This window comes from Shewanella psychropiezotolerans (assembly GCF_007197555.1).
Classification (GTDB): Bacteria; Pseudomonadota; Gammaproteobacteria; order Enterobacterales; family Shewanellaceae; genus Shewanella; species Shewanella psychropiezotolerans.
This window is the reverse complement of the sequence record NZ_CP041614.1, coordinates 4491416-4952788: the sequence shown is the minus strand read 5'-3', so window position 1 is coordinate 4952788 and position 461373 is coordinate 4491416. Positions and strand designations below refer to the sequence as shown.

The window sequence follows — 461373 nt, the reverse complement described above, 5'->3', positions numbered from 1 at the left end:
AAACCGCTTAATTTTCAAATTGTGAAAACGAAAATCAGTTAAATCCCTTATTATCTTGAATCTTAAGATGGTATTTATTAATACTATTTGTTGTTATACCATTCCGAGTAAGTATCTGAACATTCAGCGGGAGTTCAAAGCACTGTAGGCAAGGCGGGTGTTTGAAGCTAATAGTTATTCTATATCGAAAACATTCAACGTAGCATAAAGGGCTTTGAAACCCGCACTGCGTGAGGCTCTCAGTGTTTCCACTTCTGTGTTGCATTGACTTAAAAGGGAATAACCATTTCCTCATCAATGCGCCTTGAATTGAAAAAACTGAGAGTCTCTGAACTGACCAGATACTTATATGGAATGGTATTACAAGTATTTTGCCGTTTCACCTTTCCATATAACCTGAGTACAATACTCCAATCCGTTTGACGACGCGTAAGCCGCCGCAAACTTACCCTATTTTTCAGAGGATACTCAATGAGCCGCATCTTACTTGGCGTTAATATCGATCACATTGCTACTCTACGTCAGGCCCGTGGGACCTCGTATCCCGATCCCGTTCATGCCGCAGCAGTAGCTGAGCATGCCGGCGCCGAAGGCATTACCGTGCACCTGCGAGAAGACCGACGTCATATCATTGACAGAGACATCTACCTGCTGGCGAAGACGCTCAATACTCGGATGAATTTCGAGATGGCGGTCACCGATGAAATGCTCGATATCGCCTGTGAAGTCAAACCGACATACGTGTGTCTCGTTCCCGAGAAACGTGAAGAGCTCACCACCGAAGGCGGACTCGATGTTGCGGGTCAGATGGGCAAGATTGCTGCTGCAATACAACGCCTGGATGATGTTGGTGTAAAGGTCTCGCTATTTATCGATGCCGATAAGGCTCAGATTGACGCCGCCGTTGCCGTGAAGGCTCCTCTGATTGAGATCCATACAGGTTGCTACGCCGATGCCGAAAACGAAGTCGAAGAAGCCAAGGAGCTTGCACGAATCAAGGAGATGGCAACCTACGCCCACTCACAGGGCCTGATCGTTAATGCAGGCCATGGACTTCACTATCACAATGTTAAGCCAATCGCCGCGATCCCAGAGCTGTATGAGCTGAACATAGGCCACGCCATCATAGCCCGCGCTGTCATCGATGGTTTAGATAAAGCGGTCAGAGACATGAAGCAGCTGATGAACGAAGGCCGCAGAGGCGAATAAGTCATTAGGTTCTAGATACGAGTTCCTAGGTCCTAGGTTCAAACTCCTGGTAACTAGGAACTCGCTACTTCTTAGCTTTAAGGATATATATGATTGTTGGTCTAGGTACCGATATCGCCGAGATTGAACGTATCGAGAAAAAAGTGCCTGCCGTTGGTGATCTTGATGGCCTGGCTCAGTGCCGTTTAGCCAAACGCGTGCTTACCGAATCCGAAATGGCGATATTTATCGCCTCATCTATGCCCGGACGTTATCTGGCGAAGCGTTTCGCCGCCAAAGAAGCTGCCGCCAAAGCCTTAGGCACCGGCATAGGTCGCGGCGTCTCGTTTCAGCATATCGAAATTAGCAATGATGCCAATGGCGCACCACTGGTGAGTTTCAGCGGCGGCGCGGCTGAAAGACTCGCGTTGCTTGGTGGTGTGAGAGGGCATATCTCTATTGCCGATGAGAAGCACTACGCTACAGCAACAGTTATCCTTGAGTCTTAAGGATAAGACTTGGTTATCCCTTTAAGTTGGTACTTGGACTTGGTATTTGCTGGAAGGTCGTACCTTCATTGTTACCTATCGCCTCCGGCGGGGGGATGTGCACTCTTTACTTTGAGAAGGTTCTGCGGGTCGCCTGTTTTTGATTTTTTGATATTGGGCGGTGGGTTTGAAGCTTGTAGCTTCAATTTCATCTAACGCTTCCCAGCGGGAGATGTGCAGATACTTCTGCGAGACGCCGTGAACACTTCCATGTGGGCTCTGCCAAAACGTCCCTGTTTTGGAAGCTCTCAGCCGCATCTACACTCGGGTTTTTTCTCTTCGATTTTAGCTTTATTGCTTAAACCCCATAGTTCATACTCCCCTCCATATGACAGTGTATCGATAATGTTCTACCTACTTTTGTGTTATCTTTTAAAACAATAGGTTTTAGTAGGTGATGGCGTCTTATCAAGGCGCACAGATAATATTTGAAATGCAGCACAGATAACAATGTTATCGCTGTGTCTATTTAATAAGCTGTTAGCATTATAGGGGAATTGATGTCTAGTATTGTAGGTAAAGAAGCTTCGGAAGTTTTTATTAAATATCATATTTTAATTTCATCTGAAAGTGACAGAGGAGCTGTAATTTTAGCTGGTTCCATTTTAGATGTTGCTCTTGAGAATTTAATAGTTTCGTTTTTACTACCACCTATGAAAAAAGACGACAAATTAGTGAGTGGCGCATACGCGCCACTTGGTAGTTTTTCTGCAAAAATTGAAATGTGCTATAGATTAGGCTTAGTTAAAGCTGAAATAGTTGAGCAATTACAGCTATTCAAGAGCATCAGAAATGATTTTGCACATCGAATAACAGATGCTCAACTTGATAGCCAAAATAACAAAAATAAAATGCAATCAATATTGAATAAAGACCCAGATTTGGAAGAGGCATTTAGAGTTAGTCTTAGTAATGTCTTTCAAAAAAATGGAATCAGTCGAAACAGCAAAAATTTAATTTCATTAGTTGGTGTTAGATGTGCGTTTGACCTTTTATTTGCAACGCTTTGTATGCTATTAGAAAGAATGTCTTTAGATATAGAGCGTATTCAGATTAATCAAAAATAGTGCTAATAAGGCCATTAAATGGACAAGAAATGGCTAGATTTTGTTCACTCCTCACAAAGTATAGCCAGCAATAAGGGGGGGATCCAATTAGCTTTTTATTTATTCAGGTTTGATTGGATGTCCTAGGCTAGGTGGCCGAATCTTAAAGTTAAATGGGCTTGGATATTGGCTCTAAACTTGTCGTGACCAAGCGTATTTTCTGGGATGTTTAACCATGTTCGGCCCTCTAATTCAGCCATTAACAATCTCTGTTCTTTTCTAGTCCTTTCCTAGTCAATTTATAGTCAACTTTTAGGGCTTTGCTAGTCCTTTTCTGCCTATTTGTTGCCGATGTTTAGGGTGAATTAGGTTCAACCAATGCCAAAATATTCATACTTTGTCTATTTTTTTAAGCTATCGCATACTTGCCTCCCATAAAAAGACCACGGCCTATTAGGCTATCACCGTTAGCTTTAATCAATTTAAATTTAAACAATTCGAGGTACTCGAAAATGACTAACGTCGCACTGTTGTCGGTTCTGGCTTTATCGATCGGCATCATTATATTCTGTATCGTTAAACTTAAATTACATCCGTTTATTTCTCTTATCATATCCAGTATTTTCGTCGGCGTGACTATGGGGATGCCGCTTGGGGATATCATGAACTCTATCGAAAAGGGCGTGGCCGGTACACTCGGTTTTCTGGCCCTGATCATAGGTTTTGGTACTATTCTAGGTAAGATGCTCGAAGTGTCAGGTGGTGCTGAGCGCATTGGCAAGACCATGCTGAACCGTTTGGGACAGCAGCGTGCAGATATCGTGATGATGACAGTGGGCTTTATTGCTGGTATTCCTGTTTTTGTGGAGGTAGGTTTCGTACTGCTTATTCCTCTGGTGTTCACTATCGCCAAAGAAGCCAATGTGCCTCTATTTAAGGTCGGTATTCCACTGGCTGTAGCTTTGATGACAGTGCACTGTATGCTGCCGCCTCATCCTGCTGCACTTGCAGTAACAGGCATGCTGGGTGCCGACGTGGGTAAGGTCATTCTATATGGCATAATCATTGGTTTTCCAACCGCCATTATCTCCGGCCCACTGTGGGTACGTATGTGGGGTAAGCGGTTACCTTTTACTCAAGCCCCTGTTGACCTGCAGGCATCCACTGCCCATAACGACTTGCCCGGTTTTGGTATTACCTTGTTTACCATATTACTGCCCTTGCTGATCATGATTAGCAAGACCATTATCTGTTTATGGCTACCCGAAACCAGCTCGTTTTATGAGTTAGTGACCTTCTTAGGTAACCCTATTACGGCCCTGTTTATCTCTGTACTCGTAGCCTACTTTACTCTGGGTCTGAGTCGCGGCATGTCGATGGATAAAATCCAGCAGATAACCAATGATTGCTTCGGCTCTATCGCAGGAATCTTGCTGATCATTGGTGCCGGAGGCGCTTTTAACGGCGTGCTGATCGATTCTGGCATGGGTGAGGGTTTAGGTAGTATCTTGGAAACCGTGCAGATAAATCCCATTATCTTAGCTTGGCTCGTCGCTGCCATCATGCACTTGGCTATAGGCTCAGCCACGGTTGCCATGTTGAGCGCTGCAGGTATCGTGATGCCACTTTTGGGCATATATCCAAATGTAAAACCTGAAATTATCGTATTGGCCATTGGTGCGGGTGCTATTGGTTGGACCCATGTGAATGACTCCTTATTCTGGCTGGTTAAGCAGTATCTGGGCGCCTCGATTCAAGACACCTTCAAGTATTTCACCGCCGCTACCGTATTGGCATCATTTGCCTCCCTAGGCGGGATCCTATTATTATCTCAAGTTGTATAGAAGAGTAGATTATGAATAAGCAACAAGTAGAACAGCTGGTAAACGAGTTTCCATTGCTGCAGAACTTAATTAGCCTTAAGCCTCTGAGCTGGTTTAACCCTAATATTACCGATTACGTCACGGCACTCCCTTATGTTGGTTTGACCGATAAAGATGTGCAAGATGCAAGCGAGCGTTTACAAAGGTTTGCGCCTTTCTTTTGTCGTACTTTCCCTGATACTCGTGCGACGAATGGCATCATAGAGTCACCACTACAGGCCATTCCTGCCATGCAAGCTGCGTTGGCTGAGCGCTATGAGTGTGAGCTGCCAGGTCAAATGATGATCAAGCTTGATGCGTTACTGCCTATTTCTGGTTCAATTAAGGCTAGAGGTGGTATTCATGAGGTGCTACAGCACGCCGAGAAGTTGGCGCTAGCAGCAGGCCTACTCAGTTTTGATGATGATTACAGCAAGTTAGACTCGGATGAATTTAGAGCCTTCTTTGGCAAATATAAAATAGCCGTGGGCTCTACAGGTAACTTAGGTTTATCTATCGGTATCATGAGTGCAACGCTAGGCTTTAAGGTGAGCGTGCATATGTCATCTGACGCTCGACAGTGGAAAAAGGATAAATTGCGTAGTCATGGGGTTAATGTGGTCGAGTATGAATTTGACTATAGCATTGCCGTTGAACGTGGTCGTGAAGAAGCACTCAAAGATCCCTTCTGCCACTTTGTCGATGATGAAAACTCTACGTCCTTGTTCTTAGGTTACGCCGTTGCCGGTGAGCGCCTGAAACAACAGTTTATCGATCAGGGGATATTGGTTGATGCTGAGCATCCGCTATTTGTGTATCTTCCATGTGGTGTTGGTGGCGGCCCTGGCGGCGTGGCATTTGGCCTTAAGCAAACCTTTGGTGATAATGTTCACTGTATCTTCGCCGAGCCGACTCAGTCACCTTGTATGTTGTTAGGTGTGCATACTGGTTTACATGATAAAATTTCGGTTCAAGACTTAGGCATAGATAATATTACTGCGGCCGACGGTTTAGCAGTTGGACGTGCATCAGGATTTGTTGGTAGAGCGATGGAGCGACTGCTCGATGGTTATATCACCATTAAAGATGATGAGATGTATAAGTTATTGGGGATGATGTACAAAACTGAGCAGCTTAAGCTTGAGCCATCCGCCCTTGCTGGGGTACCTGGCATAGTTCATGTGCTTGCCAATGATGCTTACCTCGATAGGATGCAGCTTAAAAGTAAGCTGGCCAACGCGACTCACTTGGTGTGGGCGACGGGGGGCGGCATGGTGCCAACGGATGAAATGAATAAGTATCTCGAGCGTGCTGAGCTTGTAGGCCTTTCCTGAATTAACCGCTCTTACGTATGCAGCGCAGGATAAATCTAAACGGGTTTATGCCGTACTTATACCAATTGCATTAGGTATAAGTACGGCATGGTATTGGTTTATTTTCAAATGCAAAAGTCAGACTTGTATCATAAACTGCATTAGATAATTTTAGTGGGACACATAGCTTATGTATCAAGGCAGGCACGCACAACTGGGCGCGAGTCAATTGGCGAATCTTAATACCTTCGTTAATGCGGCGCAGAACCTGTCTTTTACTCAGACAGCTCAGGTATTGTATCTGACACCCAGTGCGGTCAGCCATAGAATTGGCAAGCTTGAGCAAGAGCTTGGATTTAAGCTGTTTCATCGTTTACATAAGCAACTTAAATTGACCGAAGAAGGAGCACGGCTGTTTCGCAGTTGTACATTATTATTTTCTCAGCTAGATGAAGAGCTTAATGAGATTCGAACCAATGAATTATCGGGCAGGCTCACTATTTATGCCCGTCCCTCAATTACTCAGTGTTGGCTGGTGCCGCGGATCCATGATTTTCATCAAGCTTATCCAGCTATTCAGCTCGATATTCTTACGGGTAACGAAGATGTTAACTTTCGCACCCAATTTATCGATGTGGCCCTCTATTATGCCAGCGGGCCTTTTCCGGGCCTCGCTAGTATAAAGTTAATGTCTGAAGAAGTGACGCCCGTATGCAGTCTAGACTATGCCGAGCGATTCGATCTTATCGGTAAGCCACACAACTTGAGTCAATGTACCTTGCTGCATGATTGCAAAGCTTGGCCACAAGCGGCCTTTAATGCCGAGTGGTTAGAGTGGGCGAAGTACCATCAAATAATGGGCATAGATAATAGTCGCAGCTTAAGCTTCGATCGCTCTGATTTGGCCGTTATTGCCGCCATGAATAATGCGGGACTCGCTATAGGCCGTAAACGCTTGGTGGATAAACGTCTACGAAGCGGTGAACTTATCGCGCCTTTTGCCTCATTAAGTACTCCCGCCAGCTACCAGTATCATGCTGTTTATAGTGCCGATATAGAGCCAAACCCGAGAGTCCAAGCCTTTCTTAACTGGCTAAAACAGCAGGCCGATGAGGGAGCTGTGGCCAATAGATGTGACAGTTTATAAACTTGAAAAGTTAGTTTGAAAGTCCAAGAAGGCAATAAAACTGCACTTACTTTCTACAGAAAGTATGGCTTCGAACCTTATCAATTAAACATAAAAAATGGCGATGCCCAGTTCTGGAAAAAACCAGTGTAAAGGCAGCCTAGCCTATTTCACCAACTCATTGTTACAGATGATTTCCTTTATATTACTAGCAGAGAAATAAACCTAGATATAGTTAACCAATAACATCCTTGGGTCATGGCAAGTGGTTGATTAATAATAGGTTGTCTTTGTTTTTGACTTCGTATGTATAGATGGCCACTAGACACTGAGTCCCCACATGTCGAAGGTCTCTCGACACAGCTGCTCCCTGAAGTCAGGATGGGCAATATCGATAAGGGCCCTAGCCCGCTCTATGAGTGAACGCCCCCGCAGGTTTACGCAGCCGTATTCGGTGACGATATAGTGGACATGGGCCCGGGTGGTTACCACCCCAGCGCCGGGTGAGAGTACGGTGGCAATCCTCGACACCTTGCCCCCCGATGCGGTGCTCGGCAGGGCAATCACAGAGCGGCCACCTTCGGACAGGCCGGCACCACGGATAAAGTCCATCTGACCACCGACGCCGGAGTAGATCTTCGTGCCCAGTGAGTCGGCACAAATCTGGCCCGAGATATCGATCTGCAGCGCCGAGTTGATCGCCATGACATTGGGGTTCTTGCGAATGATGGCGGTGTCATTAACCTGCTCGATATCCATGAATATTACCGAGGGATTATCATCGACATAGTCATACAGGCGTTGACTGCCCAGGGCAAAGCCGGTCACTGTCTTGCCTGGATAGACCTTCTTCTTGCTGTTGTTAACGGCACCAAGCTCAACCAGATTGAGCACCCCGTCGGAGAAGAGCTCGGTATGGATCCCTAGGTCTTTATGGCCCCCAAACAGCTGAGCACAGCATCGGGAATGGCGCCTATGCCCATCTGCAGACAATCACCGTCTCTGACCAGCTCGGCTACGTTATTACCTATCGCCAAGCTGACTGCATCGCTGGCGGCTAGCGGATGTTGTGGCAGTGCTGAACTTTCTTCATAGACGGCGGAAAATTTACTGTAGTGAATGAAACCGTCTCCGTGGGTACGGGGCATCTGCGGGTTGATATGGGCGATGATCTTGCCCGCCACCTGACAGGCCGCCAGTGTGGCTTCCACCGAGATCCCCAGCGAGCATATGCCATGTTTGTCCGGCGGTGAGACCTGAATGATTGCGGTATCGATCTTCTGTTCCCCGAACGGAACAATTTTGGCACTTCGGAGAGGAAGATAGGCACATAATCTGCGTCTCCCTGTTGCAGCAGTCGCCGTGTCGGCAAGCCGCCGAAGAAGCAGCGATGGCGCAGGTGCCCTTTGAGATTGTCATTACTCAGTGACTCGGCGCCCTCGGTGTGGAGTTGCAGCAGAGTCAGATCTTGTCGACTCAAGGCATGTTCCGCCAGGGCATTCAGTAGCAGCCTGGGGGTGGCTCCCATGGAATGGGTCCAGAGGTTTTCGCCACTCTGGATCAGAGAGACGGCTTCGAGCGCACTAGTACAAACAATTGGTGCCATTGATATTTCCCTGGGTGTTTTTAATTGTCAGCTGCCGAAATACTAGCAAGGCCAGGTCTAATGCAATATAGACCTGGCCGAAAACTGATAGCTGAGGCCTAAAACAGTTGCCGAACTTATGTTCATAAATATTGACAGTGATGGCGGCCAATGTCAGATAAAGGCAGATAAAGGGGTCGCAGCGAATTAGAGTCTTCGAATAAACTAAGATACTTTTTCTAATCAATGTCAGCTTAATTAGACCCAATGCTTTAATTTGCTTCTGTCTAAAAATGAGTTACAACCAGAAAACTCTAATTGGAAGAAATAAATATTCAGGTGTGAACGCGGCTGTGACCTTCCGTGACATGGCCAAAAATGTTCCATACATTTTCTACGTCCGCGTAGGTCAGATGTTTTGGCTGAGGCTATATGGACTGTGCTTGAATGATATCCTATCTAAAGGCCAGTTCAGCTTCCATGCTTCTCGTTCATAGGCACATGGCTACGCCATATTCACCGTGTCACAGAACCTTCTCAAAAAAAGAGCGCACAATTATCGCCGGACAGGCGGTAGATAACAATGCAATATCGGTAATCAGAATATGCCAAGTACAAGACCTGCCCAATGAACCAATCAAAAAGATATTTAAAACCTGCTCTCAGACAAGTAAACCGTTTTGATTCTAAATGAGTTACATTTTCTCTATACCTTCAATCGAAGAAACTAATAACCCGATGTAGATAATGCGGCTGTGGGCTTCGGTTTCAGGGATGAAACCGCAGAGCGTATAGGGACACTTCTTATGAAATTAAGAGCCAGCGTCCCACTGAAGTATCTGCATATGAGGCCGTTCTTTCACATCCATGTGATCACGACATTCGTATATCCTATACAGCACCTGCTGCAAGCAATAAATACCAGCGAAGCTATGGTATTTAGCAAACTAATCAAATAACAATTAGGTCCAATGAGCCCTACTCAAAGATATTTCAGAAACTTGTTATTCGACAAGTCAGCAAGTTTTTGATCTTTTACTCTATTAAAACAGGGCAAAATCCTTTAGGTTAAGATTTGGTTAAATGAGACGAACGTACACATAGGGTTGACGAGGTACTAGGTCCTAGAACCTCGTTAGACTAAGCGAAAAGTTTAATCACTATAATTAAATAAGATTATCTTGGGAGAAGAGCAGATGAAATCCGCCGAAGAGCAGTTATCGACTTATAAAAGTGTTCACCTGAATCCTAAGAATATCAGGACTCACTTCGTTGGGGTTCCTTTGATCATCTGGTCTATATTTTTACTGCTAAACCTTATCCCGGTTAATTTTTTCGCCTGGGATGATCCTGCTATCAGCATCAATGTGGCGTCGGCTTTCGCTATTGGTGTGCTTATCTATTATTTCAAACTGCACGCTCGTTTGGCGATTGGCTTAGCTCTGTTTATTCTGCCTGTGCTCTATACCTCTCACTTGGTTGCCGAAGTGCAAGGCGCGGTTTGGATAGCTATAGCCGTGTTTGTTGTGGGTTGGGTGTTCCAGCTTATCGGTCATAAATATGAGAAGGCTAAACCTGCGTTTGTCGACGATCTTAACCAGCTCTTGATTGGGCCATTTTTCCTGATGGCAGAATTGTATTTTATGTTAGGACTGGAGAAAGAGTTAGATAAGCAGATAACCCCCTTGGCGGTAGCAAAGCGTCGCGCTCTGGAGACACTGCGCCGCGAGGCGAGATCCTAAGCGAATTCGGATTAATCTGTTAAAGGCGCATTATGCGCCTTTTTTGTGAGTACTTTTTATATCAGTGCCTTTACATCTACACTATTTAAACCAGCACAGTCAGTACAGCAGTATTACTAACTTGATGCCTTCTTTGGAAGTTCATAGTGCTGGGGCATGATACGTACGGTTTTAATCATGTTTTCGGCCACGTCGATGACTTCGATGGGGTAGCCTGAAATACGCATGCTGGTATTGGGGGTGGGAATGTCTTCCAGATATTCGATGATAAGACCGTTGAGGGTCTTAGGTCCATTGGTGGGAAAGTCCCATTTCATCTCTTTATTGAGTTCCCGAATATTGATGCAGGCTTCGATAAGGAAGCTACCATCTTGTTGCTGGTTAATCTCTTCACTCGGGGTGGGTTCCGATGAGGTGGTAAAATCGCCCACTATCTCTTCGAGTATGTCTTCGAGGGTGACTAACCCCTGAATATCACCGTATTCATCTACCACCAGGCCGATACGCTCCTTGTTCTGCTGGAAGTTACCCAGTTGCACATTGAGAGGGGTTCCCTCTGGGATGAAGTAAAGTTCTTTCACTGCTCGTAGTAAGGAAGATTTGCTGAACTGATTCTTGGACTGTAGACGTAGCGCATCGCGCAGGTGCACGAAGCCGACGGCATCGTCGATATTGTCTCTAAACAATAGGACCCGAGTGTGGGGGCTCTGGATCATCTGCTTAGTGATGCTCTTGAAGTCATCATTGATATTGATGGCGAACAGCTCTGAGCGGGGGATCATAATGTCTTCTACGGTCACTTTCTCAAGGTCCATTATCGAAAGTAACATCTCCTGGTGACGCCTGGGGATGAGTGCGCCCGCCTCGTGAACTACGGTTCTTAGTTCCTCTTTGCTTAGGGCATCTGAGGTTTTAACTGAACGTATTCCCAGTAAGTGCAGAAAGCCTGAAGTGAATAAGTTTACCGCTTTCACTAGGGGTAAGAGGATAACCAGCAACCATTTGAGCAGTAAGCTGGATGGGAAGGCGATGCGCTCCGGGTGTAACGCGGCTACTGTTTTCGGTGTCACCTCGGCGAAGACCAGCACCACTAAGGTGAGTACACCAGTTGAGATGGCCACGCCCATATCGCCAAACAGCCGCATACCTATGATAGTTGCTATAGCTGAGGCGAGGATGTTGACTAAGTTATTGCCGATGAGGATAAGGCCAATGAGTCTGTCGGGCCGGTCCAGTAATTTCATTGCGCGTTGAGCGCCCTTATGACCGCTGGAGGCTAAGTGCTTAAGTCGATAGCGGTTAAGGGTCATCATGGCGGTTTCTGAGCCCGAAAAATAGGCTGAGATGATGAGTAACACGACAAGAATGATGAGCAATGCGCTGGTTGATATGGCGTCCAAAAAGGAGCTCCATTAGTTGGCTATGACATCTGCAATTCAGTTATCGCTATACCTGTTAGCTTATCTGAATTTCGGGTATGTCTGTATTTAGAATTTATTCAAAGAATAGTAATTACATCGGTTTGAGTTTTGTGTCAAGTTAGCCCGTCTATATGCGCAGGGGGAATCGCAGCGCATATAGAGAGTTAGTCATTGAAATGATTAAGATAATATTATCTCTTTTACTATTCTGGCGCCAAAGTAGGCCAGTGACAACATGACGGCTCCCGTGAGGGTATAAACCACAGCGGTTCTTATTCTACAGCCTACCCAATACTGTTGAGCAAGCATGGCGATATAGGTAAACCAGGCCATGATAGACAGCACTGCCTTGTGGCCCTTGCCATCTTCGAACATGTCATCGAGGAAGATAAAGCCAGTGGCGAGAGAGAGACTCAATAAGATAACGCCAACAATCACCAGATGATAAAGTTGTTTTTCAACTGTCATCAGAGGTGGCATTGATGGGCTTAGCATCAGTTTCTTACTCTTTAATCTATGTTGAATTATCGCCAATTGTATGGCGTAGAGGGCGGCGATCATCAGGGCGCTATAGGCCATCAATGACAACACTACATGGACTAATATGTCGGGATGGATCTCAAAATGGGTGATGTATTGCGGTGGCACCAACCAGAGTAGTGCGACTGAGATGACGGAGCAGGCATACACAACTGGCACGACGACAATCATCTTGAGTCTGAATAATAAGACGGTAAAGCTGAAGGCAATGATCCAGTTCACCATAGAGATGACATTGGTCAGGCTAAAGTTTTGCCCATCAGTTGTCAGGATCGCCTGAGATAATGCTGCCGCATGAAGTACCACGCCAATAGCGGCAAAGCTAGCGACAAGACGGCGATTAGGCCCATCGGCATGAAACAGACGGCTGGCCACTAACACTAAGGCTATGGAGTAAAAGAGCATGGCTGAAGCGGAAAATAAAACCATTGAGTAATTAACCTATCGTTTTGTTTGCTATGGACTGCTTAACACACCACCAATGCGAAGGGGGAGAAGCAAGTAAAGCCTTCTTTTTAATCTTACTCCTAGAGTAACACGAGCTAAGGTGGGTTGTGCAGTAGATAAAGGTACAAAAATTAGTGCTTTCTGAGCGTTAGACCTAAGTTTTACACTTTAGCCCGGCTTTATATAGGGGAAGAGCTGGTTATCTTGCACCATAGCAGTAGCATATTATCTGGGCGTCGCTATAATACTGCCCATTAATATGAATTCTAAATGGTAAGAACGCGATAATGTTTGAGAACCTAACGGACAGATTGTCACGCACGCTGAAAAATATCAGTGGTCGTGGTCGCTTAACAGAAGATAATGTTAAGGACACTCTACGAGAAGTGCGTATGGCACTGCTTGAGGCCGATGTAGCCTTGCCTGTTGTACGTGCCTTCGTCAACAGCGTTAAAGAGCGCGCCGTTGGTCAAGAGGTCTCTAAGAGTCTGAGTCCGGGGCAAGCATTCATTAAGATTGTCCAGAGCGAACTTGAAAACGCCATGGGCGAGGCCAACGAAGGCCTGGACCTCTCGGCGCAGCCGCCAGCAGTGATCATGATGGCGGGTCTTCAAGGTGCGGGTAAAACCACCAGTGTTGCAAAACTGGGTAAGTTCCTCCGCGAGCGAGAGAAGAAATCTGTATTAGTGGTGAGCGCCGACGTATACCGTCCGGCAGCGATTAAACAGCTGGAGACCTTGGCTACCGAGGTCGATGTGCAATTCTTCCCATCTGACGTCAGCCAGAAGCCTATCGATATCGTTAACGCGGCGCTGGCTCATGCCAAGCTTAAGTTCATCGATGTAGTGATTGTCGATACAGCGGGTCGTCTGCATGTCGATGAGAGCATGATGGATGAGATTAAGGCGCTGCATGCAGCGGTCAATCCTGTCGAGACTCTGTTTGTTGTCGATGCCATGACGGGTCAGGATGCGGCTAACACGGCTAAGGCCTTCAATGAAGCGCTACCCTTAACCGGTGTAGTACTGACTAAAGTCGACGGTGATGCCCGCGGTGGTGCGGCTCTGTCTATTCGTCATATTACCGGCAAGCCAATTAAATTCTTAGGTGTCGGCGAGAAAACAGACGCCCTAGAGGCATTCCATCCAGATCGTGTCGCTTCACGTATCTTAGGTATGGGTGATGTGCTGTCACTCATCGAAGAAGTTGAGCGCGGCGTCGATAAAGACAAGGCGATGAAGCTCGCCGCTAAAGTGAAGAAGGGCGGTAGCTTCGATCTAGAAGATTTCCGTGAGCAGCTGCAGCAGATGAAGAACATGGGCGGCATGATGGGCATGATTGAAAAACTGCCTGGCGTCGGCCAGCTGCCCCCTGAGGCGCTAGCTCAGGTGCAGAGCGGTAAGATGACTAACCAGATGGAAGCCATCATCAGCTCTATGACACCGGGTGAGCGTAAGCGTCCCGATATCATTAAAGGTTCACGTAAGCGCAGAATCGCCTTGGGCTCAGGTACGCAGATCCAAGATGTGAACCGTTTGCTTAAGCAGTTTACTCAGATGCAGAAGATGATGAAGAAGATGTCAGCTAAAGGCGGCATGAAGAAGATGATGCGTGGTATGAGTGGTATGCTACCACCTGGAATGAAGATGCCGGGTCGTTAAGACCCGCTGTTTAATCAGTTTAATAGCCCACAGATGCTAATATTGTGTCTGTGGGTTTTTTATTTACATCAGCTTTCAGTAAGTGGTGATGTAAAAATTATTAATAGGCATTTTGATTAAAGAGAGTGGAATTTAATCAGAATTGCTATATTTGGTTGCATTCGTCGGCAGGTAAGGTAAAATCGTCCGGCTTTCTATCTGGGACTCTTCGCGAACACGGAGTTCCAGTTTTTATTTTTGCTTCATGAGAAGCAAATCATTAGAGGATAAAAGACGCATGGTTACCATTCGTTTAGCTCGTGGCGGCGCAAAAAAGCGTCCATTTTACAATATCGTAGTTGCTGATAGCCGTAAGGCTCGTGACGGTCGTTTCATCGAACGTGTTGGTTTCTTCAACCCAATGGCTCGTGGCCAGGAAGAAACTCTACGTTTAGACCTAGCTCGCGTTGAGCACTGGGTTGCAACTGGTGCTACTACATCTGAACGTGTAGCTAAGTTGATCAAAGACGCACGTAAAGCTGCTGCTTAATAGCGTTAAGGTATAGATTGATGAGTAGTAAACAAGAACCTGTCGTACTGGGGAAATTAGGATCCAGTCATGGCATTAAGGGTTGGTTGAAGATCACTACCTATACCGATTCTGTTGAAGGTATTTTTGACTATTCTCCTTGGTTGATAAAAGAGCAAGGTGAATGGCGTGAGGTTAAGGTGCTGCAGTGGCGCTTTCAGGGTAAGGCAGTTGTCGCTTCTCTTGAAGGTGTAGAAACTCGGGACCAGGCGCAAATGCTCACAAATTGTGAGATTGCGGTTACTCAGCAGCAGATGGAGACCTTGCCGGAAGATGAATTCTACTGGCGAGATCTTATCGGTTGTGAAGTGGTTAATACCAAAGGTTACAACATGGGCAAGGTGCAGGAGATCGTGGAAACAGGATCGAATGACGTGCTCTTAGTTAAAGCCAACGCGAAAGATGGCTTCGGCAAAGCGGAACGTATGATCCCCTTTGTCACCGAACAGTTCATCATAGAGGTGAACTTGCCGGAAAAACAGATCACAGTGGATTGGGATCCGGACTTTTAAGTCGAGGTAGAACATATGCGGTTAGGGGTAGTAACCCTGTTTCCTGAGATGTTTCGCGCCGTAACAGACTTTGGAGTAACGGGTCGGGCCGTTAAGAATGGCCTGCTGGAGTTGCAAACGTGGAATCCTCGTGATTTCACCCATGATAGACATAATACAGTGGATGATCGCCCTTACGGTGGTGGCCCTGGTATGTTGATGATGGTGCAACCATTGCGCGACGCTATCCATGCAGCGAAAGCTGCTATTGCTGACAGTGCGAAGGTGATTTATCTCTCTCCTCAGGGACGCAAGCTGACACAGCAAGGCGTCGAAGAGTTAGCTAAATCGGACAGTTTGGTTTTAGTGTGTGGTCGATACGAAGGTATTGATGAACGCATTATTCAGACTGAAGTGGATGAAGAGTGGTCAATCGGAGATTACGTGCTTTCGGGCGGTGAACTTCCTGCGATGGCTTTGATTGATTCAGTATCACGGCTGGTTCCCGGTGTTCTGGGAAAAAAGGCCTCGGCGGAGCAGGATTCCTTCTCTGACGGATTATTGGATTGTCCCCACTATACTCGCCCTGAAAGCTTGGATGGTTTAGATGTACCGGCAGTCTTGTTAAGTGGCAACCACGAACATATTAGACGCTGGCGTCTGCAACAAAGTCTCGGTAGAACTTTGTTACGACGACCAGATTTATTAGAAAATCTAGCTCTGACTGACGAACAAACGAAGCTACTAAATGAGTTTGTTGAATAAACGAACCCAAGTGGATAGTTACGATCGGTTATTTCTAGTATGGAGTTTATTTCATGAATAACATCATTAAAATGCTCAACGAAGAGCAAATGAAGCAAGATGTACCAGAGTTTGGTGCAGGTGACACAGTAGTTGTTAAAGTACGTGTTGTAGAAGGCGGTAAAGAGCGTCTACAGGCGTTCGAAGGCGTTGTAATCGCTAAGCGTAACCGTGGCGTTCACTCTGCATTCACAGTACGTAAGATCTCTAATGGTGAAGGTGTTGAGCGTGCGTTCCAGATTCACAGCCCAATCATCTCTAGCATCGAAGTTAAGCGTCGCGGCCGTGTTCGTCGTGCTAAGCTTTACTACTTACGTGAGCGTTCAGGTAAGTCTGCACGTATCCGTGAGAAGCTAACTACTAAGTAATTTAGTAGTACGCAGTAAGAAAAGATGCAGTGTTCGCACAATAACCCGCCTTATGGCGGGTTTTTGTGATCTTGGGGGAAAGAAAAGTTTCGAGCTCAAGACAAGGCTAAGAAAGTTCTGAGTTCTGAGTTGCGAGTTAAAGATAGAGCTGAGAAAGTTATAAGTCTCGAGATAGAACTGAGAAAGTGTCGAATTACGAGTTTTAAGCTGTAAGGCTCGAGATTAGGCTGAGAAAGCTGTAAGGCCAAAGCACATAAAAACCACAGGTCATTCCGGCATGCTTGTGGCCGGAATCCAGTTTTTAGCTGTAAGTTTCGAGGCAAGGCTGAGAAAGTGTCGAAGTTCGGGGCTCGGGGCTCGGGATAAGCCAAAAACAAAGACGTATTACAGGCTGATATCGCATATCAAACTTACAGCTTAGAACTTCATTTTCTAATTCCATGATTTTTTCTTTAGTTTACAGATCTTGCTTGATCTTATTTTAATCCGCAGGCATAGTTAGTTCACAGGTGTAATGGTGTAGCAGTACGGTGATACGAGTTGTATCGGTAGCATGCATTACAAATAGCATTGAAGACACTCTTGATTAATAACTGAATCGATTTATAACGGATAGACCTTAGGTGGGTAGTATGCAGCAAGATACGATTAACAACGTTCACATCAGCTCTGAGAAAGTATTAGTGACTCCTGAGGAGTTGAAGCTTGAAATTCCTCTGTCTCAGGCTGCATATCATTACGTGCTTAATGCCCGTAAGACCGTTGCCGATATCGTACATAAGCGTGATAACCGAGTCTTGATTGTGACCGGTCCTTGTTCTATCCATGATATCGAGTCAGCCAAAGAGTATGCCCTCAGGCTCAAGAAGCTACATGATGAATTAAGTGATGAGTTCTACATCCTGATGCGAGTCTATTTCGAGAAGCCCAGAACCACAGTGGGCTGGAAAGGCATGATCAACGATCCTGATATGGATGAGTCATTCGATGTGGAGAAAGGCCTTAGGCAGGCTCGAGAGTTGATGATCTGGCTTGCGGAACTAGGTCTTCCGGTTGCAACCGAGGCATTAGACCCTATCAGCCCACAATACATGTCTGAGTTAGTCACTTGGTCTGCCATCGGCGCACGTACGACCGAGTCCCAGACTCATAGAGAGATGGCTTCGGGTTTGTCTATGCCAGTGGGCTTTAAGAATGGCACCGATGGCAAGCTTGGTGTTGCTATCAATGCGCTTGAGTCTGCGGCGAGTGGGCATAGGTTTATGGGAATTAACCAAAAGGGGCAGGTGGCGTTACTGCAAACGGCGGGCAACCCGGATGGTCACGTGATCTTGCGTGGCGGTAAGACACCTAATTATGATGCCCAGAGCGTTGCCGAATGTGAGCGTCAGTTACATGCAGCTAAGCTTAATGCTCGTCTGATTGTCGATTGTAGCCACGGCAACTCCTTAAAAGATCATAGAAAACAGCAGGGGGTCTGTGAAGATGTATTTGCTCAGATCCTGCAGGGCAATCAATCTATCATAGGTGTTATGCTCGAGAGCCATCTCAATGAAGGTCGCCAAAACAGCGATAAGCCCATGAGTGAGCTGGCTTACGGGGTTTCTGTTACCGATGCCTGTATGGATTGGGCAACCACAGAGCAGATTTTACGTGAAGGTTCAGCATTATTAACTCACGTATTACCGTCTCGATTTGATATGCTAAAAGTCGTCAATGCCTGAATATACTGGTTAGCTGCTTTGACAGCTAATCGGTGAGCAATCGATTTTACGTTTTCTTGATGGACAGAATATAGATGAATGAAAAAACAACATCGGATCTTGAGAACCTCAGAGGTCTGATCGATGGTGTGGATCAGCAATTGATCCACCTTTTAAGAAAGCGTCTCGACCTTGTAGCTCAGGTCGGAGCGGTTAAACATGGCGCAGGACTTCCTATCTATGCTCCTCAGCGAGAGGCTGCTATGTTGGCCAAGCGAAGAGATGAAGCCCAGAAGATGAACGTCTCTCCCCAGCTGATTGAAGATATTTTACGTCGCCTGATGCGTGAATCTTATCTCAATGAGAAAGATGTCGGCTTTAAGCAAATAAATGAAGATCTCGGTGATGTTGTGATCGTGGGTGGTGAGGGGAAGCTAGGTGGCTTGTTCTCCCAGATGCTCACTTTGTCAGGTTATCAGGTTAAAGTATTGGATAAAGATGATTGGGCCAGCGCAGCGCAGACATTCGAAGGCGCAGGTCTGGTCATCGTCACTGTGCCTATCTCTATTACCTGCGAACTAATTAGAGATAAGCTATCATCCTTGCCAAGCGATTGTATCTTAGCCGATTTGACCTCAGTTAAAACTGAACCCGTTAAGGCGATGCTTGCGGCTCATAGCGGTCCCGTCGTGGGACTCCATCCCATGTTTGGCCCAGATGTTGGCAGTTTAGCTAAACAGGTGGTTGTAGTCTGTCATGGGCGTGATAGTGATAAATATCAATGGCTACTGGAACAGATCAAGATCTGGGGTGCTCGCCTCGTCGAAGCCGAGCCTGAAAAGCATGATAAAGCCATGCAGCTGGTTCAGGCCATGCGCCATTTTTCATCCTTCGTGTATGGATTAAACCTATACAAGGAAGAAGCCGACATTGGCTCCTTATTACAGTTTAGCTCGCCAATTTACCGATTGGAGCTGGCCATGGTGGGGCGTTTATTTGCTCAGAGTCCTGAACTGTACGCCGATATTATCTTCGCTCAGAAAGAGAGCATGCATGCGATAGGGGATTACCTGGATAACTATTCTCAAGCCTTGTCTCTTCTACAGGCTGGCGATAGGGATGCGTTTGTTGCTCAGTTTAAGGAAGTTGCGCAGTGGTTTGGTGATTTCGCGCCTCAGTTCCAACGCGAGAGTCGCGCCATGCTACAGAGCGTTAATGATATGAAGACTGATTAATTTATGCTTATTTAAATAGGCTCACTTTTTAATAAAGCCTATTTAGTCAATTGGGCGATAGAGATATAAATGATAAGAGTTTTCATTTGCATTTCTACCTTCATGTTCACCTAAGTCACTTAAATTTAAACAATTTTATGTCTATATCAGAAATGGGAGCTTAGGCTCCTTTTTTGTTTTCTACTGCAGTTATATTGCTAGAAGCTCTCCTATCTATATAGCGGGAAAGCTAAATTGATCTAGCGCATAGTTATCTTCATTAAAATAGAAAGCCCTACCTCAATATGGACTATGGCTTTAGACTATTTCAAAACATGCAAATAAAAAGCATGATTAAAGGAGCAGTAGTAATGTTTTGTATTCAGTGTGAACAAACAATGAGAACGCCGGTCGGAAATGGCTGTAGTTATGCCCAGGGCATGTGTGGCAAGCTTGCCGAGACTTCGGATTTGCAAGATCTACTTATTTATCTACTTCAGGGTGTCTCGGCCTATGCGGTTAAAGCTCGCGAATTCGATATCATAGACAGCGAAGTCGATACGTTCGTGCCTAAAGCCTTCTTCGCCACCCTGACCAATGTCAACTTCGATGATGATCGGATTGTGGGCTATGTAGAGCATGCGAATGGATTACGTACACGTTTAAAAACTGCCTATGAAGCGGCATGTTCGGCGTCTGGTCAGACTCCTGTCGAGTTGAGTGCGCCAGCGCAGCTGGTCCTAGGTGCATCTAAGCCAGAAATGTTGGCTCAGGCCGTGGTTGCACTGCCAAACCGTGGTGATGTTCACGAAGATATTCTTGGCCTGCGCCTATTATGCTTATACGGGCTCAAAGGTGCGGCGGCTTATATGGAGCATGCACGCGTGCTTAGCCAGACCAATGATGAAGTCGCCGGTGAGTTTCATGAGATCATGGCTTTCTTGGGTGAAGATTCGGTTGATGGCGATAAGCTATTCGGCACTGCGATGGAGATAGGTCAGTTAAACTATCGCATCATGGAGATGTTGGATAAAGGCGAAACAATGGCTTTCGGTCATCCAGAGCCGACTCTAGTCAATACGGTTGCAGTGAAAGGTAAGGCGATCTTAGTCTCGGGCCATGACATGGTCGATCTTGAACTTATTCTGCAGCAGACAGAAGGCAAGGGCATCAATGTCTTTACCCATGGTGAGATGCTACCGGCACTGGCTTACCCGGAATTTAAGAAATACCCACATTTGGTGGGGAACTACGGCAGCGCTTGGCAGAATCAACAGAAAGAATTCGCTAACTTCCCCGGCGCCGTGGTGATGACTTCTAACTGTATTATCGATCCTAATGTTGGTGACTATTCCGATCGTATCTTCACCCGCAGTATCGTGGGTTGGCCAGGTGTTACCCATCTGACCGGTGAAGACTTTAGTCTAGTTATAGACAAAGCGTTGGAGCTGGAAGGATTCGCCTATGATGAAATTCCTCATATGATCACCATAGGTTTTGCGCGTAATGCATTGATGGCGGCGGCTCCTGCGGTAGTCGAGAATGTGAAGAATGGCTCGATTAAGCATTTCTTCCTTATCGGTGGCTGTGACGGCGATAAGAATGAGCGTAGTTATTTCACCGATTTAGCGACTCAGGCTCCCGACGATTCGATCATCATGACCTTAGGTTGTGGTAAGTATAAGTTCAACAAACTCGAGTTCGGTGAAATCAATGGCATACCGCGTCTGCTCGATATTGGTCAGTGTAACGATGCTTACTCTGCGATCCAACTGGCGCTAGCGCTATCTGAGGCATTCGAGTGCGAACTCAATGAGCTGCCTTTGAGCATAGTGCTTTCATGGTTTGAGCAAAAAGCGATTGTCGTCTTGCTGACCTTGTTGTCATTAGGCGTTAAGAATATCCGTACCGGTCCGACTCCACCTGCTTTCTTGAGTGATAATCTGGTCAAGATTCTAGAGGATAAATTTGGTCTGCGTACCACTACAACTGCCGAAGAAGATCTTAAAACTATCTTAAACGCCGCTTAATCAGCCCCTGAAATAACTGACTGGCTCGTTTATTGGCCAGTCAGTTACCTTACTTTCGATCCCTAAGGTTTTACATGAGTATTGACACTATTTCCCGGCCCTCGCTACACAATCATGAACGTCAACTGGCATCCAACGACTGGCAACATGGGCAAGTAGAGCTCCAGTGTGTCGAAAAGTGGCAAGAGACCCATGATGTGTTCAGTTATCGGTTTCAGGGGATTGAACCGGTAAAATTTCAGTTCAAGCCCGGGCAGTTCCTTACGTTTAATATGGACATCGACGGTAAGAAAACATATCGCAGTTATACTATCTCCTCCTCTCCTTCTCGTCCCTACTCGATTGTTGTGACGGTTAAATGCATCGAGGGAGGACGAGTATCGAATTACTTAGCCGAATCATTAAATGTCGGTGACACTATCAACGCCAGCGGACCCGATGGAGTATTTAATCTGGTCGATATCAAGGCCGATAAATACCTGTTTCTCAGTGCCGGTAGTGGCATAACGCCCATGTTTTCGATGTCACGTTGGTTAACCGATACTCAGGTCGGTGCCGATATCGCCTTTCTCAATTGCGCTAAGAGTCCGGAGGACATGATTTTTAGGACTGAGCTGGACACAATCAGGTTTAATAATTCGGCCTTTAATCTCAGTTATATTCTGGAGTCAGGTGCAGAGCGACTTCCCCAAGGGCTTAGCTGGGGAGAGGGACGCATCGATGCTGAACAGCTCAACAGACTCGTTGAAGATTATAAACAGAGAACCATTTTTGTCTGTGGTCCTGAGCCATTTATGAAGGGAGTCGAGTCTCTACTCGAATCATTGAATTTCGATATGAGCCGTTACCATTATGAGAGCTTCGGCACAGAGCTATCGCGGAACGATGAAATGGTTATCACTGACGTCGATAATACTGCAACTGGCTTTATGCTGCGTATCGGTGATAATTCACGTGCCATGGGTCAGGGTGAAACTCTGCTAGAGGGTATCGAAGCCGAAGGCTTGCCTATCATAGCTGCTTGCCGCGCGGGTGTTTGTGGTGCTTGTAAGTGCAAGGTTATCGAGGGTGAAACCGAGTCGAGCAGTGAGATGACATTGACCCAGGACGAGATAGCACAAGGTTATGTACTGGCTTGCTCTACTAAGTTAAAGAGTGATGTTTTACTGCAGTTATAGAGATTTAAGGCTAGTCTTTTCTAGCTAGTCAGTGACAACCTGTGATTTTTTATGAGGCTGAATTTGCGCTATAGCCTATGACAACGTATTGTTAAAGATGAAACTCACTGCTTTATCTTTAATTTTGTGTTTGTGGAGCCAATCTATGATATCGACAACCTCCGAGAGAGTATCTATAGACGATCCAAGCTTGGCGCATCTTCTCTATGCCTTGATGTCAGCATTCCCCATCTTCTTTCTGCCAACCTTAGTCGGGCTCTTTATCAATTTAGGTCAGAGGACTTCATGTTCCGGTGACATGATATCGTCGCACCTTCGCTGGCAGAGACACTCCATTATTGGTTTTATGCTGATGGGCGGAATAGGCTTATCGTTAACTCAAATATGGCTGAGTTCCATTGTCTACTCGATAGCGATACTCTGGTTTTGCCATAGAATTGTCAAAGGTTGGTTGAATCTCACCGATGGTGCCGCCGTGTAGCTTGGCATATGTAGATTAGCTAAAAAAAGAGGACAGAAATGTCCTCTTTTTTGTGCTCAGCTTTATTTTTTCTTTCTTATGGAAGCTTACTGATAAAGCTTTCTTAGGATCTCACCGCGTACTTGCAACTCGGCGTCGAAGGCTTCATTATTCGCTGAGAAGTTGAGTATCAGGCCATCGGCTGCCAGTTGCTTGGCGGCTATAGAGTGTGCTACCAGTGTCGTTGGTGTAGATGCGTAGCTTGGATTCACTAAGATCGGCAGGTGAGATAGTCCCTTTAACTCCACCAATGCGGCTAAGTCCAGTGCGGGTTTGACCGAATCATTGAAGGTTCTGATCCCTGACTCGCACAAGATTAGCTGTTGATTACCTTGGCTTAAGATAATTTCTGCAGCATCAATATATTCCTCTACACTGGCCATGGTATTGCGCTCTAGAATGACAGGCATATGCAGACAGCCAACTTGTTTCAGCAGGCTGTGATTATGCATCTGCTTACCTGCTATCAATAATATGGTGCCATGCTCGGCTGCTAGCTTCAGCTCGACTTCATGCTCAACAGAGATGATACATTCCAAGCCAAATTGATAGAGAGACTTCTTAAAGGCGAGAATACACAGTTTGGCGCTGTGTTGGCGTGATAGACCTTCCAGGATCACGGCTTGGAAACCTGCTTCTTTCAGAGATTTGGCTTTTTGACTGAAGCGTTCACTCTCTTGGGGTAATGACACGAGTGCTAGTGCACCGAATTGTCCATCACCAATTTGCAACTGGCCACAAATGATCTGAGAAGCATCTTGTTTATCCTCTTTAGCCGAACGTAAGTGTCGTGAGCTGGGTTGCATATCCCGATTATTATTTATATTTTGTGCTCTGCTGGTATCGGGCTCTATCATAAGTTGACTGTTTGAGAGTTGAGTTGGGTTAACCGTTTCACAGGGGTAACAGCCTAAAACTTTAATGAAGCGGGTAATACGCTCCAGCTCTTTGAGGGCTGATTGCATCTCTGAACTGGATAAATTGGCATCGAGATCTAAGTAAAACATCTCTTCCCAAGGCGTACCAGGAATGGGGCGGGATTCTAGCTTACTCATGTTGAGGTTATGTGCCTTGAGTACTAATAAGGCTTCGACTAAGGCGCCTGGTTTCTGGCCGGTAGCCATGATGAGCGTCGTTTTAGCCGGAAGTTGCTCTGGCACGGCAATCGCTTTTCGGGCTACGACGATGAAGCGGCTTTGGTTAATCTTCTGGTTAGCTAAATCATTCTGTATGGATTCGAGCTGATAGAGGGCCCCCCTTCAGCGCTGCCAATTGCGGCAACACTCGAATCATCGCTCTCCATCACTCTGTCCATGGCTTCGGCACTGCTTGAGCAATATTCGAGTTTAAATTCAGGGTGTAAACTTAGATAACGACTACATTGGCTGATAGGCTGCGGGTGGGCATAGACGGTTCTTATCTCTTTGGTCGTGCAGCCGTTCTTGGCCAGCAGACAGTGACCGACTTCTATGGTTGTTTCACCAACAATGGCAAGGCTGGTGTGCTGGAGCACATCATAAACTTCATTGATTGAACCCGATGAGGTATTTTCGATAGGAAGGAAGCCATAATCGGCGTGGCCGGATTCTACCGATTGAATGATCTCGTCGAAACTCTTACAGCCTAGGTCTTGCATATCGACTTGACGTCTGTCGCAGTAGCGGCTCGCCGCTAAATAGGAGTATGAGCCCCTCGCACCAAGATAAGCGACACAATACTGTTGCTTTTGACTGTCTGGGTTTGCTCTCCCTTGAAGGTAAGCTTGCTGGTTCAGTACAGAATCTTCGATGATATTCTGATAGAGAGAGATAACATAATGTGCGTCGAGTCCTTGATTACGGCCCTCTTTCACCAGTCTTGCCAGTAGCTCTTTTTCTCTTTGAGTATCGCGGATAGGCCGAATATCGACCTCTTTACTGCGGGCGACATCCAGACTTAAATTACGACGCTTAGCTAAGAGTGATAATAGATCTTTGTCTAAAGCGGTGATCTGTTCACGTGTCTGGTTCAAAGCTTGTGGTTTGCTCATGTTGCCCTCAATCTTACTACTACAAAAAACGGTTACAAAAAAGCCTCCCTTAGGGAGGCTTTGGAATTTTCACTTTCGTTTTTACACCGAAATTCCGCCTCCCTAGATGGGGGGAATAAAAAAGAAAGTAAAAAAGTGATCGCTGAATATTTTCATCTGTACAAATTAAAGCCCGTGCTCTGTACTGTCAATGAAAATCTATGCAATTTTTATAAATTCATAGTTAAAGACAACGTTTTTGCCTATTTAAACTTAGAATTAAAAAAGCGCACCTGAGGTGCGCTTTGGGATGAAACGAATAAAAAATCAAACTGAGAATGCCTCCTAATGGTGATTGAATCTTCAATCTTTCGCTTCTTAACCTCAAATAAGGGAAGCGAGATCTTAGGTTCACTCGATATCTCTAAAGAAAATATGGATCCGATATCGTTAACTATTCAGGCTTTATCGCTGTTTTTAGCTCAATGGCCGAATGCGTTGCTGTTGTCATTAGCATTTGCCGCATAGTGGCACTTTAAATCGCCCGTACCCATGTTACGTTTAGCATCACGCGTATAACCGTTTTATTTGTCAATATACCTTCTGTATTTCTAATGGAAATCTCGTCTTTCACTTTACCATTTATGATAGAAAGTGGAGTCTTGATTTCACCGCATCCCGGTCAATGGTCTCTTTGTTTACATCTTTCTATTTACTGTTGCCATTAACCTAGTCAAAAGCGTAAGTGAGATGCGTACTTTACAAAATCGGGCGTGTTAGCTGTTTTTAGCTTATTGGCCTAATGCATTGCTGGCGCTATTGTGATTAGCTATTGCTGCATTGTGGCGTATCTGTTCGCCCGTTCCCTTTTACAAACTAATTTGCTAAGTTTCCCAAGCTCGTCAATTATCTTGATCTGATTGTAGACCTTAGTGATACTTCACCACCTAAGTTGTGGAAAGTTAGACTGTTTGGCCTTATGTGCAGCCCCTGTTGGAGATGCTCCTCTTATGACTAGGCGAATTTAGACTAATTTAGTCAGTCATCCTTTATTGCTAATTACTAAGCATCCCTGATGACATTTTTACGCCTATTGCGCAAGTTAAATGTTTTGGCCTCCGAATTGGTGTAGAACATTTTTTCATCTTCACCATACCTTAATAGTAGCATGGTGTAAGGGTTTCGCTCTGTATTACGGTCGATTTATAGTCAGTTTTTCGAAATGTGAATCGACCGTTTTTAAGAGTAGTTGTTTATGTTTGAAAAGCACTGAATCATTGACGACTCAGGCTGCATATTCTTCTTCAAATTCACCTTCAAGACCATCGTCGAGCGCTGCTTCATCTCTTTTAAGCGCGGTATAGCGCTGAGCCTCTGGCTTATGGGTCTGGCGGTTTAGCTGCTTCTCAAGCTTCTGTCCCATGGCATTGATGGCGGAGTAAAGATCTTCATGTTTGGCTTGGGCGAAAAGCTTATGACCGGGAATGCCTACAGATGCTTCGATTTTAAACTGCTGCTTCTCTTGGGTGATGATCACATGGGGATTGATCAGCTGTATGTCATGCCTAGAGAGCTTCTCTAAACGTGCCTGAATACGTTCGCGGATAAGTGGAGTAACTTCAAGGTGTTTACTTGTAATCTTTGTCATATATTGAACCTTTTGTTGTTTCCTTGAATTCAGATTACCAAGCTCAGCGGTAAAAGTCGTGATCTAGATCACATTTTTGTGGTGATTTCTGGCCGTTAGCTTTTAATTTGATCACTCAGTCATTTTTAGAAAATATCTGTTAAAAAAGCCTTGAAAACTGATTTAAACAGGCTCATATTTGAACGGATAAGTTTAGTTACTTATCTATTCTTGCCTCCCAAACCATCTTCAAATATCATCTTCCGCGTATCCTTTTAAACATCCACAATGGTGTTTAGTCATTAGGTTTTTACTAGGTAAAAAATGAATAATAGAGTGAGAGTTTGGGATATCCCAACAAGAGTATTCCATTGGACAATGATAGGCCTGTTAGCGGGCTTGTGGTGGTCGGCAGATGCCGGAGAGTTGGTGTGGCATCAGGTGATGGCTTACTCAATGCTGGTACTGATTGTATTTCGACTCATCTGGGGCATCGTTGGCAGTGACACAGCCAGATTCAGCCATTTTATTAAGCATCCAAAAACAGTGTTCCAATATATCACTAATATCAAACGTCATGGTGTGTCGCCTAGCGTAGGTCATAACCCGCTAGGTGGTTATATGGTGCTGGCGTTAATAGGTATTTTGACGCTTCAGCTATCAACTGGGCTGTTCGCGACTGACGATATCTTTACTGAAGGCCCATTTTATAATTATGTCTCACATGAAACAGCCTTGTGGTTGACTTGGCTACATAAGCAAACATTCAATTTCATTTTATTGTTAGCCTCGATACATGTATTGGCTGTGCTGGTACATACGTTGAAAGGTGATAAGCTTATTTTGCCTATGATCACTGGCTATAAGAAGGTAGCGGAGCAATCTGGTAGCACGCTCGCGTTCAGATCTTTCTTTATAGCACTGCTACTTTTTGCACTTCTGGCTGGGGTAGTGGGAAATTACCTCATCTTGCCGATTGTCCAGATGCTGTGATACTCAAATTATAGTTTTATAAATCAGCAATAAAAATGCCAGAGTTCATCAGACTCTGGCATTTTTAATTGCTAAACATTAGAAAAGATTAGCAATTAATCTTTCTTGTAGACGTCATGACAGCCTTTACAGCTCTTAGCTACCTGCATAAAAGATTGCTTCAACAATTTTTTATCGTCAGATGCCGAAGCAAGAAGTAGTGCTGCAGCATTGTCCTGTAGGGCTTTCATCTTAGAGTCAAAGTCTGACTTTTCAGTCCAGATCTTTGCTAAGGCTCCGGTCTCTCCCTGATCTGAACCTGGGATAAAACCTTCCAAAGGAAGCTTAGACAGGGCGGCAACATTTTCCGCGCGCATGGCAAAAACCTCTGAGTCAAACGGCTTCTTGCCTTTTAACATGGCACCCATATCACCGAAGTTATGTGCCATAAGGCTGAAGGCTGATTGACGGTAATGTATAGCATCATCAGCTTCTTTAAAGTTACTTGCCTGTACTGCTGTAGACAAGATGGCACTAGATACCAATGCCAAAACTGTCATTTTTAATTTTTTGTTCATTGTATTGCTCTCACGAATTTTTCTGATTATGTGATGTTCCACTCGGTATTGTATTCTGTTTTTATGTCCAGACACATGGGAAAATTCAAGGCTTTACATGTAAAGATGCAACAAGTTATGACTCATCTTCTATTGTGAGTAAATCTCGGTGTCATTTACTTGGAATGGTTTGGCTTCGGCGCATTTGTTGATACACTATTGTAATGGTAAGCCAGTACGTAGGAGAGTTTATGAGAGCAGAATGGGGATTGGTGTTAGAGAAGGTGGTGAATCACCACGATCATAATGCGCTTCTGGAGCTGTTTGAGCTGTTACTCACAGAAGATGAGCGTAGTGCGATAGCCAGTCGACTCAAGGTGTTCCAAGCCCTCCTCAAAGGTGAGTTGAGTCAACGTCAGATCGCTGGTGAATTTCAGATTAGCATAGCAACGATCACTCGTTGCTCAAATTATCTGAAGAACATGACGGCAGAGCAAAGAGATAAAATTAAGCTATTAATACTTGAATAGTCAGTCGCGGTTAAAAATTGGTAAATTCCTGACGGGAAGGCAGGCAGTGACGTCTGTTTGATGAACGTCTGACTAAGATATACAGAGAGTAAGTCATTAGCACAATACCTATAGCGGGTCCGATACCAGATGGGAACAGTTTGAACATCAGTGTGGCAAGCAAGAGGTAGATGAAGGGGTGGCATCATAGATTGAGCTAGGAAGTGTGCCAGATTTACGTTTTCTCAGGGGATCTGTGCGTCTGTTCTGTGAGCGCATAGTGTAAGTTTTTGCTCCTAAGATAAACATGACGAGGGCCGAAGCTATCGCATAGTCTTGATCTAGCATGAGCATGCTGGTAACGCCTATGGCCATATAGCTAACGGGGAGAATTTCGTACATGGGTTTGGTTAACATTAAAACAGTCCTTTGTATGAGTGGCTGCGAATCCATCGCTAATTGAATATTAGAAAGTATAGGGTAAAAAAAACCTGCAACACACTTTTAAAGTGTAACAGGTTCATATCAATTACTTATGAGGGCGAAACTTTGTATTTGCTTAACTGATAAGGGAGGTTAGCTCTTACAGCCGCAACCACCATTGCCATCACAACCCTCTTTTGCTGGCTCATCTTTTTTCTCGCTACAGCAACCGCCTTCGTGGCTATGTTCATGACCGTGATCAGAACCGCCGCAGCTACCGTGAGCATGGATATGACCGTGGGCTATCTCTTCGGCTGTGGCTTCACGAACTTCCAGGACTTCGACGCTGAAATGCAGTGACTGACCGGCTAGGGGATGGTTACCGTCGACAACGACGACATCATCTTTAATTTCTTTGACTTGAACCGGACGTTGTCCCATTTCTGTATCAGCGATGAAACGCATACCAGGAACGATATCTTCTATATCACCGAATGCACTTAAGGGCACTTCCTGGCGTAGTCCGTCATGATAAGGACCATAACCATTTTCTGCACCAACCGTTACATCCAGTTTGTCGCCTGCAACTTTACCTTCAAGTTCAGACTCTAGGCCGGGGATCATGTTTTCGGTACCATGAAGATAGACCATAGGTTCGCCATCGAAGGAATCTTCAATTAACTCACCTTTTTCATCGGTTAAACGGTAGTGGATGCTAACAGCGCTGTGTTGGGTGATTTTCATATCGCCTCCAATTCAAAATGTGCGCGCATTCTAGCGTGGTTTTTATTAGTTAGCGATGATTTGAATCAGCTTATGGTAGGAAGTTCACGATTAAAAAAGGCAGGGCTCCCCTGAGTAAAGTGAGTCTTATTGAGGACAAAAACCGAAATTGACTAATTAGTTATATTTTATGCGATAAAATTCATAGTGAAGTCAGGTGAGCATATAAGGAAAAACTGGTCATTTCACTCGTTATATCAGAATCGTTCTGGTTAAGGTGTGTTTTATCTAGTTTACTCACGATTTATTCTCAAGTGTATAATTAAATCCTTATTTAACAAAGCAATACAAAATTGTTTACGTTGTCGTAAACGTTATCTAATTAAGCTTGTTACCTTAATTATGCAAGAACTCTACTTAGACGCGGCTTATCTCGTGGGTAATAGCAGAGAATAGAATCGAACAGCATTTTTTTGATTAACTTGTTAATCAAGGGTTGACACACACCTTAAAAAAAAGCAATTCTGTAGTCACAGATTTTAAACTTTTTGGATGAGTACGTTTTTATAATGCCGAGCCTGAATTCAGTTGTAACGACCATTATTACAACCACCACGATTATTATCGTGGGGGCAGGCTGAACATACTCTAACAGAATGTAAACAACAGCCCGCTCCCATACCAAGGAGCGGGCTTTTTTGTTTCTTAAGGTAGCGTGGTACAAGGAGAAGATATGAAAGTGATGAAATTTGGTGGTACCTCGCTGGCCAATTGGCAACGATTTAACACAGCTGCAGACATAGTCGCGGATACTGCAAAGGAAGAAGCGGTAGCCGTAGTGTTATCGGCTCCGGCGACTGTGACTAACGGTTTACTTGAGATGGTCGAAGCTGCCGTGAGTGGTGGAGACTATAAAGGTGCGCTTGGAAATGTGGAGTCTGTGTTTAGTTGTCTCTATCAAGAAGCCTCTGCGGTATTACAAACATCGCAACTCGAGTCCCTTATGGAGAAGCTGGTACAGCAACTCAGTTTTTGGGATAACAAACTATTAGGTATTAGCTTACTTAAAGAGTGTCCTGACTTTGTGAGGGCTGAGATTTTAGTGGGTGGTGAGAAGCTGTCTGCTGCGCTTATGGTGCAGCTGATGAAAACTAAAGGTCTTAGCTCACAGCAACTCGTCCCTCAAGACTTACTTTTGGGCACCGGAGATCCGCTGGAATCACTGGTCGATATCGAGTCGAGTAAGGCGCGCTTCAGTCAAGTTAATTTAGATGAACATAGAGTTTGGGTGATGCCGGGCTTTACTGCCGGCGATAAGCTAGGGCGCACTGTGATCTTAGGTCGTAACGGCTCTGACTACTCCGCAGCGGTATTATCCGCTTGTATCGACGCATCCTGTTGTGAGATCTGGACAGATGTCGACGGTGTCTACAATACCGATCCCCGTGTCGTCAGCGATGCTAAACTACTTTCTCAGTTGAGTTATCAAGAGGCGATGGAGTTATCCTATTTTGGGGCTAAAGTGCTGCATCCAAAGACCATTTCTCCTATCGCTCAGTACCATATCCCTTGCTATATCCGTAATAGCTTTAACCCTAAAGCACCGGGAACCTTAGTTTCAAATGAAGCCGATAAGAGTGGGTTAAATGTCAAAGCCATCTCTAATTTAGACGCCCAAACCATGTTTGATATCTCAGGACCTGGGATGAAAGGCATGGTGGGTATGGCGAGTCGTACCTTAGGAGCTATCTCTCGTTCCGGAATTTCAATTTCATTGATCACCCAAAGCTCATCTGAATACAGCATCAGCTTCTGTATCAATACCCAGGATGCAGAAAAAGCCAAGGATTCATTAGAGCTTGAGTTTGAACTTGAGCTTAAGAGTGACATTCTTGAGCCTATCGAGATGCGCCATGATTTAGCCATAGTGTCGCTTATCGGTGACGGCATGCGCACCCATAAAGGTGTAGCCGGTAAATTCTTCCAGGCTCTCGCTCAGGCGACGGTGAACATCATAGCTATCGCCCAAGGCTCCTCTGAGCGTTCAATCTCAACCGTAATAGAGCAGCGTAAGACTAAGCATGCCATCAGTGCCTGTCATCAGAGCTTCTTCGATGTTCAGCATTATCTGGATGTATTCCTCGTGGGCTGTGGCAATGTAGGTGCCGGGCTGCTGGAACAAATTAAGCAGCAAACAGAGATGTTAAAGCAGGAGCATATCAGTATCAGAGTATGCGGAATTGCCAACTCGCGTCACATGCTACTCGATGCCAAAGGCGTTAATCTTAACGAGTGGCAGGGACTGCTCGCTGATAGTCAGACTCAATGGGATATTGAGCAGATGCTTGACTGGGCCAAAGAGGAGCAGCTGTTAAACCCGGTTTTGGTCGACTGTACTTCGAGTGAGCGTGTATCAGATCGCTATATCGATGTTATGAATGCGGGCTTGCACGTGGTAACGCCCAATAAGAAAGCGAATACCCGAGAGATCGCTTATTACCGTGGACTGCGTGAAACTGCTTTGAAACAACGTAGACAGTTTCTATATGAAACAACGGTTGGTGCCGGGCTGCCTGTTATCGATAACTTGAAGAAACTCCTGTTTGCCGGCGATAAGTTACTCAAGTTTAACGGCATATTATCCGGCTCTCTTTCATACATCTTCGGCATGTTAGATGAGGGGATGTCTCTGTCTGAGGCGACGGGAATCGCCAGAGATAAATGTTTCACTGAGCCTGATCCCCGTGACGATCTTAGTGGCATGGATGTCGCCAGAAAAGTACTGATTCTGGCTCGTGAAGTCGGCATGGATCTGGAGCTGGAAGATATTCAGATAGAGTCTGTTTTACCTGAGTCATTCGATGCCAGCGGCGATGTGGAAACCTTTATGGCTAATCTGCCCAAGTTAGATCAGCAGATCGCCCAATGGGTTGAGAAAGCCAAGAATGAAGGCAAGGTTCTACGTTATGTCGGCCAGATAGATGATGAAGGTTGCCGGGTTAAAATAGCCGAAGTGGATGCTCAAGACCCCTTATATAGCGTAAAAGGTGGCGAGAATGCCTTGGCTTTCTACAGTCGTTATTATCAGCCCATTCCATTTGTGCTCAGAGGGTATGGCGCGGGGACAGACGTGACCGCCGCTGGCGTCTTTGCCGACCTTCTCAGGACGCTGAACTGGACGCGGGAGATGAGTGCATGAGTGTGAATATTTGTAGCGCGTCAGCTTCAATGAGAAGCTGTGATATGAAATTTGGCATTATGAGCACTGATATGGGAAGTTTTATATGACTCTAACTGTATACGCCCCAGCTTCTATGGGTAACGTGGGTGTTGGATTTGACCTACTCGGCGCAGCTTTAGCGCCAATAGACGGCAGTTTGCTGGGGGACAGAGTCTCTGTCTGTTCGGCAGATACAGGCATACATCTGTCTCTTGCGGGTCACTGGGCCGATAAGCTGCCTCAAGACCCGCAGGAAAATATCGTCTACCAATGTGCCGACTTCTTTCTAAAGCAGCTAGATAGAAAGGATGGTCTGGCACTGGTGTTAGAGAAGAACCTTCCAGTGGGTAGTGGTTTAGGTTCCAGTGCCAGCTCTGTGGTTGCGGCGCTTTATGCGCTGAATGAATATTTTGATAAGCCCTATGATGAGCAAGCCTTGCTACGTCTGATGGGAGAGTTCGAGGGGAAGATCAGCGGCTCAGTTCATTATGATAATGTCGCGCCCTGTTATTTAGGTGGTATGCAGTTGATGCTGGATACGCCGTCTAAAGTGTGCGACACCATCCCCACATTCGAGAACTGGTATTGGCTTGTTGCCTATCCAGGCATCTCACTCTCGACGGCTAAGATGCGTGATCTCTTGCCAAAGCAATACGATAAAGCTGTGGCGATCGATTTCGGTCGGTATCTAAGTGCTTTTGTCCACGCTTCCTATAAGAAAGACCCTAACTTGGCTATCTCGGTACTTAAAGATGTGCTGGCCGAGCCCTACCGCGCCGCGGCGATTCCTGGCTATGAAGAGTCCAGAGCAGCCTTGGCTGAGATAGGCATGCTGACTAGTGGGATTTCAGGCAGTGGTCCGACGCTTTTCTCTGTCACAGATAACTTACAGACGGCGCAAAAAGCGCAAGCTTGGCTTGATAAAAACTATGTTAAGCAGGGGGGCTTCTCGCATATCTGTAAAATCGATGCCCAAGGGACTCGCAGAACTGACTCGTTAAACAATTTTAAGATTCAGGATTAAGGTTATCTATTATGGAACTGTACAATTTAAAACACCCTTCTCAGGTGGTGAGTTTTACTCAGGCACTTAAGCTAGGTTTAGGCAGAGACAGAGGACTATTTTTTCCAACCTCAATTCCGGTATTGGATGATGTCGACTCGCTACTGGCACTGCCGTTCGTGGCTCGATGTCAAAAAATACTGGGTGCCTGGTTAGCCTCTGAACTTGGACAAGATACCGTCGATAGTCTGGTTGAAAACGCATTTAATTTCGACCTTTCGTTAGCAAAGGTTGATGAAAATAGACACTGTTTAGAGTTATTCCATGGACCTACCTTAGCCTTCAAAGACTTTGGCGCCAGGTTTATGGCCCAATGCTTAAATGAGCTAGCTTCAGACGATAAAATTAATATCCTGACTGCCACTTCCGGCGATACCGGTGCGGCAGTTGCCGATGCTTTCTTTGGCTTAGACAAGATAAAGGTTGTTGTGCTCTATCCCAAGGGCAAAATAAGTCTGTTGCAGGAGAAGATGTTCACAACCTTAGGTGACAACATACATACTGTATCAGTGGAGTCTGATTTCGATGCCTGTCAGGCGCTGGTAAAGCAAGCATTCGAAGATAGCGATATCCGTGATGGCTTGCACCTTAATTCGGCTAATTCGATCAATATCAGTCGTCTCCTGGCCCAAATTTGTTACTACTTCGAAGCCGTGGCACAGTTTAAGCGCCAACATGATCAAGATCCCGTTATCTCTGTGCCCAGTGGTAACTTTGGTAACTTAACAGCAGGCCTGTTTGCCCAAGCCATGGGCTTACCCGTTAAACGTTTCATCGCTGCCACTAACAGCAATGACACTGTGCCGCGTTATTTAGATAAGGGTGATTGGTTACCTAATGCAACGGTCGGGACTATGTCTAATGCCATGGATGTTGCCGAGCCGAGTAACTGGCCCAGAGTCGAAGCTATCATAGAGAAGATGAACTGGTCACTGGCGGATATCTCTGGTGTGGCATTGTCAGAAGCTAATACTTCGGCAGCACTACAAGAGTTAAATGACGCGGGTTACCTGTCGGAGCCCCACGCCGCTATTGCCGCTCAGGCATTGAATATGACAATGGTAGAAGGTGAGAAAGGGATCTTTTTAGGTACCGCTCACCCGGCTAAATTTAAAGATGTTGTCGATAGTGAACTCGACATTAATTTACCTCTGCCCCCCGAGTTAGCGGCAGTCGCCAATAAAGAGATCTTGTCAGTCACCTTAGATGACAATTTTGCCGATCTGAAGGCTCATCTATTTAAGGTGTTATAAACCTGACTCGCTGAAACATAAACTAAAAGAGGGCATTAGCCCTTTTTTTATGTGAATTACAATTGTTTTTATCATGTGTTACTTGTGGTTTTTAAGTGCTTTAGCATGCGCTAACGATCCGTTTATGTACTCGTGACTCCTTAGTAGTTACCCGTGTATCACCTTGTAACCAGCCGTTGGTTTTTAGTGTGATCTGGATCACGATTTTGCTGGGTGAATTTTTATATCTTGCGCCACAGTTTATCCAAAAGGTTTTCTACGGTGTTAAAATTTATAACTGCTTTGCTTGCCAGCTGTCTCCTCATTGGTTGCGCCACTTCAGATGATCAACAAGAGTTTTACTACCGAATTAATGAAGCTTACGATTTTGAAGTCACACACTGCGATAGTTTTGCCATGGCCAGAGGCAAGGGAAGAGGCGAGTTTGCATTAAGAGATGCAAAAAAGCAGGCGATGAGTTACGGCGAGAAGATTGGCGGCACCCATATTGTTTGGCTACAGGTCGATGAAGGAGAGGAGACCAAAGTAGTGGCTGTTATCTATAAATGTCTGCAGTAGCTAATCTTGGCTTAAACTGCGTAGCCAGTTTATCTCCTGAGGCCAAATATCGGCGTTAATCGTTTCTAACACCATAGGGATCCTCTTAGTCGCGGGGTGGTTCATGATAAAGCCAAAGGCGGCTTGGCCAATATGACCTAATCCCAGCGACTCATGTCTGTCGACTCTACTGTTCAGCGGCGTCTTACTGTCATTTAAGTGCATAGCCTTTAAGTATTTATCGCCCACAATATCATCGAACAGTTTAAAGCTGTGTTGGCAGGCCTCTTCTGTGGTTAGATCATAGCCGGCGGCAAACATGTGACAGGTATCGAGACAGATCCCCACCCGAGTCTTGTCTTCGACACCTTCTATAATTCGAGCTAACTGCTCAAAGCTGTGGCCTAAATTTGACCCTTGTCCCGCGGTATTTTCAATCACGGCTGTTACCTTGCTACTTCTCTCCAGTGCCATATTGATAGAGTCGCTGATACGAGATAAACATTCATCTATCTCGATTTTTCTGAGATGGCTGCCAGGATGGAAGTTCAGTAGCGTCAGCCCCATCTGTTCACATCTTTGCATCTCTTCAAAGAATGCCAGCCTGGACTTCTCCAATTGCTCTGCATCAGGATGCCCGAGGTTGATTAAGTAACTGTCGTGGGGGAGTATACCGTCACTGGATATATTGGCTTCTAAGCAATTGTGTTTGAAGGTTTCTATCTGATCTTGAGTTAGCGGAGCCGCCTGCCACCTCCGTTGGTTCTTAGTGAATAGTGCAAAGGCGTTGGCGTCTATTTTTTTTGCATTTATAGGTGCATTTTGTATGCCCCCAGCGGCACTCACATGAGCACCAATCCACCTTGAATCTGTCATAAATCTGGGCCTTTTCGTTGAGCAGAAAGAATTAGTTACAAGCTTTGTCACTTATATTGTCGCGAATCATCCAAGTTTAACTATGCTTTATTTAATTCTGCTACTTGAATTATTTTCATAAAATGAAGCAGCACTAACTTCATGGATGATGGGGAACGGACTCTACAGTGTTTAAAGAATTCTCTCAAACTGATATTAATCCCTTTTGGCCAAGACTCTTGGCCGAGCTCGGAAAATTACAAGCAAATTTCATTAATGGTGAAGACATACTCCTGCCTCTGTGCCGTATTTTGGCAGAAGTCAGCCAATCTCAAGCGGTACTGATTATTCCTAAAGACTCACTGCAATGTGACGATATGCCTGCTTCTGCTACATGCTGGTGTCGAGATCCCGTTCGATATCTAACCCTATGGAAAGAGGCAAAAGCTTGGCCGTTTTTCAATCAGGAACCTATGGTTCATCGTTGGCAGTCTTTCGTTATCTGGCCTGCAAAGCGAGTCAATATACAGATCTTTTTTCATTCATCCAGCGATCAATGGCTGTCATTTCTATTAAGTTCAAGTGAGCTCTTGTCCGATATTATTATGGGAATGTTGGTACAGCAGACTCTTGAGTGGCAACAGAGAGCGAGAGACAGAGGCGTTCACTCTGTAGATAGTGAGATGTTCCAATCAATAGTCAGTAACAGTGAAGACCTGATTTTAGTCGCTAGTCGTTCGCCATTTGGAGTGCCAAGTATCATGTACGCCAACGCTGCAGCGACCAGCATCAGCCACTACCCACGCAGCCAGCTTATAGGCAAACCCATCACACTGTTATTTCAAGAAGAGCTGAATCAATCCGCTGCTGGTGGTCAAGATAGTGAGCTGCTACAAGCGATTAATACGCGTCGAGAGTTTGATGGAGAGCTCATCTGTAGTAAGGCCGATAACGAAACTGCGGTGCTACATATGCACCTGGTCGCGTTGGAGGAGCACAGTGAGCATGGTAGCCTGTTTGCGCTAGTAGGCAGAGATATTACCGAGCATAAGCAACTTCAGCAGATCATGGCACGCACCCAAAAAATGCAGGCCATGGGACAGTTAGTCGGTGGTATTGCTCATGATTTTAATAATATTCTCGGAGTATTGAAGGGTAATCTGGAGTTAATGGAGCTTAAAACCAGTGAAGAGAAAATTTCCCGTTATCTTGCCACTGCCTTCAAAGCATGCCAAAGAGGGACAGACCTGACCAGACGTTTACTGCAGTTTTCCAGGCAGGAACAATTCAGTGCCAACTTGTATCAGGTCAATGATGTGATTCAAGGTATCGAGGAACTGATAGGTAAATCCTTAACCACGCAGATCTCTCTGATCTTAGAGCCTGGGCAAGAGCTGGATGAAATTCTTGTCGATCGTGGCGATCTGGAAGATGCGCTATTGAACCTTGTTTTAAATGCCAGAGATGCGATGGGAGGAGAGGGGGAGATAACCATACGTTGTGGTAGAGAGTCACTGGCTGGGTTTCTGCCAGGTTTAACTGGTCGTCCAATGGTGGAAGCGGGCCAATACATCACTGTGTCTGTATTAGATACAGGAACTGGTATTGCTCCCCATCTATTAGATAAAATCTTCGAGCCTTTCTTCACAACGAAAGACAAGAGCAATGGCACTGGGCTTGGGCTCTCTATGGTTTATGGTTTTGTGAAGCGCTCTAATGGCTATATGAGCGTCATAGAATCAGACTGTTATGGCACTGAATTCAGACTCTGGTTCCCTGTTGCTAAACAGAAGAGGCGGCAGGCGCTAGGCGTGGTAGTGAGACCCGAGGCGCCTAAGGTCGCTCAGAGGCTTAAAGTTTTGATTGTCGATGATGAAGTCGATCTACTGAGTGTCCTACAAGATTATTGCGAGATCTTGGGCATGGAAGTTGAAGCGTATTCCGATCCTTTAGTCGTAAGGGAAAAATATAAAGAAGGGCTTAATGGAATTGAATTATTGATCACCGATGTACTCATGCCAGGGGGGATTAATGGTTATGAGTTGGCTAAAGAACTCTGCGCTAAGGAGGATATTCCTGTGCTGCTGATCTCTGGGTTTATTGGTGATATCGGCATTAGCAGTAACGAGGATATGCCCTATCTGGTGTTGCATAAACCTTTCGCTATCGATGGTTTAGTGCAGGCTCTGCAACAGGTTGGTATCAACTTTTCTCAGTAGAGATAGATTGAGTTCAATACATAGCGATAAATGACTCAGGGTCATCAGAGTCTATTTAGAGCTAACACAAGGATGCATAGGTATGAATCAAGTGGATCAAGTTAGTGTTAATGGCTTTGACGTCATTTCAACCTACATTGGCTGCTATTTGAGAGGGATTTTGTGATGGAAGAGATATTAGTATGGGTCGTGGATGATGATGAAGATTATTGTGAGCTGATTCAGGAAGTACTTAATGATCATTATCAGGTTGCAGTATTCCATGAGGCGAGTACATATCGCGAATCTTTAATTGATATCACACCAGATCTAGTGTTGATGGATATTAATCTTCCCGATGTGAGTGGTATCGAACTTTGTCAGCAACTCACAGAGTCAGGCAAAGACAGTGCGGTGATCTTTGTCTCTGGGATGAATACCTTAGAGGAGAGGCTGAGAGCCTACGACGTTAGCGCTGTGGACTTTATTGCCAAGCCTTTTGAGATAAAAGAATTACTGGCTAAAGTGCAGGCTGTAGCTTCCTATCAGTCAAAGAGGCGTTCACTTGTTCAGGCTGAATCTATGTCGAGGAATATGGCGTTTCAGTCTATGACTGAGTCGTCTCAATATGGCGCTGTTTTACAGTTTTTTAGGCAATGTTTCTTATGCCAGGATTATCAGAGTCTGGCCGATGCCTTCTTTGACTTGATGCAACAACTCAATCTAAATACTTGTCTGGAAATAAGAGATGATGAGGTGCATTACTTTGCCCCTCAGCATGCCGAAATCAGTCCGATTGAGGCAAATATACTAGAGTTACTCGATAAGCATGGTCGTTTATATGATTTTGGAAATCGCACTATCTGTAATGATAAACATGTCTCCTTCTTGATAAAGAATATGCCGGTGGATGATGAAGTTCTCTATGGACGGCTCAGGGACATCATTGCGGTTATTGTCGAGGGCTTAGAGGCGAGAGTGATGGATATAGGTCGCCAACAGACATTGCAGCATGTATTTGTGGAGATCCAAAGCTTGCTAGGCAAGATCAATGGCGCAATCTTAGAACATGATGAGAAGTTCAGTGCAGCATTAACAGGTATGACAACCGAGATCCGCAGTAGCTTCCATGTACTTGATATGACAGAGGAGCAGGAGCATTACTTTGCCACCTTGCTGGAGCGAAATTTAAAGGAAGCCAATTCGGCTGGAGATGCCTTCTATCGTTTACAAGGCTCGTTAAAGACGGTGAAGAATTATGTTGAATCCAGTGTTGCCCCATAGAGAAATAATAATGACTCTTTGATTTAATTAATTTAAATAGTTCTTGTTTCGTTGATCTTAATCAGAACTCCTTAACAATCACCTTTGATATATTGGGCGTAATTTCATCTATTTACTATTATTGTATATATAAGGTATTCGGATTATGGAGACAACTATGCTTGCAAGGCTTAATCATGATCATAAGCATATCACGATATTACTCAATATTCTGAAGGTGAAGCACAACAGGTTAGCTCAGGGGGAAGCGGTTAACTTTAATCTTATCAGGGATGTTGTTGAGTATATGCAGAGTTATGCCGAGCATAGCCATCACCCCTTAGAAGATATCATCTATAGCTACTATTTAAAGAAAACAGCTCAGACGGGGACTAAAAAGCTTGCTGAACAACATCAAGGATTAGTTGATGCCTCGGCATCTCTAATGGCATCATTAAATCTCATCTTGAGTGATGTTGTGGTGTCTAGAGAGCAGCTTGTACTGGATCTTAAGGCATACGTTATCTTGCAAGAAGATCATATGCTGTTTGAAGAAAGAGATATTTTTCCTCGATGGGCGGAGGTGATAGATCAAACTGATTGGCAGGAGATACAAGCCCTATGCTCACTGAAACTCATCGATGACCCGCTATTTAGTGATAATGATAATGCGTTATTCGAGGAGTTAAGAGAATACATCACTAGAGATGAGTAGAAGCTTAGTTTTTTGTTCCTAGGGTTCTAGGATAAAAAGAGCGCTAATGCGCTCTTTTTATTTGATGATTTTACATCAGGAGGTTGTCTAACTCACCATCGAAGTTGCTATCTATGTCTTGCAGTTCTTTGAGTAAACGGTGCTTCTCTTGCAGTGCCTCAATTTCACGCCATTTGCGTTTCTTGTTGGAGCTTCTCGAGCGGCTTGGTCTTTCTATCACTGTATCTAGCGCACTACCATAATCGAGTCGATTCATGGTGACCTCCTGTTGTTGTATTTCTGTTCAATCAAATAAATACCACACTTTTAAAATAGTGTGCAAGATAAATGTTTCACTTCTGTTAACGTTCGGTGAAGTTTTTATGGCGTGAAAGGTGATGATCTTGCGCTAAGTACAAAGAATATTTGCAGTATTTAGAGATATGAACTACGGAATAAAAAAAAGCCAGTGTAAACTGGCTTTTTTTATTGTGAGAGCTTTTTAGCGTGATCTAGAGAGATTGTTGCCTGAACATATTGATAAGGCCATTACTTGAACTGTCCAGTTCACTTGCATCTTTCTCTGCTCCGAGTCTGGCTAAAACATCATTGCCTAATGTTTTACCTAGCTCGACACCCCATTGATCGAATGAGTTGATGTTCCAAATTGCGCCCTGAACGAAGGTTCTGTGTTCATAGAGTGCGATTAGGGAGCCTAGAGTTCCAGGCGTCAGCTTGTCCATTAATAGGGTATTGCTTGGCTTGTTACCTTGCATCTCTTTATGCTTGGCTATGGTACTCTTTTCATCATTCGAAAGCGCACTGGCTTCAAGTTCTGCTAAGGCTTCTTCATAAGAACGCCCTTGCATCAGTGCTTGGGTTTGACCAAAACAGTTTGATGCGAGTTGGATGTGGTGCTCTCCTAACGGATTATGACTCTTGAGAGGCATAATAAAGTCGGCAGGAATGAGCGCAGTACCTTGATGCAATAACTGGTGATAGGCGTGTTGACCGTTAGTGCCCTCACCGCCCCAGATAACTGGCCCTGTGCTGAAATCGGCACGAGTGCCATCTAAGGTGACTGACTTACCGTTACTCTCCATGTCCAGCTGCTGGAAATATGCGGGAAGTCCTCTCAGATAATGATCATAGGTCAATACCACATGGGACTGAGCATCATGGAAGTTGCCGTACAGTAGTGAAAATAGTCCCATAATCACAGGCATATTTTCCGATAGCGGCGCGTTGGCAAAATGCTTATCCATCTCATGAGCACCGTCAAGCAGTTCACGGAAGTTATCCATGCCTATCATCAATGCTATGGGCAAACCTATGGCTGACCAGAGTGAATAACGACCACCAACCCAATCCCACATAGGGAAGATATTATCGGCATCGATACCGAACTCTGTCGCCTTTGCTACATTGGAGGTGACGGCAACAAAATGTTGAGCGATATCCTCTTGACTCGCCCCATTGCTCATAAACCAATCTTTAGCACTTAAGGTGTTAGTTAAGGTTTCTTGAGTACTGAAAGACTTAGATGACATGATAAACAATGTGGTTTCAGCATCGAGAATTTTAAGTTTCTCGGTGATGGATGTGCCATCCACATTACCCACGAAGTGGCAATTGAGCGCTTTATTCCAGTAAGGTCTGAGCGCTTGAGACACTATCTTAGGACCTAAGAAGGAACCGCCGATACCGATACTGACGATATCTGTGATCGACTTGCCAGTGTAACCTTTCCAGCTTCCGGAAGTGATTGCAGTGACAAATGTCGCCATTTGAGCTTGAGTCTGCTGAACTTCTTCGACGATATTTATACCGTCTAGAATTATCTTTTGTTCAGGCTTAGCGCGCAGTGCGGTATGTAGCACTGCACGTTTTTCGGTGGTGTTGATCAAATCACCGTCAAACATAGCCTTGATTTTTGACACTAGCTTAGTCTCGTCTGCAAGCTTGAATAGTAGAGATAAGGTCTCACTATTCGCCCTGTTTTTGGAGTAATCCAAAAACAGGCCACAAGCTGATGTCGACATAGTGTCGAATCTGAGTCTATCTTCTTCAAAAAGCACTCTCATATGAGGCAAGGTCTTGGTATGAGCCTTTAGCTCATACCAAGTCTGACTCTGGGTTAGCTCTGTCATCCAGTCTTACTCCTTAAGAGGCCAGTTTCTCTTTCAGCATCACTTCGAGCTTACCTTGGTCGATAGCGAAGTTTCTGATGCCTTCGGCAAGTTTCTGAACTGCCATAGGATCTTCGTTAAATGCCCAGCGGAATTGTGCTTCTGTGAGTGGCTCACCTGGTGCAACTGATGACTCTACAGGAACAAGTTTACGCACAACTTGAGCCTGTGAATTTGCCATATCTTCGAGCAGTGCTGGACCTATTGTTAGACGGTCACAGCCCGCAAGCTCAAGGATTTCGCCTGTGTTGCGGAAGCTGGCGCCCATGACGACAGTGTTGAAGCCATGGCTTTTGTAATAGTTGTAGATTTCGGTAACCGAAACTACACCTGGGTCTTCACTAGCACTGTAATCCTGACCTGTGTCTTTCTTATACCAGTCTAAGATTCTGCCGACAAACGGTGAGATAAGGTAAACACCGGCTTCAGCACAAGCACGGGCCTGAGCAAAGCAAAATAGTAGAGTTAGGTTACAGTTAATACCTTCTTGCTCTAGCTGCTTAGCGGCGCATATGCCTTCCCAAGTGGAAGCTAGCTTGATCAGAATACGTGACTTATCTATGCCAGCTTCTTGATACAGTTTAATCAGCTTATGGGCTTTTTCGATCGAACCGGCTTGGTCGAAAGAGAGCCTTGCGTCAACTTCAGTGGAGATACGACCAGGAACGATCTTTAAGATCTCTACGCCAATATTGACCGCAAGCTTGTCACCTGCATCTTCGATCTGTTGCTCAATGACATCACTTTGTGATTTAGCCCAAGTGATAGCGTTGTCGATTAGATGGCCATAATCTGGGATCTGGGCTGCTTTTAAAATGAGAGACGGGTTGGTCGTCGCGTCTTGTGGTTGGTAACGCTTGATGGCCTCAATGTCACCAGTATCGGCGACTATGGTGGTAAAAGATTTCAATTGCTCGAGTGTATTAGCCATAAAAATAACATCCTTCTTAAGAAGCAGCTTAAGGTTTGTGATTGCTTGAGAGTATTAGAAGCGATTTTGATGATATTTCCAACCGTAAATGAAAAAAAATTACAGGAAAGTTGTAAAATATCAGTAAAAGCGCTTTTTACTAACCCATTTACCCTAAATTTTAGTCAAAAATAGGTAGGGGAGAGTATAGCGTGTCAGGTGATTTTGAGTATAGGTAAAATCCCGCTTTACCATTATACCATTCCATATAAGTATCTGGTCAGTTCAGAGACTCTCAGTTTTTTCAATTCAAGGCGCATTGATGAGGAAATGGTTATTCCCTTTTAAGTCAATGCAACAGCGAAGTGGAAACTCTGAGGGCCTCACGCAGTGCGGGTTTCAAAGCCCTTTATGCTACGTTGAATGTTCTCGATATACGACTGCATGGATGCAGGAGGTAGAGCAACGCAGGAGCTTGTTGCCGAGAATAACTATTAGCTTCAAACATCCGCCTTGCCTACAGTGCTTTGAACTCCCGCTGAATGATCAGATACTTACTCGGAATGGTATTACAGCATGATTACACTCTGGACAGAATGAGTGAAAAATTCGTACTGATACCAATTGGCCTTAGTATCATGAGTGGCATTATTTAGATTGTTCTTGCATCATAAAAAAATCGCTGCACCAGGCAGCGATTTTTATGTATCGACAAGAGAGAGTGATTACTTGATCAGTGCTTCTCTTTTTACGCCAGTGACGTGAGCTTCGATACGACGGTTAGCCTTGTTTGCTTCGACGCTATTACCTTGGATAACAGGTTGTGTGATACCGAAACCTTTAGCTTCTACGCGATCTTGGCTAATGCCATACTTCTCGACAAGAATCTTAGCAACGGCGTTCGCACGCTTGTCCGATATGGTCATGTTGTAGTCGGCTCTACCTACATCAGAAGCGTGACCCGAAATCAACACTGTCGATTTAGGATTCTTGTTCATGTATGTTGCCAGCTTTTCAATGCGCTCAAAAGACTCAGTCTTTACCACAGATGAGTTATTCGCGAACTGAATAGAACCTACATCACGCTGCTCGGTAGTCTCAATGTAAACAGTACAGCCTTTCGCATCAACCTTGTGATTGACTGGAGTGTCTGGACACTGATCCATATCATCGGTGACGCCATCATTATCTGAGTCAATAGGAGCTAGAACCAATGGAGCAACAACGGCGGGTGCTGGAGTACCGAAACGGTAGCTAAGCTCAAGGCCCCAGTAGTTGCTTTCCATGGCCAGTGTGTTCCACTTGTCTTCATCTAAGTTCTCATAACGACGATACTTAGCCTGAAGTTTCAAGTTTTCGGTGATGTTATATCCGATACCTGCGCCAATGTATGGTGCAATACCGCTGTCACTGTAATACTCACTGCCATATTCTTTATTGTTCGACAGTATGTAATTCATCGCACCGGCTTCAGCCGATAGGCTCCAGCGGTCAGCGATTGGCCAGAAGCCGACAACACCTAAGGTTAATCCTTTAGCGCCAACATCATTCATCTTGTTGGCGTAATCGACCCACTCGGCACGTCCAAGATCACGGTAGCCTAATTCAACGCCGAAATAGTCGTTGAAAAGGTAACCACCAAACACATCCCATGCGTAAGGATCATCTTTGCCACAGCTCTTCATGGTCTTCATGTCGCAGTTTGGCTCGTAATTGTTTACGCCAAGACCGCCACCGACATACCAAGGAGTGAGTTCTTGTGCCGCGTTAGCAGCGAAAGGGAGCATTGAAGTCAGCAGAATAGCTTTCAATGTATTGTTCATCATTTCAAATCCTTTGTTATTTATCTTTCCCCAATGCTGTTCCACCTGGAGGTGAAACACTGCCAGCACTTTGAGAGGGGATTCCTTTAGTTTTATCGCTAGCTGTCGCTATTATCTACGGGATTGCGATCTATTTTCAATGTAAATATGATTTAAATCATTACGTTTATAGTTTTAAGGCATAAAAAAAGTGCATTCTAAAAGAATGCACTTAGTTATGTTGTTAACGTGTTTCTATCTTGTTGCTTTAATGATCCTTACTAGCGAGTCCAGATCCAGTTGTCCAGGCTGATGGGGTCGACACCGTTTGCCTTGATATAATTTCTGTGTTCCACCAGACGCTGAAGCATGTCTGTGGTGATGGTGACATGTTGTGTCTCATCGATAACACCTTGCTGGAACAGCTTGTAGGCCATGTCGATAACGAGATGGTAACGCGAGGTTCCGTTTCTGACACCCATATCGAATGGCGTTGTGGTAGATCCTTCCTCTTCATAGCCCTTGATTCTGAATCTGTCACTGCCTTTATAATCGAATACCAGTTTCTTGATGGTGTTCGGGTAGCCATGGTAGTTAAAGATAACGCCCTTGTCTGAGGTGAAAACTTCATCCATCAACCAAGGCTTGCTCTGGAAGTCTAAGCTACCAAGACCGCTGCTGGTGAGTTCAGTAACGCTGACGAAACGGATACGAACGCGTGGTAAGATCTCTCTGATTAAGACCAAAGAGGCCATGGCTTCTTGGGTAACGTAATCACCACAACCAACCAGAACCACATCTGGGTTTTCATCGGAAGCGAAGTCCCAAACCATGACTCCGTTTTTAGCCTGTTCACGTGCTTCATCGAGTGATAACCATTGTGGCAAGTCTTTCTTGCCGGCAACTATGATGTTTAACTTATCACGATCCGCGTAGGCGCGTTCTGTGTAAACCAGAGTGGTATTACCATCTGCAGGCAGATATGCTGAGATAATCTTTGGGTGCTTCTCAAGCATGGCGCCTAAGAATGATGGGTTCTGATGCGAGTAACCGTTGTGATCTTGGCGTTCTAGAAGCGAAGAGAGTACCACGTTACAGGCTGGTACTGGCTTACGGAAGTGAACGCCCTGGCTGGCATAGACATACTTACAGTATTGGTCAGCCATCGAGGAGACAACTTGTGAGAATGCTTCATAAGTAGGGAACATGGCGTGACGACCCGTCACTGTGTAACCATGCATCATACCGAAGAGCAAGTTCTCGGATAATAGCTCGATGACGCGACCGTCACGGGCCATGTCGGTATCCCACTCTTCAATGGGCCACTGCCATGCTCTGTTAGTCTCTTCGAATACGGCTTGAAGCTGGTTCGAGTAAGTTTCATCAGGACTAAAGATACGCAGGTTACGTTGATCTCGGTTGAGTTTCATCGCATCACGCATCCACTCACCCATCTTGTACATTGAGTGACCACGCGTACCACGAGGTGTTTCTGGACCGTAGGCTAGTTTAGATAGATCAGGGTTAGTCAGTGCGCGAACCACCTCACCACCGTAGCTTAAGTGTTGCTGACCACAAGTTAACTGCTTAGGTGGAAGTAGAGATTGGATTTCTTCATCGAAGATGAGCTCGCCTTTATCGTTAATCGAATAAAGTTCATTGAAATTATAACTGGCTAACCAAGTGTTTAGTGCGTCTAGGTGACCCTTATCGGTAGCACACTTATTGACGATTACCTGATGAGATTCGCAGTTACCTTCAAGCTTCTTGCCGTTGTACTGCGCAGTACCTGTCCAACCTTTAGCGGTACGCATCAAGATGACAGGCCAGCGTGGCTTAACAACATCTTCACCGCTGCGCGCGCGTTTCTGAATGTCTGTGATCATCTCATATGACTTATCCATAGCATTTACCATCTGCACATAGACGTCTTCTTCGAGCTCATCGTCAACTATGATTGGGTGGTAACCTAGGCCACGGAATTCAAGATCTAACTCTTCGTGGCTCATACGGCCCATACGAGTCGGACCAGAGATCTTGTAGCCGTTGATATGAACTATGGGTAGTACCGCACCGTTAGTGGCAGGGTCTACTAAACGGTTGGCATACCAAGAAGCGGCAAGAGGCCCTGTTTCTGATTCGCCATCACCAATTAGACATGCCGCAATAAGATCTGGATTATCTAATACTGCACCCCAAGCAACTGAAAGTGAGTAACCTAGTTCACCACCCTCTAAGATTTGTCCAGGTGCTTCCGGGTTTGCGTGTGAAGGGTAGCCATAAGCTGCTGAGAACTTCTGACAGATATCTGTGATACCTTCTTCATTGTATGGAATGTTTTCAGGGTAATAATGACTTAGAGAACCTTCCATGAAAAGGTTAGCCTGAACTGCTGGGAAGCCGTGACCTGGGCCTACAAGGTAGACGAATGAGCGGTTGTTTTTAACGATGAGACGGTTGATGTTAGCGTAGACAAAGTTGATACCAGGGCAAGTACCCCAGTGACCTAACAGTCTAGGCTTGATGTCTGTGTGTGCAAGTGCACGCTTATGCAGTACGTTCTTCTTTAGATAAATTTGTGATGTCGCTAGAAAGTTTGTGGCTCTTACAAATTTCTTTAATGCGCTGATCTCTTGCGGTTGTGACATAAATAACCCCATTTATAGTAAGCAAAAAGTTAATCAAAGCTCATGCTAGACACTATATTTGTAATTTTATTACAAGAATGTGTCCTGCATCTTGTTTTTGTAAAGTCATAACATTTCAATTTTGTTGCGATGTTTAGGTGAAAAACTTGTGTAATCAGTTGCTAGCCTAACTTAATTTTGTTTTAACCTGTGATGATGGTGTTATGTAAATGATTAACTGTGATCTTGATCACGCGAGATGCTTTTGATGGTATGCTATTTTGCCGCAGCGAGAATTGGTGGGCGTGATGTAATAAATTCACGAAAGTAAAATTCTAAAAGAAAATTACCAATTTTTATTGAATCGATAGAAGAAAACTAAAACACGTTAGTCTCGTAGCTGATTGTATAAGCTGCCGTGATTATCATGGGGATAGAGTAAGAACTATGTTTGAATCATTAATTAGCGCTATTGAATCTGTAGTGAATGCCATTAATGGCATGTTATGGGGTAGCGTGCTTATATATGTACTGGTCGCAGCGGGTGTCTTTTTTACACTTCGTCTGAGTTTTATTCAGTTCCGTTTATTTGGTCATGGTGCCAAGCTGGTCATTCAAGGCCGTGAAAAGGTCGATGGGATTTCGTCATTCCAGGTCTTCTGTACGTCGATGGCTGCTCGTGTCGGTACAGGAAATATGGCCGGTGTTGCCGTCGCTATTACTGTAGGTGGTGCGGGTGCTATTTTTTGGATGTGGTTAATCGCATTATTAGGTATGGCGACGGCATTCATTGAGTCAACCTTAGCTCAAGTCTATAAAGTTAAAGACAGCGAAGGCCAGTTTCGTGGGGGCCCAGCCTATTACATGGAACAAGGCTTAGGTAAGCGTTGGATGGGAACCCTGTTCTCCATTTTACTTATCATAGCGTTTGGCTTCGCTTTCAATGCGGCTCAAGCCAATACCATGACTGATGCCCTCAATAATGCCTTCGGTTTCGATAAGACGATTGTTGGAATCGTGATAGTACTCGCTTCAGGCTATATCATCTGTGGCGGATTGAAGAAGGTCGCTCGTGCTTCCGAGCTGATAGTGCCTGTGATGGCTGTGGCTTATTTAGCGATAGCTATGGTTGTTCTGGTATTGAATATTGAACAAGTGCCTGCAGCACTGAGCTTAATCGTTAAGAGCGCATTTGGTTGGGAAGAGGCTGCTGGTGGCGCAATGGGCGCTATGATGGCGGGTATTGCTCGTGGTCTGTTCTCTAATGAAGCGGGCATGGGTAGTGCGGCTAATATTGCGGCTTCAGCTACACCGAACCCTAATCATCCGGCATCTCAAGGCTTTGTGCAGATGATAGGCGTGTTTGTCGATACGATAGTTATCTGTACTGCATCGGCCGCGATTATCTTGCTATCTGGCGTGTTAGATAACCCTGGGGAGCAGAAAGGGATTGGGCTACTACAATTGGCTCTGACGAATGAGTTAGGTGGCTGGTCAGCGTATTTCATCTCTTTTGCCATTTTGCTGTTCTGTTTCACATCAATCATTGCGAACTACAGTTATGCAGAAAGCAACATCATGTTCTTAACTAAGAGCAAGAAGGTGCTTTACATCTTCCGTGGCCTGGTTTTGGCTATGGTTATGGCAGGCTCTGTAGCATCACTACAGCTAGTATGGAACTTTGCCGATGTCTCTATGGGATTGATGGCACTAGTGAATATCGCGGCAATTACCATGTTATCTAAGGTGGCATTCGCAGTGATTAAAGATTATGAAAAACAGATGAAAAAAGGGCTTAGCCCAACGTTCGATCCTAAACAATTCCCTGAGATTGAGGGTATTGAGGAAGGTGAGTGGTCAACGGCGAAAATGGCTGAAAAGGCATAATTTTCGTTGAACTGATTCGGTAAACTGAATCGGCTCTATCTAAAAAACCACGCGAATTAGCGTGGTTTTTTTATGTTTGCATCAGTATGATAGCAAGCAATAAAGTTCAATAAGGATTAGCTATGTTAGTTTTAGTTTCACCAGCAAAAACATTAGACTATGACAACCCCGCAGGGACGGCTGAATATACCTTGCCTAAGCTTGTCGACTTCAGCGCTCAGTTAATCGAAGAGTGCCGTAAATTGACGCCAGCAGAAATCGCTTCATTAATGAAGGTGAGCGATAAAATTTCTGGTTTGAATGCGGCTCGTTTCGAGACCTGGAGCCCGATCTTCACTACCGAAAATGCCAAACAAGCCTTGTATGCATTTCGCGGTGATGTCTATACTGGCTTAGATGCAGACTCTTTGCCCGCTGAAGGCATCGCACGTGCTCAGAAGCATCTTAGAATACTCTCAGGCTTATACGGTCTCTTGCGTCCTCTGGATCTCATGCAGGCATATCGTTTAGAGATGGGAACTCGCTTAGCGAATAAGCAAGGCACTAACCTGTATCAGTTCTGGGGCAATACCATTACCGATGAGGTTAATCTAGCCCTGGATGAGCAGGGAGACGACATCCTTGTCAACCTGGCCTCAAACGAATACTTCAAGGCGGTTAAGCCTAAGCTGGTGAAGGGCAGTATCATAACGCCAGTGTTTAAAGATCGTAAAAACGGTCAGTACAAGGTGATCAGTTTCTTCGCCAAGAAAGCCCGCGGCATGATGGTTCGCTATATCCTCGATAACAAGGTGAGTACCCTTGCTGAACTGATCAAGTTTGACAGCGCTGGATATCATTACTGTGAAGCTGAATCGTCAGCTATGGCACCGGTATTCCTCCGCGAAGAACAGCTTTAGGCAAGACTTCGAATGAAGCTTGATTACATTTTTTGATTGGTTTTATTTGGCTAATGTGGTGCTTGCCAGCTAGCAAGTTTCAAATAGCTTTGTAGATTGGGTTCATTGGGCTTGTTTGGTATTTGGTGGTTTGCTAAGTACCATGGCTTCAATGGTGTTTATTGCCTGCAACAGGCATTGAGTACTTGCCAGCTAGCAAGTTTCAAATAGCTTTTAAGATAGGGTTCATTAGGCTGATTTGGTATTTGGTTAGTTTACTGAATCATTTTACTTCAGTTTTATCTATCACCTGCCGTGGGCGAATGTGCAAACACTTCTGTGACTCGCCGCGAGCACAATCCCTGTGGGCTCTGCGACATCATCCCTGATGTCGAAGGTCACAGCCGCGTTCACACCAGATTATCCATCTCTTCGATTTGAGCTTTATTGGCTAATAACTCGTTTCTGGACAGAAACGGTTTAGAGTCGATGTTCTAAATATAGCCATTGGCATTAGGGAATATATGGCAATCGAATATGCCGTAACGCCTCAAGAAGGGGCGCCAGTTACGGTATCCTGCTTGCTTGATTTGTTAGGCTCTGAGCTTGAATATTGTGATAATAGTGACGGAAATGTACTTGCCTCAAGTAGTAAGGCAGGCAATATATCGAAAAAAATATGCGATGCTTCAAAATACTCTTCGATAGTTTCCTTGGCTGAATTTATATCTACTTTATCTATCAGCTCATACTGTAGCATTGCATCTGAATCTTGATGCGCAATAGTGTTATTTCTTATTTTAGAGAGTATTTTTTGAGTTCTCTTTTGCGCCTTGGATATTCCCCGAACGGCTTGAACCATGGAACTCCTTAGCTCGCCACTAATTTTCGCTTCTTCATATATTTCCTTCATGATTTTACCTGATGCAACCTTGCTCATATCTCGTTCATGAATGATAAGGAGCATAATTCTTACTGATAGGTTTCTTTTCCAAGGATCAGGGTGAGAGAAAGCATCGATTTTTATAGCCTTTAAGTCACGTTCAGCCAACAGGAAAAATAACGATATATTGAATATCTTTTTTGACGCACCAAACTCTGAGCCTTGAAGCTTTCGGTACTCGTTTACTGTGGTATCAAAGCCCCAATCAGTGCTTTGTTCCGCTTTCTTTCACCCCACTTTAAGGTGAGCCGAAGTTTAAATAGATGCAAACGGGATGGGTCCATATATGCGGCTGCGGACTTCGGTTTCAGGGATGAAACCGCAGAGCGTATAGGGATATATTCACAGCTTGCCGTAGAAGTATCTGCACTTAAGCACGCTGCAGGCGATAGATAACCATGAAGATTAAACTTTCAATACACCAGCCAACACCAAAACAGCCAAATGAAGCAAATTAAAATGTACTCAAGCTTCATTCGAAGCAAAAAGGCCACTGTTACGATAAACAGTGGCCTAGTAGATTACCAATAGAAGGCTGAATCGAGCCAAGGCCCAAACCAGCTGAACTGCTAACAGCTATTTAGCGACCTCAATTGGTCTTAACTCAACTTCTGATTGGGCCATCAGATACGCAAACTGAGCGTAGGCTGCTACGTTTTGCTGTAGTGCGGCTGGATCTATCTTATCTAAGGTGTCGTTGGGTGTGTGGTGATAATCGAAGTAATCACGGCCATCTTGTCTTAGGGATGCCACAGGAACGCCTTGCTTTGGCAACATAGAGACATCAGGGCCGCCTGAGGCCGTATTGCTGCCCAGGACTACACCATTCTGAGTCATGGGGGCGCTGAGGGATTGTAATGCAGTGAAGGCCTTTTCATTGACCCTATAATCGATCTGATAGATGCGACCTGCACCGAAATCAGATTCGGCAGCGATGTAATGTTTGGCTAGCTCGTCTTGGTGTGCCTTAGCGTAAGCTTTACCACCGACCAGGCCTACTTCTTCGGCGGCATAGAGTACGACTCTAACCGTACGTGCTGGCTTGACTGGTAAATCTTGAATGAGCTTACCTGCCGATGTGACAATGGCCACGCCTGCGCCATCATCGATGGCGCCCGTACCTTCATCCCATGAGTCTAAATGAGCCCCTATGAGTACGATCTCATCAGGTTTGCTGCTGCCGGTGACTTCAGCGATGACATTGTAGGAGGTCGCGTACCCTAAACGCTTAGGAGACATGAACAGGTCCAGCACCACATTGGGGTCGCGTTTGAGCATTAACTTGATCAGATCTGCATCCGGGTTAGACATAGCCGCGGCAGGGATCTTAGTCACACCCTCTTTGTAGCGCATCATGCCAGTGTGTGCCATGCGGTCATGATCTGTCCCTATGGAGCGGATCACGATAGCCAGTGCACCTTTCTCCGCCGCCGTGATAGCACCGCGAGAACGGCCGCCTACGGTTTTCCCATAACCTTTGCCTGTGATATGGCGTTCGGTGATGTGGTCGATAAAGACTATCTTGCCTTCGACTTCTGCTTTAGAGGCCAGTTTCAATGCCGCTAAACTATCGAATCGGGCGATGGAGGCTTGTATTCCAGCTTTTGGCGTCGCAATACTGCCGCCAAGAGCGGTTATCACGATAGGCTGACCGTAAGGAGATAGGATTTTCGCTTTCGCTTCCCCTCGACTCCAGACCGGAACTTGAACTGCTTCCTTATAGACTCTGTCGAATCCAAGGCTATTGAGCTTGTCCTGCGCCCATTGAACGGCAATCAGGTCTTTCTCACTGCCAGCCAATCTTGGGCCAACTTCTACCGTGAGGGATTCGACTAACTCATATGCCAAATTTGAGTTCAAGGCTTTTTGCTGTAATTGCTGAGGTATTTGAATTGCGGATTTTTCTGCTGGCGTGTGCTGACAACCAATAAGGCTTCCAAAGAGGAGTCCAATGACCAAGGTACGGAGTGTGTTTTTCATAAGTTTCCTTTGTTTTTATTACTCATGTCCCATTTTTGAAAACAATCTAGCAAAAAGTGTGCTTTATGTCCCGACTATATCTGTAAGGCAACGCTATATTAGTCCCGGGGATTGTTTTAGGAGAAATTGCTCGTAATGAATATTGAATTAATGCAGCAGCGGGCAGATCAAGCCGTTGTGATGTTGAAGGCTTTGGCAAACGAACGCCGTCTCTTTATCCTATGCTATCTTCTTAGTGAAGGAGAGATGTGTGTAGGTGAGATGAATAAGAAACTGGGTTTGAGTCAATCGGCTCTGTCTCAGCATCTAGCCTGGCTACGAAAAGATAATTTAGTTGAGACCCGTAAGGAAGCTCAGACGGTGTTTTACTCTTTGAAGAGTAAAGAGGTATCGGAGATTATCAAGTTGCTTAATAACATATACTGTCATTAAAAACAGTGAAGGGAATCAAATTGGCAGAGCCTGAAGGCTCTGCTTTTTTATGCCTGAAATTTGTTAATATCAATTCCACCAAATTTTAGACATAAAAAAACCGACCAAGGCCGGTTTTTTTAAGCATAAACTTAAAGACTAAGCAGCAAGTGCTTTGATCTTAGTGTTTAGGCGAGACTTCTGACGAGCAGCTTTATTCTTGTGAATAATGCCTTTAGTCGCCATACGGTCAACAATTGGTTGTGCAGCATTAAATGCTTCAGTAGCCGCTTTGTGATCGCCAGCTTTAATTGCTGCGATAACTTTCTTTACGTATGAACGTAACATTGAACGACGACTAGCGTTATGCTGACGACGTTTTTCAGATTGAAGCGCGCGCTTCTTTGCAGACTTGCTATTAGCCAAGGTGCAACTCCTAAATAGGGTTAGATATTTTAAAGGTCGGGAATATGCCTCTTTTTTGTCATTTTGTCAATGACAATGATTGAATCTTTATCTTAAAGATAAATTAATCCAACCAGACTTGGCTATCTTCAACCTAACTCGTGTAATATGGTGCGCAATTCTAGCAGTAATTGTTAGCCAGTGACAGGGGGAAAATCAATTCTTGAGACTACTCGCCTGAAATGTACCGCTCAGATCAGGGGGTGTTTTGAGTAAAGCTTTATTTAAGTCAGGCATGATAGTGAGTGCTATGACGTTGATTTCTCGTGTGTTGGGTTTAGTCAGAGATGTGGTTATCGCCAATCTTATGGGTGCTGGAACCAGCGCTGATGTTTTTTTCTTCGCTAATAAAATTCCAAATTTTCTAAGACGTCTTTTCGCTGAAGGTGCTTTTGCTCAGGCATTCGTTCCGGTTTTAACTGAATATCAACAGAAACAGACTTCCGAAGAGATTAGAGACCTACTGTCTAAGGTCGCGGGGACATTAGGCGTTATCATTACTGTGGTTACGCTAGTTGGTGTTATCGCTTCTCCGGTATTAACGGCGCTTTTCGGTGGCGGCTGGTTTCTTGCCTGGATGAATGGAGAGCCTGATGGGGCTAAATTTGAGTTAGCATCCTTGATGTTGAAGATAACTTTTCCCTATCTCTGGTTTATTACCTTTACCGCCCTTGCTGGCTCTATTTTAAACAGCCGAGGGCGATTCGCCGTGTCGGCATTTACGCCGGTATTTTTAAATATCGCCATTATCGGTGCCGCTATCTTTCTCGCACCTCGTATGGAACAGGCCGAGATTGGACTGGCTATTGGTGTATTTGTTGGTGGTTTAATTCAGTTTTTGTTTCAAATCCCTTTTCTCTTAAAAGAAAAAGCCTTAGTCAAACCCAGCTGGGGTTGGAAACACCCTGGTGTGACTAAAATTCGTACCTTGATGATACCTGCACTCTTTGGTGTGTCTGTCTCTCAGATAAACCTGTTATTAGATACTTTCATTGCCAGCTTTCTGATGACGGGCTCTATCAGTTATCTCTATTATGCCGATCGCTTGCTCGAGTTCCCCTAGGTTTGTTTGGTATCGCAATCGCAACGGTTATTTTGCCGGCTCTGTCTAAGAAGCATATCAATGCCGAAGGCAAGGGGTTTGAGTCCACCATGGATTGGGGGGTGAAAGCCATCTTATTTCTGGGGATGCCTGCCATGTGTGGTTTGATTGTGCTGGCTAAACCTATGTTGATGGTGTTGTTTATGCGTGGTGAGTTTACTCTGCATCATGTTGAAATGGCGTCATATAGCTTAGTGGCTTACGGCTGTGGCTTACTGAGCTTCATGTTGATTAAGGTGTTGGCGCCTGGTTACTATTCGAGGCAAGACACTAGGACACCGGTACGCTATGGCATCATAGCTATGGTCAGCAATATGGTGTTTAACCTGATCCTTGCTTTTCCCTTTGGTTATGTCGGTTTAGCCATGGCAACTTCGATGTCTGCACTACTCAATGCGGGTTTACTTTATCGTGGCCTGCATAAGGCTGGTGTCTATAGAGTGAGTAGGCAAACTGGTTTTTTCTTTATCAAGGCGCTGTTGTCTTGTGGTGTCATGGTCGGTTTACTGCTGTCCTTTCTTCCGTCCCAAGAAGTGTGGGTAGGACAGGTGTTTCATGAACGAGCCTCGACCTTGCTATTACTCATAGGGGGAGGTGGAGCTAGCTACCTTATCACTCTGGTGATTTTTGGAGTCAGGCCCTGGAAAATAAAAACTGGCTTGTAATTCTGTGAATTCATGTCAGACATTGAGTCCAGCGAGCCGTTAAATGCCTCCTTAATTTTGGAGGCATTTTACTCTTTGATTGTTTATTAAAATCGACATCAATTATCTCAGGGAAAGATCCTTGCTGATTATCCTCTTCAGCTGGTATATAATCCGCCCACTCAGGCCTGCTAGTTATGTAATGTAATGGAACTAATCCGCGGTATACACAATATTTTACCTGCACATCACGGTTGTGTTCTCACTATCGGCAATTTTGATGGCGTGCATCGAGGCCATGCTGAAGTCATCGCTAAGTTAGTCAAGAAGGCGAGACAGTTAAATGTCCCCGCAACCTTGATGACGTTTGAGCCTCAGCCGCAAGAGATGTTCAGAGGTGATAATGCGCCAGCTAGGCTCAGTACTCTCAGAGATAAAATTATTTTACTCGAAGAGTTGGGGATCGACAGGTTAGTATGCATTAACTTCAATGCTAATTTTGCTGATCTATCGGCGCAGGACTTTATCGACAAATTATTGGTTGAGTCCCTTGGGGTTAAGTACCTGGTCATAGGGGATGACTTTTGCTTCGGTAAGCAGCGCAAAGGTAACTTTAAGATGCTTCAATCGGCAGGAGAAAAACACCAGTTTGCCGTGGTGAGTACCCAAAGTTTCGTTTTAGGCGACAAACGAGTCAGCTCCACCGAGATTAGAAATCAGTTGGCGAAAGGCAACTTGGAACAAGCAAGGCGTCTACTCGGCCATCCTTTTACCTTGTGTGGTAAAGTTGCCCATGGGGAAAAACTCGGCAGGACTTTAGGCTTTCCTACTGCCAATATAGCGCTTAAACGTCAAGTGTCTCCAGTTAGGGGGGTATTTGCCGTTAAGATGTATTGGGATGACAGTGATATTTATGATGGCGTGGCCAATGTGGGTTTTAGACCGACAGTAAATGGTCAGGTCTGTCAGTTAGAAGTACACCTGTTTGATTTTGATGATGATCTTTATGGTCGTACCGTCGAAGTTGAGTTGGTTGCTAAGATTAGAGATGAACAGCCATTCAAATCATTGGATGCGCTGAAAAAACAAATTAACAATGACGCTGACAAAGCCAAGGCTCTGCTTGGCAATGATGCAGGCTAACTGCTTGGCTAAAATTAATGGTATAGGATCAATGAGCGACTATAAATCTACTTTGAATTTGCCGGAAACTGAGTTTCCGATGCGTGGTAATCTGGCTAATCGTGAGCCAGAGATGTTGAAATCCTGGGCAGCAGACGGGCTGTATCAAAAGATCCGTGATAGCCGTATTGGCCGTACACCATTTATTTTGCATGATGGTCCTCCTTATGCCAACGGCGATATTCATATCGGTCACTCAGTTAATAAGATCCTCAAAGATATTATTGTAAAATCTAAGACGCTATCCGGTTTCGATGCGCCTTATATTCCGGGCTGGGATTGTCATGGTCTACCTATCGAGCTAAAAGTTGAGCAGAAAGTGGGTAAGCCTGGTCATAAGGTTACCGCTAGCGAATTCCGCGAGAAGTGTCGTGAATATGCGGCTAAGCAAGTCGATGGTCAACGTGATGGTTTTATCCGTCTCGGGGTGTTTGCCGATTGGTATAAACCTTATCTGACTATGGATTTCGGTACCGAAGCCAACATAGTGCGCTCACTGTCTAAGGTGATCGAAAGTGGTCACTTGCATAAAGGTGTCAAGCCCGTGCATTGGTGTACCGATTGTGGTTCGGCACTAGCAGAAGCTGAAGTTGAATATGAAGATAAGAAGTCTCCGGCTATCGATGTTGCTTTTGTTGCAACAGATAAAGCAGCACTGCTGGCGAAGTTTGGTGACGTCGAGATTGAAACTGATGTCTCTATGGTTATCTGGACTACGACCCCTTGGACCTTACCTGCAAACCGCGCACTTTCAATCGCAGCGGATATTGACTATTCACTGGTTGAGTTTGTTAAAGACGATGCTACCAGAGTCATTATCTTAGCTGAGGCACTTGTAGAGTCTTGTATGGAGCGTTATGGGGTCGATTCTCATAAGGTATTAGCTCAAGTTAAAGGCCAAGAATTAGAGCTTTTACGCTTTAACCATCCTTTCTATGGCTTCGATGTGCCAGTTATCTTAGGCGACCATGTCACTGTCGATTCGGGTACGGGTATTGTTCATACTGCACCGGGTCACGGTCAAGACGATTTCATTATTGGTCTGAAATATGGTTTAGAAGTTGCTAATCCAGTCGGCGATAATGGCGTTTATAAGTCAGACACTGAAATTTTTGCTGGACAGCACGTATTTAAAGCCAATGCGAATGTGGTGACTCTTCTTGAAGAGAAGGGCGCCTTAATCAAGCACGAGAGTATTCTTCACAGTTATCCTCATTGTTGGAGACACAAGACTCCTATTATCTTTAGAGCGACACCTCAGTGGTTTATCTCTATGGACAACAAAGGCCTGAGAAAGCAAGCTTTGGGCGAAATCGAGAAGACTAAATGGATCCCTGATTGGGGTCAGAGCCGAATCGAGAAAATGGTAGAGAACCGTCCGGATTGGTGTATCTCGCGTCAGCGTACCTGGGGCGTTCCTATTACTTTGTTCGTTCACCGTGAAACCGAAGACTTGCATCCTGATAGCATCTCCTTGATGGAGCGCGTTGCTAACAAGATCGAACAGAAGGGCATTCAAGCCTGGTGGGATCTTGATGCGGCAGAGCTTCTGGGTGACGAAGCAGACCAATACCGTAAGGTGACTGACACCTTAGATGTCTGGTTTGACTCTGGTTCTTCATTCTCATCGGTCGTTGCTGCTCGCCCTGAATATCAGGGGCACGGTATAGATCTTTATCTGGAAGGCAGCGATCAGCATCGTGGCTGGTTTATGTCATCTTTGATGATATCGACTGCGATGAATGGTAAAGCGCCATATAAGCAAGTGCTTACTCATGGATTCACCGTCGACGGCAAAGGCCGTAAGATGTCAAAATCTGTGGGCAATGTGATTGCTCCGCAAACTATCACCAATAAGCTAGGTGCAGATATTTTACGCCTCTGGGTTGCTGGCACTGATTATAGCGGTGAGATGACGGTTTCTGATGAGATCCTCAAGCGTAGCGCCGATTCCTATCGTCGAATTCGTAATACTACGCGTTTCTTGTTAGCTAACATCAATGGTTTCGATCCGGTAAAAGACGCGGTAGCCATTGAAGATATGGTTGCCCTGGATCGTTGGGTGGTACGTCGCGCTGCAGCTTTGCAGGAGGAGTTGCTGGAAGCCTACGAGCAGTATAACTTCCACACCGTGACCCAGAAGCTAATGCAGTTCTGTTCGGTTGAGTTAGGTAGTTTCTATCTCGATATCATCAAGGATAGACAGTACACGGCTAAAGGCGATAGTCATGCACGTCGTAGTTGCCAGACTGCACTTTATTTGATTTCTGAGGCTATGGTACGTTGGATCGCACCTATTCTATCTTTCACAGCCGATGAGATCTGGAAGCTACTTCCTGGTGAGCGAGATGCTTATGTATTTACTCAAGAGTGGTTCGATGGACTTAAGTCGGTAACTCTAGAGTCAGATCTTAGTGATGAGTTGTGGGAGCAGTTGCTTAGCGTCCGTGGTGAAGTCAACAAGGTTATTGAGCAAGCCAGACGTGAAAAGCTGATCGGTGGTTCATTGGAAGCTGAGATCACCCTATATGCCGATGAAGCGTTATCTATAGCGCTAAACAGTCTGGGTGATGAGTTAAGATTCGTTCTGCTGACGTCTAAGACACAAGTACTTGCTTTATCAGCAGCGCCAAATGATGCGATTGAAACTGAGCTTGCATCGCTTAAACTTGGCTGGTCGAAGTCTGAAGCTGCAAAATGTGAGCGCTGCTGGCATCACAGGGAAGACGTTGCTCAGGTTGAAGCACATCCAACTCTTTGTACTCGTTGTGTTACTAACATCGAAGGCGAGGGTGAAGTTCGTCAGTTTGCCTAACTTGCTATGCTAAGAGCCTGATAAATGTGTCAGGCTTAATACTTTGATGGACAGTGGCTTGAGTATTTCAGCTGCATTATATATTTGAACTATGGAAAGTGACGCTGCTATGCGTCATTTTTTTTAAGAGGAAGGCCCTATGCCAACTAATTGGAAAGAGAGCGGTATACGCTGGTACTGGGTGGTTGTACTGGTATTTATTGCCGATCAAGTCTCTAAGCAATGGGTCTTAGCTAACTTTGATCTTTATGAGTCTGTACAGCTATTATCTGTGTTTAATTTTACCTATGTGCGTAACTATGGGGCAGCATTCAGTTTCTTGAGTGATGCCGGTGGTTGGCAGAAATGGTTATTTACCTTTATCGCAGTGGGCTTTAGCGCCTTGCTGACGTTCTGGTTGAGAAAACAGCCAGCGCAGATGTGGCGACTCAATCTTGCCTATACTTTAGTTATCGGTGGTGCCTTAGGTAATCTTATCGATCGCCTGCAACATGGATACGTGGTCGATTTCTTGGATTTTTATTGGAATAAGAGTCACTTTCCAGCGTTTAATATTGCAGATTCTGCAATTTGTGTCGGAGCTGCACTTATTATTGTGGACTCATTTATCTCAGATCGCCTCGAGAAACAGAAAAAAGCGCAAGATGAAAAAAGTGCTGCAAAGGAGTAATTGAATTGACTGATGTACGTTCTATTTTATGTCATATGAATATCGTGCTTGAAGATGGCTCTACCGCCGATAGCACCAAGGCTTCTGGTAAACCTGCGAGGCTTAATATCGGTGATGAAAGTTTAAGCCCGGCTTTTGAGGCACAGATAAACTCCTTGGAAGAGGGTGATAGCCATAGCTTCACCCTAGAAGCTGTCGATGCCTTTGGTGAGTCTAATCCAGATGCAATTCATTATATGGATAGAAGTAAGTTTCCCGGGGATATGGAACTCGAACCTGGTGTTATTGTGAGTTTCGGTGGGCCGGGTGGCAGTGAGATCCCTGGCATAGTTCGTGAAGTGGCTGGTGATTCGGTGACGGTCGATCTTAATCATCCTTTAGCGGGTCAGGTACTTACGTTTGAGCTAGAAGTGATACAGGTACTTTAGTGTATGAATAAAGCAAATAGTCTACAGATAAAACTTGCCAATCCCAGAGGCTTCTGTGCCGGTGTCGATAGAGCCATCAGCATAGTCGAGCGTGCACTCGAGCTGTTTTCTCCACCTATCTATGTTCGTCATGAAGTGGTGCATAACCGTTATGTGGTCGAGAATCTTAAAGAGCGCGGCGCCGTATTTGTCGAGGAACTGGATCAGGTCCCCGATGACAGTATTGTTATCTTTAGTGCACATGGTGTATCACAGGCTGTGAGAGCCGAAGCTAAGCGTCGCGGCCTTAAGGTGTTCGATGCGACTTGCCCTCTGGTAACTAAGGTTCATCTTCAGGTCACTCGGGCCAGTCGTAAAGGAGTCGAATGTATCCTTATTGGGCATGCCGGACACCCGGAGGTTGAAGGCACCATGGGTCAGTACGATAACCCTAAAGGGGGCGTATTGCTGGTCGAATCACCAGCAGATGTCGAGTCTCTTGTGGTTAAAAACCCAGATAATTTGTGTTTCGTCACTCAAACTACCCTGTCTATGGATGACACTGCTGGTGTCATAGCTGCGTTGCAGAAGCGATTCCCATCTATCGAAGGGCCGCGTAAAGATGATATCTGTTATGCCACACAAAATAGACAGGATGCGGTTCGTAACGTAGCCGATGATGTAGATCTGTTTATTGTTGTAGGGTCACAAAATAGTTCTAACTCGAATCGTCTAAGAGAGCTGGCTCAGAAGCGTGGCACAGAAGCGCATCTGGTAGACAATGCAGATGATATAAACGCGACTTGGTTCACTAATGTGACTAAAGTGGCGGTAACTGCGGGTGCATCGGCTCCTGAAGTACTGGTTAAGCAAGTTATTGATGCTATTGCCGAGTTAGCACCAAGCGTGATAACAGAAGTCGAGGGGCGCAAAGAAGATACCGTCTTTGCTGTGCCTGCGGAGCTGAGATAGAAACCACAGAAAAACTGATGGTTACCATAAAAAAGGAGGCTTAGGCCTCCTTTTTTATGGTCTGAAATTTACGTAGAGTCTAACAAGTAGCATTCTTAGACACTAATATTACTAGCGGGCAACATTCGACTAAACTATGATTAACCTATATCATAGTTTAGAATGCTAACTTACAGATTTATAACAGGTAAGTTATCAATTAAAGCGTCAAATATGTGGCGATTGAAGGGAGTTTGACGCTAATGAATCATAAATCCAACGGATTCTCACTTGTTGAAGTTTTAGTCTCATTAGTCATTCTCGTGATTGGCTTGATTGGTATTTTTAATTTACATCTGGTTGCCAAGAGAGGCAGCTTCGAATCTTTCCAACAGACACAAGCATCCTATTATGCCATCGATATTATCAATCGAATGAAGCTCAATAGAAGCCAGTTAGTTGGCTATGCAGGTACTTATGCCGGCAATCTGTCTGAACCCAGTCAGTCTTGTGATGTTGCTCTTAATGTTGGCGGTGGCAATGCAGGCATCACCTGTACGAATGTTCAGACTCGTGCATGGGATTTATACGGCTGGGAGCAGTCGATGAATGGGGTGGGTGAAACCAAAGGTACCCGCTCTATTGGTGGTTTGGACACTCCGACTGCCTGTATCCAGGTATCAGGTACTGGTGACGTATTAGTTGTGATGACCTGGAGAGGAATTCGTGCTGTTTCCGATGGTGCAGCCAACGCTGCAGATTTTGTTAAATCTTGCGGCACAGCAAACAAACGCAGAAGAGCCTATTCAATCAGTACGGTGATTATCTAGTTTGGTTAATTTTATGAGTAATAAATTAAAAGTTCAGCAAGGCTTATCTTTAGTGGAGTTGATGGTAGCTATGGTTATCTCACTGTTTTTAAGTGCTGGCCTGTTTTCAATGTTTAATATGTCGGCCACGAATGTGATAACGACCAGTCAATTTAATCAGTTGCAGGAGAATGGCCGTATTGCGCTGGCTTTGATGGAGCGTGATATTAGTCAGCTTGGTTTCATGGCGGATATGACAGGTACCGATTTTATTATAGGGACTAATACCCAGATCAATGCTGTTGCCATTCCCGCCGGCAATGATTGCATCGGGGGGGGGCTAATAACGCGAGTCTGCCAAATAATAATCCGGCTCATTTTCGGCGACTTTGGGGGTATGAAGAAGGGGCTTCACTCGAGTCGTTTGCCTGTTTGACTGGGGTTTTGACTTCGACAGATGTTTTACAGATCAAACGATTAGTCGGCCCTTCTGTTGCAGTGCCTAATGATAATAATCGCTATTACATGGGGACTACTGCAAACCAGGCGGTAATTTTCAGCGGTGACCAAGTCACCCCGGCGATGAACAACGGTCGCTTCTGGGAGTATCAACATCATATTTACTATATACAGGAAGACGATGGAGTCCCGGTACTGCGACGCCGCGTGCTGAGAAATGGTGGTATGAAAACTTCGGGCAGTTACGAACAACTTGTGGAGGGGATCGAGAATATTCGAGTGCTCTATGGTTTCGATAACGATGGTGATGATACCGCCGATAGTTTTATGCCTGTACAAAATGTCACTAATTTAATGTGGGATAACGAGTTATTTCAACGTCTCGTAGCCCTGAGGATATTCATATTAGTCAGATCAGTCGATGAGGATCGAAATTTTACTAGCGAGTCCCGTTATCAGTTGGGTGACAAAATCATCGCTGCCGCTAATGACCATTATAGAAGAAAGGTGGTTTCAACCACCATAGTACTCGAAAATCCGGTATTGATAAGGAACTAGGGGAAATCATGAAGAAACAAGAAGGTATGGTACTTTTTTTCTCCTTGATAATACTGATCATCATGACCGTTATTGGCGTTGCACTCGCCGTTAATTCTAGCCAGTCGATGAAGATGGCTGGTGCCGGCTCAGAACGTGTCGAAGCCATGTCTGCTGCTCAAGGAGCACAAGATAGGGTGGTAGCAAATAACCAAGGGGCAACCATGGCTAACATAGCCGGCACTATGACAGTGGTTGACGCGGCTTTAGGGGTTACTAATACTCTAAGTCCCTTAGCTGATGGAGATGTTAACTGCCAGAGAAGCACAAAAGCTAGCTCGGCGAATCTAGTAAGTTGTAGACGGATAGAGGTTTCCAGCGTTGCAACATTTGGTAAGAAAAATTTGGGGCAATTGACCGTCGTCGCTGGCGTTGAACAGGAAGTATTAACCGGGAGTTAGTTATGTGGATTAAACGTTTTCTATGTGCCGTTATCGTGGGTTTAGGCATGATATCGGGAGTGACTCATGGAGATGATACTGAACTCTATGTATTTGAGTCATCAGCACGTTCCGGTGCAAGACCGCAGGTTCTGATAATCTTCGATAATTCTGGAAGCATGGATACGAGTGAGTATACGGAGACTTTTTACGATCGCGGAGAAACCGTCAATGATTCGACAAAACTCTATTACAGTAAAGGTGGTGTTGGGGTTCCGGAAGTCGATAGTAATAACTATATTCTCCAAAGTGTAAATGGTTGTAAAACGTCAAAAGTATATCTGGAATCTTATGGTTTTTTTACCGGTTTTATTAGGGAATATGGCTTTACAGGTGAAAATGGTACCTGGACAGAGTTACCCGATGAGCTAGGCAGTATAGTTTCACATGTGGATTGCTTCGAAGATTTCGAAGATGCTGCAGCTTTACAATTCAGCAATGCTACTGGGATTTTCGATGGTTTTCCTGTAGACAGTTTAGGTTCGAAATCTTCGCCAATTCCTTATACCAATGTAACTAGCAGTTCATCATCTTCAGATAAAACCGCAGCTCTTGATAAAGCATTTCTGACAAAGTTTGGTATAGGTAAATCTGTTACTTTTTACACACAAACTTATATTGATTGGTATCACAGCACGAAAAGTAAGCGCTGGACGACTCGAATGGAAATTGCCAAGCGAGTCATGGAAGACACTGTTGTCACGACACCCAGTGTTGATTTTGGATTATCGGTATTTAATTATAATACAGGTCGAACTAGTGATGGTGGGCGCATAATCTCAGGAATACAGAGACGAAATGCAGCCAGTAAAAAGACATTAGTTGAAACGATTAATAATTTAGATGCTGATACTTGGACACCGCTTTGTGAAACCTTGTATGAGGCCTATCGTTACTTTTCTGGGGGTAAGGTTAAGTTTGCTAAAGAAGCAGGAAGTTTAAATCCAGAACGAGATAGAAGTGTCGAGGATGGTAACTATTATATCTCTCCATTTGGTGAAACTCAGTGTTCGAATCGCTCTTATGTCGTTTATGTTACCGATGGTTCTCCTACTCGTGATTCGGCAGCGAATAGTCTTGTTAAGAATATGTCTGGTTATCGCTCAGCCGATAGGGAGGATGGTAGTTACCTTCCTGCACTTGCGAGTATATTAAATCGCAAGGATGTGAACACAAATTTAGAGGGTGATCAATTTGTTAGTACTTTTACCATCGGATTTAGTGATGGTGCCGATGACGCTGCTCCCATATTGAAGAAAACGGCAGACTTAGGCGGAGGTGCATACTTTGCTGCAAAGGATGCGACTCAATTGCAAAGTGCACTCTCACAAGTTTTCTCACAGATTTTAGAGGTCAATGCGAGCTTCACTTCACCTTCCATTGCAAGTAATAACTTCGATAGAACTCAAACATTTGATTCTGTTTACTACGCCATGTTCTTGCCCAATAAAGGACCTCGTTGGATGGGCAATATCAAGAAGTTTAGGGTGACAGGTAGTGGTGATATCGTCGATAAAAATGGTGCCCTTGCAATAGGTACAGACGGTAACCTTAAAGCATCCTCGTGCTCATATTGGACCCCAAATTCAGTCTGCTCAGGTTCTAGTGGAGGAGGTGATGGTAATGATGTCCGAGTCGGCGGAGCCGCACATACTTTGAGGGGGCTGCTGTAAGGACACTTTATGGTAACTTAGGTACAGGTGGCTCGTTAAAATCACTCACAAAAAGTAATGCTTCCAGTGCTGCTGGCGGCGACAGTGCATTAGCTGCGTATATGGGAGTTAATAGCACTGAACTCAATAAGCTATTTGATTGGGCTAAAGGTAAAGATGTAGACGATGATGACAACGACAATAGCACCAGTGATATTCGTGACGATGTACTAGGTGATCCGCTGCACTCAAAGCCGTTGGCCATTAACTTCGGAAGCTCATCATCACCTGACCTGCGAATATTGGTGGGGACAAATCATGGCTTCTTACATATGTTTAAGGACTCGGGAGATTCAGTCGCTGAGTCATGGGCATTTATGCCCTATGAGTTGTTACCTAATTTAGTCGAATTACGAGCGAATGTTCCCACCGGAGTACACTCAGTCTATGGGATGGATAGCCCTCCAGTGGCCTATGTGAAAACGGGCTCAGGCGGAATAGAGAAGGCTTGGGTATTTACAGGGATGCGCCGTGGAGGCAAGTCTTACTATGCTATCGATATTACTAGTCCTGATTCTCCTAGTTATATGTGGAAAATTGATTCAGATAGTGCAGGCATGAGTGAGCTTGGTCAAACTTGGTCAGAACCTGTTATTACCCTTATCCCAGGCTGGCCAATAGGTAATACCGATCCGGAAACTGCTTCACCTGTACTTATTTTTGGTGCAGGTTATTCTCCTTCATCAAAAGATCCTGCTGCTGTCGGTTTACCTGATGCGCAAGGTCGCGGTGTATTTATTGTCGATGCTAAAACAGGAGTGTTAGTACACGCTTTTGGACCTACTTCAGACACCAAAATGACCCAGATGCCTGGGATTAGCGACAGTATCCCTAACTCTGTCGCTGTGTTAGATGCCAATGGTGACCGATTAACCGACAGAATATATGCGACCGATACAGGTGGTAATGTTTGGCGTATGGATCTGCCTAGCGGCAGCCCTAAAGACTCGACTAATCCATGGACAGTATTTAAGTTTGCCGACCTTGGCGGTGGAACTTTAGCCTCTGATAGACGATTTTTTTCAGAACCTGCAGTGGCACAAACGGTATTCACCAATCTGTCTGAAGTTGATGTGACTATTGGCGAAACCACGACTAAAACTAAAACATATCAGAATGTCGCTTATGATGCGGTAGTCGTTGGCACTGGTCATAGGCCTCATCCGACAGATACTTCGCGCTCAGATATGTTCTACATGCTTCAGGACCGACATGTCATATCCCGCTCATTCAACGGGGCACCCGGTAATGAAGTACCGGAAACACTGACTTTAGCTAATCTTTATAATGTGACATCAGCAGCCCCTTCCTCTGATGCTGATAATATCAGCTTCGGTTTAAAGCGAGGCTGGTATTATGGTTTTGGTGGTGTTGGTGAGAAGAGTCTGGCTGGTGCTTCAATCATTGAAGGCCGAGTTTTCTTTACTTCATATGTTCCCGGGGACACGGCTTCGAGTACTCAATGCCTAGTCTCTGGTGTAGGACGACTTTATGGGTTTGATCTTCATAAGGGGACTCGTTCCTATACTCATGAATATCTTGAAATGGGAGAGAGAGTGCCGGATACCCCTCAATTGGTTATTCCTCCGAACGGAAATGGAGATTCCTATATGTACCTGATTGGCATCGGTGCAGCCGGTGATGAGATGAAAAAAGCTGACGGTGGTGGTGGCGGTGATGGTTGCCCTCCAGGTGATGAAAAATGCGTGGGTGGTGGGTTAGGTGTGAACCGTATTTATTACCATATTAACGAGTAATGATTGCAATATGATGAGTGAAAATCGGATGAATAAAATTAAAGGTTTTAGTTTAATTGAGTTGATGATTGCAGTGGCTATTATGGGGATTTTAGCCGCTGTGATCTATCCAACTTATACAGACTTTGTCGCTAAGGGAGGCCGAGCCGATGGTTTAGCCGCGGTAATGCGAGTCGCCAACCTACAAGAGCAGTTTTATCTGGATAACAGGCAATATGCTACAGATATGAATGATCTAAACCTAGGTGCAGATCCCTATGTTATTGATAGTGGATTATATAGCGTAGATTCAACAGGAACGACTAGCTTTATCGTCGTAGCAACGGCTCAAGGGAAGCAGGCTAGTCGAGATAGCGCATGTATCACTATTCAGATTAATGATATCGGAGAAAAGTCACCTGCGGAGTGTTGGGAATGAATAAGTCACAGTTAACATATTTAATATTTTCTTTTATTGCATTTGCACTATTAGTTAACTCGTCATCTGTTAATGCGGATGATAAAAAAGCTGAAAAACTTGAATATAAGTGCTATTTGAAGACGACTAAGGGTTATGAAATTGCTTTCTATAGATGGGAGGTAAAGAATTTCACAAGGAACATGGCCAAATTGCCGTCAAGAAAGCTCCCGGGTAAGCGTATTTATATCAAGGACGTTGAAGAGTGTGTAGAGCTTGATGCTTCATTTACATTAGGCGCAGCTCAAAAGCTAGATGAAGAGACAGCAAGATAGGCTTAGTTACAGTTTAGGTTGGTTGCTGTGCTAAATCTTGCTGTTCCAGAGGCATTAATTTGCAGACCCATAGTTTCATCACTCACCTTACTACCGGGACAGTAGATAAATAAGCCTGCACTGGTGAGTCCATCGGTAGTGAAATTTATTGCGCTGGGGGCAAATGAAACAAAATCGCTAGAATTAAAAGGACCTACTACGGTCAACACCTCGTCGTTGCCATCGATTTGATTTGGGGCGCCGTTATCGAGAAATATTTTGAACCCTTTACTCCAGTCTGCGTTACAGCTTCCTGATACTATTGGGCACATGGTCACTCTAGAGCCGTAGCTAACGGCGTGGCTTCGCGCAAACTGTAAAGATTGATTAACCTTACGTATTTGGCTATCAGTTCGATAGCCTTCATACATAGCTTTTAAGGAGGGCGCGCCGACACCGACTAAGAGCATAGCAACCACGAGTGTCACCATAAGTTCAATTAAAGTAAATCCATTTTGTATCGGTCGCATAACTTTCTCTCCTCTCAATTACAGTATTAAGTATAATCGAGAACAGGTCTATTTACAGCACGAAAAAACAACTATTTAAAGCCAATATATTGGCTGCAAAGGGTATTTTGACTGTTTCAGTTTGTTTGTATTATTACTTAAAACTTTATTGCTACTTAGCCATTACCTGCATTCGATGATAGCGGCTTTCGAGAAGCGGATTCTCCCTGATTGGTTAATGATTACTGCTTTCGAGTATTCACTTCTTGTCGACGATGGGCAATATTTTAAGGTACCGTTGGTGCCAGAAGCTAGGCCATCGGCTTGAAATCTGATGGCGCTACGGTTATAAGTGACAAAATCCTCATGGTAGAAACTGGCGGTTTTCATCAGGACTTCATCTTGACCATCTATGACATTACTGGCTCCAGAGTCAATGAAAACGGTAATGCCAATCGTCCAGTCGTCGCTACACTGGTTTTCTATTATGGGACAAACCGTGACGCGTACGCCGTAACTGATGGCGCTATTGCGTGCCATTTGGAGTGTCTGTTGAATGACTCGAATGGATGAGTCTGCTCGATAGTGTGCATAAAGGGAGTTGAAGTTTGGAACTGCAATACTGATTAAGGTTGTAGATATCACTAGAGTGGTCATGAGTTCGACGAGTGTAAAACCATTATTTTTTTTCATATTCAGTCCTTTGAATATAAGTTCGATACATTTGCTTTTAAAAGGCCCGTGTTGCGTCCTGCAATCACATAAAATCTATGGCCAATAGTGAAAGTATAGTTAGGTTAGAAGAAATGGTAAGGCAATTTTATTGTTTAGTGGAAAGGAAATTGCTTCCATGAGATTGATTGGTATATTAACTTTAGTGAGTTCCAAGCTCGTGATAAGCTGGATCAATAATACAGATAAGCAATTTCTACCCTATAAGGAGCATTTGATGAAAAAGGTCGAGGCAATTATTAAGCCATTTAAGCTGGACGATGTTCGTGAATCTCTCGCTGAGATCGGCATTACCGGCATGACCGTTCTTGAAGTCAAAGGCTTTGGCCGACAGAAAGGGCACACCGAACTGTATCGCGGTGCCGAGTACATGGTGGACTTTTTACCTAAGGTTAAAATAGAGCTAGTGATCCAAGATGAGCAGCTAGACCGAGCCATTGAAGTCATAGTGGATACGGCGCGTACAGGAAAGATTGGTGATGGTAAGATTTTTGTCACTGAGATTGAACGTGTGATTAGGATCCGTACTGGTGAAGAGAACGAAGAGGCGGTATAACTCTCTTTATAAGCATTGGTAGATATTTATAAAAACGGCGTTGAAGAGCTTCCTTCAACGCCGTTTTTGATCTTATTCCGATTGGAATTAATATTTTAGCGACTAAAATCTATGTCGCTTTCGAAGATGAGTCTCTAATCACTGGCTCTGGTATGAATATCTTCGCCTGTGCAGACTTTTGCGAGCGTCTTTTCGCAATTAAGAGTTCAGTCGCCATCTGGGCTATTTTTTGATTCGGTTGATGTACTGTCGTCAGTTTTGGCCAGGTCTGTCTAGAGAACGGACTATCTTCGAAACCAACGATAGAGATATCCTTAGGGATATCCAATCCTTCTAAGCGTGCGGCAAATAAAGCTCCAGCGGCTATTTCATCGTTACAAGCAACGATAGCGGTAGGTTTGTTTACCCTGTTGAGTAAAATCTTTGCACCGGATACACCTGATTCGAAAGAATATTCGCCTTCAATAATGTTTTGTTCATCTAGCTCCAGGTTATTATCCTTTAACGCTTGGGTATAACCAGATAAACGTGCTTTGGTAGATTCGTGGTGTTGATCACCACTTAAAAAGGCGATGTTCTTGTGACCTAAGTCAATCAGATGCTGTGTGATTGAAACGGCTCCATGTTTATCATTCACAAGTACGGCTAACCCAGTGTTGCTATCGATTTTCTCTCCGGCAATGATTCGCACATAATTGGCATCAATTTCGTCCAAGGCTTGGAGGATTTTTGGGTCTTCCGAAAGCGGAGGCGTCAAGACTAATCCTGCTAGTCTTGCGTGCTTCACCATAGTGGTCAATTCATTGCAAATGTTATCAGACTTCGCATTGCAAGGATGAATGAGTAGCTCGTATCCAAGTGCTTTGCATGAGGACAGGATGCCATTTTGCATATCAATAACATAATAAGCGTTGGGATTATCATAGATAAAACCAATGACATAAGACTTAGTCCCTGCTAAGTTTCTCGCCGCTAAATTAGGTTGATAATCCAGCTCTGCAATGGCTTTATTGACTTTATCTATGGTTGCTTGTTTTACAGATGGCTCGTTATTGGTGACTCGAGAAACTGTTTTAATTGAAACACCAGCATGCTTCGCTACGTCATTTATTGTGACTTTCATACAACTAAACACTCGTTTTATCAGTGTGTTATAGGTAAGTTCTAATACTTGTAAAGATGAATGTACGTCTTTTATAATCAGGTTTACAAAGAACTTTATTTCATTTTGTTACAGCCTATAGTGCGAACTTTTACTTTAATTAGCAATCGGCAAATGTAATTTATCTCTGATAAAAATAATTTTCTTATAACTAATAACAACAACTTTTATCCTTCAACCCCGCATGCAACAAAGGTTTTACAAATGGGTAGTTGGTCGACACCTGTGAAAAAAATGTACAGATGAACCGATTTCTGTCGCTTCTGGTTATTTTCTTGTGGCGCCGGTGTAAATAATTGTGTAATGTTTGTACTAGACATGACAGCGTTGTCATTCCCTAAGGGATGGTTATGGATACTAAAAAATAAAATAAAGTTATGGAAGGGAAACGAGATGCGACCATCTAATTTTAAGAAAAGTGTACTAGCTACAAATATAGCGCTATTGCTCGGTACTGCAGTCTCTATGTCTGCAATCTCAGCAGAAGCTGATTCGGCTGTAACGGCTGACGACAACATTGAAAAAATCGAAGTACGTGGTATTCGTGCTTCGCAACAGGCCAATTTGAACGCCAAGCGTTTCTCTGATGGTACTGTTGATGCTATTACCGCTGAAGATATCGGTAAGTTCCCGGATAAAAACGTTGCTGAGTCTTTACAGCGCATTCCTGGTGTAACTATCCAGCGTCAGTTCGGTGAAGGTGCAGGTGTTTCAATACGAGGTGCTGGTCAAGATCTGACCTTAACTACACTTAATGGTCAGAATGTTGCGTCAACAGGTTGGTTTGTATTAGAGCCTGCGAAGCGTTCATTTAACTATGAGCTACTCCCTTCTGAGCTTGTTGGCGATATAGAAGTTTATAAATCATCTCAAGCTGATCTAGCCGAAGGTGGTATCGGTGGTACGGTAATTATTAATACTCGTAAACCGCTTGATATGGACTCTCTAACTTTTTATGCTTCCGCCGAAGGTCAATACCAGAGTGACTCAGATACGGTAGACCCCCAGTTTTCAGCTTTGGGTTCTTGGAAAAATGATGATGAAACATTTGGTGTTTTAGTTTCAGGTGTTTTGCAAGATCGTAGCTTACAGCGCCAGGGTAACGAAGCTTTTTGGGAGTGGGGAGCAGGTCCCGTTGCATTTGAGCAAGAGCGTAAACGCTCGGCTCTTACTGCTACTTTCCAATATGCTCCAACAGATTCGCTAAACTTTGTTTTCAACGCTATAGATATGCAGATGGAAGCAAATAACACCAACTATGCACTTTGGCTTACTCAAGGTGATACATCTTGGTCTGGTGCCCCTGGTTCTGGTGCGTGGGATGACACAACCTGGTTAGGCGGTTGTGGTCTATGTGGTGGTGATGCCCCAAGTGCAGATGGTTCTGGGACTCAAGTTGCTGGTCCTTTGAATGTCGCTTTTTGGCAGGCTCGTCCACGTGAAGCGACAATGAAGTCTCAAGTATTCGATTTAAAGATGGAATACTCAGGTGATAGCTATGAATTTAGCACACAGATAGGCACAACAACGTCATCTGGCGGTACAGACTTTGAAATGGTTGTAGATGACGGGACGGGTGGCACACCAATCCCAGGTGGTACCTATGACTTTACTGGTGGAAGCCAGACTTGGGATACTAATGGTTTCGACATCGCAGCTTACGATCCAGGGTCATTAACCATGGGGACAGGTTCAAACTTTAACCGCACCCCAAAGACTGATGATGAAAGCTACATTCAAGCTGATATTAAATTCGATGTTGATTTCGGTGTGATCAATGCGATTAAGACAGGTGTTAAATACGCACAGCACAATACAACTTCTCGTCGCTATGAGTATATTCAGGCTGAAGGATTTGATACTAGTATTGCAACAAGCAGTGTTGCTGCTGGAACTATCGATGTCGGAGCCGGTGACTATCAGATAGCAAAGTTTGATCCTGAAGCGCTAAAAGCGTGGGCTAAGTCTAGCATCATTGGCGAAAATGAAGATTTAGGTTCATATCGTGAAGTTGATGAAGATAATTATGCTGCATATGTGATGGCGAATTTTGGTACAGACGGCATGCGCGGTAACTTTGGTGTTCGTTATGCTGGGACTGAAGCAACTTCAACATATTATCAAAGTGGCAAGAAAGTTTCGGATGATGCAAGCTATGGTGAATGGTTACCAAGCTTAAACGTAGTTTTCGACCTTTCTGATGATGTGATAATGCGTGCTTCAGCAGCTCGAGTTATGGCACGTCCACAATATGATGATATGTATGTTAACCCGAATGTTTTAGGCGCTGATGATGACCTGCCTGATAATCAGTACTGGGTAGTAGGTAATATTGGTCTTAAGCCATACGTGGCTAATCAAATGGATTTAGGTATTGAGTGGTACTTCAACGAGGACTCTTTAGTGTCTGTAGGCCTATTCTGGAAAGATATTAAGAACTTCGTAACTATCAATGAATACCGTGCAGATAGTGCAGACATTCCATTCGAAGGAACATTACGACCTGATGAAGAAGCAGCTGGTTGGACTGTTCAAGAGAAACAAAATGGTGAGTCAGCGATTATCCAAGGTGCTGAATTTCAGTATCAACAAGATTACGGTAATGGTTTAGGTTCTATTGTTAACTATACCTACACTGATACAGAGACAGGTGAGAATACTTACACTGATATGAATCCTTTCTTGAGTGATAGCTCAGAACATTCATATAACGTGACAGGTTACTTTGAAAATGATCTTTTCCAAGTTCGTTTAGCCTATAACTGGCGTAGTGAGTACATGATCCGTGAGCAAGGTTCTTATGGAAATCGCTTACATGATGCATTTGGTAGCTTAGATTTAAGTGCTATCTGGCATGTAACTGATTATTTAGATATCAAACTTGATGGTAATAACCTACTTGAAGAAGGTTCGGTTCAGACTGGTAACAATAACTTCCAGACAAACCGTAGCGGTTTCACTGATGGTTTCCCTACATTTGAATATGAAATGGCTCGTCGCGTTACTTTAGGTGCGAGTGTAAGGTTCTAATCTAATTAGAATTAAGGTATAAAAAGGGAAGGGGGAGTTTAGCTCTCCCTTTTTTTTGTAAAAAATTCATTTTAAAAGAAGCCCTATCAAGGAGCCAAAGAAGATGCCTAATGAAATAACACTTTTAGAACCCAACAAGCATTCAGACGTTAAAGTTTCAAAACCCAACTATTCACAAGTTGCCAATCAACATATTCTCCCTATCACCCTTCATGAGTTCTCTAGAGCAGCAACTGAATACCCAATTGTTTTTGTTAAAAATAGTGAAACAGGTCAGTTCCAACCTGTCGTCATGCTAGGTCTCCAGCCTGAGCAAAATTTAAGTGTGGTTAATGGTGAGTGGATAGGAAGCTATATTCCTAACATTGTAAAAGATTACCCATTTGCTGTTGTGTTAAATGCAGAGCAGCCTGAGAAAATATGGATAGGGATCAAAGAGCAATCTGCTCAAGTAGGGACTGAAGTGGGTGAGCCCCTTTTTAATGCTGGTGAAGAAACACCTTTCTTCACTAAGCGTAGAGAAGAAATCGTACAACATTTCGAGCAAGAGCAGGCAACTCAAGCTATTTTGCAATTAATCGCCGAAAAGGGTTTATTCAGACAACAATCGTTGACTGTCAATATCAAAGGTGACCAACGTAATATAAATGGCTTATATATGATAGATGAAGCCAAACTTAATGACCTAAATGATGATGACTTTCTTGATTTGAAAAAAAGAGGCCTATTGGGACCCATCTATGGTCATTTAACGTCTTTGCATCAAGTCAATCGTTTAGCAAGAACTGAGGTTTCAAAAGGTTAATATAGGAGTCTATTAATGCCAGAAAAAAACAAGATCACTAAGGTATTAATTGTTGGTGGTGGAACTGCAGGCTGGTTAGCTGCGAATCATCTTGGTAAACGTTTTTCTGATCTAGATGGGCCTAACATTGAGGTGACTTTGATTGAGTCACCTAATATCCCTAATATTGGTGTAGGGGAAGGTACAGTGCCTATGATGCGTGAAACTTTACGTTATCTGGGAATCGATGAAGGTTATTTTGTCCAATCTTGTGATGCTACCTTTAAGCAGAGCATTAAATTTGTCGATTGGCTATACAACCCCAAAGAGAAAAGTCACTCGTATCACCATCTTTTTGATTATCCTGTGAGTCATGATTCTGCTTTTTATTGGCATAAAACATCTGCTTCGAGTCGTGATAGTTTTGCCAATTCTGTATCTGTGCAAGGTGTGTTAGCTGATGCAGGTTTTGGGCCTAGACTTGTCACTCAACCTCAGTTTCAAGGAGTCACTAGTTACGCTTATCATCTGGATGCACGTAAGTTTTCAGCGGTATTAAGGCTTAATGCCTTATCCAAATTTGGCGTATCCCACATTCTTGATGATGTGCTTGAGGTCACTCTATCTGATAATGGCGATATTTCTACTGTGTCAACGAGTCAGAATGGGGAGTTAGAGGCTGATTTATTTATCGATTGTACAGGGTTTAGTGCGCGGCTTATTGAAAAAGCTTGCAAGGTACCATTTGTCGATAAAGGGGACGTACTGTTTGTTGATTCTGCGCTAGCCGTTCAAGTTCCCTATGAAAAAACTGATGATGCAATTCCTTGCTTTACTTTATCGACAGCTAAAGAAGCTGGCTGGATTTGGGACATCGGCTTAACTGAGCGAAGAGGAGTTGGCTACGTCTATTCAAGTCGCCATAGCTCTAGGCAAGACGCTGAAAAAGTACTCTCAGAATATCTGGGCGGAAAAGTGAGTGAAGCTGAGTTTAGGCATATCCCCATGCGTATCGGTTATCGCGAGAAAGCTTGGCATCGTAATTGTGTTGCTATAGGTTTATCCGGTGGGTTTGTTGAGCCTTTAGAAGCGACGGGTTTACTTGTTTTTGATGTAACTTCAAGAATGCTAGCTGAGTGTATTCCTAATAAGTTGAGTAGTATGCCTTTAGTTGCTGAACGCTTTAATAAGCGGACTGCAGAGACTTGGAATAAGGTCATTGATTTTATTAAACTTCATTATGTGGTTTCTAAACGTAATGACACTGAGTTTTGGAGCGATAATCGCAAAGAAGCCTCTATACCAGATTCTCTGAAGCAAAAGCTTGCTCTATGGTCCTCTGAGCTGCCCAATCGTTATGATTTCACTTCGACTCTTGAGATTTTTAATCTAGAGAATTACCAGTATGTACTTTATGGGATGGACTTTGATACAGACTTAGGCTGTTCTGAAGTTTCAAAAGATGGCTTAGATAAATTCTTATCTGAACAGAATAAGATTGCTGAATTTATTCATCAAGCTAAAACTCAGCTTGAGCCTCATCGTGAGTTAATTGACAAAATTCATAAGTTTGGCATACAAAAAGTGTAAATATTAAGATGAAGGAGATATCTAGTGTCTCCTTCATCTTATTGTTTTATCTAGAGACCTGCTTTAAAAACTCAGAATGTAACATGGTTGATTTAACGGCTTGTTCTTGTTGTTGCGCTAACCTCTGTAAAATATTTTGAATTTCATATCCCGAAGCCGGTTGACTGAGGTCAGGTGTATGATCCATTCCATATAAGATAAAACGATAGTTTTCATCATTGAAAATGGTGCCATAGCCACCAGCCAAATCCATAAATTCACAGGTCTTGTTACGCCATAATTCAAGTTTTTCAGGTAAGCCCTTAGCATAGGCTGCTGTTTTAGCCGCCTGCTTCCAAAACTCAGTATCGTCCCGATCGCTGAGACAGTAGTGCAATATGATAAACTGCCTCAGGTCTTGGTATATCCCATTTAATGTCTTGTTATAGGAGTCTCGAACCGGTTGAGTCGGGGCATTTGAAGATAAATGGGTCGCTAATAAACGAGCTCCAAGATTGACAATATGTAGCCCTGTTGATTCAAGAGGCTCTATGAAACCACCGGATAAACCAATGCTTATGCAGTTACCTATCCAAAACTCTTTTCTACAGCCTATCTTCATATCAAGGTGGACAGTTCTTAGGATTTCTTGGCTATCACCAAGGTGTTCTAATAGCTCTGCTTCCGCTTCCTCTTTTGTTAGTCTGTTCCCATCATACACATAGCCAGTCCCTTGACGGTTTGAAAGATCTATTTCCCAGGCCCAGCCGTTAGTCAAAGCTGTTGCAAGGGTATAGGGTTTAGGGGGTTGGCCCAATAGAGGTTTTCTTTGGATTGCAACGGCTTTATTACAAGGGAGTTCTTGTTCAAATGATTGCCAATTATTTTCCCTTAATGATTCTATTAATAAGCCTTTGAAGCCCGTGCAATCAATGAAAATATCAGAGGTAAATTCTCCCTTATCTGTAATGATTGAAGTAATGGTTTCACCATTAGTTTTAACATGTTCCACATTAGCTTCAATATGCTCGACACCAGCTGCGCAAGCTTTCTTACGAAGGTACTTCCCCATTAATATCGCATCTAAATGGTAACCGTAAGGAACTATGCCTTGGTACTGAGGTGAAGTCGCTGCTTTAGGGCAGTTTGCGTTGCTTATTAGTTCAGATGAGATACTTGTTGCTTGCGCGTAGCTAACGCGTTTAGGAGACTGAATCCATGCTGTTGCATTATCTAATGGACCCGCAGGCCTTTGTTGCTCGAAAGGGTGGAAATACTCATGGGTTTGACCATCCTTAGGTTTCATCCAATTACGGAACATGATTCCGCTTTTCAACGTTGCGTTAGTTTCTCTTAGTAGCTCGTTCTCATCTAAGCCCATAGCGGCAAAGAAAAATCTGATACTGTGTACTGTCGCTTCACCTACACCAATTGTACCGACGTCTTTACTTTCTACTAGTCTAATCTTTACCCTTCCTCCAGATTGATTGTAGAGTCGCTGCAAATACATAGCAGTCATCCAGCCTGAACTACCGCCGCCAACAATTGTGATACTTTTAATTGCTTCTTTAGCCATGTATACCTCTTGTTAAATCAATAGCATTGCGATACCGGAAAGAATTATCCATCCAGCAAAAAATATTTTAAGTCCTTTCACCGGGAGGTGTAGTGCTAGCTTCTTTGCCAAAATGCCGCCTAGGATAGCGCCTGGCCCCGCGAATAAGACCACATTGAAATAGGCGTCACCTTGGTTAGATAGGTGTATTGGACTAACAGACCAGACTGTAAGCGCTGTGACGATTACGCCCAGAGCAATAGCTAAGGTTGGCGTTGTCTTTTTCAGGAGTAAGTAGATAACGATGACTTCGCCCACGCCTACTGACAGCCAAGCTGTTATTATTCCGCCAACATAAGCTAAAAGTGAAAGTTGCAGGACCTCATTTCGATTCAGTACACGATGCTGAGTTGTACTTGTTAGCGTTATGCTGCTTAAGAGAATCGCGAAACCTAGCACGATAGAGAACAAACTGAAGCCATGCTCAAGCGAAGTAGGTGCTTGAATCGCGAAAACTTGTGTGGTCCAGATCCCGGCTATGGAAAATGGAGAGCAAATACAGATTAGTTTAACAAGTTCTCTTCGCAGGCCTGATTGATTCTCTTTTTTAAAGTGAAACCACCAGGTTAGTGCACCAGCAGTCATGCCGAAGCATTGAATAGCGAAAGATGTCGATATGCTTTGTTCATTGCTGAAGTTGAGACTGCTAAAGACTGGGATAAAAATAACGCCTCCGCCAGCGCCTGTTGAATTAGCGAAGATAGCGCCTGTGATCCCAAGGAAGATGTAATGAAGGTAGTCACGGGTAAGTTCAACGGGATTAGAGAATTGAAATGCCCAAATAGACCAAAGACTAGCTAAACCTAGAAACAGAAATACTGGTTTAGAGATGACAATTGTTCTGCTTTTATTGTGCTCGCTCATGGTAGGTTCACTTTGTTATATTTTTTAGGTGCCTATTTATCACACTAACATCTGAGGTGATGTTATCAACTTTTGACAGCGTTGTCATATTTTGGTGTTTTGAATGAGGTGCTTTGAGAAAAACAAGCCATAGCGATATAGATCTCATCTGTGCTGAACAGAAAAAGTCATAAATCAATGTCAAAAAAATGTAGATATTCTGTTCGCTCTTGTGTATGTTTGTGAATGACAGCGTTGTCATCTGCTTGTGTGATGAGTTGTCTTGTAAGGTCTGCATGGATAGGAAGAGGTCTCCTGATTCATGTTTTTGGCAGATGTAATAGGGTAAAACTGAATTACATTTGTGTTTGAAATTTCAATAGTCTCTCCCCAGAAACTAGACTTGGCTAGGTGTTTTATCAGTATTTATGTGATGAATCACCTAGCTTTTTTTTATGTGGGTTTTGACCATTTGGAATAGTTTTTGAAGTTGTAAGCGAAAAAATCCAAACACTCTTGCTCATGCTAATAGAAAGATGATCCAGGTTTAAGGTGTATAAGAGAGGCGCTACAATTGATGAGAGAGTTTAACCTTGTAAACAGATAACTGAGGTTACTCAGATGACTTCCTTCAAGGCCCCACCTTCAATCTATCTCACATCTTTTAGAACTAGCCAGTTTGAGCTTAATGTTTGTCTAGGTTTGCGTCAGTGAGTATGAACTGACATTATTTAGTATTGACATAAAATCAACATATTGTAGTCCACAGTCTCAGATACAGCTTAGCGCCTTAAAGGTGAGATAGAGGTGTAAGTTCTGGTTATATCAAGGGGAAAGATTGCGGGTAAGCTAGCTCATTTCATCTTGAAATGAGAGGACATTGAATCATAGTAGAGGGATAGAATGAAATTGAAGTTGATCACTGCCGCAATAACACTGGTGCTAGCAACGAGTGCTTGCTCCGATGTAAAAACTGAAACGAATAAGCAAGTGTCTGCCGAGTCCAGTCAAGCTATGGCTAATAGCCTAGATCAAGCACAATTGAACACGCTTGGGGATACATTAGATATCAAGTATCGTTTAGTGACTAACTATCCAGAAGGATGTCCGACTTCCGGTGTCGATGGCCGTTGCTTCACGGCGCAGATAGATCTGACTTCAGCTGTCGACTTAGATAGCCAAGATTGGTCTATCTATTTCAGTCAGATGCGCCCCGTAAAGTCTGTGAGTTCAGCTGAGTTTACTATTACTCGAGTGAAAGGCGATCTACATAAGATAGCGCCAACCCCTGAGTTTAAAGGACTTAAGAAGGGTGTCACTAAGACAATAGAGTTTGAAGGTGAGCTATGGCAACTATCTGAAACCGATGCGATGCCAAATTATTATCTGGTATCAGGAGAGTTAGCGCCAGTTCTTATCAAGAGCACGGCAGTGACCCAGGACAGTGAAACCGGCATGGAGCTTCGTCCCTATGCCGTGTCCTTCACCGATGAAGGTAAACAGTATAAGCGAAGTGATACCGATAAAGTGAAGTGGGCAACACCTGAAATACTTTTTCAGGCTAACCAGGGAATAGATTTTGAGCCTGAATTGGTCACTAATACCATAATTCCTACGCCTCTGAAAGTTGAAGTCAGTTCAACCGATAAGCCAGTATCCCTAAAAAGCGGCATCAAGCTTGAGCTTAATGATGTTAAACGCCAAGCCATAGATGCTGCTGTTGCTCGTCTGAGCCGCATCGGTGTCGAAGAGTCATCGTTTGGTTTAGCTGTCAGCTTCTTACCACTGGAAATGAAGTCAACACCAGGCTCATACCTGTTAGATATCACCAAAAATAAAATCACTATTTCTGCGGCGGATGATGCAGGGTTTTCCTATGGCCTATCTTCACTGACCAGCCTTCTCGATAGTCATGACTTGGTTATTAACACCATGAAAGTCGAAGACTCTCCCCGTTATGATTTTCGCGGTATGCATATCGATGTGTCGAGAAACTTCCACAGCAAGCAGTTGGTGCTGGATATGTTAGATCAGATGGCGGCCTATAAACTGAATAAGCTTCATCTGCATATGGCCGACGATGAAGGTTGGCGTTTAGAGATAGACGGCTTACCTGAGCTTACCGATATCGGCAGCAAGCGATGTCATGACTTGAGTGAAACCAGATGTCTGTTACCTCAGCTTGGTAGTGGCCCGTTTGCCGATGCTAAGGTTAATGGCTATTACTCTAAAGCCGATTATATCGAGATCTTAAAATATGCCGGCGCCAGGCAGATTCAGGTCATTCCCTCAATGGATATGCCGGGACACTCAAGAGCCGCCATCAAGTCGATGGAAGCGCGTTACCGTAAGTTAGCTGCAACTGGCGATATAAAAGGTGCCGATGAGTTTCGCTTAATAGATCCCAAAGACACCACTGTTTATTCATCGATTCAATACTATGACGATAACACCCTTAACGTGTGTCTGGAGTCGACCTTTCACTTCGTCGATAAGGTTATCGATGAGATAGCTAAATTGCACCAACAAGCGGGCCAGCCTCTGTCTGTCTATCATATCGGTGCCGATGAAACTGCCGGTGCTTGGTTAGACTCACCTTTATGTAAAGCGTTTCTTGCCGACAATAAGCAAGGGGTAACTAGCAGCGATGAATTTGGTGCTTATTTTGTCGAGCGAGTATCGAATATCTTACATGATAAGGGGATAGAGCCTGCGGGTTGGAGTGATGGGATGAGCCATACTCGTCCTGAAAATATGCCCGAAGTCTCCCAAACTAATGTATGGGATGTTATCTCACATAATGGTTTTCGCCGCGCACACCAGCAAGCAAATTTAGGTTGGGATGCGGTATTGGGTATGCCTGAGATGCTTTATTTTGACTTCCCCTATGAGGCAGATCCTAAAGAGCATGGATATTACTGGGCGAGTCGTAACACCAACGAGCGTAAGTTATATGGTTTTATGCCAGACAACTTGCCGGCTAATGCTGAGCAGTGGACCGATATTCAAGGTAAGCCCTTCGAAGCCGATGACACAGAGAAGCGAGATGAAGCTGGTAAGCTAGTCAGTGGCCCAATGAAGGAGGGGAGGTTATTTACCGGGCTTCAGGGCCAGATCTGGAGTGAAACGCTCAGAAGCGATTCAGTAGTTGAATACATGACCTTTCCACGTCTACTCATTTTGGCGGAGAAAGCCTGGCACAAGGCGAGCTGGGAAGTGCCTTATCAATATAAAGGGGCCGTCTATAATCAAACTAGTGGTTACTTTACCCAAGAGATGCGCAATGAGCAGGCGAGTCAGTGGGCTGTGTTAGCCAATACTCTGGGACAGAAAGAATTAGTTAAACTGGATAAGGCTGGCATCGAATACCGGGTACCGACTGTAGGGGCGCATATACATGACGGACAGCTGCTGACGAACCTTATCTACCCAGGTTTAACCGTCGAGTATCGAGTCAATGGTGGTGAATGGCTTGTTTATCATTCGCCAGTTGCTGTCGATGGCCAAGTAGAAGTTAGAGCCGTAGCAGCCGATGGTAAGAGGAAAGGGCGTTCCTTAATTGTCAGATAACATGGGGTTAACACTTGTGGCTGCGTTTTTCCAGTAAATGCAGCCAGTTTAATTCCCATCCGCTGTGGTGCTTTCAGCCGAGTGAAGGCTAATTTCTTCAGCTTAAACAAAATAAATGACAACGCTGTCATTTATGTTGTAACATGAAGTTAACTTAGTCAGTGAGCAAGGCATCAGCGAATAACGCTAAGTCTTGGATAAAAAAACTGTGAATGAGGTCTGTATGAGTGTGAACCAGACGAAGGAGAAACCGTTGTTTATAGGTATTGATGGTGGCGGCAGTAAATGCAGGGCAACAATTTACTCTAGCGAAGATGGTGTAATTGGTACTGGTGTAGCTGGGCGTGCAAATCCACTTCACGGTTTATCACAGACATTTGATTCCATTCAGATGTCGACCGAGCTAGCGTTAAAAGATGCTGGAATGAGCTTAAGCGACAGTAAGGCACTCGTTGCTGGAGTCGGACTTGCTGGGGTGAATGTCCCCAGGCTTTATCAAGATATCGTCAACTGGCAACATCCCTTTGCCGATATGTTTGTTACGACGGATCTACATACCGCGTGTATCGGCGCCCACCGTGGCGGTGAAGGTGCGGTGATCATTACGGGAACAGGCTCTTGCGGCTATGCTCATGTGGATGATAAGCATCTGTATCTCGGTGGCCATGGTTTCGCTCTCGGCGATAAAGGCAGTGGTGCCTGGTTAGGATTAAAGGCAGCCGAGCAAGCTTTGTTACATCTCGATGGCTTCGCAGATAAAACCATACTGACCGAGCGTATCCTCAATCATTTCAAGGTTCATAACGCCATGGGCATAGTCGAAAACCTAGCCGGCCAAACTTCCAGTGTTTACGCCAAGCTAGCCAGAACCGTACTTGAATGTGCTAATGAGCAAGATCATGTTGCCAAAGAAATCGTTAAAGAGGGGGCTGCCTATATCAGTGAGCTCGCTCGTAAACTCTTCGAAGTGAATCCCCCGCGTTTTTCTATGATAGGTGGATTGGCAGAGCCTCTGGCTCCATGGTTAGATAAAGATGTCATCGTTAAGTTATCGCCAACGTTAGCTCCTCCTGAGCTTGGGGCGACCTATTTTGCGCGTCAAAAATTTAGGGTCAAGAAGACATGAAGCAGACAATAATCGCTAAGCGCGTATTCGATGGTGAGCAGTTTCATAATGACCTGCCTATCACTATAGAAGATGGTCATATTCTTGCCTTGAACAGTGTCGCTGGTGCAAAAGAGATAAGAGTCGATGGGACCTTGGTTCCTGGATTTATCGATGTTCAGGTGAATGGTGGTGGCGGTGCATTATTTAACGGCGAACCTTCAGTCGAGTGCATAGAAACCATAGGCAGCGCTCATGCAAAGTTTGGCACCACAGGTTTCTTACCGACATTAATTACCGACGATGTCGACGTCATGAGCCGAGCGGCGGATGCCGTAGCCGCCTCATTGATTAAAGGCAGCGCCGGGGTTTTAGGTGTGCATTTTGAAGGTCCACACCTGTCTATTCCAAAGAAAGGGGTTCATCCTCAATCTCATATTCGTGGTATATCCGACGCTGAGCTTGAGATCTTTAGCCGTGATGACTTAGGATTAAAAATGGTCACCTTAGCGCCCGAAAATGTGTCGCTGGATGTGATTAAAGCCTTAGTCGCTGCCGATGTCAGAGTATGCCTCGGTCATTCTAATGCCGATTATGAAACCGTAGTCGCGGCATTAGAGGCTGGGGCAACAGGCTTCACACATCTCTTTAATGCTATGTCCCCCTTCGGTTCCCGTGAGCCGGGTATGGTCGGAGCGGCAATCGAGAGCCGAGATGCCTGGTGTGGACTCATCGTCGACGGTCACCATGTGCATGCTGCCGCGGCTAGAGTGGCAATTTACGCTAAGCCAAGAGGCAAGGTGATGTTAGTCACAGATGCTATGCCACCTGTAGGTCTCGATGAGGAAACCAGTTTCGAACTCTTTGGCACTCAGGTCATACGTCAGGGTGATAGGTTAAATGCTGTGACGGGTGAGCTGGCCGGCTGTGTATTAGACATGGCAGGAGCGATTAGAAACACGGTCAAGATGCTAGGTTTACCCTTAGATGAAGCGATTCGTATGGGCTCTTTGTACCCAGCTGAGTACTTAGGTTTAGCCAAAAGGCAGGGGCAAATAAGTGTGGGCAGTCGAGCAGACCTAGTATTGTTAAACGATGAGCTGAAAGTACAGCAGACATTGATAGGCGGCACATCTGTCTTTAAGGCCTAGCATTATCCATTAATATAAAGCCCTAGCAATATGTCTGGGGCTTTATGTTATCTAGAGTTTGTCTATAAAAGCATAATAAAAAATAGAAATAATAATAAACGATAAAATATAGGGAAATCGTAATGGAAGCGAGTCTTGCTAAAGCACCTAAACGCAGGTTGATGTCGCTCGATGCTCTAAGGGGCTTCGATATGTTCTGGATTTTAGGCGGTGAAGCTCTCTTTGCCGGTTTGTTGACCTGGAGCAGTTGGCAAGGATGGAAATGGGCAGATGCTCAAATGCATCATAGCCAATGGCATGGTTTTACTTTCTACGATCTGATATTTCCTCTCTTTATCTTTCTCTCAGGTGTTGCGCTTGGTTTATCTCCTAAACGCTTAGATAAGCTACCTATTGCCCAGAGAATACCACTCTATAAGCATTCAGTGAAACGACTCTTCTTGTTACTCTTCTTTGGTGTGCTCTATAACCATGGTTGGGGTACCGGTGCACCAGTAGCCATAGATGAAGTGAGGTACGCCAGTGTTCTGGGTCGTATTGCATTCGCCTGGTTTTTTGCTGCCATGTTAGTCTGGCATACCAGCTTAAGAACCCAAATTTTTGTTACTTTAGGGATATTGATAGCTTATGGGCTGTTGCAGTTATTTGTTCCATTCCCTGGTGGGACAGCGGGGGTGTTTACCCCACAAGGGACGATCAACGCTTATGTTGATACACACTTTTTACCTGGGATCACTTATCAGAATAGACCTTTAGATCCCGAAGGGATCCTGTCAACGATCCCTGCAGTTGCCAATGCCATGATCGGAGTATTTGTCGGTCACTTTATTGTTAAGGAACACAAGAAAGGTGAGTGGACTAAAGTGGCTTACTTGTTACTTGTCGGTGCTGTTATTTTAGCCTTGGGCTGGTTGGTCAATCTGGTTATTCCTGTGAATAAAGATCTTTGGACCAGTTCCTTCGCGCTGGTAACCGCAGGATGGAGCATCATATTGTTAGCCGTTTTCTACGCTCTGGTTGATGTGCTTAAGTGGCAAAAAATTGCGTTTCCGTTTGTGGTTATTGGTTGTAATGCCATCATCATCTATCTGGCATCTAGTTTAGTTAATTGGAAGTACACGGCCCAGAGTCTGTTCGGTGGTGTGGTTAATTCCTTCCCGATTGCAGCTCAAGCCCTAATAGGTGTTATTGCTCTGCTGCTCGTACAGTGGCTGGTTCTATATTGGATGTATAAACGAAATATTTTCATTAAGGTTTAAATTTTAACCAATATGATTCGATGGTTTTAGCCTGAAATTGGCGTCAACAGGTTTTGAACAAAAGGTAATGACAGCGTTGTCTTTTTGGTTGTTCTGTTTTAACATCGATGAAACAAAGTCTATTCTATCTATTTGATAGGTGACTTTTGACTGTAAATCTAGTGTATTAATAAGAAGTGATATCAGCTGTACCTGATATCTAAAATAAAATTATAAGAAGCAGGCTTATGGAAATGACAGTAAATAGTGAAAATAAACGTAGTAATTTTATTCCGATGGCAATTGTCGCCGGGCTATTTTTTATTTTAGGTTTCGCGACCTGGCTCAATGGTTCATTGATGCCTTATCTGAAGCAGATCCTTCAGTTAACCCCCCTTCAAGCGTCTCTTATCCTCTTCTCATTTTATATCGCGGTGACTTTTACAGCCTTACCTTCGGCTTGGCTGATAAGAAAGGTCGGATATAAAACCGGAATGGCGTTAGGCATGGGGATCATGATGATTGCTGGCCTGCTATTTATTCCTGCGGCTAAGACGCAAATCTTTGGCTTGTTCTTATTTGCCCAGCTTGTCATGGGAGCGGGGCAAACTTTGCTTCAAACCGCAGTTAACCCTTATGTTGTCCGCCTCGGTCCAGAGGAGTCGGCCGCAGCGCGAGTCAGTGTGATGGGAATATTGAACAAAGGCGCCGGCGTTATCGCACCATTAGTCTTCAGTGCCCTTATTCTTGATAGCTTCAGAGACCGAGTGGGGATGGAGCTCACTCCTGCACATATCGATGAGATGGCCAATAGCTTGGTATTTCCTTATCTAGGTATGGCCGTATTCATTGGTTTATTAGCCATTTTAGTTAAGAAGTCATCTCTCCCTGAACTGGAAAATGAAGAAGATGATGTGGAAGCCAGCGGTAAAGGCCATACGAGAGAAGCCTTATCTCATCCCAATTTAGCATTAGGTGTTGTAGCACTCTTCTTTTACGTTGCTGTGGAGGTGATAGCTGGTGACACTATTGGCATATTTGCACTATCACTTGGCATTGAAAGCTATGGTGTAATGACCTCATATACCATGATCTGTATGGTTGTCGGTTATATCATCGGCATCTTAACCATTCCTCGCTTTATCTCTCAGCCGAAGGCGTTAATGGTTTCAGCTATTTTAGGCATGGTGCTGACGCTAGGGATCTTGTTTGGTGACAATGAGTCTTATGCCATTGCAAACGCAGTATTAGTACCCTTTGGTGGCGCTCAGCTACCCGATACCTTATTGATGATTGCTCTACTTGGACTCGCCAATGCCATAGTATGGCCTGCTGTATGGCCGTTAGCACTCTCAGGTATGGGCAAGCTCACAAGTACTGGTTCAGCACTTCTAGTCATGGGTATTGCTGGTGGCGCATTCGGGCCACTGTTTTGGGGCTTAACCAGCTCGGCTACACCCTTAGGTATTCAAGGTGGCTATATGGTGATGTTCCCTTGTTACCTGTTTATCCTTTTCTATGCGGTGAAAGGCCATAAGATGAAAAGCTGGAAGTAATTGTTATTTGCTTTTCACATCCCCAAAAGGAGCCTTAAGGCTCCTTTTTTGTGCCCGGCATATTCATATGCAGCTATCGAGTTATATGGCTGTATGTAGCTTGTATAGAGTATCTAGGCTTTAGGGATAAGGCACCAGGATAAGAGCAGGGGAATATTAGATAGAAAGCTAAGCATGGACTCTCAGTAGAGTCAGGAACCTACTGCTGCGCGTATATTGCTGAGATTTAGCGCGTAAGTTAGTTACCCTACCAACTGAGCTATGCTGGCCTGAGCTGTAATTCGTTTCGAGAAGATAATTTCTAGGCATAAAAAAGCCACTCAAAGAGTGGATTCGTCGTATATGGTGCCGGCACCAAGAGTCGGCTTTTTGTAAGATAGAGGGACCTACTGCTGCTCGTGTAAAGAGTAAGTCAGTTGCTCTACCAACTAAGCTATGCCGGCTTGAGCTTTTACCAGGGGAATTTCAGACACAAAAAAGCCCCGAACAATGTCGAGGCTTTCTTATTATATGGTGCCGGCACCAAGAGTCGAAGCTCCGGTGGAAGTAACCTACTGATTCATCCGACAGAGTCATAAAATTTAGACATAAAAAAGCCCCGAACAATGTCGAGGCTTTTTTATTGTATGGTGCCGGCACCAAGAGTCGAACTCGGGACCTACTGATTACAAGTCAGTTGCTCTACCAACTGAGCTATGCCGGCTTATGCTTTAACAGTCATGGACTATTAATATAATGATGGTGCCCGAACCCGGAATCGAACCAGGGACACGAGGATTTTCAATCCTCTGCTCTACCGACTGAGCTATTCGGGCAACTAAACTAAGTGTTAGTCATCTACTTCAAATGAGTTTTAAACCAAGGCTTTAATGAGGAGTTTTAGTCCTGTCTCGTTTGGAGTGCGCGTATAATATAGCGATGTTATTAGCTGTGCAAGCAGTTTCTTGTCAAACGAGCTTAAGCTGTCAAAAACTATACAGTCAATCTTGTGAGGCCTGCGACCTAGCCTGAATAAAGCGATGTTCTTCTCCTGAGAGCGCTAAAAAGATCATTCAAGCCTTAGTTACCGAATGTAGCGAAATGTAGCGAAATGTAGCGAAGGGGACTCTTTGTTAACTAAAGCTAACGGATGCTAACGGAAGGGACTGCAGCTCTTAGAATGAGTCAGTTAGTTGCGTTACCAACTGAGCTATGCTGGCTTGTTCATTAACTAATATATTTTAGACATAAAAAAGCCCCGAACAATGTCGAGGCTTTTTTATTATATGGTGCCGGCACCAAGAGTCGAACTCGGGACCTACTGATTACAAGTCAGTTGCTCTACCAACTGAGCTATGCCGGCTAAATGTTGGTGCCCGAACCCGGAATCGAACCAGGGACACGAGGATTTTCAATCCTCTGCTCTACCGACTGAGCTATTCGGGCAACTAAACTAAGTGTTAGTCATCTACTTCAAATGGCTTTTAAACATGAGTCTAAATAAGGCTGTTATACCTAGTTCGCTTGAAGTGGGCGTATCTTATAGCGCAGCCTTTCTACCTGCAAGTGCTATTTTGTCATAAACCTACCGTTCGGTTAGTTAGTGTGCAAACTAGGCCGGTATTTCTCCACACTGCAGTTCCTACTTCTATTCTATTTCACGCTCTAAAATTTCCCTAAAGCCCTGCAGAACACTCCCTTACCCCCTAAAATAAGATTCATTTACAAATGATTACCATTATTGATTGGCCTCTATAAGGTTTAAATGACTTAATAAAGAACAAAATAGATACAAGCTTCTAAAAAGTAGGAGTGTAGAGTCGATTTTTAGAGGTTTTAGTTTTAAAAATAGAACGTATTATGTGAGTCATAAGTTAATCAGCAGTTAATTATAAGGTCTGTCATGTTTCGTAATACAGAAAAATCCTATGGGGTCATAGCGATATTGGTTCATTGGATATCGGCAATGGCTGTTATAGGCCTGTTTGCTGCCGGGGTATGGATGGTTGAATTAACCTATTACAGTAGCTGGTATAAGACAGCGCCCGATCTACATAAAAGTGTCGGCATAGTCTTGTTTGTATTAACTATGGTAAGAATTGCCTGGAAGTTTGCTAATCCTAAGCCAGCACCATTAACGGAACATAAAAGTTGGGAAGTTAAAGCCGGGCATCTGGCCCATGGAGCTATCTATTTGTTATTGCTTTTAATCATGTGTAGTGGATATCTGATCTCTACAGCTGACGGACGAGGGATCGCCGTTTTCAATCTGTTTGAAGTTCCAGGAGTCGGTGAGTTGTTCGATAGCCAGGCCGATATTGCCGGTTTAGTTCATCAGTTTGCCGCATACAGTTTGATCGGACTTGTTGTCATACATATGTTAGGTGCATTTAAACACCACTTTTTTGATAAAGATTCAACACTGGTAAGAATGATCACGGTTTTAAAATAGAAGCTGATAAACAGATTATTTAAATAGAAAATTACAAACACAATCTTAATAAACAAAAGATTAGAAATAGAAAATCAGAAACAGATAAAAGGAAGATAGATTTATGAAAAAGACAATATTATCAAGAGCGATTTTAACCACGGCATTGGCAGGTTCTTTACTCTTGAGTGGTGCTGTATCGGCCACCGATTACGTCATCGACACTAAGGGGGCACATGCTTCAATAGACTTTAAGGTGAGTCACCTTGGTTATAGCTTCGTGGTGGGGCGTTTCAATGACTTTGAGGGCGATTTCAGTTTTGATGGCAAAAAATTAGCTGATGGTCATGTGAATGTGACGATTAAGACTGCCAGTCTAGATTCTAATCATGCCGAGCGAGACAAGCACTTGCGTAGCCCTGATTTCTTAAATACCGCCAAGTTCCCGGAGGCAAGCTTTAAGTCGAGCTCAATTGTTGATAAGGGCGAGGGGAATTTCTTGCTTAACGGTGATTTTACTCTCAACGGTGTGACTAAGCCTATTACGATACAAGCAAAAGCCATCGGTGAAGGGCAAGATCCTTGGGGCGGCTATCGTGCCGGTTTTACTGGTACCACTGAGTTTGCTTTGAAAGATTACAATATAAAGATGGACTTGGGTCCAGCATCATCCCATGTTCAGCTCGCTATTGTCGTAGAAGGTATCAGGCTGTAATCGCTCTTTGAACATCGGTAAACAAAAAGCGCCTTACGGCGCTTTTTCGGTGTTTATTCGTCGTCTTTTTCAGGTACGTAACCTTCAATCTCTACGGCTTTACCTTCAAACAAGAAGTTGATCATCTGCTCTTCAAGAAACTTACGGTCGTCAACATTCATCATGTTCAATTTCTTTTCATTGATCAGCATGGTCTGCTTTGATTGCCACAGTGTCCATGCTTCTTTGCTGACATTATCGAAAATACGCTTACCAAGCTCACCTGGGTATAGCTGAAATCCAAGGCCTTCCGATTCTTTTTTCAGATAGACGCAGTTAACGGTGCGAGCCATGATTACTCCTTAATTAATACAGAATTTAAGCTGGCGAGAATACGTTCAGTCGCCGCAGCTAAACCAACTTTTGGGGGATGGGGTAAGTTATACCAGAGTGAAGGCTTATCTTCCATGATCTGGTTATCGCTAAAGCCTTCGGCTGAGACCAGTATAGGGCTGATATCTAGATGGAAATGACTGAAAGTATGTCTAAATCCGGGTAATACTTCCTCTTCGGAAACAGTTAAGCCTTTTGTTATCAAGTAGTCATCAAGTTCTTCTCGTGTAGAAAACTGTGGGAAGCACCATAGTCCTCCCCATATCCCAGCTGGTGGCCTTTTTTCTAAGATGACTTCATCGCCCTTAGCTAGCACCAACATGTAGGCATTTTTTTCCGGTATCACCTTTTTAGGTTTCTTCCCCGGATAGTCTGATTGTCGACCAGTGAGCTGAGCCAGGCAATCGATAGCCACAGGGCAGTCACTACAAACAGGCCTTGAGCGAGAACAGATTGATGCGCCAATATCCATCATAGCTTGATTATATTTTTGAACATCTAAATCCGGGGTCAGTTTTTCAGTCAGATCCCAAAGTTTGTTTTCGACTTGTTTCTTTCCGGGCCAGCCATCGATGGCTCCATGACGTGCTAAGACTCTTTTCACGTTACCATCTAAGATGGCATGGTGCTGTGCAAGAGCTAGGGATAACACGGCGCCTGCAGTAGAGCGACCTATGCCAGGCAGCGACAGGACATCTTCAAAATCTCTGGGAAATTGTGAACCATGCTCATCACGAATGAGTTGAGCCGACTTATGTAAGTTACGTGCTCGCGCATAGTAGCCGAGGCCTGTCCAGTAGTGCAGCACTTCATCTTGAGGCGCATCGGCCAGTGAGTCTATGGTGGGAAAGCGTTCCATAAACTTAAGATAGTAGGGGATTACAGTACTGACTTGGGTCTGCTGTAGCATGATTTCCGACACCCAGACCTTGTAGGGCGTCTTGTCTTGTTGCCATGGAAGGTGTTTACGACCACATTTTTCATACCAAGTAATGATACGGGAAGAAAAAGAGGCGTGACTGGCATTGCTGATGGCGACAGAAGACATAGTGGTCATTGCTTTTTATTAGAGATCAAAATAAGAAAAGAGAAGTTTGAAACATGATTTTTATGCAGGCAGTCTATCTAGCAAGGCGTCTTTTAACAAGTCGAGTTTGCCGAGTATTGGTGATTTGGCCACTCATTTAGCTAAGCTCAAATGGAGTAAATTCACAGCATTTGAGAATCTTGGTATACTTTGCCGAATTATTGTTAATCCGATTAAGAGTAACTAAGGCTTGCACTGACTTACAATCTTTGGATAATGCCTTTCTTTTCTTATTAATCCTGCCAGACAGAGGGCGAAAATGAGCGACGTGACAACCGCGGAATTTAATGAAGAAGGTAAGTACCTTCGCAAAGTAAGAAGCTTTGTATTAAGAGAAGGCCGATTGACTAAAGGTCAGGCTGCCGCGATGGAACAGCAATGGCCATTAATGGGGCTAGATTACTCGCCAGAGCCTCTGGATCTGGTTCAGATATTTGGCCGAGAGGCTGATACCGTACTCGAGATAGGTTTTGGCATGGGCGCCTCTCTTGTTGAGATGGCTAAAGCCTCACCGGAGCTCAATTTCATCGGCATAGAAGTTCATAAACCCGGAGTGGGCGCTTGTTTATCCGATGCAGCACAAGCAGGTGTGACTAATCTACGCGTATTCCATCATGACGCTGTCGAAGTATTAGAAAACAGTATTGTTGCCGGCTCTCTGGCACGAGTGCAGCTTTTCTTCCCCGATCCTTGGCATAAGAAGCGTCATCATAAACGTCGTATCGTACAAACTGAGTTTGCGCAGCTGATCCGTCGCACGTTAAAAATTGGTGGCGTTTTTCATCTGGCAACTGATTGGGAAAACTATAGCGAGCATATGCTCGAGGTTATGGGCGCAGCTGAAGGTTATCAAAACCAATCGACTACAGGTGACGTGGTTCAGCGTCCAGAGCATCGTCCTCTGACTAAGTTTGAAGCCAGAGGTCACAGGTTAGGCCATGGTGTCTGGGATATCATGTTCGAGCGTATTGATTAAATTTGATGAGTATTAATTGAATCGAATCAATACTTGCAAATAAAATTATTTTTTTAGGTTATTTAAATAAGGTGAGAATTACCATGGCAACACGCAGTCGTCGTTTACGAAAAAAATTACGTGTAGATGAATTTCAAGAGTTTGGTTTCGATGTTAACTGGACTTTCGATGAGTCTGTATCTGAAGAACAAATTGATACTATCGTGGACCAGTTTATCGAACAGGTGATAGAGCCCCGTCAACTAGGCTTCCACGGCGGTGGTCATAAGCAGTGGGAAGGTATCATAGCCACTCAATCCATTGGTAAGTGCAGCGAAGAAGATCGTACTGCCGTCACTGAGTTCTGGAAGGGACAAACGGCATCAGACGTTGTCGTTAGCGAGCTGTACGATATTTGGTGGAGTTAGTGCCCGAACTTGCACTACTCGAGCAGGTGGTCGATAAAGTTCGGCCCCTGTTAGGCCAAGGTAAAGTGGCTGACTATATTCCTGCTTTGGCAGGAGTTGATCCTAATAAAATTGGCATCGCTGTTACCAGTGTCGATGGTACAACGATAGGTGCCGGAGATTATCTGGAACCTTTTTCTATTCAAAGTATCTCCAAAGTATTTAGCCTGACATTGGCGTTAACTCTCTATGAAGAGCATGAGATCTGGTCTCGCGTCGGTAAAGAACCTTCGGGGCAGTCATTTAACTCCCTGGTTCAGGTTGAATTAGAGCATGGTCTCCCCAGAAATCCATTTATCAATGCAGGCGCTCTTGTCATTGCGGACCTGTTACAAGCGCGATTAGGGGCACCTAAGCACAGGATGCTTGAACTCATTCGTGGCCTGAGTGCTAATCCATCGCTTGTTTCAGATAAAATTGTGGCTGCTTCAGAGTTTGAACACAGCGCCAGAAATGCGGCTATTGCTTACTTGATGAAGTCCTTTGGTAACTTTAACAACGATGTGGATACGGTGCTTCAAAGCTATTTTCACTATTGTTCCATACGAATGAACTGTGCCGACCTGTCAAAAGCCATCTTGTATCTGGCCAACAAGGGCACATGTTTAGATGGTTCTCAATTGCTTTCTCCGGTACAGACCCGGCAGATGAATGCATTATTAGCCACTTCAGGCCTATACGATGGTGCCGGTGAATTTGCCTATCGAGTGGGTATGCCGGGTAAGAGTGGAGTTGGTGGCGGGATCATTGCCGTTATCCCTGGTGATATGGCCGTGTGTGTTTGGTCTCCCGAATTAGATCGCAATGGTAACTCTCTGGCAGGTACCGCCGCGCTCGAAGATTTGTGTCAAAGGCTGGGGCGTTCTATTTTCTAAGGCTAGTTTTCAATTTCTCATCTTGTCCTAAATCCATTTACTATAAATTTAATTTAGTGAATTGACCAACTACTGGTTTGATTCACTAAACTTCTGCTAATACATTTCCTTACTTAAACATTAATTCAATATTTATCAATCAATTAGGTGTTTTGGCACGGCTTGTGCTTTATTGTTTGGTATGAGAGTCATCGCCGATGTTAGAAAATAAATAGCAAAGAGTATTCAGCGATTGTCGAAAGAACATTTAAATTAAGGATAAATTTGATGAGAAAATTAGCGACTTCTATTGGGATCAGCGCGGTCTTATTTGCTAGTGGAACGATTACCTCTGCATCTGCTCACGAAGATCATTCATCGGCTTCATACTCGAGTGATAATCATCAGTGCGAGGTTACACTCAACTATGACATCACAGTAGAACCTAAGCTACTGGCGATAAGTGATGAAGGCAAAGAAGTGTATCGCATCGAGATGGGTAAGCTATATGTTGAAGGCAAGCAGGTGACATTGAATGCCAGACAGCAGCAACTCTTGACCCAGTATTCAGACCAAGTGTCGACTCAGGTTCCGGAAGTTATAGCCCTGGTTCATGACGCGGTGGGTATCGCATCGACTGCGGCGAGTATGGCATTAACCCCACTACTGGGTGATGCCGCGGGTGCTAAACTCGATGAGATGATGGATGGACTAGAGCAGAGAATCGAGAAGGTTGCCTATCAAAATGGCGATAAGTTCTACCTGGGGTCGACTCAATCTTCTTTAGAAGAGACTTTTGGTGAAGAGTTTGAGCAAGAAGTTGAGCAATTAGTCAAAAACTCCATCGGCACCATGATGATCAATTTAGGCAGCGAGATGCTTTCCGGTGACGGCGATTCATTTGAACAGAAAATGGAAGCTTTTGGCCAAAAAATGGAAAATGTTGGCCAAGACATAGAGCTGCAGATGGAAGCTCAAGCACAAGATCTTGAGGTGAGAGCGGATAAGATGTGTGATAACTTCCAAAACTTGATAGCCCTTGAGCAAAAATTAAGAATCGCAGTTCCTGAGTTGGAAAAATACCCACTCATCGATGCGCCTAAAGTGGAATTACTCGAATAGGCAGTTTATTCTGAGCTATGAAGTCATAGCTTGAAACCTTGGACCCTGTTGCACCCTCCCATATTCGCAACCCCCCTGTATTTGACTTGAATACAGGGGTTTTTTCTATGTGTCGCCTCTTCTTATTAATCGTTACTTGCTAGCATTTCAATCGAGTTTAGCCTTGCAGAATAAACATTATCGATTAGGCATTAGAATTAAAGCGCAAATCTTTGGTATACTTATAAAAAATAATAACAAACGGACCCTCAATTATTGAGTGGTTCATATATTTGACTCTACTCCCGTGTACTTCCTCTTAGTAAGTCACTGTTTTAATGGTTTCTTTTTTGTTTCTGTAAATTCAGTTTACTCATCTTTAGTGTAAGTATTATTAGTGTCGTAAACACCCTAAGGCGATTTACATGTTAGAACTATTGGAACCTATCGCAATTTTTACTCATGTTGCCAGAGCTGGCAGCTTTAGTGCCGCGGCAAGAAAGTTGGGGATTTCTAAATCCAAAGTGAGTACTCAAGTAGCCGATCTTGAACATAAATTGGGAGTTCAGTTAATTCAACGCACAACTCGTAGCCTGAGTTTAACTGAAGCTGGACAACTCCTGTACACACAAGGTGAAGAGTTACTTAGGGATGCTGATCAAGCCATTGCTAGTGTTCATAATCTAAATGATGCTACCCGAGGTGTGTTAAAGGTTGGGATATCCCAGTCATTCGGTACCATGCATATTATTCCCGCCTTGCCCGAGTTTATGAATACTCATCCCGAGTTAGAGTTACAAATTAGCTTGTTAGATCATAAAGTTGATGTCGTCAGCGAAGGATTAGATCTCCTTTTGACTATGTCAGAGCAACTGCCCTTAGGTATGGTTGCCAGACCTCTAATGAAGTGTCAGTTTTTGCTTGCCGCCTCTCCATCATATATAGAAAAACATGGTCAACTCGATCGCCCAGAGCAGTTAGTCGATCATAACTGTTTGGTTTATCATGGCGAGTGGCACGAGCATAGTGTTTGGCAGTTTAAGCAGGGTGAAGATTACTGTGAGATAGGTGTCTCGGGTAACTTCAGAGTAGACAATGCACCCGCTTTAAAATCTGCCGCCGTCAGTGGGCTTGGAATTGTTTATCTCGCCAGTTACCTGCTTGAGGATGAAGTTGAGAAGGGGACCTTAGTGCCTCTGCTTCAAGACTGGCAGCTTACTCATCATCTTCCCCTTCAAGCCGTATACCCAAGAAGAAAGCATTTGGCGCCTAAGGTCAGCGCTTTTATCGATTTCATTAAGGGACATATTGGTTCTCCGCCATATTGGGATGCCCCTTACACTGAGTTGTACGCGAAAAGAAAGTGATTTTTGATGTCATAACTTATTCAAAATCTGAATAAGTTTACTGGGTATTCAGGAAACATTGTTCTTAATTTAAAACTATCAGCCAACTACTCTGTGAGTGGTTGGCTTTTTTGTTATATATCAAAAGCTTGGCTTATTACCTGGTCGGACATTTCTCCCGGTTAATTTACCCTCCTCTAATGAACGTGTCGTATTCTTCTTGCGGTTTGTTCTCAAATCAATACAATTGGTGACACTTGATACGGGATAATCTGAATCTTATAAGTTTATTAAGAATGACCCCTCTTACTAAACTTATACAGATTAGCGTTACTGCAGTTCCGAATCGATGCTGGCAGAGCTTTAACAACTAAAACAATGCTAGCCTTAAAACCATCATCCTAGTTTTGGTTTACCCCAGCCTAGTTGCTGGGGTACTTTTCAACTAGAAAGAGATTCGTCTCTTTGTACCCTACAAGCTTGCTACTGACTAACTATAAGTTAGGCCAAGCAGTACAGAGTCGACACAATAAAAAAGCCACATTTAATCAATGTGGCTTTTTTATTGTGTGTGAAAAAGTGGACTAGGTTGAAATAGCCCACTCATATAATATTAGCTTTTCTGAGACACCCAAAGATCAATCTGATCTTCGAGTATATCTAATGGCAAGGGCCCATTTTGCAGCACTAAGGTGTGGAATTCACGTATATCAAATTTATCACCCAAGGATTTTTTCGCTTTCTCTCTCAAGGCGAGAATTTTCAGCATGCCCACTTTGTAAGCCGTGGCTTGTGAAGGCATAACGATATGGCGTTCAACCATCTTAACTGCGTCTGATTTAGCATTGGGGGTATTATCGACATAGTAAGCAATAGACTGTTCACGGGTCCACTTCTTAGCGTGTATGCCTGTGTCTACCACTAGGCGACATGAGCGCCATAGTTCCATGGCGAGTCTACCAAAATCAGAGTAAGGGTCTGAATAGAGTCCCATCTCTTTCGGGAAGTACTCACTATACAGGCCCCAACCTTCGATATAGGCCGTGTAGCCACCAAACTTACGGAACTTAGGGACCCCTTCAAGTTCTTGCGCTATGGCTATCTGCATATGGTGACCCGGGGTGCCTTCATGATAAGCGAGGGCTTCCATCTGATACTTAGGCATGGCCTTCATATCGTATAAGTTAGCGTAATAGGTACCTGGTCTGGTTCCATCCGGTGAAGGCTGGTTATAGAAAGCCTTACCGGCAGATTTTTCTCTGAATGCCTCAACACGTTTTACTATCATAGGTGCTTTAGGTTTGACGTTAAACACCTCATCGAGTCGTGAAGACATGGTGTCTATGAGTACAATCGCATCATTTAAGTAAGCTTCACGTCCTTCATCTGTAGGGGGGTAATAGAACTGCTTGTCTTCGCGCATAAATTTAAAGAAGGCTTGCAGGTCACCTTCAAAGCCGACCTGCTTCATGATGTCACGCATCTCGCCATGGATACGGGCAACTTCGGCAATGCCAAGTTCATGGATTTGGTTTGCTGTTATGTCAGTCGTAGTAGTGCGAGCCAGTGCATTGTTGTAATAGGCTTCGCCTTGAGGGAACTTCCACGCACCGTCTCGTGTATCGGCTTTAGTCTCGAGTTCAGTGATATAACTGATCAAGTGAACATACGCTGGCTTAACTTTCGTTAGTAATGCTTGCTTAGCATCGCTTAGCAGCTGGTTCTTGTCATTCTCATCTATGTCTAAGCTGGCTAGCTTACGCTGGAAGTCGGCCCACAGGGCACTATCACTATCTTCACTCGAATCGAAAGGCTGGCCTGTGATAATATTTTTACTGTCTGACAGTACGTGTGGGAAGACAAACTTAGGCGCTATGATGCCTTTTTGCGCTCGAACTTCTAAAGAGTCTTCAAGCTGCTGCAGGTATTTAGGCACGCCATTGAGGCGACTGATATAAGCCTCTGCGTCGGAAATCTCTGTGATCTGATGCTGGTTGATTAAGAAGGACGCGACCATAGAGTGGCCACCATACATCTGATTCACAGGATAATTATGATAGCGCCATTGGTAATCGTTAACCTCTTGTTCGAGTTTTTGCTTTAGCAGTGTGTAGCTGAGATTGGTTTGGCTATCGAGTTTACTCTGATCTAATTTACTCAGTTGCTTAAGGTGTTTCTGTGACCGGGCTAAGTCTTGGGCATCGGCTTCTTCACCGCGATCGTCCCACTTACCATAATCGGTTTTAATGCCTAAATGTGTCTGGGAGATAGGGCTGGCCATTACATTTTCCATGAATATGGCTTCAAAAAGTGCATTGGCTTTTTCTGACTCGCTCTCGGCCTTATAGGCTACTGGCTCGCTAGGGCTAAGTAATGGAACTTGAGTTGTGGCTGCTATTGCGCTGCTGCCAATCAGGCTGGCTAATGTTAAGGCTAGTAAGCTAGTTTTAGTTTTTATAGGCATGAATTAGTCTTATTTTTATGGATTCTTAAAAAGTAACGCTAATCCTAATAAAGCTAATCGTTAATGTTTTGATCTAAGTGTTAGTAAATGTGTCAATTAGGGCTAATTCAAAGAGTTAGCCCTTAAAAGTAGAATGTTTTTTAAATTACAGCGATCTAGGCAGCATTCTCAGCAAACCAAGCCTGAGTAAATAAGGCTGCCGTATCAGGCTCTGCTAGCTCAAGCCTGATACAAGAAGTTTGTTACCTTCGAACTGTTTAACAGAACTGGGATAAGAGTTCGTTAACGAACATCTTACCTTTGGCGGTTAATTCCCAGTGAGTCTCGTTTTCAATCAATAAAGTTTTGCTTTTAGCTTTTTCTATTCCTTGAGCGATCACCCGATGAGATAAGCCAGTTCTTTGTTCAAACTCGGCCTTAGGTATTGCGGACATAAGGCGGAATCGGTTCATCAGGTATTCCAGTGGACGTTCATCTTCTGTCACTTCTACTGTGTCGAAGGTGTACTCATCGGCCGCTAGATAGCCCTTAGGGTGTTTTATCTTTACTGTACGTAATATCTGGTTCTGTTCCAGAAGGGTCACCTTGCCGTGAGCACCACAGCCAATGCCTAAGTAATCGCCAAACTGCCAATAGTTGATATTATGTTGGCACTGAAATCCGGGTTTCGCGTATGCCGAAATTTCATACTGCTCGTAACCCAGATCTGCTAACTTTTTCTGCCCTTGCTCATAGATGTGCCACAGGGCTTCATCATCAGGCAATTGCGGGGGCTTAGAGTGAAACAAGGTGTTTTGCTCTATGGTCAGCTGATACCAGGACAGATGAGGCGGAGACAATTTAGCTGCCGTGTCGATATCAGCCATAGCTTCTTCGAAACTTTGATTTGGCAGCCCATGCATCAGATCCAAATTGAAACTGCGATAACCTGAGCTCTGGGCCTTCTGCGCCGCGACTTCAGCCTCATCTTTACCATGTATACGGCCTAATAGATTCAGCTTGTCTGTTGAGAAGCTCTGAACGCCGATAGATAGTCGGGTAACACCGGCTTTAGAATATGCTTCGAAGTCGTCATGCTCTAACGTACCAGGGTTGGCCTCCATGGTTATTTCTATCTGCTCACTGAAAGGGATCATCTCATTGACACCCGTGAGTAGCCTCTCGATTTGAGCCGCGTCGAACAGTGAAGGCGTGCCACCACCGATAAATATCGTGTGTATCTCGCGTCCCTGCACATAGTGAAGATCGTTTTTAAGATCGGCAAGTAAGGCGTCGACATATTCCTGCTGTGGCAGCTCACCATTCTGACCATGGGAGTTGAAATCACAATAGGGGCACTTCTGTACACACCAAGGAATATGAATGTACAGGCTTAATGGCGGCAGAGTTAGCATAGGGTTGTCTCACTATAAGCAGAAGTCATACCTGAGGCACTTCTGTCTAGAACAAGCCAAGGAAGACGAATGTACAGGCTTAATGGTGGCAGAGTTAACATAGGGTTGTCTCACTATAAGCAGAAGTCATACCTGAGGCACTTCTGTCTAGAACAAGCCAAGGAAGACGAATGTACAGGCTTAATGGTGGCAGAGTTAACATCGGATAGCCTTACTAGATGCAGAAGTAATACCTGAGGCACTTCTGCTTAGATCAAACCTAAGTATATGAATATATAGACTCAAAGGTGGCAGAGTTAGCATTAAATAATCATACCTTTACGCTTCATGGCATCGATCAATAGCTTCATCGCCTTTCCTCTGTGACTGACGCGATTCTTCTCTTCGCTATCTAGCTCTGCCGCGGAGCAGTTATGCTCATTAGGAATAAAGATAGGATCGTAACCATGACCGTTATCTCCGGCCGCTTCGAAGGCTATTTTTCCTTCCCATGATGCCTGAGCAATAATGGGGGTCGGATCTTTTGCGTGGCGCATATAAACCAAGATGCATTGAAAGCGGGCGGTCCTGCCTTCTAAATTAGTTTTTAGTGCGTCTAAGAGCTTAATGTAATTATCTTTCTCGCCAGCATTCTCTCCGCCGTATCTAGCCGAGTAGATTCCAGGTGCGTCATCGAGAAGATCAACTTCTAAACCCGAGTCATCGGCAATTGCCGCTAGTCCGGTGATTTCGGCTGCATGACGCGCTTTAATGATGGCGTTTTCAACGAACGTTGTTCCGGTTTCAGGGACCTCTTCTACATTGAATTGGCTCTGAGGAAGTACCTCTACATCATATGCTGAGAAAATTTCAGAAAACTCTTTGAGCTTGCCTTTGTTGCCACTGGCGAGAACGAACTTATCCATTAGAGACCTTGATGGGGTTTGGGTAATTGGCGCCATGATAGCTAAGGAGGAGGGGAAACGATAGCAGATATTGAAGCAATTTAAGGAGGGAGTAAGGAACTAAAAGCCGCTGCTTTTAGTTCCTGTGCTTAATGATAAACCTCAAAAGTTACTCGACATAAAACTTTTGCTTAAACTTCAATTGGGTATTGAGTTTCTTGTTATATTTTATGGCGACCTTAAAATTGATCTCTTGATCATCCCGGTAAGGGACTTCGGCGACATAATAAATAGCTTTTCCTTCGCGGATCTCTCTAAATTTTAGGTTTATGCGGGCATCGAGTAGGTTGTTGGCAATACCTGAGATCTCAACAGGCACAGGTGGATTGCCTTCTTGGCTAGTGTCTAACACTGAAATATTGATGATGCCAATGTAGCTACTGCGTTTGATACCATAGGATTTAGCTATGCTGGGGGTTAAAAATGTGCTGCTTAGGGCCACGTAGTGAATATCGTAATTGCCAACTTTTTGTTTCTGCTCTGCTGACACGTTGCCAACGAAGGCAAGGGTAAGTATGAGTACAGATAAAATAGCTCTAAACATGACGCTGCTCCTGCGGTAATGGACTGACTCGTTATGGTTATCATATATTTGAGTATAGGTGTTTAGCCCATGACTCGCTTCGTTCGATTTATCAACTTACAAAATTAACTGGGTGAATATAAAGGTTTAGCAGCAGGGAGTCCTGCTGCATAGATACCGCTAGCAGCATGACCTAGACGTTAGCCCAAAAAGGCACATATTGAGCTAGGAGCATATTGACAAAATTTAGAATGATCATCACCACCAATAAAGAGAGGTCTAAGCCACCCATCTGCGGCAGGATACGGCGAATTGGTGACAGAAGTGGCTCGGTTAGTTGGCCCATAACCATTTCGATAGGGTTATGGCCTTGGCTCACCCAGCTTAAGATTGCACGGATAATCAACATCCAGAACAGCAAGACTCCGGCTTGCTTAAATACTGAAACCACAGCTATTAATAAGATTGTTGGTATATTAATCGCGGCGCCAGCGATGAGACTCAATACCACAAATTTTGCGACGACGACCATAAAAGCCAATACTACAGAGGCTGTATCAAAACCACCCATGGAAGGTAAAACACGACGCATAGGGGCAACGATAGGGTGTGTGGCTTTTACGATAAACTGACTAAAAGGGTTGTAGAAGTCGGCTTTAGCGAGTTGAAGCCAGATACGAATAATCACAACCATCAGATACAGATCGAAGACTGTGCTAACTAAGAAACTGAGTGCATTCATGTATTTTCTCTATTTATAGTAAATCAAAATTCTTGGTTAAATATCGGTTTAACGCTGGGCTAATATTGCTCGGCCATCTCTTGTGCCCGAGCCACGCAATCATCCATGGCTTGCTTGACTATGCCCCTTAAATTACCAGCTTCGAGAGCGGCGATAGCTTGCGCCGTAGTGCCTCCTTTTGAGGTCACATTTTCTCTAAGTTGTGCAGTCGTCAGCTCAGGGTTTTGTTTGACCATTTGAGCCGCGCCCAATGCTGCCTGTTGAACGAGTTGCCTTGCTTTGTGTTCATCCATTCCAGAAGCTTTCGCATTGTCGATCATCGCTTCCATGAAGAGGAAGAAATAAGCGGGTGAACTGCCGGATAATGCGATGACTTGGTCGAGTTCGGACTCACTATCAACCCAAACGACTTCACCGCCACTCAACATCAATTGTTCACAGAGCGCTTTCTGTTCAGATGAGATCTCATCTCCTGCGTATAAGCCCGTCATGCCGACACCAATTTGAGTCGGTGTATTAGGCATAGTACGAATAAGCTTTATCTCTTGTCCAAAATAATCGCCATAACGCTTGGCCGGAATGCCGGCTGCAATGGTTATGATGAGTTTATTTGTTAGGTCTAAAGTGCTTAATTGCTCGCAAACCCCTTGCATGAAATGGGGTTTTACACTGAGCACGATAACATCAGCTTGTTTCGCTGCGGCTAAATTATCATGCGATGTGGCGATATTCAGTGCTTTTTGTAACCCTGTTAATTTAGCTGCACTGGGGTTGGTTGCATGAATTAAGGAGGCCGGGTAGCCGTTGTTGACGAGCCCAGTCGTGATACTGCGAGTCATGTTTCCCGCACCTATAAAGCACAATTTTTTTTCGGCCATGATACTTCTCTATAGTTCTCTATACTTCAGCCTTTTTCGTTGAGGCCGTTATTTCAGGTGACAAAAACATTGCCATAAGTTCGTTTAAACTAATATTTGGGCTTGATAGGGTTAAAACAAGGCTAATATCTAGCGCTTTTCTCTTTCGCCGAAAATTGCACTACCAATTCTAACCATGGTTGAGCCTTGTTCAATTGCCTGTTCTAAATCATTACTCATTCCCATGGAAAGCGTGTCCACTTGAGGATAAAGTGATTTGAGTTCTAGATATAAAGCTTGTAGCTGCTGAAACTCATCTCTTTGTAACTTTTTATTCAATGTCGCAGTGGGGATGGCCATCAGACCCCGGAGGGTTAAATTCGGCATCTGATCGATTCTATTTGCCAAGGATTTAAGCGCTTCTGGTGTCGTTCCTGATTTACTGGTTTCGCCACTGATATTGATTTGGATGCAGATGTTCAGGGGAGACATCTCTTTCGGACGTTGCTCGTTGAGTCTGGATGCTATCTTTTCCCGGGAGACTGTGTGCATCCAATCGAAGTGACAGGCTATGATTCTAGTCTTATTCGATTGTAAGGGGCCGATGAAGTGCCATTCGATTTCGGGACAGCTCTGTTTCAGCGCATTAACTTTAGATTCGCCTTCCTGAACATAGTTTTCACCAAATCGTCTTTGGCCGGCAGCATAGGCGGCTACAATATCTGAATTGGGCTTAGTTTTACTGACGGCGAGTAATTGAATTTCATCGACATTTCGTGATGAAATTTGTGCCGCTTGTTCGATTCGATGCTGGGCGTTAGCCAGTCTGTCTGCTATTGTTGTCATGATGTAAGTTTTTTGATTGAATGGATATCCCATACTATGGAAATCACAGAGTTACTTGCCTTTAGTGTAAAGCACAAAGCGTCCGATCTACACCTTTCTGCTGGCGTTTCGCCTATGATACGTGTAGATGGCGAAGTCAGAAAGATCAATTTACCCGCTTTAGATCATCAAGGGGTGCATGGACTCGTCTATGACATCATGAATGATAAGCAACGTAAAGATTATGAAGAACATTTAGAGATAGATTTTTCGTTCGAGGTACCGAACTTAGCACGTTTTCGTGTCAATGCCTTCAACCAGGCGCGAGGAGCCGCTGCGGTATTTCGTACTATTCCCAGCGATATTCTGAGTCTGGAGCAGCTTGGCGCACCGGAGATCTTCAAGAAAATTTCCAGCTTCCCACGTGGCTTAGTCTTGGTTACCGGTCCAACAGGCTCGGGAAAGAGTACCACTCTGGCTGCCATGGTTGATTATATTAATGAAAGCCGCCACGAACACATTCTCACCATCGAAGACCCAATCGAATTTGTACATCAGAGTAAGCAATGTCTGATCAACCAGCGTGAGGTGCATCGTCATACTCATAGCTTCAACGCGGCCTTACGAAGCGCACTGCGTGAAGATCCCGATGTGATCTTAGTCGGTGAGATGCGAGATCTTGAAACCATCAGGCTGGCGATGACGGCGGCTGAGACCGGTCACCTGGTATTCGGTACTCTACATACCACCTCTGCGGCAAAAACCATTGACCGTGTGGTCGATGTTTTCCCCGAAGGTGAGAAGGGCATGGTTAGGACCATGCTATCAGAGTCGCTACAGGCAGTAATATCACAGACCTTGATCAAGAAAATCGGTGGAGGACGTGTGGCGGCCCATGAGATCATGATGGGGACTCCAGCGATCAGAAACCTTATTCGTGAGGATAAAGTGGCACAGATGTATTCTGCGATTCAGACAGGTATGTCACATGGTATGCAGACATTAGATCAGTGTCTGCAGAATTTGGTCAACCGCGGTCAGATCAGTCGTGAAGATGCTCAGCACAAGAGTGCTAATAAGCAGACACAATTCTAAAGGTTAATTGTTAAGGTTTTATTATGGATGTTCGTCCTTTCTTAAAAACTATGATAGATCGCAAGGCTTCGGATCTATTCATCACTGCGGGTTTCCCCCGAGTGCCAAAATCGATGGTGAGCTAACACCATTGAGCGAAACTTCATTCTCACCGGCTCAATCACTGGATTTTGTCGAGTCTTTGATGAGTGATGAGCAGAAGAAAGAGTTTCATCAGACTCGTGAGTGTAATTTCGCATTTGCCTTGCAGGATTTAGGGCGTTTTCGTGTCAGTGCTTTTTGGCAGAGGGAAGCATCGGGTTGTGTTATGCGCCGCATCGAGACTCAAATCCCCGATGTCGATGATCTGAAACTCCCCGTGATCCTCAAAGATCTGGTGATGAGCAAACGTGGACTCATCATCATGGTGGGTGGAACTGGCACAGGTAAGTCAACATCCTTGGCTGCTTTGGTGGGTTACCGTAATGCTAACTCTCGCGGCCATATTCTGACTATCGAAGACCCGGTTGAATTTGTTCATGAGCATCGCAATTGTATCATCACCCAGCGAGAAGTCGGGATAGATACCGAGTCATTCGATGCCGCGCTTAAAAGCTCATTGCGCCAGGCGCCAGATGTGATCTTAATCGGTGAAATTCGAACTCAAGAGACCATGGAATTCGCCCTGGCGTTTGCCGAAACCGGGCACCTATGTATGGCGACCTTGCATGCAAACAATGCTAACCAGGCATTGGACCGTATCATGAACTTAGTGCCGGAGAGTAAGCATCAGCAGCTATTATTCGATCTCTCGTTGAACTTAAGGGGAATTGTAGCTCAACAGTTGGTGCCGACTATGGATGGTAAGGGACGACGTGCGGCCATCGAGATTTTGATTAATACACCCCGTATCAGTAGCTTGATAGCTAAAAATGAACTGCATTCACTCAAGGAGACTATGGCGAAGTCTAATGAGCAGGGAATGCAGACCTTCGATCAGGCCTTGCTGACTCTCTATACCGCGGGAGAGATTAGTTATGCCGATGCCTTACATCATGCAGATTCGCCTAATGATTTAAGGCTGATGATTAAGCTGCAAAGTTCAGAACAAGGGGGTTCTGGCTTCATGGAAGGGGTGACACTAGATTTAGACTAGTGACTCATTATTCGATAAGTCATCTAGTCGATAATTCACCAACTAAAAATCAAACAAGGTCAGAGGGGATTCTCTGGCTTTTTACTTTTATTTAATATGAGTTAGCGAAATTAGGATTCTCTGATTAAACTTGGAGAATAGTTTTCATGTCAACGACATAGGAGTGTCATGGCTGTGTTTAAACGATTAGCAATAGGGTGTTTATGTATCTGGGTTTCATTTTCGGCTAATGCGGTTCAAGTGACCGATGAGTTGGATCTGGGGGGAGCCGTACGGGTCAACTATGGCTGGAAAGATTACGCCAATGATTCTAAGCTGGAGTTCGAGCTGTTTCGTGTGGATGTCAACTATAAGGATGATGGCCTGTTTGCTTCGGCTCAGTATCGTTGGTATCAAGATATGGACGTCATTCATCACGCTTATGCGGGATACAGCTTCAATGAGGAGCAGAGTGTTCAGATTGGGGTGACTCAGGTTCCCTTTGGCTTGCTTCCCTATGGTGCCCACTCATTTTGGTTTAGTGCCAACTATTATCTCGGTTTTGAAGATGACTATGACGCAGGCATACACTGGAAATATGACGATAAAAATTGGCGTTTCGATCTTGCCTACTTCTTCAATGATGAATACGGTGATGGCGCCAGATATGACAGGTACTCCTTCGATGTAGCTATCACAGATGAGTCACCCTATGAAGAGTCGGGTCAGCTTAATGCACGCATAGAGCGAGACATAACCACAGAGAATACCAAACACAAGATTGGCGCTTCTTTACAATATTCCCAGTTAGATTATCTGCCGACAACAAATAATCAGGTAGCGGGTAAAGATACCGATGGATATGCCGCATCCTTTCACTGGCAAGTCGATTGGGCTAAGTGGCAAGGGCAGTTTCAGTACATGTATTATGAGTACGATATGCCTGATAGCAATCGTATCGCCTTATCGGCCTTCGCTTTTCCTTTTGAAATAGCCTCATCGGCCGATGTGCTTACCTTGAACGTATCACGTAGCATTGATGTGGATTGGGGACCTATTACCAATCTCAATTGTTACAACGATTTCAGTCAGGTGTTCGCATCGGGTGAAGGTTTAGAGGACTCTATGCAGAATGTCACAGGTTGTGCCATCACAGCAGGTAAGTTTTACTCTTATGTCGATTGGATTGCCGGTAACAATATGTGGTTTATCAATGGACCTGGAGTCGGTATCTCGGAAGGGCCGACCGAATGGAGTTCACGTTTGAATATCAATATCGGGCTTTATTTCTAAATGTCTAATATCTAGGTTTTGAATCGTAGCTTTGAAAAAATGGCCAGTGAAGATGACTTTACTGGCCGTTTTTATTGCCATTTTATAGCTTTAATAAGAGATGTAAGCGCTAGTCGTACATATTTTCGAAGTAACTTTCTATTATCAACACCGCCGACATGGCATCGACCTGTCCCTTAGTCAGTGCTTTAAAACCACCGAATTCAAACAGTCTGGCCTTGGCATCAGCAGTTGTCAGGCGTTCATCTTGCGTCGCAATCTTTACGCCGAATCTGCCGTTGATGCGATTAGCAAACTTCTTCGCTCTCAGGGTTATCTCTTGTTCAGTGCCATCCATATTTAAAGGTAGGCCCACGACCACTACATCTGGCTGCCATTCTTCGATAAGCATGCCAATCTCTTCCCACTTAGGAATGCCATCGACAGCTTTTATTGAACCGATTGGATTAGCTGTGCCTGTGAGTGATTGACCTATGGCGATGCCAATGCTTTTAGTGCCGTAATCAAAGCCTAATACCGTTATTGAACTCATGAAATACTTGTTCTCTTAAATGAAAAAATGTTGAGAGAGGGATTATGCATGTCCAGATTGATTAGACAGTTGCCATATATCGAAGCCTAAAGATTCCGTCGCTTTTTGCCAACGTTCCTCATGCTTAACATCGAAGAGTAATGCCGTACTTGCAGGAATTGATAGCCAGGTATTATCTGCCAGTTCTTGCTCCAGTTGATCTCGGCTCCAACCTGCATAACCTAAGGCGACGATAAACTGCTTTGGGGCGTCTTTACTGCCTAAGGCCGATAACACATCTCTTGAGGTTGTTAGCATTAACTCGTCTGTCAGTGATTGGCTATTGTTCCAAAAATCTTGAGGTGTGTGTAAGACAAAGCCTCTTTCGGGATTCACAGGGCCGCCGATAAGGACTCGGGCGCCAAGGGAGGAAACGAGTTCAGGCTCCTCATCGAGTTCCATCTGCTGCAATAGCTCATCGACTTCTATGCCTAAGGGTCTGTTGATCATGATCCCCATAGCGCCCTTCTCATCATGCTCACAAAGATAGATCACCGAACGCTCGAAAAAAGTGTCTTTGAGTGAGGGCATCGCGATTAAGAAGTGGTTTTGTAAACTTTCCATTAATAGGCTCCACGGAAAAGGGAATAGAGACTGGCAACTAGCCTTGATAATCTGGACTATATAGCCTGCTAACCGCCGGCTAGCTTTACTGTATATTTGAGTTTTTCCAGCAAAGTCTTGAGTTGCTCTCTATTGTCAGTTTGCACTTCAATATTGAACTCTTTTACCGTTCCACCACAGCCGCACTGTTTCTTTAATTTCTGGGACAGGGCTTTTAGCTCTTTCTCATTCAAGCCTAGGCCCTTGATGACAGAAACACCTTTGCCTTTACGTCCTTTACTGTCTTTATGGATACGCACGATACCATCTCCAGTTGGGATGTCTTTGAGCTCTACTTCGGGAGATATACGGCCTACATCTGTGCTGTAGACCAAGGATACGTTTGGATCTTTTCTCATGGGCGACTACTAAATAACTTGTGATAATTAGAGTTTAACAAACTGAATAATTTTATGGGAGCTTTATGCTTTATTAAGTCTGAGAGAAAGTTGCACTGAGCAAGAGAGAATTAGGAGATAGTTGAAACTAAGCAGGCTAGCAAACTCTAGCCTCGCTCATTTTCGACATTTTTGAGGAGGATACAGACTTTTATGAAACCAGTTATGCAGCCAGTACGACCCCAATGATGAGTGATATAGCTGTGAGGCACGCACAAGGAATAATAAACTTATGAAACTTTGAATGAGCAATGGCGCAAGAGGTTAAAACGAAGCCTATTGCCGCCGTTCCATAGCTGCCGTTATGTCCGTCTAATAATGTAAAGAGTATCCAGGCCAATACGATAACAGGTAAGATAAATAGACTGATATGTCCCTGGCTCTTTCTGGCTGAAACTTTCTCAGATTGCACCGACGCTTGTTCGGGAGCAAAAAGAAAGATAGCACTCGCGATCAAGAAGGCACCGATAAACCAAAACATAAGAGACTCCATTACTCAGGATTCAAAATTTCACACTAGAAATTAATTGATAATCATTATCATTAAGGTTCTATCTTAAGTCAAGCTGAACGATATACTAATTAGACTAAATTTGAGTTGTAGATCATGAAATTGCTATGTAAGCTGAAATTATAAAATGAATTTTACATGATGCATATCTGATGGAGTCAAAATGAAGAAGGTTATAGTTGGTTTGGTTGCACTGGCACTGAGTGCCTGTAGCACCCTAAAAACGAGTTCGGATTATGATCCTGCAGCAAATTTTGACGATGTAAAGACCTATGCCTGGATCGTTAAAAAGACGAAAGACACGACATATCACCTGGATGGTTTGATGGACCAGCGTATTCGTGCTGCAGTAGACAGCCAGCTAGCGGCGAAAGGCATAACCCTTACCGATGCAGCGACAGCCGATGTGTTAGTTAATTACCTGACTAAAGTTGATAAAAAAATCAACGTAGATACCTTCAACACTAATTATGGTTATAACCCATATTATGGCTCTAGATGGGGATATAGCGGTAGCATGAATACTCAGACTACGGTTCGTGAGTATGAAGTCGGTACCTTGATTTTAGATATGGTGAATCGTGAAAGCGGAAAGCTTATTTGGCGTGGCTCTGTTGCCGATACCATACGTGATCAGAGTACTCCTGAGGAGCGTGTTGAAGTGGTTAATCATGCTATCTCTGAGATGTTAGTAAATTATCCACCTAAGCCTGAAGCTAACTAGTATTCTTGGTGTGGTCTGTTTTATATATTAACTCGTTCTAATTGTGGAACAGGATGGAAGGCGCTCCAGCAGGAGCGCTTTTTTTTTAGCCAAATTCATCACCAATCTTGTGGTTTGTTAAATGTGTTTCTTACTAGACTAAAGTCCAACTTATCAATTTGTAATAGACTGCTATTCTCTGACTACATATCTGGCAGATACCAAGTGAGTGGTACAAGTGGATCAGTTTTTACAGCAATGGTTTGATGAATACGCTAAGGGACAAGGTGTTGAAATTGAGTCTCTTTGCCAACAGACTCGGTCTGAATGGCTTACTCTGTTACAAAGGGTCAAATCGGGTGACCTCGAAGATTGGAAGCGCTCTCCACCTGGGCGAATGTCACTCATCTTACTCATGGGACCTGTAGCGCACCTTTTAAATGATAAAGATGCAATTGACCTGCATCCAGAGGCTCGAGCTCTATGCATTGAAGGAGTCGAATTAGGCCTGGATACTCAGCTGGAGCCTGTTCAGCGTCGCTGCTTCTACGACCCGCTATTTTACTCCGGCAATAGCCAAGACCGTCAACTCTTGTTGTGCCTCCTCGAAGGGATGCAATCTCAAGTCGAATCGATTCATAGGCCCGCTTGGGTGAATTGGTATGAGCATGCTTCTGCTAGTCGGTCAGCAAGTTCTATTACTTTAGACTAGATTTCATCATCTTTCTTAAGTGCTGACGTGGATTGATATTGCAGGCATCGTTAGTTCTAATTTTTGAGACTTGTAGATTCCGATTTCATCATCTTTCTTAAGAGCTGACGTAGCAGTGTGCAGGCTTCATTACCTGAGCCTGTGTGCTGAATGACATCTATATTAGCCACCCAACCCAACTCTTCAAACTCTACAGGAATTTTGCAAAGTTGTTTGCTATTTATTGCTTCTTGGGCAAGATGGCGAGGGAGTAGCCCCCAACCAAATCCAGATTTAGCCAATTCAAGCAAAACATAGTAATTGTCCGCATACCAGACATCCGGTGAATGTTGCTGATTATAATTGCTTGGAGCCCTGTCTCTGCCACCTATGATCAACTGCCTATGTAATTTTAGCAGATCCATATGTTTAGATTTCGAACTTGCTAATGGGTGATTAGGGCTAATCAATAGTTCAAATTCAATAGTCCCTATGGACTCGAAATCGATATTTTCAGGGTAGATAAACTCACTGAAGACCAGACCAAGATCGGCACGCTTTTCACTGACTAGCTGGATGATATCTTGGCTCGAAGCGTTCAAAAATTCGAGTTGTATATGAGGGAAGTATTCAGTGAATTCGATCAGATAATGGGTTAATTGGCTATAGGGTACCCCTTCATCCAGTGCCAAGGTTAACTTTTGTGGCTGCCCCTCACTTAAGGCTTCAACTTGTTGGTTGAGCCTTCTATGCTGGGCAATGACTGCGTTTGCTTGGGGTAAAAGAGCCTCACCGGCTGCAGTCAGCTTAGGGTAACGGCCGGAGCGATCGAACAGTGTCTGATCACTGTCGATCTCCATATTCATAATATTTTGACTTACCGCAGATTGTACCTTGCCCAGTTTCCTGGCCGCGGCCGAAAATGAGCCTGTTTCCACGGTTTCTACGAATGAGTAAAGCTGCTCGAGTGTTAACATATCAGTATTTGTGATGGTAACTAACTTTGTTCTATCATAATTTGGCTTGATAATGGCTGCAAGTCTTTTAGAGGAGTCGCTTGATGACAACCAAGCAACGCGTTACCCATGCCATTTTATTCGAACTGTTTGCCCTTGTGATAGTCGTGCCTCTAGCTATTATTATCACAGGGAAAGATACTTCCGAACTACTCCTGGTTGCCATAGGACTTAGTGTCTATGCGGTAATTTGGAACTATTTTTATAATATCTGGTTCGATAAGCATTTTGGCAATAACAGAAATAAGCGCAGTATAGGGACAAGAATAGGCCATGCATTGGGCTTCGAAGCAGGCATCATAGTTGCGACATTACCCATCGTATCTTGGTTCTTGGGTATCTCAATATTCGCCGCCTTCATACTCGAGTTTACGTTTCTGGTGTTGTTCTTCTTTTACGCCATCGCTTTTAATTATGTCTATGATCGTGTTTGTCAGCGGTTACTAACAACACCGGTTTAGTGACTTATTAAACTAGATTGGCTAAATTAGTGAATGTTAGGTTTTCGTGACTCGCTTAAAGTTTATAGTGCTAAGTAATTGCGAAATTTGCAGAAGGATATAAAATACGCCAATCTGCGAGGATAATCTTTAGTATTTCACGTCAGGGCCGATGAGCTATTATAAGCTTTAGGCACAAGCTATAGGCGTCAATGGCCATTATAGGTTACAAATGATGAATAAATTTTGGCTTATTTTATTATGCTTTATTGGGCTTATTCTCAGTCCTGTAGCATTTGGCTGGAATGATAGTGATAAAGATGGGGTACCGGATATCAAGGATGCCTGCCCGCATACGCCCTTGGGTGTACTGGTCGATGCTTCAGGTTGTGATAAGAGTCGACTATTCAAGCCGGTTTGTTTAATCACAACCGATGACAGGGTTTATCCCGATACTTGTATTCAGGCCACTGAGTTAGCGTTAAATTTTGAGTTCGCTAAGACTGAGATACTCTACTCCCAATGGCAAATTCTCGCTCAAATAAAACAATTTTTACAGCTAAATGACGTTAAATTATGCCTCATTGGACATACTGATGCCGTTGGGAGTGTAGAGGCCAATCAGCTCTTATCCGAGGCAAGGGCAAAAACTGTTAAGGGTATCTTAGTTGAAGATTATGGCTTCGATCCGGAACGCTTTATCGTGAGGGGGATGGGAACTCGCTCTCCAATCAGTACAAATGATACACCAGTAGGCAGGGCCCTGAATCGACGGGTCAATTTTTTAGTCGAGTTAGATCACTAGCGAGCAAGTAGGGCTCAGGGAGTCCGCTTAGAATTTTGATTTGAATTAAACCTGAGGTTAAACAGTTCATATTTATATGAGCTGTTTTTTGGTGTTAGATTTGAATTGCGTTAACTCAAACATTTGTTTGGGAAATTTTTAGGGAGTAATACATGGAAAACTTGGAAGGTTTGATCGAGCAAGCGCCAGAGCTTATCGTGACCTATGGAATGAAGATCATTTTTGCGATTGTCATCTTTGTTATCGGTAAATATTGTGCCGGTATTGCTAAGAAGTTATCTAGTAAGTTGATGACCAAGCGTAAAGTTGATCCTACCGTTATTTCATTTGTCTCAAATATGGCATGGTCACTCGTGTTTGTGTTCACCATAGTGGCAACACTTGGACAGATTGGCGTACAGACAGCATCACTGGTTGCTGTTATCGGTGCCGCGGGTCTAGCGGTTGGCTTGGCCCTACAAGGTTCACTGTCTAATTTCGCTTCAGGCGTCTTGATGGTGATGTTCCGCCCATGTCGTGTCGGTGATTATGTTGAAGCCGCCGGTATCGCGGGTACAGTCAATGAGATCACTATTTTCTCAACTAAGCTACTGACACCGGATAATAAACTTATTGTGGCGCCAAACTCAGCCATGATGGACGGTACTATTATTAACTATTCTGCGATGGATACTCGTCGTGTCGATTTCGTTATCGGAGTTTCTTATGATGCAGATCTTTTGGAAACGAAGAAGGTACTGACGCGCGTTATTGAGAACAACCAGTATGTATTGAAAGATCCTGCTTACACTATCGCATTGTCTGAGCTTGCCGATTCGTCGGTTAACTTCGTGGTTCGCCCATGGGTTAAGGGCAGCGATTACTGGCCAGCTTATTTTGAAATTCTAGAGCAGATTAAACTAGCACTAGATGAAGCTAACATAGGTATCCCATACCCTCAGATGGATCTTCACTTGAAAGAGACACCAGCAGTTGCATCTTCTGCAGCAGCTTAAGTCTACATTTTTATTGTGACTGCTAGATCTTACTCACACGCTAGCGCACCGAGTGAGACCGCTGGCAATTAGATCGCTGAAAGTTAGACTGCTGGAAGTTAAAAAGGAAAAAGGTCGGCATTTGCCGACCTTTTCTATGTCTGGAACATTTATGCAACTAAGATACTAGGACCCTAGGAACTAGAATCTCAAGTCTTAATGTACCTCACCATATTGATAATCAAATTTTGGCATGCCCCAATGGAATTTTATTGCCAGCATTCTCAAGCCGAAACCAAATGGCAGACAGATGGCCAGGTTGACCCACTCACTGACTCCGTATGACTTAAGACCCACATAGAGTGCGGCAGTGAGCAGGGCGACTAGGGCATAGAGTTCTTTCTTGAAGATCAGCGGCACTTGATTACACAAGATGTCACGAATAACGCCACCAAAAACCCCGGTTACTAGCCCCATGACGATGGCCACTAGCGGGCTAAACCCTAGTAATAGTGTCTTCTGGGCACCGACAATAGAAAATACCGCCAAGCCTAAGGCATCTATGGCTAAGAAGAGCTTAGACAGATAGCGCATCACGGGGGCGATCACTACGGTGAGCAATGAAGCAAATGCAATGGCGATAAGGTAATGAACGTTCTCTACCCAGATTAAGGGATAGTTCCCCAGCATCATGTCACGCAAGGTACCCCCACCGATAGCCGTGGCACAGCCTATGATGACGACGCCGAAGAGATCCATCTGCTTCTTACCTGCACATAGGGCACCTGTCATCGCTTCGGCTATGATACCGATAAGCCAGAGAAGGCTAATAAATTGAACTTCTTGCATGATATAGAGTGCCGCTGAGTAAAAGGAGACGGATTTTGCCTGATAAAAAACCGAAGTGATAGCTATAAAAATTAATTTTATGGATTAGAATTTGTAATGATTAAGTTTTTTCCTCTCCCTTTGTTGCTGGTAATTTTGCTTTTATATGGTTAGCAATGGTAATCCAATATTGACTAATTATGTATTTATCATTGCCTTGAAGTATTGTTAGTGTTTTGTTGGGTTTTTATTGTGTTAACTGCAGTTCTACTCGTGATGATTTCTGACTTTATCTTATGAGCTAACGACTCTTATTTTTGGCAGATAAATACTGGCACTCGTTATGTTCAGGGAGTAGTATTCATGCCTCGAAATCATAAACAGGGGCTAAGATGATCGATTTTCGCAGTGATACAGTAACCAAGCCAACGACTGCAATGCGCGAGGCAATAGCCAATGCCGAAGTAGGGGATGATGTTTATGGCGATGATCCTACGGTAAACAGTTTAGAGGCCATGGCCGCCGAGATGTATGGCTTCGATGGTGCCTTATTCACTTCATCAGGTACTCAAGCAAACTTATTGGCCTTGATGGCTCATTGTGAACGTGGCGATGAGTATATTTGTGGCCAGCAGGCTCATAACTACAAGTTTGAAGGAGGCGGCGCGGCGGTACTTGGCAGCATCCAGCCTCAACCGCTGACTAACCAAGCAGACGGCAGTATCTTGCTCACCGACATTCAGGCTGCAATTAAGCCTGATGATGTCCACTTTGCTCACACTCAATTGCTCAGCCTCGAGAACACCATTGGGGGGAAAGTCTTGCCGCAGGCCTATTTGGCACAAGCGCAAACGTTAGCATTCGACAATAAGCTGAAAATCCACTTAGATGGTGCTCGAGTCGCTAATGCGGCCGTTGCGCAAAATATCGCTATCGGTGACATCACCCAATATTTTGATTCCGTTTCTATCTGCCTCTCTAAAGGCCTGTGTGCTCCGGTAGGCTCCTTGCTTTTAGGTGATGAGCGCTTAATTCATAAAGCCAGGCGCTGGCGTAAGATGCTTGGCGGTGGCATGCGCCAAGCCGGTATTTTAGCCGCAGCGGCTAAACTTGCTATCACTGACCAAGTCGATCGCCTGGCTATCGATCATGACAACGCGCGCTATTTAGCTGAGTGTTTGTCTGAGCTTGATGAATTTGAGATAGAAGCTCAGCAGGTGCAAACCAATATGCTGTTTGCCGAGGTGAAGCAAGATGTAGACATCAAGCATATCGCGACCGAGCTTAAGTCTCTGGGGATATTAATCAGCCCGGGTTCTACTTTGAGGTTAGTGACTCATGCCGATATCAGCCGAGCCGATATCGATAGCTTTATCGCTAAACTAAAAGGCTTGCTGGCTTAATGGTCTGATAGTGACTCATTAGCCAGTAATGTAATCATTAAAAAGTCTGCCGAGGCAGACTTTTTAAATTCACTCTTATTAAAACCAAGAATACCAAGGCTAGGTATTTCTACAGTTAGCGCCTCTAGTGAGAGTGGTTATTATGACTACTGCCGGGCATCTGTTGTCCGTCACTGGTATAAAACCCTGAGCTGCCGTGTTGAATGAATCCTTGAGTGATCATCTTGGCGATAAAGGGATCTGACTCGCTGTCGCCCACATCGGCAAAATCGATATCTTTGTATCCCGCAGTCAAGATCTTAAAATCCGCAGGTGTGACCGACTTTACCTCGCTGAGTTGATAAGTCAGTCGTTGCTCCCCTCGACCCATAGTGAGGCGGTAGGGTAGCTCGAGTGATGTTGCCCACTCTAGGCTCACCTCTTGCCCTCCCTGTTCACCGCTAAAACTCTCAACTGTCAGACAAGTGTGATCGATGTCATCGGCTTGCTTAAGCTCAGAGCGTACTTCTGGTGAGACGAGATGAAAGACCTGTTCTAAATCGTAGCTGATATTGAGGGATAGCAGGTCGCCAGTGCGATAACTCACAGAGCGTTTATCCATTGGAAAGTAGCGAACATATTCGCCGTTACGCTGCCAAGCCTCGAAGGTTTGCGGCGACCTTTGGTAGATAACCGTATCTTGGTAGCGCGTCAGTTGCAGCTCATGACCCAGCTTGCTTGAGTCATCTCCCTTGAATATCACATAAGTTGCGCTGAGCTGGCTCGGTGATATCCCGTCGCATACCTGCTGTATCTTGTCAGGCTGCTCGACACTCAAGGCTGGCTGAATCTGCGTCGATTGACTCGCTGTTGATAGGTTAGCTGCAGTGGAATGACTCGCTGTTGAATGAGCCGACACTGTGTGAACGAAACCTATGAGTAGGGTGGCGCTCAGCAAAGAATACTTCATAACAACTCCTGTGCTTTGGATTGTTTGAATGAAGGCCGTCTAAGTCGTACCTATGGGTATAAGATTAGACGGCCAATAAATAGCGGCTTATAGAGCCGCTTCGGCTTTTACGACTAAGCTCGCGGCGTGGTTTATCACATGGAAAATATGGTTCTGCTCTACAGTCCCTTGCACTAAGTGCGCGCCGGGTCCACTGGCAAAAATTCCCACATCTTCTCCCGCATGGGTTTCAGACTCTAATGGCACTAAGGCTTCTTGATGGAATCCTGCGCTTTGTGTATCCACATAGTTGAGGTCGAAACGACCGGCTGCGATTGGTAGGCCATAGCGCTCATCTCCGCCAGTTTCCAAAGCTGCGTAGCCACGACCATTGGTGTAGCCCACCGTAGTGTAAGGCATGCCGTTGGCATCGGTTGAGTTAGTGACGGCCGAGATGCCGCTGGAATCATTGCCCTTTACTAGGCCCAGAATAGGATTGCCTCGAGTCGGGTAACCGGCAATGGTGAACACATGGCTGTGATCTGCGGTAACCACAAGCAGAGTATCCTTGCTCGAGGTCTTTTCCATGGCGACGCGCACGGCTTCAGACAGAGCAATTGTGTCGTGTAGCGCTCTTGCCGCATTGCCTGCATGGTGGGCATGGTCGATACGACCCGCTTCTATGATAAGCACGAAGCCTTTGTCATTCTTCTTGAGAATATCGATAGACTTGGCCGTCATTTCGGCAAGGGATGGCTCGCCAGTCGCGCCGTCTGTCGTACGGTCGTAGTCATATTCCATATGAGATGAATTAAACAGACCGAGGGCATGGTCTGTGGTTGCTGGATCCAATGCTAAGAAGCTGTCTCTGTCGGCAACATAAGCTGAGTTGGCATATTTAGCGGTCCACTCAGATGTTAAGTCACGGCCATCGAGTCGCTTACCACTCTTGCCTTCAGGATCTGTCATTGTATTAGGGATAAATGCGCGACGTCCGCCGCCCATCACCACGTTGATACCCGAGCCATAGCCGTAATCCAGCAGTTGAGCCGCGATATCTTTACAGCCGTTACTCACGGCTTCTACCGTCAGGTCCGCATCACTCTCCCAGTTGCGCTCCGGTGAATGGGCATAGGTCGCGGCAGGGGTTGCATGGGTGATACGGGCGGTAGATATCACCCCAGTGGACATGCCTGCAATAGAGGCAAGTTCGATGGAAGTCATTAGATCTTGTCCCTGAGTCGACGCACAATTTCCGCGAGTCACGCCTTCAGCCTGTGAAAGCACGCCAACATCGGTTTTAACTCCTGTGACCATGGCCGTCATGGTGCCGGCAGAATCAGGTGTCTGACCATCGACATTGTAGGTTTTAGCCAGACCAAGATAAGGCAAGGTCTCGAACGAAAGTGAGTTTTCCTCACCTGTCTTGCCTTTAAGTTGACCATCTAATATTCGCGCCGCCGTCACAGTTGAAACCCCCATGCCGTCACCGACGAAAAGGATAATGTTTTTAGCTGCGCCTGCTTGATTATTTACCTCTAGTTCACTGGCTTGAGTCACACGACGTTGGCCATCTATGTACCACTCATTGACTGCGGCCCAATCTTTACCGTCGCTGCCGTTATTGCCATCACTGCCATTGTTACCATCACTGCCGTTTGTGCCGTTGTCACCGTCGCTACCACACGCCGCCAAACCTAAAATTGCTGCCATCGACAGTACGAGAAATTTCTTATTCATGATTTGCTCCAGATGAGTACTGTTTGATTAGTATTTAGTGCCGCCAAGCGATTGCGCCTGGTTGATGATATGGAAGATCACATTCTGCTCGATAACACCTTGAGCCAGATGAGAGCCGGGGCCAGTTGCATGAAGGCTGATATCTTCACCCGCATGGGTTTCACTGCTTAATGGCACTAATGACTGTTGCATAAAATTTTTCTGCTCTGTATCGACTGATGAAAGATCATCACGCTGGCCGATAATGGCGCCGGGGCCATTGGTGTAGCCTAATGTAGTGTATGGCTTGCCATCGTCTGCTATGGCTAAGTCACCACCTACGTTATGGACCAGACCAAGAATGGGATTACCACGCTCCGGGTAACCGGCAATGGTGAATACATGGCTGTGATCTGCGGTGACCATGATTAAGGTGTCATCGGGGTTGGTATTTTCAAACGCGGCTTTTACCGCATTTGATAATTCTACCGTGTCCACTAGGGCGCGATGGGCATTACCCGCATGGTGAGCGTGATCGATTCGGCCCGACTCAACGATAAGCAAGTAGCCTTGCTCATTCTTGTTGAGGATCTCGATGGACTTGGTGGTCATCTCTGTGAGTGAGGGCTCACCTGCGGTGTCATCTAGACGGTCCGCCTCATATTCCATATGTGACGAATTAAACAGGCCAAGCAGATGATCTGTAGTGCTGGTATCTATGGCATCGAAACCTTCTTTATCCCACACATAGGCGGCATTGCTGAAGTTTTCTGTCCAGGCTTGAGTGAGATCCACACCATCACTGCGACGACCCGATTTATTCTCACCGTCGGTCACGGTATCAGGAATGAAATTGCGGCGGCCGCCTCCCAATGCCACACTCAAAGCGTCAGCCTCATCACGCATCACTAGCTGATACGCTATGTCTTTACATTCATTGGTTATTGCTTCTGTAGGTAAATTGCTATCGGCTTCCCAGCCTCGCTCTGGTGTTGCGGCATAAGTCGCAGCTGGTGTGGCGTGTGTGATACGAGCCGTACTGACAACGCCAGTAGATAGCCCCTTGGCATTGGCTAAGTCGACTAGGGTGATTAACTCGTTACCTTTAGATGATAAGCAGTTAGCGCGAAGGCTGGCATCTGAAACAGATAACACTCCGGCTTTAGACTTAACCCCGGTAGCCATGGCGGTCATAGTGCCAGCTGAATCCGGAGTCTGCTGGTTGGTGTTATAGGTTTTAACTAGGGCCGTGTGAGGAAACTGCTCGAAGCTAAGAAAGTTTTCTTCACCACCGTCATTGCCTTGGAGCTGCTGACCTTGATAGATGCGCGCCGCCGTGAGTGTCGAAATACCCATGCCGTCACCGACAAACAGAATGACATTTTTGGCTTGGGTCTTGTTCGTTTGCAGGGTTTTATCGTTGACAACTTGCGCACTGGTTTTGAACCATAGACTGTCAGTTTGCGTGGCAGGTAAAACTGCGGCGTTGGCCGCCATAGTCACTAAACTGCATGAAACGAGTGCAGCTACTTTTTTCATATTAATCACTATCATCACCCTTATTGTATTGAGGTATGTTGGGATTTCATTTTTAGACGCGACGATTGTCGGTGTTTTTCATGACAGAAATGGGTTGGGTATGTGTAGGTTTTGTGACTTTGTTGTGGGGCGACGAGGCTTTACTCTTTTCTTGCTGAGCTCAATCTGTTTGCTTACGGTGCAAACTACCGAGACTTGCTCGATATTGGTGAGGTAGTTCCATTTAATATCTTATTAAGCTGTTGTTTATTAGCTAATTAAAAGTTGGCCCTCAACTTGCTACCTATTAATAGGTATTTAGTGTCATTCGAAATGAAGGCCTGTTACTGGCTCTGAATCTTTGTAGTCAGACATTGAAACTGATTAACTTTTGACTGTTAAGTTTTAAGAAGGGAGATATAAATGAAATATTACAGCCGTAGATTTATCAAACCTGAGCACCTAAATCCTGCTAATGCACTGTTTGGTGGCCAGCTGTTAAGTTGGATAGATGAGGAGGCGGCCATTTTTGCCGGGTGCCAGATGCACAGCCAGAGCATAGTGACTAAGATTATTTCGGAGATTAACTTCAGAACTCCTGTCAGGCAGGGAGATGTTATCGAGTTTGGACTAGAGATGGTCAGCGCTGGTTCTAGCTCGATAACCGTGCGCTGTGAGGTGAGAAACAAGGTGACCCGTCTACCTGTGGTCTACATAGATAAGATGGTGTTCGTGAATGTTAATGAGCAGGGCTTGCCAATTCCACATGGAATTCGTGCAAACGCAGCCTGACTCGAGGCCTGAAGAATTAAAGGACTAGGCATAGGCTTAGTCCTTTTTATTGTCAGTGTGTTAGGCTAGCGGCCAATTCATGCCTTCCGGTCTGTGCCTTGCTACTATGCCGGACAATAAAATCCTGTCAGCCCTATGAACACATTAACGCATTCCATTCGAAACCTGATGAGTCAATTGAGTCGGGAGTCCATAGGCCTTATCTGCTGTTGTATTGCGGCGGCCGCCTTCCTCATCTTCCCCGAGACGGCAATATCTTTGGTGGCCGGGGTAACGGGTTATGCTATCCACGAATTTGGCCTGGCTTTTATCATCATTCCCTCCCTATTTGTGATTTTATCTCTGGCCATCGCCTTGAGTCCTTGGGGTAAAATTAAGTTAGGTAAAGGTGCTAAACCCGAATTTGGCTTTGTCAGCTGGACCGCCATGTTATTTGCCGCAGGTATGGGGTCGGGACTTATTTTCTGGGGCGTGGCCGAGCCTATCGCCCATTATGCGCACCCCCCCGCATTTGTGTCTGTCGATAACATAGGTAAAGATAGTGCCCTAGCCTTGACCTATTTTCATTGGGGGCTACATGCCTGGAGCCTCTATGCTATTTCAGGTTTGGTGATGGCATGGTTTGCCTTCAATAAGTCCAGACCTATGACCATCTCGGCAAGCTTCACCGATAAACCAGAGTCAAGCCGGTATCAAGTATTCGATCTTCTGGCTGTGGTGGCGGTGATCTTCGGCGTGGCTGGAACCTTGGCCAATACCATAGCCTTAGTGGAAAGTGGCGTGGAGCAGAGCATAGGCTCAGATATTGGTGGACTGAGTTTTCGACTCGGTCTGCTAATGGCCATCACCTTAGCCTTTACCCTTTCATCTACCATGGGGCTGGATAAGGGCATCAAGCGGATGAGTCTGTTTAATCTGCTGTTGGTCGTCGTCATGCTGGTGGCGGTGTTAGCCTTGGTCGACCCTCTATCTATCGCCAGTACTGTGGTGACTTCAACTCTGACTTATCTGCAACTCTTACCGTCTGTCTCTTTCTCTATTGATATGGATTCTCGACAATGGAGTGAAGGTTGGAGCATCATCTATTTTGTCTGGTGGATTGCCTGGGCACCTTTTGTCGGTCCCTTTATCGCTCGAATCAGTCGTGGTCGTACCATACGTCAATATCTGCTGTGCACCATACTCATACCCACTATGACCTCCATTGTCTGGTTCAGTACCTTCGGCGGCAGTGTATTCGAGATGAGTATCTTGCCTGATGTAGTACAGGCGACCAATACAGATTTTACCTTAGGCCTGTTCACTTTCTTCGATAACCTGGCTTTTGGAAAAATCCTGACCTACAGCGCCATCTTGCTTTTGATAACCTTTGTGATTACCAGTGCCGATTCGGCTATCTATGTCACTAGCATGATGACGGGGAGTCAGGCGGTGAAATCTAAGTTGATGTGGAGTCTGGTATTAGTTGCGATCACGGCGGCTCTGGTATTGAAAAATAATATCGACCTGAATAAGCAGATCGCGATTTTTGGTGCGCTCCCCTTTACGCTAATTTTACTCGCTCAGGCAGGCATCATGGTGAAAGAACTGATAAAACATAAGTCATAGATGTAAGTAGAACGGAATTAATTGAATTGGAATGATATTTTGTGTCCAGATTCCCCTTTTCGCTAATTTTACTCGCTCAGGCAGGCATCATGGTGAAAGAACTGATAAAACATAAGTCATAGATGTAAGTATAACGTAATGAGTTGAATCGGAACGATATTTTGTGTCTTGGCTTAAATTTCGGCCCACTCTATTTTTTCGGCGCTCTGAGCCATTTTCCGAATAGGATCATAGTCTCTGTCCTCGGTCGCGGAGAAATGTGAGATCTCAACCTTGTCCAATATACTTCGGCCGATAGGATCTTGGTGCATCTCCACTAAGAGATGTTTAATGCGTCGACGTAATTCAACCGGGACAAGCCTAGATATCATCCAGGGCGGGAAACTGCTGGGGCCAAGGGTGTCTATTACGCGCAGCTTTGAAGCGAGTTCTGGGCGTTTTATCATCTCTAATTCCAGTACCCAGCTATCGATAGCCGAAGCGTCGATCCGATTGTCTAAGATCATCTGTATCGAGTTCTGGTGGGCACCTGATTCGACAATCTTGCCAAAATATCGACAATCCTTACCCATCTTAGCCAGATGGTCACGCACGACATAAGTGCCAGAGTGGGACTGTGGTTCATTATAGGACCAACGCATGCCTTCGAGATCGGCAAACTTGCGTATTGGACTGTCTTTGTGCACCACCACATCAGAATAGTAGACGGCCCTATTGCGGTAACGCCTGCCCTTTAATACTGGTGTCGCCAGCAATTCAACTTGGGGAGCAGGTTTGTCTACCTTCCAGATATAGGGAAGGCCGCAGATCCAACATATTTCGATATCGCCGGCATCGAAGCCGAGCTCCCGCTCTTGCCAGGGGATATCCAGACAAGCTTCTATGTGGATATTTAATCTATTAGTCAGGTATTCGGCCAAAGATTTTACAAAATCATCGGCATTAGGGGCCATGCAGGAGGTGAGTTTCAATGTGTTCATTTTTCTATTTTGGCTGCGGTTTTAGTCTGGGTATGTAAACAGAGGGGTTAGGCCTCGATTCGATATACTTAGTTCTTTTTCTCATCTTCATCGCTTAAGTCTGCTTTAACCGATTTGACCGCATCACGAGAGGCGTGGCCTATGGCCTTAGTTGCATCTCTCGTTGCATGACCTATCTCAGTAGTGACTTCCTTGGTGGTTTGGCCGATAGTGCGTCCTGCATCTTGTAGGTCAGCGCAGCCAGTCAGTCCGATAAAAAGCACTAGAACCATCAGGGATAATTTCATTTTGAATACTCAAGGTTAGATGTCCGGGCTATTTTAGCGGTTTAAGGCCGTGGCCGAAAGAGAAACAAGCTTCTTGTTATGGACTAGGGGGCGCAGGTATTTTATCGGGAGTTTGGAAAATGCTTGGTTATTAAGTCTTAAAATGTGCACTGCCTCATAAAAGAGGCAGTTTAAATTAAGCATTTGGAGTTTTAGCCCACAGCTTCTATACCAATTGGCAGACTAGAGCTTAGCTAGTTTTTCATCAAGATCTGCTATCAAGTGCTGCATGATCTCTTGTACCGATGTATCTTTAGTCGACTCATCCATGAAGATCTTAAAGGTCACCAGCACATGACCATCGTCTTTAATTCGTTTGTTTTGCATCGAGAAATAAGCACTCTCGGCCTCAGCCTCTCTAACGACGAATCCATCCAGTTCGAAGATACGGTTACCTGAGCGGTCGTGCCATTTTGTGATTCGGCTTAATCCAATTTCGCAAGATTGATTAAATTCAACATGATTTTGCCATGTTGTTGGGTGTGCAGGATCTTTAACGTGTGGGCATCGAACGGTATAGTTGTATACATGTGAGATTGCTGTCATATATTACCTACTTGTTTGCGAGTACTAATGCCATCATAGACATTGCTTTTCTGATCGGTCAACTTTATTCGTCTTTATTCATATAAGTTTACTGTCTCTTCCTAACGAGAATAGTGAACTTGCTATAACTCTTTTTTAGCATGACTCAAACCCAGATAACCTTGTGCTAGATCTCACTTTTTAACTATTTATCACTCTTGTTTCGTCTTCGGTTAATAAAGCAACAGCTAATTGACTATTGGGCTGTGTGTTGTCGGGTCCTTTACTCCAAGAATGAATACCTATCAGTAAAGGTGATACTAACTAACTTCTGTATCTCATGTTTAAAGATGATAATCAGTAAATCATTTGCTTGATTCACAGACTATATATCCAAAATCTTTGGATACATATGTATTGCTATATGTTGTTCAATTTGCAAAGGAGGCAGTGAGTGAACACTTAGTGATGAATGAAATGTGATGCAAATGAAATAAAATTGTAAATAGCTATTAATGCCGCATTTATCTGCTTATAATTTCTCGATAAAAATTAAATTTCTATACTTTACCGGAGGCTTAAATGCTGGCCAGAACCGTTTCAATTTTTAAGTGGTGCGCTCTTTTCATCGCCACAGTGCAACTCACGGCTTGTGGAGAGGCTCCGGCGCCTCAAGCCCCAATGCTTCCCAGTGTGATAGTCAATACGGCTAATACCAAAGAAATTCAGTCAAAGTCTGAGATAGTAGGACGTACCAGGGCATCTGAAGATGTCACCATCAAGTCTCAAATCCAGGGTCAATTACTCAAGCGTGCGTTTATTGAGGGGGATGACGTTAGTGCCGGCGATCTGTTATTTGAGATCGACCCTGCCAATTATATTTCCGAGTTAGCTCAGCAAAAAGCGGTGCTTAAGCAGGCACTAGCATCGAGAGATGTGGCGGTAATGAATTGGGAACGTGGCAGAAGACTGCTTCCCGATGGAATGATCAGTGCTCAAGATATGGATGAGTTAACTTCACGTAAGCTCACCACTGCAGCAGGTGTGGTACAAGCCGAAGCCGCCGTGCAAGGGGCCGAGTTACAACTTAGTTACACCAAGGTCTACGCACCTATTTCCGGTCGTATCAGTAATGCTAAGGTCAGTACCGGAGACATAATTACGCCAAATTCAGAGATGGCGAACCTGGTTCAGCTGCAACCTATGTGGGTTAACTTTCAGGTTGCAGAGAAGACGCTTATCTCTGCACGGCAGAATTTCTCACAGGCGGCAAAACATGAGGTGAAGATCTCAGATATCGTGATAAGCCTGCGTCTGCCTAATGGCAGCATGTTTAACGAGACGGGTTATATCGATTTCATCAGTAATAAAGTCGATGCAGCGACGGGAACCTTACCCATCAGAGCAACTTTCAAGAACGATGTTAAGTTAATGCTGCCAGGCCTGTTTGTGACTCTGATAATCGAATCCCCCATCAAAGAGAAAGCCTTACTCATTCCTCAAGCCGCAGTACAGGAAGATCAGCAGGGACGTTTCGTCATGGTGCTCAATGATCAAGATGAAGTAGAAAAGCGCATCGTCGAGCTTGGTGAGCGTTTCGGTATCGACTGGCGTGTGCTTAGCGGTCTTGAAGATGGCGAGCGTATCGTAGTCGATGGCTTACAGAAGATCCGTCCGGGTATCAAGGTGAATGCTGTCGAACAAGAAATCGTGCCATTTCAAGATACTCAAGCTACACCCACTGCCAGCGATGCTAAGTAAAGTAGGACTAAATGTATATGAGTGAATTTTTTATTGGTGGCTCTAAAATTAGCCTAAGTTTGCCTTTGTCACTGGCTAACAGGGAAATGTCATGATTAGTGAATTTTTTATTGGCTTGGCCCTAAGTTTGCCTTTGCCCACATCAAATGTTTGCCTTGAAGATGGCAGGGGGATGTCATGATTAGTGAATTTTTTATCAACAGACCAAAGTTTGCCTTCGTCATTTCGACGGTACTGACACTTGTTGGCCTGATCTCTATTCCGATCTTGTCTGTGTCAGAATTTCCTGAGATAGCACCACCTCAGATTAATGTGTCGACCAGTTATTCCGGTGCTAGCGCCAATATCGTCAGAGACACCATAGCTCAGCCATTGGAAGCGGAAGTGAACGGCGTCGAAGACATGCTCTATATGGAGTCTAAGAGCGCCAACGATGGTAGCTACTCCTTGAGTGTGACATTCGATGTGGGTACCGATGCCGACATGGCTCAGGTGAAAGTACAGAACCGAGTGCAGCAGGCCATGCCTAGGCTACCTGCTGAGGTTCAGCGCCAGGGCGTAAAGGTTGAGAAACAGAGCCCGAATATCTTGATGGTGGTGAATCTGGTGTCCCCCAATGAGACGTTCGATTCTCTGTTTATCACCAACTATGCCGGACTCAATATTACCGACTCTTTAGCGCGTCAAAATGGTGTGTCTAAAGTTCAGGTGATCGGAGCGCTGGACTACGCCATTCGTATCTGGCTGAACCCGGATAAGATGGCCAGTCTTGGGGTAACGGCATCGGACGTCATAGCCTCACTACAGGAGCAAAACATTCAGGTAGCGGCGGGTCGTATCGGCGCCGCCCCAGTGGATCCGGAGCAGCAGTTCCAATACACATTGCAAACCAAGGGACGTTTGAAGGATCCCCAAGAATTTCGTGAGGTGATGATCCGCGCCAACAATGATGGATCTAAAGTTATCGTCGGTGATGTAGCTCGTGTTGAGCTTGGTTCTCAGACTTATGATGCCCAAGGCCGACTGAACAATAAACCTTCTGCCATCATTGCCGTCTATCAATCACCCGATGCGAATGCATTAGAGGTTGGTGCGGCAATTAAGGCCGAGATGGACAAATTGTCGAAGCAGTTTCCTAGAGACCTGGAATATGAAGTTCTCTATGACACCACAGAGTTTGTCGAAACTTCGATCAAGGAGGTAGTGCAAACGCTGTTTATCTCCATTGCACTCGTGGTCTTAGTGGTGTTTATCTTTCTGCAGGATGTACGCTCGACTCTGGTACCTGCTATCGCGATCCCAGTGTCTCTTATCGGCACATTTGCCTTCTTGCTGGTTTTTGGCATGAGCATCAATACGGTATCTCTGTTCGCCCTGATCTTGGCTATCGGTATTGTGGTCGATGATGCGATTGTGGTGGTGGAGAACGTCACTCGCTTGATGGAAGATGAGGGATTGTCACCGAAAGAAGCGACATCTAAAGCGATGAAAGAGGTCACAGGGCCTATTATTGCGACCACCTTAGTATTACTGGCGGTGTTTGCCCCTACGGCTGTGATGCCTGGGATCACGGGTCAGATGTACGCCCAGTTCTCTGTGACTATATGTATCTCGGTACTTATTTCATCGATCAATGCCCTGACATTAAGCCCGGCTCTGTGTGCTTCCCTTCTTAGACGGCCAAAGAAGCATACTAAAGGCTTTCATGCCACCTTCAATAAACATTTTGAGCGTGTGACTGGCAAGTACATGAAGTTGGTTTCATCCCTGACTCGTAAGCTTTCCTTAGTCTTAGTTGTGTATGTAGGCCTGCTCGCCGTAACGGGAGGCGTAGCTAATATCTTGCCTTCAGGTTTCGTGCCAATGGAAGATAAGAAGGCCTTCATGGTGGATATTCAGCTACCGGATGGTGCGTCACTTAACCGTACCGAAGAGGTGATGAGAGACCTTGTTGAATTAACATTAGCCGAGCCTGGGGTCGAGAATGTGATCCATGCCAGTGGTTTTAGTATCCTATCCGGTTCGGTTGCCTCCAATGGTGGTTTGATGATCGTGACACTTTCCAGCTGGGAGGAGCGAGATACTCCCGACATGGTGGAAGCGGCGATAGTGACCAAGTTGCAGGCCAAGTATGCGGCTAATCCTTCGGTGAAAGCCATGGCATTCTCATTGCCACCAATTCCTGGTGTGGGTAGTGTCGGTGGTTTCGAATTTGTGTTGCAGGATACTCAGGGACGAACGCCTCAGGAGCTAGCTTCTGTGATGCGAGCCTTGATCATGAAAGCCAATGAACAGCCTGAAATCGCCATGTCATTCAGTAATTTCCGTGCCGATGTGCCGCAGATGTATGTGGATGTAGACAGAGACAAGGCCAAGGCGTTAGGTATCTCCCTTAACGAAATTTTCTCAACCATGCAGACCATGCTGGGTTCCATGTACGTCAACGATTTCAACCGTTACGGCAAGGTATTTAGGGTGATCTTGCAGGCCGAAGGAGAATTTCGTAATTCTGATCAAGATATCTCGCGTTTCTATGTCCGCTCTAACACCGGGGAGATGATCCCTCTGAGTACACTGGTGACAGTGACTCCGATATTGGGTCCTGATGTGATGACCTCATATAACATGTTTAGCTCGACCACCATCAATGGTTTCCCCGCAGCAGGTTTCAGCTCGGGTGACGCCATTACCGCCATGGAGCGTGCGGCTAATGAGACTCTGCCTACGGGTTATACCTTCGAATGGACAGGTCAGACTTACCAAGAGATCAAGGCGGGTAACTTAGCGCCCTTGATTTTTGCCCTGGCGTTGGTGTTTACCTATCTGTTCTTAGTGGCTCAGTATGAGAGCTGGACTATACCTTTCGCGGTTATTCTGGCCGTGCCAATTGCGATATTGGGGGCCTTCCTCAATATCTGGTTGATGGGCTCAGACTTGAACCTTTATGCACAGATAGGTCTGGTGCTCTTGATTGGGCTGGCGTGTAAGAATGCCATCTTGATCGTGGAGTTTGCTAAGCAGCTGCGTGAAGAGGGCAAGAGTATTCTCGAGGCAGGTGAGACGGCTGCAAAATTGAGATTCCGTGCGGTATTGATGACCGCTTTCTCCTTCTTGCTCGGGGTCTTACCTCTGATTATCGCCACAGGTGCTGGTGCGGGAAGTCGACGCGCCTTGGGTTATTCGGTATTTGGCGGTATGTTAGCGGCCACTATCGTAGGAACCCTATTAGTTCCTGTCTTTTATGTGATGATGCAAACGATGCGGGAGAAGTTTAAAGCTAAGGCTAAGGCCGAATAGGCTAAGTCTAAGTTTAAACGGCAACAAGATAAGCCAACAGGCTCGGGACTCAAATCCTGAGCCTTTTTTTGTGGGCCCGCATATGCGGTTAGGGTGATTAATTGATGATTTAGAGCTACTTTTAATAGACGGTACTAATGCCTAGGTGATGCGTATGCACATGCAAATGACCTTACAGCTGTTAGTATTTTTTGTGGTAGCGATAATATTAGGGATCTTGTTACGCAGGCTATTGAAAAATACGGCAATTCCATACTCTGTGGCCCTATTAGTCTTAGGAATGTTGATTGGCTCTGTGTTGGATTATGAAGTTCATAGCCCCTTCCTGCACGAACTTAAATCATCCTTTCTGCTTGCTAGTCAGTTAGACGCTAACCTTATCATGTTTATTTTTTTACCGGCTCTGGTATTCGAGTCGGCTTTCTCGTTAGAAGTTCATCTGTTTAAGCGTATGTTTTCCCAGATCGCCCTGTTGGCGATCCCGGGAATGGTGCTCTGCACTGGGATCACAGCCTTGTTAAGTCTCAGCGTTCTACCTTGGCACTGGTCGGTGGGAACAGCCTTGATGTTTGGTGCGATTGTCAGCGCTACGGATCCGGTTGCTGTGGTGTCCTTGCTAAAAGAGATGTGCTCAAGAGCCCGGCTGCAAACGCTGATCGAAGGGGAGTCATTACTCAATGATGGTACCGCCATCGTCTTGTTTACCTTATTTTTGGGGCTAGCGACTCAGGCACAGGCCGAGTTGAGTTTCATGCACGTGATAGGTGAATTTACTCGGGTCGTTAGTATAGGTGTGCTTATCGGTGCCGTTGTCGCGGCAATCAGCCTGATGTTTATCGGCTCCTTATTTAATGACAGCCTAATAGAGATCGCACTGACGCTGGTCTTGCCCTATCTGGTATTTTATCTGTCTGAGCATGTATTTCACGCATCGGGTGTGGTGAGTGTGGTCACACTGGCACTCATATACGCAGGCCCTGGTCGAACGCGTTTCTCCCCGAAGTGATGGAGCACCTGCATCACTTCTGGCATACCTTATCTTATCTATTTAACACCTTGATATTTATCTTAGTGGGTCTGGTTATATCGACTCGACTCGGACTCGCCGATCTCGCTAATTGGCAATACTTAGCGGTGATCTTTGCCGGAATACTGGTCATCAGGACCATGGTGATCGTCGGTTTTATGCCGATCTTAGCCAGAATAGGCATAGGTTTGACCAAGGAGAAATCAATCGTCTTGATATGGGGGGGCTTGCGGGGGGCTGTTTCATTAGCATTAGCCTTAATCGTGGCGACGAATGAATCTTTAGACATTCAGCTACGGGATCAGGTGCTGTTTCTCACCGCGGGTATAGTGGTCCTCACCATAGTGGTCAACGGCTCGAGTATGCGTTTTGTGATGGCAAAACTTGGGCTGGACAAGCTGCCGAAGGCCAAGCAGAAGACCTTTGCTAAGGTGCAGCATAAGATCTCCGATGAAATAGCCAAGGTAAGGGAGAGCCTTAAACAAGATGAACATCTGAAGGCGGTTAATTGGTCGATGGTCGATCGCAATATTATCACCGTAGCGACGCCCTATAAGGAGGAAGAAAGCATAGATACTCAGGTGGAGTATCAAAGAAAACTACTGGAATCTGAGCGACAATTTTATTGGAATCAATTTGCTAAGGGTCTCCTTAGCCAAGATGCAACCCACATCTTAATCGGCGCAATAGAGAAGGCGCTAGATGGGACGCCGCAGATTTGGCCCAGACCGTCCATTACCAAACATTGGCATATTCCTAAATGGGCGAATCAGTGTGCAAAAATGCCGATAATAGGAGGCTATGCACGGGCCGCGAGTTACAAGCAGCATGTCATTACCTTCGAGAGTGCCAGAGGCTTGTATGAGGCGAGTGCTTATATTCTTGAACTCGCTCCTAGCTTGTCTTTAGAGGCTGTTCAGCTGGAAAAAGTATTGCAGCAAGTCAGCCTGGTTAATCAATTTGCCGATAAAACCTTAAATGATTTTCGTAAGGACTCGCCCCATCTGGTTGAGCGGGTAGAGTCCTATCTGGCCTTAAGGATATTGCTCAATACAGAACGTAAAAAGATCCAGGAGTTGACCCATGAAGGCATGATCTCGGAAGTCGATGCCGAGAAGCTTATCGAAGAGGTAGAGCTCAAGATGCATGAGAGCAAGAAACTGAATCAGCTAGTCTGAACCTTATTATTTCAGTGTATTAGCCCGTAAAAATAAGCAAGGCCCGCTCACTTAAAAAGTGAGCGGGCCTTGCAGTTTGCTGATTCTTTGCAGGGAAAAAGCTAACTTTCACCACTCTATAACAAGTGTATAAGCCTTTGCTAGAGATAAGTCACAAATTTACCATCTCGAATAATCAATCTCACCTATTTACAATGGCACTGAATGTTTATCATACGTGTCATCTTGTATCTGACCGTTTTTCGTAATAAAAAGCCCATCCGGAGATAGGCTTATAAATGACTGACTGCTTACGAGCCAATCACTCTCGCATTAGAGCGCATTGGTGAAGATCTGGCAGATTTCTGCGTGTGTTGCTTGCTTAGGGTTGGTAAAGCCACATGCATCCTTCAGAGCGTTATCAGCCAATGTTGGGATATCTTTGGCTTTGACACCCAGTTTAGTCAAATTCTCTGGGATTTTAACCGCTGTAGCCAGTGTTTTAATGGCTTCAATTGCTGCTGTCGCACCTTGCTCATCACTCATGGCTGATACATCTACGCCCATTGCCTTAGCTACGTCTTTTAGGCGCGGCGCGGCAACTTGTGCATTGTACTGTTGAACATGGGGTAGCAAGAGGGCATTACAAACCCCGTGTGGTAGATCGTAGAAGCCGCCTAGCTGGTGAGCCATGGCATGCACATAACCTAAACTGGCGTTATTGAATGCCATTCCAGCCAGGAACTGGGCATAAGCCATCTGGTCACGGGCATCGATATTTTGACCATTATCGACCGCCTCGATCAGGTTAGCCTTTATCAGTTCTATTGCCTTGATGGCGCAGGCATCTGTGATTGGGTTTGCGGCAATAGACACATAGGCTTCGATGGCGTGAGTAAGTGCATCCATACCGGTTGCCGCAGTGAGTCCAGCAGGTTTCGCCAGCATCAACTCTGGGTCATTGACAGATAAGATAGGAGTCGTGTGTTTATCCACGATTGCCATCTTAATATGACGGGCCTCATCTGTGATGATACAGAAACGTGTCATCTCACTCGCCGTGCCAGCTGTGGTATTGATGGCAACCAGTGGAAGTTGTGGCTTGGCGGACATATCCAGACCTTCGTAGTCCTTGATGCTGCCACCATTAGTCGCAACGAGGGCGATACCTTTGGCACAATCATGTGGAGAGCCACCACCGAGAGAGACGACAAAGTCACAGTCATTACTTCTGAGTAGCTCAAGACCCGCTTCGACATTGCCGCAAGTTGGGTTTGGTTGTACGCCATCGAAGATGGTTGTCACGATACCGGCGGCGCCTAACTTCTCTGCGACCTGACCGACTAAGCCAATCTCTACTAAGGGTTTATCGGTAACAATGAGTGCGCGTTGAAAACCTAAGGTCTTGATATCACCTATGGCATCGTCGACGGCATCTTTGCCTAACACATTGACAGATGGGATATAAAATTTAGCAGCCATAAAATCACCTTTATGCTCGAATGTTAAAAGTTGTTATCATTTCTGGTTACCAAATTACCAATCTTAAACAGGGAAAGGTGTGATCTGACTCTAAAAAGTGGATTAGACAGGGGAAGGAGTGTTACAAACTTAGATCTGGGCAACTAAATCTGTAAATTTATGACAAAGGTGGTGAATTAGTCTGTCTGTGATTACATCGATAAAGGAGAAAGGCTTACACGGTGAACTTATTGAGCAGCAACTGCCGCTGTTTTACTTCTTCGATAAGTTGAATATTAGACTCTATCTGGTTCTCTGAGAACTTTTCCCGCTAAGCCAGTTGCTTATCCCTGCCGCGAGTAAAGAAGCATTATCTTCGATAGAGGCTTGGGTTTTTCCTCTAAGGTGTTCTTAACGGCGATATCGGTAGATATTGAAAGTAAGGAAACTAGGATCAAGATGACGACGCCAGAGGCAACAGAAAATGTTGTTCTGATTTTCATTGTATCGATTCCTAGTTGAGCAGGGTGGGCGTAAACGAATATAAATAAGCTGATAACCTCTAGGTTTTATGTTCAAAAGTATAGTCTATACTTTTTCTATCGCCTGCTTACGTGGTTAGGTTTTATGCGAAGTATATTTCTGATTATCCTTATCTTAACGTTTTTCTCTGTGATCACCTCTAATGCGGTAGCTGCAGATTCAGACAGTAGCTTAGAGATGTTGAAGCAGCAAATAGAGCAACTTCAGCAACAAGTGTTAGCGCTTGAGAAGGCCCAGCAAGCCCAAGAGGCTGAAAAAGCCAAGCAAGCTAGTATGAAGCAAGTAACAAAAGTTGAAGAGGCCGAGCCTTCCACCATGCCTGAGAAGCCACTCAATAATACATTAAGTGTCTATGCCACCATGCGACCCACTCTCGGCTATTTTGATGAAGATGCTGAAACCTTCTGGGATGTTCGGGATGCACTTTCCCGTGCAGGGATAAAAGCAACCAATGAGTTTATGCCGGGTTGGACTGCAGAGTTACATGGTGAGTGGGGGATTGATATCTCCAATAATGGCGACTTTGGCACAGCCAGGAAAGCCTATGTCGCAGTCGGTGGTCCTTATGGCCGAGTCGCTGTGGGAAAACAGAGACCGCCACAATACCTGTTAATCGCCGAGTATGTGGATATTTTCAATCATGCAAATAGTCCTTTCTCTTATGATGCAGAAGGTATTTTCTTTGTCAACAATATGGTCACATATCGACTTCAAACCGGTGGATTTAGCTGGCTCGCTGCATCTCAATTTGATGGTGAAAGCGGCAGTAATGGTGCCGATCTGGTTAACCTAGGTTTAGGTTACGACCAAAGTGGCTTTCATGGTGCTGTGACCTATCTAATGCAAGATAGTATCGAGGGTAATTTCACAACGGGGGAAGATGAAGTCTGGGCGGTATCTTTAGCTCAAGATTTTAATAATGGATTATATTTAGCCGCTGCCTATCAAGATAAAAGTTACCAAAGGGATGCCATTTCTAAAGACCGTAGTGGTCACACTCTCGATGTCTCCACGGCTTATCGAATTAGCGAGCAGTTCAGAGTGAAGCTAGGCTATTTTGATTTTGACGATGGTCGAGGAGCACTGTTGAGTCAAAGGTATGATGGTTATAACACCACTCTGGAGTGGCAACCAGATGATAGCTTACGTTTTCACCTTGAGTATCTAGCCAAAGATTATGATTACCTAAATGACTTTGACTCATGGAGTATAGGTTTTAGATATGATTTTTCTAAAGACTGGCAGTTTTAACGTCTGCTTAAAATAAATCATTATCTACTCGCTATATTAAAAGTAAGCGGTTTTATGGCTAAAGTATTATTAAGTTTATATCTAGATTGTTCGACTAATGGCTAGTATTAATATATAGCGTTATCTATTAAGGGGGCGCTACTTCATATAAAATGGTTATACTCCCATCCCTCTTTTAATTATAAGCCTTATTTTTATTGGTTCTGTGTTGTAAGTGGTATTGTTTTTTGTAATGAAAAGAGTTTTCTCATCTTATTTAGGTGTGAGTTCATATATATTTAATTATAAGCTTATAGCTTAAGTAAATATAAGACTAACTTAATCCTTATTCAGTATTAGCACTGAAATTAATTTCCACCTTCGATTTTTCTTGATGCTTTACCTTGTAAGATTTTGATTTTAATTGTGTTTCTCAAGTATTTCTTCGCTGTTTAATCTTGTCCCTTCTAAATTTAAAATGTGTTTTCGTAATTTTATTACAGAAATACATTGACTTGGTTTAATAATGATAATAAAAATAGCCTATGAATTTTATTTATTGGTCAATGCTCTTTATGTGTACTTTGATTCTGAATTTGTTTTTCTATTTATTGCCGGGTGATTTGTTTTTAGAGTGCTTTTTATAATATGTAAATAGTAGTTGTCTACTATTTACATATTATAAGTAGTCTACTTATGTTTAAGTTCATTTATTTTAAATAAAATCTCTCTGTCATCTGTTTGACATGAATGTACCTCATCTTGGTATTTTCTGTTGCCGTGAATGTCAATGAGTATTGGTATGTTTATTTCGTATAAGGACGACGAGTATGGGGCTGGAAAAGTTACTGTATCTGCAGGGCGTCGGTGCCGAGTTTATCAATTTCAGTGGTCAGAATATCCGTATCCCTGCTCAGGACAGGGAGGGAGTATTGAGGTGCATGCTGGATAAATTAGTTGATACTCGAGGTGAAATCGATGCAGGGTATCTGGAGCGGCGTATTCATGAACTCGATGCTAAACCATGGACCTTAGGGCTTCATGGTTTTCAGCATACCTATCTGGATGAGCCTGAGGTTAGCTTGTATCTGCCCTATGGTTATCAAGATGAATTGACGCTGAGGATCTTAAGTGAGTCGGGCTGCTTATTCAGTCTTAGCGTGCTGCCGTCCGATATGCAGATAGTCGGTGATTATCACATCGGCAAGACTCAATACTTACACTATCGCTTATCCTTGCTGAAGCTAACACCTGTCAGTTCAGAAGATGCCAAGGTGAATACAGAGCCCTGTGTCGGGTCGCAAGCTGATTCTCCTGAGATGAGGTTGGGTTTAGGCTATCACTGCGCCGAGTTAATCGCGGGGATACACAGGTATTCGGGTATCGTCATGATGGCCCCAAGACAAGCATTTAGACTCTCAGATATAGATTCAGACATAAATCCAGATAAAGACAAGGTCTCGAAGGCTCAACCTCGTCCTTGGGGGCTCAGTATTCAGCTCTACTCGCTACGCAGTGACTGTCAGTGGGGTATTGGAGATTTTGGCAATTTAACTGAAATTATCGAGTTGGTGGCCGCGCATGGGGGAGATTTTATTCAGTTGAACCCGCTGCATGCCTTAGATATCGCTGAGCCAGAACAGGTGAGCCCGTATAGTCCCAGTGACAGACGCAGAATTAATCCCCTCTATATTCATATTCAAGGTGTTCCTGAGTATGCCCAAGTAAAATCTAAGTTGCAGTCAGATGAGTTTGAGAGTCTAAGGCGCGCAATCAATATTGACAATTGGCTGGATTATCCCCAGTTGACCCAGCTTAAATATCGCGCCTTTATCCATTTGTATCAATCCTTTAGTCAGTCAAAATCTAAAAAAACATTGGTCAGGAGGCAAGCATTCGATGATTTTGTGCATAGAGAAGGGCAAGCACTGACTCAATTTGTCGAGCTTGAGTCGGCGAGAGCTGCCGATGACTTACCCAAGAATCTCAACTTCTATCGTTTCTTACAGTTTGTTGCCGAAGAGCAAGTCTGTGCCTGCCAGGCGAGTGCCAAGCAAGCTGGGATGTCATTAGGCTTGATACGGGATCTCGCCGTGGGCGCTAACCCAGAAGGGATTGAAGTCAGGCAAAACCCGTCGCAATTTTGCCTCAGTGCCAGTATCGGAGCACCAGCGGATCCATTTGCGCCTCAGGGACAAAACTGGGGCCTGTCTCCCTTAAAACCACGATCAATGAAAAAAGATAATTTTCAATATGTTATTTCCATACTTCGAGCCAACATGCGTCACTGTGGTGCATTGAGAATCGATCACGTGATGTCTTTGCTGAGAATGTGGTGGTGCCCATTGGATGAGAATAACGGGCAGGGAGCCTATGTGTATTACCCAGTCGACAGTCTTTTTGCCATTCTATGTCTGGAAAGCTGGCGAGCCAGGTGCTGCATCATAGGAGAAGATCTCGGTCTGGTTCCCCCGAGATGGATCAGCGCCTGCGAACCTCGGGAATCTATTCCAATCAGCTGTTCTATTTTTGTAAGCACAGCAATGGTTTCATGAGTCCCAGTAAACATAAACAAGACAGTTTAATGATGCTGGCCAATCACGATGTGCCTAACTTAGCCGCGTGGTGGTCTACCAGCGATCTGCATCTAAGACGTCAACTTGAGCTTATCGATAATGATGACGCCTTGGGCGATGCGCTGAACGGCCGCGAGCTTGAGAAACAGCAGTTGCTTAGCTTGCTGATGAGTCTTGGTTGTATCGATAAAACCGCCGTCGACAGTCTGGAGTTTGAGGCGCTACTTGAGGCCTGGATCAGTGCCTCAGCCATGAGCCGTTCGGCCTTATTTAGCGTGCAGCTTAGCGATCTCATTGGCGACATACACAGCGTGAATATCCCTGGAACCTGGCATGAGTATCCCAATTGGCAGCGACGCTTGCCTATTAGCCTCTCGGCTATAAAGGAATCTCCACGAGTGAAGCTCCTGCTAGAGCAGATAAGGGCGGCGAGAAACTCAGAAGGCTAGGGAGTTTAACTATTGGTGCCTGAATGCGCAAAGCCCAGCTGGAATGTATTTACAGCAGTGTATCGGCATAACAGGTGATTAGCCTGATAAATTTTAACGTTAATGGAAGATAAATGATGACTCAAAATGCCCCTCACTTTCATCACGGCGCGGATATTGCGCTGCTTAATGGTGAATATTGCGATGTGTTTTCTCTGTTAGGCATGCATCTACTGGAAAACCCGAGCGGTACGCCGACAAAAAACACCAAAGGCAAGCAAGCCGAAGCTAAAGCCGTTCAGGTTAAAAAGCGGTTGGTGGTGCGCTGCTTATTACCTGGTGCCCTCAGTGTCGAGGTGCTTAGCCTTAAGGACGGACGTAAGCTTGCCAGCTTAGAACGGGTCAATGAAACCGGTCTGTTTGCCGGGGTGATAGGGCGAAGGGTGAAACCTTTCCTCTATAAATTACGGGTCGAATATCCCTTGAGCGTCGAAGAGATCATCGACCCCTATCAGTTTCCAAGCTTGTTAAATCGAGACGACATTTATCTGTTTGCTGAGGGACGCTTAGAGCAGGCTTATCACCTGTTGGGGGCTAATTGGCGGCAGAGCCAGGGAGTCGATGGGGTGAATTTCTGTGTGTGGGCCCCCAATGCCAGGCGCGTGTCTGTGGTGGGAGATTTTAACCATTGGGACGGGACTCGGCATGTGATGCGTCAGCACTTGGCCAATGGCCTATGGGAGATATTCATTCCCGATGTTAATGAGAAAGCACATTATAAGTTTGAGCTGATATCTGAGTATGGCGAGTGCATAGAGAAATCGGATCCCTACGCTAAAGCCATGCAAGCTGCGCCGGGGAATGCCTCCTTGATACCCCTTAAGCAAGATTTTAACTGGCAAGATAAAGAGTGGCTAGAGTACCGTAAAGCTCAGCAATGGCACCACCAGCCAATTTCCACCTATGAGGTTCATCTCGCCTCATGGCGACGTAAGGGAGATGAGGGTGAGCTTTTTCTGAATTACCAAGATCTCATCGAGCAGCTCATTCCTTATGTTAAAGAGATGGGGTTTACCCATCTGCAGCTGATGCCTATCAGTGAATATCCCTTCGATGGCTCTTGGGGCTATCAGCCTGTGGGCTTGTACGCGCCTAGCCATAGATTCGGCGATACTTCAGGATTGAAAACATTTGTCGATGCCTGCCATAAGGCGGGCTTGGCCGTGGTACTCGACTGGGTGGCCGCACACTTTCCCAAAGACCCCCATGGTCTAATCCAGTTTGATGGCACTAGCCTGTATGAGCATCAAGATCCCAGGCGGGGGAGCATCCTGACTGGGATACCTTGATCTATAATTACGGCCGCGGCGAAGTGCAAAGCTACCTGCTGAGCAATGCTTGCTATTGGCTCGATGAGTTTCATTTCGATGGCCTGCGTATCGATGCCGTTTCCTCCATGTTATATCTCGATTACAGCCGTGAGCCGGGGCAGTGGCTCCCCAATGCTGAGGGAGGGCGGGAAAACCTAGAGGCCATTAGCTTTCTGCAGAGCCTTAACCAGCGTCTATACCAGGCATTTCCGGGGATCGTCATGATCGCCGAAGAGTCTACCGCTTGGCCTGGAGTGACGAAACGGGTCGATGAGTCTGGCTTAGGTTTTGGCTTCAAGTGGAACATGGGCTGGATGAACGATAGCCTGCGCTATCTGGGCCGGGATCCAATCCACAGGAGTCATCATCATAACGAGCTGACCTTTAGCTTGATGTACTGTTTCAGTGAGCAATTTATCTTGTCCTTGAGCCACGATGAGGTGGTTCATGGCAAGGGATCATTGCTACATAAGGTGCCAGGTGATGACTGGCAGAAGTTTGCCAGCCTACGGGCATATTTCGGCTTCATGTGGGGGCACCCGGGTAAGAAGCTCCTATTTATGGGCAATGAGTTTGGCCAAAGAGACGAGTGGAGTCATGAGCGAAGTTTAGATTGGCATCTGCTGCAGTATGCCCCGCATCAAGGGCTGCAGGCCTGGGTGAAAGACCTTAATCACCTGTACCTCAGTCAGCCCTCACTTTACAGCCAAGACACCCTGGCAGATAAATTTCAATGGCTCGATTGCGATAATCACCAGGCTAGCGTGTTTAGCTTTATCCGCTATGGCGAGTCCGCAGACGAGCACTTGATATTTGTCATCAATATGACGCCTCAAGTTCACCATGGCTTTCGCATCGGCTTGCCATTGGGCACCGAGTATCGAGAGCTGCTCAATAGCGATAGTGAGTATTATGGTGGCAGTGGGGTGGGTAATACTGGGGTGATATTAGCCGAGAATATGCCTTATCAGAACATGCCTCACAGCAGTCTGATCACTGTACCGCCTCTGGGATGTTTAGTCTTATCGCCATCTCATTTAACCAGTCACTCAGTCATTGATTCAGCTACTAACTTAACCACTAGCTTAACCACTAACTTAACCATAGGGTTAGAGCAGACTGGTGAGCCTGATGAAGCTAACTAACGGTAAGCCTTATCCATTAGGGGCGAGTGTCGATGATTGCGGGGTCAACTTTGCCCTGTTTTCGGCCCATGGGACTCAGGTCACTCTGTGTATATTCGACGAACATGGTCATGATGAGATCGGGCGTTTTATCTTGCCGAGAAAGTCGCAACATATCTGGCATGGGTATCTTGAAGGGGCGAGGGAAGGTCTGCTATATGGATATCGCGTCGACGGTTTGTTTCAACCGCTATCCGGGCACAGGTTTAATGCCAATAAACTCCTGCTCGACCCCTATGCAAAGCAATTGGTGGGCGAGTGCAGTGATAACCCACGCCATTACAGTTACATACTCGAAGATAGTGAACAAGATCTCTCCTTCGACACGACAGACAATGCTGCCAGTATGCCAAAGTGTCGGGTGGTAGATTATCGCCAGCTTGGACCCGTGATCCCGGTGCAAAAAAGTTATAGCCAGGAGGAGGTATCACTGTCTCTGAGGCGCAGCATCATCTATGAACTGCACGTTAAAGGCTTCACTCAGTTGCATCCGGGTATTGTCAAACATCACAGGGGGACCTTCGCCGGACTCGCCAGTCCTGAATCGATAAGCTACCTCACCAACTTAGGCATCACCTGTGTCGAGCTTATGCCAGTGCAGAGTTTCTTCGATGAGCCTTTCCTGCAACAGAAGAAATTGAGTAACTATTGGGGCTATAACAGCATAGGTTTTTTTGCCCCGCACCAGAGCTATTTGAGTGGTGATGATGTGTTTGAATTTCGTCATATGGTGACTGAATTTCATAAGGCGGGCATCGAAGTGATCTTAGATGTGGTCTATAACCACACCGCCGAGGGCAATCGTCTCGGTCCGACCTACAGTTTCAGGGGCATAGATAACCTAAGCTATTACCGTTTGAGTCCCAGTGAACCTAGGTATTACATCAATGATACCGGCTGCGGTAACACACTCAATATTGCTCACCCTAATGTACTGCGATTGGTGATGGACTCGCTGCGTTATTGGGTGGAAGTGATGGGCGTCGATGGTTTTCGTTTCGATTTAGCGACTTGTATGGGCCGTGAAACCCATGGCTTCGATACCGGGTCCGGCTTCTTCGACGCCTTAGCTCAAGATCCTGTGCTGAGCCAGATCCGCTTGATTGCTGAGCCTTGGGACATAGGTCCGGGTGGCTATCAGTTGGGACAATTCCCCATCGGCTGGAGCGAATGGAACGACAGGTATCGCGATACCATTCGTCGTTTCTGGCGTGGGGATGCTGGGATCTTGCCCGAATTTGCCAGACGTTTTCACGGCTCCAGTGATCTATTTGAACATTCTGGCAGGGCGCCTGCCGCCAGTATTAACTTCGTTACCAGCCACGATGGCTTTTCTTTGATGGATCTGGTTAGTTACAGCCTGAGACATAACGAGGCCAATGGCGAAGACAATCGCGACGGACACCAGGAAAATTTCAGTCATAACTATGGTGTTGAAGGTGTCACGGATGACCCTGATATTAATGGCCTAAGAGCAAGACAGTGCCGCAATATACTCACGACTCTGTTTTTGTCTCAAGGCGTGCCCATGTTGCTCGCCGGAGATGAAGTCGGTCACTCCCAATCTGGCAACAATAATGCCTATTGTCAGGACAATCCCCTGAGCTGGCGGGAATGGCAACAAGACATCAGCAGTAATGCACTGCTGCAGTTTACCCGCAAGTTAATTCATCTCAGAAAACGTTTCCCTTTGCTTTGCCATCGCCAATACATACACGAGGGTGCCAATGTGGATGCACCCGGACTCGATTGGTTTTGTCGTCAAGGGGTCGTGATGACCAAAGCCTTGTGGAGTGAGACCCAGACTCGTAGTCTGAGTCTGGTGATAAGTGGTGAGCTTGAGGCGCAAAAGGGCTGTCGCCAGGCACTCCTCTTGATGCTTAACACAGACGAGAAAAGCTTGGATTTTTGTTTGCCTGAGCTTGAGAACCTGTCTCCCTGGCGCTGTCTGTTACACACTCAAGACAGTGAATTAAATCCTGAGTCTGTCTCACTTGCTACGAATTTACATTCGTTATATCGCCTACAAGATCGAAGCTTGATGCTGTTTTATGCCGAATTTAAGGAGCCTGTTCATGAGTGTTAGTACCCCTAAACGTCAAGGCGTGTCCAAAGCTAAGCCATCGGATAAGCCACTTAAGGATGAAGTTAAAGAACTCCAGCAAGATTGCGAGCCATGTAATTCCTTATCGGCTTCTTTGAGTCGTTATATGAATAATGGATTGGGTCAGGAAGAGTATGCTCAGCACGATCTGTTTCATGCCTTAGCAAGTAGCGTGAAAGAGCTGATGCTGGATAACTGGCGACAGACCCGAGCCAAAGACAGTCAATATCAGACTAAACAAGTCGCCTATCTGTCTTTGGAATTCTTAATGGGACGCGCATTAGGCAATGCCTTATTGAATCTGGAATTGACCGATGAGAGCCGTGAGGCCCTGAGTCAGTATGCTGTCGACTTGGAGTCTCTGGAGAGTTTAGAGCATGATGCCGGTCTTGGGAATGGAGGTTTAGGGCGACTCGCTGCCTGTTTTCTCGATAGTTGTGCCAGCTTAGACTTAGCGGTTACCGGCTACGGGATCCGTTACGAATACGGCATGTTTGCCCAGAGAATTGTCGATGGCTATCAGATAGAGGGTCCCGACCGTTGGCTTAAAGATGGTAACCCTTGGGAAGTCAGGGTGCCCAATCATAATGTCACAGTGCCCTTCTTTGGGCACACAGAAAGTTATATCGATAAATTGGGCAGGCGGCATGTCACTTGGGTGGATACTCAAGATGTGCAGGCGGTAGCCTATGATATGCCGATACCTGGTTATCGCAATGGCCGCATTAACACCTTGAGGTTGTGGAAATCTGAAGCCACAGATGATTTTGATTTATCCGAGTTTAATCAGGGAGATTATACCGAAGCGGTTGCCAGAAAAAACTTGGCAGAACAGATCACTATGGTGCTCTATCCCAACGATGCCAGCGAGAACGGCAAGGAGCTTAGGCTTAGGCAGCAGTATTTTTTATCCTCGGCGAGTCTGCAAGACTTGCTCAATAACTGGATGAAACACAATGGCAGTGACTTCAGTGACTTTGCTAAGGCCAATGTGATGCAGCTCAATGACACGCATCCTAGTGTGGCCGTCCCTGAGTTGATGCGCTTGCTGGTGGACCATTATGCGTTGGAATGGGATCAGGCCTGGGAAATTACCACCAACTTCATGGCTTATACCAATCACACCTTGTTACCCGAGGCGTTAGAGCGTTGGCCCGTGCGTATGTTCGAGCAGATGCTCCCCAGAATTTTAGAGATCATCTATGAGATCAATGCGCGATATTTGGATGATGTGGCTCACCACTGGCCCGGAGATGGTGACATGCTGGCCAAGATGTCGATCATCGAAGAAGGCAGTGAGCCTCATGTGCGTATGGCCTATCTTGCCATCGTTGCCAGCTTCTCGGTCAATGGGGTCGCTGGCTTGCATACTCAGCTACTGACATCGGGTTTATTTAGACATTTTTATGAGCTTTGGCCGGAAAAGTTTAATAACAAGACCAATGGTGTGACGCCGAGACGTTGGTTGGCACACTGTAATCCTAGGCTGGCCGCTTTACTGACAAAACGCTTGGGGAGGCAATGGGTCGGAGATCTGCAGCACTTACATGCCCTGAGCGCTTTCACCGAGGATAAGGCACTGATTAATGAGTGGCGTGAGGTTAAGCAGGCCAATAAGCGTGAACTCAGTTTGATGATAGCCAAAGAGTGTGGCGTCGAATTTGAGCCTGAAATGATGTTCGATGTGCAGGTTAAGCGCATTCATGAATATAAGCGTCAGCTGCTCAACATACTGCATGTCATTCACTTGTATCATGAGATCCTGCAAGGTAACACAGACGCATTAGTGCCCAGGTGTGTCTTGATCGGTGGCAAGGCCGCGCCTGGATATGCCATGGCTAAGTTGTTGATCAAACTTGCCAATAATGTCGCCCACATGGTCAATTCCGATCCTCAAATCACGCCCTACCTCAGGTTTGCCTTCTTGCCAAATTACAACGTCAGTGCCATGGAGAAGATCTGTCCGGCAACGGACTTGTCCCAACAAATCTCCACCGCAGGTAAAGAAGCGTCGGGTACAGGCAACATGAAATTTATGATGAATGGCGCGCTGACTATCGGCACCTTAGACGGCGCCAATATTGAGATGCTAGAAGAGGTGGGAGAGGAGAACTTCTTTCTGTTTGGTTTAAATGCCAGCCAAGTCAGTTCACTGCAAGAAGATTACCAGCCAGAGCATTTTATTAATGAGTCCCCAGCGCTGAAGCAAGTCATGGAGCTGCTGGAGAGTGGCCATTTTAATCTACTCGAATCCGGTATTTTCGACACCATCATAGAGAGTATCAAGTCGCCAACAGATCCCTGGATGACGGCGGCGGATTTTGAATCATATCGACAGGCTCAGCAGCGGGCTGCGAGTGCCTATCGAGACCCAGATAGTTGGACAAAGATGAGCATACGCAACACAGCATGCAGTGGGCGTTTTTCGAGTGATGTCACCATTTCTGCTTACAGAGATGAAATATGGAAAGCTTAATCATGCAATACCCTAAAGTCGCAATCATTAACCCAATACAGCAAACGTTGAACGGTGAAAGCCAATTAACCCTAAGCAATGAATCTCAAGGAGCGAGTATAGATGCCTAATCCGAGTCCACGTTATATCAGTAATATAACCCGTGATACCTATGCCATTATCTTGGCCGGAGGCCGAGGTTCCCGTTTGCATGAGTTAACTGAGTGGCGCGCGAAACCTTCGCTCTATTTTGGGGGGAAGTTTAGGATCATCGATTTCCCACTATCGAACTGTATCAACTCAGGGATCCGCCGTGTGGGCGTGGTGACTCAATATAAATCTCATTCGCTCATTCGTCATGTCATGCGAGGTTGGGGCCATTTTAAGAAAGAGCTTGGCGAGTCGGTGGAGATCTTACCTGCATCTCAGCGCTTCTCGGAAAACTGGTATCAAGGCACGGCCGATGCAGTGTTTCAAAATATGGATATTATTCGTCACGAGATGCCTAAATACGTGATGATTTTATCGGGCGATCATGTCTATCGTATGGATTATGCGGGAATACTCGCCGCCCATGCAGAGTCCGGGGCGGACATGACCGTTTCCTGTTTAGAGGTGCCGGTAGCCGAGGCCGCTGGAGCCTTCGGTGTGGTACAGGTCGATGAAACCCAGCGCATCTTAGGCTTCGAAGAGAAGCCAGAAGTGCCTAAACACCTGCCGGATAATCCGGAATCTTGTCTAGCCTCCATGGGAAATTATGTCTTTAACACAGAGTTTCTGTTTGAGCAGCTCAAAAAAGATGCTCTGAATGAAAACTCTGAGCGAGATTTTGGTAAAGATATCATCCCTTCCATTATCCAAGATCATAATGTATTCGCCTATCCATTTTGCAGCGATTTTAACGACCAAAAAGCCTATTGGCGTGATGTGGGGACTCTGGATTCATTTTGGCAGGCCAATATGGAACTGTTATCCCCAACACCGCCGTTAAACCTATACGATGCAAAGTGGCCTATCTGGACCTATCAGGAGCAACTTCCGCCGGCAAAGTTTGTCTTCGATGATGATGACAGGCGAGGCATGACCTTAGATTCTATCGTATCCGGAGGTTGCATCATCTCTGGGGCAACGGTGCGCAGGAGTGTGTTATTTAATGAGGTGAGAATCTGCTCTTATTCACAAGTCGAAGGCGCGGTGATTCTGCCCGATGTAGTGGTGCAGCGACATTGTAAAATTAAGAATGCCATTCTCGATCGTGGTTGCATCATTCCCGAAGGCACTGTGATTGGTTATGACCATGTTCATGACAGAAAAAGAGGCTTTAGGGTCTCGGAGAAGGGCGTGGTGTTAGTGACAAGAGACATGTTGGGACTGCCATTAGGCTATGAGTGAATCTCTGTACTTGATTCTGCACTTTATTTTGCGCTTTATTTCGTAGTGGATAAGGAAAGAACATTGAAAAGAGTATTGATGTTAGCCGCCGAGAACGGCTCGATACCAAGGGCTAAAGTGGGGGAATGGCGGATGTTATCCGCGATCTCCCGGCCGCTTTGGCGGAGCAAGGTGTGATGACCGATGTGATTATGCCAAGTTATGGCTTTCTCGCTGGCTCAGTTAACGCCACTAAGCTTGCTGAATTTAGTGTGACTTTTGGCGGTGCCAGGCAGAGTGTCGCTCTGTTAAGTACTCCTCATCCGGAAGTTGAGGGCGCGGTGATCTATTTCATCGACGCTCAAGATGGCGTGTTTAGCGGGAAAGCTCAGGAGATCTATAGCCAAGGTAGTGACGAGCGGCCCTTCGCCGAGGATGCCAATAAGTTTGCCCTGTTTTGCCTCTGTGTGGCGACGGCGATCAACGAGCACTTGTTACCCTGGCCGAAGCTGATACATCTCCATGACTGGCACAGCGCCATGTTTTCCCTCTTGAGCCAATACGATGAAGATTTCCAAAAGCTTTCGGCTATTCCCTGTGTCTATACCATACACAATCTGGCCATACAGGGGATACGCCCACTCAGAGGTGACAGCTCTTCCTTGAGTGCCTGGTTTCCGAACCTACTGGAAAAGTTATCTCCTGAGCAGCTTAGAGCTGTGATAGACCCCCGCTATCCCCATTGTATCAACCCCATGAGAGTCGGAATTAATCTGTGCGCTAAGGTTCACCTGGTTTCACCGACTTACGCCGATGAAGTGCTGAAACCCTCAGATCATGGCGCTGGTTTTTTTGGTGGCGAAGGACTGGAGGCAGATCTGCAGCGTAAACAAGACTCGGGTGCGCTGGTGGGGATATTAAATGCCTGTGTCTACGATGAGCTTGCCGATGAAGCGAGTGTTAAGGAGAGTCTTGGGAGTGCCAAAGCCAGTGTCAGGGATAAGCTCAGAGACAAGGGCGTCAGGGGTACGGCTGCTAAGAATAGAGCGAACACTCAGGAGTTAGGCAATAAACCGGATCACCCCAGGGCTGTGCAGGGTATAGTCGAACAAGATGATACCTGGCTCGGGCTGTTGGAACTGATGGAGTCGGCGCTGTTGTGCTGGCAGGGTGATAAACAGTGGGTTGCCTGTTGTGATCAGATAGCCCTGACGCGAATTGCAGGATTGTGGCGACGTGTCTGGCTATCTAAAGATACACAATTATCTAAGCTGCAATCGGCAGACAAGCCGTCGATGAATAAGCACATAGGCCCAAATATGCTAGTGACTTCGGTCGGTCGACTGACGGATCAGAAGGTGCTTATCTTGCGTCAGAGAGTCGTGCTCGCTAATGGCCAGCGAGTCTCAGTGCTCGAGTCTATATTACAGGCTTTGGCTCAGACTCATCCCGAGGGGGTATTCATACTGCTGGGCAGCGGCGACGCTAAAATCGCCCGAGAATTCAGTGCCATTGCAGCCGGATATGCTAACTTCATATTCCTTAATGGCTATGATGAGGCCGTTTCGGATGCCCTGTATCGAAACGGCGATCTCTTTATGATGCCAAGCTCTTTCGAGCCTTGTGGGATAAGTCAGATGCTCGCGATGAAGGCGGGACAAATTTGTTTGGTTCACGGAGTGGGTGGCCTGCGCGATACTGTGGCCGATAATGAAACCGGCTATCTGTTTTTTGGTGATAGCCTAGCGGGGCAAGCTGAGAGTCTGTTGGGGCGTTTTTCCGATGCCCTCGGGGAATATAACAGTGAAAAGTGGCAGAGTATGGAACGCTTAGCCAGTCAACAGAGATTCGATTGGGCAAGCTCAGCGCTAAAGTATAGGCAAGATCTCTATGAGTTTTAAATCATCGTCTTAGGTATCTGATTTAGCATTGAACTAAATGGCTAAATCAGCTACCGACATCAGCATCGAAGTCATCAGGCATCTGCTAATGACTCGATGATGCTCAAACCTAATGTATATTTTGATGGCTGAATCTTAAGTGTTTGGCATCTTTGATCAGTTTGACGAAATCTTTTCGGCTTATGTGCACTAAGCTGCTATGGTCTCCAGCCTCAAAATAGACTTCTTTGGCATCCACTAACAGATCGTCATAAACCGCTTCTAAATTGTAGGCGCCTCCAAAGGGGGGAATAGCCCCATTCTCACAGTCATTAAACATCTGATAGACAGCCTGCTCCTTCATCAGGTGTAGGTCTCGATTGAGTTTGTCCCCAGTGCCCCCAAGCTGATTTTATGGTTAGCGGGTAACACTGCCATCATCTTACGTCCTTCATGATCTTCTAAGATCACCGCTTTTGCCAGCTGGGATGGTGAGACCTGCGCCGCTATGGCCGAGCTCAGGGAATTAAAGCTATGGGGATGAGAGACAAGCTCATAGTTCACTTCATTATCCTGCAGATACTCATTTAACCGGGTAGAAATAGCCATGGTGTTACCTCTCGAAGCCAATATGGCGTTAGTAGTAATTATAGTCCAGAGGCTTAAAGTTAGGTTCGAACGAACTCAAATCGCTCAATAATATGTACTGAACATTGAGTCATATAATTAACCTTCGTAAGATAGGTTACTACATGACGTATTTATCTGATTTATAATCCTTATTTTATTTTTTATTCAATTCTTATTCAAATATCCCTCAAGCTTTAACATGATTAATATTCATCTACCCTTGATTATTGCATGCAATATACAGTAGAAATAAAAGAAACATTTTATTAACAAAAGTACTGTCTAGTGAAAGCACCAAGAAAAAATCAATAAATAGAGATGGATAATTAAAGACACCTGCCCACCTTGCATGTGTGCAGTCAAAGGAATATCTACGGGTCGCATCGTAGAACTAAAGTGTCTTTTTACTTATATGAATAGTATGTCCAGCGATAAGCTGGCGCCGTTGCATGAGGTAAACCCTATGAGAAACATTATAAAACCAATAAATAGTATATCTTCCAAAAAGTCTATTCTAGCTAGCGCTATCTTACTTACCCTTAACCTAGGTGTGCTATACGCTCCCTCAGTGCAAGCGGCCGAGATGTGTGGCACTAAAACCTTAGAGCGCCAGGGGGAAGTCCCCGCTAATCAAGCTTATTGTATTACCGATTATGGTCATTATTTCTATGTGAATGTGCCCTATGAGAACAGTGATGTCACCATTACTACATCCGGTGGAACATTCAGTGGCAGTGATGCCGATATCGTCCTCTATGATGGTGATGACTGGAGTGGCAATGCGGAACTGACCAGTGCCACAGTCGGTACTAATAATGAGTCAATCTCTTTCGTGTCCCGCGCCGGAGCACGTTATTTCAAGATTAACGGCAACATACAAGAAACGACACTGCAAGTGACTGTGACTGGTGGCGATATTCCACCTCCTATGGGTGACTATATTGTTTTCGACACGAATATTGTTGTCGACCTTCCTACGCCATCTATTTCATCGAAAGCACAATACGGCAACGCGATTGCTACCATCTTAGCCGCGACTTACAGCGATTTTGAAGGTATTGCCAGTGGTGTAAATGACCCTATTGATGATGTGAGCGATGCGGTTCACTATCTTGCGAGCGCTGACGATCTGACCGACCCAGATCTCAATCAACTGCTGTATTTCTTGGGCTCATATAAGTATTACGCGCCTGCTATGTCAGATGCAGAGGCCGTTAAGCTGAGCATTGCACTTCAAGCCGTCGCGAGTATGACTGGCTTCTTGAGCACTGATGGCGGCGTTATCCAGGAAGGTTATGCTAAGGCGCTAAATAACTTTGAGCGCGGCGCTGGTGCGAGCTACTTTAAGGACCAACTGCCTCACCTGTTAGCGACTATTCAATACTACTCTACTCAGACAAACCCGTTTGGCGCCACCAATGCCGGTGATGCGGCCATGGCGCTACTAGGAGCCATTGGTTCTGCTGCCTACTATGGTGATGGTTCGGTCAAATCTGCCTACAACAGCAATATGCTGGATGTGCTTTCTGTGATGCGCTCCTTTGCCTTCTTGGGGGAAACGTCACTGGATATGAAATGGTCCACCGAAGCCGATAGAAAATGGATCTTACCCCATACCTTTATCGCTATGGGCAAGATATCGAGTATAGCAACCGACGAGGCCAAGGCGCGTTTCGATAGCAGCATCTTAGAGGTACATGGCAAGGTGACTCAGGTGATCTCGGTCGAAACCACTGAGACCATAGTGACTAAGAATTACTTAAAGTCAGCGGGTCGTCAGTGTGAGGCGAGCGACCCCTTGTTTGGTAGCTGTGTGGTGCCACCGAAAGAGGAAGACATTTTAACCGTACGTCATCAGTGTACCGATAAGGTGGTTATTCGCGCCCAATCAAGTATTAGCCAGGCAACCTTAACCCAGTCTTGCACCGATATTGCGTTGCAAGAGACTGAGTTCCACAATTTCTTCAATACCGGCGGCGTGCCTGTTACTGGTGATCAAAACGATGTCATAGAAGTGGTGGCGTTCGCCAGCCCCGAAGATTATGAAAAGTACGCCCCTGAGTTTTTCGGCATTAGCACCAATAACGGTGGTATGTACCTCGAAGGTACGCCGGAGAATGTCGGTAATCAGGCGCGCTTTATTGCCATGCAGTGTCCGGATTCTTGGGTGGGAACATCTTGTCAGTATATCGACCAGATTTATAACTTGAGACATGAGTTTGTACACTATCTAGATGGTCGCTATATCAAGGCGGGATCATATGGCTCATTCGATTATAACGTTTCCTGGTCAGAGGGCATGGCCGAGTATATGGCCAATGGTGCCGAGCATACCCGTACACTTAATGCCTTAAAGGGCGAAACGATTCCACCTCTGTATAACTTGCTATTTATGTCCTATGAGTATGATGATTTGTATCAATGGGGCTATTTTGCCATGCGCTATCTGGGTGAGCAGCATCCGGATGAAGTCGCCTCTATCACAGCTGCGCTGCAGGCCGGTGATAATGCCGCCTATATCGAAGTACTAAAAGGTGTAGCGGAGCGCACAGAGGCTGGTTTCGAAGCCTTCGTGTTAGCAAATTCTGAAACTGTGTCACCAGCCACGGCATTGATTCCGGCAGCGGATAGCATAGGCAGTTGCGCCTTGGCTCAGCAATATGTGCGTAAGGTGGACGCGAATAAGACCGAATATACGGTCACTAATACCACAGATACGCCTGTGTCTCTGTTTTGGATAGATAACAACAAGGGCACGGCTAACTTCGCCAAGAACTATAAAACGTTAAATCTTGGTGAAAGCTACACAGCTGCAAGCTGGAGTGAAGGCGATCGCTTGATGCTGACCGATAATGCCATGAACTGTTTAGGGGTTGCTGTGATGGAGCCGGTTCAGAACAGCTTCTCTATCGATGCAGATTTAGTCAAAGATGTGGTGCCTGAGGCGATTCCCGAACAAGATATGCTGGGCAGCTGTGAGTTAGTGAGACCTCACCTTATCAAGGATGAGTCCCATGCCTTTACCATCACTAACACCACAGACTATCCGGTTCGTCTGTTCAGAGTCGATAACCTGACAGGCAAACCTAAGTATGCCAGTGCGGCAACTGGGTTTGATTTTGGTTACGGTACGCTCAATAAGGGGGAGAGCTACACATCCGATATCTGGTATGGCGATCGTCGTATCATGCTAGCCGATGCCCGCTTGAATTGTTTAAGTGTGGGTGTGCTAAACAATGCAACTGCCGATTTCATTATCGACGCGGCTACCATTGCTAATGTGGCGGCGCCTGAGCTAATTCCAGCTGCCAATACAATAGGCAGTTGTGATCTGATGAATAAGCATCTAACGGGTCCGTTTGAGGCTGATTTCTCCTTTACCAATAACAGCAGCACATCTGTGCGTGTTTACCGCGTAGACAATGAAACCGGTGAGCTTAGCGAGAGCTTTGGTTTCACGACCTTGGCAAGCGGAGAAACCTATGACAGTGCTACCACCTGGAAGTGGTTTGGTAACCGCCGTGCGGCAATTACCAATACTGGCGGCCAGTGTTTAGGCGTTGCTGTGATGACGGAAGAAGGTGTCAGTAATGATTACCTAATCACTGAAGAACTCGTCGGTGGTGGAACGACTCCTGTGGACACAGATGGGGACGGCGTCATAGATTCACAAGATGCCTTCCCCAATGATCCAACTGAATCTGTCGATACGGATGGCGATGGTGTGGGTGATAATGCCGATGCCTTCCCTAACGATGCGACGGAAACGCTGGACAGCGACGGTGATGGTGTAGGTAATAACTCAGATGCCTTCCCTCATGACGCAACGGAAACGCTGGACAGTGACGGTGATGGTGTAGGTGATAACTTAGATGCCTTCCCTAACGATGCAACGGAAACCTTGGACAGTGACGGTGACGGTGTAGGTGATAATGCCGATGCCTATCCAAACGATCCTAACAATGGTGTAGTGCAGAGCTGTGGCGTCGCGACGATCACCTCTGGCCAGTTGAGCCTTGAAAATGAAGAGTGTATCAGTGGTGGCAAAGGCAGTTTCTATGTCTATGTGGATGCGGATAACACAGATCTGTACATCACTACACAAGGTGGTGAGGGAGATGCCAACATTTACTTTAATGCAGATACTTGGGCGTCATCGACTAACGCGCAATCTAAGTCTGAGCTAAGTGGTAACAGCGAGAGTCTGCATGTGGTGGCTAATCGTGGCTGGCGTTATATTGCCATCGACACTGGCACTAGCTACTCAGGTGTCACTGTGAAGGTGAGTTTAACTGACTCGGGTACAACACCGGTCGAGCCGCCAGTTGAGCCAGAGCAACCTAGTGGATTAGCCGATACGTGCGCGACTGAAACTGTGCAAGATTATGGCAGTATCAGTGACGGTGTTCCTATCTGTGTCAAAAATGGTCGCTCATCTTTCTATATCAATGTGCCATCCGGTACTCAGAGCTTAACGGCTGAAACCGGACACGGCGTCGGAGAGCTGGAGTTATATGTAGGCGAGAGCTGGCCCGATGCGAGCAGCAACACAGGTGCATCAGCGAACCCAGGTACCATAGAGAGTGTGACTGTGAATCAGCCAAAGAGTGGTTGGTATTATGTCTCGGTGCAAAGTATGCCTAGTAGCGAAGATGTGACGCTAAAGGTCACCCTTAAATAGCATTGAGTCGCTAGTAAAAGCTATTTATATCGTTTGCTCATAAAACAAGCGGGTCTTAGGCAACTAAGGCCCGTTTTTTATGTGTAAAAGCAGGATAGTCTTTGAATAGAAGATAAAAAAATGGCTCCGCCTTAAATTAAGGGGAGCCACAAGAATTCTTATAAAGAATCTGTATATGAATGATTAAGCTGCATAGCGCTAGCAAACAAACTTAACTCTTCATTTGGAGGCTCAAATGAGCGTCCTAAAGGGAGGTGATGAACCATGATGAAAACATGTAGCACTCGCTACATATAGTAAGAGTCATGGGATCTGAATTAGTTCATCGTTATGGATAAAAACTTAGATTAATTAGAATTCATCATTATCCGTCTTGAGTCAAGTTGTTGTTGTTATTGTGTTTTATGTCGATTGGTACTTCTTGTTATGAATTTTAAAGTGATAAGAAGATAAAAAAATGGCCCCGCCTTAAAAAGGGGAGCCATAAGAATTCTTATTCAGAATCTGTAGTTGGAAACAATAATGTCGATTAGCGCTAGCAGTCGATAACATGTTTCCAGTAGATACAATGCGTATCTAAAGGGAGATGATGATGAACAGTGAAACGGCTGGGACTGTGAATGACTCATTTGAGTATGAAAAGTCGAAGCCAGAAATTCGGTTCACTATGTATGAGTCATTAATTTAGCGAAAGTTCATTTTGGAAGCAGATAAAGTTATTTTTATTTTTCGACCAATCATTACCTCTTGGAAAACTGATGAAAATGAAGCAAAAAAAGGGCAACACCAGTCTTTTATCAAGATTGGGCTGCCTGATGATCATTTAAGATCAAGGGGACCGCGCTAGAAGTCCCAGGGAGAATGATGAACATGAAAACCTTCTTCGCGTTCATATTCTTTGATGCCCTGAAAATGAATAAGTTCAAAAAATAGACGATATTTTTTGTGTTTAAGTAAAGAAAAAACTATCTTGTTGATTAGCCTAGCAAACTATTTATCTCTTTTTCTATCGCTTCAGGCTTAGTGGTAGAAGCAAATCGCGTTAACACCTTTCCTTGGCTATCAATTAAGAATTTGGTGAAATTCCATTTGATCCCCTGGCTGCCTAGAATCCCCTTAGCCTCGGATTTGAGGTACTCATAGAGGGGATGTGCCTCAGGGCCATTGACCTCTATTTTCTCAAAGAGGGGGAAGTTCACGCCGAAATTCAGTTCACAAAATGAAGATATTTCACTCTCACTGCCACTCTCCTGGGCTCCGAACTGGTTACAGGGAAACCCTAGGATGACAAAATTATCAGGGCCGTATTTTTCATACAGAGCCTGTAGCCCTTTATATTGAGGGGTGAAGCCACATGCGCTTGCCGTATTGACTATCAATATCACCTTATCTTTATACTCAGATAAGGATACCGATTTTCCTTGGATATTATTTACCGAAAAGTCATAGATGGATGTCATGTTGAATCTCTCCTGAAGGTTTCAGCTAATCTAGCAGTAAGTATAGTTTTGAGCAAACTAATTGCGCACAACTTACATGAGGCTTGAACTGGAGCTCGAACGATACGAATTGTTTCTTTTTTTTCATTTAGTGGGGAGATGATTCTTATTTTTACTCTTTGTGGTTTTCTGGTTGCTTAAGTGTGTGCGATAAAACTATATTACTCTTTAAAAACAATTGAATAGTGGTTGTCTGTGACGTTTTTGCTATTATCCGCAAAACCAATTCTCAGAGGCCAATATGAGCGTTAAAATTTGGAGTAGCCTACTCCTGCTATCGAGTATTTCTGTTGCAGCTAATGCCAACGATTTTGGCATTGGTCTTAACGATGACGTTATTTCTACAGAAATTAATCTAGATCTTAAAAATAATGCCAATGCCGTACTCGGATATATCTATTCAAATGATGGGGGACAACTCATATCGAGTGCCATACATGTAGCCCATGATGCGGGTATTCATCATTTTGAGATCGGAGCAAAGTATTCCTATGCCTGGGCGGAAAACAGTGCTAACGGCAGTGCCATTGGGGTGGGTGGTCGTTACACTATGGCGCTGGGGTCTAACCTCTCTTTCCATGCGTCTGGTTATTATGCACCTTCGGTACTCTCTTTTGGTAGCGTCGATGGTATGTACGAGTTAGACAGTAAAATTCAATTCCAGTTAAATCCAAGTCTTGCACTTTATACTGGCTACAGAAATATTCGTCTGCAGTATGACAACACCAATAACTCTACTTTCGACTCTGGTTTCTATATAGGTGGCAAAGCCAGTTTCTAACTCTCCCTGCTATGCGCAATAACATCAGTCGCTCAGGTGCTATAGCGACTGATGTTTTGTTTAATACCTTGTCATACCCCCATTAAATTTGCTCCGATATATCATTCCGTTACAGTCAAAATAGTCTAAACTAATCGTTAGTGACGCTTGAACTCGTACTGGAACACTAAAGCCATCGGAAGGCAACTCCCTCCATTTTCTACGGCTCAGCCTGTTTCTTCGATTAGATATTGCTATATCACAGCGTCCTGCTGAAAAAGACATCTTTAGCGTTTATTCAAGGGGAAAGCACACTCTTCATCTTTTTGTGACTTATATTGAATAATGCTCAATGTGTAAACGATATTGCAAGCTGCTGATGGCATGTGCGGCTATGATTTCCTTCAAGGATCAGGAGGAAATCATAGAGCCTAGCTGCTTGTAGTTGACCTAAGGTCAACGAATAATTAGATAAAAGGCGAATGATATGATCCAAAGAACACTCTTGTTATTACTCATCTTTTTTAGCCATACAGCAGTAGCTGCAATCTCTTTCGATCAGTCCTTCCTATTTCATGCTAAAGCCGAACAAGCACCTCCTTCTCAACATGCCGATGTGACGCCTTGGATGGCGACACTGGAGAAAGCTGACAGCATCAGTTTAACGGGGGGCAGCTACTGGGTGGTAATGCCTACATTTATGTACGACAGAGAGACTAAATGGGCAATCAGTGTCAGAAACTCCATCGTTGAATCTCTCGATTATTGGGTGATAGGTGACGATGGCAGCAAGCAAGATTCTCACAGTGGTTACTATGCCCCTTATGAGTTTTTGTTTGATTATGGCCGGGAAGTAGAGCTTAACTATGGAGTGGAATATTGGGTTATCGTGAAACTGGAGAGTCGCTATTTCTCTTCGGTGCCTAAGGTGGAGTTAAAGCATCTGCTAGAGCACAAGAAGAGTGCAGATATTGAAGCCATGGCTGTGATGTTATGTCTAGGTGGACTCATCTTTATTGCTTGCTATAACTTACTGATTTTTTTCTCTATCAAGGACCGGGCTTTTCTCTATTACGGTCTCTATGTATTGGCATACTTCTTCGGTTGGGCGCTGACATTTCACATTCCTGCTCACCTATGGGCTTATCATAATTTAGAGTTACACCATCTGTTTTTTATTAGTCTCCCTATATTTAATATCTTGTTCTACAAACATTTTCTTCAGCTTCCTGAATATTCTCCAAAGCTGTGGCGTTTAAGCAAGTACTTGATGTGGCTGTGTATCTTGGCACTGCCGACGAGTATCTATTTGGTCTCCTATACCGCGATTATTGCCTCTGTATTAATCATGTTGTGGATTGGCCTGGCGATTACTTGTGGTAACGTCTGCTTGCTCAAAGGTTTTTCTCCGGCTCGTTATTTCATCTTTGCCTTCACCTGTTTATTGTTGCCAGCCGTGATAATTCTTCCGGGTAATTTAGGGCTAACTCCGGACTTTATCGAATATGCAGAACTTGCCACACTCATAGGCGGAACCGCCGATGCCCTCATGCTGTCCCTGGCACTGGCAAATAAGATCAAGTTATTGTCCGAGGAGAGGCAAACCTACATCAAGACGTTGGGCATCGCCTGGGAGAAAGCCCGTAAGGATGAACTGACACAGCTACAAAATCGACATGCATTCGATGAATTCATGCAAACTCAGCTGTTTGGTATAAATGTTAAGCGGGATGAAGACCTGATCTTGCTGGATATTGATGGTATCACTCTGGTGAATCATACCTTAGGCCATCATGAGGGAGACTGTTTACTTCAATTTGCCGCTAAACAGCTTAAGTCTATCTGTGAAGCCCATGAAAGGCTGAGGTTATTTAGGATCGGGGGAGATAATTTTGTCATTTTACTCTCTATAGAACAGACTCAATCTGTTCTGGTTAAACTCGAGCAAGTCTCTAATGCATTTGAGAAGGAAGGCTATCGAGAGACAGGTATAAGCTATGGTTTCGCTCTGAACAGAGATGCTAAAGATGCCAGTGACTGGTTGAGAACCGCAGATAAGAATATGTATCGCCATAAGACTGAAAAACGTCGTGTTAAGCAGGCTAAGTTGAGTCAGGTCATTAATGATTCCAAGAGTTTAGATTTTATCTAATTTACTGCAACTATAAGAAAGCTGACAGTTCGCACTGTCAGCTTTTTCTATGTGTTATACCTTTAGGTAAACTGACTAAAAGTCCTTTTCTCCTTTAATTACCTTAGGGTAGCCACAGATAGCTTTTGAGGTGTGCATGCCTGCCATTGTCGCCGCTTCGACGCAGCTGGCGTTGATGCCTGTATTAATCCAATCGCCAGTGACATAGAGGTTGTCTATGCCTGTACCGTCGGTATCGATACGGAATTTGCTGCTACCTTTAACCGACATCACATAGCGCTCCGAGGGATCGATATTGACGCGCCAGTATTGACTATCGAATCTGGCTTGCCCCTGCACGGCTTCACTCGCTTCATCTCCTAGGTGTAACCACTGCCAGGGGAACTCGTCTCCAACATTGCTCCATAGCTTGTGGATCTGACTGTTGAGTTGACCTATGGCGCCTTCTTTGGCCTGCTGCGCCTTAAGCTGTGGAAATTCAATATCCGAGCGGGGAGGGTAATGCTCTACTGGCAGCGCCGAGCAGAAGTAGCTGGCATTTTTGGGCTGTCCCCCTTGCCAGTCCTCCTTATCTATTAACTGATCCATCGAGGCCCAGGTATCAAAGGGTTCGGTGAAGCCTGAGAGTACCGGCTGCTCGCCACTCTCTGGCATATATTGCCAACCCATGCCATGCAGATCTTCATTGAGCCAGACTTGATAGGCTTGAGTGGCTACAGTCTTAACCTTGTCGACAGTCTTAGTTAAAGGCTCGCTCTGGGCCATGACCTCGGCGGCGACATGGGGCACCGAACCTATGGATAGACCGAAAATAACCCGGTCAAAATCCTCTCCTTTCACGAGTCTTTTTGTCGGCAATGGCTCACCAAACCTATCTTGATAAACAGACTGCCAATCACTCCAGAAGTGTTCCAAATTGATGTTATTGTCTTTTAGTAGCTGAGCCTGCTCACTATCAAGCTGATCATAGAGTGGTGCGCTCGGCCAGCAATCTAGACCTTTAACATCGACTAAGGGATCGTAGCTTTCTAAACCCTCTTTAAGTTTAACCTGCTCGGTGATCTCAATGGCTTCAATGGTGCCGTTATTGCAGACAAGATTGTCCACTTGGTTGAAGTAGTGAAAGTTTACCCCGCGGCGCTTAAGGACTTGGTAGTAAGGGGTAAAAACCACATCGCCCATGCCCGCTTGCATCTTCCACATCACGCCACCTTGATAGCACAGGGCGATACGCAACATGGAGCGAATGATGGTACCCGCCTCCAGATTGGGTTTATCGAAATTGCCTTTCTCATAGGCGAATACCAGATCGTAGAAGCTCCTGACTGGCGCAGAGTCTACCGTAAAGGTCTGATTCGCACCGTGTTTAATCAGCCACTCACGGTAATCGTAATCGTTGATGGCATCGAAGCCATGCTTAAACACGCCATCGGCGAACATCCCCTTGAGTATGGTCAGGCCAAGATCTGAGGCGATATACAGCCTGCGAAGCTCATCGTTAGTCTCTAACTTCTCGGCGAAGCTCTCCTCTAAGCGCGCACGGAAACTGTCGACGGCTGACTCGATAAAGCCTTCATCATCTTCATCTGGGCTGTGGGCGTGTTCATCACACTCACGACCGACGAGTTGATTAAGATGACATTCTATAGAGTCGCCAAGAGAAGCAAGGTTCTCCTTAGTATCATCTATGGTGTCTTCAATCGAGTCTTCTATTCTGTCTTTGAGGCGTTCAAACCAGTCCTCACTAAACCAATGGACTGGCTTAGCGGTTTCTTTTTCGGCTTCATCGAGCAGGTCATCCATCTCCTTGAGCCAGTCTCTTATCCAACTAAAGGCGGCCTTGACCACTTTCCATAGGGTTAAGATCTCCGTACTGTCTCCCGGGAGCCCTTCTCTGAGTGGGAACTCTATGGGCCAACTGTCAGACTCACCGCCAACGTCCTCCTGCAGTACGATATAGCTGTGGGGCTTGAAGGCATCTAAGAAAGTTGCCAGTGGTGCACCTTCCGGTCGTTCTAGCTCTTCATAAGCTTTGCGCATCAGGCTGAAGGCATTTTGATAAAAACCAAACCAGATATGTAGGCCGTGCTCTTCGATTCGCTGGCCTTGCTCAGCATTTCGACCACTGGCGCCTTTGCCGCCGATGCGCCAACCCAGTTGATACACATCAATCTCATATTTGTTTTGCCAGCCAGGCTGCTCGGTTAAACACATGGCCGCCGACATTGCGGCGACGCCACCGCCGAGTATGGCTATCTTTTCCTTCTTGAGCACTGAGTTATCGACTAAGACCTCTCCCTCAGGTACCTCGAAGTCAAAATTAACATGATAGGGTAGCAGCACGTGTTGCTCGCCTAACTCGACGCCCAATGACTCTTTCAAGGGGAAGCTGGCATTGTCGAACACTGTGGCTAACAGGTCATTTTTCAGTAGTGACAAGGAATGGACTCGATTCACCTTAGCGGGTGAGGCGGTAATCGCCTGATAGACAGCCTTCTTTCCGGCCGAGTCTGGTAGCTGCTTGAGAAAAATCTGATCGATAGCGGGTTTGAACAGCAAGCTAAATAGCTGGTTCTCACCTAGTCTGTCGAGTTCGGGAATGAAGTCGGTCTGGCCTTTAAACAGTTGCCAGGTTTTGGTGATGGCCTCTAATGTGCTGAGCTGATCTTCCTCTTGAGCTTCACAATCGACCGTTAACAGGGGTGAAACGCCAGCTTAGTCTCGGGAGAGAAGGTCTTGAAGCTCTTGACCGACAGGCTGAGTTTAGTGAGGGGCTCACCGGGCTGGGGCATCTCATATTCACACATGTATTTGGGATAACCGAATAGCTCACGGCCATTTATGAGGGCCATGGCATCATTGACGAAGGTGAACAAGGGATGAAAATACACCTGGCTGATGTCGTTGCTGTCGGCACTTTCTTGCCTGCCTATCATGACCCAAGTGATAATATCGGTTTCCTGGATCCAACCTTTTTCCCTGTCCTCGGGATATTCTGAATAAGCCTTATCGACTCGGGTAAAACTGGTTAATATATAAGGCGAAAGCACCTTAAAGTACATCTTGCTACCTGCTACCTGATTGAGACTAGTATCGATGGATTTTTGTAAGTTTTTCTCCTTCCCTTTCATGAAGAAACCATACATGTCGGCCCTGTTGAGCACGAGTGGTGAGTGCATCAACATGGATCCTGGGGGATAGATGAAGTCAGGTCGAAGTTGTTCCATGGCCTATTTCCTTTTTGGCATAGAAGTCGTGAAGCGCATCTGTGATAGAGACTATTTTTTGTTTAACTATTAGTTGATAGTAGATGTTTGCGCGAAGCTACAGGTAAGCCTATGAAGGATTTGGGGATTTATCCAATTTTTGTATAAAAAAATTAGCTAAGGATTGAAATGATCAGCTTGAAGGATGAAGGAAAGGTTCTGGGAACTAGGTCCTGGAACCTATAAACTTTAATCTTGTTAGCCTATCTGAGCTTAGTACTGCTCGGATTGTGAATCGCCCTGTTGACGTTTTTGATCCAATAACTGTCTGCGCCTGTGTTTATTGCGCTTACTCTTGTGCTTACCTTGACGTTCTTCATTGTCACTATCTGTGCCGATTTGGCTATCCCAAAGTAGATCATCACTATCGTAGAAATTTGACATCTTCATATCCGAATTATTTGTGCTTCATACCGCTTGGTATAACTAGTGCTTAATACCAATGGATGAGCAGGACTATAAAGCAGATTCTAGGAAAGCCAGGTGACAGGAAGATGACAAGGTTTCGACTCGTCGCTATAAATATTGAAATAGTTACTTATGTTGAAATACTGCAGTCGATAAACCTAGGGCAATAAAAAGACGACCATCAAGGTCGTCTCTATATGCTGGATTCGCTAGCGCTGTTTGGGTCTCAGCACTTTCTTTTCATTCGAGCGACGAACATGCCATCGGTATCGGCTTGATATGGCAAGACTAGATGCATACTGGCCTCTACGCCAGTAAACGGATGTCTAGTGACTTCCAGCGTAAAATCGGCGTGCTTGGCCAAGAAGGCATTGACCACATATTCATTCTCCAAAGGGGAAAGTGAACAGGTGGCATATACCAAGGTGCCACCGATTTTAACTGCCTGACTGGAGCGGCTGAGAATATCCAGCTGTAGGCTTGGCATGTCCTGAACGGCTTCAATAATGTCTATCCAGCGCATATCCGGGTTGCGTCGCCAGGTACCTGTGCAACTACAGGGGGCATCGACAAGTACGCCATCGAAGTGATTATGAGGCACAGGCAGATCATCGGGTTTCCAAGGGGAGGTTGTGATGCCTTTAAAGCCAGCACGTTTAGCGCGCTTGGCCAGTTCTTCTAACGGTTTACGGCGCACATCTGAGGCGACAATAGTCCCCTTAGCTTGTTTGTCTTGGGCTAACATCAAAGATTTTAATTGCAGGCTCTTACCGCCTGCACCGCTGCAGGTATCCCACCAGTTATCATTTGGGCTCGGAGCACATATTTGCCCGACAACTTGTGAGCCTAAGTCTTGTATCTCAAGCTCGCCTTCACGATATAGTGACATGCCGTTAAGGTTGATACTCTTATGGCCAAGACTGATGCTATCGCTAAAATACTCACTCGCCGTGGCAGTGATATCTAATTGGGCTAGCTTCTCTATGGCCTCATTGGTTTCGATGTTTTGCACTCTGGCCCAGATAGGCGGGCGAGAAGAGAGGGCCTGGACTATAGCCAAGCGCTGCTCGGCATCTTGGATGGGGCAAGTCTGCCAGAACCACTCTGGTACCAAGTCATCGGTGGTAAAAGAGATAGCTGGAAACTGGCTAGCCAGCCAGTCACATTTTGCCGATACTGTCTCTAAAGGTGCGTCTGCATCGAGAGTGAGTTCTTTCTCTTGACTGGAAAAGCCTGTCCAGGCTGCAATAAACGGTTCCCATGAATGGGACTCCAGGCGGGCATTAAGCATCAACATAGTGAACCAAGCTTGGGTGCCTGTATTTACTGTGCTAGTGCCAGTACTAGTACCGATATTAGTGTTGAACTTGTTTAACCATCCCCACCAACGAAAAAGTGCAAACAAACTCTCACGGATCACACGCCTGTCTTTAGAACCATGCTTCTTATTGACTCTAAAGTACTCACCCACAACGCGATCGGCCGGCAGCTTCTTTTCCATCACCTGAGTAAATAGGTGAAGTATGGTATTGGCGTAGCTAAGAGCCCGCTTTTGCGCAGGAGTATCTGCGTTCAAGGCTTCAAAAGAGGTCGCTTTGATCTCGTTTAAAAATGTCACGATTGAGAGGTGATCATTAGCTGTTGAGCCTATTCTCGAGTGGAGAGTCGAGTCAAGAGTTGAATCAGTGTGGCTTGTGTTCAAGGCGTCGCCCATGGGTAGTTATCTAGGGTGGTATTTATCTGGGGCGAATTATAACAGATGTGGGACAGCCTTAGAATGAAGCCTGGAGGCATTATCTGGGGTTATGTTGTATTTGGAGATGTGCTTGCGGTGATTCACTGAAGTTTTGCGTTAAAGTCCACAGCAGGTAATTGATAACCAATAAACTATGGTATTAATTAACTTTAATCTAGGAGGCGCTTGCTCCATGGTTTTCTCAGCCTTAGAATTACTGGCAAATATACATTCATATGGTGAGGCGAAGTGAGTCATAAACTTGGAATAAAGTCGATTATTGTTTCTGTCCTATTATTAGTTTTGGGTGGTATTTTTCTCTTATTGGAAAATACTTTCTACCAATATGTTGATGAACAAGGATTCCTGCATGAAAGCTTGTTTATGCCCTTGGGCTTTTTCAGTGTATGCCTGGGGTTAATCATCATGCTGCTGGTCTTTATTAGTCGATTCTTTACTAAGAAATAGTATGGTAATTTCAACATGGAGTTATGATCACTACATACTGGTCAGGTATCTTTAGGATTCACCAGCATAGATGAGTTAGGAAATAACATGAAAAAACGGTTGGTTTTATCTTTTGCACTCTCTCATGTTCTGGCTGTGTTCGGTGGGTTTGTTTTGGGGATATATTACTTGCCTATACTGATAGCGCCCGCCGCGCCCGATAGCCAAGTATTGGCATTGGCTGCAGAGAACCGTTTATTTGTCGCTGAATTTTCTCGGGATAGAGAAGATAGCGATGCTTTGCATTGGGGGGAAGGGGAAGTATCAATTGGTCCCGATTCTGTCTCTTTTTCTGGGAGTCTCTCTCCCGGACCGGATTATAAACTTTATCTGTCTCCTGAGTTTGTGGAAACGGAAGCAGACTTTAATCGATTGAAGTCGTCTATGGTGCAAGTCGGTGAAGTGAAGACGTTTGAGAATTTTATCCTGCCTATGAGTGTCAGTATTGACCCTTCTCAATATAATACCGTTATCGTCTGGTGTGAAACATTCGGGCAATACATTACCTCAGCTAAATACGAGCGGAGAGTCAACTAGCACTCGCTCCGCTTTCTTCTTTTTCTTCTCTTCTCTTTATTTCTCTTATTGCCTGCCTTCATTTTTTTACTTTACGCGGGTTTACAAAGTTTACACGCCTGTTCACATCTCGTTCATATTCTGATGCATTCTATTCATATTCTTAAATTATAATTATGGGTTTAGGGTCATCTTTTCAAGGAGACTCTCAATCCAGTCATAATACTAATAAAGAAGGATTTTTTGTGTTTAAAACCATCAAAACTCGAATTGCTGTAAGCGCAGGAATAGCAATGACGTTTACGTTACTCATTGCTATGGGTATGACTACTAACGCGTATACGACAGTGAGTCAGCAGGTGACCGATAAGGTTAAGGTTCAGTTGAGCGATGCGATTAATTTCCATTTGAAATCCACTGCATCGGAACAGGGGAAAATAATAGAGACTCAACTGTTTCCGGTGCTTGCCAATTTAAATCAAGTTCGATCAATCATAGAGTTGAGCGGTGTAAATTCGGTCGGTGCCGATACCATAGTTAAACAATTTATCGCCGCGTTAGAGGTTCAGGACAAGGCAGTATTTGCAGGCTATATGGTATGGGATCAAAAAACTTGGCCCACAGAATCGGAAGTTCAAGTTGCAGAAGCAATCAATAGTAAGGGCTATCTAGCTCCTTTCTTTTCTCCTAATTCCAATAATAGCTTCGATTCCGTTGCGATGGAGAGTTTCAACAACACAGCGCTCAATAGTAATGGTGAACGGACTGATGACTGGCACTTAATGCCGTTTGAAACCGGTCGTACCTTCGTTATGGAGCCCTATATCTATCCGGTTCGTGGCAGAGATGAATTGATCACTACCATTAGCCAACCCATAAAAGTGAACGGCCACATTATTGGTACCTTGGGTTTCGATTTATCCCTGTCAGAGCTTCAGGGGCAGAGTGAGAAACTGGCGTATAAATTATTTGATGGTGAGAGTAATATTATTATTTCATCCTGGAAAGGAGCGGTGCTGGCCAACAGCGGCGCACCATCACAAGTCGGTAAAAAAGTTTCCAGGCAATTATCTTCTCAATGGTCCGATATTCAAGCATTAGCCCGTCAAGCAGAAAGTGGATTGATGTCCATAGGTTCCCAAGAATATGCGATCACCTCAGTCAATACCTCTGACTCTCATTGGATCGTGATGGTCTCTGTTCCCAGAAGTAAACTGATCCAAGGGATAACAGAGTTTGAAACCTGGAGTGATATACAGAATGAGAGTGCGATTAAACAAGGGGTTTTAGCAGGTCTCTTCGCTGTCATACTCGGTATTGTCGCCATGACCATGATAGGTAACTCTCTGGGAAGAATACTCACTAATCTGGTTGAACGTTTTAAAGATGTCGCCGAGGGAGACGGTGATTTAACTTATCGGATTGAAAAAAGTGGTAAGGATGAAACGGCGCAGCTAGCACATTGGTTTAATACCTTCTTAATCCGTTTACAGGAGACATTAGGTACTGTCATGCAGACGGCTGAACAGGTTGAACTGAGTTCTGCTAAGGGTAAGTTACAAGCAGAAGATTCAAAGCAGAAGCTGCTTGGCCAAGTTAACGAAGTTAACTCTCTGGCCACAGCTATCAATGAGATGAGCGCAACGGCGCAGGAGATTGCCAGTTCGGCTGTTCAAGCGGCTGCGGCAGCAAGCCAGGTGCAATCCAATAGTGTAAGTGGCATGAAACAGATGAGCAACACGGTATCGGCAGTGAGTGATTTAGCATTAAAGATCAACAGTGCTCAGGGACAAACTCGAAATCTAGCAAAGTCCAGTGCTGCGATTCAGGGGATTTTATCGGAAATAGGCGGGATTGCAGATCAAACTAATTTACTCGCACTCAATGCAGCTATTGAAGCTGCGAGAGCGGGCGAAGCGGGGCGGGGTTTCGCTGTCGTTGCCGATGAAGTTCGTAATCTGGCAACCCGGACTCAGAGTTCGACCGAAGAGATCCGTAAAATGCTTGCACGTTTGGAAACTGAAACCCAGTCTATCGTTGATTTGATGCAAGAAAGTCAACAGCAGGCCATAGGAACGAAAGAGGAAACGCAAGCTGCTCAGCAAGCACTTGCAGAGATCAATCAGGCGATTGAAGTTATAAATGACATGAATAATCAAATCGCTTCAGCGGCAGAGGAGCAAAGCGCCGTAGCTGAAGAGATTAATCGTAACGTAGTGGTGATTAATGATACGGCAATTGATGTGATGGATAGCATGACTTCTGCGGTTACCACAAGCGTTGAACTGGAGGGGAGTGCTGGGGATCTTCGAGTCGAGTTAAATAGATTTAAAACTAAGTAGCTCATAGAAGCGGGAAATACAGCTTTAGTGTTGGCAACTGATTTGAGATGATGGCTTAGGCATCGTTCTGAGGAATGAGCACAGAATTGGTTCCTTAAAATAACTGGTCTAGCTGCAATTTTACAGGCTAGGCTAGCTTAAATAACCAGATGGATAACTTGGATTTATTAATGAAAGATGTACCAACTAAAATCAGCTTTTTTGAAATGCTCACCCCCTTTGTTGCATCAGGGAAAAAGACCATCACCATCAGGGATGAGTCTGAGTGTCATTATGTGCCAGGGACCCAGGTCGAGGTGTATACCTTAGAAACTAATATTAAGGTTTGTGACATAAAAATTGAGTCGGTAGAGCCGATACTCTTCAGCGAGATTAACGAGTTTCACGCCCAGCAAGAATACCTTGAGCTACCAAAGCTAAAGGAGATAATCAGTAAGGTTTATCCAAATACAGAACAACTCTACGTCATCTCCTACAAGTTGGTTTAGCGAGGCGGAGGCAAGGATAATAGAGGTTATTTAGACACCATCTTTCTAATCTGCTCAGCCAGCTCCTCATCGCTTAAGTCCGATGACGGCGGTGTCACTATGCCTATCTGAACTGCTGGTCGTTTGGCTATCTCATTCAACCAGCGTTCCAGGTGCCCGAGTCCCGAGATATCGACGCCGCTCCACTCAAAGATACGTACCCAGGGCCAGGTGGCTATGTCGGCTATGGTGTAGTCATCCCCTGACAGGTAGCGGTTATCGGATAGCTGATGATTCATGACTTCAAATAATCGACGGCTCTCGTTTTGATAGCGCTCGATGGCCGTTGGGATCTTCTCTGGCAGGTAACGGTGGAAGACATTAGCTTGACCCATCATAGGACCTACAGCGGACATCTGGAACATCAGCCATTGCAATGTTTGTGAGCGCTTGTCAGGATGTGCAGGCAAGAGTTTTCCAGATTTTTCGGCTAGATAGATAAGAATGGCACCGGACTCGAATACAGCGAAGTCATTATTGTCTCTATCGATAATGGCGGGGATACGGCCATTGGGGTTAATTGCGATAAATTCAGATTGCTTCTGATCGGCTTGCATCAAATCCAAGTGATGGACACTATACTCCAATCCCATCTCTTCTAGTGCGATAGATATTTTATGGCCATTGGGGGTTGCGGCGGTATATAAGTCGATCATAAAAACTCCTGAAGATTGAGTAACAGCTTACTAATACCAATCGGTATAATTCATTACTTAAAGACTGATTACAGCCTTCTCTGTATTGACCTGAGTCCGGTGATTTTTATTTCAATTAAGCTGCAAAGCAACTCTTCAGATGACCTAATAATGGGCCTGGAATTTAGTTATTCCTCTCATTCTTAGAACAGAGGTAAGGTAAGTCAGCTTTACTTACCTGTAAATCTACTTATATCGTCATTTTATGACAAACAGATGATTACCGGGTGCCTTTTATCAAGGGGATACCATTGGGGTCAACAAAGTAGCCTTTTAGTTTATTGACTACTGAATCTGCTATGTTCGAGCAATTTTATTTAAGCTGGGCACTAGGGTATTTTGTGTAACTCGCTTTTGACATAGGTCCTGAAAGTTTCACGGACAAAGCGCTGGTACCAATTATCGGTACCGAACTCTTCACCTGTTTTGATCTGCTGATCTATTTATATTCAACTTCTGGCAATACGCATAACATTTCAAAAAGTAAATTAGCTGCAAGTAATGATGTATTACCACTTGTATCGTAAGGAGGAGAAACTTCGACTAAGTCGCAACCTATCACATCTAATCCACGGCAACCTCGAATAATTTCTAGAGCTTGAGGAACTGTTAATCCTGCTATCTCAGCCGTTCCAGTACCAGGAGCGTAGGCTGGGTCTATACCATCAATATCAAAACTAATATAGACCGGACCTTTCCCAAGCTTTTCTCTTAGCTCTGACATTAAAAGCACTAGGGATTTATTCCAACATTCTTCTACAGGAACAACTCTGAATCCTTGCTCTCTTGACCACTCAAACTCTTTGGATGAATATCCTGTACCACGTAAACCTATTTGTGCTACTCGGTTTCCATCAATTAGTCCTTCTTCTACTGCTCGTCTAAATGGAGTTCCATGAGCTATTTTTTCACCAAACATATGTTCGTTTGTATCAGCATGAGCATCAACATGGATCATCCCCATAGGGCCGTATTTTTTACTTAGAGCACGCAAGATAGGCAATGTAATAGTATGATCACCACCGAGGGTTAAAGGCTTACAGTTATTAGAGATAATCTCATCATATGCATGCTCAATAATGTCCATACTCTTTTGAAGGTTGAAAGTATTGATGGCAACATCACCTATATCAGCCACTTGAATGCTTTCAAAAGGGGCTGCTCCAGTGTAGACATTGAATGGTCTCAACATTCGTGATTCATCTCGAATTTGGCGAGGGGCTAAACGAGCTCCTGGCCTATTAGATGTTCCAATATCCAGTGGTATTCCAATAAAACAAGCATTTAGGCCAACAGTGTTCGTTTGAGTTGGGAGTCTCATCATTGTAGCTGGGCCGCCAAAACGGGGCATTTCATTTCCACTAAGTGGCTGGTTTAACGCTTTTTTACTCATTGCCAATGCTCCATAACAGGGTTAATTGTTTTCTTTTTAATATTTACTCGTTAAGTTTAAAACGAATATCAAGGTACAAAAATATTCCCTAATAAGGTTAAAATCGGTAACGCTATTAGTAGACGAAGACACCAAATTGCGAGTAGGTTTAATAGATTTAAACCTATATTTGCCCTGATAAGTATTATTGCCACTTCAGATAAGAAAATGATTTCATTTATCGCCACACCAGCAACTACAAAACGAGTTAGCTCACTTTCAATGTGGGCACCTAAAATTGAAGGCATTAATATTTCTATTACTCCAGAAAGAATTGCGGTTGCAGCGAGAGAAGCTTCTGGTAGTTGGAGTAAATTAAGTAAGGGAATTAATGGTATTGAAAGGAATTGAATGACGTTGGTATATTCAATTAAAGCAAGCCCTCCTACTCCAATTAGCATCAGTGTTGGAAAAACCGTGATTGCGACATCTGAAGCAGTGTGGATACCGTCTTTAAGTTGTGTCCAGATTGAGGGAGCACAATCCGCACGCTCTATTCCTTTACGAAGTGCGAATTTAAAAGGGTTTCCATCTATATTAATTTCATCGCGAGGAGTCACGGGAGCATTAGTGAAAACATCATTTGGTATTTTTTTAAGTGGCGGTAGTTTCGGCACTATTATTGCGCAAATAATTCCAGTTATTACAACAGAGATGTACCATTGAATAAATAAGTGTTCAAGCTTAATAAACGATAACATGACATACGCAAAAGCAATACTAACGACAGAAAAATTAGTCGTTATCATTGCAGCTTCTCGTTTGGTATAGAGACCTGTTCGGTATTGTTGAATCGTTAGTATCATGCCTACACTAGAGGCTGATAGCCATGATGCAAGGGCATCTACTGCTGCAAAACCGGGTAAATTGAATATTCGTTTAAATCGTTTATTTAATAATGTTCCAATAAATTCCATTAAGCCATAATTTGTCAATAACGGTAAAAAAATAGCACTTAGGAAGTACAAAATTAGCAAGACAGGTGCTACATCTAACAGCATTACGCCACCGGTCTTACGATCCCAAATCCATTCTGGCCCTATATTTAGGTAAATCATAATAATGCTGATGGCACCTAATACCCTAATTAAAATCCAGATAGCTCCCGGATTGAACAATTGAATAAAGCGGTTTTTACTTTTTTCCAAGAGCGGAGTCATAGGAACAATGACTGATAAGACTGCTGATGTAATCGTCAACATAAGCGATATCGGTAGCATATATGCTTTGAAGTAAGCATTAAGGCTGGAGATTAGGTAAGCAATTATAACTGTAAATTTACCATCTATTATGAATGGTGTTAAAAACAATAGGACCCCCACTAAGGAAGGAAAAGCAAAACGTAGTAAGCGCTTTGTTGAATAGTTCTTCACTGCTGTCGCTTCGAGCGGATCAGACTCTGAATTTTTTGAGGCATGACCTATTTCATTATTCATGTGACTACGAGTCCTATTTTTAATTGTTTTTATGTAAGGTTTTAATGTCACAAGCCATATTTAAGAAAAGGCTTAAGCAGTATATTGTTGGAGTTTTTATTTTGAAGTGTTTCTATAGAGTATCTAGGTTTGCTGTGATCTTTTATGGCGATAAAGGTAGATTAGCTAAGATAGGGGGCTGTTTTTACTCGTTAGAAGGCAAAAGTATTGCGCCACAGTTATGCGGGCTTGTGAGTGAGAAACGGTAGTCACCAGAGCCAAATATTCTCAGTTTTTTGAAAGCATAGCCCTCTTGGCTAGCTGTTGTGTCTTGGGCCTTTCAACTTGAAAGGCCCACTCTTATTAGCATAGTTAATGCGATGGTCTTGTGGCTGTGCTTTTAAATGATGAGGGCGATTAAACATGCATATTCTTTTATCATTGTCCGCCAAGACTGGTAGGGCAGGTCATCATTGTTTGCTTTAGTAATCCAAATCTAGTGCGAAGCATAGGTAGCCCATTAGCTTTTGGGTGTGCTTAAATTCGTTGGCAAACCAGGAGACAAAGTCTTTATCTGTGATCTGTTTAGCCCCTATCGATTTGATGGCGATAAAGTCTTTACGCTTTAACTCATCTAACATGGGGTGGGTCTTATCATATCCTCTTGGCGGGCGTACCAGGCTGCTGCCCTCCATCTCGAATCCTGCTTCTCGCAACTGAACTAATGCCTTCTTATAGGCATTGGGGTTTTCATCGATACAGGTACGTAGTTTGTTTAATGCCTTTGAGTCGGGATGCCAAATCCCCGCACCGATAAAGCAGCCATCGTTGGCAATATGCAGATATAGGCCTGGAGCGTGGACATCTTTGCCCTGAAAGTGACGAAATTGAATGCCGACATTGGTTTTATATGGGGTCTTGTCTTTACTGAAGCGGGCATCACGCTGGGGACGCATTAAGCTGCCACCGACTTTCTTGGAGGTGGCAGTTAATCTTGGTGATAGCGCCAGCACATGGGGCTGCATGGCTTCGATAAATTTAAGGGCCGGTGTGCGAACTTCATCTTCATATTGGGCCTGATTAGCCTTGAACCATTCCCGTTCGTTATTTGTACTGAGCAGGGAAAGAAAGGAGAAGCTCTTGGTAGTAAACATAGGTACGAGACCCTAATGATTGATAATGAAGTAAAAAATAACATAGGAGTAACAGGATTGGGAGAGTGAAGTGAATATGTGGCCACCTTTGTCTGATCGATGCTGATTAATAAGCCTAATATGGATAATTGACAGCGCTGTCATTAGGCGCTAGTGTGTAATTGATGTTCAGTTGTTAATAAGATGTTTTCTTGTGTTTGACGGGCTCTGTGTCGGTTTAGCCTTAACAGGGGAATGTCAGACAAATAAAATAATAATCTAAGGATGAGAATATGGCTGGCGGAACCCCAATCACGAGCTCAGGCTCTCAGTCACAAGACAGTAAGTCTCGAGTCGGCAGCGTGTTTGTCGCCTCCCAATACAAGGGAGCCATGGTGTTACTGGTCGTGCTCTACTTTATTATCGGTTTCACCACAGTATTGAACGATATTCTTATTCCTGTGATGCGAGAAATTCATCAATTGTCGAACATGGAAGCCATGTTTGTGCAGTCGGCTTTTTTCATCGCATTCGCCATCTGGGCTATTCCCGCAGGACTTGTGATGGAGAAGATAGGTTATAAGCGCTCCTTGGTCCTGGCATTGGGCATCATGGGTATCGGCTATCTCTTGTTTATTCCCGCCGCCCACTATATGGAATACATGGGAGTGTTGTTTGCACTCTTCGTGCTGGCCACTGGTGTCGCATTCTTACAAGTCGCCCTTAACCCTTTAATCGTCAAAGTTGGCCCGGAACAAACGGGATCGGCGCGGATGAATTTAGGTGGCAGCTTTAACTCCTTTGCGACTACGATTGGCCCGGTTATCGGCGGCGCCGTTATCTTATCCAGCGTGCAGGAGATAGACTTTACCTCCCATGGCGAATATATCATCGCCAAGGCGGCTGCGGTTCAAATTCCTTATTTGGTGCAAGCCGTGGCGATTATCGGTATCGCGGCACTTATCTATTTCACCCGACTGCCGAAAATCGACAGTGTTAGTACATCCTCGGCCGGTAGTCAGGTAAAGGGATCCTTTTTCGACCATAAGCACTTGATGTATGGCGCAGGGGGGATCTTCTGTTACGTGGGGGTCGAAGTCTCTATTGGTTCGATTCTCATGTTGTATCTGGCAACTCCAGAGATGGGCGGTCTTGGACACGAGCAGGCTGTGCCTTTGCTGGCGTACTACTGGGGCAGTACCATGCTTGGTCGCTTGATTGGCTTCGTGGTTTGTCAGAAGATCCGCACTCAATATCTATTGCAGATAGTCACAGTGGCTGCGTTAGTACTTATCTTGGGTAGTTTTATGCCCTTCGCACTGGAAAATACCCTGGCTATTCCCGTGTTATTCAGCGATATGGCAGCCATAGAAGTGCCGCTTGCTGCCCTGTTTCTTATTCTGTGTGGTTTGTGTCATTCGGTCATGTGGCCGGCGATTTTTCCCTTATCGATCGCAAATTTAGGCGCGTTCACTCCCAAGGCTTCGGGCCTGCTGTGCACCATGATAGTTGGTGGCGGTATTTTGCCACCACTCCAGGGTTTTTTGGCAGACTCTATCGGTTATAAGTGGAGCTTTATTCTCTGTGCACTCTGTTATGTCTATATCCTGTTCTTTGCCTTCATCGGCTATAAGGCAGGCCAGAGTAGCGAGGTAGATGAAGCAAGTACCGATGAGGTTTCGGTGGCTAGCACCTAAGGTTAGCGCTTGCTAGCAGGTGAGAGTTGACATGTAATCTTGATTGGATTGTTTAAAGAAAAACGCAGCGATGAGCTGCGTTTTTTTATGGACGGATAAAATGTTACTGCAGGTCTATATTGCAGCTGTAATTATAGACTTTGCCTCTGGGCCCAGAACTCTCGCCAAATGGACTGATATTTAATGAAATAGTTAGTCATCCATTGAATCAATATTCGTGAGATTTACATTCGTTATAATTACGTTGTTAACTTGTTGCTACCGTGATCTTCTGTTAGCTTCGGGAGCGTAAGCAAACGAAAATACCGTAAAAGGCGATAGTCGTAGCCGATAATTTGCGGTGTGTTCGAATCTAAATAGTAACTCTAAACAAAAAATATAATGGAGCAAATCTATGAAGTTATCTAAAATTGCAGGCGCAATCATGGCCCTGACCGTGAGTGTGTCTACAAGTGTAATTGCAGATGATGATCGATATATTATTCAAGTCGATAGCAGCAATAAAGGTGTCATTAAGGCACTGACTAAGCAACTCGGTGGTCAAATCCATGTGGACGGCAATGGCTTTATCGCCGCCACTTTTAGCGGTAAAGAGCTTGCCCAAGTGAAAGGGCTGCTTAACAACCCACATATTAAGTTGATTGAAGCGGATCAGCGTCGTCAACTTATGTCGGCCTACAGTGATGATGCCGGTAATCCCATGACCGAGCAAGTCACACCTTATGCCGTGTATCAATCTCAAGCTAATCAAGTTGCATTCAATGCCAATGCGGGCATGAAGGTGTGTATTATCGATTCTGGACTCGATGCCAGTAACACAGATTTTGAGTGGAATAATATCAGTGGCGACAATGATTCAGGCACAGGCAACTGGAATGAGAACGGCGGGCCACACGGTACGCATGTAGCTGGCACGATTGGTGCGGCAGACAATAATGTCGGCGTGATTGGTATGGCACCGGGTGTCGAGATGCACATCATCAAGGTGTTTAACGATGATGGTTGGGGCTACTCATCAGACTTAGCCCATGCAGCAGATCTTTGTAGCGCGGCAGGTGCCAACATTATTAGCATGAGTCTAGGTGGCGGAGGCTCTAACTCTACCGAGTCTAATGCCTTCCAGTCATTCGTCGATGCAGGTGGCCTGGTGGTCGCTGCTGCGGGTAACGATGGTAATAATGTTCGCTCATACCCTGCGGGTTACCCATCTGTGATGATGATTGGTGCTAATGATGCCGACAATAAAATTGCCGATTTCTCACAATTTCCTGGTTGTACGACCGGACGTGGCAAGCAGGTGAAAACAGATGAGACTATCTGTGTCGAGGTCACAGCTGGTGGAGTAGATACACTTTCGACTTATCCTGCCAGTATGGCTACGGCAGCGAATATGACTGCCGATGGTGCAGCGTTTGCGAGTTCAGCCATGGAAAATCCAGGTAGTGTCACTGGCAGCACTTACTATATGGGCACGGCAGAGGCAACCGATAGCGGTGCTAATGGTAATGTCTGTGTGATCGATCGCGGTAATATCTCATTCCACGATAAGGTGGCAAACTGTGAAAACTCAGGTGGCGTTGGCGCGGTTATCATTAACAACGAACCTGGCATGTTATATGGCACGCTAGGTGATACCAATGCCACTAGTATTCCGGCTGTTGGGGCTGCATTTGAGGATCGCAGTGCGTTATTAGCGGCGGGGAATATTGCTATCGACATCGGCACTTCAGATTATGGTTTTATGAGCGGTACCTCAATGGCAACCCCAGCAGTGTCGGGCTTGGCTGCTCTGGTTTGGTCTAACCATAACCAATGTACTGGCAGTGAAATCCGTGAAGCCTTAAAGGCGACGGCCATGGATAGTGGCGCTGCTGGTAATGATGTTTATTTTGGCTACGGTATCGTTAAAGCGGCAGCAGCAGATGCATACCTTACTGCTAATGGCTGCGGCGGTGACGGCGGCGGAGAGCCCGGTGGCGACTTTACTCTGAGCGCAAATGGCTACAAGAGTAAAGGCGTGAAGAAGGTCGATTTAACCTTTAATGGTGCTGCGGGGACGAATGTAGATGTTTACCGTGATGGCAGCTTGATTGTCACGACATCTGCCAGTTCGACGTATACCGATAGCATTAGTTCTAAAGGTGGTGGTTCATATAGTTATAAGGCCTGCGATGAGGGGACATCTACTTGTACTGCCGAGCAGACGGTTGTTTTTTAGGTGTTACTTGTTAAGTGACTTGCTAATTGATTTAACTTAAGTCGCTTGAAAACCCTGGTTTAACCTCAGCCTGACCGCAGCACTTTTGCCGTGGTCAGGCTGAGGTTTTATGGTTTACACCGGACCTTTATTTCAATACCTTGTATAAGCTGATGCGTTCGCCGCGATAGTAACCGGTTAGTTTGACCTGTTGTACCTGCGCAGCCGTGGTGGCATTGGTCGGTAACCATTGCAGATCGATCTCCCCGAACTGACGACTAGTGGCTTCGCTCTCCCCGTTAGTTCTTAATACATGAGCTAAGGTTGTGGAGTGCAGGCTTTTTTCGGAGCTGCTGAGCCAGAGAGTAACCAGATCCCGTGAGAGCATCTGATAGCCGACCTTTATCGATGAGCCAACAAGATTTGAAAATTGAATGTAATCGATTGCCCCATAACGAGAGATGATGATTTTATCTGTGAGCATGCTCATGCCGTACGGATAGGCCTTATCATAGATCATCGATTTGATTATTTTTCGTGCCGTATTATCGAGCAGATAGACGCGGTTAGCCGTTAGCACCGAGCTGTATTTGCCTTCGGGATCAGACACCACACGCTTGACTCGGCTATCGAGTTCTAAGCTGGCAATAGGCTGATATGAGGAGCGTGTATCGAGCCAGGATACGGTATTTGTGCCATCGCTGATCAGGAGCTCGCGATCATCATTGACGAAGCAGGCATCAAGAATATCCGCCTTAGCTATGTGGTTCTTGGGGGCCAGAGTCTCGGTATCCAAGATCATAGTTTGACCATAGCTCCCCTGAGTGACTAACAGCTCAGCTCCCTGTTTACTAAGTATCAGGCCAGGATCTGAGGTGCTCAGATTATAGACCTGATTGCTTGCCACTAAGGTTTCGCTGTTTAACAACTTCAACTCTGCAGTTTGTCCCGAACCATTGGTGAACACAGCCATCACACGTTTCTTACTGTAGATAGGGGTTAACCAATTGATATGGTTGTTGAGGCATTCGGCTTCAGACATCGGCAGTTCGGGTTTCTCTATCACTATGGGATCGGTTCCCGATGCGCCGCTGTAGCTGTCGATAATAAATTGTTTCTTCACGCCTGAGGGGCTGGGGGATTTAGCGTTCTTGCCTATCTCTGACAGATAGATGCCGTTATCCCCGGAGGCGTTACAGGTATTGCTGATTGAATTATCGCCGTATGCGGTTGGCTGATAAATTAAATAGGCCTGCTGATTACTCAGGCCCTGAGCGGCAAATGTGAGGCTGGAGGTGACCTGGATTCCTCCTGTGCCAGTACAGATACCATATTCACAATGATCATCATCATCATCATCGTCGTCATCATCATCGTGATCAGAGTCCTTAAGCAGAGCGGATCTCTGGGGAGATGCTAGTGCCGAGGTGGCGGGAAACGATGAATATGTACCTGTGCCAGTATTAATCTGTAGCAGTTTGTCATCTGAGGTTAGCGCCAACAAGAGACCTGTGTTCTCATTCATGGTGATCGATTTTGGCGATGTCAGTGGACTGAGTGGGTATGAACCGGACAAGAGATAGCGATTGTTTAAATTCACGAAACTGGTATCGAGATCCGCCTGACTGAGTGATTCCCTTATATCGAATGTTCTGTTTGTCACCATTTTATCGACGGCCGCGGCTATTTTTAAATAGGCCGAATCACCGGATAACGAGATGGCATGATGGAAAGAGGCGATTAATTGTGCAGTTTCATTTTCGGGTCCATGAATAACATCGAGATCGGTGAAATTAATATTATATTTGTCCCCGAATATCTTCTGTAAATAGGCTTTTGCCTGACCTGAGTTGCCCGAAACCATAGGGTTAAATAACACTTCATTTTGGATCAGAGTCGTAAATGGGCTGACGAGTTTCGCCCCACTATTGGCTGTAAGGAAGTAGCCATTCGAGTCGATTAAAAATGGCCCTGACGCGCTCGCTGTCAGGCTCTCAAGATTGGTTATGCTCTGTTCAAGAACACCGCATTCCCCGTTAAGATCAATATCCTGACAGACAGGGTAGTCTCCATAGGCATAGTGATTCTTACTCTGGGTATTTGTGCTGTCATCACCACCGCCACAAGCCGTCATCAAGGTACAACTGGCAACCAATAAAGCAATTTTAGATACTTTTAAACATTCACTCATAATATTTACATCGTCACCTATCGAAATAAAAGATCGCCAACCGCCACAAAGGCAGTCGATGTAATCGCTGTTACGTAAATTAACAGAATAAAACACCAAATGATATTGATAATGGATCTCATCCGCATTATCATCCGCCAAAATGTAAAGCCGATGTTTATTTGGTTAATAAAAAAATCTTCCTAGGGATCTATTTCAATGGTGTTCAGAAGTCAGCCATCATCTTTGGTTATAACACTCGTTTTAACGTCTTTCTTAGCCGCCTGCGGAGGTGCTGAGCCGGACAGTAAACTGACATCAACGACCGAGCCAGTGATCCCGAAAAATACGTTGACTGGGGTGGCACTGGACGGTTATTTGAAAGGTGCCAGAGTGTGTATCGATCTCAACCACAACTTGTATTGTGACAGCCATGATGGTGAAAGCGTACTGACCGGAGCGACAGGTGAATTTACCTTGGCCGTAACGGGTGAAAATCTGAGTCGTTACTCTGTCATCGTCGAGGCTATCCCTAATCAAACTGTAGACATGGATAACCCAGATAAGAAAATCGATAAGGCATTCGTGCTGTCGGCTCCGGCGACTCAAGCCGCACTGGTGACGCCATTTACTAGTCTGATCACCACCATAGCCGCACAGCGAGGCACACATTTCGATACGGCGAAGCTCATTCTGGCTCAATTGCTGGCTATCGATGCCGAAAACTTGATGTCAGATTATGTTGCCGGTCAAGACAGGATAGATAAAGAGCTGCATTTGCTGGCTCAGGGCCTGACCAAGATCATGCAGGCTGGTGAGCAGGCCTCGGTGGAGAGCGGTATCGGCAGGAGCATTGCTCGTCAGGGCACCAGAGCCAAGTTGGGCTTGCTGGATCTCTCAGTGCTGAAAAGTCGGACAGATAACTTGGTGGGGACCAATAATCCCCAGGCCATGGATGACATTGTCAGGGATCATGTCGGGGAAGTGCTGGTGTCGCCTGCTGAGATCTTGAACAATCGGGTGGTCATCATACCTAAGGCGCCTAAGTCAGGCCTGGTTAATGACGAATCTGACACTTTCTCCTGGAGTTGGGTCGGTCATTTTACCGACATAAGTGATTATGAATATTCACGCGATGGCGGTAAAACCTGGCAGGTGGTGAGTGCCATGCCCCTCTATGTGGGCCTGGATGCTTACGGGGTTGGCGCGATCCAAGTTAGGATCAGAGCCGATAAAAATCGAGGCCGTCAGGCGGGTCAGCCTGTGCTGTCAGACAAGGTATTCACTCGGGTACTTATGCCTTCGGCGCCTGCTAGCCTGACAATCAATGATGCGAGCAATGTTTTCGACTGGCAGTTTGTTCCTGAACATACTGATTATGCCTCCTATGAATATTCACTGGATACTGGAGTCAATTGGCAGCCGATAACGGCCAAGCCTCAGCCTGTTGAAGATTTCGCTATTACCGCAGGTGCTCTGCAGCTCAGGTTAACCGAGCGGTCCGAGATCAATATCCCGGCCGGTCACATCATCTCTTCAACGACTCCCTTCACTGTGACACCCGCTCGTCCCTTGGCGCCGATAATCCTTGCGGTCAATGATGAACATGACAGTTTCACCTGGGAGCTATTGGCGGCATTTCCTCGGGTAGCTAACTATGAAATTTATCTGGACGGCTCTTGGCGTCAGGCCAGTGGCAACCCAGAGTATATCGGCAATAGGGATTATCCGGCTAACAGCATAAAAATACGTGTGCCAGCTAACATTAACAATGGCATGCCAGCCGGGTTCTCTGCCGTGATCGCTCAGGTGTTCACCCGAGACTTAGGTAAGCCTGTTGCGGCGCTCAATAGTGTCGTGGATGATATCAATGACAGTTTCGATTGGGACTATGTGCCAGGGTTTGAGACTGCGGCACATTACGAGATCTCTACCGATGCTGGGAAAACCTGGGGCGGCGCCAACACTAAACCGGCCGTGATAGACGATGGGCAGTTTGGCATAGGTCAGGTGTGCGTACGTGTTATCGCCAACGCTATGGGAAGCCATGTAGCGGGAGGAATACTCTGCTCGGAGGCCGCTTTCACCCTTAAGTCTGTGGCTCCCGATGCGCCCACTGTGCCGGTCACCGATGATGTACTCGATACCTTCGGCTGGCAGTGGGCCCCGGGATTTGAGCGGGCCGCAGGTTACGAACTCATGACACCGGATCAAGACTGGAAAACAGTTAATGCCAACCCCTATCAACTGCCAATGGATAATATTTATCAGGCCGGTGAAGTCAGGGTGCGAGTCAAGGGGGATGCCTTATCTGGTCGGGAGCCTAGCTTAGCCTTGCTCAATACTCAGGCCTATACTGTCAAGCCGTCAACGGCCGCAGCGCCAACAGCCTCGGCTGTCGATGATGCTCTCGATACTTTTGGCTGGCAATGGACACCTGGGTTCGAGCGAGCCGAAGATTATGAGCTCATGACACCGGCTCAAGACTGGAAAACAGTCAACGCCAACCCTTATCAACTGCCGATTGATAATACTTATCAAGTTGGTGAAGTCCGTGTACGGGTGAAGGCCGATACAGTTTCGGGCCGGGAGCCCAGTTTACCCTTGCTCAATCCCCTGGCCTATACGGTTAAGCCAGCAATAGCTGTTGCGCCTACAGCCTCTGCTGTCGATGATGCTCTCGATACCTTTGGCTGGCAATGGACACCTGGGTTCGAGCGAGCCGAAGATTATGAACTTATGACACCGGTTCAAGACTGGAAAACAGTCAACGCCAACCCCTATCAACTGCCGATTGATAATACTTATCAAGTCGGTGAAGTCAGGGTACGGGTGAAGGCCGATGCAGTCACTGGCCGGGAGCCTGGCTTACCCTTGCTCAATATCCAGGTCTATACGGTCAAACCAGTCAGAGCGGAGGCTCCGACCGCGCCAGTTGTCGATGATGTACTCGATACTTTTGGTTGGCTGTGGACGCCAGGATTCGAGCGAGCCGAAGATTATGAGCTAATGACACCGGCTCAAGATTGGAAAACAGTCAACGCCAACCCTTATCAACTGCCGATTGATAGTATTTATCAAGTCGGTGAAGTCCGTGTACGGGTGAAGGCGGATACAGTCACAGGCCGGGAGCCCGGCTTATCCTTGCTTAATATCCAGAGTTATACGGTCAAGCCCTATAGAGCCGATGCGCCGACCGTGCCTGTTGTCGATGATGTGCTCGATACCTTCGGTTGGCAGTGGACACCGGGATTCGAGCGAGTCGAAGAGTATGAGCTCATGACACCGGATCAAGACTGGAGAATAATTAACGCTAACCCTTATCAACTGCCGGTTGATAATATTTATCAAGTCGGTGAAGTCAGGGTACGGGTGAAGGCCGATGCAGGAAAGGGCCGGGAGCCTGGTTTCTCCTTGCCCAATACTCAGAGTTATACGGTCAAGCCCTTAACAGCCGCAGCGCCGACCGTGCCAGTTGTCGATGATGTACTCGATACCTTCGGTTGGCAATGGACACCGGGATTCAGCCAAGCCGAAGATTATGAGCTTATAACACCGGATCAGGATTGGAGAACCGTTAACGCCAACCCCTATCAACTGCCGATTGACAATACTTATCAGGTCGGTGAAGTCCGCGTACGAGTCAGGGGAAATGCTATAACGGGCCAAGAACCCAGCTTACCTTTAGCTAATATTCAGGCCTATACGGTCAAACCCGTCAGAACTAAGGCTCCGACCGCGGCAGTTGTCGATGATGCTCTCGATACCTTTGGCTGGCAATGGACACCGGGATTTGAGCGGGCCGAAGATTATGAGCTCATGACACCGGCTCAGGACTGGAGAATAGTCAATGCCAATCCCTATCAACTGCCAGTCGATAATATTTTTAAGACTGGTGAAGTTCGGGTGCGGGTGAAGGGAAATGCTTTAACGGGCCAAGAACCCAGCTTACCTTTAGTTAATACTCAAGTTTATACGGTCAAGCCATCTCAGCCTGATGCGCCGATAAACCCACAGCAGGACGACAATCTCAACAGTTTCGATTGGGATCTACTCACTGACTTTTCTCACCCAAGATATTATGAATTTTCTGTCGATGGCGGCGCGACTTGGCTGATAGTCAGTGAGAAACCTTTGCAGCTGGGTGAAATAAATCTTGCGGCCGGCATGGTTCAGGTACGCGTCAAGGCGAATGCGACCAATGGCATGCCTGCAGGCAAGGTCCTTGTCAGTACCGTTGATTTCATCGGCGGCATGCAACCCGATGCCCCTACTCATCCGGAAATCGTCAATGCCAGCAGTGTCGGTATAACCAATGGCCTCAAGTGGAGCTGGGTTCCCGGTTTTGTTGAGGCTTCACATTATGAATATAGCAATGATGCAGGCCTGAGCTGGACTGCAGTAGGCAGTAATCCGCAACATATGGGCTCACAGGTTTATAGCAAAGATAAGCTGCAGATCCGTGTGCGTGGTAATGCTAAGGCCACAGAAGTGAATGCGCCGGGGAAAATCATGGATGCCACTGGTGCCAGTGGACAATTTATTGTTATGGAATTTGTCCCTATGTTATCTGTGGGCCAGGTAATGACTATCTCCGAGTCATCCAATGGCAGTAATCAATATCGTTTCGATACCAATCAAGGGTGCTGGGCACAGTTTGACTCTAATGGAGAAGGTGAGCCTAGGTATTGGGGCGGAAAAAGCAGTTACTTCGATAAGACAAAGCTTGTCGACGAGCTGGCTTCTTTGAACCTAAATTCTGTTTGCGGTCTGATCGGCTGGGATGCTCCCCCTGAGTCTCTGGTGATGGCATCAACGGCCATAAGCAGTTCGGGGAATAATAAACCTGTGAACATGAGTCGAGGCTATGGCTCGTTTTGGGCAAAGTCTGGTTCAGATTATGTGCTATATAACAATGGTGCCATAGCACAGCCGAGTTGGAGCAATTCGTATTATCCCTACTGGATACTGGGAGAGACCAGTGAGCTTGTAGCGCGTTTATTGGCCATTAAAAACGATGCGGTGACTGGGGTTAACTCCTTAGAGATCTTGGAAATCGACTTGAATACCAGCCTGCTAGCCGAGATGGTTAAAACTGACCCGGTACTTAATGATGTCGAGAAGATTCAGCTGGATATGCAGGCTTTGAACGGTGAGGCGAGGGCACTGGCAACTGAGCTAGATGAAGCTTATGTGGCATATCGACTCTATGTGGATCTGATCATAAAAAATCGCCCGACTACGACGAGTGTAGACTTGGCTTCGCTGCAATCTAGCTTGGTCGAACTGCAGGCGCAAAAGACAGACATTAACTTAGTATTGACCCGAACTCAGGCTTCGATAAAGGCGCTGCATGCCCTTAATTATCTGTTGATTCTGGGAAAAAATCTGGACGATGTGATCAATAAGATAACCTCGATAGCCGGAGACAATGGTCAGGTGCTACACGGCGCAGCGCTTGAGTTGTATCAGGCGATTCACCAGTTGCAGCTGACCCTAAAAGATTTCGATGCTATCTATACCCAGTTAACCGAAGCGCTGGACTCAGGAGGGCTCAGTGATGCCATCAATACTGAGCTCAATATTTTGCTTGCACGCTTAAATGCACTCGAGTCGGGCGCAGATGTGACATCGGCGCAAACGACGGCGATGCAAGCTTTAACACGGGCAAAGAGCGATGGCTATACCGTGCCCGCAGCCGATGCCGTGATCGGTACCCATTTCAGTAAGCTGGATATTAATGGTGACTATTTGCCGAGTAATACCAGCTTCGCCCAAGGCTGGCGTTGTGTATTCGACAGCAGATTTGCTAATTATTCGAGGATCTGGACCTTGCTGGGTGATGGTTTGCCTGGGGGCTCAGATAACTTGCCATTCGATGATGGCACTAATACAGAGTCGAACGTAATGGGCACCAGCGGCTTATTGAAGCGGCGCAATGATGCCAACTACTGCGGGCATAGCGATTGGCAGGTACCAGGCCTGACTCAGACAGAAACCTTAGCCACTTCAGGTAGCAGTTATTCTAGAACCATAGACACCAGTGTGTTTCCCAACCATCTGGCCCTGACTGATGAATATGATAAGTACAACGGCGGCAAACGTTTCTTCTATTGGCTAAGTAAGGCCCATGTCAGTGACGGAGCCAAGCAGCAGGCCTTCACCTTTAAAACAGCTAACAATTATGGCTCCAGCAAGGATTTTTTCGACAAATCTGTTGGTGAGCTCGATAACAAGATTTTTATCGCCCGCTTTGTCAGCGAAATCTCTCCCTATGAATTAATCGATATTAATGGCTCAGTGACATTGGTGTTGGCTAACGCCAAGTGCACCCGAGACAAGGTCAGTGGCAATTACTGGCAGTTATTCGATGATAAAGGCGGTGCAAGGTTTAAAAAATTCAACGATCTTGCAGCGATTGTCGATGAGGTTAATACCGCTTCACTGTGCGGTCTGACCACATGGGCGATACCAAGCTTCGATGAGATTAAAACTCTATATCCTTTTGATCAGTCAGTATTTATAAATAATGAGGTGAGTGGGAATTACAATAAACTAGCCTGTTATGTTTCATCGGATGAATCAAGTTTAGGTTATTCCGGCAAAAGAAAGAGATGCCTGAAAATAGATGGAACCGAGGCATATGTGACTTATGAGGGGGCTATAATATGTATCCCTCTCTGTATCGATTACGCGGGGAATAACTAGCGTATATCGAATATTAATTCAAGCGTATTAACACCAGAGGAATAAAAATATGATGAATACTATCAAGAAAAAACAGCGCGGCGCAGCTGCAATCGAATATGCAATATTAGCGGCGGCCATGTCTCTGGTTATGTTTAGTTTCTTAGGCGAGGATGGGAAGTTGACTAAGGCTATCGATGCCGCCTACGAGACCATAGTGTCCAAGCTGGAAACGATTCAGGAAGAATCATAACGCTCACCTTTAAATAGATGGAACTGTTCCATCATCTCTAAATAGAAATACTCATAATGACAGTAAAACGTTTAATGTATTTCTCGGTTTTTATATCTCTGGCTGGCCTTATTGGCCTGTACCTGAGTATTTCTGCGCCCCAGAAGCAGGTAGATATAAAAACGGAGAATGTAATACACGAAATTCTCGTGGCTAAGCAGGAAATTAAATCCGGCCAGCGATTCAGTGCTTCTTTATTCGAATGGAAAGCACTGAATGAAGATGAATTGACTGGCTTAGTGGATCATATCGGTAAGGATAAGTTCGATATTCTCAAGTTTAATGGCTCAGTGCTTGTGAGCTCGTTTACTGCCGGACATATCATGAGTCTGTCGGATTTTCTTAAGCCTGAAGAGGGCGGCTTTCTGTCGGTGTCTCTTCGTCCCGGATACCGCGCGGTTTCTGTGCCAGTGGATCAGGTGACAGCTAACTCTGGCTTAGTGGGTCCTGGGGATTTTGTCGATGTCTTATTATTAGCCTCCCAGGAGCAGGAGCTTCGCACCCGGGGCAATGAAACACAGAGCTTGTATGTGAAAACAATAGCGAGGAATGTCCGTGTGCTTGCCTTTAACGATGCCGTCAAAGTCGAACAATATATAGCGGCGCAGAAGGAGAATAAAGGTTTTATTCCCGATGACAGTGCGGTGACATTAGAAGTATTAGCTAAGCAGGCCAACAGAATTATATTAGCCAATCAGTTAGGCATATTGACGCTAGTGTTACGCAGTAACAATGAGCTTGTTGATGAAGCCAATAGACAAGATGAAATTAATATCGCCGATATATTTCCTGATATTAAACGCGTTCAACCCAATATAGGTTTAGTTGAATTCAGAGCCAGTGATAAACGTGTGCTAAATCAAGCAGGGGACAAGAGTGATTAAAGTAATTACCTCCTTTTTGTGTATATTGTTATTTTGTGGGGCATCACAAGCAGAGTCATTAAATATGATTTTAGCCGTGACCCTAAATAAAGCTGAGTTGGTGCAATTGCCTAAAACGGCCAAATCAATATTCATCTCCAGTAATACCATCGCCGATTATCAGGCATTGACCAATACCAAGATCATGGTATTTGGCAAGCAAGCCGGCACCACTTCCCTCTACGTGCTCGATGCCGATGAAAATGTCATCTATTCGGCAAGCGTGAAGGTCAGTCATAACGTCGATGAACTCAATGGCTTGATCCTAAGTGAATTTCCCGATGCCTTAGTCAGCGCCGAATCTATCGCAGGCAAGCTATTTCTGAAGGGCCGGGTGCCGACGCCAACCATGGCGGAGAAGATAATTCGCCTGTCTGAAGGTTATGTCTCTCAACCTCAATCCTCGCAAGGCAAGCAGGGGGGAAATCTTCGGATCAGGCTAAGGGAGCTAAGCAACAAGGTCAAAATGGCGGCGGGCAGCAGGCTAAATCGGGCACTGCCAGTAAAGGTGAGCTGATCAATCAGTTGCAGATCACCATGTCGACTCAGGTCAACCTGAGAGTGAGGATCGCCGAGGTATCACGTAATGTTTCCAATAAACTCGGTATCAAGTGGGGCTCCCAAGGATTTGGCACAGGCAAACTCGCCTTTATCGATGGTCTGGGCTGGAGCAACCTTTCGGTCATGGTCGACGCGTTAGCGACCAATGGCATGATATCAGTATTGGCCGAGCCTAACTTGACGGCGATTAGCGGTGAGAAGGCCTCCTTTTTGGTGGGGGAGAGGTGCCCATTCCGCTGATCTATGGCGACACTGTCAGCATAGAATATAAGCCCTTCGGTGTGCGTCTGGATTTTAAACCTACCGTGTTAAGCCCTAATCGCATCAGCCTGCAGATAGAACCTGAAGTCAGTACCATATCCCAGAGCACCAATGTGGTGATGGGAGACTCATCATTTCCGATATTCATGACACGTAAGGCATCGACCACCATAGAGCTGGCCAGTGGCCAGAGCTTCGTTCTCGGCGGCCTGCTGCAATCCACCGACATTGAGCAGATGCAAAAGATGCCCTGGATTGGCGATATCCCCATTCTCGGGGCCTTGTTTCGCTCCAATGAGTTTAAGCGTGAGGAGACTGAGCTGATCATCATTGCCACTGCCTATCTGGTTGAACCCACCCGGGGGGATTCATTGCCTCTGCCTACCGACGGACTCATTCCCATGAGCGATGTCGAGCGCCTGCTGGCCTGGCCCCGAAGGGGAGTGCTCAGCTCGTTGGATACGCAAGTTAACCCGAACGATAATCGTCAGCTGCGTCTGCTCGGCGACAACGGATTTTATTACTGAGGTGAGTCATGCGCTTAATTATTTTATTGCTGCTTAGCAGTCTGCTCTTGGCTTGCTCTGGCGATCCGATAAAACGTCAGCCCGATATCGCCATCGAGGCGGTGACCCATGTGTTTTCTCTGCGGTTAATCGCAGAAACACTCGATAGCGAAGACAGGGCGGCATTGGAAGAGTTCCTGCTGCGCCAGGGCGATCCAGCCAACTTAAGAGTACGTATCGAAACTCACTCTTCACGGGGAGAAAAGGTGCTGAACTCGGTGCAGGAATTATTGCACCGCAGAAATATATATCCCTCGCAGATCCGGACCCTTCGGAGGGAGTCTGCCAGCACCTCTGAAGATCTGACTCTGGTGGTCGAGTCGTATCGCACCTTAGTTCGCCATTGTGATGCGGGCAAAGAGCCTAAGACGATTCTCAACAGTTTTAAACGTTCGGCTAACTTTGGCTGTGCCAATGCCAGCGCCTTGGCTCAGATGGTGGCAAACCCTCGGGATTTGGTGGTGGGCGAGACCTTGTCTGCGACCGAGGGCCGCAAGGCTGTGTCGACTCTGGAAGCATATTATGCTCAACCCAATGCCCCATTGAGGGAGTCTTCACCAATCTCAGGCGCGCTATCAGGCGGTTCTGGGAATTAATTATGAATACATATTTTAACCAGCTTCCAGCCCTAGTCGTGGGAGGCAAAGTGCTTGTCTTGCAATTTAGGATATCTCTCAACATGAGTCTAAGGGCCTACTCTAGATGACTTCAAATATTTACAAGATTCAGGATAGCGGCTCTCAGACCGATTATTCACAATACCGGGTAGCATCGGGTGAGTTAGGCAAACGTATCGCCGTTGCCAGCGCCAAGGGCGGAGCGGGTAGCACCAGTGTCGCGGCTAACCTTGCCTGGGTGTTGTCACAGCAACTCGACAAGCGGGTCGCCTGCGCGGATCTGGACTTTGTTAGCGGCGACTTAGATCTGCATCTGAATATCAGTGCCAATAATAGGCTCACCGAGATGTTGCAGTATCCCGAGCGTCTGGAGCCTATAGTGTTCGAGCGTAGCGGAGTGAAGGCGGCGGAGAAATTGCACGTTTTTACCGGCTATAGTCAGCAGTTGGCCCAGGAGTTTTGGCCCGACTCGGAGGCCTTAGAAGCGACTTCACAATTTTGTCAGCAACAGACAGATTATCTGATCTGGGATATCCCCTCTTTCTGTCTGCGTGACAGTGTCGGTTTCGAGGCTATTCGTAGCGCTGATATTCGTATCGTCATCGTAGAGCCGACACTGGCCTCGATTCGTCATACCAATCAATTATTGACTCAGCTGGCGACAGATCATGATCAGCAGACGATTCTGATCCTTAATCATACTAAGCCAGAGAAGGCTTCTTTGATCTCGTTAACCGACGTCAATCAAGCTCTGGGCCAGAGCGTAGATCTAGTGATCCCATTTAGCCCGGAGAAGATGTTATCCACCGCGACTCTGGGAAGCCATGTTGCCGACGATAACGGTCGACTCGGTAGGGTGTTTAAGCAACTCGCTGCCAGAGTGACGGGTGAACAAGTCGCTCCTGTGAGCCGAATGAAACTTTGGTTCAGGAGAGACTGATGTTTGGACGAAAAATATCGGCTAATCAGAGCCCGTCGCCTCGCTCTGGTTCGGTAGCTATGAGCGAGTCGGTCAAAGATTCCGAGCGTCAGCAGAGTCGATTCGCCTTGATCCACAGTGAAGTTATGCTCGCTATCGAACCCGCCGTTGTGATCCAACTCTCCCGTGAGGAGCTAGAGACTCGGACCTTCGAGGCCGTGGGCGATATAGCCCAGCGTCATCAACTGCCCATGGGAGGCCAGGAACAGAAGCAGATCATGCTGCGCCTGGTGGACGAAATGTTAGGCCTGGGGCCGCTGCAAGTGTTGATCGATGATCCCGATGTCACCGACATCATGGTCAACGGCCACAAGGAAGTGTTTATCGAGCATAAAGGTAAGCTCAAGTCGGCGGAAATCAGCTTTCGCGATGAGGAGCATGTGCTCAATTTAGCCCGACGAATTGTGAGCCGCATTGGCCGCAGGATCGATGAGACGAATCCTATGGTCGATGCCCGCCTGCCCGATGGCAGCCGGGTTAACGTACTCATTCCACCTCTGGCCCTGGATGGCACTTGTATCTCGATCCGTAAATTCAGCGATAACAAACGTAGTCTGAGCCAGTTAGCCGAGCTTGGGGCCATGTCGGCGGATATGGTGACCTTGCTGGACATCATAGCCCGTTGCCGGGTGAATGTGCTGATCTCCGGCGGCACGGGTGCGGGTAAGACTACGCTACTCAATGCCATGTCGTTTGGTTTCTCACCCGAGGAGCGGATCATCACCATAGAAGATGCGGCAGAATTAAAATTGGCGCAGCCCCATGTCATACGTATCGAGACGCGTCCGGCGAGCGCTGAAGGTCTGGAGGCCGTCGATCAGCGTCGTTTATTGAAGAACGCCCTGCGTATGCGTCCGGATCGCATCATTCTCGGCGAAGTGCGTGGCGCCGAAGCATTTGACATGATGCAGGCGATGAACACTGGCCATGATGGTTCCATGTGTACCTTGCACGCCAACTCGCCATCCGATGCGTTGATCCGTCTGGAAAACATGCTGTTGATGGCGGAAGTTAACCTGCCGGCACAGGCCCTGCGGCGTCAGGTAGCCGCAACCATAGACATTATTGTGCAGATCGAGAGAATGCGGGATGGTCGACGTCGGGTGACCAATATCACCGAACTGGTTGGTCTGGAAGGAGATCAATATCTTACCCATGATCTGTTTCGCTTCGATTATCAGGGGCAGGACAGCCAAGGCAATGTGTTGGGGCAATTCTTGTCTGCACAAAAAGTGCCTAAATTTATCGAGAAGGCCAGATATTACCAGCTAGATACCAGACTCAAGCAAGTGATGGGAGTGAATTGATGTTTGCTCTGTGCGCCATTTTTCTCCTGGTATTGAGCCTGACAGTCAGTGCTGTTTCTTCTTGGTATTACATTGGCCAGCGTCGTCAGACTCGAAGGCGCCTGTTGAGCGTGACTAAGTTCAAGGCCCAAGATAAATCTGTGTCTAAGTCACTCTTTGGTTGGGAGCAGGAAGTGAGTCCTTGGCTACGCTGGCTCAGAAGACTGGAGTCTCGTATCGATAACCTATTCGGGCTCAAGGGGAAAACTTTCCTTTATCTGGGTCTGGTTACGTCGGCTATCACCAGCTGGATAATGAGTGGTTTCTTGCCTGTTTATGTGCGCCTGGCACTGTTGATATTGGTGCCGACTATCGGCTTCTTAGGTTTTTTCTGGTTGATGCGCTCGATGCAGATGAAGCAGTTCGATCAAGCCTTTCCTCAGGTGTTGGGTCAGATCTCCCGCGCCGTGGCGGCCGGCATCTCAGTGCCCCAGGCCATAGCCCAGGTATCTGAGTATCAGCAGGGCTTCCTCGGTCGTGAATTTGAGCTTATCCGCGACAGACTCGCCATAGGAATCGGCCTTAAGCAGGCCCTGGAACAGGCCTGTTATCGTTTGCCCTATGCAAGTTTTCACTTCTTCACTGTGGCACTTATTTTGAACCAGGAGAACGGTGGTCAACTGAGGGAGGTACTCCATAGCCTGGGCCGAACCCTGCACGATAATAGTGCGATCAAGATGAAGATCAAGAGTCTGACCGCAGAGCCAAGAATGACGGCGTTGATTCTAGCTAGCTTGCCTTTAATCTTGATTAGCATCATGTTCTTCAAAAATCCCACCTCCTTCGCCGTGCTCACCGACACGCCAGCCGGGCACAATGTCTTGTTATATGTGGTTTGCAGCATAGCTCTGGGGCTTGGCATCATCAATGTGCTGACTAAGGTGCGACCATGATGACCTTATCCTTGTGGGTATCGTTTATGTTATTGCTCGCCGGGGGCTCCTTAGCCTTGCTCAGCAGCGTTAAGGCGCGGCAGAGAGATGGGGTCGTTGCACGTTTACAGCTTGTGGAACGCGGGGCTATGGCCTTTGCTAAGCCTCAGAACCAGCTCCAATCTAAGATTAAGGTCAGCGATGATATCAAGGCCTTGTTGCTCAGAGCTGGATTCTACTCTGAGCATGCTGCCAGCATCTTTGTGGTGGCCAAGTTATTGGTGGCGATAAGCTGTTTCATCGGCTGGATGGCATATTCTGGCTTCAGTTTCGACAAGGTCATCTTGGCCAAGGGGTGGTGTTTGCCGTTATCGGCGGGATTGGGGTGGAGCATTGGGTCAAATTCAGGGCGCGGCTTGTCTCTTCTCGCATCGCCGGAGCGACCCCGGATGCACTGGACCTTATGGTAGTGTGCGTCGAGTCCGGTCTTACTCTGGAGGCGGTATTTGGTCGGGTAGGTCAAGAGATGGTGAACTTCTCCCCGGAACTGTCCCGAGAGTGGTTGATCACCGAAGCCGAACTGCGTCTGCTCGATTCCCGGCCCCAGGCATTGAAAAACCTGGCCCTTCGCACTGGCATCATCGAAATTGAAAACATGGTTATCGCCCTGTCTCAGGCAGAAAAATACGGCAGTCCCATCGCTAAGAGCATGCGCCTTATCGCCTCGGATAGCCGTCAGCACCAGTATCTGGCGTTGGAAGAGAAGGTCGGCAAGATCCCCGCCAAGATGTCCATGCCACTCGTGGTGCTGGTCATGATACCTGTGGTAGTCCTGATCGTGGCGCCGACAATCATTGAACTTATGACATCGATAGGTGAACTTTGAAATGCCTAATTTACTCGTTGCCGCAAACATCTTGCCGCCAACGAATCAATCTCAGTTCGATAGGTGAACTATGAAGCGTTTAATATTTTTATTCCTGTTAACCCAGCTTATGGCCTGTGGCTCTTCAGGCTCACTCTCAGCAGAGCAGCTCAAGGCTAATGATCGTCACTTGGCCGAGGTGGCAATGACGAATGGCCGTCCGGGGAGTGCCATAGAGATCTATCAAGCATTGTTAGATAAAGCTCCCCACGATGTGGAGCTGCTCTATCTACTGGGGAGCGCCTATAACCTGAGCGGTGAGTATGCGATGGCATTGCACCAACTTAAGGAGGCGAGTCGAATCAACCGCGAGGCTGGCTATGCCAGCCGGGGAGAGATCCAGCGAGAGATAGGCCGGGCGCAGCTAGCCTCCGGTGATACGCCCAAGGCTTTGATTGCGCTGCTGCAGGCAAGCTCTTTGTTGCCCGGTGACGCCGTGGCCCACAACAGTCTGGGTGTGTGTTATGCCCTGCATCAGGAATACCAGCAGGCTCGCGGCGCGTTTCAGGCGGCGCTTAATATCGATCCCGGCAGTCTGGAATATCGCAATAATTTAGCTCTGGCCTGGATACTCGATGACAAGCCGCAGCTGGGCATAGATGTTATCTACCCCAGTTATTTACGCGGAAAAAGCACGGTAAAATTACGCCAGAACTTAGCCCTGGCCTTCGCGATGAAAGGCGATATAGAGGCGGCTAAGGCCATAGCCAGACAAGATCTGACTAAGGCGGAGCTAGAGCGAAATCTGGATTTCTATGGCCAATGGCAGAGAAAGGAACTGTGAAGTCGAAGCAAGAGGGGAGTCAAACCCTGGAATTTACCCTGACTCTGATCCCTTTTTTCATTCTTTTACTCCTGGTTGTCGAGCTGTGCCGTTTCATGTTAACGGCAAATCTGCTCGATGCGGCCCTGTCTACGGCCGCCAGACAGGTGGTCAGGCTGAATGATAAGCAAGATGTTCTGCAGCTGTTGAGACAAGAGATCGATGCGCAGGATTGGCCACTATTTGACAATGGCAGAATGAAACTTGAGGGACGTTATTATGAGGATCTTGAGGCCTTAGTGCTGGATCAATACGATTCGGATTATAAGGACCAGATGTATGGTGAATATCGGCTTACTTACACCTATCAGATGTTATTTATCGAAGGCATGGGTGATGGCAGCGCCATCAATAAGTTTGAGCGAACCGTGTTGGTAGCCCATGAGAGGCGTTAATTCCATGGCTAAATATCAGCAGGGGATCAGCGTTATCGCCTTGCCTGTGATCATTTTAGTGATGGCGGCTCTGGCCCTATTCGTGTTCAGAATTAACCATGCTCTGCTGACTAAGGCCAAGTTGGACCGCCTGTCCTATTCACTGGTGACTGTGGTCAGTGTCGAGCCCTTGAAGCTGCCATGGGTGACAGATAAGCAAGCGATCACTCAGAAGCTAGCCGATGATCTACTGACCTTAGCTAAGCGCCACTTGGATGGCATCAGCAGTGACGGTAATACTCAAGTCGGTATCGAGCTGGAGCAGCTTAAGTTCCTGGGAGAAAAAAATAGCGAGCAGTGGTACGGTTTTCAATCTGGCAGCAAATGTCAGGGCAATACCGGGTTAACGGGTCTCGCCGACTTATCTCCTAAGGGCAGTGTGGAGGGATACAACTTAGGTAAATATGCTCAGCTGTTTCAGGTGACCGTGTGTTTGACAGACGTTAAATCTGTCAATGGCGTGCTGGGTATCGTGGATTTTTCCAATTTTACCCAAGATTATTATAAGAGCTCTTCTTTGATGATAGGGAGGCATTATGACAAAACGTCTTGGTTACGATAGACAGCATGGGGATATCTCCCTGATGTTTGTGATCTGTTTACCTTTCATGTTGGCGATGATTGCCATCAGTATCTTACTGGCCATGTATCTGCTGACGGTGACCCGGGCCGGTCAGGCATCGGATGCAGCGTCTCTCGCCTGCGGTTATTCACAGCGGGCCGATCAAGCCCTGCTTGTGGGTATCTTGGATTATTATCGTCCCGGTTTTGTGATCCATGATGGTGAAGCCCAGATAGCCATCGACGGCAGAAATCGCTGCAGCATAAAGGCGAGTTATCGCTTCAACCCGACCATGATGGCGCTGCTTCCAGAGTCGGCGCGCACAGATGTATCTCTCTCCTCAGATACTGGTGCAACTTCACACTTGGTGATCAACTCGACGCCCTTACCCATGGATCTCGCTTTGGTGTTGGATATCTCTGGATCCATGTCCGCTCAGTTACCTCAGTTGAAACGCATCATCAATGGCGCCCTCGAAGATATTCGACAGCAAGATGCAGATGAAGTCGGTGCGGTGAGGTTTTCTTTGGTGCCCTTCGAGACTGGAGTCGGTGTGCTCAATGCTCCCTGGATGCCAAAATCTGCGGACAAGGTCACCTGTGTCGATGGTCTGAGTTATGGCCAATACAGTGTGGATTATGCCGCAACGGTGAACGATCTTGCTGAGCCCGCCGCCAACCTGAATATTAATACGACATTTGCCAGCAAATGGCTGGACGCCTGCAGCATGGATGTGACGATCTTGCCCCTGACGCAAGATCTCGATTTGGTGAAACAGAGGGTCGATGCCCTAGTCACCAGTGGCACGACTTCCTCCTATCAAGGTTTGATCTGGGGCGTGCGCACCTTGCTGCCCCAGTGGCAGGAGGAATGGCAGATCCCCCCTGTTGAGTCGCCAGAACTGATACAGCGTTTGGTGTTGTTCACCGATGGTGCAGACCAGGGCTTTCATCTGGATGATCTGATTGAACAAGGCTTGTGCCGGGCTATCCAGGATAAACATCATATCGAGATGAGCTTTATCGGCTTCGGAGTCAGCGATCGCCGCCTGCAGCAATTCAGGGAGTGTGCCGGTGTTAAGGGCAAGGTGTATGACGCGCAAAATACCCAGGAGCTGGAAGCCTTCTTTCGTGAGGCACTGCAGACTGAGACTAAGGCTAGCTTAGTATTGCGGGAGGAAATAGAAACTTAAAGCCAGGAGTTTTAAATCGGAACCTAAGGCTTAGGACTTGAGATTAGGAACTAGGATCAGAATCTAGAATCGCATTCATATCTGTGAATGCTTGAATGAAAATAATTCGTTTTATTAGAGGTGTTTATGTTTAAAAGGTGGGCCGTGATCGTTTCTTTAGTGTTTACAACGCTTTCGCCATCGGCGTATGGCTATCAACAGGGAGACTTGCTTTCATCTAAGGCGATGCAGGAGTTAGGTCTGAACCCCAATGAGCTGACTATCATAGATTTCTTTGCCCAGTGGTGCGTGTCATGCCGTGAAGAACTGCCCGAGGTTGAGATATTGTCTCGTCAGTTAGCCGGGCGCGGAGTAAGCATAGTCGGTGTCGATGTCGATGAAGACGTCGACGTGGGACTGGCATTCCAACGGGAATTAGGTCTGACTTTTCGAGTGGTAGCCGATCCGGAGCAAGTGCTGGTCGCAGATTTTCAGCCCACTGGTATGCCGGCTTTGTATTACGTCTACAAAGGCAAGGTTCTCAAGGTGAGATACGGCGCTATCAATAATATTCGAAAAGTGATCATCGAGGATATTCGGTCTCTGGATTTAGCCGAATAATGAATAATCGAATGAAGGGAAAAATGAAGATACGAGCAATATGAATAACATCAGACAAGTGATAATCGATGATATCAGATCCCTGGGATTGGCTAAATGAAGGGCGGAGATACGAGTAATATGAAGAAAAAAATGAAATGTAAGTTAAGCCTGATATCCGCTCTCTTGAGCGTGTCATTCGGTGCAAAGGCGACATTGGATATTGATCTTAGTGGCTTGGGTGAGGGCGAAAATCCGCCTGAAATTAACACTAAGAAGCTGAATCAGACTATTGGCTCAGGAACTGCGCAGGCCTCTGTACCAGAATCAGTACCAGGCTCGATACAAGAGACGGTCAGCGCCAATGGTCGTTATCATCAGTCCACTAGTGTCTCCTCTTCCGTGTATTCCAGTCAGGGGGCGATCACAGGCCTGAGACGTAATGTCGAGCTAGTCGCTCCTAAGCGGCCAAGTCTGCTGTTATCTGCCCCTGAAGTTTTGGCGAACGATATCTCGTTCGGCCCAGGTGTTTCACCGACTATTTCGCAGCCTATGTCTCCGACTCTTTCATCTACTCTCTCCTTCGAGAATATGCCAGAAATTGAGGTGGCAGATGCAAAAGATGATGAGTCCATGTTGTCATTTCTCGATGAGTGGCTGGGGATAGACCCGGTAAAGCCTTGGGAGAAAGGCACATTGGCCGAGAAGGCGATGAAGCCCGGCGGCGTAGTGCCTGAGTTTGACCGCTTCTCGGAGAAAGTCTTCTCCTATAAGCAAGGTTCTGTGGGTGGCAGTGGCGTCGGTGGCGGCGGCTGTGGTTGTAACTAGTATCAATGGCTTAAACTTAAATAAGAATACCAATGAGTAAAAAATTAACACTGACAATCCTAAGCGGCGTAGCAGCCTCAGGCTTAGGCGCATTATCCCTCCCGGCTCAGGTCGAGGCGGCGGATCATATTTCGATTCATCATATGAACTTCGAGGAGTACGGCGATAAGGTCAAGGCTGGCGACAATCTGCTCTCTATTGAGAAAAACTTCGGTTTGGATTGGACCCTGACCGCAGAGCTGGGTTATGACACGGTTTCGGGTGCATCTCCCGCCTGGGGGCCGACAACTCCGGTATCGGGCAACCAGGACTTGCTCAATCGAGCCAAGAAAACCCAGTTGGCACAGGGGCAAACTACTGAGGTGATTCGTGCGGGTTATGACCCTTATCGGGATGCCTATGCCGTGCAGGCCTATGAGCTCGAAGATACCCGCTACTCTAGCAGCGCTAACCTGACTTACAGAGACAAGAAGCGTGATGAGTGGAGCCTAGGCCTTAACTACTCTCAGGAGGAAGATTATGAAAGCATGGGCATCAATGGTCAGGTGCTCATCTATGCCGACAGTCGTAAGAATCGCTCCTATACCATAGGAGGCTCCTTACTGCTCGATAAGACCTTGGCATTTGAGGAATATGAGAACTTCGGTAACACCCAAGAGTGGCAAGATATCTTTAACAGTGATATCGAACTTGGGCTATCTCAGATTTTTACCGCAAACTTTTATGCCACATTTACCCTTTTTTCCGGATACAAGTCCGGGTATTTGAGCAATCATTACCTGACTGTGTTGCGTGAGATAGACATAGATGACGATGGCGTGATAGCGGACGATGAGGTCTTTCTAGGTCAGGATACCCGGCCCGATAAACGACTCTCCGGCGGGATTAATATTCAGACCTTCTACAGCTTTAGCTCATCTGTGGTTATTCGCCCACGTTACAAGTATTTTACCGATGATTGGGGGGTCACCTCCCACCAAGTTGGCGGCAAATTAAGTATCGAACTGCTGGATTGGCTGACATTGACTCCGGGATATTTTTGGTACACTCAGACTGCGGCAGACTTCTTTGTCGATCCAGATTCCGCCGACCCTTCATTTGCGGCTACCGGTTATGCCACATCGGATCTGCGTCTGGGGGATTTCGATGCCAATGCCTATGAGCTTGGTGTCAGTGTAAAGGCGACTAAGCGACTGCGTCTTAATGCTTTGGCGGCCTACTATGACAGGAGTAATGGCTATGAGAGCCAGTGGTGGGTAGTTGGGGCAACCTATGAGTTCTAACCTTGTTTATGTTCATCGTTTCACCGCCATGACGGTTCCCTGTGAAGTTATCTTGTTCGCCGATGAAGCCGAGCCTCTGGCTCTGGCTATCGAAGACAATACCCGGCGACTGGAAGCTAAATATAACTTCCATGACAAGGACTCCTGGCTAAGTCGGCAGATTAATTCTCGTGGGAGTGATAGGGTGGAACTCGATCATGAAACATGGACTATTCTAAGGCTGGTACGTCAGTACTGCGAGGCTACCCAAGGCATCTTCGACATCACAATCGGTAGCCTTAAATACCTTAAGGCCTGCCAGCCAGACCTGAGCCGGGAGGAGTTATACCTCAGCATTGAGCCCTATATGGGGCTCAATTCCTGGTCACTTGAGGGAATGAATCTCAGTTTTACTCATTCTCAGACTCGGTTTGACTTAGGCGGGGTGATTAAGGAGTACAGCGTCGATCAAGCAGTGGATTTAGTGAAAGCCGCCGGCGTCACCGGGGCCTTGATTAATTTCGGCGGTGACATTCGCACCTTTGGTCAAAAGCTTGATGGCAATCCGTTTGTTGTGGCCGTGCTCAACCCTAAAGACACCCAAAAACCTTTCTTCTCTTTGCCCCTGAATAATCAGGCGCTCACCACTTCGGCTCATTATCAACGTCATTACCAATTCAGTGATGGCCAGACGTCACATATATTAGCCAAAGGCGGGGTACATCCTCAGGTGCTCTCATCCACAGTGGTCGCTGACACGGCATTAGAGGCGGGAATATACAGTACGGCACTAACCATAAAGCCGACTCTGGATGTCCCTGATTCGATTGGTTTTGCCTTTATCGACGACAAGTTAACCCTTCATCAAGACGCGGAGTTTATCCAATCATGAGACTGTTATTTATCATATCTTGCTTTATGGCCAGCATGTTCGCACAGGCGCAAACTCAAAAGGAGTTTCTGCCTGTGAAACAGGCTTTCCCCTACAGTCAAAGTGTGGTCGGAAATGAGTTGATCATAAGCTTCGATACCGTTCCCGGGTATTATCTCTACCAGAAGCGGTTGTCGTTCAAGTCCGCTTCACCCGAATTAACCTTAGGTGAGCCAATATTCTCTGTCACGGCGCAGCAGAAGCAAGACCCCTATTTTGGTGAGGTGGGTGTCTTTCGTCAGCCATTAAGGGTGCGGGTTCCCTTCGAGGGTGCGGGCAAAGTCAAGGTGCGCTTTCAGGGCTGCGCCGATGATGGTCTATGTTATATGCCCCAGACCAAGTCGGTAGAGTTACAGGCCTTGTGATATTGAGGCTTAAAATCAAGGTTTAGCCCCGTGACTTAGCCTGAGTCAGAGAGATAAAAACGCGGCCTATAGCCATGTTTTGCTTAAAGTTTACTATGACTGCTCTTATTGGATCGGGTTAGAAGAGCACTGTAATCTCCTGTGAGCAGTCATTACTGTCGGCATTACATACCTTAACCCTATGGCTTGTGCCTCCTTTGATACCTGTGTTGATATCATACTCGTAAGGGCTGGTAGTGAGTTCAGCTTCTACGTCCGAACCATATAGGTATGGTGAGTTCATATCATCGAGATAGATATCTATGAGGGGATAGGCAGCCCAGGTAATATCTATATGTTTTACCCCTCTCTGTTTACGTCCTGTAGCTGTTAAATTGAAATCACTCGCTGCCAGAGTCTTAGTCGCAATGCCTGTGGTGGACATACTTGAGTTACCGGCGCCATTAGAGGCATAGACTCTGTGATAGTAGTCGGTGTTGGCGGCGAGGCCTGTATCACTGTAGCCACTCGTGTCGGCAGCAACGGTACCAGCAGCTGCCCAGTCAATGTTATTCAGGGAGCGCTCTATGTGAAATGCCGATTCATCTGATGAATTATCAGTCCAGTTCAGAACTATTCGGCTAGATGAAACCGGACCAGTGACTATATTCGAAGGTGCATTGGGTTTAGTTTGACTTGCATCCGTTTCCGAACGGATATAGAGATTAGAAACTGTAATACTATCGAATGAGGTATTGTTTCCCGCAGTCTGATCGCTGTCTGTTACGCTTACTCTTACTTCTCCGCTGACACCTTGAGGCAGCATGGCGCTGTAATGGCCATTATCACTGTTTGAAAGTGTGGCAAAATTGGAGAAAGAGACTCCATTGTCGAGCGAGTAAGACAGTATTATTTGATCGTCGGGCAAGGTGGGTAAATCGGGGGGACTGGACATACTGGCATCCAGATGTAATTCCACTAAGTTGCCCGATGTGATGCTAAATAACCAAGTATGGGTCAGGTAGCTGAATCGGTTCTGCTTCTTACCGCCAGATTGGCGTTCCGTAATCGTCTGACTCGAGCCGCTATCGAGGGCCGAGTCTTGGTAGTTGCCGCTAACATTGCCTGCTGTGAATATCTCACCATAAGCAATTTGGTTGATAAAGGGAGGTGCATCCACGCTAATATTGATATTAACTGAATCACTGGCCCCTAAATTGTCGGTGACTGTAAGAGTTGCGGTATAGCCACCAGCGGCTGTATAAAGGTGTGTTGGCATCGCCTCCGTTGAGCTTGCGCCATCACCAAAGTCCCAATTGAAGCTGATACTGCTTTGGGGATCATCATCTTTTGAGCCTGTGCTATCAAATGTGACCTCCAATGCTGCCTGGCCCGTAAGTGGATCTCCTGCTATTACCGCAATTGGTGCTCGATTCAGGACTGACACTGCAATAGAGTTTTGGTCACTTAAGCCATCATTATCGGTGACTGTTAAGGTGGCAGTGTATTCCCCTGGGACTAGGTACTCATGAGTAGGATCATCGACAGGATTTGTGGTTGTGACTTCAGTCTCGTCACCGAAAAGCCAGTCATAACTCACAATGTCGCCATCGTCTGTTGAGCCTGTACTACTAAATGACACAGAGGTAGGTGCAAAAGTTGGTGAATAACTTATGGTGCCGATATTAGCCGTTGGTCCTTGAAGATTTGATGAGCTTTGAACCGTTGCCGAGATTATATATTGGCCTAAGCTGCCGTAATCGGGATAGCCCGTATCCAGAGGATCCCCCTTACCTACACCATCTATCATCAGGAAGTAGGTTCCGGCACTGGCGAAGCTGCCGCCCAGTGATGCCGATAGAATATTTGCGACATTGTCAGTTTGCAGTAAGGCTCCGCTGCTGTCATAGAGGCTGGCCTCTATGTCTAAATTTGGGCTAACATCGTCAGGATTGATTGAGATGCTGAAGCTACCTGCCGCCGCATCGAACTTAAACATATCTTGATCGCTACTGAGGTGGATAAGACCAAATGCATCGAGTTGGTTTGTTGCGCCATTATCTGTGACAGTCATGGATGTCACATCGTCGACGATACTCATGTCATCGACATGGTCATCAGATATCAAAGGGGCACCATAGTATTGAATGTCCGAGATATCATTTTGAGGCTGATTTGCCAGTGGATAGGTGTTCATACTCCACTGCACTAATTCTTGATAATAGCCCACCCCCATAATCGGTGCCCAGCCTGTTACGCCAGAGCCATGGCCTGTGTAATAACCGGTTCCGTCTGTTTGTCCATCATGGCTTAGCCCTAAGTTATGACCTGCTTCATGGGAGATAGCCTCACCAGCACCGACAACACTCGAGTTAAATACGAAGGCGGGTTTTAGGTAATTGGTATTGGATCCGTAATCATCGAATGCTCTGAGGTAGGCAAAGCCACCACAGCCACAGTTGGAAAAGGTGTTCTGAGTTATTACCACTCGAGTGCCGAACAGTTGATCGCCTGACGTTTCACGGGCTATAGGATCGGCAGCAAGGTCATCTGGGTCAGTGAGATCTTCTGTGGTGACATCGACATTAAAGGGGGCAAAGTCTTCGGCGACCTGTCGCCACATCAGGTAAATTCTATCGAGCTCGTCTTGTGTAAAGGTCTCGGGAACACCATAGGGGTTGTAAGGGGGTGACACAATAGGTGTGCCATAGGAGTTGTTCCAGGCTGTGCCTGTTGTAGTGTGGCCATCAAAATCTAACAATATGGTTCTGGGCGCTCCAGGCCTGCTATGTAACTTGAACGTTTGCTCTTGGTTAAGTGCTGTTTCTGGTGTAATCAAAGGCTCTGTCATGCTTTGTTGACTAGGCTCTTCGATCTCTACATAGAAAACTCGCCCTTGTTTATCTAGCCAGACACTCGTGTCCTGTCTGATCATCTTGGCAAATTGGGCGGGAGTTTTACCGTACCAAGCCGCCACTTCAGGAAGTTTAGTACCAAGTAGACCTATGGCATGTTCACCGTTAGCGGGTTCTGGAAGTGTTACAGAAGGGAAGACACGATGGGAGTTCGACGCATCTTGCGACTCAGATGTCGCGTTGGCTGCGGCCGCATCAAATCCTGATAGCCCCGTAGCAGATAAGAAAAAGCTTAACAGTGCAAGCTTAAAGAATCTATTTGAGTAATCCATTACCGTTCCTTTTTTAGCGTTCGATAGTTAATTTAAAGTGTAGCAGGGGATAAGGTGTTCGCACGCCAAAGCTAGATAGACTCTAGGCTTGCTAATGTTTTTAATTGTTTAAACTTGACCAAACGATTGTTAATTAAAAAACATATTTTCCCATTAGAGTGATGGTTACTCGAGCGTAAAACTGGTTTAATAGCCTTAAGTTTATGACTTTAGTAGGTCTGTATGTCTTTTTCGGTTCTAGATGTAGTCTCTTTTGTGTGTTTTTTCTTTTGCTGGGTGGGCTATACCACCTTTGCGCGCCGTAAGGCTAAAACCACTAACTGTATCGCCAGGTGCTTACATCAACATAGAATTCATTGGATGAATGAGCTGATGACTCGTGAAATTCGAGTCGGAGAGGCGGCCTTACTGGCGAACCTGGAACGTAACATCACTTTTTTCGCTTCTACAACAATGCTGGTACTCGCGGGGGTGCTCACCCTGTTTGCTCAAGTGGAGCGCTTAGAAGCTGTGATAACAACCATTCCTTATACCGCCACTCCGGTGCACTTGTTAATCCAAGTTAAATTGGCCTTATTGACCTTCATCTTCGTGATGGCTTTCTTTCAGTTTACCTGGTCTATGCGCCAATATGGCTTTCTTAATGTGATGGTGGGGGCGGCGCCTTTCGAGCCGAGCGGCTGTAATGAAAACCTTAAAAACTACGCAAAGCAGATGGCGATAGTGCAAGATCAGGCGGCGCACTCCTATAATTATGGCTTAAGAGCATACTATTTTTCGATGGCAGTCATGTGCTGGTTTTTCCATCCCGCTTTATTTATTTGCGCTAGCCTGTTCGTTGTTTACACTCTCTATCGCCGTGAGTTTAAATCTAAAGCTGTAATGGCGATTACTGCGGGTATGCAAGCGTTAGATATTGAAAAGGAGCAGGCGAGCAAACATTAGTCATGTACTATTTTATTCGTCCAAAAAGTGAGGCTTAGGCAACTTTATCCACTAAGTATTAACTTCTGTAGATGATTTTTAAACTATGTATTCTAATTTATTCCGGATCTATCCTCTTTCGAGCCCTATGTATTTATTTTGTTGTAAAGCTACATTGTGGTTCTCATATTTATTCGATTGTAAATCTATCTCACAAATCTGAGCTAAATTCCGTTGTTGGCTTACAGTTCTGGAATGTAATGTGACCTCAATATCGGTATTTTAGTTAACAAGCATTTACCATTCATTATCCTAATTTTTATGGTTGATGATTGTGATGTCAGGTTTCTCAGATCAGGTTAAAACAATAAAGAAGGGCCTAGATGTCCCTATTGCCGGAGAGCCCAGGCAAGAGATTGAAAATTTCTCCAGGTCATCTCATGTGGCCATTCTTGGCGAAGAGTACGTTGGCTTAAAACCTAGTATGTTGGTTGAAGTGGGTGCACAGGTTAAGAAAGGCCAGCCGCTGTTCGAAGATAAGAGAACACCTGGTGTGATATTTACCGCTCCCGCTAGTGGTGAGGTCGTGGCGATTCATCGTGGCGAGCGTCGTGTACTTCAGTCTGTGGTGATTAGATGTCACGGCTATGACAGCATCAGCTTCGAATCCTATGACGATCTTGCTCAAGTGAGTCGTGAACTTGTTCAAGCCAACTTAGTTAATAGTGGTTTATGGACAGCCCTGCGTACTCGCCCTTTTTCTCGGGTTCCAGAACTCGGTTCATCGCCTGCAGGCATATTCGTCACTGCTATGGATACCAATCCGTTAGCGGCAGAGCCACGTATTATCATTGCCGAACAAGAAAAAGCGTTTTTAACCGGTATGCAGGTGCTCACTCGCTTAACCGACAATAAGGTTTACCTGTGCCATGACGAAGGCGATAACCTGCCGGGTCATGATCTTCCTCGAGTCGAAACCAAGCGCTTTAGTGGAGTTCACCCTGCCGGATTAGTGGGTACTCACATTCACTTTACTCTGCCAGTGGGTATCGAACGACCTGTTTGGCATATTGGCTATCAGGACGTGATTGCCTACGGCAAGCTATTTCTGACCGGTGAGCTTTATACCGATCGTGTCGTATCTATTGCCGGCCCGGATGTGGTTAACCCTAGGCTTATCCGCATTCAACTCGGCGCCGAGCTTGTTGAAAGTATTAAGGATGAGTTAACACCAGGTTTTTCCCGGGTGGTTTCAGGCTCTGTACTCTCGGGTCACACAGCCTCAGGTCCACACAGCTACCTTGGCCGATTTCACAATCAAATCACCGCATTGACCGAAGATTCTGAGCATGAATTGCTGTCTTGGATCCGCGGTGGCTCGGATAAATTCTCTATCACTCGCGCGGTAACCTCACGTTTCAATCGTTCGAAGAAGCTATTCAATATGACCACCCACACTGGTGGCTCACAGCGCGCCATGATGGCATTTGGTCAGTTAGATCGCGTGATGCCCTTGGATGTGTTGCCTACCTTGTTGGTTCGCGACTTAGTGGTCCGTGATACCGATGAGGCGCAGGAGCTTGGCGCATTAGAGTTAGACGAAGAAGATTTAGCATTATGTACCTTTGTTTGTCCGGGAAAATACGATTTCGGTAAAGAGCTTCGTGCTTGTCTGGACATAATAGAGAGGGAAGGGTAAATGAGTAATAAAGACAAAAAGCCTGACGTTCAGGAAGACTACTACGCGCCGGGTCAGGCGATGAAGGGGTATCTTAGATCCTTAGTTATCGCAAACGGCCGCAGCACTAAAGGTAAGGTGCACGTTCGTGATGCCATCGATGTGAAACGTACCATGACCTTAGTGGGTCTTTGCTTAATGCCTGCTATTTTATTTGGCTTATACAACTTAGGACTTCAGGCACAAATCGCAATTGCATCTGGCTTGTCCACCCCGGATGTATGGCAACTCGCGCCTTTTGACCTTATTTTTGGTGGCCTCACCGAACAGACGGGTCTTATCGGCTTGTTTCTCTATGGCGCAAGCTTCTATATTCCAATCTATCTTACGGCGCTGCTAGTGAGTCTGCTTTGGGAGATGGTGTTCGCTAAGGTGCGTGGCCAAGAGCTGCACGAAGGCTTCTTCGTTACCGCCTTATTGTTTACCTTGATATTACCTGTATCAACGCCGCTATGGTTAATCGCCATGGGGATCACCTTCGGCGTTATTATCGCTAAAGAGCTCTTCGGCGGTATGGGATATAACTTCCTTAACCCGGCATTAGCGGGCTTAGCCTTTATCTTCTTTGCTTACCCGACTCAGATTGCTGAGCCTGCGCTTTTAGTCGCAGCCGATGGTTTCTCGGGAGCGACAGCGTTAGCCCAAGCCGCGGCGGGTAAGTTGAGCTTTGCCGATTATACCTGGTATCAAGCTTTCTCTGACCCTCAATGGTGGAACGCCTTCTTTGGTTTTACCCCAGGTGCAATCGGTGAAACCAGTACCTTGGCCTTGCTGTTAGGTGGTTGCTTACTGCTTGCCACGCGTTTAGCCGATTGGCGCATCGTTGCCGGCGTTATGCTTGGCATGATCTTAACCTCTGTCATGTTTAACCTTATCGGTTCAAGCAAGAATGATATGTTCGCTATGCCTTGGACTTGGCATCTTGTGACCGGTGGTTTTGCCATCGCCATGATGTTTATGGCCACGGATCCGGTGACGACCTCTTATACCCGTCAGGGCAAGCTGGCATACGGCATCTTGATTGGTTTTATGACTGTGCTCATTCGGGTGATGAACCTGAAAATGCCAGAGGGGATCATGCTAGCCATCTTATTCGCTAACTTGTGGTCGCCTCTGTTCGATTACATGGTTGCTCGCGCCAATATTAAGCGCAGAGCTAAGCGCACCGCTGCGCTATTAAGCAATGACAATTCGGGAGCTAAATCATAATGGCCTTGAAGAAAGATTCTGTGGTGGGAACCATGATTTTCATCATCACCCTCAGCCTCTTGTGCTCATTTATGATCACAGGAACCGCCGAGCTACTCAAAGAGCGCAAGCTGGTTAAGAAGCGTGATGAACTTAAGCGTTATGTACTGATGGCATCGGATGTGGATATCCAAGGCGATAAAGATTTCCGCGCCATCTTCGAAAAATCAGTAACGCCTTTGCTTATCGATATCGAATCTGGTGCCATCGAGCCAAAAGAGCGCGTCGAAGTGATGGATTTCGATGAGCGTATGGCGGCCATTAACCCTGAAACATCACATAAGCTAAAGAAAAAGATAGATAAAGCTAAGATTAAAACCCGTGCCGATCAAGTGCGAATTTTCCAAGTATTTGACGAAAATGGCAAGTTGGTGAGTCTTGTCTTACCTATTTATGGTAAAGGCCTGTGGTCGATTATCTATGGCTACGTTGCATTGAAACCCGACTTTAACACTATCGAGAATGTGGTGTTTTATGAACATGGTGAGACCCCAGGTATCGGTGACTTTCTTAACGAGACTGAGTGGACTGATAAGTTCCGCGGCAAGCAAATTTTCGACGCTAAGGGTAAGCCAGTATTGAAAATTGTTAAGGGCGGCGCAAAAGAGGGGGATATTCATGGTGTCGATGCCGTGAGCGGTGCAACCATGACGGGGCGTGGTGTACAGCGTTCGATTCAATTCTGGTTTGGTAGCGAAGGCTTTAAAGTCTTCTTAGACAAGCTAAAAGCTGCGGAGGTTTAAGATGAGTAAAAGTTTAGCTGCCACTCGGGAAGTGCTGTCTACTCCTATTTTCAAGAACAACCCGGTTGCCATGCAGGTGCTTGGGGTCTGTTCTGCGCTAGCGGTCAGTAATTCGATGCAAACGGCATTGGTGATGACCTTAGCCGTGACCTTCGTTCTGGTGTTCTCGAATCTGATCATCTCGACCATACGCAACCTTATCCCCAACAGCGTGCGCATCATCGCGCAGATGACGATTATCGCCTCATTGGTGATCATCGTCGACATGGTGCTGCAGGATATCGCCTATGAGTTGTCTCGCCAGCTATCTGTGTTTGTGGGTTTGATTATTACCAACTGTATCATCATGGGCCGCGCCGAAGCCTTCGCCATGAAGAATAAGCCGCCGATGGCCGTGGTCGATGCCTTAGGTAATGCCATGGGTTATGGCGTGATCTTACTCGGCGTGGCTTTTGTCAGAGAACTGATAGGCAGTGGCACTCTGTTTGGTCATGAGATTTTGAAAACGGTGGAAAATGGAGGCTGGTACCTAACGAACGAAATGTTCAAACTGCCACCGATTGCCTTCTTCCTGATCGGTTTGATGATCTGGGCTATCAATGTCATTCAGCGTAAGAGAGGGTAAGAGAAGGTTATGGAACACTATATAAATCTATTTGTTCAGGCGGCTCTTATCGACAATATGGCGCTGTCATTTTTCATGGGCATGTGTACCTTTCTCGCGGTCTCTAAGAAGGTATCCACCTCCTTCGGTCTAGGTATCGCGGTGATAGTCGTGATGATGCTTGCGGTACCCTTAAATCAGCTGATTTACGCCAACGTACTGGCTCCGGGAGCGCTGGCTTGGGCCGGATACCCTGAGATTGATTTGAGTTACCTGCAGCTGATCACCTTTATCGGTGTTATCGCGGCGTTAGTGCAGATCCTCGAGATGTTCTTAGATAAATACATCCCTAGCCTCTATGACTCGCTGGGGATCTTCCTGCCACTGTTAACCGTTAACTGTGCCATTTTTGCCGGGGTTATTTTTATGGCTAACCGGGATTACACCTTAGGTGAGTCCGTGGTGTTTGCCGCGGGTTCAGGTTTTGGTTGGGCCATGGCGATTGTGATGTTGGCAGGCCTGCGTGAACGAATGAAGTTTCATGCCATACCCGAAGGGCTTCAAGGTATAGGCATTACGTTTATCACCACAGGCTTGATGGCATTGGGCTTTATGGCGTTCGCAGGTATCTCAATTTAATTCAGTGAGCTAATCGTGTACTTGGATTAACGAAATTGAATTAACGAAATTGAACTAAGAGAAGGTAGATTCGATGGAAATGGCAATTGGTATCGGTATGTTTACCTTAGTGGTGAGTATGCTGGTGATGGTGATTCTATTCGCCAAGAGTAAACTGGTTTCAACCGGTGATGTAAGAATCGGCATCAATGATGACGAAGAAAAGAGCATCACAACGCCAGCCGGCGATAAGCTGCTTGGGGCATTGGCCAATAAGAATATCTTTATTCCATCCGCCTGTGGTGGCGGTGGAACCTGCGGTCAGTGTCGCGTAATCGTTAAGTCTGGCGGTGGGGATATCTTGCCGACAGAGCGCGACCATATTACCAAGAAAGAGGCTAAAACGGGTTGTCGTTTAGCCTGTCAGGTGGCGGTTAAAACCGATATGGAACTTGAAGTCGAAGAGGAGATTTTCGGTGTTAAGAAGTGGCAGTGTGAAGTTATCTCAAACGATAATAAAGCCACCTTCATTAAAGAGTTATTGCTGAAGATACCCGAAGGCGAAGACGTTAAATTTAAGGCGGGTGGTTATATTCAGGTAGAAGCGCCGGCTCATCAGGTCAACTACAGCGATTTCGATATTCCGGACGAGTATCGTGGTGACTGGGATAAGTATGACCTGTTCAAGCTGGTATCTAAAGTCGATGAAGATGTGCTGCGTGCTTACTCTATGGCGAATTACCCGGACGAGAAAGGCCGCATCATGCTCAACGTGCGTATTGCTACGCCGCCTTCAGACGGTGTGCCACCGGGCAAGATGTCATCTTACATCTTTAACCTTAAAGCCGGTGACATGGTAACGATATCCGGCCCCTTCGGTGAGTTCTTCGTTAAGGAGACCGATGCCGAGATGGTGTTTATTGGCGGTGGTGCAGGTATGGCGCCAATGCGCTCACACATCTTCAATCAGCTTAAGGGCGAGAAGACTAAACGTAAGATGAGCTTCTGGTACGGCGCACGATCTACCCGAGAAGTCTTCTATCAAGATGAATTTGACAAGCTAGCTGCCGAGAATGAAAACTTTGTCTGGCATGTAGCACTGTCCGATCCTCTCCCCGAAGATAACTGGGATGGCTACACCGGCTTTATCCACAATGTGATTTATGAGAACTATCTTAAAAATCACAAGGCCCCGGAAGATTGTGAGTTCTACATGTGTGGCCCTCCGATTATGAACACCTCTGTCATTAATATGCTGGAGAGCTTAGGCGTCGAAGAAGAAAACATCCTGCTAGATGACTTCGGTGATTAGACTTTCTGAGATTATGATTTTGAATCGGGTCAATTAAATGTGTGGCCCTACTGCAATAAATGAATACTTCGGTGATCAACATGTTGAAGAGTCTGGGCGTCGAAGAAGAAAACATCCTGCTAGATGACTTCGGTGATTAGACAGTTTGTTTTGTTTCTTAGATATTGATGAAGCGCAGCCTAAGGGCTGCGCTTTTAGTTTAAGGCTTATGACAAAGGCCAACGAAATGTGTGGCCCTACAGCCACACATGAACACTTCGGTGATCAACATGCTGGAAAGGGGGGGCAAATAATCTTAGAAGGCGGATTTCGCCTGTTATTGCTGGACTATATTCGATGAACCAGCGATAGAGTGTCGTACGATGCACCGATACCCATCGCTATAATAGCATGTCACTGAGGTTGGCATAACTCATGGGGGAGGGATCCATACCAACGAACAGACACCAGGCTCACCTCTGCAGCAAAAGTGTTTCCATTTAGATTCAGGGTTGCTCATAGTGTGACGACTCTAAGAAGTAAACTAGTATATTCACCAATACCATCTCTTTTTGCAACAACCCCGTATAAACTGTTGCGCTTCATGTGGCGGAGGGGCTTAATTCTTCCATATAGGTAACTTAAGGTGAAAATATGAAAAAAACATTCCTAACTACAGCATTGTTATTTAGTTCATCGGGAATTTGGTTCTGTCGCATCTTGAAGCTTCAGAAATGATCTACACAGGCGATACATAGGCCTGCCCGCAGTGATGCTAGGTTGGCATTTGTTTGGTGTATGAACTTTTCCTATGGCCTTCAGCTTCGCCAAAAAAGTTTACTTCAGCCAAAATCCTGATGGCCGTTCGATGGTATGGCTGCTTATATAATCGAGGTGCTGCAGGTAAAGTACCTGAATAATATTGTGGAACAGAGAGTCTTCGAGCGGTAAAATGGAAGATGCGTATCGCCCTTGGATTCAAATCGGTGGCAGGGGCTGAAGCCACGATAGCCGTGTCGAGTTATGGCAAATGCTCCGTAAAGGTCAGATGAAAGATGCTGATGAGATAATGCTATGGGAGCTATTCTTTAGCGGCGTAACCGTGCTTGGAGGAGACTGGGATCACTTCGTTTCTCAAAGATGCGACAGAATCGTTAATTAGCTTTTATCCCTTTATTGTAAAATAGCCCCCTGAGGTTTGAGTCGCTATTTATGAGTCAGAGCCAGTCCCGTTGATGATTATTAAAAGGATATATTAGATGAAAAAACTAGCTCTAGTTATGATGGCTTGTTTTGCCAGTAGTTGTTTTGCCAGTAGTATCAACACCACCAAAATTACCCGAGTGTTGGTGGGACCCGGCGTTGGAAAAAATGTGATGTTAACGATTAGTCCGCGACCTACTAATCTACCTGACTGCCAAACTAATCAAGGTTATAACTATGTATTTGATGGCACCACCGAGGTTGGTAAGATGACTCTGGGTGCCGTACTTACTGCGTATGCAGCCAAATCTAATGTTTGGTTGGGTGGTACAGGTAGCTGTAGTTTATATAACACCATTGAAAATCTTAAGCATATAGTGATCAAGTAAATCAGACACCAATTTTAATAGATACGGAGCACAAATGAAAAAAATAGTCATAATGTTTTCAATTTTATTTACAACGCTATCCGCAAATGCGACAGACTGGATTACAGTAAATGACATGAGCCTAATAAAATGGCAAATAACGCCAGGCGGTATGGTGTATTTTAGAAACCTTAATGAGTTCAATTCCCAAGCCCTTCCATGTTGTTATAATTATTATATTGATACAACAACACCCGGTGGTAAATCTTTGTGGAGTGTAGTTTTAACAAAGATGACTACATCAGAGAAACTAATCTTGGGAACGCCAAAAATAAATACCGCGGGACCTATAACCTATGCAGGTATATGGTAAATATAATCGGTTAGCCGGAGGTTTCTAACCTTCAGCCCCCCGTTCGTAATACGTGTAAGCAGGTGTCACTTTGAATTATACAGGGTAATAATGACTTAGAAATCAACGGTCAGATCAGTTTTTGTGATTTTGGTTTTTGAGACGTGTTTTTGAGATAAATAGAGTTACCTTTAACCTTTCGATAGTAAGTCGCTGAAAATATTCGCTTTTAAATTGTCGTCAATGATGCTCCCCTTCGTTATTAGGAAAGAGTGGGAACATGAATTACGAACGCGCGCCTTTTGGGCTCGAATCGCAACAAGTTTGCAGCCATTTATTGTGGCTGAAGCAATACATAATAAATTAGGGAAAGTAATGAAAAAGGTATTTATTTTTGCATTCGCGTATATATTCTCAAGCAATTCGTATGCGGAAATATTCGTTCATACTGACACGATCAATAGGCTTGGAGGGATCGAATCGCGTGAAAATGGCGATTATGTGGTTTTAAATGGCTTTACCTCAGCAGGTACATGTCCACTGTCTGGTGGCTTGGTAGTTGCGAGATTTCGCAGTGAAGGTGGAAATGGTCACAGTACTTTTTCTTTAGCACTGGCTGCAAAAATATCAAATAAAAAAGTCACAATAGCTGTCGATGACGCAGTAAAAAACGCAAATGGTTCTTGCTTTGTTCATTCAGTTACGATTACTGAATAGCGAATGCCCGCAAGTTAGTAAGTGCAGAAAAGACAAAAGACGGGACATATATGGTCACCTCGGGTTTAGCAAGGTCGGTGTCTATTTTTGTCTTAAATCCTCTAGTTTTCAATAGTTCATGGGGGGAGGGCAAGGGTACGGAAAGTTACTTTAAGAGGCTATCAATAGAGTTCACTGCAATGATATATGAATATTTAAGTGGATTTTCTTCCACATAAGTTATAAACATCCTTGTGATAGGTAGCTATAACAAGAGCTAGGTTTATAAAGGAAGAGCGCTTGCAACCCGTTACTGAGAAGGCACAGAAGCTTAGAGTAACTTTAGACTCCGTTGGACCTCAGACCCCGTCTAGAAAATTCCCAGATACTTTCTTTTGTTTTCAAAATCTAGACACACATGGTGCTGATTTGACCTAATCAATTTCGCAAAAATAAACCCGATAACAACACCATGTGCGATATTAAGTTACTACATCCCCCCGCCACATGAAATGCAACACTTTATACCTTATGCTGCCTGTCTTTTTGTTAACCGTCGATGTGAGGCTTGTTGTCTGAGTGTTTCAAATGTTGACATATCGCACTAAAAGGGTGTACTTTTTCCGCATCATGTGTTGTGGACGTATTTGTATGCGCTTAATTTCTCTTAGGTTTGTTACCGTTTTGTTGTCGCTGTGCTTGCTTTCTTGGTCTGTCGTTGCGACCTCGCTTCCGGGGGTCGGCACTCCAAATTTGACTGGCAACAAATCTGGCAATGAAATCAGGCTTGAATGGACATCTGTAAGTGGGATTGCCGGTGGTCGTAACATCGTATACAGCTTATTCGAGTCAACAAATAACTCTTCTTGGACTCAAATATATTCCAGTTCCCACAGTAGAAGAAGTTTAGTCTTATCAAGTAAAAGCCAATATTTGTATTTTTATAAGATTAAAGCTTGTCAGCAAACACTATGTAGTGGCTATAGTGCTAATGTTGAGTTACAAGATCTTAGTGCACCGATAACATCAGAGTCTTTTTCAATAGAACGGTTAGATTACAACGTCTACCAAGATACCAATGGACATTTGTATTTGGTTCGTCCTCCAAAGTTTGTGCCTATAGCAGGTGAAATATTTATCCCACTGTTTATTCCTGACCAAGGTAGTGTCATAAAATTATCCCGTAATGGCAGTTCTTGGGACCTATCAACCTTAACTTATGCACAGTTTACTGCATCTAATGCGACAGAAATAAAGCAAGGGGCGGTTAGGTATCAAAATATCAACGGAACATCCGATGCAGAGTTAGTTATTTCATTGGATGGGAAGTTTGAAAATAGCATTGTTATTACCGATATTGGTAGCACAACTCATGAGGTCAATGAGCTGAACGTTCAACTTGAGCAGTGGTTACAAACAACCGATGCTGAGGTACCCAATGCCACAGGCAGTAATGCTGCACCTTCTCAATTAGTTAATTTAGATGCTGCAGTACTCAAGGGGCAAGCTTCTGTCTCTGGTGGCCAAGCGAGCTATCAAATTCCTATTGACTTACCCCCGGGCGCGCGGGTATTCAGCCTAAGGTTTCTCTGAGTTATAGCTCACAAAGTGGTAACGGCATAGTCGGTGTTGGTTGGTCACTCAATACCGGCTCAGCGATAAGCCGTTGCGGGGCGACCCATGCCCAAGATGGTTTCACCCGTGCAGTGACCTTTAATGCCGATACCGACAGGCTTTGTTTGAATGGGCAGCGGCTCATCACCTCTGGCAGCTATGGCACCAGCGGCACTGAGTACCGCACCGAGATGGACAGCTTTGTTAAAGTTATGCAATCGGGTGCAATTAATGGCGCTTCAACGCATTTTACGGTCTATCGTCCCGATGGTTCAACAGCCACTTATGGGGCTAACGGCAATAGTCGTTTCAATCCTGAGGGGTTAACAACAACGTTAAGTTGGAAGGTGACTCAAGAATCCTACTCTGATGGAATGAATACCATTGATTATCGTTACTTTAATCCTGAAGCTGGTGAGCATCTACTTGAAAGTATTTACTACACGGGGACGAATTCAAATCTCGGAGATAGACAAGTTAAGTTCATCTATGAAGCGCGTCTTGATAAGCGTAATGCCTATATCCAAGGTGGACGATTAAAAACGACACAACGATTAACATCGATAGAAACGTATTTCGGCTCTGAAAATTGGGTATCACGATATCAGCTTGGCTTTAAACAAAGCCAGATAAGCAAGAAAACCTTGCTAGATTCTGTGCAGCATTGTGGTCAATTCAATGGGGAGTCACAGTGTCGTCAGATGACGCATTTTTCGTGGGAAGATACCCCCATTACCATCACAAGCGAGCCACTTAAATTGGATGGCAAGCACATCTTTGATGGCGTCGTTAAAGCCTATGAATTGACCCCCGTCGCGGATGCCAATGGTGATGGAGTACTTGATTTTCCTACGTACTATTCAGATGCCGAACAAAGAGAAACAGGGCAGCATGAATACGGCTATAAAGATGTTTGCTACTATAAAGCCGTTACAGGCAAGAAAACATGCTCAGTGGCTGATATTGATGGAGATGGTAGAACTGACATTGTTAAGCCCGTTAATAATAACGTCGCTATTCGATTTTCTGCTAACAATTCAGATAGCTTCATAGAAACCAATATCTCTTATGACCATCGAAAGCTTAAAAACCCGGATGTCATAGAAAATATGTCCGATTTTAATGGCGATGGCCTGCCTGATTTGCTCATGCGAAGAGCAAGGAATGGCACCATTAAGTGGGAGCTTTTTGTCCACACAGGCTCATCGACTCACCCCTATCAAACCAGTATCGTCATCACCTCGACGAGAGAGGATGCTGAACAAACAGATATGAGCTTAAATGCGGTGGGTGATATTGATGGCAATGGGTTACCTGATTTAGCACTTTTTAGTAATCGAAGTGTTTTTGGGGCTGTGCCAGTAAAAGGCTTGAAACAATTCATGCTAAACCAAAGCATGGGTAATAATATTGTTTTTGAAAGTAAAGACGCCCCTAGCTTCGGCTTTTTTGAAAACCCTGGCCATATAGTAACAGATTTCTTTTTCTTCAATTATATGACCGACATGAACGGGGATGGACTGACCGATATTATCGCGTGGCAACAAATTGAGGGGGGCAAAATAAAACTGGGGTATATGCTAAATACCGGGAACGCAGATTTTACTTCATGGCAAGCATTCACGGGCAATGTCTCATTAAAGCAACGCTCTTTTGTTATAAAAGCATTTTCTGAGGAGCCTTTCGATGTTACCTATCCCATGCATTTTGACAGTTTCCATTCACAAGATATTGATGGCGATGGTATCAATGAAATTCTTCTGCCAAACAAAAGATTAATTACAGGCTGCGCAAGCATTGTGGTACCCATTAACTATCAGTGGAATACCAAAACATTCTGCGGTGATGGTTTATATCAGGATTTCGCTACATCAACCCAGGCTAATTTCCCAACAGCACCGATTGACTCACGCAGTCTTGATGAATCCATTTATCAATATGACGCTATTAAATTCACCAGAAATAGCGATGGAAGCTACGGCCTAACTCAAGAACCAACACAATATAAAGGGAGTGCATATCAAGCCACATTTACCGATGCGTTTGGCGATGGGTTAGTTGATATGATAACAGCATATGGCCCTCGGATAGTTCAAGGTCAACACAATCGAACCTGGATAGATGAGCCCGCCTCAAGTCTGTGGGGGGCCGATTACGGTGGCTATATCAGTCGGAATTATGGCTCAGGCACAGGCATAACCCCTAGCGATTACCAACCGGTTGATTATTTAGCGTCTGTCACTGACGGCTTAGGTAACACCAGCCAGTGGCGTTACCGCCCGCTCTCTACGGGCGAAGCCAGTGCAGGCCAAACAAAAATGTACCATACCGACCATGATTATGTCGGTGATGGCTATATTCACTTTGGCTCCAGCATGTACGTGGTGCAATCGTTTGAGCAAAGCAATGGCATCGGTGGAGTCAATGAAACCGAGTACGCCTACAAAGGCGCCATGTATAATCTGCAAGGCAGGGGCTTCACTGGGTTTAGAGAAGTGGTTGAAAAAGATGTCAGTCGCAATAAAGTGACCATGAGTGTCTTCAGGCAAAAATTCCCCTTTGTTAGCTTGCTTGAATCACAAACGGTGAGTGTCAATGGCATCACAGTGGCAACGACCACACAAAGCTGGACTGACAACCCGCAGCACACGATTACCGGCGTGTATCACAACATCAATACCCGCACTATCACCAACAGCTACGGGTTAAGTGGGTCCAGTGAGCGGCGCAGCGCGGTTGAGCAAACCATTGCTCCGAGTGCTGTTGATGAGTTTGGCAATATTAGTAAGCGCACTCAAACGGTCACCGATTATATTGATGGTGGCGCCAATAGCTACCAAACCGTGGTCGATACCGTGTTCACGCCAGACACAGATAACTGGTTTTTATCAAAATTTAATGCGGTGATGACGACCAATACCGTCGAAAATCGTGATTGGGCGAACGACCCAGCAGTGAGTGCTGATATCGCTCAAGTGGCAACGCAAACGATTGAGTCTTGGGACGAGGTTCATCACAAACCTACCCGCATTGTTTACACTGCATCGGGCAGTGCTTGCAGCCGTAGTGACGTTATGGTGCTTAATGATTATGGCTTGCCTTTATCATCCACGGTAACCGGACAGTCTAGTACTTGCAGCCACCTTTCAGCTCGAACAACGTCATTTAATTACACTAAAAATGGGTCCAGTGTTGCGGATGATGGTTACCTCCCTTACCAAGTGACTAACGCCAAAGGTCATATCACTAAAACTGAATATAATATGGGTTTAGGTGTCCCCACCAAAGTGACGGCGCCGAACAGTATGATTACCCAAACTCAGTACGATGCCATAGGGCGACCGGTTGAGGTAAGCCAAACGGGGAGCCCTATTCGATATCTGAGGTACTTAGTCGCGTCCAATGGCAACAATCGTCCGGCTTATGCTCAATTGATGACACGTACCACCTCTGCAGGCATGCCGACAAAAGAAGTTTACCTCGATAGCTTAGGTCGCTTCTTACTCAGTGTCACTCAAGCATTTGATGGTAGTCGCTATCAGTATCTGGACAAAAAATATGACAGCTTTGGGCATCTGACTCATGAGTCTTTGCCCTATTACGATGGTGACACCGCTGAATATACTCAGTTCAGTGGTTTCGATGCTTTCGATAGACCAACGACTCGACGTCTGCCAAATGGTGAGTCAGGTGGATTAATGTCTACCTATGACTATACCGGTTTGAAAACCGATATCACGGTTGATGGTCGCACCATGTCGCGCACCTACGGCATGCAAGGCTTACTCTATGAAACCGTCGATGCAGCAGGCGGCAGTAGTCGCTTTGCCTATGATGGTGGGGGGCGTCCTCTGGTCATTGAGGATGCGAACCATAACAAAATAGTGGCCAGCTATAATGGCTTTGGTCATAAGACTCAGGTGGTTGGCCCCAACCAAGGCACTACCACCTTCGGTTATAACACCTTAGGCGAACTGGACAGGCAAACCGATGCCAATGGTGTGGTGCAACGCTATGTGTTCGATACTTTGGGGCGCATAACCAGCCAAACGACTGCAGGCGGTAATGCTCCAGGTACGGCTTCCTACACCTGGGATACCCTCAAGCAAGGGCTATTGACGTCAGAAACTGCAAATGGCATCAGCCGAAGTTACGCTTATAACAGTCACCTGCAATTAGATTCGAGCTCGGTCAGAGTCGCCACGAGTGTCGGTGGAGATGGTGTCACTCGTACTGTCAGTCATCAATACGACAGCTTTTATGGTCGGCCTAAGGCGTTGACTTACCCCAATGGGTTAACGCTGGAGTACCGCTATAACGAGTCTGGTTACCTGAACCAGACGCGTAATGCGGCTTCGGGTTATATCTATCGCACCGTCACCGACATGGACGCCGCAGGCCACCTAACGGGCAGTCAGATGGCCAATGTTCTACTAGAGCAAACCAGCAGCTATAACAGTGAAGGCACCATGGCCAGCACTCAGGTGAGCAGTAGCTTGGGCCTGCTGCATAATCATTATTATGAGCGTTACGATAGCTTTATGAACCTCACGGCTGAACGCAATGCCGTCACAGGATTAGAAAAGCGTTATGTGTATGACAATCTGAACCGTCTAAAACAGTACAACTTTAGCAATGGGGGTTTTGCTATCTACGATAACAGTACCCCGTTCGCCGCTACCGTCGATTATGGCTATGATGCGGTGGGTAACTTGCTGAAAAAGTCCGATTATAGTGTTAACACGGCTAACGCCTATGAGTATGGCGCGTGTAATGGGCCAAACCGCGTGTGCGCCATCACTAAGCAAGTCAATAATCAGCGCGTCACCTTTAGCTATGACAGTCGGGGTAATCTGCTTGTTGGTGACGGGTTAACCATGACCTATAACGCACTGGATAAACCCTTGACCATCAATGGACGTGGGCCGGGCAACAACACCCGCACGGCGTTTGTCTATGGCAGCGATAATATGCGCGCACTGCAAACCCGAACCGTGAGTGGCAAAACCACTAAGACTCACTATGTCGATAAGTTGTTTGAATCGGACAGCGACGGCAGTTGGCGAGCCTACATTGATGATGTCGCCGTGCTCAGTTACACCCCGGAAAAGAGCCATCAGCTGCTGTATACCCTGCGAGACAGATTAGGCAGTGCCACGACGATGGTGGACCACAATGGTAATATCATTAGTCAGCGCTATTTCGACCCCTTCGGGCGTACGGCTACGGCGAGTGTGGCGGGTAGCTTAGGCGATTTGCTTGATACTAACCGTAACCGCCGTGGTTTCACCGACCATGAGCACTTGAACGAGCAGCAGCTTATTCATATGAACGGTCGGGTGTACGATTACAACATGGGTCGCTTTATGTCGGTGGATCCGTTTATTCAGAGCCCGACATCGACGCAAAGTGTTAATCCGTATTCGTATATTATGAATAACCCGATGGCAGGGACAGACCCAACAGGGTATGCGTCAGATGATGTCATGACCGGCTCCAGACTCAAAGGCGTAGATACTGGAGCGCATGGTGCAGCCTTTGGGGCAAGAGTCCGAATGGACAATAGGCAGGCTGACTCTGGCGCTAATAAATCGCAAACTGCTCAGCAAGCTGATGTTAAGGTTGATAAGATTGGGGGGCTGGGCAACAATGCTCAACAAGGCTACGGCAATGATGCTAGCTTTGCTAAAGGTTATAGTTCTATTAAAGGTGACATGAGCTATGCCATATCATGGTCGGGACCAGGGCAAGCCGTTGATAGCATACATTCAGGTATCGATGCTTTTGAGGCTGGCTATGAGGAGTACCAAAAAACAGGCAACCTCACAAGTGCGGCGTTCATAGCTGGGAAAGCAGGGATTCAATCTTTAGCTGAGCGTAAGTTAAAGTTAGGTAGGGCGCCTGATGTTACAAAGAAACAAACTATCGTTGAGCGTGGAGAGGAATTAGCGTTAAGAAATGGAAATAAAAATAGTGTGACGATTAAAACTACTGAAGGTCAAATTCGAGTAGATCTAAGAGGTAAAGCACACTCTTCAAAGGAACTTGGTAATGTTTCTGTGCCAACCCCCCATGCTCAAGCATATAAGAATAATGTAATACCTAAAGGTCCTAGAAAGGGTCAAGTTGGCAGTATCACAAAAGATGGAGATGTTATTCCTGGTGATGCAAGAATGCTGAGGATGGTTGACCGATATTTAAAATCAAAAGGGCAATAGAATGTTATTGGAAAATTTTAAAATTGTAGACTCTATCGCTATTGAATTTACTGGAACATTTTTGGACTTACATTCAAATTTTGATTTTGTGAAGTTAGCATACAATATTGAAGAGCGAACTGTAGAACTCGATTGGAAAAAATGTTCCGGGGAATGGGCTAAACTAGAACAATACAAAAAGCTGAAACTAGTATTTAAGTCAGTTGATATTTTTAGGGTTAATCCAAGAGACAGTGAAAAGCCATTCTCTGAAGATGACTGCCTCAGTTATATTGGCTACTTACATCCTGATGATTTGAATCTTATGGAAGGATTCTTACCTTCTGAGCAATCTGAGGACAATTATCATATGGTATTAGGATTCGAGAGTGGATTGGTTCTTAAAATATATTCAGAGTTGGTTTTACTAGTGGCGGTAAATGATGCCACCCACAATTAATGGCACATGTTGAACGTCTTACTAAGCTTTAGTTATTACTTCAGTAAGAGGTTTCGTGACGCTTAATTTTAGTGTCTCGCGACCTGTACGGAAGAGGATCGTTGAACGGACAGTTAAACAGTACCTACTGATCACCGCGAAATGGGCGATGAAGTTGTCTCATATGAGTGGTACGATAACAATCTCTTTTGTGGCCCCCTAACCGTACATATTTATGACTGAAATACGGATTGGTTATGCTCGTTGCTCTACCGATAAACAAGATCTGACAGCCCTACAAGACACGCGTTCGTAATACATGATGAGATGGTATCCTCCTCCCTAATCGGCATTGGCTGCAAAACAAAATACCAGTCGAACCAGGAACAATTATCAGACTTTTCCGAGCAAATATGTTTACACTCTGTGTATAAAATATGGAGGGTAACTTCAATGACATTGTCAAATTTAGAGAGGGGGGTAATGTTGAAAACGAGTGTAATGACCAGAGTTTTTTCTTTATTCCTGCTCGTCTTCGCTCTGTTTTCTTGCATCCCAGCGTTAGCCGAGATAAGGCATATCAGCATAAATGATGTTAGCTCAGTTGACACTAATATGGAGGTATGCTTATTTCTGGTGTATGGGCTAAGAGGATAGAAATAACCAAGACACCCAAGATTGTCTGATGAAGATCCCTTGACTAAGCTTACGTGAGAGCTGTTGAGGGGATTTGTTATGCCGACACCAAGAAAATCATTAGTAAGTTTGGAGGATACATTATTCTACCACTGCATATCTCGTTGTGTTAGAAAGGCTTTTTTGTGTGGAGTCGATAATTATACAGGTCAATCCTATGAGCATAGACGGGATTGGGTTGAAAGTCGCCTACTGGAACTTTCATCTGTGTTTGCCATTGATATTTGTGCTTATGTAGTCATGAGTAATCATTTACATCTCGTGTTACGTATTGATGTGGAGTTAGCTAAGCATTGGTCAGATGTAGAGGTGGTCACCCAATGGCAAAAGCTGTTTAAAGGGGATAGCCTAAATCATGATTTTGTTAAAGGTGAACCACTTGAATCCTATCAACAAAACATTATCAATAAACGAGTAAAAGAGTACCGCTTAAGGCTGATGGACATCTCTTGGTTTATGCGGGCACTCAACGAACCTATCGCTCGTAGAGCTAATGCAGAGGACAAGTGTAAAGGCCGTTTCTGGGAGGGAAGGTTTAAGTCCCAGGCTCTGCTTGATGAAGCAGCAGTACTTGCCTGTATGGCCTATGTAGATTTGAATCCTATCCGTGCCAAGATGGCCGCTACACCGGAAACCTCAGACTTCACTAGTATTCAAAAACGCATCCAAGCTGCCATGAAAGGTGAGCAGCCAACATCACTGCTGCCCTTTGTTGGTAATGAGAGCAAAGGCATAGCTAAAGGAGTCATGTTCAGTGCTAAAGATTATCTGCAACTTGTTGATGATACTGGACGAATAGTCAGAGCTGACAAGCGAGGGTATATGAGTCAAGAGTCGGCTACTATTTTAAATAGACTTAATATCCCGCAAGAAAACTGGATAAAACTGGCCACAGAGTTTACCAATATTTTCAAAGGGCCCGTGGGTAACACTCAAGAGTTAACGGCCTATTGTGAACATCTTGAGCGCAAGCGCCGGCAAGGTGCAGCCAACTGTCATCGATGGCTAGATAGCGCTTAATTAAGACCCAAGATATCCAGTTAAAAGTCATCTTTCAAACATAAGCAAACCCTTGCTTGGGGTCATGATGTTTGATTTTCAAGGAAATGATTGTAATTTAACTCATGATGGAATGTTTGAGTATCGTTTGGTGTGTAAGTGGGCGGCTTGATAAATCGAGGAGTTTATCTGGTTGTGTTCGGTACTGGTAATCTTCCTTAGAATAAAATGGATGTCTTGGTTATATTTATCTTTCAGATTTCTGAATCAGGCTTTGGCTGCCTGACGAAAAGTTCGGCCGTCTGATGAAAAGTAGAGGTTTAATGTTTACACAATTTAAAATCGATTGGATGTCTAACATCCGCGGCGACCTGCTGTCTGGCATTGTCGTTGCACTTGCGCTTATTCCCGAAGCTATCGCCTTCTCTCTTATTGCCGGAGTTGACCCTAAGGTCGGTCTGTACGCCTCTTTCTGCATCTGCGTTATCGTTGCCTTTAGCGGCGCCAGGGCTGGCATGATATCCGGTGCAACCGGGGCGATGGCTTTGCTGATGGTGACTCTGGTCAGAGACCATGGTCTAGAGTATCTGTTAGCCGCTTCATTACTCACAGGGATCATTCAGATAGTCATAGGCTATCTGAAATTGGCAGACTTGATGCGGCTAGTGTCCCGCTCTGTGATCACCGGGTTTGTGAATGCGCTGGCGATACTCATTCTTCTGGCGCAACTCCCGGAGCTGACCCATGTCAGTTGGCATGTTTATGCCATGACGGCTCTGGGATTAGCGATAATCTATCTGTTTCCTATGATCCCCAAAATTGGCAAGCAGATCCCATCACCTCTGGTGTGTATCGTGCTGTTGACCATGATTGTCATCTATACCGGGATGGATATCCGCACTGTGGGTGATATGGGGAGTTTGCCGGACTCATTGCCTGTGTTCCTCTGGCCGGATGTACCTGTGACACTCGAGACTCTATGGATCATCTTGCCTTACTCCTTACTCCTTACTCCTTAGCATTAGCCGTTGTTGGGTTACTCGAGTCTATGATGACGGCGAGTATTGTCGATGACTTGACCGACACCTATAGCAACAAGAGCCGTGAGTGTAAGGGTCAAGGTATTGCGAATATTGGTGCTTCCCTGATGGGGGGAATGGCGGGATGTGCCATGATTGGTCAGTCGATTATCAACATCAAGTCTGGTGGACTGGGTAGGCTTTCTAGCCTGGCGGCAGGAATATTCTTGCTGTTCATGGTGTTGTTTCTAGACGCATGGCTGAAGTTAATCCCCATGGCGGCCCTAGTGGCTGTGATGATCATGGTGGCTATTAGCACTTTCTCCTGGCAGTCGCTTGCCGATCTTAAACATCATCCTCTATCGACCAATTTAGTTATGATTTCAACTATGGTCGTGGTGGTGATGACGCACAATCTGGCTATCGGTGTGTTAGTCGGAGTCGTGCTGGCATCCTTATTCTATGCCAATAAGAGTCGCAGCATATTAGCTGTCAGGGATGAGGTGGTTATTGAGGACGAGCATGTTACTCACAGGGTACATGGTCAGATCTTCTTTGCCTCGGCTGATCACTTTATCGGGCTATTTGAATTTAAGAAGCTGGCGGATGCCATTACCTTAGATCTGTCCGATGCACATTTCTGGGATATTACAGCGGTTGCGGCATTAGATAAGGTCATATTGAAATTTAGAAAGCTGGGCGTCGATGTGAACGTAATAGGCATGAATGATCCCAGCGAAAAGCTGATCAGTAAGTTTGCTATTTATGATAAGCCTGAACGACAAGCTAGCGTGTCTGTGGGCCACTAATTGTGATTTTCCGGTTCCGGTTTAACCTGATTGACTCGAAGATAAGATAAGCTGGTTTAACCCATTTTTTAGTCATAAAAAACCGCCCACTATGGCGGTTTTCACTTATCTCTGAATAAAGAGTGGCACTGAATAAAGCGCTTATTCTTGTGCTTTCAAAGTGAGCTAATTACAGCTCAGCTTCAATCCATACCAAACGGTGATCGGAAGAGATATCCTTGCCGTTGCCCCATTTTCCAACACGCTCATCATTCATAAGCATGTAGCCGTCTTCGAAACTTGCAGGCCAAAATACGCCTGAGTCTGTGATGTTAAGATCGTTTGACGGAATAGCATGGTCGACACGTAGACCGAAGGTACTGGTGATGCGATCTGGGTAGGTGCTATCGCCACAACCACCAAGTGCTACACATTCAGTAGACCCTAGGCTGTTAGGCGCGTAAACACCATCGGTTGCCAGTACGTTTACACGTTCATGATGCATTAGGTTTTGAATTGAATCGAGGAAGCCATCACCATTTTCTGGATCGGCGTTAAGATCGCCCATAACGACGAAAGAAGCATCTAGCCCTAGGCCGCCTTTGACACCGGCATCATCATAGATGTAGTCGGCATTTGATGCATAGTCACTCCAGAATTTAATCTCTGCACGGTTAAGCATCTTGTTGTTCTGTGTGAGCGTATCAAAAACGGGTGGCGTCGGGTGAGAGAGTAGTAAGTGAACCACTTTTTCACCATCGGCAGTAGGGATTAGGATAGGCGCATCCACATGGTTTTTAGAAGACAATGGCTTTTCGGCCCAAGCTTCTGCTGTATACCATTCATCGCCACACTTCATGCCTTCTGGAATTGGATTGTTTTCATCTTCACAGTTAGTGATTGTTGGGTTAGTTTCACCCGGCATGTCTTTCCACTTGAAGGTTTGGAAAGTGCGGATGTTATCAGTATCGATTGGGTACTGAGACAGTAAGCCAAAGGCATATTGGCCGTGGTAGAAACCGAAGCCCCAAGCATCGCCTGGTAGTGCTACAGTTCCGTTTCGGTCTAGATCGAATTCGCTGAGCAGACCTGTGTTGGTTGAGAAGTTCTCGAAATAAGCGAATTGAATCGGTTCGAGCATCTTCTTATCATCAGAAGTGGTCCCTAGACCATTTTGTGGTACCGCTAAGTAGTTTAAGCGAAAACCTTTAATAGCGTCTTGATTCTCACCCATGCCATCGTTGTTAAATTCGCCCATCATCAATACTGCCGGACGTTCAGTCTGGATTATAGCTGCGACGTTACGGATCTGAATGACTTTTTCTGCCACTTTAAGTTCGTCTTCAGTTAAGGTTTCATCGAACCACTTCTCCATTAAGGCTTCTTGCTCAGGAGTGGTTAAAGCCATCTCTGCAGCAAGTTGTTCGAAGCTGCTGCGATCGAATGATAAGTTATAAGTACCGAAGCGAACATTAGTGCTATCTGGTGTAGGTTCAACGGGGTTGTTGATAATTGTTTCGTCATTACATCCTGATAATAACGCAATCGAGATCGCAGCCGCAGCTGCAGTTTTTAGAAAATTCATATTTTGTGACCCATCAATAATTATTATGTTGAGCTCATTTATTTGAGCTTCGATAGGATTCTATACAGGTGTCCATTAACTGGATATGAAACAGATCAAAAAATGAGTTCAATCGCACTGTTTTTATGCGTATGTTGCGCTTGTTGGCTGATTAAGTATCTAAGTTGTGATGTTGGACCTTGCGCTTGAACGATTAGGAGAGGGATCTTTGTAACAGGTATTGAGACTTGTAAGATTAATTACTACACTGGACGGCTACTTTACTTCTAACTCGTTCTGGGCCTTAAGATGATCATTAAGCCAATTGCCACCAATGTTATTACCGGTTTTCTAGGAGTTGGCAAGACCACGCTAATCAAGCGTCTGTTAGCCGATAAGCCAGTGAATGAGAAATGGGCCGTGCTAGTCAATGAATTTGGTGAAGTGGGCATAGATGCCGCTTTGCTGGGCGGGAGCGGTGAGACTGTGGAAATTCGTGAAGTAGCTGGTGGCTGCATGTGCTGCGCAGCAGGTGTGCCTATGCAGGTTGCCATCAATCAGCTTATCGCTAAGGCAAAGCCAGATAGACTGCTGATAGAACCGACGGGGTTGGGCCATCCAAGGGAAGTGCTTAAGGTGCTCAGTGAGCCTCACTATCAGAATGTGATTAAATTAAAGTCCACCCTGTGTCTGGTCGACGCCAGAAAAGTCACCGATGCACGTTATCGGGAACATGATATTTTCAATCAGCAGCTCGAGGTCGCGGATATCATATTGGCGACTAAGGCCGACCTCTATACCCGAGATAGTTTGGCTGATCTTAAAGATTATCTGCAGCAGAAAAGCCTGCTAGGGCCGAAGTTTAACAAGGCCAGCAGCTTACTCACTGTCAGCATGGCTGGGGTTGATTCTGCGGCATTGCCTCACGAGTTAATGACCCTGTTAAATGAACCTGCGGTCATACCTGCAGCAAAACCCAGTAAGCCAGTATCCTTGTTAACTCCTAAAACCAGTGTGTTTGAGCTCGATTATAATGCCGGTGTATTGGAGTTTGACGAACGTGGCATTGTGTCTAAATCAAATGTGGGCGAGGGAGCTTATAGTTGTGGCTGGGTATTTGACCCAAGTTATGAATTTAACTTCGATGAGCTTCTGGTTTGGGTGAAAAGTTTAGATGTATTACGCTTTAAAGCCGTAGTTATTACCGACGAGGGCATTGCCGGAATTAATCTGGTTGATGGTGAGATGACGATTACCGAGCTAGATGATGTGATGGACTCCCGACTCGAGCTTATCAGTTTGTCGCAGATAAATGCTAAGGTGATAGAAGCTGAACTGATTAGCTTGTCTCGCCAGCTTAGCTTTTAGTGCCATACACGTTTTATCTTTATTGGTTAAACTTTGTAAATCTAAAGTTGTAATTGCTGGAGTCATGGTGGTGTTTCAGTTAGGGTGATGTAACAGAGACCTCTGGTCTCGTTATTATTCACTTTGTATAAATATGGATATTTATGATGTCACCTATTCATCTTCTAGCTAAACCTAAGCTTTTAGGCCTTACTCTTTTAATCGCTGCCCCAAGTTTTTTGCTTTCAGCCACTGAGTCTACCCCGGTGCTTGGCTTAAAGTCTGCCTCAGATATTAGCCCAGTGTCTGATGTGGCAGTAACCTTCAATGATAGTTACAAGGCGTATAAGCATGCTGTGACAGACAATGATGCTGCTGCAATGCTCCAGTATTCGGCCGAGTCATATGAATTGGGCCAACAAGAGTTCGGTGATAAGAGCTTAGATACTGCCAATCTGGCGTTAAATTATGCGACGGCCTTACAACACAAAGATAAGAGTCTAGACAGGAAGTCTAAAAATGAACGTGCAGAGAAGGCTCATCAGCTTTACCTGATTGCCCTAAGTATTTACGAAACTGAGTTTGGAGAGGACTCTTTAGAGACTATCGATCCTTTACTTGGTGCTGCGCAGACAAGCTCAGATGCAAGAAAAGCCAAATCTCAATATCATCATGCGGTAGGGATAGCCGAAGACAGTGAACGTCCACTACTGTTAGCCAGTGTGCAAATGAGTGCCTTTAATGGGCTAAAAAACTCTGAATACTATGATCGTAGAGTGCGCGATTATGCGCTTGATGCCTTCGAGATTTACCAGGAAAAGTTGCCACAAGATGCTTTGAAAAGAGTGGAGGCGACTTACACTGCTGGCATGATTTGGTTTGCAGAGAGGAGAGAGAGTAAAGCCATTCCACTTTTTGAAGAGGTGATAACCCAGTTCTCAAAACTGAATTACAGCCATCCCTATGAACTGGCGTCACATGCTCGTCTAGTTGAGCTATACGAAAAAGAGGGGGATAGTGAATCTTCAACAAAGCACTGCATCGCAATAGGCAGTATGCGCCCTTGGCAGGAAAATCAAGAGCAAACTCCCCTGTATCGTATCAATCCAAAGTATCCCATGTCAGCAGCTAGCACTGGAAAAGAGGGCTGGGTACAAGTTGCTTTTACTGTCAATGAGTCTGGTTTTGTGACAGATCCCAAAGTGGTTAATTCTAAGGGAAGTTCAGGGTTTGAACGAGCATCCCTAAAGGCGTTGGAAAAGTGGCGCTATGCACCCAAATTTGTTGATGGGAAACCTGTTGCTGCAGACAGCCTGGTTCAATTAGATTTTACCTTAGATAGAAGTTAACTTACTTTGCAATAAAATAAAAAAATGGCCGCGAGTAATTCGAGGCCATTTCTGATATGTCTGATAACTAATCGCTAGAAGAGTTTACTTCCCCAGCCTAACTTGCTTCTTAGCACGTGGAAGTAGTTATGGCCCTTGGGGTGGATTAGCCTGAGTCGCTCATGACTGCGCTTGATCAATATCTCGTCACCGGGAAGGACAGGTAAGGCGACGTGTCCATCACAGCTCACCTCCAAATTATCACCATTGTCGGGTGAGACAACTAACTTAATCTTGCTACAAGCATCGACCACTATGGGGCGGCAAGAGAGCGTGTGGGGAAACATGGGCACTAATATCAAGGCTTCGAGATTGGGTGTCAGTATGGCTCCGCCAGCAGAAAGCGAATAGGCGGTCGAGCCAGTCGGTGTCGACACTATCATGCCATCGGCGCGTTGACTGTACATGAAGACATCATCGATATAGACCTCAAATTCTATCATATGAGCGACTTTGCCTGGATGCAGTACCGCCTCGTTGACGGCTGTATTACTGGACTTCATATGGCCATGGCGATGAACCTCGGCTTCGAGCAAGAAACGAAATTCAGTTTCGAAACTGCCATTGAGCACTTCGCCCAAGGCGTTCTCGAAAGAATCGGGAGGAAGGTCAGTCAGAAACCCCAGGTTACCTCGGTTGACACCGATAACACCTATGTCGAATCTGGCAAGTACTCGAGCGGCACCTAACATATTACCATCACCGCCAACGACGATGGCTAAGTCACATCGCTCACCTAATTCGAGTAGATCGACTGATTCGCATTGAGGGCCAACCTCGGCGGCGACTCTTTCTTCCACCAATATATCGAAGCCTTGCATAGACAACCAATGGTGTAAACGTTTCAGAGTGAGATGGGTGCCGTGATGGTTCGGCTTTCCAATTAGGCCGATAGTTTGAAATGTTTTAGGCATAATTATCTGCTAGGCCTTGAATCCGGTAATTTGATCCCCATAATATGTTCAAACAACTTGGTATGCGAGATCGAGCATTTTCAAGTTAATTGAGTATATGCCCAGAGCAAGCAGAAACAAAGCATTTTAGCTGGAGTAAGAATGAGCAACGAATCGAGTAAAGCGGAACAAGAACAAGTCGATACTGTGGTAGAAGGTGAAATTCTAACTGCTGATGAAGCTGAAACTGGCACAGATGGAGCAGGTTTGATGGATGAGTTAACCCAAGCCAACTTTCGTATTGAAGAGTTAGAGCAGGCACTAGCCGAGTCTCAAGCTAAAGTCGAGGAGCAGGTAGACTCAGTGACTCGCGCTGCAGCATCTGAGGCCAATATTCGTCGTCGTGCAGCTCAAGATGTTGAGAAAGCTCGTAAGTTCGCTCTGGAGAAGTTTGCCAATGAGCTACTTCCTGTGATCGATAATATGGAGCGTGCGCTTCAGGGAACAGACGCAGAAGCCGAAGAGACTAAAGCTATCTATGAGGGCGTTGAACTGACACTCAAGAGTTTTATCTCTACCGTGGATAAGTTCGGTCTGAAAGTGGTAGACCCACAAGGTGAAGCTTTCAATCCAGAGCATCACCAGGCTATCGGCATGCAGCCTAGCGCTGAATTCCCCGCGAATACGGTAATGATGGTCATGCAGAAAGGTTACATCTTGAATGAGCGTCTATTGCGCCCTGCTATGGTGATGGTGTCTCAAGGCGGTGGTTCGGTAGATACGAAGGCTTAATATCAGAAGTTCCTAGGTTCTAGGTATAAAAATCCCCTCTTAGGCCTTTCATGGTCTCCGGGGATAGCTCTTATCTTAATAAGTGAATATCTATATACAAAGTATATTTCTATCCCTCCGTGGGAAATATACATAAGTGTTCCGGACACAAAAAAGGACTGCAATTGCAGTCCTTTTTTTAAGATACCAATCAAGCTTATTTAAGATACTCTTCTATTTGTGCAAGAATTCCCGCACTGTCGAGTCTAAGTTCGGCCAAGATCTCTTTCTGCTCGCCATGCTTAATAAACTCATCCGGTAAGCCTATTTGCAACACAGGCATAGGACGTTTCAGTTGTTGCAGTTCCTCTAATACTCCGGAACCTGCGCCGCCCATGATGGCATTCTCTTCTACCGTGACAAGCAGATCATGGCTTTCGCTAAGCAGTTTGACCAGCTCAACATCTAAGGGTTTAACGAAGCGCATATCGGCGACTGTTGCATCGAGAGATTCGGCTGCGACCAAGCTACTGTCTAAGAGTGTGCCGAAGTTGAGTATGGCAATTTTAGTGCCTTGTCGTTTGATCAAACCTTTGCCAATTGGCAGGGCTGTCATCTCTTCGACTTGTGGCTCACCCGTGGCGCTTCCTCGAGGGTAACGCACGGCAGTAGGACCGTCTTTATAGCAGTAACCTGTGTAGAGCATCTGACGACATTCATTTTCATCGGATGGCGCCATGATGACCATGTTGGGTATGGCACGCATAAAGCTCAGATCGAAGGCGCCCTGGTGAGTCGGGCCATCTGCCCCCACTATGCCACCACGATCTATAGCAAACAGCACAGGGAGTTTCTGCAACGCAACGTCGTGTATCAGCTGGTCGTAACCTCGCTGAAGGAACGTCGAATAGATAGCGACGACAGGCTTGAGCCCTTCACAGGCAAAGCCTGCAGCGAGAGTGACGGCATGCTGCTCGGCGATAGCTGCATCGAAATACTGCTTGGGGAATCGCTGAGAAAATTCAACCATGCCTGAGCCTTCGCGCATCGCGGGGGTGATGCCAAGGACCTTGTCATCTTGCTCCGATATATCACACAGCCATTTTCCAAACACTTGTGAAAAGGTCGGATGACTAGGCTTAGATGCTGGCTTCTCGAACGTTGATGGATCGAACTTGGGCACGGCGTGCCAGCCGATAGGGTCTTTCTCTGCAGGTTCATAACCACGACCTTTTTTGGTCATGATATGTAAAATTTGTGGTCCGGACAGATTACGCATATTGCGCATCGTTTCGACCAAAGCATCGACATCGTGGCCATCGATTGGGCCGATATAGTTGAACCCTAGCTCTTCAAACATGGTGCCTGGGACAACCATGCCCTTGAGGTGCTCCTCGGTGCGCTTTGCCATCTCTTTGATGACTGGCATGCCTTTGAGTACCTTCTTACTGCCTTCTCTAATCGTGGTGTACAATCGACCAGACATGAGTTGGGCTAGATGATTATTGAGTGCGCCCACATTCTCTGAGATCGACATCTCATTATCGTTAAGCACGACCAGCATGTCATTGTGAAGATCGCCTGCGTGGTTCATGGCTTCAAATACCATTCCGCCGGTCATGGCACCATCACCTATGACTGAAACGACTTTTCGTCCGGCCTGCTCTTTCTCTGCGGCAACGGCCATAGCCAATGCAGCACTGATCGATGTACCCGAGTGACCGACGCTGAAGGTATCGTACTCACTCTCTTCACGCCATGGGAAAGGATGTATCCCCCCTTTTTGACGTATGGTATGCATCCTGTCACGGCGTCCAGTTAAGATTTTATGGGGGTAAGCCTGGTGGCCTACATCCCAGATCAGACGATCAAACGGCGTATTATAGACGTAATGAAGGGCCACTGTGAGCTCAACCGTACCTAGTCCGGAAGCGAAGTGACCACTTGATCTACCAACTGATTTCAGCAGAAAGCTTCTTAACTCGTCGGCCAATTGTGGCAACAAGTCTTGAGGAAGCTGTCTTAGCTCATCTGGGGTATTAGCCTGTGCAAGCACAGGGTATTGGGAAATATCCAAACTCATCGAGATACATTGTCTCTTTTATTAAACTCTTCGCTCTATAATGTAACGGGCGAATTCGGCAATTAGCTGACTATTGTATGGTAATTTGGTCAGCGCTGATAGAGCATCCTCAATCAAACTCTTGGCTGTAGTCTGTGCGCCTGCTAATCCGAGTAGTTGAGGGTAGGTACTTTTGTTTGATTCGCAATCAGAACCTTGTGGTTTTCCGAGCTCTTCTGTACTAGAGATAATATCCAGTACATCGTCTTGCACCTGAAATGCTAAACCTATGGCATCGGCAAACTCCATTAGAAGTGTCTGTTCTTCCTTGGATACTTGCGCCGCAATCATAGGCAGTTCAACGGCGCAGCGTATTAGGGCGCCGGTTTTTAATTTGTGCAGTTGGGTGAGCGTCGCTAAGTCTATTGGTTTATTCGTGGCACTTAGATCCATGGCTTGGCCGCCACACATACCCGAATAGCCTGAAGCCTTGGCTAAGGCGCGAACCATGGCTAAATTTTGCCTAGGCGCTATTCCGTTAATAGGCTCACACATGACTTCAAAGGCAAGGGCTTGCAGTGCATCGCCTGCCAGAATCGCCGTGGCCTCATCGAAGGCTACATGAACCGTAGGCTGTCCGCGGCGGAGCGCATCATCATCCATGGCCGGGAGGTCGTCATGGATGAGAGAATACGCGTGAACACATTCGATAGCGGCGGCACATGAATCCAGCTTTTCCAGTGGGATGCTGAGCATATCGCCGATGGCATAAACCAAGAAAGGTCGTATACGCTTGCCACCGAGTAAGGCGCCGTGCTTAATCGCAGCAAGGAGTTTAGGGTCTGTGACAGTTTGACTATCAATGATCTTTTCTAGCTGGCTATCGACACGTTGCTGGTATCGAGTGATCGTATCGACTAACACTTATTCTCCCTCAGAATCAAAAGGGGTCAGCGATGATTTTTCATCTTCTTGCATCAATATAGACACTTTTTGCTGGGCTTGTTCCAGCTTTCCCTGACTGTTTCGAACCAGCTTTATGCCTCTTTCAAACTGTTTTAGGGCATCGTCGAGTGACACATCTCCCTGTTCAAGATCTGAAACTATGCGTTCGAGTTCGGTGAGGGATTCTTCAAAAGTGAGATTTTCAGGTTTTTTAGCCACGACAAGGATTCCTAGAAATTAGCGTGAGACAAGGTATCGCAGCCAGCGGCAAGGGTCAAATCTGCCTGCCCTAAATTTGTGCAATAGCACGCTTTCTAGAGGTTTTTTTATAAAAAATTGAATTTGAAGCTAAACTTGCGTGTAAGCTGTCCGATAATTGAAGGTAAGGTATTATTTATTTTGCCATGATGGCTTAATTGATAATCGTTAAAATCAGATTTTCATTACATCACTTTCAATATACGTGTGTGTCTAAGTACATTGGCCTCATGTTGAACATTTACCTATTTCATGCTGATCAGAGCCTATGTCTCTGGAATCAGTTTCATTTGAGGAGCAGTTGTGGATTTAGCGACCCTGATCGGCCTTATCGGTGCATTTGGATTTATCCTTGGGGCTATGGCCACGAGTGGTGGTATTGGTATTTTTATCGATACCGCTTCTGTGTTAATTGTAATATGCGGTACGTTTTTTGTCGTGATGATGAAATATAACCTCAAGCAGTTTTTGGGGTCAGTGAAAATTGGCGCTAAGGCATTTATATTTAAGATAGATAAGCCAGATGAGCTTATCGAGCAATCTGTGACCATGGCAGATGCCGCCCGCAAAGGTGGTTTTTTAGCCTTGGAAGAAGCCGAAATTAACAATAGTTTTATGCAAAAAGCGGTTGATATGTTAGTCGATGGACACGACGGCGATGTGGTACGAGACGCGTTAGAGAAGGATATCGCACTCACTGAGCAGCGTCATAAAATGGGGATTAGTATTTTTACGGCCATTGGTGATGTTGCCCCTGCCATGGGAATGATCGGCACCTTGGTAGGGCTAGTGGGTATGTTGTCGAATATGGATGACCCTAAGTCAATTGGCCCAGCGATGGCGATTGCGTTGTTAACTACGCTCTATGGTGCGATGATCGCTAACATGGTTGCGATACCTATTGCGGGGAAACTGGGGCTGCGTATGGATGAGGAGATGCTTAATCGTAATCTGATCATGGATGCGGTGCTCGCAATTCAAGATGGGCAAAACCCCAGAGTGATAGAAGGTTTCTTAAAGAACTACCTTTCAGAGAAGCTGCGACAGATAGATACGACGGACGGGGAATAGCCGGATGGCTAAGAAGGTTAAATGCGACTGTCCTCCAGCAGGCGCGCCCTTGTGGTTGGCAACCTTCGCCGACCTGATGTCACTGCTGATGTGTTTCTTCGTACTCCTGCTTTCATTTTCTGAGATGGATGTGATGAAGTTCAAGCAGATTGCTGGCTCGATGAAATATGCCTTCGGGGTGCAAAATAAAGTTGAAGTCAAAGATATTCCCAAGGGCACCTCGGTTATAGCTCTGGAGTTCAGACCTGGCCGCCCCGAACCTACTCCAATCGAGATAATTAACCAGCAAACCAACGAGATGACTGAGCCGACACTGGAATATCAAGCCGGTGATGATGACAGCGCCGGTGGTGTGCAGCAGCAACGTGGTGAGCAACGTGGTGGTGAAGCTTCTGCGACGGCGCAAGAGCAAGCCGAAGCCAAAGCCGAGTCTAAGGCCGAGTCGGAATCTAAGGCGAGGGCAGAGGAGGAGTCCAAAGCACAGGCTGCCGCTCAGGAAAACATCAACGACCAAGTGAAGAAGATGGCCCAAGAGCTCAATAAAGAGATTGTTGATGGGGCAATTGAGATAGAGTCTCTCGGGCAACAGATAATCATTCGGATCCGTGAGAAGGGGGCGTTCTCTTCCGGCTCCGGCTTCTTACAGCCTAGGTTTAAGCCTGTGGTTCGCAGGGTTGGCGAGCTACTCAGGGATATTCCTGGAATAGTGACTGTGTCGGGCTACACTGATGACATGAATATCAGCAATGAGCTCTATAGCTCTAACTGGGACTTGTCGAGTAAGCGTGCGGTTGCCGTCGCTCATGAGCTTATTAAAGTGAGAGGCTTTGACCAAAATAGGATGAAAGTGGTTGGCATGGCTAATTCAAACCCGTTAGTTGACAATAATTCGGCGAGTAATCGGGCTCGAAATCGTCGAGTTGAAATAGCCATTGAGCAAGGAAAGCCCAAGTACTCAGATGAGATACTCGTAGGGCAATAAGTAGCTTGGCCCAAGTTCACCGCCGAAAAACTAAATATAAGGAAGTGCAGATGCACTTCCTTTTTACTTATTTCTTTTTAACTCCGCCCTTTCAACTCTTTCTTTAACCGCTCTGGTTTTATCTCTTTTACGCTTAGCAAACACTGTGAATTCAACATAGGCAATCTCCCTCGCTTCTGGTGTAATACCAATTCCATTAAATTTATGATCGCTGAATGATCACTTACTTAATGGAACTGGTATAATACCGCCCAATATTATTTAATGGCTTTATCCCCCGGAAGACCCTGATGAAATTTATCGTAAAATTGTTCCCTGAAATCATGATGAAAAGCAAACCGGTAAGAATGCGTTTTACCAAAATGCTTGAAACCAATATCCGTAACGTACTTAAGAAAGTCGATGAGACGGCTAAGGTTAAGCGCGAATGGGATAAGATCATGGTGATGGTACCAAGCGATAGACCCGATCTGATTGAAGCATTTGGGGAGCGTTTAGCTTGCATTCCGGGTATAGCCCATATTCTGCAGGTCAATGAGAGTACATTCGAGTCGATGGATGATATTTACCAGCAGACATTGGCCTTGTATAAGGATGATCTCGCGGGTAAGACATTCTGTGTTCGCGCTAAACGTGTGGGTAATCATGATTTCAAGTCAATTGAAGTTGAACGTTATGTGGGTGGCGGCTTAAACCAGTTCACCGAGGCTAAGGGCGTTAAACTCAAGAATCCCGATATGACGATTAACTTAGAGATCGACAGAGAAAATCTTTATCTGGTGGTGAAGCGCATTCCTGGCCTGGGCGGTTTCCCTATGGCGACCCAGGAAGATGTGCTTTCGCTTATTTCTGGTGGTTTCGATTCCGGTGTCTCTAGTTATCAGTTTATCAAGCGTGGCTCCAGAACTCATTACTGTTTCTTTAACCTAGGTGGCGATCAACATGAGATCGGCGTTAAGCAAGTGGCTTATCATTTGTGGCAGAAGTACGGTGAGTCGCACAAGGTAAAGTTTATCTCTGTGCCGTTCGATCCTGTGGTGACTGAAATACTGGAAAGAATAGATAACGGTCAGATGGGCGTTATCCTCAAGCGTATGATGATGCGAGCAGCCACTAAAGTCGCCAATAAGATGGGGATTCAAGCCCTGGTTACTGGTGAGGCCATGGGACAAGTGTCCAGCCAAACTTTGACTAACCTCAATGTTATCGACCGTTGTACCGAGCAACTCATTCTTCGTCCCTTAATTGCCATGGACAAGCAAGATATCATCGATATCAGTCGTGAGATAGGTACTGAAGATTTCGCTAAGTCTATTCCTGAATACTGCGGCGTGATCTCACAAAAACCGACAGTGAAGGCTGTACTTGCCAAGATTGAAGCCGAAGAACTCAAGTTCTCTGAAGATCTTATCGATCGTGTTATCGAGGCGGCTGTGATCATAGATATCCGCGAGATAGCCAAGAGCGTGGATGCTCAGATAGCGGAGACTGAAACCGTTGATTCAGTCGATTCCAGCGAAGTGATCATAGATGTCAGATCGCCGGAAGAGGAGGAGCGTGATCCACTCAAGGTGGACGGTGTTGAAGTTAAAACTATTCCTTTCTTTAAGTTAGCGACACAATTTGCCGACTTAGCCAAGGATAAAACCTATCTGCTCTATTGCGATCGTGGTGTGATGAGTAAGCTGCAAGCGCTTTATCTTCAAGAGCAAGGCTATGAGAACGTAAAGGTATACCGTCCATAAGCCCCAGTGCCTGGATTGTTATCAAGTGGCTGGGCCATTTAGCCCATGTTTCAGTCGCCATATTTAAGTCACTGACAATTAAGCTCACAAGCCGCATCTAATTAGATGCGGTTTGTTATTGCCTTGCTTTCAGACACAAAAAAGCCGCATTAGCTGGAAGTAAGCTATGCGGCTTCTAGAACCTAGAGAGTTCATGCCTGGCTTGGTTTAAAAGTGTTACTCGGAACGCGTTACATTCGCAGTGGCTTCAGCTGCTTGATCTGTGGCTATTAGCATACTGGTCATGTCTTCATTCAGGTTTTGCTGCATCATCTCCATGCCCTCAGCAAGATCTGTGGCTATAGTTGCGTGAAGATCGATTGTGTCTATGGCGAATTCATCGGCACTGACACTCGTAGCAGTTGTAAGAAGAGCGAGTACAAAAACAGTTTTAAGATTTATCATATTAAGACGCCTCCGGGCGGGTCATTCGTGTTGTCAGACACTCCCCAGTTACGTCGTAGAGGCTGTCTAACTATAGTCATTTTATTGGTGCGAAATTTAACCAAAAACGCATTCCTTTACAAACGATAAAATGTAACAATACGGATTAGAAAAACTAATTAAAAAATGAGATCCTGATCACTATGTCAAGACGCTTACCTCCATTGAACGCGGTGAAAGCATTTGAGGCCGCAGCTAGGCATCTCAGCTTTACTCGCGCCGCAGAAGAATTGTTTGTGACCCAAGCTGCAGTGAGTCATCAAATTAAGGCGCTGGAAGAGTTTTTAAGCCTAAAATTATTTCGCCGGAAGAACCGTTCTTTATTGTTAACGGAAGAAGGTCAGGGCTATTTTCTCGACATTAAAGATATCTTCGTTCAACTTGCCGATGCGACCGATAGGTTGTTGGCAAGAAGTGCCATAGGCTCGCTCACAGTGAGCATGTCGCCAAGTTTTGCCATTCAATGGTTAGTGCCAAGGTTGGCCAAATTTAGCGAGAACAATCCAGATATCGATGTCAGAATTAAGGCTGTGGATGATGACGCTGCCGCGCTCTCTGATGATGTCGACGTTGCCATTTTTTATGGGCAGGGGAATTGGGCTGGATTACGCGCCGATAAGCTCAAAAATGAGGTGTTGATCCCGGTTTGTTCTCCTCTTTTATTAAACGGTTCTAAGCCATTAGATAAGCCAAGTGACCTTAAACATCATACCTTACTGCATGATACCAACCGTCATGATTGGCAAGCTTGGTTTAGACAATGCGGGATTAATGATATTAATGTGAACCAAGGGCCGATGTTTAGTCATTCTTCTCTGGTCTTGCAAGCTGCGGCTCATGGACAAGGTGTGGCCTTAGGGTACAGCGTACTGGCTCGTCCCGATATTAAGGCAGGCAGGTTAGTGTGTCCTTTCCCCGAAGTTTTGGTCAGCAAAAATGCATATTATTTAGTTTGTCAGCAGAACCATGCCGAGATTGGCAAGATCGCGGCTTTTCGTGAGTGGATGTTGGATATGTTTGAAGAGGAGTCTCGCAGTGAACTGCTCCCAGGTTAATAAGACCCTCGAAGATGAAGTGGCCGTAGAGAGTAAATGTTTTCTGATTAAAGTCCCTTTAGAAACTGAGGACTTGCTAGAGAGTGAGTGTATGCTCGATGGGACTCCCAATGAGACCTTGATCATTTTTACTCATGGCGCCGGCGCTAATATGCACAGTGACTTTATGCAAGAGATGGCGAGAGGACTCTTGGATAAAGGTGCCGAGCATGGCATAGGTGTATTGAGATTCAACTTTCCCTATATGCGAGCCAATGTCTTGGACGGTAAGCGTCGTCCACCGGATCGCGCGCCCAAGATACTCAAAGATTTTAATATTCACATCAAAGCCATCAAACGAGAGTACTCCCCTAAGCGAATTATCTTGATGGGGAAATCTATGGGGGGACGCATGGCGGCCATTCTTGCGGCCGATACGCCAGTTGATGGTGTGATCTGTCTGGGGTACCCCTTTATCGCACTCAAAGGCGGTGAGCCGAGGCTTGCACCCATCGAAGAGTGTCAGGCGCCTCTGTGCGTGATTCAGGGCGAGAGAGATAAGTTTGGCGGGAAAGGGCAAGTTGAACTCTGGTCTGTGATGGAGAAAGTCAGATTACATTGGTTAACCGACGGCGATCATAGTTTTAAGCCAAGAAAGTCGTCAGGCAGCACCCAAGAAGCTAACATTAATGCTGCAATTTCTCATAGTATCAATTTTATCAGGGGGCTAGATGCGTAAAGGGTTTCTATTATTGGCGGCGTTGAGCGGCTTCATGTCGGTGGCTTTCGGCGCCTTTGGTGCGCACGGTTTAAAACAGATCGCCACGCCAGAGATGATTGCTATCTTTAACTTAGGGGTGGAATACCAGTTTTACCATACCTTTGCCTTGATCGCCGTGGCCTTTGCGGGACATTGGCTACCGTCTAGGTTGATCGATTGGGCGGGTTATTTGTTTATGGGGGCATAGTGCTGTTCTCGGGCTCTCTGTATGCCTATGCAATACTGGGTGCTAAATGGACCGGACCGATAACGCCTATTGGCGGCTTCTGTTTACTCTTGGGCTGGTTATTCATCGCATTGGCAGTGTGGCGTAACAGAGTGGTCGAACTCAACGATTAGACCATGATTAGAGCAAGCCTAACTTTGGTGTGCTGCTCTGGCGTCAGAGTTGGCCGAATAACTTAGACAGTGTAGAATGGCGGCCATTATGAATATGGTCGCCGTTTTTGTTTAAACATGCCGATTTAATATTCGTGTCGACTTAATATTCGCAAAAATCAATATTGAAAAGTCAGTATTGGTTAGCTTCAGGAATGTAGATGATTAACCTATTTTTGTTTTGTCGTGCAGGCTATGAGAAAGATTGTGCTGCAGAGATACAACACCGCGCCGCAGCGCTCGACATTGGTGGTTTCGTAAAAACCAATAAGAATGATGCCTACGTGATTTTTCAGTGCTTTAATGCTGGTGATGCTGATATTTTGGTGCAGAAGATCAAATTAGACTCTTTGATCTTTGCCAGGCAGATGTTTGCGGCAGCTGAGTTGTTGAAGAACCTACCGGAACAAGACAGAATCTCACCCATCCTCGAAGCCTTGTCAAAAATCAGCTATGCGGGTGAGTTAAGGGTTGAGACGCCTGATACCAACGAAGCGAAAGAGCTGTCGACTTTCTGTCGTAAGTTTACCGTACCCTTAAGGCAAAAATTAAAAAAAGCGGGCATCTTGCTCGAAAAAGAAAACCCTAAACGTCCTATTATTCACGTCTGTTTCGTGGCTCCGGGAACGGCTTATGTTGGATTTTCGTTGAGTAATAATAGCTCGCCCTATGCTTGCGGCATCCCCAGACTCAAGATGGCAGCGGACGCGCCTAGCCGTTCAACGCTGAAATTGGACGAAGCCTTTATTCACTTTATCCCTAAAGATGAGCATGAGACACGCTTAACCAGTGGCCTGTATACGGTTGACTTGGGGGCTTGCCCTGGTGGTTGGACCTATCAACTGGTGCGTCGTGGCATGTTTGTGGCGGCCGTTGATAACGGGGCAATGGATCAAGGGTTAATGGATACTGGTCAAGTTAAACATTATCAAGCCGATGGCTTTCGTTTCGAGCCACCGAGAAAGAACATTTATTGGCTGGTGTGTGACATGATTGAGAAGCCGTCACGGGTAGCCGAGCTTATCGAAGCTTGGGCGATCAATGGTTGGTTTAAAGAAGCTATCTTCAACCTTAAACTGCCGATGAAGAGCAGATATAAAGATGTTTCGACTATTCTTAAGACCATGACTGAGATCTTAAAGGAAAATGACGTCAAGGAGTTTGAGCTTTCTTGTAAGCATCTCTATCACGATCGTGATGAGGTGACTGTACACCTGAGGTTAAATCCTACTAAAGGTTTCTAGGTCAGAGAAGGCACTAGGGAAATAAGTTCCTAGGTTCTAGAACCTAGGAACTCGAGTCTTTTTACAGACGGTCTATCACAGCTTGAGTGAAATCAGTCGTACCATGAGTACCACCTAAATCACGTGTGGTGCGGTCGCCTTCGGCGATAACCGCAGATACTGCTGCACGAATATTTTCAGCTTTGTCTGCCATGCCCAAATATTCAAGCATCTGGATAGAAGCCAAGATAACCGAGGTTGGGTTAGCTAAGTTCTTACCAGCAATATCCGGTGCGCTACCATGTACAGCCTCAAAAATAGCCGCATCTTTACCTATATTAGCACCCGGAGCCATGCCCAAGCCGCCAACCAGACCTGCACAAAGATCTGACAGAATGTCACCGAATAAGTTAGTGGTAACGATAACGTCGAAGATTTCCGGGTTCATGACCAGCTTCATACAGGTTGCATCGACGATCATCTCTTCTGTGGTGATGTCGGGGTAACGTAGGCTCACTTCACGAGCGACTTTCAGGAATAGACCCGAAGTTGACTTCATGATGTTAGCTTTATGAACTATGGTCACTTTCTTGCGATTTTCTTTACGCGCTAGCTCGTAAGCAAATGTTGTGATCTGTTCCGCACCCTTACGCGTGATGATACTGGTCGCTTCAGCAGTTGAACCATCTTCAGAAAGTGTCTGGCCTAGACCCGAATACATGCCTTCGGTATTTTCACGTACTGTGATGATGTCAATGTTTTCATAACGCGCTTGCGTACCTTTAAAAGACACGACTGGTCGTATGTTGGCGTAAAGACAAAACTTCTTACGCAAGGTCACATTGATTGAGGTAAAACCTTCACCAACTGGGGTCGTTAATGGACCTTTAAGGGTGATCTTGTTTTTCTCAATCATATCGAGAGTGCGCTGAGGTAGTAGTTCCCCATGCTTTTCTAGTGCAGTTAAACCCGCATCGGTAAATTCGTATTCGAAATCACAACCTGCTTTATCGAGGATCTTAATTGCTGCGTCGATAATACTAGGTCCAATCCCATCACCAGGGATCACGGTTATCATTCTTTTTGACATGGAGAATCCTTCCACGGTTGGTCGTTACTGCTACTGTCTAACCCCACTTTAAACAGGGAGGCTACGACTAGGAATTATTTCTTATTGTTCACATCTTTATTTTAAACACTTTTATACATTTTTCACAGAAAATAGTGAGCAATCTCACGTTTTTTTATGTAGTGTAACTTGCATTAAATATAGCTTGTGACGATGATTGATCGTTAAAGGTTAAAAAAGACGACTTTAGTCTAGGGCCTGTTTATCTTTCTAGCTTGAATTTTGCTCAATTTCAATGGGTTTAGTGCAAGGCATCGTGCGATGATGCCTAATGTGTTAAGCGAAAAGCACGTAACGCGGCAATAAGGCCATTGAGATGAGCCCGCAGGGCAGCGTTTGTTGACTATTTCTACTGCGTTATCGCTTGTTTATGTAGAGCAACTACACGACACAAGCTCCGCCTTGTATTAATAATCAACAACTCGCTGCAAAAACAACCATGAAAGGTCAACAGGCCCTAGTATCTTCAGTAAAAAATATAATAAAAAACCAATCAAAACCTAAAAAAAGTTAACACAATAAGAAAAATGAGGAAGACCTTGAAGTCACTACCAATTGCATCCTTGCTATTCCTATCGACGAGCTTACTGACCGCTGGTGGTTATGCCATGGCGGCGCATCCGGCGATAACACCCAATGACATCATGCACTTTGAATCACTGAAGAAGCCCGTGCTTTCTGATTCGGGGACCACACTGGCCGTTGAGATCTGTCCCGATCGTGGCGACAGTCATGGTTTGGTGAAGAGTTTAACGTCGACAAAAACATTCAGTGTCGATGGTGGCTCTAAGCCCAAGGTTAGCGCTGATGGCCGTTTTGTTGCTTTTAGTGTGAAGACACCTCTGCTTGAACTTGAGAAAGCATCGAAGCAAGAAAAGAAAAAGCTAAAACCCGCCATGGTGTTACTCGATACTCAAACGGGTAAAGAGACGCGTTTTGAGCGAGTGAAAAAGTTTGAATTTAACGAATCTGCTAGTCATTTGGCTATCTGGTTCGAGGCAAAAGAAGATAAATCAGACAAGAAAGATAAAGAAGAATCGGCAGACGACGATAAGAGTGAAGAAGTCGAAGTCGATAAGTTCGACAAGGGCTCACCATTTGAGCTTGTGGTACTGAAAAATGGCACTAGCCATAAAGTGGCTCATGTCACCGACTACTATTTCGATAAGAGTGGCAAGCACCTGATAGTAGCCAGCAATAATACTAAGGCTAAGGTTCATCAGTTAGTCCTGTTTAAGCTTAGTAACAATACCAGAGTGATAGTGCGCCAATATAATAATCAACAAATTGGCCATGTATCACTCAGTGACGATGGGGAATATATTGGCTTTACTCATGGCGCAGCGGATGTTGAGCCATATGGGCGTTCATATAACTTATCACTGTTTAATATAGAAACCTCTGAGGTTAAAGCCGCGCCGACATCGAAACAGTGGAAGCTTAACCGTTATACTAAGTTGAGATTTTCCGAAGATAGTCAACGTCTGTTCTTTGGACGTGTGCCTCACGTGAGTCAGCAGTTAGCGCTCGCGACAATTGAGAAGCAAGAAGACTTGTTCGATGAGTCAATCGTCACGGGTCAGCGAAAGCTACGAATATGGCACGGTGACGATGCGCGCATTAAGCCTAATGAGGTTAAACAATACGAGAAGGAGCAGAAGCGCACTTATCTGGCGGTACTGCACCTTAATAGCAACAACTTAGTCCAGCTGGCCGATGAAACTGTGCCGGATGTTGAGTTAGAGGAACAGACTCGTTTCGTGTTAGCAAGCTCCGACATTCCCTATCGTAAGATGATCACTTGGGCCGGTTTTTACCGGGATTATTATCTTATCGATCTTAATACCGGACGTAAGAGTTTAGTGTTAACTCAACAGCCGAGCAGCGAAGACCCCATTCTTTCGCCAAACGAGCGTTATGTGACTTACTTTCAGCAAGGTCATGTTTACCTGTATCAAATCTCGGAAGATAGACGCACTAATCTGACTAAAGACTTGAAGGTGTCATTCGCCGATGAAGATCATGACTATCCATCGAATGCACCGGGATATGGTTTCGGCCCTTGGTTGAAAGATGATGCAGGTTTCCTGGTATACGATAAGTACGACATCTGGCAGGTGAATACTCAGTCACATGAGGCATTTAAGCTGACAGCAGGTAAAGGGCGTAAGCAAGGTATTCAATATCGGGTTACTGGTTTAGTCGACGATAAGAATCATCCCGATGTGCTAGCCATAGATCAGCAAGTCTTACTTCATGGTTATAGCGAGAGAACCAAAGGTGACGGGTATTATCTTTCGACCATAGGGGTTGCAGGTGTTAAAACCCTGATGGAGGGGGATTACAAACTAAAGACGCTGACACGCAGTAAAAATACAGAAACTATAGTCTTCTCCAAAGAGCGCTATGACCTGTTTCCAGATCTTTATACAGCCGAGTATTTAACGCCGCAAAAAGCCAACAAGCAGACTGACTTTGATGCGCAGAAACGTCAGTTTAATTGGGGAAAGTCTGAGTTAGTCCATTGGACTAATGGCGATGGTCAGCCTCTGGACGGTGTGCTAATTAAGCCAACTAACTATGTCGAAGGTCAGCGCTACCCAGTGTTGGTGTATTTCTATCGTTTCATGAGTGACAGGTTGCACGCTTTCCCACAGATGAAGATCAATCATAGGCCTAACTTTGCCTGGTATGCCGATAATGGCTACGCCATCTTTCTGCCTGATATCAGATTCGAAGTTGGCTATCCTGGAGCAACATCTGTTCAGGCATTAACGTCGGGTGTGCAGAAGATCATCGAGATGGGCGTTGCTGATCCCGATGCCATAGGTATTCAAGGCCATTCATGGGGCGGTTATCAAACGGCATTTGCGGTGACTCAGACTCACATCTTCAAGGCCGCCGTCTCCGGAGCTCCCGTTTCAAATATGACCAGCGCCTATAGCGGTATACGTTTGGGCAGTGGTTTAGCGCGTCAGTTCCAGTATGAAACGGGCCAGAGCCGTATCGGCGAGAGCCTATTTCGCGCGCCGCAGAAGTACATCGAGAACTCACCAGTTTTCTACGCCGAGCGCATCGAGACACCTATGATGATCATGTTTGGTGATAAAGATGATGCAGTGCCTTGGGAGCAAGGTATCGAGCTCTATTTAGCGATGCGTCGCGCCGGTAAAGATGTGGTCTTCCTACAATACCAAGATGAGCCACATCATCTGAAGAAGTATCCTAATAAGCTGGATTACAGCATCCGCATGATGGAGTATTTCGATCATTATCTTAAGGGAACACCTGCTCCGACTTGGTTGACCCAAGGTGAAGCTTATATCGAGTATAAGAAAGCGGACTAGTCATAATCTTAAGTTCAGTCAATAACAGAAAGCCGAGTATAGACTCGGCTTTCTGTTATAAGGGCCTGAGCTATCAGCCTGCATATTTCTTCCCAATGTTCAGATTTTAATCTAGTTTCTGATATTAGGGATAGGATGCTCCTAAGTTTTTAGTGTTTGTGATTATTTCCCGCTGATGTTATCTATATGGGCTGACGAAATATAATCCACCCCAAGAATATACTCATTTATCTCTGCTTTAAGGAAAGAACAATATGGATGGACTTTGGTTGCACATGGGGACTGTGTTTATGGGTTTTTTCGCCATCATGAATCCTATTGCGAATGTGCCAATATTTTTAGGATTAACCTCGGAAGAAGATGAGCAAACCACGAAAGCCATCGCATTTAGGGCCCTGCTATTGGCTTTTATCATCATTACCTTATTCTCACTCGCTGGTCAGTATATTTTTACCCTGTTTGGAATATCGCTATCTGCATTTAGGATAACGGGGGGCTTACTGGTTTTCTTGATTGGTTTTCATATGCTGCAGGGAAATAATTCCAGCGTGCATCACCCGGATAATCAACAATTACGTGAGAGTAAACAAAATGCTAGTGATAAGGCTAAGGCACGTGAGGCTGCTCTGAGCATAGCGGTATCCCCACTGGCTCTGCCGATCTTAGCTGGACCAGGAACTATAGCCACAGCCATGAGCTTTTCGGCGGGAGGGGGCATAGAGGAAATGTTGATCACCATAGGGGCCTTTGGTGTTCTTTGCCTTGTCACCTACGGTTTCTTTATCTCAGGTGGAAAGCTGGTTAGCTATTTAGGCAATGCAGCACTCGGTGCTATCACCCGAATGATGGGCCTTATTCTCGCCGTCATAGGAACACAGATGGCGATAGAGGGCATTAAAGGCGCCTTTGGTATCTAACAGTCTTGGCAATATGAGCTTAACTTCAGTCGTCAATGAGAGTTAGGTTCATCCGGTAAATTGATAAGTTGAGCCAAAATAAGGATATTAGTGATGGATGATGCTAAAGGTGCAGGGGTACGCATACCGCCTCCTGTGGTGTTTATCTTCTTTATGTTTTGTGGGCTAGGGTTAGGCTTTAGTTATCCCATAGCTATCCATTTTCCTGTGGCATTAGCATACACAGGTGTGGCATTAAGCATATTTGGACTCATGGTTTTATTGCATTTAGCGACGCTTTTTAAGCGGGTCAAAACCAATATCGAGCCCTGGAAGCCCACTTCTAGGATTATCTCCACGGGTATCTACGCTTACTCCCGTAATCCTATTTACCTGGCATTTTGTACTATTCCTTTGGGGGAGGCCTGTTTTTCAGCCATATCTGGTTAATGCTGAGTGTGATCCCGGCATGTATATCTGTCTATTACCTGGCTATTCGACCGGAAGAAGCTTATCTGACTGAAAAATTTGGTGATGAATACCTAGCATATCGAAGTCGCGTCAGGCGTTGGCTATAGTTGAACTTGGCCTCAAGTCTTTTAATTAAATCAGTCAGTGAGTTAGTGTACAAGGGGATTAAACATGATACTGGAAGTTGCAATAATTTCTATGAGCCTTTTCCTGAGGTTGAGCATTATCAGAAGGTCTTTTAAGTATCAATTTAATCATTAGTTTAACTTGCTAGCTTTAGCTTCTATCACTTCACTAATCTAAGTTAACCCGGGAGGACAGCAATGAAAAAAGTAGCACTGATCACAGGCGGTGGGCGCGGAATCGGCGCAGAGACAGCAAGATATCTGGCGAATCATGGATATGCTATCGGGGTTAACTACAAACAAAATAAACTGGCTGCTGAACACTTGGTAGCTGAATTACAGGCTAAAGGTTGCGAAGCTTTGGCACTGCAGGCGGATGTATCCATTGAGCGTGAGGTTGTTGAGCTGTTCAACACACTGGATCGAGAGCTGGGTAAGATCACAGCCCTAGTCAATAATGCCGGCATTTTGATGCCGCAGATGAAAGTAGTTGATATGACGGCAGAACGGATTAACAAAATACTGACTAATAATGTCACCAGTTATTTCCTCTGTTGCCGCGAAGCGGTGAGACGCATGTCTATTTCTGCTGGAGGATATGGTGGTGCGATCGTGAATGTCTCCTCGGCGGCATCTAGAATCGGTGCTCCGGGCGAGTATGTCGATTATGCGGCGTCTAAAGGCGCCGTCGATACCTTGACTAGAGGTCTGTCGGTTGAGGTGGCAAATGATAGCATTCGGGTTAATTGTGTCAGGCCAGGCTTTATCAATACCGGTATGCACGCCGATGGGGGCGAGCCCGATAGAGTGAAACGCCTCGCGCCTATGATCCCAATGGGCAGAGGTGGGGAGCCAGAGGAGGTGGCGGCTGCCATTGCCTGGTTACTATCAGATGAAGCTTCCTATGTGACCGGCACCTTTATGGATCTTGCCGGTGGTAGATGAGCTAATTTACCATTTTGACTTCTAAGCTTAATCCCGCAGATCTCTAACCCTTGTTAACTGCTTTTTCGATATGATTTTTGCATCGCTACGACGTGAAGCAGAAATTAGGAGAGAAGCGTTGCGGCAAGAGGTGTTATTGAAAGATTAAGCTTCTTTAGGTACAGGGTAAATTCAATCAGGCTAGCTAGTGAGCAAAGTTAATGGCTAGCCTGTTGATTATCATTTTTATTACTAGCGTTTAGCCGCCTATGGTTGCTGCAAGGTATTGATCGTAAGTATCAGATCCCCAAGCGATCAGTTTCTGATCCTTAAATAATAGCGGAGTGCACTCGTCTCTGGTGGTTACCCCATCGGATTGAGCATGATGAGTTCGATAAAAGAGCACCTGCAATGCAACATCGTCTGTCACTTTAGCTTCCGAAAAATCAGCCTTACCCATTAATAGTTTAATGTCTGATAAGCTCTGGCCTATAGTGATATCGGCTAATTTTGCATTGTTGTAAACCTGTCTGTCTTCCCAGTGCATCTCATCTGGGGTCGGTTCATACACGAGTACCACGACAGCGACAAAGGCGGTGTAGGCAGCAAAAATAGAGCCGATAATGACTGGAACTTTAGATTTCATCTGCGAGCTGGGTCCTTGATACATAATAACGGGATGACATAGGTACATTATACCTATGAAGCTCTATAAGATACTCACTTCACGCTACTAGGTAAACAACAAGAAGGTAACTTAATGTTTACAACTTTGTGTATTCTTTTCTAATCTAACCGATGTGGACCTAGCTGCTTACAGCTTCTTGTGGCAATCTAAATTGGCTTAGATTGGCCTTTAATGGCATATCAGTCTGCAGTTGGACCAGTTTATAGCTAAGTCTGGCCATCTGTTTACCCTCTTCGAGCTTCTTTGCCTGTTTAGCCCCCACTTCATCGATAGACAAATAGATATTGGCAAGAGAGCGAAATATTTTTAATAGCTCAATGGCTGATTTCGGGCCGATACCCGGAACGCCTGGTATCTTATTACCGCTGTCCCCGGCTAAGGCGAGATAATCGATAAACTGCGAGTGTTGAACCCCCAGTTTCTGCTCGCGTTCTTCTACTGTCAGATAGGCCTTGTTAAAGTGGTCCCATCTTTTTATCTTAGGGTGATTGAGCTGAGTGAAGCCTTTATCCGTCGATACTATGATGGCCTCACCACCACTGGCGGCGAGTTTGCTTGCTAGGGTGGCAATGACATCGTCAGCCTCGGAGTTAGCATCCAGGGAGTTAACATGTATTTTAGCAAGATGCAGCTTTAAACTTGGCAAGTACTCAGACAATGCCTTGGGCATTGGTTTTCGCCCTTTTTTATAGTCTTCGAACAGGTGTTTTCGCCATGAGATCTCGTTTCCGTCCCAGACTATCGCCGCATGGCTTGGTTGGTGGAATTTGAGTAACTTCTTGCAGGCTGAGGCCACCCGGTTATCGAGTCCGTTAGTATCGTTCTCATTGGGCTGCGCTGCATGGATGCGACGGACTAAGTTTAAGCCATCAATAATTAAAAAAGTGTTCATCTATTGTTTTTATCGTTTGGTTGTTAGGTAAAGCAAGCCAAGCAAGCCGTATTACTACCGGCTTGCTTGGCTATAACTCAGACTTTTACACGTTTGGTTATGCTTAATTATCTATCTTGTAGCAGGGAACATATTCACTACCAGGTAACTTCATTCTCTGTTGTTTTACGAAAGCGCTTAGGAGAGTATCCATCATAGCCATAAGCTTAGGGTCGCCCTTTATTTCGAAGGGTCCATGTTGTTTAACACTCTTGATGGTTTCCATCTTCACATTGCCAGCGACTATGCCTGAAAACGCTCTGCGTAAATTCGCGGCAAGTTCCGCCTTGTTATCCTGAAAATACAGGTTGAGATTGCTCATCATCTCATGAGTGGGGTTGAAAGGCAGCTGAAATTCGGGCTCAATTTTCAGTGACCAGTTATATTGATAGGAGTCGCCTGTATTTTTTCTATGATCTTTGACGACATCCATACCATGGCTCATAATTCTGGCGACTTGCACTGGGTCATCGATGACTATTTCGTATTTACTCTGGGCTTCTTCTCCTAAGGTTGCCCCGATAAACTCATCGATCTTGATAAAGTAATCGGCACTTTCTTTAGGGCCAGTTAGTACCAAGGGGAAGGGCATGCCTTCGTTTTCTTTATTGAGTAAAATACCGAGTAGATAGAGCAATTCTTCGGCGGTGCCTGCTCCGCCAGGAAAAATAACGATGCCGTGACCTAAGCGGACGAAGGCTTCTAAACGCTTCTCTATATCGGGAAGGATCACCAACTCGTTGACAATCTGATTAGGAGGTTCGGCGGCGATGATGCTGGGCTCTGTGAGTCCCACATATCTTGCTTGTGATATGCGCTGCTTTGCGTGACCTATCGTTGCTCCTTTCATGGGGCCTTCCATGGCGCCTGGACCACAGCCGGTACATATGTTCATCTCTCTTAAGCCAAGCTCATAGCCCACTTCGCGAGTGTACTGGAACTCGATGGCATTAATGCTGTGCCCACCCCAGCACACGACAACGTTGGGGTCTTCCAGTGGAATAACCTGGCCATTACGTAAAATATCGAAAACGACGTTGGTGATATGGCTAGAGTTGGTCAGGTTGATATGCTTGAGATTATCGTATTTATTGCTGACGTAGACGATATCTCTGAGCACGGCAAATAGATGCTCCTGAAGGCCTCTGATTATTTTTCCGTCGACAAAGGCGGCTTCCGGAGGGTTGGTCAATTCAATCTTAATTCCGCGCTCTCGACGTAGAACATTAATGTTGAAATCATTGAATTGTTCGAACAGGTTTTCGGCATTATCGCTCTGTAGGCCTGATGCGAGAACGGCCAATGAACAGTTACGATAAAGTTGATATAGTTCGCTTTTTGCGCTTTGTTTTAGACGATCGACTTCCAATTGTGAAAGCTGATCCATGCTTCCTTTAGGGCTGACCTTTACAATCATAGTAACTCCTTCGCTGTGACTGGAGTTCAATGATGTGCATTTATGGCATCGTTACATACGATGCCAGCCTATCAAGATATCTAAGAGTCTTACGGGTATAGGCTACACGTCAATGATCACTCTGTCTCTACTTTCATGTTTTGCTCGATACAGTGCTGCGTCGGCTCTATCAAAGGTTTCATTGATGAGCTCATTATTAATAATCTGTGCAGCACCTATAGACACTGTAACTGTAATCCTCTGATTTTTAAACTTAAAAGGAATACTTTTTACTTTCTCCCTCACTCTGTTCAAAAGTTGTTCAATATCAGTGGAGTTTACATCAGGAATAATCAGCACAAATTCTTCACCACCATAGCGGGCGACAAACTCAGTATCACGCAGTGAATTTTTCAATGCCATGGCGATGACCTGGAGGGTTTTATCACCCGTACTGTGGCCAAAACTATCGTTAATTATTTTAAAGTGATCAATATCGGCCACTGCGACCCAGAGTGGTTGTTTATGACGTTGATAATTACGATATTCCTGTTCCATTCTCTCTTCGAGGGCGGCCCTGTTAGGCAGCTGGGTCAAGGTATCGAGTAAGTTGAGTTTCTGCTGTTCAAATAGCCGTTCTTTAAAGGTATTGGCTTCCTTACCTAGCTGGTTAAGCTCTTTACGCATGGCTTCCATAGATTTACGAAGTAAGGCTTGTTCGCGCTCCTCGAGAGCCTCTTTGCGTCCAAGAGCCGATCGAATCGAGGCTAGCTGTTCTGTGACTTGAGACTTTAATCTATGAATGTCATCGATATCTATGATGGCTTCACCTACGTTATCGACGCGGGTATTAATTTCACGATTGAGCTGCTTTTTTAGTTGAGAGCTGCGTTGATTATTGTTGTAAGAGTCACTTACCACTTCTCTCACTGCAGACAGGGCATCGTTTAAGGCATAGAGAAATTCCTGAGAAGCAGATTTCTCTCTTGCGATATTATCCAGTAGCAGAGAAAGCACTGTCTGATAGGCATCGATGAGGCTGTCTATTTCAATATCGTTAGAAAGCACCTCTTTGAGCACGAGTATTCGATCCCGCTGATCTTTGCGAAATTCGATCTCGGAGATCATTTGAGCGAGTTCATGAGCCAGTTGACGATGCTTGGGGAGCACGACGAGTTTATCACCCTGTGCCAGCTGCTCTTCCAATATGCTTTCATAAAAGCCAACCAGTTTTTCGACTTTAGGGATATAGTCCCAGAAAGTATGGAAAGGCTTGGCGAGATCTTTCTTGAAGTAACTGATCTCTTTCTTGACCTTTTCGGGAACAGATTGGACTCGCTGTATCTGCCTGATGACCCGGGATAAGCTGGCTCTACTGTCTTCGAGTTGAACCATGACATGGTTATATTGTTGCTTAAGAAGCTGCTCAACCTCAACTAATTCAGGTAGCGATTCTTCGACTGTCTCGAAATCAGTAAAATGATGTCTTAATTTAGCCAGTTTATTATCGAGCTCAAGACTTTGTCCCTTGCAGGCAAGACTCAGATGACCAATAAACTGTACTAGTGTCCTCAATTTATCATTTCTGTCTTCGTTCATACTATCGAGTGCGGCTCTAGCCGAATGAAGTTTTTGCTTTAATAAACTGAGCTGAGATGTGTTTGCCATCGAATCCTTCATTAACCGTGTCCTACTTCTTCAAGGCAAAAAAATGAAAAAATTATTTCAAATGTAAATTTGTACTTCTAATGTTATAGCAATCCCTTTGGAGTGCAAACCTCATTTTAGTCTAGCGCGATTATTAATCATCTTGATTAGGCTAATTCTGTTATATCCAGATGTTCATGGCTTTTCCACCTGGGCCATAGAATTTTTTTCTTGTCACCATTGGTATCGACCTTCAGTAACCCACGCATTATGCCCTTTTCCAAGTGTAAATATAGCGGTGTTGCAAAGATAGCCGCTGGAGCAAAGTTCAATGCTTTAATGGAAACATAGTAATCAGTGTCCTGCCCCAGACTCAGTGCGGCCGCTAGCGTCATCTGTACTGCACCAAAATGAACCTCGGCAGACAATTTAATGTCGGGATCCATCAGCAGAGGAAGAGGCAGCATGCCTATATGGATAGAGGTGTCACCATAATCTTTATCAATGGCGTTACGGGACTTTTGCAATAACTCATTGGCTGTGACAGGCTCTCTCAGAGACAGAATAAATAATCCAGGCCGAATAAGGTATACCTTCCCTGCTAAACTGTGAGCCAGAGCTTGGAGCTGAATTTTATTCATGTTGTTATTGCACTGAAAACCTTGATTGATATCTGCGTTTAATTGACCCGTCAGTGAAACTAAGGCTATGGCATGAGGAGTGTCTTTATTTTGTGACTCAAGCTCTTCGATGAAGCCTTTATAGCCTGGTAAACCACTCACTGGCTCGATAACGCTTTTGCCTCTAGCCTCTAATAAGCTAACTGCTAATACGCTTTTTCTTCGCCATTGATTCACTCCAATGAGTGATACTAAGCACACCAAAATCACCGCGGTGATCAAGAGTAGTCTCGAACGTGTTAACTGGGTGCTGAGTACACTTCTTTCGCCTTGAAGCTTATGTACTTCAAGCTTTAATTTTTGCTCGGCAAGTACCGATGAAGTGTAGTCGGTGGGAGTATCTAGTGTCTCTGGCGTGGATAAGTTAAGGGCGATGAGCTTATCCAGTGTCGCAAGGGCCTTGTCACTCTGTTTAAGGTTTCTATATGCCTGAGACTGATATTGTAATGCTTCTATCTGTTCATCTTTGAGCTTAAGATTCTCTGCATTGTGTAAGGCTAAGGTGCTATGTTTTTTCGCCAGTAGCCAATCTTTATTGGCAACGGCAACTTGGGCAATCAAGAGGTCATTAAAAACAAGATAATGGTTACTCTTTCTGGCAAGAAAAATGGCATTGGACTTAAACAGAAATTCAAAAGACGTTTTGGTGTTGCCGTTATTGAAATAGGCCTCGCCTAAATTATGATAATTTAATGCTTGAGCAATCACATTTTGATCTTTGTAATCGAGCTGTTGGGCATTGAGATAGTAATCGATAGCCTGATTCCAGTTGTTTTGATTGGCATGAACCATAGCCATCACTGTCATGCAATGAGAACGTAACCGATTCATATTAAGTGCCTTAAAGCCTTCATCTGCATCATGGGCGTATTGGGTGGCTTCATCCCAAGACTCTAGGTCCCGATATACCCTTGCCAGCTGTAGTTGTAAATTAGCCTTGAGAAAAGGTTTATCCTGACGGTTCGAGAGTCTAAGTGCTTCGCTGTAATGTTGTAATGCTAAAGATAACTGATCCCGTTTATTATAGAAGTCGCCTAAAGCGGACTCTGCGTGGGCAATCAGGTAATCGGTCCTAAGCTGATAGGTCGTGTCTCTATACAGTTTTAGGTGAATTAGCGCCAGTTTATCCTGATGCAAGATACGATGTAAGCTGCCAAGATGATAATGGATGAGCTGTTTTAATAGCTGGGCTTGCAGATCTTGCTCACTCTCTATCAGGCTGAGTGCTTGGTCATAATGGGGCAGTGCTTGTTGGTAATCATGTTGACTCCTGGCTATGTATCTACCTTTTAACATTTGTAGGTAGCTTTCATCGTAGGCTGTGGTTCCTATGATCTCCAGCAGCGACAATAATGCCTCGGTTTTACGATATTTATCTTTCTCTTTCACATAGGTGCTGAGATAGAGTCGTGTGAGCAGCTGCAGTTTATATTTTAGCTCATCGACTCGGTAACCTTGGTCGCTGGCTACTCGTTCAAAAACAGAGAGACTAGTGGCAGATATGGGTAAGGTGATTGAGGCTTGTAATTCTTGTAACAGCTCGACAGGCGATTCTTTTAACTTAATTTCAAGGGCGATATGATCTTGAGCGTAAGTCGAAGGTGCGGCTAAAAGTAGCAAAAAAATCACAGATACAAAAAAAAAACGCATAAGAAGCAGATACCTTGCCCTCTTAAAGGGACGTTCGGTCAGTCATTGTATTGTCTCAAAATCGACTCGTAGAGGCATAGGTTTTAGTGATGCCGAGTCTGCGAAATAGAGATATACTCTCGATCTTATTATAAAAATAAATAACAATCATAACAGAAGGAATCAAGAGTGAAACCAGCAGTCCCATTGATTTTAACTTTAAGTGCATTTTTTTCCTCATCAATTTTCGCTGAGGTCAGCTATCGCATAGATCTCACTGACTCTCAGCATCATCTGGCTAAGGTTGAGGTGGGATTTCCAGAGTCTGCAACCACAGAGCTGAAAATCAATCTTCCAGTGTGGCGAACAGGCAAGTATCAGGTCTTACCCTTAGCCGATGGTATTCGCTATTTTAGTGCGCAAGATGAGTCGGGAAAGGTCTTGCCCTATACGCGAAGTGCCAGTGGTGAGTGGACGGTTGAGCTTGAACAGCCAACGTCGGTCACTGTGACTTATCAGCTATATGCTAATCAATTAGGTCAAAGGATTGGGCATATAGATGCAACTCATGCTTTCTTGGATGCCAGTGGTACCTTGGTATATAGCCCTGATTTTAAGGACCAGAAGATCAAGGTCGAATTAGTCGTGCCAGATGAATGGAATAGTTATTCAGGTATGGAGCCTGGAGGAAAGCCTCATTCGTTTGAGGCGAGCAATTATGATGTGTTGGTGGACTCTCCGATAGAGACGGGAATTAGTCATCACAGAGGGTTCTCCGCCGATGGCCGGGATTATGAATTGGTCGTGTGGGGAGAGGGCAACTATGACATTGAACAGATGGTTACCGATCTGACCAAGCTTAGTGGTCAGGCAAGGGCTATCTGGGATGGCTACCCTTTTGAGCGTTATGTCTACATGGTGCATGCCACCAGTGGTGCCCGAGGTGCAACTGAGCATCTGAACTCGACTGTGATTCAGCGTCCTCGTTTCAGTTATCGAGAGCGTGAAGACTATTTAGGCTTCATTAAAACCGCTTCCCATGAGTTTATTCATACCTGGAATGTGAAGGCTTACAGGCCTCAAGGTTTGGTGCCCTACGACTACCAGAAAGAAAATATATCTGAACTGTTATGGATTGCCGAAGGTTCGACAAGCTATTTTCAAAGCCAGTTGTTACTCAGAGCTGGGGTGATCACGGCTAAAGAATTTTTTGAAGACTTAGCCAAGCGAATTGCCCAGAGTGAGAGGACGCCGGGGCGTGAAGTTCAGTCGGTGCAAGAAGCGAGCGTCGGCAAATGGGCGAGCACGGGTGGAGATTATGCGGTTAACCACAGTGCTAACATCTACTCTGAAGGCTACCTCGCTTCTTTGGCCCTGGATTTTTCACTGCTCAATGACACAGATCTTGCTCATTCATATCGTGACGTTCATAAAGCGCTCTACAATCAGCATAAGATCCCAGCGGGTTATTCAGTTTCTGATGTTAAACAGATCTTAAAAGATCTGTCGGGTAAAGATTATCAAACATGGTGGCAGACCCATGTTAATTCACCTATGAGCTTGGATTTTCCCTCCTTGCTAGAAAATGCCGGCTTAAAGCCTGGTTATGGGGATGACTCGAAAGCCACGGCCTATGTCGGAATTAAGTTGAGCGGTGACTCACTTAAACTTGCGGAAGTCTTGCGTAATGGACCCGCCTGGAATGCGGGCATCGTGCTTGGGGATGAAATTGTAGCCATCAATGGACTGAAGGTTACCAGCAAAGGTTTTGATTCCAGAATCAAAGACTTTAAGCCGGGAGCTGAGATTGTAGTGAGCCTGTTTAGCGATGACCGTCTCAAACAGGTGACGCTGAAACTGGGTGAGCAGCAGAGTGATAAGCTGAAGCTGTTGAGTGTGGATAAGCCAAGTCGAGGTCAGAAAGCCTTCTTTAAAGCCTGGTTAGGTATCGATTGGCCGTTCGATAATAATGGCGAATTAAAATCGGATAGTTAAACTGATTTCCATTAAAAAACCGCTAAAAACAGAAGTTGTTAGCGGTTTTTTGTAACGGGTTAAGGTATTAGATACTCTCTTCCAGTCCACCTAAGACGTCTACCAGTGAGTTCATTAAGGCGATAAGCTCGCTACCCATCAAGGCGAAATCGGCGTCGAGTCTGGCCATAGGATCTTCGGTACCCACTTCATCATTGCCGGCTCTGAACTCTTCAGAGAACTTGAGGCGCTTGATGCCAGCATCTGATTGCAATAAGAAAGCAATCGATTCGCCGAAATGCAGCGCCAGTTTATGAACTTGCTTACCCACTTCGATATGGGCTAGCACTTCGGCTTCGGTCAAGTCTTGTTGTTTGAAACGGACAATGCCACCTTCATCTGAGTCTGACTTAAATTCAGCTTCATCTTGCATCTCGAAAGGTGCAGGCGTCGAGTTAGTCTTAACCCAATCGGTTAATTGACTCTCGATAGGCGCCTTAAAACTCAGAGGGATGATCGGCAAAGAGCCCATAGCTTTACGTAACAAAGCCAAAAACTCTTCGGACTTAGCTGCGCTCGAACTGTCGACCAAGATCATCTCAATCTCAGGGATGATCAGGGCGCGAATTTGACTACGTCTTGAGAAGGCGCGCGGCAATAAGGTGATGATTATTTCGTCTTTTAATGCGTCTTTCTCTTTCTTAGCGAGTTTGCGATCTTCTTCGGCTTCGATTTGAGCGACTTTATCTTCTAAGGCTTCTTTAACCACTTGTGAAGGAAGGATTTTTTCTTCTTTAGTTGCACAGATTAGGTGTCTGTTACTGGCACTGTGAACCAGAGTTTGCCCCTGTTTCCCCAGAGCATTAGAGAAACCGAATTTGCTGATGTCTTGACTTGAGCATGGAGAGAAAGTGAAGTCTTCCAATGACTTTTCAAGAGCCTCAGTGTCAACAGAGAAAGGTTTATTAAAACGATAAACAGTCAGGTTCTTAAACCACATAATAGGCGCTCAATCAAAAAATGAAGCCGCAGTGTAAGACATTGTCACTCTCTGGTAAACCCGAAAGTACTTATGAATATGGCAAGGTTCAGGATAATTCATAAAACTGTCATATTCGGTTTTGTTGCTCTGTATCCCTTGATGTATATGGGGTTTGTTTTTATTTTTTCTCTTGGTTACTGGTTTTTTATGAAAATTGATCTAGATTGAAATAAAACTGCAACAGAAACATTGCAAACTTCTGGCCGTCCAAACCAATAACCCAGACGAACAGATACGTCGAAAGGATTAAATGATGAACGTTTTTTGTAAAACTTTACTAGCTTCTGCGCTTGCTACCGCCACTCTAGCTTCTGCACATGCGGCAGATCCTCTCACTGTCTACGGTAAGTTGAACATCACGGCTCAGTCTAATGATGTTAACGGTGATTCAGAGACTACGATTCAAAGTAACGCGTCACGTTTTGGTGTGAAGGGGGCGTTCGAGCTTAGCAGTTCATTAGAGGCGTTTTATACAATCGAGTATGAAGTTGATACCGGTGATGATGACAAAGAGAATTTCAAGGCCCGTAACCAATTTGTGGGTCTCAGAGGCGGTTTTGGTTCAATAGCTGTGGGTCGTAACGATACCCAGCTTAAGCAGTCCCAAGGTAAAGTCGACCTGTTTAACGATATGTCTGGCGATATCAAGAACCTATTTAAGGGTGAAAACCGCCTGGCCCAGACCGCCACGTATATCACGCCTTCTTTCAGTGGTTTTAAGTTTGGTGTGACTTATGCGGCAAGTGGTGACAGTGACCAGTTAGAGCAAGATGGATACAGTTTGGCTGCCATGTATGGTGACAAGGGTCTTAAGAAGTCACCTATCTATGCTTCTATCGCCTATGATTCAGACGTTAAGGGCTACCAAGTTGCTCGTGCAACGGTTCAAGGCAAGATTGCTGGATTTAAGCTTGGCGCCATGTATCAACAGGAAGAGAAGGTTTATGAATACGATGATAATGATGTCGTTAATCCTTTCGATGGAGACAGCTACACAGGTTACCTTTTAAGCGCGTCTTACACTATCGATGCTGTGGTACTTAAAACTCAGTATCAGGACATGGAAAACAAGGGTGATTCATGGACAGTGGGCGCCGATTACAAGCTAGGTAAGCCGACTAAGCTTATTGCTTTCTATACTAATCGTTCATACGAAAACGTTGAAAACGATGACAAGTTCCTAGGTCTTGGTATCGAACATAAGTTCTAACTGTTCTGATTAAAGAACAAAGCGAGAATAAGGAGGCTTAGGCCTCCTTTTTTTATGCTGTACTTTTACCCTTTGATATAAGTTTTATGACAATAATCTGCACTTTATGACAATATATGCCTAGCCGATCATAATTTTGTAATAAAACTGACCAATAATAGAAGCGCGAACATTCACTGACAGAAGATTGCATATGACTGCTAAGATATTAATTGTTGAAGATGAGTTGGCTATCCGAGAGATGCTGACATTTGTTCTAGAGCAACATGGTTTTACCACAACATCGGCGGAAGATTTCGATTCCGCACTAGACATGATATCGGAGCCGTATCCCGATCTTATTTTATTAGACTGGATGTTTCCAGGCGGTAGCGGGATCCAACTTGCAAAGCGTCTGCGCCAGGATGAGTTTACTCGTCAGATCCCTATTATCATGCTCACGGCGCGTGGTGAAGAGGAAGATAAGGTGCGCGGCCTGGAAGTGGGCGCCGACGACTACATCACTAAGCCATTCTCTCCGAAAGAGTTAGTGGCTAGAATCAAGGCAGTGATGCGCCGCAGCTCTCCTACCAGTTCAGAAGAGCCTATCGATGTTCAGGGGCTTATGTTAGACCCTGTCAGTCACAGAGTGACCGTAGGGGATCTGGTATTGGATATGGGGCCGACAGAATTCAGGTTACTGCATTTCTTTATGACTCATCCTGAGCGGGTTTACAGTCGTGAGCAGTTACTCGATAATGTTTGGGGCACCAATGTCTATGTTGAAGACAGAACGGTCGATGTGCATATCAGGCGCTTACGAAAGGCGATTGAGCCATCTGAACACGATCGTCTGATTCAAACGGTTCGTGGTGCCGGTTACCGATTCTCAACGAGACTGTAACTTAGCTTGAAAGCGTTAGGCACGAGATCTAATTTAGGTTATCTTGTGCCCGTCTCTTACCTATGGTTTCGATGCAATTTCTATGTTTGATTCATATTCGGGTTATCGACTACTATCTCGATTAGTAACCTATCTGGTGTTATGTTTTATTCTTGGTCTGCTCCTGGGCGAAGTTGTCTGGGTTCTCCTGATCGGTACTCTGGCATTGCTGTTCTGGCATTATCGCCAGCTCTCCAGGCTCAACTTCTGGTTATGGCGTGACAGAAGGCTAACCCCGCCAAATGGTCGCGGTAGTTGGGAAGGTGTCTTCAATGGTATTTATCGCCTTCAGGGGAAAAACCGTAAACGTGTCTCCCAATTAGCGTTCCTGCTTGGTCGCTTCAGGCAAGGCGCAGAGGCACTTCCCGATGCTGCTGTGGTGTTAGATTCTGAGCACAACATCATCTGGTGTAACAAGCTTGCCCAGCTGTTATTGGGTTTCGTTTGGCCACTGGATAGCGGCCAGAGAATCGATAACTTAATTCGTCATCCTGATTTTTCTCATTACCTCAAGAAAGCTGCCTATCAAGAGCCATTCGAGTTGGCATCGCCACTCTCTGAGGGACGCATTCTGGAGATCCGTATCATGGGCTATGGCACGGGTCAGTTCCTGCTTATCGCCAGAGATATTACTCGGGTGAGGCAACTCGAGGGGATGCGCAAAGATTTTGTCGCTAACGTATCTCACGAGCTGAAAACCCCACTCACAGTGCTGCAAGGTTATCTGGAGATGATGCAGTCCATGGCAGAACCTGGCTCGCCAAATGTTAAGGCGATGGACCAGATGCAGCAACAAACCAATCGCATGCGCTCTATGGTCGAACAACTCTTAGTCCTGTCCAGAATAGAAGATTCAGCTGAATTAAATTTAAGCAATATTATCAATATGGACCATATGATCGAGGTGTTAAAAGAGGAAGCCAATGCCTTGTCTCAGGGGGATACAGTTTGAGTTTTGATTGTGAGGCTGACTATCATCTCTATGGCAATGAAATTGAGCTTAGGAGTGCTTGCTCTAACCTCATATCTAATGCGATTCGATATACAGAGCCCGGTGGTCAGATAAGGGTATGTTGGAAACGAGTCGCGACAGGTGGCTTGTTTAGCGTCACCGACAGTGGTGATGGTATTGCGTCCCAGCATATCGGCAGGTTAACCGAGCGCTTCTATCGAGTGGACAGTGCCAGAACCCGTCAAAGAGGCGGTACAGGCTTAGGCCTGGCCATCACTAAACATGCCCTGAGTAATCATCAGAGTGAGTTAATGATTGAGAGTGAACTTGGCAAGGGCAGTACATTCAGCTTCGTTATCCCGACGAATCTCATCGAAGGGACTCACCACACCGATTAAAAAAGTGATTGGGCTAGCGAGTTCACAAAAAAGCAGACCTTGAGTCTGCTTTTTGCTCAGGGTAATCGGAGGCCACTAACGTGTATAGCTTAACCAGACATTAAAAATTCACTTAAAACGCACATTGTCATCTAAGTGTCACACCAGAGTAATAGACTTGTCATCATAGAAACAGATACTGGCTGCAACTTAAATGTTAATTCAATTAATGAGCAAGTACGCTTAACACTGGAGCAAAGAATGAAACTGAAACAGCTTGTCGGCGCGGTTAGTTTAACAGCCGCTAGTTTATTCTCTGCAGCATCAATTGCTGCAATCGATCCGTCACTACCTGTTTATGAAAAAACAAGCGGCGTATCGGGTAACCTATCTTCTGTAGGCTCAGATACTCTGGCTAACATGATGACGCTTTGGGCCGAAGAGTTTAAAGAGATGTATCCTAACGTGAACATCCAAATTCAAGCGGCTGGCTCTTCTACTGCGCCTCCAGCGCTCACGGAAGGGACTTCTCAGTTCGGTCCTATGAGCCGTAAGATGAAGCCTAACGAAATTGAAGCGTTCGAGAAGCATTATGGCTACCAGCCAACGGCGATTCGTGTCGCTATCGATGCCTTAGCGGTATTTGTCCATAAAGATAACCCAATTAAAGGCCTCAGTATCGAACAGATTGACGACATCTTCTCTGCGACGCATAAATGTGGTGGCAGCGATGTTAAGCGTTGGGGCGACTTAGGTCTGGAAGGTAGTTGGTCTGCTCGTGATGTACAGCTTTATGGTCGTAACTCAGTATCGGGTACTTATGGTTACTTCAAGAAGAAAGCACTGTGTAAAGGTGACTTCAAGGCAAACGTGAATGAGCAGCCAGGTTCTGCATCTGTGGTTCAGTCTGTGTCTCAGTCACTCAATGCCATAGGTTACTCGGGTATCGGCTACAAGACTGCAGGCGTGAGAGCGGTGGCCATTGCGAAGAAGGGGACTAAGTATATCGAAGCTAATGCGGCTAATGCGGCAAGCGGTACTTACCCATTATCACGTTATCTATATGTTTATGTGAACAAGCATCCGAACAAAGACCTATCACCAATGGACCGTGAATTCTTGAAGTTTGCACTGTCTAAGCAAGGTCAGCAAATCGTAGAGAAAGATGGTTATGTGCCACTACCACTTAGTGTGACAGCTAAAGATTTAGCCAAAGCGGGCATTCGCCTTTAAGTCTACAATCTTCATATCGCTAGACTGATAATGTTCAAAAGGCCTCATCTGAGGCTTGCTGTAAGCTTGTAAGTTATTGATTTATAATGGCACCATAGTTTAGGCGTCCACACATTGACCACACGTAACCGTTAGGAAAATAAAAAACCGCCTTAATCGGCGGTTTTTTTGCTTTATGACAGCATCATTTAAAACTGTTAGCAGCTCTTTCAAAATGGGCTCTGTTGCAAAGATCGTCGAATCAGCTAAGCTCCTCTTTTGTTTTAGGCCTGCTATCTCATGACACTCATTAAGTATCGACAATTTTCCCACGACATTATCATTTGGGCTGTACGTTGGTATTGTAAATACGGGATCAGCTATCGAGAACTCGAAGAGATGCTCAGTGAGCGTGGTATCAATGTTGACCACAGTATGATTTATCGCTGGGTTCAGCGTTATGCGCCAGAAATAGAAAAACGATTAAGGTGGTATTGGAAGCCCAAAGCAGGATTAAGCAGGAAGGTCGATGAAACCTACATCAAAGTGAAAGGCAAATGGGTGTATCTGTATCGGGCTGTCGATAAACAAGGTCATACCATCGACTTTTATTTATCGTCCAGACGTAATGCTAAGGCGGCTAAACGGTTTTTGGGTAAAGCTTTGAAAGGGCTCAAATGCTGGGAATGTCCCTCCGCCATCAATACCGACAAGGCCGCTTCCTACGGTGTAGCCATTACGGAATTAAAGCAAGAAGGCAAATGTCCTGAAGCGCTTGAACACCGGCAAATTAAATACCTGAACAATGCGGTAGAAGCTGATCATGGAAAACTGAAAAGGCTCATCAATCCTGTGAGAGGATTCAAATCGATGAAGACGGCTTATGCCACTATCAAAGGATTTGAAGTGATGCACATGTTTAAAAAAGGGCAGTTCAATACCTGGTTATCCGGTCAAGGAATAGCAGGAGAGATCCGTCTAATCACCAATGCACTGGTAAACTATTAATAATCATCCAGATAACCGGAGTACTTTCGGGCTAGGCTCAATCTTTGCAACAGAGCCGTAAAAAGTGCCCAGGTATTCGATGTTGGGTCGCTCAATTTTTTGAGATTTCTGCTAACCCCTCTTCAGCCGACACTGCAGGAAACATCAAGCACACAAGTATGAGAAATCGTGTGTTTTTCATCTTAACTCCTTTTAAATTTTACTATATATCAGGCAATTACCTAAAGTCTGTGCTTTGTGCGATATTACTACCGCAAACAAACTTATCCCGCAGGCTTATACCAGATGGGCGATGTCCAGGCGCGTTCCTGAATGCTGGCTTGCACGTCGTCTAGCAGAGGCTGCTTACTTCTCACTGCATCATAGGTGGTCCAACGAGGCGTTGGTATTTCTATGACTCGAGTGTAATAAAAAGCGTGCTGTTCTGGGTTAAACTCAGAGTCGGTCCAACTGCCGATAAGGGCCGTTGCCCCTATGGTATTGGTGTACTTGGCTGTTGTCAGGTCGACGGTATTCCCCACTGGTGTAAGCTTGCCATCTTCACCCTTTTTACGTTTATCGGACCAGACCACATCGAAAATCTTTTCATATGTCTTTCCCTTAACATCGACCCAACCCTTGATTATCTGTATTCGGTCAAGATTCGCGCCGTCAGGGTCTTTCATTGCGTGGACGGTAAAGGTCGGAGCAGAGCCAATTGAAGGCAAGTCGCTGCCCATAGGCACGCCTAAATCGTAACCTTGCTGGACCAGCTCTTGACCGTTCTTAGGTTTTGCTGGAAGTTCGACGCCGCCGAAGAAACGCACCTTGATGCGCGGCCCCGTGGTGGAATATGTCTCACGGCTCTTCATCGCATCCCATAAACCACTGCGGGTGTTCTGGGTTGCCCAGACGCCGGCTAGGGTGCCGATACTGAGGTCCTTGCCATCAATCCACCCAACGACTTTGCCTGTTCGGCGGGCTTTTACGCTGCCATCGTCAGCACCATGGGCTCCGATAAAGCTGTCTTCAGCAACAGCGGAGGGCAGACCATTGTGGTTATCTGTGCCGCCTATGGTGCCGTATTTAAACGGGTTGACGCCGAGGGATTGCTCGTAAGCGAGTCCCATTTTTAAGCCTTCACGAACGAAGTCTTTTTTGTGAAAGGTTCGGCCACTGTTTTTTTGAATCGAATCGGCATTTTCAAAGTCGGAAAATTCATCCTCTGGCCAGAACTGTCTATGGACTTCTGAGTTACCTTTAACTTGCATCATCTCCATCAAAGGCTCGAAATGTTGACGGGTCTGGGCGTATTCAAGGTCGATAGGCTTGCCCTCTGCATCGACACTGGGGAACATCATGCCCTTACTGGCGTTGGAGTTATGGGGAATCGCCAGCAGCTTCATACCTTTGGCTTCTTGCTGGGCCATCCACTGCCATAATCCATCTTCGCGGTTGGTATCAATATAGCTGATGGGGGCATCGGGTACCTGAGCGTCGCGGAAAATCACGTTCCTATGCAGATTACCGCCTCCGGGAGCACCGCTCCACTCAAAGGCTTTAAGGGCGGTAAATTTGCCGGGCTGGTTATATCTGTCCGCCGTTTCCTGCATGATTTTCCAGGCACTCTTGACTGACTCGGGACCGGTGAAGAAGGGAGGGTGAGCTGGATGGGTTCCGCGATTACTGGAGATAACGTACTTCATAAACCAAGCTTCACGGTCCTTGATATCTGTCATGCCCCGTAGCTCTTTGAGCAACTTTTGGTTGTGCCCTTCTGCACCTTCGGTCAAATTGGTATACATTTCACCGATGTATTCAGCATGGTCAGTTACTGCGATGAAGTCCAACGGGCGATGACGTTTCAGCTCTCGGCCCATCAGGTTAATGGTTTCGCCCTGAGCATAGCGGTAGGCATCTTCATGGGTTAAGCGTGTACCACCGAGATAAGCATCCAGTGAGAAAGCGGTGTGCATATGGGTCTCACCGAAGTACACATCCTTAGAGGGATTGACGGCCACTGACTGATTAGTATCGCTTGTCTCTTGCTTAGGGGCAGTGTTGCTTGCTGCTTGAGTCGATTGCTCTGTGGCGCTTCTGTCCTGGTTTTCTTTACTCTCCAGAGGCGAGCAGGCTGACAATATCGTGGTGATAGTGATGCTTAATAGTGTTGGTATCAAAATAGACTTGTTCATCTGACTCATCCTCTCGCTCATGTTTATGTAAGGTGGCTTAATCTTCGTTTGTTGTAACCATTCTTTATCAAAAGAGGTTGGCACTTAAGGTGCGGTCTCTGCTTATTTTTTCGATTAACGGCATTTTACTTTAATGACACAGAGATAATTAACACCTGGAATGCTAACAAGTCAGGGTGATTGTGTTTACACAATGTTTCAATAGTGTGGCAGTTTATTTGTTGCTTTTATTAGCATTTAAAGCCATGTTCTCTTTATTGAGCGTCTTTTGTGAGCAATTTCACGTTAGGGAGAATAAAAATGAAGTTAACGGTAAGTTCAGTGGCTAAATGTGTCGCCATTTACACCACAATGGCTGCAAGCATGGTGATATCTGCAAGCGCTATCGCTGATGAAGAGTTAAATAAACTGTCCAAGGAGGCACAAGACCCTTTGGCAAAAATCATCAGTATGCCTATCTTTTTCAACCAATACACAGACATTGCAGATAGTGGCAAAGACAACAACGCCATACTCATACAGCCTGTTGTGCCTTTTAGTTTTGGCAGTGATGAGTGGTACGGTATTGCTCGCGCCATTATTCCTATTGATGACTTTGAAATACCAGATGAATCAGGGGTGGGCGATACCACTTTAGACATCGTCTTTGCCACCAATATACGCCCAGGTCTGCGCGCAGGCTTTGGTCCTATCTTTCAAATCCCCACCCATAGCAATAGTGCCCTTGGCAAAGACAGCTGGGGCGCCGGATTGTCAGGGGGCTTGGTGCTCACTGAAGGACGTTGGGTTATCGGTGGTCTTGCCACTCAAGTTTGGGATGTCAATGGCGATAACGCGGCTGAAGACATTAACACCTTCACCTTCCAACCTATTGTTAATTATGACTTTGGTGAGAAAGGAGGATGGATTTTCACCTCTACGCCGTTAATCGTTGCGGATTTCACAAAAGATGATGATAAGTGGGATGTGCCTATTGGGGGCGGTTTTTCTCATATGAGCAGGATTGGAAAGATGCCAGTAAGTTGGGGACCACAAGTTTATAAACATGTAAAAGGCGCGGCAGATTGGGAGTTTCGCTTCATGGTGCGTGCAATCTTACCTGGATTTTAATTCTTAACAGCTAAGCTCATTTGAAGTGGCTTGAAACCAAGCTTTAGCAAAGAATTGATGAGCTATATCAGCCATCAGGAGGGGGTAGGTGACTCCTCCTTTGACGCTAAAGTGGCAACCAAAAAATCACAACAGAAATAGTCGCTAATGATATTAAACAGGGAAAAATATGAATAAGTTATTTTTATGCGTAACACTTTTAGCTGTCGCAACGCTCTCAGCGTGCACGATAAATAAAAATCAACAGCTCACCGTGTCAGCTGACGGGATGACGTTAGTTAAAGCGACACGTTCGACTCAAGTGGCTAAAAACGAGAATGTTGATTTTACCCGTTACGATAAAATCCTTATCTCTCCCAGCACTGTTACCTTTAAAAAGGATTGGAAACGAGATTACAATCGCGATGAAAGAGAGTTATCAATGCGAGTTGAAGATAAAGATGTTATTCGCATTAAAGAGGGGGTAGAAAAACTCTTTGATGAAGTATTTCAGGAAGAGCTAGCCAAATCAACACATTATTCCATTGTGACCAAAGCAGAGCCGGGAACCTTGTTACTTAAGCCCTCTGTCATCAATTTGGAAGTGAATGCACCTGATTTAGAGAGTGCTGTCAATGTTAAACGCTATACTGATACCACAGGCGAAGGGACATTGCTTTTGGAGGTCTTCGATGGAGTGAGTGGCCAGATAGTTGCTCGTATCATCGATGCAGAAGAGGCGGGGGATAATGATTTTTACGAGTGGGCGAGTCGAGTCTCAAACCGTGCAGACGCCAAAAGAGTGATTAGAAAGTGGGCTAAAAGCTTAAGAGAGCATTTAGATAAAGCGCATACTAGTCCAGCTAAGCAGTAGAGCTTAGATACCTGAGGTGATGGATCATCTTTTGTTTACTCCTAAGTCGTTTATAGTTGAAAAGCTTCATAATTCAAAAAGACTTTTCATAACAGCGAGTTCTAAACCAATATTGTCAAGGAATGAACAATGAAAATTATAATGACTATAGCTTTGTATGTGCTTCTAACCATGAGCTCTGTAGCGGATGCTAAGGGGCGAGCGACTCCTCCACCTGAATTAGGAACCCTTAAGGGCGCTGAGGCTGAAGCCTTTTATCTTGGTGTTAATGCCGCTATTTGGGGGTATCCAATCGTGTTCTTTGAAGATTTAATTCGCGGTCGGACACGACCTGATGCTGAAGCTAAAACAGGTAACCCTCAAGCACAAATAAATGAATTTGCTTTAGTCCGCCAATTACGCGGCCCTGAATTTAAAGCGATTGCGACACCCAACAATGACACTCTATATGCTCAAGCCTTTACAGATGTCAGCCGCGAACCTATGGTTCTTTCGGTTCCTGAAGTAGAAGCGGATCGCTACTACACCATGCAATTATGGGATCCAAATGGCGATACTTTTGCTTATGTTGGTAGTCGAACTACGGGTGTTAAAGCCGGTGACTTCGCGCTTGTGGGGCCTGACTGGAAAGGTAATTTACCTCCAGATGTTAAACGTATTGATAGTGAGTACAACAGTTTAGTTATTTGGGGGCGCATTGGAGTTAAGGGATCAGACGATGTAAAAAATGCTAATAAAATTCAAGATAAACTTCGCTTAACCCCCCTTAGTCAGTTTCAGGAAATGAAAAACAGTGGACAAGAAATCGCAGTAGATAAAACTTTTTCGATGCAACGCGTAGCCTATACTAAACCTGCTGATTTAGCTCCTTGGCCAGTATCGAATGGAACTGGTGTCATAGGGACAAGTTTTACAACGGATAGAGTTTTATCAAGTTCTTTTTGCCCTAAAGTTGCAGCGGTCCATGCTTGTTACCACGAACCACATACAATATGGGTAATGACAGTGGTAACAGACCTACATACTAAAGGGGTAGTATTTAATGATACCGCCAATGAAAAAATGGGCCATGAAAGAGAAATAGCGTTTAGTAAAGGACTAACATTAAAGTGTATTGAAGAGCAGAAAATTCATGTATTTACTGTGTTAAGTGTTGAATTTTCGTAAATAAATACATAACTAATAAGGATAGTCATGGATTTCACTGATACAAAAGTTATTACAACCTTGATTGCAGGACTTGCTGGCATCTTAGGAGCAATTATCGGTGGTTATTTTAAAGCTAGCTCCTCTAAGCAAAAAATCATCGAGTTAAATCAAAATTACAACCAAAAACTTCAAGATAACTACCTTGAAAAAGCTAGAGAGTATACCGAGTCAGTTTACGCTCCACTGAGCATTGGATTAGCAAAGTTATCTTACGGTTTTAGAAAATATAGAACAAATACTGGTAGCGAAAATGATCAAGTGCTAATTAACGAGTTTTCTGAATCAATTTAAGAGGTTAACTCAATAGTCATGGGTTTAATGTCAAAAGGTGCCGGGGCATTCTTAACTACGGAGTTAGATGAAAAATTGCAATCCTTTGGAAGCTTTTTAGATGAATCCAAGGATGCTGAGCATCCAACATTAAAAATGGTCTTAGGCTTTGCATTGCCTTTTTTGGTAATGGTTACCAAGAAACAGAAAGCAGAATGACTGGGAGGTTTGCGAGAACTCTCTGGAGACCGAGATTGTCAGTATCAATGGGTGGGCTTGGTGTTAGCTATGAAGCAAAAGAAGTGCTGGCTGCACCTTTAGCAAGTAAAGACTTTGAAGAACGATTTGTAAGGGATTCTCACATTATAAATGTTTTAATTAAAGAAGTTACTTTAGGTGCAAAAGCGAAGAATTCGATTTAAAACAAAAATTAATAAGACATTTAAATTGAACAAAAAAACAGTTAGTTATGCTTCGTTCCTCAGCAAGTTTAACCAACATTTTTGCCCGCTTAATGCGGCGTTAAATGGCAAGGAGGCAAATTGAACTTTAAGCGTGTTGAAATATATTTTTACGCAGTTTTGGTTTTAGCTATGTCTATGAAATTTGGGGTGGCTTTTGAATCATTAACGCTGAATTTTGGTGTAGTAACCATAAATAATCTTACTATCCCTAAATCTACGTTGGTTGTTAATGGGCTGACATTAGTTTTGGGGCTCGCATGTTTGGTTTTCAATTTTAAGGTAGTAAAAACTGAGCAACATACTGCATCTCAATCACACAAAAAACTCATTGGTTATGTAAATCAGAAGCTGCAAGCAGTTACTGGGAACACACGTGATCGAGTATTTCAAGCAACGTTATTAGGTTGCTCAAAACCGACTGTTAACACAGGTGCATGGACTTCATATCGTGCGGCAAGGGTTCCGGTAATTATTGATATTCCGTTTGAAATCTTGCTAGCGGTAAAACTAGAGTCTTGGACATTGGCAATAATTAAGTCAGCCCATGCTTGGTTAGTTCCCATTTTAGCTACTATTTCACTAATAGTTGTCATTTAACAAAGCGTTTAAGATAAAGGGGGCGGAGCGAGTTATAGCTTTCCGGTAAATTTAGATACTTTTTCTAATCAATGTCTGGTCAATTAGCGCTAACGATCTAGCATGTTTCTGTCCAGTGATGTGTTGAACGAGGCCGCTCTGCTCTTTCTGCCGCAGAGCGGCTTCGTTCAACAAGCTTTTGTCCAAAAGTGAGCTAGCGAGAGGTTGTATCTTTTAGATAAGTTATTGAAAGCTGGAAGCTGCCTATGTCAGGCTTTGCTTCCAGCGACAAAAAAGACAACATCACGAGATGGTGAAATGATACCAGGTCAAACATTAGATAAATCTAACGGTTGGTCAAGTATCAAACTACTTTAATAGCGTCACCACACAAAAAATTTAAAATAAAGTAACACGAACAATGTCACCAATAAGCCTAAGAAACCCAGACTTACCGTTACTGCAATGGGGGATTTGGGGTTTAATTCAGGCAAAAGAATAGCCCCGAATGAGAGAGTAGGTACCATCCCATAAAGGCTACCAATCCTGGGGAAAGCGGCATCTCGGTGCTGAAAATCAACGCTAAGTAAATCAACATGATAAGGCTGGAAATAACCAACCTCTTTGTTATGATTTTAAAGAAAAACCAATAAATTGTTAGAGTACAAATAAATGAAGCTGATAATAATGCAAACATGATCCTCCCTATATAGTAAACGAGTAAGCCGCTTTACTGATGACATAAAGCCTTCTTACTGGAGGTGATCGTGTCATTAATACCCGTAATATATCAGTATATTAGAGTAGGAAATACCATTTTATACTTAAGGCATTAGGCGATAAGCGGGCTTTTCGTCGCCAGCTCCTCCTATCGCTAACTTGTGCCTCTCAGGGCAAGTAAACTTGCCGTGGCACTAAGTTCCAGATAGACAATCCTTCCCTTCGGCGATCGCAAATCAACAATCAACAGCCAAGCATTGCCAGTCACTCTGATGGCATAAGTGTGCGTAAGCCTGCTTAAGTCCTTCGTGTGTCATTTATCTCCAGTGGTTATCTCATTTTTGCATTTAGCTCTGTCCTCTAACCAATCTCACCTCATCACCAGACTCGCAAGGGTATACAAGCGCTTCGCGCCCTTGCGAGTCAGGCTCTGCGTTGAGTATTGGAGGTCAGGCGAACACAAAAAACGATAACGTAAACCACTGGAGATATAGCAATGACACACTCACTTCTCGCGCAGACAACTTCCACTAACGCCCTCATCGTGACTGGCAGCCACAAGATACAAGCAGGCTCCTCCAAATCCGATATCTTCAAAAAGCAAAAGACTTTCATGCAGAGTTATCGTGAGTATTACCAGTTAATGCTGATAGGCCGCTTTGGGGATAATTTGCCCTCACAAAGCGCGATAGCGGTATCGCGTTATGGTCTGTCACTCGTTTTCTTGTTTGAGCGTTACGATAGTCTTATTCATCGCTTACAAAATTGTAATGTGCATCAGCGTATCAATTTTCGTCAACACGCTATTACTGATTCCCCAAGTTGGCCTATGAGAAATTTAACACTGACAAAACAGTGGCGGGGGTTTTGCCTGCCTTTATCGCTGGACGAACTCATTAAGCGCTACATCAAAAATTGTCATTTTGAAAATGCTTCAGAGGAACACCTTAAAAGCTGTCAAAAAATGTTAGTTGCGGCGGTGAATCAAGATTTAGACATGCTTGAAACCGTTGTTCGTGCCCATGCTTTGGATTTTATGATTGAAAAAAACGACTCTAAATTATTCGATAAAATTTTCGATAAAGTCATTGGATTGTGGGGCTAATTGAGAGCATGAATTGTTACATTGTAACTATTCCGTTGTCTATTCGATGGTGCTTCGGATGAACATATCGCGTAGGTGTGGTGTTTAATTATGCTTACTTATAGTTACAGTGTAACTTTGCTTTTAGGTTCGTTCGAAGTGGAACAAGTTAGGGATGAATAATTACATTGTAACTATTAGTTCGAAGGCGGAATGATGAAAAAAGCAGAATTACTGAAAACTGAGCACATGGTTCAGCAAATTTGGCTTAAAAATCAGATGAGCAAAATAAACTTTAGCACTGGAAAGAACTTCCTTAACTCTGATGTGGCTTTGCGTGCTTGGGATAAATTAGGCGACTTGGTTCTCCGAGATGCAGATTTGGAACATTACATCAGCGTTCATTTATCTGAGCAGGGTCTCAAGAAGTTGGTCACGACGTTACGGGTTCACAAGAAGCGCAATGGTAAAGAGCTGCTACAAGTTGAAATCACTGATGCGAGCCGACGCAAATTAAGTCTAATGATCTTCAAATCAGGTAAAACAAAAATTGAAATCATTGATTATTTGATATTGAATGCGGATTTAAGTGAATTTGAAAAGAACGAATAATTACAATGTAACTATTCGTTGGTGTCATTTGAAGCGCTGCACGAGTGCTAATTCGATAACAAAAAGTCGTTTTCAGGAAAAAAAGCAAAAAAAATCACATCCAGCAAGGCTGGATGTGATGACTGCTTTGTCAGTGTCGGAATGCTCTGGTATAAGCCTGGGTTATCTTTTATTTACACGAGAATAGCGCTCTAAAATATTGAGCTTATCCTCTCATAACCTTGACAAAATCTCTTACTTGCACAGGTTTGACTTGTACAAAGGTTATCCACTAAATCTGTGGGTAACTTCATCAAATCTTCATAAAACTGGCATGAAAACGTTTTATGAGATGAGGAAACCCTTAAGCTCAAAGCCTTCATCGAGTTCTTTTTTAAACACGGTTGGCATCCGGCCTTGTCCTGTCCAGCTGATGGTTTCGCCATTGACTTCAATACTGTACTTCGCAGGGCGGGGTTCGCGTTTTTTCTTGGGGGCCTTTGGTGCCTCTCCCACGTCATCCAAGCTCAGCCCGAGTTCGGCCATCTGCTTTCTGATGGCATCAATTTGAGCATTACGCTCTGCATTTTCAGCAAGCTCAGCTTCCGCTTGGGCCTCTCTTGTGGCAATCAATTGTTCAAGCTTGCCGGCGAAGACCTTTAGCTCATCAAACGGCAGGTCTTTGACTGCTGCCTTGAATTTACGGCCATGGGTTAAAATCTCTAAAAAATCGCTCATTATTTCAGTCTCTTTAAAAGGAAAAAGTGGGTTGATATTGAATGGTCATCAACAAAAAAAACCGCCTTACTTAGCGGGATTGAAAGGGTAAAAGCCTTATTATTGTTCCGTCTGTATCCCTACTTGGCTGGGCGTATACTCGTAGCTAGCAAGGGATTAGTCAAGTTTGGGGCTATCGCATTTCGCCTTTATCTCTGTCCGGCTTGCCGTTTTGGTCAAAAAATCGAATGGTACACTTTGGGTAGCCCGAACAGCCCCACCAAAATACCCCTGCTTTTTTCGCTGGGCGTCTGATAAGGGGCTTGCCGCATTGCTTGCAAAACTCGGTCTCTGAGATGGCCAGCGTGGATTTATTTTTATCTTCAAGGTTAGGCTTGCCGTTATCATCAGGGTAATGGCTCTTACATTCAGGGTAACGATTACAGGCCCAAAACGGGCCATGCTTTCCTTTACGCTTCACCAGCGCCCCCACTTGGCACTTAGGGCAACTGATTTTGTTTTTGATGGTGATGGGCACGCCGTTGGTTTTTACATCAGAAATACGCAGTGCCAGGTAATCATCTAAATCACTGACAAATGCCTCAACGGTGGACTCTCCGGCTCTGATAGCTTGCTGTTTCTGTGCCCACAGTGCCGAGGTATCCGGCGCCACAATCTCTTTAGGCAGCAAGGCGCAGAACTCTTGCCCTTGCTCGGTGGTTTTCCACACCTTCTCCTTATAGCCTTTCTCAGTGCTAAGGGTGATTAAAGGATTGTTGGCCAACTTCTTCAAAATAGCCGCCCGGGTGGCTTCTGTTCCGATAGAGCCAGACTCAGACGCATTATCTTTGTCCTTAGCTTCCAAGGCCGCGCGAAGCGTTGGGTCTTCTATGAATTTGGCTGCCCGGGTCATCGCGGCCAGTAAGCTTGATTCGACAAAGTATTTCGGTGGTGTGGTTTTCTTCTTATCGATATCAAGTGATTGGTTAGTGCCGGTGTCTTTGCTCACTTCCCTTAAGTCCAGCTCTTGCTTGCTCTCGCGTTCCTCCTCTATTTCACCTCGATACAGCACTTCCCAGCCTTGCGCGGTCATATTGCTTTGGGTGGCAACAAAGACACGCCCTTGGCAATCAATCTTCAAACGGGTCTTATCTCGCACACTGGCTGGATAAAACAGGGCTACAAAGCTTTTTGCGACTAACTCATATACCGTGCGCTCTTTAGGGCTCAAGGTGATGCTTGCCCCACTTTTTTCAGTGGGGATAATCGCATGGTGCGCGGTGATTTTACTGCCGTTAAAGGCTTTGTGCTTCAATTGAGGATTGCCGCCCTCGATGGCTGCATTCAGTCCTGGTGCTGTACCCGCTATTGCAGTCAGTACCTTACTGGCCCCCGCATAGTGTTCATCAGACAAATAACGGCAATCTGAGCGTGGGTAGGTTAATAGCTTGTGGGTCTCATACAGGCTTTGTACCAGCTTGAGGGGGTCATCGGCACTGTAACCATGTTGTTTGGCGCACGTTTGTTGCAAGGTCGACAAGTTAAACGGCAACGGCGCGGCCTTGTTTTCCGCCTTAGTGTTGATGCCAGTGATACTCGCCGGTTGGTTGAGGCACTGCTCTTGTATCATGAGCGCATCAGGCTCACTGGTTAGACGATTTTTCTCATCCGTGTTGTCATCCTTTCCAGGAACATGTTTGGCATTAATATTACCTTTTGAAAAAGAGAAGGCACCAGAAAGTACGTAGTAGAAGCTCTCGCAGTGGTTGAGATTCGCCAGTGTTCGAGTGTTAATCAGTCCCAATACCGCGTTTGCACTCGGCCTACATTGAGTACATTGCCATAGCCCTCATCTGAGGCCTTTTTTGATCTTGGTTTTAATACCAGTTCCTAGGAACTAGGATTAGCCTCTTCTTATCCTTACCGCTTCATTTAAAATTTAGGCAAAAAAAAGCGACCTAATCAGGTCGCTACATGTTCCAAGCTTGGAATAGGGTGACAGTCGCGCTAGAAACTATCTAAAAGGGAGTGATGATGAACAATGAAAACGACTTCAATCTAACGTTAAACAGAAGCCAAAAATTCGGTTCATATAATCAGAGTCCCATTTATCCGGATAGTTCATATTTTATTGGAAATAACGATAAAATATTTACCAGCAACTTTCTCTAACTTTTAAAACGGGCAAGATTAACTGGTGAGTTTAACCAGCCAGATCTTAAATTCATCATCCATGCTTGTGCCCCATTGCTTAACTAAAGCCTGGTACCTTGGGTAGTCTCCCTTGCGGGTGAATATGAGCATATTATCGATCTTATCTTTGTGGTTTTCCATCATGAAGCGAACCGATAAATATCCCCAACGATAGACTCTGTCGGTGCCGCCATTTTTCTCGTAGCCGGTATTAAATAGCTCACTTAATGGGAAGTTGCTATTGTCTGAAAGGGATTTTTTAGCCAAGTCGATGGCGGCTTGATTATCGTCTCCTCGGGAGACATATTCACCTAATCCTTCGCTCCACCAGATCAAGTAGGGTAAAAGTGGTGCAGGTTTAGGGCAGTATTCAGGAGCACTGTGGGAGTCGTGCAGTGAGGCACAAAAATCACCGTATAAGTTAAAGTGGCCATCCAAATAATGCACATATTCATGGGCTAAGTTCCAAATCTGCCCCTTCTTCTCATAGGCGACAAATTCTGCTTGATTGTCAGTTTGGCCCGGTAATCCTTCGAGGAACATGCCGCCATTGTCGCTGGGTACATCGAAGTGAGTGGTTACATACTGAGTGTAATCTTCGCGAGAATGATAGACGTTGGCTCGCATACTCATGTTGTTGTCGTTGGCGACAGGCTTACCTTGGGTACCAAATAGCTGATGAAATTTAGCTTCTTGTTTGCCCATTAGCGCACAAGCCTCGGCTATCTGCTCTTCTGTTAGGGCTTGTGAACGTATGACTATGGTGTCACTACAGGCATGATTCTGAGATAAGACCGCGGCTAAACTCGTTGGATCTTCTTGAACCGATGAATGGCAGGCACTTAGGCTAAGCAGACCCGTTAATGATAAAAGTTTAAACGTTTGCACGGCGTGTTCCCTCGAAATGTCTTTTTGTATACAATATTCTCAAGTGTTTCATCTAAGTTAAATGAAGTCAATTGCAATGACATGTTCACCGGCTGTGGTTAAGATAATCATTAATATTCGTGGTATGTGTTATCGACGGCAACGCCAGTTAAACTTTATGTACATGTGTCGGGCTATTTATATTTGAGATTTCAAGTTAATTCGTAATTGCTAAAAAGGAAAGTGTAGTGTCAAATCAATGGGATAATAATCGTGACTATCATTCATTTGCTAATGTCGATGAAATTAGAGTCAAGCATTTAGCATTAGATCTCGATGTCGATTTTGAAGCTAAACAGTTAACAGGTGTTGCCGAGTTAACGCTGGATTATATCGATGCCAGTTGTCGTCATTTATGGTTAGATCTTCGCGAACTCACCATACTGGATGTACGAGATGATAAGGGTGATGTCTTAACATTTACTATTGATAAACACGATTCTATCTTAGGCGAGAGACTTAATATCTCTCTGCTGAGTCAGACTCTAAGTGTGAAGCTGTATTATCAGACCTCAACCAATGCCCAAGGTCTGCAATGGTTAACTCCTGAGCAAACCAGTGGTAAGACTCTGCCATTTCTATTCAGCCAATCTCAGCCCGTTAATGCCAGAAGCTGGATCCCATTGCAAGATAGCCCTAAGGCCCGCATCACGTTCGAGGCAATAGTTAAGGTGCCTGTTGGCATGCGGGCTGTGATGAGCGCCATGAATGATGCGACGGCGAGTTTGGATGGAGAATTCTCTTTCTCAATGGAGAAATCCATGCCGACTCATCTGTTGGCCATCGCGGTGGGAGATCTCGCCTTCGGTAAAATAGGCGACCGCACCGGCGTCTATGCTGAGCCCGAAGTGTTAGATGCGGCGGTCAAAGAGTTTGAAGATACCGAGCAGATGGTAGAAATCGCCGAGTCTCTGCTGGGGCCTTATCCCTGGGGGCGTTATGACATGATAGTCTTGCCGCCTAGTTTCCCCTTTGGTGGCATGGAAAACCCTCGATTGGCATTTATTACGCCGACCCTGATCGCTGGAGACAAGAGTCTGGTGTCTACCGTGGCCCATGAGTTGGCTCACTCCTGGACTGGAAACCTGGTCAGTAATGCCACTTGGCGAGATCTTTGGCTCAATGAGGGATTTACCACCTATTTTACCAATCGCATCGTCGAGGCTGTGTTTGGTAAAGAGCAAGCCGAGTTGGAAGTGGTATTGGAATATGGCCGCTTGAAGGAGGAGCTGGCAACCACAGAACTCGCCGAACAGCATTTACCTGCCAATGTACAGACTCAAGATCCCAATGAGGCTTTTAATCGTTTCACCTATGATAAGGCGTCTATGTTTGTCCATGATTTGGAGCGTCGTTTGGGTCGTGAGGCATTCGATAAATTTCTCTATACCTATGTGCAGCACTTTGCATTCGAGGCGATAACCACAGAAACGTTTATCGAGTATGCCAAGCAGACCTTGCTGATTGAGCATGCAGACAAGCTCAGCGAGGCTGAGTTGCTGGAGTGGATCTATGGCTGTGGCATGCCTGACTGGTTTACTCCGCCGGTATCAGACAGTTTAGATAAAGTCGAAGCAGCCATAGAGACTTGGTTGGCTGGTACACAAGCAAGCTCGTTATTGACAGATAGTTGGCGAGTCCATCATTGGCAGTACTTTTTAAGTTCACTGCCTGAGGTGCTTAGTCAAGAGCAGCTGATGGAGTTAGATGGATGCTTTAACCTGACTCAATCGACTAACGCAGAAATTGCTTGTGATTGGTTTAGGGTGGCTATCCGTAATCACTACGATCCAGTATTACCCGCATTGAGTGATTACCTTATCCGAATAGGCCGGGGCAAGTTTGTTAGGCCACTCTACTCAGAGTTGCAAGTTGCCGGCTATGAGAGCGAAATTAAGCAGATCTATAGCCAGGCGAGAGTGGGGTATCATCCATCGATCGTCGTTCAGCTAGATAAGAGCATTGGTTTGTAAACAGGGCTTGAAAGCAAAAAAAATGGCACCTCAATGAGGTGCCAAACATTCTTAATAGAATAAGTTCTGAATTGGTAAGCACTAAGCGCTAGCAAATTAACTTACCTTTCAGTTGAGAACTCATTGAGCCCTCTAAAAGGGAGGTGATGAACCATGATGAAAACATGAAACAAGTTACACTCAACTTGCTACATATAATCAGAGTCACTATCTCGAAGAAAGTTCACCACACATCATAAATAAATCCAATCTTTCAGGTTTTCTGTAGAGGTATTATTATATCTAATGATTAACCTATTGTTTTTCATTGTTAATTTTCTTTTGTTTTTAATCGTTTTTTCTTGAATGTTAAAGCAATAAAGCCTCATCGATTTCAACAAATTTACAGGCCGAATCGATAAGAGACTTAGCTGTGAGTGTCGGTACACCATAAACTTGAGTGTCGACGCCATACTTTTGATACACCTTGAGCATGAGTAAGTCGAAATCACCATCGCCGGAGAGCAGAATGATAGTATCCACTTCCGGAGCCGCTTCCATCACATCGATGGCAATCCCCACGTCCCAATCACCCTTTGCCGAACCATCGCTGCGCTGAATAAATGGTTTTAGCTTAATATCGAAGCCTATGTGTTTGAGTGCATCCTGAAATTTAAGCTGGCCATCATCGCCTTTATGAATGGCGTAGGCCGTGGCCGAGACAATATCGCCCTCGTAGCCAATGTGTTGCCATAACTTTCGATAGTTAAACTGGCGGCCATAGGCCTGACGGCAGGTGTAATAGATATTCTGTACATCGACGAAGATGGCTATTTTCTTATTTGTCATGCTTAGCTTCGCTATGAATTATGTGTGGTGCACATTCTTACTCATTTATCTATGGCAGCACAAGCTAGCCTCTACATTTTTTATGGCATCATGTATTTTGGCCGAAAGATAGCCTCAATAACTGAACCATGGCCCGGGTTTTCTCGGGCAAATAAGGTTGAGATGGATAGATCAAGGTGAGTTTAAGTTCGGTAAAACGCTGTTGGTCTAATATTTCATGCAAGCTGGCGTCTTGAAGATATTTATCCACCAGTAATCTGGGTAATAAGGCGACGCCCTTACCTGATTTTGCCAGCCTGATGAGAAGCTGTAGATCATCGCTGTAAAGGTGATATTCGACATCTTCAGGTAACAGTGACCTGCTATAGCGACTGGCTAACAGTTGATGAGACGCTAGGTCAGAAAATTGCTTAGGGGTACCAAACTGACTGAGATAGCTTACGGATGCGACCATGCAAAAACTCAAATAGAGTAAGTGCTGTTGAACATAGTCATGGTGCAGTGTGTCTATATAACTTGGTAAAATCTGTAGATCCGTATCGGTTCTTCTCAAGTCTATAGCTTGTTTCTGATGCTCTACTTCTAATCTGACATCAGGATATCGATTAACATAATCTTCGATAACGTTAGAAAATATCTCTGTCATTCCAAGGGCGGGCGGGATAGCCAGACGCATTTTCCCCTGTGGTGTCATTCGCTCTGTCTGCATCAAATTAACCGCTTCGTTTAATCTGTTGAGGGGGCCGTTCACCTGTTCGTACAACCATTGCCCACGTTCAGTGAGTTCTATGTTGCGGGTAGTGCGGATAAGTAGCTGGTAGCCTAGTTGTTTTTCCAGTTCTTGTAAGCGCCGACTGACTTTAGAACGCTGTAAACCATTGGCCTTAGCAGCCGAACTGATCCCTTGGTGTCGTACCGTCTGAACAAACAAATTGATATCGTCTAAGCTTGGCATCTGCTACTCCATGATCTTTTACTTGATAATCCCGTCCTATTAATAGGACGTACATGGCCTATGATACAGACTATTTGTAGTAAAAATAGCGATATATAATACTCTGCTTAAGATTGAAAGGAGATAAAATGGAGCTCGCAGAGCAAAAATTCAGACGTTGGATGACAGTGTTGATCATCATGTTCGTGGTGACTGGCCTCTATCTGGTTATGGCCGACCGCTATGCGCCCATGACGACTGAGAGTCGGGTACAAGGCTTTGTCGTGCAGTTAGCCCCCGAAGTGTCGGGCTATATAACCCAAGTGAACCTCAGCAATAATCAGTTGGTTAAGTCTGGTGATCTGTTATTTAGCATAGATGATCGTAAGTTTAGGTTAGCGGTTACTATGGCCGAGTTGAATTTAAAGCAGGCCATCGAGGGGGAAGCGTCCCTGTATGCTCAGGCCGCGGCGGCGAAAGCGAATATTACAACCAGTACAGCAGCTTCTGACAATGCCAAAAGGGAGTTTCAAAGAATATCTAAGTTGTCGACTTCAGGTTCTGTCTCTGAATCTAAGCTTGATTCGATCAGGACACAGAGAGATGAGAGCTCGGCGAATCTTGTCGCAGCGAAGGCCCAGTACAGGGCAATTGAGACTCAACTTGGTGATAGTGAGGGGGAGAGTAGTTTAGTACATTCAGCCGAAACGAGTTTAGCACAAGCCAAGTTAGACTTCTCGCACACACAGATAAAAGCACCGAGTGACGGTGTGGTGACAAATCTACAGCTGCATAAAGGTAGTTTTGCCAGTGTTAATCAGCCTCTTCTGACATTTATTCCTACCGACTCTTTGTGGATCACTGCCGATTTCAGAGAGAAGGCCACCTCCATGTTACAACCTGGCATGCGCGCCGAAGTCGCCTTCGATGGACTGCCCGGAGAGGTGCTGAGTTTAGCTGTGTCCAGTCGTGATTTTGGTGTGGCGTCGGCGCAGCAGAAGGCTAATGGTCAATTGTCATCGGTTGTGACCAGTAATCGTTGGGTACGTGATGCCCAAAGAGTCAGGGTTAACTTCAGCGCTGACATTAAACTTCCTGATAACCTATTTGTTGGTTCTCGTGCAACTGTTATTATCTATCAAACAGATAATTTAGTGTTTAATTTTTTAGGTGGGCTATTAATACGCATGGTGAGTCTGTTCCATTATGTGTATTGATCACGTCTGAACTTAGATTAAAACGAGTAAAAGGTAACCAGGATGTCACCATCAAATAGTAAGCCAGTTAAAAGAGAAACCACGACCCGAATGATTCTGGGAGTCAGTGTTACTCTGCTGCTTGCCGTTATTTTTGAACCGGTTGAAGCCCTGTTTATTCGGGCTCTCACTATGGTTTATTTTCTGTTTTAGAGAGTCATTCGAGGAGGTAAGATGAAGCCGTTAAGGATCTGGTTCGCCTGTGTGTTAGGTGTAACCATAAGCACGCTCCTTGGGTGGTCGAATGCCATGTTTATGGCCTTGTTTCCTGTGTTTGTTTTAGTGAGTCTGAATCGTTGGAATACGGGCTTGTTTGTGCAGTTGATATTGGGCATCTTCTGGGTGAGCGTTCAGGTAAGCCTAATCATAGGCTTCTTGCAGCCATACCCGGTTCTCATGCTGATAGCCGTGGGGATCATGCTGCTGTTTAAATGCTTTGCCATGCATCATAAACCGATCTATGTATTCGGATATGTGGGTCTACTTATTGGTTCGATTCTGCTCAATTTTGGCAGCTATCAAGCATTCGATTTAGAAAACTTCATCGTGGGGATCTGGATAGCCACTCTGATGACCTTGCCTATCTGCGGTCTGGCCTTTTATTGTTTTCCTGATCCGATAGAAGAAGGGCCCATAATGAGTATACAAGGGCAAGATAAAGAGCCTAAAGCCATATTGGAACAAACCGCCCTGGGCTGGCTGGTGGCCATGGTTGCGTTTGTCATTTTTCAGGTGGCGAACTTGAATGACTCACTCTCGGCTCAGGCGAGTATCTTGGTCATATTGGCACCTATGACTCTGGTTGGGTCCCTGATGGCGGCAAAAATTCGTATCATAGGAACATTGGCCGGTTGTATGGCTGCGATGGCCATTCAATTTGTTCTCTATGATATGTTTGACAACCCTATACTCTATCTCGTGTCTTATGCCATCGCCGCCGGGATCTTCTGTCGCTGGTTGGCTAAGGATCCTGTATGGGCAGGGATCGGTTTCTCAGCCATCTCCGCGCTGACGATTCCTTTGACGACTAACATGGTACCGGGACAACAAGACGCCTTCTTCGCCATTCTTTATCGAGCTAGCTCTATTCTGGTCGCTGTGATCGCCACCTCAATGATGATCTGGCTAGGCTATAAGCTGCTCAAGTCGATGCCTTGGTTGTTTAGCTTACCAAGGCAAGAGAAAGGTTAAATCACCGATTCTGATTCTTTACCTTGATATAGCCCATCATGACTAAGTCTTTACCTTGGCTGGTGTATTTATTAAAAAGCTGTTCGATATCATTCGGCGCTTGGACATCTTGGCTAAATCCATGCTTTCGGTAAAACTCCACCAGGTGTGGTAGAGAAAATAGATAGGTTTCTTTTGATGTCAGTTTCTCTGTTACTCGCTTCATTAGCTGGTGGCCTATGCCTTTTCCTCTATGGTCTGGGTGAACCAGCATACCGTTCAGTAAGTTAAATTCTCCGATAGGCCTAAACCTGAGACCTGCAATAATCTGCTCTGCTTTAATGTATGAGTCAGGGGGAAAAGTGTGTTCATCATCATTTATCAATAAGGCTATCTGCTCTTTTCGACTGATTCGGGTATAGGGCATGTAACTGCGGTAAAAGCCGTAGACACCTCTTCGGTGTAGATTATCTAGCCAAATTAATTTCAATTGGAATGTCTCATAAGCGCCAAGTATTTTGGCTGCGTGGATTATCGAAGAAATTTTTACCAATTGCTAATAGTGTTCACTCAACAGATAAATGGGTTGCAGCTCGATTTTATCGGCCTTTTGTGGCCTTGCAGCCTCCAGATATAACTTGTGTCTTTCTGTGTTGGCTTGTGTGGCTTTAGTTTGCCTGTGGTTGCGGGATTGTTTCTAGTCATGCTCTGTTACAAGATATTGTTTAATAAACACCGGACATTTGCGTTGCTTTACACAGCTTTACCCTACAAAGGCTAGTTTTTCTTTAAAATAGTGGCAATTCACAACCTTGGTATTAGAAGAAAACTCATCAATGAAAAAAAGTCTGCTATTGATCCCCATTCTTATCGTGAGCGCCGTTGTCGCTTCGTTCAGTGGCTTTACTCTGGCGCAGAAGCCTAACGATAAGTCGGCGCGTGCACCGCGCGTCGTGCCTGTGGTTACAGGTGTTGTTGATCGGCACCTGTTGTCTCAGACTATCTCTTTAATAGGCAAATTGCAGGCGGATAAATCTGTCTATATTTCCCCAGAGGTGGCGGGCAAGGTTAAAGCGATTCATGTGACCGCTAATCAAGAGATACACACGGGGCAGCTGCTAATCCAGCTCGAAGATGCTAAGCCTCAGGCTAGTGTCTCAGAGGCGAAGGCGTACCTCAACGATGAGAAACGTAAACTAAAAGAATATCTCAAGCTCATCGATCGTAATGCCATCACCCAGACTGAGATTGATGCTCAAAGAGCCAGTGTCGATATTGCCACCGCCAGACTCGAGTCTGCTCAGGCCGAACTCGAATACCACTATATCAAGGCGCCTTTTTCCGGTACCGCGGGATTACTGGATTTCAGCCGGGGACCATGGTGACGGCGGGGAGTGAGCTGCTGTCCCTAGATGATCTATCTTCTATGCGGGTCGATTTGCAGGTACCTGAGAATTATCTCTCTATGTTGAGTGTTGACATGACAGTGGCTGCAACCAACAGAGCCTGGCCCGATAGTACGTTTACAGGGTGGGTGGTGGCTATCGATCCTCGTATTAATGAGGAGACCCTGAACCTTAAGGTGCGGGTCAATTTCGATAACGCAGATCATAAGCTAAAGCCTGGCATGATGATGTCGGCGAGTCTGAGCTTTCCTGCCGTGTCTGAGCCTGTGATCCCGGTTCAAGCCATAGAATATTCCGGCACCAAACGATTTGTATACGTGATTGGCGCAGACCAATTAGCCAAACGAACCCAAGTGGTTCTAGGAGCGCGTATTCAAGATGAAGTACTTATCACAGATGGACTCAGTGTCGGCGATCGCATCGTAGTGCAAGGTTTAGTTAACATGCGTGACGGCTTAAGAGTGGATGACCTTTCAAATAAAGATGAGTCTATGACTGCGGGCCATAAGTTAGGTGAGTCTCAGGGAGACAGAAGTTAATGTTAATCTCTGATATCTCAGTTAAACGCCCCGTCGTCGCTATCGTTTTAAGTTTGCTTCTATGTGTATTTGGCGCCGTGTCCTTCTCTAAACTGGCGGTGCGTGAAATGCCGGATGTGGAAAATCCAGTGGTGACTGTGATGACCACCTATGATGGCGCTTCGGCAACGATCATGGAGAGTCAGATCACCACATCTTTGGAGGATGAACTCACAGGCATCAGTGGCATCGATGAGATAACATCCGTTACCCGCAACGGGATGTCGCGGATCACCATCACCTTCGATCTCGACTGGGACCTTACCGAAGGGGTGAGTGATGTCCGTGATGCGGTTGCCCGTGCCCAACGTCGTTTGCCCGACGAGGCGGATGATCCTATTGTCTCCAAGGACAATGGCTCGGGTGAGCCTTCAATTTATATCAATCTCAGCTCGTCTGTGATGGACAGAACCCAGCTGACCGACTATGCCCAGCGGGTGTTGGAAGACAGATTCAGCCTGATCACTGGGGTGAGCTCGGTGAGTATCTCTGGCGGCCTCTACAAGGTGATGTATGTTCAGCTCAAACCTGAGTTGATGGCGGGTCGTAATGTGACGACCGCAGATATCATTGCCAGCTTAAAGACTGAAAACGTTGAAACCCCGGGCGGAGAAGTCAGAAACGACACCACTGTAATGACAGTGCGTACGGCCAGGCTCTACAATAATCCGCATGACTTTGATTACTTAGTGGTTCGCACCGCCAGTGATGGCACGCCAATTTACCTTAAAGATGTCGCCTCGGTTTTTGTTGGTGCAGAGAATGAAAACTCCACATTTAAGAGTGATGGTGTACCAAACTTAAGTTTAGGTATCATAGCTCAGTCCGACGCCAACCCTTTAGAGGTGGCAAAGGCTGCGCATATCGAGGTCGAGCGCATTCAGCAATTCCTGCCTGAAGGGACTCAGCTGGTGGTCGATTATGACTCCACGGTATTTATCGACCGCTCAATTAGCGAAGTTTATAACACATTGTTGATCACCGGTGGACTGGTTGTCCTGGTGCTCTATATCTTTATCGGTCAGGCGAGGGCAACACTTATCCCTGCCGTGACCGTACCGGTTTCGCTCATTTCAGCCTTTATTGCCGCTAACTTTTTTGGTTTCTCGATTAACTTGCTCACCCTGATGGCCTTGATTCTGTCCATCGGTCTGGTGGTGGATGATGCCATAGTGGTGGTGGAGAATATCTTCCATCATATCGAGAAAGGTGAACCACCTTTGTTGGCAGCCTATAACGGCACGCGGGAAGTGGGGTTTGCCGTTGTCGCCACCACGGCCGTTCTGGTGATGGTATTTCTGCCTATCTCTTTCATGGAAGGCATGGTCGGACGCTTGTTTACCGAGTTCTCCGTCATGCTGGCGATGTCGGTGATCTTCTCCTCTATCGTGGCCCTGACGTTAACGCCAGTGCTCGCCAGCAAGATACTTAAAGCGGATGTTAAGCCTAATCGTTTCAATATCTGGATCGATGCCAGATTTAGCAAGCTGGAGCGTGGCTATCGACTCGCCGTTGCCAAGGCGATTCAATTTAGGTTTGTCGCGCCTGTGGTGATCATCTTGTGTATTGTCGGCAGCGCCGCCCTGATGCAGGTGGTGCCATCACAGCTGGCACCCCAAGAAGATAGGGGGGTGATATTTGCTTTCGTCAAGGGGGCGGAAGGCACCAGTTACAACCGCATGACGGCTAACATGGATATTGTCGAAGACAAGCTAATGCCGCTGTTAGGCCAAGGGGTGATCAAGTCTTTCAGCGTACAAGCTCCGGCATTCGGTGGCCGGGCTGGTGATCAGACCGGTTTCGTTATCATGCAGCTTGAAGACTGGGAAGATAGGGACGTCAATGCTCAGCAAGCACTGGCTATTGTCGCTAAAGCCCTGCAGGGGATCCCCGATGTGATGGTGCGTCCCATGTTGCCAGGTTTCAGGGGGCAATCGAGCGAGCCGGTGCAGTTTGTGATAGGAGGTTCTGATTACCAGGAACTGTTCAAGTGGGCGGAAGTTTTACAGGAAGAAGCGATTCATAGCCCTATGCTGGAAGGGGCCGATCTCGATTACTCCGAGACCACGCCAGAGCTAGTGGTGAGTGTCGACAGACAGCGCGCCGCCGAGCTTGGGATTAGTGTTGCCGAAGTTTCCGAGACCCTAGAGGTGATGCTCGGTGGACGCAGTGAAACCACATTTGTCGAGCGCGGTGAGGAGTATGATGTTTATTTAAGAGGCGACGAGAATAGCTTTAATAGCATGGCGGACTTGAGCCAGATCTACATGCGTTCGAGTAAAGGCGAGTTGATCACACTCGATTCGATAACACATATCGAAGAGGTGGCTTCGGCTCAAAAATTGAGTCATACCAATAAGCAGAAATCGATAACACTTAAGGCTAACTTAGGTGAAGGTTATACCTTAGGCCAAGCCTTAGATTTTCTCGATGCTAAAGCGATCGAGATTTTGCCCAGTGATATCTCGGTGAGCTACACGGGTGAGTCGAAAGACTTTAAAGAAAATCAAAGTAGTGTGCTTGTGGTATTTGGACTGGCTTTGTTAGTGGCTTATCTGGTGTTGGCTGCCCAGTTTGAGAGCTTTATTAACCCTATGGTGGTGATGTTTACTGTACCTATGGGGGTCTTCGGTGGCTTCCTCGGCCTCTTCCTGACCGGCCAAGGACTGAATATTTACAGCCAGATAGGCATGATCATGCTGATCGGCATGGTGACCAAGAACGGCATCTTGATCGTGGAATTTGCCAATCAGTTACGTGATAAAGGGCTCGAGATAGAACAGGCGATTATCGATGCTTCGACGCGCCGTCTGCGTCCTATCCTGATGACCGCATTTACGACCTTAGTCGGTGCAGTCCCCTTGATCATGTCAACCGGCGCAGGCTCTGAGAGCCGTATCGCTGTGGGTACTGTGGTCTTCTTCGGGATGGCGTTTGCGACGTTTGTTACCCTACTGGTGATTCCGGCCATGTATCGTTTAATCTCGGCGAAAACCACTTCCCCCGGTTTTGTAGAGGCTCAGCTAGAAGAAGCGATAGCAGTGCAGAAGCTTACAGTGGAAAGCTAATGTAATTACCAAAACGAACAGATAAGATGAGGAAAGCCCTGCTAATACCGATTAGCAGGGCTTTTTAGTAAGCCAAATTATTAACTAAAACTCAGAACATCAGTTAAAGCTTAGGCTAAATTTGGCGCCGCCCAGAGTATCTGAACGGGACACTGAAAGTTGGCCCTGATAACTGTCAACCAAGTCACTAACTATGGCAAGTCCTATGCCGTTTCCCTGTAGATAGGAGTCGGCGCGTATGCCGCGCTCGAATATGTCACTCTCAAGTTCAGGTGATACTCCCGGGCCATCATCTTCTATATCTATGTTGAGTCCGGTGTCTTTCATGCTGACGGTCAGGTGCACTCGAGCCTTGGCGGCCTTACAGGCATTGTCGAGTAAGTTACCTAACATTTCGATTAAATCGGCCTCGTCACCCTTGAAAATACACTGCTCGCCGACACTCGAACTTATCTCTATCTGAGGTTCACGGTATATTTTGGGCAAGGTCCTCACTAGCTTATCTGACACCGACATGACATTAACACCTAAGTGCCAAGAAGACCCAGCTGCCGTTTGTGCTCGTTTGAGTTGATGACTTATGATGCGGCTAATGATATTAGTTTGCTCGAATGAACTTTTGCTCAGATCTTTCTGACTTTGAATCACTGCCAGTGGCGTTTTTAGGCTATGGGCCAGATCCGATAGGGCATTGCGGTAACGTTTTCGCTGGCGCTGCTCGGTATTGAGCAGGGTGTTGAGCTGTCTCGCTACAGCTTGCAGCTCATTGGGATACTTTGCCTGGATCTGCATGGCCTTGCCTTGCTCTATCTCGTTAAGTTCTCGCTTAAACTGAGCCAAGGGCTTTAGGGTCCACAGTAGCCAAGCCAACTGAACCAATACCAGGAAAACCATCAAGATCAGTAACCAGCTCCAAAGGTATTGACCAAATAAATCTATTTGGTTTTGGTAGTCGAGTTGATCTTTAATGATGTGCACCGTGATTGGGAAGGTGACATTGTCAACACTCAAGCCATCATTGGATAAAATTTTATGTTCGAAACTGGCGCTGTAACTGTAGATAATATGGGGCTTGTCATCAATCTCTATCTCCTTAAACTCACTTTTACCTATCTCAGGTTGGGGCAAATTGTCGGGTAAGTTCAGCCCAAGAAACGAGTTGGATTGCCAAGTGACACTGGTTTTCTTCCTATCGGGATTTGGCGTTGAAATGAGTGCAAATAAGCCAGATTGAATCACATTAAATTGATTCTCTGCTAAGGCTTCGGGCATCATAAGTTGGCCGTTATCCACCTCTGTCACGGCTAAAATTGAGTAGAGGTAAGCTTTCAATTCATTTTTGGCCGATGTCGAGACTTGCTGTTTAAATGCATCGTTCAGGGTAAAACCAATCAAGGGCAGTAAGATTAGGTTCAGCAAGAGTGCACTGATAATCAGGCGCGCCTTGAGTGAGTTCATCAGGTTTGACAGTTTATTTAGCATCTGACTCATCTTCAGTGTGCTGTGCACAGCGAGCCAGTGGCTTCAAACGATAACCTTGCCCCCTCAATGTTTCTATCAGTCCGAGCTGATTGTCTGGATCTAACTTCTTGCGCAACCTGCGAATAAATACTTCGATCACGTTAGAGTCTAAGTCGAAGTCTTGATCATAGATATGCTCAATCAGTACTGTCTTAGATTTAACTTCTCCTGAGTGCAACATAAAAAACTCGAATAGCTTGTACTCTGAGCTGCTTAAATTCATCAACTGACCAGACTTTTTAACCTCTAGAGTACTGGTATTGATGCTAAAAGGTCCATTGTAGACTAGTGGACTGGCCTTGCCTGCCGAGCGACGGATCAAGGCGTTGAGACGGGCGATTAGCTCTTCAGGATGGAAAGGTTTCGTCAGGTAATCATCGGCGCCGGCATCTAAGCCCTCTACCTTATCTTGCCAGCTATCACGGGCGGTTAAGATCAAGATGGGAAAGTCTATCTCTAGCTCTCTGAGCTTAGTGATCAGTTCAATGCCGTTAAGCTTAGGTAACCCGACATCTATGATCCCGGCGTCATAGCTATACTCACTTCCCTGAAATAAACCATCTTCTCCATCGCTGGCCACATCCAAGGTAAAATTGGCATCGAGCAGGTGCTGTTTCAGATTAGTTTGTAGCTCTAAGTCGTCTTCAACTAACAGTATTCGCATTGGGTCACCTCTGTAATGAGCTTCGGGTATTCCTCTGAAACAAATCACCCTTTCCATCACTGGCCACATCCAAGGTAAAATTGGCATCAATCAAATGTTGTTTAAGATTAGTTTGTAGTTCTAAGTCATCTTCAACTAACAGTATTCGCATTGGATCACCTGTGTAAATTCATTATGTTAAGTCTTTAAGTTGCAAATTAGTTTCTACGCACACTGCCGGTTTTGGCATCGACGGACACATAAAATACCGCTCCGGAACTGGATAACAACTTGACCCGGTAACCTGGGTTGCCGTTGACTCGGCTCGATTGCACCTTGAGCACCTTGCCTGGGTATTGTCGTTTGACTAACTGAATAGCTTGTTGAGAACTGGTGACTTTTAACTTTTTAGGGGGCTTTTTAGACTGAGCGGCCATGCTCATCGAACTTAAGCTAACGGCATTGACAGAGCTTACAGCTGAAACCATTGATAGCTTAGTCACACTTGAGGCTGCTCCCTGTAGTGGGAACAGTAAACAAGCCGATATGATTAAAGCTAATGTGAAGCTCGAAGCCAATTTCATAGAGTGTGTCCGATGTTTAAATGCCTTTATTTGTTATCAGTGTAAATATCCCATTCTTAAGACACAAGTTTTAAAGAGCTTGTCTAAGAAATCAAAGAAATGAAGGAGTCAGTTTCAGGGGCTCTAATAGTTATACCTCAGATAAGATGAACCCAAGATGACAATGTTTAATGCATTCGTGTCGATGGACAATTCATCTCTTCGAATTTTACTCCATAGCATTTTTAGCGTTCAGCTTATATTCACCTTAAATCGTCTTTAATGACCTCAACGACAGAAATAATGAGGTTTATATGATGAATGTGAACATAATTAATCAAGCCAGAGAGCTCAATTGCGTAAAAATGGATACAGAAACCAGAGTTAGCTCAGGCACTCAATCTTGGAGCTGCAAGCGAATATCTGCATTAACTTTGATTGCAGGGGCCTTAATATCATTCATTCCAAATGTTTATGCGAGTGACGAACAGGGTGTCAGCCAGATAGAGAGTGTAAACTTACAGACGTTTTCAGTTGGAAACCAAGCTCAATTAGTGGAACAAGATGAGCTGAATACGCGATTAAGCCAGTTGAAACAGCAAATGCCACTGATGTTACCAAGTATAAAAGCTAAATCTCGAGAAGAGGTCATTGCCGACCACAAAAATGGCAATATTTCACCTAAGTACTCTATGCAGAAAAGCGGGTTAAAAACAGTAAACGACGATGCTCAGTCTACTGTACCCAAAGCCTTTTCTAATCCCATCTATCATGAGTTTTCAATCTATGAAGCCAGCAGTCGCCTGTTCGTCGATGATGATGGTGACGGTTTTTTCCAAACCTTTAGCGTGACCTTCGATGCCGATGTCTATGGGCCCGATGCGGTCGAGGTCGCCGATGTATACGCAGAGCTCTACTTGAGCCGAGACGGTGGTCCTTGGGTGCATTATTACACCACAGATATTTTTACAATACTGGGTGACTCGAGTGACGATGATTTTGAAGTGTTAACCACGCTGCATAATGGCTATTACACAGACCATTATGACGTGCTAGTCGATCTATACGAAGTGGGGTTTGATGATATTGTCGCCACCATTAGCGCTGATGATACAGATAATTTCTATGCTTTGCCCTTAGAGAGCAGTGATAGAGACACAGTCTATACAGGAGGGGATTCTAGTAGTGAAGACCATGGCGGCGGGGCATTTTCATTTATTTCTCTTTTGGGCCTAAGCCTGTTTGCCAGTCTGAGGAGGCGAAAATCATAAATCTTGATTTGATTCAGTCTGATTGATTAGTGAGCTGTCGAACTTTACCTTAAGTTTGCATTATCAGTTTTAAAAGATAAATTCATTTTAGCTTGGCATTTTAATGCCAAGCTTTTTACGTCTAGTGTATACGGCAGTTATAAAGTGTAAAGCCATCAGTTTATTCGATGAAGATAAAGTATCTTCCAACAGCCACCTCAGCTAATTACTCTAGAAGTCTCTGAGTAAACTTAAGGCATATCCTTAACCCATCAACATTTACTTTGTAAAAAAACCGCAAAACCGGATACGAAGGTCACAATTTTGTGTCGGTATGTGAATTCCCTGTTGTAATGCTATCAATAATCATTATCATTCCGGCCATAATACTAATGGGGATAATATCGATGCAACAATTTCGTTTTTCACTACTTGCTGTCGCTTGCGCATCAGCTTTTTTTCCTGGGCTTATTTCTGCTAATGAGCAGGCCCAAGTACCAGAAAAAGTGCAAGCAGAAGAGCTGAAAAACAAGGATGTAGAGCGTATCACTGTCTATGGAAGACAAAACCAAGTGGTTATGAATTCAGGCCTAGCGACAAAGTCAGATATGTCTTTAATGGAAACCCCTGCGGCAGTTGTCATCGTCGATGAAGAGCTAATCAATGCTCAAGGCGTGAATAATCTGCAAGATCTGGTGCGTAATATCAGTGGCGTGACTCAGGCGGGTAATAACTATGGTATCGGTGATAACTTAGTGATCCGCGGACTCGGTGCTAACTATACCTATGATGGTATGTATGGCGGCGCAGGGCTTGGCAACACCTTTAATCCGACACGCTCTCTGACGAATGTTGAATCGGTAGAAGTGCTCAAAGGCCCGGCGACAGGTTTATATGGTATGGGCAGCGCCGGCGGCGTGATTAACCTTATCGAAAAGAAGCCTGAATTTGAGAGTCGCCACGATATAGGTGTCGAGCTGGGTCAATGGGATTCCTATGCGCTGAGTATCGATAGCACGGGCGGATTGACTGACAAGCTAGCTTATCGTGTTGTTGCTAAAACGGGGCGCAGTGACGGCTATCGTGATATCGGTACCGATCGTGATGAAGTCTACACATCGATCAAATATGTGTTCGATGAAAACCAGGACTTGATGCTATCGGCTTCTTATATCAAGGATGCTATTGCAGTCGACTCTATCGGTCACCCAATACGTATCTACAACGCTGAATCCGTCGGCGGGAAAACTGCCGGAGAAGTCAGCTGGGAAGATTTAATTAACGATCCAGAAGGCAAAGGTATTCAACTTACCGATGAGCAGAGGCAACAACTAGCCGACTCTTTGGCTGCTAGCGATGGTTTAACCCCCTATGAGTTTGGTCATAACGGGATTATCTCGCCAATGGCCAAAGATAATGAAGGTGAAGAGCTGAGATTTAAGCTGACTCATAATATCTTCCTCAATGAAAATCTATTCTTGAACCAGCAGCTGCAATATCGTGACTACACCTCAGGTTTTGCCCGTCAAACCGGTGCCTATAACTATGTTTACTGGGATCGCAGAGGCACCATCAATGCAGACCCTCGTGCGCCACTACTTGAAGACGATGTTCTCTACCCGTTTGCGGCTCGCCGTCAGGAGTATCGTCAAGTCTCTGCCGATGAGACTTCTTGGCAGTATTTCGCCGACTTGAGGTACGATTTCGAACTTGCCGGCATAGATAATGAGCTGTTAGTTAATGCGAACTTCGAAGACCGTGATATTCGCTTCAAGCAGTACTCCATTTACGATGCCGATAAGGTCATAAAGAACAAGGCGGGTGATGTCATCTATCAGGGCCAATTGCCTTATATCTATGACATTCGTAATCCCAATTGGGCTGAAGGCTCCTTTGAAGATCACGACCCTCTAATGACCAGTAACTACAACAAGAAGGTGAGTGCCTGGGGCGTTGGCCTACAGCATGTCGGCTATTTCGGTTACGGTTTCACTAGTCGTATCGGTGTTGCCTTTAACGAGATTAAGCAAAGCTATGAGCATTTCGGTGTCGATGCGCGCTATCGCGCCAGTGCGGCTGAGCCAACGCCTGAGGCGGATACCAATGATGATGGCATCACCTATAACTTAGGTTTGACCTATATGCCAACCGATGACTTGTCATTTTTCATTAATCATTCTAAAGGCCGCACGGCTTACAGCATGTTAGGTGGCGTAAAAGGTGATGGTTCGGACAGACTGGATTCTGAATCTATCAGTGACGATCTAGGCATGCGTTTTAAGGCGTTTGATGATCAGATGCTGACTTCCTTGGTGTTCTTTAAGAGTTCACGCACTAATCTGCAATACTCAAACTCAGAGTATGAAGAAGATGTTTCAGGGCCAAACGTGCCGAAAAACTTCTATGATGGCAAGGAAGAGACCACAGGTGTCGAGTTAGACATGAATGCTCATTTGAATGAGCAGTGGATGCTCAACGTTAACGGTGTCTACCAAGATGCTCGTGATAAGAAAGATCCGAATCGCAGCAGCTATGATACCCGTCAAAAGGGTGTACCTTATGTGACAGCCAGTGCTTGGGTTACTTATGGCGCAGATATGTTCTCACTCTCTAGCCCAATTGATATTAGCTTAGGTGCAAAATACGTCGATGATCGCAGCACGAATTCAAGCTCATTCGGTATTCCCGATGGATATGTGCCAAGTTATACGGTATTCGATTCGGCCATCAGCTATCAGGCCGATAACTGGAAGCTACAATTGAACGTCAACAATCTGTTCAATGAGACTTACTACAACAAGGCCATGTTCCTCGGTGGTATGCCAGGTGAAGAGCGTAATGCCAAGCTGAGCTTTAATTATCAGTTGTAAGCTTAGGCTTCTTAGCTAAGAGCTTGTAGAGTGTTTTGAAAGCGCAGCCTTGGGGCTGCGCTTTTTACTAGTTGTATTTAAATTGTTTTAACTCTTCTATTTCAATCTATCTGTTTCGATTCAGTTCAGATTAATAAATTTTTTGTGCTAGTTTATGTGTCTTGATTGTTAACTTTGCTATGAATAAAAAGAAGAAGCCGATGAAACTCACCAAAATATGCCAGTCACTCGCCTTCGTATTTATGATGACGAGCCCGCTAGCGGTTTATGCAAGCAGCCTTGACTCATCATTAGCACTATCTGTCGGTAAAGCCCTACCTGAACTTGAAAAGCTATACTTGCATCTGCATCAACATCCTGAGCTTTCCTATCAAGAGAAGGCGACGGGACAGAGAATGGCGAAGGAGCTTTCGGCACTGGGTTTTGAGGTGACGGATAATTACGGCGGTTATGGCGTCGTAGGCATATTCAAAAATGGCGATGGCCCGACTGTGATGATCCGCGCCGATATCGATGGCTTGCCAATCATAGAGCAGACCGGAAAACCTTATGCATCAGTTGTGACCACAATTGATGCCGATAATAAGTCGGTTGGCATCATGCATGGCTGTGGTCATGATATTCATATGACCAGTTTAATCGGCACCGCTGACCAGCTTGTGAAGCATAAGAGCGATTGGCAAGGCACCTTGATGATGGTGGCACAACCAGCGGAAGAGGTGGGCGGTGGCGCCAAAGCCATGTTAGCACAAGGCTTATTTACTGAGTTTCCAACACCTGATTTTGTACTGGGTTTGCATGTAAGTGCTTCGGTTCCTGCGGGTAAGGTGGCAATAGCGCCGGGCTATGCTTTGGCTAATGTCGACTCGGTGGATATCACCATTAAAGGCAAGGGAGGCCATGGCGCCTATCCACATATGACTATCGATCCTGTGGTGATAGCGGCTCGTACTGTGATGGCGCTGCAGACCATACCGAGTCGAGAGATCTCACCACTAGAGCCAAATGTGATCACAGTTGGCTCTATTCATGGGGGCTCTAAGCACAACATCATATCTAATGAAGTTAAATTGCAGCTCACCCTACGTTCTTATAACCCGCAAGTTCGTCAGCAACAGATTGCAGCAATAAAGCGCATGACAAAGGGCATAGCCATGAGTGCCGGGCTACCTGATAGTTTAATGCCTGTGGTCTATGTTCATGAAGATGAGACGATACCCTCTACCTATAATGATCCTGAGTTAGCTAGCTCAGTACAAGCCAGTATCGAACGCGAGATAGGTAAGGCTAATGTGGTTAAAGCAGAGCCTGTTATGGCCGGTGAAGATTTTGGCCTCTATGGGCTCACATCCGAGAAGCGTCCCATCAACATCTTCTGGCTTGGCGCCGTAGAGCCCGCACTGTATGAAACCAGTAAGGCGTCCGGGGAACACTTACCATCACTTCACTCGAGTAAGTTTGCCCCCGACTACCCTTTGACTATTAGCACAGGCGTAAGAGCCATGAGCCGAAGCGCCATAGATCTGTTTAATGTGTCATCTTCGTCGCTATAGCAAAACGGTTCCAGGCATTGATCATGATGACCTGCATGATTGCTTGAGCTATCTGTTCCTCACCTAACAACTCGAGACATTCTTGATAAGTGTTATCGCTCAGACCAAGGTGTGAAACATGAGTGAGCTCATCGGTGAGGGCGAGTACCGCACGCTCTGTATCATCAAACAAGGGAGATTCTTTCCAGGCGGATACTGCAAATAATTTTTGTTGTGATATTCCTGCTTTCAAAGCCACTTCCGTATGCATTTGAATACAATAAGCGCACTGATTAATCATGGATGCGCGGATCTTAATTAGCTCTTTTAGTGCTGTTGATAGTTTGGTTTCTGCCAGATAATTTTCGACAGACATCATGGCAGTTAATGCTGCTGCTTGTGTTTGGGCGATATCAATACGTTTTGTCATCTTTTATCCTTTATTGAGGTTTAAGGCTGCTTTATTGGGATGGCTTAATTGTGCATAATTCTAATTATTAATTGAATACGCACATAAACTGAAACACCTTTGCGTATTTTGCAAAGGTGTGCGGTTTTGAAAAGTACAACAGAGGTGTGAAAATGTTTGCTCTGATCAAGATATTTCATCAGGTTGTCGATTCGGGAAGCTTTTCTCAGGCTGCTAAGGTCTTGCATATGGCGCCTTCTTCCATTGCGCGCAATATCGACAATCTAGAAGCTCAACTTAAAACGACGCTATTTAAGAGGAGTACTCGCCAGTTGGTGTTGACTGAAGAAGGTGACTACTTTTACCAGCAGTCGGGAAAGTTAGTAGAAGATACCGATGCCTTGCTGGCAGAGATGAGAGGGGCTCTGGATACGCCTCTGGGAATGTTAAGAATATCAGTGTTCGAAAGTTTCGGTAACCTTTGCTTAGCGCCTATTATTCCAGAGTTTCTACAGATGTACCCGGATATACAAATTGAGCTTGATCTCGACAATAAGCTGGTGGATCTTCATAGCGAAAATGTGGATCTCGCTATTCGTATTGGTGTTCCGCAAGATAGTGGTTTAAAAGCGAGAAAGTTGTTGAATCATCCTACTTTATTGACAGCGTCTCCAACCTATCTAAATCATCGCTCTCCAATCAGACAGCCATCAGATCTACATGAACATAATTGCTTACTTATCAGTCAAGAGAGGCAAAGGAATCATTGGTTCTTTGCTAAGGGGAAAATCCAACAAAAAATATCTGTTAAGGGCAATTTTATTTCAAAAGGGGGATCGCCTTTACTCACTGCTGCGCTTAAGGATTGCGGTGTGCTGCTCTTGTCAGAGTGGATGGTTAAACCTTATATAGACAGTGGTCAGCTAGTGGAAGTTTTACCAGACTGGACGGTGAATCATTGGGAAGAAGGCAGTGGTGAAATCTTTGCTATCTATAAAGGTGCTCAATATCCTAAGCCTCATATCAGAGTATTTCTTGATTTTTTGATAAAAAAATTAGGGGAAATATAATGCTATAAATCAACGAACAATCAGCTGCTCATTTTATATTAAGAAGAAAATAATATGGCTATTGAATGTGAGTTGCTAGTTCATTTAAACGTCACCTTGCCACCTATCATCTTCAATGCCGGTGTGCCTCTCACTAAGGTATCTCTGGCGAACTTTTGTCCACAATTAGGACAGGTACAGGGCGTTTGAGTGAAGTCTTCGACGATTCGTTCCTTGAAGCACTTAACTAAAGCGCCTTTGCCACCTTTGCGATATTTAAATAGCTGGGTTTTGCACTTAGCGCAGAAGATATCGACAGTACGTGTTGGGCCTTTCTTATTGGGTTTTGCCATGTTTTGTGACTTGCTATTGATAATGTCATTGTTAATAAGTGGCTATTCTAATCGAGCAAAGCGTTAATACAAAGTGTGCAAAACCTAGGTTTATCTTCTACTCTTTCTAAGTGCCTTTTTAAGTCGGTTTTCCAGTTTTATTTTCTTACTGACAAGGTTTAATAGAAGGTTAGTTACTCAAGTTTAGCGATCAAGGAATAATCATGCCTAAGTTCTCAACTGTCGATAAAATTAATCGTATTACCTTGCTCTTTACCGTTATTCTGTTTCTTATGCTAAGTGCTTGTACTAACTACGATCCCGTTCCGGTCGGAAAATGTAGTGAGGTGGTAAAACATGCCAAGAAGGTGCTTGGCAGTATGTCGCCGGATCATAAGACCTTAATAGCGGATTGTAAGGCGGCTACCGATAGTGAAAGAGGCTGTGTTATGGCAGCGACGAAGAAAGGCAAACTGGCTCAGTGTATGTAACGCTTAACTTAGCTAGTTCACCTTTCTATATCTGTTTATTTATTTCTGGTGCAATTATTCTAGTGCTGGATTGTTTTAGTTAACATCAGTGTAACTTAGGTTATAGTCATCGGCATGATAATGGATATTATGGCGATACTTGATGACTAAAATAATAAAAATACTTCTGGTTTCAACCCTCTCACTGATTTTCATTCTGATCTCGACAGCCTATTTGGGGCTGCATCTGAGTCTGCCTAAGCTATCAGGGGAGTTTCGCAGCGGCCATCTATTTGAATCCGTTACCATAGAGCGAGACAGATTAGGTACTGCGGTCATACATGGTCAAAACCGTCGAGATGTGGCCTATGCTCTGGGTTTTGCACATGGACAAGATAGATTCTTTCAAATGGATCTGCTTAGGCGTAACTCGGCTGGAGAGCTCGCAGAGCTCTTCGGTGAAAAGGCGCTTAATCTGGATAAGTCTCGCCGTTTTCATCAATTGAGGAAGCGAGCCGAGAATACAGTCGCTAAGATGGAACCAAATCAAAAATTGCTACTACAGGCCTATGCCAATGGCGTCAACGCCGCAGTAGCAGAGCAAAGCCTTAGTTCTTTCGAATACCTGCTCACCGGGGCAAGCCCTCAAACCTGGCAACCGGCAGATAGTTTGCTGGTTATCTATAGCATGTACCTGGATTTGCAAGGAAATACCCCAAAGCGAGACATGGCTCTGACTCAGATCCAGCGCCTGTATGGCGAGCAGATGTTGGCATTCGTGACACAACATAGCCCTTATCAAGCGGCGCTCGATTCTAGTCTTCTCCCCACAGAAGATATATCAACTCCAGAGCTTGAACCTCAACTGCTAGCGACAGCTCTGATTAGCACGATTGAGGAACCCATTGATATCGGCAGCAATAACTGGGCTGTAACCGGAGCACTGACCGAGAGTGGTCGGGCCATGTTGTCCGATGATATGCACCTCTCATTTGCGGTTCCTATCATCTGGTATCGTGCTCAATTGAATTACGTTTCAGATACCGGTGAGCCTATACAAGTTACAGGTGTTTCACTGCCAGGCGCGCCAGCCATTGTTGTGGGTACAAATAACAGGGTCGCATGGGGATTCACCAATGCCTATATCGATACCGCTGACTGGATAGCGATCGATGAGAACGAGCCGTTAAGTACAGAGATCGAACTCATGAAACTTCCCGGTTCTCAATCGAATGTTGAATATCCGATCCAGCTATCCCAATTTGGTCCAGTTAAGCATGTGAATGGACAAGACTATGCGCTGTCTTGGGTGGCACACCAAGGTTATGCGGTCGATATGGAGTTGATGGGACTAGAGACTGCTGTGAGTGTGCAAGAAGGATTAGCACTGGCAACGACGTTTGGGATCCCAGTACAGAACTTGATGTTAGTAGACAGTGAAGGCAACGCCGCTTGGAAGCCCGCCGGAGCAGTGCCATCTAGGACTAATCCTGCTAATGTGGCGCAATTACCAGAAACTTTCCAAGGAGCCTTGTGGGGGATAGATGAGAGAGAGCTACCACAAGTAGTGAATCCTGAGCACGGACGGCTGTGGTCGGCCAACTCCCGTGTGATATCGGCAGAACAATTCAGCCGCTTCGGTGATGGAGGCTATGCGCTAGGTGCCAGAAGCCAGCAAATCCGTGACCGTTTATTCGAGTCGGAGCAGTTTACCGAGCAGGACTTTTATCGATTGCAGTTAGACAATGAGGCTAAGTTTTTAACGCCTTGGCATGATTATCTGATTAACCTGCTCTCACTAGAACCGGTAAGATTTGCTAAAGATATTCAATTTATCAGGGATTGGCAGGCATGTGCCTGTGCTGACTCGGTCGGATACACCTTAGTTCGCAGTTTCAGGGCTAAGTTGATCGATGCCGGCTTCGCCCCAATAGAGACAGGTTTGAACGAGATAAACGTCTCTTTATCTCCGGTTAAGCGCTATCTGGAACCTGCCATGTGGCAGTTGCTCGAAGATGAACCTGATTCTTGGCTTCCCGAGCAGTATTCAAGTTGGGATCAGTTTGCCATTCAGGCTTACGTTGACTCGACTCAGGAATTATTAAGTAAACACAGTGATGAGGGAGCTCTAGCCGATCTTAACTGGGGCAAGGTTAATGCCCTTAAGATACAGCACCCCTTCAGTAAACAGATGCCTTTGCTAAGTGCTTTATTGGATATGCCAACCGTGATAGGTTTCGGCGATAGCTTTATGCCAGCAGTACAGAGAAGTACTTTTGGTGCATCCCAGCGCTTTATCGTGCAACCAGGGCTCGAGTCTCAGGCCATCATGGTGATTCCTGGTGGTCAGTCTGGTCACCCCTTATCCGATTATTACCGTGCTGGCTTCGATGAATATGCAAACCATGAGTCAACGCCTCTGCTGCCTGGCGTCATCTTGCATAAGATAATTATTCAAGCGATCTAAGTCGAAAAAATGTGTAAACCAAGGGAGAAGTACTTTTCCCTTGGTTTTGATTGGCTCAGTTCACTTCACTATTTATTAGCCATTATCCTAGCCACTTCTTTAGTTATTTTTTAGCCGACATTTAATATTTTAGTATAATCCCTTGATACTCATTAAGTAGTAACCTTTTTTTGTAAACTGATTTTGGTTTATCTCACTTCAGTTGGTGATCTATTTCGAGACATTCCCTTGCCATATTCGCATTAGTGAATATATTCACTGATAAGCACACTCTATGCAGCATATTTGGTGAATTATGACACTTTGTAAGTAAGTGTAATATCTGAAGTCTTCACCTGAAACTCTGATATGCTGCGATACAAATAATTACAATAGGGTCGTATCCCATGACATTCTTTCGACTTGTTGCGCTAGTGTTAGTTGCTGTGTTTTTGAGTGGGTGTCAGGAAGATGTGACCTTTCAAGTCGATACAGTGACAGAATTCAGAGTTGACTTTTCGGATACTCATAAAGGGTTGGTTAGTGAGGGAGAGATTGAAGATGCTGTCACTGCTTGTTACCTAAGAGTCTATGCGATTAATCACTTAGATTACGGAATTAAAATTGGCCCGCAAATAAAAGTGAACAATCATGGTGTTGAGCACACCTTGAGTATCGACTCTTGGGGAGATGACTGGGAGTACCTTGTTGCAGGTAAAGACGGCGAAGAATATAAACAGAAGCTTTGTTTTAAAGAGGAAGCACTTAATCCAATTAGTTGTGCAGAACTTGCTGATGCCATCAAAAATAAAGCGTATAAACTTGAGCTTAATCGATGTGAGAAAATAGACCAATCACCGGCAAGTTGTAATATGGGGATCGGTGTAGTGCAAGGGGGATCAACTTCAGATCCATTGGAGCCAATGAGGTGGATAGTACTCGGTTAGCGGATTAAATACTTAGCAGTTCACTTCGCTTCTAAGAATGACTTAAGAGGTTAAAAAATTTTTCAACCTCTTAATCGAACTTCACCTCAAACTGGGTTTACAGCCAATGATTTAAGCTGCATTTACCTCTTTATCGTCTAAATCGATTTGCGCTGGATCTTCCTGCTTCTGCACTGAATGACTTTTTTCTTGAGGAATAATCAAACTCATTAAAATTGCTGATATCCCTGCAACAGTAACTGATGAGCTGAATATGCTTTTAAATAGAGGAGAGAAAGAGTTTGTTACTTCTGGCACCGCAATAACACCAAGTCCTAAACCAAAAGAGACAGCCATAATAAGAAGGTCACGACGATCCAGTTTAGCCGTCGCTAAAATTCGAATCCCTGCCGATGCAACTGTACCAAACATCACTAATGTGGCTCCCCCTAAAACAGGCTTAGGTAATGTTTGTAAAACCGCGCCAATAACCGGGAATAGCCCTAATAAAATAAACAAGCCGGCGATATAAAAAGCAACATAACGACTCGCGACCCCAGTGAGTTGGATCACACCATTGTTTTGACTGAACGTTGACATAGGAAAACTACCAAATGTAGCAGCCAAACAAGAGTTTACACCATCACCTAACACTCCGCCTTTAATGCGTTTGATATATAGCGGCCCTTGGGTTGGCTCTTTAGAAACCATAGAGTTTGCCGTTAAATCACCGGTTGTTTCAATGGCGGTGACAACAGAGATAATGGCCACAGGAATAAACGCAGCTAAATCAAAATTAAATCCATATTTAAACGGGAGCGGTACTGCAATGACGGGGACATCTGGTATCTGAAAATCCACCATCCCCATAAAATAAGCGGTAACGTAACCCACGAACATACCGATCATGATACCTGATAGACGTAACACTGGATTGCTAAAGCGATTAATAGCAATAATGGTGGCTAAGGTGACCCCACCCACTATCAGGTATTTGGCTGCACCCATATCTTCGGCACCAAATCCCCCGGCAATATCAGTCATGCCAACCTTAATCAAGGATAAACCAATAGTGGTGATAACTACGCCAGTAACGACAGGGGTAATGACATGTTGAAGCTTATGAATGATTCTGCTTAAAAACATCTCCACAAATGAGGCAAAGAAACAAACCCCAAAAATCATGGCTAAAATATCTTCGGAACTCCCTCCTCTATTTTTGACAATGAAGCCCGCAGCCAATACTGCACTTAAAAAGGCAAAACTAGTTCCTTGTACACACAATAGACCCGAGCCAATAGGACCGAAGCGTTTTGCTTGTATAAATGTGCCAACACCAGAAACAAATAGCGCCATGGAAATAAGGTAAGGCAGTTCACTGCCTAGGCCCAGAACACCGCCTATGATCAATGCGGGGGTGATAATGCCGACAAAACTGGCCAGTATATGCTGAAAAGCTGCAAATAAGGCTTTAAGTGGTTCGGGACGATCATGCAGTCCGTATAACAAGTCACTATTCTTTGGTGATGTACTCATATCTACTCCGACTCCTTCTGGTTGTGGTGCAATTATTTTTATTTTATTTATCTTTAACGCCAACGCTCCTACTTTGATTAAGCGAAACACCTATAAAAGTTGTCACAACTGTCAGCTTGAATCTCAACATATAGTGGTTTTTTTGTGCTGTCTATAATTTGAACTGCCACATGGTGGAATATTCGAATGGTTTTTGAGGATTTTATGAAGGGGGGATAACGCGAAGTGACCGTTTGTATTTGCTCTGTGTATTAGTGTTTTCACTTAATATAAGAAACCACTGTCCGGGCTATGTCCTGATCTTGTGAGTAGATCATAGGAGCTTGCTCTATCTAGGTTTTATACCAGTAGGTACCAGTGTCTTCTATTACTCCTTCCATTGAATATACCTACATCTGAAATTCACCATTATTACAGGCACTGGGTCATCAAAGGGTGTGTTTGTTTCATCGGCGAAACTAGAGGCTGAATGATTCTTATGTTGCCTTCTTGTGGGCTTTGTTCAGATATTGATAAACATGTTGACATTATATCCATTGGAAGTGCATAAATATCTAGATGCCTAATCGGATTTTGGTGAATAGGGTATGGAAAATATTCATCGATAAGTGGCCTTTTGAACTGATGAGCTGAACGGCGGCAGAGACCTTATAATAAAAAATGGAAGTAGTATGAAAAACACAAGACTTCAACCAAATGGTTTTGCGCTAGCCATTACTTTAGCTTTAATGAGTAGCAACCTTTACGCTGAAACAGCCGAAGTGGAACAATTAGATGCGAAAGTAGAAAAAATATCTGTGCTTGGTAGCCGGGTATCGAGTCGTACGGCTACCGAGTCAGCTGTTCCTGTCGACATTATTAGTGCAGAAAGCCTTAGCCGCGGTGGGTTTACCGAGTTAGGTCAGAGCCTGCAGGCGAGTGTCCCCTCATTCAATTTCAGTCGAACTCAGGTCTCCGATGGCTCAGATCTTTTTCGCCCTGCGACATTACGGGGGCTTCAGCCTGATCAAACCTTAGTGTTAATCAATGGTAAGCGTCGCCATAATCAGGCTATTTTTGGCCTTAACGGTACCGTTGGAGCTGGCGCTGCGGGTACCGATATGAATGCTATTCCGCTTATCGCCCTTAAAGATGTGCAGGTACTGCGTGATGGCGCCGCGGCGCAATATGGTTCAGATGCCATAGCCGGAGTGATAAATCTATCACTCAAGGACACCACAGGTGAGACATCAGGTTACTTGCAAGGCGGTACAACGGGGGAAGGCGATGGTGATAACTATTCTGTTGGACTCAATACCGGTTTTGATCTTGGTGATGACGGCGGTTTTATCAACTTGTCTCTAGAGTACCGAGATGACGATGGCACTAACCGCGCCCAACCCGATATAGGTGGCTCACCCACTATAGCTCCAGGCACTCTGTCCGATGAAGTTCGCTGGGGTCAAGGTAATGCAGCCTCTGAATTTCAGTCGGTTTTCTATAATGCCATGATGCCTGTGGGTGAGGTGGAACTATACTCTTTTGGTGGATATTCAAATCGTACAGCCTTAGGCAATGGTTTTTGGAGAAACTTCAATGAAGCGTCTAAAAACATAGCTCAAGTGTACCCAGATGGCTTCCTGCCTCGTATCTATAATGAAGCACAGGATATCTCTGTCGCCGCAGGCGTGCGTGGTGATATCAATGATGATTGGCAATTTGATGTCTCTGGTGTTTATGGCCAAAACCGCTATGACTTCGATTCCAGAAATAGTATCAATGCGTCATATGCTGCCGAATACCTTTATAATAATCCTGATGCCAGCGATGCAGATATCGCTGCTAATTCAGGTCCTACATCGGGTTATTCCGGTGGTTTCCGTTTCGATCAGACGACATTGAATGCTGACATTAACGGTTTTGTCGATATCGGTTGGGATGAACCTCTCTATGTCGCGTTTGGTACCGAGTACCGTAGCGAAAATTATGAAATTGTTGCGGGTGAACTTGCATCTTATTCCTGTGGTATGTCTAACGCCGATAGCGCTTTTCCATCGGTTATGGATCCTGATGTGTTCGCAGGTTGTGGTTTTCAGGCATATCCGGGCTTGAGACCCGACGCAGCAGGTAAGGCCGATCGTAATAGCTATGCCTTCTATCTTGACCTTGAGACTCAATTAACGGATGTGTGGTCTTTGGGAACGGCGGCTCGGTTCGAAGACTTCTCCGATGCGGGTAGTGATCTGGTGTGGAAAGTATCATCTCGCTATGAAGTCACCGATGACTTTGCTCTACGCGGCGCAGTTTCTACCGGTTTTAGAGCGCCGTCTCTGCAGCAAAGTGCTTATACCGCTTATACGACCAACTTAGGTCCAGGGGGAGTGCTTTCTGATTCATTCACGGCTACAGCAGGTTCAGCTTTCCCGTCGGCATTAGGTGTTGAGAGCTTAGACCTTGAAACCTCCGAAAACTTGAGTCTTGGTTTTGTCTTTAATGCGACGGAAGAGATCTCGGTCACCTTAGATGCTTATAAGGTTAAGATTAAAGATAGAATAACCTTGGGTAGTCTACTTACTGCCGAAGATGTGGCCTTTAGTCCTGAAGCTGTAGCGGCATTAAATGCTACCGGGGCTGATCAGGCTAACTACTTCTCTAATTCGGTAAATTCGACGACTCAAGGCTTAGATTTGATTGTGACCTATGGTACCCAAATGTTTGCGGGTGACTTTAATGCTACGTTGGCGGGTAACCTCAATGAAACTGAGATAGACAGTGTTAATGCGGCAGAAGGCATTCCTGAAGATGTGGCACTCGACGATCTACAGCGCAGTTTCTTGACCGATGGTCAGCCTAAAGAGCGTGCGACCTTAACTTTCGACTACAGTAAAAATGATTGGCGCGGAATGATCAGAGCTAACTACTTCGGAGAAACCAACGTCACCTATTTTGGTAACGATCATATAGGCTTACCCGATGAGTTATCGCCAACGGGTTCATTTTTGCCTACCAGCATAGTGGAAGCTGCCGTTTTGGTCGATATCAATATTGAATACCAGTTTACTGAGTCACTGAGCTTCTCTGCGGGTATCAATAATATCTTCGATGTTACTCCGGACGAGTTAGGGGCCAATGAATCACTCGATTTTATTACTAATCAAGCATTCAAGTATCCGGTTCGTGCATTGCCATATGGTTTCGACGGAACTACCTATACGGCAAAAGTTAACTTTAACTTCTAACGTTAACTTCCTAATACCAATTGGCATTAGTCTGTATAACTAAAAAAGCCATCGGCATCTATAGATGCTCGATGGCTTTTGATTTTCAGTTGTGAACTTAAAGCTTACAACTCACAACAGCTTTTCCTCGAAGCTTGCTATTCTTTCAGCTCTAGGCTGCCCTTAAGCCATTCTCTGTGTCGGCTTCCAGCGCAGTAACTGAGTCGGTAACTTAACCCCTTGTGAGGTCAGGTTGTTTACTCGGTTAAGGTAAGCTGCGCCATACATTAGGTGTTTGGCCACATCGACGGCGTTACGGTCCTGGTAGTTATCTAAGTAACTGCCTTTAGCCCACTGGTTGAATGCGCCCAATGCTGGACCTGCCCAGATTTGATAATCCATCTCACGGCCCACTTCGCCCGAGTTTGACCAGCGGCTGGAAAGCCCCAAGTACCAGCGGAAGATAAGGGCCATCTTACGCTTAGGATTCCCCTCGGCGCGCTCGATCTGCTTAGGATCACGTTCATTAAAATGCGCCACTGTGCCGGCCCAGATCTCATCAAGAGATGAGCGGAACACTTGCTTCTCTAACTTCTCACGCTCAGCAGTCGGAATCGCTTCGATAGAGTCGTAACGTGTGTAGAGTTCGTAGAGCTTGTTGGCTCGCATAGGGAAAAGCGTACCACGCTTAACTACCTGCAGCTTGACGCCCATCTCGAACATATCGGCAGCGGGTGCCATGGTCACATCGGCCATCTCAGTGTTCGCCAGCAGCTTGCGAGTGTGCTCACTGGCTCCGGCTTCGACGCAGGCTTGGTTTACCGAGCCTGTGACTATATAGGCGGCGCCCATGTTGAAGGTCGCTAAAGCTGCGTCAGGTGTGCCCACACCGCCGCCACAACCGACGCGGATCGGCGTGTCGTATTGATACTTGGTTTGAATTTCTTCTTTCAATGCCAAAATGGTCGGCAGCAGAGTCACTAATGGACGGTTATCTGTGTGTCCGCCAGAATCCGCTTCGGCCGTGATGTCATCGCTCATAGGAACAAGTTGCGCCAGTTCCATCTGCTCAGGCGTAATCGAGCCGTCATCGACCAATTTTTGTAGCATCTTGACCGGGGCTGGCATCATGAACTTCTCAGCCACTTCGGTGCGGCTGACTTTAGCGATAACTTTATTGGCGATAACAATATTGCCATGGCTATCACGGCTAAGCCCAGCTGCGCGGTAGTAGACGATTTGAGGTGTGAGTCCCAAAAATGCTGAGGCTTCTACGGTGCGAACCTTATGCTTGATAAATAGCTCGACGCTGCCACGCTCTAATGCTGGCTCACTCGGGCTATGAATAAGGTTAAACATGTAAGGGCCGTTTGGTAGGGCGGCTTGGATACGGTTTATTGCGGTTTCTACGCGGCTTGGAATAAGACCCGCAGCACCGAATGAGCATAAGATGCCTGCTCTTCCCAGGGCGATAACTAGCTCTTCAGATGAGATGCCGTTGGCCATAGCGCCTGCATAGTAAGCGTATTTTACACCGTGTACGCGGCGGAAGTTACTGTCGCCCAGGCTTTCTGTGCCTAAAGCCGGTGCAAATGCGCTGACAGGGTGTGCATTGCTATTTGCGCCTTGTTCTGAGGCTAAGGCCGCATCCTGTGCGATGCCGACACCTTTCTCACTGTGGTTAACGACATAACAGCCGCGGCTGAAATCTTTCAGTTGTCGCTCCATGGTATTGACATCGAAACTGATATTGGCATCGGTAACCGACCAAGGCCAAGGAGAAAGCTTTTCATTGGTTGTAATAGGATTCATTCTTGACCCTTAAAGTAATTCTTTTAGTTCAATGTGAAGCAGTTTAGCTGTGTCTCTTTCACATTCATTAATCTTTAATTCTTGTGCTGTTAAGCCGTTAATGACTAAAGCGCTCTTCTTTAGCCATTAACTTAGTCTTAAAAACTGTGTTTTTAAGACTCTTCGATACAGATGGCAATATCAAACACTTGGTAAATACGCAGACCATCTTTACTCAGGCTGGCGTCACCTGTGATGATTTTCTTACCATCGACATCTTTAATCGAGGTGATGCTGACATCCATAGACATCTGCTTGTTCAGTGGATTGATCTGTCCACGGTACTTCCACTTGATGTCTGACAAGATCTGACCGAACTTAGGGTTTTTAAATCCAGCGCCCAAATCTTTAGTGATGGCGTAAGTCTGCATGGTTTCTATGATAGCTTCAACACCAAGAGAACCCGGCATAACAGGATCCTGATGGAAGTGGAACTGGAAGAACCAGTCACTCGGATCGATTGTGCGCTCGGCATAAAGATAACCAAGACCTTCGGTGCCGCCGTTATCGACTATCTCGACCTTATCGATAAAGTTAAGCTGTCCACCGGCTAAGCGGTAGTGTGGCTGATCTTGTGGTGCGTTAAAGTGACGGCTGCTCTTGTCGAGTAAGTTTACCGTATAATCTGCTGCTATGCCTTTAGCCACATGCCATGGCTGAGTGACCTTACCATTGTCCAGACCTAACTGGTCTTTGAGGGCGTCGCCCTTGAAGTAACCAAATACCGCCTTACCTTCGTAGAAAGGTACGCCATCAGTGCTCAGCTCGAAGCTGAAGCTCTGGATGATGTTGGTGCCGGCCATCACAGTAGACAGCAGACGAGAGTCGTTACGAATTGTCTTACCGCGTAGGTCGATATTTCTTAGCATCTTGCCGTTACCGTCTAAGTTACGGAAGAAAAGCTCTAAGCCTGGGAAGCCAAGTGTGGTGCCCATGTAGCCCGAGATAAAGCCATTTGGCTGCAAGGATATTTCCATCAATATCGAGTACGGCATGCTGGCTTCATGGCTGTTCTTATCAAAATACCAGGCATCACTTGGGACTTCGTATTCGGCGATACAAGATGAAGGCTTCTTAAATTCACCGCGCTTACCGTTGACTTCAATCACGCGTGTCGTCACCTGCAGATCGCCACAAGGTGTGCGTGGTGGGATCATACCGCGATAGATGGAGAACTCGGGGCCGAAACAGTTTTCTATGTTACCGGTAGCAAACTCAAACATGTGATATGGGGTAAACGGCACGGTATCAGGCACACGGTTTGGATAATCAGGGGTAACAGGGGCCTCGACATGCTGGATAGGAATAACGCCCTTATTAGGAATCTTAGTCTGATCCGGGATTTGCGCCATCAAGGGGGCGTTAGGGCGAACAATCTTCGCTGTGCTACCAGAAGCATGCTGAGTATTTGTAGCCGTTTCAGTGATCAGGCTAGGGTAACGAACACACTCATCTTCTTCCTTGATCATGACTCCCAAGTTCTTGAAGTCTACAACTGTCTTACCATTAAGAATGATATCGATATTGGCTTTAGCGTAAGGGCGTGGGCTGAAACCGATTTCTATTATTTCCATACGATAAGTCAGCACACCAGATTGTGGCAATACCTGACCGCGACAACGTACCTGCTGTGAGGCATCTGCCAGTGGCTGGAAACGGCCATTCTTGGTTTGGGTGTGCATACCAAGATGCAACATATAGAACTGCAATAATTGACCACAACCTTCAGCCATCAAAGAACCGGCCATCACCTCATCACCCTGGAAGTGACACGGGAAGTACCAATGATTTGGCTCCAGTTGCTTATGACCTTCGATGAGACCTAGGCCCCAGGCGCCGCCTGTGCGTTCGACCTTGCTGATCTGTTCGATCATCAGAAATTTTTCTGATGCGAAGCAAAGCGATGCTTGTGTCGGACCGGCGTGAGTAGCACCGAAACAACCGGCAATATCAGCATTGAGAAGCTTGTGGATATCGCCATAGCTGAAGCTGGTTTTAGGGCAATCCAGCAGAGGGTTGAAGGTCTGCTTGACGACTAAATTACGTGCCTTTATCTCATCTTCGGTGTGGATCACGCCCTTACCGTCGGCCAGTTCTTCATCGGTGAAGAAGCCTGCGCAGCCACCATCCATCTTGAGGACCATGATATCGCCAACGAAACACTCGTAAGAGAAGAAGAATAATAGGGTATCGCCGTTACGGGCATAGTTGTTGATCTTAATGTCATAACGCAGGGTATCGCCGCCACGAGGCAAGTCGCCCAGGAAGGTGAGGGTACAATCAAGCAGGCGATAGACACGCTCGCCCTTGTTTTCGAAATCAATGCCTAAGTAGCTAATAAGCATCAAGTCACACTGACCAGACTCTACCGCAACGGCCCAAGGGATCTGACCGTCGACCAAGTAGGGGGCATCAACCGGGATATCATACTCTGTGGTCATAGTGCAGGGTTTATACTGATTCATGGTGGCATCGAGTTTAGTCACCCTAGATACCAGCAGGTAATCTGTGGTTGGTAGACGTACGCGACGAGAATAGCCGTCTATGATGGCGTAATCTGAGCCAAATACCTTAGCGATATCACCCTCGGCATATTCAACCAAGTCGGCATAGTTCCAGATACAAGGTTTAAGTTCAGGCGTCGGCGCTATATAGGGCGTTACGTTAGCGTGATCCGGTGCTAATTCCTGTCCTTGGGACAAAGAGTGAACCGCTGAGGGCTCCTTCTCTTGTTGTAAAGAGCTAGCAGTCGCAGGCACTTGTGCAGCAACAAATTGTGCTTGTACTGAGGCTGCTTGAGTATGCGTTGAGCCTGTTTGGCCAGTTGCTCGGGCAATCTCTTGGCTTAGCTGCTGTTTCAGAAGAACGTCGGCCACTTTCATGCCAGCTGAACGGCTCTTTAAAAATGCCTGATGAGCTTGCTGTGTGAGCTGCTGGTTTTGCTGGAATGCTGCTAAGTCACCTGCGGAGACGTCAATTGGTGTACTTGGCGTTATTATTACTTTATTTGTCATAGGGGTACCTAATACTGGGGTAGGACTCACAGGTGCTGCTTCGATATGTTGCGATGCTGTTTGCACTCTTGCTTGAGCGGGGCGCGTGACCAATGGCTTGTGCTGCTTAATCACAGATGAAGCACTGCCTTGGGCAAGCTTCATCTGAATTGAGGGTAAACTTGCCAGTGGTGTATCGACGATATGTTGATAGATATCGCGGCCACCTAAGGTCACTTGCTTGAGCAATTGATGTTTAGCATCGGACTTGAGCTCACTGCTTAAGCGTGATTTAAGCGCATTGTTTTCACTCGCTGTTTGACTTAACAGCAGTTGAGATTGTTGATCTTCATTGATGTTCACCACAAGTGCACTGCCAGCATTACTCTGTTTGGACAGGCTTAGTAGGCCATGAAGCAGGCCTGCCATTCCCGCAGCGGCGAAGCTGTGTCCGATGCGGCTATCTGCGCTGGTGCCAATCGCATTAGGAAATGCACTTAGCGAAGAGACAGATGTTGTAGATGAACTTCCTGGTGCGATATTGGTTTCAACGAGCTTTATGGTGCTAATGTCAACGCTGGCTTGAGTCAATAACTTATCGGTGACAAGATTCGATTCGTTTGCTCTGCCGAAGGCGAGTGCACTAATTTGGCCATAAGAAGTGCTTACATCTGTGCTAGCTGCATCAGGGACAAGTACTATTGCACCGGCACCTTCACCCACATTCCAGCCTGTGTTCGTCGCGGGATCAAAGGCAACAGGTTCAATACTGTTTTTCAGTATCACCTGTTCGAAACTACCTGAAAGGTCAACTGCGGCGATGACGACAGCATCGAGCGCTTCACTGGCCATCATATTTTGCGCGACATCGATACAGCGGCTGACAGATTGCTCTGCGGCTGAGATGGTAAATGCCGGGCCATCGAAGTCCCATAAGGATGCGATACGCGAGGCCATGATGTTGCCGATAAAGCTGGTGTATTGATTGAGCTTAGCCGCATCGAGTACGCTATCCATGGTGATAGCTTCCAGGGCTAGGTATTCATCACCGGTTAAGGTCACCCCGATGGCTGCAAGGCTCTCTTGCAGTTGAGTGTGCAGGTTAACCCGGCCGCGAAACTGGTGCAGTTCTAGCTCGGTTTCCATGGCAACTAACACGGCGACTTTCTGCCCAGGCTTTAACTTGGCATCACGGATAGCTTCATCGGTTACCTTCATCAACATAAGCTGTTGTGAGATCAAACGGTCATCTTCGTTTGGTGGCAGCTTGAAGCGTAGAAAATCTAGCTTGAAGCTGTCGATATAGGCTCCCTTAGGGGCTGCATTAAGACCAAACTCTGCCAGTAGATCAGGGTGTTTATCTAAACCTTTCCAGCGCTGTTTCGGCAGCGAAATAAAGCCGTCAGTATCTGATGCAATGGCATCATTGAGCTTATTAATACTATTGAGTGGACCGAAATGAGACGCCATACCGACTATTTTCATCGCTTCAGGATCGGCGGTAATTGGCGTGGCTATCGCGGCGTTTTCATGTTGAATAGAGTAGGATTCCAATAACAGGTGAGCATTACAGCCACCGAAACCGAATACCGATACGCCGGCGTGGCGCAGCTTGTTTCCTGGTTTCACCGGCCAGGATTGTACCTGATTGGGTAGCGTGTTTGCGCTAAACAGACCCTTAGGTGATTCGATGGCATTGCTGATATTGATACTCGGCGGCAATGCTCCCTCTTTCATGGCGAAGATCATCTTCATGATCCCAGGCATGCCAGCAGCAGTGAGCAGGTGGCCCAAGTTAGACTTAGCCGAGCCAATTAGCGGCGCATCGGTGCCGGCAAGCTTGTCTTCGAAGAAGGTCTCCATGGACGTAAGCTCAATCTTGTCACCCAGTGGCGTGCCTGTGGCGTGACACTCGATCACTTCGATATCTTTAGGTTCGATATCACTGGCTGCATAGGCACGTTCAAAGGCTTTAACTTGTCCTTTAGGGTTAGGACTCAGTACAAACTGGCCTTTACCGTCGTTGGACAGGCCGACGCCACTGACGACTGCATAAATTTTATTACCATCACGCTCGGCATCATCTAATCGTTTGAGTACCATGACGCCAGCACCTTCACCGGCGAACAAGCCTTTACTGTCACTGTCAAACGGTGCCGAGAAGCCATGATCCGGATAGGCATGGAAGATGGAGAAGCCCATGTTGATGAAGAAAGGATCGGCGCCAGAAACGGCGCCGGCTAACATCACATCGGCCTTGCCCGCGGTGAGATAATCACACGCGAGTTTTAGCGAATAGACAGAGCTGGCACAGGCGGCATCGAGACTGAGTTGAACAGCGCCTAAACCTAAGGCATCGGCAACGACCTTCGAGGCGTTGTGAGCGATAGCCCCGTTGGCATTATCGATAACCGTTTCGCTGCGGACTCTTTGTGTGTGAGCATTGGTTGGGTTGAGCTTAAAGCCCTTGTTGCCAAGTTTATCTTGCAAGGCTTTTTCAACGGCGCTGTGATAGATAGGCAAAAACAGATCATTTGAGCGGGTTGTCGGAAATGACAAGGCGCCCATGATGATCCCCGTGCGCGCTAAAGAGGGACTGTTTAAGGTGATCCCGGCATCGATAAGTGCTTTACGGCTGGTGTCCAGCGCCCAAAGGAAGCTGTTATCCAGGCCCGACAAGCTCTCACTGGGTAGTTGATAACCTGTGGCATCGAAGCTGAAGTTTTCAATGTAGCCACCCTGGTTACAATAGAAGCGGTCTGATTGGCCCTGAACACCCTGATAATCTTGGGTGTTAGCCCCTAGTTTCTCATTGGTTAGGATACCGCGAGAGTCTCGCTTATCGAGTAGATTCTGCCAAAACTCCTGTGGGCTTTTAGCATCGGGATAGAGGGTGGCTAGACCCACTATGGCGATTTTTATCTGTTTGCTTGAAGGCTTGTCTCTATTCTTATTCGAGAAGGACATTAAACTTCCCCTTTGAGTAATTTGTGTGCATCGGGCTCACCGGAGACGATGCCATTGTGATTGGTTAAACCCGCAGAGTTCAATTCTCGAATCGCAATCTCTCGGTTGAGTCCATCGATGAGAGGTTGCAGTGATAGCGGCACTCTATGACTGATAAGTTGTCCCAATGCCTTTAGTAGGCTAGTGATGTCATCTCCGCCTTTGGCGTTGACTGGCACTGTGCAGCATGGGTAGCTGCTCGCCTCGGCACCGCAGCTTCTGTCGAGCTTAGCTATCTTGTCGATCAAGGTGCTGTTTTGTCTATCTGCGCCCAGTTCGACAAATAGCTTAGCGCCTTGTCGTTGAGCGCTATGGATTAGCGAGGTAAAGTCCAAGGTATTACAGAAGGTATCGGCGATAGACTGGGCAATCATATTGCTATCAATAGCGCCTGCTTCGTTGACGGCCTTATCGCGCCTGTCACCAGACAGGCTCGCAGCACTGATAAACTTGATATCTTGTGGTAATTCTTCACACAGTGGTTGAGTATAAAACTCAATCACGTTGCCGTGCTCTTCCATCGCAGGTGTCGTGTGCATAGCAGTCACTCGGTTAGCGGCTATGCCACGCTTCTTCAGCTTGCTCAGTAGTTCTCGGCATTGAATTTCACAACCCGCGATCACACAGGTATCTCCCTGAATGATGGCCAGATATGCCCGGGGGAATTCAGGTAGCAGTGCTTTAATCGGTTCGCTAGGGCTACGTACTACGAAGCTGTTCCAGACTATGTCGCTATCTGTGTTGTTCAGTTTCCATGCTTGCCTCACTGCGGTCAGTTGTCCGGATATGGCGGTGGTAAACAAGGGATCCGTTTGGGTCTTGCTTATCAAATCATGGGGATTGTCCCATACGCCAAGACTGGCCCACATAGAGGCTTCACCCATGGAGTAACCTAAGGCAAAGTTTGGGGTGATATTGAACTCTTGCATCAAGAGTTGAGTCAGCAGATAACTGCTGCCTACACCGGCAATAGCCAGATCGCCTAAGGGCATGGCCGGGGCAACTTTAGCGTCTAAGTGATAGATCGCATCGGCTTGCAACATAGACTTGAGATCGCCCTCACGCTCTAGTCGTGAGTAGAGTGTTGGGAAGTATCTGTGAAGCTCGCTAAACATGTCGGCATAAACAGTACCCACTCCAGGATAGACGAAGGCAAGACCCGCTTTTTCAACATTGCCCAATGGCTCCGAAGTGAAGTAACTGCCTGCAGGCGTCTTGTAGCTATGCAGGCCGTCCTCAGCCATTACCGCTGGCAATGCTTCTATCATAGCGTTGAGTTCAAGCTGCATAGCGTCAACTGAGCTTGCTTGGAGTGTGACGGCGTAACGGGTGTTGGTCTGCTCGAACGCGATAAGATTATCTCTCATCACAGTGAGCACAGAATCTGAGTTAGGCTCAGCCAGAAGTTCTGCCTTGAGACGGTTGAGGGCGGTTAATAGCTCAGTTTGAGTATCACCCGATAGTACAAGCTGTAAGCGCTGACTGTCGACAATCGATTTTGGCGCAATAAAACCTGTACCTTGGGTAATAATAAAGCTGGTATTAATCTGTTTGCCTGCCGAAATATTGTTAACTGAATGAGAGAAGTTGACCGCGGTCACTCTTGCCTGATGATTTTGCGTAAACCAGTAGTGACTCTTGGCCTGTTTAGGGCCCAGTGTGACACCCTGGTTTACTTCATCTCTAAATCTAGTTCGAGAAGCAAGTTCGGTGATCAACTGATGAACAGCTGTAAATTTCTGCTGGCTGTTAAGATCATGCAGATTTTCAATCTTACTCACAGTGGCGCTATCGCGTTTGGCCTGAGCCAGTGCAAGCGCCATGGTCTGCTGTACACCGTCATTACCTTGTTGTATCGCCGCGAGCTGCGCATGAGGATGGATTCTCAGCTGCGCCGCCTTGAGCGCAGGCATCATCAACAGGGACTGGCTCGGTGTCGATAATTGAACTAGTTTTCCTTCATCGATAGCTTGAATGCTAGCCTTGAGGTTAGCCTCGAAATCATCGACTTCAATGTTAACAATCTGCTCTAAAGCCTCTTTTTGAGAAACCCCTTCTTTAGAAGATAGCAGTCCTGATTGATAGAGTTCAGGTAGCAGTACCTCGAGTGGATTAGCCGACAGACTATCGCAAGATAGTCTTGTCGACGGCAACACTAAAAGCGCGATGCGTAGTGGCATCGCTACTTTTTGAGGCGCTTGCTGCTGTTGAGCATTAAGCGTCGGATTCACTATTTAGCCTCACTTGCTTTATCAAGAGCCGCTGAAGGCTCCGCCAAGAAGGCATCATTCAGGCTCTTGCTGACGGTGACTTTTGCCCCCTTCATCATAGCGCTGAGTTCGCCATTTTCATGGTAAAGTGCGACATTAGCCTGGAGTGAACGAGAACTGGTTTTAACCACTTCAAGCTCGATAAATCCAGACTCACCAAAGGCCATGGGTTTGTTGGAGATAAACTCACCGATAGCCGATGGCAGACTGGCCGCACCGTACGTGAGTCTCGCCCACACCAGCATGGCTTGTAGAAGCAAGTCTTCGGCGAAGGGTTGGCTGCCGCCAATGTGAGTCGTCGCGACAAAATGACCGCAATCTTTATCACTCACGTTTGGCAAACGGCAACTGGCTAACAGACCCGAATCATTAAACTGCAATATCTTCTCAATGCCCTGTAAACGAGGTCCGTGGAACAGGGTACCGTTACTATAAAGTTCACTCGCAGTCGTTACTGGTTTTTCAGAGCCTAAGTCGAACACTTTAGGCACTGGAGTATCACCTTGAGATGAAACTAAGGTCGCCTTGTATTGCGGACGTCCTTGACAGGTGATCATCGCGCTCATTTGCTTTGGTTGGGCACCTTCTAGTGGCGTCAGTTCAAGTGTTATCTCCTGAACATCATCATTTTCGAAGATGATCCCTTTAAGCAGCTTATAATCGAGCACTTTTACGCGAGAGCCGAGCATTTCGCTTGCCGCTTCGCGCATCCACGCGATTGCGCACACTGTTGGTAGCACTGAATTACCGCTAATGCGGTGGTCTTGAATAAAGACCATAGCATTAGGGTTTAAGGCTCTTGTTAACGTCAGAGGCGTTAAAGAAACAGGTGCTAGCGGGCGCGATGCAAGTTGCACCTCACCCGCATTAAGCTTTTTTACAGAAGAACCTTCTGTAGCAGAGCCTTCAGCGTTTTTTGATTGAGAGCCGTCGCTGCCCTGCATCGAAGTACCAACAAGCAATTGCACACCCGTTTTGCTCAATAGTTGGGTGGCAAATAGCTCGGCGCCAGCCTTGAGAGGGATAACGTACACACCACGGTCGGTAAACATCTTCTTCAGTGCTGGATTCACCATGCCGCCATCCCAAGGGCCCCAGTTAAAGCTCATCACTTTAGCTTGCGGGTTGCGTGCAGTGAACTGCAGTGCCGCCTTGTTGAGGATGTCGTTTGACATGGCGTAGTCGCTCTGACCTGTATTGCCGTAGAAACCTGCAGCCGATGAGAACATGGCAAGCAGTTTCACCTTACTCGAATCCAGTACAGCCAACACAGCCTTCAGACCATTAACCTTAGTGCCGTAAACGCGCCCTAATTCTTCAATGGTCTTGTCTTGAATATGCTTATCGGCAAGTACGCCTGCACCGTGGATAAGACCGGTAATGTCGTTACTTTTTCCTTTAAGCGCCTTGGAGATAGCAGCAGAATCTGTGACATCCATACTGACATACTCGGCACTTGCACCTACTTGGGCAAAAGCCTCAAGCGCTGTGTTTATCTCGATTGAGCTTTTAACTGTCCACACTAAGGATTCGACCTGTTTAGGTGTCGGCTTATTACCCGTAGAGATGATGTAAGCAATGGCAGCAGGTTTAAGTTCGCTGATCTGCTTGTTTTCAGCCCATGTCGGGATAGCAAGTAGCTCACTACGTCCTGCAAGGATAAAGTGAGACTTTGTACGCTTGGCTAAGGCAAGGGCGCATTCGAAGGTCACGCCTTTAGCTCCCCCGGTCACCAGTATTTTATCTGCACTGTTTAGTTCAGGTGCAGCATGTTTACTGCTCGCTACGCCTGCAATTAAGGTCGTACGTGAAACGTTACCTTTAGCGTCGAGTGATAAACCCACTTCTGGCAATTGAGTGACATTATCGAAAAGCTCAGCTGTGACTGCATCAGCAAGATGAGTTGCATCTAAGTTTGCTGCGATATCCAGTGCACGACAAAAGACGGTTGGCCATTCATGGCTGAGTGTCTTGGTTAAACCTGCCAGAGCAGCCTGGTTTAACTCGGCATCTTGCAGAGTTTCTGCGTTTAAGTAACCGAAGCCACCATCGATACGGCTGACGGTGACAAAGCTGCGGCGCTTATCACTTGACGCAGTAAGCTTTGGCTGAAGTAGCTTAGCCCAAAGGAACGCTTGGCTAACATGAGTGAAGCTCTCATCACTTAGGTTAACGGCATCAGTTTTTTTCTTGCTATCAGCTTCAGGCTGCAGGTGAATGAATCCACCAATTTGACCGAGTTGCTGTTCTATTTGAGCAATAACGGCGCTAATACCCGCTTCATCAGTACTCTTTGCCTGGAAGCTTGCGATATCGCTGTTAAGTGGTGATTGAGCATTGCCCTCAGGTAGACGTATAACGGCTACTTTAAGACCTTGCTTTGTCAGTTTCTCTGCTAACACGCCGGCGTTATGACCATCATCGGTGATCACAAGAGTTGCGTCTGCGGCGAAACAGTTTTTAATCGTGTCCGCCGCATTAAGCTTTTTTAGCGTTACCTCGCTGTGAGGTGGAAGCTCAAGTGAGGAGCTGATGGTATTAGCAATAGACTTAACAGCACCAGATACAGCAGCGCCTAGGGCAGCAGCTGTAGATAGCTTAGAGCCTTCAGCAAGTTTGGAATTCATGTAGCTTACGATTTCGCCTAGTGTACGACACTCGGCTAGATCTTCAGGGTTTAACTCAGGCAGGCCAGGCAGTTCGTCTTGTACTGTACCTAAAATCTCAACTCGCTTGATTGAGTCGATACCAAGATCTGCTTCCATATCCATGCTCAGTTCAAGCATCTCAGTTGGGTAGCCAGTCTTGTCGGCAACCACTGACATCATAGTCGCTTGTACTTTCTCTGCGCTTAAACCACTAGCAGCAGACGATACAGTACTAGCAACATCAGCCTCTTGAGAGTTCATAGAGCCATCAGCCGGCAGTTTACTGCCCATATAAGTAACGATTTCACCTAAAGTTCTACATTCGGCAAGGTCTTCAGGATTTAGCTCAGGCAGACCCGGTAGCTCATCTTGAACAGTACCTAGAATTTCAACGCGCTTGATAGAGTCGATACCTAAATCGGCTTCCATATCCATGCTCAGTTCAAGCATCTCAGTTGGGTAGCCAGTCTTGTCGGCAACCACTGACATCATAGTCGCTTGTACTTTCTCTGCACTAAGACCTGTAGAGAGTGAGCCCTCAGCGGCTTGTGAAGGTAAAGAGCCTACGGCGCTTGTTGCTTGAGTAGTTGAACTTCCTGAAGGAAGTTTACTATTCATGTAGGTTACGATTTCGCCCAATGTGCGACACTCGGCTAGATCTTCAGGATTAAGCTCAGGCAGACCCGGTAGCTCGTCTTGAACTGTACCTAGAATTTCGACGCGCTTGATAGAGTCGATACCTAAGTCGGCTTCCATATCCATGCTCAGTTCAAGCATTTCAGTTGGGTAGCCAGTCTTGTCAGCAACCACTGACATCATAGTGGCTTGTACTTTCTCTGCACTAAGACCATTCGTTGCTGGAGCTGAACTTATTTGAGCAGCAGGCGCCGCGGCGGTACTTGTATTAGTCCCTGCAGCTGGCAACTTAGAGTTCATATAAGCAACGATTTCGCCCAATGTGCGACATTCGGCAAGGTCTTCAGGATTTAGTTCAGGAAGACCCGGTAGCTCGTCTTGAACCGTGCCCAGTATTTCGACACGCTTGATAGAGTCGATACCTAAATCGGCTTCCATATCCATCTCAAGCTCTAACATCTCAGTTGGGTAGCCAGTCTTCTCTGCTACGACAGACATCATAGTGGCTTGTACTTTCTCTGCACTAAGACCTGTAGAGAGTGAGCCCTCAGCGGCTTGTGAAAGAGCTGCAGCGGCACTTGTATTAGCAGAGCCAGCGGCGCTTGTGCTTGTTGCTGTAGAGTTTCCAGCAGGTAGCTTAGAGTTCATATACGCTACGATTTCACCCAATGTACGACACTCGGCTAGATCTTCAGGGTTAAGCTCTGGCAGACCTGGAAGTTCATCTTGTACTGTGCCCAGTATTTCGACACGCTTGATAGAGTCGATGCCTAAATCGGCTTCCATATCCATCTCAAGCTCTAACATCTCAGTTGGGTAACCAGTCTTCTCGGCAACCACTTCAAGCATGGTTGCTTGAACCTTCTCTGCAGAGAGTGAGCCCTCAGCGGCACTAGCATTAGTCGGAGCCATTGGTGTCACTACTGACGGTACTGGAGCAGCCTGATGGCTAACGGTCTGTACAGGCTTAGGTGCTTGTACTGCTGCAGGTTTTACTTCGGCTTTAGCAATAGGCGCTACTACTGGTGCTGCAACCTGAACTGGCGCTACTATAGGCGCAATTACAGCTTGAACAGGAGCAAGAGTTTTAACTGGTTGGGCTGTTGCTTGTGTAGAGAGCGCTGCCGGCGTGCCGTTAAGCATATTTAGTGCTGCAGTGTTGCTGCCTGTTTGCATCTCAAGGAATTGAGTATGGCTTTGCAGAGTTTGCGACTGAAGCTGGTGGAACTGCTCCATAGAGCGTTGTAGGCTCTCTGGGAGCGCAATACCTGCGCCAGCTAGTTTAGTTTGCTCTGTCATCAAGGTGGTGAAGGTCTCACCGTATTGCTGGGGGATCTCCAGGAACTGTTGATGAAGCTCTGCAGCTTGCTGCTGGGCTGCAAAGAAGTGAGTTAACGCATCGCCGCTAACGCTAAGAGCCGCTGAAGGCTCACTATTTACAGTTGTTGGCGTGCCTACAACTTGATTACTAGACATTTGGTTATTAGACACGGGTACTGCAATCTCCACAATTTTTTCTACTTCCACAATTTTTTCAACGACCTTTTCTACTTCAACTATTTTCTCGACGATTTTTTCTTCAACAATCGTCGTGCTAGTCACAGTGCCAGTCTCTAATGACTTCGCCATCTTGGCGCGTGTTGCCTTGCTGATATGGTTGACTGCATTAAGAGATATGCTCATTGGAGACTTCTTCTCTGGTGCTGCAATCTCAGCCTGGTACGGATCGATATTGTCGAGCTTGATGCCTGCAACGGCCATCTGAACCGCGGCTTGCTTAAGCTGAAGATCGCTATCACCTTTAGGGCTTGGGTTGATAGAGATAGTGCTAATGACATTCTTGTCATTAAGCGCCTTATCAGCAAGGGTGCCCTGTACCAGCTTCTGCAGAATGTTCTTTGGACCGAACTCAACAAATATACGGGCGCCTGCGTTATACATGGCTTCAAGTTCCGCAGTAAAGTGTACCGATTGCAGCATATGCTTCTTGAACGAGGCCTTAATCTTTGCGGCGGTATTGTCATAAAGCTCACCCGTCGCGTTTGAATACAGCGCACGTTTTGGCTTACTGAACTTGGCAGCATCAATCGCTTTAGCAAATGGTGCTTGAGCGTGACCAACGAGCTCAGTGTGGAATGCGCCAGATACAGGCAGGTTTATCGCCTTATATCCAAGCTCACTAAGTGCTTTGGCCGCTTCACCGGTAGAAACAGTAGGACCAGCAATGACTGATTGAGTCGGTGCATTGTAGTTAGCGACTTTAACCCCATCGAACTTAGCGATAGTCGCTTCAAGTGTTGCTAAGTCTTCAGCAGACTTAGTGCCCTTTCCTTGGTGAAGAATAGCGAACATAGCGCCAGTGTCAGCTTCTACGCCGTCTTTGGCCGGGGCTTTAGTGGCCATGGCATCACCACGGGCAAATGCGAGCTGGTAGTAATCTTCACTGGAGATAACACCAGCTGCGCACAGAGCACTTAGTTCACCGAAGCTGTGTCCTGCAACCATGTCGGCATTGAAACCAGCGGCGGTGAATAGCTCATACTGACCCATAGAGATGGCGCCGATGGCACTTTGTGCGTTGGCGGTGTTGGTCAGTATCGCTTCTTGGGCTTTCAGGTCGTCTTTATTAAACACAGGCCTTGGATAAAGTGTCTGTGAAAGCGGCGTTTTGTCATTGGCGGCAAAGACTTTATCGGCGGTCACTAATTGCTGACGCATCTCAGGGTAGTAACAGGCAAGGTCGCGACCCATATTAAGATACTGAGAACCTTGGCCGGCGAATAGCGCGGCGACTTTCCCCTCAACACTCGATGCACGGTAGCTGGTGCCACCAGGTAACTGCCAAGTGCTATCATTACTGCCGGCTAGCTTAGCGACTGCTTGCTTGATCTGTGTTGCCAGTTCATCGCTTGTGTTAGCCACTAAACCAATACGAGGTGCGTTAGCATCAAGCTCACGCAGTGCATAGTTCGCAGCAGCTGTGGCTAGGATGAACCCATCTGTTGTCGCAGTTATAGCCAAGCTGTTTAGCTCACTAATAAGCGCATCTTTTGTCGCTGCACTAATAAGGAAGCTCTGAGCCACCTGACGTTGACGATACTTAGCTTTCTCTCCGTCATCTCGGCTGTGCTCTTTAGTGTATTCTTCCAACACGAAGTGGAAGTTTGTGCCACCAAAACCAAATGAGCTGATACCCGCGCGGCGCGGCGTGCCATCTGCGCGTGGTAGCCAAGGACGTGTCTCGGTATTGAGATAAAATGGTGAGTTCTCAATTTCAAGCTTAGGACTAGGCTCACTGATGTTGATAGTGGCAGGAAGTACCTTATGATGCAGCGCAAGAGATGCCTTGATTAGGCCGGCAGTACCTGCGGTCGATTTAGTATGACCTATTTGAGATTTCACCGAGCCTAGGGCGATATGTTGCTTAGTATCGTTGCCTTGGCTGAATACCGAGCACAGGCCGGCAAATTCAGCGGCGTCACCGGCGGCGGTACCAGTACCATGAGCCTCGATAAGGCCTAGAGTGTGAGGTGCAAAACCTGCGTCGTCATAGGCGCGGTGGAGAGCTTTTGCTTGACCTTCTGGGCGCGGTGCATAGATAGACTTAAATTTACCGTCCGATGATGAGCCTATGCCTCTAATCACTGAGTAGATTCGGTCACCATCACGCTCGGCATCTTCGAGACGCTTAAGCGCTATCATGCCGATACCTTCACCTATCATCATGCCTTTCGAGTCGATATCGAAAGGTTGAATGGTTTCGTTGGTGGTAAATGCAGGAGTCTTGGAGAAACTCATGTACATAGAAGGTGAGTTATCGGTACACACACCACCTGTGATCATCATCTCTGAGCGACCATCGACTAGTTCACTGACGGCCATACGCATAGCGGCTAACGAGCCAGCACAAGCGGCGTCGACCACACAGTTCATGCCACCTAAGTCGAAACGGTTGGCGATACGACCCGAGATAACGTTACCCAGTGAGCCAGGGAATGAGTTCTCTTCCCAGTGTACGTACTGGTCCTGAAATTTCTTGATCAGCATTTCGCTGTCAGTGTCACTGATGCCGCTATTTTTGAATACTTTCTTGAGTACAGGATACTGAAGACGGGCCGTTAAGCTGTGGCTGATCTTCTGTCCGCCACCCACACCCAGTGTGATACCAATCTTATCTCTGTCATAACTTTCAGGAAGGTTTGCATCGGCTAACACTTCTTTAGCCACGATCAAAGAGAGCAGCTGCGATGTATCGGTTAACTCCAGGATATTTGGCGGCAGGCCAAATTCCATTGGGTTGAAGTCGACATCTGGCAGGAAGCCACCACGCTTACAGTAACTCTTGTCAGGCGTACTCTTATTGGCATCGTAATAATCTTCGGGTTGCCAATGAGTCGATGGCAATTCGGTGATTGCATCGATTTTTTCACTGATTAAGTCCCAGAATTTATTCAGGTAACGAGAGTTAGCAAAGATACTTGCCATGCCTACGATGGCGATGGGCATATCTTTAAGACGTTTGTTTAGACGCTTATCGGCTGTCGAGTCTTGTACTGACTCTGGTGCTGATTTTTTATCACTCGCTAAAGGCTTCTTTGAAGGTTTAGAGGTCTGGCTCATTATGAGTCTCCACTGGGTGCCTGATTCTCAGGCGTCTTGTTGTTAGTTTCAACGTTTTGTGTGACATGCCCATGACTGAGTCTGGCACCTGGAAAACGCTGCAAAAAGGTGTGGTAGTTGCGAACAAGCAACTTACGCAGATGAAACGGCCCATGCTTTAACACATAAGCTATGTATCGGTTGGTGGCGTGGGTATTGCCATCTTGGTAAATATCTAAGTACAACCAGTCACTGCTTGTGTCTATGCCGAGCAGTATCGAACTGGGTTCCTCGTTGGTTAGTTGTGGCGGTATGGTCAGTGACACAACCTGAACCACGCTGGTTTGATCGTCATCGGCTATGGTCTTGGCCAAAGTATCCGGGTGTAAGGTGTAGGTTTCGAGGTTACTTCCCTGAATGACTGGTAGCTGATTGAAATAACGCTCAGGAACCAAAGGACTTTCGATACTGCCTACCTTTGAGACCCCATATCGCTTCAGGCAACGGGCTAATCCAGAACGTGACACATTGGGATTGATAAACTTCTGGGTGATCTTGAGGAGTTTGTCCAGAGGTGTCTTAAGCTGGTACCTGAGACCGACCACGACATATTCCTGCAATGGAGTGAGTGTGGTGTTGAGATGATGCGGTGTATTTGGGGTGTTTTCGACAGAGTCGCGCTTGCGCCACTTACGTACGGTGGCTTCGCTGATGTTCAGCACTTTGGCAAGTTGAGTCACAGAAAAGTCAGAACCTTGTATGAATCGTCTCATCTCTGGCGTCGTTGTGGCATTACGGTGTCGTGCTTCTGTTGCACTTTGCGTACGCTTATTCGGATTAATTTCTTCCTGGAGAAGAATTTTTTTGGCTTGCTTTACCATTAAATTAGCGGGTTTCCGTTAATAATCTATTGGGACTAGTGCGACTTTTTGACCGAGGTTACCTGCAGGAGTTCCCGGTTCGTCGCGTTTTTTAAAGCAATTTCTAGCTGATGGGCAGCAGATTACATGACCTTAGGGAGCAATACAATCACCTGGGACTTAATAATGCCTCTTCAGACCAGTTTCAGCTTACATGCGTACTCCTTATTCATATTTTATTACAAATTCTGTGGCAAAAAACAAAACGTGACTTAGGTCAAATAACCAGCATTGACTAAGGTCTATACTTACAATTAACAGTTAATCACTATTGCCTTTTAGCATTTACGTATTAAACTTTGGGTTAACCTTTTCTTGAAGGAAACTCTGGAGGGGTTGTTATGGCGGAGTTTATCACCGAGCAGATCCGCAATCTTGCGGTGCTTGGACACACTGGGGCGGGAAAATCGACTCTGATTGAGGCCTTGCTCTATCGGGCCAAGGCGATAAGCCAAAAGGGCAGGGTGGATAGGGGCACAAATCATGCTGATTTCACTGCCCAAGAACAATCCCACCGCCACAGTCTCGAACCTTCCTTCTTAAATCTCGATTTTAATCACCACCACATCAATCTTATCGATACTCCTGGATTACCGGATCTCTTCGGCAGAGCCCTGTTACCCCTGCCAGCGGTGGAGTCTGTACTCTTAGTCATCAACGCCGGAACCGGCATCGAGACTTTGACCCATAGAGCATTCGAGGCGGCCAGAACCCAAGGGAAAGTCGTCTTGATTGCAATCAATCATATCGATGGCAACCAAGATAAATTATCTGAGCTACTTTATGATATACAAGCCAAGTTTGGCACTCGATGTCTGCCAGTTAACTTGCCCATAGCTGGTTTAGATGCTGTGGTGGATTGCTATTTACACTGTGCTAATGATGCCACTGGTGAAAGTGGCACCGAGTCGCTGTTTCACTCGGCGTCGGCAGCGCGTGATGAGCTTGTCGATACCGTATTAGAGGAAGATGAAGATCTAATGGAGCTTTATCTGGAGCAGGGGGAGATCTTGACCCCAGAGCAGCTCCATGAACCATTAGAAATGGCGTTAAGGATGGGTCATCTGGTACCAGTCTGTTTCACCAGTGCAGAAACCGATGTGGGCATTGATTCCCTGCTTGAGGTGATTACTAAGTTGATGCCCAATCCATTAGAGGCCAACCCTCCTCAATTTGTCAGAGGGTTCGGCGACGAAATGAAGCCCGTAGATGTGACGCAAAAAGCCGGAGACCATGTTTTAGCCCATGTATTTTGTGTCTCTATCGATCCTTTTTTTGGCCGCGTTGCTGTGATGAGACTTCATCAAGGAAGCATCACTATCGGCATGAAGCTCTACATCGGTGAGGGGCGTAAGCCTGTTAAAGTTACTCACTTGTTTAAGCTTCAGGGGAATAAGCATGTCGGTGTGCCGCGTGCTGTGCCGGGAGATATTATTGCACTGGCTAAGATAGATGAACTCGAGATAGGAGCCGTGCTCCATGATAGCCATGATGAGGACCAATTTCACTTGCCTGAAATGAACTTCCCTCAGCCCATTTTTGGCTTGGCGGTCAGCCCCAAGCGTCGTGGTGATGAACATAAGATTGCTGAAGTGCTACACAAGTTGGTGGTGGAAGATCCCAGTTTGCGCTTGGGTAACTATAGCCTGGGTAGCAAAGATGCCGAGGGGCAGACAGTATTACAGGGCCAAGGTGAACTTCATCTGCAAATCGCTATCGAAAAAGCCCATGAGCTATTTCATGTGGATATGGATACAGAAAAACCTGCAGTTGCTTACCGAGAGACGATCACCACCAGTGCCAAGATACGCTATCGCCATAAGAAACAATCTGGCGGTTCGGGCCAATTTGGCGAAGTAGAGATCTTCGTTGAACCTTTACCAAGAGGCACAGGTTTTGAATTTGTCAGTAAAGTGGTAGGGGATCGGTTCCCGGCCAATATATTCCTGCGGTGGAAAGGGGGATAAAAGAAGCCATGTTAAGTGGAGGATTAGCAGGCTTTCCCATGCAAGATATCAGGGTGAGTTTGCTCGATGGTAAGCATCACAGTGTCGACTCTAAAGAGATAGCCTTCGTCATGGCGGGTAAGAAAGCCTTTATCGATGCCGTTAGTCAGGCGGATCCAGTTATTTTAGAGCCTATAGTCGAGATGCAAATCTGTGTCGCGGCTGAGCAAGTAGGGGATATTACCGGTGATATCTGTGCGCGTCGTGGCATGGTGTGCGGCACAAATTCAATCGGTGAGCAGAAGATTGAGGTGAGCGTCGAAGCGCCCCTCGCCTCAGTTGATGATTACTCAACACGGCTTAAGTCTATGACAGGTGGAGATGGTCAATTTTCGATGGTATTTAGCCGTTATGACGTGACGCCTGAACATGTGCAGCAGCAACTAGTTGCACATGCGAAAGAATAAGCTCTTTAACATCTGCTTCTTATATTAATGAATTTGTGCTTTCATCTTGCTCTTCATTTTAGAGAGGTCGCTGTAGAAAAATAAACTCTCAGCGATTTCCAGTACCCGCGGCGTCTCAGACTCATGTATTGCCTGATAGTAATACTCTTCGGCTGTGGCGGGGTTACCGAAGCTTTCGGATAGTTTAGCTTTAAGTATGAAGGTTATCACCGTCTCATGTTTGTTCGGTATGGCTTTGAGATATTTTAACGCTTCAATTGGCCGATCTTTAGATAACGCATTCATGGCCAGTGCTTCATTGACTTTATCGGATCTGATTCCCTTGACTAAAATGGGAATTATTTTCTCGAACGCTTGGTTGAGTTTGTCGACTTGCTGCTGAGGCTCCTTGCCTTTATTTAGGTAGGTGACCACCATGCTGTAGATGTAATTGGTGGAGAGCAGGTAATGATTGTCTGGCGCGAGTTCGAGCGCTTTTCTCATTAGGCCTACGGATTTTAACTGATCTTTGGGGGTGTGCAGGGCGGCAAAGGCTTCGAGTGTATAAGCCAATGCTTGTGGATCTTCTGGCATAGAGCTTAATAATTCGTTAATTTTTTCCTTGCTAACGTCGACATTAAAAGAGGTGAGAATATCGCTCAACATACGATTAATTGTTGGTTTTAAATTGTTGTTATCAATTCTATATTTTCGATCCAGATGCTGATATTGCGAGATGCGATTAAAGTACTCCACATTGATGTAACTGACGCCATTTTCCTCGGTAATGATAAACGTCAGTTCTTTAGCTGCATCATTGTGCGGCGTATTATGAAAGGCTATGCGAAAGTTAACATTGTATTTGAGGTATTCAACGATCTTAAAAATTACCCCATGTTGAATTTGTGCTGAGGTTATATCTGTATTGATTCTGGCTCGGATAAATCTGGGTTCTAAATTGTTATAGATGACTTCTGAGCCGAACTGAGTAGCCCTGTCTTTCTCTTCTGAGTTTGTGTCTTTTGATATCTTATCGACCCCTCGGAGCGAAAATGGGCTAATAAATACTAACAAAATGAGGCAGAAGATGAGCGTTGTAATAGCAATAGGCGCTGTTAATCCGGTTGCCTTCTTGGTTGATTTACCTTCATTATTTTGATTCTGCTTGCTAAGGCTTTCAGTTTTAGCACTGATTGAACTACTAGATTGGTTTAATTGAATATTTTTATTGTCTATGGCCGTTTTATTTGAAATAGAGTCGATATGCTTTTTATCATCTGGGCTTGCTTCTTGCCTAATTCCAGCCACATGAATTATGTGCCCATCTGTAAGACTCTCTTTTTCGGTGTGAGTGTCGGTTTTATTTGTTGAGGGTAAAACCTGGATGTTAATGTCGAGTTTATAACCACGCTTAGGGACGGTGATAATATAGCCCTGAAGGTGTTTATGGTTGGTTTTAAGAATTTTTCTCAACTCAAATATCGCTTGAGTGATGACTTGATCTGTTAGTACTAAGCCCTTCCAAACCTCATCAATCAATTCATCACGACTCAAGGTAGTCATAGGGTTTTGGCAGAGATATAACAAGAGGTTAGATAAACGGTTGTCGATAAGTGTTTCCTGCCCGTCTAATATGAGCTTATTTTCGTGGGGGATGAAGATCCAGTTATCGATTTGGTAACTTACCTTTGCCATCTATATTCCTGACTTATTCTATCTAATGCCATCTTAGGCTGTTTTTGATAAATATCAATTATTGCAGGTTGATCTTAAGTAAGGCCACCTAAATAGGTGGCCTTACTTAATGTGGAAAGCTTGTCGTGATTAGTTGGGCTCTTCGCATACTTGATAGGCATGCTGACGGGCTTTACGGCGCTCTGGACCAAAATCTTTCTGCTTCATCAGGTCTATAGCTAACTGACATGCATCAGTGATTTCACTTGACTTACTGTTATTACTAGCCATTTTGGGGCTATTTTTATGCTCACTTTTAGCCTGTTTTACATCTGTTACTGGCTTAATTGAGCTTTGATTATTGTCGCTGGTGTCCTTGATCTTTATGGCACAATAGCTGTTATTGGTGCGCCTGACTGACTTGCCTTTATCACTTGAGTCGATTGCTACACAATCGCCTTGCATGATCTTGTTCGTTTGACTCTCTATACGAACAAGTTTCTCAGACCCAATCATTTTTATGGTGTAGCCGTAGGTGGCGCTAGCATACCAAGGGTTAGCTATCTCATTGGCTTCCTGTATGGTGCCATAACTGACAGAAGCGTATGAATCTGCTGCAAACACGTTTGGTGTCAGTGCAGCAAACAGCAGCAAGCTGATAGCACTAATTTTAGAAAAACCAAAGAAGAGATTGGTCGAATTTTTAGCTAATAGTGGAGGCATATTTTTGTACTCTACAGTTTCGATTTCGGATTCGTTAGAATATGGGCTAGGTACTAACCTATGCAAAATGGAGCTAAGCCCATAGTCCTAGGCAAATGGACTTATCTCATCTTGATTTTAATTAAGAATTGGGGGAGTGCTTGGCTGTACTCCGTCACTTTGGCGATATATTCGCTGAAGCCGTTATAGTATTTGTTGCCTTGCAGTAGGCTGGCAGAGAAATAGTCTGGTTTATCTTTACTCAAGCGTTTGGATACACTGCTGGTTAAATTTTTAAGGCCGCTGATACCGTAGATATAGTAGGACTTAGCCTTATTGAGCTTCATCTCAAAAGCTTGTTTATTACTCACTCTATCTATGCTGGTAAATTCATACATGTACTCAGTTTCACGGGTTATATCATCGAACTGAGTGGAAGCTGTGGAGATGTAAATATTATCTTTTATGTCCACTTGCTCGAGCTGGCTCATACTTTTATTGAATATTTCCAAGTCTATGTTGCTGCTGTCCAAGCTGGCTGCTGAGGCTGATATAGAGGTGAATGCTAATAAGGTTATAGCCAATGTTTTCATGTTGAACTCCTAAAACCACATTAAGAAAATTACTAGAGGCCTAGGTTATTGGCTTTGAACCTTAGATACATAAACAACAGATAAAAAATATATAAACTCATCTGCTTTTAGTTCAAGCGATTGTATTTAATTTGTTTATTGTTTTTATATTTGTGCTTATGAGCTGTCTTCATCGTAAATGACCAAAAATTTATAAGCGTTTAACCTGCAACATTTGACGTTTATATATTGATTATATTTACCTTATCTTTAGTTTATTTTTTGTATTTTCCCTTTCATTAATATCTGCCCTATGAAATGAATTTCGATTGAGCAGGAGCTCCTATGTCTAGATTAGTGTCAGAAGAAGTATCAAAGAGTTTGCCTGAAAAAGTGACGGGTAAAATGTCGAAGAGGTTTGTGATCGGTACCTTTTCATTAATCGCTATTATTCTTTTATTGGTATTTGGTTTTTACTTTTTTAAGCAATATATGATTAAAACTAAGTTGGCGGCTTTCTCGTTTCCCCCTGTGGCGGTGACATCTGTGAGTACTTATAAGGAAGACTGGCTCGAAGAGATCAAGGCTGTTGGCCATGTGACAGCTAACCAAGAGGTGGATATTACTCCGCAATTGTCAGGGCAAATTAAGCGGATAGCTTTTAGCTCAGGTGAGTATGTTGAGGAGGGCCAGCTTATTGTGCAGTTAGATACTCGTCTGCTAAAGGCAAACTTAAAGACCAGTCAGGCTAACCTGATGTTGGCAGAGCTCGAGTACCAACGTCAGTTAAAACTGTTAAAGACTCATAGTACTTCCCAAGATGCTGTAGATTCGTCATTTGCTAAGCTTTCAACCAGTCAGGCCGACGTCGAATATATTCAAACCCAGATGGATTTTATGGCCATCAAGGCACCATTCTCTGGTCGGCTTGGTATAAGGAACGTGAACATAGGTGATTATGTTCAGCCAGGAACATCGATCGTTGAGCTTCAAAATCAAGATAATCAATTTATCGATTTTTCAATCCCTGAAGCCTATCTGTCAAGGGTGGCGTTAAAACAGCAAGTTCATTTCTCAACCGATACCTATCCAGGTGAGGATTTTATAGCCAGTATCATTGCCATAGACCCTATGGTCGACAGTGTTTCACATAACTTAGATATCCGTGCTCAGGTGCTGGGCTCCAGAGTACCACTTATCTCAGGTATGTATGTTGAAGCCAATATTCAAAGTAATCACATGGCCCATGTGATCCCACTGCCAAGTATTGCAGTGACATATTCTCTTTATGGTGATGCCGTCTATGTGCTTAAACCTGAGACTAAGTGTGCTAGTAAAGAACATAAAGGAATGTTTGAATATCAGGTTGAGCGCCGAGCCGTTCAAGTGGGCCCTACAAGGGGAGGAAACCTTGGAATTGTTTCTGGTGTGAGTGAAGGTGAGCAAGTGGTGACTTCTAACCAGCAGCAGTTAAAGCCTGGCAGTAAGGTTTTGCTAAACAACAGTGAAGCGTTTGCTGTAGCAGCGAACTCAGATCAAACATCAGTGGTACAGAAAACATTTACTCAAAAGAGAGTGGGTAGTAACAGCGCTGAAGTTAACCATAACCAGGGGGAATAATGATGAAGTTTACTGATATTTTTATAAAGCGCCCCGTCTTATCGGTTGTGCTAAGCCTTGCGCTATTGGTACTCGGATTCAAGGCCTATGACATGTTGCAAGTGAGGCAATATCCAAAACTAGAAACAGGAGTCATAACCATCAGCACCCAATATCCGGGAGCGAGTTCGTCGAGTGTTCAGGGCTATGTGACTCAGCCTTTACAGGCACAGATTGCCCAGACTGAAGGTATCGATTATATGACCTCCAACAGCAGTTTAGGTAAGTCTTTGATCACGGTTTATCTCAAGCTGGATTACCCCTCAGATAAAGCACTAACCGAAATCTTATCTTTGGTACAGCAGGTGAAGTATCGGCTGCCCGCAGGCGTACAAGATCCCAGCATTCTAAAGTCAACGTCTCAGTCGCCGATCCTGTATCTGTCATTTTCCAGCGACACCTTAGCCACTGAGCAGATCTCTGATTATATCAGTCGTGTCGTTAAGCCTACATTGTCGACTGTGAGTGGTGTCTCTAAAGTCGATATTCTGGGACAACGTGATTTTGCGATGCGTATTTGGCTTAATCCAACCAAGATGGCGGCTTTAGGGATCACCGCCAGCGATGTGCAAAATGCCATAAAAAGCAATAACACTGTAAGCGCGGCAGGCAAGATTAAAGATGAGTATATTGAGATGGATATTAACGCTCATACTGATGCATCTTCGGTTGCCGATTTTAACAATATTAGCTTAAAAGAGGTCGATGGCCGTTTAATACACCTTGAGGATATTGCAACTGTGGAGCTCGGGGCTAATTCTTATGATGCTCAAGTTAACTTTAATGGTAAGCCTTCGGTATTAACGGCTATCAGCAATACGTCTAATTCTAATCCGCTCTCTGTGGTTGCCGATGCCTATAAAGTGCTTCCAAGTATTATTGATAGCTTGCCAGTGGGGATGCATGCGTCTGTTGTCTATGACTCGACTAAGTTTATTACCACCTCAATCGATGAAGTGGCCAAGACATTAATTGAGGCGGCATTAATCGTGGTGATGGTCATCTTCGCTTTTTTAGGCTCTATGAGAGCCATGCTCATTCCACTAGTGACAATACCTCTGTCTTTAATTGGTTCTTTATTCTTTATGTTGACCTTGGGCTTTAGTATCAATCTGCTGACGCTCTTGGCTATGGTGTTAGCGATTTCGCTGGTGGTAGATGATGCGATAGTTGTGGTGGAAAACACATTTAGGCATTTAGAAGAGGGACTGTCTCCTGTGCAGGCGGCAATGGTCAGTGCCAGAGAGATAGCCGGGCCGGTTATTGCTATGACCATCACCTTAGCTGCAGTATATGCACCTATTGGTTTTATGGGCGGTCTCACAGGTAAATTGTTCACTGAATTTGCCTTTACCTTAGCGGGTTCAGTGCTTATCTCAGGCTTTATTGCCCTGACGTTAACGCCAATGATGTGCTCAAAAGTTTTATCTAAGAGCGTGTTGGAGGGAGCTCTGGTCAAGAGTATCAACTCAGTGATGGCTGCTATCACGCACAGATATACTCGTCTTCTGAGATTAGTATTAGATAATAGAGTGATGGTATGGCCGCTGGCGGCCAGTATCCTATTGGCTTTGGTATTTATGTTTAGTCACACAGCCTCAGAGCTTGCGCCCCAAGAAGACCAAGGGGTCGTTATGATGATGGGGAAGGGACCTGTCCAAGCCAATACGGATTATTTAGCGCATTTCACTCAACCTCTCACTCAAGTTGTTAATCAATATCCCGAAAAGCAGATGGATATGATGGTTAATGGCTATCAAAATGATCATACTTTCTTTGGTTTAACCGTACTTAAAGATTGGAGTGAGCGAGAAGCGACAGCGAAAGAGGTCATGAAGCGTTTTCAAGCCGATAGTAAGACGTTACCCGGTGTGCAGATTTATACCTTTTCGCCACCCGACCTACCTGGTACGCCTCAAGGACTGCCATTTCAGATGATCTTGAAAACACCTACGGGCAATTATAATGATCTCTACCAATATGCTGAGAAGCTAAAAGATTACGCGATGAAAAGTGGCAAGTTTATCTATGTTCAAAATGATTTGAATTTCAGTAAGCCGCAGATAGAGGTCAGTATTAATCGCGATAAAGCGGCGCTGATGGATGTCAGTGCTCAGGAGATAGGTGTGGTCTTGTCTCGCTATTTAAGTGGCGGATTCATCAATTACTTTGCCTTAGAGGGGAGGAGTTATCAGGTGATCACTCAAGTGCCTCAGGAAGATAGAAACGCAGCAACAGATTTGAATCAATATTATGTTGAGTCTCAGAGCCATGAGATGGTGCCATTAGCGTCATTAGTCACAATTACTAAGAGTGTTCAGCCTTCTAATATCGACCAATTTCAGCAACTCAACAGCGCTATGATTGAGGCTAAAATGATGCCGGGTGTGAGCATTGGTGAAGCGTATAAGGTGATGGAGCAAGGCGCAAAGCAGATTTTACCTCAGTCCTATTCTGTAGACTCATCGGGTCAGTTACGTCAGTACCTACAAGAAGGTTCATCTCTGGTGGCAACCTTCTTCTTAGCCCTGATCATTATCTATCTGGTGTTGGCGGCTCAGTTTGAGAGCTTTCGAGACCCCTTGATAGTGTTGACCAGCGTCCCTTTATCGATATTTGGTGCCATGCTACCGCTTTATTTTGGTCTTGATACGTTAAATATCTACACGGAAGTGGGTCTGGTGACGCTAATCGGACTGATTAGTAAACATGGGATCTTGATTGTTGAGTTTGCTAATCAGCTACAAAGAGACATAGGTTGCAGTAAGTATGAAGCGGCACTTAAATCGGCTTCGATACGCTTAAGACCTGTGTTGATGACAACAGCGGCCATGGTGATAGGTGTTGTGCCATTATTGGTGGCATCTGGTGCTGGTGCACAGAGTCGTTTCTCTATTGGTTTAGTGATCACTGTGGGTATGTCAATTGGCACCTTGTTTACCTTGTTTGTTGTCCCGACGGTTTATACCTTTTTAGCGCAAGATCATAAAAAGCAGCGAGAGATAGAAACTGATGATCAAAGGAGTGAGGTTGCTATTGGGCTAAGTGAGTAAAGAACTGGGCGAGTATGGAAATAGGGGCTAGCCAGAGGCAGGCTGCTGGCTTCAACTCGCCTTGATAACGAATGCTTAAACCTCATTAAGATTAAATCTAACTCCTCATAAACCGATTTAAATAGGACATTTCTATGAAAACTTTAATACATTTTACATTGGCTTTGGTACTCGTGTTCTTGTCGGGGTGTTCGAGCCTAACGCCAACGGCAACAGATCTTGCTACGACAGATTCATTGATCAATGAACCTCTACATGAGGTAGATTATGACGCCGACAAGAAGGGAATACAGTGGATATCTAAATCTATAGTTCCCCAATACTATACGGCTTTAATGGTGTCTAAAGTGGAGCTTAAACGCGACTACACTCAGGATAAACAGATCCCCGAAGCGGTATTAAACCAGCTTGCCGATGAGATAACAGAACAATTACGGCAAGAGATTTCCTCTTCAATGAAAGTTGTTGATAAGGCGGGGGAACATGTGGCTCAAATCAATATAAGAATTAGCCGAGCCACAACCGAACCTGAAGATTTAAAGCTAACGGAAATTATCCCCATAGGAGCCGTAATTGGCTCTGTCAAAATGGCACTAGGAACAAGAGATAAAACGGTTCGGATCATAGTCGAAGCGCAAATCCTTGATAGTGTTACCTCGAAGCCTCTGGCTGAGCGTGTCTCAGTGATCAGTGCACCAAGTGTACTAGAGAACAGTAGGGCTCATTTGAACTATGAACAGATACGAGAAAATGTTGATAATTTCGTGAAAGAAACAAGACAGTTTATCCAATCTGCAGCTAATGAAGCCAATCAGATATAGCAGGTAGATAACTTAGAAATAATATAAGGGTTATGAGCCCTTATATTTTTGGGCTAAATCTTCTTTTTTTGATCTCACTCCCTTGTCATACGAATCACTGTTTCGCTTTTTGTTCAATAGGTTATAGTGGCGTATTCCTTGTTGATTGATTCAACGGTGAATTTGCCATTTTTTTATTGGGATAGTTAGTGAGGACTCTTGTTATGCGTTGTTCATTGCATTCTAACGTTACAGCTTATGTTGCTTTAACTTTGCTCGTATCTATGTTAACTCCAAGCTTGGCTATGGCTAAATCAGCCACCGAAATAGTCACTCTGTCGGACAAACAGATGCGAGGGGATTCGAGTTATACCGTGGCGACCATGAATATCATTCGCCCCGATTGGACCCGCTCCATGAGCATGAAAAGTTGGACCAAGGGTCAGGATTTATCTCTTGTACTAGTGACTGCGCCGGCAAAAGATAAAGGCAGTGCATCCCTCAAGCGTCAGAAAGAGATGTGGAACTGGATCCCCAGTATCGAACGTGTGATAAAAATTGCGCCATCTATGCTCAGCCAATCTTGGATGGGCTCGGACTTTACCAATGATGATCTTATCAATCAGTCATCCATAGTGGTGGATTATGACCATCAGCTCATCGAAGAGCAGGTTATCGACGGTGACAACAGCTATGTGATAGACGCTATCGCTAAACCCGATGCGCCAGTGGTGTGGAGTAAGATCAGGTTATGGGTTTCAACAGAGAGTTATCTTCAGCGTAAAGTCGAATTTTATGACGAGTTCGATGACTTGGTAAATACCATGGAGACCTTCGATGTTAAACAGATGGGTGGACGTTTAATCGCGACTCGCATGATCATGCTCCCCGCCGATAAGCCAGGTAATAAGACCGAGATGCTCACCCATGAAGCTCAGTTTGATTTCGATATTGGCGATGACTTTTTCTCTCAAAGTCAGATGAAGGCGTTGAGGGATTAAGCTTGAGTGTACCTAGAACCTAGGTCCTCGTTCCCCTTTAAGGAAATTTATGTTACTAAAACTCGCTTGGCGAAATTTGTGGCGACAGAAGCGGCGCACAATTCTCACCGCATGCGCACTCGCCTTAGCGTTAATCCTGTCGTTAGTGATGCGTAGCACCCAAGAAGGGAGTTATGCAAATAACATCGAAAACAGTGCCCGTTTTTCCACCGGTCTTATTCAGCTACAGCATTCTGATTTTGCTGAGACTCAGAGTATTGATGATCTTCTTCCTGAAGATGATGCCTTTATCGATATTGCTAAGCAGATCTCTGATGTAGAACGTGCTTTACCCAGAATAGAATCTTTTTCACTGGCAGCTGCAGGTGAAAAGTCTAAAGGGGTCATGGTGCTGGGAGTCATACCTGAGCTTGAAGATGACTATTCGGGTATTGCCAGTAAGCTAGTCGATGGCGAGTTTCTTACGCGAGATGATAAACAGGTGTTAATTGGTCAAGGGCTGGCTGAGTATTTTAAACTAGGTGTTGGCGATGAGGTAGTACTGTATGGTCAAGGCTATCGTGGACAGACCGCTGCTGGTCTCTACACCATTAAAGGTGTGCTGCATTTCCCAATATCTCGGCTCGATAATCAACTCATCTATATGCCATTGTCACTGGCACAAACACTATTTAGTACCGATAAACAGGTGACCTCTTGGGTGTTACATACCCGGGATCTCCCTCATCTTGAACAAACCGTTAATCAGTTAAAGCAGGTTTATAGTGAGCGAGGTGAGGCTGCTGGTTTTACTGGTCAGGTCAATGTGCGTGACTGGAAAGACCTCTCCCCTGAGATGGCGCAGCAGATAGCTATGGATAAGGCGGGGGAATATTTATGATGTATCTGCTTTATGGCGTCGTAGGTTTTGGCTTGTTTGCCACTATCTTGATGATGACATTAGAGCGGCAGCGAGAGTTTGGCGTCATGTTAGCCACAGGTCTGTTGCGGCCTAAACTGCTTGGCTTAGTCATGCTGGAATCTAGTTTTATCTCACTGCTCGGCATCATCATAGGTTTGGTTATCGCCACACCTGTGCTTATCTGGTTTAACTTCTATCCGATTCAGTTAACTGGGGAAACGGCGCAACTCATGTTGGATATGGGCTGGGAGCCAATCATTCCTATGATGCTGGCGCCTTGGTTGTTCATCGACCAGATCGTAATCGTACTCGCTCTGATGTTGCTCTGCTTGATTTATCCGTTATGGCGGGTCTACCGTTTAGATCTCGTGACTGCGCTCAAAGGCGGTGAGCATGCTCATTAAGTTGGCGTGGCGAAATCTTTGGCGTCATATATTTCATACTAGGTTACATACCTCGATTATGCTCACAGGTTTGGTATCTAGACTGATAGGGGCTGTGATTAATGCTGATTAAGCTGGCGTGGCGAAATCTTTGGGGTCATATATTTCATACTAGGTTACGTACTTCGATTATGCTCACTGGTTTGGTATCTAGACTGATAGGGGCTGTGATCAATGCTTATTAAGCTGGCGTGGCGGAATTTTTGGGGTCATATATTTCATACTAGGTTACGTACTTCGATTATGCTCACAGGTTTGGTATCTAGACTGATAGGGGCTGTGATTAATGCTGATTAAGCTGGCGTGGCGAAATCTTTGGGGTCATATATTTCATACTAGGTTACGTACTTCGATTATGCTCACTGGTTTGGTATCTAGACTGATAGGGGCTGTGATCAATGCTTATTAAGCTGGCGTGGCGGAATCTTTGGAGAAATAAATTACGTACCTCGATTATGCTCAGCGCCATGGTATTTGGTCTGATGGGCGTAGTGGCTATGATGGGGTTTATGACTGGCATGTACGGCAACATGATAGAGAATGCTATTGCCTGGCAAACTAGCGACCTTCAGGTTCACAATAGAAAATATGTTGATAACCCAGATCTAAAACTCATTATCCAATCACCCGATAAGATAACCGATGCCTTAGCCGATATACCTGAGGTGAAGGCTTGGTCTGCACGATTTTTGGTCGATGGCATGGTGGCATCGGCGCGCTCCAGCCGCGGGATCCGTATCAATGGAGTCGATAGCTATGATGAAGCCAGAGTCACTCCTTTAGCCAGCAAGTTAGTCGAGGGGAGTTGGCTGACTCACGAGGGACGACACCCTGTCTTAGTATCACAGAAAACCGCCGACCGTTTACGCTTACGCCTAGGCTCAAAAGTCGTCTTGACCTTCAGTAACATAGACAAGGATGTCACGGGAGCAGCCTTTAGAGTCACAGGAATCTTCACGACCCCATCGACGGGGTTCGATGATGGCAATCTCTATGTTAGACGTGGTGACTTGATGAAGCTGGCTGGTCTTGAGGGGGTTCATGAGATCGCTATCGTGCTCAACAATAGTGGCAGTTATTTCTCTAATGAACTTGCCTTGCAGGTGAAAACCAAGCTTGAATTTGTGCTTGAAACAGCTAATACAGACAAGCTAAATAGCATCAGAGACTGGCAGGAAATTCAGCCCATGTTGGCCACCATCATTTCTCAGATCGGCGTGAGTAATGCCATCGTGCTGGGAATATTTATGTTGGCAATGGGATTTTGCATTATTAACATCATGTTGATGTCGGTATTTGAACGCACTCGTGAGTTTGGTGTTTTGATGGCAGTGGGCATGCAAAAACATAAGGTATTTACCTTGATCATCCTGGAAACAGGCCTGTTAGGTGTTACCGGAGGTATCTTGGGTGTTTGCGGTGCATGGATCTTAGTGACTATTTTACAAGTTACGGGAATAGAGCTTGGGGCTATGGCTGAAGGCGTTGGCGCATTAGGGGTCGATACGACGCTTTATCCTCAAGTCTCGGCGGGGGAGTACTTTCTTACCTTAGTGACTGTGGTAGCCGTGAGCCTGTTTGCGGCTCTGTATCCAGCAAGGCAGATATTGAAACTTAGCCCGATCGATGCCATGGCTGAAAAGCACTAAATATTTTTATTTTTGATGAGTAGCCTTAGTCAGAGGTAATGAGGAGGAGCTAAATATGAGTATTCGAACGACTCAACTGTGTAAGACTTACAACCAAGATACTGATTTTCCTGTTCATGCAGTCAAAGCCTTAGATCTTAATATTGAACAGGGAGAGTTTGTCGCCGTGATGGGACCCTCGGGTTCGGGGAAAACCACCTTGTTAAACATGATAGGTGGCATCGATGAACCTACATCCGGGAAGGTAGTCATTGATGGCAATGATATCTGCGAGCTTAGTGATAAAAACTTGATCGCATTTCGCCGGGATAATATTGGTTTTATCTTCCAGGATTACAGTTTACTGCCAGTGTTGACTGCACTGGAAAATGTAGAATTTGTCATGCAGTTGCAGGGACATAGCGAGGCAGAATGTCGGGTACGAGCCACTGAACTCTTGAATCGCGTGGGATTGGGGGATCATTTGCATAAGGTGCCTTCCAAACTCTCTGGTGGTCAACAGCAGCGTGTCGCAGTGGCACGAGCGTTAGCCCCAAGGCCCAGGTTTGTGATGGCCGATGAGCCGACTGCAAATTTAGATGCGGCCAACACCTCTGAGTTACTGGATATCATGCAGCAGCTCAACGAAAATGAGGGCACGACTTTTATCTTCTCAACTCATGACCCACGGGTGATCAAGCGTGCGCGCCGGGTCATTGTCTTTGAAGATGGTCAATTAACCGAGGACCGTGTGCGGTGAAGAGTGCAGGGACAGGTACAAGTGCAGTGAAGAGTGCTGTGAGACTCACTGCTTCACTATTGTTTGGCTTAATTATTTTACTCTTGAATCCGGTACTCGCTTCACCTATTCCGGGTCTTGAACCCGCTAAAAGCTGGGACCTCGATGGTTATATAAAGTACATGGGCACTTACACTTCTCCCGATGACTCATCAGGTATATCGGATCACCTGTTACATCAAAGATTTAACTTCGAATACCGCTTCGATAGTGAGCTGAGATTTAATGTCTCGATGCGTAATCGACTCTTCTATGGGGATAGTGCAGAAGTTCCCGGCTATGGCGATCTGATAGGCTCAGACCCTGGTTACTGGGATATGTCGACAACCTGGCTTGATAACGATGCCTGGGTGGGGAATACTCAGTTTGATCGTGCTTATATAGATTGGAAACCCAGTGAATTCGCTGGTGGAGACTGGCAGGCTAGGGTGGGGCGTTTTCGTATTAACTGGGCGATGAGTACGTTGTGGAACCCAAACGATATCTTCAATGCTTACTCGATATATGATTTTGACTATGAGGAGCGAAGTGGCGCTGATGCTGTGCTTATTAGCCGACAACTCGGCTTTGCCAGTTCATTAGATTTTGTCTATAACCCAAACCAAGACAGCAAATTAACCAGTTTTGCTATGCGTTATCTGAGCAATTATGAGAGCTGGGATTTGCAGTTTTTAATCGGAAAGTCGGGATTTGATCATGTCTTGGGAGCCGGTTTTGCCGGAGATCTATCGGGGGCCGGATTCAGAGGCGAGTTTAGCTATTTTGACCCTCAATATGACTATTGGCCAGTCGAAGACGCGGCTGCATATAATGCGAGCGCTAGTATTTCAGGCATTCACACTCCAAGTGCTAATGCTCCGAATATTAATACAGCGGACGTTTTCAATGCTTTTTCCGGTGAGCCACAGCGTTTAGTTGCAACTAGTGTATCGACTCTGGAGATGGATTACAGTTTCACCGGACCGAGAAACTGGATGGTCAGAGGGTCAGTGCTGCATATCTCCAATCCGACTGAGCCTGATAGCGCCTTGCTCTATTTAAACCTTCCTCTGACAGCAAGAACCTTAAGTTTTACCAACTGGACCCGTTATCTGGAGCTTGGCTTCGATATCTCGCCCTTGAGCCGACTCACCTTTAGCAGCAGTTTTTATGATGATGGCTCTTACTTTATTGGTGCCAACATGAGTTATTCTCTCGCAAATGAGTGGAGCTTGTTAATGGTCGCTCAACGCTTCGATGGCAGCAGTGGCAGTTTGTTCGGCGTGACTCCCTCGACACTGGGTTATATGCAGCTTAAATGGAGCTTTTAGTCGGAGATTTATTACGCATTAGGGGAATGATTGCTTAACCCCGATTCATATTGATTATTAGCGTGTCATCCTGCATCTAATGCTATTCATTATTTGAGACCTTGCTCACAAACAGCACTATATATTTGACTACAATAGTCGAAGTTAATAACATGCGTAAAATATAAATGTTTAACGTGTTGTTTAAAGGGGATCACAATGGCTTTAGCAGGTGTTAGTTTTTTCAAAAAGAAAGATGCGGCAGGAAAAAATACCCAAACTGAACTTGAGTCTATTCAAAGTTTGAAGCAGGGATCAGAGCAGGAGAATACTGATATTGAGGCAGAGAAGAAGCCTAAACATGGTGAACCCGGTGTGTGCTGCGGCTCATGTTCATAATTTCGAATGGTATGAATGTTAGTTGAAATCGAAAGTGTCATAAAAAATCCTCGATAGATCGAGGATTTTTAGTAACAAGCTCTCTCATCATTAAGAATGAACCATCTCTAAGCTTAGGGCTTTTCAGCTTTTTTCGTTGAGGATGTCGGTTAAACAAGCTTGCATCACTTGGTTATTGTATTGATGGATGATATTTTGTGCATTGAGTAATTGAGGTAACTCTAACAGGAATACTAGGCCATAAATGCCAAGGCCAATCCAGGGAGGCTCGACACAGAACAATAGAATGAGCCCTAAAATAAATAGACTCGAATTCACTGCGCCGCGAACAAATTTCCCAAGGTAAAAGTGGTGAAATCCTGCAATAAAGCACCAATTTAATACGGCATAGGTGTCCGGATCTTTAATGCTTTTAAGCTCTAATCTATGGTAATGCTTTCTCTGTTCATCGCTTAGCTGACGAACTTTAAGACGTATAGCTTCCTCTTGTTCGACTAAGGCCTGTTTAGACAAGAACATCATTGCCCCTTATGCAGTGGATCATGACTGATATTGGCACAATCAGGCTCTGAACAGCGCATAATACGTTTTAATCCGAGTTTGCAGCCAGTAAACAGGCCATAATAATTGATGGCTTGTTTAGTGTATTCTGAGCAGGTCGGTATAAAGTTACATTCCAGACTAAAGTAATGTTTAGAGCCGCCTTTGCGCTGATAGCTATTAATCAAAGCGATAGCCAGCTTGGATAAACTCATTAGCCGTTACGACCTAAAGTGACAATCACGGCTTCTCGACTCCAAAATAGCCAAAAACGCTTACGTTCGATCACTTGAAACACGACTTGCCAGCCTTCAGCGGCTTGCTCATTAAGTGTTGCTTCCATTTTTTTTAGTGGTAGACCGCTGGAGCCTAAAAAGATCGTACCGCAGCCACCTTCGACGATATGAACTACCTTGTACTCTTTATAACTTGTCATTATCTTCCTAAATTAAATTTTAATTCTAATATAGACAATAACTTACATTAATAATTAGGTGACGTAAATGACATTCAATGCCTATTGAGAGTAAAGAAGCTGATATTTATATAACAAAACATAAAACTGGATGCTGCTTTTGATTAGGTATCTCTATGGCTTTGGCTTTGATAAGATCTCATCTGTTTATTTCACTATTTCGGAGCTAGTTTGAGCCAAGTCATTTCACCCAAGGCGTTAAGCCGAGGGAAACTCAGTCTTTTTTTCTGTCCACTCGAACATGAACTTTTAACATCTGAGCAGGCTGACTCGATTAGGCGTTGGCTACCCGAAGATGAACTGACTAAGGTGTCGCGTTATATTCAGCTTTCGGCCAGAGATAAAGGTTTGATGGTTAGAGGGTTCCTAAGAGGAATCTTATCCCTAGTTGCTAAGGAAACTTGTTCAAATGGAGAATCTGTTTCACCGGCGGATTGGCGTTTCGAATATGGCAAAAAAGGAAAACCTAAGCTGATCAGTGAGCAACAAGCTCAAAGTGGACTGCTGTTTAATATTAGTCATAGTGGTGACTGGCTAGTGGTCGCTGTGATGGAGGAAACTGAATATCATAAAATTAATGAACTAGGGGTAGATATAGAGCGATGTAGGCAAACGACGAACATTTATCCTATCTTGAATCATTATTTTACTCATGAAGAGTCAGAGGCCTTACTTGCGCTGCCAAATGATAAACAAAGAGAACGCTTTTTCGATTTATGGGCGCTGAAGGAGTCCTATATCAAGGCTAAAGGCCTTGGCCTGGCTTTATCTCTTAAATCATTTAGCTTCGATTTTTCTGGCATTAAAAAGGAAAAGTTAGATTTATTCGCAAAAGGTAGCTGTATTGATGTGTTACCTCTCTTTGAAGACATTCAATTAAACCTTCATCGGGGAGAGTCGGTAAAATTGGCTGATACTTGGTCGGTGTTATTCGGTAAGTTAAATGAAGATTATCGATTTGCTGTGAGTCTAGATAACGATTCAAAGCTTGATACTCATGCTCAGAAAATGGACATCACAACTCTGTTAAAAGAATTTGAATCTAATTAGTACAATAAAAAAAGAGCAGAGTGACAAAAAACATCATTGCCATTTCTGCTCGAGAGGGAGCGATAGATAATCCTTAACCTAAGCAGGAAGAACCTGAGTCAGGCATTATCGATGCGCTTTATTGCTCTTTTAGCTTAACATTCAATTAGTATTTAGCCTGCAATGTTAACCATAGCTTGTCGGTATCATTCGAGAAGCCGTAACCCGCATCGGCGCCACTGAAACTTGCGTATTTCACGCCGACATCATAGTGCTTCGCAAATGGGTAGGTTGCCGCTATGCCCCATTCCTTACCCATATCGATATCACCGTAGTCAGAATCAAACTTATGATATTTGGCGAGTAGTTTAAGCCCCGCAACTTTTGCTGTTAATACCACATGGGCATCTACGAGACCGTTCTCCCAGTTTCCCATACCGCCAAAGAGAAATTTATCTGTCCAGCCGTTGAAGGCGTGCAGTGTCGCTAGTGGCGTGATAAAACCAGCCTTGCCGTCATCAGAGCCTAAGACTTCGTAACCTATTTTGGCACCGAAGCCTTCGAAACCTACACCAGCACCCAATTTATAATAATTAGCGGTGTAACTTGTCGGGTTATCCCCGCCCTCAGATTGCTGAGCATATTCTGCTTCATAGCTGAGCTTGATAGCATCAAGCTTGAGTTTTCCTGCTGCACGAATACCGTAAGTGTCGCTTGAGAAGGCGGCAACATCTATGTTGTCAATCAGGTATGCATAGCCTGTGATATTCGCAATCTCACCCGCTTTGTAGTTTATGTTAAGCAGGTTTGTTTCGTTCTTATGCTCATCTTTGCCTGAGTCCTCAGAGAAGATGCGGTTTACGTTGTTAATATAAGAATAGTAAACCGTGAGGTTTTCAAGGGCGGTATTCTTTACCGAGAAGGCATCATAAGTTTGCTCATTTTGACGGAAACCTACGCCACCGACGAATCTTTGATTATCCAGCAATATTCGCTGACGACCATATTTGACCAAGGTTTCAGCTGGGCCTCGATAGCCGATGAATGCCTGATTGATCTGAGTGTATTCATAATCGCCGATCAGTGGTTCGTTGTCGGTGGAGCGTACATCATCGACTTCAGTCAGTGCAAACAGCTTGTAGATATCACCGGTCTGGTAGGTTAAGCGAGTACGTAATGTGGTTTGATTTTGATTATCGACCGTATCTACATCGGCATCTTCGTAGCGTAAACGAAATTGTAGATTAATTTTTGAATCATCGATAAAGGCTTTCTTTAATGGGTCTACGCTGTCAGCGGCAACCGCAGAGGCTGAAAGAGAAGCTAAAATTGCTAGGGTAAGTGCACGAACTTTCATTGTGTAGTCCTTATGTTTCATCATTGCTCAGTGACTGTTATAGATGTGAACTGGAATTGCTTGTTTGATCTGAAACAAACTTCATCTATGATTTTGATATGGTGTCAATAAGTGTGACGAAGATCGTTGACTTATCCAGATTCCGTATTACCTATAAAGTAGTATTTTTAGCTTTTTCTAATTTAGGTTTTTCGGATGATGCAGGCCTGAAATAGGAACTTTGATTGGTTTGCAACGGTTTAATGAAGCTGGTATCAATGAGGAAAAGCATAGGTTCAATTGTTGAACCTATGCTTATGTAAAGTCGTAATGTCAGTAACTAAAAAAACACCCAAGGTGAGAATTTTGGGTGTTTTAGAGGCCTGTTTTAGTCTGTTTTAATCTAGCGAATAGTATTAAAAAACAGCTTTGCTCACTTGAGTCTTAGTGGGTTCCATTCACTGGCTTTAAAGGCACGATTTCAAAGTCAGGTTTAAATTCGACTAGGCTAGAAGCTATCTTATTGAATGCCGTCTTGTCGCCGCTTAACTTTGCTGTACCATTTAACAGTAACGTTTTGAGTTTAGTTTGACCCATAAGAATACGAGTCACGTCGGCTTTATTGACTGTCAGGTTTGCATCGGCTGGCTTAGGCTTTGTCACTTCTATGTTACTCAAGTTACCGTTACTCATCTCTACATATAGAATACGCTTGTCGTCCGGAGTGATGATGTTCATCGTCACCAGACCTTGCTTAGCTGCCTTAATACTGTCGATTTTGACCGCCAGGAAGTCGAACAGAGTTGGCATATCCATTTCGCTGATCACATCCGCTGACGCTGTTTTAGGCGCTCCAGGCATGATGCCTATTCTTAGCTCCTGAGCGCCAGTGAGGTAGATGTTTCTCCAACCGGCGGTTTCAGACTGATAACCGAGTTGCTCATAGGTATCGGCCAGTAGCTGACGTGCGGTATTGTTACCAGGATCGGCCATCACCACCTTATTCATTGCAGTTGCCACGAAGCGATACTCACCTTGTGAGTAGTCAGATTGAGCGCGCTTAATTACGGCATTGGCACCGCCCATATAATCGACAAATTTAGCGGCTTCTGGGTGGGTTGGCAGAGGATTTAGATTAGCCGGGTTCATGTCAAAATAACCTAAGTACATGTTGTAGACAGCCTTGGCATTATGACTGTAAGAACCATGATAGCCATTGGTATGCCATGACTTGATGATAGATTCAGGGATCGTTTCTTGGATCGCATCCCCTATATCCTGAATGGTGACTCCTTGGTTAGCCAGGCGCAGTGTCTGATTGTGAATTAAGCCATAGTTATCTCGTTGTAGCCTAAGGAAATCGTTGATCTCACTATTGCCCCAAATCGGTGCCGTGTGGGCAGAGAATAAGGTTTCGACTTCGCCACCGAAAGTGTTGATCATCGTGTTAATATCTTTGGACCACTTAAGGGCGTCACGCACTTTGGCGCCGCGCAAGGTATAGATATTGTGCATTCCCTGATAGGTGAGCTCGGCGGTCCACAATGCCTTCATTGAGGGAATATAGGTGATCATCTCTGAGGTGGCTTCGGTACCCGAGGCGTCCATAAATACCATTTCTAAGCCATCTATGGTCAGTGTTTCCCACTTGCCTTCACTGTTTAAGGTGTAGTCGGGTTTGACATAGGTTATCTCACCTTTCGATAATCCCTTCCCCAGGGCCGCATCGACGATACCGTGATCATTTTTGTCTAAGGTCGAGCCGTATTGATATGCGACGCGTCGGCTCATGGCATTTCCAGCTAGTACGTTTTCGTCGACAATTTCTTTGGTTATATTGTTGGAACCATACACTTTTACATCAGGGTAGAGTTCCTGCACCCCACGTGAACCACCGAAATGGTCGACGTGGCTGTGGGAGTAGATCATGGCAACAACCGGAAGATCACCACCTTCGGGTAAATTCTTCATGGCAAATTTGAGTGATAGTTTGGCCGCTTCCTTGGTTAGCAAGACATCATAGGCAATCCAGCCGTGTTCGGAGCGGATCAGTGTCATGTTGGCAAGATCGGTACCGCGAATTTGGTATATACCGTCGCGTACCTTATATAAACCGTCGGCCACCATATTCAATTTTGCTTGACGGTATAGGGATGGGTTTACAGTATCTGGGGCTTTACCACTGATATATTCAAAATCGGCGCGCAAAATAGCCGCTGTCTTGCTATCTAGCTTGGCGATAAGGTTTTTTGAGGCCTGATCGAAGGCTGCAGTATCTGAGAAGTTTAGATGCTTTGCGAAGTCATTATTGGCTTGAGCTGTTTGAGCCGTCGCATCTTTGCCCTGATAGTTAACGCTGATGCTTTCGTGCTCATGCTGAGCGGCAAGGCTATTGAAAGACAAGACCGCTATGATTGATACAGAGATAAGTGATTTTTTCATGGAACTACCTTGGTCAAAGTGTATTGATTGACGTCAGTATATCCAGCTTGAATAGATTAATAATTAGCGCTAACCTTGAAGTTAATATTTATATTGTGAATATTAAAACTGTTTTAAAATATACTCAGGAACCTGCTATGCCCCAACAGAAACATTTTGATCTCAACCTTTTACGTGTTTTTATTACGGTATGTAGGGTGGGATCTTTCAGTAAGGCCGCAGAGGAGTTAGACCTCACCCAATCTTCCGTGAGCAATGCGATTAACCGGCTTAAATCTACCGTGGGAGAAGATCTCTTTATTCGAGTGGGCAGGGGGGTCAAACCGACGGCTGGAGCACTTAGCTTGTATGAAGAGTTTAAGGAGCCGCTATCGAGTATCGAGCAATCCTTACAGGGGATGAAGGTGTTTGATCCCCTATGTAGTGAGCGTACGTTTTATGTATATGCTCATGAAACGACAATAGGCTTGCTACATAAGCGAGTAAATGATCACCTTAAATCATTGTCTGTCGATATTGTATTTCGTGAAATACCGATACAGGAAGAGCAACTTCAATTAGATCTTCAGCTCGAAGCTGTCGATCTGGCTATTGACCTGACCAAGCCTGAATTAGCATCTTTCTCGAACGAACTCTTGATGCAAGATAATTTGGTATGTGTGGTAAGAAAGGGGCACCCGAGAATATCAAACACCCTGAGCCGTGAGCAGTATTTTAGTGAGAAGCATATCGTTTTGAATATGAAACGGGGTAACTTGAGTATGGTAGATTTTCTAACCGATGAAGTCTTACCTCACAGAGAGGTGTATTGTGAGCAATCCTCTATTCTCGCTATGTTGGCGACCGTGGCTAAATGTGATGCTATCGCTGTCGCTGCTCAAACCTTTTCTCAAGAATATGCCGAGCTGTTCGGCTTACAGGTACTGCAGCCACCTCTCGATACTCGTGCTATTAACTATCATATGGTTTGGAGTAAGAAGTTAGATCGAAATCCTGCGAGTATCTGGTTAAGAAATACTTTAAAAAAGTTAATCAACGAGTAATGCATTAGCTTTTTATTTGAGAGACAGAGAATGAGCATTTATGTTTACCTTACGTAACGGCTAAAGCTAATCGTGGAGGTTACTGTGGTTGATTATCTCTAGTGTTTTTTGTTGATTACTAGAGATATTTCTTCTAAAGAAAGATGAGCATGGCTCACCTTTCTTTCATTAAAACCTTATTATTCTTCCGCTTATTGCCTGGCTAAACGATGATTTTCTGGTGGAGTCTCAAAATCACTACGGTAAGGGTTAATATCTAATCCACCACGACGTGTATAACGAGCATACACGGTTAGTTTGGTGCAATTGCAGAAACGTTTCAGATCGACAAAGATACGCTCGATACACTGCTCATGAAACTCATTATGCTGGCGGAATGAGATGAGATACCTGAGTAGCTTTTCTCTATCGATTTTTGGCCCCTGATAACGGATCATCACACTGCCCCAATCGGGCTGAGAGGTGATCAAACAGTTAGATTTAAGCAGGTTAGAATTAAGCGTTTCGGCAACGACCGCTTTCTCGTCTGTGCTGTTCTCAAGGTATTGAGGGTTAAAATTGTAGTCATCAACTTCTATATCAAGATCGTCGATACAGGTTCCTGGAAGTTCAACGATGCGTTGGCTAGCGAACTGTTTAGGTTCAAATATCTTAACGCTGACATCGCCTACGGCACATCTTGACAAGTCTTGGGTTAAGGTGGCCTGTACTTGTTCTATATCGTCGAATTTGGTTTGATTGAAACTATTGAGATAGAGCTTAAATGACTTAGATTCGATCAAGTTGTCGCTATCATAGCAGAGTTGAAACTCGGCTATGGCAACGACTGGCTTGCCTTTGGCATTGAGCCAAGATAGTTCATAACCCGTCCAGATATCAGTGCCATGAAAAGGCAAACTTTCATTGAGTTCGAGTGCATCACGATTAAGTTTACGCGGAACCCCTTGCAGCAAAGATGCGTCATACTCGGCCTGATAGCCCGTTGCTTTACCCAGTGTTAAGCCACTGAGTGCCTCGGCATCCGTATAGGGATCATGAACTTGTGTCATCAATAGATATTCCATGTCAAAATAGGAGTACATTATACTCAAATTTTGGACTCCTGCTAAGTGTCTTCTCTACCTGCTTTAGATAATTTCTTGAAAATATATCAACTGGCTTATCTCGAAAAGCTAGGTGAATCTCCGCGTTACTACCCTAGAGGTGAAGGATCTATTTGTATTGAAGGGGAGTTTGAACCCAGTAATTACGATGAGTCTAATGAAGAGGTCACCGTATGTTGGAAGCCGGTAAGAAGAGAAGAGCCAGGATCTTTTTCTAATGTTGAGATTGCGTTAGATATAGAGTTAAGCCCAGACATAGGGGCATTTTTTGGCGAATATTTCTCAGCTCCTCTGCTGTTTAATTGTGATTGGGGACAAGGGGAGCTATTACAGGTATGGAATCAGACAGATTTTGAATACCTACAGCAAAATATGATTGGTCATTTGATGATGAAGAAGAAATTAAAGCAAGCACCTACCTGGTTTATCGGTGTGCTAGGTGATGGAGATAAGATGCTAACGGTAGATAATAGTGATGGCAGCGTCTGGATTGAGATCCCTGGTGAAGCGCCATCTGAAAAATTAACTAGCAGTTTAAATGAGTTTATTGCCCAACTAACCCCTAGAATTGCGCCTCCTGAGCTTCATATCGAGGAGCCTATGCCTGAGTTGGACCATCCGGGAATTTGGAATCGGTTTAAGTTAATGTGGCGAAACCTGCGCGGTAAGTAACAAGATATTATGCGCGAACTCTTGGGGGTTATTGGACCTCATTGCTTCTAGCTAAAGATGATCCCAAGAGATGTTTGACACGATTCGGCAGCTGTCACAGCGAAAGTGGAACATGTCTAATAAAGGTTCATCGAGAAGCCAGTTTTTATTGCCACAACGGGGGCAGGGGCGAGTTTTCTCGCTTGCTAGATTATCTCCGCCGACACGATAGAGGTAATAATAGGTTGGGATTCTTGTTAAGTATTCGATGCGACCTCTCAGATCCCAGCCTCGGCGAAATAGATCACTCGACGTAGACGTTAACTCCTCTAATGCTGCAAACTCAGCTTTTGTTGCTGCAGCCATCTGCAGTTCGTCACAGGCTTGCCACTCAGTTTGCCAGCGAATGATGCGTTTATGATCGCCATTGAATGTTGCTGGCAGCTGGTAGAGTGGGATGGGCTGCAAGGTATCACCGTTTCGTACTGGTGAGCACATGTGCACATAGCTGGTATAAACAAGCTGCCAACTTGGTGTTTCAGAGCTGCTGATTTCTGAATTGATGTCTTGACCTATGTATTTTTCTCTCGGGGCGAGTATTTTTGACTCTGTCAGTTCGACGAGTGCTCTTTCAACCCATGGGCTGTTAAAACGTTTCGCTAAACTACTTTTCTCTGGCATCAAGAGCCTGACTCTAAACTCTCCATCATTGAATGCCACGGCGAATTCACGGCCTAAAATTTGCCCATTGGCTCTATAAGCTTCGAGTAACCCATTAATTGTTTTTTCGGCTGCTGTTATGGTGGTGTTGTCAAAACATTCAAATCTTAATTCAACAACATGCATTATTTTTTCACCTTCATTTTATGGTTTTCAAGCTGTTCTAATCGAGAATTAAGGTTTTGGTAGGCTAGTTTTAATTGAGTAAGCTCTGCTTTTAACTGATCAAGTTCGGACTTACCTTCATCAGGGAGGACCGCTGCATGCATTTTACCCTGACTCGGGATCTTCTCTATTGAGCTAGCATCCATCGCCCTAAATTGCTGCAGGCCCTGGATCAGTATGGGCATAGGAATACTGTTGCCAATTTTTGTTTTGATTAGTGCAAGGCTAGGTTTTTTTCCTGCAATCGATATCGATTTAGCCGCTACCAATATTTGTTCTATTGGGCTCATAGTTGGTTATCTTTCTCACTTGTTTAGTAAATGTGACCAGTATGATCTGAGTTTACTACATTAAATCCTTATTTAACAAAAGGATGTATTATTGGCTTGTTTTTTGCTTTCTCTGAGGTTATCTATAATAAAGAAACAGGAAGTCATAGTGAAAACAAATTTAATTGGTTTGGCATTAATTGGTATTACAAGTTTAAGCTTATCTGGCTGCGTACTCAATATTGGTGATGGGGAATCGGGATGGAATGGTCAAGAGGGCTGGGAAGAGACTCAAGATACCAATCGTGAAAACTTGGCTAGATTAAGTCTGGGTATGACTCGAGATCAAGTTACCGTCTTGATGGGAACTGCAGATTTTAATGAAGCCTATATTGAGAAAGACAAAGAGGTTCATGTGCTGTTTTATCGCACACAGCGTAACAAGGGGGATGGTAAAACCACAAAAGATGAATGTACTCCTGTGGTTATCAGCAATAATACCCTTGTAGGCTGGGGAAATATGGCCTACAAAAATATCTAGTTAGTAAACTAAATTACCTAAGTTGGGCGTCTAAATGATCGATTAACTCAGACCATTGGGCGTCCTCTTCAATTGCCTCTTTTAAAAAGCTCTTCTGAGAATCATTCCAAAAATCAGCCTGACAGAGCAGAACGTTAGCGGGTACCGTATGATTTGCGATAAATGTGTTAATACTTTGTTCGCTATTATCTAATCCTAATTGATCAAAAAGATGACTAAGATCTTGAGGTGTGGTGTCCATATTGTTGGTTTCCTATCGCTTATCTGAATAACACAGGTGGCTTAAATATTAGTATGGATCAAACTTCATTAAATTGACGGATAAATAGCGCTTTATGATTAATATTTACACGCTTTAACTTGCTTGCTACATTGGTTGTTAATTGATTTAGATCAAGGGATAACTTAAACCGATGGCAACAGATAATCAAACATTAGAAACCTATCGAGCGGTATACCTTACGGCTGAAGATCTTCGTGTGGCGGCTTCGATACTTTATAACGCCTACCACGATGACCCTTTTTTTATTGAATCATTTCATTCTGGTGATCTTGCCATGTATGAGCAAAAGCTCAGAGGGGCGATTAGGGAGGAGTTAAATGAATTGTGGCAACAAGAACAGACGTTAATTGGGTTATTTGAGGGAGAGCGAATGCTCGGGGTAGCATGTATTGTGTCTCAGCAGCTGCCTCTGGGGAGTCTCGATATTGGCATTGGCGGTTAAAGATGCTTATCAGTACCGGTTGGCAATCGACACAAGCCTTGATTAAGAAAGAGTCCTGTTTGTTAGAGCACCTGCCGAGTCCGAATTGTGGCATTTTACAATTTATTGCAGTGTCGCCTATTGAACAGAAAAAAGGCTTAGGTAGTAAGTTGGTGCAAGCGGTTTTGAGTTGGTGTGATGAGCAACCAGAAATGGATGGTATTGGTGTTTTTGCTAGTGAACAGCAACATGCTCAGTTGTTTAGCCTGCATGGTTTTACCGCCCTAGAGACTCTCTTTATCGGTAAGGTTGAGGGAGAGTTATTGTTTTATCGAGGGCAAGATAATGAGTAATCCTTTTTAGTGGCAATTTCCACTTGCTTATACTTCTGCCGGTAGTGGGCTATGGTTTTGCTTGGGTGGGTCATTTCATGTTTGAGAAAAACCGCCCGGCAACTTTTCAATATCCGCTTTATAGTTTTTTGGCGGACTGGGTGATGTTAGCTCAGAGAGTCTCACCATTATTTAAAAGATAAACTAGCAGCATGCCTCAATAGTCTGTTAGTACCAAGATTACTGCGATAAGTTATTTTACCCATTACCCATTACCCATTACCCAGTGGGCTATTCACGAATATTCAAAATATGTGAAGTAAACATCGTCCTGAGTCTCTGTGAGATATCTCTTACATCCATGTGGGACAAAGTGGTGTGAAATTCACTGTTCATTTTTGCGGATAAAACTAACTATTAAAATTCAAATGGTTATTGGTTTTCCTTTGCTTTTTTTGTGAATGTGATTTTATTGTTTTTCTTACAGCAGGAGTATATAGCTGTCATTACAATTATCATTCTTATTAAGTTAATAGCAGAACGCTTATTGATTTCAGGATGAAACCTAATCTGTTATTAGACATTTTTACAGGGATGTAATGAGCATTTAAATGGACAAGATAGCTGATATGCAGCTCGCACTTCGAAGTGAATAATTGGTCTAATTTTGAATGTGATTTCATGGATAGATTAAAGGATGACTCTCGAGAAGAGAGGGGGACACACTTAAGGATTGAGTATGATTTGGTATAAGGATTACCAAATAAAATGGACCCAGGGAAGAGAAAGGGAGCTAGATAATTAAGGATGATGCAGGGAGCAAGTAAGTTAGCAGGATAGCTAAAAAGTATAAGTATCGGGCACGCCTAATGGTGTGCCCTTTCTTTTGCGCGTGTTCCGTCCAGAGTTAGGTTTACACTTTTCGAATCATGCAAAATATAGTATCGCCAATATTCTGGTCTTCATCTTTATTTGCTTTCGTTAGTGTGAGACATCTCTCACATGAATGTAAGACAAGAGAATTTTTTTGTCATGGTTATGCTACATGGATTGGGGTATTCTGTTTTAAAACAATGCCTTGGTGTTGTCATTGTTGTGTTTTTTAGTTAGCGCTAATCTTGGTGTTTGGTATTTGAACATTATTATTATTAAGATCATCTAGAATTTAACTCGTACAAGGAAATGTATGAAGTGAATGGATACAGTGATCAGGAAGATCGACAGTGGCAGAGGAAGCGTCACTGAAAGGATTCAGTCATGGATGAGGCGCTTTAGGATTGAGCGTCGCTATCAAGGAAGCCAGATTATCCAGGATGGAAAGATTTGCAATCTGGAAGATTGTATACACGGAATGTACTGAAAGGAATCGACAAGGAAGACTTTAGGGACACGCTCAAGGATGAGTCTGCTCGGTTAATGGATTATCGAGTAAATGGAGTAGTATACGGATAGTAAGTACGATATACAGGGATGGATTTTAGGGACACGCTCAAGGATTGAGTCAGCTCGGTTAATGGATTATCGAGTAAATGGAGCAGTATACGGATAGTAAGTACGATATACAGGGATGGATTTTAGGGACACGCTCAAGGATTGAGTCAGCTCGGTTAATGGATTATCGAGTAAATGGAGCAGTATACGGATAGTAAGTACGATATACAGGGATGGATTTTAGGGACACGCTCAAGGATTGAGTCAGCTCGGTTAATGGATTATCGAGTAAATGGAGCAGTATACGGATATAAGTACGGATATACATGGATGACCTTATGGACACGCTTAAGGATGAGTTAGCTCGGTTAATGGACTACCGAGTAAATGGAGAAGTAACAGTGGGTATTTATATCCACTATACAGGGAAATAACAGGACGTTACAGGGATGATGCAGGGAGCACATTGAACGCATGGATGGTGCAGGGAGCATAATAAATAGCAGGATTGCTTAACAAAAGAGACAAAAAGCGCGGCTTCTAGGAGCCGCGTTTTTTCTTTTCAGTATATTAGCTTTACTATCCTTACAGCCTTATTTGCACTTGCCTGTATTACAGCTGCCTTTAGAGCCACAGCTTCCGCCTACAGAACCGCGAGATTCTGGTGCATCAAGCCATTCGGGTTCCGGGAAAATTGGCCATTTAACCTTCTGTACTTTTTTCCCATGCATCCATATTTCAGCCTTATACTGATTAATACCATCGGTACTAAATTCAAGCAGATACTTAGCCTTCCATGTAAGTCCGCTGCTGCCACCTATACTTGGTCTAGCCGATTCCATTGCAATGGCGAGTAGTTGTACCTTTTGTTTATTGCACTCTCTCTGGGCAAATAGTCGACTGATTTCAGCCATCTGCCTCAATTGCCAAAAAAATGCGGCAACAACGACGAGTGCAACGATAAGTAAAAAATCTGTCATCATGATTTTATGACCTTAAATAATCCACCAATTGCAGATGCTAATTGTGGGCTTCTCTTTGGGTTACGCAGTTCAGCGAGGATCAGTGATCGTAATGCTGGTATTGCCACAATATCTGCAAAAATTTGATTGAAGAAATGCTGTTCTTGGCTTGCCAGAGCTTCTAAGAAAATAGTGCGGGTTTGCTCAAGCTTGAGTACAGTCCAATTTCTGCCTGCTATAGTGATCAAGGCTTCAGCATCGAGTATTCCTTGCTCTTGAATATGTGAAATCGCTTGCTGGGTTAATTCTTCATTCGATGCCAGAGCACGTAAAAAATAGAGCTTATTTTGCTTATCGGTACTGAGCAGTTGTTCAAAAACTCTGTTGGCGAGGCTCTTTTCAAGAGTAAGATGCTCGAAACATTGGCACAGGGCAATCTGAACTTCAATTGAGCAGTAGTCAAAGCTATTGACTAGCTGCTGGAGGTGATCGAGTTCGTTGGCTCTAACACTGATATCGGCAATCCCTTGTAGACCGACTTGTTGCCACTTATCGGCTGAGACTTGTCCGCTGAGGTATTGGTACGCATACTCATATTGAGAAGAGGCCTTACCATTAAGCTGCTTTCTCACCAGAGCATTAAACAGTGCCAGCTTTTCTGCCGATGGTTTAAAAGCGAAAGGATGATTAGCGAGCTTCTGCTGCTCTGCTTCAGTTAAATCTTTAGTTGGATCTCGCCCTAAAGCTTCTATGATCATCTTGATGAATTGGGTTCTGGGTGCGGGGAGAGTAGGCCGCGTTCATCTAATGGTAATTTTAGAAACCAGATATAATGTTGCTGGCTCGCATCCCAAAATACGATGGCAAACTGGGCATGTCCCTGAATGGGATAAGGATAAGGTGATGCCAGATTCTCGAATTGGTGAAACGCCATCATATCGATGCTTTGCACTCTTCTGCCCATATCATAGACTTGAAACTGAGTATTTGCTGTCGATAAAAACTGGCTAAGGGTGGTGATTTCTGTCATTTTTCTGCCGTAACACTGAGATCCGTGATGTAATGGCGTCTAGTATAGGGTGAAGTGGGTTGAGATGGTATTATTTACAGGTCTCAAATTAGAGAAGCGGACATGGTTCGGCTTAAGGCCTATTTACGCTAAAAATAAGGTTACTATTTGTTGTATATAAAAACGACTCAGAAGCTACAAGAGTTAGAAGAAGAATTAAAGCGTCGTTCTCTATGGAGTCTGGATGTGCCCTCAGCAGAAGCCATGGCCGATACATCACCTTTTAGCTGTGAGGCCATGTCTTTTGAAAGCTGGGTGCAGTTTATTTTTATTCCTAAAATGCGTGCCTTGATTGCCAGTAGGCAAGTGTTACCCAATAACATAGCCATCGCACCTATGGCACATCATGTATGGAATGATGTAAAAGAGCGGCACACATTAATTATGATTTTTGATGATTTGGATAAATTTCTCAGTGAACCAAGATAAAGAAGACAAACAAGTGAGTAATATGACTCACTTGAAACAAGTAGAAGAGAATCTTGCTGGCGAAGAGACAATCGAGGAAGCGCCCCCTGAGATTGAAATCTTATTTGAAGATGACGATATCGTTGCGATTCATAAACCTGCAGGTTTACTGGTTCATCGATCATATTTGGCTCGTCGGGAACGATTCTTTGCGATGCAATTGACTCGAGATAAAGTCGGCTGTCATGTTTTTCCCGTTCATCGCCTCGACCGGCCAACCTCAGGGGTATTGTTATTTGCTAAGAGCAGTGAAATGGCCAATGCGTTATGTGAGCAATTTGCTGATAAGACCATTGAAAAGCATTATCTCGCCATAGTGCGTGGCAATATGCATGAAGCGGCTACCTTAGATTATCCATTGAAAGTAGAGCTCGATGATTTGGGTGATAAGGATGTAGCTCCAGATAAACCGGCTCAAGATGCGGTGACCAGTTATCAGCCTTTGTTAAATACTGAGATCCCTTTTTCTTCTGGTCGTTATGCTTCCAGTCGTTATGCGCTGGTGAAATTAACTCCTCATACGGGGCGTAAACATCAGCTGAGACGACACATGGCGCATCTCAGACACCCAATCCTTGGTGATACAACCCATGGAGATGGTAAGCAGAATAAGTTTTTCAGGGAACATTTTTCGGTAAACAGGCTTTGGCTTATTGCTAAGCAACTCACTTTTAATCATCCCAGGACGGGAGAGCGTATGGTTATCGAAACCGAGTTAGAACATCAATGGTTCGATCTATTTAAAGGTTTAGGTTGGGACGAAGAGGCTTTGGCATCAGATACTTCATATCTGTTAGCTTAGCCAGTCTTATCCACAGCGGCTACAAGATCATCAGACGTGGAGAGATCATTTTCTTGAACTTGTTCAGCAAGGCCAACAGGAATGTAATTGCTAGTATGTTGTGATGTGAAATAACGCATACGCCTGATATGAGCAGAGCGGTGAACATGCTTTATGTGCTTGCGTCTACTGAAGTGGTGCATCTTAAGGCCCTTGAAGATTCAGCCGAATAAGTTGGCATGAAGCTATCAATAAAGTATGTTTGAAGTATAAATCTAATTTAAACGCAGGGCGATCTGAAACATGAAAAAAGTGAATTTGGTTTTTGGGACTGTCTATGGTAATGCACAGTTTGTTGCAGAGACCCTGTTTGGAGTGCTAAAGGAAGAAGGGAGGGAGGTGTCGCTGTTGATGCATGATCAACTGGACGGTTTTGTCCCTCCACAAGATGAGCTGTTATTGGTGATTTGTTCCACCACAGGCCAAGGCGATGTGCCTGAAGATATACAACCATGGTTTGAAAATTTAAAATCTACAGCGCCATACATGCCCCAATTGAAATACGGGGTGATAGCCTTAGGCGATTCCAGCTATGAGACCTTTTGTGGAGCTGGGGTCAAGTTTGATGAACTGCTTACAGAATGTGGTGCTAAACGTATCGGTGAAGTACTGAAAATCGATGCATGTGAAACAATGGAACCAGAGGTAGAAGCGAAGGCATGGCTGCAAAGTTGGAACGCATTAATCGATATGGAAATGGTTGCCTAAGATATATTAGTCAACACTGGTTTAAATTTGCGCAGAGGCTGAGTCAAGCGCTGTTAATCCCGATTGCAATTTTACCCGCTGCTGGCGTGATGATAGGTTTGGCATCGAATCCTCTGCCATTTATTCCTGACGCAATCTCTTTGGTCATGCTTGCGGTGGGGAAGCTCATCTTTACCATGATGCCCATGCTATTTGCCGTCGCCGTATCCATCGGATTTTGTAAGGATCAAGGTATAGCCGCATTCACTGCGGTTTTTGGCTTTGGTGTCTACCTTTCAAGCATGGCTGCGCTAGCCGAGGTCTATGGCATATCGACTCGGATGCTATGGGGGATTAATACCATAGACACTGGCATTGCTGGTGGCATGCTAGTTGGGGCCGTGACTTGTCTCGCCGTTAAACAGAGCGAAAATGTACGGCTTCCTGCCGTATTTTCTTTCTTTGAAGGAAGGAGAAGCGCTCCGTTACTGATGATCCCTCTCTGTATCGCACTCTCATATTTGCTCATAAATATCTGGCCTAGCTTATCACTGCAAATAGAGCGATTTTCTGATTGGGTTGTTTACCAAAAACCAGCACAAGCGTTTGCGCTCTATGGAACCGTGGAGCGGTTACTTATCCCATTGGGTCTGCATCATATATGGAATGCACCATTTTATTTGGAGATGGGACAATTTGTGAAAGAGGGGGAGGTTATCAGGGGGGAGGTTGCTAGGTATCTTGCCGGCGATCCTTTGGCCGGTAATTTAGCCGGAGGCTATCTGATTAAAATGTGGGGGCTCCCTGCCGCTGCTATTGCCATCTGGCGATGTGCAGATAAGACTCAGAGAAATCGAGTCGCAGGCATTATGATCTCAGCCGCTTCAGCCAGTTGGTTAACGGGGGTGACCGAACCCATAGAGTTTGCCTTTATGTTTGTCGCTCCTTTTCTATTTTTACTGCATGCTTTAATGACCGGGCTGGCATATGCAGTTTGTATCTCGTTGGATATACATCACAGTCTGGTATTTTCACATGGGTTGGTCGATTTTACTCTTTTGTTTAATAACTCACAAAATAGCGAATGGTTTCTGATTTTAGGTCCGATCACAGCATTGATTTATTATTTAGTCTTTCGGGGCTCTATTTTATTCTTTAACCTTAAAACCCCTGGCCGGATGGAAGAGGAGCTGCAGCCGAAGGCTAGCCTAAGAACCATAGTTAACGCGCTGGGCGGTGCAGATAATATCTTAGATCTCAATGCATGCCTGACTCGGCTTAGGATCAGCGTAAAGCAACCGGGTTTAGTCGATAAACTCAGGCTAGAGCAGCTTGGCGCTAAGGGGGTCGTGGTCGTTGGCAAGGGTATACAAGTCGTTTACGGCACTAAAGCGGAAAGCTTACGCAGATTATTACAGCGATATATAGATACTCGCTCTTGATCCCCACGATAGTATGTTGACATTTCACTTTAGATTTATGAATTAATTTTACGAATTATAGGGGGAACAATGGAAAGGAAAGTCTTGATAACAGACTGTGCCGATGCACAGGGACTGATCACAAAGATAACGGGTGTATGTTTTAAACATCAGCTTAATATCATTAAAAACAGTGAGTTTGTCGATAACGCTCAGGGGCGCTTCTTTATGCGAACTGAGCTTGAAGGGGTGTTTGATGATTCACTGATCTTATTTGACTTGAATGAAGTGCTTCCTGATTCGAGCCATGTGAAGCTAGTGAGCTTAAGTAAGAAGCGTATTGTGATCATGGTGACTAAAGAGGCACATTGTCTCGGTGATATCTTGATGAAGGCCTACTATGGCGGTCTAGATGTTGAAATTGCTGCGATAGTGGGGAATTATGAGACTCTTGAACCGCTAGCGGTTAAATTTGATATACCTTTTCATTTTATCTGTCATCAAGATATGACTCGCCTTGAGCATGAGAAGAAGATGATCGAGGTGATAGAGGCTTATCAGCCCGAATATGTGGTGCTCGCCAAGTTCATGCGTATCTTAACCCCTGAATTTGTAGCAAGGTATCCCAATCGCATCATCAATATTCATCATTCTTTTTTACCGGCATTTATAGGTGCCTCCCCCTATCGTCAGGCTTGGGAGAGGGGGGTGAAAATCATTGGTGCAACGGCGCATTTCGTGAATAACTGTTTAGACGAAGGGCCTATCATCAAGCAAGATGTTATTCCGGTGGATCATAGTTTTAGTGCCGAAGACTTAGCTAAGAACGGACGAGATGTTGAGAAGAGTGTATTAAGTAAGGCGCTACAGTTGGTATTACATGAAGAAGTTATCGTGTATGGGAATAAGACTGTGGTATTTTAAGTCACATAGGGTTTTAAAGGCGCAGGTGCGCCTTTAAATTATTCAGGAAATATTATGTGGAGTATTAAAAGTTCACGGGTAATACTTTAGATCTAGTGTTGTTCATAGCCAGATCAGTTATCGATGTCGTTCCTTGAATAAATGGAGCTATTTTTTTTGCTACGTGATTTGAGCCATTGGAAATAGCAAACTCATGAAAACTCTCGCCATTACAGACTAATCTTGGAAATATTCTGCGTTTGTTTATTTTATTTTTCATCATGGTTCTATTAAATCTGTATAAATTATCGGTTAATCCGGTCTTACAAATTTCTATAAGCTTCTGTTCCAGCTTAGGTTCCATTGCAGCCGAGGCGTTGAATGTAAGAGAGGTTAATATCAATGCCGTTAGTGTCATTACTTTTTTCATGTGTCGCTCCTAGCGTTACGTTATTAATACTTGAATAAATAGTTTGTTTTTGACATTGGTATATTAAAGCGGAGTTTTATAAATATAGCTTTATTGTATTTGTATCTAAGTGTATCTAGACGTAAAGGTGGGTTCAGGAGGTTTCTGAAGGTAACAAAATATTATTGATTATTACTCTTAGTTATTTTAAATTTAGTTTTATTATATAGAAAAGCAAGATTTTTAACGATTGGTAAGTATCATACTTTAATATTCTTATAATCTATTTGTGTTAATGGTTTTCAGGTGAAGTAAGTATTTTTTATAGATAATAAAAAAGAGCCAGTAAAGGCTCTTTATGACATAAGTAATATAGAATATTAACTTTAATAGTTAACGGCCATTATTTCATCCGAACCATAGGTCATAGCAATATCTTTAATTGTTACCGTTCCCTTCATATAAGGGGAGATCTTGTTCGCCGTTTTATCTGCTCCATGGCTCAATGCAAATTGATGGAAGTTTTCGCCATTACAGACTAAGCGTGGGAAAATTCTCTGCTTGTTAATGTGGTAGCTCTTCATGGTATCTCTAAACTTATAAAGGCTGTTACTGGCTCCGGCTTTACAGACGGCCACAAGGGTGTTTTCCATATGAGCCGTCATGCCAGCTGAAACTGAAAATGCCATTGGAGATAGAGCGAACACTGCGATAGCGAGTAGTTTTTTCATGGGTTGCTCCTAGCGTCTTTTTCTTTAAGGGTTGTTATGATTTAAGCTGGTTTCTGCTAGGAATGCTGTAAGCTAGTTGTATACAAGTGTATCAGGATGTGGCGCTGGGAACAGAGTGTTTCACTGAGTAACAATTTGTGTTTTTAACTGAGTTGGCATAAAAAATCCCACCAAAAGTGGGATTTTAAAGATTGTCATCTTATCTATCAGCAAAGGTGACTAGCAGAGTAAACGGGCTAATTTTAGTCAACGATTCTTAGTAGTTCATTGATACCGACTTTACCGCGAGTCTTAGCATCTACTTTCTTGACTATGATGGCGGCGTAGAGGTTATATTTGCCACATTTTGAAGGTAAGGTACCCGATACCACGACAGAGCCGGCAGGAACGCGACCATAGTGGATTTCGCCAGTTTCACGATCATAGATACGTGTGCTTTGACCAAGGTAGACGCCCATAGAGATCACGCTGCCCTCTTCGACGATAACACCTTCCACGACTTCAGAACGTGCACCGATGAAACAGTTATCTTCGATGATAGTTGGACCTGCTTGTAATGGCTCTAATACCCCCCCTATGCCGACGCCACCTGATAAGTGGACATTCTTGCCAATCTGGGCACATGAACCTACTGTGGCCCAAGTATCGACCATGGTGCCTTCATCGACATAAGCACCAAGGTTTACGTAAGAAGGCATTAGCACTGTGTTTTTGCCGATGAAAGAGCCTTTACGTACTGTTGCCGGTGGTACGACACGGATAGCCTCTTCTCTGAAGCGCGCTTCATCATAATCGGCAAATTTCATCGGGACTTTATCGAAGTATTTAGTCTCTCCGCCATCGATAACACCGTTATCGAAAATTCTGAAGGAGAGCAATACAGCTTTCTTCAGCCATTGGTGTACGTGCCATTGGCCATCAATCTTCTCAGCGACTCTGGCTTCACCCTTATCAAGCATGTTAATCACTTTCTCAACATCAGCACGTACACTTGCATCTACTGTGCTAGGGCTGATCTCGGCGCGAGCTTCAAAAGCCGCCTCTATACGTTGGCGTAAAGCCTCCATTTACTTCTCCAGAATAAGTTATAAGTGAATGTTATATTAAAAACAGTGAATATTTATATGTTTGAGCTAATTTTGCTGTGGCCGATCTAGCGCTTGAGTCAAGTTATCACTCAACTCCTGCTGTTGAATCTGGCTCAATTGTTCTCCATCGGCATTCTGTAACATGAAGAAGTCCTCTGCACGCTCGCCTATGGTGGTTATCTTTGCGGCCATCAGCTTTATGTTACATCGGTATAATGTATCGCCGACTTTGGCTAATAGCCCCGGGCTATCTAAAGTGATGAGCTCCATCATGCTGGTTCCATGACGGCGTGATGGCAGGAAACTCACCTGAGTTTGCACTTTAAATTGCTTCATCTTGCGAGGGAGCTTCTTAAACTTAGGTAATTTAGGTGTGTCACCACTTAGGGCTTTTACCAGTGCCTTTTTAATTCCTTGAATACGTGCTATCTGTGCGACTGGGCTCCCATCCTGCTCTAAAATGACAAAAGAATCCAGCGCATAATTATCTTTTGAGGTCATGATGCTGGCATCATGGACATTGATGTTTTTATTGTCGAGCAAGGTCATCACTGTGGCGAACAGCTTAGGTTTATCCTGTCCATAGACAAATAGCTCGGTGCCGCCTCTGGTCGTATGCTTGGAGAGTATGACTAATGGCTCATCATGTTTGTGCTTGATGATGGCTTCTGAGTGCCAGGCTATCTGATTGGGCTGGTGGCGTAAAAAGTAATCGGCTTTAAATCTTTGCCATAACGCATCTAAACTCTTCTCTTTAATGCCTCGTCTGAGCAACTCTTTCTTGGCTTTAGCTTGATTTTCTCTCACCCGAGCCCTGATATCGACGGGTTTTTCTTTGCCTCTGGCTAACACCCTTTGGGTCGAAAAGTAGAGATCTCGCAGCAAAGAACCTTTCCAGTTGTTCCATGTTTTCTCATTGGTAGCACAGATATCGGCTACCGTCAGGCAATAAAGGTAGCTGAGGTGGACCGCATCACGGACCTTATCGGCAAATTCCGCCACCACATCGGGATCTGAAATATCGCGTCGTTGAGCCGTGATTGACATAACCAAGTGATTTTCTACCAGCCAGGACACTAGTCTTCCATCGTGATCATTGAGGCCGTGAAGTTTACAGAAGTCCCTCGCATCTATGGCGCCTAACTTACTGTGATTACCACCTCGCCCCTTAGCGATATCGTGAAAGATAGCGGCTAAAACCAGTAAGCCTTTCTTGGGCAGTTGATTGATCAGCACTGATCCCAGAGGGAACTCATCTTTCTGCTCCGGGTGAGAGAAGCGATCTATGTTTTGTAGCAGCCTGTGAGTATGTTCATCGACCGTATAGGCATGAAAGAGATCAAATTGCATCTGCCCCTCGATATTTCGCCATGCCGGTAGGTAGGCAGATAACACACCGTGACGATGCATCAAGGACAGCGAGGCAATGCCTCTGGGGTGTCTTAATATCTCTAAAAATATCGCTCTGCAATCGGCGTGGTTCATCAAGGGGTGGGGCTGCTGACGTCTGGCCTTACGCAGGCTTCTCAATGTCGGTGCATATATCCCTTTGATGTTAGAGTTTTTTGCCACATGCAGGAAAAGCTTCATTATTTCTACGGGCTGCTCGAAGATATCGGCGGTCAGGGATTCGATATAGGTGCCGCGTAGTTGATAATTATCATTTATCTTCTTTATTTCCAGTGCCTTGGTATGGCCTAGGGTTGCACGCTTAAACAGTTGTAATAGCATCTGGTTAAGCTCCATCACACGTCTGACCGTGCGATAGTAGCGTTTCATCATCTGCTCGACACCGAGTTGAGTCGAATCTTCATAGCCCATAAGATCGGCAACTTGGCGTTGAAGGTCGAACAAGAGTCGGTTTTCATCTCTGCCGGAGATAAGGTGCAGGGCAAACCTGAGTTCCCACAGGAAATACTGGCATTCGAGTAGCTCCTCGAGCTCATCCCTATCGAGAAAACCATGTTCGACCAGATCTTCTGCCTTGGCAGCATCGAAGTGCCTCATCGCTACCCAAGCGACCGTATGTATGTCTCTCAATCCCCCCGGGCAGGTCTTAAGGTTAGGCTCAAGATCGAATGCATTGGCCCTGGCGTGGCGAGCTAATTGCTCTTCTCGCTTGGCGATAAAAAAGTCACTTGCCGGCCAAAAATCGTCTTTGCGAATGCTCTGATACAGAGATTGGTAGAGCGTCATAGGGCCACATAATAATCTGGCCTCGAGCAGGTTAGTCACAACAGTGACATCATGACGACCTTGCTCTAAGGTTTGTGCCACAGTTCGTACACTATGCCCAACTTCTAGGCCTGCGTCCCACAGGAAGGCGATATACTGGCTGAGGGCGGTCTCCGCATCAGGACAAAGGTCAAACTCGACTAAAAATAGCAGGTCAACATCGGAATGTGGATGCAATTCGGCTCGTCCATATCCGCCAACGGCGATAAGTGCGATAGAAAATTTGTCAAGTCCGTGGCTTAACCACTCCTGTTGCAGTATCGAATCGACAAACTGACTACGCTGGGCGACGAGTTGTTTGATGGGGTCTTTATTGCGAAAGCGAGTCAGTAGTTCATCATTTTGATCGAACAGTGCCACCTTGGCAATTTGCGCCGATTCAATGGTCATATAGTTCCCTTAATCCCTAAGCTAGCGGGTTGAGCACACAAAAGTACCAATTAACTTAACTGGTACTCAGTATGGAAGAGGCTGACTATTATCAGTGGTTGATGATTCTTGGGAAATCTTCCTCTGAGCGTAGGGTCAATACTTCAACACCAGTCTTGGTGATCAGCAAGGTATGTTCCCATTGGGCGGAGTTTTTACCATCGGAAGTGGTCACTGTCCAGTTGTCATCCTTATCTAAAATACAGGTGTGACGACCCGCATTTATCATGGGTTCAATAGTGAAACACATGCCTGGACGTAAAACTGTTTTATCGCTATTTTTGTAGTGCATGACCTGAGGCTCTTCATGGAAGCCTGCACCTATGCCGTGACCACAATAATCTTTGACTATGGTGTATTTTTCCAGGCCGGTTTTCTTGGTCTTGATAAACTTCTCGACTATGGTGCCAATTTCACCCAATTTCATTCCCGGACGCACCTTACGTATGCTGGCATATAGACTTTCTTGAGCGACACGGCACAGGCGCATATCCTTGGGGCTAACATCACCAATTAAAAACATCTTAGATGTATCGCCATGGAAGCCATCTTTGATCACGGTAATGTCGATATTGATGACGTCACCGTCTTTCAGGGCTCGGTCGCTGGGAATACCATGGCAGATCACCTCATTGACAGAGGTGCAGATAGACTTGGGAAAGCCATGATAATCGAGAGGGGCCGATATCGCGCCATTATCTTCGGTAAACTTGGCACAGATATCATTTAGCTCGTTAGTGGTGACACCGGCTTTTACGAAGGGGCCCACCATCTCTAAGACTTCGGCCGCTAACTTGCCTGCAGCCCGCATTTTCTCTATCTCTTCAGCAGTCTTTATCACTATACTCATTTAGCTATCTCTCGTGTCTCGATTTATGAGGGTTTTAGTGCGCATTTTATTAGTGTAAAACACACGGAAAATTTGTGTTCTCGGTCCTAATATGGTATAAAGCGCGCCGTTATGTTTGACTCTAATCTCATCTTTGGTGGTGTGAAGATACTCACTATTCAATGTAATAGGGATTCTAGCAAAAAACCTAGGATGTAGAGTTAAGATGGCGGCCATTATACATGGCTATTTATTAAATACTAAATCACACACGTATCGACACATTCTTCGGGGTGCCTGTATAGGTCGAAGATATGGGATGCGTGGAGGTCTAACCCCCAAATAATTTAAGGTAATAAAATGACTACAGTTTCAATGCGCGACATGCTTAAAGCCGGTGTTCACTTCGGTCACCAGACTCGTTACTGGAACCCAAAGATGAAGCCTTTCATCTTTGGTGCCCGTAATGGTGTTCACATCATCAATTTAGAGCACACTGTGCCTATGTTCAATGAAGCGCTTGCTTTCATCAGCAACGTTGCTTCAAAGAAAGGTAAGGTTCTTTTTGTTGGTACTAAGCGTGCTGCAAGCGAAGCAATCAAAGAGTCTGCAATTTCTTGTGACCAGTACTATGTTGATCACCGCTGGTTAGGCGGTATGTTGACTAACTGGAAAACAGTGCGTCAATCAATCAAGCGTCTTAAAGATCTTGAAAGCCAGTCTGTAGATGGTACTTTCGACAAGCTTACTAAGAAAGAAGCTTTGATGCGTACTCGTGAACTTGCGAAGCTAGACAAGTCTCTTGGTGGCATTAAGAACATGGGCGGTCTGCCTGACGTTCTTTTCATTATCGGTGCAGATCACGAGCACATCGCTGTTAAAGAAGCTAACAACCTGGGTATCCCAGTTGTTGCTATTGTTGATACTAACTCTTCACCAGACGGCATCAACTACATCATTCCTGGTAATGATGACGCTATGCGTTCTATTCGTTTGTACACTGAGTCTGTTGCTTCTGCCGCTAAAGCTGGCCGTGGTCAAGATCTTGCTGTTCAAGCGGAGCAAGACGGTTTCGTAGAAGCCGAATAATAGGGTCGATGATTTTCATCCCTTATTAACCAAGATACATGATTGGTGAGCAGGGGCCTTAAGGCCCCTGTTTTATATCTAGTGAATTTGTAGACTTATCTATAGAGGATTTAACAATGGCAATTACTGCTGCCCAAGTTAAAGAACTTCGTCAACGCACTGGCGCTGGCATGATGGATTGTAAGAAAGCGTTGGTTGAAACCGATGGTGACATCGAACTAGCGATTGATAACATGCGTAAGAGCGGTGCTGCGAAAGCTGCTAAAAAAGCAGGTAACATAGCTGCTGAAGGTACTATCCTGATTAAAAATGGCGAAGGTTTCGCTGCACTTTTAGAAGTTAACTGTCAAACAGACTTCGTGGCAAAAGATGCAAGCTTCCTAGCATTCGCTAACGGTGTACTAGAGGTTGCAGCTGCATCTAAAGTATCTATCGAAGAGTTGAAAGCTCAGTTCGAAGAAACACGTGTTGCATTAGTGACTCAAATCGGTGAAAACATCAACGTTCGTCGCGTTGAGTACATTGATGGTGCAAACCTTGCCTCTTACCGTCACGGTGAGCGTATCGGTGTTGTTGTAGCCGGTGAAGCTGACGAAGAAACGCTAAAGCACGTCGCAATGCACGTTGCTGCTTCTAAGCCTGAATTCGTTAACCCTGAAGATGTTCCAGCTGATCTAGTGGAAAAAGAAAAAGCACTTCAGATCGAAATCGCTATGAACGAAGGCAAGCCTGCAGAGATTGCAGAGAAAATGGTTTTCGGTAGAATGAAGAAGTTCACTGGTGAGATATCTCTTACTGGTCAAGCTTACATCATGGAGCCTAAGAAAACTGTTGGTGCAATTCTTAAAGAGAAAGGCGCTACTGTATCAGGCTTCGTTCGTTTAGAAGTTGGCGAAGGTATCGCGAAGAAAGAAGAAGATTTTGCTGCTGAAGTTGCTGCTACCATAGCTGCTACTAAGGCTTAATCTCCTGTTGTAAGCACTCCTAAGACCGCGGCACTTGCTGCGGTCTTATTGTATTATTTTACCTATCGGCATCAATCGGGACTATAAAAATGAGCACGAATCCTAAACCTGCATTTCGACGTATTCTTCTCAAACTCAGTGGTGAAGCCTTAATGGGCGAAGAAGGCTTTGGCATAGATCCTAAAGTCTTAGATCGCATGGCTCAAGAGATTAAAGAACTGGTTGAGCTCGGTCTTCAGGTAGGTGTTGTTATTGGTGGCGGTAACTTGTTCCGTGGTGAGGGGCTTGCACAAGCGGGTATGAACCGCGTCGTTGGCGATCATATGGGTATGCTAGCCACAGTAATGAATGGTTTGGCGATGCGTGATGCTCTACATCGTGCTTACGTCAATGCTCGATTGATGTCAGCTATCCCGCTCAAAGGTGTCTGCGATGATTATAATTGGGCCGAAGCCATTAGCTTGCTAAAGTCCGGTCGAGTCGTCATTTTTGCTGCCGGTACGGGTAACCCTTTCTGTACCACAGATTCAGCAGCTTGTTTGCGGGGTATCGAAATCGAAGCCGAAGTCGTGATTAAAGGCACTAAGGTAGATGGCGTCTACTCAGATGATCCAGTGAAGAACCCTGATGCAGTAATGTATGATGAAATGGGTTACGATGAAATTCTGGAGAAAGAATTAAAAGTGATGGATCTTGCTGCATTTACCATGGCAAGAGATCACAACATGCCTATATTGGTATTTAACATGAACAAGCCTGGTGCCCTGCGTCGAGTCATTATGGGTGAACGGGAAGGCACCATGATCAAATCAATGACAACAACCAACTAAAATTATTGTAATATCCAGTCAGCAAAAAGTTATCGACTTAGTGTGACTGGCTAGTCCTATGACTAAGAATTTAGTGACTCATTTAAAGGATATTTAACGTGATAAACGAAATCAAACAAGATGCTCAAACACGTATGGCTAAATGTATAGAAGCCACTAAGACTCAGATGGCTAAGGTTCGTACGGGTCGTGCTCATCCTAGTCTTTTAGATTCGATTAAGGTCTCTTATTACGGTTCAATGACGCCGCTTAAGCAAGTGGGTAACGTGACTATCGAAGATTCACGTACTCTGGCTGTTTCTGTGTTCGATGCGACTATGATCAAAGCGGTAGAGAAGGCAATTATGACTTCAGATCTAGGTCTGAACCCTATGTCTGCCGGTGCCGTCATACGCATTCCACTTCCAGCATTGACAGAAGAGCGTCGTAAAGACCTTATCAAGGTTGTTCGCGCCGAAGCTGAAAATAGCCGAATCTCTGTTCGTAACGTGCGTCGTGATGCTAACTCGGAAGTTAAAGCATTAGAGAAAGAGAAAGAGTGTACCGAAGATGACGTGCACCGCACCGAAGATGAGATTCAAAAATTCACCGATGCGCATATTAAGCAGATCGATGATCTTTTGTCTGCAAAAGAAGCAGAGTTGATGGAAGTCTAATCTAGGGCTAAGAAACTAGAGTTCAGACGCCGTGTAGCGGTATACTACACGGCGTTTGCTTTTTTAAGGGTTGTAATAGATGTCAATCGATTCCCAGTCTGGTTCTGAGTTCTCTCCCGAGGAGATTGCAGAACTTGTTAAACAGTCTAAGCCTAAACACGTCGCCATCATTATGGATGGTAACGGACGTTGGGCGCAGGCGCAGGGGAAACCCAGAGTAATGGGGCACAAGGCGGGAGTAAAAACCGTCAGACGAGCAGTGAGTACCGCCAGAGAGATGGGGATCGGCTCGTTAACGTTATTTGCATTTTCGAGTGAAAACTGGCGCCGACCCGATAAGGAGGTTTCCCTCTTGATGGAACTCTTCTTTACAGTGTTGCAACGAGAAATAAAGCTGCTGCATAAAAATGGTGTCAGGCTCAATATTATCGGCGACATCAGTCGTTTTTCTGACCGTTTACAGAAACAAATTGCCGCAGCTGAAGCGAAAACAGCCGGTAATAGCGAGCTAATACTCAATGTTGCGGCTAACTATGGTGGTCGTTGGGACATCATGCAGGCGGCACAGGCACTGGCTAAAAAAGTGGAAAATGGTGAAATGAACAGCAGTCAGTTCACCGAAGAGGCCCTAAGTCAGCATTTATGCATGCAAAACCAAGCCGAAGTTGATTTAATGATACGAACGGGCGGGGACTATCGTATCAGTAATTTCATATTATGGCAGGCAGCCTATGCCGAGTTGGTTTTTACTGACACTTTATGGCCTGATTTTGATGAAAATGCTTTTAAACAGGCTGTTGCAACTTTTGCATCTCGTCAACGAAGGTTCGGCCTGACTGGTTGCCAAATAGAGACGATACAGTCCGAGTCATAATTTTTTTGAGGGTTTTTTTTTGCTAAAACAACGAATAATAACAGCAATGTGGTTAATTCCCTTGGTTTTGGGAGCGGTTTTTTTCCTCCCTACAGAATACTTTGCATGGGTATTAGTGCCGGTATTTCTGATTGCAGCCAAGGAGTGGGGACAGATCATCGATAAACGCTGTCAAATAACGCAGTGGAGCTTTACCATCACCATAGGTGCGCTATTAATCGCACTCAACCTGTTTGTTCCTAGCGATGAGCTTTGGTTTAAAGGTCATCTGCATCCGGTCTACCTGGCTATCATCTTGATTGGAGCCTTGTGGTGGGCTATCTCACTCTTATTGGTGCTCTCTTTTCCGAAGAGTTCGGCTCTGTGGCAAAAGAGCCACATGTTCAAGTCTATGTTTGGGCAGCTTACCCTGATTCCTTGCTTTGCAGCCTTGATTGCGCTCAAGGGGCTAAGTTCTGAAACAGACCCTTATTACGGTGGGATCTTAGTCTTCCTGGTTATGCTTGTGGTCTGGGCTACCGATAGCGGAGCCTATTTTGCGGGCAAAGCCCTTGGGCGTACTAAGTTGATGCCTAACGTGAGCCCGGCCAAGACTATCGAAGGATTAGTCGGCGGTTTAATAACCAGCATGATTATTGTGATCGGCGTGATGCTGGTTTCACCAGAGCAGGAGCTAGGCTTGGTCGTTGCTGTGACTTTATTTATCGCCCTAGTCTCGGCGGTGGGAGACTTGTCAGAGAGTATGTTCAAGCGGGTGGCCGACATTAAAGATTCAGGCACCATCTTGCCCGGGCATGGTGGCATACTCGACCGAATAGACAGTCTGACAGCTGCATTACCTGTATTTACACTTATTTATATCGCATTTTGGATGTAATCTAATGCAAAAAATGGTCATACTTGGTGCAACAGGATCGATAGGTGCGAGCACCTTAAGTGTCATTGGCAACAACCCTGAGGCATATTCCATATATGCCTTGGTGGCGAATACCAATGTAGATAAGATGTTAGCTCTGTGCATAGAGCATAAGCCATCGATTGCCCATATGGTCGATGTAGACTCCGCCAGGCTCTTGCATCAGCGGTTACCTGCAGGTTCTGGTGTTGAAGTCACTACAGGGGCTGCTGAACTCGATGATCTTGTCAGTGCACCTTGCGTCGATACCGTTATGGCCGCAATTGTTGGCGCCGCGGGTTTACTGCCGACTTTAGCTGCTGTTAAAGCGGGTAAACGAGTCCTACTTGCTAATAAAGAGTCGCTGGTGATGTCTGGCAGGCTGTTTATTGAAGCAATGAAGGCCTCTGGTGCGCAAGTATTGCCTGTAGATAGTGAGCATAATGCAATATTTCAGGCTTTACCTGAGTCGATTCAGAGCAATATTGGCTATTGTGATCTAGATGGTGCGGGAATATCGCATATTTTATTGACTGGTTCTGGGGGCCCTTTTCTTACTTCTCCTCTGGATTCCCTTAGCGCCATGACACCGGCGCAGGCTTGTAAGCATCCTAATTGGTCTATGGGCCGCAAGATATCTGTCGATTCAGCCAGCATGATGAACAAGGGGCTCGAGTATATTGAAGCGCGTTGGTTGTTTAATACTACTCCTGAGCAGCTGAAGGTCGTCATTCATCCTCAGAGTGTGATTCACTCTATGGTTCAGTATCGAGATGGTTCAGTTTTAGCTCAGTTGGGTAACCCGGATATGCGTACGCCAATCGCTCATTGTATGTCTTATCCCCAAAGAATTAACTCAGGAGTTGAACCTTTGGACTTTTTCAAAGTCGGACAGTTAAGCTTTCTTGAACCGGATTTCGAACGATTCCCCTGTCTTTCTCTTGCTATTGAGGCTTGTAAGCAAGGTCAGGAAGCGACGACGGTGTTAAATGCAGCAAATGAAATCTCGGTTGCTGCATTTTTGGAAAATAAGTTAACGTTTACTGATATAGTCAAAGTAAATGAAACGTGTTTAAGTAAGGTATCTATGAGCTCTTTAAAGAGTCTGGATGATATCATCGCATTAGATACACAAACACGCAGATTTGCTTTAGAGTTGGTAGCAAAGATTTAACTACCTCAAAGGATGGGAATGATCGACTTTCTATGGAACTTAGGTTCCTTCGTTATTGCATTAGGTATCTTGATTGCCGCACATGAATATGGCCACTTTTGGGTAGCCAGGCGTTGTGGTGTAAAAGTAGAGCGTTTTTCTATCGGCTTCGGTAAGGCGATATGGCGAAGAGTCGGTAAGGATGGCACCGAATATGTGTTAGCCATTATTCCCCTTGGCGGCTACGTCAAAATGCTTGATGAACGCGTGGATGAGGTTCCGGAAGAACTAAAAGATCAAGCGTTTAACCGAAAAACAGTATGGCAGCGTATCGCTATTGTTGCTGCTGGACCAATGGCTAACTTCATGTTTGCCATTGTTGCACTCTATTTTATGTATCTTATTGGCGTACCGGCACTCAAGCCTGTCATCGATGCTACGCGTATCGATAGCCCTGCGGCGCAAATTCAAATTCATGAACCTATGCTGATAACTTCGGTCGAAGGTAAACGTGTTCGCAACTGGGAAGAAGTGACTTATGCCTTGGTGAGTGAGATTGGTGAGCCACATATTGATATCACCTTAACTCCTCTGGAATATAGTGCAGATGGAACGCTAGGCACTAAATATAGATTAAACACGGAATCTTGGAAGTTCGATCCGGATAAAGAGTCGCCAATCGCTTCATTAGGACTCGATTTCTATAGACCAGAAATAACACCTGTTTTAGGATTAGTGAGTCCTGATGGCGCCGCCGCGGCAGCAGGCCTGGAAGTCGGAGATACCTTAATTGCCGTTAATGGCACGCCCTACGGTGGGTGGGACGATTTTGTCAGCAAGATAAAAGCATCGGCCAACCAAACTTTGTTTATTACAGTCAAACGGGCCGGTGAGCAATTTAAGCTAAAAGTGATCCCTAGTGAACGCAAGGGGCCCCAAGGTCAAATCGAAGGGGTTATCGGTGTTGCGCCGACTCAGGCAGATTGGCCTGAAAATATGAAGTTACAGCTCGAATATGGCTTCATCGATTCATTTGGCGTGGCAGCGGATAAAACGTGGCAACTTATCTCTGTCAGCTTTAAGATGATTGGCAAACTGATCACTGGCGATTTGTCTGTTAAAAATTTAAGTGGACCCATATCCATAGCACAAGGTGCTGGCAGCAGTGCTAGTTATGGTTTGGTTTACTTTTTAGGTTTCCTCGCATTAATCAGCGTTAACTTAGGTATTATCAATTTACTGCCTTTGCCCGTGCTAGATGGGGGACACTTGTTGTATTACTTCATAGAAGTGATCACAGGAAGGCCTGTGCCAGAAAAGGTACAGGAAATTGGATTCAGATTTGGGGCAGCCATGCTGCTGATGTTGATGAGCGTCGCGCTTTTCAACGATTTCTCCCGACTCTGAGCAAGGACACACACATAATTAGAAGTGCTCTATGAGATTTAATAAACTTTTTGCCTCGATGGTATTAGTCGGTGCGTCTTTATCAGGGAACGGTTGGGCAGAAACATTCCAGCCATTTGAAGTCACAGATATTCAGGTCCAAGGACTACAACGCGTAGCTCTAGGTGCTGCCTTACTGACCATTCCAGTCAAGGTAGGTGATACTGTCGATGAACTTAAACTTCAACAAGCGATTAAAAGCTTATATGCCTCGACAAACTTCGAACATATCGAAGTCAGTCGAGATGGCGGTGTTCTGATTGTTACAGTCAAAGAACGTCCGACCATCAGTTCGGTTACCTTCGAAGGTAACAAGGACATTAAGGATGAACAGCTTCAAGAGAGCCTAGATGGCTCTGGCGTCAAGGTGGGTGAGTCATTAGACAGAACCATGCTCGCCGGTATCGAAAAGAGCCTACAAGATTTCTATTATGGTGTTGGCAAATATGGCGCTAAAGTGGAAGCAGAAGTGGTTAATTTGCCTCGTAATCGAGTCGAATTACAATTTAACTTCACCGAAGGTTTAGCCGCCGAAATCAAGCAGATCAACGTAGTGGGTAACGAAGTTTTCACCGATGCCGAGTTGATTGGCATGCTGGAACTTAAAGATTATGTCGCTTGGTGGGATCTGTTTGGTGAGCGTCGTTATCAGAAGCAGAAACTTCAAGCGGATCTCGAGACTGTAAAGAGCTTCTATCATAACCGCGGCTATATTCGCTTCGACGTGACTTCGACTCAGGTCGCTATGACCCCAGATCGCAAAGGCTTGTATATCACCATCAATGTCGATGAGGGTGAACAGTACACTGTGACTGAAGTTAACCTGACCGGCGACCTGATGGGGCGCGAGAAGGTGATGAAGGCCATTCTGCCTATCAAGGTTGGTGACACTTATAATGGTGCCGACGTGACATTTGCCGAAGAGATGTACGGTAAGTATCTAGGTCGTTTCGGTTACGCATACCCAGAAGTTCAGACTTACCCTGAAATTAATGATGAGACAAAAGAGGTGAGCCTCAATGTCAATATTAATCCGGGTAAACGCGTCTACGTGCGGAGCATTAATTTTTCCGGTAACCAAGTGACTAAAGATGAAGTCTTGCGCCGTGAGCTGCGTCAGATGGAAGGTGCCTGGCTTAACTCGGCTCAAGTCGAACAGTCGAAGGCGCGTCTGAATCGTCTGGGTTACTTTGAAACTGTCGATACCGAAACGGTACAGGTTCCCGGCACCGACGATCTGGTAGACATAGCGTTCAACGTGAAGGAGCAACCTTCGGGTTCATTCAATGCCGGTGTGGGTTATGGTACCGAGTCTGGCATGAGTCTGCAGTTTGGTGTGCAACAGAGCAACTTCTTAGGCACGGGTAACCAGGCGGGTATTAACCTCAATACCAACAAGTACTCTAAGAATGTGAACTTGTCCTTTACCGACCCCTACTTTACCAAAGATGGGGTCAGCTTAGGCGGCAGCATCTACTGGAACGAGTTCGACGCCCACGAAGCTAACCTTGAGCGATACAAGAACAGCTCCTATGGTGTTGCACTTAACTCGGGATTCCCGATCAACGAATATAACCGTATCAACGGTGGTATAGGTTACCGTCATAACACCATCTCGGAAATTTCGGCCTATGAGCAGGCACTTAGGTTTTATAACATCTACCGGGATTCGGATGATCCTAATGCCGATCTGGCTTTCAATAACTTCGAGGCTAATTTAGGTTGGTATCGCAGTACATTGAACCGAGGCACCTTCCCGTCGGACGGTTCATCTCAGCGTTTAAGTACTAAGGTGACGATTCCAGGCTCAGATCTGCAGTATTTTAAGGCAGATTTTGATACTAGTTTCTATTTCCCACTCACTCGCAGTCACAACTGGGTAGTCTTAGCGAAAGCACGTTTTGGCTATGGTAATGGTTATGGACAATTTAACGATAACGACCAAATCCTACCTTTCTGGGAGAACTACTATTCAGGCGGTAGCAGTTCACTGCGTGGTTTCAAGTCTAATTCGGTTGGGCCTCGTTCATTCTATTTGAGCCGTGGCTTAGAGCCTTGCTCTCCTGATGCTTCAGGAGATGGATGTTATCTGCCGGGGGATCCAAACAAGATCCAGGTGAGTGATGGTCGCTCTATCGGTGGTAATGCGATTGCAACTGCCAGTTTTGAAGTGATTGTGCCTACACCTTTCTTGGATGAGGCTTATTCAAACTCGGTGCGTACCAGTTTCTTCTTCGATGCGGGTAACGTGTGGGATACCGAGTTTGATTATGATTCATATAGATACCTTCCGGCTCATGAATTTGATAAACTTGCAGATTATTCTGATCCCAGCAGAATTCGAGCTTCTGCGGGCATGAGTGTTCAGTGGTTATCTCCTATGGGACCTATGGTATTCAGCTTGGCGTGGCCTGTTAAGGAATACGAGGATGATGAAACTGAAATCTTCTCGTTTAACATTGGTAAAACTTTCTAAACTAACATTTTCAAAAATGAAATAGTTTACATACAGAATAATCGGCAAGTTTTGCTGAAAAAGGAGTTTATTGTGAAAAAGATGTTTAATCGCGCGATGATGGTATTGGTTCTTCTTAGTGCACCAATTGCGGCGCAGGCAGAGAAGATTGCAGTGGTAGATATGCAGGCTGTTTTCGAGCAGTTACCTCAGCGTGAGCAGGTGAGTAAGACATTGAAGGCTGAATTTGGTGATCGGGTTGCTGGCGTACAGAAAATGCAGGAAGAGCTGCGTGGCATGCTTGAGAAGCAGCAACGTGATGGCGCATTAATGAGCGAGTCTCAGAAGACTGACATGGTACGTAAGATGGAGTCGATGAAATCTGAGTTGCAGCTTAAGGGCAAGGCGCTGGACGAAGATATGCGTCGTCGTCAAGGTGAAGAGCAGAATAAGCTACTGGTTAAAGTTCAGCAGGCAATCAATGCTATCGCAGAGAAAGAGAGCATTGATATGGTGCTTCAGCGCGGTGCGGTGATCTATGTTAAACCAACATCAGATATCAGCAGTAAAGTTGTCGAAGCACTCAGTAAAGGTTAATGGTAAAGGCTAATCATAAATGAAAAGCTATACCCTAAAAGAGCTAGCTAGTATATTAGGCGCAGAGATTCGAGGTGATGAGGCATTGGAGATATCCAGTGTCGCGACTCTGGAGAATGCGACTCAAGGTCAGCTCTCTTTTTTAGCTAATGCTAAATATCGCGCTCAGCTGGAGAATACTCAGGCGAGCGTAGTGCTCATTTCAGCCCAAGAGGTCGAAGGTTTTACCGGTAATGCTCTGGTATTAAACGATCCCTATGTCGGCTTCGCTCGAGTTTCTCAGCTCTTGGACACTACACCCAAAGCCGCTATTGGAATACATGACTCTGCGGTGATTCACCCTTCGGTTAAGTTAGCCGAAGGTGTTGCAATAGGCGCTAATGCGGTGATCGGTGAAAACGTTATCCTTTCTGAAAACGTTCAAGTAGGCCCAGGTTGTGTTATTGGCCAAGACTGCATCTTAGGTTCAGGTACTCGTCTGTGGGCGAATGTTACTCTGTATCATGATGTACATCTGGGGCAAGACTGCATCATACATTCGGCTGCCGTTATTGGCTCCGATGGCTTCGGTTACGCCAATGAACGTGGTCTATGGATTAAGATCCCCCAAACGGGCGGCGTTCGTATCGGCAATCGAGTCGAGATAGGTGCCAGCACTACGGTGGATCGCGGTGCTATCGAACATACCCAAATACATGATGGTGTGATACTGGATAATCAGGTACAGATAGCCCATAACGATATAATCGGTGAAAACACTGCAATTGCCGGTAACTCGACAATTGCGGGTAGCACGCAGATTGGTAAGTTCTGCATCATAGGTGGAAATAGTGCCGTTGCCGGTCATTTAAGCATCGCCGATGGTACTCATATCTCAGGTGGCACTAATGTCACCAGTATTATTCGCAAGCCTGGGTGTATACATCTACAACTGTCGCCATGGAAAATAAGTTATGGCGTAGGAATACCGTAAGATTTAGACAGTTAGATGAACTTTTTCAACGAGTTAAAAAGCTTGAGAAATCGAATCAAACAGAAAATTAACTGCCGAGCGGCAGCCTAAGGAAAATGTGTGTCAAATGAATTAAATACCATGGATATCAAAGAGATAATGAATTCTCTGCCCCATAGATATCCTTTCTTATTGATCGATCGGGTTTTGGATTATACTCCGGGGGAGTCTCTGCACGCGATAAAGAACGTCACAATCAATGAACCTTTCTTTCAGGGACACTTCCCGGTTCAACCTGTGATGCCAGGTGTATTAATTCTAGAAGCCATGGCCCAAGCAACGGGTCTGTTGGCTTATAAATCTATGGAAGCTGCGGCAGAGGAGTCTCTCTACTACTTCGCCGGCATAGATAAGGCGCGTTTTAAGCGTGTGGTTGAGCCTGGTGATCAACTACACTTTGTTGTTAACTTGATTAAAGAGCGCCGTGGGATTGGGGTGTTCGCTGGTGAAGTCCGAGTTGATGGTGAGCTAGTATGCTCGGCACAAATCATGTGTGCTCGCAGAGAGATTAAAAAGTGATAGATAAATTAGCGTATATTCATCCCGATGCCAAAATTGGTAACAATGTGACCATAGGTCCTTGGACCTATATTGGTGCCGATGTGGAGATTGGCGACGATTGTTGGCTAAGCTCTCATGTCGTTGTCAAAGGCCCAACGGTTATCGGCAAAGGCAATAAAATCTTTCAATTCGCCTCTGTAGGTGAAGATTGCCAAGACAAGAAATATTCGGGTGAAGCAACGCGACTCATCATGGGCGATAATAATATCGTGCGTGAATCTGTGACCATTCATAGGGGGACCACTCAAGATAAGGGTGAGACTCGTATAGGGTCAAACAACTTATTTATGGCTTATGTACATATCGCCCATGATTGTGTGGTGGGTGATAATGTGATCATGTCGAACAATGCTTCTATAGCCGGTCATGTCCATGTCGGAGATTGGGCTATATTAGGTGGACTCACAGGTGTGCATCAGTTTGTTCATATCGGTGCCCATGCGTTTACAGCCGGTTATTCATTGATCTTGCAAGACGTGCCACCTTTCGTGATGGCATCGGGTCAACCTGGTATTCCTCGTGGATTGAACAGTGAAGGCATGAAACGCCGTGGCTTCTCGAAAGAGAGTCAGATAGCGGTTAGACGGGCCTATAAGACACTCTATCGTAAAGGTTTGACAATCGATGAGGCTATCGCTGCATTATCGGAAGAGTCAGATGATGAGCAAGTTAAGTTTATGATTGATTTTGTCTCTAATTCCAATCGTGGCATCATCCGCTAGGCCTCTCTTTAAAGAGCCCTATACTAAGGGCTCTCTATTCTCCATTCGTTACTATTTTAAGACTCGTATCCTATGAGTGAAAACAGACAGATGATATTTGCTATGGTTGCCGGAGAGATCTCCGGTGATATTTTAGGCGCCGGTTTAATCGAGGCGCTGCAAGAATGCTACCCCAATGCTCGATTTATTGGTATTGGCGGACCTCGTATGGAAGCCCTAGGTTTTGAATCTCTGTTTTCTTATGAAGAGCTTGCCGTGATGGGCATAGTTGAAGTCTTGTCTCGTCTTCCTCGATTATTGAAAGTTCGTAAAACCTTGATCGATGAAATTTGTGCTATTAAGCCCGATTGTTTCATTGGTATCGATGCCCCAGACTTTAATATTGGCCTCGAGCTCAAGCTAAAAAATCGGGGGCTCAAGACGGTGCATTATGTCAGTCCTTCGGTGTGGGCTTGGCGACCGAAACGCATTTTCAAAATAGCCAAGGCGACAGATATGGTATTGTCATTGCTGCCTTTTGAAAAAGCGTTTTACGATGAACATCGAGTACCATGTACATTTGTGGGCCACACCTTGGCGGATGATATTCCGCTTATCAGTGATAAAATTGAGGCGCGCACCGCGCTGGGGTTAGCGCTTCAAGCGGAATATCTCGCGGTTTTACCCGGTTCTCGTGGTGGTGAACTTAAGCTGTTAGCCGAGCCTTTCGTTCGCGCGGCTAAGATAATCAAGCAGAAATACCCCGATATTCGTTTCGTGACTCCAGTTGTGAATGCTAAGCGTCGTGCTCAGTTTGAAGCGGCACTGAAAACATATGCCCCGGATCTTGAAATCCATATCATAGAAGGCCACTCGAGAGAGGTGATGGCCGCAAGTGACTGCATCTTGTTGGCTTCAGGGACCGCGACTCTGGAAGCCATGCTAGTTAAACGGCCCATGGTCGTTGCCTATCGTGTTAGCCCGATCACTTATCGCATAGCAAAATCATTGATGCTGATTGACAAGTATTCTCTACCGAACCTGCTCGCTGGAGAGGATTTGGTGACCGAACTCATTCAGGAAAACTGTACTCCAGAGAAAATTGCATCGGCAGTCTCTATGCAGCTCGACGGTGATTTTAGCAAACTCGAGAAGAAGTTTCTTGAACTCCATAGTCAGTTGAGATGCAACGCGAGTGCTCGCGCCGCAGAGGCCGTGGTTAAGCTCATCTCCCACTAGCTATACATTTTCAGTTTTAGCGCTCAGTTAGCAGGTATTAGGCATGGCAGTATTTAAAGGTATTACTCCCCAGCAGATAGACATCTTGAGTTTGGGGTTATACGCAGGCGTTGACGAAGTCGGTCGTGGGCCACTGGTTGGTAATGTGGTCACCGCAGCGGTGATTTTGGATCCTAAGAATCCTATCTTAGGGCTCAATGACTCTAAGAAGCTGACCGAGAAGAAACGTGAGTCTCTGTTCACCGAGATCCATGAAAAAGCGCTTTCCATTAGTGTTGGTCATGCGACGCCAGAAGAGATAGATGAACTCAATATTTTACATGCCACCATGTTAGCCATGCAGAGGGCCGTTGCTGGGTTAGAGATTAAACCCGTGAAAGTGTTAGTCGATGGCAACCGGACCCCCACTTTTCATCATGGCGACAACACAGAGCTCGTCTTAGAGGCTCATGCCATAGTGAAAGGTGATGGTTTGATTGCAGGCATCAGCGCTGCTTCAATTGTCGCCAAGGTTATCCGTGACAGAGAGATGGAACTGCTCGATATGGAGCATCCTCAATATGGTTTCGCTAAACATAAAGGCTATCCAACCAAGGCTCATTTTCAGGCCTTAGAGCAACATGGTGTGCTAGCTGAACATAGGAAGAGCTTCCGCCCGGTAAGAGATAGATTAACAAAGGATCTGGAAGCCAGAAGCTAGGTACACATTTTGTTCCTTTTACTTACCGTTCTGGCTTGGTTTGTCTGACTCTGTTAATCTTTCTCAGGCTTCCATCATCCCTTTTTTACTAATTTGTTTTACTAATTTAAGTACTCAAAAATATGTCTGATCCTAGTTTTGTGCATCTGCGCGTCCACAGCGACTTTTCCATGTCTGATGGCCTGGCCAAAGTGAAACCTATCTTAGCTAAGGTGTCGGAGCTAGGCATGCCAGCTGTGGCGTTAACCGATCAGACTAACTTATGTGGTTTAGTTAAATTTTATGGTGCCTGTCATGGTGCGGGTATCAAGCCCATCATAGGTGCAGATTTTTGGGTTAGAGTCCCTGGTTTTGACAAAGAGCTGTGTTCGGTCACTGTGTTAGCCATGGACAATGATGGATATCTGAATTTAACCTTATTAATCAGTGATGCCTACCTGAGAGGCCATATAAACGATAGGGCCGTTATCGACCAAGATTGGTTGGTTAAATACAGCAAGGGACTATTACTGCTCTCGGGTGGACGTCATGGAGATATTGGCAGGGCGCTGATAAAGGACAACCAGGTTCAAGTGGATTCACTGGTTGAGTTTTATCAGACTCATTTTCCCGACCGATATTATCTGGAGCTGCTACGTACTGGACGTCCAGACGAAGAGACCTATCTTCATCTGGCTGTGGCGCTGGCAGAAGAGAAAGGCTTGCCTGTGGTGGCCACTAATCAGGTGGTGTTTAATAGTCCTGACTTCTTCGACGCCCATGAGATCCGTGTCGCTATCTCCGACGGTTTTACCTTAGGCGATCCTCGTCGTCCGAAAAAATACAGTGATCAACAGTATTTTAAGAGCAGCGAAGAAATGTGTGCGCTGTTCGAAGATATTCCCGAAGCCATAGCCAATACGGTGGAGATTGCCAAGCGCTGTAATGTCACCGTGCGCCTAGGTGAGTATTTTCTGCCGAACTTCCCTACGGGTGAACTTAGCATCGAAGACTTCCTGGTAAAAGTGTCAGAAGATGGCTTGGAGGATCGCTTAGAATTTCTATTTCCCGATCCTGAGGTTAGGGCACAGAAGCGTCCTGCATACGATGAACGTCTGGATATCGAGCTTAAGGTGATTAACCAGATGGGTTTCCCTGGCTACTTTCTTATCGTGATGGAATTTATTCAGTGGGGAAAAGATCAAAATATTCCAATCGGTCCGGGTCGTGGATCCGGAGCGGGGTCCTTAGTGGCTTATGCCCTCAAGATCACCGATCTCGACCCGCTGGAATATGAACTCCTGTTCGAGCGTTTCCTTAACCCAGAACGTGTTTCCATGCCGGATTTCGATATCGATTTCTGTATGGACAGACGAGATGAAGTGATCGATCACGTGGCCGAACTTTATGGCCGTGATGCGGTATCGCAGATCATCACCTTCGGTACCATGGCTGCCAAGGCCGTTATTCGAGATGTGGGTCGGGTATTAGGGCATCCCTATGGCTTCGTCGACCGTATCTCTAAGATGGTGCCTGCCGAACCTGGTATGACCCTGGCTAAAGCCTTCGAGGTCGAACCTGCGCTGCAGGAGTCTTACGATGGCGATGAGGAGGTCAAAGATCTCATCGACATGTGCCGAATATTAGAAGGTGTGACGCGTAACGCGGGTAAGCATGCGGGCGGCGTGGTGATATCGCCGACCACAATTACCGATTTCGCCCCCATCTACTGTGACTCGGAAGGGAAAAACCCGGTTACCCAGTTCGATAAGAATGATGTCGAGACCGCGGGCCTGGTCAAGTTTGACTTCCTGGGGCTGAGAACCTTAACCATCATCGACTGGGCACTGCAGATGATCAATCCCAAACGGAAAAAATTGGGTAAAGATCCTGTGCGTATCGAGTCGATCCCCCTGGATGATCATAAGAGTTTCAAACTGTTGCAGCGTTATGAGACTACGGCGGTATTCCAGCTGGAATCCCGTGGTATGAAAGACTTGATCAAGCGTCTTCAGCCAGACAGCTTCGAAGATATGATCGCTCTGGTGGCCCTGTTCCGTCCCGGTCCACTTCAGTCCGGCATGGTAGATAACTTTATCGAACGTAAGCACGGTCGAGAGGAAGTCTCTTTCCCCGATGCCGAGTATCAACATGAGTCTCTTAAGTGGGTACTCGAACCCACCTATGGCATTATTTTGTATCAAGAGCAGGTGATGCAGATCGCTCAGGTGCTCGCGGGTTATTCACTTGGTGGCGCGGATATGCTGCGTCGAGCCATGGGTAAGAAGAAACCCGAAGAGATGGCCAAGCAGCGTGGTACCTTCGAAGAGGGCGCCATCAATAACGGTATCGACGGCGAACTGTCGATGAAAATTTTCGATCTGGTGGAGAAATTTGCCGGTTACGGATTTAACAAGTCTCACTCGGCCGCCTATGCGCTGGTCTCCTATCAGACACTCTGGCTAAAGACCCATTATCCGGCCGAGTTTATGGCAGCGGTAATGTCTGCCGATATGGATAACACGGACAAAATAGTCATCCTGGTGGATGAGTGTGAACGCATGGGCCAGCCTCTGCTACCACCAGATGTTAATAAGGGTTTGCTTAAATTCAATGTCGATGATGAAGGCAACATCGTTTATGGTATTGGCGCCATCAAAGGGGTCGGTGATGGACCTGTGGAGTCGATACTGGCAGCGCGTAAGGATGGTCCGTTCAAAGATCTATTCGATTTCTGTGCCCGGGTAGATCTTAAAAAGTTAAACAAGCGCATCATGGAAAAACTCATCTGCGCCGGAGCCTTGGATAGCTTAGGGCCTCATCGCGCCGCCATGATGGCAACCTTACCCGAGGCTGTTCGCGCCGCGGATCAAAATGCCAAGGCCGAAGCGATTGGCCAGCATGATATGTTTGGTTTACTCAATAATGACGCCGAAGATATTAAGCAGCAATTTGTGCAGTGCACCCCTTGGCCGGATAAGGTCTGGCTTGAAGGTGAGCGTGAAACCTTAGGTCTTTATCTCACTGGTCACCCTATCAATCAGTACCTCAAAGAACTGAAACACTATACATCAGGCCGACTCAAAGATGTGCATCCTACCGAGCGCGGCAAGACCATGAAAGCCGCGGGTCTTGTGATTGCGACGCGGGTGATGATGACCAAGCGAGGTTCTAAGATGGGGCTTGTGACTCTGGATGATAAGAGTGCCCGTTTGGAGGTGATGCTATTCACCGAGGCGTTCGAGAAGTTTAACCACCTGCTGGAGAAAGATCGCATCTTGATCATCGAAGGTGAGGTGAGTTTCGATGACTTCTCCGGTGGCAACCGTATGACAGCCAGAAACATCATAGATATGGGGGAGGCGCGTAATCATTTTGCCAGTGCTTTAGAGGTGGATATCACCAGTGATTCGGTCGATGAAACTTGGCTAGATAGCTTTAAACAAGTGGTGGAACCATGGAAAAAGGGCGCAGTACCTATCATAGTCAATTATGCTCAACCACAGGCTAAGGCCCAGTTTAAGTTGGGGGATAACTGGAGGGTGAACCCGACAGACGAACTCATGCTGGCGCTGGAAACCTTAACCGGAGCGGGTAAGGTGAGGATCTTGTTTTAATATGTCTCCCATAAAAGACTCTGCAGTCAGTGGATTTAATCCAAGCGGTTTGATTGGTGAGCTTGTCGACCAAACAGGAGTTAAAGATGGGGCTAAGTTAGTCCTCGCTTACAGTGGCGGCGTTGATTCCGAACTGTTAGCGCTAGGTTTGTCTGAGTTTGCCCGTGAGCACTGTGAGTACCGATATCTGTTGGTTCACGTTCACCATGGTTTGAGTGATAATGCCGATGTTTGGGTCAGACATTGTGAGTCCAGGGCTAACGTTTATGGATTACCCATTAGTATCAAACGGGTCGTAGTGGATACCGGTCCGCGTAAGAGCATAGAGGCCGAGGCGAGAAACGTACGCTATGATGCGATTCAATCCCAAATGGAGCCCGGCGATGTATTGTTGACAGGACATCACCTGGATGACCAGCTCGAAACTGTGCTGCTGGCATTAAAGCGAGGCTTAGGTCCCAAGGGGCTATCGGCGATGGGAAGCACGCAAGTTTTCGACGGCAATAAGCAATTAATTCGACCTCTTTTATCTATCAGCCGTGAATTAATTGAGGCGAAAGCCAGTGCTCTTGGTCTGATTCACATTACCGATGAGAGTAATAGTGATGCTCAGTATGACCGAAACTTTTTACGCTTAGAGATCATCCCCAGGCTCAAAGCCCGCTGGGGGCCATAGCGACGACTGCGAGTCGTAGCGCATTTTTATGTGCCCAGCAACAAGCGGTTATCGATGATGAGGTGAGTGAACGCTTACCGGCTTTTATCTCATCCAGAAAAGAAGGGGGTCCTCTCGACTTAGGGCTTCTCGCGGCGCAGAGTGTCCACTGGCAATCATTGCTCTTCAGAGGCTTCATCGAAAAATTAGGTTTTGCGCCACTATCTCAGATTCAATTAGTTCAAGCATTGTCACAATTACTGACGGCAAGGCGTGATGCTAAGGTCGAGCTTAGATTGGGAGACTTGTTGATTAGACGTTACCAAGGGCTTGCTTTTCTTTCGTCGCTAATCGATGAAAAAAATGAGTCACCAATCCAGACGTGTATCGAGGTCGACTCCAGCAGTTTATTGGATAAGGATGCAGAGGTTAGTCTCTCCCTATCCAAGCGTAACAGGCTCTCGATAATTAAAGTTAGCCTCTCAGATAGAGTTCGATTACCCGATAGATCGCAGCTTGTTAGCATTCGTTTTTCGGTGAAGGGAAGTACCCGATGTCATCCTGTTAATAGAGATAAAGCCAGAGAGCTGAAAAAATTATGGCAGGAGTACGGTATTCCGCCATGGGAGAGAGAAAGAGTGCCCTGTATTTTCTACGGTGAGCAACTGGTGTGCGCCGTGGGTTATTGGATAGAAACCGGATTCTTGTGTGAACAGGAGGAACGCGGGTTAGTGTTCAATTCACATCAGGTTTAACACATCCAGTACCAACGGCATTAGCTAAGTCTAACTTCATTATCGGCTCAAGTATTCGGTATTAGTATCCGTATTGGATTAACTCAAGTCGGCTCTATAACATCTACGGCCCGCTGCTTTTGCACGATATAGTGCTTTATCGGCTCTCTCATACAATGAACAGGCAGTTTCATCGCTCTTCCATTGCGAGATGCCTAAGCTGGTTTGCACTTGATGTTTTTCGAACAGTGGCAATCCAGACATATCATGCAATACACGCCTACATAAAACTTCGGCAGCGGCCAGGTCTCCGCGGACCACCACAATAAATTCATCACCACCGACACGAAATGCCTGATCTGTATTTCTGATGGCTTTAGTGAGCAAGTGACCAAACTCTGAAAGCACAGTGTCACCAAATTGATGTCCATGTACATCATTTAGCATTTTAAAGTTATCGAGATCTAAGATCACAATCGACAATGCATTATCGTGTCGAGTCGATGTTGCAATGGCCTTCTTAAGACTCTCGATATAGTAATGACGATTGCCCAGCCTAGTGAGTGAGTCATACATGGCTTGTTGTGACATCTCTTGAAATTGAGTGGCATTAAATAAGGGTAAAATTACTAAGGTTTGCAGCAACTGTAATTGTTTTGCTTGTGAAGGCAGCAAAGGAGCGGCTAAGCTGTATTCGAGGCGCGCCGTTTTACCTTGGTGCACTAGTTGCTGCTGTATGGATAGCCCTTGGTGTGTGCCCCAAGTAAACTGGTGTTTGTTGTATCTCAGTTTTATACCAAGGATAGGCAAGTTTTGACCCATTACTTTGCCGAAGCAGGCAAAAACTGTCCTGGGATCTAAACTTTCATGTAGCTGCTGAATGATCTGTACGAGATCAGGATCCCGACTCTGGGAGCCAAGTAATTCAGGTTGATATCTCGGTTCATCAGAATAAAAATCTGTCGCTAGTCCTAAGTCCATCATGATTGCTCCATCAATGGCTGTATTGCTGAGGTTAATTCTCCTCGCTCATATAAGATTACTAGCAAAAAGTGTGCCTAAAATAATGTTAATTAAATTTGTCTTTATTTGTCATTCAGTTAATCTTTCAGTGGTAGTGATATAAAACCCATGCCAGTTTTTTGACTCGGAGTTCGAATTTAGAATGGAACATAGTTTTCTTATCCAGGTTCTGTCGATGCTTGTCATCGCAATCATCTCAATAGCCTTGCTCAGGCGGGCTGGCTTACCTGCTATCCTGGCATATCTGGTCACTGGGGTGATAAGTGGTCCTTCAGGTTTCAATTGGTTCAGTCAGCATCAGATGCAGTCGGTGGCGGAGCTGGGCGTTGTCTTATTGATGTTTAGCCTTGGCTTAGAGTTTTCTCTGCCAAGACTCTGGGCCATGAGACGTACGGTATTTGGACTCGGTAGTGCTCAAGTTGTGGTGACGACCTTGTTGGCGACCTGTATCTCACTACTCAGTTCCCTGAGCCTAGTGGAGTCACTGGTCGTGGGCTCTGCAATTGCGCTCTCGTCGACGGCCATAGTGCTTAAGCTGCTCAACGAGCAAGGTTGGCTCAGACGCCGCCATGGCGAGCTCTCAGTCAGCGTGCTGTTATTTCAAGATCTCGCGGTTGTCCCTCTGCTCATCTTGTTGCCTCTACTTGCCTCTGGTGGTGAGACCCTATCGATACAGGGTATAGGCTATGCTCTGGCGGAAGGGGTATTAGCCTTTATCGCCCTGATGGCGTTCGGTAAGTGGGGTTTACCCAGATTATTCGATGAGGTGGCTCGTTCACGCTCCAATGAGCTGTTTATGCTATCGACGCTGGTTGTGGCCTTGTTGACAGGTGCATTAACCCAATGGCTAGGCTTATCGATGGCGTTAGGCGCCTTTATGGCGGGTATGTTGTTAGGAGAAAGCCAATATAAGCGGCAGTTAGAGGCGGATATTAGACCCTTCAGAGACCTCTTGATGGGGTTGTTTTTCATCTCTATCGGCATGTTGATAGATTTCTCCTTAGTATTACAGTTCTGGTGGCAGATTTTAATCATCCTGATCGCCGTGATAGTAGGTAAAGCCTTAGTGGTATTTGCTTTACTCAGACTGGCTAAAGAGTCCTTTAGGATCTCGGTATCAACGGCTTTGAGCCTGGCTCAGGTGGGTGAATTTAGTTTTGTGGTGCTGGCACTGGCGGTGAATTATGAACTGCTCGATATCGAGCTCAGTACTAAGCTGGTGATGGTGGCGGTATTATCCATGGCCATTGCTCCCTGGCTGGTGCGGCATAGTCCGGATATCGCTCGCAGGCTGCAAGGGGTGAAGTCTAAGGGAGAGAAAACCTTAACAATAGAACCCCAAATCGAACATCAAAATGATCTGGTGTTGATATTAGGTTATGGCCGGGTTGGTCAGACTATCGCCCGCTTTATGAAGACAGAGGCTGTGCCCTTCTTAGTGCTCGACTTAGATCCTACCCGAGTATCTGAAGCACGAAAGGCTGGTGAACCTGTGTATTTTGGCGATGTGTGTAAAAGGAGCATACTCAAACAGGCCAAGATCAGGGAGGCTAAGTTAATCGTATTGACCTTCAGTAGCAGTCGTATTTTGGAAGAAGTATTACCTCTTTGTCGTCAACTGGCACCCGAGGCTAAAATTTTAGTGCGTACCCGAGACGACACTGGCATGGAAGAGCTCGAAAAAGCCGGGGCGAGTCAGGTGATCCCTGAAACCTTAGAAGGCAGCTTAATGTTGGTCTCCCAAGTCTTGTATCAGTGCGGAGTCCCGCTTACGCGTATATTAAAGAGGTTAGAGTATGAGCGTCGTAACCATTACAAGTATCTTCATGGCTTCTTCTCCGGCGCCGAGACTGATTTTACCCTAGAGCATCTTCACGCCGTGGCTCTACCTAAAGGCGCCAGCGCAGTTGGCATGACTTTAGCCGATATCCCCTGGGAGAAACTTAGAGTCGAGCTAAGGGCGGTGAGGCGCAGTGGGGCTGAAGTCGAAAGCCCGGCACTCGATTGGAGCATACACTCCGGCGATATCCTGATTATTCTGGGTAAGCCAAGACGCATCGAAAAAGCCGAAATTTATCTACTACAGGGATAAATCTAAAAATAAGACAACTTGAGTGCCTGAGTGTCAGGGACTCATAGGGCATAATTTAGTGTTACAGTTACTAACTTGTTAATTTTTTAGCTCTAATGATACCCTGTTGTCGGCAATAATCAGACAACAGGGAATGTCATGTTCAAAAAACTCCTCAAATATTCTGGGCTAGTCCTGCTCATTATCTTGGTATCAGCCAGTGCTTTTGCGGCCCATGAATGGTTCGCTAAGAAACCTGTCATGTTTCGAGCCTTCTTAGATCGCACCTTGATAAAAATAGCATTCGAGAGTCCGGAAACCTTAACATCCTTAGGCTTCCTCGAGTCCGTAGGTATCAATGGTCATAACGCAGAGCTGGATGATGATAGACCAGAGAAGGCCGATGAGCTCTTTGCTCAACTCGAGGGCATTCAGCGGATCTTGCTGACATATGATGATGCCTCTCTCGATGAGAATGAGCTGCTGACTAAGGAGATAGCCCTATATTTGCTGAGTTTTTCTGATGATGCGAAAGCCTTCCGTTATCATAACTATCCGGTGAATCAGCTTTTCGGTATTCAAAATGGCTATCCTAGCTTTATGGAGTCTCAGCATCAGGTTAATTCAATTGAGGATGCCGAGCATTACCTGTCTCGCCTGCAAAAGGTGAAAGTGAAATTTGAGCAAAACCTACAGGGATTAAGGATCAGAGAACAGAAGGGGATCATCCCCCCACGTTTCGTTATCGAACGTGTACTGACTGAGATGAACGGGTTTGTCGACACACCTATCAAAGAAAATATTCTCTACACGTCATTGCAGAGCAAGTTAGCCGAAGTGGGGGATATCCCTATTCAAGAGCAGGCACGTATCTTATTGGCGGCGCAGGAACGTATTCGAGACTATGTTCACCCAGCTTATGCACTATTTATCGATTATTTTTCTGAGCTTGAGGCTAAGGCGGGAACCGATGACGGGATCTGGCACCTCCCCGATGGCGAGTCTGCTTACCGGCTATCACTCAAATTCTTTACCACCACAGATTATACCCCGGATGAGATTCACACAATGGGCCTCTCAGAGGTTGCTCGACTTCAGTCTGAGATATTAGCTATCTTAGAATCTGAAGGTTATGGGGTCGATGATGGCTTCTTTGCTGCGATTGAAACTATGGCAGCAGATCCTAAGTTTTATTATGAAGACAGCGATGAAGGTCGCGAGCAGATCTTATTGGATTATCAAAAAATCCTCGATGAGATAAATATGGGGCTGGATGATGCATTTAGAATTCGCCCACAAGCGGGCATGGAAGTCGTACGTATCCCAAAGTTTAAAGAGAAAACGGCTCCTGGTGCTTATTATCAACAGCCGGCGCTCGATGGTAGTCGTCCCGGCCGTTTCTTCGCCAACCTCTATGATATTAAGGCAACGCCAAAATACAGTATGCGAACTCTTGCCTATCATGAAGCAATACCCGGGCATCATTTTCAAGTCGCGGTAGCGATGGAGTTGGAGAATATGCCGTTTATTCGCAAGATGGCTCCCTTTACCGCTTACTCGGAAGGTTGGGCACTCTACTCTGAGCAGGTGGCTTGGGAGCTGGGTTTTCAGGACGATCCTTTCGATAATATTGGCAGGCTGCAAGCCGAGCTATTTCGCGGGGTGCGTCTGGTGGTGGATACAGGTATACACCATAAACGTTGGACCAGAGAAGAGGCCATAGAGTATATGAAGCTCAATACCGGTATGGCTGATAGCGATGTGGTGTCTGAGATTGAGCGTTATATTGTTATGCCAGGTCAGGCAACTTCTTACAAGGTCGGCATGATGAAGATCTTATCTCTGCGTGAAAAAGCTAAGCTGGCTTTGGGTGATAAGTTTAATTTACGAGACTTTCACGATGTGGTGTTGAAAAATGGTGCTGTCCCTTTAGACATACTAGAGAGACTCGTCGATCGGTATATATATACCCAAGCCACTTCAAAATTCTCGTTTCAGAGCTCCCGTAGGATAGCTGGACAAGGCAGTGATTAAGAGAATGGTTACTCCCTTTTCAATATCACTAACGCAATGCAGGTATTCTACGGGAACTCCCGTAGGGCAAGGCGATAAGCAACATTTTTCTACGTTATGAAATATTGAATTAGTATAACTAGTACTACTATTTCATGCCTTAAACTCTGTCACTTCTCGACATGCTGAATCCTGTATTTCGAGGTCGTTTGGGTATAGGAGATTCACTTATCGCAAAAATTTAGACTAGGCTAATAGGGTCTGTTTAATTTTCAGCCCGAAAGATAAACAGACCCCCTAAGGTTTATATCCTGAGGTTTACATCCTGCCAGGCAAGGAGAAGCCATGTTCTATTATTTCGTGTTTTTGATACTTGGACCCTTGTTACTTATACAGGGAAGGCTAGTGCGTAAGAATATACCCATATTGGCTGAAGCCACAGGAGGGCGCAGTGGCCGCTTAGGTGAGGGTAGACCTCTGAGTCTACTGGTCGTTGGAGATTCTGCTGCGGCAGGTGTTGGTGTAGAGACTCAAGATGATGCCCTCAGTGGCTGTTTGACCCGGGAACTGGCACAGAAGTATTGCGTGGATTGGTCTCTGGTGGCGAAATCAGGTAATACGACGGCAGATCTTATCGAGACGTTACAAGGGCGCCCTTTTCAAACCGACTCCTTATCAGTGGGCAGCTTGCCAGCCAAGGTGCTTGATGACAATTGGTTAGACAAAAGGAGCGCACCTGATATCGATGTGGTATTGGTCTCGCTTGGAGTCAACGATCTCTTGAGTCCGATAGGGGAGAGTCATTGGATAGCTCAGCAGGTACGGTTAATTAAACTGCTTAAATCAAAATTTTCCGCCAAACATATCTTGATGACAGCCGTCCCGCCTATGCACTGTTTCCCTGCCTTACCCCAGCCATTAAGATGGTTTCTGGGACTGAGAGCGTCGGAGTTTAACCGTAAACTAGTGTCGCTTATCGAGCTTGAAAGTGAGTGTGAGCTGGTCATTATCCCCCTTATGCCGATAGCATCGGATATGGCCAGTGATGGCTTTCATCCCAGCGCAAAAGTGTATCGACTCTGGGGAGGCACGGCAGCTAAAGCCATCGAAAAGAGAATTGAGAGCCTTCTGCATCGTTAAGAGTCTTTAGCGTCATCAAGAGTTTATAGGAACCTTCAGTTTGATAAAAAGCCCTCAGCCTAACGAAGAGCCTTTAGCGACTAGCTCCTGTGACTCGCTTATCGCGATTTAGCTCTCTATTTAGTTATCATGAAGAAATCACGAAGCTCATCTATCTGACACATGGCATCCTGATAACCTAAGTCAATAAGGGCACTGCAGTAGGCCTGCTCGAATAACAGGTAGGACACGATACTCGAGTCGGTATCTTGTTTTATGCCGATAGGTCTGAGCATAGCTTTTACTGCCGTCGGCATCTCCTGATAGTAATAAGATGCCAGCTGACTCAAGTCTTCACTGGGCTTGATGACTAAGGTTTCTATCTTTGTCAGAGGCAGCGACTCTCTCTTCTCCTTAGGGATTAATTCTAGCGTGGCATTGATCCGCTCCAGACGTTCCAGATCGCTATTTAAGGTATCGGAGAAGATGGTATCGAGCAGATGACCGGTAATGGTCGCCGTCTTAGGGTGGTGGGCTAGCTCTTGGGGCTGCTGCTTGTGGGGGCTCTCTAAATTTATCACCAAAATTTTCTTGGCCCCAAGATGAATCGGACTGCTCAAGGGGGCGAGTTGATGCACTGAGCCATCGCCGTAATAGCCCTGATTGAGCTTAATTGAGGGGAAGATTAGCGGGATGGCCGAACTGGCGAGTAGATGGTCTGTGTTGAGCTGAGTGCGTTGGCCGCTGCGCCTGTCCCTATGCCAGTCAGTAATATCATGACTGCCCTGGAAGAAGGTGACCGATCTCGATGTGTTATAGCAGGAGACATCGATGCTCAAAGCGTTGAGAGCACCACTGGCGATATTTCTGTCGATACGAATGAAGTTGATAAGCTGATTGAGCATGTCGCGTAGGGGATCGCTGTTAAACAGGCTGCCGGCATTGGTGTTGATCCTGTCATCTTGCAAGCTCATGAGTAACATCTTACATAAGTGCCCGAGTATTCCCCTGGCCGAAGACTTATATATCTTCTCGGTTCGAAAGTTACGCCATACCCATTCGAGTTTACGCACCCCTAGATGAAAGCAGGAAGCATGAGTGGCGATAGAGGTACCATTGATGGCCCCGGCTGAGGTGCCGCAGATTATTTTGAAGGGAATACCGTGATTTCGTGGGTAAAATTGCACGATGGCCTTGAGTACACCCACCTGATATGCGGCCCTTGCACCGCCGCCGCCGAGCACAATCGCTGTTTTTTCTGGCAAAGCCTTCTCCATTCACAAGTCTCTGGTTTAATTAAAGCCTCTAATGTGGAAGAAAATCAAGCAGATTAATGGATTAAAATTGTTCGGCAGCTTTCTACAAAGATTCCATAAAAAAACGCGCACTCCGATGGAGTGCGCGTCTGGTGTCAACACCAGCTAAGCTAGCGGCTTAATTGTTGGCGATTACTCGGCAGACTTAAGGAAGTCGAGCAGTTGATCGAATGGGATCTCCTGCTTCTCACCGGTGCGACGGTTCTTATACTCGAACACGCCATTATCGATATTGCGATCGCCGATAACGACAACATGTGGCAGACCCACAAGTTCCATGTCGGCAAACATCACGCCCGGACGCTCTTTACGATCGTCAAATAGGACTTCGATGCCTGCATCATTCAGATCTTGATACAGCTGCTCGGCAATATCTTTAACGCGATGAGACTTATGCATGTTCATCGGTAAGATACCTACGGTGAACGGCGCAATGGCTTTTGGCCAGATGATGCCGCGATCGTCATGGTTCTGCTCAATCGCAGCAGCCACGATACGGCTCACGCCCACACCATAACAACCCATAAGAAGAGTCTTAGACTTACCATTTTGATCCAGTACATTGGCATGCATAGATTCAGAGTAGTTAGTCCCTAGCTGGAAGATATGACCGACTTCGATACCGCGAAGTAGGGCGATAGTGCCTTGACCACAAGGACTCGGCTCACCTTCGATGATATTACGTAGATCGGCTACTTCTGCCTGAGGCAGATCGCGCTCCCAGTTGATACCGAAATAGTGCTTGTCGTCCTGGTTAGCGCCGGCGCCAAAATCACTCATCACATTAACGCTGTGATCGATATACACAGGGATGTTCAGGCCGACTGGGCCGATAGAACCAGGTCCTGCACCAATCGCCTTACGAATATCGGCTTCATCGGCAAATTCAAATGGAGCCAGTACGGCTTCAATTTTTTCAGCCTTAACTTCGTTGAGCTCATGGTCGCCACGAACCACAATAGCGACTAAAGGTACTTCTTCAGTTGCGCCCTTAACGATCAAGGTCTTCACTGTGTTCTCGATGGCGATATCGTGTTGTTCGACGAGTTCGGCTATGGTCTTAGCATTAGGCGTATCGACCAGAGTCATCTTTTGGGTTGCTGCTCCACGGGTACCCGTAGGCATCGGCGCTTCGGCTTTCTCGATGTTTGCGGCGTAATCGCTCTCGGTCGAGTAGGCGATCAAGTCTTCACCGCTATCGGCCAGGACGTGGAACTCATGGGACATGCTGCCACCGATAGAGCCAGTGTCAGCTAAAACCGGGCGAAAAGACAGGCCCATACGCTCGAATATGTTGTTATAAGCCTGGAACATGGCGTCATAGGTGACATCCATAGACTCTTGATCCAGATGGAAAGAGTAAGCATCTTTCATCAGGAATTCACGAGAACGCATCACACCGAAGCGAGGACGAACCTCATCACGGAATTTGGTCTGGATCTGATACAAGGTCAGAGGCAGCTGCTTATAGGAGTTGATCTCTTTACGTATGATGTCGGTGATGACCTCTTCGTGGGTCGGACCCAATACGAAGTCGCGGTTGTGACGATCTTGGAAACGCAGCAGTTCGGGACCGAACTTCTCCCAACGACCCGTCTCAACCCAAAGGTCTGCCGGTTGAACCATAGGCATTAAGATCTCTACTGCACCTGCCTTGTTCATCTCTTCACGGACGATAGCCTCTACCTTACGCAGAACGCGAAGTCCTGTCGGTAACCAGCTGTATAGACCCGAAGCATTACGGCGGACCATGCCCGCACGTAACATTAATTGATGACTGACCACCTCTGCATCTGCAGGGGTCTCTTTTTGTGTTGAAAGCAGGTACTTGCTTACGCGCATTACCGATATCCAGTTCAGAAATAAATAGGCCGACATTTTATCATCTGAGAATATGATGTCACCAAGTTTATTGGCCCTTGGAATGAAGGGCTATTTCATTTTCTGGTTTAGCTTCTGGCTATTTTGTCTCTAGCTGAGTTTGAAGCCTCCAACAACGTCGTTTAGCTGCACATTAGCCTGTATTAATCTCTGTGTGCTTTTGACCGTATCAACAGCATTACTACTCAGTTGGCGGATCATCTCGTGAATTTCAATCATATTGATATTTACATCTTCCGTTATCAGACTCTGCTCTTTTGCTGAAAATGCGATCTCTGTAGTTAGGTCATTGATTCTAGTGATTGAGGAGGTCATATTTTCAAGGGAGCTCATTACCCGTGAGGTGGTGTCTACTGTTTTGCTACAGCTTTTTTGGGTGGAATCCATCGAGGAGACCACTACTCTCGTAGCTGAACGTAAATCGCTCAGCATCCTATCAACCTCTGAGGTACTCTGCTGAGTACGAGCGGCTAACGCCCTGACTTTACCAGCAACTACCGCAAAGCCTCGCCCCTGCTCACCAGCTCTTGCCGCTTCAATCGCAGCATTGAGTGCCAATAAGTTGGTCTGCTCGGCAATTTCATCGATAACTCTGAGTACGGCATCTATTTTTTCAAAGTCTTGGCTCATGGTTCCAATCGATTGCGTCATGCCGTCGACCTGCTGAGCCAGTTTAGATAAGCTGTCGGTCGCCTCTTGAACAACGATTTTTTAACGCTCAGCCTCATCGCTAGTCGATTGAGTAAATTCAGCAGCCCTTGCGCCGTTTTGTGCTACAGACTCTGCTGTTGCGCTCATCTCATTGATGGCGGTAACGACTTTCTCAATCTCTAGTGTGTGCATTCAATAGGGCCTTATTTGAATCAGTTTTATTCTGTTAGCTCATTAATCTCGAGCTGTATCCCTTGATTGGACTGAGACACATCCAGCATTATTTTCTGTAAATTTTCGATGAAACTATTGATCCCTCCTGCAATCTTGCCGAGATCATCTTGACTGTATACATCAAGACGGCGAGTTAAGTCTGCATCGCCTCTGGAGAGGCCAACAATAATATCACGCAATGAACTGAGGTGTTTAAATGTGCCGTAAATAATAAAGAAACTGACAGGAAAAGTAATAATAGAGACAATAAATAAGGCTAGTGTAATATTCTACTTAAGCTATTTGTATTATTTACTATACGCTCGTTATCTAGAAAGGCTGTGAGCGTCCAGGTTTTATTGCCAATATTCAGATTGTGGACAAATGGGGTTAACTCGCCATCGACCTTATTGGAATGTAAAATCTGGTTGAGAGGATCGCTAATTTTAATGTATTGCCCATTAAGGCTTACTTGTGATAGGTGTTTTTGTTAGGTCTATATAGAATATATTACCGTTACCCAGCCCCTTTGGGATGGTAATACTTAATAACGGTGTTTTATTCTGGTAGAAGATATTACTTAACTCTGTACCTGTAGCTTGAGTTAACTGCTCTCTAACCTTCTTAGCTTGCCTTACATCGGGAATTGGCCCTTTATCACTAGTCACTTCATTGTTAATTATTCTGATTATCGAAGCGGATTCGCTGTTTTTTGTAGTTTTAATCAGAGGGTTACCTTCTAATCTTAGGCTCTCGGTCAAGAGTATCCAACTGTTAAAATTTTCGGTTGTCTGAGCATCTACTAACCCCATCAGAACATTAATATTCCTCTCTTCGTTTTCTAAAATATAGCTACTGACATAGTAGTTAGCACTTAAGAATGAAGTGAAAATGGTAGTTATAAATATGAGTACTAGGGTAGAGAGTATTTTTACTTTGAATGATAACTTGTTTGCCATTACATTTCCTATAGTGAAATTTATTTTAGCGTAAGTTACAACTGACAGTCACAATAAACTACAGAGATCTTTATACAATAAATGTCGTATCGATCAATAAAATGAAAATATCTATTGTGGGGGATCATTAAAAATACAATTTGTAAATGTTTTATATAGGTGTAAATCCGGGCGGTCATAATTTATGGGTTATTTTAATTTCTTACTAAATATTAATAAAAAGCTTAATTAGGAGGCTATTATGGCCGGTCCCCGGAGTACTGAAATAAGCCTCGAAGACACACCTTAATATCACTGTTGTAGCCACATTGTCCGCCACGTCCATCTCTGTGGAGGTGACAAATATACAGGTAAAGGCTATGACCATCGGCGAGCTTGGGTAGAAGCGCGGATACTTAAACTGACACCGAAGTTTGTTAAGGGAGAGATCATTGATGGCATCAAGTTGCTTAGTTAAAGCATCTCAATGCAGTCAGTATTTACAAGCAAGCTGATACTTTCAAACATGTCTGATTCCAACTAACCGATTTATTTATTGGGTCAGCAGTCCCGCATTTAATTCACCATTTAGCTAAGATCTCTTTGTTTCTGATTCAATCTCAAATGACATGGATCAAGAAAAATTCTAGATGGACTAGAATATCTCTTAGGGATGGAAAATCTGAGTATAAATTTTGCTCTTGATACCCTACAAAATAGATTGGGTGCTGACTCTGATATTGATTCATTTAGTGACCTGTTTATTCAATCGTTTGCCACTGTTTTGAAAAAGTGAGGTTGTATATTTCACACATGCAGGAGAATACGAACTATGGGCGTTTTGCAAAAACTATCAGAACTCAATTTAGTCATAAAATATCGAAAACAGCTAAAGCCTGTTTTAACATCCTACTTACATTTTTTCGAGAATACCGAAACGTCGGTGTGGGGCTCGATCACCGAGGATGATGAGCAGGGGATCAAACATGCTGTTGTTCAATCAGGCAAGCATAAAGGTCCAATTGTTGAAATAGGGGCGCTTTTTGGTCACACAACGAATTTACTCGCATCAATGAAGCGGACTGGGGTTATTCTTATTACGGTGGAAAATTTTACTTGGAATCCTTTTTCTCTGCCTCCTGAGGTACACCGTCAGTTTACAATGCGCACACTTCGTTACGCATTAAAACATTGTTCAACCCAGGTTTTTGATGGTAATGCGGCGGATTTCTATTTGGCCAATGGGACCCTCAAACCAAGTTTGATTTTCATTGATGCAGGACATGACTACGAATCCGTGAGGAAGGACATTGATTGGGCCGTTTCTACCGGTTGTCCGGTTATATCTGGTCATGACTATACGGTTGCTCATCCTGGTGTGGTCAAGGCCGTTGACGAGACATTCGGCAATAACATTTCCCTTTACGGCTCAGTATGGATCCATCAAAGGCGCGAATGTGAATAAGGTGAAGCTGCGGATGGCGAAAATGCCGCTGCACTTCTACTTTGAGCAATGGCATTATGTATGTTGTTCATTAGTAATGAGTGACTCTCATTGCCGAGGTAATAATAAATGAGCATGTCGAAATGACGTTAACAATGGTAAAGCAATACCATGAATTTCTACTTTCACATTTAGTCAGTCCATTTTCTCTACTTATCAATAAAGTAAACGCCTACACATATGATTTTGATGCACAGGTAAATTTAGCTACATTAAAATAAATCAATGCAATGGCCGTTGTAGCATATACTCGCTCTGCGAAAATCAGTACGGAATCCGACATGTCACTTAATTGCTCTACACATAAACACACACCTACACCTTATCCCTTCTATCCCCAATCACCCTCGCTGGGTTACCGGCAACGATGGCATAGTCTGGTACATCTTTAGTGACGGTGGCATTCATGCCTATAACGGCGCAGTCGCCTATAGTGACGCCATCGACTATGGCGGCTTGAGCACCTATCCACACATCTTTGCCTATGATCACACCTTGAGATTCGGAGCTTTGCCGATAGATAGCTGTGTCAGGATGCATACCATGGTTGAAGGCATAAATGGTGACGTTATTGGCGATGCGGGTCTGAGAGCCTATGGTGATGCCTGCGCTGCCGCCATCGAAAGAGCAGCCATGGTTTATCGCGACTTCATTGCCCATTATTATCGGGCCGTGGAGGAAGCTGTCGGCGGCGATCATGCATTTATTACCGATTGTGATACCTCGGTTTGGTTCGGCAAACAGGTTTGCCTCCGGGGCGATGAAACAATTAGCACCTAAGCTGATGGTCTCTAAGGCTATCAAGTTGGCTTGTACTTCCTGCTGCCAAGGCTCGGCCCAAGCCAGTAACTTGGGTTTGAGATTGAAGTAGAGCCAAGGCATGTAGGCCATGCGTTTCTTATGCTGGGCTTGATAGTCGTCTTGTGTCATCAATTATGCAGTCAGTTAAACACTGACCCCCGTCTTAATCTCTTGCACAACAATGGTGTCTTCACTATCACTATCGTTATTTTTAGCATGAGCATGAGTAGCTTCGACAACGTGCCAAAGAATATCGAGATCGTACAGGGCGACTTGATAGATCTTAGGGTCGGCTTTAGCTTTCTTATAGGCGGGACGCGGGTCTTGGGCAAGGACACCTATGATGAGCTCTTCGAGGTGTTGGTATTGCTCGAGCCCCTCATAGCTTGCTAGCTGCTGCTTAGCATCTTGACTAAATTCTACCTTGGTCAGTTTTGGCGCTTCATGGGCGATGCCGCCTAATGCATCAGGAACCGAATCTGAGAAGGGAATATAGGGTTTGATATCTATGATGGGTGTGCCATCTAGGAGATCCATTCCCGAGATCTCTAAAGCCAGATAGCCTCTGCGCTGGTGAATTTTATGTAGCTTAACTACTGACTGGCCTAAGCCGTTGGGCCGGAAGGTGGAGCGAGTAGCGAACACACCCAGCTTTTCGTTGCCGCCTAAGCGGGGAGGGCGAACCGTAGTTTTCCAGCCCTGGGCAAGGTTTTGATGGAAGCAAAATACTAACCAGAGATGAGAGTATTGCTCCAGGCCTCTGACTGTATCGATATCATTATAGGGGGCCTGGAGTTCGACAAAACCGCGGGCGGCGTTGACGAGTCCCGGTTGTCTGGGGATCCCAAATTTTTGTTTATAGGGCGTACGACAGTACGCCACAGCTTGAATTTGACTGCTAAAACTCATTGATGACTACTTTGAAGTGGAGATTAAATATTTAAGCAGATTACTGCTTGTCTGTTACTGGCGTTTTGATTGCCTGGCCGACACAGATGGCGCGGCTGAAACAGCCCTGGCCTTGCTCTTCAAATACCAGACACTTCTTGATAACCAGTCCGTTAGCCCCTTTATCGGCAGCAGCTCTGCGGGCTAGAGTTCGTGCTTCACTTATCGCAGCCGGCGCATCATTGGCTTGCTCCTGGCATGTTTCGCCTTCAACTAAACCTATGATCTCATAAGGAAGTTTTGGTGCTGTAGCATTATTATAGACAGTGACATCCGATGCCTTGAAATAATCGTCGATGGCTTCACCATTGAGGTTACTGTTAAATTTATATTCGCCGGCACAGGCGCTAAGCAGTAAAACTAGTGCAGAGATTAATAGGGTCTTCATTATTCAGGCCTGTTATTAGAGTGACTGACGTACTCATATTCGTGATATTGGAATTTATTTTTATGATCCTAACAGTAGGAATTCTAGCGCTTTAGATACTTTTGATAAAGCTGTTGTTGACGATTATTGAGATCTATCTCGCGTCCATTGATATAGACTTTTTCTATCTTGGTTTCCATGGGATCTAAGATATCGCCTTTAGACACCACCAAGTTAGCTTTATAACCTACGGCTATCGCTCCCATATTATCTACGTCGAGGATTCTTGCGGCATTCAGGGTGACACTTTTCAGTGCTTCTTGCCGAGTGAGTCCATAAGCCACGGTTTGACCCGCAGCCAGTGGTAAGTTACGGCTATTCCAATCCGATGAGAAGCCTAAGGCGAAGGGGATTTCGGCTTGCTTGAGTAGGGCGGGGATCTTAAAGCTCAGGTCAATAGGCTCATCTTTTCTCATCGGCAGGCTTAAGGTGCGAGTATAAATCACTTTAGCCTGTATTTCGTTGAGCAATTCACCTAAGCGCCAGGCATCGTAACCACCGACGATAACCAGTTTGAAATGGTATTGCTTGGCCAGAGATGCCGCTTCCTCTATCTGCTTTTGGGTGTTGGCGTGTACAAATAGCTGAGCTTCTCCCTCGTAGAGGGGAAGCAAGGATTGCCATCTTAAATCGACTTTGTTGATTTTATTAACCTTACTTGCCAGAAAGTAACGGTATCCGTCAGAAATAGCTAAGGAGATATCGACGATTTGATCATTATATTTATCTATCTGCTCCTGGCGTTTCTCTTTATCTTGAGAAAGACGACCGAATTGGGGCCAATAGAGGTGAAAAGCGGCTTGAGTCGGCACTAGCGCATCTTCCACTGTCCAGCTATCGAGAGAGACCAGAGAAGACTGCCCGGCTAAACTATCCCCCTGAGGCACGACTTGGGCATGGGTAATACCATTGACGCGTATGGTAGGTATGATCTCCGAATCTGGGTTGAAGGCGGTGATGACTTCGAGTTGGGGGTTGATCTCGCCAACTTCATAACTGTCATTACTGGGGCGCATCATCTCAACTTCGACAAGGCCTAGGCTGGTATCTAGGGCGATGAGCCCAGGATAGATGTGCTTGTCTGTCATATCTAAATGTATCGCTTCTGGAGCGATAAGATTTTGACCTATGGCTATAATCTTGCCATCTTCTATTAAGAGATCTGTGTTTAGCTTCACCCCATCTACGGCGGTATGTAAGCTGGCATTGGTAAATAATATCGCGGTCGACTGTGCCTCGGCGGGGATCATATCGTGGCCATGGACGGGCAAGGTGACAATGCAGCCTAAGCCTAGAGAAAGCAGCACTCGCTTGGCAGCCATAGACATCTTCTTACTCACTATGTGTTGTATTTGTGCATGTTCAAGCGCTTTATTTCGCTCTTTAGTTACTCGAGTCACAGGCTTCATAACGCAGCTCTCATTTGGTGTGCTTGATGCCAAACATCGTATTGAGTGTCGCAGTGCCATTCTGGCTCATTGCTCTCTATGACCGCTTCTCCGGGAGGCAGCGTGCTGGGTTTGGACTCACTGAGCAGTATCTTTTGTATTAGTGCCGCTCTTTCTTTAGCGATATCAGTTTGCAACTGCTTGTCTGTTTGACGGTCAAAATAGCGTTTGCCTTCTATCCAGGTAGCATCAACTTTTGCGTAAACAGATAATGGCGAGTGATCCCATAATACGATATCCGCTTGCTTACCTTTAGTTATCGAGCCTATGTATTGATCGACGCCCAATTGAATCGCCGGGTTGATGGTGACCATCTTCCACGCATCTTCTGCCGACATATCACAATACATCATAGACTTGGCGGCTTCCTGATTTAATCTTCGCTGCATCTCATAGTCATCTGAGTTGATGCTGGTGAGCACGCCCTTGCTCTGCATCAGGCAGGTGTTTTGGGGAATAGCATCATAGACCTCAAATTTATAGGCCCACCAATCAGAGAAGGTTGAGGCCGAGGCGCCGTGTTTAGCCATCTCTTCTGCGACTTTATAGCCTTCCAATACATGGGTGAAGGTTTTTACCTTGAAGTTATAGGCTTCTGCCAGGCGCAGGAACATCAAGATCTCAGATTGAACATAGGAGTGAATATGGATATCCCGTTTTTGCTCTAGCACTTCGGCGATAGCGGCTAAGCGATAGTTGGGTTTAGGCGCGATACGTTTGCGCTTCTCACTGCCTCTGAGGCGACGATAATCATAAATTGATTTTTGATAGGCGCTGGCTTCGTTGAATGCCTCGATGAACAGAGATTTAACCCCCATGCGACTTTGTGGGAAGCGTCTGTCGAAATTATCACCCCAGTTACTCTGTTTCACGTTTTCGCCCAGGGCAAACTTGATGCTGGGAGGCGCCTGAGTATATTTAAGCGTGTTGGCATTCTCGCCCCAGCGCATTTGGATCACCTGGGCCTGACCACCGATAGGGTTCGCACTGCCGTGTAATAGCTGCGCTGTGGTGACGCCGCCGGCTAAGGCGCGGTAAATAGCGATATCATTGGGATTGATGATATCGCCGATGCGCACTTCTGAGGTGATGGCATCTGTACCTTCATTGGTACCGCCATTGATGGCAATATGTGAGTGCTCATCAATAATACCTGCGGTTAAATGCTTGCCTGTGGCGTCGATATGGCGATAACCCGAAGGTGTTTTCAGGTTTGTGCCTATCTTCTCTATCTTGCCGCGCGATATGAGCACGTCGCTGTTTTCAAGCACTCCTTGTTCATCAGAGGTCCAGATGGTGGCGTTACTTATGTGTAGCTTCTCTGTTTTAGCTAAGCTGTCTCTGCCATAGGCGATATTGGGTAAGGTTAACTTAGAGATAAGTTCGACAGGTGTTTCATCTTCTTCAGTTTTTGGCGTTTCGAAGGCGTCTCTCAAGACTCCGGCTACAGGGGTGAGTGCGCCATCCTTATCTGACATGCGGCCACGAATGCCTTGTTCGTCAAACCAGAGTGTGAAACGGTTGATGCCCTCGAATCCAGCCTCTGTCATATCGACATTAAAGGTTAAGCGCTTATTGAGATAGGTCACCTGAGACAGTACCAACTCTTGTTCGCCGCTTGCTAAGGTGCCTGACATCTTGTCATCTTCTTTATTGGTGTTAGAGATAGACAGGTCCAGTGAGACTTGTCCTATCTGGATTTGATAGCTGGAATCCAACAGATCAGTATCCCTATCGATAAGTGGGTGTTCATCACCTTGTAACCAGATGCTGTAAATTACGCCATCTTCGAAGATATTACCTTTAGTGATCACTAGATCCGCAATAAACCCGGGCTTCAATCGACCGCTAAATTCACTGGTGCCGACAATTTCTGCGGCTTCGGTGGTGAGTGCGGCTAATGCCGTTGCTTCACTCAGGCCATATTTTACGGCCTGCTTGAGTCTAGGCCAAAAGTCTTCGGCTGTGATGCCGTGCTGAGTCAGTGAGAAGGGAAGCTGAGACTCTTCAACAGCCATCAAGTTAGCCGGTGCTCGCTCCCAATGTCGCATCTGTGCCAGGCTTATCTCTCTCTCACTGTCGTCATCGCCAACTAAGGGGGCGGCAGGGAAGTTTAATGGCAGAATTAAGCCATAACCATAAGTTTTCAGTTCGTCTAGCCGAGTGTACTCCATACCGTTACCCAGTAAACTTGCTTTATATTCATGTTCATTTAATAAGCTGGCAGCCCTGAGTTGACTGTTGAGGTTGCTAGTATCGAAAATAATCTGTTCACTCTCAATATTGGCTATAGCCAGGAGTGCACTATTAAATTCAATCAATTGAGTTTCAGATTTTGAAAATGACTTGTCTTTATTTTCTTTATACCAATTGGCATCGGCAAAAGTTTGTCTAATAAGCGCTATGCTGCCCATCAAAGAGCTTGGGTAATCTTGGGGGGAACTGCCCTTATCGAATGCTAAAAAATGACCGGAATGAGCACGATAGATAATTTCATTGGCACTTTTTTCAGCTAAAGATAATGTCACCCCACGTCCACGAAAGATGCCATCTAAATTACTGCTCTGAACACTGGTAAATCCATTTTTGATCCAAGGTTCTGCATCATTTTTATTAGGGTGAACATAATTGAACCAAGATTTTTCAGAGTGAATAGCGCCATTTTCAGCATTTCCACCTATACGTTTTATCTCATAGATAGGAGGTCGCACTTCATCTTGTGGGTATTCAAATTCGATGGCGTAGTCGGTAAAAGGGTCGATAAACCCCGGATAGATGGTATAACCATGCAGATCGATAATGAGTGCATCCTCTGGCACTTTATTATTTTTTATGACCTCTATAATCTTATTGTTTTGAATGAGTAAACTGGCATTTATTATTTTTTTACCTGGCTCAATCATTAAGGTCGCATGAGTGAGAGCGGTTAATTTGGGGGTGTTATCAGTGAGTTGATCATTTGCCTGCGCTTGCAATGAACTGATTGACAATAATGTCGTGATTATCGTTATTATTTTTATTTTGTGATGCATTTTAGACATTAACTATGAATAGTGAAACCTAGCCAGAGGTTATCTGAATTTTAGTGTAAATACCAAGTGGCAATTGTAATGATTTTTATCAATAGTGTTAAATCCAAAGTATAAAAAAACCGGCATAAGCCGGTCTAATATACTACTTCTGTTTGATAGAAGTGATTTAGATTAGGAAGTCATCCATAGAACGGCCTTTATCTAGCTCAGTCTTAAATACTGTCGGCATACGGCCTTGACCAGTCCAAGTGATTGCCTCGCCATTCACGTCGATAGCATATTTAGCTGGACGTGGAGCGCGCTTCTTAGGTGCTGGTTTTACCGCCGATGCACCCAGATCATCAATTGATAAGCCAACGGCTTCCATCTGTTTGCGGATTTCATCTATCTTGGCATTTCTTTCTGCCGTAGCTTCTGCTTCAGCTTCTGCTTGAGAGTCTCTTTCTGAGATAACTTTATCAAGTTTTACCGCTAATTCTTTTAAGTCTTCAATCGATAGTTCTTTTACTGCGGCTTTAAAACGGCGGCCATGAGTTAGTATTTCAAGAAAATCGCTCATAATTATTTGGTCCAATTATATTAAGTGAGTTATTAAATATCAGACTAATAATAGGAATTATTAGAACAAGTTTCAAATGTTATTTTAATTAAATTAATGAATATATATTTATATTCATATTATCTGCTGTTTATTGTTATTTTATTCGGTTAAAAATCACCAGAATATGATATGTATCAAAAAAAATACAAACAAGCGTTTGAATCCTTATTGACGTTAACGTTAACAGCACGTAAAGTAGAGCTACTTTGTGTAGGTGTTAACCTATACTCAACCCTCTAAATATGACGTAAGAAGGAAGCCCTATGAAAGTATTGGTGCCTGTTAAGCGCGTCGTCGATGCCAATGTTAAAGTCAGAGTGAATGCTGATAATACCGATGTCGATACCGCTAACTTGAAAATGGCGATTAACCCTTTTTGTGAGATTGCCGTAGAAGAAGCCGTGCGCCTAAAAGAAGCTGGTGTAGCTTCTGAAATTGTGGTTGTTACCGTGGGCCCTAAAGCCGCACAAGAGCAACTACGCACGGCAATGGCTTTAGGTGCCGATCGTGGTATTCATATCCAGACTGAAGAGGCGTTAGTACCTTTATCTATTGCTAAGCTGCTCAATGCAGTTCAGGAAAAAGAGCAGGCACAACTGATTATCTTAGGTAAGCAAACTATCGATGGTGATAATAACCAGACCGGACAGATGCTGTCGGCACTGGCTAATATGCCTCAGGCGACATTTGCTTCAGAAGTTAAAGTCGAGGGCGACTCTCTTGCCGTGACACGTGAAGTCGACGGCGGCCTACAGAGTGTCACCATTTCGCTGCCAGCAGTCGTGACGGTTGATTTGCGTTTAAATGAACCCAGATACGCTAAGTTACCTAACATCATGAAGGCAAAGCGTAAGCCATTAGAGACCCTTTCTATCGATGATTTAGGTGTAAGTCTGAAGCAGCATCAAACAGTATTAAAAGTGACTCCACCTGCCGAGCGTAAGGCTGGAATTATGGTGGCTAGCGTTGCAGAACTGGCCGATAAGTTAAAGAATGAAGCGAAGGTGATCTAATGGCAATTTTAGTATTAGCAGAACATGATAATGCCAGCTTGAAGCTGGACACCGCCAAAGTTGTCGCTTGTGGTCAAGCCATTGGTGGCGATATCGATGTCTTGATTGCCGGTCATGAATGTGCCGCAGTGGTCGATGCCGCCAAGCAACTTGCAGGTGTCAGGCATGTTTTAGTCGCACAGTCGGCGCAATATGCTCACGGGTTTGCCGATAATGTGGCACAGCTTATCGTGGATCTTGCCGGTGATTATGAACACATTTTGGCTGCAGCTACTAGCCAAGGTAAAGACACATTACCACGAGTATCGGCGCTTTTAGATGTCGCTCAGTTATCTGAAGTGGTAGAAGTCGTTAGTGCCGATACCTTCGTCCGTCCAATATACGCAGGTAATGCATTAGCCACGGTTCAGAGCCATGATGCTAAGAAGGTATTAACCGTACGTTCAAGTGCGTTTGATGCGGTCGCTAATGATGGAGCTGCGGATGTTGTTGCCATAGATAAGGTATTCGATTCTGTGACTCAGTTTATTTCTCAGAGCCTATCAGAATCTGAGCGCCCCGAACTTGGCGCTGCATCTGTTGTGGTATCGGGTGGTCGTGGTCTGGGTAGCGGTGAGAATTTTGCTATCTTAGAAAAGCTTGCCGATAAGCTAGGTGGCGCACTCGGTGCTTCACGCGCTGCGGTCGATGCAGGTTTTGTGTCTAACGATCTTCAAGTGGGTCAAACTGGTAAGATTGTGGCACCTGACTTGTATATTGCCGTGGGTATCTCGGGGGCAATTCAGCATCTGGCTGGGATGAAAGACTCTAAAGTGATCGTCGCCATCAACAAGGATCCTGAAGCGCCTATTTTCCAGATTGCCGATTACGGCTTGGAAGCGGATCTGTTTGAAGCGGTTCCCGAGCTAACTGATTTGCTATAACTTATCGATTATATGCTGTGTAAATGTAAGTTTTAGGTGAAATCCCTTTTGATTTACACTAAATAAGCGTGATCTTAGTCACAGTGAGCGGCTTTGGGGTAGAATCCTCAAAGCCGCTTGTGTTTTTATTAACTTCACGTTTTCATGTTTTCCTGAGTTTAGTACCTCTGTTTGGTACTATCAGTTCGGCACATGATAAACGTCCTGAGAAGTAGAGGTGCATTAAAGATCAGTAGTGATAGTCAGGGTGATACCGCTTATCTATCATGAAAGGCTTTGATGCCGAAGTAGTAATACATATCACGGTTTACTGCTGGGGCTGTATCGAATAGGTACAGCACTGCCATAGTATTTCTTATCTGGATGATAAGAAAATTTATACCTTTTAACTAACGGTATTACTATGGAGCGCTACTGATAGGACAGGTGTTTTCAGATATCTTTAATATCCCACCAGTTCAGCAGCCTCCATTCGTACTTAAAACTAAGATTATAATTAAATGACAACTTTAAGTTACGCCGATTCGGCGCTCTCATTGCTGCCACCTGTGGTTGCGATTCTGATGGCGATTGTTACACGTCGTGTATTGCTCTCTTTAGGGCTGGGAATATTACTCGGCGCTATTTTGATAAACGATTTCTCTGTCATAGCATCTGGGCAATACTTAGGCGAGCAAGTTGCTGGCCTATTCTGGGATGATGGTGCTCTCAATGCCTGGAACATGTATCTGCTAGGCTTCCTGGTACTATTGGGGATGATCACCGCGCTTATTACGGTGAGCGGTGCGGCTAACGCTTTTGCCGATTGGGCAAGGGGTCACATAAAGTGTAAACGTGATGCCAAGTTGATGACCATGTTCTTAGGCTGCGTGATCTTTATCGACGATTACTTCAACAGCTTAGTCGTCGGCAGTGTCGCCAGACCTCTGACCGACAGATATTATATCTCTCGCAGCAAGCTCGCCTATATTTTGGATTCGACAGCTGCACCAATCTGCGTGATCTCTCCCGTGTCGAGTTGGGGGGCTTATATCATCGCCTTGATCGGCGGTATTCTCACCGCCCATGGTTTCACAGATTCAGGACATCTGAGCATCTTTATCCAGATGATCCCGATGAACTTCTATGCCATATTTGCACTGCTACTTTTGTTTTGTGTCGCCTTCATGGATCTCAATGTCGGCCCCATGCGTCAGCATGAGCTCAATGCGCAGAAGGGTAACTTATATGATGAGGCTAAAGGCTTACCCCCCGGAGCTAATTCAGATCTGCCTGAGGCCGATAACGGTAAGATTCTGGGATTATTTCTGCCCATTATCGTACTGGTTCTTGCGACCTTCTATTTCATGGTGAGCAGCGGCGGAGACGTCTTAGCAGCAGACGGAAAACCTTTCAGTATTCTTGGTGCATTTGAAAATACCGATGTAGCTTCGTCTTTGTTCTTCGGTGCCTTGGTCGGTTTTATTGCGACTCTGGCCTTAGTCTTGATACAAGGATTGGATAAGTCATACCTAACTAAAGGTCTGGTTGCTGGTGCTCGCTCTATGCTGCCAGCCATCTATATCTTGCTATTTGCCTGGACGATTGCCGGCGTGATTGGTCAATTAGAGACAGGTAAGTACATGGCGAGTCTGGCATCGGGTAATATTCCGTTTGCGTTGTTACCCGCCGTCTTATTCGTGCTTGCAGGACTGACGGCGTTCTCTACCGGCACCAGCTGGGGGACGTTTGGTATCATGCTACCTATTGCCGCGGACATGGCGATGGGTACTCATACCAATATGATGTTACCTATGCTTGCGGCAGTGCTCGCTGGTGCAGTATTTGGTGATCATTGTTCACCTATCTCAGATACGACGATCCTCTCCTCCACGGGAGCTAACTGTCATCATATCGATCATGTGGTCACTCAACTGCCCTATGCCTTAATCGTGGCGGGGATCAGCTTGGGCGGTTATATCGTGCTGGGATTCACCGAGTCTCTGATGGCTGGACTCGCTACCTGTAGCATCTTATTTGTGATTAGCGTCTTGGTTTTGAAGGTTAAATCTACTCAGTCTACCAGCTAGCCATGCTACCAATGTTGTTGCTAGCCTAAGGCAAGACTAGCAAGTGAAATACCGCTCATATGAGCGGTATTTTTTTGTCTAGAGTTTCGCAGTAATCCAGTCGCTGTTTATCAGAATTAGTGAGTATTGGCTTGAATAGCACTGGCACATGATTTTCGTTATAAAAATTGTTAAACTGTAGCCGAATTCACGTATAAGGAATATCAGTTTGGCACAGCTCTATTTTTATTATTCGGCGATGAATGCCGGTAAGTCTACTTCACTCTTGCAGTCTTCATATAACTATCGCGAACGTGGCATGAACACCTTAGTGATGACGGCCTCAATCGATGACAGATACGGTGTGGGTAAAGTGTCTTCACGCATTGGTATCGAAACCGCTGCGCAGGTATTTGGTAGTAGCGATGATATTGCCAAGATGATAACGACGGCTCATGAAGAGCAGAAACTGCATTGTATCCTTATCGATGAATCTCAGTTTTTGAGTAAAGAGCAGGTCAAACAGCTGACCTATATCGTCGACATATTGGATATACCTGTGCTCTGTTATGGCCTGAAAACAGACTTTCAGGGAGAGTTATTTACCGGTAGCCAATATCTACTGGCCTGGTCAGACAAACTGGTCGAGCTTAAAACAATCTGTCATTGTGGTCGCAAGGCGAACATGGTGGTGAGATTAGACGATGAGGGCAAGCCTATGCGTGAAGGTGAGCAGGTCGCCATAGGTGGCAACGAGAGCTATGAATCTGTTTGCCGCAAGCATTTCAGAGAGTTTTTGTGGGATTAGCATCAGCGTTTAGGTCCTAGTATCTAAGTATTAGGACCTCTCATTAATCCAACTTGGACAGTAACTGCCTTACCTCTTCCCGTGTGTTATCTATCTTGGCGATTATTTGTTTTACACTCGTTTCGTCATCTCCTATCGAATCCCAATCTTGCTGCCATTCTTGTTTTAGTTGTTGAGTCGCTTGCTGCAATTCCGGTTCTGTGATCATGCTCAAGTCTGCAATCAGGTTTACTTTAATCCAACCTTTTCGCGGGTTTCCGGCGATTTGATCTTTATCGTAATAGGCCGCGTAGATGATCCCTTCCAGCTCAGACAGTTGTAGCAAGAGCTCAAAGCTTGCCGAGCGCATTGTTGAGTTATATTCAGTGACCTCCATTCGCCAGACGTTGTAGCTAAATCCTACAAGCGCAAATACCATGCTAAAAATGGCGGTTATTTGGAAAATGTGTTCTTTACTCTTCGGAAATGTCGGCTGCATATTGTTAATTTCATTGCCTAGCTTATAAACAAAGATAGTGTAAAGCCCATAAAAATTTCATTTTATCTGCTGAACATATTTTATTTTTACTGAATGTTAATTGCTAAGTATTCGGTCTATAGCTATGAATTAACTGCAAGTGAGTTCATAGCTTGGACTGCCAGTAGTCGGTTTGCCTTCGGTGATTGTTTGGAGGCTTACACCAGTTGATATTATAGGGAGGATTTATTCAAATGAAATTTGGCATCAAGGCTTTTGGTTTAGCGGCTGTAGTTTTTACTATCTTGGGTTTAATAACCTTTGTTTTCATAAACTCGGATGTAAACTCATTAGAGTTCAGCGAGGATGTGAAACTGGCACCTAACTTCGCATTAGCCGATCCCCTAGGCAAGGTTCACCAATGGTCAGAATATAAGGGTAAGCCGACTATCATACACTTCTGGGCGACCTGGTGCCCTTATTGTAAGAAACTGCAGCCAGGATTGGAGAAGTTGCGTGTGGACTACAGTGATAGCGACTTGCAGATCTTAGGAATAAGTTTCAATGAAGATGAGGGAGCCGATCCTGCCCAGACGTTAATGGAGCGAGGTATTCAGTTCCCAACCTTAGTGAAAGGGGAGAGTGCCGCTAAAGCTTATGGTGTTCCCGGCACCCCGACGACGGTATTTATCAATCGCCGTGGAGAGGTTGTCTGGGTGACAAATATTTCAGATCCTAACAACCAGAAGTTGAAGCAAGCTGTTGATTATATTCTTAGCCACTAAGTGATAGATGCAGCCTAGAACTAGGCGCGAGTGGCTAATTAAAAACAATCATCAGTAACAGCACGGGTAAAATATTCAAATTTTGGCACTGGGGAGCGATATTCGACGTGGCATTTGAACTTACCACTTCGAATGTCTGCTAACTTGTCTGCAAATTTTTTGGGGATAATAGCAAAAGAGGAAAATGAACCTATTCCAAACACGAAATCATCATCAGATAATCCCATTACACTTTTATAGTTATCTTCTACTAGCGTATTTGAAGATGAGGTACCAGTAGCTTTTGGATAGCCGTTCGATACATACAGACGTGTATCTGATACATCTATGTAGAAGTAACCTACCTGTCGATCCCAATTTGGATTGTTGTTACATGTGCCATCGCAATCTTCTCTATCGGCAATGCCATCAAGTTGGGTTTTTGAGTGTACAAGTTGATTCATTGAGGCGATGGAACCAGCTATCCCTTCAAGATTGGCTTTCTGAGCGTCACTGCCTAGCGAAAGAAACTTAGGAGTAGCAATAACTGCGAGTATGCCTAAGATTATGATGACAACCACTAACTCGATTAAGGTAAAGCCAGTTTGATTTTTGTTTAAAGACACTTTATATATATCACTAACAAATTGTGCGCGGAATATACTTAGATTAAACTTTCTTATCAAGAATGTATCACTCAAATCGATAAATAAAACTGAACTATTTTAATATGTTGCTGGTTTTATTTATTGTGTGCGGGTTCTGTTTTTAACTTGTGTCGGTTGGATTTATTTTGTTGTTCTTAGGTTGGTTTGGCTGCTGGTTTCTAAGGCACTAGCTCAAGACAAGCAGCGTATTCTGGAGTCGTGTCGGCGATGCTCCCTGGCGATCCGGTCACCATATAGAAGTCTCTGTGGCTGCCACCGCCGATATCTGAGCTGCTCCAGTAATATTCGTTATCCACTCCCCAGCCTAGGGCATTACCCACATGAGCGCTGGCAAATTCAGGGTAACTGGCTTCTGCAGCATCATAAAACTGCTTCAAGCCGAAGGGGTTTGAGACATCAGTGTTACCCTCTACGGCGAGTGTCATTCCACGAGCGGTGCACAAAGCATCGGCATTGGGCCAAGTGTATAACCCCCAGAGTACATTGCTGCCAATTTCAGAGTCTTGACCATCATGAAGTGGCGATGCTGGTATTGCCGCATTAAGCAGGACCGACTCGATTATGCTAAGTGGTCGATGTAATCGTTTGGTGACCGTCGCTATGGTCAGCTCGATATAATCAACCGACGCTATGGCCCTGCTGGTTATCTGGTTGCTACCATCGAGTGTCATAGGCAGTCCGCCAGTGACACTCGTTACAGGATATTGGGATACTAAGTTACATATCTCTCCCTCCTCAACAGTGGTCACACAGACCTCCACATCGTAGCCTACCAGTCTGAATGCTGACTGAGTAATGGGTAAGCGGGATATAGTATAGCTGGTGTTGCTGGTGGATCTTACTGCATTGTCAGCCGGGTTGGTCGACTTCCAGGTGACGCCAGTTTCGCTATAGCCTTTCACATCTAAGGTTAAAGTTTGATTGAGTTTTAATTCACCGGTGAGCAAGATAGCCGCTATGTCTGTGGTGATGCAGGCTTGTGAACCTATTTTTGGTGTACCACTCACGGCGACAGCTGTAACACAAAAACTTAGGCTTTTACCGCCACTGTCTGCTAACGGTGTGTATGAGATGTTTTGGCTGACTTCTACATTATCCAGTTTCCAACTGAACAGACTAACCCCTTCAGCATCGCCATCAGAATCGATAAAGTCATAGCTAACAGTTAAAAAGGTACTGGGTTTGACGAAAGTATCCCAACTTAAGTTAGTTGTGCTTGGTGCGCTGCCTGCTTTTGGATTAATGTTAGCGGCAAGAGTACAAACCTGATCTCCAGTTGCATTCTGACCATAAGTTGCTAATGGAGTAACACAGAAACTAATATCTTTACCTTCATCAGCGACGACGAGTGTTACTGTTGAGCCTGTGGCGATTTCGGTGCCATCAACCTGCCAGCTTAGTAAGCTAGCTCCCTCGGGGCGGCTGTTAGCGTCATTATACAGGTAGCTGCCAGTGAGTAAGGTGCCTACCACGGGAGTTGGGCTGATTAACAAAATGGTTGCAGTCGGAGCGGTATAGGTCCCAGTGATATTTTGTGAGAAACACACCTGTAGCCCTTGTTTAGGGGAGCCAGTTTGCGCAATCGGGGTGACACACAATTGCAGAGTTTTCCCTTCGCTGTCTATGGGTAAAGTGAGGCTTAAGCCTGTGCCGCTAGCTAGGTTATCGATTAGCCATTGAGTCAGACTGCTGGCTTCAATATCACCATTGGCATCGCTATAGAGATAACTGGCTGTGACACTTTGCCCGGGTTGCAGTGGCGATGAGATGGTTAAGCCGCTTGCTTCAGGGGCGCTGCCTGCTTTGGGGAAAATGCTCGCTGGCGTCGAGCACACTTGCGTACCGGTGGCATTGATGCCATAGGCTGCCACAGGGGTAACACAAAACGTTAGGATTTTACCTTCATCGGTGGCGGCGAGAGTGAGTGTCTCTCCTGCTGAAACCTCAGTACCATCTAGCTTCCAGGTCAGTAAGCTAGCTCCCTCGGGGCGGCTGTTAGCGTCATTATACAGGTAGCTGCCAGTGAGTAAGGTACCTACCACCGGAGCTGGGCTGATTAACAAAATGGTTGCAGTCGGAGCGGTATAGGTCCCAGTGATATTTTGTGAGAAACACACCTGTAGCCCTTGTTTAGGGGAGCCAGTTTGCGCAATCGGGGTGACACACAATTGCAGAGTTTTCCCTTCGCTGTCTATGGGTAAAGTGAGGCTTAAGCCTGTGCCGCTAGCCAGGTTATCGATTCGCCATTGAGTCAGACTGCTGGCTTCAATATCACCATCGGCATCGCTATAGAAATAACTGGCTGTGACACTTTGCCCGGGTTGCAGTGGCGATGAGATAGCTAAGCTGCTAGCAACAGGAGCACTACCAGCTTTTGGATCTATGTTAGAGGGGGCTGAGCAGACTTGGAGCCCTATTGCATTCTGGCCATAAGTTGCTAATGGAGTAACACAGAAACTAATATCTTTACCTTCATCAGCGACGACGAGTGTTACTGTTGAGCCTGTGGCGACTTCGGTGCCATCTACTTCCCAGCTCAGTAAGCTATCTCCCTCGGGGCGGTTGTTAGCGTCATTATACAGGTAACTGCCATTGAGCAGGTTGCCTATCACGGGAGTCGGGCTGATCAGCAACTTGCTAGCTGTTGGGGGCGTATAACTACCAATGACAGTTTTAGTATCGCAAGCTTCTGCACCTATGTTTGGCTCACCAGTTAAAGACTTTGGCGTGACACAAAAGCTAAGTATTGCACCTTCTGAATTCACTGGAAGCAAATAATGCAGCCCTTGTGCGACTTCTGAGGAGTTTAAGCGCCAGATTAACTGGCTAGCAGCTTCGGCATCATCATCCGCATCCGTGTATAAGTATGACCCTTCAATCTTAGAACCTGGCTGCAATGGGGATATTATGAGGATATTTTCAGCAACAGGAACACTACCTGATGTTGGTAAAATAAGTTCTGCGATAGAACAAACTTGTGAGCCAGTGTTGTTGTTTCCGTAAGCTGCGATAGGGGTGACACAGAAGTGGAGCCATTGCCCCTCATGAAGTTTGCTCGGTGTAAACTGACTATCATGGTTTTGCAGTTGATTATCAAGATACCAACTTACTTTACTGCCACCTTCCGGGCGGTTAGCGGCATCATTAAACTGGTAATCTAGGGATAAAATGGTATCGACCTCAGCTTGAGGGGAGGTCGATAGCTGTGTGGCTGTTGGTGGCGAGAAGGTTTCATAACTTGGAAAGCCATCGTCGTCACCACCACAAGCTGTTAACAATGTGGCAGTGATCATCAGGCTTAAAAAGCGAAAGTTTACAGCTAGCAACTGTAAAGCTGAATCTAGATAACCCTTGTTAATTTGACTAAATATGGCCACTTTACCTTCCTCAAATGAGAACATAATGAGCAATGCTCATGCATTGCAAAGTGATCCATCACATCTAGTATGTTGTTATCAAACTGTTCGTATAAGATATACAAAATTTACTTGTATTGAAAGTTGTTACATGCCATTTGTTTGACGTATGTTGCGTAAAGATTAATTTTAGTCGATTTTTAAAATGAAAAAAGGCCAGTGATTTCTCACTGGCCTTTAATACTTGTATGTCTTGTCCTGGAATTAGCGAATAGCTATAGGCTCATCTCTGGTACATGCTCAGGAACAACTAACTTACCCGCCGTTTTCTCAACTATCTCTTCGACAGAGACACCCGGAGCACGCTCTAGCAGGTGGAAGGCACCATCTTTAATCTCCATAAAGGCCAGATCGGTCAGCACACGTTTGATGCAGCCAAAGCCAGTTAGCGGCAGTTCACACTTAGCGAGCAGTTTAGAGTTTCCGCGCTTGTCTGCATGCATCATGGTGACGATAATATTGTCAGCACCAGCGACCAAGTCCATAGCGCCGCCCATGCCCTTGATGAGCTTACCAGGGATCATCCAGGAGGCGATAGAGCCTTGCTCATCAACCTCGAAGGCACCGAGTACGGTAAGGTCTACATGACCGCCACGGATCATGGCAAAACTTTCAGCCGATGAGAAGAATGAAGCGCCGTCGACGGCGGTGACAGTTTGCTTACCTGCGTTGATAAGATCGGCATCTATGGTCTCTTCAGTGGGGAACTCTCCCATGCCAAGTAGGCCATTTTCCGACTGCAGCATTACATCTATTCCCTGTGGAATATAGTTAGCCACTAAGGTTGGAATACCTATGCCTAAATTAACGTAGAAGCCATCTTTTAGCTCTGCCGCTACACGTTGTGCGAGTTGATCTCTTGTTAATGCCATTATCTCTCCCTCCTGCTTATGCTTCAGCTGGCTTTACAGTACGTTGCTCGATGCGTTTCTCGAATGTGCCTTGGATGACACGATTAACGTAAATCCCCGGGGTGTGGATATGATCTGGGTCTAATTCGCCGGGTTGAACGATATGCTCGGCTTCGACTACGGTAATTTTACCGGCCGTTGCCATCATAGGGTTGAAGTTAGCGGCGGTTTTACGAAAGACCAAGTTACCCATGGTATCGGCTTTCCAGGCGCGAATTAAGGCAAAGTCTGCGGTGAGTGATGGCTCAAGTACGTAATGGCGCCCCTCTATCTCACGGGTTTCCTTGCCTTCAGCAATGGGGGTACCGTAACCCGTTGCGGTGAAGAAGGCGGGGATGCCTGCGCCGCCTGCACGTATTTTCTCGGCGAGTGTGCCCTGGGGGTCAAGATCACATTGAGCTCGCCGGATAACATCTGCTTCTCGAAAGTGGCGTTTTCACCGACATAGGAGGCTATCATGGTATCGATTTGGCGGCTCTTGAGCAGTAAGCCTAAGCCGAAATCATCGACTCCGGCGTTATTAGAGATGGCCGTCAATCCTGTTACGCCGATTTTGACCATATGTGAGATCAAGCCTTCGGGGATACCACAAAGGCCAAATCCGCCTACCATCACAGTCATGTCATTGGAAAGGCCCTTAAGGGCTTCTTCATAACTGTGTACGACTTTATTCAGTCCTGCCATTATTCTTATCTCCTTTGTAGAAGGGTCGAGTGTTAATTCTGTAGGTTCTAGGTTCGCGCTGCTTTTTACTCGCTGATGGCTCTTAACTGAGTAAGGCTTGGGCAACTTTAGAGCCTGTCTGTCTGCCAAGGGCCTGGCTTATCTTGTTACCTGCCTGGGCAAGTAAAGTGAGATCTATGCCTGTGTCTATTCCGAGTCCATGTAACATGTAGACTAGATCTTCGGTGGCTAAGTTACCCGATGCACCTTTGGCATAGGGACATCCACCGAGTCCAGCTACCGATGAGTCAACGACACTGACGCCGGTTTCAAGACAGGCCAGAATATTCGCCAGTGCTTGTCCATAGGTATCATGAAAGTGTAGTGCGAGTTTATCCACTGGCACGACTTGGCTGACTGCTTGCACCATTTTACGGGCATTATTTGGCGTGCCAACGCCTATGGTGTCACCGAGTGAGATCTCATAGCAGCCCATCTTGTAAAGGATTTCAGACACGCGAGCCACTTCATTCACGTCAATCTCACCTTCATAGGGGCAACCTAAGACGCAGGACACATAGCCTCGTACCCGAATGTTTTCGGCCTTAGCACGCTCCATCAGTGGCTTAAAACGCACAATGGACTCTTGGATTGAGCAGTTAATATTACGCTGAGAGAAACTCTCGGACGCCGCGCCAAAGATGGCAACTTCATCGGCTTTTGCGTCAAGCGCGAGTTCCAGACCTTTCAGGTTCGGGGTCAGCGCACTATAGGTCACATCCGCTTCACGCTTAATATTGCGTAATACTTCACCTGAATCGGCCATCTGTGGTACCCATTTGGGTGATACTAAGCTCGCCGCTTCGATGCGTTTAATGCCTGCTTTGGCTAAGTCTTGTATCAAGATTATCTTGTCCTGAGTACTGACTGTCTTTTCGTTTTGCAGGCCGTCGCGAGCGCCGACTTCAAATATGCTGACCTGTTTAGGGAACATTATTAGGCTCTCCGCTTATCAGTTGCATGTATTACATGAGTCATCTTCATGCTTTCCCTTCTACTTTCTCTTCAGTCTCAGCTGGCTCGACTTCTACTAATATGGTGCCATCAGTGACTAATTCGCCTGGCTCGAAGAAGAACGCATTAACTACGCCATCAAAGGGAGATTCAATTGTGTATTCCATCTTCATCGCTTCCATCACCATCAGCCCTTGACCCGCTGTTACGGCATCACCTTTGTTGACTAGGTGAGTCACGATAGTGCCATTCATCGGCGCCTTGAGCTTATCTTCGAGACACTCTTGCTCTTCAACAAGCTCAGTCTGAATCGCACGGTAATGATAGCTGGTGGCATTGATAAAGAGGGTGAAGTCTTCTTCAACCTGGCTGACCGGCACTTTCACTTTATGACCGGATGTCTTGATAGCTAGAGCCTTGTCATGCTCGTCTTTAACGGCAATCTCAGCGTGAAGCATTTCATCGATGAGCTCGCCCTTTAGCACGTAAGCCTTGTCATCGATTTGAACCTGATAGACAGACTGACCAGCAATCATCATTTCACTGACTTCTAAATGTTGAACTTGATGCTTATCGTCCAGCAGTGAGACCTGGTGGATACTGTTGCTATTGAGCCTAAATCCACTCACAGTACCCCAAGGAGAGTAAGGATCATGACTGTTCACCGCACATTCTTTAGCGGCGACTTTACAGGCGCAGAGTTGGTAGAGCGCCGCTAAGGCTAAGGAATTTTGTTCATCGTTCGACGCAGATAAGCTACGGCCGATAAGTTCATCGCCGTAGCGCTCGATAAAGTCGGTGCTGAAATTAGCATCGCTGAAGGCTTTATGCTCGGTGATGTTAGCCAGGAACTCGATATTGTGTTTCAAGCCACTGATCTGGTATGACTCCAGGGAGTGGACCATACGTTGTAATGCTCGTGGGCGAGTCTCGTCCCACACAATAAGCTTAGAGATCATAGGATCGTAGAAGTTACTGATCACATCGTTTTCACGAATGCCCGAGTCGATTCGTACAAACTTACTCTGCTCTGGTTCACGCAGGAAGTTAAGCTTTCCGCTGGCGGGCAGGAAGTCATTTTGCGGGTCTTCGGCGTAGATACGTACTTCGAATGAGTGACCATGAATACGCACTTCATCTTGTTTCAAGGGTAAGTGACTACCGCTGGCTATCATTAACTGCCATTTAACCAGATCTTGACCTGTGACCATCTCAGTTACCGGATGCTCAACCTGCAAACGAGTATTCATCTCCATAAAATAGAAGCTGTTATCGGTATCGAGTAGAAATTCTATGGTGCCTGCGCCGCGATAGTCGATGGCTTTGGCTGCCGCGACAGCTGCTTCACCCATCTCGACTCTGAGTTCGTCACTCAGGCCTGGGGCTGGGGCTTCTTCGACGACTTTTTGATGGCGACGCTGAATTGAACAGTCGCGATCTGACAAATAGATGCAGTTGCCATAGTTGTCGGCGAAGACTTGTACTTCTACATGACGAGGTTGGCGCAAGTAGCGCTCCATCAGGAGTTTGTCGTTACCGAAAGAGGAGCTGGCTTCACGTCTGGCAGAGTGAATGTTTTCCAATACTTCAGCACTAGTCTCGACGATACGCATGCCTTTACCGCCACCGCCATAGGTTGCCTTGATCAGTAAGGGGAAGCCCATCTTGTTGGCTTCCTTGACGAGCAGGGCATCATCTTGGGCATCACCATGATAACCAGGCACTAGCGGCACATTTGCCGCCCCCATGATATCTTTTGCGGCGCTCTTGCTGCCCATGGAGTCGATGGCATCGGCAGTAGGGCCGACGAAAATGATGCCTGCTTGCTCACATTTTCGTGCAAATTCGGCATTTTCTGAGAGGAAACCGTATCCCGGGTGTATGGCTTGTGCACCAGACTTCTTGGCGATATCTATGATCAGATCGGCTTTAAGATAAGAGTCTGCCGGCGCGCTGCCACCTAAGTAAAAGGATTCATCGGCTAATGCCACATGGCGGGCATTGACGTCGGCGTCGCTGTATAAAGCCACGGTGCGAACGCCCATAGCCTTGGCTGTTTTGATGATACGACAGGCGATTTCACCACGGTTAGCAATTAATAGTTTTTTTATTAAGGATTGGCTAAACATTATTTGGCTCCTTGCGCACTGATATTTTTTGAATCGATTTGAGTGCTGCTCCAGCTTGGCTTGCGCTTGTCGAAGAAGGCATTTAAGCCTTCCTGACCTTCATTTGATACCCGAATTTTTGCGATTCGTTCACTGGTATGCTCTAGAGTCGCGTCATCGATAACGCCATCTTCGAGGCGAGACAGCAAGGTTTTCACCCATGTCATGCCTTGTGGGCTGTTAGCGAGCAGGGCTTGGATAATCGGCTCGGCGGCGGCCTCTAGATCGTCATTAATCTCGTGAATGACTTGTAGACCCAGTGCCTTTTCGGCAGTAAATCGTTCGGCAGTCAACATGTAGCGACGCGAGGCACGTTGACCCATGGCGCGTACCACATAAGGGCTGATAACCGCCGGGATGAGTCCGAGTTTGACTTCACTTAAGCAAAAACTGGCTCGCTCATTGGCAATGGCGATATCACAACAACAGATAAGCCCTAATGCGCCACCAAATGCTGCCCCCTGGACTAAGGCAATTGTGGGTTTGGGGAATTTATCTAAGGTCGACATCAACTTGGCAAGCTCATTGGCATCACACAAGTTTTGCTCGAAATCCATCTTGGCCTGCTTACGCATCCAATTGAGATCGGCGCCTGCACTGAAGTTTTTGCCATTGGCTTTCAGCACCAGTACCTGACATTCGCTATTGCTAGCAAAATGTTCGAGGGTCTGGATCATTTCGCCGATCATCACCTCATCGAAGGCATTATGCTTATCGGCTCGGTTGAGGATCATCTGTCCCACGCCATTAGTTAGTTGGCATGAAACGTATTTAAAATCTTCTATCAATTGTGTCGTCATGGTTCAGCACTCACAGCTTAGTCAATACAGGCTTGTCGGTCAGTATGGCCAAGGCCATTACATACGGAACACACCAAATTTAGTCTCTTCTATCGGCGCATTGAGCGCAGCAGATAAAGCTAAACCCACCACATCCCGGGTTTGTGCCGGATCGATAATGCCGTCATCCCACAAGCGGGCACTGGCATGGTAGGGGTGACCCTCTTTGTCGTATTGCTCGACGATAGGCGCACGGAACTTTTGCTCTTCATCATCTGACCATTCGACACCCTTACGGGCTAAACCATCACGTTTCACCGTGGCTAACACGCCGGCAGCCTGCTCGCCGCCCATCACAGAAATGCGTGCATTGGGCCACATCCACATCATGGTAGGTTCAAATGCGCGGCCACACATGCCATAGTTACCCGCGCCATAACTGCCACCTATGATGACGGTAAATTTAGGCACATTGGCACAAGACACTGCGGTGACCATCTTGGCACCATGCTTAGCTATGCCTTCATGCTCGTATTTTTTACCCACCATGAAGCCGGTAATATTTTGCAGGAACAAGAGAGGGATCTTGCGCTGACAACAGAGCTCGATAAAGTGGGCGCCTTTCTGGGCCGACTCAGAGAAAAGTATGCCGTTGTTGGCAACGATACCTATGGGATAGCCGTGAATACGGGCGAAACCACAGACTAAGGTGTTGCCGTAGTTGGCCTTAAATTCATCAAAATCTGAGTCATCGACCACACGGGCAATCACTTCCCTGACATCATATGGCTTCTTAAGATCTGTGCCGACTATGCCGTAGAGCTCATTGATATCGAACTTAGGCGGTTTTACCGGACTGAGCTGGGCTGCAATTGTCTTTTGATGATTTAAACGAGTCACAGCTTTACGTGCCAGCTCTAATGCATGGTCATCGTTTTGCGCCAAATGATCGGCAACCCCAGAGATCTTAGTGTGCACCTCGGCGCCGCCGAGCTCTTCAGCCGTGACCTCTTCACCGGTTGCCGCCTTTACCAGAGGTGGTCCAGCGAGGAAGATGGTGCCTTGCTCTTTGACGATAATGGACTCATCCGCCATGGCAGGCACATAGGCGCCACCTGCGGTACATAGGCCCATGACCACGGCAATTTGAGGAATGCCTTTGGCTGACATTTGTGCCTGGTTGTAGAAGATGCGGCCGAAATGGTCTCTGTCGGGGAAGACCTCATCTTGGCGGGGCAGGTAGGCTCCGCCTGAATCGACCAGATAGATACAAGGCAGATGACAGCGACTGGCAATCTCCTGCGCTCGTAAGTGTTTCTTAACAGTGACAGGATAGTAAGTGCCGCCCTTAACCGTGGCATCGTTGGCGATGATCATACATTCGACACCGCTAACACGACCTATTCCGGCAATAACGCCGGCAGCTGGGATGACATCTTCATATAACTCATAGGCAGCGAACTGAGAGAGCTCAAGAAACGGCGAGCCGGGATCGAGTAGCTTCTCGACCCTTTGTCTGGGTAACATCTTACCGCGGGATAGATGGCGCTGACGAGCAACCTCGCCGCCGCCCTGTTCAATCTGTTGCAGCTTGAGTTTAAGATCTTCAACAAGGGCTGCCATGTCTTCATGTTTTGCCTTGAATTCATCGCTGCGGGAATTTATACGACTGCTAAGTTGCGTCACGGTTTCAATCCTTTTGAGCAAAACTGAGGTCAAATGACGATGCCAAATGAACATTGGCATCGTCTCTGTGTGTGGCGGAGCTACTTAGATTCGTTGAACAGCTCTCGGCCGATTAACATACGGCGGATCTCCGAGGTACCGGCGCCAATTTCATAGAGCTTGGCATCACGCAGGAGTCGGCCCGTAGCATATTCGTTGACGTAACCGTTACCGCCCAGTAACTGAATCGCATCCAGTGCCATCTTAGTGGCGAGCTCGGCGGAGTAGAGAATGGCACCGGCGGCATCTTTACGTGTGGTTTCGCCTCGGTCACAAGACTTGGCCACATTGTAGACATAAGACTTAGCTGCGTTCATGCCGGTATACATGTCGGCAAGCTTGCCCTGTACCAACTGGAATTGTCCGATGGACTTACCAAATTGCTCACGCTCATGAATGTAAGGAATGACGATATCCATACAGGCGTTCATAATTCCCAGGGGGCCACCGGATAGCACCACACGTTCGTAATCCAGGCCGCTCATCAATACTTTAATGCCGTTGTTCAGGCCACCGAGTATATTTTCTGCCGGCACTTCGCAATCTTGGAAAACCAGTTCACAGGTGTTAGAGCCACGCATGCCTAGTTTGTCGAGTTTCTGCGCCGTGCTAAAACCCTTAGAGTCACGATCGACGATAAATGCCGTGATGCCATGGGCACCCTTGTCCAGATCTGTCTTAGCATAGATGACATAGGTTTGAGCGTCGGGACCGTTAGTGATCCACATCTTGTTGCCGTTTAAGATGTATCTGTCGCCCTCTTTGCGAGCGTGCAGCTTCATGGATACTACATCTGAGCCTGCATTAGGCTCACTCATGGCGAGGGCACCTATGTGCTCACCTGTGACTAATTTAGGCAGATACTTGGCTTTTTGCTCGGCATTACCGTTGCGGTTAATTTGGTTAACGCACAAGTTAGAGTGGGCGCCGTAGCTCAGACCAATCGAGGCAGATGCGCGGGAAATTTCTTCCATGGCAACCACGTGGGCCAGATAGCCCATTTCGGCGCCGCCATATTCTTCAGATACAGTCACACCCAGCAGACCCATATCACCCAGCACTGGCCAGAGATCATTAGGAAATGCGTTGTCTGCATCTGTCTTTGCTGCGATGGGGGCAATTTCATTGGCGGCAAAGTTCTGTACTGCATCACGCAGCATGTCGACATCTTCGCCTAGGCCGAAATTAAGAGATGAGTAGAGTTGAGTCATTGCTTGTGTCCTGTCAATTTCTTAAATCTTTAATGAGTAGATTTTTATTATTGTTTGTATTCTGCTTAGTAACTTTAGTTGGTCACTAATCTTTATAACTTGGGTTTGTCATTGCTGGTGTTTATTTTTCTTGGAGTGCCAGTGCCGTCCTACATTGCTGCTCGGCAGAATTTAGCTCCATCAAGACGACCTTGATGTCATCCATCTGCTGCTGTAGAGACGATTTCTTGTCTTCGACGAGATCTAACATGGTTTGAAGTTGTGAGCTGCTGTTCTTATCGGCATCGTAGAGTTCGAATAGACGGCGAGTCTCAGCGAGTGAAAAGCCCAGACGTTTTCCTCTGAGGATCAGTTTAAGACGCACCCTATCTTTTAGCCCATAGATGCGAGTTTGCCCACGACGCTTAGGCTTAAGTAAGCCCTGATCTTCATAGAAACGGATACTACGCGTCGTAATATCAAACTCTTTCGAAAGATCACTAATAGAGTAAGTTGTCTGGGGGCTCTGATTTTCACTCATAAAAAACACCATAATATTTAACTTTTCCAGAACGATATATGAAGTTTACGTAAAGGTAAAGGTAATGGCCATTTTGAACATTGAATTTTTAATCTCAATTGCGCGGGTGAGCGTCAAGCAAATGTGCCACTTAACTAGAGAGGCTAGGCTTGAGGTGCGAGTCCCTAAGCGCATGGAGTCTACATCTAGGACTAGGTACTCGTTGATTTACAGCTTAAAGCTTATCCCAAGGTCTAATGGGAATCGGTGCAGCTGCCAGCATAATGGAATTTGGTTTGGCTGTTTTATATACAGAGTATCGGTAAGAGATGTGTATAGAAATCGGCTAAGGATTCAAGGTAAGAATATTAATATATCAGCGATTCATACCGATCAGTATTAGGGGAGAGCAATGGAGATGTCGGAACGTACGTCAGGTAGCGAAATGTTACCTAAAGAAGCAGTAGAGTCGCAAGCTAATCAAGACCTTCATCGAGCCTTACATGCCAGATCTCTCGCTGAGCCAGAGTCTTTCTGGGGCGATGCGGCAAAGGCTGTCCATTGGGATAAGCCTTGGGATAAGGTGCTCGATGAGAGCCATGCGCCGCTTTACTCTTGGTTTTCTGGAGCCCAGTGCAATACCTGTTACAACGCTGTCGACCGTCATGTGGAGCAAGGCCGGGGCATGCAGGTCGCTATTCAGTATGTCAGCCCTGTGACGGATACAGAGTATGGCATTACTTATGATGAGTTGTTGGCTCAAGTGAGTCGTCTTGCTGGCTATATGCATGCAAATGGTGTTAAAAAGGGCGATAGGGTGATCATCTATATGCCCATGATCCCGGAGACGGCTTATGCCATGTTGGCCTGTGCTCGTTTAGGCGCTATCCACTCTGTGGTCTTCGGTGGATTTGCGGCCAGTGAGTTGGCTGCTCGTATCGATGATGCTAAACCTAAGCTCATTTTATCCGCATCATGTGGCGTCGAGCCATCCGGCGTGGTGCCCTATAAGCCTTTGCTCGATACCGCTATTGCTCAGTCTCAGCATAAGGTCGAGCAATGTATCATTTTAAATCGCAGCCAATATAGCGCCGAGCTCGTTGAGGGACGGGATAGCGATTGGCAGACTGCGGTAGCTTCTGCTGACGCCATAGCTTGTCAGACTGTCGCCGCTACCGATCCTCTCTATGTGCTCTATACGTCGGGAACCACGGGTCAGCCTAAAGGCGTGGTGCGTGATAACGGCGGTCATAGCGTCGCACTCATGTGGTCGATGCAACATATCTATGATATTGCTCCCGGCGATACCTTCTGGGCCGCATCGGATGTCGGTTGGGTCGTGGGGCACTCCTACATTGTCTATGGTCCCTTGCTGATGGGCGCCACCACACTCCTGTTCGAAGGCAAACCTATTGGTACGCCGGATCCCGGCATATTTTGGCGCACAATTGAAAAGTACAAGGTGAAAAGTTTCTTTACCGCTCCGACCGCCATACGCGCCATAAAACGTGACGATCCAGATGGTGACTTCTTAAGGGACGTCGACCTGTCTTGCTTAAAAAACCTGTTTCTGGCGGGAGAGCGCTGCGATCCCGATACCTTACACTGGGCCGAAGCGCGGCTGAAAAAACCAGTGATCGATCACTGGTGGCAGACTGAAACCGGCTGGCCCGTAGCGGCTAACTTGATGGGGACTGCGCCGGTTCAAGTAAAACCTGGCTCACCGGCACTGGCTGTGCCAGGCTTTAGGGTCGAAGTGCTCGATGAGCAGGGGGAAATAGTGCCTGCAGGCCAATCGGGAAATGTGGTGATCAAGTTACCTCTGCCACCCGGGGCTCTTACCACGCTTTGGCACAATGAAGCCCGATATCTCGACAGCTATTTATCCATGTATCCTGGCTACTACCTTACCGGAGATGCAGGCTATATGGATGAAGACGCTTATCTCTATATCATGAGTCGCATCGATGACATCATCAATGTCGCCGGTCATAGACTCTCTACCGGGCGTTTCGAAGAGGTCTTGTGTCAACATGAGGCGGTTGCCGAAGTTGCCGTCATCGGCGTCGAGGATAAATTAAAGGGCCAGTTGCCTCTGGGTTTAGTAGTATTAAAGAAGGGCGTAAACTTAAGTGATGAGGACTTGCATCGAGAGTTAATAGCCTTGGTGAGAGCGCAGATCGGTCCGGTGGCTTCTTTTCGTCTGGTCAGTGTCATTCAAAAACTGCCTAAGACGCGCTCGGGCAAAGTACTGCGAGGGACCATGAGGAAAATAGCCGATAACCAGAGTTATAAGATGCCGGCGACTATCGAAGATCCCCACACTTTAGACCTGGTTCGCAATACGCTTACACGCATGGGCTATGCGGACTCCCTAGTGTGATCTGCTTAAGCGTGAGCCTGCTAATCTGAGGGGAAATCCTACAATGCTAACGTGTTTAGCATTGTAGGTTTTTTTGATAAACATGAAACTAATTCGCCATTCAAGCGTAAAGCCTAGTAATTAACTTACCAAAGTCTGTATAATCTCCGCCAAAATATAACCTATCGTCTATGCTCCTTAGATGAGCAGCCTCTTATAAAAGAGGGGCTAATATTCTTGCCTTTCCTCTGGACTGGAATGAGTTTTAGTCAATAACAAGATAGGGTAAATTATCTCTGTGACCTGCGGAATATAATCAATGCAAAACCACACCAAATTACATGATATCGGCGTTATTGGACTGGGTGTTATGGGCAAGAATCTTGCACTTAATATTGCCGATAACCAATACAGCGTCGCTGCGTTTGACCTAGATTCAGACAAGGTGCAAGGTGTTGTGCAACAAGAGAAATCTGAGCACGCCGCCAGCAAGCAAGCCCAAGTACCTTTGCGTATCAATGGCTGTAATAATCTTTCTGAAATGTTATCTAGCCTCGAAAAACCGCGTATCTTGGTGCTTTCAGTGCCAGCGGGGGCCCCTGTAGATGGTGTGTGTAATGCACTCATCGACGCGGGTATCGAGTCTGATGATATCGTTATCGATACGGGTAATAGCTTGTGGACCGACACTGTCGAGCGCGAAGCGCGTTACTCGAAGAAATTTGTCTTCTTCAGCTGCGCCGTATCCGGCGGTGAGATGGGCGCGCGTTTCGGCCCATCATTGATGCCAAGCGGTGACATCAAGGCCTGGGATAGAATTAAACCTATCTGGGAAGCGATTGCGGCTAAAGTGGATGCCGAAACCGGCTTGCCCATAGAGCGTCAGGAGCCGGGAAACCCGGTCACTGAAGGCGAGCCATGTACCACCTATATTGGCCCGGCAGGTTCTGGTCATTATGTGAAGATGGTTCATAACGGCATCGAATATGCTGACATGCAGCTTATCTGTGAAGCCTATCAGTTACTCAGTGATGGCTTTGCCATGACGACGACTGAGATTGCGGATCTGTTTGATAAATGGAACCAAGGCAGCCTGAATAGCTACTTGATGGAGATCAGCGCGGAAGTCTTGAGACAGGCCGATCCTATTACTGGTAAGCCTCTGGTTTCGATGATCCTCGATAAGGCAGGGCAGAAGGGCACAGGACTCTGGACTGCGGTTAGCAGCTTGCAGATAGGTTGCCCCGCCCCAACGATTGCCGAAGCCGTCTATGCCCGCGCCGTCAGTACCCAAAAAGAGCAGAGACAGACATTGAGTCATCTGCTAAAAGGTCCAGCGGCTGAAAAGCCAACCGCTGATGAGCGTGATGCTTTTATTGACCAGCTTGAAAATGCCCTCTATTGCGCCAAGATTGCCTGTTATGCACAAGGCTTCCAGCTGATGGCCATGGCGGCGAAAGACAGAGGTTGGACGTTAAATTTCGCCGAAATTGCTAAAATCTGGCGTGCTGGCTGTATTATCAGAGCCAGGTTCCTGCAATCTATCACTCAAGCCTATCAAGCTGCAGCGAATGATGGCATTGAGTTGGACAACTTGTTGATGGCCGATGATTTCAGCATTGCCCTGTCTGAGAAACAACTGGATTGGCGTAAGGCTGTATCGGCGGCGGTACTAAAAGGTATTCCTGTGCCTTGTATCAGTTCGGCTCTGGCCTATTACGACAGTTATCGCTGTGAAACCTTGCCAGCTAGCCTGTTACAGGGACAGAGAGACTTCTTCGGTGCCCACACGTTTGAGCGCACCGATAAGCCTGCGGGTGAGAAGTATCACCTCAACTGGAGCCATGCTGCCAGAGACTTGATTAAGGTCTGACTCTTGGTATCTCCTTGCTAATTATTGCAAAGCGTAAAAAAGGCTTCCATGGGAAGCCTTTTTTGTGCGTGTTAGCTCATAGCAATGACGATTAAAAATCTGCCTCCACGCTAAAACTCATAGCTTCACGTGTTGTAGGATGATTGAGTTCCAATAACTCGGCATGGAGATGTAATCGCTGGCTCTTCTTGCCATACAGATCGTCACCGACGATTGGCATGTTAAGGCCTTGGGGGTGAGCGCTATGAACCCTAAGTTGATGGGTGCGCCCCGTTTTGGGATATAGGTGCACTTTAGTGCGTCCATCGCGCCGAGAAATGACCTGCCATTTGGTTTCTGCTGGCTTACCATGTTCGAAGCATACCAGTTGCCTGGGTCTATCATCGAAATCGCCGCGAAGCGGTAAACTGATGATACCATCATCTTGGGTTAATTCACCGGTTAGCAGGGCGACATAACGCTTCTTAACGGTGCGAGTGATAAATTGCTTCTGCAAGCTCTTATTGGCCGCCTTGTTGAGGGCTATTACCATCAAGCCTGAGGTGGACATGTCGAGTCTGTGGACGATAAGTGGGCCCGTAGCCTCAGGATAAAGCAGTTTAATTCGTGAATATACAGAATCATCTATGTTTCGACCCGGAACAGACAAGAATTCTGCGGGCTTGTTGACCACTAACATGTCTCTATCTTGATAGATAATTTCGAGCTGTTTACCCTCGGCAGGATTGGTCAGTAGCGGGTTTTCATCGGTAGCTAGACCCTCAAGCATATGCCCCAAGATTGGCTGACATTTTCCCTGACAAGCCCCATAGTAGTTCTTATGTTGTCTTATTTCCGATTTTGGGGCGACTCCCCACCAAAACTCGGCCATGGCGAGTGGGGTCATTCCATGTTTAAAGGCGTAATGTAACAGTTTAGGCGCGGCGCACTCGCCTGAGCCTGCTGGTGGGACCTTATGTATGGTGCCTTTAAAGATATCACCTAAGCTTCTCTGCTTACCCTCTATGTTTAAAAATCCATACTCATCAAACAGACGTTGTTGCAGGGCGGCGGACATGGTTTTACGTTGAAGCTTTAAGGCCGACAGGCGTTTATTCACTTGGCCATGGGCTAGCTTAGCGGCAGCCAGTCGTTCATCCCAATAGACGTTTAGCTCCTTTAAGCGGTTCTTATCTTGCACGCTCTCTCTACTCATCTGAATACCGAGTAGTTTGAGGGCGTCTTCATCGAGGGATTCACCCGCCAAACGCTGCGCCTTTCTCTGTTTACGATTCTCAATCATAGATGCACGATGGGTGGCTATCTGCGTTTCAGCGAGTTGAGTTTCATCGGCTAACATAGATTGCAAATGCGCCAGTTCTGGATCGCGTTTACGTTCTGTGATCTCAGCGTTTATCAGGTTTATCTTGTCTTGCTCGGGAATAAAGAAGCCGTCTTTAGCCAACATATCAAATACTGGAGGGACGAAGTGTGGCAGCAGGTTTTGATCCGCTACCTTGCCGGAAAAAGCCGACAGGTAACCTAGCTCACCTTGCTGATTTTTCACCAACAGCACACCGAACATCTTGCCTAAGCTATCAGTATTGTCGCTTTCCAGACCAAAGTTATGTTGCCAATCAGTCTGGTTTTCTAGGTGTTGCTGCAACTCGCTTGCGGCCAACAGACACAGAGGATGAGGCTCATAATAAAACGGAAAGGTAAAACGCTGCGGAAGAGTAAATTCTGAGATTGACGCTTTAAATGAGGTAAAACAATGTTCTGGGGAATGCATTTGCTTGTCTATTGTCATGAAGGTTTAGCCGTGAAGCGCAAACTTGCTTCATCATATCTGGTGAGGAAGTCAGTGCGATAAAGCGGACGATCAATAAGGGTGAAAAATACGGAGGGATTTTAACCTTAAGATGACCAGAGGTCATTAAAGAAAAGCAGATTATTCTATTTAGTTGCATTCGGAAGTGGAAAGCTGAGGGAGTTCAATCAGCAGTTAAAGATTTTATATATTCGTAATCATCATACTTTTAAATCCCTTACTTCATATTCCCACCAGAAAACCTGGGCCATTTATTGCCCGCAGGGCAAGATCTTGCTCAAGTCTGGGCCATATCTTGCCCAACTCAACATCCCCCATTTTTCTGAGTTCTGTAAATTCATCGGGTTATGCAATTGGCATGGTGTTTGCTTTATTAGCGGTTGGCCACAACGTGCTCTCATTAATTTATTGTAAATAAAGGAATAACCAATGCCAACTCCATGTTATATCTCCATCAAAGGACAGACCCAGGGACACATTACAGCAGGTGCTTTCACTGCCGATTCCGTCGGTGACATTTTTGTCGAAGGTCATGAAGATGAGATGCTGGTTCAGCAATTTGACCATGTTGTCACTGTGCCTACAGACCCACAATCAGGACAGCCTTCTGGTCAGCGTATCCACAAGCCCTTTAAGTTCACTGTGGCACTCAATAAAGCCGTTCCTTTGATGTACAACTCGCTGGCGTCAGGTGAGAAAATCTCAGAAGTGGAGCTCAAGTGGTACCGCACCTCAGTTGAGGGTAAGCAGGAACATTTCTTCAGCACCAAGCTTGAAGGCGCCACCATTATCGACATTCAATGTCATATGCCTCATTGCCAGGACAGCAGTAAAGCAGATTTTACCCAGCTACTCACAGTGTCTATGGCTTATCGCAAGATTGATTGGGATCACGTCACTGCCGGTACCTCTGGTGCTGATGACTGGCGTAAGCCAATTGAAGCATAAGATTTAACTTCAACCCAGATTTGCCCTCAGGGTCGGTACCCTGAGCCTGAGGGCAGATATGTTCAGCGTTGTTTTTGACTCCTTTCAAATGGCGCTGAACACCCCGTCGAGTTGCGCTCTCTGCATTATAGTTTGCTGCTCGACACGCTCCCCTTCTTTTGTTGGTCCTTTGGAAGGGGATCACCCCTTAAATTGCATTAGGATGTTGCGATGATTGCTGTTGGAAATGGATTGCGTTACCACTTTAGCGCCGAAGGCGTGAGTGATGACAGCTTTGAGGTGTTAGCGTTTGATTTTAAAGAGGGGTTATCCTCACCCTTTGAGGTCAAGCTCACCTTGCTGAGCCGACTGGATGATTTGACGCCTGAGTCGATTGTCGACCAGACGGGGTTGCTTACTTGGTATCAAAGCGGTGAGCTGCAACGTCAGGTGCACGGCATTGTCAGTCAGTTCAGTAAAGCTGACACGGGAAATCATCATACCCAATACCACATCACCTTAGTGCCTGCACTATCAAGATTAAAGCTCAGGCAAAATAGTCGCATATTCCAGCAAAAAAGCGTGCTCAGTATCATAGCCACGCTCCTCACCGAAATGGGGATTAAGGATTATGCGTTCAGTTGTGATGCCAGATTAGAGTCGCAGGTGCGTGAGTATTGTGTCCAGTATCGGGAAAGTGATTTCGACTTTATCTCCCGCTTAGCAGCAGAAGTAGGCTTGTTTTATTACTTTCAGCACAGCGAGAAGATCCACACGCTGGTGTTTAGCGACAGTACCACTAAGCAGCCTCATTTAGACGCGCCATTCCCCTACAACGCGGTCAATGGCGGCGCTGCAGAAGTGCCATTCGTTAGTTCATTTAGCTACCAGCATCAAATCAAGCCTGCCAGCGTGACGCTCAAAGACAATAGCTTCAAGAAGCCCCAATACAGCTTCCTGCAAACCAATACGGGAAAACCGCTGGATTTTCAACGTCTCGATTACGAACACTTCGATTACCCCGGGCGTTATAAAGACGATGAGAGTGGTATACCGTTCACGCAAGTTCGGCAAGAATACCTGCGCCGAGATGCGCAGCTCGCGACCGGTAAAAGCAACCTCATGCAGGCCGTCAGTGGCAGTAAGTTTGACCTGATGGAGCATGGTGATGTGGCGTTGAACCGTGACTGGCTCATGGTGACGGTTACACATAAAGGTGAACAAGGCGCGGCGGCGGAAGAAGCTAATACTCAAGCTGTCACCACCTATGGCAACACATTTACCGCCATCCCCGGCAATGCGCCCTGGCAAGCAGAGCCTAATGCAAAACCTTTGGTCACCGGTCCCCAGGGGGCGACAGTGGTCGGCCCCAAAGATGAAGAGATTTTTTGTGATGAGTTTGGCCGTGTAAAAGTACAATTTCCCTGGGACCGTTATGGCGTTAGTGATGATAAGTCCAGCTGTTGGGTACGTGTCAGTCAAGGCTGGGCCGGTGGTCAATATGGCATGATGGCTATTCCCCGGATTGGTCATGAAGTGATTGTCAGTTTTTTAGAGGGCGACCCAGACCAACCCATTATTACAGGTCGTACTTTTCACAGTGCCAATCAGGTGCCTTATCCGCTGCCTGCTAACAAAACCCGTACCGTACTGAAGACTCAAACCCATAAGGGGGAAGGCAGCAACGAGTTACGTTTTGAAGATGAGGCTGACAAGGAAGAGATATACCTTCATGCCCAGAAGGACATGAATACCTTAGTTGAAAACGACCAGAGTACAAACATCAAACACGATGCCCATCTGGACATTGAAAATGAACGCTTTACCCGCATCAAGGCTAATGACCACCTTACCGTCGAGGGAGAGAGACGCACTGTGGTCAAGCAAGATGTCAGCCTCAATATCGACGGTAGCCAACAACAGAAAGTAGGCAAAAAATCTATATTGGAAGCCGGCACTGAAGTGCATCTTAAGGCGGGCACTAAAATTGTCATCGAGGCTGGTGCAGAGTTGACGCTAAAAGTAGGTGGCAGCTTCCTTAAGGTAGATCCTGCTGGTGTGCACTTGGTGGGGCCTGCCGTCAATCTAAACTCTGGCGGTAGTGCAGGCTCTGGCAGTGGTTATGCGGGGCAATTAGCTGCACTGCCGGGGTATGTTGATGCTGTAATATTACCAGAGAGTGATGAGTTGACGTTGGCTGCTGCCAGCATGGAAAGCGTCACGGTACTGGATTACCCGGCGATATTGCAAAAGGGGGCGTTAGTCACCGAGCTTTGCCACTGCAATGGAGAGCAAACATGCAGCATACACTCGACTTAGTTCAGGCTGACATCACGCAGAGCGCGGCCCGTATCGACAGTGCACAATACGCCATTATAGAGCCACTATTGTGTCCGGATATTACCCAATGGTTGTATGAGGAGGGCACTTCAGCAAGGTCTATTCCCCTGTTTTCTGATACGCCTTACCAATCACTGGCCGAAGAAGGGCCGCTATTGATTGAGCTTGCTGAGCGGACGCAGCTCATAAGCCGGATTAAATCCGCTAGCCAGCGGTTCTCTATTGGCTGTTTTATTCAATCAGGCCTGAGTTTTGAAGCGCTAGCTGACTTGCTGGCTGAATGCCTGACCATTAATAGCGGCCAAAACCTTGCCCTGTTCAGATTTTATGAACCCAGAATGCTGCTGCCTTTGATGATGGTGATGAGCACGACAGATAAACAACATTTTTTCCAAGGTATCAACTCATTCATCTGGTTTGACAAGCAATGGTTATCCGCTTCTGTGGCCAATGCCTCCTCACCCTCTCAACACTCAGATGTTATCCGCTGGACAATGACTGCCCAACAGGGTGAGGCAATGCAGCAAGTGTTAACCCAGTGGCAGCAAAGTACTGCCCATTCACCTTCTGTACATTCAGGATAACGGAACCACTCATTATGACTACCACCTATACCGTTAAACAGGGCGATACCCTATTAGGCATCGCCATTGAGCAAAATATTGCCTTTCCTGAGCTGTTAGCGTTAAACCCGCAATATCAATTAAACCCAGACGTCATTTATCCTGGCGAGCTCGTAACACTGCCGAGCACCTTTGAGCCGGCGGAGCCTGAGCTGACCATTGAACCGGTTGAGCCAGTGCGTCCTGTAGAGCCTGGTTGTGTAATGGGCAAACCTGCTTGTAAGGGGATGGATGCTTGCGATGTATTATTTCTAACCGGTGGTGAGCCTGATGGTTATTACGTCCTTGATGAGCATGCCCAGACCTTGCTCAAGCAAGAAATTTCCACTATGGACAAGCTCATTGAAGATTACCGAGCAGTATTAGATAAAGCGCCCGATAACAAAGAAGCCAGCGAAGCCGATGTTGAACAACATCTGAGCCGAAAACAGGCTTGGGTCGCTAAAGCGGTGCACGCCGGGGCCATTGGTGTTGAGTCAAGTAAGGGGGCAACCCAGTCTTCAGCTATTCAGCCACAAAATAAACAGTACCTGGTGGCAAAAATTACCGAGTTACGTCGTACGCGTCAGTTGCTTGCTGATTATGTGCCCTTTTTCTCAGAGTCATCGATGGCAACGCTGCGGAGCCGGCGACTCAAGAGTATCGATACAGAGATAGAAAAACTCATCGCGCAAGTGCCCAGTAAACCTTCACCTGAAAGCTCAGCTAAGCAAGGCGTTAACTTCGATAACCTCGGTAACGTGAGTGGACAGCTCAGTTCCCGCCCTAGCCAGAGAGGCATCATCGAAATCATGTTGGTGAGTGAAAATCGATTGGTGTATATCCGCGCGGAGTTTCTTGAGCGTGAAAGACGATTTTGGCGAACAAATCCGACTCAGACCCGATTACGTCAGTTGATAGCTAATCGTGATGTAGCTGGCATACAGCAGGCGATGTTTGAGGATATACGTGAGGGCCTGGTCAAAGATAAAAGCAATGGCATGTTGGGTAAGTTAGAAGGCAATATCAAGAAGTGGGCACACCCTGGCTGGAAATGGAAGGAGTGGAAAGGTACTAAAAAGTTGTGGGTAAATGAGGATGGGGATACCCGCTTTGCAGTTAGCGCAGAAGCGCAGTTGCTGCGATTTTCGGCTCAAGCCAGCGTTAAGACCAGTTTTGAACCCAGTGAAGGAAAAGTGGATATTGGTATCGGCGGTGATGCCACTTTCTCTTTGGCCGAAGGCAAGGTGGAAGGCAAGTATTTTATGCCCTATGAGAAAGGCTATGCCTTAACCTTGGCTTATCTCGACAGTAACAAACAAACCGCACTCTATTCCTTTGGTTGCTTTCGCGCCTCTGTCGGCGTGACCTTGAGCTGTTTTGCGGGAGTGATTGTCAATGGTGAGGCAAAACTCAGTAATCAAGAGCAGGCATCGGGGGCTGGGATTTTATTATCAGCCAATACTCAGCTTGCCCCCACCAATGCGACAGGTGGCCTCGGGGTAAAAGCGGAAGGTTTTGCTGGAGTACAAGCGGGCGGCCAGGTTGCAGGTGCACTCGAATGGCAATCACCCGATGATATTGCTACCACCAATTTCAGTGCCCTGGCTGAAATTAAGGCCGAGGGTAACATTTCCTTTGGTGCTGGGATTGGCGGCGAGTTTCAATTGGCTCTGGAATCTGGGCAGTTTTACTTCTATTGCTCGGGCCGTCTAGTCTGGGGCCCTGGTGGCAGTGGCGGATTTGGTACTACCGTGGATTTTGAAAAACTCTGGGAACTCGTCAAGGTGATATGGGGCGCACTCGAGGTGGTGGATTATCACGTGCTCGATAATATTGACCCTCTAGCATATGAATATTTGCAACGTGCCAGTTACTATGCGTTCGCTGTGCCGCAAAAGCTACTGGATGAAACAAACGCACTGGTCAAAAATCCCAAGTTCTATTTGCAACAAGCGGTGATGTCAGGAGCGACTGCTATTGATGGTTGGTGGCGTGAGAGAGTTCGCTATTGGGAATCGCAACAGTATCAGGAAGCCGAGGCTTTGCGGGTTGCCGAGCGGATAATTAATCAGGAACATTACGCCGGCATACCTCCACGTTTGTTACCACCGGAAACTATCGGCATGCTACTCAACACCCTAGTGACAACCTTCTGGTTTAACTGGGAGCAGCAACAGGAAATGGCCATCTATCTCTTGCTGAGCACTAGCATCAAGAGTTGGCGTAAGTTCGAAGAAAGCTTAGGCTGCATGAATGTCAGAGGCACTAAGGTATCGGGAGATAAAGCCTTATTTGCGAACTTAAACCGCATCAATGCCATCTTAGATAGACACCAACAGCATGACTTTAATGTCTGGCTCGATGCCTTAGCTGCGCTAAGATGCGCCAATGTTCAAGCCAGCAGCGCACCTCAATTACCTAAAGTGTACCAAGTGCGCAGCCGAAGTGAGATGCGTGATAGAAATAGTCCTAACAAAAAACAAATCGGCCAGCAAATAGCCCGGCTACACGGATATCAGCCGGGAGATACATATTATGTGTAAAGGGTAATATTATTCAATCACAGGAGTGCTTTGCTGCACTGCGCAGCGAAAACCTGTTAAAGTATATTTACTATCAATTGGATCTATTGGGCTGAAGGCGCGGGTGGTGACGACCAGACCTTGGCCTCCTCTGACCACTTTATCGGTGCCTGTTTCCGGCCCCTGAGGATTATCTTCTGGTGAGTGTTGGTAATAATCCGCCGAGAACCAGTCATTAACCCATTCCTCCATGTTGCCGGACAGGTCGTGAATGCCCAATGGGTTAGCCGGCCAGCTACCGACCTCGTCAAATCCTGAGCCGTAATTGACCTCCTCGGGGAGGATGTCGACATGGCGGCCTAACTCAGGTGCATAATAAGTGCCATTGACGCGCTGCACATAACCATTGTTGGTGGCGTAGTAGATATTTTTTCCGCGGTTGCGCGCCGCATACTCCCATTGGGCTTCGGTAGGTAAGTCAAACTTGTAGCCAGTGAGATCGCCCAGCCAGAGGCAGTAGTTTTTGGCTTCTTGCCAGCGTTTCGTTGGCGAGGGATCATTTTTAATTCGTTGAGTTAATCCCTCATACAATACACGAGCTTCGGCACGAGCAAGCTCTATGCCATGGGCTAAACGATATGCATCGGCCCCATAATGTGTGGTTTCATATTTGGCCAATGAATAGCTATCCAGTGTGACCTTGTGCTGATAAATTGCGCCATTTTTTCTGGAGATGAAGTTGCTATAACATGTTGCCTCAGGGGTCCAGTCCATGCGACCTTTATCGATAATGTCACAAGGGGTTCGAATATCGCCCATTATGAAACTGCCGCCTTCAATCCACACCATGTCTTCCATGGATTTAACCGCCACATCTAATATTTGCAGCTTAAGCTGTTTATCCATCTTGGGATAACTGGCTTCTATCTTGGCTGAAATGGCCTTGATATCATCATCTGGCACTGAGCTACTGGTGATGAGGGGGGGATTCAAATCACCAGCGCCACAAGCTGTTAAGAACAAGCTGGTCATTAGGCCCAGAGTCAATGAATTTAACCGATAAAATCTCATGAGTATCATCCTTAATATTTTTGGTTATTTTAAACTCATTCAGTCATTTACCAAAGAAATAAATCAAATTTAACTCAGCTAAATCAGCTTGAGAAATACCAGCTGGAAACATTAGAGGGTCAGATTCGTGAGCGCAGATTTGACTTAGGTTTTGACTTCGGCTTTGACCTTAATGAAAGTCTGAGCCGGATATCTTGGTTTTGAGATCTCTTTATTAAAGTCTCTTTATTGAGAGCCGTAAGGCCCGGTGCTAATATGATATTCGGTTCAATTTATTTTCGTATTCGAGGTGTTGTGATGGACAAGGTATGTAAATGGGTATTAGTGGGTGTAATGTTGAGTTTTTCTCAGTTAGCCAGTGCTGGAATCGTTAATCCGGATTGTACTCCTGAGAAAGCCGCCAAAAGTGCAGTTGCAAATGCCACTGTCGGCGTTAAAGGTCGATGCTCTCCTGCCGAAACGGCTAAAGACGCTACGACTAAAGCGGTGAATGAAGCGTTACCTGATGAGGGCGTTGCGGGTAAAGCGGTGGATATGGCCAAACCGAAAAAACATGACAGTGTGATGAAGAAGGCGACTAAGGCCGTCATCGACTGATTTATGCGGCTTTCTCCTGAAAAATAAATTTTCTGAAGGATTCTTCTGAAGAGAATTTCCTGTATTTATTAAGAAGATTAGGTGCTTGCAGTCTATTAAGAATGAATTCTTTAGTTGATTTTTTGACGAGTAAAAATAAGGCCATCGAAAAATATTGATGGCCATCTAGTGCTTAATGAGCTAGAGAATTGCTTGAACTTTTCTTCGCAGCCTTTGCTGCTTTCTTCTCTTTTGCTGTTAAAAGTGGTTTCTTTTTGACATTTTTTTTACTGTCTTGACCTTTACTCATAATACTTTCCTTTTGAGGTAAACTCTTAAACCTAAAGTTAGTTTGAGCCAACCTAAGGCTGAGGTTACGCAGTGACCTTTATTCAAGCTAGAGGTTAATGCATAACTATATCAGTATGCCTCTACAGACGATCAATTGATAGGAATAGCTTATATTAGCTGGTCGGTATGTGCATTGCTGTATCTAATACCAGTTCCATTAAGTAAGTGATCATTCAGCGGGAGTTAAAAACGCTGTAGGCAAGTAAGGGGATTGAAGCTAATAGTTATTCTCGGCAACAAGCTCCTGCGTTGCTCTACCTCCAGCATCCATGCAGTCGTATATCGAGAGCCACTTACGCAGCATAAAGTGTTTTTCCCTTTGCTTTAAACATCAGCCGTACTACGTGAGCTTCTCAGGACTTCCACTTCTGCGTTGCATTGCCTCAAAAGGAAATAACCATTTCTTCAACAATGCGCCTTGAATTTAAAGCCCTGAGAGAGCTCTGAATTGATTATAAATTTAATGGAATTGGTATTGCATAGCACTTTACATGGAACATCAATCAGGCGAGCTACATATTTTTTAACCAAAAGGATACGCTTCTCCAGTCTCTGAATAGAGCGGAAACTTTTTCATCATTCTGGAAAACAACGGCCGGTTTAAATGGTCTTTTAACCACTGTCTAAGTAAGGGGTAGGGAGATTGCAAATACCAATGACGGTCGACTCGAGCGAACTGACGCACGAAGGGCAGTAGTGCAAAATCAAGTAAACTTAGGTTGTCGCCCATTAGGTATTGATGTTGTGACAGGCGTAGCTCTAAGGCTTGTATAAATGACTCGCACTCTGTTCTCAAATCGGCTTCGGTGTCTTTATGGTAGCGTTTGGCATCTTTATATTGCTCGAGTAACGGCTTGAATACTTTATCGTTATAGCTGATAAATTCGAGCATGATGGGTAGCGCTTCAGGTGTTTGGCTCAACAGCAGATCATCGGGGTCGTTTATATTCAGTGCCCAAAGCATGATATCGACACTTTCATCTATGATCCTTGGCGGTTTTCTTTTGTTTGCGCTCTCGGCCTCAACCTTAACCTTAACCTCGATTCCACTCACACTCGTACCGCGATCCTCTATCACATCCTCAAGTACCAGCACGGGTACCGTGCCCTTGGGGGAGAAAGCTAGCATCTCCTGGGATTTATTTTTAGTGACTACGGCTTTGAGCATCACCTTTTGCTTAGCAAGTAACAAGCCTAAGCGGGCTCGCATGGCATAGGGGCAGTGCTGCAGTGAATATAGGGTAGGTAAAGGGAGCTGGCTCATGGGTATTATCGGCTCTTTAATACTAATCGGTAAATATTTAGGTCGATTATAGGCGAATAAGTGTATAGGTGCAGAGGGAATGAGGAAACTGGCTTATCAAAGAAAGAGCAGCCTATCTTGATAAATACAGATAGGTTGCTCTTCCTACTTTATTCTAAATTATGATATTAATCGGTTACAGACCTTGTCTGTATTGAGCATGAGTCGATACGGTCACCATGGTATCTAGCTGAACCTTAGCGTCTTCACTGCCTAGTAGCAGGCTTTCAAAATGTTCAATAAGCTGAACCTTATCCAGCTTGGCTTTAGAGCCTGAGCCGATATCGGTCAAGTCGATAAAGAACTCATCGAACAGGCTAGAGTAGTCATTGATCACATCCAAGTTTAAGAACTGTTCGTCGTTATAGATGCTCGGGTAACCGCCTTTTTGCTTATCGACGGCAAATGAGATCCCTTTGACATTGGTTATCGTGGTGGCTTTCTCACATTTGAGCATGCAGCCATCTTCGATACTCGGCTTGTTACAGCCTACAGTCTGCTGGAAAAAACATTGGCGGCTGGTCATCATCAAAATGGGATGATAGATGCTGTAAAGCAATTTAAACCCTGCCGGACGTTTCAAGTTCCTTATCTGCATACGATTAATCTCGTTAGAGATAAAGGCGCCAGCACAGTTCAAGTCTTCCTGAAGGGTACTAAGGGCATAGGAGTTAGTGGTATTTAAAAACGGTCCTGCTATCCACTCGATGCCCATCTCGAACGCTTTATAGGCAACGCCGGTGTTATTGCTGACGATACGTGCGGGCTTAACTTCTTCAAGAATTCTCACGGCTTCGATATAGTCTTTACCGATCAATACCGCCGGAAACCAAGGGATGAATCTCGGGTTACGCTGCAATAGCTCGATATATTTATCGCAGTTTTTCTTAAAACTCTCGGGCAACTTAAAGTAGATGTCCGCATCGGTAACATCGCCGAGGTGGGCATCTTTCTCATCACAAATCAACAAAGAGAGGCCTGGTTTTTCGTTTACTTTGGCATGCTGTTGAAGTTTTGGTAGCTCGACGGGTGGGATCACATCCACCGAGTTATTGAGTAGAAAGGCTAGCTTATTTTTTAGCGCCGTCAGCTCTTTAAATGGAATGCTCAGGCCAGTAGACAATTCACAGAAGTCATAATCCTGTATGACATAATCGGCGTTATTGAAACTTCTGAAGCGTTTCTCCAGTGCCTCTGCGTCTAATGGCGATTTATCCGAGGCACGCAGTACGGAATCCGATTGAATTGAGAATGTTTGAATTTGATTGTCTTGTTCGACCTGATTCGAAATGGTCTCGACTCTTGCCTGTATGGAGAACGGTTGATCTAACTGACCCGTGAAACTTAAATTGAGGAGCATCTTGTCGATATTAAGATATTTGATCTTATCTTCAAGGCTGGCACCCAGCTCATTTTTATCGGTTTTGAGTGTTTGCTTTACTGCTTGGATCTGCACCACTGAGATGGCGTTTTGTTTCTCTACCGCATGGTTAACACTGTTATCTCGAGGGTTATCGATAAACATATCTTTAGTGAGATTACCCTTCAAGAATGAGTTGGTAAAATCACGGTTAAAGACCTTGTACAGGTTAGTGTCATCTTCGAGTAACTTACCGGTATCAACAAACTGGTTGATCTGCTTGCGCCAGCTATCGACTACTGTGTAGACATAGTGTGCACCCTTGATGCGGCCTTCAATCTTAAGTGAGTCGACCTGAGCATCGACTAACTCTGGTAAGTCAAAATAGGCTGAATTGTCTTTTAGATTTAAAGGATATTTATTGCCCGCAGCCGTTTCTTCGTACTCATCTCGACAAGCCTGACTGCAACGGCCTCGGTTACCTGAATTACCGACGCTGACTGAGCTCGAATAACATTGGCCCGAGAAGGCGATACAAAGGGAGCCGTGAACAAAGACCTCGGTCAACATATCATGTTCATGGGCCAGAGCCGTGAGTGACTTTATCTCACCTAAGTTCATTTCTCGTGATAGGTTGACGCGTGAAGCACCGATTCTGCTGAGGAAGTGTATCTGGCCTTCATTATGTGTGGTTAGCTGAGTCGAGGCGTGAATGTCTAGAGTCGGGAAGTGCTTCTTAACCAGGTTAAACAGACCGAGATCTTGAACTATGATGCCATCTAAGCTGGTGTTGACTAATTGATTCAGTAACTTAAATAGTGCCGGTAGTTCATGCTCCAATATCACCACGTTCAGAGTCAGGAACACTTCACATTCATACTGATGAGCGAGCCTTAAGATGCCACAGAGATCATCAAATGAAAGGTTGGCGGCACGATTACGGGCATTAAATGTGTCTAAGCCACAATAGACGGCGTTGGCACCGGCAACAATAGCGGCTTTTATTGCTTCAACGTCACCGCCAGGCGCTAACAACTCAATTTTTCTACTCATCCCAGACTAACTCACTCAATTATTCGATTATCATTTTTTGAGGGGCGATTTTACCCGCATCCCGTAAGTAATGCCATACATTAGGTTTCGATGGATTACTTAGCTGAGCACTAATGGCGATTTTTCTCCTGATTTATTAACTGCATCAGGCTATTAAGTTGAATTATCGTCATGTTTCTCTTTGTTATTTGATTTTCCAAGCTTGAATGATTAGGTTCAATTTCAAGAAAGTAACAAAAGGCAAGTTACCCATGAACCACGAGATACACTTTCAAGAAACGCTCACACAAGATGAACAGCAAATATTGTGGGACGGGATAGAGAAAGCCATTAGCGCCAAAGTGGGCAAAACGGGTCGATATGAACTGTGTTTCTTATTGCGTGATGAGCAGGGAGAAATATTGGGCGGGGTACAAGGTAATTGTGATAATTGGGGCTGGCTGTGGATTGATTCACTCTGGGTGAGTGAGTCATTGCGAGGGCAAGGTTTCGGTAAGAAATTGCTAGAGACGATTGAAGATAAAGCAATTGCTCTCGAGTGCACTCACTCTCACCTAACTAGTTTTACCTTTCAGGCTGTGGATTTTTACAAGAGCCTTGGTTATTCGGTGTTTGGTGAGTTAGCAGATTATCCGAAAGGGCATAGTCGATGCTGGTTGAAGAAGGAACTGGTGGATCGGTAAGTGCATTTTTCATCCCTTTCTCAAGATGAAGATATGCTATATCATGTCGCGCTATTTTCAGCATTAAGTAGAGTGATCAGGTTTGCAAACATTAGCAGCACTTAAAAATGGACAGTTAACATTGACGATACGTTTACAGTTAGCCGAAAACCTAACTGAATTCCCCAAGGAGATCTTCGATTTAGCTGACACATTGGAAGTGTTGGATCTCTCTAATAATTGCTTATCCAGTTTGCCCGATGATTTGGGTCGGCTGACTCAGCTCAGGATCCTGTTTCTCTCAAACAATCAGTTTGAAACCTTGCCTAAGGTGTTAGGCGATTGCCCTAAGCTTGAGATGATAGGCTTTAAAGCGAATAAGATTCGCACTGTCGATGAAGATGCGTTGCCAGTGCAGACTCGCTGGTTGATTTTAACTGATAATAAAATCGAGACTCTGCCTAATTCCATGGGGCTACTGTATCGCCTACAGAAACTCGCTCTGGCAGGGAATCGTCTCTCGTCGCTGCCTGAGTCGATGGCCAATTGTAAAAATCTAGAGCTAGTACGTTTATCTGCAAACCAGCTTACTCATTTGCCCGATTGGTTACTGCAATTGCCAAAACTTGCTTGGCTTGCATTTGATGGTAATAAGCTTAGTTCCATGGATAAAATATCCTTAGCTGTACCAGAGATGCTCACGGTCAAGATGACAGATATCGACTTAGCCGAGCAACTTGGCGAAGGAGCATCCGGCGTCATCTATAAGGGCAAGTGGAATCGTCAACCCGTCAGGTTACTTGGCACGCCAGAATTGATTGCGATAAAACTGTTTAAGGGGGAGGTCACCAGTGATGGTTATCCTGCCGATGAACTCGCCTGTTGTTTGCAGGCGGGCGAGCATCTTAACCTTATTAAAGTCATCTCTCAGATAAACGAAAAAGAGCATCTGGGTCTGGTGATGGAATTGATCCCGCCGAGTTTCTTTAACTTAGGTTTACCACCATCTCTGGTGACTTGTACGCGAGACACCTTCGAGTCCGGGACTCAGTTTAGCGTGTCACAAATCGCAAAAGTCGTGCTACAGATGGCGGCGACGATGACACATCTGCACAGTCAAGCTGTGAGCCATGGGGATCTTTATGCCCATAACACCATGATTAATGCTGATGCCGAGATGCTATTTGGTGATTTCGGTGCCTCGTCGGATCTATCTGTCCTACCTCAGCTACAAAGAGAAGCGATGCAAGCCATAGAGGTCAGAGCCTTTGGCTGCCTAGTGGACGATCTCTTGTCAGTGAATGCGAAACACTTAAGTGATGATGCTGAGATATCGGGCAAGCAAGCGCTTTTGTCTGTGTTATTGCAAATGAGAGACAGCTGCTTACATGATGAATTTGCACTTCGTCCCAGATTCTTCGAGATTAGCGACAAGTTACAATCAGCGGTTTTGGAACTTGTGAGTGAAGCCTTGCATTAAAGTAGAGAGTTTAAGTTTTGTGTGTAAGTGAACGATAACCAAGCACCAAGAGGTGAAGCAGCAAAAGCCCTGTGAAGCTGATACAAAAAAACAGTAGGGCAATGGACTCGACATGAGAAACTCGTTCGCTATAGAGAAACCACCACAAGGGCCAGGCTATAACTGACAATATTGCCAGTTGCCACATACAAGCCTTACAGCGACCCAGTTTTTGCCTGAAAATTGATGATTCGCAGCTGTTACAGGTCATATATCACAATCCTACTTCTAAGCTTAGCGGCGCTTAACGCGCCACTATCTAGCAGATATTCGTCAGCATGACTCTTAATACTAAACAAGCCACTGAAAATCATAGTGAGCTTAGCGGCGCATAAAGCGCCTCTATTCAGCAGATATTCGTCAGCATGACTCTTAGACAAAGAATAATCCAATACTAAACAAGGCACTGAAAATCATGGTGAGCTTAGCGGTGCGGCCGAGTAACGGGTTTAACGCCTCTCCTGAAGTCACACTAAAATCACTGCTTAGTTTACGCGCTAATATCAATGAAAAACCCGCGAGTAGGACAGGGGTGCCAGGTAGAAAACCGAGAAAGAAGCTGCCAATAATAAGCGCGAAAGGTAAGTAAACCAAGGCTTGATAGACTACTCTTGCTTGACCTACCCCCATACGAACGGCCAAGGTTTGCTTACCCGCTTTGGCGTCAGTTTCAATATCCCGGGTGTTATTTACCAGCATTATCGCCGCATTTAAGCAGCCTATTGCACTGCCTAATATCCAGGCCGCTGTGCTGGTTTCACCTGCTTGTAGAAAATAACTGCCAACCACGGCCACTAAACCGAAAAAGACAAAGGCCGCCACTTCACCTAAACCGTGAGATGCCAGCGGGTATGGACCTCCGCTATAGCCAAGAGCACCGCAAATGGCGGCAATCGCAAGCAGCGCAATGGGCCAACCTCCATGGTAGATGAGATATGAGCCAACGATAAGCGCCAGTATCAAGCTAAGCACCATGGCGTTGCGGACTTTTTCTGGTGTAAGCAAGCCACTTTGGGTCACCCGCACCGGTCCTAAACGTTCTTCGGTATCGACACCACTCTTAAAGTCAAAGTAATCATTAGCCAAGTTAACTGCAATTTGTAACAAGATAGCGCAAAGCATAGATGTACAGGCGATTAACAAGCTGAACTGATCTAATTTGAGGGCTAATATGTTTCCTACCAAGAGAGGCCCAATTGCCGCCGGCAGTGTACGAGGCCTTATGGCCAAAATCCAAGGGTTCATTTATTCGATTCTTATGGGGGAGCATCTATATGCAGATGCCCACTGGCTATTAATGGTCATATCATATCAAGATGAAGGACTCTAAGCGATCGCCTTATTGAACGTGACTCGGCTTAAATATCAAGATTAAGGATAAATGTTTAAAAGGAATCGGATTTTGTTATCGGCTTCAAAGAAATGACCCAATAGATATGCTTCTATACTTAAACTTGACAAGTTAGCTGGGTAAGACGGTTCAGCCGAAGGAGTCATAGTTTTACACTGATTTACATGCTTAATTTATCCATGTTTACAGTTCGTTTAGAGGCTATTCATTGAGGAAAAGTATCGATGCGTTTTGATAATAGGGTCGCTGTGATAACGGGAGCGGGATCGGGTTTAGGTCGAGCCTATGCCCTTGCTTTAGCCGAGCGTGGTGCCAAGGTGGCATTGATTGACTCTGGTATTGATAAGACTGGAGTCAGCTCTGGGTTAGAGAGCAGCCATCAAGCCGTGCTAGCGCTGGGTGAGCAATCTATGCTATTTAACTTAGATGTCAGCGACTTCGCCGGCGTCAAACAGGCCGTGGCGGAGATCATTAGTCACTGGGGGCGTATCGATATTCTAGTCAATAATGCTGGAATTCATGCTCCCTGCGACTTTGATAATCTAACTGTCGATATGTGGCAGCATCAGTTAAATACCGATCTTAATGGTAGCTTCTACATGACCAAGGCGATATGGCCGCAGATGAAGCGGCAAGGCTATGGCAGGGTGGTAATGATCAGTGCGGCCAGTGGTTTGTATGGCGATATGCATGAAACCTCATACAGTGCCAGCAAGATGGGCTTGATAGGTTTAGTTAACAGCCTCTACCTCGAAGGAGTTGATCACAATATTAAGGTCAACACCTTAACGCCCCACGCCCTGACTCCAATGACAGCAAATCGACTCGCATCTTCGGTAAAGCCGCTTTTCTCTAAATCATCAATCACGGCGAGCATGATGTTCCTCTGCGGTGCAGAAGCGCCTACGGGTCAGCATTTACTCACAGCGGCAGGGAGTGTCAGTCACGGTCAATTTACCGAGTTCAAGTCTTGTTATTTACCTGCCGAGGCATGTAAGCCTGAGGCGATACAAGATAGTTGGCAGCAGATATATCAGGCGCAGCCAGTTAACTTACACCGAAGTGGTGAGGATCAAATACTCGCCTGGGCCAAGAGAGGAGCAGGCGAGCGTCATATTACAATTGAATGAAAACTTGTCTATGACAGGAATCTTTTGCTTAGTTTGGTGTCAGACTCTCTAAGCTCTAAGAATGAACGGATAAGCTGTATCTAGCTTGTGTGTCACTAGGGCGGCTTTCCCCCTCCTCACTCAGTAAAACTCTGGCTTGAAGACCATTATGTGAGTTAAGCTGTGTGGCTGTTGATTAGGTGTGTGAGGCATGCAGTGAGTCAGGTATTAAATGATCTATTATCTTTACTCTCTTTAGAGCGAATCGAAGAGGGGCTATTTCGAGGTCAGAGTCAAGATTTAGGCTTCGGCCATGTCTTCGGTGGTCAAGTGATGGGGCAGGCTTTAAGCGCAGCCAAACAGACTGTTTCGGCATCACGTCAGGTCCACTCTTTGCATTCCTATTTTCTTCGTGCCGGTGATGAGAAACTGCCTATCGTTTATGATGTTGAAGTCATGCGTGATGGTGGGAGTTTCAGTGCAAGAAGAGTCAAGGCGATTCAGAAAGGTCGGCCTATCTTCTACATGACCTGTTCATTTCAAGAGTTTGAACAGGGGCTTGATCATCAAGATAAAATGCCTAATGTACCTGGCCCTGAGGGTTTACTGAACCAGCAGGAACTGGCCATGGCACTTCAAGATAAAGTGCCACCTAAAATGTTGGAAAAATTTATGGCAGATGCACCGATTGAGATGCGTCTGGTCGATGCCTGTAATCCTATGGTATCGACAATCACAGAGCCTAAACGCTATGTGTGGATCAGGGCCAATGGCCAAGTGCCAACAGACTTTTCGGTCAACGAATATTTGTTGGCTTATGCGTCGGATTTCAACTTTCTGGTCACGGCAGCGCAGCCTCACGGGGTCTCCTTTCTGACTCCTGGCATGCGTATGGCGACGATCGACCATTCTATGTGGTTCCATCGACCACTGGATCTGAATGACTGGCTGCTTTATAGCATAGAGAGCCCGAGCGCCAGCGGTGGCAGAGGCTTTGTTAAAGGGCAGTTTTTCAATCAGAAAGGTGAGCTAGTGGCATCTGCGACGCAAGAAGGTTTAATGCGCATGGTTTCGCCAAAATAGCGCAGGCGAGACAGGGAAATATTGATGGCTCAATTGGGCCGTTTGTTGAAATAAGGGTTTTATAATGTTGGTAATGTTGAAAAGAACCATAATATTATTGGTTTGTGTCCTATCGCTTTCGGCCTGCGTGACAGTAGAGGCAGAGCCGCCGATTATCATTAATGGTGCTGCTGGATATTTGGAGAAGATTAATCTGCCCCAGGGGAGCAAGATCACCATCGCCATCATAGATATGGACACTCCTGGTGCAATAGTAGCGCAGAAAAGTTTCGATATTGCCAGAGCGCCGGTGCCGTTTAAATTTATTTTACCGGCTGAAACGGTAGAAGAAAATATAAACTACGGGGTCGTTGCTATGATCCTGTATCAAAATCAGGTTATTTTTCAGACTTATGATAGATTCCCAATTATTAGCAATGGTAAATACACTACGGAAGTATTGATGAAGGCGGTTAGGTAGTTAACTTAGTTCATTAATACATCATTGAATTAAAGGGGGCTTAAGGCCCCTTTTTTGTGGCTGACATTTGGGACGTTAGATGGGAAGTTAGATGATGAGGGTAATTATTTAGATTAGCTATTTTCAAGCAATGTTACTTGATTGTGAATATTGTATGCAATAAGCTGGTGTTAACCTTTTCACATGGAGTGTCTTGTGCGATTTATTGGTAGCCATCAAATTATTAAAAATTTCGAACTAATGAGCAGCCCTGAGCCAGACAATAGCCTTGAGCTAAATAACAGCTCTGAGCGGTCTAACTGCAATGAACCGAATAGCCAGACTGGTCTCTTATGTGGGGGAAAGTCCAAGGCCACTCATCAGGATATCCAGGCATTGTTACTGCTTGTCTCCGGGATAATACTGTTCTTGATTGCTGGCTGCACTGATGAGAAGGATATATCCACTAACGATGCCAAAATAGCTAAGGTCGAAGAGGTACAGATCCCGGCAAAGATAGCGACGTTTAATCAATTTTGGCAGCTTACTGATAACGGCATTCACTGGTCTGTGAATTCACCACATCAAGATCAGCTAGAGATGAGTGGATTGCAAGTCTCCGCGGTTATTGATTATGGCTTGGGAACAGATGGCAACTTGGTGCTCGAAAAAACCTTAGTCTGGCCCATGTTGCGCACGCTGCCAAACGATACCCATGCCAGTTTGATTCGCAATTTTTCAAGCCAAGTCGCACCCGATATTTATATCGATGAGGAGCGAGTCACACACGGCGGCCTCAAGGATGTGATGTTTGATGGCCAGTTGACCTTAGTACAGATGCTGAGCACAGACCTCAAGTTAACCCGAACCATTTCTGTTCACCCAAGTGAACCCGCATTGATTGAGCGTTGGCAGTTTGAAAACCAAGGTTCAGATGTTCTGGGTTTGCGATTAACCCCATTGAGAGAATTGGAGACCACTTTAGCGAGTCAAGGTGAATATGGCAGCTACCAGATATCTGTTGATGCAGATGAGCTAAATAGGCGGCTTTCTGCCGGAGACATTGTGGAGCACTTTATTGTATACAGTGCCAAGTTAGCCGATGAAATGATCTATATCGAACCTGCACGAGCACTTGAGCAAAGAGCACTACAAGTAGAAGCTTGGCGCAGCGCACTTAAACTTGAGACTCCAGATCCCAAGATTAACCAGATGTTTGAGTTTGCAAAATTCAGAGCCACAGAATCAATTTTTTCCACTCGAGGCGGTTTAGCTCACGGCCCAGGTGGTACGCGTTATTACGCCGCCATTTGGGCTAATGATCAAGCCGAGTATGTGAATCCATTCTTCCCTTACTTAGGCGATAAGCGAGGCGTTGAGTCGGCCTTAAATAGTTTTAGCTGGTTTGCTCGTTACATGAATTCAGATTATAAGCCATTGCCATCTTCTATCATCGCCGAAGGGAAAGGTTTTTGGAACGGGGCTGGTGATCGTGGAGATTGCGCCATGATTGCCTATGGGGCCAGTGATTTTTCGCTATCCCTAGGCGATGCCACAGCGGCTAAGCAGTTAATGCCCCTCATCGATTGGTGTCTTGAATATAACCGTCGACAGCGAATAGAGAGTGGGGTGATCGCCAGTGATAGCGATGAGCTTGAGGGGCGCTTTCCAGCTGGTAATGCAAATTTAAGCACCAATGTCTTGGCTTATGGCGGTCTAATACGAGCCGCTCGACTCAAATCTGCGTTAGGTGAATCTTCTGAGGGCCTGTTGGAAGAAGCCAAGCAGTTAAAATCTGCAATTATCAAATATTTTTCAGCTGAAATCAGCGGCTATCAGACTTACCGATATTTTGAGGGCAACAATAAGCTCAGGGCCTGGATTGCATTGCCATTAGCCTTCGGTTTCGATGCGAATAAGCAGGGGACGATCGATGCATTATTGTCTGACAAATTATGGACGATAGATGGCTTGCTGACTGAAGAAGGTGATAAGACATTCTGGGACCGTTCTACCCTGTATGGATTTAGAGCCTTAATGAAAGTCGGTGAACTTGAGCGGGTTTGGCCCTACTTTGAGCACTACAGTTACAAGCGATTGACTGGGGAACACGTTCCTTATGCTGTAGAGGCTTGGCCTGAGGGAGAGCAACGTCACTTATCGGCAGAAAGTGGTCTATATGCCAGGGTGGTTGTTGAAGGTTTATTCGGCATAGAGCCTATGGGATTCAATGAGTTTCTGCTCGCCCCGCGTCTGCCTGAGCATTGGGATAAAATGGCATTACGGAAAATATACGCTTTTAACGGGCCCTTCGATATTGAGGTTCACCGACAGGAGAAAGCGTTTACTGTTGATATTTTGCGTAATGGCAATCTGGAGCAATCCTTTGTTTGGGATGGCATAGCGCCTTTTACTGTCAAACTATAGCCCAGTCTTCTAGGTTTCATATCGGGTATAGATTAGTATTTATCATCAGTTTCTTAACTTGGACAAAAAGTGAATTCAAGGTCGACAAGGCAATATGAGATCGAGCAATGGCTGCAACAGGATTCAGTCAGGATGGAAGCCATAGAGTTTGCAATTAAGCTCAATCTGCCTCAATGGTTATTAGCTGCTGGGTTTGTGCGCGATCTGGTATGGGATAGGTTACATGGGGCGTCGAGCCATCTTCTTAATGATATCGACCTCATCTACTTCGATGCGGATGATCTCAGTGAGAGTCGAGAGAAAGCCTATGAAAAGCAGCTAGAGTCATGGGCGCCTCATCTGCCCTGGTCGGTTAAGAATCAAGCGAGAATGCATATTCGAAACTGTGATGCACCTTACACTAGCTGTGAACATGCCATGTCATTCTGGCCAGAATGTGAGACGGCGATTGGTATTCATGTATCGCGACAAGATCATCGCTTCGATTTTGTTGCCCCCTTTGGATTTGAAAGCCTGTTTGACTTAAAGCTCACCCATAATCCTAAGCGTGAGCTGTCACTATTCAATGCAAGAAAAGACCAGAAAGCCTGGTTAACTCGATACCCTAAACTACAATTAGCCTGATCCCTCCCACTGTGTTTCTTTTGGTTAACCTTCACTTTATCTGTCTGTAGCCTAATTTTTACTACGTCCTAGTGAATACACTAGGACTTTGTGAGCAGTGAGATCTAAGTCATTAAATTATAAGGTGCATCTTCAATGTTTGTTATTAAAGTGTGATGCATGTCACCTTGGGGTACTTATAAGTAGGTATCTAGCTTGCTTATTGATTTGGATCAACTTGTTACAGGTTTAGATCTGGCAGGATGCCGACAAATGTAATAAGCATGATAATAAAAACGACAATTAGTCTTGTATTAATGGAGTAGTATGATGAAAAAAAATATCATTTCCGGATTAATCGCGGCCGCCCTACTGGCTACAGGTTTTACAGCTTCTGTTTCGGCTCATCAAGCTGGTGACATTATCATTCGTGCCGGTGTTGCCGTTGTCGCACCGAACGATTCTAGTGAGCAGGTAGCGGACTTCGGTGAATTCGGCGTGAGCAGTAATACTCAATTAGGGCTTAACTTCGGCTATATGTTGACCGATAACATAGGCATTGAGTTGTTAGCGGCGACACCATTCAGTCACGATATTTCTCTGCCTGGTGAAGGTAAGATAGCCGAAACTAAGCAGCTACCGCCTACCTTAGTAGTCCAATACTATTTTGGGAATGCTGAGTCCAAGTTACGTCCTTACATAGGCGGCGGAGTTAACTTCACTAACTTCTACGACAATGAATTCACCAATGATCTGGGTGGGGCGTTATCGGATCTGAGTATGAGCAGTTCGTGGGGGCTAGCCGCTCAGGTTGGCATCGACTATCAAGTGAATAAGAACTGGCTAGTGAATGCCTCTGTCTGGTACGCACAAATCAGTACCGACGTGAAGTTCAATCTTGGCGGTTCGCCGACGACTATCGAAACCGATATCGACCCTTGGGTTTATATGGTCAGCGTAGGTTATACCTTCTAAACTCGTTTCGTAAAAAAGATTCGTAAAGCAAGTTTAGTAAAACCTGCTTCGTAAATAATAACAAAGGAGCCAATTGGCTCCTTTGTTTTTTTGCTTTCACTGCTTATTACGAGAGCAGTTATCGACTTATTTCTTGCCTTCGGCTTTGGCCGCGAGGCGCTCCGCTTTAGTACGCCAGTGACGCGTATTGTAGATAAATTCAGGCAATAGCTTAGTCAACCAGGCCACCAGAAGCCAACGCTTAGTCACATAGACCTTACGTTTCGCCTTTTGCATCGCCTTAATGATTTGCCTAGCCACCTCATCGGGTGGGGATAACCATAAACGGCTCTGCTGCATCGCGGCCTTATCGAGTAAACCTAGCTGAATATCAGTAATAGTAATTGGCAGTTTCAGCCTTTGGGCATGCATACTTAAGCCATCTAAGTAGTTGCTGGCGAAGGCTTTAGAAGCATGATAAGCCACACTCGGGCCACCACGTAGGCCGGCAATGGAATTGATTGCCGCGAGTTGGCCATAGCCTTGATCTCTAAATAGCTTAAATGCTGTGTTGCAGATAGCCGCGTAGCCCTGAACATTGACTGTGATGATATCTTGCTCTGGCAGCCAGGGGAGTTGTGGGTCATAACTGTTTAAGCCGGTATTCACTATGACTAAATGCGCGCCGCCTAGCTTTTCCCAGACTTGTTCGAGAGTGGCGATGATCTTCTGCGGTGATGTGATTTCGAGTGGGAAGACATGTGTCTGAGTAGGAAGCGAGTCGACAAACTCTTGCAGTGAATCCGGGTCTTGTGCCAGTAGGGCAAGTTCAACACCTTGACTCGCAAGTTGTTTGGCAATTTCACGGCTCAGAAGGGAGTTCGCCCCCACGATAATGGCAGTTGCTTTGGTCATTAGGCTATTCGACTTAATTTGGGTAGCCCATGATAGGAAGATATCAGTAGGAGGACAAGGCTAATGACTTATCGCTGTGAAGCGAGAGGTATATTGTCAGCTAACAAGTTGCAAATTATCTTTTAGCCTCAAGCGTTTTGCTTTTACTTCCATCCTCAACAACCTCAACAACCTCAATAACAATGCTTATGTTTTTGCATTGGGATTTGATGTGCCCAAGGAGGACTCTCCGATAACAGAAGGGCTAAAGCGTCTGCAACAACTGCAAAGCCTAACCGTTATGGAAAAAGCTAATGCTAAGCAAACTACAAGTTATGAGCCACCTAAATTACCACTAGAAAACAGCCTGAGCCAAGATGATTTTTTGATGGCTTGTACAGCCAGCTTAAAGCAGGAGAACAAGCTTTAAGCGCTTTTAATTGAAAACCTATGGCTAATTGAACGGTATCAACAGCTACTCGATATTAGTAACTGGCAAGACAGCACCCATTACAACGCCTTTATCAATTCCCTGCCATTTCGAAGCCTGCTAGCCGCACAGAAACTCTATCTTCTCAATGTTTATCAAAATAAAAATAGCACAGCGCCGAGCTTGACCGCTCAAGCTATCGAGCAAGATATGATGTTTTGGCAAAGGTTATCTGTAAACACTCATATATTGAGCAGTAAGGTGGCCAGCGCTGGCGCTATGTCGGTAAATATGAAACTTGGCGAAATAATTATTAATCAGTTAGCGCTAGAACAAGAGGCCGTCGCTATACCTGAAATCTGGCAACTGCCCATGTCACCTCAAGTGTTATCGCTAAACAATGCCAAATTGGGTGAGTGGCATTACTTCACTAAGATAACTGAGGCCACTCAAGTCGTCGATAGCAACACAGACATAGCAATACAGGCCGTCGAGTTTCTGATGCTCCCACCAAGATACAGCCAACCGCTACGCAGTGATTCTCTTGGGCTCAAAGCCCCAGAAAGACTGCCAAATCAGCCTATCGATTGATACCATTAGTCAGTATATCTTCAATCCCATAGGGAAAATTACTCTCTGTTCAGGAATGCCCTCATTTGACAGCTACCAAGCAAGCCTTGATAGACTCGATCAACATAGGGCCAGCCTAGCCCTCCAGTTTGAGCAAGAAACCACAGATACTAAAAACAATACACAATAGTGAGCAAGTTTAGTTTTACTGATAATAATCCTTATTGAGAATTATTTTTAACGGGGACGGCTTATACTGTGATTACCGAGGGAGACTGACGGATTAATTACCGTGGGACTTTGTCGTTTTACACTATCGATATTAGTCCATTAATATCACTTTCACTAAGGTGTTTTTTCTAATGCCTCTGCACGCTCGATCCGTAACACCTTAGTATTCAGTTTTTCTCTTACCCAGATGTTTCTGATTGTAGAGTGACTGATTGATATATTGTACCTTTTCATCATTTCACCGCTGATATGGATTTGGGTCAGGTGGGGTTTTTCTAACGTTAAGGTGATGATTTTATCCTCAGTATCTTGGTCTATACGATTGGTATGACGAGGGATGCCATACATCCTTTTGAGCGCCAGAGGTCCCTGAGTTTCAAGCAGCCGTCGATTATTGTAGATACTTTCCCTAGAGCAACCACTGATCCGAGCCGCTTCAGATAAGTTACCTAGCGCTTCTGCAAGTTTGATGGCATCGAGTTTTCTCTGCACTTCCTCTCCATATTCCGTGAGCTTGCTCGGCTCCTTGATTTCAGAGATGGCGAGCTTACGATCGGCAAAATAAGCGGCGAAGTCGCCATCTAACTGCTTTCGTATTTCAACTTTCTGGTTCACGATTGAATGCCTTAAGGGGGAGTCTATCGTGTACATGGTGTTGCTGAAACTGAAGGTATGATCGCGCCGGATTTTTCTATATTCCTTTTGGATGCAGATCGCATCAAGGTCGATATACTTAGGAACGGGTTTGAATTCTGAGCGGATATTCTTTGCGTTGACGGTAAGTTTCGGCAACCAGTAATCTGGAATGAAAACGTTTTGAAGGTAATCATTGGCACTGTCCATATCCGCTATTTCTGCCAGACGAAGCTCAGGAACCAAGCGGTCTTGGAAGGTATCGAACGCTCGTTCAACCCGCCCTTTACCTTGAGGAGAGTTAGCAAAAATAATCTCTATCCCAAGCTCCTTACAGGCCCTTTGCATTTGTGAGAAGTTACAACGCTTCGGTCCACCAAAGATGCCCGCTCTATCGACGTAAAGCGTCTTAAACAGCCCTCGCTTCTTGATATAGGCTTTCATGACCTTCATACAACCAACGGTGGTCTCGGACGGGAAGAACTCGGCATGAATATCGCTGGTCGCATCGTCGATAATGGTGATTAAGCAAGACTTATTATCACCGAACCACAGGTGTGGACTGCCATCCATTTGCAGCATTAATCCCGCAGACTCCATCCGCTCACGCCTTCTTCTCACTTTTGAACGGCGATGCTTCGCTCGTTTCACATGGTGAATATCATGAGCCCAAGAGCGAAGAGTCTCACGCTTAACTTGAATACTTTCCACCACCTCTAACATGTCAGCCAAATGCTGTAGGTTGAAGTCGTAGTATTTTTCTTTAATGAGTGACTGAACTTGTCTTTTCAATGTGCCAGGGATCTTGTTGGCAGGGGCTCTCCCCGTATTGCCATGGACAACAAAACGAATGCCATCTTTTTTGTATCGACTGAGATAGCGTTCAATGGTTCGACGGGACTTATTGAGCAGTTTTGAGGCGTTAAGAATGCTGATTTTGCCTTGAGCAACCTTAGCAATCACATCAACAGTAAGTTGGGATTGAGAATCCATAATGATCATCCTTAGTAACCTCTGAAAAGCTCACAGTGGCAATCAGAGAACTACTAAAAGTTAGATCCGTCAATTTCCCTTGGTAATTATTAAAAACGACAAAGTCGCTTGGTAGTTAAGGTACGACAAAGTCCCTTGGTGATCACACGGGGACGGCTTATACCTAAACACGAATTTGGACAAAAGCTTGTCAGAGTTAAAAATCTAGAAATGAGTAGTGGCATTAGAAAAAGTATAGCGTTCGGATATACGATAACGCCCCTGAACTGGGGCGCCTGGTTAGCTAACGAGCTCCGATTACACCAGCTTTTTCTGAAGATAGTGACGCTGATGATTTTCGTAATAACCATCAAGTGACCCAACAATTTCATAGCCCTGCTTTCTGTAAAATCCCAGAGCTTGAAAACTGAATGTGTCTAAGGTGGACGCAACACACCCTTTATCAATTGCCTTGCTT

General features: G+C 45.5%; 354 protein-coding genes, 5 tRNA genes, 23 pseudogenes, 1 riboswitch and 1 other annotated feature (1 of these 384 running past the window's edge). Of the genes and pseudogenes, 234 read left to right on the top strand and 148 right to left on the bottom strand.

All coding sequences use genetic code 11. From position 1 onward, the window contains the following. Positions 1-471 precede the first annotated feature (471 nt). From pdxJ to dsdC, 6 genes are all read left to right on the top strand, one after another. The gene (gene pdxJ, locus FM037_RS21640; RefSeq protein ID WP_144047718.1) at positions 472-1209 is read left to right on the top strand and encodes a pyridoxine 5'-phosphate synthase; all 738 of its coding nucleotides are present in this window, start codon (positions 472-474) and stop codon (positions 1207-1209) included. Positions 1210-1298: 89 nt separating this feature from the next. After that, positions 1299-1697 (top strand): holo-ACP synthase, encoded by a 399-nt coding sequence (gene acpS, locus FM037_RS21635; protein WP_144047717.1) that lies wholly within the window; start codon positions 1299-1301, stop codon positions 1695-1697. 539 nt (positions 1698-2236) lie between these two features. Next, a complete protein-coding gene (locus tag FM037_RS21630; RefSeq protein ID WP_144047716.1) occupies positions 2237-2803 on the top strand; it encodes a hypothetical protein in 567 nt (188 codons plus the stop codon). A 491-nt stretch (positions 2804-3294) separates the two neighbouring features. Then, positions 3295-4626 (top strand): GntP family permease, encoded by a 1332-nt coding sequence (locus tag FM037_RS21625; RefSeq protein WP_144047715.1) that lies wholly within the window; start codon positions 3295-3297, stop codon positions 4624-4626. Between the two features lie 11 nt (positions 4627-4637). After that, positions 4638-5978, top strand: a complete 1341-nt coding sequence (locus tag FM037_RS21620) for a D-serine ammonia-lyase (RefSeq protein ID WP_144047714.1) — start codon at positions 4638-4640, stop codon at positions 5976-5978. Between the two features lie 169 nt (positions 5979-6147). Beyond that, positions 6148-7104, top strand: coding sequence for a DNA-binding transcriptional regulator DsdC (gene dsdC / locus FM037_RS21615; RefSeq protein ID WP_144047713.1), 957 nt, complete (start codon positions 6148-6150; stop codon positions 7102-7104). A 300-nt stretch (positions 7105-7404) separates the two neighbouring features. Here the strand turns inward: dsdC and FM037_RS21610 are convergent. Next, positions 7405-8689: pseudogene (locus FM037_RS21610) on the bottom strand (acetyl-CoA hydrolase/transferase family protein). Between the two features lie 1175 nt (positions 8690-9864). Between FM037_RS21610 and FM037_RS21605 the strand changes: the two are divergent. Then, positions 9865-10410 carry an Mpo1 family 2-hydroxy fatty acid dioxygenase gene (locus FM037_RS21605; RefSeq protein ID WP_144047712.1) on the top strand — a complete coding sequence of 182 codons (546 nt, stop codon included), beginning with the start codon at positions 9865-9867 and terminating at the stop codon, positions 10408-10410. Positions 10411-10526: 116 nt separating this feature from the next. Here the strand turns inward: FM037_RS21605 and FM037_RS21600 are convergent, their stop codons facing one another. Beyond that, positions 10527-11810, bottom strand: coding sequence for an HlyC/CorC family transporter (locus tag FM037_RS21600; protein ID WP_144047711.1), 1284 nt, complete (start codon positions 11808-11810; stop codon positions 10527-10529). 201 nt (positions 11811-12011) lie between these two features. Further along, complete coding sequence (locus FM037_RS21595) at positions 12012-12800, bottom strand: cytochrome C assembly family protein (protein ID WP_144047710.1); 789 nt, start codon at positions 12798-12800, stop codon at positions 12012-12014. A gap of 305 nt (positions 12801-13105) precedes the next feature. Here FM037_RS21595 and ffh point away from each other — a divergent pair, with 305 nt between their 5' ends. From ffh to FM037_RS21545, 10 genes are all read left to right on the top strand, one after another. Continuing rightward, positions 13106-14479: a signal recognition particle protein gene (gene ffh, locus FM037_RS21590; protein ID WP_144047709.1), complete on the top strand. Its 1374-nt coding sequence runs from the start codon at positions 13106-13108 to the stop codon at positions 14477-14479. A gap of 277 nt (positions 14480-14756) precedes the next feature. Further along, positions 14757-15008, top strand: coding sequence for a 30S ribosomal protein S16 (gene rpsP, locus FM037_RS21585; RefSeq protein WP_077752732.1), 252 nt, complete (start codon positions 14757-14759; stop codon positions 15006-15008). 20 nt (positions 15009-15028) lie between these two features. After that, entirely contained in the window at positions 15029-15559 is a 531-nt protein-coding gene (gene rimM, locus FM037_RS21580; protein ID WP_144047708.1) for a ribosome maturation factor RimM, read from the top strand. Between the two features lie 15 nt (positions 15560-15574). After that, positions 15575-16303: a tRNA (guanosine(37)-N1)-methyltransferase TrmD gene (gene trmD, locus FM037_RS21575; RefSeq protein ID WP_144047707.1), complete on the top strand. Its 729-nt coding sequence runs from the start codon at positions 15575-15577 to the stop codon at positions 16301-16303. A gap of 53 nt (positions 16304-16356) precedes the next feature. Continuing rightward, positions 16357-16710, top strand: coding sequence for a 50S ribosomal protein L19 (gene rplS / locus FM037_RS21570; RefSeq protein ID WP_144047706.1), 354 nt, complete (start codon positions 16357-16359; stop codon positions 16708-16710). Positions 16711-17342: 632 nt separating this feature from the next. Further along, positions 17343-18434 (top strand): 3-deoxy-7-phosphoheptulonate synthase, encoded by a 1092-nt coding sequence (locus FM037_RS21565; RefSeq protein ID WP_144047705.1) that lies wholly within the window; start codon positions 17343-17345, stop codon positions 18432-18434. 74 nt (positions 18435-18508) lie between these two features. Next, entirely contained in the window at positions 18509-19648 is a 1140-nt protein-coding gene (gene tyrA, locus FM037_RS21560; RefSeq protein WP_144047704.1) for a bifunctional chorismate mutase/prephenate dehydrogenase, read from the top strand. A 350-nt stretch (positions 19649-19998) separates the two neighbouring features. Continuing rightward, entirely contained in the window at positions 19999-21657 is a 1659-nt protein-coding gene (hcp, locus tag FM037_RS21555; protein ID WP_144047703.1) for a hydroxylamine reductase, read from the top strand. Between the two features lie 74 nt (positions 21658-21731). Then, complete coding sequence (locus tag FM037_RS21550; RefSeq protein ID WP_144047702.1) at positions 21732-22835, top strand: hybrid-cluster NAD(P)-dependent oxidoreductase; 1104 nt, start codon at positions 21732-21734, stop codon at positions 22833-22835. A gap of 145 nt (positions 22836-22980) precedes the next feature. Beyond that, on the top strand, positions 22981-23316 hold the full coding sequence (locus FM037_RS21545) for a hypothetical protein (protein WP_144047701.1): 336 nt from the start codon (positions 22981-22983) through the stop codon (positions 23314-23316). A gap of 86 nt (positions 23317-23402) precedes the next feature. Here FM037_RS21545 and FM037_RS21540 read toward each other — a convergent pair. Both FM037_RS21540 and hpf read right to left on the bottom strand, forming a co-directional pair. Beyond that, positions 23403-25384: pseudogene (locus FM037_RS21540) on the bottom strand (chorismate mutase). 33 nt (positions 25385-25417) lie between these two features. Then, positions 25418-25538: a sequence feature (Phe leader region), on the bottom strand. 1110 nt (positions 25539-26648) lie between these two features. Next, positions 26649-27011 carry a ribosome hibernation-promoting factor, HPF/YfiA family gene (hpf, locus tag FM037_RS21535; RefSeq protein WP_144047700.1) on the bottom strand — a complete coding sequence of 121 codons (363 nt, stop codon included), beginning with the start codon at positions 27009-27011 and terminating at the stop codon, positions 26649-26651. 303 nt (positions 27012-27314) lie between these two features. On the opposite strand from hpf, the gene FM037_RS21530 reads away from it, so the two are divergent. Continuing rightward, a complete protein-coding gene (locus FM037_RS21530) occupies positions 27315-27983 on the top strand; it encodes a cytochrome b/b6 domain-containing protein (protein ID WP_144047699.1) in 669 nt (222 codons plus the stop codon). A gap of 95 nt (positions 27984-28078) precedes the next feature. On the opposite strand, the gene FM037_RS21525 is transcribed toward FM037_RS21530, so the two are convergent. Further along, positions 28079-28540 carry a c-type cytochrome gene (locus FM037_RS21525; protein ID WP_144047698.1) on the bottom strand — a complete coding sequence of 154 codons (462 nt, stop codon included), beginning with the start codon at positions 28538-28540 and terminating at the stop codon, positions 28079-28081. Positions 28541-28770: 230 nt separating this feature from the next. On the opposite strand from FM037_RS21525, the gene trpR reads away from it, so the two are divergent. After that, on the top strand, positions 28771-29049 hold the full coding sequence (trpR, locus tag FM037_RS21520) for a trp operon repressor (RefSeq protein ID WP_144047697.1): 279 nt from the start codon (positions 28771-28773) through the stop codon (positions 29047-29049). A 10-nt stretch (positions 29050-29059) separates the two neighbouring features. On the opposite strand, the pseudogene FM037_RS21515 reads toward trpR, so the two are convergent. Next, positions 29060-29445, bottom strand: a pseudogene (locus tag FM037_RS21515) (hypothetical protein). A gap of 159 nt (positions 29446-29604) precedes the next feature. Next, positions 29605-30195: a peptidylprolyl isomerase gene (gene slyD, locus FM037_RS21510; RefSeq protein WP_144047696.1), complete on the bottom strand. Its 591-nt coding sequence runs from the start codon at positions 30193-30195 to the stop codon at positions 29605-29607. Between the two features lie 712 nt (positions 30196-30907). Between slyD and thrA the strand changes: the two genes are divergently transcribed. From thrA to FM037_RS21490, 4 genes are all read left to right on the top strand, one after another. Then, positions 30908-33373: a bifunctional aspartate kinase/homoserine dehydrogenase I gene (thrA, locus tag FM037_RS21505; protein ID WP_144047695.1), complete on the top strand. Its 2466-nt coding sequence runs from the start codon at positions 30908-30910 to the stop codon at positions 33371-33373. 85 nt (positions 33374-33458) lie between these two features. Next, on the top strand, positions 33459-34418 hold the full coding sequence (gene thrB, locus FM037_RS21500; protein ID WP_144047694.1) for a homoserine kinase: 960 nt from the start codon (positions 33459-33461) through the stop codon (positions 34416-34418). A gap of 11 nt (positions 34419-34429) precedes the next feature. Beyond that, a complete protein-coding gene (gene thrC, locus FM037_RS21495) occupies positions 34430-35710 on the top strand; it encodes a threonine synthase (RefSeq protein ID WP_144047693.1) in 1281 nt (426 codons plus the stop codon). A gap of 261 nt (positions 35711-35971) precedes the next feature. Continuing rightward, complete coding sequence (locus FM037_RS21490) at positions 35972-36268, top strand: hypothetical protein (RefSeq protein ID WP_144047692.1); 297 nt, start codon at positions 35972-35974, stop codon at positions 36266-36268. Here FM037_RS21490 and nfo read toward each other — a convergent pair whose 3' ends face one another. After that, positions 36269-37123 (bottom strand): deoxyribonuclease IV, encoded by an 855-nt coding sequence (nfo, locus tag FM037_RS21485; RefSeq protein WP_144047691.1) that lies wholly within the window; start codon positions 37121-37123, stop codon positions 36269-36271. It abuts the gene before it with no gap. 167 nt (positions 37124-37290) lie between these two features. On the opposite strand from nfo, the gene FM037_RS21480 reads away from it, so the two are divergent. The 3 genes from FM037_RS21480 (at position 37291) to FM037_RS21470 (ending at position 41278) form a co-directional block, all read left to right on the top strand. Then, entirely contained in the window at positions 37291-39321 is a 2031-nt protein-coding gene (locus FM037_RS21480) for a hybrid sensor histidine kinase/response regulator (RefSeq protein WP_144047690.1), read from the top strand. Positions 39322-39486: 165 nt separating this feature from the next. Then, positions 39487-40584: a response regulator transcription factor gene (locus FM037_RS21475; RefSeq protein WP_144047689.1), complete on the top strand. Its 1098-nt coding sequence runs from the start codon at positions 39487-39489 to the stop codon at positions 40582-40584. Positions 40585-40729: 145 nt separating this feature from the next. Next, positions 40730-41278 carry a hemerythrin domain-containing protein gene (locus FM037_RS21470; RefSeq protein WP_229380974.1) on the top strand — a complete coding sequence of 183 codons (549 nt, stop codon included), beginning with the start codon at positions 40730-40732 and terminating at the stop codon, positions 41276-41278. Between the two features lie 70 nt (positions 41279-41348). Here FM037_RS21470 and FM037_RS21465 read toward each other — a convergent pair whose 3' ends face one another. From FM037_RS21465 to FM037_RS21445, 5 genes are all read right to left on the bottom strand, one after another. Then, positions 41349-41534 (bottom strand): DUF3545 family protein, encoded by a 186-nt coding sequence (locus tag FM037_RS21465; RefSeq protein WP_144047688.1) that lies wholly within the window; start codon positions 41532-41534, stop codon positions 41349-41351. Positions 41535-41769: 235 nt separating this feature from the next. After that, the gene (gene pgi, locus FM037_RS21460) at positions 41770-43407 is read right to left on the bottom strand and encodes a glucose-6-phosphate isomerase (RefSeq protein ID WP_144047687.1); all 1638 of its coding nucleotides are present in this window, start codon (positions 43405-43407) and stop codon (positions 41770-41772) included. Positions 43408-43420: 13 nt separating this feature from the next. Continuing rightward, on the bottom strand, positions 43421-44377 hold the full coding sequence (tal, locus tag FM037_RS21455; RefSeq protein WP_144047686.1) for a transaldolase: 957 nt from the start codon (positions 44375-44377) through the stop codon (positions 43421-43423). A gap of 704 nt (positions 44378-45081) precedes the next feature. Continuing rightward, positions 45082-46182: an OmpA family protein gene (locus tag FM037_RS21450; RefSeq protein ID WP_144047685.1), complete on the bottom strand. Its 1101-nt coding sequence runs from the start codon at positions 46180-46182 to the stop codon at positions 45082-45084. 257 nt (positions 46183-46439) lie between these two features. Beyond that, positions 46440-48806 carry a phosphoketolase family protein gene (locus FM037_RS21445; protein ID WP_144047684.1) on the bottom strand — a complete coding sequence of 789 codons (2367 nt, stop codon included), beginning with the start codon at positions 48804-48806 and terminating at the stop codon, positions 46440-46442. A gap of 426 nt (positions 48807-49232) precedes the next feature. On the opposite strand from FM037_RS21445, the gene FM037_RS21440 reads away from it, so the two are divergent. Further along, positions 49233-50672: an alanine/glycine:cation symporter family protein gene (locus tag FM037_RS21440; RefSeq protein WP_144047683.1), complete on the top strand. Its 1440-nt coding sequence runs from the start codon at positions 49233-49235 to the stop codon at positions 50670-50672. Positions 50673-50794: 122 nt separating this feature from the next. After that, entirely contained in the window at positions 50795-51571 is a 777-nt protein-coding gene (yaaA, locus tag FM037_RS21435) for a peroxide stress protein YaaA (protein WP_144047682.1), read from the top strand. A 529-nt stretch (positions 51572-52100) separates the two neighbouring features. On the opposite strand, the gene FM037_RS21430 is transcribed toward yaaA, so the two are convergent. Both FM037_RS21430 and FM037_RS21425 read right to left on the bottom strand, forming a co-directional pair. Further along, complete coding sequence (locus FM037_RS21430; RefSeq protein ID WP_144047681.1) at positions 52101-52490, bottom strand: hypothetical protein; 390 nt, start codon at positions 52488-52490, stop codon at positions 52101-52103. 579 nt (positions 52491-53069) lie between these two features. Further along, positions 53070-54473, bottom strand: a complete 1404-nt coding sequence (locus FM037_RS21425) for a M20/M25/M40 family metallo-hydrolase (protein WP_144047680.1) — start codon at positions 54471-54473, stop codon at positions 53070-53072. A gap of 135 nt (positions 54474-54608) precedes the next feature. On the opposite strand from FM037_RS21425, the gene FM037_RS21420 reads away from it, so the two are divergent. Further along, complete coding sequence (locus FM037_RS21420; protein ID WP_077752699.1) at positions 54609-54905, top strand: ArsR/SmtB family transcription factor; 297 nt, start codon at positions 54609-54611, stop codon at positions 54903-54905. A 138-nt stretch (positions 54906-55043) separates the two neighbouring features. Here the strand turns inward: FM037_RS21420 and rpsT are convergent, their stop codons facing one another. Then, the gene (gene rpsT, locus FM037_RS21415; RefSeq protein WP_144047679.1) at positions 55044-55310 is read right to left on the bottom strand and encodes a 30S ribosomal protein S20; all 267 of its coding nucleotides are present in this window, start codon (positions 55308-55310) and stop codon (positions 55044-55046) included. 247 nt (positions 55311-55557) lie between these two features. Here rpsT and murJ point away from each other — a divergent pair. From murJ to FM037_RS21355, 13 genes and pseudogenes are all read left to right on the top strand, one after another. Next, a pseudogene (gene murJ, locus FM037_RS21410) lies at positions 55558-57116 on the top strand (murein biosynthesis integral membrane protein MurJ). 186 nt (positions 57117-57302) lie between these two features. After that, the gene (ribF, locus tag FM037_RS21405) at positions 57303-58238 is read left to right on the top strand and encodes a bifunctional riboflavin kinase/FAD synthetase (protein WP_144047678.1); all 936 of its coding nucleotides are present in this window, start codon (positions 57303-57305) and stop codon (positions 58236-58238) included. 31 nt (positions 58239-58269) lie between these two features. After that, on the top strand, positions 58270-61092 hold the full coding sequence (ileS, locus tag FM037_RS21400; RefSeq protein ID WP_144047677.1) for an isoleucine--tRNA ligase: 2823 nt from the start codon (positions 58270-58272) through the stop codon (positions 61090-61092). A gap of 139 nt (positions 61093-61231) precedes the next feature. Then, positions 61232-61762, top strand: coding sequence for a signal peptidase II (gene lspA / locus FM037_RS21395; protein ID WP_144047676.1), 531 nt, complete (start codon positions 61232-61234; stop codon positions 61760-61762). Between the two features lie 5 nt (positions 61763-61767). Beyond that, the gene (fkpB, locus tag FM037_RS21390) at positions 61768-62190 is read left to right on the top strand and encodes an FKBP-type peptidyl-prolyl cis-trans isomerase (RefSeq protein ID WP_144047675.1); all 423 of its coding nucleotides are present in this window, start codon (positions 61768-61770) and stop codon (positions 62188-62190) included. A gap of 3 nt (positions 62191-62193) precedes the next feature. Continuing rightward, positions 62194-63141, top strand: a complete 948-nt coding sequence (gene ispH / locus FM037_RS21385; protein ID WP_144047674.1) for a 4-hydroxy-3-methylbut-2-enyl diphosphate reductase — start codon at positions 62194-62196, stop codon at positions 63139-63141. A 242-nt stretch (positions 63142-63383) separates the two neighbouring features. Beyond that, the gene (pilV, locus tag FM037_RS21380; RefSeq protein WP_144047673.1) at positions 63384-63950 is read left to right on the top strand and encodes a type IV pilus modification protein PilV; all 567 of its coding nucleotides are present in this window, start codon (positions 63384-63386) and stop codon (positions 63948-63950) included. Between the two features lie 13 nt (positions 63951-63963). Next, a pseudogene (locus FM037_RS21375) lies at positions 63964-64946 on the top strand (PilW family protein). Between the two features lie 8 nt (positions 64947-64954). Then, positions 64955-65386 carry a pilus assembly PilX family protein gene (locus FM037_RS21370; protein ID WP_144047672.1) on the top strand — a complete coding sequence of 144 codons (432 nt, stop codon included), beginning with the start codon at positions 64955-64957 and terminating at the stop codon, positions 65384-65386. A gap of 2 nt (positions 65387-65388) precedes the next feature. Next, complete coding sequence (locus FM037_RS29720) at positions 65389-67098, top strand: pilus assembly protein (RefSeq protein ID WP_229380973.1); 1710 nt, start codon at positions 65389-65391, stop codon at positions 67096-67098. Positions 67099-67199: 101 nt separating this feature from the next. Then, complete coding sequence (locus FM037_RS29715) at positions 67200-68894, top strand: pilus assembly protein (RefSeq protein ID WP_229380972.1); 1695 nt, start codon at positions 67200-67202, stop codon at positions 68892-68894. A gap of 28 nt (positions 68895-68922) precedes the next feature. Beyond that, positions 68923-69312 carry a type IV pilin protein gene (locus FM037_RS21360; protein ID WP_144047671.1) on the top strand — a complete coding sequence of 130 codons (390 nt, stop codon included), beginning with the start codon at positions 68923-68925 and terminating at the stop codon, positions 69310-69312. Further along, positions 69309-69626 (top strand): TapY2 family type IVa secretion system protein, encoded by a 318-nt coding sequence (locus tag FM037_RS21355; RefSeq protein ID WP_144047670.1) that lies wholly within the window; start codon positions 69309-69311, stop codon positions 69624-69626. The genes FM037_RS21360 and FM037_RS21355 overlap by 4 nt, the downstream gene beginning before the upstream one ends. Positions 69627-69628: 2 nt before the next feature. Here the strand turns inward: FM037_RS21355 and FM037_RS21350 are convergent, their stop codons facing one another. Then, positions 69629-70135 (bottom strand): GspH/FimT family pseudopilin, encoded by a 507-nt coding sequence (locus tag FM037_RS21350; protein WP_144047669.1) that lies wholly within the window; start codon positions 70133-70135, stop codon positions 69629-69631. Between the two features lie 162 nt (positions 70136-70297). Then, on the bottom strand, positions 70298-70807 hold the full coding sequence (locus FM037_RS21345; RefSeq protein WP_144047668.1) for a GspH/FimT family pseudopilin: 510 nt from the start codon (positions 70805-70807) through the stop codon (positions 70298-70300). A 256-nt stretch (positions 70808-71063) separates the two neighbouring features. On the opposite strand from FM037_RS21345, the gene FM037_RS21340 reads away from it, so the two are divergent. Continuing rightward, positions 71064-71402, top strand: coding sequence for a P-II family nitrogen regulator (locus FM037_RS21340; RefSeq protein ID WP_144047667.1), 339 nt, complete (start codon positions 71064-71066; stop codon positions 71400-71402). A 109-nt stretch (positions 71403-71511) separates the two neighbouring features. Here FM037_RS21340 and FM037_RS21335 read toward each other — a convergent pair whose 3' ends face one another. Beyond that, entirely contained in the window at positions 71512-72525 is a 1014-nt protein-coding gene (locus FM037_RS21335) for a LacI family DNA-binding transcriptional regulator (protein ID WP_144047666.1), read from the bottom strand. A 432-nt stretch (positions 72526-72957) separates the two neighbouring features. Between FM037_RS21335 and FM037_RS21330 the strand changes: the two genes are divergently transcribed. From FM037_RS21330 to FM037_RS21320, 3 genes are all read left to right on the top strand, one after another. Further along, complete coding sequence (locus FM037_RS21330) at positions 72958-75594, top strand: TonB-dependent receptor (RefSeq protein WP_144047665.1); 2637 nt, start codon at positions 72958-72960, stop codon at positions 75592-75594. Positions 75595-75697: 103 nt separating this feature from the next. Next, positions 75698-76399: a SapC family protein gene (locus FM037_RS21325; protein WP_144047664.1), complete on the top strand. Its 702-nt coding sequence runs from the start codon at positions 75698-75700 to the stop codon at positions 76397-76399. 15 nt (positions 76400-76414) lie between these two features. Further along, complete coding sequence (locus FM037_RS21320; RefSeq protein ID WP_144047663.1) at positions 76415-77968, top strand: tryptophan halogenase family protein; 1554 nt, start codon at positions 76415-76417, stop codon at positions 77966-77968. A gap of 46 nt (positions 77969-78014) precedes the next feature. Here FM037_RS21320 and FM037_RS21315 read toward each other — a convergent pair whose 3' ends face one another. Together FM037_RS21315 and FM037_RS21310 are read right to left on the bottom strand one after the other, a co-directional pair. Then, entirely contained in the window at positions 78015-79523 is a 1509-nt protein-coding gene (locus FM037_RS21315; RefSeq protein WP_144047662.1) for a tryptophan halogenase family protein, read from the bottom strand. A 12-nt stretch (positions 79524-79535) separates the two neighbouring features. Beyond that, on the bottom strand, positions 79536-80426 hold the full coding sequence (locus FM037_RS21310) for a sulfite exporter TauE/SafE family protein (protein WP_144047661.1): 891 nt from the start codon (positions 80424-80426) through the stop codon (positions 79536-79538). An 882-nt stretch (positions 80427-81308) separates the two neighbouring features. Here FM037_RS21310 and FM037_RS21305 point away from each other — a divergent pair. From FM037_RS21305 to nagP, 5 genes are all read left to right on the top strand, one after another. Beyond that, a complete protein-coding gene (locus tag FM037_RS21305; protein ID WP_144047660.1) occupies positions 81309-83975 on the top strand; it encodes a family 20 glycosylhydrolase in 2667 nt (888 codons plus the stop codon). Between the two features lie 223 nt (positions 83976-84198). Next, positions 84199-85101: an N-acetylglucosamine kinase gene (nagK, locus tag FM037_RS21300; protein ID WP_144047659.1), complete on the top strand. Its 903-nt coding sequence runs from the start codon at positions 84199-84201 to the stop codon at positions 85099-85101. Then, a complete protein-coding gene (gene nagA, locus FM037_RS21295; RefSeq protein ID WP_144047658.1) occupies positions 85098-86231 on the top strand; it encodes an N-acetylglucosamine-6-phosphate deacetylase in 1134 nt (377 codons plus the stop codon). Before nagK ends, nagA begins: the two co-directional genes overlap by 4 nt. Before the next feature lie 122 nt (positions 86232-86353). Then, positions 86354-87490: a transmembrane glucosamine N-acetyltransferase NagX gene (gene nagX / locus FM037_RS21290; RefSeq protein WP_144047657.1), complete on the top strand. Its 1137-nt coding sequence runs from the start codon at positions 86354-86356 to the stop codon at positions 87488-87490. A 227-nt stretch (positions 87491-87717) separates the two neighbouring features. Beyond that, entirely contained in the window at positions 87718-89025 is a 1308-nt protein-coding gene (gene nagP / locus FM037_RS21285) for an N-acetylglucosamine MFS transporter NagP (RefSeq protein ID WP_407695610.1), read from the top strand. Positions 89026-89368: 343 nt separating this feature from the next. Here nagP and FM037_RS28640 read toward each other — a convergent pair. The 5 genes from FM037_RS28640 to FM037_RS21265 form a co-directional block, all read right to left on the bottom strand. Further along, positions 89369-89468: transfer RNA gene (locus FM037_RS28640), tRNA-OTHER, on the bottom strand. 184 nt (positions 89469-89652) lie between these two features. Next, a tRNA-Thr gene (locus FM037_RS21280) sits at positions 89653-89728 on the bottom strand. 36 nt (positions 89729-89764) lie between these two features. Beyond that, positions 89765-89840: transfer RNA gene (locus FM037_RS21275), tRNA-Phe, on the bottom strand. A gap of 451 nt (positions 89841-90291) precedes the next feature. Continuing rightward, positions 90292-90367 (bottom strand) — tRNA-Thr (locus FM037_RS21270). 7 nt (positions 90368-90374) lie between these two features. Then, positions 90375-90450, bottom strand: a tRNA-Phe gene (locus FM037_RS21265). Between the two features lie 457 nt (positions 90451-90907). On the opposite strand from FM037_RS21265, the gene FM037_RS21260 reads away from it, so the two are divergent. Beyond that, entirely contained in the window at positions 90908-91456 is a 549-nt protein-coding gene (locus tag FM037_RS21260; RefSeq protein ID WP_144047656.1) for a cytochrome b, read from the top strand. A 103-nt stretch (positions 91457-91559) separates the two neighbouring features. After that, positions 91560-92150, top strand: a complete 591-nt coding sequence (locus FM037_RS21255; RefSeq protein ID WP_144047655.1) for a YceI family protein — start codon at positions 91560-91562, stop codon at positions 92148-92150. Between the two features lie 53 nt (positions 92151-92203). Here FM037_RS21255 and FM037_RS21250 read toward each other — a convergent pair whose 3' ends face one another. Both FM037_RS21250 and mutY read right to left on the bottom strand, forming a co-directional pair. Further along, on the bottom strand, positions 92204-92482 hold the full coding sequence (locus tag FM037_RS21250; protein WP_144047654.1) for an oxidative damage protection protein: 279 nt from the start codon (positions 92480-92482) through the stop codon (positions 92204-92206). A 2-nt stretch (positions 92483-92484) separates the two neighbouring features. Further along, entirely contained in the window at positions 92485-93570 is a 1086-nt protein-coding gene (gene mutY, locus FM037_RS21245; RefSeq protein WP_144047653.1) for an A/G-specific adenine glycosylase, read from the bottom strand. A 298-nt stretch (positions 93571-93868) separates the two neighbouring features. On the opposite strand from mutY, the gene trmB reads away from it, so the two are divergent. The 5 genes from trmB (at position 93869) to FM037_RS21220 (ending at position 98353) form a co-directional block, all read left to right on the top strand. After that, entirely contained in the window at positions 93869-94585 is a 717-nt protein-coding gene (gene trmB, locus FM037_RS21240) for a tRNA (guanosine(46)-N7)-methyltransferase TrmB (RefSeq protein ID WP_144047652.1), read from the top strand. Between the two features lie 83 nt (positions 94586-94668). Further along, the gene (locus FM037_RS21235) at positions 94669-94992 is read left to right on the top strand and encodes a YggL family protein (RefSeq protein ID WP_144047651.1); all 324 of its coding nucleotides are present in this window, start codon (positions 94669-94671) and stop codon (positions 94990-94992) included. Continuing rightward, a complete protein-coding gene (gene glsB, locus FM037_RS21230; RefSeq protein ID WP_144047650.1) occupies positions 94992-95906 on the top strand; it encodes a glutaminase B in 915 nt (304 codons plus the stop codon). The genes FM037_RS21235 and glsB overlap by 1 nt, the downstream gene beginning before the upstream one ends. Before the next feature lie 267 nt (positions 95907-96173). After that, positions 96174-97007, top strand: a complete 834-nt coding sequence (locus FM037_RS21225; RefSeq protein WP_144047649.1) for a YggN family protein — start codon at positions 96174-96176, stop codon at positions 97005-97007. Positions 97008-97411: 404 nt separating this feature from the next. Next, positions 97412-98353, top strand: coding sequence for a LysR family transcriptional regulator (locus FM037_RS21220; RefSeq protein ID WP_144047648.1), 942 nt, complete (start codon positions 97412-97414; stop codon positions 98351-98353). A 592-nt stretch (positions 98354-98945) separates the two neighbouring features. Here FM037_RS21220 and FM037_RS21215 read toward each other — a convergent pair. From FM037_RS21215 to FM037_RS21185, 7 genes are all read right to left on the bottom strand, one after another. Continuing rightward, positions 98946-100796: a DUF885 domain-containing protein gene (locus FM037_RS21215; RefSeq protein WP_144047647.1), complete on the bottom strand. Its 1851-nt coding sequence runs from the start codon at positions 100794-100796 to the stop codon at positions 98946-98948. 257 nt (positions 100797-101053) lie between these two features. Next, positions 101054-102190, bottom strand: coding sequence for a radical SAM family heme chaperone HemW (gene hemW / locus FM037_RS21210; protein ID WP_144047646.1), 1137 nt, complete (start codon positions 102188-102190; stop codon positions 101054-101056). A gap of 302 nt (positions 102191-102492) precedes the next feature. Then, positions 102493-103095, bottom strand: coding sequence for an RdgB/HAM1 family non-canonical purine NTP pyrophosphatase (rdgB, locus tag FM037_RS21205; RefSeq protein ID WP_144047645.1), 603 nt, complete (start codon positions 103093-103095; stop codon positions 102493-102495). A gap of 148 nt (positions 103096-103243) precedes the next feature. Next, positions 103244-103678, bottom strand: coding sequence for a DUF4426 domain-containing protein (locus FM037_RS21200; protein ID WP_144047644.1), 435 nt, complete (start codon positions 103676-103678; stop codon positions 103244-103246). Between the two features lie 172 nt (positions 103679-103850). Further along, complete coding sequence (locus FM037_RS21195) at positions 103851-104399, bottom strand: YggT family protein (RefSeq protein WP_144047643.1); 549 nt, start codon at positions 104397-104399, stop codon at positions 103851-103853. Positions 104400-104458: 59 nt separating this feature from the next. Further along, a complete protein-coding gene (gene proC, locus FM037_RS21190; protein ID WP_144047642.1) occupies positions 104459-105277 on the bottom strand; it encodes a pyrroline-5-carboxylate reductase in 819 nt (272 codons plus the stop codon). 129 nt (positions 105278-105406) lie between these two features. After that, positions 105407-106102, bottom strand: coding sequence for a YggS family pyridoxal phosphate-dependent enzyme (locus FM037_RS21185; protein WP_144047641.1), 696 nt, complete (start codon positions 106100-106102; stop codon positions 105407-105409). 36 nt (positions 106103-106138) lie between these two features. Here FM037_RS21185 and FM037_RS21180 point away from each other — a divergent pair, with 36 nt between their 5' ends. The 3 genes and pseudogenes from FM037_RS21180 to FM037_RS21170 all read left to right on the top strand — a co-directional run bounded on the left by FM037_RS21180 (position 106139) and on the right by FM037_RS21170 (position 109583). Continuing rightward, positions 106139-107176: a type IV pilus twitching motility protein PilT gene (locus tag FM037_RS21180; protein ID WP_144047640.1), complete on the top strand. Its 1038-nt coding sequence runs from the start codon at positions 106139-106141 to the stop codon at positions 107174-107176. A 23-nt stretch (positions 107177-107199) separates the two neighbouring features. After that, a pseudogene (locus FM037_RS21175) lies at positions 107200-108311 on the top strand (PilT/PilU family type 4a pilus ATPase). A gap of 168 nt (positions 108312-108479) precedes the next feature. Next, the gene (locus FM037_RS21170) at positions 108480-109583 is read left to right on the top strand and encodes a porin (RefSeq protein ID WP_144047639.1); all 1104 of its coding nucleotides are present in this window, start codon (positions 108480-108482) and stop codon (positions 109581-109583) included. Positions 109584-109692: 109 nt separating this feature from the next. Here FM037_RS21170 and ruvX read toward each other — a convergent pair whose 3' ends face one another. The 4 genes from ruvX to FM037_RS21150 form a co-directional block, all read right to left on the bottom strand. Beyond that, positions 109693-110115, bottom strand: coding sequence for a Holliday junction resolvase RuvX (ruvX, locus tag FM037_RS21165; RefSeq protein WP_144047638.1), 423 nt, complete (start codon positions 110113-110115; stop codon positions 109693-109695). 42 nt (positions 110116-110157) lie between these two features. Continuing rightward, the gene (locus tag FM037_RS21160) at positions 110158-110718 is read right to left on the bottom strand and encodes a YqgE/AlgH family protein (protein WP_144047637.1); all 561 of its coding nucleotides are present in this window, start codon (positions 110716-110718) and stop codon (positions 110158-110160) included. A 68-nt stretch (positions 110719-110786) separates the two neighbouring features. Continuing rightward, on the bottom strand, positions 110787-111116 hold the full coding sequence (yciH, locus tag FM037_RS21155; RefSeq protein WP_144047636.1) for a stress response translation initiation inhibitor YciH: 330 nt from the start codon (positions 111114-111116) through the stop codon (positions 110787-110789). A gap of 202 nt (positions 111117-111318) precedes the next feature. Further along, the gene (locus FM037_RS21150; RefSeq protein WP_144047635.1) at positions 111319-111636 is read right to left on the bottom strand and encodes a hypothetical protein; all 318 of its coding nucleotides are present in this window, start codon (positions 111634-111636) and stop codon (positions 111319-111321) included. A gap of 193 nt (positions 111637-111829) precedes the next feature. Here FM037_RS21150 and FM037_RS21145 point away from each other — a divergent pair, with 193 nt between their 5' ends. Next, positions 111830-112390 (top strand): DUF4136 domain-containing protein, encoded by a 561-nt coding sequence (locus FM037_RS21145; RefSeq protein ID WP_144047634.1) that lies wholly within the window; start codon positions 111830-111832, stop codon positions 112388-112390. 217 nt (positions 112391-112607) lie between these two features. After that, a complete protein-coding gene (locus FM037_RS21140; protein WP_144047633.1) occupies positions 112608-113081 on the top strand; it encodes a DUF924 family protein in 474 nt (157 codons plus the stop codon). A gap of 56 nt (positions 113082-113137) precedes the next feature. Here the strand turns inward: FM037_RS21140 and FM037_RS21135 are convergent, their stop codons facing one another. Beyond that, positions 113138-114037, bottom strand: a complete 900-nt coding sequence (locus tag FM037_RS21135; RefSeq protein ID WP_144047632.1) for a LysR family transcriptional regulator — start codon at positions 114035-114037, stop codon at positions 113138-113140. A gap of 83 nt (positions 114038-114120) precedes the next feature. Here FM037_RS21135 and FM037_RS21130 point away from each other — a divergent pair, with 83 nt between their 5' ends. The 3 genes from FM037_RS21130 (at position 114121) to FM037_RS21120 (ending at position 116316) form a co-directional block, all read left to right on the top strand. Beyond that, positions 114121-114537 (top strand): PACE efflux transporter, encoded by a 417-nt coding sequence (locus FM037_RS21130; protein ID WP_144047631.1) that lies wholly within the window; start codon positions 114121-114123, stop codon positions 114535-114537. Positions 114538-114748: 211 nt separating this feature from the next. After that, positions 114749-115321 (top strand): OmpA family protein, encoded by a 573-nt coding sequence (locus tag FM037_RS21125; protein WP_144047630.1) that lies wholly within the window; start codon positions 114749-114751, stop codon positions 115319-115321. Between the two features lie 152 nt (positions 115322-115473). Further along, complete coding sequence (locus FM037_RS21120; RefSeq protein WP_144047629.1) at positions 115474-116316, top strand: mechanosensitive ion channel family protein; 843 nt, start codon at positions 115474-115476, stop codon at positions 116314-116316. Positions 116317-116511: 195 nt separating this feature from the next. On the opposite strand, the gene FM037_RS21115 is transcribed toward FM037_RS21120, so the two are convergent. Next, positions 116512-117144, bottom strand: coding sequence for a trimeric intracellular cation channel family protein (locus FM037_RS21115; RefSeq protein WP_144047628.1), 633 nt, complete (start codon positions 117142-117144; stop codon positions 116512-116514). 371 nt (positions 117145-117515) lie between these two features. Between FM037_RS21115 and ltaE the strand changes: the two genes are divergently transcribed. Then, positions 117516-118526 (top strand): low-specificity L-threonine aldolase, encoded by a 1011-nt coding sequence (gene ltaE, locus FM037_RS21110; RefSeq protein ID WP_144047627.1) that lies wholly within the window; start codon positions 117516-117518, stop codon positions 118524-118526. Between the two features lie 124 nt (positions 118527-118650). Here the strand turns inward: ltaE and FM037_RS21105 are convergent, their stop codons facing one another. The 3 genes from FM037_RS21105 to FM037_RS21095 all read right to left on the bottom strand — a co-directional run bounded on the left by FM037_RS21105 (position 118651) and on the right by FM037_RS21095 (position 122727). Further along, positions 118651-119475 carry a hypothetical protein gene (locus tag FM037_RS21105; RefSeq protein ID WP_144047626.1) on the bottom strand — a complete coding sequence of 275 codons (825 nt, stop codon included), beginning with the start codon at positions 119473-119475 and terminating at the stop codon, positions 118651-118653. An 87-nt stretch (positions 119476-119562) separates the two neighbouring features. Beyond that, positions 119563-121194 (bottom strand): alkaline phosphatase, encoded by a 1632-nt coding sequence (locus FM037_RS21100; RefSeq protein WP_144047625.1) that lies wholly within the window; start codon positions 121192-121194, stop codon positions 119563-119565. 27 nt (positions 121195-121221) lie between these two features. After that, positions 121222-122727 carry an alkaline phosphatase gene (locus FM037_RS21095; protein WP_144047624.1) on the bottom strand — a complete coding sequence of 502 codons (1506 nt, stop codon included), beginning with the start codon at positions 122725-122727 and terminating at the stop codon, positions 121222-121224. Between the two features lie 387 nt (positions 122728-123114). On the opposite strand from FM037_RS21095, the gene FM037_RS21090 reads away from it, so the two are divergent. Then, positions 123115-123483: an acyl-CoA thioesterase gene (locus tag FM037_RS21090; RefSeq protein ID WP_144047623.1), complete on the top strand. Its 369-nt coding sequence runs from the start codon at positions 123115-123117 to the stop codon at positions 123481-123483. Positions 123484-123618: 135 nt separating this feature from the next. Then, entirely contained in the window at positions 123619-125091 is a 1473-nt protein-coding gene (locus tag FM037_RS21085; protein WP_229380971.1) for a BCCT family transporter, read from the top strand. A 173-nt stretch (positions 125092-125264) separates the two neighbouring features. On the opposite strand, the gene FM037_RS21080 is transcribed toward FM037_RS21085, so the two are convergent. The 3 genes from FM037_RS21080 to FM037_RS21070 all read right to left on the bottom strand — a co-directional run bounded on the left by FM037_RS21080 (position 125265) and on the right by FM037_RS21070 (position 126943). Then, complete coding sequence (locus tag FM037_RS21080; RefSeq protein ID WP_144047622.1) at positions 125265-126071, bottom strand: phosphate/phosphite/phosphonate ABC transporter substrate-binding protein; 807 nt, start codon at positions 126069-126071, stop codon at positions 125265-125267. 68 nt (positions 126072-126139) lie between these two features. After that, complete coding sequence (locus FM037_RS21075) at positions 126140-126358, bottom strand: hypothetical protein (RefSeq protein WP_144047621.1); 219 nt, start codon at positions 126356-126358, stop codon at positions 126140-126142. A gap of 222 nt (positions 126359-126580) precedes the next feature. Beyond that, the gene (locus FM037_RS21070; protein ID WP_144047620.1) at positions 126581-126943 is read right to left on the bottom strand and encodes a cytoplasmic protein; all 363 of its coding nucleotides are present in this window, start codon (positions 126941-126943) and stop codon (positions 126581-126583) included. 561 nt (positions 126944-127504) lie between these two features. On the opposite strand from FM037_RS21070, the gene FM037_RS21065 reads away from it, so the two are divergent. The 4 genes from FM037_RS21065 (at position 127505) to FM037_RS30005 (ending at position 134185) form a co-directional block, all read left to right on the top strand. Next, positions 127505-128683, top strand: a complete 1179-nt coding sequence (locus FM037_RS21065) for an efflux RND transporter periplasmic adaptor subunit (protein ID WP_144047619.1) — start codon at positions 127505-127507, stop codon at positions 128681-128683. Between the two features lie 177 nt (positions 128684-128860). Then, a complete protein-coding gene (locus tag FM037_RS21060) occupies positions 128861-131980 on the top strand; it encodes an efflux RND transporter permease subunit (protein WP_144047618.1) in 3120 nt (1039 codons plus the stop codon). A 154-nt stretch (positions 131981-132134) separates the two neighbouring features. Further along, positions 132135-132986 (top strand): cation:proton antiporter, encoded by an 852-nt coding sequence (locus tag FM037_RS30010; RefSeq protein ID WP_267874799.1) that lies wholly within the window; start codon positions 132135-132137, stop codon positions 132984-132986. Continuing rightward, positions 132986-134185, top strand: coding sequence for a cation:proton antiporter domain-containing protein (locus FM037_RS30005; RefSeq protein WP_267874797.1), 1200 nt, complete (start codon positions 132986-132988; stop codon positions 134183-134185). The genes FM037_RS30010 and FM037_RS30005 overlap by 1 nt, the downstream gene beginning before the upstream one ends. A gap of 312 nt (positions 134186-134497) precedes the next feature. On the opposite strand, the gene yiaY is transcribed toward FM037_RS30005, so the two are convergent. Together yiaY and FM037_RS28635 are read right to left on the bottom strand one after the other, a co-directional pair. Beyond that, positions 134498-135646 carry an L-threonine dehydrogenase gene (yiaY, locus tag FM037_RS21050; RefSeq protein WP_144047617.1) on the bottom strand — a complete coding sequence of 383 codons (1149 nt, stop codon included), beginning with the start codon at positions 135644-135646 and terminating at the stop codon, positions 134498-134500. A gap of 323 nt (positions 135647-135969) precedes the next feature. After that, entirely contained in the window at positions 135970-136128 is a 159-nt protein-coding gene (locus FM037_RS28635; protein ID WP_185976878.1) for a hypothetical protein, read from the bottom strand. 124 nt (positions 136129-136252) lie between these two features. Between FM037_RS28635 and FM037_RS21045 the strand changes: the two genes are divergently transcribed. The 7 genes and pseudogenes from FM037_RS21045 to FM037_RS21015 all read left to right on the top strand — a co-directional run bounded on the left by FM037_RS21045 (position 136253) and on the right by FM037_RS21015 (position 150787). Then, positions 136253-137419: a porin gene (locus tag FM037_RS21045; protein ID WP_144047616.1), complete on the top strand. Its 1167-nt coding sequence runs from the start codon at positions 136253-136255 to the stop codon at positions 137417-137419. Between the two features lie 809 nt (positions 137420-138228). Beyond that, positions 138229-140423, top strand: a pseudogene (gene malQ, locus FM037_RS21040) (4-alpha-glucanotransferase). Between the two features lie 113 nt (positions 140424-140536). Further along, positions 140537-142917: pseudogene (glgB, locus tag FM037_RS21035) on the top strand (1,4-alpha-glucan branching protein GlgB). Continuing rightward, on the top strand, positions 142904-145042 hold the full coding sequence (glgX, locus tag FM037_RS21030) for a glycogen debranching protein GlgX (protein ID WP_144047615.1): 2139 nt from the start codon (positions 142904-142906) through the stop codon (positions 145040-145042). Before glgB ends, glgX begins: the two are co-directional and overlap by 14 nt. Further along, positions 145032-147536 carry a glycogen/starch/alpha-glucan phosphorylase gene (locus FM037_RS21025; RefSeq protein ID WP_144047614.1) on the top strand — a complete coding sequence of 835 codons (2505 nt, stop codon included), beginning with the start codon at positions 145032-145034 and terminating at the stop codon, positions 147534-147536. Before glgX ends, FM037_RS21025 begins: the two co-directional genes overlap by 11 nt. A 102-nt stretch (positions 147537-147638) precedes the next feature. After that, on the top strand, positions 147639-148907 hold the full coding sequence (gene glgC / locus FM037_RS21020) for a glucose-1-phosphate adenylyltransferase (RefSeq protein WP_144047613.1): 1269 nt from the start codon (positions 147639-147641) through the stop codon (positions 148905-148907). Between the two features lie 125 nt (positions 148908-149032). After that, complete coding sequence (locus FM037_RS21015) at positions 149033-150787, top strand: glycogen synthase (protein WP_229380968.1); 1755 nt, start codon at positions 149033-149035, stop codon at positions 150785-150787. Positions 150788-150896: 109 nt separating this feature from the next. Here the strand turns inward: FM037_RS21015 and FM037_RS21010 are convergent. Beyond that, positions 150897-151375: pseudogene (locus FM037_RS21010) on the bottom strand (aminoacyl-tRNA deacylase). Between the two features lie 484 nt (positions 151376-151859). Between FM037_RS21010 and FM037_RS21005 the strand changes: the two are divergent. After that, positions 151860-156077 carry a collagenase gene (locus FM037_RS21005; protein WP_144047612.1) on the top strand — a complete coding sequence of 1406 codons (4218 nt, stop codon included), beginning with the start codon at positions 151860-151862 and terminating at the stop codon, positions 156075-156077. A gap of 977 nt (positions 156078-157054) precedes the next feature. On the opposite strand, the gene FM037_RS21000 is transcribed toward FM037_RS21005, so the two are convergent. Then, positions 157055-157537 carry a glutathione peroxidase gene (locus FM037_RS21000; protein ID WP_144047611.1) on the bottom strand — a complete coding sequence of 161 codons (483 nt, stop codon included), beginning with the start codon at positions 157535-157537 and terminating at the stop codon, positions 157055-157057. A 280-nt stretch (positions 157538-157817) separates the two neighbouring features. Between FM037_RS21000 and FM037_RS20995 the strand changes: the two genes are divergently transcribed. Together FM037_RS20995 and FM037_RS20990 are read left to right on the top strand one after the other, a co-directional pair. Then, positions 157818-158357 carry a YfaZ family outer membrane protein gene (locus FM037_RS20995; protein ID WP_144047610.1) on the top strand — a complete coding sequence of 180 codons (540 nt, stop codon included), beginning with the start codon at positions 157818-157820 and terminating at the stop codon, positions 158355-158357. Positions 158358-158823: 466 nt separating this feature from the next. After that, positions 158824-160488, top strand: coding sequence for a sensor domain-containing diguanylate cyclase (locus tag FM037_RS20990; RefSeq protein WP_144047609.1), 1665 nt, complete (start codon positions 158824-158826; stop codon positions 160486-160488). 75 nt (positions 160489-160563) lie between these two features. Here FM037_RS20990 and FM037_RS20985 read toward each other — a convergent pair. From FM037_RS20985 to FM037_RS20980, 3 genes and pseudogenes are all read right to left on the bottom strand, one after another. Beyond that, positions 160564-163715 (bottom strand): annotated as a pseudogene (locus FM037_RS20985) (NAD(P)-binding protein). Between the two features lie 252 nt (positions 163716-163967). Beyond that, a complete protein-coding gene (locus FM037_RS28630; protein ID WP_185976877.1) occupies positions 163968-164138 on the bottom strand; it encodes a hypothetical protein in 171 nt (56 codons plus the stop codon). 250 nt (positions 164139-164388) lie between these two features. Continuing rightward, positions 164389-165780 (bottom strand): RsmB/NOP family class I SAM-dependent RNA methyltransferase, encoded by a 1392-nt coding sequence (locus tag FM037_RS20980; protein ID WP_144047608.1) that lies wholly within the window; start codon positions 165778-165780, stop codon positions 164389-164391. 366 nt (positions 165781-166146) lie between these two features. Here FM037_RS20980 and FM037_RS20975 point away from each other — a divergent pair, with 366 nt between their 5' ends. The 4 genes from FM037_RS20975 (at position 166147) to yqfB (ending at position 169750) form a co-directional block, all read left to right on the top strand. Continuing rightward, a complete protein-coding gene (locus FM037_RS20975) occupies positions 166147-166365 on the top strand; it encodes a DUF3955 domain-containing protein (protein ID WP_229380965.1) in 219 nt (72 codons plus the stop codon). An 87-nt stretch (positions 166366-166452) separates the two neighbouring features. Beyond that, positions 166453-166941 carry a DM13 domain-containing protein gene (locus FM037_RS20970; RefSeq protein WP_144047607.1) on the top strand — a complete coding sequence of 163 codons (489 nt, stop codon included), beginning with the start codon at positions 166453-166455 and terminating at the stop codon, positions 166939-166941. A 272-nt stretch (positions 166942-167213) separates the two neighbouring features. Then, positions 167214-169262, top strand: a complete 2049-nt coding sequence (locus FM037_RS20965) for a methyl-accepting chemotaxis protein (protein ID WP_229380964.1) — start codon at positions 167214-167216, stop codon at positions 169260-169262. 170 nt (positions 169263-169432) lie between these two features. Continuing rightward, complete coding sequence (yqfB, locus tag FM037_RS20960; RefSeq protein WP_144047605.1) at positions 169433-169750, top strand: N(4)-acetylcytidine aminohydrolase; 318 nt, start codon at positions 169433-169435, stop codon at positions 169748-169750. 26 nt (positions 169751-169776) lie between these two features. Here the strand turns inward: yqfB and FM037_RS20955 are convergent, their stop codons facing one another. The 4 genes from FM037_RS20955 to FM037_RS20940 all read right to left on the bottom strand — a co-directional run bounded on the left by FM037_RS20955 (position 169777) and on the right by FM037_RS20940 (position 174485). Further along, the gene (locus tag FM037_RS20955) at positions 169777-170445 is read right to left on the bottom strand and encodes a glutathione S-transferase family protein (RefSeq protein WP_144047604.1); all 669 of its coding nucleotides are present in this window, start codon (positions 170443-170445) and stop codon (positions 169777-169779) included. A gap of 478 nt (positions 170446-170923) precedes the next feature. Beyond that, on the bottom strand, positions 170924-171877 hold the full coding sequence (gene speB / locus FM037_RS20950; protein WP_144047603.1) for an agmatinase: 954 nt from the start codon (positions 171875-171877) through the stop codon (positions 170924-170926). Positions 171878-171945: 68 nt separating this feature from the next. Next, positions 171946-173352, bottom strand: coding sequence for a YjiH family protein (locus FM037_RS20945; RefSeq protein WP_144047602.1), 1407 nt, complete (start codon positions 173350-173352; stop codon positions 171946-171948). 461 nt (positions 173353-173813) lie between these two features. Continuing rightward, the gene (locus FM037_RS20940; RefSeq protein ID WP_144047601.1) at positions 173814-174485 is read right to left on the bottom strand and encodes a DUF2461 domain-containing protein; all 672 of its coding nucleotides are present in this window, start codon (positions 174483-174485) and stop codon (positions 173814-173816) included. A gap of 272 nt (positions 174486-174757) precedes the next feature. Between FM037_RS20940 and FM037_RS20935 the strand changes: the two genes are divergently transcribed. Then, the gene (locus tag FM037_RS20935; RefSeq protein ID WP_144047600.1) at positions 174758-176161 is read left to right on the top strand and encodes a sugar MFS transporter; all 1404 of its coding nucleotides are present in this window, start codon (positions 174758-174760) and stop codon (positions 176159-176161) included. Between the two features lie 394 nt (positions 176162-176555). Beyond that, on the top strand, positions 176556-178379 hold the full coding sequence (locus tag FM037_RS20930; protein WP_144047599.1) for a S8 family serine peptidase: 1824 nt from the start codon (positions 176556-176558) through the stop codon (positions 178377-178379). Positions 178380-178506: 127 nt separating this feature from the next. Here FM037_RS20930 and FM037_RS20925 read toward each other — a convergent pair whose 3' ends face one another. Continuing rightward, a complete protein-coding gene (locus FM037_RS20925) occupies positions 178507-180549 on the bottom strand; it encodes a YncE family protein (protein WP_229380963.1) in 2043 nt (680 codons plus the stop codon). Positions 180550-180747: 198 nt separating this feature from the next. Between FM037_RS20925 and FM037_RS20920 the strand changes: the two genes are divergently transcribed. The 21 genes from FM037_RS20920 to FM037_RS20835 all read left to right on the top strand — a co-directional run bounded on the left by FM037_RS20920 (position 180748) and on the right by FM037_RS20835 (position 201533). After that, positions 180748-187236: a DUF1566 domain-containing protein gene (locus FM037_RS20920; RefSeq protein WP_144047598.1), complete on the top strand. Its 6489-nt coding sequence runs from the start codon at positions 180748-180750 to the stop codon at positions 187234-187236. A gap of 49 nt (positions 187237-187285) precedes the next feature. After that, on the top strand, positions 187286-187468 hold the full coding sequence (locus FM037_RS20915) for a Flp family type IVb pilin (protein WP_144047597.1): 183 nt from the start codon (positions 187286-187288) through the stop codon (positions 187466-187468). Between the two features lie 56 nt (positions 187469-187524). Beyond that, positions 187525-188391, top strand: a complete 867-nt coding sequence (gene cpaB / locus FM037_RS20910; RefSeq protein WP_144047596.1) for a Flp pilus assembly protein CpaB — start codon at positions 187525-187527, stop codon at positions 188389-188391. Next, positions 188384-188947 (top strand): pilus assembly protein N-terminal domain-containing protein, encoded by a 564-nt coding sequence (locus tag FM037_RS29700; RefSeq protein WP_229380962.1) that lies wholly within the window; start codon positions 188384-188386, stop codon positions 188945-188947. The genes cpaB and FM037_RS29700 overlap by 8 nt, the downstream gene beginning before the upstream one ends. Before the next feature lie 20 nt (positions 188948-188967). Continuing rightward, a complete protein-coding gene (locus FM037_RS29695; protein WP_229380961.1) occupies positions 188968-189231 on the top strand; it encodes a hypothetical protein in 264 nt (87 codons plus the stop codon). Next, positions 189216-189779 carry a type II and III secretion system protein family protein gene (locus FM037_RS29690; RefSeq protein ID WP_229380960.1) on the top strand — a complete coding sequence of 188 codons (564 nt, stop codon included), beginning with the start codon at positions 189216-189218 and terminating at the stop codon, positions 189777-189779. Before FM037_RS29695 ends, FM037_RS29690 begins: the two co-directional genes overlap by 16 nt. Before the next feature lie 8 nt (positions 189780-189787). Then, on the top strand, positions 189788-190414 hold the full coding sequence (locus FM037_RS20900; RefSeq protein WP_144047595.1) for a CpaD family pilus assembly lipoprotein: 627 nt from the start codon (positions 189788-189790) through the stop codon (positions 190412-190414). Between the two features lie 106 nt (positions 190415-190520). Continuing rightward, a complete protein-coding gene (locus FM037_RS20895; protein WP_144047594.1) occupies positions 190521-191375 on the top strand; it encodes an AAA family ATPase in 855 nt (284 codons plus the stop codon). A gap of 125 nt (positions 191376-191500) precedes the next feature. After that, positions 191501-192721 carry a CpaF family protein gene (locus FM037_RS20890; protein ID WP_407695672.1) on the top strand — a complete coding sequence of 407 codons (1221 nt, stop codon included), beginning with the start codon at positions 191501-191503 and terminating at the stop codon, positions 192719-192721. Next, positions 192721-193653, top strand: coding sequence for a type II secretion system F family protein (locus FM037_RS20885; protein ID WP_227992491.1), 933 nt, complete (start codon positions 192721-192723; stop codon positions 193651-193653). The genes FM037_RS20890 and FM037_RS20885 overlap by 1 nt, the downstream gene beginning before the upstream one ends. After that, positions 193650-194102, top strand: coding sequence for a hypothetical protein (locus tag FM037_RS29685; RefSeq protein ID WP_229380959.1), 453 nt, complete (start codon positions 193650-193652; stop codon positions 194100-194102). The genes FM037_RS20885 and FM037_RS29685 overlap by 4 nt, the downstream gene beginning before the upstream one ends. After that, a complete protein-coding gene (locus tag FM037_RS29680) occupies positions 194018-194518 on the top strand; it encodes a type II secretion system F family protein (RefSeq protein ID WP_229380958.1) in 501 nt (166 codons plus the stop codon). Before FM037_RS29685 ends, FM037_RS29680 begins: the two co-directional genes overlap by 85 nt. 70 nt (positions 194519-194588) lie before the next feature. Beyond that, complete coding sequence (locus tag FM037_RS20875) at positions 194589-195341, top strand: tetratricopeptide repeat protein (RefSeq protein ID WP_221937435.1); 753 nt, start codon at positions 194589-194591, stop codon at positions 195339-195341. Then, positions 195338-195775: a TadE/TadG family type IV pilus assembly protein gene (locus tag FM037_RS20870; protein ID WP_185976876.1), complete on the top strand. Its 438-nt coding sequence runs from the start codon at positions 195338-195340 to the stop codon at positions 195773-195775. Before FM037_RS20875 ends, FM037_RS20870 begins: the two co-directional genes overlap by 4 nt. Before the next feature lie 4 nt (positions 195776-195779). Next, complete coding sequence (gene tadF / locus FM037_RS20865) at positions 195780-196376, top strand: tight adherence pilus pseudopilin TadF (protein WP_185976875.1); 597 nt, start codon at positions 195780-195782, stop codon at positions 196374-196376. Beyond that, the gene (locus FM037_RS20860; RefSeq protein ID WP_144047589.1) at positions 196351-197568 is read left to right on the top strand and encodes a vWA domain-containing protein; all 1218 of its coding nucleotides are present in this window, start codon (positions 196351-196353) and stop codon (positions 197566-197568) included. Before tadF ends, FM037_RS20860 begins: the two co-directional genes overlap by 26 nt. 126 nt (positions 197569-197694) lie before the next feature. Beyond that, a complete protein-coding gene (locus FM037_RS20855; RefSeq protein WP_144047588.1) occupies positions 197695-198168 on the top strand; it encodes a TlpA family protein disulfide reductase in 474 nt (157 codons plus the stop codon). A gap of 132 nt (positions 198169-198300) precedes the next feature. After that, on the top strand, positions 198301-198975 hold the full coding sequence (locus tag FM037_RS20850) for a DUF4266 domain-containing protein (RefSeq protein WP_227992493.1): 675 nt from the start codon (positions 198301-198303) through the stop codon (positions 198973-198975). Positions 198976-199007: 32 nt separating this feature from the next. Next, positions 199008-200258, top strand: a complete 1251-nt coding sequence (locus FM037_RS20845; protein ID WP_144047587.1) for a DUF3570 domain-containing protein — start codon at positions 199008-199010, stop codon at positions 200256-200258. After that, a complete protein-coding gene (locus tag FM037_RS20840; RefSeq protein WP_144047586.1) occupies positions 200248-201129 on the top strand; it encodes an FAD:protein FMN transferase in 882 nt (293 codons plus the stop codon). Before FM037_RS20845 ends, FM037_RS20840 begins: the two co-directional genes overlap by 11 nt. Beyond that, complete coding sequence (locus tag FM037_RS20835; RefSeq protein WP_144047585.1) at positions 201126-201533, top strand: protein-disulfide reductase DsbD domain-containing protein; 408 nt, start codon at positions 201126-201128, stop codon at positions 201531-201533. The genes FM037_RS20840 and FM037_RS20835 overlap by 4 nt, the downstream gene beginning before the upstream one ends. A 118-nt stretch (positions 201534-201651) precedes the next feature. Here the strand turns inward: FM037_RS20835 and FM037_RS20830 are convergent, their stop codons facing one another. Continuing rightward, positions 201652-204699, bottom strand: a complete 3048-nt coding sequence (locus FM037_RS20830; RefSeq protein WP_144047584.1) for a PKD domain-containing protein — start codon at positions 204697-204699, stop codon at positions 201652-201654. A gap of 222 nt (positions 204700-204921) precedes the next feature. Here FM037_RS20830 and FM037_RS20825 point away from each other — a divergent pair, with 222 nt between their 5' ends. The 7 genes from FM037_RS20825 (at position 204922) to nqrF (ending at position 211886) form a co-directional block, all read left to right on the top strand. Then, positions 204922-205644 (top strand): DUF599 domain-containing protein, encoded by a 723-nt coding sequence (locus FM037_RS20825; protein WP_144047583.1) that lies wholly within the window; start codon positions 204922-204924, stop codon positions 205642-205644. 316 nt (positions 205645-205960) lie between these two features. Further along, positions 205961-207322: a Na(+)-translocating NADH-quinone reductase subunit A gene (locus FM037_RS20820; RefSeq protein ID WP_144047582.1), complete on the top strand. Its 1362-nt coding sequence runs from the start codon at positions 205961-205963 to the stop codon at positions 207320-207322. Beyond that, positions 207323-208570 carry an NADH:ubiquinone reductase (Na(+)-transporting) subunit B gene (locus tag FM037_RS20815; protein WP_144047581.1) on the top strand — a complete coding sequence of 416 codons (1248 nt, stop codon included), beginning with the start codon at positions 207323-207325 and terminating at the stop codon, positions 208568-208570. Then, positions 208570-209352 carry a Na(+)-translocating NADH-quinone reductase subunit C gene (locus tag FM037_RS20810; protein ID WP_144047580.1) on the top strand — a complete coding sequence of 261 codons (783 nt, stop codon included), beginning with the start codon at positions 208570-208572 and terminating at the stop codon, positions 209350-209352. Before FM037_RS20815 ends, FM037_RS20810 begins: the two co-directional genes overlap by 1 nt. Before the next feature lies 1 nt (position 209353). Further along, on the top strand, positions 209354-209977 hold the full coding sequence (locus FM037_RS20805; protein ID WP_144047579.1) for an NADH:ubiquinone reductase (Na(+)-transporting) subunit D: 624 nt from the start codon (positions 209354-209356) through the stop codon (positions 209975-209977). 9 nt (positions 209978-209986) lie between these two features. Further along, a complete protein-coding gene (gene nqrE / locus FM037_RS20800) occupies positions 209987-210595 on the top strand; it encodes an NADH:ubiquinone reductase (Na(+)-transporting) subunit E (RefSeq protein WP_144047578.1) in 609 nt (202 codons plus the stop codon). A gap of 73 nt (positions 210596-210668) precedes the next feature. Continuing rightward, a complete protein-coding gene (gene nqrF, locus FM037_RS20795) occupies positions 210669-211886 on the top strand; it encodes an NADH:ubiquinone reductase (Na(+)-transporting) subunit F (protein WP_144047577.1) in 1218 nt (405 codons plus the stop codon). A gap of 302 nt (positions 211887-212188) precedes the next feature. On the opposite strand, the pseudogene FM037_RS29675 reads toward nqrF, so the two are convergent. After that, positions 212189-212385, bottom strand: a pseudogene (locus tag FM037_RS29675) (IS6 family transposase); the annotation flags it as partial. Between the two features lie 739 nt (positions 212386-213124). On the opposite strand from FM037_RS29675, the gene FM037_RS20790 reads away from it, so the two are divergent. The 8 genes and pseudogenes from FM037_RS20790 to FM037_RS20750 all read left to right on the top strand — a co-directional run bounded on the left by FM037_RS20790 (position 213125) and on the right by FM037_RS20750 (position 226257). Then, entirely contained in the window at positions 213125-213457 is a 333-nt protein-coding gene (locus FM037_RS20790; protein WP_144047576.1) for a hypothetical protein, read from the top strand. Between the two features lie 34 nt (positions 213458-213491). Beyond that, on the top strand, positions 213492-213809 hold the full coding sequence (locus tag FM037_RS20785; RefSeq protein WP_144047575.1) for a hypothetical protein: 318 nt from the start codon (positions 213492-213494) through the stop codon (positions 213807-213809). Between the two features lie 354 nt (positions 213810-214163). Continuing rightward, positions 214164-214505, top strand: a complete 342-nt coding sequence (locus tag FM037_RS20780) for a hypothetical protein (RefSeq protein ID WP_144047574.1) — start codon at positions 214164-214166, stop codon at positions 214503-214505. A gap of 630 nt (positions 214506-215135) precedes the next feature. Then, positions 215136-216077, top strand: coding sequence for a hypothetical protein (locus FM037_RS20775; protein ID WP_144047573.1), 942 nt, complete (start codon positions 215136-215138; stop codon positions 216075-216077). Then, positions 216056-222316, top strand: coding sequence for an RHS repeat-associated core domain-containing protein (locus tag FM037_RS20770; RefSeq protein ID WP_324617141.1), 6261 nt, complete (start codon positions 216056-216058; stop codon positions 222314-222316). The genes FM037_RS20775 and FM037_RS20770 overlap by 22 nt, the downstream gene beginning before the upstream one ends. Position 222317: 1 nt before the next feature. After that, positions 222318-222755, top strand: coding sequence for a hypothetical protein (locus tag FM037_RS20765; RefSeq protein ID WP_144047571.1), 438 nt, complete (start codon positions 222318-222320; stop codon positions 222753-222755). Between the two features lie 714 nt (positions 222756-223469). Next, positions 223470-224450: a transposase gene (locus FM037_RS20755; RefSeq protein ID WP_144047570.1), complete on the top strand. Its 981-nt coding sequence runs from the start codon at positions 223470-223472 to the stop codon at positions 224448-224450. Between the two features lie 302 nt (positions 224451-224752). Further along, positions 224753-226257 (top strand): annotated as a pseudogene (locus FM037_RS20750) (SulP family inorganic anion transporter). 169 nt (positions 226258-226426) lie between these two features. Here the strand turns inward: FM037_RS20750 and FM037_RS20745 are convergent. Beyond that, positions 226427-227821, bottom strand: coding sequence for an endonuclease/exonuclease/phosphatase family protein (locus tag FM037_RS20745; protein WP_144047569.1), 1395 nt, complete (start codon positions 227819-227821; stop codon positions 226427-226429). Between the two features lie 288 nt (positions 227822-228109). On the opposite strand from FM037_RS20745, the gene FM037_RS20740 reads away from it, so the two are divergent. Both FM037_RS20740 and FM037_RS20735 read left to right on the top strand, forming a co-directional pair. Further along, positions 228110-229168 carry a CobW family GTP-binding protein gene (locus FM037_RS20740; protein WP_144047568.1) on the top strand — a complete coding sequence of 353 codons (1059 nt, stop codon included), beginning with the start codon at positions 228110-228112 and terminating at the stop codon, positions 229166-229168. A 143-nt stretch (positions 229169-229311) separates the two neighbouring features. Beyond that, positions 229312-230496 (top strand): TonB family protein, encoded by a 1185-nt coding sequence (locus FM037_RS20735; RefSeq protein WP_144047567.1) that lies wholly within the window; start codon positions 229312-229314, stop codon positions 230494-230496. A gap of 74 nt (positions 230497-230570) precedes the next feature. Here the strand turns inward: FM037_RS20735 and nadK are convergent, their stop codons facing one another. Next, positions 230571-231449, bottom strand: coding sequence for an NAD(+) kinase (gene nadK, locus FM037_RS20730; protein ID WP_144047566.1), 879 nt, complete (start codon positions 231447-231449; stop codon positions 230571-230573). 141 nt (positions 231450-231590) lie between these two features. Between nadK and grpE the strand changes: the two genes are divergently transcribed. Further along, the gene (gene grpE, locus FM037_RS20725) at positions 231591-232220 is read left to right on the top strand and encodes a nucleotide exchange factor GrpE (protein ID WP_144047565.1); all 630 of its coding nucleotides are present in this window, start codon (positions 231591-231593) and stop codon (positions 232218-232220) included. Positions 232221-232416: 196 nt separating this feature from the next. On the opposite strand, the gene dxs is transcribed toward grpE, so the two are convergent. From dxs to xseB, 3 genes are read right to left on the bottom strand one after another with little or no spacing between them, the layout of a single operon-like run. Further along, positions 232417-234282, bottom strand: a complete 1866-nt coding sequence (gene dxs, locus FM037_RS20720; protein ID WP_144047564.1) for a 1-deoxy-D-xylulose-5-phosphate synthase — start codon at positions 234280-234282, stop codon at positions 232417-232419. Between the two features lie 21 nt (positions 234283-234303). Next, the gene (gene ispA, locus FM037_RS20715) at positions 234304-235185 is read right to left on the bottom strand and encodes a (2E,6E)-farnesyl diphosphate synthase (RefSeq protein ID WP_144047563.1); all 882 of its coding nucleotides are present in this window, start codon (positions 235183-235185) and stop codon (positions 234304-234306) included. Continuing rightward, a complete protein-coding gene (gene xseB, locus FM037_RS20710) occupies positions 235186-235425 on the bottom strand; it encodes an exodeoxyribonuclease VII small subunit (protein ID WP_144047562.1) in 240 nt (79 codons plus the stop codon). Between the two features lie 342 nt (positions 235426-235767). Between xseB and pomA the strand changes: the two genes are divergently transcribed. The 3 genes from pomA (at position 235768) to thiI (ending at position 239262) form a co-directional block, all read left to right on the top strand. Beyond that, complete coding sequence (pomA, locus tag FM037_RS20705) at positions 235768-236535, top strand: flagellar motor protein PomA (RefSeq protein WP_144047561.1); 768 nt, start codon at positions 235768-235770, stop codon at positions 236533-236535. Between the two features lie 4 nt (positions 236536-236539). Further along, positions 236540-237517, top strand: coding sequence for a flagellar motor protein MotB (locus FM037_RS20700; RefSeq protein ID WP_144047560.1), 978 nt, complete (start codon positions 236540-236542; stop codon positions 237515-237517). A gap of 290 nt (positions 237518-237807) precedes the next feature. Beyond that, positions 237808-239262, top strand: a complete 1455-nt coding sequence (gene thiI / locus FM037_RS20695; protein WP_144047559.1) for a tRNA uracil 4-sulfurtransferase ThiI — start codon at positions 237808-237810, stop codon at positions 239260-239262. A 216-nt stretch (positions 239263-239478) separates the two neighbouring features. Here the strand turns inward: thiI and FM037_RS20690 are convergent, their stop codons facing one another. Beyond that, entirely contained in the window at positions 239479-239706 is a 228-nt protein-coding gene (locus FM037_RS20690) for a hypothetical protein (RefSeq protein WP_144047558.1), read from the bottom strand. 182 nt (positions 239707-239888) lie between these two features. Between FM037_RS20690 and FM037_RS20685 the strand changes: the two genes are divergently transcribed. From FM037_RS20685 to rlmM, 4 genes and pseudogenes are all read left to right on the top strand, one after another. Further along, positions 239889-240800 (top strand): transcriptional regulator GcvA, encoded by a 912-nt coding sequence (locus tag FM037_RS20685; protein ID WP_144047557.1) that lies wholly within the window; start codon positions 239889-239891, stop codon positions 240798-240800. Continuing rightward, positions 240781-241518, top strand: a complete 738-nt coding sequence (locus FM037_RS20680) for an alpha/beta fold hydrolase (protein ID WP_144047556.1) — start codon at positions 240781-240783, stop codon at positions 241516-241518. Before FM037_RS20685 ends, FM037_RS20680 begins: the two co-directional genes overlap by 20 nt. Next, a pseudogene (locus FM037_RS20675) lies at positions 241511-241899 on the top strand (DUF423 domain-containing protein). The gene FM037_RS20680 and the pseudogene FM037_RS20675 overlap by 8 nt, the downstream one beginning before the upstream one ends. Positions 241900-242099: 200 nt before the next feature. Further along, positions 242100-243182, top strand: a complete 1083-nt coding sequence (gene rlmM, locus FM037_RS20670) for a 23S rRNA (cytidine(2498)-2'-O)-methyltransferase RlmM (RefSeq protein WP_144047555.1) — start codon at positions 242100-242102, stop codon at positions 243180-243182. Between the two features lie 61 nt (positions 243183-243243). Here the strand turns inward: rlmM and FM037_RS20665 are convergent, their stop codons facing one another. Continuing rightward, on the bottom strand, positions 243244-244251 hold the full coding sequence (locus FM037_RS20665) for an isocitrate dehydrogenase (RefSeq protein WP_144047554.1): 1008 nt from the start codon (positions 244249-244251) through the stop codon (positions 243244-243246). A gap of 578 nt (positions 244252-244829) precedes the next feature. Here FM037_RS20665 and FM037_RS20660 point away from each other — a divergent pair. The 4 genes from FM037_RS20660 (at position 244830) to FM037_RS20645 (ending at position 250074) form a co-directional block, all read left to right on the top strand. Next, complete coding sequence (locus tag FM037_RS20660; RefSeq protein ID WP_185976874.1) at positions 244830-247637, top strand: alpha/beta hydrolase family protein; 2808 nt, start codon at positions 244830-244832, stop codon at positions 247635-247637. 254 nt (positions 247638-247891) lie between these two features. Continuing rightward, positions 247892-248554, top strand: coding sequence for a MarC family protein (locus FM037_RS20655; protein ID WP_144047552.1), 663 nt, complete (start codon positions 247892-247894; stop codon positions 248552-248554). A gap of 93 nt (positions 248555-248647) precedes the next feature. After that, a complete protein-coding gene (locus tag FM037_RS20650) occupies positions 248648-248983 on the top strand; it encodes a methyltransferase family protein (RefSeq protein ID WP_229380957.1) in 336 nt (111 codons plus the stop codon). A 344-nt stretch (positions 248984-249327) separates the two neighbouring features. Then, positions 249328-250074: an SDR family oxidoreductase gene (locus FM037_RS20645; protein WP_144047551.1), complete on the top strand. Its 747-nt coding sequence runs from the start codon at positions 249328-249330 to the stop codon at positions 250072-250074. A gap of 238 nt (positions 250075-250312) precedes the next feature. On the opposite strand, the gene FM037_RS20640 is transcribed toward FM037_RS20645, so the two are convergent. From FM037_RS20640 to FM037_RS20620, 5 genes are all read right to left on the bottom strand, one after another. Further along, on the bottom strand, positions 250313-250699 hold the full coding sequence (locus FM037_RS20640; protein WP_144047550.1) for a DUF3192 domain-containing protein: 387 nt from the start codon (positions 250697-250699) through the stop codon (positions 250313-250315). Between the two features lie 160 nt (positions 250700-250859). Next, positions 250860-251633 carry a flap endonuclease Xni gene (gene xni, locus FM037_RS20635; protein ID WP_144047549.1) on the bottom strand — a complete coding sequence of 258 codons (774 nt, stop codon included), beginning with the start codon at positions 251631-251633 and terminating at the stop codon, positions 250860-250862. Between the two features lie 103 nt (positions 251634-251736). Then, positions 251737-253089, bottom strand: coding sequence for a nucleotide 5'-monophosphate nucleosidase PpnN (ppnN, locus tag FM037_RS20630; protein WP_144047548.1), 1353 nt, complete (start codon positions 253087-253089; stop codon positions 251737-251739). A gap of 102 nt (positions 253090-253191) precedes the next feature. Then, positions 253192-254748 carry a GGDEF domain-containing protein gene (locus FM037_RS20625; RefSeq protein ID WP_144047547.1) on the bottom strand — a complete coding sequence of 519 codons (1557 nt, stop codon included), beginning with the start codon at positions 254746-254748 and terminating at the stop codon, positions 253192-253194. A gap of 134 nt (positions 254749-254882) precedes the next feature. After that, complete coding sequence (locus tag FM037_RS20620; protein ID WP_144047546.1) at positions 254883-257045, bottom strand: tetratricopeptide repeat protein; 2163 nt, start codon at positions 257043-257045, stop codon at positions 254883-254885. A 168-nt stretch (positions 257046-257213) separates the two neighbouring features. Here FM037_RS20620 and FM037_RS20615 point away from each other — a divergent pair, with 168 nt between their 5' ends. Continuing rightward, complete coding sequence (locus tag FM037_RS20615; RefSeq protein WP_144047545.1) at positions 257214-259019, top strand: M61 family metallopeptidase; 1806 nt, start codon at positions 257214-257216, stop codon at positions 259017-259019. A gap of 67 nt (positions 259020-259086) precedes the next feature. Here FM037_RS20615 and rdgC read toward each other — a convergent pair whose 3' ends face one another. After that, positions 259087-259998 (bottom strand): recombination-associated protein RdgC, encoded by a 912-nt coding sequence (gene rdgC, locus FM037_RS20610; RefSeq protein WP_144047544.1) that lies wholly within the window; start codon positions 259996-259998, stop codon positions 259087-259089. A gap of 292 nt (positions 259999-260290) precedes the next feature. Here rdgC and FM037_RS20605 point away from each other — a divergent pair, with 292 nt between their 5' ends. From FM037_RS20605 to FM037_RS20585, 5 genes and pseudogenes are all read left to right on the top strand, one after another. Further along, the gene (locus tag FM037_RS20605) at positions 260291-261250 is read left to right on the top strand and encodes a porin (RefSeq protein ID WP_144047543.1); all 960 of its coding nucleotides are present in this window, start codon (positions 260291-260293) and stop codon (positions 261248-261250) included. Positions 261251-261443: 193 nt separating this feature from the next. Further along, positions 261444-262133: a phosphate regulon transcriptional regulator PhoB gene (gene phoB / locus FM037_RS20600; protein ID WP_144047542.1), complete on the top strand. Its 690-nt coding sequence runs from the start codon at positions 261444-261446 to the stop codon at positions 262131-262133. An 82-nt stretch (positions 262134-262215) separates the two neighbouring features. Beyond that, positions 262216-263522, top strand: a pseudogene (gene phoR / locus FM037_RS20595) (phosphate regulon sensor histidine kinase PhoR). Between the two features lie 240 nt (positions 263523-263762). After that, on the top strand, positions 263763-264734 hold the full coding sequence (locus FM037_RS20590; protein WP_144047541.1) for a PstS family phosphate ABC transporter substrate-binding protein: 972 nt from the start codon (positions 263763-263765) through the stop codon (positions 264732-264734). 279 nt (positions 264735-265013) lie between these two features. Then, positions 265014-265721 carry an IS6 family transposase gene (locus FM037_RS20585; RefSeq protein ID WP_144047540.1) on the top strand — a complete coding sequence of 236 codons (708 nt, stop codon included), beginning with the start codon at positions 265014-265016 and terminating at the stop codon, positions 265719-265721. 263 nt (positions 265722-265984) lie between these two features. Here FM037_RS20585 and FM037_RS20580 read toward each other — a convergent pair whose 3' ends face one another. Further along, positions 265985-267895: a DUF3604 domain-containing protein gene (locus FM037_RS20580; RefSeq protein ID WP_229380956.1), complete on the bottom strand. Its 1911-nt coding sequence runs from the start codon at positions 267893-267895 to the stop codon at positions 265985-265987. Positions 267896-268195: 300 nt separating this feature from the next. Between FM037_RS20580 and FM037_RS20575 the strand changes: the two genes are divergently transcribed. The 9 genes from FM037_RS20575 (at position 268196) to FM037_RS20545 (ending at position 274793) form a co-directional block, all read left to right on the top strand. Continuing rightward, on the top strand, positions 268196-269005 hold the full coding sequence (locus tag FM037_RS20575; RefSeq protein ID WP_144047539.1) for a hypothetical protein: 810 nt from the start codon (positions 268196-268198) through the stop codon (positions 269003-269005). 169 nt (positions 269006-269174) lie between these two features. After that, the gene (locus tag FM037_RS20570) at positions 269175-269858 is read left to right on the top strand and encodes a DUF3313 family protein (protein WP_144047538.1); all 684 of its coding nucleotides are present in this window, start codon (positions 269175-269177) and stop codon (positions 269856-269858) included. Positions 269859-269987: 129 nt separating this feature from the next. Then, positions 269988-271025, top strand: a complete 1038-nt coding sequence (locus FM037_RS20565; RefSeq protein ID WP_144047537.1) for a DUF1254 domain-containing protein — start codon at positions 269988-269990, stop codon at positions 271023-271025. A gap of 27 nt (positions 271026-271052) precedes the next feature. Further along, positions 271053-271358: a hypothetical protein gene (locus tag FM037_RS20560; RefSeq protein WP_144047536.1), complete on the top strand. Its 306-nt coding sequence runs from the start codon at positions 271053-271055 to the stop codon at positions 271356-271358. 27 nt (positions 271359-271385) lie between these two features. Next, a complete protein-coding gene (locus tag FM037_RS28625) occupies positions 271386-271556 on the top strand; it encodes a hypothetical protein (RefSeq protein WP_185976873.1) in 171 nt (56 codons plus the stop codon). 35 nt (positions 271557-271591) lie between these two features. Further along, the gene (locus tag FM037_RS28620) at positions 271592-271759 is read left to right on the top strand and encodes a hypothetical protein (RefSeq protein ID WP_185976872.1); all 168 of its coding nucleotides are present in this window, start codon (positions 271592-271594) and stop codon (positions 271757-271759) included. Positions 271760-271879: 120 nt separating this feature from the next. Further along, positions 271880-272398, top strand: coding sequence for a hypothetical protein (locus tag FM037_RS20555; RefSeq protein ID WP_144047535.1), 519 nt, complete (start codon positions 271880-271882; stop codon positions 272396-272398). Positions 272399-273593: 1195 nt separating this feature from the next. Then, positions 273594-274202, top strand: a complete 609-nt coding sequence (locus tag FM037_RS20550; protein ID WP_144047534.1) for a hypothetical protein — start codon at positions 273594-273596, stop codon at positions 274200-274202. Positions 274203-274394: 192 nt separating this feature from the next. Next, positions 274395-274793, top strand: coding sequence for a hypothetical protein (locus FM037_RS20545; RefSeq protein ID WP_185976871.1), 399 nt, complete (start codon positions 274395-274397; stop codon positions 274791-274793). A gap of 324 nt (positions 274794-275117) precedes the next feature. Here FM037_RS20545 and FM037_RS20540 read toward each other — a convergent pair whose 3' ends face one another. From FM037_RS20540 to FM037_RS20530, 3 genes are all read right to left on the bottom strand, one after another. Next, complete coding sequence (locus tag FM037_RS20540) at positions 275118-275510, bottom strand: H-NS histone family protein (protein WP_144047532.1); 393 nt, start codon at positions 275508-275510, stop codon at positions 275118-275120. A 172-nt stretch (positions 275511-275682) separates the two neighbouring features. Continuing rightward, the gene (locus FM037_RS20535) at positions 275683-277293 is read right to left on the bottom strand and encodes a DNA topoisomerase (RefSeq protein ID WP_144047531.1); all 1611 of its coding nucleotides are present in this window, start codon (positions 277291-277293) and stop codon (positions 275683-275685) included. A gap of 386 nt (positions 277294-277679) precedes the next feature. Then, positions 277680-278570 (bottom strand): collagenase, encoded by an 891-nt coding sequence (locus FM037_RS20530; protein ID WP_144047530.1) that lies wholly within the window; start codon positions 278568-278570, stop codon positions 277680-277682. A gap of 227 nt (positions 278571-278797) precedes the next feature. Here FM037_RS20530 and FM037_RS20525 point away from each other — a divergent pair, with 227 nt between their 5' ends. Next, positions 278798-280582 (top strand): M1 family metallopeptidase, encoded by a 1785-nt coding sequence (locus FM037_RS20525; protein WP_144047529.1) that lies wholly within the window; start codon positions 278798-278800, stop codon positions 280580-280582. 348 nt (positions 280583-280930) lie between these two features. On the opposite strand, the gene FM037_RS20520 is transcribed toward FM037_RS20525, so the two are convergent. Together FM037_RS20520 and FM037_RS20515 are read right to left on the bottom strand one after the other, a co-directional pair. Continuing rightward, positions 280931-281410, bottom strand: coding sequence for a LabA-like NYN domain-containing protein (locus tag FM037_RS20520; protein WP_144047528.1), 480 nt, complete (start codon positions 281408-281410; stop codon positions 280931-280933). 88 nt (positions 281411-281498) lie between these two features. Next, on the bottom strand, positions 281499-282365 hold the full coding sequence (locus FM037_RS20515) for a LysR family transcriptional regulator (protein WP_144047527.1): 867 nt from the start codon (positions 282363-282365) through the stop codon (positions 281499-281501). A gap of 128 nt (positions 282366-282493) precedes the next feature. On the opposite strand from FM037_RS20515, the gene FM037_RS20510 reads away from it, so the two are divergent. The 3 genes from FM037_RS20510 to FM037_RS20505 are packed head-to-tail and all read left to right on the top strand — an operon-like array spanning position 282494 to position 284791. Continuing rightward, on the top strand, positions 282494-283561 hold the full coding sequence (locus FM037_RS20510; protein ID WP_144047526.1) for an HlyD family secretion protein: 1068 nt from the start codon (positions 282494-282496) through the stop codon (positions 283559-283561). Between the two features lie 42 nt (positions 283562-283603). Beyond that, complete coding sequence (locus tag FM037_RS28615) at positions 283604-283753, top strand: hypothetical protein (protein ID WP_185976870.1); 150 nt, start codon at positions 283604-283606, stop codon at positions 283751-283753. Between the two features lie 21 nt (positions 283754-283774). Beyond that, positions 283775-284791 (top strand): DUF2955 domain-containing protein, encoded by a 1017-nt coding sequence (locus FM037_RS20505; RefSeq protein WP_144047525.1) that lies wholly within the window; start codon positions 283775-283777, stop codon positions 284789-284791. Position 284792: 1 nt separating this feature from the next. Here the strand turns inward: FM037_RS20505 and FM037_RS20500 are convergent, their stop codons facing one another. Continuing rightward, positions 284793-285260, bottom strand: a complete 468-nt coding sequence (locus FM037_RS20500) for a GNAT family N-acetyltransferase (RefSeq protein ID WP_144047524.1) — start codon at positions 285258-285260, stop codon at positions 284793-284795. 346 nt (positions 285261-285606) lie between these two features. Between FM037_RS20500 and FM037_RS20495 the strand changes: the two are divergent. Beyond that, positions 285607-286715: pseudogene (locus FM037_RS20495) on the top strand (efflux RND transporter periplasmic adaptor subunit). Continuing rightward, positions 286715-289822 carry a multidrug efflux RND transporter permease subunit gene (locus FM037_RS20490; RefSeq protein WP_144047523.1) on the top strand — a complete coding sequence of 1036 codons (3108 nt, stop codon included), beginning with the start codon at positions 286715-286717 and terminating at the stop codon, positions 289820-289822. Before FM037_RS20495 ends, FM037_RS20490 begins: the two are co-directional and overlap by 1 nt. Positions 289823-289921: 99 nt before the next feature. Here FM037_RS20490 and FM037_RS20485 read toward each other — a convergent pair whose 3' ends face one another. The 4 genes and pseudogenes from FM037_RS20485 to FM037_RS20470 form a co-directional block, all read right to left on the bottom strand. Then, positions 289922-291304 (bottom strand): ATP-binding protein, encoded by a 1383-nt coding sequence (locus tag FM037_RS20485; protein WP_144047522.1) that lies wholly within the window; start codon positions 291302-291304, stop codon positions 289922-289924. After that, on the bottom strand, positions 291294-292007 hold the full coding sequence (locus tag FM037_RS20480) for a response regulator transcription factor (RefSeq protein WP_144047521.1): 714 nt from the start codon (positions 292005-292007) through the stop codon (positions 291294-291296). The genes FM037_RS20485 and FM037_RS20480 overlap by 11 nt, the downstream gene beginning before the upstream one ends. Before the next feature lie 34 nt (positions 292008-292041). Beyond that, positions 292042-292158: pseudogene (locus tag FM037_RS20475) on the bottom strand (DNA-binding response regulator); the annotation flags it as partial. 46 nt (positions 292159-292204) lie between these two features. Next, complete coding sequence (locus tag FM037_RS20470) at positions 292205-292489, bottom strand: PepSY domain-containing protein (RefSeq protein WP_322619446.1); 285 nt, start codon at positions 292487-292489, stop codon at positions 292205-292207. Positions 292490-292866: 377 nt separating this feature from the next. On the opposite strand from FM037_RS20470, the gene FM037_RS20465 reads away from it, so the two are divergent. The 3 genes from FM037_RS20465 (at position 292867) to FM037_RS20455 (ending at position 298222) form a co-directional block, all read left to right on the top strand. Continuing rightward, positions 292867-293820, top strand: coding sequence for a choice-of-anchor H family protein (locus FM037_RS20465; RefSeq protein WP_144049069.1), 954 nt, complete (start codon positions 292867-292869; stop codon positions 293818-293820). Between the two features lie 386 nt (positions 293821-294206). Beyond that, a complete protein-coding gene (locus FM037_RS20460; protein ID WP_144047519.1) occupies positions 294207-296669 on the top strand; it encodes a TonB-dependent receptor in 2463 nt (820 codons plus the stop codon). Positions 296670-296911: 242 nt separating this feature from the next. Next, positions 296912-298222: a M20 metallopeptidase family protein gene (locus FM037_RS20455; RefSeq protein WP_407695671.1), complete on the top strand. Its 1311-nt coding sequence runs from the start codon at positions 296912-296914 to the stop codon at positions 298220-298222. Here FM037_RS20455 and FM037_RS20450 read toward each other — a convergent pair. After that, positions 298197-298631 (bottom strand): carboxymuconolactone decarboxylase family protein, encoded by a 435-nt coding sequence (locus FM037_RS20450; RefSeq protein ID WP_144047517.1) that lies wholly within the window; start codon positions 298629-298631, stop codon positions 298197-298199. The genes FM037_RS20455 and FM037_RS20450 overlap by 26 nt on opposite strands. Positions 298632-298783: 152 nt before the next feature. Between FM037_RS20450 and FM037_RS20445 the strand changes: the two genes are divergently transcribed. Next, positions 298784-299680: a LysR family transcriptional regulator gene (locus tag FM037_RS20445; RefSeq protein WP_144047516.1), complete on the top strand. Its 897-nt coding sequence runs from the start codon at positions 298784-298786 to the stop codon at positions 299678-299680. An 80-nt stretch (positions 299681-299760) separates the two neighbouring features. Here the strand turns inward: FM037_RS20445 and FM037_RS20440 are convergent, their stop codons facing one another. Next, complete coding sequence (locus FM037_RS20440; protein ID WP_144047515.1) at positions 299761-300012, bottom strand: hypothetical protein; 252 nt, start codon at positions 300010-300012, stop codon at positions 299761-299763. A 203-nt stretch (positions 300013-300215) separates the two neighbouring features. Here FM037_RS20440 and FM037_RS20435 point away from each other — a divergent pair, with 203 nt between their 5' ends. From FM037_RS20435 to FM037_RS20425, 3 genes are all read left to right on the top strand, one after another. Next, a complete protein-coding gene (locus tag FM037_RS20435; protein ID WP_185976869.1) occupies positions 300216-300482 on the top strand; it encodes a hypothetical protein in 267 nt (88 codons plus the stop codon). Positions 300483-300624: 142 nt separating this feature from the next. Further along, entirely contained in the window at positions 300625-302928 is a 2304-nt protein-coding gene (locus tag FM037_RS20430) for a penicillin acylase family protein (RefSeq protein WP_144047514.1), read from the top strand. A gap of 386 nt (positions 302929-303314) precedes the next feature. Further along, on the top strand, positions 303315-303854 hold the full coding sequence (locus FM037_RS20425) for a hypothetical protein (protein ID WP_144047513.1): 540 nt from the start codon (positions 303315-303317) through the stop codon (positions 303852-303854). Positions 303855-303965: 111 nt separating this feature from the next. On the opposite strand, the gene FM037_RS20420 is transcribed toward FM037_RS20425, so the two are convergent. Beyond that, the gene (locus tag FM037_RS20420) at positions 303966-305369 is read right to left on the bottom strand and encodes a uracil-xanthine permease family protein (RefSeq protein WP_144049067.1); all 1404 of its coding nucleotides are present in this window, start codon (positions 305367-305369) and stop codon (positions 303966-303968) included. Positions 305370-306040: 671 nt separating this feature from the next. Between FM037_RS20420 and FM037_RS20415 the strand changes: the two genes are divergently transcribed. Then, positions 306041-308587, top strand: coding sequence for a TonB-dependent receptor plug domain-containing protein (locus FM037_RS20415; protein ID WP_144047512.1), 2547 nt, complete (start codon positions 306041-306043; stop codon positions 308585-308587). Between the two features lie 162 nt (positions 308588-308749). Here FM037_RS20415 and pfaD read toward each other — a convergent pair whose 3' ends face one another. From pfaD to FM037_RS20390, 5 genes are all read right to left on the bottom strand, one after another. Continuing rightward, positions 308750-310378 (bottom strand): eicosapentaenoate synthase subunit PfaD, encoded by a 1629-nt coding sequence (gene pfaD, locus FM037_RS20410; protein ID WP_144047511.1) that lies wholly within the window; start codon positions 310376-310378, stop codon positions 308750-308752. Positions 310379-310530: 152 nt separating this feature from the next. After that, positions 310531-316377, bottom strand: coding sequence for a hotdog fold thioesterase (locus tag FM037_RS20405; protein ID WP_144047510.1), 5847 nt, complete (start codon positions 316375-316377; stop codon positions 310531-310533). Next, positions 316377-318647 carry a PfaB family protein gene (locus FM037_RS20400; protein WP_144047509.1) on the bottom strand — a complete coding sequence of 757 codons (2271 nt, stop codon included), beginning with the start codon at positions 318645-318647 and terminating at the stop codon, positions 316377-316379. Before FM037_RS20400 ends, FM037_RS20405 begins: the two co-directional genes overlap by 1 nt. Beyond that, a complete protein-coding gene (locus FM037_RS20395; RefSeq protein ID WP_144047508.1) occupies positions 318647-326590 on the bottom strand; it encodes a type I polyketide synthase in 7944 nt (2647 codons plus the stop codon). Before FM037_RS20395 ends, FM037_RS20400 begins: the two co-directional genes overlap by 1 nt. Further along, positions 326590-327450: a transcriptional regulator gene (locus FM037_RS20390; protein WP_185976868.1), complete on the bottom strand. Its 861-nt coding sequence runs from the start codon at positions 327448-327450 to the stop codon at positions 326590-326592. The genes FM037_RS20395 and FM037_RS20390 overlap by 1 nt, the downstream gene beginning before the upstream one ends. 380 nt (positions 327451-327830) lie before the next feature. Here FM037_RS20390 and fusA point away from each other — a divergent pair. Together fusA and FM037_RS29670 are read left to right on the top strand one after the other, a co-directional pair. Next, positions 327831-329548: pseudogene (gene fusA / locus FM037_RS20385) on the top strand (elongation factor G); the annotation flags it as partial. An 18-nt stretch (positions 329549-329566) separates the two neighbouring features. Further along, positions 329567-329902: a hypothetical protein gene (locus FM037_RS29670; protein ID WP_407695670.1), complete on the top strand. Its 336-nt coding sequence runs from the start codon at positions 329567-329569 to the stop codon at positions 329900-329902. A gap of 24 nt (positions 329903-329926) precedes the next feature. Here the strand turns inward: FM037_RS29670 and FM037_RS20380 are convergent, their stop codons facing one another. From FM037_RS20380 to FM037_RS20370, 3 genes are all read right to left on the bottom strand, one after another. Then, a complete protein-coding gene (locus FM037_RS20380; RefSeq protein ID WP_144047507.1) occupies positions 329927-331576 on the bottom strand; it encodes a winged helix-turn-helix domain-containing protein in 1650 nt (549 codons plus the stop codon). 129 nt (positions 331577-331705) lie between these two features. Beyond that, entirely contained in the window at positions 331706-332278 is a 573-nt protein-coding gene (locus FM037_RS20375; RefSeq protein WP_144047506.1) for a hypothetical protein, read from the bottom strand. Between the two features lie 101 nt (positions 332279-332379). Continuing rightward, a complete protein-coding gene (locus FM037_RS20370; RefSeq protein ID WP_144047505.1) occupies positions 332380-332850 on the bottom strand; it encodes a hypothetical protein in 471 nt (156 codons plus the stop codon). Between the two features lie 324 nt (positions 332851-333174). On the opposite strand from FM037_RS20370, the gene FM037_RS20365 reads away from it, so the two are divergent. The 10 genes from FM037_RS20365 (at position 333175) to FM037_RS20325 (ending at position 344801) form a co-directional block, all read left to right on the top strand. Then, positions 333175-334449 carry an efflux RND transporter periplasmic adaptor subunit gene (locus FM037_RS20365; RefSeq protein WP_144047504.1) on the top strand — a complete coding sequence of 425 codons (1275 nt, stop codon included), beginning with the start codon at positions 333175-333177 and terminating at the stop codon, positions 334447-334449. After that, positions 334449-337541 carry an efflux RND transporter permease subunit gene (locus FM037_RS20360; protein WP_229380953.1) on the top strand — a complete coding sequence of 1031 codons (3093 nt, stop codon included), beginning with the start codon at positions 334449-334451 and terminating at the stop codon, positions 337539-337541. The genes FM037_RS20365 and FM037_RS20360 overlap by 1 nt, the downstream gene beginning before the upstream one ends. Before the next feature lie 134 nt (positions 337542-337675). Further along, a complete protein-coding gene (locus FM037_RS20355; RefSeq protein ID WP_144047503.1) occupies positions 337676-338362 on the top strand; it encodes a DUF3313 domain-containing protein in 687 nt (228 codons plus the stop codon). Positions 338363-338646: 284 nt separating this feature from the next. Further along, on the top strand, positions 338647-339342 hold the full coding sequence (locus tag FM037_RS20350; RefSeq protein ID WP_227992497.1) for an outer membrane lipoprotein-sorting protein: 696 nt from the start codon (positions 338647-338649) through the stop codon (positions 339340-339342). 49 nt (positions 339343-339391) lie between these two features. Continuing rightward, positions 339392-340222 (top strand): ABC transporter permease, encoded by an 831-nt coding sequence (locus tag FM037_RS20345; RefSeq protein ID WP_229380952.1) that lies wholly within the window; start codon positions 339392-339394, stop codon positions 340220-340222. Then, a complete protein-coding gene (locus FM037_RS29665) occupies positions 340219-340647 on the top strand; it encodes an ABC transporter permease (protein ID WP_229380951.1) in 429 nt (142 codons plus the stop codon). Before FM037_RS20345 ends, FM037_RS29665 begins: the two co-directional genes overlap by 4 nt. A 437-nt stretch (positions 340648-341084) precedes the next feature. Then, entirely contained in the window at positions 341085-342335 is a 1251-nt protein-coding gene (locus tag FM037_RS20340) for an ABC transporter permease (protein ID WP_144047501.1), read from the top strand. A gap of 55 nt (positions 342336-342390) precedes the next feature. Next, positions 342391-343074 (top strand): ABC transporter ATP-binding protein, encoded by a 684-nt coding sequence (locus FM037_RS20335; RefSeq protein ID WP_144047500.1) that lies wholly within the window; start codon positions 342391-342393, stop codon positions 343072-343074. Then, positions 343071-344423, top strand: a complete 1353-nt coding sequence (locus tag FM037_RS20330; RefSeq protein WP_229380950.1) for a hypothetical protein — start codon at positions 343071-343073, stop codon at positions 344421-344423. Before FM037_RS20335 ends, FM037_RS20330 begins: the two co-directional genes overlap by 4 nt. Before the next feature lie 198 nt (positions 344424-344621). Then, positions 344622-344801 carry a CCGSCS motif protein gene (locus FM037_RS20325; RefSeq protein ID WP_144047499.1) on the top strand — a complete coding sequence of 60 codons (180 nt, stop codon included), beginning with the start codon at positions 344622-344624 and terminating at the stop codon, positions 344799-344801. A 123-nt stretch (positions 344802-344924) separates the two neighbouring features. Here FM037_RS20325 and FM037_RS20320 read toward each other — a convergent pair whose 3' ends face one another. Genes FM037_RS20320 through FM037_RS20310 form a run of 3 tightly spaced genes read right to left on the bottom strand, consistent with a single transcriptional unit; the run spans position 344925 to position 345777 of the window. Then, a complete protein-coding gene (locus FM037_RS20320) occupies positions 344925-345323 on the bottom strand; it encodes a TM2 domain-containing protein (protein ID WP_227992499.1) in 399 nt (132 codons plus the stop codon). Beyond that, a complete protein-coding gene (yidD, locus tag FM037_RS20315; RefSeq protein ID WP_144047498.1) occupies positions 345320-345556 on the bottom strand; it encodes a membrane protein insertion efficiency factor YidD in 237 nt (78 codons plus the stop codon). Before yidD ends, FM037_RS20320 begins: the two co-directional genes overlap by 4 nt. Beyond that, a complete protein-coding gene (locus FM037_RS20310) occupies positions 345556-345777 on the bottom strand; it encodes a DUF4177 domain-containing protein (RefSeq protein WP_144047497.1) in 222 nt (73 codons plus the stop codon). Before FM037_RS20310 ends, yidD begins: the two co-directional genes overlap by 1 nt. A gap of 210 nt (positions 345778-345987) precedes the next feature. Between FM037_RS20310 and FM037_RS20305 the strand changes: the two genes are divergently transcribed. Beyond that, positions 345988-346866 carry a 4'-phosphopantetheinyl transferase family protein gene (locus tag FM037_RS20305; RefSeq protein ID WP_144047496.1) on the top strand — a complete coding sequence of 293 codons (879 nt, stop codon included), beginning with the start codon at positions 345988-345990 and terminating at the stop codon, positions 346864-346866. Positions 346867-347011: 145 nt separating this feature from the next. On the opposite strand, the gene FM037_RS20300 is transcribed toward FM037_RS20305, so the two are convergent. After that, complete coding sequence (locus FM037_RS20300; RefSeq protein WP_144047495.1) at positions 347012-348202, bottom strand: alginate export family protein; 1191 nt, start codon at positions 348200-348202, stop codon at positions 347012-347014. A gap of 423 nt (positions 348203-348625) precedes the next feature. Further along, the gene (locus tag FM037_RS20295; RefSeq protein WP_144047494.1) at positions 348626-350623 is read right to left on the bottom strand and encodes an alkyl/aryl-sulfatase; all 1998 of its coding nucleotides are present in this window, start codon (positions 350621-350623) and stop codon (positions 348626-348628) included. Positions 350624-350760: 137 nt separating this feature from the next. Here FM037_RS20295 and FM037_RS20290 point away from each other — a divergent pair, with 137 nt between their 5' ends. After that, on the top strand, positions 350761-351666 hold the full coding sequence (locus FM037_RS20290; RefSeq protein ID WP_144047493.1) for a LysR family transcriptional regulator: 906 nt from the start codon (positions 350761-350763) through the stop codon (positions 351664-351666). A 191-nt stretch (positions 351667-351857) separates the two neighbouring features. Here the strand turns inward: FM037_RS20290 and queF are convergent, their stop codons facing one another. After that, a complete protein-coding gene (queF, locus tag FM037_RS20285) occupies positions 351858-352715 on the bottom strand; it encodes an NADPH-dependent 7-cyano-7-deazaguanine reductase QueF (protein WP_185976867.1) in 858 nt (285 codons plus the stop codon). A gap of 60 nt (positions 352716-352775) precedes the next feature. Here queF and syd point away from each other — a divergent pair, with 60 nt between their 5' ends. Continuing rightward, entirely contained in the window at positions 352776-353441 is a 666-nt protein-coding gene (gene syd, locus FM037_RS20280; RefSeq protein ID WP_144047492.1) for a SecY-interacting protein, read from the top strand. 51 nt (positions 353442-353492) lie between these two features. On the opposite strand, the gene FM037_RS20275 is transcribed toward syd, so the two are convergent. Together FM037_RS20275 and FM037_RS20270 are read right to left on the bottom strand one after the other, a co-directional pair. After that, the gene (locus FM037_RS20275; protein WP_144047491.1) at positions 353493-354266 is read right to left on the bottom strand and encodes a Zn-ribbon-containing protein; all 774 of its coding nucleotides are present in this window, start codon (positions 354264-354266) and stop codon (positions 353493-353495) included. Beyond that, on the bottom strand, positions 354266-354595 hold the full coding sequence (locus FM037_RS20270; RefSeq protein ID WP_144047490.1) for a hypothetical protein: 330 nt from the start codon (positions 354593-354595) through the stop codon (positions 354266-354268). The genes FM037_RS20275 and FM037_RS20270 overlap by 1 nt, the downstream gene beginning before the upstream one ends. Positions 354596-354743: 148 nt before the next feature. Between FM037_RS20270 and FM037_RS20265 the strand changes: the two genes are divergently transcribed. Then, positions 354744-355115, top strand: a complete 372-nt coding sequence (locus FM037_RS20265; RefSeq protein WP_144047489.1) for a DUF3192 domain-containing protein — start codon at positions 354744-354746, stop codon at positions 355113-355115. Between the two features lie 13 nt (positions 355116-355128). Here the strand turns inward: FM037_RS20265 and FM037_RS20260 are convergent, their stop codons facing one another. Then, positions 355129-355356, bottom strand: a complete 228-nt coding sequence (locus FM037_RS20260) for a DUF2789 domain-containing protein (protein ID WP_144047488.1) — start codon at positions 355354-355356, stop codon at positions 355129-355131. A 172-nt stretch (positions 355357-355528) separates the two neighbouring features. On the opposite strand from FM037_RS20260, the pseudogene FM037_RS20255 reads away from it, so the two are divergent. Both FM037_RS20255 and FM037_RS20250 read left to right on the top strand, forming a co-directional pair. After that, positions 355529-356172, top strand: a pseudogene (locus tag FM037_RS20255) (GNAT family N-acetyltransferase). Positions 356173-356174: 2 nt separating this feature from the next. After that, positions 356175-356354, top strand: a pseudogene (locus FM037_RS20250) (Mpo1-like protein); the annotation flags it as partial. Between the two features lie 1821 nt (positions 356355-358175). Here FM037_RS20250 and FM037_RS20245 read toward each other — a convergent pair. Next, the gene (locus FM037_RS20245) at positions 358176-358565 is read right to left on the bottom strand and encodes a DUF3301 domain-containing protein (RefSeq protein ID WP_144047487.1); all 390 of its coding nucleotides are present in this window, start codon (positions 358563-358565) and stop codon (positions 358176-358178) included. Next, a pseudogene (locus tag FM037_RS20240) lies at positions 358562-359574 on the bottom strand (DUF3549 family protein). The gene FM037_RS20245 and the pseudogene FM037_RS20240 overlap by 4 nt, the downstream one beginning before the upstream one ends. Positions 359575-359721: 147 nt before the next feature. On the opposite strand from FM037_RS20240, the gene FM037_RS20235 reads away from it, so the two are divergent. Together FM037_RS20235 and truC are read left to right on the top strand one after the other, a co-directional pair. Further along, a complete protein-coding gene (locus FM037_RS20235) occupies positions 359722-360042 on the top strand; it encodes a YqcC family protein (protein WP_144047486.1) in 321 nt (106 codons plus the stop codon). Between the two features lie 22 nt (positions 360043-360064). Then, a complete protein-coding gene (gene truC, locus FM037_RS20230) occupies positions 360065-360883 on the top strand; it encodes a tRNA pseudouridine(65) synthase TruC (protein ID WP_144049060.1) in 819 nt (272 codons plus the stop codon). Here the strand turns inward: truC and FM037_RS20225 are convergent. Continuing rightward, the gene (locus tag FM037_RS20225) at positions 360880-361065 is read right to left on the bottom strand and encodes a hypothetical protein (protein WP_144047485.1); all 186 of its coding nucleotides are present in this window, start codon (positions 361063-361065) and stop codon (positions 360880-360882) included. The genes truC and FM037_RS20225 overlap by 4 nt on opposite strands. 100 nt (positions 361066-361165) lie before the next feature. On the opposite strand from FM037_RS20225, the gene FM037_RS20220 reads away from it, so the two are divergent. The 3 genes from FM037_RS20220 (at position 361166) to purU (ending at position 363954) form a co-directional block, all read left to right on the top strand. Further along, on the top strand, positions 361166-361630 hold the full coding sequence (locus FM037_RS20220) for a flavodoxin (protein WP_144047484.1): 465 nt from the start codon (positions 361166-361168) through the stop codon (positions 361628-361630). Continuing rightward, positions 361582-363051, top strand: coding sequence for a PTS transporter subunit EIIC (locus tag FM037_RS20215; protein ID WP_144047483.1), 1470 nt, complete (start codon positions 361582-361584; stop codon positions 363049-363051). The genes FM037_RS20220 and FM037_RS20215 overlap by 49 nt, the downstream gene beginning before the upstream one ends. A gap of 69 nt (positions 363052-363120) precedes the next feature. Further along, complete coding sequence (purU, locus tag FM037_RS20210) at positions 363121-363954, top strand: formyltetrahydrofolate deformylase (protein WP_144047482.1); 834 nt, start codon at positions 363121-363123, stop codon at positions 363952-363954. A 64-nt stretch (positions 363955-364018) separates the two neighbouring features. Here purU and FM037_RS20205 read toward each other — a convergent pair whose 3' ends face one another. The 5 genes from FM037_RS20205 to map form a co-directional block, all read right to left on the bottom strand. Beyond that, a complete protein-coding gene (locus tag FM037_RS20205) occupies positions 364019-364363 on the bottom strand; it encodes a DUF3718 domain-containing protein (protein WP_144047481.1) in 345 nt (114 codons plus the stop codon). A 365-nt stretch (positions 364364-364728) separates the two neighbouring features. Continuing rightward, the gene (locus FM037_RS20200) at positions 364729-365073 is read right to left on the bottom strand and encodes a DUF3718 domain-containing protein (protein WP_144047480.1); all 345 of its coding nucleotides are present in this window, start codon (positions 365071-365073) and stop codon (positions 364729-364731) included. A 242-nt stretch (positions 365074-365315) separates the two neighbouring features. Next, complete coding sequence (dapD, locus tag FM037_RS20195; RefSeq protein ID WP_144047479.1) at positions 365316-366140, bottom strand: 2,3,4,5-tetrahydropyridine-2,6-dicarboxylate N-succinyltransferase; 825 nt, start codon at positions 366138-366140, stop codon at positions 365316-365318. A 66-nt stretch (positions 366141-366206) separates the two neighbouring features. Continuing rightward, positions 366207-368786 carry a bifunctional uridylyltransferase/uridylyl-removing protein GlnD gene (glnD, locus tag FM037_RS20190; RefSeq protein WP_144047478.1) on the bottom strand — a complete coding sequence of 860 codons (2580 nt, stop codon included), beginning with the start codon at positions 368784-368786 and terminating at the stop codon, positions 366207-366209. 91 nt (positions 368787-368877) lie between these two features. Continuing rightward, positions 368878-369675 carry a type I methionyl aminopeptidase gene (gene map / locus FM037_RS20185; RefSeq protein ID WP_144047477.1) on the bottom strand — a complete coding sequence of 266 codons (798 nt, stop codon included), beginning with the start codon at positions 369673-369675 and terminating at the stop codon, positions 368878-368880. A gap of 339 nt (positions 369676-370014) precedes the next feature. On the opposite strand from map, the gene rpsB reads away from it, so the two are divergent. From rpsB to tilS, 17 genes and pseudogenes are all read left to right on the top strand, one after another. Further along, complete coding sequence (gene rpsB, locus FM037_RS20180) at positions 370015-370743, top strand: 30S ribosomal protein S2 (protein WP_144047476.1); 729 nt, start codon at positions 370015-370017, stop codon at positions 370741-370743. A 116-nt stretch (positions 370744-370859) separates the two neighbouring features. Next, the gene (gene tsf, locus FM037_RS20175) at positions 370860-371708 is read left to right on the top strand and encodes a translation elongation factor Ts (RefSeq protein WP_144047475.1); all 849 of its coding nucleotides are present in this window, start codon (positions 370860-370862) and stop codon (positions 371706-371708) included. Positions 371709-371797: 89 nt separating this feature from the next. Beyond that, positions 371798-372538: a UMP kinase gene (pyrH, locus tag FM037_RS20170; RefSeq protein WP_144047474.1), complete on the top strand. Its 741-nt coding sequence runs from the start codon at positions 371798-371800 to the stop codon at positions 372536-372538. Positions 372539-372636: 98 nt separating this feature from the next. Continuing rightward, positions 372637-373194, top strand: a complete 558-nt coding sequence (gene frr / locus FM037_RS20165; RefSeq protein ID WP_144047473.1) for a ribosome recycling factor — start codon at positions 372637-372639, stop codon at positions 373192-373194. 79 nt (positions 373195-373273) lie between these two features. Further along, a complete protein-coding gene (gene uppS, locus FM037_RS20160; RefSeq protein ID WP_144047472.1) occupies positions 373274-374068 on the top strand; it encodes a polyprenyl diphosphate synthase in 795 nt (264 codons plus the stop codon). 19 nt (positions 374069-374087) lie between these two features. Continuing rightward, the gene (locus FM037_RS20155) at positions 374088-374945 is read left to right on the top strand and encodes a phosphatidate cytidylyltransferase (RefSeq protein ID WP_144047471.1); all 858 of its coding nucleotides are present in this window, start codon (positions 374088-374090) and stop codon (positions 374943-374945) included. A 4-nt stretch (positions 374946-374949) separates the two neighbouring features. Further along, on the top strand, positions 374950-376137 hold the full coding sequence (gene ispC / locus FM037_RS20150; protein WP_144047470.1) for a 1-deoxy-D-xylulose-5-phosphate reductoisomerase: 1188 nt from the start codon (positions 374950-374952) through the stop codon (positions 376135-376137). 18 nt (positions 376138-376155) lie between these two features. After that, the gene (gene rseP, locus FM037_RS20145) at positions 376156-377523 is read left to right on the top strand and encodes a sigma E protease regulator RseP (RefSeq protein ID WP_144047469.1); all 1368 of its coding nucleotides are present in this window, start codon (positions 376156-376158) and stop codon (positions 377521-377523) included. A gap of 31 nt (positions 377524-377554) precedes the next feature. After that, positions 377555-380038, top strand: coding sequence for an outer membrane protein assembly factor BamA (gene bamA / locus FM037_RS20140; protein ID WP_144047468.1), 2484 nt, complete (start codon positions 377555-377557; stop codon positions 380036-380038). A gap of 81 nt (positions 380039-380119) precedes the next feature. Continuing rightward, positions 380120-380614 carry an OmpH family outer membrane protein gene (locus FM037_RS20135; RefSeq protein ID WP_144049059.1) on the top strand — a complete coding sequence of 165 codons (495 nt, stop codon included), beginning with the start codon at positions 380120-380122 and terminating at the stop codon, positions 380612-380614. 19 nt (positions 380615-380633) lie between these two features. Beyond that, positions 380634-381658, top strand: a pseudogene (lpxD, locus tag FM037_RS20130) (UDP-3-O-(3-hydroxymyristoyl)glucosamine N-acyltransferase). Positions 381659-381686: 28 nt separating this feature from the next. Then, positions 381687-382145, top strand: coding sequence for a 3-hydroxyacyl-ACP dehydratase FabZ (gene fabZ, locus FM037_RS20125; RefSeq protein ID WP_144047467.1), 459 nt, complete (start codon positions 381687-381689; stop codon positions 382143-382145). Beyond that, positions 382142-382909 (top strand): acyl-ACP--UDP-N-acetylglucosamine O-acyltransferase, encoded by a 768-nt coding sequence (gene lpxA / locus FM037_RS20120; protein WP_144047466.1) that lies wholly within the window; start codon positions 382142-382144, stop codon positions 382907-382909. The genes fabZ and lpxA overlap by 4 nt, the downstream gene beginning before the upstream one ends. 72 nt (positions 382910-382981) lie before the next feature. Further along, positions 382982-384127 (top strand): lipid-A-disaccharide synthase, encoded by a 1146-nt coding sequence (gene lpxB / locus FM037_RS20115; RefSeq protein ID WP_144047465.1) that lies wholly within the window; start codon positions 382982-382984, stop codon positions 384125-384127. A 43-nt stretch (positions 384128-384170) separates the two neighbouring features. Next, the gene (gene rnhB / locus FM037_RS20110; RefSeq protein WP_144047464.1) at positions 384171-384827 is read left to right on the top strand and encodes a ribonuclease HII; all 657 of its coding nucleotides are present in this window, start codon (positions 384171-384173) and stop codon (positions 384825-384827) included. Between the two features lie 122 nt (positions 384828-384949). Continuing rightward, on the top strand, positions 384950-388423 hold the full coding sequence (dnaE, locus tag FM037_RS20105) for a DNA polymerase III subunit alpha (protein ID WP_144047463.1): 3474 nt from the start codon (positions 384950-384952) through the stop codon (positions 388421-388423). A 1-nt stretch (position 388424) separates the two neighbouring features. Further along, a pseudogene (gene tilS, locus FM037_RS20100) lies at positions 388425-389833 on the top strand (tRNA lysidine(34) synthetase TilS). Positions 389834-389911: 78 nt separating this feature from the next. On the opposite strand, the gene dgcS reads toward tilS, so the two are convergent. After that, on the bottom strand, positions 389912-390793 hold the full coding sequence (gene dgcS, locus FM037_RS20095; protein ID WP_185977086.1) for a diguanylate cyclase DgcS: 882 nt from the start codon (positions 390791-390793) through the stop codon (positions 389912-389914). Positions 390794-390977: 184 nt separating this feature from the next. On the opposite strand from dgcS, the gene FM037_RS20090 reads away from it, so the two are divergent. The 3 genes from FM037_RS20090 to FM037_RS20080 all read left to right on the top strand — a co-directional run bounded on the left by FM037_RS20090 (position 390978) and on the right by FM037_RS20080 (position 396059). Then, complete coding sequence (locus FM037_RS20090; protein ID WP_144047461.1) at positions 390978-392927, top strand: monovalent cation:proton antiporter family protein; 1950 nt, start codon at positions 390978-390980, stop codon at positions 392925-392927. A gap of 138 nt (positions 392928-393065) precedes the next feature. Further along, positions 393066-394940, top strand: coding sequence for a DUF885 domain-containing protein (locus FM037_RS20085; RefSeq protein WP_144047460.1), 1875 nt, complete (start codon positions 393066-393068; stop codon positions 394938-394940). Positions 394941-395324: 384 nt separating this feature from the next. Further along, the gene (locus FM037_RS20080) at positions 395325-396059 is read left to right on the top strand and encodes an SGNH/GDSL hydrolase family protein (protein ID WP_229380949.1); all 735 of its coding nucleotides are present in this window, start codon (positions 395325-395327) and stop codon (positions 396057-396059) included. Positions 396060-396175: 116 nt separating this feature from the next. Here the strand turns inward: FM037_RS20080 and FM037_RS20075 are convergent, their stop codons facing one another. From FM037_RS20075 to FM037_RS28870, 6 genes are all read right to left on the bottom strand, one after another. Beyond that, on the bottom strand, positions 396176-397303 hold the full coding sequence (locus FM037_RS20075) for a patatin-like phospholipase family protein (RefSeq protein ID WP_144047458.1): 1128 nt from the start codon (positions 397301-397303) through the stop codon (positions 396176-396178). Between the two features lie 183 nt (positions 397304-397486). Next, positions 397487-399196, bottom strand: coding sequence for a proline--tRNA ligase (locus tag FM037_RS20070; RefSeq protein WP_144047457.1), 1710 nt, complete (start codon positions 399194-399196; stop codon positions 397487-397489). 129 nt (positions 399197-399325) lie between these two features. Further along, positions 399326-399886 (bottom strand): methyl-accepting chemotaxis protein, encoded by a 561-nt coding sequence (locus FM037_RS28880; RefSeq protein WP_229380948.1) that lies wholly within the window; start codon positions 399884-399886, stop codon positions 399326-399328. 60 nt (positions 399887-399946) lie between these two features. Next, a complete protein-coding gene (locus FM037_RS30000; protein WP_267874791.1) occupies positions 399947-400078 on the bottom strand; it encodes a hypothetical protein in 132 nt (43 codons plus the stop codon). A gap of 26 nt (positions 400079-400104) precedes the next feature. Then, complete coding sequence (locus tag FM037_RS28875) at positions 400105-400299, bottom strand: HAMP domain-containing protein (RefSeq protein ID WP_221937433.1); 195 nt, start codon at positions 400297-400299, stop codon at positions 400105-400107. Positions 400300-400560: 261 nt separating this feature from the next. Beyond that, positions 400561-401058 carry a hypothetical protein gene (locus FM037_RS28870; protein WP_144047454.1) on the bottom strand — a complete coding sequence of 166 codons (498 nt, stop codon included), beginning with the start codon at positions 401056-401058 and terminating at the stop codon, positions 400561-400563. Between the two features lie 811 nt (positions 401059-401869). Here FM037_RS28870 and FM037_RS20045 point away from each other — a divergent pair. Then, the gene (locus tag FM037_RS20045) at positions 401870-402502 is read left to right on the top strand and encodes a class I SAM-dependent methyltransferase (protein ID WP_144047453.1); all 633 of its coding nucleotides are present in this window, start codon (positions 401870-401872) and stop codon (positions 402500-402502) included. A gap of 354 nt (positions 402503-402856) precedes the next feature. Here FM037_RS20045 and FM037_RS20035 read toward each other — a convergent pair whose 3' ends face one another. The 6 genes from FM037_RS20035 to FM037_RS20010 all read right to left on the bottom strand — a co-directional run bounded on the left by FM037_RS20035 (position 402857) and on the right by FM037_RS20010 (position 409756). After that, complete coding sequence (locus FM037_RS20035; protein WP_144047451.1) at positions 402857-403471, bottom strand: acyltransferase; 615 nt, start codon at positions 403469-403471, stop codon at positions 402857-402859. Positions 403472-403486: 15 nt separating this feature from the next. Continuing rightward, complete coding sequence (gene tsaA / locus FM037_RS20030; protein WP_144047450.1) at positions 403487-404251, bottom strand: tRNA (N6-threonylcarbamoyladenosine(37)-N6)-methyltransferase TrmO; 765 nt, start codon at positions 404249-404251, stop codon at positions 403487-403489. A gap of 40 nt (positions 404252-404291) precedes the next feature. Then, positions 404292-404678 carry an Rcs stress response system protein RcsF gene (gene rcsF / locus FM037_RS20025; protein WP_144047449.1) on the bottom strand — a complete coding sequence of 129 codons (387 nt, stop codon included), beginning with the start codon at positions 404676-404678 and terminating at the stop codon, positions 404292-404294. Positions 404679-404761: 83 nt separating this feature from the next. Further along, positions 404762-406039, bottom strand: a complete 1278-nt coding sequence (locus FM037_RS20020) for an amidohydrolase family protein (protein WP_407695669.1) — start codon at positions 406037-406039, stop codon at positions 404762-404764. Between the two features lie 83 nt (positions 406040-406122). After that, positions 406123-409197, bottom strand: a complete 3075-nt coding sequence (locus FM037_RS20015; RefSeq protein WP_144047448.1) for an amidohydrolase family protein — start codon at positions 409195-409197, stop codon at positions 406123-406125. A gap of 166 nt (positions 409198-409363) precedes the next feature. Further along, positions 409364-409756 (bottom strand): H-NS histone family protein, encoded by a 393-nt coding sequence (locus tag FM037_RS20010; RefSeq protein ID WP_144047447.1) that lies wholly within the window; start codon positions 409754-409756, stop codon positions 409364-409366. Positions 409757-410061: 305 nt separating this feature from the next. Here FM037_RS20010 and FM037_RS20005 point away from each other — a divergent pair, with 305 nt between their 5' ends. From FM037_RS20005 to FM037_RS19990, 4 genes are all read left to right on the top strand, one after another. After that, a complete protein-coding gene (locus FM037_RS20005) occupies positions 410062-410811 on the top strand; it encodes an electron transfer flavoprotein subunit beta/FixA family protein (RefSeq protein WP_144047446.1) in 750 nt (249 codons plus the stop codon). Further along, entirely contained in the window at positions 410811-411734 is a 924-nt protein-coding gene (locus tag FM037_RS20000) for an electron transfer flavoprotein subunit alpha/FixB family protein (RefSeq protein WP_144047445.1), read from the top strand. Before FM037_RS20005 ends, FM037_RS20000 begins: the two co-directional genes overlap by 1 nt. Before the next feature lie 204 nt (positions 411735-411938). After that, positions 411939-412156, top strand: a riboswitch (Lysine riboswitch). Positions 412157-412234: 78 nt separating this feature from the next. Continuing rightward, positions 412235-413803 carry a Na+/H+ antiporter NhaC family protein gene (locus FM037_RS19995; RefSeq protein WP_144047444.1) on the top strand — a complete coding sequence of 523 codons (1569 nt, stop codon included), beginning with the start codon at positions 412235-412237 and terminating at the stop codon, positions 413801-413803. Positions 413804-414011: 208 nt separating this feature from the next. Then, positions 414012-414590 carry a thymidine kinase gene (locus FM037_RS19990; RefSeq protein ID WP_144047443.1) on the top strand — a complete coding sequence of 193 codons (579 nt, stop codon included), beginning with the start codon at positions 414012-414014 and terminating at the stop codon, positions 414588-414590. A 43-nt stretch (positions 414591-414633) separates the two neighbouring features. Here the strand turns inward: FM037_RS19990 and FM037_RS19985 are convergent, their stop codons facing one another. After that, complete coding sequence (locus FM037_RS19985; RefSeq protein ID WP_144047442.1) at positions 414634-415068, bottom strand: hypothetical protein; 435 nt, start codon at positions 415066-415068, stop codon at positions 414634-414636. A 233-nt stretch (positions 415069-415301) separates the two neighbouring features. Here FM037_RS19985 and FM037_RS19980 point away from each other — a divergent pair, with 233 nt between their 5' ends. Further along, positions 415302-415832, top strand: a complete 531-nt coding sequence (locus tag FM037_RS19980) for a TlpA family protein disulfide reductase (RefSeq protein ID WP_144047441.1) — start codon at positions 415302-415304, stop codon at positions 415830-415832. A 38-nt stretch (positions 415833-415870) separates the two neighbouring features. Here FM037_RS19980 and FM037_RS19975 read toward each other — a convergent pair whose 3' ends face one another. The 10 genes and pseudogenes from FM037_RS19975 to FM037_RS19930 form a co-directional block, all read right to left on the bottom strand. Continuing rightward, the gene (locus tag FM037_RS19975) at positions 415871-416497 is read right to left on the bottom strand and encodes a type II secretion system protein (RefSeq protein WP_324617086.1); all 627 of its coding nucleotides are present in this window, start codon (positions 416495-416497) and stop codon (positions 415871-415873) included. 140 nt (positions 416498-416637) lie between these two features. Next, positions 416638-419856, bottom strand: a complete 3219-nt coding sequence (locus FM037_RS19970; RefSeq protein WP_144047439.1) for a hypothetical protein — start codon at positions 419854-419856, stop codon at positions 416638-416640. 254 nt (positions 419857-420110) lie between these two features. Further along, complete coding sequence (locus FM037_RS19965; RefSeq protein WP_144047438.1) at positions 420111-420767, bottom strand: 3-oxoacid CoA-transferase subunit B; 657 nt, start codon at positions 420765-420767, stop codon at positions 420111-420113. Between the two features lie 16 nt (positions 420768-420783). Further along, positions 420784-421490, bottom strand: a pseudogene (locus FM037_RS19960) (CoA transferase subunit A). An 82-nt stretch (positions 421491-421572) separates the two neighbouring features. Further along, positions 421573-422463 carry a hydroxymethylglutaryl-CoA lyase gene (locus tag FM037_RS19955; protein ID WP_144047437.1) on the bottom strand — a complete coding sequence of 297 codons (891 nt, stop codon included), beginning with the start codon at positions 422461-422463 and terminating at the stop codon, positions 421573-421575. A 46-nt stretch (positions 422464-422509) separates the two neighbouring features. After that, positions 422510-424612 (bottom strand): acetyl-CoA carboxylase biotin carboxylase subunit, encoded by a 2103-nt coding sequence (locus FM037_RS19950; RefSeq protein WP_144047436.1) that lies wholly within the window; start codon positions 424610-424612, stop codon positions 422510-422512. Further along, a complete protein-coding gene (locus FM037_RS19945) occupies positions 424612-425451 on the bottom strand; it encodes an enoyl-CoA hydratase-related protein (protein WP_144047435.1) in 840 nt (279 codons plus the stop codon). The genes FM037_RS19950 and FM037_RS19945 overlap by 1 nt, the downstream gene beginning before the upstream one ends. Before the next feature lie 57 nt (positions 425452-425508). Next, positions 425509-427116 carry a carboxyl transferase domain-containing protein gene (locus FM037_RS19940; RefSeq protein ID WP_144047434.1) on the bottom strand — a complete coding sequence of 536 codons (1608 nt, stop codon included), beginning with the start codon at positions 427114-427116 and terminating at the stop codon, positions 425509-425511. Positions 427117-427196: 80 nt separating this feature from the next. Next, a complete protein-coding gene (locus tag FM037_RS19935; RefSeq protein ID WP_144047433.1) occupies positions 427197-428366 on the bottom strand; it encodes an isovaleryl-CoA dehydrogenase in 1170 nt (389 codons plus the stop codon). Between the two features lie 121 nt (positions 428367-428487). Beyond that, a complete protein-coding gene (locus tag FM037_RS19930) occupies positions 428488-428886 on the bottom strand; it encodes a MerR family transcriptional regulator (protein ID WP_144047432.1) in 399 nt (132 codons plus the stop codon). Between the two features lie 424 nt (positions 428887-429310). On the opposite strand from FM037_RS19930, the gene FM037_RS19925 reads away from it, so the two are divergent. Together FM037_RS19925 and gndA are read left to right on the top strand one after the other, a co-directional pair. Continuing rightward, entirely contained in the window at positions 429311-431248 is a 1938-nt protein-coding gene (locus FM037_RS19925; protein WP_144049057.1) for a propionyl-CoA synthetase, read from the top strand. Between the two features lie 298 nt (positions 431249-431546). Continuing rightward, positions 431547-433100 (top strand): NADP-dependent phosphogluconate dehydrogenase, encoded by a 1554-nt coding sequence (gene gndA / locus FM037_RS19920; protein WP_144047431.1) that lies wholly within the window; start codon positions 431547-431549, stop codon positions 433098-433100. A gap of 91 nt (positions 433101-433191) precedes the next feature. On the opposite strand, the gene FM037_RS19915 is transcribed toward gndA, so the two are convergent. Continuing rightward, on the bottom strand, positions 433192-434871 hold the full coding sequence (locus FM037_RS19915) for an RluA family pseudouridine synthase (protein ID WP_144047430.1): 1680 nt from the start codon (positions 434869-434871) through the stop codon (positions 433192-433194). Positions 434872-435339: 468 nt separating this feature from the next. Between FM037_RS19915 and FM037_RS19910 the strand changes: the two genes are divergently transcribed. The 4 genes from FM037_RS19910 to FM037_RS19895 all read left to right on the top strand — a co-directional run bounded on the left by FM037_RS19910 (position 435340) and on the right by FM037_RS19895 (position 441325). Continuing rightward, entirely contained in the window at positions 435340-435858 is a 519-nt protein-coding gene (locus FM037_RS19910) for an Hcp family type VI secretion system effector (protein ID WP_144047429.1), read from the top strand. A gap of 210 nt (positions 435859-436068) precedes the next feature. Further along, entirely contained in the window at positions 436069-438156 is a 2088-nt protein-coding gene (locus FM037_RS19905; protein ID WP_144047428.1) for a type VI secretion system Vgr family protein, read from the top strand. Continuing rightward, a complete protein-coding gene (locus FM037_RS19900) occupies positions 438135-438761 on the top strand; it encodes a DUF4123 domain-containing protein (protein WP_144047427.1) in 627 nt (208 codons plus the stop codon). Before FM037_RS19905 ends, FM037_RS19900 begins: the two co-directional genes overlap by 22 nt. Positions 438762-438775: 14 nt before the next feature. Beyond that, entirely contained in the window at positions 438776-441325 is a 2550-nt protein-coding gene (locus FM037_RS19895; RefSeq protein WP_144047426.1) for a LysM peptidoglycan-binding domain-containing protein, read from the top strand. Positions 441326-441334: 9 nt separating this feature from the next. Here the strand turns inward: FM037_RS19895 and FM037_RS19890 are convergent, their stop codons facing one another. Beyond that, positions 441335-442375 (bottom strand): formylglycine-generating enzyme family protein, encoded by a 1041-nt coding sequence (locus FM037_RS19890; protein WP_144047425.1) that lies wholly within the window; start codon positions 442373-442375, stop codon positions 441335-441337. A gap of 297 nt (positions 442376-442672) precedes the next feature. On the opposite strand from FM037_RS19890, the gene FM037_RS19885 reads away from it, so the two are divergent. After that, complete coding sequence (locus tag FM037_RS19885; protein ID WP_221937432.1) at positions 442673-442972, top strand: hypothetical protein; 300 nt, start codon at positions 442673-442675, stop codon at positions 442970-442972. Between the two features lie 853 nt (positions 442973-443825). On the opposite strand, the gene FM037_RS19880 is transcribed toward FM037_RS19885, so the two are convergent. Together FM037_RS19880 and FM037_RS19875 are read right to left on the bottom strand one after the other, a co-directional pair. Then, on the bottom strand, positions 443826-444566 hold the full coding sequence (locus tag FM037_RS19880; protein ID WP_144047424.1) for a glutathione S-transferase: 741 nt from the start codon (positions 444564-444566) through the stop codon (positions 443826-443828). A 175-nt stretch (positions 444567-444741) separates the two neighbouring features. Continuing rightward, positions 444742-447018, bottom strand: a complete 2277-nt coding sequence (locus tag FM037_RS19875; protein ID WP_144047423.1) for a peptidase U32 family protein — start codon at positions 447016-447018, stop codon at positions 444742-444744. Positions 447019-447269: 251 nt separating this feature from the next. Here FM037_RS19875 and FM037_RS19870 point away from each other — a divergent pair, with 251 nt between their 5' ends. Together FM037_RS19870 and FM037_RS19865 are read left to right on the top strand one after the other, a co-directional pair. Further along, positions 447270-447701: a GNAT family N-acetyltransferase gene (locus FM037_RS19870; protein WP_144047422.1), complete on the top strand. Its 432-nt coding sequence runs from the start codon at positions 447270-447272 to the stop codon at positions 447699-447701. 82 nt (positions 447702-447783) lie between these two features. After that, positions 447784-449160, top strand: coding sequence for a leucine-rich repeat-containing protein kinase family protein (locus FM037_RS19865; RefSeq protein ID WP_144047421.1), 1377 nt, complete (start codon positions 447784-447786; stop codon positions 449158-449160). Between the two features lie 10 nt (positions 449161-449170). Here the strand turns inward: FM037_RS19865 and FM037_RS19860 are convergent, their stop codons facing one another. The 3 genes from FM037_RS19860 to FM037_RS19850 are packed head-to-tail and all read right to left on the bottom strand — an operon-like array spanning position 449171 to position 450444. After that, positions 449171-449410, bottom strand: a complete 240-nt coding sequence (locus FM037_RS19860) for a DUF3624 domain-containing protein (RefSeq protein ID WP_144047420.1) — start codon at positions 449408-449410, stop codon at positions 449171-449173. Continuing rightward, entirely contained in the window at positions 449400-449579 is a 180-nt protein-coding gene (locus FM037_RS19855) for a hypothetical protein (protein WP_144047419.1), read from the bottom strand. The genes FM037_RS19860 and FM037_RS19855 overlap by 11 nt, the downstream gene beginning before the upstream one ends. Further along, positions 449572-450444: a 1,4-dihydroxy-2-naphthoate polyprenyltransferase gene (locus tag FM037_RS19850; protein WP_144047418.1), complete on the bottom strand. Its 873-nt coding sequence runs from the start codon at positions 450442-450444 to the stop codon at positions 449572-449574. Before FM037_RS19850 ends, FM037_RS19855 begins: the two co-directional genes overlap by 8 nt. Before the next feature lie 330 nt (positions 450445-450774). Between FM037_RS19850 and FM037_RS19845 the strand changes: the two genes are divergently transcribed. From FM037_RS19845 to ompW, 6 genes are all read left to right on the top strand, one after another. Continuing rightward, positions 450775-451680, top strand: coding sequence for an SDR family NAD(P)-dependent oxidoreductase (locus FM037_RS19845; RefSeq protein ID WP_144047417.1), 906 nt, complete (start codon positions 450775-450777; stop codon positions 451678-451680). A gap of 195 nt (positions 451681-451875) precedes the next feature. Beyond that, positions 451876-452742 carry an acyl-CoA thioesterase II gene (tesB, locus tag FM037_RS19840; protein ID WP_144047416.1) on the top strand — a complete coding sequence of 289 codons (867 nt, stop codon included), beginning with the start codon at positions 451876-451878 and terminating at the stop codon, positions 452740-452742. A 64-nt stretch (positions 452743-452806) separates the two neighbouring features. Then, a complete protein-coding gene (locus tag FM037_RS19835) occupies positions 452807-453202 on the top strand; it encodes a YbaY family lipoprotein (protein WP_144047415.1) in 396 nt (131 codons plus the stop codon). A 195-nt stretch (positions 453203-453397) separates the two neighbouring features. Then, complete coding sequence (locus FM037_RS19830) at positions 453398-455608, top strand: hypothetical protein (RefSeq protein ID WP_144047414.1); 2211 nt, start codon at positions 453398-453400, stop codon at positions 455606-455608. Positions 455609-455677: 69 nt separating this feature from the next. Next, the gene (locus FM037_RS19825; RefSeq protein WP_229380947.1) at positions 455678-456232 is read left to right on the top strand and encodes a nucleotidyltransferase family protein; all 555 of its coding nucleotides are present in this window, start codon (positions 455678-455680) and stop codon (positions 456230-456232) included. 309 nt (positions 456233-456541) lie between these two features. Further along, positions 456542-457186, top strand: a complete 645-nt coding sequence (gene ompW / locus FM037_RS19820; RefSeq protein ID WP_144049054.1) for an outer membrane protein OmpW — start codon at positions 456542-456544, stop codon at positions 457184-457186. Positions 457187-457312: 126 nt separating this feature from the next. Here the strand turns inward: ompW and FM037_RS19815 are convergent, their stop codons facing one another. After that, a complete protein-coding gene (locus tag FM037_RS19815; protein WP_144047413.1) occupies positions 457313-458080 on the bottom strand; it encodes an SDR family NAD(P)-dependent oxidoreductase in 768 nt (255 codons plus the stop codon). Positions 458081-458291: 211 nt separating this feature from the next. Between FM037_RS19815 and FM037_RS28605 the strand changes: the two genes are divergently transcribed. Together FM037_RS28605 and FM037_RS19805 are read left to right on the top strand one after the other, a co-directional pair. Then, a complete protein-coding gene (locus FM037_RS28605) occupies positions 458292-458489 on the top strand; it encodes a hypothetical protein (RefSeq protein WP_185976865.1) in 198 nt (65 codons plus the stop codon). A gap of 183 nt (positions 458490-458672) precedes the next feature. Next, positions 458673-459080 (top strand): hypothetical protein, encoded by a 408-nt coding sequence (locus FM037_RS19805; RefSeq protein ID WP_144047411.1) that lies wholly within the window; start codon positions 458673-458675, stop codon positions 459078-459080. A gap of 324 nt (positions 459081-459404) precedes the next feature. Here the strand turns inward: FM037_RS19805 and FM037_RS19800 are convergent, their stop codons facing one another. Together FM037_RS19800 and FM037_RS19795 are read right to left on the bottom strand one after the other, a co-directional pair. Further along, positions 459405-460925 (bottom strand): ISNCY family transposase, encoded by a 1521-nt coding sequence (locus FM037_RS19800; RefSeq protein WP_144045111.1) that lies wholly within the window; start codon positions 460923-460925, stop codon positions 459405-459407. Between the two features lie 288 nt (positions 460926-461213). Beyond that, on the bottom strand, positions 461214-461373 hold the 3' end of the coding sequence (locus FM037_RS19795; RefSeq protein WP_144047410.1) for a GNAT family N-acetyltransferase. The gene runs 257 nt beyond the window's last position; the window shows 160 of its 417 coding nt (coding positions 258-417); its start codon lies beyond the right edge, outside the window; its stop codon occupies positions 461214-461216.

Bases quoted from the DNA above. Each gene is read 5' to 3' on its own strand.
- FM037_RS20665 (WP_144047554.1), bottom strand. From the start codon at position 244,251: ATGTCAAAAAGAATGATAACCGTGATCCCTGGTGATGGGATTGGACCT.
- FM037_RS20260 (WP_144047488.1), bottom strand. From the start codon at position 355,356: ATGGACACCACACCTCAAGATCTTAGTCATCTTTTTGATCAATTAGGA.
- FM037_RS20810 (WP_144047580.1), top strand. From the start codon at position 208,570: ATGGCCTTGAAGAAAGATTCTGTGGTGGGAACCATGATTTTCATCATC.
- FM037_RS29695 (WP_229380961.1), top strand. From the start codon at position 188,968: ATGTCGACTCAGGTCAACCTGAGAGTGAGGATCGCCGAGGTATCACGT.
- rdgB (WP_144047645.1), bottom strand. From the start codon at position 103,095: ATGGATAAGTTCGTTCTCGCCAGTGGCAACAAAGGCAAGCTCAAAGAG.
- FM037_RS20755 (WP_144047570.1), top strand. From the start codon at position 223,470: ATGCCGACACCAAGAAAATCATTAGTAAGTTTGGAGGATACATTATTC.
- trpR (WP_144047697.1), top strand. From the start codon at position 28,771: ATGAGAGCAGAATGGGGATTGGTGTTAGAGAAGGTGGTGAATCACCAC.
- thiI (WP_144047559.1), top strand. From the start codon at position 237,808: ATGAAATTTATCGTAAAATTGTTCCCTGAAATCATGATGAAAAGCAAA.
- ruvX (WP_144047638.1), bottom strand. From the start codon at position 110,115: ATGAGTTCAATAACGGTATTAGGCTTTGATTACGGCACTAAAAGCATT.
- yciH (WP_144047636.1), bottom strand. From the start codon at position 111,116: ATGAGAAAAGATCCAAACGTATCCTTGGTCTACAGCACAGATGTAGGC.
- hemW (WP_144047646.1), bottom strand. From the start codon at position 102,190: ATGCTAACTCTGCCGCCATTAAGCCTGTACATTCATATTCCTTGGTGT.
- FM037_RS20785 (WP_144047575.1), top strand. From the start codon at position 213,492: ATGAAAAAAATAGTCATAATGTTTTCAATTTTATTTACAACGCTATCC.
- yiaY (WP_144047617.1), bottom strand. From the start codon at position 135,646: ATGGCTGCTAAATTTTATATCCCATCTGTCAATGTGTTAGGCAAAGAT.
- FM037_RS19955 (WP_144047437.1), bottom strand. From the start codon at position 422,463: ATGTTCCCTAAACAGGTCAGCATATTTGAAGTCGGCGCTCGCGACGGC.
- FM037_RS20015 (WP_144047448.1), bottom strand. From the start codon at position 409,197: ATGCATCACAAAATAAAAATAATAACGATAATCACGACATTATTGTCA.
- FM037_RS20290 (WP_144047493.1), top strand. From the start codon at position 350,761: ATGCCCCAACAGAAACATTTTGATCTCAACCTTTTACGTGTTTTTATT.
- thrC (WP_144047693.1), top strand. From the start codon at position 34,430: ATGGAACTGTACAATTTAAAACACCCTTCTCAGGTGGTGAGTTTTACT.
- FM037_RS30005 (WP_267874797.1), top strand. From the start codon at position 132,986: ATGGAGCACCTGCATCACTTCTGGCATACCTTATCTTATCTATTTAAC.
- lspA (WP_144047676.1), top strand. From the start codon at position 61,232: ATGCCAACTAATTGGAAAGAGAGCGGTATACGCTGGTACTGGGTGGTT.
- FM037_RS28615 (WP_185976870.1), top strand. From the start codon at position 283,604: ATGTCACCATCAAATAGTAAGCCAGTTAAAAGAGAAACCACGACCCGA.
- FM037_RS21235 (WP_144047651.1), top strand. From the start codon at position 94,669: ATGGCAACACGCAGTCGTCGTTTACGAAAAAAATTACGTGTAGATGAA.
- FM037_RS20655 (WP_144047552.1), top strand. From the start codon at position 247,892: ATGGATGGACTTTGGTTGCACATGGGGACTGTGTTTATGGGTTTTTTC.
- FM037_RS20570 (WP_144047538.1), top strand. From the start codon at position 269,175: ATGAATAAGTTATTTTTATGCGTAACACTTTTAGCTGTCGCAACGCTC.
- FM037_RS20070 (WP_144047457.1), bottom strand. From the start codon at position 399,196: ATGCGCGTAAGCAAGTACCTGCTTTCAACACAAAAAGAGACCCCTGCA.
- glgC (WP_144047613.1), top strand. From the start codon at position 147,639: ATGCCTAATCCGAGTCCACGTTATATCAGTAATATAACCCGTGATACC.
- FM037_RS20645 (WP_144047551.1), top strand. From the start codon at position 249,328: ATGAAAAAAGTAGCACTGATCACAGGCGGTGGGCGCGGAATCGGCGCA.
- FM037_RS20310 (WP_144047497.1), bottom strand. From the start codon at position 345,777: ATGACAAGTTATAAAGAGTACAAGGTAGTTCATATCGTCGAAGGTGGC.
- FM037_RS19895 (WP_144047426.1), top strand. From the start codon at position 438,776: ATGACTACCACCTATACCGTTAAACAGGGCGATACCCTATTAGGCATC.
- FM037_RS21440 (WP_144047683.1), top strand. From the start codon at position 49,233: ATGTTTGAATCATTAATTAGCGCTATTGAATCTGTAGTGAATGCCATT.
- FM037_RS21195 (WP_144047643.1), bottom strand. From the start codon at position 104,399: ATGAATGCACTCAGTTTCTTAGTTAGCACAGTCTTCGATCTGTATCTG.
- FM037_RS20520 (WP_144047528.1), bottom strand. From the start codon at position 281,410: ATGACAAATAAGAAAATAGCCATCTTCGTCGATGTACAGAATATCTAT.
- FM037_RS20035 (WP_144047451.1), bottom strand. From the start codon at position 403,471: ATGACACAAGACGACTATCAAGCCCAGCATAAGAAACGCATGGCCTAC.
- FM037_RS20020 (WP_407695669.1), bottom strand. From the start codon at position 406,039: ATGGCTGCCAAGCGAGTGCTGCTTTCTCTAGGCTTAGGCTGCATTGTC.
- FM037_RS20085 (WP_144047460.1), top strand. From the start codon at position 393,066: ATGTTCAAAAAACTCCTCAAATATTCTGGGCTAGTCCTGCTCATTATC.
- FM037_RS21145 (WP_144047634.1), top strand. From the start codon at position 111,830: ATGAAGAAGGTTATAGTTGGTTTGGTTGCACTGGCACTGAGTGCCTGT.
- FM037_RS19815 (WP_144047413.1), bottom strand. From the start codon at position 458,080: ATGACCAAAGCAACTGCCATTATCGTGGGGGCGAACTCCCTTCTGAGC.
- FM037_RS21085 (WP_229380971.1), top strand. From the start codon at position 123,619: ATGAACACATTAACGCATTCCATTCGAAACCTGATGAGTCAATTGAGT.
- FM037_RS21630 (WP_144047716.1), top strand. From the start codon at position 2,237: ATGTCTAGTATTGTAGGTAAAGAAGCTTCGGAAGTTTTTATTAAATAT.
- FM037_RS20320 (WP_227992499.1), bottom strand. From the start codon at position 345,323: ATGATGTTCTTGTCTAAACAGGCCTTAGTCGAACAAGAGGAAGCTATA.
- FM037_RS20740 (WP_144047568.1), top strand. From the start codon at position 228,110: ATGATCATTAAGCCAATTGCCACCAATGTTATTACCGGTTTTCTAGGA.
- rpsB (WP_144047476.1), top strand. From the start codon at position 370,015: ATGACTACAGTTTCAATGCGCGACATGCTTAAAGCCGGTGTTCACTTC.
- FM037_RS21465 (WP_144047688.1), bottom strand. From the start codon at position 41,534: ATGAATCGACTCGATTATGGTAGTGCGCTAGATACAGTGATAGAAAGA.
- FM037_RS19945 (WP_144047435.1), bottom strand. From the start codon at position 425,451: ATGACGACACAATTGATAGAAGATTTTAAATACGTTTCATGCCAACTA.
- FM037_RS20625 (WP_144047547.1), bottom strand. From the start codon at position 254,748: ATGAAGGATTCGATGGCAAACACATCTCAGCTCAGTTTATTAAAGCAA.
- FM037_RS20815 (WP_144047581.1), top strand. From the start codon at position 207,323: ATGAGTAATAAAGACAAAAAGCCTGACGTTCAGGAAGACTACTACGCG.
- FM037_RS20380 (WP_144047507.1), bottom strand. From the start codon at position 331,576: ATGGCAAAGGTAAGTTACCAAATCGATAACTGGATCTTCATCCCCCAC.
- FM037_RS20775 (WP_144047573.1), top strand. From the start codon at position 215,136: ATGCGCTTAATTTCTCTTAGGTTTGTTACCGTTTTGTTGTCGCTGTGC.
- FM037_RS19885 (WP_221937432.1), top strand. From the start codon at position 442,673: ATGGACAAGGTATGTAAATGGGTATTAGTGGGTGTAATGTTGAGTTTT.
- FM037_RS21320 (WP_144047663.1), top strand. From the start codon at position 76,415: ATGCCAGAAAAAAACAAGATCACTAAGGTATTAATTGTTGGTGGTGGA.
- FM037_RS21025 (WP_144047614.1), top strand. From the start codon at position 145,032: ATGAGTGTTAGTACCCCTAAACGTCAAGGCGTGTCCAAAGCTAAGCCA.
- cpaB (WP_144047596.1), top strand. From the start codon at position 187,525: ATGACAGTAAAACGTTTAATGTATTTCTCGGTTTTTATATCTCTGGCT.
- FM037_RS19935 (WP_144047433.1), bottom strand. From the start codon at position 428,366: ATGACTCAACTCTACTCATCTCTTAATTTCGGCCTAGGCGAAGATGTC.
- trmB (WP_144047652.1), top strand. From the start codon at position 93,869: ATGAGCGACGTGACAACCGCGGAATTTAATGAAGAAGGTAAGTACCTT.
- FM037_RS20360 (WP_229380953.1), top strand. From the start codon at position 334,449: ATGATGAAGTTTACTGATATTTTTATAAAGCGCCCCGTCTTATCGGTT.
- FM037_RS20875 (WP_221937435.1), top strand. From the start codon at position 194,589: ATGAAGCGTTTAATATTTTTATTCCTGTTAACCCAGCTTATGGCCTGT.
- FM037_RS21115 (WP_144047628.1), bottom strand. From the start codon at position 117,144: ATGCAAGAAGTTCAATTTATTAGCCTTCTCTGGCTTATCGGTATCATA.
- ispH (WP_144047674.1), top strand. From the start codon at position 62,194: ATGAATAAAGCAAATAGTCTACAGATAAAACTTGCCAATCCCAGAGGC.
- FM037_RS28630 (WP_185976877.1), bottom strand. From the start codon at position 164,138: ATGTCAAATTTCTACGATAGTGATGATCTACTTTGGGATAGCCAAATC.
- ileS (WP_144047677.1), top strand. From the start codon at position 58,270: ATGAGCGACTATAAATCTACTTTGAATTTGCCGGAAACTGAGTTTCCG.
- FM037_RS28635 (WP_185976878.1), bottom strand. From the start codon at position 136,128: ATGAAAATCAGAACAACATTTTCTGTTGCCTCTGGCGTCGTCATCTTG.
- FM037_RS20455 (WP_407695671.1), top strand. From the start codon at position 296,912: ATGATGACGAGCCCGCTAGCGGTTTATGCAAGCAGCCTTGACTCATCA.
- glnD (WP_144047478.1), bottom strand. From the start codon at position 368,786: ATGACCATTGAATCGGCGCAAATTGCCAAGGTGGCACTGTTCGATCAA.
- FM037_RS20845 (WP_144047587.1), top strand. From the start codon at position 199,008: ATGAGTAAAAAATTAACACTGACAATCCTAAGCGGCGTAGCAGCCTCA.
- nagX (WP_144047657.1), top strand. From the start codon at position 86,354: ATGGAAGCGAGTCTTGCTAAAGCACCTAAACGCAGGTTGATGTCGCTC.
- FM037_RS21625 (WP_144047715.1), top strand. From the start codon at position 3,295: ATGACTAACGTCGCACTGTTGTCGGTTCTGGCTTTATCGATCGGCATC.
- FM037_RS29665 (WP_229380951.1), top strand. From the start codon at position 340,219: ATGATGTATCTGCTTTATGGCGTCGTAGGTTTTGGCTTGTTTGCCACT.
- FM037_RS20490 (WP_144047523.1), top strand. From the start codon at position 286,715: ATGTTAATCTCTGATATCTCAGTTAAACGCCCCGTCGTCGCTATCGTT.
- tsaA (WP_144047450.1), bottom strand. From the start codon at position 404,251: ATGAGTTTTAGCAGTCAAATTCAAGCTGTGGCGTACTGTCGTACGCCC.
- FM037_RS21250 (WP_144047654.1), bottom strand. From the start codon at position 92,482: ATGGCTCGCACCGTTAACTGCGTCTATCTGAAAAAAGAATCGGAAGGC.
- FM037_RS21475 (WP_144047689.1), top strand. From the start codon at position 39,487: ATGGAAGAGATATTAGTATGGGTCGTGGATGATGATGAAGATTATTGT.
- FM037_RS20885 (WP_227992491.1), top strand. From the start codon at position 192,721: ATGTTTGCTCTGTGCGCCATTTTTCTCCTGGTATTGAGCCTGACAGTC.
- FM037_RS20565 (WP_144047537.1), top strand. From the start codon at position 269,988: ATGAAAATTATAATGACTATAGCTTTGTATGTGCTTCTAACCATGAGC.
- FM037_RS30010 (WP_267874799.1), top strand. From the start codon at position 132,135: ATGCACATGCAAATGACCTTACAGCTGTTAGTATTTTTTGTGGTAGCG.
- FM037_RS20920 (WP_144047598.1), top strand. From the start codon at position 180,748: ATGGTGTTCAGAAGTCAGCCATCATCTTTGGTTATAACACTCGTTTTA.
- FM037_RS19835 (WP_144047415.1), top strand. From the start codon at position 452,807: ATGTTGGTAATGTTGAAAAGAACCATAATATTATTGGTTTGTGTCCTA.
- rseP (WP_144047469.1), top strand. From the start codon at position 376,156: ATGATCGACTTTCTATGGAACTTAGGTTCCTTCGTTATTGCATTAGGT.
- FM037_RS20440 (WP_144047515.1), bottom strand. From the start codon at position 300,012: ATGGCAAAACCCAATAAGAAAGGCCCAACACGTACTGTCGATATCTTC.
- FM037_RS21080 (WP_144047622.1), bottom strand. From the start codon at position 126,071: ATGAACACATTGAAACTCACCTCCTGCATGGCCCCTAATGCCGATGAT.
- FM037_RS21130 (WP_144047631.1), top strand. From the start codon at position 114,121: ATGACAACCAAGCAACGCGTTACCCATGCCATTTTATTCGAACTGTTT.
- pyrH (WP_144047474.1), top strand. From the start codon at position 371,798: ATGAGCACGAATCCTAAACCTGCATTTCGACGTATTCTTCTCAAACTC.
- FM037_RS20825 (WP_144047583.1), top strand. From the start codon at position 204,922: ATGTCTTTTTCGGTTCTAGATGTAGTCTCTTTTGTGTGTTTTTTCTTT.
- FM037_RS20930 (WP_144047599.1), top strand. From the start codon at position 176,556: ATGAAGTTATCTAAAATTGCAGGCGCAATCATGGCCCTGACCGTGAGT.
- FM037_RS19980 (WP_144047441.1), top strand. From the start codon at position 415,302: ATGAAATTTGGCATCAAGGCTTTTGGTTTAGCGGCTGTAGTTTTTACT.
- FM037_RS20345 (WP_229380952.1), top strand. From the start codon at position 339,392: ATGTTACTAAAACTCGCTTGGCGAAATTTGTGGCGACAGAAGCGGCGC.
- FM037_RS20835 (WP_144047585.1), top strand. From the start codon at position 201,126: ATGAGACTGTTATTTATCATATCTTGCTTTATGGCCAGCATGTTCGCA.
- FM037_RS20805 (WP_144047579.1), top strand. From the start codon at position 209,354: ATGAGTAAAAGTTTAGCTGCCACTCGGGAAGTGCTGTCTACTCCTATT.
- FM037_RS19860 (WP_144047420.1), bottom strand. From the start codon at position 449,410: ATGACCTGTAACAGCTGCGAATCATCAATTTTCAGGCAAAAACTGGGT.
- rplS (WP_144047706.1), top strand. From the start codon at position 16,357: ATGAATAACATCATTAAAATGCTCAACGAAGAGCAAATGAAGCAAGAT.
- FM037_RS20990 (WP_144047609.1), top strand. From the start codon at position 158,824: ATGATCCAAAGAACACTCTTGTTATTACTCATCTTTTTTAGCCATACA.
- FM037_RS21200 (WP_144047644.1), bottom strand. From the start codon at position 103,678: ATGTTTAGAGCTATTTTATCTGTACTCATACTTACCCTTGCCTTCGTT.
- slyD (WP_144047696.1), bottom strand. From the start codon at position 30,195: ATGAAAATCACCCAACACAGCGCTGTTAGCATCCACTACCGTTTAACC.
- FM037_RS20955 (WP_144047604.1), bottom strand. From the start codon at position 170,445: ATGATCGACTTATATACCGCCGCAACCCCCAATGGCCATAAAATATCT.
- FM037_RS28870 (WP_144047454.1), bottom strand. From the start codon at position 401,058: ATGGCAAACAAGTTATCATTCAAAGTAAAAATACTCTCTACCCTAGTA.
- FM037_RS21595 (WP_144047710.1), bottom strand. From the start codon at position 12,800: ATGGTTTTATTTTCCGCTTCAGCCATGCTCTTTTACTCCATAGCCTTA.
- FM037_RS20925 (WP_229380963.1), bottom strand. From the start codon at position 180,549: ATGAGTGAATGTTTAAAAGTATCTAAAATTGCTTTATTGGTTGCCAGT.
- FM037_RS20390 (WP_185976868.1), bottom strand. From the start codon at position 327,450: ATGGTAAAGCAAGCCAAAAAAATTCTTCTCCAGGAAGAAATTAATCCG.
- glgX (WP_144047615.1), top strand. From the start codon at position 142,904: ATGAAGCTAACTAACGGTAAGCCTTATCCATTAGGGGCGAGTGTCGAT.
- dgcS (WP_185977086.1), bottom strand. From the start codon at position 390,793: ATGGACTTAGGACTAGCGACAGATTTTTATTCTGATGAACCGAGATAT.
- uppS (WP_144047472.1), top strand. From the start codon at position 373,274: ATGTCAATCGATTCCCAGTCTGGTTCTGAGTTCTCTCCCGAGGAGATT.
- FM037_RS21340 (WP_144047667.1), top strand. From the start codon at position 71,064: ATGAAAAAGGTCGAGGCAATTATTAAGCCATTTAAGCTGGACGATGTT.
- yqfB (WP_144047605.1), top strand. From the start codon at position 169,433: ATGAAAGATGTACCAACTAAAATCAGCTTTTTTGAAATGCTCACCCCC.
- trmD (WP_144047707.1), top strand. From the start codon at position 15,575: ATGCGGTTAGGGGTAGTAACCCTGTTTCCTGAGATGTTTCGCGCCGTA.
- FM037_RS20855 (WP_144047588.1), top strand. From the start codon at position 197,695: ATGTTTAAAAGGTGGGCCGTGATCGTTTCTTTAGTGTTTACAACGCTT.
- acpS (WP_144047717.1), top strand. From the start codon at position 1,299: ATGATTGTTGGTCTAGGTACCGATATCGCCGAGATTGAACGTATCGAG.
- purU (WP_144047482.1), top strand. From the start codon at position 363,121: ATGGAAAGGAAAGTCTTGATAACAGACTGTGCCGATGCACAGGGACTG.
- FM037_RS21220 (WP_144047648.1), top strand. From the start codon at position 97,412: ATGTTAGAACTATTGGAACCTATCGCAATTTTTACTCATGTTGCCAGA.
- FM037_RS20220 (WP_144047484.1), top strand. From the start codon at position 361,166: ATGAAAAAAGTGAATTTGGTTTTTGGGACTGTCTATGGTAATGCACAG.
- yidD (WP_144047498.1), bottom strand. From the start codon at position 345,556: ATGAGTTTATCCAAGCTGGCTATCGCTTTGATTAATAGCTATCAGCGC.
- FM037_RS20860 (WP_144047589.1), top strand. From the start codon at position 196,351: ATGACAAAACGTCTTGGTTACGATAGACAGCATGGGGATATCTCCCTG.
- FM037_RS20005 (WP_144047446.1), top strand. From the start codon at position 410,062: ATGAAAGTATTGGTGCCTGTTAAGCGCGTCGTCGATGCCAATGTTAAA.
- map (WP_144047477.1), bottom strand. From the start codon at position 369,675: ATGAGTATAGTGATAAAGACTGCTGAAGAGATAGAGAAAATGCGGGCT.
- FM037_RS20465 (WP_144049069.1), top strand. From the start codon at position 292,867: ATGAATGTGAACATAATTAATCAAGCCAGAGAGCTCAATTGCGTAAAA.
- FM037_RS21355 (WP_144047670.1), top strand. From the start codon at position 69,309: ATGAATAAGTCACAGTTAACATATTTAATATTTTCTTTTATTGCATTT.
- FM037_RS20545 (WP_185976871.1), top strand. From the start codon at position 274,395: ATGATGAAAAAAGCAGAATTACTGAAAACTGAGCACATGGTTCAGCAA.
- FM037_RS21345 (WP_144047668.1), bottom strand. From the start codon at position 70,807: ATGAAAAAAAATAATGGTTTTACACTCGTCGAACTCATGACCACTCTA.
- dsdC (WP_144047713.1), top strand. From the start codon at position 6,148: ATGTATCAAGGCAGGCACGCACAACTGGGCGCGAGTCAATTGGCGAAT.
- rlmM (WP_144047555.1), top strand. From the start codon at position 242,100: ATGATTAACCTATTTTTGTTTTGTCGTGCAGGCTATGAGAAAGATTGT.
- FM037_RS21525 (WP_144047698.1), bottom strand. From the start codon at position 28,540: ATGAACAAAAAATTAAAAATGACAGTTTTGGCATTGGTATCTAGTGCC.
- FM037_RS21150 (WP_144047635.1), bottom strand. From the start codon at position 111,636: ATGTTTTGGTTTATCGGTGCCTTCTTGATCGCGAGTGCTATCTTTCTT.
- dxs (WP_144047564.1), bottom strand. From the start codon at position 234,282: ATGAGTTTGGATATTTCCCAATACCCTGTGCTTGCACAGGCTAATACC.
- FM037_RS30000 (WP_267874791.1), bottom strand. From the start codon at position 400,078: ATGCACACACTAGAGATTGAGAAAGTCGTTACCGCCATCAATGAGATG.
- FM037_RS21310 (WP_144047661.1), bottom strand. From the start codon at position 80,426: ATGAGCGAGCACAATAAAAGCAGAACAATTGTCATCTCTAAACCAGTA.
- tal (WP_144047686.1), bottom strand. From the start codon at position 44,377: ATGGCTAATACACTCGAGCAATTGAAATCTTTTACCACCATAGTCGCC.
- FM037_RS20650 (WP_229380957.1), top strand. From the start codon at position 248,648: ATGGATGATGCTAAAGGTGCAGGGGTACGCATACCGCCTCCTGTGGTG.
- FM037_RS19925 (WP_144049057.1), top strand. From the start codon at position 429,311: ATGTTACCTAAAGAAGCAGTAGAGTCGCAAGCTAATCAAGACCTTCAT.
- FM037_RS21185 (WP_144047641.1), bottom strand. From the start codon at position 106,102: ATGACAACAATAGCAGACAGACTGGCTAACGCCCAGCATCGAATCGAA.
- FM037_RS21605 (WP_144047712.1), top strand. From the start codon at position 9,865: ATGAAATCCGCCGAAGAGCAGTTATCGACTTATAAAAGTGTTCACCTG.
- FM037_RS21445 (WP_144047684.1), bottom strand. From the start codon at position 48,806: ATGTCACAACCGCAAGAGATCAGCGCATTAAAGAAATTTGTAAGAGCC.
- FM037_RS29685 (WP_229380959.1), top strand. From the start codon at position 193,650: ATGATGACCTTATCCTTGTGGGTATCGTTTATGTTATTGCTCGCCGGG.
- FM037_RS21330 (WP_144047665.1), top strand. From the start codon at position 72,958: ATGCGACCATCTAATTTTAAGAAAAGTGTACTAGCTACAAATATAGCG.
- FM037_RS20560 (WP_144047536.1), top strand. From the start codon at position 271,053: ATGGATTTCACTGATACAAAAGTTATTACAACCTTGATTGCAGGACTT.
- FM037_RS21325 (WP_144047664.1), top strand. From the start codon at position 75,698: ATGCCTAATGAAATAACACTTTTAGAACCCAACAAGCATTCAGACGTT.
- FM037_RS21170 (WP_144047639.1), top strand. From the start codon at position 108,480: ATGGCTGTGTTTAAACGATTAGCAATAGGGTGTTTATGTATCTGGGTT.
- dnaE (WP_144047463.1), top strand. From the start codon at position 384,950: ATGTCTGATCCTAGTTTTGTGCATCTGCGCGTCCACAGCGACTTTTCC.
- FM037_RS20830 (WP_144047584.1), bottom strand. From the start codon at position 204,699: ATGGATTACTCAAATAGATTCTTTAAGCTTGCACTGTTAAGCTTTTTC.
- FM037_RS21315 (WP_144047662.1), bottom strand. From the start codon at position 79,523: ATGGCTAAAGAAGCAATTAAAAGTATCACAATTGTTGGCGGCGGTAGT.
- FM037_RS20590 (WP_144047541.1), top strand. From the start codon at position 263,763: ATGAAACTGAAACAGCTTGTCGGCGCGGTTAGTTTAACAGCCGCTAGT.
- FM037_RS19880 (WP_144047424.1), bottom strand. From the start codon at position 444,566: ATGAGCCAGCTCCCTTTACCTACCCTATATTCACTGCAGCACTGCCCC.
- FM037_RS20245 (WP_144047487.1), bottom strand. From the start codon at position 358,565: ATGATGACAGATTTTTTACTTATCGTTGCACTCGTCGTTGTTGCCGCA.
- FM037_RS21545 (WP_144047701.1), top strand. From the start codon at position 22,981: ATGATATCGACAACCTCCGAGAGAGTATCTATAGACGATCCAAGCTTG.
- FM037_RS20790 (WP_144047576.1), top strand. From the start codon at position 213,125: ATGAAAAAACTAGCTCTAGTTATGATGGCTTGTTTTGCCAGTAGTTGT.
- xni (WP_144047549.1), bottom strand. From the start codon at position 251,633: ATGAACACTTTTTTAATTATTGATGGCTTAAACTTAGTCCGTCGCATC.
- nagA (WP_144047658.1), top strand. From the start codon at position 85,098: ATGAAGCAGACAATAATCGCTAAGCGCGTATTCGATGGTGAGCAGTTT.
- FM037_RS19900 (WP_144047427.1), top strand. From the start codon at position 438,135: ATGCAGCATACACTCGACTTAGTTCAGGCTGACATCACGCAGAGCGCG.
- FM037_RS20215 (WP_144047483.1), top strand. From the start codon at position 361,582: ATGGCTGCAAAGTTGGAACGCATTAATCGATATGGAAATGGTTGCCTA.
- FM037_RS20365 (WP_144047504.1), top strand. From the start codon at position 333,175: ATGTCTAGATTAGTGTCAGAAGAAGTATCAAAGAGTTTGCCTGAAAAA.
- FM037_RS20430 (WP_144047514.1), top strand. From the start codon at position 300,625: ATGACTAAAATAATAAAAATACTTCTGGTTTCAACCCTCTCACTGATT.
- FM037_RS20765 (WP_144047571.1), top strand. From the start codon at position 222,318: ATGTTATTGGAAAATTTTAAAATTGTAGACTCTATCGCTATTGAATTT.
- FM037_RS21180 (WP_144047640.1), top strand. From the start codon at position 106,139: ATGGAAATCACAGAGTTACTTGCCTTTAGTGTAAAGCACAAAGCGTCC.
- FM037_RS21090 (WP_144047623.1), top strand. From the start codon at position 123,115: ATGAAATATTACAGCCGTAGATTTATCAAACCTGAGCACCTAAATCCT.
- truC (WP_144049060.1), top strand. From the start codon at position 360,065: ATGACTCACTTGAAACAAGTAGAAGAGAATCTTGCTGGCGAAGAGACA.
- FM037_RS20850 (WP_227992493.1), top strand. From the start codon at position 198,301: ATGAAATGTAAGTTAAGCCTGATATCCGCTCTCTTGAGCGTGTCATTC.
- FM037_RS20510 (WP_144047526.1), top strand. From the start codon at position 282,494: ATGGAGCTCGCAGAGCAAAAATTCAGACGTTGGATGACAGTGTTGATC.
- rcsF (WP_144047449.1), bottom strand. From the start codon at position 404,678: ATGAAGACCCTATTAATCTCTGCACTAGTTTTACTGCTTAGCGCCTGT.
- FM037_RS21065 (WP_144047619.1), top strand. From the start codon at position 127,505: ATGCTGGCCAGAACCGTTTCAATTTTTAAGTGGTGCGCTCTTTTCATC.
- hcp (WP_144047703.1), top strand. From the start codon at position 19,999: ATGTTTTGTATTCAGTGTGAACAAACAATGAGAACGCCGGTCGGAAAT.
- FM037_RS20200 (WP_144047480.1), bottom strand. From the start codon at position 365,073: ATGAAAAAACTACTCGCTATCGCAGTGTTCGCTCTATCTCCAATGGCA.
- FM037_RS28625 (WP_185976873.1), top strand. From the start codon at position 271,386: ATGTCAAAAGGTGCCGGGGCATTCTTAACTACGGAGTTAGATGAAAAA.
- FM037_RS21070 (WP_144047620.1), bottom strand. From the start codon at position 126,943: ATGACAGCAATCTCACATGTATACAACTATACCGTTCGATGCCCACAC.
- FM037_RS20895 (WP_144047594.1), top strand. From the start codon at position 190,521: ATGACTTCAAATATTTACAAGATTCAGGATAGCGGCTCTCAGACCGAT.
- FM037_RS20340 (WP_144047501.1), top strand. From the start codon at position 341,085: ATGCTTATTAAGCTGGCGTGGCGGAATCTTTGGAGAAATAAATTACGT.
- FM037_RS21565 (WP_144047705.1), top strand. From the start codon at position 17,343: ATGCAGCAAGATACGATTAACAACGTTCACATCAGCTCTGAGAAAGTA.
- FM037_RS21450 (WP_144047685.1), bottom strand. From the start codon at position 46,182: ATGATGAACAATACATTGAAAGCTATTCTGCTGACTTCAATGCTCCCT.
- proC (WP_144047642.1), bottom strand. From the start codon at position 105,277: ATGGCCGAAAAAAAATTGTGCTTTATAGGTGCGGGAAACATGACTCGC.
- FM037_RS20840 (WP_144047586.1), top strand. From the start codon at position 200,248: ATGAGTTCTAACCTTGTTTATGTTCATCGTTTCACCGCCATGACGGTT.
- FM037_RS21100 (WP_144047625.1), bottom strand. From the start codon at position 121,194: ATGAATAAGAAATTTCTCGTACTGTCGATGGCAGCAATTTTAGGTTTG.
- FM037_RS20205 (WP_144047481.1), bottom strand. From the start codon at position 364,363: ATGAAAAAAGTAATGACACTAACGGCATTGATATTAACCTCTCTTACA.
- FM037_RS20010 (WP_144047447.1), bottom strand. From the start codon at position 409,756: ATGAGCGATTTTCTTGAAATACTAACTCATGGCCGCCGTTTTAAAGCC.
- gndA (WP_144047431.1), top strand. From the start codon at position 431,547: ATGCAAAACCACACCAAATTACATGATATCGGCGTTATTGGACTGGGT.
- nagK (WP_144047659.1), top strand. From the start codon at position 84,199: ATGAGTGTGAACCAGACGAAGGAGAAACCGTTGTTTATAGGTATTGAT.
- FM037_RS21420 (WP_077752699.1), top strand. From the start codon at position 54,609: ATGAATATTGAATTAATGCAGCAGCGGGCAGATCAAGCCGTTGTGATG.
- FM037_RS21095 (WP_144047624.1), bottom strand. From the start codon at position 122,727: ATGATAGTGATTAATATGAAAAAAGTAGCTGCACTCGTTTCATGCAGT.
- FM037_RS21305 (WP_144047660.1), top strand. From the start codon at position 81,309: ATGAAATTGAAGTTGATCACTGCCGCAATAACACTGGTGCTAGCAACG.
- FM037_RS21005 (WP_144047612.1), top strand. From the start codon at position 151,860: ATGAGAAACATTATAAAACCAATAAATAGTATATCTTCCAAAAAGTCT.
- FM037_RS20405 (WP_144047510.1), bottom strand. From the start codon at position 316,377: ATGTCCTTCTCGAATAAGAATAGAGACAAGCCTTCAAGCAAACAGATA.
- FM037_RS20225 (WP_144047485.1), bottom strand. From the start codon at position 361,065: ATGCACCACTTCAGTAGACGCAAGCACATAAAGCATGTTCACCGCTCT.
- nadK (WP_144047566.1), bottom strand. From the start codon at position 231,449: ATGCCTAAAACATTTCAAACTATCGGCCTAATTGGAAAGCCGAACCAT.
- FM037_RS21225 (WP_144047649.1), top strand. From the start codon at position 96,174: ATGAGAAAATTAGCGACTTCTATTGGGATCAGCGCGGTCTTATTTGCT.
- FM037_RS21255 (WP_144047655.1), top strand. From the start codon at position 91,560: ATGAAAAAGACAATATTATCAAGAGCGATTTTAACCACGGCATTGGCA.
- FM037_RS19965 (WP_144047438.1), bottom strand. From the start codon at position 420,767: ATGGCATTAACAAGAGATCAACTCGCACAACGTGTAGCGGCAGAGCTA.
- nfo (WP_144047691.1), bottom strand. From the start codon at position 37,123: ATGACAGATTCAAGGTGGATTGGTGCTCATGTGAGTGCCGCTGGGGGC.
- FM037_RS21550 (WP_144047702.1), top strand. From the start codon at position 21,732: ATGAGTATTGACACTATTTCCCGGCCCTCGCTACACAATCATGAACGT.
- FM037_RS19905 (WP_144047428.1), top strand. From the start codon at position 436,069: ATGATTGCTGTTGGAAATGGATTGCGTTACCACTTTAGCGCCGAAGGC.
- FM037_RS20270 (WP_144047490.1), bottom strand. From the start codon at position 354,595: ATGAGCCCAATAGAACAAATATTGGTAGCGGCTAAATCGATATCGATT.
- FM037_RS21215 (WP_144047647.1), bottom strand. From the start codon at position 100,796: ATGCCTATAAAAACTAAAACTAGCTTACTAGCCTTAACATTAGCCAGC.
- FM037_RS21060 (WP_144047618.1), top strand. From the start codon at position 128,861: ATGATTAGTGAATTTTTTATCAACAGACCAAAGTTTGCCTTCGTCATT.
- FM037_RS20295 (WP_144047494.1), bottom strand. From the start codon at position 350,623: ATGAAAAAATCACTTATCTCTGTATCAATCATAGCGGTCTTGTCTTTC.
- tsf (WP_144047475.1), top strand. From the start codon at position 370,860: ATGGCAATTACTGCTGCCCAAGTTAAAGAACTTCGTCAACGCACTGGC.
- FM037_RS19915 (WP_144047430.1), bottom strand. From the start codon at position 434,871: ATGCATTCCCCAGAACATTGTTTTACCTCATTTAAAGCGTCAATCTCA.
- FM037_RS20965 (WP_229380964.1), top strand. From the start codon at position 167,214: ATGACGTTTACGTTACTCATTGCTATGGGTATGACTACTAACGCGTAT.
- nqrF (WP_144047577.1), top strand. From the start codon at position 210,669: ATGGAAATGGCAATTGGTATCGGTATGTTTACCTTAGTGGTGAGTATG.
- tyrA (WP_144047704.1), top strand. From the start codon at position 18,509: ATGAATGAAAAAACAACATCGGATCTTGAGAACCTCAGAGGTCTGATC.
- FM037_RS21335 (WP_144047666.1), bottom strand. From the start codon at position 72,525: ATGAAAGTCACAATAAATGACGTAGCGAAGCATGCTGGTGTTTCAATT.
- bamA (WP_144047468.1), top strand. From the start codon at position 377,555: ATGAGATTTAATAAACTTTTTGCCTCGATGGTATTAGTCGGTGCGTCT.
- nagP (WP_407695610.1), top strand. From the start codon at position 87,718: ATGGAAATGACAGTAAATAGTGAAAATAAACGTAGTAATTTTATTCCG.
- FM037_RS21125 (WP_144047630.1), top strand. From the start codon at position 114,749: ATGATGAATAAATTTTGGCTTATTTTATTATGCTTTATTGGGCTTATT.
- FM037_RS21105 (WP_144047626.1), bottom strand. From the start codon at position 119,475: ATGAAGTATTCTTTGCTGAGCGCCACCCTACTCATAGGTTTCGTTCAC.
- pdxJ (WP_144047718.1), top strand. From the start codon at position 472: ATGAGCCGCATCTTACTTGGCGTTAATATCGATCACATTGCTACTCTA.
- FM037_RS29670 (WP_407695670.1), top strand. From the start codon at position 329,567: ATGGCGGGTAAGAAAGCCTTTATCGATGCCGTTAGTCAGGCGGATCCA.
- FM037_RS20395 (WP_144047508.1), bottom strand. From the start codon at position 326,590: ATGAGCCAGACCTCTAAACCTTCAAAGAAGCCTTTAGCGAGTGATAAA.
- FM037_RS20745 (WP_144047569.1), bottom strand. From the start codon at position 227,821: ATGAATTTTCTAAAAACTGCAGCTGCGGCTGCGATCTCGATTGCGTTA.
- FM037_RS20735 (WP_144047567.1), top strand. From the start codon at position 229,312: ATGATGTCACCTATTCATCTTCTAGCTAAACCTAAGCTTTTAGGCCTT.
- FM037_RS19995 (WP_144047444.1), top strand. From the start codon at position 412,235: ATGACAACTTTAAGTTACGCCGATTCGGCGCTCTCATTGCTGCCACCT.
- rpsP (WP_077752732.1), top strand. From the start codon at position 14,757: ATGGTTACCATTCGTTTAGCTCGTGGCGGCGCAAAAAAGCGTCCATTT.
- FM037_RS21135 (WP_144047632.1), bottom strand. From the start codon at position 114,037: ATGTTAACACTCGAGCAGCTTTACTCATTCGTAGAAACCGTGGAAACA.
- ispC (WP_144047470.1), top strand. From the start codon at position 374,950: ATGCAAAAAATGGTCATACTTGGTGCAACAGGATCGATAGGTGCGAGC.
- FM037_RS20505 (WP_144047525.1), top strand. From the start codon at position 283,775: ATGAAGCCGTTAAGGATCTGGTTCGCCTGTGTGTTAGGTGTAACCATA.
- FM037_RS20375 (WP_144047506.1), bottom strand. From the start codon at position 332,278: ATGCCTCCACTATTAGCTAAAAATTCGACCAATCTCTTCTTTGGTTTT.
- nqrE (WP_144047578.1), top strand. From the start codon at position 209,987: ATGGAACACTATATAAATCTATTTGTTCAGGCGGCTCTTATCGACAAT.
- FM037_RS20435 (WP_185976869.1), top strand. From the start codon at position 300,216: ATGCCTAAGTTCTCAACTGTCGATAAAATTAATCGTATTACCTTGCTC.
- speB (WP_144047603.1), bottom strand. From the start codon at position 171,877: ATGAGTAAAAAAGCGTTAAACCAGCCACTTAGTGGAAATGAAATGCCC.
- FM037_RS20575 (WP_144047539.1), top strand. From the start codon at position 268,196: ATGAAGTTAACGGTAAGTTCAGTGGCTAAATGTGTCGCCATTTACACC.
- FM037_RS20370 (WP_144047505.1), bottom strand. From the start codon at position 332,850: ATGAAAACATTGGCTATAACCTTATTAGCATTCACCTCTATATCAGCC.
- thrB (WP_144047694.1), top strand. From the start codon at position 33,459: ATGACTCTAACTGTATACGCCCCAGCTTCTATGGGTAACGTGGGTGTT.
- FM037_RS21160 (WP_144047637.1), bottom strand. From the start codon at position 110,718: ATGGAAAGTTTACAAAACCACTTCTTAATCGCGATGCCCTCACTCAAA.
- lpxB (WP_144047465.1), top strand. From the start codon at position 382,982: ATGAGTGAAAACAGACAGATGATATTTGCTATGGTTGCCGGAGAGATC.
- FM037_RS20045 (WP_144047453.1), top strand. From the start codon at position 401,870: ATGGGCGTTTTGCAAAAACTATCAGAACTCAATTTAGTCATAAAATAT.
- tadF (WP_185976875.1), top strand. From the start codon at position 195,780: ATGGCTAAATATCAGCAGGGGATCAGCGTTATCGCCTTGCCTGTGATC.
- FM037_RS20000 (WP_144047445.1), top strand. From the start codon at position 410,811: ATGGCAATTTTAGTATTAGCAGAACATGATAATGCCAGCTTGAAGCTG.
- FM037_RS21360 (WP_144047671.1), top strand. From the start codon at position 68,923: ATGAATAAAATTAAAGGTTTTAGTTTAATTGAGTTGATGATTGCAGTG.
- FM037_RS20890 (WP_407695672.1), top strand. From the start codon at position 191,501: ATGCTCGCTATCGAACCCGCCGTTGTGATCCAACTCTCCCGTGAGGAG.
- FM037_RS29720 (WP_229380973.1), top strand. From the start codon at position 65,389: ATGTGGATTAAACGTTTTCTATGTGCCGTTATCGTGGGTTTAGGCATG.
- FM037_RS20485 (WP_144047522.1), bottom strand. From the start codon at position 291,304: ATGCTAAATAAACTGTCAAACCTGATGAACTCACTCAAGGCGCGCCTG.
- ffh (WP_144047709.1), top strand. From the start codon at position 13,106: ATGTTTGAGAACCTAACGGACAGATTGTCACGCACGCTGAAAAATATC.
- FM037_RS19950 (WP_144047436.1), bottom strand. From the start codon at position 424,612: ATGTTTAGCCAATCCTTAATAAAAAAACTATTAATTGCTAACCGTGGT.
- FM037_RS20995 (WP_144047610.1), top strand. From the start codon at position 157,818: ATGAGCGTTAAAATTTGGAGTAGCCTACTCCTGCTATCGAGTATTTCT.
- FM037_RS19930 (WP_144047432.1), bottom strand. From the start codon at position 428,886: ATGAGTGAAAATCAGAGCCCCCAGACAACTTACTCTATTAGTGATCTT.
- FM037_RS21470 (WP_229380974.1), top strand. From the start codon at position 40,730: ATGGAGACAACTATGCTTGCAAGGCTTAATCATGATCATAAGCATATC.
- FM037_RS21350 (WP_144047669.1), bottom strand. From the start codon at position 70,135: ATGCGACCGATACAAAATGGATTTACTTTAATTGAACTTATGGTGACA.
- FM037_RS20450 (WP_144047517.1), bottom strand. From the start codon at position 298,631: ATGACAAAACGTATTGATATCGCCCAAACACAAGCAGCAGCATTAACT.
- FM037_RS20275 (WP_144047491.1), bottom strand. From the start codon at position 354,266: ATGCATGTTGTTGAATTAAGATTTGAATGTTTTGACAACACCACCATA.
- FM037_RS19870 (WP_144047422.1), top strand. From the start codon at position 447,270: ATGAACCACGAGATACACTTTCAAGAAACGCTCACACAAGATGAACAG.
- FM037_RS21075 (WP_144047621.1), bottom strand. From the start codon at position 126,358: ATGAAATTATCCCTGATGGTTCTAGTGCTTTTTATCGGACTGACTGGC.
- thrA (WP_144047695.1), top strand. From the start codon at position 30,908: ATGAAAGTGATGAAATTTGGTGGTACCTCGCTGGCCAATTGGCAACGA.
- FM037_RS20620 (WP_144047546.1), bottom strand. From the start codon at position 257,045: ATGCGTTTTTTTTTTGTATCTGTGATTTTTTTGCTACTTTTAGCCGCA.
- FM037_RS20090 (WP_144047461.1), top strand. From the start codon at position 390,978: ATGGAACATAGTTTTCTTATCCAGGTTCTGTCGATGCTTGTCATCGCA.
- FM037_RS19800 (WP_144045111.1), bottom strand. From the start codon at position 460,925: ATGATCATTATGGATTCTCAATCCCAACTTACTGTTGATGTGATTGCT.
- FM037_RS20515 (WP_144047527.1), bottom strand. From the start codon at position 282,365: ATGCCAAGCTTAGACGATATCAATTTGTTTGTTCAGACGGTACGACAC.
- FM037_RS20445 (WP_144047516.1), top strand. From the start codon at position 298,784: ATGTTTGCTCTGATCAAGATATTTCATCAGGTTGTCGATTCGGGAAGC.
- dapD (WP_144047479.1), bottom strand. From the start codon at position 366,140: ATGGAGGCTTTACGCCAACGTATAGAGGCGGCTTTTGAAGCTCGCGCC.
- FM037_RS20940 (WP_144047601.1), bottom strand. From the start codon at position 174,485: ATGTTTACTACCAAGAGCTTCTCCTTTCTTTCCCTGCTCAGTACAAAT.
- FM037_RS21430 (WP_144047681.1), bottom strand. From the start codon at position 52,490: ATGAGCAAGGTTGCATCAGGTAAAATCATGAAGGAAATATATGAAGAA.
- FM037_RS20585 (WP_144047540.1), top strand. From the start codon at position 265,014: ATGACACTCATTAAGTATCGACAATTTTCCCACGACATTATCATTTGG.
- FM037_RS19845 (WP_144047417.1), top strand. From the start codon at position 450,775: ATGCGTTTTGATAATAGGGTCGCTGTGATAACGGGAGCGGGATCGGGT.
- grpE (WP_144047565.1), top strand. From the start codon at position 231,591: ATGAGCAACGAATCGAGTAAAGCGGAACAAGAACAAGTCGATACTGTG.
- ompW (WP_144049054.1), top strand. From the start codon at position 456,542: ATGAAAAAAAATATCATTTCCGGATTAATCGCGGCCGCCCTACTGGCT.
- FM037_RS20935 (WP_144047600.1), top strand. From the start codon at position 174,758: ATGGCTGGCGGAACCCCAATCACGAGCTCAGGCTCTCAGTCACAAGAC.
- ltaE (WP_144047627.1), top strand. From the start codon at position 117,516: ATGATCGATTTTCGCAGTGATACAGTAACCAAGCCAACGACTGCAATG.
- FM037_RS20820 (WP_144047582.1), top strand. From the start codon at position 205,961: ATGTCAGGTTTCTCAGATCAGGTTAAAACAATAAAGAAGGGCCTAGAT.
- FM037_RS21370 (WP_144047672.1), top strand. From the start codon at position 64,955: ATGAAGAAACAAGAAGGTATGGTACTTTTTTTCTCCTTGATAATACTG.
- FM037_RS28880 (WP_229380948.1), bottom strand. From the start codon at position 399,886: ATGACGCAATCGATTGGAACCATGAGCCAAGACTTTGAAAAAATAGAT.
- pilV (WP_144047673.1), top strand. From the start codon at position 63,384: ATGAATCATAAATCCAACGGATTCTCACTTGTTGAAGTTTTAGTCTCA.
- FM037_RS20350 (WP_227992497.1), top strand. From the start codon at position 338,647: ATGGCTAAATCAGCCACCGAAATAGTCACTCTGTCGGACAAACAGATG.
- FM037_RS20900 (WP_144047595.1), top strand. From the start codon at position 189,788: ATGCGCTTAATTATTTTATTGCTGCTTAGCAGTCTGCTCTTGGCTTGC.
- hpf (WP_144047700.1), bottom strand. From the start codon at position 27,011: ATGACAAAGATTACAAGTAAACACCTTGAAGTTACTCCACTTATCCGC.
- FM037_RS20780 (WP_144047574.1), top strand. From the start codon at position 214,164: ATGAAAAAGGTATTTATTTTTGCATTCGCGTATATATTCTCAAGCAAT.
- FM037_RS20135 (WP_144049059.1), top strand. From the start codon at position 380,120: ATGTTTAATCGCGCGATGATGGTATTGGTTCTTCTTAGTGCACCAATT.
- FM037_RS20415 (WP_144047512.1), top strand. From the start codon at position 306,041: ATGAAAAACACAAGACTTCAACCAAATGGTTTTGCGCTAGCCATTACT.
- FM037_RS21120 (WP_144047629.1), top strand. From the start codon at position 115,474: ATGGAAAACTTGGAAGGTTTGATCGAGCAAGCGCCAGAGCTTATCGTG.
- FM037_RS19910 (WP_144047429.1), top strand. From the start codon at position 435,340: ATGCCAACTCCATGTTATATCTCCATCAAAGGACAGACCCAGGGACAC.
- FM037_RS21425 (WP_144047680.1), bottom strand. From the start codon at position 54,473: ATGAAAAACACACTCCGTACCTTGGTCATTGGACTCCTCTTTGGAAGC.
- FM037_RS20540 (WP_144047532.1), bottom strand. From the start codon at position 275,510: ATGAGCGATTTTTTAGAGATTTTAACCCATGGCCGTAAATTCAAGGCA.
- FM037_RS20335 (WP_144047500.1), top strand. From the start codon at position 342,391: ATGAGTATTCGAACGACTCAACTGTGTAAGACTTACAACCAAGATACT.
- pfaD (WP_144047511.1), bottom strand. From the start codon at position 310,378: ATGAATCCTATTACAACCAATGAAAAGCTTTCTCCTTGGCCTTGGTCG.
- mutY (WP_144047653.1), bottom strand. From the start codon at position 93,570: ATGTCTTCTGTCGCCATCAGCAATGCCAGTCACGCCTCTTTTTCTTCC.
- yaaA (WP_144047682.1), top strand. From the start codon at position 50,795: ATGTTAGTTTTAGTTTCACCAGCAAAAACATTAGACTATGACAACCCC.
- FM037_RS20355 (WP_144047503.1), top strand. From the start codon at position 337,676: ATGAAAACTTTAATACATTTTACATTGGCTTTGGTACTCGTGTTCTTG.
- FM037_RS21260 (WP_144047656.1), top strand. From the start codon at position 90,908: ATGTTTCGTAATACAGAAAAATCCTATGGGGTCATAGCGATATTGGTT.
- FM037_RS20325 (WP_144047499.1), top strand. From the start codon at position 344,622: ATGGCTTTAGCAGGTGTTAGTTTTTTCAAAAAGAAAGATGCGGCAGGA.
- FM037_RS20420 (WP_144049067.1), bottom strand. From the start codon at position 305,369: ATGAGTACATCACCAAAGAATAGTGACTTGTTATACGGACTGCATGAT.
- FM037_RS20685 (WP_144047557.1), top strand. From the start codon at position 239,889: ATGTCAAGACGCTTACCTCCATTGAACGCGGTGAAAGCATTTGAGGCC.
- FM037_RS20970 (WP_144047607.1), top strand. From the start codon at position 166,453: ATGAAAAAACGGTTGGTTTTATCTTTTGCACTCTCTCATGTTCTGGCT.
- FM037_RS19850 (WP_144047418.1), bottom strand. From the start codon at position 450,444: ATGAACCCTTGGATTTTGGCCATAAGGCCTCGTACACTGCCGGCGGCA.
- FM037_RS21620 (WP_144047714.1), top strand. From the start codon at position 4,638: ATGAATAAGCAACAAGTAGAACAGCTGGTAAACGAGTTTCCATTGCTG.
- phoB (WP_144047542.1), top strand. From the start codon at position 261,444: ATGACTGCTAAGATATTAATTGTTGAAGATGAGTTGGCTATCCGAGAG.
- rdgC (WP_144047544.1), bottom strand. From the start codon at position 259,998: ATGTGGTTTAAGAACCTGACTGTTTATCGTTTTAATAAACCTTTCTCT.
- FM037_RS20690 (WP_144047558.1), bottom strand. From the start codon at position 239,706: ATGATAAATCTTAAAACTGTTTTTGTACTCGCTCTTCTTACAACTGCT.
- FM037_RS21015 (WP_229380968.1), top strand. From the start codon at position 149,033: ATGGCGGATGTTATCCGCGATCTCCCGGCCGCTTTGGCGGAGCAAGGT.
- queF (WP_185976867.1), bottom strand. From the start codon at position 352,715: ATGACACAAGTTCATGATCCCTATACGGATGCCGAGGCACTCAGTGGC.
- ribF (WP_144047678.1), top strand. From the start codon at position 57,303: ATGGAACTAATCCGCGGTATACACAATATTTTACCTGCACATCACGGT.
- FM037_RS21045 (WP_144047616.1), top strand. From the start codon at position 136,253: ATGCGAAGTATATTTCTGATTATCCTTATCTTAACGTTTTTCTCTGTG.
- FM037_RS29715 (WP_229380972.1), top strand. From the start codon at position 67,200: ATGGGAGTTAATAGCACTGAACTCAATAAGCTATTTGATTGGGCTAAA.
- FM037_RS19985 (WP_144047442.1), bottom strand. From the start codon at position 415,068: ATGCAGCCGACATTTCCGAAGAGTAAAGAACACATTTTCCAAATAACC.
- FM037_RS20945 (WP_144047602.1), bottom strand. From the start codon at position 173,352: ATGAATAATGAAATAGGTCATGCCTCAAAAAATTCAGAGTCTGATCCG.
- FM037_RS20480 (WP_144047521.1), bottom strand. From the start codon at position 292,007: ATGCGAATACTGTTAGTTGAAGACGACTTAGAGCTACAAACTAATCTG.
- FM037_RS20640 (WP_144047550.1), bottom strand. From the start codon at position 250,699: ATGAAATCTAAAGTTCCAGTCATTATCGGCTCTATTTTTGCTGCCTAC.
- pgi (WP_144047687.1), bottom strand. From the start codon at position 43,407: ATGACAGAGCTAACCCAGAGTCAGACTTGGTATGAGCTAAAGGCTCAT.
- FM037_RS19875 (WP_144047423.1), bottom strand. From the start codon at position 447,018: ATGAGTAGAAAAATTGAGTTGTTAGCGCCTGGCGGTGACGTTGAAGCA.
- FM037_RS20605 (WP_144047543.1), top strand. From the start codon at position 260,291: ATGATGAACGTTTTTTGTAAAACTTTACTAGCTTCTGCGCTTGCTACC.
- FM037_RS20915 (WP_144047597.1), top strand. From the start codon at position 187,286: ATGATGAATACTATCAAGAAAAAACAGCGCGGCGCAGCTGCAATCGAA.
- FM037_RS20550 (WP_144047534.1), top strand. From the start codon at position 273,594: ATGACACACTCACTTCTCGCGCAGACAACTTCCACTAACGCCCTCATC.
- FM037_RS19890 (WP_144047425.1), bottom strand. From the start codon at position 442,375: ATGAGATTTTATCGGTTAAATTCATTGACTCTGGGCCTAATGACCAGC.
- rimM (WP_144047708.1), top strand. From the start codon at position 15,029: ATGAGTAGTAAACAAGAACCTGTCGTACTGGGGAAATTAGGATCCAGT.
- FM037_RS20300 (WP_144047495.1), bottom strand. From the start codon at position 348,202: ATGAAAGTTCGTGCACTTACCCTAGCAATTTTAGCTTCTCTTTCAGCC.
- FM037_RS21530 (WP_144047699.1), top strand. From the start codon at position 27,315: ATGAATAATAGAGTGAGAGTTTGGGATATCCCAACAAGAGTATTCCAT.
- FM037_RS20580 (WP_229380956.1), bottom strand. From the start codon at position 267,895: ATGAACAAGTCTATTTTGATACCAACACTATTAAGCATCACTATCACC.
- FM037_RS20425 (WP_144047513.1), top strand. From the start codon at position 303,315: ATGACATTCTTTCGACTTGTTGCGCTAGTGTTAGTTGCTGTGTTTTTG.
- FM037_RS21000 (WP_144047611.1), bottom strand. From the start codon at position 157,537: ATGACATCCATCTATGACTTTTCGGTAAATAATATCCAAGGAAAATCG.
- rnhB (WP_144047464.1), top strand. From the start codon at position 384,171: ATGGCAGTATTTAAAGGTATTACTCCCCAGCAGATAGACATCTTGAGT.
- FM037_RS20460 (WP_144047519.1), top strand. From the start codon at position 294,207: ATGCAACAATTTCGTTTTTCACTACTTGCTGTCGCTTGCGCATCAGCT.
- FM037_RS20700 (WP_144047560.1), top strand. From the start codon at position 236,540: ATGGCTAAGAAGGTTAAATGCGACTGTCCTCCAGCAGGCGCGCCCTTG.
- ppnN (WP_144047548.1), bottom strand. From the start codon at position 253,089: ATGATTGTAAAGGTCAGCCCTAAAGGAAGCATGGATCAGCTTTCACAA.